The sequence below is a fragment of the Serratia sp. JKS296 genome, from assembly GCF_900215445.1.
GTDB lineage: Bacteria > Pseudomonadota > Gammaproteobacteria > Enterobacterales > Enterobacteriaceae > Serratia > Serratia marcescens.
On record NZ_OCMX01000001.1, the window covers coordinates 4,095,968 to 4,554,299 of the forward strand.

The window sequence follows — 458,332 nt, forward strand, 5'->3', positions numbered from 1 at the left end:
TCGCTTGAACGTATGGCCGATCGGCTGCCGTGTTGACGGCGTGGGTTGCTCGATCGCGCAGCGGGCAAAATGTTAATAAAACTAATTAATTACGTTAATGTATCGCAAAAAATCATATCATGATTTTATTGATAACAAGAAACGTTATTGATAAAAGAATCATTCTCAAAAATAACGCAATAACAATATCACCTGGGAAATAAATAACGATGAAACGCAAACACCTTTGGGTTTTGAACCCTTGTCTGCTGGCAATGCTTGCGCCAGCGGCCTGGGCCGAAGATCAGAAAGCCGGCGCCGAAGAGCAGATGGTGGTCTCAGCCAGCCGTTCACACCGCAGCATGGCGGAAATGGCGCAGACCACCTGGGTGATCGAAAGTCAGGAGATCGAACAGCAGGTTCAGGGCGGCAAAGAGATCAAGGACATGTTGGCGCAGCTGATCCCCGGCATGGACGTCAGCGGCCAGGGCCGCACCAACTATGGCATGAATATGCGCGGCCGCTCGATGATGGTGATGATTGACGGCGTGCGCCTGAATTCATCGCGCAGCGACAGTCGCCAGTTGGATTCGATCGATCCGTTCAATATCGATCATATCGAGGTGATTTCCGGCGCGACCTCGCTGTACGGCGGCGGCAGCACCGGCGGCCTGATCAATATCGTCACCAAAAAAGGGCAACAGGAACAGCAGGTCGAGTTGCAGGTCGGCGGTAAAACAGGCTTTGGCGGCCATAACGATCACGACGAGAACGTGGCGGCGGCGGTCAGCGGCGGCAACGACAACGCCTCGGGGCGCCTGTCCGTTTCTTACCAGCGCTATGGCGGCTGGTATGACGGCAAAGGCAATGAGGTATTGATCGACAATACCCAAACCGGCCTGCAGTATTCCAATCGCCTCGATGTGATGGGCACCGGCACCCTCAACATCGACGATCATCAACAGCTGCAGCTGACCACCCAATACTACAAAAGCCAGTCCGACGGCGATCACGGCCTGTTTCTGGGGGAAAACTTCGCGGCGGTGACCGGCAACGCCAAGGCGTACAACAGCGGTAACTTAAACTCCGATCGCATCCCCGGCACCGAGCGCCACCTGATCAACCTGCAATATTCCAACACCGATTTCCTCGGCCAGGATCTGGTGGCGCAGGTCTACTATCGCGACGAAACGTTGACCTTCTACCCATTCCCAACGCTGGCGGGCAAAGCGCCGAACTATTACGTCAGCAGCATTGGCGCTTCGCAGCAAAAAACCGATTTTTACGGCGGCAAACTGACGTTAAACAGCAAACCTGTCGACGCGCTGACGCTGACTTACGGCATCGACGCCGAGCATGAGAGCTTCAACGCCAACCAGCAGTTCTTCAACCTGGCGAAGGCCCAACAGTCCGGCGGCATGACGCTGGAGAACGCTTACGGCACCGGCCGCTACCCGAGCTATACCACCAGCAACCTGGCGTCGTTCCTGCAGGCCAGTTACGACATCAATCCCATCTTCACCCTGAGCGGCGGCGTGCGCTACCAGTACACCGAAAACAAGATTGATGACTTCGTCGGTTATAACCAGCAGCAGGCGATCGCCACCGGCGCCGCGACGTCCGCCGACGCTATACCGGGAGGGAAAACCGACTACAACAACGCGCTGTTCAATGCCGGCCTGTTGGCACATCTGACCGAGCGCCAGCAAACCTGGTTCAACTTCTCTCAGGGCTTTGAGATCCCGGATCCGGGCAAATATTACGGCAACGGCACCTACGCGTTGAACGGCAGCCATTATCAATTGCTGAAGAGCGTCAACGTCGGCGATTCCAAGCTGGAAGGCATCAAGGTCAATGCCTACGAGCTGGGCTGGCGCTATACCGGCGATAACCTGCGCACGCAAATCGCCGCCTACTACTCGCTGTCCGACAAGAGCATCGCCATCAACAAAACCGACATGACCATCAACGTCAATGCGGACAAGCGGCGCATCTATGGGCTGGAAGGCGCGGTGGACTATTTCTTTGAAGACAGCGACTGGAGCGCCGGTACCAACTTCAACCTCATCCGTTCCGAAACCAAGGTCAACGGCGAATGGAAGAAGCTGGTGGTCGATACCGCCAGCCCATCGAAAGTCACCGCTTATGTCGGCTGGGCGCCGGGCGACTGGAATCTGCGCTTACAGTCGCAGCAAACCTTCGACGTGTCGGACGACGGCGATTACACCAAAGCCAACTCCACTCAGGGCCGCAAGATCGATGGCTACAACACCGTCGACTTCCTCGGCAGCTATACCCTGCCGGTAGGAAAAATCAGCTTCAGCGTGGAAAACCTGCTGGACAAGGAGTACACCACCGTTTGGGGCCAACGCGCGCCGATCCTGTACAGCCCGACCTACGGCTCGCCTGAGCTGTACAGCTATAAAGGCCGCGGACGCACCTTCGGCTTGAACTATTCGGTGTTATTCTGAGGATAAGGGGCCGGTCCGCCGGCCCCGTTGATTGGGCCGCACCGTTTTTCAGAGAACGGAAATGACGAAGCCCTGAGTTATCGCTAACTCAGGGCTTCTGAATAGTGGCGGAACGGACGGGGCTCGAACCCGCGACCCCCTGCGTGACAGGCAGGTATTCTAACCAACTGAACTACCGCTCCGCGCCATTCCCTCTTGCGGGGGAACGAGGCGCATATTACGGGCGCCTCTCGGTTCCGTCAACGCCTTTTTCTCCGCAAATGAACCGTTTGCACAGTTTTTCAACGAAGATTCATCCGGTGAGGTTTTTTCACGCAAAAACGCCGTTATTCCGCCGGCGCCCCGCGCCACAGGCAGCTACCGCCCTTTTTTGCCACCAGATCCAGACGCGCCTCATGCGCCTTCACTTCTTCGTCGCTGGCGTAGACCACTTTCATCGCCGTAGCCGGGCGGACGATACGCTGTATTTCTTGCGCGGCGTCATTTTGCTGGGTATCCCCCTCCATCTGGAACGCTATCGAGGTCTGACCGCCGGTCATCGCCAGATAGACTTCCGCCAGGATCTCGGCATCGAGCAATGCGCCGTGCAGCGTACGCTTGCTGTTATCTATCTCATAACGGCTGCACAAGGCATCGAGGTTGTTGCGCTTGCCCGGGAACAGGCGACGCGCCATCAACAGGCTGTCGGTGATGGTGCAGAAGGTCTCGGTCTTCGGGATACCCTGCTGCAACATGCGGAATTCGTGATCCATAAAGCCGATATCGAACGCCGCGTTATGGATCACCAGCTCGCCGCCGCGGATAAAGTCGAGAAATTCCTCGGCAACCTGATCGAAGGTCGGCTTGTCGGCCAGGAAGTCGTCGCTGATGCCGTGTACGCCGTAGGCTTCCGGATCCACCAGCCTATCCGGCTTGATGTAAACGTGGAAGTTGCGCCCGGTCAGGCGGCGGTTAATCACCTCCACCGCACCGATTTCGATGATGCGGTGCCCTTCGTAGTGCACCCCAAGCTTGTTCATACCGGTGGTTTCGGTATCGAGGACAATCTGTCTGGTGGTTGTAGAGATCATATTGCAGTGCTCACAGCGCTCGTTTATGTCAGACTTGGCTTTTATAAAACTGATAGGAAGAGTCTACCAGAGATGCTCAAACAGGTAGAAATTTTCACCGACGGCTCCTGCCTTGGCAACCCCGGCCCCGGTGGCTACGGCGCGATACTACGCTATAAGCAGACGGAAAAAACCTTCAGCGAAGGATTTCGTCTGACCACCAATAACCGCATGGAAATGATGGCGGCGATCGTGGCGCTGGAAGCGCTGACCGTCCCCTGCGCCGTGACGCTCAGCACCGACAGCCAGTACGTGCGCCAGGGCATCACCAGCTGGATCCATAACTGGAAGAAACGCGGTTGGAAAACCGCCGACAAAAAACCGGTCAAAAATGTCGATCTGTGGCAGCGGCTGGATCAGGCCATTCAGCGCCACGAGGTGAAATGGGAATGGGTCAAGGGCCACGCCGGCCATCCGGAGAACGAACGTTGTGACGTGCTGGCGCGCGAGGCGGCCGGCAAACCGACGCAGGAAGACGTCGGTTACCAACCGGAAGCCTAAGGCAGCTTGCGATAGCTCTTGGTCGCGCCCACCGCGCGGCTGAGAGACGGCTTTCTCGCCCCCAGTTTCATCGGCGTAGGCGTCAGCGGCAAGGTGCGCTTACGCGCCACAATTACGCTCATGCAGCCCAGCGCCGGCAAATGGGTACATAAAAACTTGCCGCCCTTGCGGTGCCACGGCAGCACGTGAAAACGCGCCTGGTGCAACACCTCGTAATTCAGCAGGCTGAGCCAATCCAGCAGCCGCATCTGGGTAAACATGCGGCTGACATAGGGCTGGCGGCGACGCAACCCGGGCACCAGCTTGCCCAATCCCAGCAGGCTGAACGGATTGAAGCTGCTGATGACCAACCAGCCGTCGTCGATCAACACCCTGTCCACTTCACGCAGCATGCGGTGCGGATCGTCCGCATAGGACAGCGTATGCGCCAGCAGGCAGGCATCTACCGACTTGGCGGCGAACGGCAGTTGATAAGCATCGGCGACCACCTGCAGCCCTTCCCCCTCCAGCCCTACGTTAACCTGGTGGGAGATTGCGCATTTGTCCGTGGCCAGCTCGGCGCTGAGCATGCCCATCTTCAGCAGATGGAAACCGAACAGCTTGGGCCACCAGGGTTGCAACTGCCGCTCGAGCGCTTCACGATAGTACTCCCCCCACGGCAGCTCAGCCCAGGACTGCGGGCCGGTGAGCTTTTGTAGAGTATGGGCTGGTTTCATGATTTATTATCTTCTTTCAAGCCGTTGCCAACGAGAGGTACACCATGAATCTTATCAGCATTCCCGCCTTCCAGGACAATTACATTTGGTTATTGGATGACCGACAGGGGCGCTGCATTATCGTCGATCCGGGTGAAGCGCAGCCGGTACTTGAAGCGTTGCAGCGCCTGCAGCTGGCGCCGGCGGCGATCCTGCTGACCCATCATCATCACGATCACGTCGGCGGCGTGGCGCAGATCGTGGCGCAGTATCCCGGCCTGGCCGTCTATGGGCCGCAAGAAACCGCGGACAAAGGCGCCAACCACATCGTCCGCGACGGCGACACCTTTGACATCGATGGCCGCCACTACAAGACTATCGCCGTTCCCGGTCATACGTTGGGCCATGTGGCATTCTATAGTGCCCCTTATCTGTTCTGCGGCGACACCATTTTCTCCGCCGGCTGCGGCAGGCTGTTTGAAGGCACCGCCAAACAAATGTACGACTCATTTCAACAACTCGCGCAACTTCCCGATAACACCTTAATTTGCTGCGCGCATGAATATACTCTTTCAAATCTTAAGTTTGCGCGGGCTATTTTGCCGGAAGATCGAGAGATTGAAACATATCAACAACATGTTGAAGCGTTAAGGGCAAAAGGCCAAGCCAGCGTGCCGACTACATTGCAATTAGAGCGCAAAATTAACCTATTTTTACGCTGCCATGACACTGATTTACAAAAGAAATTAGGCTTTAATTCACCACCCCAAAGCCTTCATTCAGTTTTTTCCGAATTACGCCTGCGGAAAGATAACTTCTAAGCTTTTAGTTGTGTTATTTGGCGAAGCAAAGTATTATTGCTCGTCTTTTAAGCAACTACATTGACACACACATGAAGGCTAAAGCGATATTTCTCGCCTCAGTCTTGCTAGTGGGTTGCCAGTCGTCCAGGCAGGACGCACCGGCGCCAGAACAGCATGCACAGAGTTTGTCTTCGGCTGGTCAAGATGGTGAAGCAGGAGAGTACACAGCAAATGGCCGAGCGAGCTCGGCGCGGTGGTTGGATAACAACAGTCCCGCCGCGCAACAGGACCTGTGGAACTTCATTAGCGACGAGCTGAAGATGGAGGTTCCGGAAAATTCCCGGATCCGTGATCAGAAAAGAAAGTACTTAAAAAGTAAGAGCTATCTCCACGATGTAACATTACGGGCAGAGCCGTACATGTACTGGATAGTCGGGCAGATTAAGAAACGTAATATGCCGATGGAACTGGTACTGCTACCCATAGTGGAGAGCGCTTTTGACCCACACGCCACGTCAAGTGCCAACGCCGCAGGGCTATGGCAAATCGTGCCGCAAACGGGTCGTAATTATGGTTTGAAAAACAATCAGTGGTATGACGGTCGACGCGATGTCGTCGCCTCAACAACCGCTGCGCTTAACATGATGCAGCGCTTGAACCGCATGTTTAACGGCGACTGGTTACTGACCGTAGCCGCCTATAACAGTGGTGAAGGCCGCGTGATGCAAGCGGTGAAGGCAAACAAACGCCAGGGTAAGCCAACCAATTTCTGGGCATTGTCGCTTCCGCGTGAAACGTCAATCTATGTCCCGAAAATGCTGGCGCTGAGCGACATCATCAAGAACAGCAAGAAGTACGGCGTGAAACTCCCGAAAACGGATGAAACCCGTGCGCTGGCGCGTATTGATGTCGGACAGCAGATCCAGCTGACTCAGGCGGCTGAGATGGCAGGGCTTTCAGTCACCAAGATGAAAGCGTATAACCCAGGCTACAAAAAAGGCGTTACGGCACCCAACGGGCCCCATTACATCATGGTTCCCAAAGGACATGCCGAGCAACTGAAAGACTCGCTGGCCGATGGCCAGATCGCCGTGACTCAGCCAACGACGCAGTTGGCGAAGAACAGCGGTTTGACCGGTGGCAGTTCGTATAAAGTGCGCTCCGGCGACACCTTATCGGGCATTGCCAAGCGGCTGAACGTTAAGACCAGCGATTTGCAGAGTTGGAACAACTTACGCGCCAAGAGCGCCATAAAAGTTGGGCAAACCCTGCAAGTGGCCAGCAATACTGGCAGTAACAGCAGTATCACCTACCAGGTCCGTAAAGGTGATTCGCTCGCCAGTATCGCACGTCGTCACGGCGTCGATATTAACGACGTGATGCGTTGGAATTCAACGCTCGCCAAAGGCAACCTGCAGCCAGGTCTGAAGCTGACCCTGTTTGTCGGCAACAAGCTAACGCCGGATACCTAAGTTTCCGGTACAAAAAAGCACCCTGCGGGGTGCTTTTTTATTACCTGCGATTCACCAGACGGGAGAGTCTTTTTCCGGGTGGAACTCCACCAACAACGGATTGTGATCCGACGCGCTGGTCACCAATACCGACGCCTCCACGACCCCCAGATTGCGGTAAAATACGAAATCCAGCGGACGGCCGAAGGCCTTGCGGCGATGATCGTCGGCGAAGCTCACTTCGCGCAGCGCCATCTCTCCGGCGAAGTCATACAGCGCATTGATGCGCTTGCGGCTCCAGGCGTTGAAGTCCCCGGCCATGATCACCGGCCCCCGGTGGCTGGCGATCTGCTCACCGATTGGCCCCAGTTGCTTGCTGTAGACGTCGACGCCCAGGCTAAAGTTCACCGCATGGATGTTCACCACCATCAACAGCTCGCCGTTGTACAGCGGATAAACGGTGATCAGGGCCGACTTGGACAGCCGCAGCAGCGGCTCTCGCTCGCGCAGCGGGCAACAGTAAACAGGATGAGCGGCCGCCAGCGTCATCACGCCGGAAGGGTGCTGCGGTAGCACAAAGGCCGGTACCTGATCGGCCGCCAGGTAGTTGGCGGTAGCGTAGCTCACCAGCTCCGGCGTGGTTTGCGCCTCTTGCAACAGCACCAGTTGCGCGTCTTTGCCATGGTTTTTCAGCACCGAAAGCCAGTCGGCTCGCTGCTGTTTGAAAATATTCCACACCATAACGCGCAAGGCGCCGGTCGTCGGCAGCGCCGCCCCTGGCGGCAACGGCTGGTTAACGGCGCCAGGAAAGATTCGCTCAACTGGCTGACCTGCAACATACCGCATTGCATAAGTTCGTTTCGGCACGCGATTCGCCTATTACCCAGTAACATGAAAACTGGCGATGAAGACTCGCCAACGATGAATTGATTATACGCCTACCCCGCATAGAGGGCATGGCTTTTGCGGGCATCACCTTTTCAGTTATAGGGGCCACCTGCAGCGATTTCAATCTTCTGACGGTATAGCTGTGTAAAGGTGGGGGATAATAGGTGAAAAATGCGAAAAGGCCCGCAAAACGCGGGCCAGGTAGTAATAGTTGCCTATCAAGCTGTTTGCCGCTGAGACTTTTTATCCAGACGGCCACTGAGGCTAACCAGCAACAATGCAACCACCACGATCAGCGCGCCAATCCAGGGGGTCTGCGCCAGCCCCAGCGAGGCAACGGTCTGGCCGCCAATCACCGAACCAAGCGCAATGCCGATGTTGAACGCCGCGATGTTGAGACCGGACGCCACATCCACCGCATTTGGCGTGTATTGTGCGGCTTTTTGTACCACATAGACCTGCAGCCCCGGCACGTTGCCGAAAGCGAACACGCCCATCGCAATCACCGTCAGCAAAGCGGCGATACTGTGGCTGGCGGTAAACTGAAACACCAGTAACAAAACGGCCAACGCGGCAAAGATAAAGCTCAACGCACGCACCGCCCCATGGCGATCGGCCAGCTTGCCCCCCCAGATGTTACCCACCGCCACCGCGACGCCATAAGCCAACAGTATCCAGCTCACGGTCGGAGCAGAGAAGCCCGCCAGTTCCTGCATCATCGGCGCAAGGAAGGTAAAGGTCGTGAAGACCCCGCCGTATCCCAATGCGGTAATTGCGTAAATCAGCAGCAGACGAGGATGGGTCAGTACTTTCATTTGCTCCCGCACGCCGGCGCTGCCCTGGTTCTTGATATTGTTCGGCACCAGAATAATGCTGGCCACTGTAGCGACCGCGCCAATCAGAGAAACGGCCAGGAAGGTTTCACGCCAGCCAAACTGCTGGCCGATGAATGTCCCTAACGGTACGCCGGTCACCAGCGCCACCGTCAGGCCACCAAACATGATGGCAATGGCGGAAGCCGCCTTCTCTTTCGCCACCAGGCTCGTCGCGATAGTGGAGCCGATAGAGAAGAACACGCCGTGCGCCAGGCCGGTCAACAACCGGGCAATCACCAGCGATTCATAGCTGGGTGATTGCCAGGCCAGCAGGTTGCCGAGAGTGAACAGCGCCATCAGGCCAACCAGCAGCAGCTTGCGCGGTATACGGCTGGTCAGGGCCGTCAGCACCGGCGCGCCAATGGCCACGCCGAGGGCATAGATAGTCACCAGCAATCCAGCGGACGGTACGGTCACCCCAAGCTGTTCCGCGATAGTCGGGATCAACCCGACAATCACGAACTCGGTCGTGCCGATAGCAAAAGCGCTGATGGTTAAGGCAAGTAATGCGAGTGGCATTTTTTACTCCGAAATAGCATTCAAGTTGATGACGGCTATTATCGGCCTATGCTTAAATGATAAAAATGCTCAAAATTTCAAATTAACTTTGCTATCGGAGCAAAAATGAAAGCAAACTCAGACGAGCTGATCACCTTTGTCACCGTAGTGGAAAGCGGCAGCTTCAGCCGGGCGGCCGAACGCCTGGAACAAGCGAACTCCGTAGTCAGCCGAACGGTGAAAAAACTGGAAAGCAAACTGGGCGTGACGTTGCTCAACCGCACCACGCGCCAAATCAGCCTGACTCAGGAAGGAGAGAATTACTTTCGCCAGGTGCAGAAGGTACTGAACGACATGGCCGCGGCGGAAAATGCGCTGATGGAAAGCCGCCAGCGTCCGCAAGGCCTGCTGCGCGTCGATGCAGCAACGCCAGTGGTGCTGCACATGCTGACGCCTTTAGTGGCGGAGTTCCGCGAACGTTATCCTGAAATGTCGCTATCGCTGGTGTCTTCGGAAAACTTTATCAATTTGATCGAGCGAAAAGTGGATATCGCAATCCGCGTAGGCGAACTGACCGATTCCACGCTGAAAGCACGCAAACTGATGACCAGCTATCGGCATGTGCTCGCCTCTCCCGCCTATCTGGCTCAACACGGCACGCCACTAACGGTAGAAGATCTTGCACATCACTGCTGCATCGGCTTCAACGACCTGCCCAGCCTGAACCGCTGGCCACTGGCTTGTTCAGATGGCAGCCAGTTGGAAATTACCCCAGGCTTGACGACCAATAGCGGAGAAACCCAGCGCCATCTCTGTCTGCATGGCAACGGTATCGCTTGCCTGTCGGACTTTATGAGCGACGAAGATATCAAACGTGGAGATTTGGTTCCGATTCTGGTGGAAGCGACACTGCCGGTCGCCATGCCGATCAACGCGGTTTATTACAGCGACAGCGCCGTCAGCAACCGTCTGCGCAGCTTTATTGATTTTGTGAGTGAATACCTGAAACGATAAAAAAGGCGCCCCGATGGGCGCCTTACGCTGACTACTGCGAGGAATGATTAATCCCAGTTTGGCGCCAGACCTTCCGGGCTAACCAGACGGCCGTTGCACTCCAGTGCGGCAATCTGCGCCATATCTTCGTCGGTCAGCGTCAGTTGCTGCGCCAACAGGTTGCTCGCCAGGTTTTCACGCTTGGTCGAGGAAGGAATAACTGCATAGCCCAGCTTCAATGCCCAAGCCAGGACAACCTGTGCTGGAGTTGCATTGTGACGAGCGGCGATGCTTTTGATCGTTTCATCCTGCAGCGCTTTGCCGTAGGCCAACGTCATGTAAGAGGTGATGGCGATGCCGTGCTGCTGCGCGAATTCTACCACCTTGCGGTTCTGCAAGAACGGTGACAGCTCGATTTGGTTGGTGGCGATTTCATCGGCGCCAATCGCGTCAATCGCTTGCTGCATCAAATCGATGGTGAAGTTAGATACGCCAATTTGGCGAGTCAGTCCCAGCTTTTTCGCTTCCAGCAGCTCAGCCATAAATTCGGCAACCGGCACTTCGTCGTTGGGTGACGGCCAGTGGATCAGCGTCAGATCAACGTAGGACGTTTGCAGTTTTTTCAGGCTTTCTTGCAGGCTTGGGATCAGCGCGCCTTTCGCCAGGTTCGCGATCCAAATCTTGGTGGTGATGAACAGGTCTTCACGTTTCACGCCGCTGGCAGCGATAGCCTGGCCAACAGCCGCTTCGTTTTCATAGATCTGCGCAGTATCGATAGTGCGATAGCCCAGCTCGAGTGCGGTGCTGACAGAATCGATAACAACCTGATCCTGAAGGCGGAAAGTACCTAAACCAAATGCAGGGATGCTCATAATGTTTTCTCTCATTAACAGGTAGATGTGGTATGAGGAAGATTATGGCAACTTTTTTATTGATCAAAAACGCCTGGTTCGGCATAAGACTTTTGATCTAACGGCAACAATATGGGGGGTAAGGCGGTAAGGAAGGACAATTCCGGCCTGAAAAGCGCAAAATGCAGATATGAAAAAGCCCTGAGTCGAGACTCAGGGCTTATCAATTAAGTGGCGGAACGGACGGGGCTCGAACCCGCGACCCCCTGCGTGACAGGCAGGTATTCTAACCAACTGAACTACCGCTCCACCGATTCTTTTACGTTGCATCTTTCGATGCCGGCAACATCGCGTTCTACGATTTGCGCATTACCAGTCGTCACACTGATAACGTTTATTTGATACCTGGCAGTGTCCTACTCTCGCATGGGGAGACCCCACACTACCATCGGCGCTACGGCGTTTCACTTCTGAGTTCGGCATGGGGTCAGGTGGGACCACCGCGCTATTGCCGCCAGGCAAATTCGTTTTAATCAACCCGCTTCATCGCTGAAGCCAGTCAATCCAATCTGTCAACAAGCTGAATATCGTCTCGGTCTCACCAAAACACCTTCGGTGTTGTAAGGTTAAGCCTCACGGATCATTAGTACTGGTTAGCTCAATGCATCGCTGCACTTACACACCCAGCCTATCAACGTCTTAGTCTTAAACGTTCCTTCAGGGGCCTTGAAGGCCCAGGGAAGACTCATCTTGAGGCAAGTTTCGCGCTTAGATGCTTTCAGCGCTTATCTTTTCCGCACTTAGCTACCGGGCAATGCCATTGGCATGACAACCCGAACACCAGTGGTGCGTTCACTCCGGTCCTCTCGTACTAGGAGCAACCCCTCTCAATCTTCCAACGCCCACGGCAGATAGGGACCGAACTGTCTCACGACGTTCTAAACCCAGCTCGCGTACCACTTTAAATGGCGAACAGCCATACCCTTGGGACCTACTTCAGCCCCAGGATGTGATGAGCCGACATCGAGGTGCCAAACACCGCCGTCGATATGAACTCTTGGGCGGTATCAGCCTGTTATCCCCGGAGTACCTTTTATCCGTTGAGCGATGGCCCTTCCATTCAGAACCACCGGATCACTAAGACCTACTTTCGTACCTGCTCGAGCCGTCACTCTCGCAGTCAAGCTAGCTTATGCCTTTGCACTAACCTCACGATGTCCGACCGTGATTAGCTAACCTTCGTGCTCCTCCGTTACTCTTTGGGAGGAGACCGCCCCAGTCAAACTACCCACCAGACACTGTCCTCACCCCAGATTATGGGGCCGAGTTAGAACATCAAACATTAAAGGGTGGTATTTCAAGGATGGCTCCACGCAGACTGGCGTCCACGCTTCAAAGCCTCCCACCTATCCTACACATCAAGGCTCAATGTTCAGTGTCAAGCTATAGTAAAGGTTCACGGGGTCTTTCCGTCTTGCCGCGGGTACACTGCATCTTCACAGCGAGTTCAATTTCACTGAGTCTCGGGTGGAGACAGCCTGGCCATCATTACGCCATTCGTGCAGGTCGGAACTTACCCGACAAGGAATTTCGCTACCTTAGGACCGTTATAGTTACGGCCGCCGTTTACTGGGGCTTCGATCAAGAGCTTCGCCTTGCGGCTGACCCCATCAATTAACCTTCCAGCACCGGGCAGGCGTCACACCGTATACGTCCACTTTCGTGTTTGCACAGTGCTGTGTTTTTATTAAACAGTTGCAGCCAGCTGGTATCTTCGACTGGCTTCAGCTCCATCCGCGAGGGACTTCACCTACATGCCAGCGTGCCTTCTCCCGAAGTTACGGCACCATTTTGCCTAGTTCCTTCACCCGAGTTCTCTCAAGCGCCTTGGTATTCTCTACCTGACCACCTGTGTCGGTTTGGGGTACGATTTAATGTTACCTGATGCTTAGAGGATTTTCCTGGAAGCAGGGCATCAACTACTTCTGCACCGTAGTGCATCGTCATCACGCCTCAGGGTTAGTATGCAACCGGATTTACCAGGTCACACCCCCTACACGCTTAAACCGGGACAACCGTCGCCCGGCTAGCCTAGCCTTCTCCGTCCCCCCTTCGCAGTAACACCAAGTACAGGAATATTAACCTGTTTCCCATCGACTACGCTTTTCAGCCTCGCCTTAGGGGTCGACTCACCCTGCCCCGATTAACGTTGGACAGGAACCCTTGGTCTTCCGGCGAGCGGGCTTTTCACCCGCTTTATCGTTACTTATGTCAGCATTCGCACTTCTGATACCTCCAGCAACCCTCACAGGCCACCTTCAACGGCTTACAGAACGCTCCCCTACCCAACAACGCCTAAGCGTCGCTGCCGCAGCTTCGGTGCATGGTTTAGCCCCGTTACATCTTCCGCGCAGGCCGACTCGACCAGTGAGCTATTACGCTTTCTTTAAATGATGGCTGCTTCTAAGCCAACATCCTGGCTGTCTATGCCTTCCCACATCGTTTCCCACTTAACCATGACTTTGGGACCTTAGCTGGCGGTCTGGGTTGTTTCCCTCTTCACGACGGACGTTAGCACCCGCCGTGTGTCTCCCGTGATAACATTCTTCGGTATTCGGAGTTTGCATCGGTTTGGTAAGCCGGGATGGCCCCCTAGCCGAAACAGTGCTCTACCCCCGAAGATGAGTTCACGAGGCGCTACCTAAATAGCTTTCGGGGAGAACCAGCTATCTCCCGGTTTGATTGGCCTTTCACCCCCAGCCACAAGTCATCCGCTAATTTTTCAACATTAGTCGGTTCGGTCCTCCAGTTAGTGTTACCCAACCTTCAACCTGCCCATGGCTAGATCACCGGGTTTCGGGTCTATACCTTGCAACTAATCGCCCAGTTAAGACTCGGTTTCCCTACGGCTCCCCTATACGGTTAACCTTGCTACAAAATATAAGTCGCTGACCCATTATACAAAAGGTACGCAGTCACACCACGAAGGTGCTCCCACTGCTTGTACGTACACGGTTTCAGGTTCTATTTCACTCCCCTCGCCGGGGTTCTTTTCGCCTTTCCCTCACGGTACTGGTTCACTATCGGTCAGTCAGGAGTATTTAGCCTTGGAGGATGGTCCCCCCATATTCAGACAGGATGTCACGTGTCCCGCCCTACTCATCGAACTCACGACCTGTGCATTTTAGTGTACGGGGCTATCACCCTTTGCTGCGCGACTTTCCAGACGCTTCCACTAACACACAAGCCGATTCAGGTTCTGGGCTCCTCCCCGTTCGCTCGCCGCTACTGGGGGAATCTCGGTTGATTTCTTTTCCTCGGGGTACTTAGATGTTTCAGTTCCCCCGGTTCGCCTCATGCCACTATGTATTCATGACATGATAGTGTGTCGAAACACACTGGGTTTCCCCATTCGGGTATCGCCGGTTATAACGGTTCATATCACCTTACCGACGCTTTTCGCAGATTAGCACGCCCTTCATCGCCTCTGACTGCCTAGGCATCCACCGTGTACGCTTAGTCACTTAACCTCACAACCCGAAGATGTTTCCATCGTTCGTGCTGCAAACATTTGAGAGACTCTATGACAGGTTACTCTTCATCCCAGTACATCTACGGAGGGATAAATTTCAGCCGTCATGTTTCAATTTTCAGCTTGTTCCAGATTGTTAAAGAGCAATATCTTAAACATGACTCGGAAGTCATCTTTAAGATATGGTGTATCGTCAGATACTTGAGACCGCCGCTTTCACCGGGTGGGTCGGAAGCTTGGCGTCCCCTAGGGGATTCGAACCCCTGTTACCGCCGTGAAAGGGCGGTGTCCTAGGCCTCTAGACGAAGGGGACACGACACCGTACTTTTATGACGCTTTTGCTCGTTACTTTTTCATCAGACAATCTGTGTGAGCACGCCACGCGAACTAATATCTTTAGGTAAGGAGGTGATCCAACCGCAGGTTCCCCTACGGTTACCTTGTTACGACTTCACCCCAGTCATGAATCACAAAGTGGTAAGCGCCCTCCCGAAGGTTAAGCTACCTACTTCTTTTGCAACCCACTCCCATGGTGTGACGGGCGGTGTGTACAAGGCCCGGGAACGTATTCACCGTAGCATTCTGATCTACGATTACTAGCGATTCCGACTTCATGGAGTCGAGTTGCAGACTCCAATCCGGACTACGACATACTTTATGAGGTCCGCTTGCTCTCGCGAGGTCGCTTCTCTTTGTATATGCCATTGTAGCACGTGTGTAGCCCTACTCGTAAGGGCCATGATGACTTGACGTCATCCCCACCTTCCTCCAGTTTATCACTGGCAGTCTCCTTTGAGTTCCCGGCCGAACCGCTGGCAACAAAGGATAAGGGTTGCGCTCGTTGCGGGACTTAACCCAACATTTCACAACACGAGCTGACGACAGCCATGCAGCACCTGTCTCAGAGTTCCCGAAGGCACCAAAGCATCTCTGCTAAGTTCTCTGGATGTCAAGAGTAGGTAAGGTTCTTCGCGTTGCATCGAATTAAACCACATGCTCCACCGCTTGTGCGGGCCCCCGTCAATTCATTTGAGTTTTAACCTTGCGGCCGTACTCCCCAGGCGGTCGATTTAACGCGTTAGCTCCGGAAGCCACGCCTCAAGGGCACAACCTCCAAATCGACATCGTTTACAGCGTGGACTACCAGGGTATCTAATCCTGTTTGCTCCCCACGCTTTCGCACCTGAGCGTCAGTCTTCGTCCAGGGGGCCGCCTTCGCCACCGGTATTCCTCCAGATCTCTACGCATTTCACCGCTACACCTGGAATTCTACCCCCCTCTACGAGACTCTAGCTTGCCAGTTTCAAATGCAGTTCCCAGGTTGAGCCCGGGGATTTCACATCTGACTTAACAAACCGCCTGCGTGCGCTTTACGCCCAGTAATTCCGATTAACGCTTGCACCCTCCGTATTACCGCGGCTGCTGGCACGGAGTTAGCCGGTGCTTCTTCTGCGAGTAACGTCAATTGATGAACGTATTAAGTTCACCACCTTCCTCCTCGCTGAAAGTGCTTTACAACCCGAAGGCCTTCTTCACACACGCGGCATGGCTGCATCAGGCTTGCGCCCATTGTGCAATATTCCCCACTGCTGCCTCCCGTAGGAGTCTGGACCGTGTCTCAGTTCCAGTGTGGCTGGTCATCCTCTCAGACCAGCTAGGGATCGTCGCCTAGGTGAGCCATTACCCCACCTACTAGCTAATCCCATCTGGGCACATCTGATGGCAAGAGGCCCGAAGGTCCCCCTCTTTGGTCTTGCGACGTTATGCGGTATTAGCTACCGTTTCCAGTAGTTATCCCCCTCCATCAGGCAGTTTCCCAGACATTACTCACCCGTCCGCCGCTCGTCACCCAGGGAGCAAGCTCCCCTGTGCTACCGCTCGACTTGCATGTGTTAAGCCTGCCGCCAGCGTTCAATCTGAGCCATGATCAAACTCTTCAATTAAAAGCTTGATTTGCTTCCACTCGAGAAGCGATGCTCAAAGATTTACTGCATGAATTTTACTTCAGTTAGTCACTCTTCAAGACTTGATATTTTTTTGCATCCGAAGATGCTGGATATCGTCTTGTGGAGTGCCCACACAGATTGTCTGATAAATTGTTAAAGAGCAGTGCCGAGAAACTCATCGGCGCGGGCTGCGTATACTACGCTTTTCGCCCGGAGAGTCAAGCGTTTATTTCGCTTTCTTCTCGCTGACCCGGCGGCTTGTCAGTCGTTGTTCCCGGTCAGTGGAGGCGCATTATAGGGAGTTCTCGGCAGGCCGCAACCCCTAATTGCAAAAAACTTTTCAAGCGTTCAAATAATCACCAGAAATGCCTTTTTAGGATGTTTATTAGTCAAAAAACACCGGTTTTAGCGCAGTAATAGCGGCAAACCCTGCAAACAGGAGCAAACGAAGATAAAGAAAAGGGAGCGGTCACCCGCTCCCTTTCATCTTTATAGGCTTAACTGTCGTTATTGGCGTGCAACGATATGGTCGTTTTCCACATCCAGCGTTACCAGCTTGCCGGGGATCAGCTTGCCAGACAGGATTTGCTGCGCCAGCGGGTTCTCGATCTCCTGCTGAATAGCACGTTTCAACGGACGCGCACCATACACAGGGTCGTAACCGGTTTTGCTCAACAGTGCCAGAGCCGGTTCGGTCATGGTCACTTCGTAACCGCGCTCTTCCAAACGCTTGTACAGACGCGACAGCTGAATCTTGGCGATTGCAGCAATGTGTTTCTCGCCCAGCGGATGGAACACCACCACTTCGTCGATACGGTTGATGAACTCCGGACGGAAGTGGTGACTCACCATCTCCATCACCGACTCTTTCATCTGAGCGTAGTTCATCTGACCGAAATGCTCCTGGATCAGATCGGACCCCAGGTTGGACGTCATGATCACCACAGTATTGCGGAAATCGACGGTGCGGCCCTGGCCATCGGTCAGGCGGCCGTCATCCAACACCTGCAACAGAATATTGAATACGTCCGGGTGCGCTTTCTCGACTTCATCCAGCAGGATCACCGAGTAAGGCCGGCGGCGCACGGCTTCCGTCAGGTAGCCGCCCTCTTCATAGCCGACATAACCCGGAGGCGCGCCGACCAGACGCGAAACGGAGTGTTTCTCCATAAACTCGGACATGTCGATACGCACCATGGCGTCGTCGCTGTCGAACAGGAACGAAGCCAACGCCTTGCAGAGCTCGGTTTTCCCCACCCCGGTCGGGCCAAGGAACAGGAACGAACCGATCGGCCGGTTAGGATCGGACAACCCGGCGCGGCTGCGGCGGATAGCGTTAGAGACCGCGCTGACCGCTTCGTCCTGGCCAATCACTCGCGAATGCAGCTCTTGCTCCAGACGCAGCAGCTTGTCGCGCTCGCCTTCCAGCATTCTGGCCACCGGGATCCCTGTGGCGCGCGCCAGCACTTCAGCAATCTCCGCATCGGTCACCCGGTTGCGCAGCAGCTTCATGCTCTTGCCTTCGGCCTGCGTGGCGGCGGCGAGCTGTTTCTCCAGCTCAGGGATCTTGCCGTACTGCAGTTCCGACATCCGCCCCAGATCGCCGACGCGGCGCGCCTGCTCCAAGGTGATTTTGGCCTGCTCGAGTTCCGCCTTGATGTTCTGAGTACCGGAGAGCGACGCTTTTTCCGCTTTCCACTCTTCTTCCAGCTCCGAATATTCGCGTTCTTTCTGCCCCAGCTCATCGCTGAGCATGTCCAGGCGTTTCTTACTGGCGTCGTCCGACTCTTTATTCAGCGCCTGCTGTTCCAGCTTCAACTGAATGATGCGGCGCTCAAGCCGATCGAGCGACTCAGGCTTGGAGTCCATCTGCATGCGAATGCTGGACGCCGCTTCGTCGATCAGGTCGATAGCCTTGTCCGGCAATTGACGATCGGCGATATAACGGTGCGAAAGCGTTGCCGCCGCCACGATGGCCGGATCGGTGATCTGCACGTGGTGGTGCAGTTCGTAACGCTCTTTCAGGCCGCGCAGAATAGCGATAGTGTCTTCCACGCTCGGCTCCGCCACATACACTTTCTGGAAACGACGCTCGAGCGCCGCATCCTTCTCTATATATTGACGATACTCATCCAGCGTGGTGGCACCGACGCAGTGCAGCTCGCCGCGCGCCAGCGCCGGCTTGAGCATATTACCCGCATCCATCGCGCCATCCGCCTTACCGGCGCCGACCATGGTGTGCAGTTCGTCGATAAACAGGATAACGCTGCCTTCCTGCTTGGCCAGATCGTTGAGCACGCCTTTCAGACGCTCTTCAAACTCGCCGCGGTATTTGGCGCCGGCAATCAAAGCGCCCATATCGAGGGACAATACGCGCTTGTGCTTCAGCCCTTCCGGCACTTCGCCGTTGATGATGCGCTGCGCCAGGCCTTCGACGATGGCGGTTTTACCTACGCCAGGTTCGCCGATCAGCACCGGGTTGTTTTTGGTGCGGCGTTGCAGCACCTGAATGGTACGACGGATCTCTTCGTCACGGCCGATCACCGGGTCAAGCTTGCCCTGCTCGGCGCGTTCGGTCAGATCGATCGTGTATTTCTTCAATGCCTGCCGTTGGTCTTCGGCGCCTTGGTCTTCCACGCTGTCACCGCCTCTCATTTGTTCAATGGCTTTGCTGATTTTGTCGGCCGTCGCGCCGGCCGCTTTCAACAAGTCGGTCAACGAGCCGCGGTCTTCCAGCACCGCAAGCACAAACAGCTCGGAAGAAATGAATTTGTCCGCGCGCTTCTGCGCCAGCTTGTCGCACAGGTTCAGAACGCGCACCAGCTCATGGGACGGTTGAACGTCGCCACCGGTGCCTTCTACCTGCGGTAAACGGGACAGCGCCTGTTCGATCTCGGTGCGCACGCGCCCGGCATCGATACCTGCGGAAGTTAATAGTGGACGAACCGTGCCCCCTTCCTGATTGAGCAGGGCGCTCATCAGATGTAGCGGTTCAATAAACTGGTTGTCGTGCCCAAGGGCTAGTGACTGGGCATCGGCGAGGGCAAGCTGGAATTTGTTGGTAAGACGATCCAGACGCATAACACCTCCAAGATGGGTCGAAATTGCTACTGGAGATTAAATGAGGTCATCCCTCAAATTTTCAAGGTTATCTCGACGCTAAATTTTCGGTACAACGCCATGCGTCGTTGGATCGTCCTAATTCAATAGGTTATATCAGCCAGATTAAACTTGCCAGACGTCCGGTTATTCCGTCGCGCCGATAGGAGAAAAAATGGCTCATTTCGTTAACCGTACAGCGGTCGCCGCCGTAGATGGCCTGAACGCCCGCACGCAACAAGCGTTGGCGAGCCAGCAAGTAGATATTAGCCAAAAACTTATCGCCGTGCGGGGCAAATGCCGCTGCGGCCTCAGCGTCTTCCGCCATGAAAGCGGCGCGCACCTCCGGCCCGACCTCAAACTGCTGCGGGCCGATCGCCGGCCCCAGCCAGGCGCTAATTTGGCCCGGCGCGGCGCTGAACGCCGCCACGGTTTGCTCCAGCACGCCGTGGCATAGCCCACGCCAGCCGGCGTGAGCGGCGGCCACTTCGTCGCCGTGCTGCGAGCAGAACAGCACCGGCAGACAATCCGCCGTCATCACGGCACACACCTGCCCCGGCACGTTGCTGTACACCGCATCCGCCCGCAGATCGGCGGGCGCTTGTCCCGTCAACGTCACCACGCGAGTGCCGTGCACCTGCTCGAGCCACACCGGCATCTGCGGCAAGCCGGCGGCGATAACCAATCGTTCCCGATTGCGCTTCACCGCTTGCTCCTCGTCACCGACGTGAGCGCCGAGGTTCAGCGAGTCATAAGGCGGCAGGCTGACGCCGCCGCGACGCGTGGTGCTGTAGGCCTTAACGCCGGCAGGCAACGGCCAGTCAGGCAGAATGAGCGAGCTCATTACCAGTCCATCTGATCTTTGAATTCTTCGGTGTCCGCCTTCAGCGCGTTGATCAGATCGACCATGTCCTGCGGCAGCGGCGCATGCCACTCCATCTGAATACCGCTAATCGGATGATACAAACGCAGCATAGTGGCGTGCAGCGCCTGACGGTCAAAACCGCGCAGCGTATTAATGAAGGCTTCCGAAGCGCCTTTCGGCGGACGCGGACGACCGCCGTACAGCGGATCGCCCACCAGCGGATGGCTGATATAGGCCATGTGCACGCGGATCTGGTGAGTACGGCCGGTTTCCAGGCGCAGGCGCAGGCGGGTGTGTGCGCGGAAGTGTTCCATGATGCGGTAGTGCGTTACCGCCGGTTTACCCATCGGGTGCACCGCCATATGGGTACGCTTGGTGGAATGACGCGCGATAGGCTCTTCCACCGTGCCGCCGGCGGTCATGGTGCCGATCGCCACCGCTTCGTATTCACGGGTGATTTCACGCGCCTGCAGCGCTTCCACCAGCCGGGTTTGGGCCGGCACGGTTTTCGCCACCACCATCAGGCCGGTGGTGTCTTTGTCCAGACGGTGCACGATGCCGGCACGCGGCACGTCGGCGATTTCCGGGTAGTGATACAGCAGCGCATTGAGCACCGTGCCGTCCGGGTTACCGGCGCCAGGGTGCACCACCAAATCGCGCGGTTTGTTGATCACCAGGATGTCGCTGTCTTCATAGACGATATCCAGCGCGATATCCTGTGGCTCCCAACGCGCCTCTTCTTCAATCTGTGCATCGATGGCGACGGTCTCTCCGCCCAGCACCTTCTCTTTCGGTTTGTTTGACGTTTTGCCATTGACCTTCACCCGATCGCCCAGGATCCACTCTTTTATGCGAGATCGTGAATAATCAGGGAACAATTCGGCCAAAGCCTGATCTAAACGTTGTCCGAGTTGAGATTCGGCCACCGTTGCGGTGAGTTGTACTTGTTGTGCCATATGCAGCTTCTTCGTTAACGTTGGGTTTTCACGGCGATGCCGTTTAATATAATGTGCTATTGTACCTGGTCTTTGTCGGGAGCTTAACGGACAGTCTCCCGGAATAACACCCTGAGGATAATCAAAACGTCATGACGCGTATGAAATATCTGGTGGCGGCAGCCACGTTGAGCCTGGCGCTGGCAGGTTGCTCCACATCCAAGGATGCGGTTCCCGACAACCCACCTTCGGAAATCTATGCTACCGCGCAGCAAAAACTGCAGGACGGTAACTTCAAGGGCGCGATTACGCAACTCGAAGCGTTAGATAACCGCTATCCTTTCGGGCCGTATTCCCAGCAGGTCCAGCTGGATTTGATTTACGCCTACTATAAGGCCGCCGACTTGCCGATGGCTCAGGCATCCATCGATCGCTTCATGCGTCTGAACCCGACGCACCCGAACATCGATTACGTGATGTACATGCGCGGCCTGACCGACATGGCGCTCGATGACAGCGCGCTGCAGGGCTTCTTCGGGGTTGACCGTTCTGACCGCGATCCTCAGCACGCTCGCGCTGCGTTCCGCGACTTCAGCCAGTTGATTCAGCAATACCCGAACAGCCAATACGCGACCGACGCCAACAAGCGTTTGGTGTATCTGAAAGACCGCTTGGCCAAGTATGAGCTTTCGGTGGCGGAATACTACACTAAACGCGGTGCTTACGTCGCGGTCGTTAATCGCGCCGAGCAGATGTTGCGTGAATTCCCGGATACCAAAGCGACGCACGACGTGTTGCCGCTGATGGAAAATGCCTACAAGCAGCTGCAGCTGAACGGCCAGGCTGACAAAGTGGCCAAAGTGATCGCCGCCAACCCGCAATAAGCGCGCGTCGGCAACGGCAGAAAAGCAAAACGGCAGCCTCGGCTGCCGTTTTCATTGGCGTCGACCTGGTTTTCACTGGAAAAATACACAAGTAAAAACACGGTGTTAGCTAGTGCTCCTCACCGGTCAACTCATCAATAATGCGCCATCCGGCGACAACTCTCAAGCATTAGATAGCCAATTCAAATGCTGAATCACAGATTGAACTAACTTTGCAAAAAGTGACAAAAAATCGTGATTTACATCACGCATTTAAACAAAAAGCGGGGTATGCTGGATTCACCAAGACGGAAAGACAGAGAGGTAAGTTATATGACATTGAACATTACCAGCAAACAAATGGATATCACTCCCGCAATCCGCAATCACGTCGAAGACCGTCTCACCAAACTGGAAAAATGGCAGACCCAGCTGATTAACCCGCATATCGTCTTATCCAAAGAACCGCAAGGGTTTGTCGCCGATGCTACCATTACCACGCCTAACGGCCCGCTGGTCGCCAGCGCCAAACATGATGACATGTATACCGCCGTTAATGAGCTGATCGCCAAGCTGGAGCGCCAGCTGAACAAGGTGCAGCACAAAGGCGAAGCGCGCCGCTGCAATGCCAGCGTGAAAGACATCGTGCCGGAAGTCACGCAAGAGCAGGAATAACCCTCCGACTGCGGTTGCCGCATCAAACGCGCCCGAGGGCGCGTTTTTTGTCGGGTATTTTTGTTGACGGGGTAAAAACCAGCGGTTACTTTAAAACCTGTTCGCATTAACCTTAGGTAGACCATGCCACGCACACCGTTTTTCTTCGCATTCTTTTTTACCTTCCCCTGACTGGGAGGCGTTTCGTCGTGTAAGAAAGAATGCGAAGACGAACAACAAGGCCTCCTGGAAACAGGAGGCTTTTTTTATGGCTGTTTTACAACGAATAAGAATTGAAGGCGGAAGCTGATTATGACTGACAACCCGTTATTGGTGCTGCGCGAGCGCATCAGCGCACTGGACTTGAAACTGTTGGCCCTGCTGGCGGAACGCCGTGAACTGGCGATCGAAGTCGGCAAGACCAAGCTGCACTCTCACCGTCCGATCCGCGACAAAGAGCGCGAACGCGATCTGCTGGATGCGCTGATCGCCGCCGCCAAACCCTACGACCTGGACGGCTTCTACGTCACCCGCCTGTTCCAACTGATTATCGAAGATTCCGTTCTGACCCAGCAGGCGCTGCTGCAGCACCAGCTCAACCCTGTCAGCCAACACGCCGCACGCATCGCCTTCCTCGGCCCGAAAGGCTCTTATTCACATCTGGCGGCACGCCAATATGCCGCCCGCCATTTCGATCGGCTGATAGAATGCGGTTGCCAGAAGTTTCAGGATATCTTCGCCCAGGTGGAAACCGGCCAGGCGGACTACGCAATTTTGCCGATCGAGAATACCAGTTCCGGTTCGATTAACGAGGTGTACGATCTGCTGCAGCACACCAGCCTGTCGATCGTCGGCGAACTGACCAACCCGATCGACCACTGTGTTCTGGTGGCCGGCGATAGCGACCTGAGCCAGATTGAAACCGTCTACAGCCATCCGCAGCCGTTCCAACAGTGCAGCCAGTTCCTTAACCGCTTCCCGCACTGGAAAATCGAGTACACCGAAAGCACCGCCGCGGCGATGGAGAAAGTCGCCAAGCTGAATTCGCCGAAGGTGGCGGCGCTGGGCAGCGAGGCCGGCGGCGCGTTATACGGGCTGCAGGTGCTGGAACACAACCTCGCCAACCAGCAGCAGAACATCACTCGCTTCATCGTCCTGGCGCGCAAAGCGATCGACGTATCTGAACAGGTGCCGGCCAAAACCACGCTGATTATGGCGACCGGCCAGCAATCCGGCGCGTTGGTCGAAGCGCTGCTGGTTCTGCGCGACAACGGCATCATCATGACCAAACTGGAATCACGCCCGATCAACGGCAATCCGTGGGAAGAGATGTTTTATATCGATGTGCAAGCCAATCTGCGTGCCGACGCGATGCAAAAAGCGCTGCGCGATCTGGCGCCAATCACCCGCTCGCTGAAGGTACTGGGCTGTTACCCAAGCGACACCGTGGTGCCGGTCAACCCATCCTGAAACCATAAAAAAAGGTTCGGCCAAGCCGAACCCTTTACGTTTACCGCCCGCGTTTTACTGTCGGCTGTCGTTAGCCTGCCGCAACAGCGTGCGGCTCTCCACCAGGAAGCGTTGGGCGTAATCGCCGAACCAGTGCTCCACCTTGCGGAAACTGTCGATAAACGCCTGTTTGTCGCCATGCTCCAACAGCTTTATCGCCTCGCCGAAGCGCTGGTAGTAACGCTTAATCAGCGCCACGTTTTCTTCCGACGACATGATGATATCGGCGTAAAGTTGCGGATCCTGCGCAAACAGGCGGCCAACCATCGCCAGCTCCAACCGGTAGATCGGCGAGGAGAGCGCCAGCAACTGCTCCAGTTGCACGTTCTCTTCCGCCAGATGCAACCCGTAGGCGAAGGTGGCGAAGTGCCGCAGCGCCTGAATAAACGCCATGTTCTGATCGTGTTCGACCGCGCTGATGCGATGCAGCCGCGCGCCCCACACCTGCAGCTGCTCAAGCAACCATTGGTAAGCCTCCGGCTGGCGGCCGTCGCAGTAAACCACTACCTGCTTCGCCACGCTGCCCACGTCCGGGCCGAACATCGGGTGCAATCCCACCACAGGGCCGCTGTGCGCCGCCAACATCGCATGCAGCGGACGGTTCTTCACCGACGCCAAATCCACCAGAATACAGTCGGCAGGCAGCGTCGGCAGGCGGCTTATCACCTGCTCGGTCACATGGATCGGCACGCTGACGATCACCATGCCGGCGTCTGCCAGCAGCTGTTCCGCCTGCGGCCAATCTTCCTGATCCAATACCCTGACCTGATAACCCGACAGCGTCAGCAAGCGGTTGAACAGCCGGCCCATCTGGCCGTTGCCGCCGATGATGACGATCGGCCGCAGCTGCGGACACAGAGTTTTAAAGCCTTTATCATTCTCGCTGACGTACGATTCGCGCATCACGCGGCGCAAGACGTCCTCGATCAGATCCGGCGGCACGCCGAGGTTTTCCGCCTCCTGGCGACGCGAGGCCAGCATCGCGGCTTCGCGCTCCGGTACGTAAACCGGCAGGCCATGACGGCTTTTGACTTCGCCCACTTCCGCTACCAGATGCAGGCGTTTCGCCAGCAGATCCAGCAGCGCTTTATCCACCTCATCGATTTGATCGCGCAGCGCGGTCAGTTCTGCCACCATAACTTACTTTTCTCCCGTGCGAGCCGTCAGCGCAGCGCCGAGTTCCTGATGCATATGACGCAGCAGAGTTTCCGTGCTCTCCCAGTTGATGCAGGCATCGGTGACGGACACCCCGTAACGCATGTCTGCACGCGGCTGTTCGGAAGACTGGTTGCCCTCATGCAGATGGCTCTCCAGCATGATGCCGGTGATCGAACGGTTACCCGCCTTGATCTGCTCCACCACGGACTCGGCAACCGCCGGCTGACGGCGATAGTCTTTATTCGAGTTGCCATGGCTGCAATCTATCATCAAGGACGGATGGAGTCCCGCCTCAAGCATCTGTTTTTCACAGGCCACAACGTGCTCAGCGCTGTAGTTCGGGGTTTTGCCGCCGCGCAGGATCACGTGTCCGTCCGGGTTGCCCTGCGTCTGCAGCAGGCAAACCTGGCCTGCCTGGTTGATGCCGACGAAGCGGTGCGGCATAGCGGCGGCGCGCATGGCGTTGATGGCGGTACCCAAGCTGCCGTCGGTGCCGTTTTTGAAGCCGACCGGCATCGACAGGCCGGAGGCCATTTCGCGGTGGGTCTGAGATTCGGTGGTGCGCGCACCGATCGCCGACCAGCTGAACAAGTCCCCCAGGTACTGCGGGCTGTTCGGATCCAACGCTTCGGTAGCCAAAGGCAAGCCCATGCCCACTAAATCCAGCAACAGGCGACGCGCGATATGCAAGCCTGCTTCAACGTCAAACGAACCGTCCATGTACGGATCGTTGATCAAACCTTTCCAGCCGACAGTGGTTCTGGGTTTTTCAAAGTAGACGCGCATAACGATATACAGCTGATCGCTCAAGTCAGCCGCCAGGGTTTTCAAACGACGGGCGTAGTCCAGCGCCGCGTCCGGATCGTGGATCGAACAAGGCCCACACACCACCAACAGGCGATGATCGCGCCCCTGCAAAATGTTGGCGATAGTGTTGCGCGCAGTGGCGATCTCATTTTCGTCGTCGGCGCTGAGCGGGAACTGGTTCTTCAGCTCCTCCGGCGTGATGAGAACCTGTTCTGCACTGATGTGTACGTTATTGAGCGCGTCTTTTTGCATGATGCTATTCCTGTCGTTTGGCGTTATGCGTTGAAATGGAACATTGAGCGTTTCAGGGCTCTACCCTATCACGATATGTAAAGTTTTCAATCCATTTTCCGTAAATAAAAAATTACCGCAATTATCCTGATTAAATCACCTTTGAAAAAGAGTTGGAAAAACCAATTAAAATACAATAAATACATGCATTTAATAAATCAAAAAAACCTTCACCACACCTTAGCCTTCCGGTCTAAGAAAAATGAATATCTGTAAATTTATTTGTACACATGATTTTACAGCGAAGATACGCCTCCGATCTCGGCACCGGCGCCTGTGCGAAGCAGGATCAGCACGAAATGCCGCCAAAAGCGATGATTTTAAGTAGAAGAAAAGCGAATAAATGAGGGATAAAAATTAAAAACTTAAGCTAATGACGGCTATTTTTGTCGCCGAAATGAACCGATATAATGTGATCGTCATCAACAATAATTCCCCTTAACAACTGGATCCAAGATGCTCTCTTCTCGCGCTCGTCGCGCTTTTCCGCTGTATATTTGCTGCTTAACGACTTTCACCAGTGTTTCAGCCCTTGCCGACAATACGCTTTTCACCGCGATGGACGATCCGGCCACCGCCAAGAAACCGTTCGAAGGCAACGTGCAGGCGGGCTACAACGCCCAGTCAGGCAACTCGCAGAGCTCCACCCTGTTGGCCAACACCAACATGACCTGGTTCAATAGCGACGCGGCGTACAGCCTGTGGGGGGCGGCCAACAACACCACCTCCTCCAACGTGCGCTCGTCCGAAAAATACCAGGCCGGTGGCCGTACGCGCTATAACCTGACCGATCGCAACTACCTGTTCGGTCAGGCCAGCTGGCTGAGTGACCGTTTCAACGGTTACGACTCACGCTCCACGCTGACCGGCGGCTACGGCCGTCAGCTCCTTAACGGGCCGCTCAGTGACCTGCGGGTGGAATTCGGTCCCGGCGTGCGCCATGACGAGTACCATGGCGGCGGCCGTGCGACCAAGGGGCTAGCCTATGGTGCGGCCAACTATTCCTATCAGTTGACCGATAACACCAAGTTCATTCAGGGCGTTTCCGCGCTGGCAAACGAAGAAACCACGCTGAACTCGGAAAGCGCGTTGAACGTGGCGATCAACGATCGCTTCTCATTGCGCGTGGCTTACACCGTGACCTACAACAGCAAACCGCCGGCCTCGGCACCGAAGAACACCGACACGACGACCTCGGTCACGCTGGTCTACGGCCTGTAATCTCCCCCCATTATTTCTCGAAGCCCATCATCGATGGGCTTTTTTTATGCCGGCCGCCCTCTTTTGCACAATCTGCTAAAAATATTCATCCCACCCATTGACGACTTTAGCAAATAGCTTAATACTGTATGCATATACAGTAATTATCATACAGACCAGGAGCATGATGGATATCGATAGCGAGCTCTCACACATCGATGCCTCCGGCTCCCGAGATTCTGTAAACGAAGCGAGCATAAGGCTATGGAGAAAATCACCTCATTCATCACCTACGCCATGGCGCTGTTTCTCGCCTGGCTCGGCAAGCTGTCTCCGCAGGACATTGCCTTTTTAGTCGGTGCGGCGGTAGGCATCGGCACGTTTCTGGTGAACTGGTACTACCGACGTAAAAGCCTGCAGATCTTGAAGGCCATTGAGCGCAATGCGACATCTCGGAGGAACATTTACGATGAGTGCAACCGTTAAGCGCTGCAGCGTCGCCGACGTTTTGGCCATCGCCGTGCTGTTGCCGTCATTTGGCGAGCTGCAAACCTCAGAAGTCGGCCTCAGGCTGATCGCCGATCTCGAAGGTTGCCGCCTGTCGCCTTACCAGTGCAGCGCCGGGGTGTGGACGCAGGGCATTGGGCACACCGCTGGCGTCATCCCTGGTAAAGCGATCGATGAACGCAAAGCCGCGATGGATTTGGTCGACGATGTTCGCCGCACCGAGCGCGGCATGGCCGCCTGTCTGCCGCAAACGCTCTCGCAACAAACCTATGATGCGGTGATCGCCTTCGCCTTCAACGTGGGTATCAGCGCCGCCTGCCATTCCACGCTGGTCGCGCTGCTGCAGCGGGGTCAGTGGCAGCAGGCCTGCGATCAGTTGCCACGCTGGGTTTACGTAAACGGAAAGAAAAACAAGGGGCTGGAACAGCGACGCGCCATGGAACGCGCACTGTGCTTGCAAGGCATTGCCTCATCATGACGGGCTCGCTCGCCTAAGTGGTGATGCCACAACAATTTCACTTAATTTGTTCAAGGGGGTTCTTATGATGCACTGTCCATTATGCGGTCACGTGGCCCACACTCGCTCCAGCCGCTATCTGAGCGAGTCGACCAAAGAGCGTTACCATCAATGCCGCAACATCAATTGCAGCTGCACGTTCGCCACGCACGAGTCCGTTGCACGGGTGATCGTCAAACCTGGCGATGACATTATCCCGGCGCAGCCTCACCCGCCGGAGAGTCAGCAGAAACACAGCGCCGTAGCGCTGTAATGCAAAAAGCCCGCTGACGGAGGCTTTTTAATGTCACGGCCAGGCAGCTAAGCCTCTCAAATGCAACGTGATAGATTTTTCAGATAAAAAAAGGGGTTGGCACAATGCCAACCCCTGATAACTATTAACTTTTGGATGCAGCGTTAGTTAACGCGGTTCAGACGCTCTTTGATACGAGCAGCCTTACCAGTACGTTCACGCAGGTAGTACAGTTTAGCTTTACGAACGGCACCACGACGTTTAACAGTAATGCTGTCGATTACTGGGGAGTGAGTCTGGAATACGCGCTCAACACCTTCGCCGTTGGAAATCTTACGAACAGTGAATGCAGAGTGCAGACCGCGGTTACGGATAGCGATAACCACGCCCTCGAATGCCTGCAGACGTTTTTTGCTACCTTCAACGACCCATACCTTCACTTCCACGGAATCACCCGGACGGAATGCAGGTACGTCTTGTTTCATCTGCTCTTGTTCAAGTTGCTTAATAATGTTGCTCATAATATGTCTCTTACCCTAGGTAAACTGATATATCGGTCCCGTCTGATGTCAGACGCTTCCTTCATAGTCCTGTTGCCTGGTCTGATGTTCCCGTTGGAACTCAGCCAGCAACACCGCTTGCTCGTCAGTCAGAGCTAGGCTTTCTAGAAGTTCAGGTCTTCTAAGCCAGGTTCGGCCCAGCGACTGCTTTAAGCGCCAGCGACGTATCTCGGCATGGTTGCCCGACAGCAGAACCGGCGGTACTTCCATTCCTTCCAACACCTCGGGGCGGGTATAGTGCGGGCAGTCCAGCAATCCGTCGGCGAAGGAGTCTTCCTCCGCTGAGGCCTGATGGCCCAGCACACCCGGTATGAAACGGGCGACTGAATCAATCAGGGTCATCGCCGGCAGTTCCCCGCCGCTGAGAACGTAATCGCCGATTGACCATTCTTCGTCAATTTCGGTTTGGATTACGCGCTCGTCTATCCCTTCGTAACGGCCGCACACCAGAATCATCTTCTGATTGGCCGCCAGTTCGCACACGCCGGTTTGATCCAGCTTGCGCCCCTGAGGTGACAGATAAATCACCTTTGCTCCCTCGCCTGCCGCTGCTTTCGCCGCATGAATGGCTTCCCGTAAAGGTTGCACCATCATCAGCATTCCCGGGCCGCCGCCGTAAGGGCGATCGTCCACGGTACGATGCCGGTCGTAGGTGAAGTCGCGCGGACTCCAACACTGCACGCTCAGCAGGCCATTTTTTACTGCCCGGCCAGTCACCCCGTAATCGGTGATAGCGCGGAACATCTCAGGAAACAGGCTTACAATACCGATGAACACAAGCCAATCCCCTTACCGTTATTCCACTTGCTTCGACCGTTTGATCCGGGGGTCAAAAACCAGGATCCCAATCTGCCTCAATCACGCGGGCAGTGAGATCGACTTTCTTGATAACCTGCCCATGAAGAAACGGAATCAACCGCTCCTTCATGCCGAACGCATCTTTCAGGTTCGCTTTCACAACCATCACATCGTTCGAGCCGGTTTCCATCATATCGATGACTTTACCCAGCTCGTAGCCGGCGGTGGTGACTACCTGGCAGCCCATCAGGTCTTTCCAGTAGTAATCGTCACCCTCCAGCGGAGGAAGTTGCTCAGAATCCACCATAATCTCGCGATTAGTCAGCAGATTCGCCGCGTCCCGATCGTCAATGCCTTTGACCTTGATGATCAGATCCTGACTGTGGCGCTTCCAGTCTTCCAACTCGATATGCTGCCACTGACCCGCCTGCTGGATAAACCACGGCTGATAGTCAAAAATGCTTTCGGCGTTCTCGGTGGATGAAAACACTCTGAGCCAACCACGAATGCCGTAAGCGGAACCCATTTTACCGAGTACAATCGGCTGCTTAGGCGCTACCGGTTTGAGTTGCTTGCTCATTGCCACCACCGCGACAGATTAAGCTGCTTTCTTAGCGTCTTTGATCAGCGCGTGAACGCGATCAGAAACGGTTGCACCCAGACCAACCCAGTGCTCGATGCGGTCCAGGTCCAGACGCAGTGCTTCAGCCTGACCGGAAGCGATCGGGTTGAAGAAGCCTACGCGCTCGATGAAACGACCATCACGAGCGTTGCGGCTGTCGGTCACTACTACTTGATAGAACGGACGCTTTTTAGCGCCGCCACGTGCCAAACGAATTGTTACCATAACATCCTCTTTAGTTAATAAAACAGCCGGGCCCCATTGAGGGACGGGGCCCGGTTGCAATATAAAAAGCCCGAAAATTTTACTCATTTTGGCGCAAAAAGCAATCTAAAGCGTCGATCGCAGGGGACAACTTTTGCAGCCTGTCAAATTTCGGGCGGTTTTCACCGCGAACGGCGAATGCTGAAAGCGCCCGCACTCAGCGTGCGGGGGCCCGTCAGCGGCCTGGGAAGCCCGGCGGCATCATGCCTTTCATGCCGCGCATCATCTTCGCCATACCGCCTTTCTTCATCTTCTTCATCATACGCTGCATTTCGTCGAACTGCTTCAGCAAGCGGTTGACGTCCTGCACCTGCATGCCGGCCCCCATCGCGATGCGGCGCTTGCGCGAGCCCTTGATGATTTCCGGTTTGGCGCGCTCTTTCAGCGTCATCGAGTTGATGATCGCCTCCATGCGCACCAGCACTTTGTCGTCCATCTGCGACTTGACGTTATCCGGCAGCTGGCCCGCGCCCGGCAGCTTGCTCAGCATGTTGGCCATGCCGCCCATGTTGCGCATCTGCTTGAGCTGCTCCAGGAAGTCGGTCAGATCGAAACCGTCGCCCTTCTTCAGCTTGTTGGCCAGCTTCTCCGCCTGCTCGCGGTCGACCTTGCTTTCGATATCTTCGATCAGCGACAGTACGTCGCCCATGCCCAGGATGCGCGATGCCACGCGATCCGGGTAAAACGGCTCCAGCGCTTCGGTCTTCTCGCCGACGCCGAGGAACTTGATCGGCTTGCCGGTGATATGGCGGATGGACAACGCCGCACCGCCGCGCGCATCGCCGTCGACCTTGGTCAGCACCACGCCGGTCAGCGGCAGCGCTTCGTTAAACGCCTTGGCGGTATTGGCGGCGTCCTGGCCGGTCATGGCGTCGACCACGAACAGGGTTTCCACCGGCTTGATCGCCGCGTGCACCTGTTTGATCTCGTCCATCATCGCTTCGTCAACGTGCAGACGGCCGGCGGTATCGACAATAAGGACATCGTAGAACTTCAGCTTGGCCTGTTGCAGCGCGCGATTGACGATGTCGATCGGTTTTTCTTTGACGTCAGACGGGAAGAAGTCGATGCCGACGCCTTCCGCCAGCGTTTCCAGCTGTTTGATCGCCGCCGGGCGATAAACGTCCGCGGAAACCACCAACACTTTCTTCTTCTGTTTTTCTTTCAGGAACTTGCCGAGCTTACCGACGCTGGTGGTTTTACCGGCGCCCTGCAGGCCCGCCATCAGCACCACGGCCGGCGGCTGAGCCGCCAGATTCAGCTCGGTGTTGACTTCGCCCATCGCGGCGATCAGCTCGCCTTTGACGATCTTGACGAACTCCTGCCCCGGCGTCAGGCTCTTGTTGACTTCATGGCCAACCGCGCTCTCTTTGACGCGGTTGATGAAGTCGCGCACCACCGGCAGCGCGACGTCCGCTTCCAGCAATGCCATACGCACTTCACGCAGGGTTTCCTTGATATTCTCTTCGGTCAGCCGCCCGCGGCCGCTGATATTGCGCAACGTGCGCGACAATCGATCGGTTAAATTTTCAAACATCGTCTCATGCTCAACGTGTAATGACAGGCCGCTCCGGCGACACAATTGCGCCGATGATAACACGAAGCGCGCAGGATCTCTGCCTCAGCGTTGGAGATAGGTTGGAGTGAAACGCGCGCAACGCTATACTGACACTCCAATTAACCACGCCGAAGCAAAATTAAACGCTATGCCAGTTTTCTCCATTGTGGCTTTGATGGCCTACCTGCTCAGCCTTGGACTGATCATTCCCAGTTTGTTGCGGAAGAATAGCGCATACCGTCGGCTCGCCCTCGTCTCGGCGGTGGTGGCGCTGATTTGCCACGCCATCGCGCTGCAGCAGCGCATCTTTGACGTCAGCGCCGGGCAGAATCTCAGCCTGCTGAACATTGGTTCTATCGTCAGCCTGATCATCTGTTCGGTGATGACCTTCGTCGCTTCACGCGATCGCGGCTGGTTCCTGCTGCCGATCGTCTACAGCTTCGCGATGATCAATCTGGCCTTCGCCAGCTTCATGCCCGGCGAGTTCATCACTCACCTGGAAGCCAGCCCGGAATTGATGGTGCATATCGGCCTGGCGCTGTTCTCTTACGCCACCCTGATCATCGCCGCGCTCTACGCCTTACAGCTCGCCTGGCTCGACTACCTGTTGAAAAACAAGAAGCTGACCTTTAGTGCCGACATGCCGCCGCTGATGAGCATCGAGCGCAAGATGTTCCATATCACCCAGATCGGCGTGGTGCTGCTGACGCTCACCCTGTGCACCGGCCTGCTGTACATGGATAACCTGTTCAGCAAAGAGAACGTGCATAAAGCCGTGCTGTCGATCATGGCCTGGTTCGTGTATATCGTGCTGTTGTGGGGCCATTACCATGAAGGCTGGCGCGGCCGCCGCGTCGTCTGGTTCAGCTTCGCCGGCGCCTTTCTGCTGACGCTCGCCTACTTCGGCAGCCGTCTGATTCAGCAGGTGATGGTGCGCTAGGCCAGCCCGGTCCAATTCTCCCTCTCTATAAGGAATACTGCATTGGAGCATGTGTCGACGGGGACCCTCATCATTATCCTGGTGATCATGATCGTGGTCTCCGCTTACTTCTCCGCTTCCGAAACTGGCATGATGACGCTCAACCGTTATCGCCTGCGTCACCTGTCCAAACAGGGCAACCGCTCGGCGCGCCGGGTGGAGAAGCTGCTGCAAAAACCGGATCGGCTGATCGGCCTGGTGCTGATCGGCAACAACCTGGTCAACATCCTTGCCTCGGCGCTGGCGACCATCGTCGGCATGCGGCTGTATGGCGATCTGGGCGTGGCGATTGCGACTGGCATACTGACTTTCGCCGTGCTGCTGTTCGCCGAAGTGCTGCCGAAAACCTTCGCCGCGCTCTATCCGGAACGCATCGCCTTCCCCAGCAGCGTCTTACTGGCGCCGTTGCAAAAGGTGATGTTCCCGCTGGTCTGGCTGCTCAACGGCATCACCAGCCTGACCTTGCGCCTGTTCGGCATTCGCACCAACGTGCGCATCAGCGACGCCGTCAGCAAGGATGAGCTGCGCACCATCGTGCGTGAATCCCAGTCGCAGATCTCCCGCCGCAATCAGGACATGCTGATCTCGGTGCTGGACCTGGAAAAGGTGACGGTCAACGACATCATGGTGCCGCGCACCGAGATCGTCGGCATCGACGTCAACGACGACTGGAAGTCAATCATGCGCCAGCTGACCCACTCGCCACACGGCCGCATCGTGCTGTATCGCAGCTCGCTGGACGATGCGATCGGCATGCTGCGCGTGCGCGAAGCCTATCGCCTGATGACCGAGAAAAAAGAGTTCAACAAAGAGAACCTGCTGCGCGCCGCCGATGAGATCTACTTCGTACCGGAAGGCACGCCGCTCAACGTGCAGCTGGTGAAATTCCAGCGCAATAAAGAGAAGGTCGGCATCGTGGTCGACGAGTACGGCGACATTCAGGGCCTGGTCACGGTGGAAGACATTCTCGAAGAGATCGTCGGCGATTTCACCACCTCGATGTCACCGACGCTGGCGGAAGAAGTCACGCCGCAGAGCGACGGTTCGGTCTTGATCGACGGCACCGCCAACGTGCGGGAGCTGAACAAGGCCTTCAACTGGACCTTGCCGGCCAATGAAGCCCGTACCGTCAACGGTATGCTGCTGGAAGAACTGGAAGAGATCCCCGAAATCGGCACCCGGGTGCGTATCGGCCATTACGATATCGACATTCTCGACGTACAGGGCAACATGATCAAACAGGTGCGGGTCACGCCGATCACCTCGCTGCAGTCCAGCGTCGGCCATCACTGACCGCCGGCCAGAACGTAAAAAAGACGCGAAATCGCGTCTTTTTTGTTTCTGCGGGAAACATACGGTCAGATATGCAGCTCCTGCAGCTTCTCTTTCGGCAGCGCCAGTTCGTCGTTGTGGTTCACCACCACGCCGTTATCCAGAATGTGCTTGGCGATTTCCTGCGCTTCTTCCAGCGAGTGCATGTGGTAGGTACCACACTGGTACTCGTTCAGCTCAGGGATCTTGCGCTGGTCGGTCACTTTCAGAACGTCGGCCATCGCCGCTTTCCAGGCATCGGCAACGCGCTGCTCTTCCGGCACGCCGATCAGGCTCATGTAGAAACCGGTGCGGCAGCCCATTGGGGAGATGTCGATAATCTCCACGCCCTGGCCGTTCAGGTGGTCGCGCATAAAGCCGGCGAACAGGTGTTCCAGCGTGTGAATGCCGCGTTCGGGCATCACTTCCAGGTTCGGGCGGCAAAAGCGCAGATCAAATACCGTGATGGTATCGCCATGAGGCGTTTTCATGGTTTTCGCAACGCGGACAGCCGGGGCTGCCATACGGGTATGATCGACGGTAAAGCTATCCAGCAATGGCATTTCGCTACCTCCTCGTAAAAGAGCATTTATTTCGAAACTTTTTTTCCTAACCGGGAAACCTTTTCCAACCCTGCGAGTCTGAGTATGTGAAAGACGCGCATTTGTTATCATCATCCCTGTCATCAGAGATGCATATTTGGCCACATTGATGTGGCCTTTTTCTTTTTCAGCTTCCGCCGTTTTGCTTCAGGAACGCTTCAAAGCTTAGCGTATCATTGGCTTCTATGTCGCGTTGACGCTGCCAAGAGGCTTCCCGCTCTTTATCCAGCTCGTCTTCGTTCAGGATTTCCAACGGCTCTTCCAGCAATGTCTGGCGATACTGCTCCGCCAGCTGCAGACCGACGCGCCCGGTGCCTTCCGCCTTCATCGCCTTCAGAATGCGCGCGGAGAAGGTCAGCTCAGGGTCGTCAAATGCGGCGACCAGCTCATCGCACACCTGCTGGTATTGACGGTTGCCGGCTTCGCCGTCCAACACTTCCGCCACCCGACGCAGATCGGCGAACAGCGCCTTGCCCACGTTTTCCAGCGGTTCATGGCTGGCGCCACAGCCGATGCCGATGGTCTGGCCCGGCTTGCGCCCTTCCAGAATCACCCGGTTCCAGTTCTTGCGCGTGCACAGCAGTTCATCGCTGCTCATCTCCGGCGCATCGGCCAGCGCGCACCACACCAGGAACAGATCCAGGAAACGCGCCTGCACCGCATCCACGCCGATCGGCGAGAACGGGTTGATATCCAGCGAACGCACTTCGATGTATTCGATACCGCCGCGCAGCAGCGCGTCTGACGGCGTCTCGCCGCTTTTGGTCACGCGCTTCGGCCGGATCGGCGCATACAGCTCGTTTTCGATTTGCAGCACGTTACTGTTCAACTGCAGGTAGCGGTCACCCTCTTTCACGCCCAGCTTGGCGAACTCTTCGGAAGGCGTAACGATCGCCCGCTTCAAACCGGCCACATAGCTGTGCAGATCGTTGAAGGTGATGCCCAGATTACTCTGCGACTTGTTGGTGTAACCCAGATCGCTCAGACGCAGCGAGGTGGCGTACGGCAGGTAACACATCCCCTGCTCGGTGCGTTCGAACGGCAGAGTGGTCTCGCGACCTTTGAGGAACGAAGAACAAATGGCCGGCGATGCGCCGAACAAATACGGGATCACCCAACCGAAACGGTAATAGTTGCGGATCAGGCGGAAATACCCCGCCGAGATCTGCTCTTTACCGCTTTCTGCGTCCTGCACGCCAGCCCAGGCCTGCCAAAACTCCAGCGGCAGCGAGAAGTTGTAGTGCACGCCGGAAATGGTCTGCATCAACGCGCCATAGCGATTCTTCAACCCTTCGCGGTACAGCGTCTTCATGCGGCCGATGTTTGACGAACCGAACTGCGCCAGCTCAATATCCTGCTCGGCTTCGATAAAGCACGGCATGCTGAGCGGCCACATGCGCTCATCGCCAATATTGCGCGCTACGTAGCGATGAATATCGCGCAGGAACGTCAGCAGGTGATCGATATTGTCATCAACCGGCGTAATGAACTCTAACAGCGCCTCGGCGAAATCCGTGGTGATCCAGTGGTGCGTCAATGCCGCCCCCAGCTTTTCCGGATGCCCGGTAGTCGCCAAGGTGCCGTCCGGCGTGACTCGCAGCGTTTCACGCTCGATGCCGCGACGAATGCCTTTTAATGCCTGAGGATGGGCTTCCAACCAAGAAAGCGCCTGTGATACGTCCGGGATCAAATTGACCTCCCGCTTCTAAAAACAATAACTCGTAAGCATACTGAATCCGCACCCGAGAGAATATTGAGTTATATTCACTTGGTTACTGCCACCAGGCGATGCCCTGTACCGTTATCATAGTCAAAACGATGTAACGCAGCGCCTTTCCGATACACAGAAACAGCGCGACAGAGCCCCAGGGCATGCGCAGCCAACCTGCCAACACGCACAACAAATCGCCCACCACCGGCACCCAGCTGAGCAACAGCGCAGCCGGGCCGAAGCGTTGCAGCCACCCGAGCGCCGTTGCCAGCCCCCGCTGTGGTTTCAACGCCGGTAACAGGCGCCCGATAATGACATTGGTCAAGCCGCCCAGCGTGTTGCCCAGGGTCGCGGCCAGCACCAGCAATTCCGGCGAGACGCGACTCTGGGTCAGCAAAGCGACCAGAACGATTTCTGAATTTCCCGGCAGCAGCGTCGCACTGAGGAAGCTGCTGCCAAATAACGATATTACGGCTAGCGTACTACTCACAGCGTGCGAACGTCTACCACGTCCATACCGGCGCTTTTTGCCGCCTGGATGCCGAACTCGGCGTCTTCAAACACCACGCACTTTTCCGGCGGCACGCCGATAAGTTCGGCGCAGCGCAGGAAGGTGTCCGGCTCCGGTTTATGGCGCTGTACGTCGTCCGCACCGACGATCGCGTCGAAGCAGTTGAACAGGCCGAGATGACGCAGCAGCATTTCCGCCATGCGGTGCTCGCTGCCGGTACCGACCGCCATCGGACGGCGACCGTGATAGGATTTTACCACCTCGATCAGCGGCAACGGGCGCACGCTGTCCAACAGCATCGCCTCCACCGCGCGGGTTTTCTCCGCGGCCAGATGATGGGGATCGAGATCGGCCTGGTGGCTGGCGATAATCGCCTGAGCGATGCGCCAGGTCGGTGAACCGCTCAGCGCCACCATAGCCGCTTCATCAAACGTCATGCCATAACGCGACAGCACTTCACTCCACGCTTTGCGGTGCGTTGGCTCGGTGTCCAGAATCGTGCCGTCCATGTCGAAAATAAGACCCTGATAGCGGTCGTACATCGTTACTCCATGATCGTTGAGGAAAGAAAACTACTTTAGCGTAAAGCCGTTGGGTTGTCGCTGACTGCGTCATAGCGGAATGTGCTGTGATCGATCGGGTGCAAAGAAGGAAAGGGGGAAGAGAGAATGGCTAAATGCTGAAAAGCGAAAAACCCGCCAAGGCGGGTTTTTCTTAGATGGTGCATCCGGGAGGATGATTCGGCGCCAACGCCTCACCCTGCGGGCCGTTGCTAAAGCAACGTTATCCTCCCCAAGGACACTTTCCTTTCTCCCACCCGCTTGAAGATTTCTCTTCGCGATACGGGGAGTTAAACATGGTGCATCCGGGAGGATTCGAACCTCCGACCGCTCGGTTCGTAGCCGAGTACTCTATCCAGCTGAGCTACGGATGCATGACTGTTTTTGCCGCTTGCCTGTTTCACGAATAACAGAAAAGCAAAAACCCGCTAAGGCGGGCTTCTCTTAGATGGTGCATCCGGGAGGATTCGAACCTCCGACCGCTCGGTTCGTAGCCGAGTACTCTATCCAGCTGAGCTACGGATGCATTACTATTTTTACCGCGTGCCGGCTTTGCTAATAAAGCCAGACTTGAAGAATGGTGCATCCGGGAGGATGATTCGGCGCTAGCGCCTCACCCTGCGGGTCGTTGCTTAAGCAACGTTATCCTCCCTGGTAACACTTTCTTTTCTTCCACCCGCTTGAAGATTTCTCTTCGCGACGAGTGAGATTAAGAATGGTGCATCCGGGAGGATTCGAACCTCCGACCGCTCGGTTCGTAGCCGAGTACTCTATCCAGCTGAGCTACGGATGCACAGGAATTCTTTTTTGATACCGTATGGTACGTTGTTACTACCCCACCATACTGCAAAATATGGTGCATCCGGGAGGATTCGAACCTCCGACCGCTCGGTTCGTAGCCGAGTACTCTATCCAGCTGAGCTACGGATGCAAATGGCGGTGAGGCGGGGATTCGAACCCCGGATGCAGCTTTTGACCGCATACTCCCTTAGCAGGGGAGCGCCTTCAGCCTCTCGGCCACCTCACCATACGCTTCTTTCGAATTGTGCCTGACTTGCTTTGGAGAAGCTCATCGGCACTGCGTGGCGCACATATTACTTTCTCCGACTTTTAAGTCAAACAATTTTTCCCAACTCATGCGCGTTTGCACAATTCGCACCCAACATGGGCGATTTCACGGCAAAAAGGGCGTTTTATCAACAGGCAACCGCAACGTCTGCAGCAATAAAGCAGGAAACTCACCGGGAAAATAATCACGAAAAAGAAGAGGGAGAACGAAAGAAGTGGGTAAAACGATGCAGTAGCGTCTCGTCTGGCAACGAGACGCTGCTTCGGAATCAGTAAGTCGTCTGCTGAGACTTCTCTGCCTGAATGCGCTGATAGATTTCTTCACGGTGAACTGAAACCTCTTTGGGGGCGTTCACACCAATACGCACCTGGTTGCCTTTTACCCCTAGCACAGTGACCGTAACCTCATCGCCAATCATGAGGGTTTCACCAACTCGACGAGTCAGAATTAACATTCTTTGCTCCTTGAAAGATTAAAAGAGTCGGGTCTCTCAGTTTCCCCGTCATTATCCATCATATGTGGTGAAAACGTAAGCCGCGCAATCCACAATAAGTGTAAGCAGACTTGGTCCCACCTCAGATAATGGTAAGTTTAGCCGACCAGAAAAACTTTGTTCCCGCAATTGTAACTAAATTGTGTTAGCACAGTATGAAAACGCCATAATCAACAAAGTATTATGGCGTTTGTCCGTGCTATTTATTTATGTTCACAGCTTTGAGGCCACCCAGGCTTCTACGCTGTTTAACGCCGCTGGCAGGGCGTTAATATCCGTCCCCCCCGCCATCGCCATATCAGGGCGACCACCGCCCTTGCCGCCGACCTGCTGCGCCACGTTGCCGATCAACTCGCCAGCTTTCACGCGGTCAGTCAGATCCTTGGTCACGCCCGCGACCAGGCTGACTTTGTCATCAGCCGTCGTCGCCAACACGATAATGGCCGAACCCAATTGATTTTTCAGGTCATCCACCATGGTGCGCAGCATTTTGGCTTCGACATTGTCCAACTGGCTGACCAACAGCTTCACGCCGTTAACCACTTTCGCCTGGCTGGACAGCGACGCGCTTTCCTGCGCCGCCTGCTGGTCTTTCAGCTGCTGCAGTTCTTTTTCCAGCACGCGCGTGCGATCGAGCACCGAGCGCACTTTATCGGTCAGGTTGTTGCTGTCGCCCTTCACCAACTGAGCAACGTCTTGCAACAAATCGCTTTGCTGATGCAGCGTAGCGATAGCGCCAGCGCCGGTCACCGCTTCAATACGGCGGATGCCCGCCGCGGTGCCCGATTCGCTCAGAATGCGGAACAGGCCGATATCACCGGTGCGGCTGGCGTGGGTGCCGCCGCACAGCTCGGTGGAGAAGTCGCCCATGGTCAGCACGCGCACGTTGTCGTCGTACTTCTCGCCGAACAGCGCCATCGCCCCCTTCTCTTTCGCGTCTTCCAACGCCATCAGCTCGGTCTGCACCGGCAGGTTACGACGCACCTGCTGGTTAACTAGATCTTCCACCGCGCGAATTTGTTCCGGCTTCATCGCTTCAAAATGCGAGAAGTCGAAGCGCAGGTATTTGTCGTTAACCAGAGAGCCTTTCTGCGCAACGTGCTCGCCCAACGTTTGGCGCAGCGCGGCGTGCAGCAGGTGGGTCGCGGAGTGGTTCAGACGGATGCTGTTGCGGCGCTCAGTGTCGATCTGCGCGTCCACGCGATCGTTCAGCTTCAGCGAACCTTGCGCCAGCTTGCCTTGATGGCCGATAGCCTGACCGTATTTCTGGGTGTCGTTGACCACAAACTCGGCGCCGGCGGCTTTCAGCACGCCTTTATCGCCGACCTGGCCGCCGGATTCACCGTAGAACGGCGTCTCGTCCAGCACCACCACCGCCTCTTCGCCGGCGTTGATCTGATCGACAGGCTGGCCGTCGCGGAACAGCGCGATGACCGTCGCCTGCTGCTCGTCGTGATCGTAGCCGCTGAACTGGCTGCTGCCGTCCACGCGGATCAGGCTGTTGTAGTCGGCGCCGAAGCCGCTGGATTCGCGCGCGCGGCGACGCTGCGCTTCCATCGCTTCTTCAAAGCCCGCTTCGTCGACTTTCAGACCGCGTTCGCGGCAGACGTCAGCGGTCAGATCGACCGGGAAACCGTAGGTATCGTACAGACGAAAGGCGGTTTCGCCGTCCAGAGTATCACCCTGCAGCTTGGCCAGCTCTTCGTCCAACAGCGCCAGGCCACGCTCCAGCGTGCGGGCAAACTGCTCCTCTTCGGTTTTCAGCACCTGTTCCACCAGCGATTGCTGGCGTTTCAGCTCGTCGGCCGCCGGGCCCATCACTTCGATCAGCGGCGCTACCAGCTTGTAGAAGAAGGTATCTTTCGCGCCCAGCATGTTGCCATGGCGGATCGCGCGACGAATGATGCGACGCAGCACGTAGCCGCGGTTTTCGTTAGAGGGGATCACGCCGTCAGACACCAGGAAAGCGCAGGAACGGATGTGGTCGGCAATAACGCGCAGAGATTTGTTGTCCAGATCGGTCGCGCCGGTCACTTTCGCCACGGCGGCGATCAGGGTGCGGAACAGGTCGATCTCATAGTTGGAGTTCACATGCTGCAACACCGCCGCGATGCGTTCCAGACCCATGCCGGTATCCACCGAAGGTTTCGGCAGCGGCAGCATGGTGCCGTCGGACTGACGGTTGAACTGCATGAAAACGATGTTCCAGATCTCGATGTAACGGTCGCCGTCTTCTTCCGGGCTGCCTGGAGGGCCGCCCCAGATGTGATCGCCGTGATCGTAGAAAATCTCGGTGCACGGGCCGCATGGACCGGTGTCGCCCATCTGCCAGAAGTTATCGGAAGCGAAAGGCGCGCCCTTGTTGTCGCCGATGCGGATAATGCGCTCCGCCGGTACGCCGATTTGCTTCTGCCAGATGTCGAACGCTTCGTCATCGGTTTCATACACGGTGACCCACAGTCTCTCTTTCGGCAGGTTGAACCAGTTTTCACCGGTCAGCAGTTCCCACGCGTAGCTGATCGCGTCGTGCTTGAAGTAATCGCCGAAGCTGAAGTTGCCCAGCATTTCAAAGAAGGTGTGGTGACGAGCGGTATAACCGACGTTTTCCAGGTCGTTATGCTTGCCGCCTGCGCGCACGCAGCGCTGCGAGGTGGTGGCGCGGGAATAGGCGCGTTTGTCGAGCCCCAGGAAAACATCCTTAAATTGGTTCATGCCGGCATTGGTAAACAGCAATGTCGGATCATTGTTAGGCACCAGGGAGCTGCTTGCTACAACCTGATGACCCTTACTATGAAAGAAATCGAGAAACGCTTGACGGATCTCAGCGGTGCTCTTGCTCATAATTTTCCTGGAAAGGCTAGAATAACGACACGTGAGCCGGTGGCGCGTCATCCCGACGATGACAACCAGCTCACGAACAAAAAGTGGGGATAAGATAAATTTTCTTCAGAGGGAAGTAAAACCCCGTGTGCGCTCATTGCGCAAAATCACGGTAAATTGACTGAATTTCTTCCTGGAAGAAGCCGCGATAGAGCAGATAACGCTGCACTTTGGCTTTCTCTTTCCAGTCAGTTGGCAACGCATCGCCAAATTTTCGCTGCGCCACCTGTTTCGCCTGCTCGCACCAGTCGATATCGCATTCCGCCAGCGCGTCCTGCACCAGCGCTTTATCCACGCCCTTTTGCATCAGTTCGCTGCGGATGCGCTGCGCGCCATAACCTTTGCGGCTGCGGCTGCCGATGTAGCTGTGGGCGAAACGCTTATCGTCCAGCCAGTTGTGCTGGTAACAGTAGACGACAACCTGATCGATCAGCGCAGGATCCACCGGCTCTTCGGCCACCGTCGGCGATGTCGGCGCATGCGGCCCCTTGCCGCCAAACCGGGCTTTCGCCACAAACGGCTGCGCCGCAAGTTTGCGGCGCAGTTCAGCTTCACTATGATCGCGTTGCGACAGCAGGCGCATGGCGCGGCTTAGCAAGTCATTCATCATTCAAGCCTGAATTCAGAGGATATGCGCCACATAAACGGCGGCGCACATCTTCAGCGATTAGAACTGCTCGCTGGTTTCCGCTTCGTCATCTTCGAAGTCGTCACCGGAGGCAGCCACCAGCTCACCGCCGCTGTGCAGCAGCAGGTCGCGCAGCTTCTTATCCAGCTCGGCGGCGATAGCCGGGTTTTCTTTCAGGAAGTTACAGGCATTCGCCTTGCCCTGACCGATCTTCTCGCCGTTATAGCTGTACCAGGCGCCGGCTTTTTCGATCATCTTGTGCTTCACGCCCAGATCGACCAGTTCGCCACGGCTGTTGATGCCTTCGCCGTACATGATTTGGAACTCAGCCTGTTTGAACGGCGCAGCGATTTTGTTCTTCACCACTTTCACGCGGGTTTCGCTGCCCACCACTTCGTCGCCTTCTTTGATGGCGCCGATACGACGGATATCCAGACGCACCGAAGCGTAGAACTTCAGGGCGTTACCGCCGGTCGTGGTTTCCGGGTTGCCGAACATCACACCAATTTTCATACGGATCTGGTTGATGAAGATCAGCAGGGTATTGGCGTTTTTCAGGTTGCCGGCCAGCTTACGCATGGCCTGGCTCATCATGCGCGCCGCCAACCCCATGTGCGAATCGCCGATTTCACCTTCGATTTCCGCCTTCGGCGTCAGCGCCGCCACGGAGTCGACGATGATGACGTCAACCGCGCCGGAGCGGGTCAGCGCATCACAGATTTCCAGCGCCTGCTCGCCGGTGTCCGGCTGGGAGCACAGCAGGTTGTCGATATCGACGCCCAGCTTTTTCGCATAGATAGGATCCAGCGCGTGCTCGGCATCGATGAACGCACAGGTTTTGCCTTCGCGCTGCGCGGCGGCGATCACCTGCAGCGTCAGAGTGGTTTTACCGGAGGATTCCGGGCCGTAAATTTCGACGATGCGGCCCATTGGCAGGCCGCCGGCGCCCAGAGCGATATCGAGTGACAGTGAGCCGGTGGAGATCGTTTCCACGTCCATGGAGCGGTCTTCACCCAGGCGCATGATGGAGCCTTTGCCGAACTGTTTCTCAATCTGGCCCAGTGCCGCAGCTAACGCCTTTTGCTTGTTCTCATCAATAGCCATTTTTGCTCCTTCGTTTCGCAATGCCGGTGTTACCCCACACTGCCACTGAATGTATGTTGTGCAGGAAATGTCACTAATTATACTGTATGGTCATACAGTATCAAGCCTAATTTACAAAAATTCGTCGATGGCGGTTTGCAGCGCGAAAATCGTCGCCTGCAGCCGCACCGCGTCGCGGTCGCCCTCGAATTGCATCTTGCGCGACAGCCCCCGGCCATCGCTGCCGGCGAAGCCGAACCACACGGTGCCGACCGGCTTTTCCGCGCTGCCGCCGTCCGGGCCGGCGATGCCGCTCACCGACAGCGCCAGATCGGCCTGCGCCGCCCGCAGCGCCCCTATCGCCATCTCGCGCACCACCTCTTCGCTGACCGCGCCGTGCGCCATCAACGTCGCTTCGCTCACCCCCAGCAGATCATGTTTCGCCGCATTGCTGTAGGTGACGAAACCGCGATCGAAATAGGCGGAGCTGCCGGCGATATCGGTAATGGCCTTGGCGATGCCGCCGCCGGTGCAGGATTCCGCGCAGGTGATCCAGCGGCCCTGAGCCTTCAGTTTTTCCCCCGCCAGCACGCTGAGCCGGCGCAGTTGGTTTTCACTCATAACCCCTCCCTCGCGAATTCAGGTATATGCGCCCGATAGTAGCATTTATCAAGGCGACACGGCGGCCGGCGCGCAGAAATGCGCAGCGCCTCGCAGGAGGTGCGGTTTTAAGCGCCCGGCCAAGCTGCTAGTATCAAAAGAAGCGCCCCATCGAGCGGCGGCGCACCAGCACAAGGAACATCACGGAGGCGGCGCGCTGCGGCGGCGGCCTCAGGGCGCACCAGAAGAGATTAGGATGATAGCGTGAAAAAAACGTTGGGCGTATTCTTGCCGTTGTACACCACCACCCTGCTGCTGCTGTTGGGCTCGGGCCTGCTCACCACCTACGTCTCGCTGCGGCTGACCTCCATCCACGTCAGCAGCGCGCTGATCGGCGCCATCATCGCCGCCAACTACATCGGGTTGGTGATCGGCGGCAAGGTCGGCCACTTTCTCATCGCCCGCGTCGGGCATATCCGCGCCTACGTGGCCTGCGCCGGCATCATCACCGCTGCGGTGCTGGGGCACGGCCTGACGGCGTTCATTCCCGCCTGGGTTGCGCTGCGTCTGGTGATCGGGTTGTGCATGATGTGCCAGTATATGGTGCTGGAAAGCTGGCTGAACGACCAGGCGGAATCCAACCAGCGCGGCATGGTGTTCGGCTTCTATATGGCGGCGACCTATCTTGGCATGTCGCTGGGCCAGATCGTGCTGATGCTGCAGAGCAACCTGGGCATCACCACGCTGCTGGTGATCGCGCTGTGCTTCGCACTTTGTCTGGTGCCGATCGCGCTTACCACCCGCACCAATGCGCGCCACATGTCGCCGGCCCCGATGGAGCTGCGTTACTTTGTCGGCGCCATTCCCAAGGTGCTGGCCACCACGCTGGTGATCGGCATGGTGGTGGGCTCGTTTTACGGCCTGGCGCCGGTCTACGCCAGCCTGCAATCCTTAACCACTCAGCAAACCGGCCTGTTCATGGCGCTGGCCATCTTCGCCGGGCTGATCGCGCAGTTCCCGCTCAGTTGGCTGTCGGATCGCTATAATCGCCCGTTGCTGATGCGCCTCAACGCCATTTTGCTGATCGTGGCGGCGCTGCCGCTGGCGCTGCTGCCGCACATCGATTTCCCGCTGCTGCTGGCGGTCGGGTTCGTCGTCAGCATGTTGCAATTTACGCTCTACCCGCTGGCGGTGGCGCTGGCCAACGATCTGATCGAGCCGGAACGCCGCGTCTCGCTGGCCGCCTGTCTGCTGATGGCGTTCGGCGTCGGCGCCAGCATCGGGCCATTGGCGGTCGGCGCGTTGATCGAACCGCTGGGCGGCAATATCCTGTACGCCTTTTTCGCCCTGTGCGGCGTGCTGCTGGCGGCCCTCAGCCGCACGGCGAAAGCGGAAGAACCGCAGCTGGCGCAGGACGCGCCGGTGCCCCACATCCCGCTGCCAGACAGCCTCGCCAGCTCGCCGCTGTCGCCGGCGCTCAATCCGACCTTCGATGAGCAGATCATTCACGACACCATGCCGCCGCCGGAAGCGGCGCCCGAGGTCGACGAGCCACAGCCTGAAGCACAAGAGGCGGAGCCCTTGCCTCAGGGTGCCGATCCTGAAGAAGACACCGGCCTGAAAAAAGCGCACGCCATGCTGTAAACGGCGGTGTTACAGATCCTGGAAGGAGCCCAACAGAAAACCGCGTTCGGCGATCGCCGCTTTCAGCGTCGGCGCGGTCAACACATCCAGCTCGACGAGGCGCGGGTGGCAGTATTTGCTCTGCAGGATCGTCGCGTCGAGGAACGCCGGGTGGCACATCATTTCCAATGACTCGGCGCCCTGCTCGTCGGCGCGCGCCAACCGCTGCAGGAACAAGGCTTCGGAAATCATTTCACCGTAGAATCCCGCGTCAAACGCGTCGGTGCTGCAGGGAGTCTGCAACGCCAGTTCGCGCCGTTTCGCCTCTTCGCGATCGAGACGCAGCGGCAGACCCTGCGCTTGCGCGAACGCCTCCACCAGCGGATAAATTTGCGGCTGCATATGCACATGGTGATGGCTGTCGATATGCGTCGGCGGGCGGCCGAACAGCGTCACAAACCGCGCGAACTGGCGCTGCAGCTCCTCGTGAATTTCGTCCAGCGACAGCTCGCCGGCCTCGGCGCGGCGCCACAGCCATTTGCCCAGTTCGCCATGTTCGTTGACCAACGAAGGCATGGCGCCCAGCGGCTTGCCATGGGTCAAAACGAAATGCAGCCCGATCGGCAACCCTGGATATTGCCGGCTGAGCGCCGCCGCGTGCTGCGCGCCGCCGCCGTTCACCATCGCCGTGGTGGAGGAAACGACGCCATGCTGATACGCCTCGATGACGCCATAGTTCTGCCCTTTGCTCAGGCCGAAATCGTCGGCATTTACGATCAGTAGTTTTTCCATAGAGGCTCCCGCGGGATAGATTTTTGGCAAGGGAAGGCCGACCGCTCGGCGCGGCATTCCCCCTCGTTAAGGTAAAAATCAAATGATTAACCGACCGGCGCCCTGAAGCTCATCGGCATATCGGCGTTGATACTGATCGGGAGCGGCCCTAAAGAGGGCCGTAACACTTTTTTCGGTAATTGCCCGGGGTCACGTCGGTGAGCCGCTTGAAGTTTTTAATGAACAGGCTGACGTCGCCATAGCCGGAATCGAAGGCGATATCGGAAACCGAATAGTTGGTGACCTCCAGCTGCGTCTTGGCGAAGTTGATGCGGATCTCATTGATCACCTGCATCGGCGTTTTATGGTAGTAACGCCGCATCGCCCGGGTCAGGTACTCCTGGGTTTTCCCCGACAGCGCCACCATGTTCGCCAACGCCTTTTCGCCGAACATCGCCTTGTCATGCATGCCGGCCAGGGTGTTCTTCAGCCACTGCGGGATATCATCGCCGCCGTCGTTTTCTTCTTTATAATGTCGGATGCGGCTGATCACGTAGAAGGTCAATGTTTCGAGGAATTCGGCGAAGTCGTCCTCACGAAACTGCGGGGAACTCACCACCGATTCGATATAGGCCAAAAACTCGCTTCTCAGGCTGTAGGCCTGCGAGGCGACAAAACAGCGCGGCAGCTGTTGCAAGTAATGCTCTTCAAAGAACGCTTTGCTGACCGCCACGTTGAAAATTTTCGTCGCGCCGAACTCGTAAAAGCTCTGGTGGTAGGAACCGATAGGGATAAAGACGAAATCCCCGCGTTCCAGCAGCACCCGCTTGCCGTTGATCTCCTGATAGCATTTGCCGCTCAGCACGATGGTGAACTCGTAATAGTCGTGCTGATGCAGCCCGGTGGCGCTTTCCACCTTGTTGTAGATGAACAGGTGAAAGTCTTTGCAGTTAAAGAAATCTTGCTCGCGAATCAGCTTCACGTCGTTGGCACTCAGCGAAATTCGGTTATCGGACACAGCGCCGGCCTCCCGTTAGTCAAATCCGTTGCGTCTGGCCGCCTCGGCAAACCAGTAACCGCTTTTTTTAATGGTGCGCCGCTGATCCGCCCGATCCAGCCGCACCAGCCCATAACGATTCTTGTAGGCGTTCAGCCAGGACCAGCAGTCGATAAAGGTCCACAGATGATAGCCTTTGCACTGCGAGCCTTCCGCCAGCGCGCGGTGCAGCCACTTCAGGTGCTCGCGAATAAAGTCGATGCGGTAATCGTCCTCCACCCGCCCATCGGCGCCGATAAACGCCTCTTCGCCCTCGACGCCCATGCCATTTTCCGAAATATAACAGGGCAGATTGCCGTAGTTCTCTTTCAGATCCATCAGGATGTCGTACAGCCCCTTCTCGTAGATCTCCCAGCCGCGGTGCGGATTGATTTTGCGGCCCGGCATTGCATAGTAACTGAACAAATCCTCCGGCGATGCGATCGGCCCCTCGGCGCGCCGTCCCGCTTTCGCTTGCACCCTGCGCGGCTGGTAATAGTTGACGCCAAGGATATCCACCACGCCGCCTTCGATCAGCTGCGCGTCCTGCGGTTCGCAATAGGGCATCAGCCCATGTCGCTCCAACAGGTGCAGCAATGCGGCCGGGTAACGCCCTTTGGCAACCGGATCGAGGAAACTGCGGTTGAGCAGCAGATCGGCGTCGTGTGCGGCCTGCCGATCCTCCGGCGCGTCGGAGCGCGGATAGGTCGGGCTCAGATTCAGAATGATGCCGATGCTCCCCGGCAGCCTCCGCGCTCTGAAACGCTGCACCGCCATGGCGTGCGCCAGTACGCTGTGATACGCCACGGTGACCGCCCGTTTGAAGTCCACCACGCAAGGGTAGTGCAGGTCATTCAGGTAACCGGCTTCCACCGGCACGATCGGCTCGTTGAAGGTGAACCAGTGGGTGACCCGATCGCCAAACAGGCCGAAACAGGTATCGGCGTAACGCGCATAGGCTTCGACCACCGCCCGGCTTTCCCAACCGCCGCGCTGTTGCATGCACAGCGGCATATCGAAGTGATAGAGATTGATAAACGGGGTGATGCCCTGCGCCAGCAGCTCGTCGATCATCGCGTTATAGAACGCCACCGCCTGCGGGTTCACTTCACCGTCGCCGTCCGGGATCAGCCGCGACCACGAGATCGAGGTTCTGAAAGTATTATGGCCCAGCGTTTTGAGCAGCCCGATATCGGTGCGGAAATGGTCATAAAAGGTCGAGGCCTCAGTCGGCCCCACCCGTCCGTGAAAGCGCTCGGGCGCGATCTCGTACCAATAGTCGAAGATGTTGCGACTCTTGCCGTCCCGCGCGGCCGCCCCTTCAGACTGCGGCGCGGAGGTGGCGCTGCCCCACCAGAACCCGTCGGCAAATTGATATTCCATATTCGCGTCCCTCGCGGGGCGACCGCGCCGCCCCGTTCCACAGTTAGAATTTCAGCGCCTTGGCGATGTCTTCTTCGCTTTCCGTCGCCGCGTCGATCTGGCTCTGCGCCTTGTTGGAAATCGCCACGAACGGCAGATAGATCACGGTGGCGACCGCCAGGTTGAACAGGCTCAGCAACATGGCCATGATGCTGCCGTTGGTGTTGAAGAACGCCCCCAGGCCGACCGGCATGGTCCAGGGCGCAATGTTGGTGATCGGCGGGATCAGCCCGGAGTAGTAGGCCAGGGAGGTGATAATGGTCAGCACCGGCTGCACCAGGATGAACGGAATGAACATCACCGGGTTCATGATCACCGGCAGACCAAACAGTATCGGTTCGTTAATCTGGAAGATGCCGGATGGCGTCGCCAGTTTGGCGACCTGGCGGTAATCTTCGCGGCGCGAGGCGATGAAGATGGCGATGATCAAGCCCAGCGTCGAGCCGGTGCCGCCGAGGTAGATGTAGGAATCGACGAACGGTTTCGCCCACATGTGGAACTCTTTTCCGGCGGCCACCGCCGCTTCGACCGAACCGTATTTGTTGTACAGCTCCACGTTTTCCAGCGCGAACGGCGTCATGATGCCGCTGTCCAGCGCCGCCAGCGCCATGGAGCCGTGCACCCCAAAGAACCACAGCAGCGAGGAGAACAGCACGTACACCCAGCCCACCACGCTGCCCATCTTGGCCAGCGGCGCCGAAATGCCGTCCATGATGATCTGGTGAAAGTTGGTGCCCCAGTGCGCCAGCGCGAACGCCACCAGCCCCATGATGGAGAGGATGATGAAGCCGGGGATCAGCGCCGAGAAGGAGCGCGACACCGAAGCCGGCACGCTGTCCGGCAGGCTGATCACCCAGTTGCGCCGCACGATGAAGGCAAACATCTCAGCCACCGCCAGCCCGATCACCATACCGGAAATGATGTTGGCGCCGCCCAGCCAATTGGCGCCCACCGCATAGGCCTCGCCGACGTTGAACGGCGTGACGGTCATGAAGGCCGCCACCGCCAGCAGCGCCGAGGCCAGGGGATCGACCTTGCGCTCTTCGGCCAGCGCCATGCTGATAAAGAACGGCGTCATCAGGGACATGATCCCCAACGTACCGTTGTAAACGCTGCCGCCGATGCTCTTCAGACTATTCAGCGTCTCTATGGTAGAGGCATCTAACCTTACGCCCAGAGAATAGAAGAACGATCCTTCGCCGAAGCTCAGAAACACGTTGTTGATCAACACGAACATCGCCCCGGTCAAGGTCAGCGGCATCAGGCGGATAAAGCCATTCTTGATGGCGTTGACGTGGGGCTGCTTACCGATTTTTACGGCGAAAGGCAGGATAACCTTCTCGAGCGAGGCAATGAGGGTATTCACGGCGGCCTCCTGTTATTGATTGGCTTTCTTGATGGCGGCCACCGCGGCCTTCAGCACGCCCAGCCCATCGACCTTGCCGTACAGCAGCGGATCGATGACCTCAACGGGTTTATTGGGCAGCTGTTTTTGCACTTCCGGCAAGGTGTAGGCGATCTGCGGCCCCAGCAGGATCAGATCCGCCTCAACGCCCTTCTCTGCGGCCAACGCTTCCGGATAGGCGGCGATGATCACCGGCACTTCATATTTTTCGGCCTGCGCCTTCATTTTTGATACCAACAGGGAAGTGGACATACCGGCAGAACAAAACAGATAGATTTTTTTCTTTTCCATACCAAGCACCTCAGATAATCAAAAAAACCCCGTGTTATTTGTATGCCAGATGCAATCACGATTGCTTCACGCACATTCCTTATGAAAATTTCCGTCACGTTGCCCTGGTTATGGACAGTATACGGAGCATGAAAAACGGATCGGTAAGCCAGGAGGAGACATAACCGTCTCTCATTGACCTGACGGATTGACCCCCTTCACATTTCGCACAAAAAAATAGTGTGACCGGGCTCTCAAATAACCGATAAAAACTCGGAATATTCGCAATAAATATTCAAATAACAATTATAAACAGCAAGTTACAAACTCACCGAGAATTTAAGGGGTTATTTGCGCCTGAACAAACGAAAAGGGAATAAAAATAGTTCAAGCTTGATTCACCTACGGCCATCCGAACGCGATAACCGGTGAAGAGGATTAGGTGGGCAGACGCAGCAACTCGATCACCGTGCTCAGCGCCACGGAATGATTCCTGCGGTTGGGATAATAGAGGTAAAAACCGGTAAACGGCACGCACCAGTCGGTCAACACCCGCCGCAGCCGCCCGCTCGCCAGGTGTTCTTCTACTTCTTGTTCGATGGCGAAAGCGATGCCGACGTGCGCCAGCGCCGCCTGCACCATCATCCTGCCGTCATCGAGTATCAACGGGCTGTTAACCGCCACGGAAAACCGCTGCTCGCCCTGCTGAAATGCCCATTTGTAGCGCTCGCCCGAAGAGGCCTTACGCCAACCGATGCAGCGGTGCTGCAGCAAATCCTGCGGATGCATCGGTTCGCCGTGCCGTTGAAAATAATCCGGCGTGGCGACGATGGCGAAACGCAGATCCGGCGTCAGACGCACCGCGCGCATATCGTTGTGCAGATCCTCGCCGAGCCTAATGCCGGCGTCAAAGCCCTGCTCGACAATGTTGGCGAACCCCTCGTCCGCCACCACTTCCAGCGTAATGCCGGGGTACTCGCAGGCCAACCGCCCCAGATGCGGCACGATGGCGAGCTCGATGGCCGAACGCGGCGCGTTGATGCGCACCAGGCCTCGCGGCCCTGCACGAAACGCATTCAGGCTCTCCAGCGCGGCGTCGATGTCGGTAAAAGCCGGCACCAACTGCGCCAGCAGGTGCTCTCCGGCCTCCGTCGGCGAGACGTTGCGGGTGGTGCGATTCAGCAGGCGAATGCCCACCTGCGCTTCCAATTCGCGCAGGGTGTGGGTGAGCGTCGGCGGCGTCACGCCCAATCGGGCGGCGGCGCGGCGGAAGCTGCGTTCACTGGCGATAGCCACAAAGGCCGCCAGGCCGGACAGTTCAGGTTTTTTCATGCTATTGATATAAATTATCTAATAGTGAGATGAATTTTTAGCGGATAGTTATCCGTCACCTAACAACATAGCATTGCGATCGACCCCATTACCAGGTATCGATACGATGATTAATGCTACAGCTCCAACTCATGAAACGCCGCGCCGTCTGGCGGGCAAAGTCGTACTGGTGAGCGGCGGCGGCACCGGCATCGGCCGCGCCGCCGCGCTGGCCTATGCCCGCGAAGGCGCCAAAGTCGCGCTGGCCGGCCGACGCGCGGCGGAAATCGAAGCCACGGCGCGCGACATCGCGCTGGCCGGCGGCGACGCCCTGCCCATCGTGGCCGACGTCTCCCAGGAAGACGATATCCGCCAACTGATCGCCACGGTGACCGCCCATTATGGCCGGCTCGACGTCGCCTTCAACAACGCCGGCATCATCGGCAACTTCGCCCCCATCACCGAACAGAGCAGCGAGGATTTTGACCGGGTAATCGCCATTAACCTCAGAGGCGTCTGGCTGGCGATGAAATACGAGATTGAAACCTTTCTGGCTCAGCGCTCGGGCGGCGTGATCATCAACACCTCCTCCTGGCTGACCCACGGCGCGCTGGCCGGCTCATCCAGCTACTCCGCCAGCAAGGGTGCGCTCGATGCGATGATCCGCGCAGTGGCGCTCGAATACAGCGGCCAGGGCATCCGCGTCAACAACATCAACCCCGGCATCATCGACACGCCGATGGCGCGCGGCAGCGTGGCTGACAGCGCGGCCTTCGCGCCCTTTATCGCCCACACGCCCGCCGGCCGCCTGGGCGAATCGGAAGACATCGGCGATGTGGCGCTGTGGCTGGCGACGGACGAAGCCCGCTTCATCACCGGCCAAAGCCTGCTGGTGGACGGCGGTTACACCATCGCCGGCATGCGTTGAGGAGACGAGGCCATGAACTACGTTCGGCTTGGCGACAGTGGCCTGAAAGTGTCTCGCCTCTGCCTGGGTTGCATGACCTACGGCGATCCGGCCTGGCGGCCCTGGGTGCTGAAGGAAGACGAAGCGCGCCCCTTTATCCGCGAGGCGCTGGAATCGGGCATCAATTTTTTCGATACCGCCAACATTTACTCCGGCGGAGAAAGCGAGCGCATTCTCGGCCGCGCGCTGAAGGCGTTTGCCCGCCGTGAAGACGTGGTGATCGCCACCAAGGCCTATTTTCCAATCGACGCGCAGCCGAACAGCCGGGGGCTCTCGCGCAAGCACCTGCTGCACAGCGTCGACGCCTCCTTGCAGCGGCTGGGAACGGATTACCTCGATCTGTTCGTGCTGCACCGCTTCGACACCGAAACGCCGCTCGAAGAAACCGCCGACACCCTCGACGGCCTGGTGCGGGCGGGCAAGATCCGCTATCTCGGCGCCTCCTCGCTGCACGCCTGGCGCCTGATGAAAATGCTGGCCTTTCAACGTCAGCACCGCCTGGCGCCGTTTATTTCGCTGCAAAGCCAATACAACCTGGTGACGCGTGAAGATGAAGAGGAGCTGATCCCGCTGTGCCTGGAGGAGGGGCTTGGTCTGACACCCTGGTCGCCGCTGGCCCGCGGCGTGCTGGCCGGTTCCGGCAACGCCGGCACGCTGCGCGCCGCCACCGACGAACAGGCGCCCCGTTGGTACGGCGGCAGACACGAAGTGGAACGCACCGTCGCAGCGGTAGCGGAGGTGGCGGCCGCGCGCGGCGTTCCACCGGCGCAAATCGCGCTGGCCTGGCTGTTGGCCAAACCCGGCGTGGCGTCGCCGCTGGTGGGCATGTCCAAGCCGCACCATCTGCAGGATGCGCTGGCGGCGCTCGAGCTCAGGCTATCACCGGAAGACGTGGCCGCGCTGGAGGCGCCAATGGCGCACGCTGCCCGCCCTGAGCGCTGGTAGCCCCCTTTCCCCCATTCCCGGAGATAAACATGTCATACGCTGTTACCGCGCGAGCGGCGTTGCTCGCCCTCGCTGCCGCATTCACCCTTAGCGTTCCGGCGCAGGCCGCCGCCAGCGCAGACTGCACAGAAAGCAGCATGACGCTGCCGCCTGGCGCGCTTTACCCCAACGGCATCGCCCGCGCGACGGACGGTACGCTGTATGTCGGCCTGATCACCAGCGGCAACGTGCTGCGCAAGCGGCCGGGTCAAGCGTGGGAAACCTTTTTCCCCGGCGCCGACACGGTGTTCGCCTCAAACGCGCTACGGCTGGACGAACGGCGCGGGCTGCTGTGGGGCAATTCGCCGGACTTTCTCTCCGGCGGCAAAACGCGCGCCAACCGCATCTATGCGCTGAACGTCGCGGATGGCACGCTCAACCGCAGCCTGGCGCTGCCGGCGGGAGAAATGGGCAACGATATCGTGCTCGGCGCAGACGGTACGGTGTATGTGACGGAAACCCGCGGCGGCGGCATCCTGCGCCTGCGGCCAGGCGAAGCGGCATTCCGTACGCTATATCAGGATCCGCAACTAGCGGCTCCCAGCGGGCTGGGGGCCGCCGGGATCGTGCTGCTCGACGACCGGCTGATGGCAGTCGCCAATTTCGGCACCGGTAAGCTCTACACCCTCAGTTATAACGCTCCAAAGCCGCAGCTGACGGAAATGCGACTGCCGCGCCTGATTGAAAACCCGGACGGGATGGGATTGGCGCCGGACGGCGCACTGATTGTGCTGGAGAATGGGATCCAAAGCGGGCAGGGGCGGATCCTGCGGATCCCGTCTCCCAAGGCGGCAGGCACGCACCGGATTGAGGTCTTGCGCGAAGGCATGGAATCGCCGGTCAACCTCACTATCACTCCGCAAGGCTGCGCCTTCGTCAGCGAGTCGCGCATCCGCCACCGCCTGCTGCCCGGCCATGAAACCGAAGTGCCCGACAGTTTCCGCCTCTATCAACTGCCCTTGCCTCTCACCGCCGCAAAATAAACTCTACGCCGCCTCAACGGGCGGCGACACTTGCGTTGTTGCCCGCAGGCGAACGACAATCTCGCTTCGTTGCAAACCGGCCTTGCGCAGCACTTCCCATTTTTACCTGTGACAGCCGATTGCCCGCTGGGCTAGTATAAGCGTCTGTGCAAACCTCGGGTTTGAGCGCGCCGTTTGGCGTTTTGATGATTTGATTTGCGCCGCCCGCCAAGCGCTGAATGGGGCGACGCCTGCTGAAACAATGTGATAGCGAATGACGACAATGAAAATCACAGTTCCCTTTACATTCAATGGATTGGAAAAATAATCGCATGAATAGCACCGATAAACTCGATTCGCACACGCCGATGATGCAGCAGTACCTGCGCCTCAAGGCTCAGCATCCTGAAATCCTGCTGTTCTACCGCATGGGCGACTTCTACGAGCTATTTTACGACGACGCCAAGCGCGCTTCTCAACTGCTGGATATCTCGCTGACCAAACGCGGCGCCTCGGCGGGCGAGCCGATCCCGATGGCCGGCGTGCCGCACCACGCGGTGGAGAACTACCTGGCCAAGCTGGTGCAGCTCGGCGAATCCGTCGCCATCTGCGAGCAGATCGGCGATCCGGCCACCAGTAAAGGGCCGGTCGAACGCAAAGTGGTGCGCATCGTCACCCCCGGCACCATCACCGACGAAGCGCTGCTGCAAGAGCGCCAGGATAACCTGCTGGCGGCGATCTGGCAGGACGCGCGCGGCTTCGGCTACGCCACGCTGGACGTCAGCTCCGGCCGCTTCCGCGTCGCCGAGCCGCAGGATCTGGAAACCATGGCCGCCGAGCTGCAGCGCACCAATCCGGCCGAGCTGCTCTATCCGGAAACCTTTGAACACATGGCGCTGATCGAACAGCGCCACGGCCTGCGCCGCCGCCCGCTGTGGGAATTCGAGCTGGAGACAGCGCGTCAGCAGCTCAACCTGCAGTTCGGCACCCGCGACTTGACCGGCTTCGGCGTCGAACAGGCGCACCAGGCGCTGCGCGCCGCCGGCTGCCTGCTGCAGTACGTCAAAGATACCCAACGCACTTCGCTGCCGCACATTCGTGGCATCACCATGGAACGCCAGCAGGACGGCATCATCATGGATGCCGCCACCCGCCGCAACCTGGAGCTGACGCAGAGCCTGTCCGGCGGCAGCGACAACACGCTGGCGGCGATCCTCGATCGTACGGTCACGCCGATGGGCAGCCGCATGCTGAAACGCTGGCTGCACATGCCAACCCGCGACATCAAGGTCCTGACTGCCCGCCAGCAGGCGATCGGTGCATTGCAGGAGCTGTTCGCGGATCTGCAGCCTTCGCTGCGTCAGGTAGGCGATCAGGAACGTATTTTGGCGCGTCTGGCACTGCGCACCGCCCGGCCGCGAGATCTGGCGCGCATGCGCCATGCTTTCCAGCAACTGCCGGACATCCGCGCGCTGCTGCAGGATGTGAAAACGCCGCACGTGCAGCAGCTGCTGTCGCAGGTAGGCCAGTTCGACGAACTGCGCGAACTGCTGGAACGCGCGGTCATTGAATCACCGCCGGTGCTGGTGCGCGATGGCGGCGTGATCGCCCCCGGTTACAACAGCGAACTGGACGAGTGGCGGGCACTGGCCGACGGCGCCAGCGACTATCTCGATCGGCTGGAAATCCGCGAGCGTGAAAAGTTGGGGCTGGATACGCTCAAGGTCGGCTTCAACGGCGTACACGGCTATTATATTCAGGTCAGCCGCGGTCAGAGCCACCTGGTGCCGATCCACTATGTACGCCGTCAGACGCTGAAAAACGCCGAGCGCTACATCATCCCGGAACTGAAAGAGTACGAAGACAAAGTGCTCACCTCCAAGGGTAAGGCGCTGGCGATCGAGAAAAGCCTGTACGACGAGCTATTCGATCTGCTGCTGCCGCACCTGGCGGAACTGCAACAAAGCGCCGCCGCGCTGGCCGAGCTGGACGTGCTGGCCAACCTGGCCGAGCGCGCCGATACCCTGAACTACGCTTGCCCGACCATGAGCGAGCAGCCGGGGATCCGCATTACCGAAGGCCGCCATCCGGTAGTGGAGCAGGTGCTGAGCGAGCCGTTTATCTCCAACCCGCTCACCCTGTCGCCGCAGCGCCGCATGCTGATCATAACCGGTCCGAACATGGGCGGTAAAAGCACCTATATGCGGCAAACGGCGCTGATTGTGCTGATGGCGCACATCGGCAGCTACGTGCCGGCCACCAAGGCCACCATCGGCCCGGTGGATCGCATCTTCACCCGCGTCGGCGCGGCGGACGATCTGGCTTCCGGCCGCTCCACCTTCATGGTGGAGATGACCGAAACCGCCAACATTCTGCACAACGCCACCGAGCACAGCCTGGTGTTGATGGATGAAATCGGCCGCGGCACCTCCACCTACGACGGCCTGTCGCTGGCCTGGGCCTGCGCCGAGAACCTGGCCAACCGCATCAAGGCGATGACGCTGTTCGCCACCCACTACTTCGAGCTGACGACCCTGCCAGAGAAAATGGAAGGCGTGGTCAACGTGCATCTGGATGCGCTTGAACACGGCGACACCATCGCCTTCATGCACAGCGTGCAAGACGGTGCCGCCAGCAAAAGCTATGGCCTGGCGGTCGCCGCGCTGGCCGGCGTGCCGCGCGACGTCATCAAACGCGCCCGTCAGAAACTGCGCGAGCTGGAGTCTATTTCCAGCCACACCGCATCGGGCAGCGTCGACGCCACCCAGATGATGCTGCTGCAGGAAGAGACCTCGCCGGCGGTAGAAGCCCTGGAGGCGCTGGATCCGGATTCCCTGTCGCCGCGACAGGCGCTGGAATGGATCTACCGGCTGAAAAATATGGTGTAGTCTGGCGCCAAACGCGGGCATAAAAAAACGGTGAGCATCATGCTCACCGTTTTTATTTGATGCGGTTCAACAACCGGCGTTATTCGCGGAACAGCGCCTCAATGCTCAGGCCCTGCATCTGCAAAATCTCACGCAGACGGCGCAGACCTTCTACCTGAATCTGACGGACGCGCTCGCGCGTCAGGCCAATCTCCCGGCCCACGTCTTCCAGCGTCGCCGCTTCATAGCCCAACAGGCCGAAACGACGCGCCAACACTTCACGCTGTTTGGCGTTCAATTCGAACAGCCATTTGACGATGCTTTGCTTCATATCGTCATCTTGCGTGGTGTCTTCAGGCCCGTTGTCCTTCTCGTCGGCCAGAATGTCCAGCAGCGCTTTCTCCGAATCCCCGCCCAGCGGCGTATCCACCGAGGTGATGCGCTCATTCAGGCGCAGCATGCGGCTGACGTCATCAACCGGCTTGTCGAGTTGCTCGGCAATTTCTTCAGCGCTCGGTTCATGATCCAGCTTGTGAGAAAGCTCGCGCGCGGTGCGCAGATAGACATTCAGTTCTTTGACGATATGGATAGGCAAACGAATGGTACGGGTTTGGTTCATGATCGCCCGTTCAATCGTCTGACGGATCCACCAGGTTGCATAAGTGGAGAAGCGGAAACCGCGTTCCGGGTCGAATTTTTCCACTGCGCGAATCAGACCGAGGTTACCCTCTTCGATCAGATCCAGCAGCGCCAGACCGCGGTTGCTGTAGCGGCGAGCGATTTTCACCACCAGCCGCAGGTTGCTTTCAATCATGCGGCGGCGGGACGGCACGTCACCGCGCAGAGCACGCCGCGCAAAATAGACTTCTTCCTCTGCGGTCAGCAGAGGTGAATAACCGATCTCACCCAGATAGAGCTGCGTCGCATCCAATACGCGTTGCGTAACGCCTTGAGACAACAGCTCTTCTTCCGCTAAATCGTTCTCGCTGGTCTCTTCTTCTACCAGCGCTTTTTCATCAAACGACTCGGCCTCAGCTCCATTCTCGTCGAAATCCGCATCATCATGTAACTCGTTAACTTTCAGCGTATTTTGGCTCATATGCTGCTCCTACCCGTGATACCGCGAGCAGAATCTCAGCGTATTCTGCCCAATCTATCGCTGCGGAAGATAACGCAGCGGGTTTACGGATTTCCCCTTGTAACGAATTTCAAAATGCAAACGTACTGAACTGGTACCGGTGCTACCCATGGTGGCTATTTTTTGACCCGCCTTCACTTCTTGTTGTTCCCGGACCAGCATTGTGTCGTTATGAGCGTAGGCGCTCAGGTAATCATCATTATGTTTGATGATGATTAGATTACCGTAACCCCGTAAAGCGTTGCCGGCATACACTACGCGGCCATCGGCGGTAGCGAAGATAGGCTGCCCACGGGAACCGGCGATATCGACACCCTTATTCCCACCTTCTGATGAGGAAAAGTTATCAATAACCTTACCGTCAGTCGGCCATCTCCAGGTACTGACCGGAGCGCTGTTGCTGACGGTGCTGCTCACAGGTGGAGCGGCTTCCGGCGCGGTAACAGGCGCAGTCGCGGTCCCAACCGCTGCGGCACCTGCTGCAGGTAACATCTTACCTACATTCTGTTTACCCGAGTTTTCAGAATACGCGTTAGTTGATTGAGAATCAACCGTTGCCGTCTGGATCTGGGAGCTGGAAGGTGGCTTCGGAACACCGCCTTTGGTCGCGTCTGTCGTCGCCAACATGCCGCCGCCGCCGTTGGCAGAACCATTACCAAGCTGAATGGTTTGGCCAACATTCAGGCTGTATGGCTCGGGAATATTGTTGCGCTGCGCCAGGTCGCGGAAATCATTGCCGGTGATCCAGGCAATATAAAACAGCGTGTCGCCGCGCTTGACCGTATAAGTTTCGCCGCCGCTGTAGCTCCCTTTGGGGATGGCGTTATAACTGCGGTTATAGACAATGCGGCCCTCTGGGCTGGCCTGCTGCACTCCGCCATTATTATTGCCGGATGGAGCGGCACCGCCGCCCCCCACGCTGCTGATAGGAGCCGACGTCGAGGCCGTATTCGTACAACCCGCCAACCACAAACTTACCATCGTACACACCGCTACCCGGCGTAACGTAATCATTGGGCTTCCCGTGCTCATGCTTCCCCCATGACAGCAATATCAGTGATATATCCAAAATACCCTTTACATCGTAGCCGAGCTTTTGCCACTTCCCAGTTTCTGCGATGTAAAGGCGCCGCCGGCCGATCCCTGAACGCCAGGTCATCTCGCGCCGGAGCATCAAAACGCGCGCCAATGCTAACCACATTGGCGTTGCCGCACCATAAGACAACTACGTAGAAAGGCCAATTCTAGTGAAAATTAGCCTGATTGGAACGAGAAAACCTTATCCGGCCATGATGAAAGTGCAACAGATTTTGCAGACGGTCGAAAATTCAGACAATCGCTAGGCCAATTCGCCTTTCACCAACGGCACAAAGCGCACCGCCTCGACCGCATCGACAACGAAATCGTTGCCATGACGCTGAATGCGTTTGAGGGTTTGAGCCTGCTCGCCCACCGGCAACACCAAAATGCCGCCATCGTCCAGCTGCTCCACCAGCGCCTGCGGGATCTCCGGCGGCGCGGCAGTGACGATGATCGCATCGAACGGGCCGCGCGACGCCCACCCCTGCCAGCCGTCGCCGTGGCGGGTGGAAACATTGTGAAGATCGAGCTGTTTCAGGCGGCGCTTGGCCTGCCACTGCAGCCCCTTGATGCGTTCGACGGAACAAACGTGTTGCACCAGATGTGCCAGGATAGCGGTTTGATAACCGGAACCGGTGCCGATCTCCAACACCCTTGAGGTGGGCTTCAGATTCAGCAGCTCGGTCATCCGCGCCACCATATAAGGCTGGGAAATGGTCTGACCGGAACCGATCGGCAATGCGGTGTTTTCGTAGGCTTTGTGATCCAGCGCTTCATCGACAAAACGCTCGCGCGGCACCGCTTCGATCGCCCGCAGCAGCTTTTCGTCCCGGATCCCCTGCTGCCGCAGCTGCGTCAGCAATGTTTGCATGCGCTTATTCACCATTCCCCGCTAACCTCTGCCTTGGTTAACCATGTTTTCACGACTTCTTGCGCCGCGTAGGCGGTTAAATCCACCTGTAGCGGCGTTATCGCCACATAGCCTTGTTCCACCGCCGCAAAGTCGGTATCCGGCCCGGCATCAAATTTATCACCAGGCGGCCCGATCCAGTAGATATTTTGTCCGCGCGGATCCTGCTGGCAGAAGACCTTGTCGGCAGGATGGCGGCTGCCGCAGCGGGTAACGCGCAGGCCTTTGATCTCAGCCAGCGGCAGATCCGGTACGTTAATATTCAGGATTTTTCCGGTACGTAACGGTTCACGCTGCAGCGCGCGCAGGATGCGGCAGGTAATGGCCGCTGCGGTCGCGTAGTGTTGGTGACCGTTCAGAGACACCGCCAGCGCGGGCAGCCCCAGGTGCCGGCCCTCCATCGCCGCCGCGACGGTGCCGGAATAGATAACGTCGTCACCCAAATTCGGCCCGGCATTAATGCCGGAGACCACGATATCGGGCGCCGGGCGCATCAATGCGTTGACGCCAAGGTAAACGCAGTCGGTCGGCGTCCCTTGCAACACCGCAATATCCCCGTTGGCCAGCGTCTGCGTGCGCAACGGCGACTCCAGCGTTAAGGCGTTGGAAGAGCCGCTGCGGTTACGATCCGGCGCCACGACCTGCACTTCGGCGAATTCCCGCAGCGCCGCCGCCAGCACCTGAATGCCCGGGGCGCTGACGCCGTCATCGTTACTCAGCAATATCCGCATCACTGTCATCCTGCTGCATAATTTCACGCACCACGCTGGTCGCGAAGCTGCCTGCCGGCAGCCAGAAGCGCAATTCTACGGTAACGTCATCCCACCAGTTCCACTGCAAATTTTGCGGCTGCAACAGCAGGGCCCGGCGAGCGGGGTCGACACGCTCGCGCTTTAAAAGCGTAAGCAATTCCGGCTGTTCCGCCAAGCATTGTTGTTCAAAAGCCAAGGCTTGGCCGGCGGTGCCTGGCTCACCGTCGCCCGGTAAGGGAGCCGTAACCACCAGCTCACCGGCATCCAGCCGCTGCTGCAATGCCTCCAGCTCATCGGCTTTGGCGACGAACCAGCTGCCGCGGCCGCTCAGCTGCAGGGCGTCCCCCTCCAGCGCGGTGCGCTGCAGGCCGTCAGCCAGGCGTTGGCTCGCGATCAGATTGAACAGCGCGCTGCGGCTGGCGGACAGATAGAAACTGCGCTTGCTGCGCTCTTTGACACGAATTTCATCATTCGCCCAGCGGCGCGCCATCGCCAGATTGTTGCCGCCGCGGCCGAAACGCTGGCTGCCGAAGTAGTTCGGCACGCCCTGCGCAGCGATGGCCTGCAGGCGACGTTCCACGTCCTGCCGATCGGAAATCTGGCGCAGCACCAACGTAAAGTGGTTGCCCTTCAGGTTGCCGATGCGCATTTTACGCAGGTGGCGGGCAGACGAGAGCACCTCGCAGCCTTCCAGCGTAAACCGGGAGAAATCCGGCGTGTCCTTACCCGGCATATGCAGGCAGAACCACTGCTCGGTCACCGCGTGGCGATCCTTCAAACCGGCATAGCTGACAGAACGGGCGTGAATGCCGGCGAAGCGCGCCAGGTAATCGGCCACGAACTGGGTATTGCAGCCGTTTTTACGGATATTCACCAGCACGTGCTCGCCTTCGCCGTCCGGCGCAAAGCCCAGATCTTCGACCACCACGAAATCTTCCGGATTGGCTTTCAACACCCCGGTGCTCTGCGGCCGGCCATGCAGCCAGGTCAGATTCGCCATATCCATGCGGTTATTCCTTGATCAGCAAGGCGACCGCTTCGCACGCGATGCCCTCGCCGCGCCCGGTGAAACCGAGCTGCTCGGTGGTCGTGGCCTTCACGTTGACGTCATCCATATGGCACTGCAAATCTTCCGCCAGGAAGACGCGCATCTGCGGGATGTGCGGCGCCATTTTCGGCGCCTGGGCAATAATCGTGATGTCGAGGTTGCCGAGGCGGAACCCTTTGGCGCGGATGCGTTTCCAGGCTTCGCGCAGCAGCTCGCGGCTGTCCGCGCCCTTGAAAGCCGGATCGGTATCGGGGAACAGCTTGCCGATATCGCCCAGCGCCGCCGCCCCCAACAGGGCGTCGGTGGCGGCATGCAGCGCGACGTCACCATCGGAGTGGGCCAGCAAGCCTTTGTCGTAAGGGATGCGAACACCACCGATCACCAACGGGCCTTCGCCGCCGAATTTATGTACATCAAAACCGTGACCGATACGCATGATGCGCTCCTTAATTGTCTAACTGGGTCAAATAGAACGCCGCCAGCGCCAAATCCTCCGGCCGCGTTACTTTAATGTTGTCCGCCCGGCCGGCGATCAGCAGCGGATGATAGCCGCAATGTTCCAGCGCCGAGGCTTCGTCGGTGACGTTCGCGCCTTCATCCAGCGCGCGCTGCAGGCACAGCTTGAGCAGCGGCAGCGGAAACAGCTGCGGCGTCAGCGCATGCCACAGATCCTGCCGTTCGACGGTGTGGGCGATGGTTTCGCGGCCGGGTTCGGCGCGTTTCATGGTGTCGCGCACCGGCGCGGCGAGAATGCCGCCGACCTTGCTATGTGCGGTGATCGCCAGCAGACGCTCGAGATCGTCGGCGTGCAGGCAGGGGCGCGCGGCGTCATGCACCAGCACCCAGTCCGCATCACCCGCCAGTTTCAGCCCGGCCATCACCGAATCGGCGCGCTGCTTGCCGCCTTCGGTGACGATCACCCGCGGATCCTGGGCGATCGGCAACTGTTCGAACTGGCGATCTTCGGGGCCGATCGCCACGATCACCCGTTCAATGCGCGGGTGGCGCAACAGGGCGTGAATGGCGTGTTCGACGATGCTGTGCCGGCCGATGGTTAAATATTGCTTCGGGCATTCCGCCTGCATGCGGCTGCCGATACCGGCAGCGGGCAGGACGGCAATCACCGAGGGAAAGGTACCTGCGGAGTGATTCATGCGTTATTTTTGTGCGTTGTTTTGCGAAGAAGACGCCGCGTTGCGTCTGGATTGGTCAGGAACCAGACGATAGAAAGTCTCACCGGGCTTGATCATGCCCAGCTCATTACGCGCACGCTCTTCGATCGCTTCCTGTCCGCCGTTCAAATCATCGATTTCGGCAAACAGCTGATCGTTACGCGCTTTCAACTTGGCGTTGTTGCCCTGCTGGACCGCAACGTCTTCATTGACCCGCACGTAATCGTGAATACCATTTTTGCCCAGCCACAGTGAATACTGTAACCAACCGAGCAATGCCAGCAATAGCAGCGTAAGTTTTCCCATCTCCGCCCCCTGAAAAACCGACCAATCATCCCACAACTTCTCGTTGGACTCCACACTGAGAGCGGCATTTCAGCGCCAAATTCAGAATACGGATGAAGGGTTCCCGTGTTTATCGCCTAATTCCGCTGTGAAAGCGGCAAAAAACGCCCCTTTGGCTCGGCGCGCGCGCCGCGTTTTCCAATGAGACACACGCTGCCCCACCTCCATTATGCAGCAAGAATCACTGCATCACCGCTTCCTGACCCATCGCTTACGCCACAGCAAAGCAAAAAGTGAATATTTAACACCATAGAGAGAATAATCCTCATGCAGCGGTTGCACTTTCATTCATTGAAGCTTATTTTTATGCACTAATAGTGCATAAATAATTCCAATATATAACCATTCATTATCGGGGATCGCGATGTTAAAACGTTTAGTTCTGATCGGCGCCTGCCTGGCCGCCACCTTCTCCATCGCCGCGTTGGCGGCTGAACCAACCTACGTCGTCGGCTCCGGCGGCACCTATCGGCCGTTCGAATTTGAAAACAGCCAAAAGCAGCTGGAAGGTTTCGACATCGACATCATCAAGGCGGTGGCCAAGGCTGAAGGCTTCCAAATCAAACTGATCAATACGCCGTGGGAAGGGATCTTCGCCACGCTGAACTCCGGCGATCGCGACATCATCATTTCCGGCATCACCATCACCGACAAGCGCAAGCAAATGGTTGATTTCTCAGCGCCTTACTTCCCGGCTGAGCAGGCTATCGTGGTGCCGCAAGACTCGACGGTGGACTCCATCGCCGCGCTGAAAGCGCTGAAGGTCGGCGTGGTAAACTCCAGCACCGGCGACATCGTGGTGTCCGACGCGCTGGGTAAAAACAGCACCGCCATCAAGCGCTTTGACAACACCCCGCTGATGCTGCAGGAGCTGTATGAAGACGGCATCGGCGCGGCGGTCGGCGACGTCGGCGTGGCCAAGTTCTATATCAAAACCCACCCTGAGAAAGCCTTCAAGCTGGTGCCCGACGCCAAGTTCGAGCGCCAATATTTCGGCATCGCCGTCGCCAAAGGCAACGATGAACTGCGCAACAAGATCAACGCCGGCCTGAAGAAAATCGTCGCCGACGGCACCTACGCCAAGATCTACCAAACCTGGTTCGACAGTAACGTACCGACGCTGCCGGCGGAATAATCCCCAGTCGCCGGCGCCCGCAAGAGCGTCGGCGCGCCACCGTTTCAGCCTACCAAGAAGGAATACCCCTTGAACTTCCGCTGGGAGATCATCCAGGAATACGCGCCGCTGTTTATGGAAGGCGCCTGGATGACCATCAAATGCACCATTATCTGCGTGCTGCTGGGCACCACCTGGGGCTTGATCCTCGGGCTGGGCCGTTTGGCGCAGGCGCCGCACGGCATCTGGAAACCCATCCTGCATTACGGCGTTCAGTGGCCGGTGCGCATCTACATCAGCGCCTTTCGCGGCACGCCGCTGTTCGTGCAGATCATGGTGGTGCACTTCGCGCTGGTGCCGCTGTTCATCAACCCGCGTGACGGTCTGCTGGTCACCAGCGGCCTGATGAGCGTCGATTTCGCTCGCGCGCTGCGCGCCGACTACGGCGCCTTTCTCTCCTGCGTGGTGGCGATCACGCTCAACGCCGGCGCCTATGTGTCGGAAATCTTCCGCGCCGGGATCCAGTCGATCGATCGCGGCCAGATGGAGGCATCGCGCTCGCTGGGCATGAGCTATGGCAAGACCATGCGTCAGGTGATCCTGCCGCAGGCTTTCCGCCGCATGCTGCCGCCGCTGGGCAACAACGCCATCGCCATCGTCAAGGATTCGTCGCTGGCCTCCGCCATCGGCCTGGCGGATCTGGCCTATGCCGCCCGCACCGTCTCCGGCGCCTACGCCACCTACTGGGAGCCCTATCTGACCATTTCGCTGGTCTATTGGGTCATCACCTTCCTGCTCTCGCTGCTGGTGCAGCACATGGAAAAGAGGTTCGGTAAAAGTGATTCGCGTACATAACCTGCAAAAACAGTTCGGCGAAAGCCACGTGCTGCGCGGCATTTCTTGCCAGATCGCCGCCAACGAAGTCGTGTGCGTCATCGGCCCTTCCGGCTCGGGAAAAAGCACCTTCCTGCGCTGCATCAATGCGCTGGAAACGCTCTCCGGCGGCGAGATCGAGGTGAACGGCTTCGCCGTCCACGATCAGAAAACCGACCTGAACAAAATGCGTGAAAGCGTGGGCATGGTGTTCCAGCGCTTCAACCTGTTCCCACACATGACGGTGTTGGAAAATATCATCATGGCGCCGGTGAGCGTGAAGAAACAGCCGCGCGCTGAAGCCATCGCACAAGCCGAGCAGCTGCTGCTCAAGGTTGGCCTGCTCGACAAGATCGACGCCTATCCCAACAGTCTGTCCGGCGGCCAGCAGCAGCGGGTGGCCATCGCCCGCGCGCTGGCGATGGAGCCGAAGATCATGTTGTTCGACGAACCGACCTCCGCGCTCGATCCTGAGCTGGTGGGCGAAGTGTTGGCGGTGATGAAATCACTGGCCCTCGAGGGCATGACCATGGTGGTGGTGACGCATGAGATGGGCTTTGCCCGCGAGGTGGCCGACCGGGTACTGTTTATCGATCAGGGGATCATTCAGGAAGAGGGGCAGCCGCAGCAGATCTTCAGTCACCCGTCCAATCCGCGCACTCAGGCATTTTTGAGCAAAGTTTTGTAACCTTCGGCACGGCTTTGCAATCCTGCGGGCGCCGGCATCGGCGCCCACTCTCTCACCACCCGGTCAGGAAGCTGAACACCAGCCAGAACAGGCACAGCACAACGGCGCCGGTCAGCAGCAGCGTCAAGATCAGACGGCCGCGCAGCAGCATGCTGAGAGTGATGCCGATCAGCACCGACAGCGGCATCAGCGCCAGGAAAAACGGCCAGGTATAGAGCAGGAAAAACAGCGTGTTGGAACCGTAAACCAGAAACGGCAACGCGAACGCCAGCCAGTAGAAAACAAAGCCGCTGACGCCGCCCAGGAAAGAATAAGAAGGCTCCTCTCTCTCCTGTTTTGACTGCTTGGAGTCGATCAAGATAGGCGTGACATTTTGCATAGTGATCCCTGGTTATTCGGCTCGCTCTGCGGCGGCTTAGAGTAAAAAGCGCATGGCGAAAAACGCCACACGCTTTTTTTGAATTCAGGGTTTGATAATAGCCTGACCACGCAACACGTCTAACAATTGCGCAATCAAATTTGTTACCAATTGTTGGCCGTCGAGGTGGATTTCCGGCTGCTGCGGCGCCTCATAAACCGCGTCGATACCGGTGAAATTGCGCAGCTCGCCGGCGCGCGCTTTCTTATACAATCCCTTCGGATCGCGCGCCTCACAGATCGCCAACGGCGTGTCGACGAACACCTCGATAAAGCGATCGTCGCCGAGCATCTCGCGCACCAGTTGCCGCTCGGCGCGGTGCGGCGAAATGAACGCGGTCAGCACCACCAGCCCGGCATCCACCATCAGTTTGGCCACTTCCCCCACCCGGCGGATGTTCTCGCGCCGATCCTCGTCGGAAAAACCGAGATCGCGGCACAAACCGTGGCGCACGTTATCGCCGTCCAGCAGATAGGTGCTGACGCCAAGCCCATGCAGCGCTTGCTCCAGCGCGCCGGCGACGGTGGATTTGCCCGAGCCGGACAGCCCGGTAAACCACAGCACCGCGCCGCGGTGGCCGTTGCGCGCTTCGCGATCCGCGCGCGTGACCGCGTGCGGATGCCAAACCACGTTCTCATCGTCCGGCCCGGTCGCCCTCAGTTCAGCGGCCACCTTATCGGCCACCGAGCAGATCGCGGGCGCCCCAGTGCGGGAAGTGCTTGCGCACCAGCGCATTCAGCTCCAGCTCGAAGGCGCTGAATTCTCCGCGCGCCGCCGATGCGGCCTGCAGCGTTTCACGCACCAGACCGGCGCCAACCGTCACGTTGCTCATGCGATCGATGAAGATCAGCCCGCCGGTGTCGTGGTTGCTCTGGTAGCTGTCCAGCACCAGCGGTTCGTCGAAGGTCAGCTCCACCAACCCGATGCCGTTGAGCGGCAATGTGTCAGCCGGATGCTGCGCCAGCGTGTTGATCTCCACCTGATGGCGGATGCTCTCCACGCGGGCGCGGGTCTTTTTGCCGGCGATCTTGATGTCGTAGCTCTGGCCCGGCACCAGCGGCTGCTCGGCCATCCATACCACGTCCACCCGCGCGCTCTGCGCCGCCTGCAGGTTTTCGCCGGCGTCGACCAGCAAATCGCCGCGGCTGATGTCCACTTCATCTTTCAGCACCAGCGTAATCGCCTCGCCCGGCACCGCTTCTTGCAGATCGCCGTCAAAAGTCACGATGCGCGCCACGCTGGACTCCACGCCGGAAGGCAGCACTTTGATGCGTTGCCCCACCCGCACCACGCCGGCGGACAGCGTGCCGGCATAACCGCGAAAATCGAGGTTCGGGCGGTTGACGTACTGTACCGGGAAACGCAGCGGCTGGTTTTCTCGCTCGCTGATCACATCAACGCTCTCCAGCACTTCCAGCAGCGTCGGGCCGCTGTACCACGGCATATGGGCGCTTTCGCTCGCCACGTTGTCGCCGTCCAGCGCCGACAACGGCACGAACTTGATGTCCAGATCGCCAGGCAACTGCTGGGCGAAGGTCAGGTAATCCTGTTTGAACTGCTCGAACACCGCTTCCTGATAGTCCACCAGATCCATTTTGTTTACCGCGACCACCAGATGGCGAATGCCCAGCAGGGTCGCGATAAAGCTGTGGCGGCGAGTCTGATCCAGCACCCCTTTACGCGCGTCGATCAACAGGATCGCCAGATCGCAGGTCGAGGCGCCGGTGGCCATGTTGCGGGTGTACTGCTCATGCCCCGGAGTATCGGCAATGATAAATTTACGTTTTTCGGTCGAGAAATAGCGATAGGCCACGTCGATGGTGATGCCCTGCTCGCGCTCGGCCTGCAGACCGTCCACCAGCAGCGCCAGGTCGAGCTTTTCGCCCTGAGTACCGATGCGTTTGCTGTCGCTGTGCAGCGTCGACAGCTGATCCTCGTAGATCTGGCGGGTATCGTGCAGCAGGCGGCCAATCAGGGTGCTTTTGCCGTCATCGACGCTGCCGCAGGTCAGAAAGCGCAGCAGGCTCTTGTGCTGCTGCGCGTGCAGGTAGGATTCGACGCCGCCCTGGTCAGCGATTTGTTGTGCAATTGCGTTGTTCATCCGGCGGCTCCTTAGAAATACCCTTGACGCTTTTTCAGCTCCATCGAGCCGGACTGATCGCGATCGATCATCCGCCCCTGGCGTTCGCTGGTGGTGGAGACCAGCATCTCTTCGATGATCTCCGGCAGGGTTTGCGCCTGCGAATCCACCGCGCCGGTCAGCGGCCAGCACCCCAGGGTGCGGAAACGCACCATGCGCTGGCTGATCACTTCACCCGGCTGCAGATCGATGCGATCGTCGTCCACCATCATCAGCATGCCGTCGCGCTCCACCACCGGGCGAGGTTTCGCCAGGTACAGCGGCACGATGTCGATCTTTTCCAGGAAGATGTACTGCCAGATATCCAGCTCGGTCCAGTTCGACAGCGGGAACACGCGGATGCTCTCCCCTTTGTTGATCTGGCCGTTGTAGTTGTGCCACAGCTCCGGCCGCTGGTTTTTCGGATCCCAGCGGTGGAAGCGATCGCGGAACGAATAGATGCGCTCTTTGGCGCGCGATTTCTCCTCGTCGCGCCGCGCACCGCCGAAGGCAGCGTCGAAACCGTACTTGTTCAACGCCTGCTTCAGGCCCTCGGTTTTCATGATATCGGTATGCTTGGCGCTGCCGTGCACGAACGGGTTGATGCCCATCGCCACCCCTTCCGGGTTTTTATGCACCAGCAGCTCGAAGCCGTACTCCTTCGCGGTGCGATCGCGGAATTCGTACATTTCGCGGAACTTCCAGCCGGTATCGACATGCAGCAGCGGGAACGGCAGCGTGCCGGGGAAGAACGCCTTGCGCGCCAAATGCAGCATCACGGAAGAGTCTTTGCCGATGGAATACAGCATCACCGGGTTGGCGAATTCAGCGGCGACTTCACGGATGATATGGATACTCTCCGCCTCCAATTGCCGCAAATGAGTGAGTCGTTTTTCGTCCATAACAGATCCTTAAAAGCCTTGCCTATGCCAAATTCACGACGGCCGGGCGCGCGGCCCCTTCCGTCTGCGATTGATGCCCGAACCAGGCGATTTGACGGTGCAGTTCCACCACTTCGCCAATCACCAGCAGCGCCGGCAGCGGCGCCCGTTGGGCCAGGTATTCCAGGTGTTCCAGCGTGCCGATCTGCACCTGCTGATCGGCGCGCGTGCCGCGGCTGATCACCGCTACCGGCGTCGCGGCGTCGCGACCGTGGGCGATCAGACGTTGGCTGATGTCCGCCGCCTTCATGGTGCCCATGTAGATAGCCAGCGTCTGCCGCGCCCGGGCCAGATCGGCCCAGTCCAGACCATCGCCGTCCGGACGGCAGTGGCCGGTGATAAAGGTCACGCTCTGCGCGTGATCGCGATGCGTCAGCGGAATGCCGGCGTAGGCGGTCGCCCCCGCGGCGGCCGTGACGCCCGGCACCACCTGGAACGGAATGCCGGCGGCGGCGGCCACCTGCAGCTCTTCGCCGCCGCGGCCAAAGATGAACGGATCGCCGCCCTTGAGGCGCACCACGCGTTTGCCCTGCTGCGCCAGCTCCACCAGCAGCCGGTTGGTCTCTTCCTGGATCACCGAGTGCGCGCCAGCGCGCTTGCCCACGCAGATGCGTTCGGCGTCGCGGCGCACCAGATCGAGGATCTCGCCGCTGACCAGATGGTCATACAGCACCACGTCCGCCTGCTGCATCACCTGCAGCCCGCGCAGGGTCAACAGCCCCACGTCGCCCGGCCCGGCGCCCACCAGGGCGATCTCGCCCTGTGCGCCTTCATCGCCTGCGGCGAAGCGTTGTAAATCCTGCTCCAGCTGCCGTTCCGCCTGCGCCGTCTGGCCGTTGGCCACCAGCGTGGCGAAACGGCCGCCGAAGGTTTTCTCCCAGAAACGGCGACGTTCGCCGATCGAAGCCAACCGCCGTTTGACCTGGCCGCGCCAACGGCCCGCCACCTGCGCCATCTGCCCCAAACTGGCGGGCAGCAACGCCTCCAGCTTTTCGCGCAGCAGTCGCGCCAGCACCGGCGCCTGGCCGCTGGACGACACCGCCACCACCAGCGGCGAGCGATCGATGATCGACGGGAAAATGAATGAGCAGCGCGGCTGATCGTCCACCACGTTGGCCAACACCCGGCGTTTATCCGCCTCGGCGAACACCGCGGCGTTCAGCGCGTTGTCGTCCGTGGCGGCGATCGCCAGAAACACGTCGTCCAACTGCTGCGGATCAAAGCTTTTCCCCAGCCAGAGCACCTGCCCTTGCTGACGTTGTTGTTCCAGTTCCGGTGAGAGCGACTGCGCAACTATCCGTATTTCAGCCCCGGCGCGCTGAAGCAGATCGACTTTGCGCGCAGCCACGTCACCACCGCCAACGACCAGCACCGGGCGTTGTTTCAGGTCGGCGAATATTGGTAGATAGTCCACAACAGCCTTTTCATATAACAGAAAGATAGTGTGACTATACGGGCTGAGATTTAGCCTCTGAAATGACGAAAAGGAATGATTAGTTCCTTTATGGAATATAGGCCGCAACGCAGGAAGCAAACGGTAATACTCACGGCGGCGGTTTGCGCGTTCGTGCGAAATTAAGAGACAGGGAAATTGTGTAATGCCGCCCGGCGTCTCATACTGGGTGCCGAAGAAAAATGATCGGCAGCGCCGATAGCAAAGAAGGATTTTTCGGTATGTTTTCCCGTTTTTACCTGAAGACCAGCCTGCTGGCCCTCGCACTCGGCGGCGTCTTCAGCGTTTGTGCCGCACAGCCCGTAAAAGACGCGCCAATGGGCCGTTTCGCCGCCGAACAGACCCGCCACATCGCCACTTACTTCCCCGGCCGCATGGCGGGCAGCCCGGCAGAATTGCTCACCGCCGACTATCTGAAGCAGCAATTCAGCAAGATGGGTTACCAAAGCGACATTCGCAGCGTCAATACGCGCTATCTCTACACCAGCAAAGACGGCAAGAAGAACTGGAACAACGTCACCGCCAGCTCGGTGATCGCCGCCCGCAACGGCGACAGCCCAAAACAGATCGTGGTCGTCGCCCACTTCGACACCTATACGCCGCAGAGCGATGAGGATCTGGATAACAACCTCGGCGGCTTGACGCTGCAGGGCGTCGACGACAACGCCTCCGGCATCGGCGTGATGCTGGAACTGGCGGAACGCCTGAAGAACATTCCCACCGCCTACGGCCTGCGCTTCGTCGCCACCAGCGCCGAAGAGATCGGTTCACTGGGGGCGCAGAACTACCTGCAACGCATGAGTGCGGAAGAGAAAAGCAACACCGTGCTGGTGATCAACCTCGACAGCCTGATCACCGGCGATCGTCTGTATTTCAACGCCGGGCGCAACACGCCGCCGCAAATGGCGAAGCGTTCCCGCGATCGCGCGCTGGATATCGCCCACCGCTACGGCATCGCCGCCGCCACCAATCCGGGCAGCGCACAGCATCCGAAAGGCACCGGCTGCTGCTCTGATCAAGAGGTGTTCGACGCTGCTGGCATCCCGGTGCTGTCGGTGGAGGCCACCAACTGGTCGCTGGGCGACAAAGATGGCTACCAACAGCGCGCCGTCAGCCCGCACTTCCCGCAGGGCATCACCTGGCACCGTCCGCAGTATGACAATCTGCAGTATCTGGATCGCTACCTGCCGGGGCGGATCGACAAACGCAGCCGCGACAGCGTGCAGATCCTGCTGCCGCTGATCAAAGAGCTGGCGCAGGCGCACCCGCCGAAAGCGCAGAAGAAAAAGTAGCCCGCAAAAAAACAGGGCCCAGCATTGCTGAGCCCTGTCATGTTGATCGCGCCGTTTAGCCTTCGTGCAGGCCGCACTCGCGCTTCAGGCCGAAGAAACGCGTCTCTTCCTCGCTCATGCCCGGCTCCCACTTCTGGGTGGTGTGGGTATCGCCGACCGACAGGTAACCCTGCTCCCACAGCGGGTGATAACTCAGCCCGTGTTCGGTCAGATACTGGTAAATCTTGCGGTTGTCCCAGTCGATGATCGGCAGGATCTTGAACACCCCACGCTGCACCGCCAGTACCGGCAGATTGGCGCGGCTGCCTGACTGCTCGCGCCGCAGGCCGGCGAACCAGCTCTGCGCGCCCAGCGTCTCCAGCGCGCGGTTCATAGGCTCGACCTTATTGATCTGGTTGTATTTTTCAATCCCTTCCACGCCCTGCTCCCACAGTTTGCCATAGCGCGCCTCTTGCCAGGCGGGAGACTGCTCCGCGCGGAACACCTGCAGATTCAGCTTCAGTTGGTCGGTCAGTTGATCGATAAAGCGATAGGTTTCCGGGAACAGATAACCGGTGTCGGTCAGGATCACCGGGATATCCGGCCGGATACGCGTCACCAGGTGCAGGCATACCGCCGCCTGAATGCCGAAACTGGACGAGAGTACGAATTCGCCGGGCAGATGCTCCAGCGCCCATGCAACGCGCTGTTCGGCGCTGAGGGTCTCCAGTTGGCCATTGACCACCGCTAATGCCAGCGCCTGCCCGGATTTGGGCAACGCGTTCAGCGCCGCCAGATCGAATTCAGCCATGTTGTCTCTCCTGATACTTGAAATGACCTGTGCGGCCCCTCTGCCCAGGGGCCGCCGGCCTCACTCCCAAAAATCTCGCGCCGGATCCAGCACCGGTTTGACGATGCCCGCGCGAACGGTGAAGTCGCCGAAACCTTCGCCGGCGTTGCGCTCCTTCGCCCAGCGCCCCACCAGCAGATCGATCTCGCTCAGGATCTCATCTTCGTTGATGTTCTCGCGGTACATGCGCGGAATGCGCGTGCCTTCGCGGTTGCCGCCCAAATGCAGGTTATAGCGGCCGACCGCCTTGCCCACCAGCCCCAGCTCCGCCAGTAGCGCGCGGCCACAGCCGTTCGGGCAGCCGGTGATGCGCAGCACGATATGCTCGTCACCCACCCCGTGCCGATGCATGATCCCTTCCACCTTGGTGACAAACTGCGGTAGGAAACGCTCGGCCTCCGCCATCGCCAGCGGGCAGGTCGGGAACGACACGCAGGCCATCGAGTTTTTGCGTTGCTCGCTGATCTCGTCGTCGATCAGGCCATGATCGCGCGCCAAGGCTTCGATCTTCGCCTTTTCGCTTTCCGGCACGCCGGCGATGATCACGTTTTGGTTCGCCGTCAGGCGGAAGTCGCCTTTATGGATCTTGGCGATCTCCGCCATACCGGTCTTCAGCGGGCGCCCCGGATAGTCCAGCAGGCGGCCGTTCTCGATAAACAGCGTCAGGTGCCACTGATCGTCGATGCCCTTCACCCAACCGATGCGATCGCCGCGGCCGGTGAATTCATACGGCCGAATCGGCGCGAAGGTGATGCCGGCGCGCTTTTCCACTTCGGCGCGGAAAACGTCCACCCCGACGCGCTCCAGCGTGTATTTGGTTTTGGCGTTCTTGCGATCGGTACGGTTGCCCCAGTCGCGCTGTGTGGTCACCACCGCTTCAGCCACCGCCAGCGTATGCTCGAGCGGAATGTAGCCGAACTCGCTGGCCTGACGCGCGTAGGTTTTCTTGTTGCCGTGCTCAATGGACAGCCCGCCGCCCACCAGCAGGTTGAAGCCCACCAGCTTGCCGTTTTCGGCGATCGCCACGAAGTTCATGTCGTTGGCGTGCAGATCGACGTCGTTCTGCGGCGGGATCACCACCGTGGTTTTGAATTTGCGCGGCAGGTAGGTCGGCCCCAGAATCGGCTCTTCGTCGGTAGTGGCCACCTTCTCCTGATCCAGCCACACCTCTGCGTAGGCGCGGGTGCGCGGCAGCAGGTGTTCGGAGATCTTCTTCGCCCACTCGTAGGCTTCCTGATGCAGCTCGGACTCCACCGGGTTGGAGGTGCACAGCACATTGCGGTTCACGTCGTTGGCGGTCGCCAGCGCGTCCAGCCCCAAGCGGTTCAGCAGCTGGTGCACCGGTTTGACGTTGCCTTTCAGAATGCCGTGAAACTGGAACGTTTGGCGGTTGGTGATGCGAATACTGCCGTACAGCGTGCTCTCCTGCGCGAACTTGTCGATGCCCAGCCACTGCTGCGGGCTGATGATGCCGCCCGGCAGGCGACAGCGCAGCATCATGGCGTGGCGCGGCTCCAGCTTCTGCTCGGCGCGTTCGGCGCGAATGTCGCGGTCATCTTGCTGGTACATGCCGTGAAAACGGATCAGCAGGAAGTTGTCGCCGTTGAAGCCGCCGGTCAGGCCGTCGTTCAAATCTTCGGCGATAGTGCCGCGCAGGAAGTTGCTTTCCTTCTTCATGCGCTCCGCATCGGCCAGTTTGCCTTCGACTACCAAAGGCCCGGGGTGTTTATCACTCATCAGTAAACATCTCGCTGATAACGGCGCTCAAGGCGCAGCTCACTTAAAAATTCATCCGCCTGCTCGGTATCCATGCCACCGTGCTCGGCCACCAGTTCCAGTAATGTGTTTTCCACGTCTTTCGCCATGCGATTGGCATCGCCGCAGACGTAAATGTGCGCGCCTTCCTGAATCCAGCGCCACACTTCCGCGCCCTGTTCGCGCAGTTTGTCTTGTACGTATATTTTATGTTGCTGGTCGCGGGACCAGGCCAGATCGATGCGGGTCAGCAGGCCGTCTTTCACGTAGCGCTGCCATTCAACCTGGTACAGGAAATCTTCGGTAAAGTGCGGGTTGCCGAAAAACAGCCAGTTTTTGCCGCCGGCGCCGTCGGCGTCGCGCTGCTGCATAAAGGCGCGGAACGGCGCGATGCCGGTGCCCGGGCCGATCATGATCACCGGCGTTTCCGGGTTGGCCGGCAGACGGAAGTTGTCGTTGTGCTCGATAAACACCCGCACGTCGCCGTCCTCCTCCAGGCGATCCGCCAGGAAGCCGGAGGCGCCGCCGCTGCGGGCGCGCCCGTCGATGTCGTAACGCACCACGCCCACGGTGATGTGCACTTCGCTTTCGTTCTCCGCCTGCGAAGAGGCGATGGAGTACAGGCGCGGCGTCAGCGGACGCAGCAGACCGATCAGCTGTTCGGCGCTCAGATCCGCCGGCGCCTGGCGCACCATGTCGACGATCGGCGTGTTGTGCGCGTAATGCTGCAGCGCGGCTTTATCCGCCCGCAGGCCGATCAGCGTTTCGTCGCGCGACAGCGCGGCGTATTTATCGACGATCGGCGTGGTGTTCTGCGTCAGCTCGAAATGGCTGCGCAGCGCCTGCGCCAGCGGCAGGGTCTGCCCTTCCACCTCGACCGGCTCGTCGCCTTTCAGCCACAACAGCTGCACCAGTTCGTCCACCAGCGCCGGATCGTTGTCGAACCATACGCCGAGCGCATCGCCCGGCTGATAGCGCAGGCCGGAGTTGCCCAGATCGATCTCGATATGGCGCACGTCTTTATCCGACGCGCGGCCGGTAATTTTCTGCTTGACCGCCAGTTGGGCGGTGAGCGGTTGTTCCTTGCTGTACGGACTGCTGTCGATCAGGTCAACCGCGCCGCTGGCCAACACGCCCGGCGCGGCGCTTTCCGCCGGCGCGCGCGCCTTCAGCACCGACACCACCTGTTTGCGCCAGGCGGCGGCCAGCTCCTGGTACTCCACGTCGGCATCCACGCGCTCCACCAGGCGCTCGGCACCCAGCTCGGCCAGCTTGCCGTCGAAATCTTTACCTGACTGGCAGAAATTCTCATAAGAGGTGTCGCCCAGCCCGAACACTGCAAACGCGGTGTCATTGAGCTTCGGCGCCTTCTTCGAAAACAGGAATTTATGCAGCGCCACCGCTTCTTCCGCCGGCTCGCCTTCCCCTTGCGTGGAGGCGACGATCACCAGCAGGCGCTCTTGAGCTATCTGCTTGAACTTGTAGTCGCCGGCGTTGATCAGCGTGGCGCTCAGATTGGCGGCCAGCAGATCGTCGCGCAGCTGCTCCGCCAGGCGGCGCGCATTGCCGGTCTGCGAAGCGGAAATGATAGTGATGCCGGCGGCAGCCGCAGGGGCGACAGGCGCCATGGCCACGGCTCCGGGCTGTTGATTGACCATGCCCCAAAAATAACCGGACAGCCACGCCAGCTGCGTCGGCGAATAGTCGCCGATCGTCGCCTGCAGGCGTGCCAGCTGTTCGGGCGTCAGCGGGAGCAAAGATGTTGGAGGAGCCTGAGTCGTCATTGCTGTACTTATTTCCTATACTTAGCGCCTTTCCTGCCAGGCGCGCGCCAGTGCCAGTCGCTGTCTCTTCGCTGCGTCGGGTGTGCGGAAAAGATCAGGAGAGTTTGTAAGGTTACCGAGCAGAATAGCAACGATTAAATAAGGGATAGCAATAAATCATAACCAAAATGACTAAGCTGTTTTTCTGGTAAGGGATAACGCTTAAACCGTTAAACAAAGTTTTTTATCCAGATGAAATTAAAGCGCTTTTTTTCATCATTTTTTCACCGTTCAACATTTCGACTCATAACCCCAGCCGATAGGTGCCGCAAACACCAAACAAAAAAAGTGTTAACCGGGCGCGGTTACCGCGGCGGTAGACCATAACGGTATAAATGGCAAGCAGACGCGCTTTCCGGTACTATGCGGCGGTTTTTGAGTCAATGAGGCCGTAATAATGGCAACCACGCTGTTTAAAGATTTTCAGTTTGAAGCCGCACACCGCTTGCCGCACGTGCCGGAGGGCCATAAATGCGGCCGTCTGCATGGGCATTCGTTTATGGTGCGTCTGGAAGTGACCGGTGAAGTGGATCCCCACACCGGTTGGGTGATGGATTTCGCCGAGCTCAAGGCTGTGTTTTCCCCGATCTGGGAACGGCTGGATCACCATTATCTGAACGATATTCCAGGATTGGAAAATCCCACCAGCGAAGTGCTCGCCGCCTGGATTTGGCAGCAGCTCAAGCCCCAGTTACCGGAACTGACTGCGGTGATGGTGAAAGAGACCTGTACGGCGGGATGCGTATATAAAGGTTGATGCCGTGAGGGTATGTGCAGATACCCTCACACTACCTCGCCTTGCAGATCCAGACGCCGCGCCGTCCAGGGCCTTTCCGACAGGCTCAGCGCCATTCCCCCTCGATAGACAAACGTTTTGCTCTCGCCATCCTCAATGAACGCCGTCTCGTTTTCCATCGCCCGATAGCCGGCGCCGGTATAGTACTTTTCGCTTACCGCAAACAGTATGGAATACGCGATCCCTTTACTGCGCAAATAGTCATGCGCCTTCACCAGCATGTTTGCGGCCACGCCGCGGCGCCGATGCGTGTGTGCCACGGCCACCAGCCCGATGATGCCGATCACCTCGGCCTCACCGTCAATCAACACCGGCCGCTCATGCACCGCCAGTTGTCCGACGATCGCCTCGCCTTCCGTGGCGGTCACCAGGCAAGCCGGCACCTGCCGCCGATAAAATCCGTCGGTTATCTCGGGGAAAGCGTCGGACAACAGCGAGCGAATCGACCGCAATTCCGCTTCCGTCACCGCCTCGAATGCACGCGATATAATTTTCACCGTAACTCCCGTCCCGTTCGAAGGCCTGCGGCCAATAAAAAACTCAGGCGATGTTCAGATACTTGTGGGTCTGCATCGACAGCCGCCAATTGCGCGCGATACAGGTTTCAATACACAGACGGGTCGCCTCTTCTTTCTGGCTGATCGGCTGCAGCGCGATAATGCGCGCCTTGTCATCCTGCAACGTCGCCAGCAGCGCATCCAGCGCCTCGATGTCGCGCTCGCGCGCCACCGGATGCTTCACCTCGTCGGCGCGCCGCAGCGCCTGATCCAACACCTTCATGCCGCCGCGCATATTCACCTTGGGCGAAACCGTCACCCAGGTGTTGGCGGAACAGCGAATTTCGTGGGTGCCGCTGGTTTCAATCTGGCAACGGTAGCCGTGCTGTTCGAACAGCTCGGTCAGCGGCGCCAGATCGTAAATGCAGGGTTCGCCGCCGGTGATCACCACATGGCGCGCGGTGTAGCCTTGTTGGCGCATCACCGCCAACAGCTGCTCGGCGCTGGCATTGCCCCAGGCGTCGCTCTCTTCTGTTTTGACCAGGATCCGTTGCAGGTCTACTTCCCGATGGGCTTCCTTTTCCCAGGTATGTTTGGTGTCGCACCAGCTGCACCCTACCGGGCAGCCCTGCAGGCGGATGAAAATGGCCGGCACGCCGGTGAAAAAGCCTTCGCCCTGCAAGGTTTGGAACATCTCGTTGATCGGGTACTGCATCGGTTTCTCAATCTGGAAAAGTAAAAAACGATTATCGCAGATTCCGCCTCGGCGACCAAACGGCCAAAATTGTATTAAATTTTTTCCTCCGCGCCGCCGCCAGCATATCTCACCGCCAATGGCGTTCATTTAATTTGTTAACCGGTATTAGGCCTTTCATCCGCGGTGCAACCTGCTCCACAGAAAACAACACGAAGTTAACAAATAAGATAATTATATTTGACATAAAGCGCCGACGCGCAGATGTATATACAAGCAAACACAAGCCGAGCATCAGTTTCGGCCACATACTATTCATCACGACTACATCTGCGTTTAGAGGGTGCCATGACTCATTCCACCAGCGAGTTAAACATTCAACAGGCCATCGACGACAGCAAGTTTTCGCTGTTTCACTGGACACTGATCGTTCTCGGATTCCTGATCCTCGCCATCGACGGTTTCGATACCGCCGCCATGGGCTATATCGCCCCCTCGGTCGCCAAAGACTGGGGCATCGTGAAGCAGGATCTGGGGCCGGTGCTGAGCGCCGCGCTGCTGGGGCTGTCGCTCGGCGCGCTGATAGCCGGGCCAATCTCCGACCGCATCGGCCGCAAGCGCGTGCTGGTGTTTTCCTGCCTGTTCTTCGGCCTGTCGAGCCTGGCCACCGCCTACGCCGGTTCGCTCAACAGCCTGACGCTGTGGCGCTTCCTCACCGGTCTCGGGCTGGGGGCGGCGATGCCCAACGCCATTACCTTGATCTCCGAATACGCGCCGCAGCGCTGCCGTTCGCTGGCGATCAATACCATGTATTGCGGCTTTCCGCTGGGCGCGGCCGGCGGCGGCGCCATTTCATCGTGGCTGATCCCGAGCTACGGCTGGCACAGCGTGCTGTTGCTCGGCGCCATTGCGCCGCTGGCGTTGACGGTTTTGCTGATCCTGCTGCTGCCGGAATCGGTCAAATATATGGTCAACCGCGGGCAGGATGCGGCGAAGATCAAACGCATCGCGCAACGCTTCGTCAGCCAGAGCCTCGACGGCGTGACGCGTTTTTACCTGTACGAAGAGAAGCTGACGCAGGCCAAGACCAGCGTCGGCCTGCTGTTCAGCCGCCCTTACCTGCTCGGCACGCTGATGCTGTGGGTGACCTACTTCATGGGGCTGGTGATCTATTACGTGCTGCTGAGCTGGATGCCAATCCTGATGCAGGGGCTGGGCTATCAGCTGGAACAGTCGGCGATGCTCACCTCGCTGTTCACCTTCGGCGGCACGCTGGGCATCCTGGTGGCCGGCTGGCTGATGGACCGCTGGAATGCGCACAAAGTGGTCTCGAGTGGCTTTGTCGTCACCGCCCTGCTGATCGTGGCGATGGCCACCGAAGACAAGCAGATCGTGCTGCTGGGCGCCTTCATCTTCCTGATGGGCGTCACCATGAACGGCGCGCAGTCCGGGCTGCAAACGCTGGCGGCCACCTTCTACCCGACCCACAGCCGCGCCACCGGCATCGCCTGGATGCAGGGCATCGGCCGCTTCGGCGGCGTCGCCGGCACCATGATGGGCGCCCAACTGCTGGCGATGCAGTGGGAAGTGCAGAGCATCCTGATGTTCCTGTGCGTACCGGCGCTGATCGCCGCCATCGCCACGGTGTGCAAGATGAGCCGCAAGCCGATGCTGCAACCGGCCGCCTGAGCCTGGCAAGCCCGCCCACGGCGGGCTTTCTTCCCGCGGTGATAGGGCTTGTTTATCCTCCGCCGCCAACTGTAATCAGTCTGTAAAAATATTGTGACTAGCCGCCCAAAAATGAGTCAATTTTAATTCATTTTTGCCGAACAGCTCACTTTTCTCCGGCTTTTCGCACATGAAGCCGGTGATAAAAAATCGCATATCAACCTGATATAAAAAGAAAATAACTTTTTCTTATGCCACTTTTCAGCGGCAACTGGTCAGTGTTGCATATGCTTGTACATACAAGTATATGTTAATAAGCCCTACGCATTGTTATGCCGTGGTACTCATCCCCACCGCGGCATGGAATCTGCACCGATACTGTTTGAGGAAAATGCTGTGACTACAAATAACAAAGTTCGCAATGTCGATGTACGCGCGCCACGCGGCACACAATTAAACGCAAAAAGCTGGCTGACCGAAGCGCCGTTACGCATGCTGATGAACAACCTCGATCCTGAAGTTGCGGAGAACCCACATGAGCTGGTGGTGTACGGCGGCATCGGCCGCGCCGCGCGCGACTGGGATTGCTACGACAAGATCGTCGAAACCCTGAAAACGCTGGAAGAGGACGAAACCCTGCTGGTGCAGTCCGGCAAGCCGGTCGGCGTATTCAAAACCCACAGCAACGCGCCGCGCGTGCTGATCGCCAACTCCAACCTGGTGCCGCACTGGGCGACCTGGGAACACTTCAACGAACTGGACGCCAAAGGCCTGGCCATGTACGGCCAGATGACCGCCGGTAGCTGGATCTACATCGGCAGCCAGGGCATCGTTCAGGGCACCTATGAGACCTTCGTCGAAGCGGGCCGCCAGCATTACGACGGCAGCCTGCAGGGGCGCTGGGTGCTGACCGCCGGTCTGGGCGGCATGGGCGGCGCGCAGCCGCTGGCCGCCACGCTGGCGGGCGCCTGCTCGCTGAACATCGAATGTCAGCAGAGCCGCATCGATTTCCGTCTGAAAACCCGCTACGTCGATGAGCAGGCCAAAGATCTGGACGACGCGCTGGCCCGCATCAAAAAATACACCTCAGAAGGCAAAGCCATCTCCATCGCCCTGTGCGGCAACGCGGCGGAAATCCTGCCTGAGCTGGTGCGCCGCGGCGTGCGCCCGGACATGGTCACCGATCAGACCAGCGCCCACGATCCGCTGAACGGCTATCTGCCGAAAGGCTGGAGCTGGGAAGAGTATCGCCAGCGCGCCCAGACCGAGCCGGCCAAGGTGGTCGCCGCCGCCAAGCAGTCGATGGCCGATCACGTCAAAGCCATGCTGGCGTTCCAGCAGATGGGCGTGCCGACCTTCGACTACGGCAACAACATTCGCCAGATGGCGAAAGAAACCGGCGTCGACAATGCCTTCGACTTCCCGGGCTTCGTGCCGGCCTACATCCGTCCGCTGTTCTGCCGCGGCATCGGGCCGTTCCGCTGGGCGGCGCTGTCCGGCGATCCGCAGGACATCTACAAAACCGACGCCATGGTGAAAGAGCTGATCCCGGATGACGAACACCTGCACCGCTGGCTGGACATGGCGCGCGAGCGCATCAGCTTCCAGGGCCTGCCGGCGCGCATCTGCTGGGTTGGCCTCGGCCAGCGCGCCAAGCTGGGTCTGGCGTTCAACGAGATGGTTCGCCGCGGCGAACTGTCCGCCCCGATCGTCATCGGCCGCGACCACCTGGATTCCGGCTCCGTTTCCAGCCCGAACCGTGAAACCGAAGCGATGAAAGACGGTTCCGATGCGGTTTCCGACTGGCCGCTGCTGAACGCCCTGCTGAACACCGCCAGCGGCGCCACCTGGGTTTCCCTGCACCACGGCGGCGGCGTCGGCATGGGCTTCTCCCAACACTCCGGCATGGTGATCGTCTGCGACGGCACCGACGAAGCCGCCGAGCGCATCGCCCGCGTGCTGCACAATGACCCGGCTACCGGGGTCATGCGTCACGCCGACGCCGGTTACGATATCGCTATCGACTGCGCCCGCGAGCAAGGCCTGAACCTGCCGATGGTTGCCGCGACCCAAGGAGAAAAAGCATGAAAGCGCTGACTATTCGCCCGGGCAAACTGACGCTGGCCCAGCTACGCGACGTGTATCAACACCCGGTGACGCTGACGCTGGACGACAACGCCTATGCCCCAATCCAGCGAAGCGTGGCCTGCGTGGAACGCATCGTTGAAGAAAACCGCACCACATACGGCATCAACACCGGGTTTGGCCTGCTGGCTTCGACGCGCATCGCCCGCGACGATCTGGAAAATCTGCAGCGCTCGATCGTGCTGTCACACGCCGCCGGCGTGGGCGAGCCGACCGACGACAATCTGGTGCGCCTGATCATGGTGCTGAAGATCAACAGCCTGTCGCGCGGCTTCTCCGGCATTCGCCTGGAAGTTATCCAGGCGCTGATCGCGCTGGTCAACGCCGAAGTCTATCCGCATATCCCGCTGAAAGGCTCAGTCGGCGCCTCCGGCGATCTGGCGCCGCTGGCGCACATGAGCCTGGTGCTGCTGGGCGAAGGCCAAGCGCGCCATCAGGGCCAATGGCTGCCGGCAACCGAAGCGCTGGCCAAAGCCGGCCTGAAACCGCTGACGCTGGCGGCGAAAGAGGGCCTGGCATTGCTGAACGGCACCCAAGTCTCCGCCGCCTTCGCGCTGCGCGGCCTGTTCGACGCGGAAGACCTGTTCGCCGCCGCGACCGTGGCGGGCAGCCTGACGGTGGAAGCGGCGCTGGGCTCCCGCAGCCCGTTCGATGCGCGCATCCACGAGGTGCGTGGCCAGCGCGGCCAGATCGACGCCGCCCTCGCCTACCGCCACCTGCTCGGCGCGCGCAGCGAAGTCTCCGACTCGCACCGCAACTGTGAAAAAGTGCAGGATCCTTACTCCCTGCGCTGCCAGCCGCAGGTAATGGGCGCCTGCCTGACGCAGATCCGCCAAGCCGCCGAGGTGCTGGAGATCGAAGCCAACGCCGTCTCCGATAACCCGCTGGTGTTCGCCGAGCAGGGTGACGTGCTGTCAGGTGGCAACTTCCACGCCGAACCGGTGGCGATGGCCGCCGATAACCTGGCGCTGGCATTCGCCGAAATCGGTTCGCTGTCCGAGCGCCGCATCTCGCTGATGATGGACAAACACATGTCGCAGCTGCCACCGTTCCTGGTGGAGAACGGCGGCGTGAACTCCGGCTTCATGATCGCTCAGGTCACCGCCGCGGCGCTGGCCAGCGAAAACAAAGCGCTGGCGCATCCATCGAGCGTCGACAGCATTCCGACCTCCGCCAACCAGGAGGACCACGTTTCCATGGCGCCGGCCGCCGGCCGCCGTCTGTGGAGCATGGCGGACAACGTGCGCGGCATTCTGGCGGTCGAGTGGCTGGCCGCCTGCCAGGGCCTGGATTTCCGCAACGGCCTGAAGACCTCGGAAGGTCTGGAGCAGGCGCGCCGTCTGCTGCGCGAGCATGTCAGTTTCTACGACAAGGATCGTTTCTTCGCCCCCGACATTGAAGCCGCCAGCCAGCTATTGGCGGCCGGTCACCTGACATCGCTGCTGCCTGCGGCGCTGCTGCCTAGCCAGGCATAATCATCACACACTGAATCACGCAGTTTGTTCTGCCCCGCCGGGTGCGTTCCACCCGGCGCGGGCAGCGCGTGCCTGTTCGGCAAACACTTAACGGGAAGCAACATGCGTAACGAAACGACACAACTCAGACGCGGACTAAACGCGCGGCATATCCGTTTCATGGCTCTCGGCTCGGCGATCGGCACCGGCCTGTTCTACGGCTCCGCCGGCGCCATCCAGCTGGCCGGCCCGGCGGTGCTGCTGGCCTACCTGGTGGGCGGCGCGGCGGTATTCATGGTGATGCGCGCGCTGGGTGAAATGGCGGTGCATCAGCCGGTTTCCGGCTCGTTCGGCCACTACGCCAGCCACTATCTCGGCCCGCTGGCCGGGTTCCTCACCGGCTGGACCTACACCTTTGAAATGGTGATCGTCGCCCTGGCGGACGTCACCGCCTTCGGCATCTATATGGGGCTGTGGTTCCCGGACGTCGCCCAGTGGGTCTGGGTGCTCAGCATCATCCTGTTTATCGGCGCGCTCAACCTGTGCAGCGTCAAGGTTTTCGGCGAGCTGGAGTTCTGGCTGTCGCTGGTCAAGGTCGCCGCCATCGTGGCGATGATCGTCGGCGGTGCGGCGGTGATGCTGTTCGGTTTCGGGCAAGCCCAGCACGCCACCGGCATCAGCAACCTGTGGCAGCACGGCGGCTTTATGCCTAACGGCATTGGCGGCGTGGTCGCGTCATTAGCGGTAGTGATGTTCGCCTTCGGCGGCATCGAGATCATCGGCATCACCGCCAGCGAGGCGAAAGACCCCGCCAAAGTGCTGCCGAAGGCGATCAACGCCGTGCCGGTGCGCATCCTGCTGTTTTACGTGCTGACGCTGACGGTGCTGATGGCGATCTATCCGTGGAACAGCATCGGCCAGAACGGCAGCCCGTTCGTTGAGATCTTCAGCAACCTCGGCATCAGCTCCGCCGCCAACGTGCTGAACGTGGTGGTGATCACCGCGGCCATTTCGGCCATCAACAGCGACATCTTCGGCGCCGGCCGCATGATGTACGGCATGGCGCAGGACGGCCAGGCGCCGCGCAGCTTCACCAAGCTGACCGCCAGCGGCGTGCCGTGGATGACGGTGCTGGTCATGTCAATCGCCCTGCTGCTGGCGGTGGTGCTCAACTACCTGATCCCGGAGAAGGTCTTCATGATCATCGCCTCGATCGCCACCTTCGCCACCGTCTGGGTGTGGCTGATGATCCTGCTGTCGCAGATCGTCATGCGCCGCACGCTGTCGCCGGAAGAAACGCGTCAGTTGAGCTTCCCGGTGCCGTGGTGGCCGGTGGCGCCGGCATTGGCGACCGCCTTTATGGCGTTCGTCATCGGCCTGCTCGGCTACTTCGAAGAGAGCCGCATCGCGCTGTACGTCGGGCTGGTGTGGATCGCGTTCCTCACAGCGGCTTACTGGCTGTGGGTGCGCAAAAAAGGCGGCGGTTCGCCAGTGACCACCGCGACGCAACAGATGTAACGCTCGCTTCGGCCAAAACCCGCTGCGGCGGGTTTTTTTATTGCGCCTGCGCCAGCGCCTGCAGGATATCCGCCTGCAGATCGTCAAACGCCTCCAGCCCGGCGGACAGCCGCACCAGCCCCTCGCTGATGTGGTGCCGTTTCCGCTCTTCCGGCGTGTAGGCCGAGTGCGTCATGCTGGCCGGGTGTTGCGCCAGGCTTTCGCAATCGCCCAGGCTGACCGCGCGCAAGATGAGCTGCAGCGCATTGAGGAAGCGAATGCCCGCACGCATTCCGCCCCGCAGTTCAAACGCCAGCATGCCGCCGGGGCGCGCCATTTGCCGCTGCGCCAACGCATGCTGCGGGAAGTTCGCCAGGCCGGGGTAATACACCCGCTCGATCGCCGGATGCTCCGTCAGCATCTCCGCCAGGCGCTGCGCGTTATCGCAATGACGATCCATGCGCAGCGGCAAGGTTTTCATCCCGCGCAGCACCAGCGCGGCATCCTGCGCCGACAGTACCGCCCCGTTCATGTCCTTTAGCCCCTCCAGACGGATCGCCTCGGCCAACGCCTGACGCGTCACCGCTATCCCGGCCAGGAGATCGCCGTGCCCGCCGAGGTACTTGGTCGCCGAGTGCACCACGATATCGGCGCCTAACGCCAGAGGCCGCTGCAGATAGGGCGTACAGTAGGTGTTGTCCACCAGCAGCAACGCTTGATGCCGATGGGCGATCTCCGCCACGGCGGCGATATCGATCAAGCGCATGTTGGGATTGGCCGGCGTTTCGCAATACACCAGCCGGGTATGCGGCCCCATGGCCGACGCCAGCCGCTCCGGCCGGGTCAGGTCAACGTGGGTTATCTTGACGCCAAAGCGCGCCAGACCATGATGAAAATAGCTGAAGGTGCAACCATAGACGGTTTCATCGACAATCAGCTCATCACCCGGTCTGAGCAGCGTCCAACAACACGCGGTGATCGCCCCCATACCGGAAGCGAACGCCACCGCCGCCTCCCCCTCCTCCAGGTTGGCGATGCGTTGCTCGAGCAGGTTTAACGTCGGGTTGGCGATGCGCGAATAAAAGTACCCCGGCTCGGTGCCGGCAAAGCAGGCGCCGCCGTATTCCGCCGTGGGAAAAGCAAACGTAGAGCTCATAAACACCGGTGGAGACAGTGCACCCTGATACCGCTGAGGATCGTAGCCGTAATGAATAGCCCGGGTGGCAAAGTCGTGGCCAACTGCTGTAGCGGACATAACACAACTCCTTACCTGAGTGGGTGAAGCTTAATTCGACGATTCATCTGGAAGGGCTGACGGCAACGCGCTGTCTCGCGCGCGCTTGCCGATGATTTGTAAAGTACGCAGCAGCAGCGTTAACCCCAGCAGGGTATCCGGCTGCTTCAGCAAGGCGTACAGCGCGCGAAAACTGGCCGGTGGAGGATTCAACTGCAGCTCGCTGTGCGCCATCTGCAGCGCCGTTCCACCTTCCCAGCCGAGGGTCACCAAACCTTCAAAGACGCCGGCCAGTTTCTCCACCAGCGCGTTGTCGGCAATATCCACCACGTCCGACAACAGCGACAACAGATCGACCACGTTATCCAACCGGCCGCCCGACAGCAGCGGCTGCAGTTTCTCGAGCAACGCCGCCAATGATTGCAGGTCCGCCGCATGCACCGTGCTTTCCGTCATATCAGCCCCCTTACCGTGGCCCAGTAAAGGCCGCGGTTAAACCCATTGCGCAGCATGCCGCCCACCTTGGTGGCGGGCGTCGGCAGCACGTCGTGACGGTAGTCGTACACCAGCGGCATGCCGGCATTCAGCCCCATTTGCGCAACCGCCTGCACCTTGCCGTCATAATGGCTCACTGTGTGGCCCAGCCGCATTTCCGCCACGATGTTGTCGGCAATGACCGGCGCCTGATTATGGCAAGAGCCGCCGGCCTTGCTGACCGGCAAATCCACGGTATCGCCTATGACATACACGCCCTGCTGGCCGTAGACCTGCAGCGTTTGATGATCGGTCGGCAGCCAGCCTTCACCGTTTTGACTCTCGCTCAACCCGGTATTGCGCACCGCCTCGACTGCGCGAATCGGCGGCGTCGCCATCAGAATGTCGAACGGCTGCTCTTCCCCCTCAGCGGAATAGGCGACGTTACGCTGGGCGTCTACCCGGCTGAGGGTAAACCCTCGCTGGTGGCGAATGTCGCGCGCGGCAAAAATGGCGGGCAGCGCTTCACCGGTCGGGCGCTGTAAAAACAGGCAGTTACGCAAGAGTTGAGAAATGGTCGGATAGGTGTACACAATCTCCACCGCCTTGCGCACGCCGCGCCGCCGCAGGTAGTCATCCAGCATCAGGGTGGTTTCGATCGGTGCGATGCCGCACTGATGGGGCACATTGGGCGTTTCAGGGAAGGACACGGTGATGAAAATGCGGCCTTTCTCGATCGTCGCCAATTTATGCGCTAACCGCCTGGCGGCCTGATACTGGTAAAAATGATCGCCCGCCTGCGCCAATCCTTCGATGCGCTCTGGCCAAGGTACGCAGCCGGTGGCGAAAACCAGAAAATCATAGGAATAAAATTTACCGCTTTGCGTAGCTATGCTTCGCTGTTTTAAATCGAAAGATTCCGCCTTATCAATAATAAACTGTATTTCGGGCCGCAATAAACTCCGCTGTGAGCGCGTTAGCTCTTGCTTGAAAAAAGTATTGAACGCCACATACATAAACGCCGGCTTGTAATAATGCAGCGGTGAATCCGATATCATTAATAACTCGACTTTATTATTAATAATTTCCCGGTGCAATTTTGCGGCCAATAAATTGGCCAGGATGGTGCCGCCGGTTCCGCCGCCGACAATGATGACTCGCTGTCGCATCAAGCCCTCGCTCAACCGGCCAGCAAGCCGGCAGTATTAAGGTATGGTGATGATGAAGGTCTACGGCAGAACGGCGAAAAATAAACTGCCTTATTGGCAGTCTAGTAACGAATAGTTATAAAGCAAATAAAATGGGAATATAAAATAAACGCATTTACTATCTTTAATGAAATTATCGGGTTAAACAAAACCACGCATTCAATGAAAAACTTATTATTAAACTGAAAATCATCACGAATTTAAAACATAAAAAAACCCGCCGCAGCGGGTTTTTATTTAGCAACCGAATCGGTCGAACTTATTGGCCTTTAACTTCTTTCAGGCCGTTGAACGGCGCACGGTCACCCAGCGCTTCTTCGATACGGATCAGTTGGTTGTACTTGGCAACGCGGTCAGAACGGCTCATGGAACCGGTTTTGATCTGGCCAGCCGCAGTCCCTACCGCCAGGTCGGCGATGGTCGCGTCTTCGGTTTCACCGGAACGGTGAGAGATCACCGCGGTGTAGCCGGCGTCTTTCGCCATCTTGATAGCTGCCAGGGTTTCGGTCAGAGAACCGATCTGGTTGAACTTGATCAGGATGGAGTTAGCGATGCCTTTCTCGATGCCTTCTTTCAGGATCTTGGTGTTGGTTACGAACAGATCGTCGCCCACCAGCTGGATTTTGTCGCCCAGAACTTTGGTCTGGTAAGCGAAGCCTGCCCAGTCGGATTCATCCAGGCCATCTTCGATAGACACGATTGGGTACTGTTTGGTCAGCTCTTCCAGGAAGTGAGTGAACTCTTCGGAAGTGAAGGCCTTGTTGCCTTCGCCGGCCAGCACGTATTTACCGTCTTTGTAGAACTCGGAAGCCGCGCAGTCCATCGCCAGAGTGACGTCTTTGCCCAGCTCGTAGCCCGCCGCTTTTACCGCTTCAGCGATAACCGCCAGCGCTTCGGCGTTGGAACCCAGGTTTGGCGCGTAGCCGCCTTCGTCGCCCACGGCGGTGTTCATGCCTTTGGCTTTCAGAACTTTCGCCAGGTGGTGGAACACTTCGGAACCGATGCGCACCGCTTCTTTCAGGGTTTTCGCGCCAACCGGCTGAATCATGAATTCCTGAATGTCGACGTTGTTGTCAGCGTGCTCGCCGCCGTTGATGATGTTCATCATCGGCAGTGGCATGGAGAATTTGCCTGGGGTGCCGTTCAGTTCAGCGATGTGCTCGTACAGCGGCATGCCTTTAGAGGCTGCGGCTGCTTTCGCTGCTGCCAGGGAAACCGCCAGAATGGCGTTGGCGCCGAAGTTGGATTTGTTCTCGGTGCCGTCCAGCTCGATCATGATCTTGTCGATGTTCGCCTGGTCTTTGGCATCTTTACCCAGTACTGCCTGAGCAATCGGACCGTTTACTGCGGCAACGGCTTTCAGTACGCCTTTACCCAGGAAACGAGACTTGTCACCGTCACGCAGTTCCAGCGCTTCGCGGGAACCGGTAGAAGCACCTGACGGCGCAGCAGCCAGGCCTACGAAACCGCCTTCCAGATGAACTTCGGCTTCAACAGTCGGGTTACCGCGGGAGTCGATGATTTCACGACCGATGACTTTAACGATTTTGGACATTAGGTTTTCCTCAGTACAAGTTAAACTAAAACTCCAGACAAACAGCGCGCGGTTCTCACCGCGCGCCGCCTACCAAATATGTTATTTCACCTGGCGCTTCTGATGCTCGCCTGCGGCTTTCACGAAGCCGGCGAACAGCGGATGCCCATCACGCGGCGTAGACGTAAATTCCGGGTGGAACTGACAGGCCACAAACCACGGGTGATTCGGCAGTTCAATGATCTCAACCAGCTTGTTGTCGGCGGAACGACCGGCGACACGCAGCCCTGCGGCTTCGATCTGCTTCAACAGCATGTTGTTAACTTCGTAACGGTGACGGTGACGCTCGACAATGGTCGGTTCGCCGTACAGCTGACGCACCAGGCTGTTGTCGCTCAGGTTGCACTGTTGGCCACCTACGCGCATCGTGCCGCCCAAATCGCTTTCTTCGCTGCGCACTTCGACGTTGCCGTCTTCGTCGCGCCATTCGGTGATCAACGCCACCACCGGGTACTTACAGTCTGGCATAAACTCGGTGGAGTTGGCGTTTTCCATCCCCGCCACGTTGCGAGCGAACTCCATCAACGCCACCTGCATGCCCAGGCAAATGCCCAAGTAAGGAATGTTGTTCTCGCGCGCATAGCGCGCGGTCATCACTTTGCCTTCCACGCCGCGGTAGCCGAAGCCGCCCGGGATCAGGATCGCATCCAGCCCTTTCAGCACTTCCACGCCGCGCGTTTCCACGTCCTGCGAGTCGATCAGCTTGATGTTCACGGTCAAACGGTTTTTCAGCCCGCCGTGCTTCAGCGCTTCGATTACCGACTTGTAGGCGTCCGGCAGCTCAACGTATTTGCCGACCATACCGATGGTCACTTCGCCGCCCGGATTGGCTTCTTCGTAGATCACCTGTTCCCATTCGGCCAGGTTGGCTTCCGGCGCGTTCAGGCTGAATCGTTTACAAATATAATCGTCCAGCCCCTGAGATTTCAATAGGCCTGGGATTTTATAAATAGAATCAACGTCTTTCAGAGAGATAACCGCTTTTTCCGGCACGTTGCAGAAAAGCGCGATTTTAGCGCGTTCGTTAGCAGGAACCGCGCGATCGGAACGGCAAATCAGCACATCAGGCTGAATACCGATGGAAAGCAGCTCTTTTACGGAATGCTGGGTCGGCTTGGTTTTCACTTCGCCCGCCGCCGCCATGTACGGCACCAGCGTCAAGTGCATGTACAGAGTGTGCTCGCGGCCCACTTCCACCGCCATCTGACGGATGGCTTCGAGGAACGGCAGCGATTCGATATCGCCGACGGTGCCGCCGATTTCCACCAGCACCACATCGTGGCCTTCGCCGCCTTCGATGATGCGCTCTTTGATCGCGTTGGTGATGTGCGGAATGACCTGCACGGTCGCGCCCAGATAGTCGCCGCGGCGTTCTTTACGCAGCACGTCGGAGTAGATGCGGCCGGTGGTGAAGTTGTTGCGACGCGACATTTTGGTGCGGATGAAGCGCTCGTAGTGACCCAAATCCAGATCGGTTTCTGCGCCGTCTTCGGTGACGAAAACTTCCCCATGCTGAATCGGGCTCATGGTGCCCGGATCCACGTTGATGTACGGGTCCAGTTTCATGATGGTAACGTTGAGGCCACGGGCTTCAAGAATAGCCGCCAGAGAGGCTGCGGCAATGCCTTTACCCAGAGAGGATACGACCCCGCCGGTCACAAAAATATAATTAGTTGTCATGCTGAACCTGAGAGTTTAGGTTTAAAGACGATGGAAGAACCAGGACGGGAAAGTAGTATACCCGAACCTCTCCTGACCTACAAACGATCGTTTTGCTGTCCATCATCTCGGCCGCCCTCCCGTGTTCATCAGGGTTTACTCCGCCGGCGCCGCATAAACCCTCCAGGAAATACAAAGAGTTAGCGGAGAAAGTTTCTTTTTACCGCCCCTCTCGAGCGATAAAACGCCTTAGATTTCAGTTTGTTGGCCTTTTGCTGCCGACGGCAGCCATGCGCCTGTGACCTGACCGCAAGCTTAACCGTTTCAGCCCAAGTGAACCTTGTTTGCGATCAACATTGTCGTCGCAGCGATTCAACTTTCCTGGCGCTTCACCTGCTGCCAGGCGTCTTCCATCTGCTCCAGCGTGGCGTCTTCAAGCCGCAGCCCGCGTTGCTGGACGATCGCTTCCACCTGGCGGAAGCGACGTTCGAACTTGCGGTTCGCCGCCTGCAGCGCATTCTCCGCCTTGTGCCCCAAATGGCGCGACAGGTTCACCGTGGCGAACAGCAGATCGCCGATCTCCTCTTCCAGCTTGCTCTCATCGACCACCGCCTGGCGGGCTTCGTGCATCACTTCGTCGATCTCTTCATACACTTTGTCCAGCACCGGCCCCAGGGTATTCCAGTCGAAGCCGACCGAGGCGCAGCGTTTTTGGATCTTGTGCGCCTTCATCAACGCCGGCAGCGCCTGCGGAATGTCGTCCAGCACCGAGTGCAGCGCTTTTTCGGCGCGCTCGCCGGCCTTCAGCTGCTCCCAGCGCGCCGCCACGGCTTCGCTGTCTCCCGCCTCAGCGTCGCCGAAGATATGCGGGTGACGGCGCTCCAGCTTGTCGCTGATGGCGGTGCACACCTCATCGAAATCGAACAGCCCCTGCTCCTGCCCCATCTGGGCATAGAACACCACCTGGAACAGCAAATCACCCAGTTCGTCGCGCAGATCGGCGTAGTCCTGCCGCTCGATGGCGTCCAGCACTTCGTAAGTCTCTTCCAGCGTGTAGGGCGCGATGGTGGCGAAAGTTTGCTTGCGGTCCCATGAGCAACCGACCTGCGGATCGCGCAGCGTTTTCATGATGTTCAGCAGGCGCTGCAGCGGAGTGGATTGGGTCATAAAAAATCTCTGAGAAAGAATGAGGGCGCATGGGAGCGCCCACCGAATTCATGGATCTCGGGCCGTATCGATGGCGCATACGGCCCGAAAGGCGATGTGGGCTTAGTTGCCGTGCAGACGCTTGGCATCTATCACGTCCGGCAGCTGGTTCAGCTTCGCCAGCACCCGGCTCAGCACCTGCTGGTTGTAGATTTCGATATCCATGTCGATGGTGGCCAACTGTTTCTTGGTGTCGCTGCGGCTGGCGACGCCCAGCACGTTGACCTTTTCGTTGGCCAAAATGGTGGTAATGTCGCGCAGCAGCCCGCTGCGATCGTTGGCCATCACGCGCACCACCAGCGAATAACCGCTGGAGTAGCTTTCGCCCCATACCGCATCGACGATGCGCTCCGGCGCGTGCGATTGCAAATCGACCAGCTGATCGCAGTCCGCACGGTGGATCGAAATACCGCGCCCCTGGGTGATAAAACCGACGATGTCGTCGCCCGGGATCGGCTGGCAGCAGCGGGCGATGTGGTGCATCAGGTTGCCCACGCCCTCCACCACCACGCGGCCGTTGTCCTTGTTGCGGGCCGGCGGCGGCGCTTTCTGCTGCACCAGCTGGCGCAATGCCTCGCGATCCTGCTCTTCGGCGCTCGGTTTGTTGAACTTGCCCTGCAGGTAATTCACCATCTGGTTCAGGCGAATGTCCCCGCCGCCGATCGCCGCCAACACCTCGTCCAGCGAGTTCATGTTGTAGCGCGGGATCAGCAGCTTTTCGGCCTCTTTCAGACTGATGCCGAGATGTTCCAGTTCGTTGTCCAGCATCTGGCGGCCGGCGAGAATGTTCTTGTCGCGATCCTGCTTGCGGAACCAGTTGTGGATCTTCGAGCGCCCGCGGCTGGTGGTGACATACCCCAGGTTCGGGTTCAGCCAGTCGCGGCTCGGGTTCGGCTGTTTCTGGGTGATGATCTCAATCTGATCGCCCATCTTCAGCTGATAGGTAAACGGCACGATGCGGCCGCCGATCTTGGCGCCGATACAGCGGTGACCGACGTCGCTGTGAATGTGGTAGGCGAAATCGAGCGGCGTGGAACCGGCCGGCAGATCCACCACGTCGCCTTTCGGGGTAAATACATAGACCCGATCGTCGAACACCTGGCTGCGCACTTCGTCGAGCATCTCGCCGGAGTCCGCCATTTCTTCCTGCCAGGCGATCAGCTTGCGCAGCCAGGCGATGCGTTCTTCGTAGCCGGAGCGCACGGTCACGCCCGCGCCCTCTTTGTACTTCCAGTGCGCGGCCACGCCCAGTTCGGCGTCTTCGTGCATTTGCCGGGTGCGGATCTGAATCTCTACGGTTTTGCCGCGCGGCCCCAGCACCACGGTGTGGATCGACTGGTAGCCGTTCGGTTTCGGGTTAGCGACGTAGTCGTCGAACTCATCCGGCAAATGGCGGAAGTGGGTATGCACGATGCCCAACGCCGCGTAGCAATCCTGCAGGCGCTCCGCCACGATGCGCACCGCACGCACGTCGAACAGTTCGTCGAACGCCAGGTGTTTTTTCTGCATCTTGCGCCAGATGCTGTAGATGTGTTTCGGCCGGCCGTAAATCTCCACCCGAATGCCTTCGTTGGCCATTTCTGCGCGCAGCCCGGCGACGAAATCGTCAATGAACTGTTCGCGATCGATGCGGCGCTCATGCAACAGCTTGGCGATGCGCTTGTATTCTTCCGGATGCAGGTAGCGGAAGCAGAAATCCTCCAGCTCCCACTTCAGCTGGCCGATGCCGAGCCGGTTGGCCAGCGGGGCGTAGATGTTGGAACACTCTTTCGCCGCCAGCACGCGTTCGTCTTCCGGCGCGTCTTTCACCTCGCGCAGGTGGGCGATACGCTCCGCCAGCTTGATGACCACGCAGCGGAAATCCTCCACCATCGCCAACAGCATGCGGCGCACGTTGTCGACCTGTTCGGAGGCCATCGAGTCGTTTTGGGTGGCTTTCAGTTGGCGAATGGCGTCCATATCGCGCACGCCGTGCACCAGCGCGACGATCCCCTTGCCGAACGCTTCGGTCAGGGTCTCTTCCTGCACGATGCCGGCGTCCACCAGCGGGAACAGCAGCGCGGCGCGCATGCTGTCATTGTCCATGCTCAGCGTCGAGAGAATTTCCACCATCTCCAGGCCGCGCCACAGCAGCAGCGAGGCGTCGGGATGGTTTTGGGTCTGCTGCTCACAATAACGCCAGGTTGCGGCCAATCGCTCACATGACTGCGGGTTAGGTAGCCCCAAGCCGGCGATCCACTCATCGAGAGCGAACTCACCCGCCGTATTCAGATGTGCACTTCTTACCGCAACCATAACTTCTCCCTACTTTGCAGCGACCTCTGGCGCACGCTCGTTGATAAACAGCGCCATTGATTCAAGATGCCCCGTGTGCGGAAACATATCCAACATCCGCACGCGCGCAAGACGATAACCGGCATTCAACAGCACGTTGCTGTCGCGAGCCAGCGTGGTGGGGTTACAGGAAACATACACCACCCGCGCCGGCGCCAGTTTTACAATGTGTGACATCACCCCGGCCGCACCGGCGCGGGCGGGATCCAGCATCACCTTATCAAACCCTTGTGCTGCCCAAGGTTGCCGCGCAACGTTGTCCTCCAGATTCTCATGGAAGAACGACGCATTATTCAGCTTATTCTTATGTGCATTATATTGCCCATTCGCTACCAGCGTGGCAACACCTTCGATGCCCACCACCGCGGCGGCGCGGCGCGCCAGCGGCAGGGTGAAGTTGCCCATGCCGCAGAACAGGTCCAGCACCCGATCATTGGGTTGAATATCGAGCCATTCAAGGGCCTGCGCCACCATTTGTTGGTTTACGGCGTCATTGACCTGAATAAAGTCGCGCGGACTGAAGTCTAAGCGTAGCCCGTCAACCTGATAATACGGCGTTTCACCGCACAGTTTTTCCACCCGATCGCTGTCCGGCGCCAGATAAACGGCGACCTTTTCCCGCTCGCCAAACGCCAACAGCGCCTGCCGATCCGCCTCTTTCAGCGCGTCGAGATGACGCAGCACCAGCAGCGGGCCGTTATCCGCCAGCACCAGCTCCACATGCCCCAGCCGCCGCACCGCCTGCAGCCCGCTCAGGCAGGCGCGCACCGGCGCCAGCAGCTGTTCCAGCTCCGGCCGCAGCACCGGGCAGTGCTCCACCGCCACCAGCTCGCTGGAGGCCGCCTGGCGAAAGCCCATCATCAGGCGCTGCAGCTTCGGCTGCCATGCCAGGCTCAGGCGGGCGCGGCGGCGATAGCCGTATTCCGGGCCGGCGATCACCGGTTCCTGTTGCGGGGTTACGCCGGTTTCGCGGGCGATCATGCGCACCAGCGCCGCCGCCTTGCTCTGCTGTTGCAGCGCCTCATCAGCATGTTGCTGCTGGCAGCCGCCACACACGCCAAAATGCGGGCAGCGCGGTTCTACCCGCTGCGGGCTGCGGCTCAGCAGGCGTTTGAGCTTGCCTTTGGCGAACTGGCGCTTGTCTTCGGTCAACTGGATTTCCGCCTGCTCGCCCGGCAATACGCCCGGCACGAACACCGCTTTGCCGTCGTGGCGCGCCACGCCCTGGCCAAAAGGATCGAGATCGCTCACCGTCACGGTGAAGATTTGTGAGCTCTGCCGGGTCGTCACGCGGCGTTTGGGAGAGTAGAATTGCGCCATATTTGTCGATTGTGTGCTGGTTCATTAAGCTAGTGTCAGCTGTCAATTCTCCCACATTGGAATCCCATGACCAAATACAGCCTGCGTGCGCGCATGATGATCCTGATTCTGGCCCCGACCTTGCTGATTGGTTTGCTGCTCAGCACCTTCTTCGTGGTGCACCGCTATAATGAGCTGCAGGAGCAACTGGTCGACGCCGGCGCCAGCATCATCGAGCCGCTGGCGGTGGCCAGCGAGTACGGCATGACGTTCCGCAGCCGCGAATCGGTCAGGCAGTTGGTCAGCCTTTTGCACCGCCGCCATTCGGACATCGTACGTTCGATCACCGTGTTTGATGCGCAGAACAACCTGTTCGTCACCTCAAATTATCACCACAACTTCGCTCAGCTGCAGTTGCCGAAAGGCGTGCCGTTGCCCACCGAGCTGATGCTCACCCGACGCGGCGATTCGCTGATCCTGCGCACGCCGATCCTGTCGGAAAGCCAGTATCCGGATGAAACCGCCGACGGCGGCAGCCATCCCGACAACAACCTGGGCTATGTGGCGATCGAGCTGGATCTGCAGTCGGTGCGGCTGCAGCAGTATAAAGAGGTCTTCGTCTCCACCTTGCTGCTGCTGCTGTGCATGTGCATCGCCATCCTGTTCGCTTACCGGCTGATGCGCGACGTGACCGGCCCGATCCGCAATATGGTGAACACCGTCGACCGCATCCGCCGCGGCCAGCTCGACAGCCGCGTGGAAGGTTACATGCTCGGCGAGCTGCACATGCTGAAAAACGGCATCAACTCGATGGCGATGTCGCTTACCGCCTATCACGAAGAGATGCAGCAGAACATCGATCAGGCTACGTCAGACCTGCGCGAAACGCTGGAGCAGATGGAGATCCAGAACGTCGAGCTGGATCTGGCGAAAAAACGCGCGCAGGAGGCGGCGCGCATCAAGTCCGAATTCCTGGCCAACATGTCGCATGAGCTGCGTACTCCTCTCAACGGCGTGATCGGCTTCACCCGCCAGATGCTGAAAACCGATCTGAGCGCAACCCAGACCGACTATTTGCAGACCATCGAGCGCTCGGCCAACAACCTGCTGACCATCATCAACGACGTGCTGGATTTCTCCAAGCTGGAGGCCGGCAAGCTGGTGCTGGAGCATATTCCGTTCGCCCTGCGCGAAACGCTGGACGAAGTGGTGGTGCTGCTGGCGCCCAGCGCACATGACAAAGGGTTGGAGCTGACGCTGGATGTGCACAACGACGTGCCGGAGCAGGTGATCGGCGACTCGCTGCGCCTGCAGCAAATCATCACCAACCTGCTGGGCAACGCCATCAAGTTCACCGAAACCGGCAATATCGATATTCGCGTCGAGCTGCGCAAACAGCTGGAGCGCCGGGTGGAAGTGGAAGTGCAGATCCACGATACCGGCATCGGCATCTCCGAACGCCAGCAGTCGCAGCTGTTCCAGGCATTCCGCCAGGCGGACGCCAGCATCTCCCGCCGCCACGGCGGCACCGGGCTGGGGCTGGTGATCACGCAAAAGCTGGTGAAAGAGATGGGGGGCGATATCTGCTTCCACAGCCAGTTGAACCGCGGCTCGACCTTCTGGTTCCACATCACGCTGGATCTGAACGAGGGCATGCTGTCGCTGGCGCCGAGCCTGCCGGATCTGAACGGCAAAACGCTGGCCTATATCGAGTCCAACCCGACGGCAGCGCAGGCGACGCTCAACATGCTCAGCGTCACGCAACTGGTAATCACCCACTCGCCGACGCTGGGCCAGTTGCCGCCAAGCCACTATGATTTCCTGCTGGCCGGCGTGCCCATCCCGTTCCGCGACAACATGGCGCAGCACGAGGACAAATTGCTGGCCTCGCTGAAACTGGCCGATCGGGTCATTCTGGCGCTGCCGTGCCAGGCGCAAATCGATGCCGAGCTGCTTAAACAACAAGGCGCGCTCGGCTGCCTGATCAAGCCGATCACCAGCACCCGACTGTTCCCGATGCTCCGGATGGAGGCGCCGGCACGCCTCACCGCGCAGCCTGAGCGTAAACGCCTGCCGCTGACGGTGATGGCGGTTGACGACAACCCGGCTAACCTGAAGCTGATCGGTACGTTGTTGGGGGAACAGGTAGAAAAAACCCTGTTGTGCGAGAGCGGCGAGGAAGCGCTGGTGCTGGCGCGCGACAACGTGCTGGATCTGATCCTGATGGACATTCAAATGCCGAAGATGGACGGCATTCACGCCAGCGAGCTGATCCGCCAACTGCCGCATCACAACTCCACGCCGATCGTCGCCGTCACCGCCCATGCAGCCAGCGGCGAGCGCGAGCACCTGTTGCAGGCCGGGATGGACGACTACCTGGCCAAGCCGATCGACGAGAAAATGCTGACCCGCGTGCTGTCGCGCTATCACAGTGGCGAAATGGAAAACGCCGTCGCCGACGACGCGCCGCTGTCGCTCGACTGGCCGCTGGCGTTGCGTCAGGCGGCCAATAAACCGGATCTGGCGCGCGATCTGCTGCAAATGCTGCTCGATTTCTTGCCGCAGGTGCGCGAACGGGTGCAGGCGCTGCTCGATGGCCAGCATGACGACGAAATCCTCGATCTGGTCCATAAGCTGCACGGCAGCTGCAGCTACAGCGGCGTGCCACGCCTCAAGCAGCTGTGTTTCTACCTCGAGCGGCAACTGCGCCAGGGCGTCACCAACGACGAACTGGAGCCGGAATGGCTGGAGCTGCTGGATGAGATTGAACTGGTGATCCACGCGGCGCACGCGCATCTGACGCAGCCTGCCTGAATTCGCAGGCCGTTACGCAAAAAGGCACGCCGCAGCGTGCCTTTTTCTTTTAGCGCCTGACGTTTATCACTGCGCCAGCAGGTACAATTGGCTCTCGCCGCGCTGAATATTCAACGCCAGCACCGACGGCTTGCTGTCGAGAATCTTACGCAGCTCGCCCAGGTTCTGTATCGGCTGTTGGTTCACGCCCAGGATCACATCGCCTTTTTTCAAGCCGATGCGCGCCGCGGCGCTGCCGGCTTTCACGCTGTCGACCTTGACGCCTTTCTGGTTGCCGACCTGGGTGTTGCTCAGCTCGGCGCCCTCGATGCCGGTGTAAATATTGCCCGAGGCCACCTGGGTCTGCGCGCTTTGCTCCAGCGTGACATCAATGGTCACCGGTTTGCCGTCGCGGATAATGCCCAGCGACATTTTGCTGCCGACGGGCAGCGTGCCGATCTCCGCCCGGAATGAGGCGAAGCTGGAGATGGCCTTGCCGTTCATGGTGACGATCACGTCACCGGCTTTAATGCCCGCCTTCGCGGCGGAAGACTTCGGCATCACCTGGCTGACAAAGGCCCCGCGCTGCGCATCAACCTTCATCGCCTTGGCCAGCTCAGAGTTCAGCTCGGTGCCCATGATGCCGAGCTCGCCGCGTTTCACCTGGCCATACTCGACCATTTGCGCCGTCAGGTTTTTCACCATGTTGCTCGGAATGGCGAAGCCGATACCGATGTTGCCGCCGTCCGGCGCCAGGATCGCGGTGTTGATGCCGATCAGCTCGCCGTTCAGGTTAACCAGCGCGCCGCCGGAATTACCGCGGTTGATCGCCGCATCGGTCTGGATAAAGTTTTCGTAGTTTTCGATGTTTAGGCCGCTGCGCCCCAGGGCGGAAACGATGCCCGAAGTGGCGGTTTCGCCCAGCCCGTACGGGTTGCCGATCGCCACGGTGTAATCGCCGACGCGCAGCTGATCGGAATCCGCCATCTTGATCGCCGTCAGATTCTTGAAGTCTTTCAGCTGGATCAGGGCGATGTCCGAGCGCGGATCCTTGCCGATCACCTTGGCGTCGAAGCGGCGGCCGTCACTCAGCTGCACCTGGATCTTGTTGGCGTTATCCACCACGTGGTTATTGGTCACCACATAGCCCTTGGCGGCATCGATGACCACCCCGGCGCCCAGCGCCTGGAATTTCTGCTGCGTGCCCTGCGGCTGGCCATCCGGCCCAGGCTGTTCACCGCCCTGACACATCGGCGAGCCCTGGAACGGCGAACCGTCCTGGCAGAACGGCGAATCTTCACCGAAGAACTGTTGGAACTGCTGCGGCATGCGCGGCGTATTGACCGTGGTGCTGCCCTCAACGTTAATGCTCACCACGGAAGGCATCACCTTTTCCAGCATCGGCGCCAGACTCGGCAGCTGTTGGGTGGAGGAAGAGGCGGTTTCAGCGGCGCTGGCCGTCACCGGGCCCATCGCCATGCCGATGCTGAATGCCAATGCGCTCAGAACTAATGCGGTTTTTTTCATCTGTGTGTCTCTTATAAAGTCGTTCAAAAAAGAATGGCCGTCTTGCGTGCTTATTCAGAGTTAATTAATAGCCTGAAGTTCCGGCACAGATGATTGGCAATAGTAAACAAATATTGTCCGTCTTTACAAAAATCAAGACAGCCAACCGGTTGGAATTGCTGATAATTATTCCTCAGCTTAATTATTCCGCCGCCATTAATCGACGATATTCATCATAGGCATAAAGGTCGGTCATTCCGCTGATATAGTCCTGCAATAAACGCGCGCGGAAATAATATTCCCGAATGGCTTGCTGCTCCGGCGATAAATGCTGCAGCCCTTCTACCGCCTCCGCATACGCCAGCCGATGCTTGGTGGACAGCTTGTGGAACAGACGCGTTTCGATCGGGTACGCGCGGTGGCTGTCCTCACGCACCAGCAGGGTGAAGTCCGCCAGCGACATCGCCAACAGCGGGCTGTAAATGTCCAGCAGGCCGCTGATCACCCGGTAACCTTGCAGCTCGAGCTGCTCGACCTCCGGGTGGTTGAACACGTGCTTGAACGCCACATTTTTAAATATTTTCAGCAGCCGGTAGGCCGGGCTGGAATCCTCCAGCAGCGCCTGATTGAAGCTGCCCTGATAAACCGCGTCCAGATTGTCGATAAAGCGCTGCGCCGCGTGCGGCACCAGCCGCGCCACGGTAAACACCCGCAGATACATGAAGAACTGATCTTCCGCGCTGCGCCGCGCGCCGCCGCGATCGATCTTGCGAAACGCGCTGGCGACGGTCTTGTCGAACAGATCGCCCGGCGCCACCTCGCCCCATTCCTGAATCAGGTGCTGATACAGCTGCTCGACGGTGAAAATGCTCTTCTCCACCGCGTCTTCCAGATCGGCCACGCAGTACGAGATATCGTCGGCGGCCTCCATAATGTAGGTCAGCGGGAAACGATCGAACTCGCCCATATGCAGCTCACGCCGCAGCCGATCGACGAAGGCTTCTTCCGCCAGATAGTAGCCGGGCTTTTTCATCAGGTAACTGTGGCTGGCGGGGATGTCGCTCGCCCAGTAGGCCGGGCGGGTGTATTTCAAAATGCAGCCGACCTGCGCGTAGGTCAGGTTGAGCTTGAGCAGGCTGTACACCATGCGGATCGCCTGGGCGTTGCCCTCGAAGTGGCTGAGATCCTGACGGATCCGGCTGCGCAGCCGGTTCAGATCGCTCTCCCCTTCATGCAGGCGCAGCGTCGCCACCTGGCAGCGATCGTGGCTGCCCGGCTCACTGCCGCAGCTGGCGGGATCGAGCCGCTGGGCGAACCAGTCATTGATCGCCGATTCGCCGAAATGACCGAACGGCGGATTGCCGATGTCGTGCATCAGGCAGGCCATTTCCACGATGCTTTCAAACGGATCGAGCAGCCGGGTCAGGCCGAGTTCGTCGATCTTCCCCGCCTGTTTGAAGCGGTTGAGGATCTCTTTGGCGATATGGCGCCCGACCTGCTGCACCTCCATCGAGTGCGTCAGGCGGCTGCGCACAGCCGCGTTGCGCTCCAGCGGAAACACCTGGGTTTTTTGCTGCAGACGGCGAATGGCGGCCGAGTTGACGATGCGCCCGCGATCGCTCTCGAACTGCCGCACGATGTCGTACTCTTCCTCGGCCTCGATCGGTTTGCTGAAAGGCCGTTGGAAGCTGATTTTTTGCTTGAAGTCGATCCCGGACATCTGTTTCTCCGCCGTTGCGCCCTGCCCCCGTGATAACAATTCCCGGCAGCGGATGCAACGCATTATCTCTGATACACAGCCATGATAGACTATGCCGCAATTCTCACGGCCAATCAGCGAGTGTTATTTATGAAAGTAGGCATCATCGGCGCAATGGAGCAGGAAGTCACCCTGCTGCGCGATCAAATCGAAAACCGTCAAACCATCCAGCGCGCGGGCTGCGAAATCTACACCGGCCAGATCGGCGGCGTTGACGTGGCCCTGCTGAAATCCGGCATCGGCAAAGTCTCTGCGGCCATGGGCACCACCCTGTTGCTGGAGCACTGCAGCCCCGACGTGGTGATCAATACCGGCTCCGCCGGCGGCCTGGCCAGCACGCTGCGCGTGGGCGACATCGTGGTGTCGGAAGAAGTGCGCTACCACGACGCCGACGTCACCGCCTTCGGCTACGAGCCGGGCCAGATGGCCGGCTGCCCGGCGGCGTTCGTCGCCGATGATGCGCTGATCGCGCTGGCGGAAAGCTGCATCAAACAGCTGGATCTGCACGCGGTGCGCGGCCTGATCTGCAGCGGTGACGCCTTCATCAACGGCGCCGAGCCGCTGGCGCGCATCCGCGCCACCTTCCCGCGCGTCGCCGCCGTGGAAATGGAAGCCGCGGCGATCGCCCACGTCTGCCATCTGTTCGGCACGCCGTTCGTGGTGGTGCGCGCCATTTCCGACGTCGCCGACAGCGAATCGCACATGAGCTTTGACGAGTTCCTGGTGGTAGCGGCCAAGCAGTCCACGCTGATGGTCAACGCCATGCTGCAAACCCTGGCCAAGCGCGGTTGATGTGAGGCTGCGCTTCACCTCGATGCTCTGTCTGTTGGCGCTCTGGCTGGCCCTGCCGGTCGGCGCCGCCCAGCGGGTGATCAGCCTGGCGCCCAACGCCACCGAACTCGCCTATGCCGCCGGCATGGGCGATGTGCTGGTGGCGGCGAGCGCCTATTCCGATTACCCGCCGCAGGCCGCCAGGCTGGAGCAGGTAGCCTCCTGGCAGGGCATCAATCTGGAGCGGGTGCTGGCGCTCAAGCCGGATCTGATCCTCGCCTGGCGCGGCGGTAATCCACAACGCGCGTTGGATCAGCTCGCCGCGTTCGGCATCCCGATCTTCTATGCGGACGCCGACAATCTCGAAGGGATCGCCGGCTTGCTGGATAAGCTGGCGCGCTACAGCCCGCACCCGGAGCAGGCGCATCAGGCGGCGGACGGCCTTCGCCGCCAGTTCGCCGCTCTCAAGCAACAGTACGCCGCTAACTCGCCACGGCGTGTGCTGCTGCAGTTCGGCACCCAGCCGCTGTTCACCAGCTCCGGCGCCACATTGCAAAGCCAGGTGCTGGCGCTGTGCGGCGGGCAGAACGTCTTCGCCGACAGCCGCACCCCTTGGCCGCAGATCAGCCGCGAGCAGGTGCTGGCACGTCAGCCGCAGGCCATCGTCATCACCGGCGGCGAGAAAGAGGCCGCCAATGTGAAAGCCTTCTGGGCACCGCAGCTGCAGGTGCCGGTGATCGCGCTGAACGAAGACTGGTTCAATCGCGGCGGGCCGCGCATCCTGTTGGCGGCGCAGCAGTTGTGCCGCCAGCTGGCGGAGATCCGCTGATGCTGGTGTTCTGGTTGGATATTCTCGGCACGGCGGTGTTCGCCGTCTCCGGCGTGCTATTGGCCGGCAAGCTGCGCATGGATCCGTTCGGCGTTCTGGTATTGGGCGTGGTCACCGCGGTCGGCGGCGGCACCATCCGCGACATGGCGCTGGCCAACGGCCCGGTATTTTGGGTCAAGGATCCCACCGATCTGGTTGTGGCGATGATCACCTGCGTCTTGACGCTGCTGCTGGTGCGCCAGCCGCGCCGCCTGCCGAAGTGGGTGCTGCCGGTGCTGGACGCCGTCGGGCTGGCGGTGTTCGTCGGCATCGGCGTCAACAAGGCCTTCGCGGCCGGCACCGGCCCGCTGGTGGCGATCTGCATGGGGGTGATCACCGGCGTCGGCGGCGGCATTATCCGCGACGTGCTGGCGCGCGAGATCCCGATGATCCTGCGCACCGAAATTTACGCCACCGCCTGCATCATCGGCGGCATCGTGCATGCCACGGCGTTCTACACCTTCAACATGCCGCTGCAACAGGCCATGATGCTGGGCATGCTCATCACCCTGGCCATTCGGCTGGCGGCCATTCGCTGGCATCTCAAGCTGCCCGCCTTTATTCTCGAACGCTGAGCAGCCGCGCATCACTCGCGGCCGTCCGGCGCAGGAGAACGGCACGGAAGTGATCCTCGTGGAAGGGTAGGCATAAAAAAACCCGCCGGCCGTAAGGCGAGCGGGTTGATGTTCTGACAGGCAAACTCAAATGCTGAACGACGAACCGCAACCGCAGGTGGTTTTGGCATTCGGGTTGGTCACCACAAAGCGCGATCCTTCCAGCCCTTCGGTGTAGTCCACCGAACCGCCGACCAGATACTGCAGGCTCATCGGATCGACCACCAGCGCCACGCCCTGCTTCTCGATGGTCATGTCGCCATCGTTGACCTTGTCGTCAAAAGTGAAGCCGTACTGGAATCCGCTGCAGCCGCCGCCGGTAATGTAAACCCGCAACTTCAGGTTCGGGTTTTCTTCGTCAGCAATCAGGAACTTAACCTTGTTTGCTGCTGCCTCGGTAAATTGCAGGGGCAGTGCCGTTTGATCACTCATACTCTTTACTCCCAACATTGTTCAGCATCAGATCGCGACTATGGCTGCCTGATTAATATTAACGATTATCCGATACCTGAGTGTTGCGTTCAAGTATTCACCGCATTTGTTGTATTTTCCTTACTTGTTTTCTGCGCCGCCTCCCGCGCCAGCTGCGCCTCCTGCTTTTGCAGCGTGCGGGCCAGGATCGACGAATACAGCGGCTTGCCGCCGAGCAGCTGCGCCACCACCGTGGCGCCGAGGCAGGTGATGATCATCGGTAAAATAAGCTGGTAATTGTCGGTCATTTCCAGCACCAGCACGATACCGGTCAGCGGGGCGCGCACCGTGGCGGCGAACAGCGCCCCCATGCCGGCGATGGCGAAGGTGCCCGCCTCGATGCCGTACTGCGGGAACAGATGTGCCCCCGCCAGCCCGAAGGCGGTGCCGAACAGCGTGCCCAACGCCAGCATCGGCGCGAAGATGCCACCCGGCGCGCCGGAACCGAAGCACAGCAGCGTGGTGAAGATGCGGGTGATAAAGATAAACATCAACATGCCGACGCTGTAGTTGCCCGCCGCGGCGATCGGGATCAGCCCAAAGCCGCCGCCCGCCGCCTCCGGCTGGATCAGCCCCAGAATGCCGCACACGCCGCCGAGCAGCCCGCCCATCAGCAAGACATTGCGCATTCTGCCGCCGTGCAGGCGCGCGAACATGTCTTGGGTGCGGAAGATCAGCGCGTTGAACCCCACGCCCACCGCGCCGAAGATTGCCCCCAACACCAGATAGAGCCACAGGGTATTGATGGGCGCCGAAGAAAGTTTGTCGACCGCGATCACCGCCCCCTGGCCGTTAAACAGCTGGAACACCACGCTCGACATGATAACGCCGATAAACACCGCTTTAATCGAGATCAGGTTGTAGCGGAACTGCGGCCGCATCTCTTCGATGATGAACAAGATGCCGGCCAGCGGCGCGTTGAACGCGGCGGACAACCCGGCGGCGGCCCCGGTCGCCAGCAACGTATGACGCGCCTCGGCGCCGCGAATGCGCAGCACGTCCAATACCATGCGCCCGACGTTGCCGCCCATTTGCACCGTGGGCCCTTCGCGCCCCAGCACCATGCCCGCCCCCAGCGTGCCCATACCGCCGATGAATTTTACCGGGATCACGCGCCACCAGCGTACCGGCCGCAGCTCTTCCAGCGCGCCTTCGATTTCCGGAATGCCCGAGCCGCCCGCCTCAGGCGCAAAGCGCCGCACCAGGTAATATCCCAGCGCCGCCAGCGCGGCGGACAGGATAAACGCCAGGGGCCACACCAGAAGCCAGGAGTCGGCGACCTGCGCCAGCGAAGCCAACCGCTGCTGCTGCACCCACTCCACCGCTTTATCGAAGGCCACGCCGAGCAAACCGGCCAGCGCCCCCACCAGCGCGGCCATCACCAGGATCGCCACCGGGGTTTTATCGCGGCGAATAAACTGACGCACCGCATCGCTGCGGCGCAGACGCGGGCTCAATGTCCCGACTGGCTGTGATTGTGATTCTGTCATCGCGAGTGATTCGTCAGGTAATTTGTAATACAAATAGGCAGGGCGATAATTCTACCCCAACCTGGTGGCGGACGCTGCCGTTAATGGTATCTGACTGTGATCGTTTCATAACGCGGCGCTCTCCTCTAGAATAGCGCGGTCAAATCATTCAAAAGAGAATCCAGGAGCCGATTTATGAGCCTACACAGCAAGTCCGAAAGTCTGTACGCCCAGGCGCAACAGTTGATCCCCGGCGGGGTAAACTCTCCGGTGCGTGCATTCACCGGCGTGGGCGGTGTGCCGCTGTTTATCGAGCGGGCAGACGGGGCTTACCTGTTCGATGCCGACGGCAAGGCCTATATCGACTATGTCGGTTCCTGGGGGCCGATGGTGCTGGGGCATAACCATCCGGCGATCCGCGACGCGGTGATCGAAGCGGCGCAGCGCGGCCTGAGCTTCGGCGCGCCGACCGAGATGGAAGTCAAAATGGCGCAGCTGGTCACCGAGCTGGTGCCGACGATGGATATGGTGCGCATGGTGAACTCGGGCACCGAAGCCACCATGAGCGCCATCCGCCTGGCGCGCGGCTACACCAACCGCGATAAAATCATCAAGTTCGAAGGCTGCTATCACGGCCACGCCGACTGCCTGCTGGTGAAAGCCGGCTCCGGCGCGCTGACCCTCGGCCAGCCGAACTCACCGGGCGTGCCGGCCGACTTCGCCAAGCACACTCTGACCTGCACCTATAACGATCTGGATTCGGTGCGCGCCGCCTTCGAACAGTACCCGTCCGAGATCGCCTGTATTATCGTCGAGCCGGTCGCCGGCAACATGAACTGCGTGCCGCCGCTGCCGGAATTCCTGCCGGGCCTGCGCGCCCTGTGCGACAAGTACGGCGCGCTCTTGATCATCGACGAAGTGATGACCGGCTTCCGCGTCGCGCTGGCCGGCGCGCAATCCTATTACGGCGTCGAGCCGGATCTGACCTGCCTCGGCAAAATCATCGGCGGCGGCATGCCGGTGGGCGCCTTCGGCGGCCGTCGCGAGGTGATGGACGCGCTGGCGCCCACCGGCCCGGTCTACCAGGCCGGCACCCTGTCCGGCAACCCGATCGCCATGGCGGCGGGCTACGCTTGTTTGACCGAAGTCTCACAGGTAGGCGTGCACCAGACGCTGACCGAACTGACCGAGATGCTGGCCGCTGGCCTGCTGCACGCGGCGCAGGAGGAGAATATTCCGCTGGTGGTCAACAACGTTGGCGGCATGTTCGGCCTGTTCTTCACCGACGCGCCGGCGGTCACCTGCTACCAGGACGTGATGCAGTGCGACGTGGAACGCTTCAAGCGTTTCTTCCACCTGATGCTGGAAGAAGGGGTGTATCTTGCGCCGTCCGCCTTCGAAGCGGGCTTCATGTCCGTGGCGCACAGCAAGGAAGACATCCAGCGCACCATCGACGCCGCGCGTCGCTGCTTCGCCAAGCTGTAATCCCGGCCGAATGGCCAAACAAAACGGGCGCCTCGGCGCCCGTTTTGTTTTTCGCTGCGGTTTACAGCAGCGTGCCGTAAATGGTCAACAGCGCCACCACCACCACGATGATCATCGTCACCTTGCGCGCCAGCGTCACCGCCGCCCGCGGCGTTTGCACCGGATCCATATGCGGATCGCGCGCCAGCGAGAACTGGGCCAGCCGCGTCAGCACCTGATACGACGACGAATGCCGATCCCCCAGCGAGGCGAACCAGGCCGGCAACGCGCGTTCGCCGTGGCCGAACAGCGCATAGGCCACCCCGGCCAAACGCACCGGGATCCAGTCCAGCCAGTTCAACAGGTGATCGATGCCCGATTGCGAACGCTCCAGCGGCGTATTGTGGCGCGCCAGCCAGGTTTGATAGGCGCGCAGGAAGGCATACCCCGCCAGCGCGATCGGCCCGTACGGCCCAAAGACCACGAACCAGAACAGCGGCGCCAGGTAATAACGGAAGTTAATCCATAGCAGCGCGTTTTGCAGCTCGCGCAGGCGCAGCTCTTCGCTGCAGTCCACCGGCAAGCCGTGGATCAACGCCAGCTCTTCCGCCATCTGATCGCTGGCGTGGATATCACCCTGCCGCGCCGCTTTCAGGTAGGCGCGGTAGTGTTTGCGCTTGATGCCGGCGCCGACACACAGCAGATCGATGACGATCCACAGCAGCAGCGTCACCACGCCGAAGAACAGCCCGTGCGACAGCCACAGAACGCCCCAGACGATCACCATCCAGGCGGCGGTCATCGCCAGTGTCTGCGCCAGCGAAACCCGATGCAGCCGCTGAAATACCACTTCGAGGCGATGATCCAGCTGCCAGTGCTCTCCCAGCTTGAACAGGCGTTCCCAGGCCAAAACCAGCAACAGCGTAAACAGCGTCATTAGCGATTCCTCTCCCTTTTTCTTGTCTCAAGCATAGCGTCGGCGGGCGCGCCGCGTTGTTCCAGAGATGCCAGATAGCGATCCCAATCGAACGCCGGCCCGGGATCGGTCTTGCGGCCGGGGGCGATATCGCAATGCCCGGCGATATTGGCCGCCAGCGGTGGGTAATGTTCGGCCAGCAGCACGGTGACCGCCCGCAGCGTGCGATATTGCGCCTCGGTGTAGGGCAACTGGTCAGTCCCTTCCAGCTCGATGCCGATGGAGAAATCATTGCACCGATCGCGCCCCTGATACAGGGAAACGCCCGCGTGCCAGGCGCGTTGGTCGAAGGGCACATACTGCACGATCTCTCCGCCGCGGCGAATCAGGCAATGCGCCGACACCCGCAGCTGATGGATATCGGCGAAATAAGGGTGCTGCGCAGGGTCGAGCGTGCCGGTGAACAGCTGGTCGATATAGGGGCCACCGAATTCGCCGGGCGGCAAGCTGATGTTGTGGATGACCAACAGCGAGGGCGGCTCGTCATCCGGGCGCCGATCGCAGTGCGGCGAGAGCACTCGCGTCACCCCGACAATCCAGCCATTTTCCAACTGCATCAGACACCTCTCTGCGGTGGTACTTATTCCTGCAACAGAGTAGCATGTTCCCCTACGATCTAACCGTCCATTTCGGAGTTTTCCATGCCGACACGCCGCTACAGTGCCGACAGTCGCCGCACCGAGCTTCTTGAACGAATTGAAAGTGATATTCCCTATGCCGTCGCCCAGGCGCTGCGCGAAGACCTGGGGGGGGAAGTCGACGCCGGGCGCGATATTACCGCGCAATTGTTACCGGCAGACAAACAGGCCGAAGCCACCGTCATCACCCGCGAAGCCGGCGTGTTCTGTGGCCGCCGCTGGCTGAACGAAGTCTTTATTCAGTTGGGCAATCAGGTGCAGGTGGAGTGGCTGGTGGCGGACGGCGACCGTCTGACGCCGAACCAACCGCTCTGCCGGCTGCGCGGCCCGGCGCGGGTGATGCTGACCGGCGAGCGCACCGCGCTGAACTTCGTGCAGACGCTCTCCGGCGTGGCGACCGAGGTCAGCCGCTACGTGGCCCTGCTGGAAGGGACCCGGACTCGCCTGCTCGATACCCGCAAAACCTTGCCCGGCCTGCGCACCGCGCTGAAATACGCCGTGCTGTGCGGGGGCGGGAGCAACCACCGGCTGGGGCTGTCCGATGCCTTCCTGATCAAGGAAAACCACATCATCGCCTCCGGCTCGATCAAAAACGCAGTGGAAAAAGCCTTCTGGCTGCACGCCGACGTGCCGGTGGAAGTGGAAGTCGAATCGCTCGATGAACTGCAGCAGGCGCTGGATGCCGGCGCCGACATCATCATGCTGGACAACTTCAGCGTCGAGATGATGCGTCAGGCGGTCGCCCAAACCCAGGGCCGCGCCCAGCTGGAAGTGTCCGGCAACGTCACCAGTGAGACGCTGCGCACCTTCGCCGACACCGGCGTGGATTACATTTCGGTCGGCGCGCTGACCAAGCACATCACTGCACTCGATCTGTCGATGCGCTTCAAATGATCCCCTCCCCCCCGGCCGCCGCCGGGGGCGTTACCGTAAAATTGCGAACCCCCTCTCACCGTTTTTTTCACCGCTGCAAACCACATCATTACTGATGGAGGCGCGCCGAGAAACGCGTAAAAGCCTCTCGCCGTGCCCCCGAGCAAGCCGCTACCGTTGTCTTCCACACCCCTATGGAGGAAACAACGCATGGAAACGCAACGCGGCTTTACCCTGATAGAACTGATGGTGGTGATCGCCATCATCGCCATCCTCAGCGCCATCGGCATTCCCGCCTACCAGCGCTACATCCAGAAAGCGGCGATGACCGACATGCTGCAAACCATGGCGCCGTATAAAATGGCGGTCGAGCTGTGCGTGCTGGACGAAGGCACGCCCGCCGGCTGCGAGGCCGGCAGCAAAGGCATTCCCACCGGCGGCACGTCGCGCTATGTCAGCGGGGTGAAAGTCGTCAAAGGCGTGATCACGCTGACCGGCAGCCAAACGCTGCAGGGCCTGGCGGTGGCATTAACCCCCAAGTCGAACGCCGATGGACTGACCCGCTGGACCCGGCTGTGCAGCAGCGAAAACGCGACGCTGGTTGAGGTGTGCCAGGAAGTCTTCCGCTTCGACAACGCGGCGGAGTAACGGCGATGAATGCGCAAATCAGCGAAGAGGTTCACGCCCTGTGCCGGCGCTATCAGGCGCTGGCGCTGAGCGAAGACCCGACCACCCTGACGGTCGCGCTCAGCGAAGAAGCGCCGCAGGGGCTGCTGGCGGCGCTGCGTTTCGCCACCGGCAAGCGCATCCATTTGGAACAATGGCCGGCGGCCAGGCTGGAGATGGCGCTGAACCAGCACCACGAGCCGCTCCCGGCGCCATTGACGGCCGAAGAGGACACGACCGACATCGCCTACCCCGACGACGGCGATGCGCCGGTGGTACAGTTCATCAACCAGACGCTGCGCCTGGCTATTCAGCGCCGCGCCTCGGACATCCACTTCGAGCCCTTTCGGCAGCATTTTCGCATTCGTCTGCGCATCGACGGCGTGCTGCAAACCCTCGCCTCACCGCCGCCGCAGCTGGCCGCGCGCCTCATCGCCCGGCTGAAGATCCTCGGCCAGCTGGATATCGCCGAGCGCCGTCAGCCTCAGGACGGGCAGCTCAGCCTGACGCTGGACAGCGCGCGCTATGCCATGCGTATCGCCACCCTGCCGACGTTGCACGGCGAAAAAGTGGTGCTGCGCGTTCAGCAGGGTGAGCAGCAGGAGCTGCCGCTGGATCAACTGGGCATGAGCCGGGCGGATCTGGCGCGCTACGCGGCGGCGTTAACCTGCCCGCAAGGTTTGATCCTGGTGACCGGCCCGACCGGCAGCGGCAAAACGGTGACGCTGTACAGCGGTCTGCGCCAGTTGAACGATGCGCAGAGCAACCTGTGCAGCGTCGAGGATCCGGTCGAGATCCCGCTGTTCGGCATTAATCAGACCCAGATCAACGCCAAAACCGAGCTGAGCTTCGCCCGAGTGCTGCGCGCCCTGCTGCGCCAGGATCCGGACGTCATCATGATCGGCGAGATCCGCGATGCGGAAACCGCCGAGATCGCGGTCAAGGCCGCGCAAACCGGCCACCTGGTGCTGTCGACGCTGCATACCAACTCCACCGGCGAGACCCTGACGCGGCTGATGCACATGGGTATCCCCGGCTACCTGCTCGCCGGCTGCCTGAAGCTGGTCGTCGCCCAGCGGCTGGTGCGCAGGCTGTGTCGCCACTGCCGCTACCCGCACAGCCAGCCGACGCATTTTCCCACCGCGATCTGGCCGGAACCGCTGACCGCCTGGCGTGCCGACGGCTGCGAGCACTGCTTCGGCGGCTACTATGGGCGCATCGGCGTGTATGAACTGTTGGCCATTACGCCGGAAATTCAGGCAGCATTGCTGGCGAACGCCGCTCCCAGTCTGCTGGCGGATATCGCCCGCGAACAGGGGCAGCTTTCGCTACTGCAGGCGGGTCTGGCGCTGGCCGCCGAAGGCACGACCTCGCTGGAAGAACTGTACCGCGTCATCGACGTCGTCCGGATCGGCGTAACCACGCCATGAAAGCGCGCCGGTTGTTTCTGTGGCAGGCCTTCGACGCTCAGGGCGCCTTACGCCGCGGCGAACTGATGAGCGATGAAAAGCGGCAGGTGAGCAGGTTGCTGATCGAACAAGGCCTGCAACCTTGGCGGATCGGGCACGGCAAACGCGTCACGCCCGGCCAATGGCGCGGAGAACCCTTAATCCACTTCACCCGCCAACTCGCTACCTTGTTGCAGGCCGGGCTGCCGCTGGTCAATACGCTGCAGCTTCTGGCGGCAGAGCACCCTTCGGCAGCCTGGCGTTGCCTGTTGCGCCTGTTGGCAGAACAGGTGCGCGAAGGGCAGCCGCTCTCCGAAAGCCTTGCCGCGCAACCAGGCGTTTTTCCACCGATCTATCGCCAACTGATCGCCATCGGCGAACTGACCGGCAACCTCGATCGCTGCTGCCTGCAGTTGGCGCAACAGCAGGAGGCTCAGCACCGGCTGCGCCGCAAAGTGACCAAAGCGCTGCGGTATCCCCTTTTCATCTGTGCGGTGGCGCTGCTGGTCAGCGTGCTGATGCTGGTGATGGTGCTGCCGGAATTTGCCAAGGTTTATCAGTCGTTCGATGCGCCGCTGCCCTGGTTTACCCAAGGGTTATTGGGGCTGTCCGCGCTGCTGATCGCCGTTGGCCCCTATTTGGCGCTGCTGCTCGGCGCGTCGCTGTTCGGCTACTTCCGCTGGTTGCATCCGCGCCCTCCGTGGCGCCAACGCGAACAGGCCGCCTTGCTGCGCCTGCCGCTGATTGCCCGGCTGGTGAACGGCGGCGCGCTGAGCCAAACGTTTCGTATCCTGACCATGACCCAACGCGCGGGGCTGACGCTGGTGGAAGGCTTGAACGCGGCGGCGCTGGCGGCGGATCATCTGCTGTACCGGCAGGCGCTGGAGCAGGTGCAACGGCAGATCGCCGAAGGCGAAGCGTTTCATCAGGCCCTGGGTCTGCAACCGCTGTTTCCGCCACTGTGCCGGCAGCTGGTGCGGGTGGGCGAGGAGTCCGGTTCGCTGGACGCCTTGCTGGATAAGTTGGCGCAGTGGTATGAACGGCAGACGCACGAGCTGGCCGATACGCTGGCGCAAGCGCTGGAGCCGCTGCTGATGCTGGTGGTGGGCGGGATTGTCGGCGCTTTGGTGATCGCCATGTATCTGCCTATCTTTCAACTGGGCAGCGTGCTGGGATAAAGAAGAGGATAGCGGGCGCCGCGGTGCGCGGCGCCCGAATGCAAGCTGCGGCTTATTTGCTGCCGAAGACGCGGTTTTCCTGCTCCGCCACGCGGATAAAGGTGGTGCGCTTGGTCAGCTCTTTCAGACGCTCGGCGCCGACGTAGGTGCAGGCGGAACGCAGGCCGCCGAGGATATCGCGCACGGTAAACTCCACCTCGCCCCGCAGCGGCAGCTTGACGGTTTTCCCTTCGGCCGCGCGATACTCCGCTACGCCACCGACGTGGCGCTTCATCGCCGACTCGGAGCTCATGCCGTAGAACAGCATGAACTTCTCGCCGTTCTCTTCCACCACGGTGCCTTCGCACTCGTCGTGGCCGGCCAGCATGCCGCCCAGCATCACGAAGTCCGCGCCGCCACCGAAGGCTTTGGCGACATCGCCCGGCACCGAGCAGCCGCCGTCGCTGACGATTTGGCCGCCCAACCCATGGGCCGCGTCGGCGCATTCGATCACCGCCGACAGCTGCGGGTAGCCCACGCCGGTCTTCACGCGGGTGGTGCATACCGACCCCGGGCCGATGCCAACTTTAACGATGTCGGCGCCGGAGAGGATCAACTCTTCCACCATCTCGCCGGTGACCACATTACCTGCGCAGATGACGTGATCCGGGCAGGCTTCGCGCGCTTTCTGCAGGAAGGCGACAAAGTGTTCAGAGTAGCCGTTGGCCACGTCGATACAGATGAATTTCAGCGCCGGAGACAGGGCCAGGATCTGCTGCATTTTGGCGAAGTCGGCTTCGGAGGTGCCGGTGGAGACCATCACGTGGCGCAGCACCGATTCCGGCATGCGCTGCACGAAGTCAGCCCATTGCTCGACGCTGTAATGTTTGTGTACGGCGGTGAGAACGTCGAAAGAAGCCAGGGCCTCGGCCATGCGGAAGGTGCCCACCGTGTCCATGTTGGCCGCGATAATCGGCACGCCGGACCAGCTGCAACCTGAATGCTTGAAGGCAAACTGACGTTCCAGTTCAACCTCGGAGCGGCTTTTCAGCGTGGAGCGCTTAGGGCGGATCAACACGTCTTTAAAGCCCAACTTCAAATCTTCTTCAATACGCATGACTTATGATTTCCTGGTTAATGGCGACGGATCGCAAGGAGGATATTCGAACCTCTGCCCGACGGCTTTCCAGTGGCGCAAAAAGACGGCGGCGAGATTAATGCCAGTTCCAGTGACGTTATAATACGCGCTAATAATCGCCGAACAAGACTGCGAATTCGCCTTTATTTACGCTACAATCCGACAAATTTACCTGCATAATCGCAGTGTGATTGCCCGCTCATTTTTGCCGTGCCGCTGCGTTTTTTCTCGCCACCCGATCGGTGCCGATGCGCAAGCGCCGCCTGCCGACTTGCACTTCTGCGCGATCGCTTTATGATTCGACTATTATTTTTTTATGAACATCGGATGCACCTAACACCATGGCCTACATTGTTGCGTTGACCGGGGGCATAGGCAGCGGCAAGACGACCGTCGCGAACGCCTTTGCGCGCCACGGCGCAACCCTTGTCGACGCCGACGTGATCGCCCGTCAGGTCGTCGAGCCGGGCACCCCTGCCTTGGCCGCGATCGCCGAACGATTTGGTAATGAAATGTTGCTGCCGGACGGCGCGTTGAACCGCGCTGCGCTGCGTCAGCGCATCTTCAGCCATCCCGATGACAAAACCTGGCTGAACCAGCTGCTGCACCCGCTGATACACCGTGAAACCCAGCGCCAACTGGCGCAGGCCACCAGCCCGTACGCGCTGTGGGTGGTGCCGCTGCTGGTGGAAAACGGTCTGCAGGATCGCGCCGATCGGGTGCTGGTGATCGACGTCGACGCCGAAACCCAGCTGGCTCGCACCATCGCGCGCGACGGCGTCAGCCGTGAGCAAGCGCAGAGCATTCTCGCCGCCCAGGCCACGCGCCAGCAGCGCCTCGCCGTGGCGGATGACATTATTGACAACAGCGGCGCCGCTCAGGGGATAGAGCCACAGGTCGCCGCACTGCATCGTCGCTACCTTGAACTGGCGGCAACAGCGCCCCAACAGGATTAAACTGCATGAGTGATGTTTCCCCAACCGTTCTCTTTGAACACCCGCTGAACGAAAAAATGCGCACCTGGCTGCGCATCGAATTCCTGCTGCAACAGCTGCACGGCCAACGCGCCCTGAGCGAGACCGCCATCGCCCTCACCTTCTTTCGCACCGTCTCCGATTTGCTGGACGTGCTGGAGCGCGGCGAAGTACGCACCGAACTGCTCAAAGAGTTGGAACGCCAGCAGCAGAAACTGTTGGCCTGGGCCGATGTGCCGGGCGTGGATATGGCGCTGATCGACCAGCTGCGTGGCCAGCTGAAGTCGCGCTCATCGGCGCTGATGGCGGCGCCGCGCCTCGGCCAGGCGCTGCGCGAAGACCGGCTGATCGGCCTGGTGCGTCAGCGGCTGAATATTCCCGGCGGCTGCTGCAGCTTCGATCTGCCGACCCTGCACATGTGGATGCACGCGCCGCAGCAGGATCGCGATGCCGACGTCGCCGCCTGGCTGCAGTCGCTGGATCCGCTGAACCTGGCGCTGATCATGGTGTTGGATCTGATCCGCCAATCCGGGCCGTTCCGCAATCAAATCAGTCTGAACGGTTTTTTCCAGGACAACGCCGAAGGGGCGGATCTGCTGCGCTTGCGCCTCCATCTGGCACCGCAGCTTTATCCGCAGATTTCCGGCCATAAGACGCGCTATGCCATTCGTTTCCTGCCGCTGGATAGCGAAAATGGCGCGGTGCCTGAACGCCTGACGTTCGAACTGGCCTGTTGTTGAACTTGTGAAAGAAAGCCTTCTCAGCACTGACAGAAGGCGTAAGGAACCGTTATGACGACCGTAGTAAAATGCCCAACCTGTGGCACCGGCGTGGTTTGGGGTGAAGTCAGCCCATTCCGGCCGTTTTGCAGCAAACGCTGCCAGCTGATCGATCTCGGCGAGTGGGCCGATGAAGAGAAGCGCATTCCGAGCAACAGCGATCTGTCGGAAAGCGAAGACTGGAGTGAAATGGACGATCGCTGATCGCCCGCTATTGGCCTGGCGGACGCCAGGCCAACCTTGTTATTGCGCGGCGTTCGCCTGCGCCACCAGCAATTGAATAATGCCGACATTGGCTTCCGGGAACTCGTCTTCACGCAGATCCGCCTGTTTTACCCAGCGCATCGGTTGCCCCTCACGGCCGAACGGCTCACCCGCCCAGGCTTCTACCAGATAAAAATTCAGCGTCACGATACGATCGCTGAAGCGGTGCTCCACCACCTCCAGCAGTTCGGCGCGTTCGGCTTCGATACCGGTCTCTTCCCGCAGCTCGCGGCTCAACGCCTGTTCCGGCGTTTCACCCTGTTCGATCTTGCCGCCGGGAAACTCCCAGAATCCGGCCATGTGCGCGTCAGCGGCGCGGCGGGTAATAAAAATTTCCCGCTGAGCATTACGGATGATGCCCACGGCGATATTCAGATGTTTCATCTCACCCTCCTGATGGGTGTCAAAAAAACAGGGGCTCAGCAAGCTGAACCCCTGGGTGTTATCGGTCAACCGCGGCCGGCATTACTGCAGGCGACCGTGGCACTGCTTGTATTTCTTGCCGGAACCGCATGGGCAAGGATCGTTGCGGCCCACTTTACGCTCGGCGGTCGCCGGCGCATTCGGATCTTCAGTCGCCAGCGCGTTCTCGTCGTGGTGGCTCAGCTGTTGCTGCTGCGCCAGACGCTCGGCCTCTTCACGGCGCTGCTGTTCCAGCGCTTCCACCTCTTCCGGCATCCGCACCTGTACCTTGCTCAGCACGCTGATCACTTCATATTTCAGCGATTCCAGCATGGTGGCGAACATGTTGAAGGATTCACGCTTGTACTCCTGCTTCGGATCCTTCTGCGCGTAACCGCGCAGGTGGATACCCTGGCGCAGGTAGTCCATCGCCGCCAGATGCTCTTTCCACAGAGAATCCAGCGTCTGCAGCATCACGCCCTTCTCGAAGTTGCGCATCATCTCGCTGCCGACCACTTCTTCCTTACGCTGATACTGCTCTTTGGCGTTCTCCAGAATGCGTTCGCGCAGCGTCTCTTCGTGCAGCTCCGGCTCTTTGTCCAGCCACTGGGCAATCGGCATCTCCAGATCGAAGTCGTTCTTCAGGCGCTCTTCCAGCCCCTGAATGTCCCACTCTTCTTCCAGCGACTGCGGCGTGATGTAGTTGTCGATGGTGCTCTTGAACACGTCCTCGCGGATGCTGCCGATGGTTTCGCTCACGTCGGACACGTCCAGCAATTCGTTGCGTTGGCTGTAGATGGCGCGGCGCTGATCGTTGGCGACGTCGTCGTATTCCAGCAGCTGCTTACGGATGTCGAAGTTGCGGCTCTCTACCTTGCGCTGAGCATTGGCGATCGCCTTGGTCACCCACGGGTGCTCAATCGCTTCGCCTTCTTTCATACCCAGTTTACGCATCATGCCGGACACGCGATCCGAGGCGAAGATACGCATCAGGGCATCTTCCATCGACAGGTAGAAGCGGGATGAACCGGCGTCGCCCTGACGACCGGAACGGCCGCGCAGCTGGTTATCGATACGGCGCGATTCATGGCGCTCGGTGCCGATAATATGCAGGCCGCCCGCCGCCAGCACCGCGTCGTGGCGCTCTTTCCAGGCGGCTTTGATAGCTTCGATCTGCTCTTCGGTCGGTTCTTCCAGAAGCGCCACTTCGGCCTGCCAGCTGCCGCCCAGCACGATGTCGGTACCACGGCCCGCCATGTTGGTAGCGATGGTCACCGCACCGCTTTGGCCGGCCTGGGCGACGATGTCCGCTTCCATGGCGTGGAATTTGGCGTTCAGCACCTTGTGGTCGATGCCCGCTTTGGTCAGCTCACGGGACACCACTTCGGATTTCTCGATTGAGATGGTACCCACCAGCACCGGTTGGCCTTTGGCGGTACGCTCGCGGATATCTTCAATGATGGCGCCGATCTTCTCTTTCTCGGTCATGTACACCAGATCCGGCATATCCTTACGGATCATCGGACGGTTGGTTGGCACCACGATCGTGTCCAGCTTGTAGATCGAACTGAATTCGAAGGCTTCGGTATCGGCGGTACCGGTCATCCCGGCCAGCTTCTCGTACAGACGGAAGTAGTTCTGGAAGGTGATCGAAGCCAGCGTCTGGTTCTCGTTCTGGATCTCCACGCCTTCTTTGGCTTCCACCGCCTGGTGCAGACCGTCGGACCAACGGCGGCCCTGCATGGTACGGCCGGTGTGTTCATCGACGATGATCACTTCACCATCTTTCACGATGTAGTCCACGTCGCGGGTGAACAGCACGTGGGCGCGCAGCGCGGCGGTAACGTGGTGCATCAGCATGATGTTGGTCGGCGAGTACAGCGATTCGCCTTCATCCATGATGCCGGCGTCCACCAGCATCTCTTCGATCAGGATCAGACCGCGTTCGGTCAGGTGGACCTGACGCGCCTTCTCGTCCACCGAGAAGTGCCCTTCACCCTTGAAGGTGTCGGAATCTTCTTTTTCCTGGCGGATCAGTTTAGGGATCAGCCTGTTGACCTTGATGTACATCTCAGAGCTGTCTTCGGCCGGGCCGGAGATGATCAGCGGCGTACGCGCTTCATCGATCAGGATGGAGTCCACCTCATCCACCAGCGCATAGTGCAGTTTGCGCTGCACGCGCTCTTCCGGGCTGAACGCCATGTTGTCGCGCAGGTAGTCGAAGCCGTATTCGTTGTTGGTGCCGTAGGTGATGTCGGCGGCGTAAGCTTCGCGCTTGGCCGGCGCCGGCATGCCCGGCAGGTTGATGCCGATGCTCAGGCCGAGGAACTCGAACAGCGGACGGTTGTTTTCGGCGTCACGCTGCGCCAGGTAGTCGTTGACGGTCACGACGTGCACGCCGCGGCCGCTCAGGGCGTTCAGGTAGGCCGGCAGCGTCGCGGTCAGGGTTTTACCTTCACCGGTGCGCATCTCGGCGATGCAGCGGTCGTTCAGCACCATGCCGCCCAGCAGCTGCACGTCGAAGTGACGCATGCCGAACACGCGCTTGCTCGCCTCGCGCACCACGGCGAAGGCTTCAGGGATCAGGCTGTCCAGCGACTCGCCTTTCTCCAGGCGTGCGCGGAACTCGTTGGTTTTCGCTTTCAGCTCGTCATCGGACAGTTTTTCCATGTCCGGTTCCATGCGGTTGATCTGCTCAACCACTTTGCGCATGCGGCGCAGGGTACGATCGTTACGGCTGCCAAAAACTTTGGTTAATAATTTCACTAACATGATGTTTGATATCTCTGTCATGACCGCCGAACACGGCAGTCAACTTGCTATTATTTATGGTTTTTGTGCCCGAAGGGCGAGATCAGACGAGGGCGGCGGGCCCGGCGCGAATGCCCTGCACCTGCGCCACCCACAGGCCGGTCTGGTGGCGCGCCAGCGTGGGCAGCACCTCAAGGTGAGTGTGGCGAATGATGGTCGGCGGCTTCGGCTCGTGCGTCAGCAGCGCGTTGAGGGTAGACAGCAGCGCCAGTTGCGCTACCTGCAAAGGGGGTTCCGCTTCGGCTTCGCTCTCCTGCACCCGCGCATAAACCGCCTGCGGCGCCAGCGCGAAAGAGAGGTGACGAATGACGGTGCGCAGCGCATGTTGCTGCCAGTAATCTACGCTGAAGGTAGGACGGCGATGCGCGTCCTGCAGCAGGGCCAGGCTGTTGAACGTGCCATTGGCCGAATTTTGCCGGTTAAGGCTGGACGACGTATTCGGCAGTGCGGCCTGATCGGGGGCGCCGGACAAATTGGAAGACGCGCCAAGCGTGGCCGCAACCATCCCTAACAGGAGATGGGGCCAGAAATAACGTCTGCCAAATTGTCGCCAACGATTTAGAATACCGATCACGAGTTTATAATCCGCCGGAGCCCATTATGCGCGATAGCCGTCCACAATTATTAGATGTCCTGTTCGACGACGCGTCTGCCGGCAGCAAAGGGCCGCTGCATAACGTCCAGCAACGCGCGGTGGCGCTGCTCAAGCTTAACCGTGCAGTGAAGGGCCTGTTGCCCGCTCCCCTGCATCCCTGGTGCCGCGTCGCGAATTTCCGACAGGGTATTTTAGTGCTCGAAACGGCAAATGCCAGTTGGATGATGCGCTTGCGCTACGAACAACCCGCTTTGCTGTCTGCACTACGAGCGCAAATTCTACCATCATTGTCGTCGATCGACATCAGGATTAATCCGGCCTTGATGGCGAAAGGCAGCAACCAGGTGCAAAACGCAGAGAAAGCGCCGGAAAAACCCGTGCCGATGCGGCATTTGAGTCTGGAAAGTGCGGAAGAGCTGAGAGGGTTGGCGAGCCGTAGCCCGGAGAAACTGCGCAAGATATTGGAACGGCTGGCTGCATTGGCCGGAGAGGGTACCAACACAACCAGTCGTGATAAGTAATCAGCGACACAAACTGCAAAACACCCGACAGCCAACATCATGAGCCTGAATGATCAGGCTCTCAGGGGATGCGCCTGCCGTTATTCGCAGGCGAGGAATTCGGACCTTACGCCAATACGGTAGACGGCGCCTTGAATGCCAACGGCATTTCGGCTTCGTCCTGGAAGGTCACGTATTCCCACGCTTCCTGCTTGGCCAGTACGGCCTGCAGCAGTTTGTTGTTCAGCGCGTGGCCAGACTTGAACGCGGTGAACGCGCCAATGATGTTGTGGCCGCACATGAACAGGTCGCCGATGGCGTCCAGCATTTTGTGACGTACGAATTCGTCTTCGAAACGCAGACCGTCTTCGTTCAGCACGCGGTAGTCATCTACCACGATGGCGCAATCGAAGCTGCCGCCCAGGGCCAAGCCGCGGGACTGCAGGTATTCAATGTCGCGCATGAACCCGAAGGTGCGCGCACGGCTGATTTGACGCACGAACGACTCAGCCGAGAAATCAAGACGGTAGCGCTGAGAGCTGGCGTCGATAGCCGGGTGGTTGAAGTCGATGGTGAAGTCCAGGCGGAACCCGTTGTGCGGGGACAGCTCGGCCCATTTGTCGCCGTCTTCAACGCGTACGGTCTCTTTCAGACGCAGGAATTTCTTCGCCGAGTTCAGTTCTTCGATACCGGCATCCAGCAGTAAGAACACGAACGGACTGGCGCTGCCGTCCATGATTGGGATTTCAGCGGCGTCGACTTCAATGACGATGTTGTCGATGCCCAGCCCAGCCAGCGCGGCGTTGAGGTGCTCAACGGTCGAAATACGCACGTCATGCTCATTCACCAGGCAAGTACAGAGCATGGTATCACGCACGGATTTTGCATCAGCCGGAAAATCAACCGGTGGATTCAAGTCAGTGCGACGATAGATGACCCCGGTATTAGCCGGCGCTGGGCGCATTGTCAGCGTGACTTTCTTGCCGGTATGCAAACCGACGCCAGTCGCCTGAACAATACGTTTTAATGTCCTTTGTTTGATCATCGTTTTATCTCGCAATGTTATCCATCCTACCAGCCAAGCATACAGCATGGCCGGCGGGACAGTTTAGCACAAAGAGCGGAGATTCCAAATTCTCAGGATATTCTTAGTCTGCCTGTTTACGCAGGAAGGCTGGAATATCAAGATAGTCGGGCTCTTTATTCGGCTGCGCAGCTTGGTCGTTGACCACCTTGGCGGCAGGTTTCACTTCCTGCGGCAGAGGCGACATGCCGTGCTGCTGATAACGGTGATCCATCACTGGCTGGCTGGCCTGCTTATTGGTCACCAGAGTGATTTCTGGACGCTTGTCCATACCGATACCGGTTGCAACCACGGTTACGCGCAGTTCGTCGTTCATTTCCGGATCCAGCGAGGTACCGATAACCACGGTAGCGTTGTCGGAAGCGAACGCACGGATGGTGTTACCCACGGTTTCGAACTCATCCAGACGCAGATCGAAGCCAGCGGTAATGTTGACCAGCACGCCGCGCGCGCCGGACAGGTCGATGTCTTCCAGCAGCGGGCTGGAGATCGCCATTTCGGCCGCTTCTTCGGCACGGTCTTCACCGCAAGCCACGCCGGAACCCATCATCGCGTAGCCCATTTCGGACATCACGGTGCGCACGTCGGCGAAGTCGACGTTCATCAGGCCCGGACGGGTGATCAGCTCGGCGATACCCTGCACCGCGCCTTTCAGCACGTCGTTGGCCGCACCGAACGCGTCCAGCAGAGAGATCCCGCGCCCCAGCACTTTCAACAGCTTGTCGTTCGGGATGGTGATCAGCGAGTCCACGTGTTTGGACAGCTCAGCGATACCCTGCTCCGCGAATGCCATGCGCTTCTTGCCTTCGAAGTTGAAAGGCTTGGTCACCACGGCCACGGTCAGAATACCCAAATCTTTAGCCACTTCAGCCACCACTGGCGCCGCACCGGTACCGGTACCGCCGCCCATGCCGGCTGCGATGAAGACCATGTCTGCGCCGTCCAGCGCTGCGCGCAGGGCTTCGCGGTCTTCTTCCGCTGAATTGCGACCCACCTCAGGGTTCGCGCCCGCACCCAGACCTTTGGTAATACCGCTACCAATCTGGATGGTTTGGCCAACCGCCGTTTTGCGGAGCGCCTGGGCGTCCGTGTTCACAGCGAAGAATTCAACACCTTCGATGCGCTCGCGCACCATGTGTTCAACGGCGTTGCCACCGCCGCCGCCGACGCCGATGACTTTAATCACCGCGTCATTGGTTAGTTCCATTGGTTCAAACATAGTTTCTCTCCGTTTTGTGCCTGTCGCTGCGAGATCATAAAAAGATTACTCAGCATGATCTCTTTGTTGAAACATTAAAACTCTTTTCTCAGCCAGCTATTGATGCGTTTAAACCAATTGCCCACCGAGGCGCGTTTTTCTACTTCCGTCTCACCGCTCAGGTGAGACTCTTTTCCATAGTGCAGCAGACCTACCGCCGTCGAGTAGTAAGGCTCCTGCGCATAATCCGTCAGACCCGTGATGTTCAAGGGTTGGCCGATGCGTACCTGGGTGTGGAACACCCGTTGCGCACAGGCTGCCAGGCCATCAATCTGGGCGGCGCCACCGGTCAGCACGATACCTGCCGCCAGATGATGCTTCACCCCTTGCTGACGCAGTTGCTCCTGCAATTGCAAAATTTCATCGTTAACCAGATTCAACAGTTCGGTGTAGCGTGGCTCAATGACTTCAGCCAGCGTCTGTCTTTGCAGACTGCGTGGGGGACGTCCCCCAACGCTAGGCACCTCTACATTCTCATCCTTGCTAACAATCGACCCAAGCGCACAACCGTGTCGAACTTTAATCGCTTCCGCGTCGGTCGGCGGCGTGCCAAAGGCGTAAGCGATGTCGCTGGTGACCACGTTCCCGGCGTAAGGGATCACTTTGGTGTGGCGCAGCGCGCCGCCGGTGTACACCGCCATATCCATGGTGCCGCCACCGATATCCACCACGCAAACGCCGAGTTCGCGTTCATCTTCGGTCAGCACCGCGTAGCTCGCGGCCAGACCGGCGAAAATAAGTTGGTCAACTTTCAGGCCGCAACGTTCCACGGCCTTGACGATGTTCTTCGCCATATCGTTATGGCAGGTAATCAGATGCACCTTGGCCTGCATGCGCACGCCGGACAGCCCAACCGGGTTTTTGATGCCTTCCTGATAATCGATGGCGTATTCCTGAGGAATCACATGCAGGATGCGGTGTTCGTCGCGCACGCGCACCGATTTGGCGGTATGCACCACGTTTTCCACGTCGTCCTGCGTCACTTCCTCTTCCGAGATCGGCACCATGCCGATTTCGTTCTGGCAGCTGATGTGCTTGCCCGACAGCGCCAGATACACTGACGAGATCTGGCAGTCCGCCATCAGCTCGGCCTGATCGATGGCGCGCTGTACGCACTTCACCACCGACTCCAGGTCGTTTACGCCGCCCTTATCCATGCCGCGAGACGGGCAGCTGCCCACCCCGATAATGTTGACCATGCCATCGGGCAGAACTTCCCCTACCAACGCGGAGACTTTTGCAGTACCGATCTCCAGTCCAACTACCAGTTTTCTGTCCGTCGACTTGATCATTGTTGTTTTGCCTGTGCCTGATTCTGTTGCTGATTACTGTTTTGCTGACCGCCAAGCGCCTGCGGATCGACCAACACCGGAGCCCACCCTACCGAAGCGCCGGACTCGTAGCGCAGATCGACATAGCTGACACGCTTGCTCTCCGCCTGGCCCTGCTGTTGCAATACCGGGTAAAGCTCGATAAACCGCTGCAAACGCCCGTTGCGGTCATCGCGCCCCAGCTCAAGCCGAACATCGTTGTCCAGCGCCAGCTGCCAGGAATGGCGCGCGGTCATCGCCGCCATTTTCAGCGTATATTTGCTGGCCGCCAACGTGGCGCTCATCGCCCGATAGCCCTCCAGCACATCCTGCTCGCTCCCTTCCGGCCCGTAGAGCAGCGGCAACTTCTGCTTGCCCGCCCGCTCCGCCGGCACGCTGAACGCTTTGCCCTCGGCGTCCACCATGTGCAAATCGTTCCAGCGCGCCACCGGGACGTACTCCACCAGATGGATCTTCAGCTCATCCGGCCATTGTTTGCGCACGCTGGCCTGCTTGATCCACGGCAGACGTTCGATCTGCTGCTGGATGACGTCCACATCCTGCGTCATAAAGGTGCCGGGTGCGCCCAGCGCCAGGATCGCCTGACGAATATCATCGTTGGTGGTGTAGTGGCGTTCGCCGGTCACCACCAGCCTTGAGAGCGGCAGGCGACTGGCGTCTTTCATCCAGCCAAGCACCGCCCAACCGCTCCACACGACCGTTCCCAACACCATCAGCAGGAAAATCATTCCCGCCAACTGGGTTCCATTGCTGCGGCGCGGGCCGTTATCCACCTCGCGATCGCGCGCATTCAGGGCAGCTTGCGACATATCAGTCGGCCAACTCCAAAATTCTCGCCACTAGCTGCGAGAAGCTTAATCCAAACTGGCGCGCTGCCATCGGCACCAGGCTATGACTGGTCATGCCCGGAGAGGTGTTCACCTCAAGCAGATAGAAGCTGCCATCGCTGTCTTGCATTACGTCGACGCGGCCCCAGCCGCTGCAGTCCAGACCGCGGTAGGCGCGCAGCGCCAATGCCGCCATCTCGGCTTCCTGCTCGGCGCTCAAACCGCTCGGGCAGAAGTACTGCGTATCGTCCGAAATGTACTTGGCCTGGTAGTCGTAAAACACACCGGCTGGCTGGATGCGGATCGACGGCAGCACCTGGTCGCCCAGCATTGCCACGGTGTATTCCGGCCCGCTCAACCACTTCTCCACCAGCACATCGTCGTCATGGCGGAAGGCTTCTTCCAACGCCGCTTCCAACGCAGCGCTCTCGGTGACCTTGCTCATGCCGACGCTGGAGCCTTCACGGCTTGGCTTGACGATCAGCGGCAGACCGAGATCCGCCACGCGCGCCAGCAGCGCCGCTTTTTCGGCGCCGAAGTACAGTTGGCGATTCAACGCCACGTAAGGCGCCACCGGCAAGCCCATCGACTGCCACACCATCTTGGTGCGCCATTTGTCCATGGTCAGCGCCGAGGCCATCACGCCGCTGCCGGTATAAGGCAGCTCGAGGAACTCCAGTAGCCCCTGCAGGGTGCCATCCTCGCCGCCGCGGCCGTGCAGCGCGATAAACACTTTGGTGAACCCCTGCTCTTTCAGCTGGGTCACCGGGAAATCGCGGGTATCGACGCCGTGCGCATCGATACCGGCTTCGCGCAACCCGGCCAGCACCGCGGCGCCGGATTGCAGAGAAACGTCACGTTCAGCGGAGGTGCCGCCCAGCAGAACTGCAACTTTATCAGCCATGGTGCTCCTCCTCTTTCTTCGGCGGCTGCAGCTTCAGCTCGGCCAGTTTACGGGCGATTTTGCCCACGTTACCGGCGCCCTGCACCAGCACCAGGTCTTCATCCTGCAGCAGCTGCGCCAGCGTTTCCGGCACGCTATCGGCATCGGAAACCAGGATCGGATCCAGCTTGCCGCGGCTGCGGATGGTGCGGCACAGCGAGCGGCTGTCCGCGCCCGGGATCGGCGCTTCGCCGGCGGCGTACACATCGAGCATCAGCAGCACATCCACCTGCGACAGCACGTTGGCGAAATCGTCGTACAGATCGCGAGTACGCGTGTAGCGGTGCGGCTGGAAGATCATCACCAGACGCTTGTCCGGCCAACCGGCGCGCGCCGCCTTCAGCGTGGCGTCCACTTCGGTCGGATGGTGGCCGTAGTCGTCCACCAGCATCGCGCTGCCCGCTTTGCCGTTGACCGGCTCCAGCGGGAACTCGCCGAGGAAATCGAAGCGACGCCCGGTCCCCTGGAAACCCGCCAGCGCGCGCAGGATATCTTCGTCGTCGATGCCTTCTTCGGTCGCTACCGCTACCGCCGCCGCCGCGTTCAACGCATTGTGGCGGCCCGGCGCGTTCAGCGTCACCGTCAGCAACGGCTTGTCCTGACGGCTCAGGGTAAAGTGCCCCTGCGGCCCAATCTGCCGGTAGTCTTCGATGCGCACATCAGCATCTTCACTGAAGCCATAAGTGGTGATATGGCGACCCACGCGCGGCAACAGCTCGCGCACTACCGGATCGTCGATGCACATCACCGCACGGCCGTAGAACGGCAGGTTGTGCAAGAAATTGATAAACGTCTGCTTCAGGTTCTCGAAGTCGCCCTGGTAAGTGTCCATATGGTCGGCTTCGATGTTGGTGACCACGGCCACCATCGGCTGCAGGTGCAGGAACGACGCATCGCTCTCATCCGCTTCCGCGATCAGATAACGGCTGGACCCCAGTCGCGCGTGGGTGCCTGCCGCCTTCACCAGCCCGCCATTGACGAAGGTCGGGTCCAGGCGGGCTTCGGCATAAATGCTCGAGACCATCGCCGTGGTGGTGGTTTTGCCGTGCGTGCCGGCGATAGCAATGCCGTGGCGAAAACGCATCAGCTCCGCCAGCATTTCAGCGCGGCGGATCACCGGGATGCGCGCTTCACGAGCGGCGACGATCTCCGGGTTGTCGGCGGAGATGGCGGTAGACACCACCACCACGCTCGCATCCAGCACGTTTTCCGGACGGTGATTGAAGTAAATCGTCGCCCCGAGCGCGCTCAACTGTTGGGTCACCGGATTCGGCGCCAGGTCGGAGCCGCTGATCTGATACCCTTCGTTTGCCAACACTTCGGCGATACCACCCATGCCGGCACCACCGATGCCGACAAAGTGAATGTGCCGGACGCGACGCATCTCGGGCACGATAGTACGTAGTTTCGCCAGTTGTTGTGTATTCATCACTCTCTCTAATCCGGATCCGGTACCCCGGCCCTACATCACATTGCTTTTATTCAGGTTCGGCGCGCCGAACCCCTGCACTCGTTACCTGGCGAGCCGCACCAGCTCCGCCGCCACGCGCTCGGTGGCGTCCGGAATGGCGACCGCGCGCGCTTTCTCGGCCATGGCCAGCAGCGTCTTGCGATCCCAGCTCGCCAGCAGTTCGGCCACCACATCGGCGTTGAACTGCGGCTGTTCGATAATCTTCGCCGCGCCGGCTTCTTCCAGCGGACGTGCGTTCCAGTACTGTTGACGATCCTTGTGCATGAACGGCACGAAGATCGCCGGCAGCCCCGCCGCCGCGATTTCGCTGACGGTCAACGCGCCGGAGCGGCAGACCACCACGTCGGCCCAGGCATAGGCGGCTGCCATGTCGTCGATGAACTCGGTCACCTTGTGCTGCGTCTGCCCTACCCTCTCGTAGTCGCGCAGCACCGTTTCCAGCGCGCCCTTGCCAACCTGATGCCAGAGCGTAATTCTATCGCCCAAACGCGCCGCGACTTCAGGAACTGTCTGATTCAGCACGCGCGCGCCCTGACTTCCGCCAATCACCAACACACGGATCGGGCCTTCGCGCCCTTGCAACCGCTCCGCCGGCAGTGGCAGCGCCAACACGTCGGTACGCACCGGGTTGCCCACCACCTCGGCGTTCGGGAACGCGCCGGGGAAGGCCTGCATCACTTTGGCGGCGATGCGCGCCAGCCAGCGGTTGGTCAAACCGGCGATGCCGTTCTGCTCGTGCAGCACCACCGGGATGCCGCACTGCCAGGCCGCCAGGCCGCCGGGGCCGGAAACGTAACCGCCCATCCCCAGCACCACATCCGGCTGATAGCTGCGCATAATGGCTTTCGCCTGCCGCACCGCCTGCCAGATCCGCAGCGGCGCCGTCAACTGGGCCTTCAGGCCCTTGCCGCGCAGGCCGGAGATGCGGATAAAATCAATCTCGATCCCGTGCTTCGGCACCAGATCGGCTTCCATTCGGTCTGCGGTTCCGAGCCAGCGCACCTGCCAGCCCTGCGCCATCAGATGATGCGCGACCGCCAGCCCCGGGAACACGTGCCCGCCGGTACCGCCTGCCATCACCATTAAACGCTTAGGTTTCCCGCTCATCCCTTACCTCTTCACAAACGCCTGAGCCTTGGTCAGGCGCGTTTCATAATCAATTCGCAGCAACAGCACGATCGCCGTCGACATAATCAGCAAGCTCGAGCCGCCGTAACTGATCAGCGGCAGCGTCAGACCTTTGGTCGGCAGCATGCCCGCGGCGGCGCCGACGTTAACCAGCGCCTGGAAGCTGAACCACACGCCGATCGCGCAGGCCAGGAAGCCGGAGAAGCGTTGGTCGATCTCCAGCGCGCGGCGCCCGATGGACATCGCGCGAAAAGCGACGAAGAATACCATTAACAGGGCTAAAACCACACCGATATAGCCCAGTTCTTCACCCAAAATGGAGAAGATGAAGTCGGTATGCGCTTCCGGCAAATACTCCAGTTTCTGCACCGAGTTGCCGAGCCCCTGCCCCCAGAACTCACCGCGGCCGAATGCCATCAGCGACTGGGTCAACTGGTAGCCGCTGCCGAACGGGTCGGCCCACGGGTTCCAGAACGAGGTCACGCGGCGCATACGGTACGGTTCCGCGATAATCAGCAGCACCACGGCGAACACGCCGGAGCCGATGATCGCCAGGAACTGCCACATTTTCGCGCCGGCCAGGAACAGCATCGCCAGCGTGGTGATGAACAGCACCACCACGGTACCGAGGTCCGGCTGCGCCAGCAGCAGCACCGCCAGCACCACCATCACGCCCATCGGCTTACAGAAGCCCCAGAAGTTGCTGCGCACCTCTTCCACCTTGCGCACCAGATAGCTCGCCAGGTAGCAGAACAGCGACAGCTTGGACAGCTCTGCGGGCTGAATACGCAGCGGGCCGAGCGCGATCCAACGCGAGGCCCCGTTTACCGAGCTCCCCACCACCAGGACGATCAGCAGCATCACGATCGACATCAGCAGCATTACGTTGCTGTAGCGCTGCCAAACTTCCATCGGGATGCGCAGCGTCACCAGCGACAGACCGAACGCCAGACCGAGGTACAACGCATCACGTTTGGCGAACAGGAACGGATCGTCCGCCAGGCGTTGGCCGATCGGCATCGACGCCGAAGTCACCATCACGAAGCCGATGATCGCCAACCCGAAGGTCAGCCACAGCAGGGTGCGATCGTACAGCACCATGTTGACCGCGTCGTTGTCGCGCGCGCCGGTCACCCAGTCTTTCAGCCGTTCTGTCAGCCCGAAGTTCGGCAAGCGTAGTTTCATCCGCCAAGCTCCTGCGCCAGGCGGGCGAACTCATCGCCGCGCACTTCAAAATTACGGAACTGATCGAGACTGGCGCAGGCCGGCGACAACAACACCATATCGCCGGGCTGTACGCGGCCGGCGATGGTGCGCATCGCCTGCTCCATGGTCTCGGTCAGCGTCGCCACTTCCGGCCGCAGCTGCGCCAGCTGGGCGCCGTCGCGGCCAAAGCAATACAGACGCACGTTGTCGCCCTGCAGATAGCGCGCCAGCGGCGAGAAATCGGCGGACTTGCCGTCGCCGCCCAGCAGCAGATGCAGCGTGCCGTCCACCTGCAGGCCGTTCAGCGCCGCTTCGGTGCTGCCGACGTTGGTGGCTTTGGAATCGTTGATCCAACGCACGCCGTTGTTCTCCCAGGCCAGCTGGAAGCGGTGCGCCAGGCCGGTGAAGGTGGTCAGCGCCTTCAGGCTGGACGCGCGCGGGATATTGACCGCATCCGCCAACGCCAGCGCCGCCAGGGCGTTGGTGTAGTTGTGGCGGCCGGTCAGTTTCATCTCGCGCGTATTCAGCACCTTGTCACCGCGCACCCGCAGCCAGGTTTCCCCCTGCTGACGGTTCAGGTGATAGTCGCCCACGTCCGCACCGAAGCTGACGCAGCGCTCGTCGGCGCCGCGCACCGGCATGGTCAGCGCATCGTCCGCGTTCACCACGCACACGGCGGCGTTTTCATACACGCGCAGCTTGGCGCCGCGATACTGCTGCAGGCCGAACGGATAGCGATCCATATGGTCTTCGGTCACGTTCAGGATGGTCGCCGCCGCCGCCCGCAGGCTATGCGTCGTTTCCAGCTGGAAGCTGGACAGCTCCAGCACGTACAGCCGGCATTCCTGGCGCAGCAGGCTCAGCGCCGGCAGGCCGATATTGCCGCCCACGCCCACCGCCCAACCGGCGGCTTTCGCCATCTCGCCCACCAGGGTGGTGACGGTGCTTTTGCCGTTGGAGCCGGTGATCGCCACGATCGGCGCCTGCGCCTCGCGGCAGAACAGCTCGACATCGCCGACGATTTCCACGCCGGCGTCAGCCGCGGCGCTCAATGCCGGGGTCGCCAGCGCGACGCCCGGGCTGGCGACGATCAGATCCGCCGCCAGCAGCCAGTCCTGATTCAAATCACCCAGATGGCGCTCCACGCTTTCAGGCAGTTTGTCCAACCCTGGCGGCGCGATACGGGTATCCATCACGCGCGGCGTTACGCCGCGCGCCATGAAGAAATCGACACAGGACAGGCCGGTGAGGCCCAACCCGATGATGACGACTTTTCTACCCTGATAGTCTGCCATGATTAACGCACCTTCAGCGTTGCCAGGCCAATCAGCACCAGCATCAGCGAAATGATCCAGAAGCGCACGATCACGCGCGGTTCCGGCCAGCCTTTCAATTCATAGTGGTGGTGAATCGGCGCCATGCGGAAAATGCGTTGTCCGCGCAGCTTGAACGACCCCACCTGCAGGATCACCGACAGCGTCTCTACCACGAATACGCCGCCCATGATCACCAACAAGAACTCTTGGCGCAGCAGCACCGCGATGGTGCCCAGCGCGCCGCCCAGCGCCAGCGAACCGACGTCGCCCATAAACACCTGAGCCGGGTAGGTATTGAACCACAGGAACCCGAGGCCGGCGCCGACGATGGCGGTGCAGACGATCACCAACTCACCGGCATGACGCAGATACGGAATATGCAGGTAGTTGGCGAAGTTCATGTTACCGGTCGCCCAGGCCACCAGCGCGAAACCGGCCGCCACGAATACCGTCGGCATAATCGCCAGGCCGTCCAGACCGTCGGTCAGGTTGACCGCGTTGCTGGTGCCGACGATGACGAAATAGGCCAGCAGGATGTACAGCAAGCCCAGCTGCGGCATCACGTCCTTAAAGAACGGCACAACCAGCTCGGTGGCTGGCGTGTCTTTTCCTACGGCGTACATGGCGAATGCGACAATCAGCGCAATCACCGACTGCCAGAAATACTTCCAGCGGGCGATCAGCCCTTTGGTGTCCTTACGCACCACCTTGCGGTAGTCGTCGACGAAACCGACGATGCCGTAACCCACCAGCACAAACAGCACGCACCAGACATACGGGTTGGACGGGTAGGCCCACATCAGCACCGAAATGGTGATGGAGGTCAGGATCATGATACCGCCCATGGTCGGCGTGCCGCGCTTGCTGAAGTGCGACTCGGGGCCGTCGTTACGCACTACCTGCCCGAAGGACATTTCTTGCAGACGCTTGATCACCCGCGGGCCCATCCACAGCGACAGGAACAGCGCGGTCAGCAGGCTGACAATGGCTCGGAACGTCAGATAAGAAAAGACGTTGAAGCCTGAGTAATACTTGACCAAATGCTCGGCCAGCCAAACTAACATGGTGCTTTCTCCTGTAACGCGCGTACTACCTGCTCCATTGCGGCACTACGTGAACCTTTGATTAACACGGTGATGACCGCATGTTCCGACAGTAATTCCGCCACGCGCGCGATCACTGCTGTCTTGTCCTGATAATGTTCGCCATTGCCGGAGGCTTCGCTCAGCACGCGGCTCAACCCGCCGACGCTGATCACTTTGTCGACCCCGGCCAGACGGGCGGCTTCACCCACCTGACGGTGGCACTCTTCCGCTTCTGCGCCCAGCTCGGCCATATCGCCGACCACCATCACGCGATAGCCCGGCATTTCCGCCAGCACCTGCGCCGCCGCGGTCATCGACCCGACGTTGGCGTTATAGCTGTCATCCAGCAGCAGCTTGTCTTCGGCCAGCGCCACCGGGAACAAACGCCCCGGCACCGCCTGCAATTGCTTCAACCCCTGACGCACCGCTTCAAGGGTGGCGCCCACCGACATCGCCAGCGCCGTGGCCGCCAGCGCGTTGGCCACGTTGTGGCGCCCCGGCAGCGGCAGCGCGATCTCGGCGGTGCCGAACGGGCTGTGTAACGTAAACTGCGTGCCTGCGCCGTTCACCCGCACGTCGTCCGCGAAGAAGTCCACGCCTTCGGCGGCCTGCGGCGAGAAGCGCCAGACGGTTTTGCCGCCCAGCATGCTCTGCCAGTGCGGCCAGTCGTTGTTATCGGCGTTGATGATCGCCACGCCGTCGGCCGGCAGGCCGGTAAAGATTTCACCTTTCGCCTGGGCGACGCCGGCCAGCGAGCCGAAGCCTTCCAGGTGCGCTGCCGCCAGGTTGTTCACCAAAGCGGTCTGCGGACGCGTCAATGCGGTGGTGTAAGCAATTTCGCCAATGTGATTAGCGCCCAGCTCTATCACGGCAAAGTCATGCTGCGGCTCCAGACGCAACAGCGTCAGCGGCACGCCGATGTCGTTATTGAAGTTGCCGGCGGTATACAGCACTTCGCCGCATTCACGCAGAATGGCGGCGGTCATTTCTTTCACCGATGTCTTGCCCGAGGAGCCGGTCAGCGCCACCACGCGCGCAGGCACCTGTTGACGCACCCAGGCGCCAAGCTGCCCCAGCGCCAGACGGGTGTCTTTCACCACCAGCTGCGGCGCGTCCACCAATAAGCGCTTACTGACCAGCAACGCCCCGGCGCCTGCGGCTACGGCATCCGCCGCGAAGTCGTGAGCGTCGAAACGCTCGCCTTTCAGCGCTACAAACAGGCAACCGGCGGTCACCTTGCGGGTGTCTGTCGTCACCTCGACAATTTGGCAATCGGCGCCGATCAGTTCAGCGCTCAATACCTCAGCCAGTGTCTGAAGAGAGACAGGGATCATGCCAGCACCCCCAGCAGCCGTGCGACCGTCGTGCGGTCGGAATAATCCAGACGGCGGTTGCCCACCAGCTGATAATCTTCGTGGCCTTTGCCCGCCACCAACACCACATCCTGCTCCTGCGCCTGCATGATGGCGCTGGTCACCGCTTCGGCGCGGCCGTGGATCACCAGCGCCTGCCCGGCGTCCAGCAATCCGGTCAGGATGTCGTTGATAATCGCGCGCGGCTCTTCGGTCCGCGGGTTGTCATCGGTGATCACCACGCGATCGGCGAACTGCTCGGCGATGCCGCCCATCAGCGGACGTTTGCCCTTGTCGCGATCGCCGCCGCAGCCGAACACGCACCACAGCTGCCCCTGGCAGTGCAGGCGCGCAGCTTCCAGCGCTTTCTCCAGCGCATCCGGCGTGTGGGCGTAATCCACCACCACCGTCGGTTTGCCCGGCGCGTTAAACACTTCCATGCGGCCGCAGACCGGCTGCAGACGGCTGCCGGTTTCCACCAGCGCCTCCAGCGGGTAGCCCAACGACAGCAGCGTCGCCAAGGCCAACAGCAGGTTGCTGACGTTGAAAGCGCCCATCAGGCGGCTTTCGATCTCGCCGTCGCCCCAGCTGGAGCTGAAACGAACCGTGGCACCGTTGTCGTGATAGTCGACCGCCGTGGTTTTCAGCCAGCGGCCGTGGCAGCCCGGCTGCAGGTTGCCCTGCATCGTCACCGCTACCGCATCCGGCAGCTTGCTCAGCCAGCGCTGGCCGACTTCATCGTCGGCATTGATGATCGCCTGCCCCACGTTGTGGGCGGCGAACAGCGACCATTTGGCCGCTTCGTAATTGGCCATGTCACCGTGATAATCCAGGTGATCGCGGCTCAGGTTGGTGAAAACCGCCGCAGCGAACGGCAGCGCCGCCACCCGGTGTTGCACCAGACCGTGGGATGAGACTTCCATCGCGGCGAAGGTCGCGCCCTGTTCCGCCAACTCGTTTAATACGTGTTGAACATCCACCGCAGAACCGGTGGTATTCTCCGTCGGACACACCTGGCCCAGCAGGCCGTTGCCGACGGTGCCCATTACCGCACTGGTTTCGCCCAGCAGTTGGCTCCACTGCGCCAGCAGTTGCGTGGTGGTGGTTTTGCCGTTGGTGCCGGTCACCCCGACCAGGCGCAGACGCTCGCCCGGCTGATGGTAAAAACGCCCGGCCAGCGCGGAAAGGCGCTGGTTCAGTTGGCTCAGGTAGATCACCGGCACGCCGTGCATCTCAACGATGGCGCCGTCTTCGGCCTGACCGTCAGCCTCGGCGATCACAGCGGCGACGCCCTGCGCGATGGCCTGCGGAATATAGCGGCGTCCATCCGTTTGATGGCCGACCACGGCGACAAACAGATCCCCGGCAGCCGCCACGCGGCTGTCTAATGTCATTTCCCGCAGCGCGCGCCCGGGTGCCGTCGGCACCCACGGGGCGAGTAAGTCGCGCAAATTACGATCTGCCACCTGAACCCTCTTTCTTGTTAATCACTAATTCGCTTTTGTCACCGGTGGGCAACGCGTCAGGCTCGACGTTCATGGTGCGCAATACGCCGCCCATGATGGCGCCGAACACCGGCGCGGAGATTGCGCCACCATAGTATTTCCCACCCTGCGGGTCGTTGATGACGACCACCAGGGCAAAACGGGGGTTACTTGCCGGCGCGACGCCGGCGGTATAAGCGATGTATCGGTTGACGTATTTGCCGTCCGGGCCCACTTTTTTCGCGGTACCGGTTTTGATGGCGATACGGTATCCCTTGATGGCGGCTTTCACGCCGCCGCCGCCCGGCAAGGCCACGCTTTCCATCATGTGCACCACGGTGCGCACCAGAGGTTCAGGGAAAACGCGTTCGCCGGCGACCGGAGGGTCAACCTTGGTGATCGACAATGGGCGATACACGCCCAGGCTGCCGATCGTTGCATAGACTCGCGCCAACTGTAACGGAGTTACCATCAGCCCGTAGCCGAAAGAGAAGGTGGCCCTCTCTATGTCAGACCACCGTTGTTTTTTTGGGTATATGCCACTGCTTTCTCCGACCAGCCCCAAATTGGTCGCTTTTCCCAGCCCAAAACGAGAGTAAGTATCTACTAACGCTGAGGACGGCATCGCTAACGCCAGCTTTGAAACACCGACGTTACTCGACTTCTGCAAGATCCCGGTCAATGACAGCTCCGAGTACCGCGCCACGTCTTTGATCTCGTGGCCCTGAATGCGGTACGGGATGGTGTTCAGCACGCTGTTTTCTCTCACCACGCCGTTTTGCAGCGCGGTCATCACCACCATCGGCTTCACGGTTGAACCGGGTTCAAAAATATCGGTGATGGCGCGGTTACGCATGGTTTCTTTCGGCGTACCGGCCATGTTGTTCGGGTTGTAAGACGGGCTGTTGGCCATCGCCAGCACTTCGCCGGTGTTCACGTCGATCAGCACCGCAGTGCCCGATTCGGCCTTGTTGAACGCCACCGCGTTGTTCAGCTCGCGATACACCAGCGCCTGCAGGCGCTCATCGACGCTCAGTACCAGGTTGTGCGCCGCCTGACTGTCGACGGAGGAAATATCTTCGATCACCCGGCCGAAGCGGTCCTTACGCACCGTTCTCTCGCCCGGTTGCCCGGTCAGCCAGCGGTCGAAGCTCTTCTCGACGCCTTCGATACCTTGCCCGTCGATGTTGGTCACGCCGATGATGTGCGACGTCACCTGCCCCGCCGGGTAGTAACGGCGCGACTCCTGCCGCAGGTAGATCCCCGGCAGCTTGAGTTTGTGAATGTAATCGCCGATCGCCGGGTTAACCTGGCGCGCCAGATAAACGAAACGCCCTTTCGGGTTGGCGTTGATGCGGTTGGAAAGCTGGTCCAGCGGGATGTTCAGCGCATCGGAAAGCGCTTTCCAGCGGCTGTCCAGCGTGATGCCGCCGCGCTCGTTCAGCTCTTTCGGATCGGCCCACACCGCATTCACCGGCACACTGACCGCCAATGGACGGCCGGCGCGATCGCTGATCATGCCGCGCGCGGTCGGCACTTCCTGCACGCGCAGCGAACGCATGTCGCCTTCTTTCACCAGACGATCGGGGTTGATGACCTGCAGGTACGCGACGCGCAACATCAGGCCAACCATCGCCAGCAAAATGCAGCCGCACAGCAACGCAAAACGCCAGCTGACAAAGCTGGCCTGATCTTCCTGGCGTCTCAACTTACCGGGGCGCGCTGCTTTCATGCGTTTCCTTTCTACTCCGTGTCATTATTCCGGTTAAACCATTCATTGTTTAACGATGATATTTTCCTGCGATGGATCAACGTGTTGCATCTGCAGTTTTTCTGTCGCGATACGTTCAACCCGGCTGTGATCGCCGAGGGCGTTCTCTTCTAAAATCAGGTTGCGCCACTCGATATCCAGCGCATCGCGCTCCAGAACCAGCTGTTCGCGCTCAGCGGTCAGCAGGCGGGTGCGGTGCGCGGTAGTCACCACGAAAATCGCGGAAACCAGTGACGCAATCAGTAAAATCAGGGGGATCTTGGCATTGCGCAGCAGATCGCCGCCAATCACCCCGACCAAACCGTGACGTTCGTTGCCGATCACGCGGGCATCCTCTCAGCAATACGCAGCACCGAGCTGCGCGCACGCGGGTTGTCCGCCACTTCCGCTTCCGACGGCATCATTTTGCCCAGCGCTTTCAGCGTCCGGCCGCCCATGCCGCGCAGCTGCTCTTCGGTCAACGGAATGCCCGCCGGCACCTGAGCGCCGCGGCTGTGGTGACGCATAAAGCGTTTGACGATGCGGTCTTCCAGCGAGTGGAAGCTGATGATCGACAAACGGCCCTGCGGGGCCAGCACTTCCAGCGCGCCGTCGAGCGCACGCTCGATCTCTTCCAGCTCGCTGTTGATATAGATGCGGATCGCCTGGAAGCTGCGCGTCGCCGGATGCTTGTGCTTTTCACGGAACGGGCTGGCATCGGCGATCAGATCCGCCAGCTCTTTGGTGCGCGTCATCGGCTCCACGCGGTTTCTTTCCACGATGGCGCGCGCGATGCGCTTGGCGAAACGCTCTTCGCCAAAGGTTTTCAGCACCCAGGCGATATCGTCCGCTTCGGCCTTCATCAGCCATTCGGCGGCGGACAGGCCGGTGGACGGATCCATGCGCATGTCCAGCGGACCGTCACGCATAAAGGAGAATCCGCGCTCCGCGTCGTCAAGCTGCGGCGAGGAAACGCCCAGATCGAGCAGAACGCCGTCGATCTTGCCCACCAGGTCGCGCTCCCGCACATAGTGCGACAACTCGGAAAATGGGCCGTGTACGATGGTAAAACGAGGATCTTCAATAGATTTGGCGGCTGCAATCGCCTGAGGGTCACGGTCAATCGCCAGCAAGCGCCCTTCCGGCCCCAGTTGGGACAGAATCAGACGAGAATGGCCACCGCGACCAAAAGTACCGTCGATATATATGCCGTTGCTGCGGATGTTGAGGCCGTTGACGGCTTCGTCCAGCAGGACGGTGGTGTGTTTATAGTTTTCCAACATGCTTATAGCGACAAGTCCTGTAGCCGCTCAGACAACGGTTCCTGAGTCGACTGTTCAGCGTCAATATCATCCTTGACTTGTTGATACCAGGTCTGTTCATCCCACAGTTCAAACTTGTTGAACTGACCGACCAGCATCACTTCTTTCGTGAGCCCGGCGTGTTGCCGCAGCGTACTGGCTAACAGCAAACGACCGGCACTATCCATCTGACACTCACTGGCATGCCCCAGCAGCAGGCGCTGAACGCGGCGCTCGGCGGGATTCATGCTCGACAGACGTGATAATTTTTGTTCAATAATTTCCCATTCGGGCAAAGGATAAAGCAGCAGGCAGGGCTGATGGAGGTCAATGGTACAGACCATTTGGCCTTGCGATTCCTCGTTGAGCAATTCCCGATATCGGGTAGGTACGGCGAGCCGCCCTTTGCTGTCGAGGTTGACCATCGTCGCTCCACGGAACATTCCTGAGCTACCCCTTAGTGACCGTTTTCACCACTTTACCCCACAAATTCCCACACAATGGAGTTTACGGAGGGTATGAAAACCTTGTCAAGCCAGAGCGCCAGCGCTTTGGCAATATTTCTCTGGTCATTTTGGGAGCTGACTCGCGAAAGAAACTCTGATTATTCGACGATTAAAAATTAACACCATGATAAACGGAGAGAATTTTCTAAGCGGAAAGAATCTGATTAAAAACCTGACGAACTGGCGATTAATTAACTCATTACTTCCTTCTGCAAGCCATGTCTCATTTTTCAGCTCGGCAATCTCAGGGCTGTAACCGCTGGCGAGCCGCGCCCGCCAAGGCTCGGCGCCAGGCGAACCGATCGCGGAATAAGGCCATAACCCCTTGAGTTAATAACGCTCAATCGTTATTCACCGTAAAGCCGGGCGCTATTTTACTTCAATTTGCACCGCCGTGATGAGGGCGCGATAAAAATAAATGGCTCGGATATTACGAGCAGAAGTAATTTCGATTCAAATCAATTTGGTAAGATTATTCCCAAAATACCTGTTTACAATTATGGTTTCATTTTCTTACACCTTTATTTCCACAATTTTTGCCGGAAAAATCCCCTTCAAAAACGAAAAATCGCAACCTTATGTTTTTAATCGATTTATTTAAAAACGCCGATTTTAATCTCTCCGCCCCATCCTATGCCCCAGCTCTGCGGGACAAAAAGCGAACAAATGTTAAAAATAAAAATATAAACCTAGTTAAAAAAGACAATTCAGATTAGTACACTATAAAAAAGGCAAAAAACCAGCCTTAACATCCAACAATTAATAACTTAACAGAATTTTAACCAAAGAGGATGACGCATGCTTTCGCCCGCGACTCACTGGCGTAGCGCCGCTGCCGATACGTTCGCACTGGTGGTGTACTGCTTTATCGCCGGCATGGCGATAGAAGTGTTGATCTCAGGCATGAGCTTCCAGCAATCCCTCTCTTCGCGCCTGCTGTCGATCCCGGTCAACATCCTGATCGCCTGGCCTTACGGCCGCTATCGCGATCTGTTTATCCGCACGGCGCGCCGCTGCCCGCGCGGCCAGTTCCTGCTGCGCAACCTCGCCGATCTGCTGGCCTACGTCAGCTTCCAGTCGCCGGTTTATGCCGCCATTCTATGGAGCGTAGGCGCCGACGGCCAACAAATGCTGGCGGCGGTAACCAGCAATGCGCTGGTCTCCATGGCGATGGGCGTGGTGTATGGCTATTTCCTGGAATACTGCCGGCGGCTGTTCCGGGTGGCGGACTACGTCTAAACCAGGAGCCCGCCAACGCGGGGGCTCCTGCCAGGCAAACTACTTGCGGCTCAGGCTGCCGCGGCGGAACAGATTGCGGCGAATACGCGTCAATCCAGGCTTGGGTTTACGCGGTTCGTCCAGGCTGGCCAACACCAGCTCCAGCACGCGTTCGGCCACGTCACGATGGCGCTGCGCCACCGCGAGCACCGGGCACTCCAGGAAATCCAACAGTTCATGGTCGCCGAAGGTGGCAATCGCCAGATCGGTCGGCAAACGGCCGCGTTGCTTCAGCGTCACGTCCATCACTCCCTGCAACAGCGAGAACGAGGTGGTGAACAGCGCCTGCGGCATCGGGTGCGTCTTCAGCCATTCGGCAAACAGCGCGCCGGCGGCTTCACGCTCATAGCTGTTGGCATACAGGTAATCGACGTGGCGGGGATCCTCTTGCCAGGCCCGGCGGAAGCCCTGCTCACGCAGGAAGCTGACCGAAAGCTCCGGCAAGGCGCCCAGATACAGCACCGATTCAGCCGGGAAGGTGCGCAGCTCCTGCGCCAGCGCAAAGGCATCTTCCTCGTCGGCCCCGACGACGCTGATGAAATGTTCGCGATCCAACGCGCGGTCCAGCGCGATGATCGGCAGCGGATCGTTGGCCCAGCGTTGATAGAAGGGGTGCTCCGGCGGCAAGGCGGTGGAAACGATGATGGCGTCCACCTGACGCTGCAGCAAATGCTCGATACAGCGCATTTCGTTGTCCGGCTGATCTTCGGAACAGGCGATCAGCAATTGATAACCACGCTGGCGCGCCTGACGCTCCAGGTAGTTGGCGATACGGGTATAGCTGGTATTTTCCAGATCCGGGATCACCAGACCGATAGAACGGGTGCGCCCGGCGCGCAGCCCTGCCGCGACGGCATTCGGGTGATAGTTGTGCTCCCTAACCACGGCCATCACTTTCTCGACGGTTTTATCGCTGACACGATACTGCTTCGCCTTGCCGTTGATGACATAACTGGCCGTCGTGCGCGAAACGCCCGCGAGACGCGCGATTTCATCCAGTTTCACATTAACCCCTTAATGACGCTGAAAATAGAAGTGAAGGCTGTGCTCGGATTAACCATGGCATCCCGTACGGTTATTCAATCCAGCCTCTGCGATCTAACAGCAGAAAACACTACCTAGCAACCGCTTTTGCCGAAAGGTGCCAGCAATCGGGCAAAAAATACCGAAAAACAAAGGGCGCAGCCACGCCGCGCCCCGAATTATTCGCCGCCAGACCACGCTCAGCGCATAATTTTGTCGCCGCGCGACACGCCGACCACGCCGGAACGCGCCACTTCCACGATCTCCGCCACTTCACGCACCGCGCTCAGGAAGGCGTCCAGTTTATCGCTGGTGCCGGCCAGCTGCACCGTATACAGCGTCGCCGTCACATCTACGATCTGGCCGCGGAAAATGTCGGCGCAGCGCTTCACCTCTTCACGGCCGTAGCCGCTGGCCTGCAGCTTCACCAGCATGATCTCGCGCTCGACGTGGGCGCCCTGCACCAGCTCGCTAACGCGCAGCACGTCCACCAGCTTGTGCAACTGCTTCTCAATCTGCTCCAGCACTTTCTCGTCGCCGACGGTCTGGATAGTCATGCGCGACAGCGTCGGATCGTCGGTCGGCGCCACCGTCAGGCTCTCGATGTTGTAACCGCGCTGGGAGAACAACCCCACCACGCGCGAGAGGGCGCCGGATTCGTTTTCCAGCAAGACAGATAAAATACGGCGCATGATCAGGTCCTCTCCGTTTTGCTAAGCCACATTTCGTCCATGCTTCCGCCGCGGATCTGCATCGGGTAAACATGTTCGGTTTCATCGACGGTCACGTCGACGAACACCAGCCTCTCTTTTTCCGCCAGCGCCTGCGCCAGCTTGCTTTCCAGCTCATCCGGCGTGCGGATGGCGATGCCGACATGGCCGTAAGCCTCAGCCAGCTTGACAAAGTCCGGCAGCGAATCCATGTAAGACTGCGAGTGGCGGCCGGAATAAATCATGTCCTGCCACTGCTTGACCATGCCCAGATAACGGTTGTTGAGGTTCACCACCACCACCGGCAGGTTATATTGCAGCGCGGTGGACAGCTCCTGAATGTTCATCTGGATGCTGCCGTCGCCGGTGACGCACACCACGGTTTCCTCCGGCAGCGCCAGCTTGACGCCCAATGCCGCCGGCAGGCCGAAGCCCATGGTGCCGAGGCCGCCGGAGTTGATCCAACGGCGCGGTTTGTCGAACGGGTAATAGAGCGCGGCGAACATCTGGTGCTGCCCCACGTCGGAGGTCACATAGGCGTCGCCTTTGGTCAGGCGATGCAGGGTTTCGATCACCGCCTGCGGCTTGATGGTGCCGCTGTTTTTGTCGTACCCCAAACAGTCGCGGGCGCGCCACTGTTCAATAGACTGCCACCAATCGCGCAACGCATCGTGATCCTGCGCCTTGTCATCCTGCGCCAACAGCTCCAGCATCTGCACCAACACCTGTTTGGCATCGCCGACGATCGGAATATCGGCATCCACCGTTTTGGAGATCGAGGTCGGATCGATATCGATATGCAGCACGGTAGCATCCGGGCAGTATTTGGCCAGATTGTTGGTCGTGCGATCGTCGAAACGCACGCCGACGGCGAAGATCACGTCGGCATGGTGCATGGTTTTGTTGGCTTCATAAGTGCCGTGCATGCCGAGCATGCCGACACTCTGGCGATGGGTGCCGGGGAAAGCGCCCAGTCCCATCAGGCTGCTGGTCACCGGCAGGTTCAGCTGCTCCGCCAACGCCAGCAGTTCGGCTTCGCAACCGGCGTTGATCGCGCCGCCGCCGACATACATCACCGGCTTCTTGGCCGCCAGGATGGTTTGCAACGCGCGTTTGATTTGCCCGCGATGGCCCTGCACCGTCGGGTTATAAGAACGCATGCTCACGTCCTGCGGGTAGGCATAAGGCATCCGCACCGCCGGGCCGACGATGTCTTTCGGCAGATCGATCACCACCGGGCCGGGGCGGCCGCTGGAAGCCAGGTAAAAGGCCTTCTTCAACACCGCCGGGATGTCTTCGGTACGTTTCACCAGGAAGCTGTGCTTCACCACCGGCCGAGAAATCCCCACCATATCGCACTCCTGGAAGGCGTCGTAGCCGATCAGCGAGCTGGGCACCTGCCCCGACAGCACCACCATCGGTATCGAGTCCATATAGGCGGTGGCGATGCCGGTAATGGCGTTGGTGGCGCCGGGGCCGGAGGTCACCAGCACCACGCCCACTTCGCCGGTGGCGCGCGCGTAACCGTCGGCCATGTGCACTGCCCCTTGCTCGTGGCGCACCAGAATATGATCGATCCCTCCGACCGTATGCAGGGCGTCGTAGATATCGAGCACCGCCCCGCCGGGGTAGCCGAATACATGTTTAACGCCCTGATCGATCAACGATCGGACGACCATCTCGGCTCCTGACAACATCTCCATGGGTTTGCCTCCAGGCTTGCTTATTCTTCTCTGGCGCCGGAACGTAGCGCCTGCTGCGGGGCAATGCCCCTAAATTTTTATGGGTTGTCGCTATCGAATTAACATAACGTCAGAATATGGGGCAGGCAAACGGCAAAATGGCTTAACGGCGGCGGGGTTATTGCCAAGCGGCTGGAGATCGCAGCTTTATAAAAACAATGCGCTAGCCTCAGGGTTGTTGGGCTAGGCATTGTTTCGAACAGGAGGAAAATTACAGAACTAAATCAGGTGAAGGATATGCCGCTTTTTTCGCCGGGCACGTGGCCCGGCGGCGGCGTCAGGCCTGTTCCCGGTACATCGAGTCGATTTCGCGCTGATAGCGCTGCAGGATCACTTTGCGGCGCAGCTTCAGGGTTGGCGTCAGCTCCCCCAACTCCATGGAAAAAGCCGCCGGCAGCAGAGTGAACTTCTTCACCTGTTCGAAGCGCGCCAGCTCCTTTTGCATCTCGCGCAGGCGCTTTTCGAACATCGCGAGGATCTCGCCGTTGCGCAGCAGCTCCAGGCGATCCTGATACTTCAGGTTGACTGACTTCGCGTACTCTTCCAGCGACTCAAAGCACGGCACGATCAGCGCGGAAACGAACTTGCGCGCATCGGCGATGATCGCCACCTGCTCGATAAAGCGGTCCTGCGCCAACGTGCCTTCCAGCATCTGCGGCGCGATGTATTTGCCGCCAGAGGTTTTCATCAAATCCTTAAGGCGCTCGGTGATGAACAGATTGCCCTCTTCATCGATCGCCCCGGCGTCGCCGGTTTTCAGCCAGCCGTCTGCGGTAAAGGTCGCGGCGGTTTCCAACGGTTTGTTGAAATAGCCGCGCATCACGATAGGCCCGCGCACCTGGATTTCATTTTCTTCACCGATGCGCACCTCGACCTGCGGCAGCGGTTTGCCGATAGAGCCGAAGCGGAAATGCCCTTCTTCCCAGCAGGACACGGTCGCACAGGTTTCGGTCATGCCGTAACCGTACTTGATGTTGACGCCCATCGCCTGGAAAAACAGGATCACATTGTCATCCAACTTGGCGCCCGCCGCCGGCAGGAAGCGCACCCGGCCGCCGAGGATACCGCGCAGCTTGCTCAATACCAGCTTGTCGGCCCAGCGGTGAGAGAATTCGAACAGTTTGCCCAACGGTTTGCCGGCCCGCTCTTGCAGGAACTTGCGCTCCCCGCAGACGATCGCCCAGTGGAACAGCGCGCGGCGCAGCCAAGGGGCACGCGCCACTTTTTCATGCACCGCGCTGAAAATCTTCTCGTAGAAACGCGGCACCGCGCACATTAACGTCGGCCGCACCTGCCCCATCGCTTCCCGAACCCAGTCGGTGTTCGGCAGGAAAACGTTCTGCGCGCCGGAATGCATGACAAAGAAGCTCCAGGCACGCTCAAACACGTGCGACAGCGGCAGGAAACTGAGCGACACATCCTCTTCGCCGACCGTCAGTCTCTCATCATGCAGGTAGAGCTGTGCCGCCAGGTTGCGATAATCCAGCATCACCCCTTTCGGCTCGCCGGTGGTGCCCGAGGTATAGATCAGGGTGAAGAGATCCTGCAGGTCGCACTCTTCAATGCGCTGCCGACGTTGAGCGATAAAAGCCGCCGGATCGACGGCATGCTCGAAGGCGCTCAGGTGTTGGGCTATCTCGCAATCGCGCAGATCGGCATCCTCGTCGAACACGATAATATGACGCAGTTGCGGACAGACGCCGCGCAGCGCGATGGCGGCGTCCAACTGCGCCTGTTCGCCGACGAACAGGATGCGAATGTCAGCGTCATTGATGACGAAGGCCGCCTGCGCCGGCGTATTGGTGGAATAGAGCGGTACGCTGACGCCACGCAGGTGCAGGATCGCGAGATCGGTCAACGACCAGGCCATCGTGTTATTGGCGAAGATACCGATACGTTCTTGCACTTCGGCGCCCAGCGCCAGCAGCCCGGCGGCAATGCGATCAATGCGGGCAGCCGCCGCTCCCCAGGTCAGTTGAAACTCGCCGTTGGGCGACCATTGGCGAAATGCTGTGCGATCGGCTCGGTGGGTGATTTGATGCTGTATACGATGGATCAAATGGTATTGCAGCAGATTAGTGATCATAGTGCTCTAAGCCTGAAATGAATCATACCGTTAAGCCTGAACGACGCCTTGCGGCCCTCATCTCAGCTTACACGTGTTTACTTTTTTCCGCGCAGTCTACCTACTCTCAGGCAGGGGGAAAAGCGATTTCAGCGTAGAAGTGTGAGCCAAAACTCAAGCCGGCTTTCGCGCTTTCATGGGTTGGACAGAATGGGAAGGAAAAGGTTTGATGGCGGCCATAAAACGCGGCCCGTTCGGGCCGCCACATCGAGTTAGTTTAAAATCCCAACTGGAAAGTAAAAATCAGAATATTAATTTATATTAATTGTTTTCGCTAAATGAACAAATTTACCCTAATAATAAGTTATTCTATCGCCGCAAAACCAAGAAATATCTTAATAAAAACACAGATAGTTCTTAGTTTTTATCATGAGAAAAAAACGCTCAGTTGAATATTATCTTTATATGGCTCCCATCTTTATCGCTTTACTTTGGGTTACCCGCCTCAATCAGGACAGATTTCATCCACTGGTGGCCTTTATCCCGCTCTGAAGATTCATGCCAGGATAGGTAGCAGGTGGCTTTATTATCGTTGCCACATAAAGGAACCGCCTTTATTTTCAACGCCTCCGTCAGCTGTCGCACCAACCAGGCGGGCGCAATCGCCACCATTTCCGTTTGCGACACCATATTCAACACGCTGTAAAGATCCGTGCACTGCTGCGTCACGGCACGCAGCATCGGCTCGTCTGAATAAAAAGGTTTACTGAACGATCCAAAACTTTCCAGGGAAACCGCAGCATGCTGCTCGGCCAGCATGTGCTCCGGCGTCACCTCCTCGCCTATTCTCGGGTGCGCCTGCGCAACCGCCAGCACTAATTCGTCGTCGAACATCGCCAGGCTGCGAAACTCCGCCGACTCGAAACGGCTGTAGCCGATGACAAACTCGACGTCCTGATAACGCAATTGATGTTCAATATTATTGTTAATGTATGACTTTATTTGCAGGTTAAGCTGCGGCGCTATCTGTTTGACGTGATTAATTATCCCGGCGCCCAGACGCAAATCGAGCGGGCTGCACAGCGACAGGGAGAACGCTCGCGTGCTGGTCAGCGGCTCAAACTCAGATCCCGGCAACTCATTCTGCACCAGCTGCAGCGCTTGCCGCACCGGCCCGAACAGCTGCCTGGCCCGCATGGTGGGCTGGATCCCGCGGCCGCAGCGCACGAACAGTTCGTCGTTGAACATCACCTTCAGGCGCGCTACCGCATTGCTCACCGCCGGCTGCGACATCCCTAACGAATTAGCGGCTCGCGTAATATTTTGCATTTGCATCACGGCGTCAAACACCGTCAGTAAATTAAGATCGACGCTGCGCAAATGAATGTCCGCCGGCTCTTTGACCATGGCGATTTCTGAATCATATTCAGCCATATTTCACTCCACTAAATCCTGTGTAGATAATCTAATCCTTATGCTCGACAAACAATGAAACGCCGCATTGTCTTATCTTTGCACGACAAATTCTGCCATTACCGTCATCAACCGATAAAAAACCTCGTGTTATCGACACGATATAAGTCGTATATGGAATACATGTCAGCAGCATCCCCCGTCAGCGAGAAGAATGCCACCTGGGTAGTACTAATAATTAGGTATCAACAATGATTAATACAATTGAACAACGTCGCCGCACTGTATGAGACAAACTATAAAAACACATCATAAGCAATCAAACCATCTAAAAACACCGCTCACTTTGTGTAAAAACGCATTATTTTGTTATATTATGACTAAAACAATCAATTATTCATATGAGTTCAATTTAAACCATTTGAATTGAAAATGTTATTTCATTGCTCCCCGTGATTAATCCCTCTTGTTTTTTTCATCACAAATCTTAACGCAACGAAATCCAGAAGCAATTAGCGCAGTATATATTCGATTCGTTTATGCTAAGCAGCACGCAAACTGGTCCCATTTTTTTCTCTAAGGCGTCGTTTTTTTGCCGAATGATCCTCTGTTTAGCTAATGGGCTGATGCATTGTCCCCGCATTCAATCAGGTGTTGACATCGCCAGGCCAATCACGTATCAAATTAGGCAGACACCCAATTTAAGAGAAGCTGAACCCTTATGATCCGTACTCACCGTCTACTAGGCCTACTACTTAACGCATCTTGTTTGCGCGGTATGCCTATGGACGAAGTTCGGAGCTGACTCAGCCGATCACCCATAAGAAACCCGCGCTACTGCGCGGGTTTTTTTTTGCCCGCTTAGCGTGAAATCAACACGATAAGGAATGCACCGATGAGCCAACAAGTCATTATTTTCGATACCACGCTGCGTGATGGCGAGCAGGCGCTGCAGGCCAGCCTGAGCGTAAAAGAGAAGATTCAGATTGCGCTGGCGCTGGAAAGAATGGGCGTTGACGTGATGGAAGTCGGCTTCCCGGTCTCTTCGCCGGGCGACTTCGAGTCGGTGCAAACCATCGCGCGCCAGATCAAGAATAGCCGCGTCTGCGGCCTGGCCCGCTGCGTGGACAAAGACATTGACGTGGCCGCCGAAGCGCTGCGCGTCGCCGAAGCGTTCCGCATCCACGTATTCCTGGCCACCTCGACCCTGCACATCGAATCGAAGCTGAAGCGCTCGTTCGACGAAGTGCTGGAGATGGCGGTGCGCTCGGTAAAACGCGCCCGCAACTACACCGACGACGTGGAGTTCTCCTGTGAAGACGCCGGCCGCACGCCGATCGACAATCTGTGTCGCGTGGTTGAAGCCGCCATCAACGCCGGCGCCACCACCATCAATATCCCGGACACCGTCGGCTACACCACGCCAAACCAGTTCGGCGGCATCATCACGACCCTGTATGACCGCGTGCCGAACATCGACAAAGCCATCATCTCCGTGCACTGCCACGACGATTTGGGCATGGCGGTCGGCAACTCCATCGCCGCGGTGCAGGCCGGCGCCCGCCAGGTGGAAGGCACCCTGAACGGCATTGGTGAACGCGCAGGCAACTGTTCGCTGGAAGAAGTAATCATGGCGATTAAAGTGCGCCAGGACATCATGAACGTGCACACCAACATCAATCACCAGGAAATCTTCCGCACCAGCCAGATCGTCAGCCAGCTGTGCAACATGCCGATCCCGGCCAACAAGGCGATCGTCGGCTCCAATGCCTTCGCCCACTCCTCCGGCATTCACCAGGACGGCGTGCTGAAGAACCGCGAAAACTACGAAATCATGACCCCGCAGTCGATCGGCCTGAAAGACGTGCAGTTGAACCTGACCTCCCGCTCCGGCCGCGCGGCGGTGAAACACCGCATGGAAGAGATGGGCTACCAGGAACAGGATTACAACCTGGATAGCCTGTACGCCGCCTTCCTGAAGCTGGCCGACAAAAAGGGCCAGGTATTCGACTACGATCTGGAGGCGCTGGCCTTCATCAACAAACAGCAGGAAGAGCCGGAGCACTTCAGCCTGGGTTACTTCAGCGTGCAGTCCGGCAGCAGCATCATGGCCACCGCCTCGGTGAAACTGATCTGCGGCGGCGAAGAGAAAGCCGAAGCCGCCACCGGCAACGGCCCGGTCGATGCGGTCTATCAGGCGATAAATCGCATCACCGACTACCCGATCGAGCTGGTGAAGTACCAGTTGACCGCCAAGGGCCATGGCCGCGACGCGTTGGGCCAGGTGGATATCGTGGTCTCTTACAACGGCCGCCGCTTCCACGGCGTGGGTCTGGCGACCGACATCGTCGAATCCTCCGCCAAGGCGATGGTGCACGTGTTGAACAATATTTGGCGCTCACAGCAGGTAGAAAAAGAAAAGCAGCGCCTGCAGCAAAACAAACATCAAAATAATCAGGAAACGGTGTGAACATGACGAAGACTTATCACATTGCCGTCTTGCCCGGAGACGGCATCGGCCCGGAAGTAATGGCTCAGGCGCGCAAAGTGTTGGACGCGGTGCGTCAACGCTTTGACATTCGCATCACCACCGCCGAGTACGACGTCGGCGGCATCGCCATCGATCGCCACGGCAGTCCGTTGCCGGCGGCGACCGTCGCCGGCTGCGAGCAGGCCGACGCCATCTTGTTCGGCTCGGTGGGCGGCCCGAAATGGGAACACCTGCCGCCGGCCGAGCAGCCGGAACGCGGCGCGCTGTTGCCGCTGCGCAAGCACTTCAAACTGTTCAGCAACCTGCGCCCGGCGCGCTTGTATCCAGGGTTGGAGGCATTCTGCCCGCTGCGCGCCGACATCGCCGCCCGCGGCTTCGACATTCTGTGCGTGCGCGAATTGACCGGCGGCATCTATTTCGGCCAGCCGAAGGGCCGCGAAGGCCAGGGCATGCAGGAACGCGCCTTCGATACCGAGGTGTATCACCGTTTCGAGATTGAACGCATCGCGCGCATCGCCTTCGAATCCGCCCGCAAGCGCCGCCACAAAGTGACGTCGATCGACAAGGCCAACGTGCTGCAAAGCTCCATTCTGTGGCGTGAAGTGGTCAATCAGGTCGCCAAGGATTACCCGGACGTATCGCTGTCGCACATGTATATCGACAACGCCACCATGCAGTTGATCAAGGATCCGTCCCAGTTCGACGTGCTGCTGTGCTCCAATCTGTTCGGCGACATTCTGTCCGACGAGTGCGCGATGATCACCGGCTCAATGGGCATGCTGCCGTCCGCCAGCCTGAATGAGCAAGGCTTCGGTCTGTACGAACCGGCGGGCGGTTCCGCGCCGGATATTGCAGGCAAAGGCATCGCCAACCCGATTGCGCAGATCCTGTCCGCCACCCTGCTGCTGCGTTACAGCCTGGGCGCCGATGAAGCGGCCGACGCCGTGGAGCGCGCCATCAACCAGGCGCTGGAACAGGGCTACCGCACAGCCGATCTGGCCGGTGACGGCAAAGCCGTCAGCACCGATGAAATGGGCGACATCATCGCCCGCTTTGTAGCTCAGGGGGCATAACATGGCCAAGACCTTATACCAGAAGCTGTACGACGCCCACGTGGTGCACGAAGCGCCGAACGAAACGCCGTTGCTGTATATCGACCGTCACCTGGTGCACGAAGTCACCTCGCCGCAGGCGTTCGACGGCCTGCGCGCCATGGGCCGCAAGGTGCGCCAGCCCGGCAAAACCTTCGCCACCATGGATCACAACGTGTCGACCCAAACCAAAGACATCAACGCCAGCGGCGAAATGGCGCGCATCCAGATGCAGGAGTTGATCAAGAACTGCGCGGAATTCGGCGTTTCGCTGTATGACCTGAATCACCCGTTCCAGGGCATCGTGCACGTGATCGGGCCTGAGCAAGGCATGACGCTGCCGGGCATGACCATCGTCTGCGGCGACTCGCACACCGCCACCCACGGCGCTTTCGGCTCGCTGGCGTTCGGCATCGGCACTTCCGAAGTGGAACACGTGCTGGCGACCCAGACCCTGAAACAGGGCCGCGCCAAGACCATGAAGATTGAAGTCACCGGCGACGCCGCCGAGGGCATCACCGCCAAAGACATCGTGCTGGCGGTGATCGGCAAAACCGGCAGCGCCGGCGGCACCGGCCACGTGGTGGAGTTCTGCGGCAAGGCGATCGAAGCGTTGAGCATGGAAGGCCGCATGACCCTGTGCAACATGGCGATCGAAATGGGCGCCAAGGCCGGGCTGGTCGCACCGGATGACACCACCTTCGCCTATCTGAAGGGGCGTCAGTTTGCGCCAACCGGCGAAAACTGGGAGCAGGCGGTCGCCTATTGGCGCACGCTGAAGTCCGACGTCGACGCCCAGTTCGATACCGTGGTGACGCTGCGCGCCGAAGAGATCGCGCCGCAGGTCACCTGGGGCACCAATCCCGGCCAAGTGATCGCCGTCAATCAGGCGATCCCGGCGCCGGAATCGTTCAGCGATCCGGTCGAGCGCGCCTCCGCCGAGAAAGCGCTGGCCTACATGGATTTGAAGCCGGGCATCAAATTGACCGACGTGCCGATCGACAAAGTGTTCATCGGCTCCTGCACCAACTCACGCATCGAAGATCTGCGCGCGGCGGCGGCTATCGCCAAAGGGCGCAAGGTCGCCAGCGGCGTGCAGGCCATCGTGGTGCCGGGATCCGGCCCGGTGAAGGCCCAGGCGGAAGCCGAAGGGTTGGACAAAATCTTTATCGAAGCCGGTTTCGAATGGCGTTTGCCGGGTTGCTCAATGTGTCTGGCGATGAACAACGACCGTCTGAATCCGGGCGAGCGCTGCGCGTCCACCAGCAACCGTAACTTCGAAGGGCGTCAGGGCCGCGGCGGGCGCACCCACCTGGTCAGCCCGGCGATGGCCGCCGCGGCCGCCGTCGCCGGTCACTTCGCCGACATCCGTGATATTCACTAAGGGGCTAACGTGGCTAAATTTACTCAACATACCGGCTTAGTGGTGCCTTTGGATGCGGCCAACGTCGACACCGACGCCATTATTCCCAAGCAGTTTTTACAGAAGGTCACCCGCACCGGTTTCGGCCAGCACCTGTTCAACGACTGGCGCTTCCTCGACGACGCCGGCCAGCAACCGAACCCGGCGTTCGTGCTGAACAAACCGCGCTATAAAGGCGCCAGCATCCTGTTGGCGCGCGAAAACTTCGGCTGCGGCTCTTCGCGCGAACACGCCCCCTGGGCGCTGACCGACTACGGGTTCAAAGTGGTGATCGCGCCGAGCTTCGCCGACATCTTCTACGGCAACTCGTTCAACAATCAGCTGTTGCCGGTGACGCTGAGCGAGCAGCAGGTGGACGAGCTGTTCAAACTGGTGGACGCCAACGAGGGGACGGAGTTCGTGGTGGATCTGGAGAACCAGACGGTCAACGCCGGCGGCAAAAGCTATCCGTTCGAAATCGACAGCTTCCGCCGCCACTGCATGATCAACGGGTTGGACAGCATCGGCCTGACGCTGCAGCACGAAGCGGACATCTCCCGCTACGAAGCGCAGCAACCGGCGTTTCTGAATTAATCCCCTTCACTTCACCCGCCGCCCGGCGGGTGAATTCTTTCCTCACCAGTAGCCCAGCAGCTTCCACCATGCCCCGCCGATCAGCATCCAGATCAGCAGGTTAACCACGCTCATCACCCATCCCGCTTTCCACCACTCCCCCAGCGTCACATAGCCGGAGCCAAAGACGATCGGCGCGGTGCCGGTGCCGTAATGGGTCAGCGACATCATCAGCGAAGAAGAGAACGCCAGGATCAGGCCCAGCAACGCCGGCGGGGCCCCGAGCGCGATGCCGGCGGCGAAGAAGGCGGCGAACATCGCCGTCACGTGCGCGGTGGTGCTGGCGAAGAAATAATGTGAATACAAATAGATGAGGGTCAGCAAGATCGTACCGCCCACCCAGCTCATGCCCATACGGTCGATGCCGTTGCCGACGGTTTGCGACAGCCAGCCGATCAGCCCCAGCTTGCCGAGGAAGCTGGCCATCATCACCAGCGCCGAGAACCACACCACGGTGTCCCAGGCCCCTTTATGCTTCAGCACATCCTCCCAGCTCAGCACCCCGGTAGCCAGCAGCACCGCCAGGCCGATCAGCGCCGCGGTGGTGGGATTGACCGCCAGCGCCGGGCCGAAAATCATCGCCGGAATGCCGGCCCACAGCACCAACAGCAGCGCGAACACCCCGAGAGTAATTTTCTCCGGCAGCGTCACCGGCCCCAGCGTCTGCAGTTTTTCGCGCGCAAAGCGCGGCGCGTCCGGCGTGCTTTTCACCTCCGGCGGATACAGCAGGTAGATGACCAGCGGCATCACGAGCAGCGAACACAGCCCCGGCACCAGGGCGGCAATCGCCCACATCGACCAGGACAGTTCGAAGCTGCCGTGGGTGCCTTTGGCGATCAGGCTGACGATCAACGGGTTAGGCGCGGTGGCGGTGATAAACATCGCCGAGGTGATCGGGTTGATATTGTAGTTTACCAACGACAGGTAGCGGCCTATTTTGCCGGAGGTATTGAGCTCGGGTTTGGAGCCGAAGCTGTCGGCGATCGACTTCATGATCGGGTGAATGATGCCGCCGCCGCGCGCGGTGTTGCTCGGCGTCACCGGCGCCAGCGTGGTTTCCGCCAGCGTCAGCGCGTAAGCGATGCCCAGCGTCTTCTTGCCGAACAGCGAAATAAAGTAATAGCCAATGCGCGCGCCCAGCCCGGTTTTGTTCAGGCTGAGGGAAATCATGATCGAAAAGCCGATCAGCCAGATCAGCTGGTTGGAGAAACCGCTGAGCGCATCGTCCAGCGCGGCGCCCGGCTTGCCCGGATTGGTGACGCCGGTCACCGCCACCAGAGCGATGGCGATCACCGAAACCGCGCCGATCGGCATCGCCTTGCCGATGATGGCGATGATGGTGCCGATAAACAGCGCCAGCAGTTGCCAGGCGTTGGGCGCAACGCCCTCCGGCACGGGAATGAGGAACCAGATAATCAGCGTGGCGCCAAGGGCGCACAGGGAAGGAAGCGGTTTGAGCGGTGTGAGTTTATCCATAACGTTCCCACTGTTCTAAACGACAGGGCGGCATCTCAATAGCGAGATGGGCGTGGGCGCAGCGATCGCGCGCCATATGCCTTCAGCTTGAGCGTCCGGCTTAGCCTTCTCAATGACTTGCATCAAGAATGCCGTCGTTTAACCTCACACTTCACGCACTTTGGCGCTCATCCCGAGCGCCGCCAGCGCCAGCAGCGCCGCCATCCAATACACCGAACCATGACCGAAATTCTCCACCAGCGCGCCCTGCAGCACCCCGGCCAGGATCACCCCGGTAGAGATGCTGTTGGTGAACAGCGTGGTGGCGGCGCCCGGCCGGCCCGGCATCAAATCCTGAAAATAGAGCATGCCGATACCGGCGACGATGCCGATAAACACCGCGTTAAGCAGTTGCAGCGCGATCAGGGCCGGCTTGGTCGCCAACACCGTCAGCCCGAGATAAAACAGCACGCCCGCCGCCACCGCCAGCAGCATCATGTTGCGCTTGCCGAAGCGTTTGACGTAATAACCGGCCAGCAGCATTGCCGGGATTTCCAACCCGGCGGCAGTGCCCATCAGCACCCCGGCCAGCCCTTCCGGCAACCCGAGTTCGGCGGTGATATACAGCGGCATATCGATGATATACAAGGTATTGCAGGTCCACATCAGCATCGAAGCGATGAACAGCAGCCGCACATCGCGATTGCGCCAGGCGCTGGCGGGCGCGATCGGCGCAGACATCCCGCCCTGCAGCCCCCCATTCTCCGCCGCACGCGGCACCGAAGGCAGCATAAATCCCACCAGCAGCACGCAAACCGCGAAGGTGGCGGCGGCGATCAGGAACATCACGGTGAACCCGTAGTTCAGCGCCAGCGCAAACGACAGCGGCGGGCCGATCACCCACGCCAGCGAAAGCTGGGCGCGCATCACCGAGCTGAACATCACCACTTCACGCGCCTCGCTGTCGGCGTATTCCCGCGCCAACGCGAAAATCTGCGGCATGGCGGTGTTGGCAACGGCGGACATCAGCACCCCGGCGGTGATCAGCGTCAGGTAGTCGCGGTTAAAGGCGAACAGCAGGCAGTTGCCGACCGCCATCAGGCAGCACAGCAGGATCAACCTGCGCCGATCGCCGCGGGTGTCGGAACGTTTGGCCAGCAGGAAGCTGACCACGATGCCGGCCACCGCGTTGGCGGTGTAAAACAGCCCGACCCACAGCGGCCGCACTTTGACTTCGGTGGTCAGAAACAGACTGAGCGTCGGCGTCAGCAACGCGCCGGCGATGCCGGAGAGAAAAGCGATCAGCAGGAAGGCGGCGAAGATGGGGTTAATGCGCAGTGACAAGCGGCTCAGGCGTTGCATATCGTCTTCCCTGACCTCAAAGCAGAAGAAAGAACCTTAGGCCACGGCGAGGAAAAAGCAAGCGCATCGCCATGACCGCGCATAAAAAAACCAGTGGGTCGCCCCACTGGCTGGTGAAACAGCACCATTACTCAGAAACTTGTTGCCGCAGCCCCTACAGGTGCTCGCGATACTGCTTATCGGTCATCTCTTTAATGTCCCATTGCGTCAGGTGCGCCAGCATCGCCAGCCGTGCCTGTTCGGGCACCAGGCTCAGCCAGTCGGCGCGCTGGCGGCGCACCGCGCGGAAATAGCGCTGATAGAACGGTTTGGATAAGAAAGCTTTCATGATTACGTCCTCCCCTTTCATTGATGAAAATTATCGGCGTAATATAGGGAAAGAAAAATTGACGAGTTGAAGCGGGAGTGTTCCTCTTTTATGTCCACGTCCAGATTGCAGCAGCAGTTCATCCGCCTGTGGCAGCGCTGCCACGGTGAAACCACCGACACCACGCTGCAGGATCTGGCGGAGGTGCTCAGCTGCTCGCGGCGCCACGTGCGTTCCCTGCTGAGCGCCATGCAGCGGGAAGGCTGGCTCACCTGGCAGGCGGAGTCGGGGCGCGGCAAGCGTTCGCGGCTAACCTTCCACTACACCGGCCTGGCGCTGCAGCAACAGCGGGCCGAGGAGTTGCTGGAACAGGATCGCATCGATCAGCTGGTGCAACTGGTGGGCGACAAAAACGTGGTGCGCCAGATGCTGCTGTCGCAGCTGGGGCGCAGCTTCCGCCAGGGGAAGCACATCCTACGGGTGCTCTACTATCGGCAGTTGTACAATCTGCTGCCCGGCTCGGCGCTGCGGCGTTCCGAGACCCATTTGGCGCGTCAGATCTTCAACGGCCTGACGCGCATAAATGAGGAAAACGGGGAACTGGAGTCCGATCTGTCCCACCATTGGCAGGCGCTGACGCCCTTGCACTGGCGGTTTTACCTGCGCCCGGCGATCCATTTTCATCACGGCCGCGAGCTGGAGATGGCGGACGTCATCACTTCCCTCTCGCGTCTGACCTCGCAACCGCTGTTCTCGCATATCGAAAGCGTCACCTCGCCGACGCCGTTCATTATCGACGTGCATCTGCACAGCCCCGACCACTGGCTGCCCTGGCTGCTGGGCAGCGTGCAGGCCATGATCCTGCCGCGCGAATGGCGCGAACTGCCGGATTTCGCCCGCCATCCGGTTGGCACCGGCCCCTACCGCGTGGTGCGCAATCTTCCCAGCCAGATGAAGATCCACGCCTTCGACGACTATTTCGGCTACCGAGCGCTGATTGACGAGGTGAACATCTGGGTGCTGCCGGAGTTCTCCGAAGAGCTGGTGCACTCCGGCGTGCAGCTGCAGGGCGATGAAACCGGTAAAAACGAACTGGAAAGCCGACTGGAAGAGGGCTGTTATTTCTTGCTATTCGATCAGCGCTCCCCGCTGGCCGCCGACCCCGCCATGCGCAGCTGGCTGTGCGAATTGATCAACCCCATTTCGCTGCTGAGCCGCGCCGGGCCGCTCTACCAGCGCTACTGGTCGCCGGCGTACGGCCTGCTGCCCCGCTGGCACCACAACCGCGCTCTGGCGCAGCAGCCCAAACCGGCGGGGTTGACCGAACTGACGATGACCCACTTCAATGAGCATTCGGAGTTTCACGCCATTCGCCAGGCGATTGAACCGCTGCTGGCGCAGCACGGCATCCGCCTGATCGTGCAAAGCGTGGATTACGCCACCTGGCACCAGGGCGACGCGCGCAGCGATCTGTGGCTCGGCAGCGCCAACTTCTATCTGCCGCTGGAGTTTTCGCTGTTCGCCACGCTGTACGAACTGCCGCTGATGCAGCACTGCATGAACGAAGATCTGGCGCAGGACGCGGCGCTGTGGCGCGCCAACCGCTTGCCGCTGGCGGAGTTCTGCCAGCGTCTGGTCAGCAACCACCAGCTGCATCCGCTGTTCCACCACTGGCTGCAGCTGCACGGCCAGCGCAGCATGCGCGGCGTGCGGATGAACACCCTCGGCTGGTTCGACTTCAAGTCCGCCTGGTTTGCCCCGCCGGAGACATAAGCGCCTTTCGCCCAAGTCGGTTAATCTTTACAATAGCGCCGTCTCAACGGGGTGCGGAGAGCCGGGCCGCCTAATAAGCCCGATTTTCCGCTGAGAGCACACCCGTCGAACCTGATCCGGTCAATACCGGCGGAGGGATTTGAGCCCAGCGAACCGGCGACGCCGCCTCGCCCCCTCAGATGCCCTTGCCCCCTTATTTTTCAGGAGTGCAACGTGGTCAAAAAATATCTGCCCTGCTTATTGCTGCTGTGCGCCGCGCCGGCGTTCGCCAAGCCGACGCTGACGGTTTACACCTACGATTCCTTCGCCGCCGACTGGGGCCCTGGCCCGGCGGTGAAAAAAGCCTTCGAAGCCGAATGCGGCTGTGAACTGAAGTTCGTCGCGCTGGAAGACGGCGTCTCGCTGCTGAACCGCCTGCGCATGGAAGGCAAAAACAGCGCCGCCGACGTGGTGCTGGGGCTGGACAACAACCTGCTGCAGGCGGCGCAGCAAACCGGCCTGTTCGCGCCGAGCGGCGTCGACACCGCCAAGCTGACGGTGCCGGGCGGCTGGCAGGACGCGACCTTCGTGCCTTACGACTACGGGTACTTCGCCTTCGTCTACAACAAAGAAAAACTGAAGAACCCGCCGAAAAGCCTGCAGGAGCTGGTCAGCGGCGACCGCAACTGGAAAGTGATCTACGAAGATCCGCGCACCAGCACGCCGGGGCTCGGCCTGCTGCTGTGGATGCAAAAAGTGTATGGCGACAAGGCGCCGGCCGCCTGGCAGCAGCTGGCGAAGAAGACCGTCACCGTCACCAAAGGCTGGAGCGAGGCCTACGGCCTGTTCCTGAAAGGCGAAGGCGACCTGGTGCTCAGCTACACCACGTCTCCGGCCTATCACCTGATCGAAGAGAAAAAAGACCTTTACGCCGCCGCCACGTTCAGCGAAGGCCACTACCTGCAGGTGGAAGTGGCGGGCAAGCTGAAAGCCGCCAAACAGCCTGAGCTGGCCGAGCGCTTCATGCAGTTCATGGTGACGCCGGCATTCCAGAACACCATCCCGACCGGCAACTGGATGTACCCGGTGATCAACACCCCGCTGCCCGTCGGTTTTGAGCAGATGAACGTGCCGCAGACCGCGCTGCAATACAGCGCCGAAGAGGTGGCCAAACAACGCGGCGGTTGGATCCGGGCATGGCAAACCGCCGTCAGCCGCTGATCCCCCGCTGGCTCTGGCCGGGGCTGCTGGCCGCCGGCGTGATCCTGCTGGTCGCCGCACTGGCGATGGGCTCACTGTGGCGTCACGCGCCGGACAGCGACTGGCGCGGCCTGTGGCAGGACAGTTACCTGTGGCACGTGGTGCGCTTCACCTTCTGGCAGGCGCTGTTGTCGGCGCTGATTTCGGTGCTGCCCGCCGTTCTGCTGGCGCGTGCGCTCTATCGCCGCCGTTTCCCCGGCCGGCAGCTGCTGCTGCGGCTGTGCGCCATGACGCTGGTGCTGCCGGTGCTGGTGGCGGTGTTCGGCCTGCTCAGCGTCTATGGGCGCCAGGGCTGGCTGGCGACGCTGTGCGGCTGGCTGGGCGTCGAGTATGGCTTCTCGCCCTACGGGCTGCAGGGCATTCTACTGGCGCACCTGTTCTTTAACCTGCCGCTGGCCACCCGCCTGTTGCTGCAGGCGCTGGAGAACATTCCGGTGGAGCAGCGCCAGCTGGCCGCCCAACTGGGTATGAACGGCTGGCAGCAGTTCCGTTTCGTCGAATGGCCGGCGCTGCGTCGCCAGATCCTGCCGAGCGGCGCGCTGATCTTCATGCTGTGCTTCGCCAGCTTCGCCACCGTGCTGTCGCTGGGCGGCGGGCCGCAGGCCACCACCATCGAACTGGCGATCTACCAGGCGCTGAGTTACGACTACGATCTGGGGCGTGCCGCCATGCTGGCGCTGATCCAGCTGGGCTGTTGTCTCGGGCTGGTGTTGATCAGTCAGCGCCTGAGCCAGGCATTGCCGGTGGGGCATACCCACGCCCAGCGCTGGCGCAATCCGGAAGACAGCCTGTGGCGGCGCATCAGCGATTTTCTGCTGATCGCCGCCGCCCTGCTGCTGCTGCTGCCGCCTCTGCTGGCGGTGATCGCCGACGGCGCCAATCAGGCCATTGTCAGCGTGCTGCGCCAGCCGGTGCTGTGGCAGGCGCTGTTCACGTCGCTGCGCATCGCCCTCGGCGCCGGGCTGCTGTGCGTGGCGCTCACGATGATGCTGCTGTGGAGCAGCCGCGAGCTGAAACTGCGGCAGCAGCTGCACGGCGGCCAGGCGCTGGAGCTGAGCGGCATGGTGATCCTGGCGATGCCGGGCATCGTGCTGGCCACCGGCTTCTTCCTGCTGCTGAGCGATACAATTGGGTTACCGCAGTCGCCCTATGCGCTGGTGATCCTCACCAATGCGCTGATGGCGGTGCCCTACGCGCTAAAGGTGTTGGAGAACCCGATGCGCGACCTCGCCGAACGTTACAATCCGCTGTGCCTGTCGCTGGATATCCGCGGCTGGCAACGGCTGCGGCTGATTGAGCTGCGCGCCCTGCGCAGCCCGCTGGCGCAGGCGCTGGCCTTCGCCTGCGTGCTGTCGATCGGCGACTTCGGCGTGGTCGCCTTGTTTGGCAACGAGCATTTCCGTACCCTGCCTTTTTACCTGTATCAGCAGATTGGCGCCTACCGCAGCAACGACGGGGCGGTGACCGCGCTGCTGTTGCTGCTGCTGTGCTTCCTGTTGTTTACCCTGATTGAACGCTTACCGGGCCGCCATGCTGACGCTTGAAAAACTGACCTACCTGTATGAACACCTGCCGATGCGCTTTGATCTGCGCATCCAGCCGGGCGAGCGCGTCGCGGTGCTCGGCCCCAGCGGCGCCGGTAAAAGCACCTTGCTGAGCCTGATCGCCGGTTTTCTGCCGGCGGCCAGCGGCCGGCTGCTGCTGAACGGCGAAGACCACACCGCCACCCCGCCGGCCAAGCGGCCGGTGTCGATGCTGTTTCAGGAGAACAACCTGTTCGCGCACCTGACGGTGGCGCAGAACATCGGGCTGGGGTTGGATCCCGGTCTGCGCTTGACTGAACAACAGCGCCAACAGCGGGAGCACATCGCCCGTCAGGTCGGTCTGGAAGAGCACCTGGAGCGCCTGCCGTCGCAACTTTCCGGCGGCCAGCGTCAGCGCGCCGCGCTGGCGCGCTGTTTGATTCGCCAACGGCCGATCCTGTTGCTCGACGAACCCTTCTCGGCGCTCGATCCGGCGCTGCGCAACGAGATGCTGCAGCTGCTGCAAACGGTATGCGAACAGCGCAACCTGACGCTGCTGATGGTGTCGCACAACCTCGACGACGCCGCACGCATCGCGCCGCGCACGCTGCTGGTGGTCGACGGCCGCATCTATTACGACGGCACGACGCAGGCCCTGATGGACGGCAGCGCGCCCGAAGCGCGCGTGCTGGGCATTTCGGGCAAAGCGTGATCTGACGCGCGTTTTTTATGCTGCGCCAATAAACCTGTTGTGCGAATTTTGCGCCTGTGTTTTTATAAAAACCTGACTTTTTTTACTGATGATAAGGTTCCCTGTGATCGCATCCTCGCTGACTTCGACCCTACTAGTTACCGCGCTACCAGCCGCGGTGGTCGTCGTGCGTGTGGTGGTGGTCGTCGGCAATGCGCCGTAGGGTCCGAATCAACGCATCGATTCCCAAACCCCGCCGGCGCAAACCGGGCGGGGTTTCTTGTTTTAGCACCCTGCCCAGCAAAGCTCACCGGCCTTGAGAAAGGACAGGAACATGGCAACTTCGGGCACGCCTCAACCGAGTACCCGCTTCACCGGCGCACAATTGATCGTTCATCTGCTGGAGCGTCAGGGCATCACCACCGTCGCCGGCATTCCCGGCGGCGCCGCGCTGCCGCTGTATGACGCGCTGAGCCAAAGCACCCGCATTCACCACGTGCTGGCGCGCCACGAACAGGGCGCGGGCTTTATGGCGCAAGGCATGGCGCGCGCCAACGGCAAGGCGGCGGTGTGCATCGCCTCCAGCGGGCCGGGCGCCACCAACCTGGTCACCGCCATCGCCGACGCCAAGCTCGACTCCATTCCGCTGGTGTGCATCACCGGTCAGGTGCCCTCCTCGATGATCGGCACCGACGCCTTCCAGGAAGTGGATACCTACGGCATTTCCATCCCGATCACCAAGCACAACCATCTGGTGCGCGATATCCGTGAACTGCCGCAGGTGATTGGCGACGCCTTCCGTATCGCCGAGTCCGGCCGCCCCGGACCGGTCTGGATCGATGTGCCGAAAGACGTGCAAACCGCCACCATCACGCTGGAAGAGCTGCCGCCGATCGCCGTGCCGGACGCCGCTCCAAGCTTCGATCCGGCGCTGATTTCGCAAGCGGCCGCGATGATCAATCAGGCGAAACGCCCGATCCTTTACCTGGGCGGCGGCATCATCTGCGCCGACGCCCACCGGCAAGCGCTGGAACTGGCCGAACGCGCCGGTCTGCCCACCACCATGACGCTGATGGCGCTGGGCGCGATGCCGGTGGAACACCCGCTGTCGCTGGGCATGCTGGGCATGCACGCGGCGCGCAGCACCAACTTCATTCTGCAGGAAGCCGATCTGCTGATCGTGCTGGGCGCGCGCTTCGACGATCGGGCGATCGGCAAAACCGAGCAGTTCTGCCCTAACGCCGCCATCATTCATGTGGATATCGACCGCGCCGAGCTGGGCAAGGTCAAACAGGCCAACGTGGCGATCCATGCCGACGTCGGCCAGGTGCTGCACCAGCTGCTGCCGCAGATCGACACGCAGCCGCGCAGCGCATGGCTGAACACCGTCAATGACCTGAAACGCGAATTCCCGTTCAACATGCCGAACGCCGACGATCCGCTGAGCCATTACGGCCTGGTGCTGGCCGCCGCGCGCTGTGTGGACGACAGCGCCATCATCACCACCGACGTAGGCCAGCATCAGATGTGGGTGGCGCAAGCCTATCCGCTGAGCCGGCCGCGCCAGTGGCTGACGTCGGGCGGTCTGGGCACCATGGGCTTCGGTCTGCCGGCGGCTATCGGCGCAGCGCTGGCGGAGCCCGAGCGCAAAGTGCTGTGCTTCTCCGGCGACGGCAGCCTGATGATGAACATTCAGGAAATGGCCACCGCGGTCGAGCACAATCTGGACGTGAAAATCATTTTGATGAACAACCAGGCGCTGGGGCTGGTGCACCAGCAGCAAACCCTGTTCTACCAGCAGCGCATCTTCGCCGCCGCCTACCCGAAGCGCACCGACTTCCTGAAGATCGCCGCCGGATTCGGGCTGGATACCTGCGATCTGAACGCCGCGGAAGATCCGCAGGCGGCGCTGGCCGAGGCGATCCAACGCCCGGGCCCCTGCCTGATCCACGCGCTGATCGATATCAACGAAAAAGTATTCCCGATGGTGCCGCCGGGCGCCGCCAACATCGACATGATTGGAGAATAAGCCATGCTGCAACCACAAGATAAACCCCAAGTGATCCTGGAGCTGGCAGTGCGTAACCATCCCGGCGTGATGTCGCACGTTTGCGGGTTGTTCGCCCGCCGCGCGTTCAACGTCGAAGGCATTCTGTGTCTGCCGCTAAAAGACGGCCAGCAGAGCCGCATTTGGCTATTGGTCGCCGACGATCAGCGGCTGGAGCAAATGATCAGCCAGGTGGAAAAGCTGGAAGACGTGCTGCAGGTGAAGCGCCACAGCGAAGACGTGCGGGTATTTGAACAGCTGGAAGCGTTCTTCCAATAAGGCGAACGGGGGCTTTCGCCCCCTTTGGTCATTGACCCGACAACACCTGCCACAGCAGGTGGCGATACACCGGCATCAGCGGCTGCTGACTCAGCGCATAACCGACCGCCAGCACCGCCAGCCAACTCAATCCGCAAACCACGCGCAGCCGCAGCGGCGTCAGCCAACGGCTCAGTCGATCGGCGTTGCGCTTACCCTCACGCCACCAACGCCAGCTCAACCATACCGCCAGCCAGACCAGCAGCGCCGCCGCGAGCAGCAGCCACTTGAACATCGCGCTATCGGCGCCGGCGGGAATATCGATCGCCACGCCCGCCAGAATGCCGGGGAAGAAATAAACCGGCGGCCAGGTCAGGCAACCGATGATGTTCGGCAGCGCGAACTTGTACGGCGGCAAATCGAGCATGCCGGCCACCATTGGCACCAGCGGGCGCGTCGGGCCGACGAAGCGGCCGATCAGAATGGTCGCCATGCTGTGCTGGTGCAAGGCATGCTCGGTTTTGTCGAGCAGCGCCTTGTTCTTCTTCAGGAATGACCAACGGTGTAAAGGCCCCTTGAACGCGCGGCCGACGAAATAAGAGATCCAGTCGCCGAGCAGACAGCCGACGATGCCCGCCGCCCAGGCGTAGTAAAAGTCCACCTTGCCGCTGCCGATCAGCGCGCCGATGCTGGCCATCATCACCGTGCCGGGCAGCAACAGCCCCACCAGCGCCAGCGACTCCAGAAAAGCGACCAGCAGGACGACCATCAGGGTGAAAGCCAGTGACTGGGTGATCAAATCTTGTAAATAGGCTTCCATTACACCTCTGCGGATTATTCGGGCCAAACGGGGCGGAGGATTTTCCAGCGCCGCCGCTGACGAGTCAATCGATGAATTGTATGCGTATTTGGCAACGCCGCGCGGCGATGGACAATTACTGTATAAAAACCCATACTATAATTTATCTATATTAGCGCCAAAACCGACATCACGCTGAACGTCGCGCACGCCGCCCGGTGGAAAACGAAGGGGTTATGACTGCACTGCAACAGGGTTTCCTGCTCACTCGCCACTGGCGCGACACGCCAGCCGGCACCGAGGTCGAATTTTGGCTGGCGACCGACGCAGGCCCGCGTCAGCTGCGTCTGCCGCCGCAGACCTCGGTGGCGTTTATCCCCGCCGAACAAAGGCAGCGCGCGGAACTGCTGCTGCGGGAAGAGCGGCAAGTCGAACTAAAACCGCTGGCGCTGACGGATTTTCATCACCGCCCGATGCTGGGGCTATACTGCCGCCAGCACCGTCAGCTCATCAAGCTGGAAAAACTGCTGCGGGAAGGCGGCGTTACGGTCTACGAGGCCGACATTCGCCCGCCGGAGCGCTACCTGATGGAACGCTTCATCACCGCGCCGGTATGGTTCAACGGCAGCCCCGACGGCGGCGGCCCGTTGCTCAACGGCCAGATGAAGCCGGCGCCGGAGTACCGTCCAACGCTAAAACTGGTGTCGCTGGATATCGAAACCACCGCCCACGGCGAACTTTACTCTATCGCGCTGGAGGGCTGCGGCCAGCGTCAGGTCTATATGCTGGGGCCGGCCAACGGCGGCGATGCGCCGCTGGATTTCGATCTGGAGTACTGCGCCAGCCGCCCTCAGCTGCTGGAGCGGTTGAACGCCTGGCTGGAGCGGCACGATCCCGACGCCATCATCGGCTGGAACCTGGTGCAGTTCGATCTGCGAGTGCTGCAGAAGCACGCCGAGCGCTACCAAATCCCGCTGCGGCTGGGACGTGGCGGCAACCTGCTGGAGTGGCGCGAGCATGGCTTCAAGCAGAATCACTTTTTCGCCGCCGCCGCCGGCCGCCTGATCATCGACGGCATCGAGGCGCTGAAATCCGCCACCTGGAATTTTCCCTCCTTCAGCCTGGAGTACGTTTCGCAGGAACTGCTGGGCGAAGGCAAGGCGATCGACAATCCTTATCAACGCATGGCGGAGATCGACCGGCGCTTCGCCGAAGACAAGCCGGCGCTGGCACGCTACAACCTGAAGGACTGTGAACTGGTGACGCGCATCTTCGCCAAGGCCGATCTGCTCAACTTCCTGCTGGAGCGCGCCACCGTCACCGGGCTGGCGGCCGATCGCAGCGGCGGATCGGTGGCGGCCTTCAGCCACCTCTATATGCCGCGCATGCATCGCCTTGGCTTTGTCGCCCCCAACCTCGGCGAACAGCCGGAAGAGCACAGCCCCGGCGGCTTCGTGATGGATTCCCGGCCCGGCCTGTACGACTCGGTGCTGGTGCTGGACTATAAAAGCCTGTACCCGTCGATCATCCGCACCTTCCTGATCGATCCGGTCGGGTTGGTGGAAGGCATGCGCCACCCAAACGACGCCGACTCGGTGCCCGGCTTTCGCAACGCCCGCTTCTCGCGCAGCAAACACTGCCTGCCGGCGATCGTCGAGCAGATCTGGCAAGGGCGCGAGGCCGCCAAACGCCAGCACAACAAGCCGCTGTCGCAGGCGCTGAAGATCATCATGAACGCGCTGTACGGCGTGCTGGGATCGAGCGGCTGCCGCTTCTTCGATCCGCGGCTGGCGTCGTCGATCACCCTGCGCGGCCACGAGATCATGCGCCAAACCCGCGAGCTGATCGAAGCCGAAGGCTATCAGGTGATTTACGGCGACACCGACTCCACCTTCGTCTGGCTGAAACAGCCGCATGACGAGCAACAGGCGGCGCAGATCGGCCGGGCGCTGGTGCAACGGGTCAACGCCTGGTGGCAGCAGCATCTGCAACAGCAGTTCGGGCTGGAGAACGCGCTGGAGCTGGAGTTCGAAACCCACTATTCCCGCTTCCTGATGCCGACCATTCGCGGCGCCGAACAGGGCAGCAAAAAACGCTACGCCGGCCTGGTCGCGCGCGCCGACGGCGAGGAAGAGATGGTGTATAAAGGCCTGGAAACGGTGCGCACCGACTGGACGCCGCTGGCGCAGCAGTTCCAGCAGCAGCTCTATCAGCGCATCTTCAAACGGCAACCTTATCAGGACTATGTGCGCGACTACGTCGGCAAAACCCTGAACGGCGACTTCGACGATCAACTGGTGTACCGCAAACGGCTGCGCAGAAAGCTCGATGACTATCAGCGCAACGTGCCGCCGCACGCCCGCGCCGCGCGCATCGCCGACGACTACAACCGCAGTCAGGGGCGGCCGCTGCAGTATCAGAACGGCGGCTGGATCAGCTACGTGATGACCGTGGCCGGGCCGGAACCGCTGGAAACCCGCCATTCGCCCATCGATTATCAGCACTACCTTGAACGCCAGCTGCAACCGGTGGCAGACGCTATACTCCCTTTCTTGCACGACGACTTCACCACGCTGGTCACCGGGCAGATGGGGCTGTTTTGAGATTGCGCCAGGTTAAGAAAAATCATCCGGTTTTGCAGGTGACGAACGCGCCGCCTTCCATTACCATAGCGCCCTTCCCAAAACTGAACCACGCTTAGCCCTGCCGTCTCGCGACGTCTGCATGGCGTGAACGGCTATTGCCCGCCAAATTTAAAACAAACCGGGATTAGCAGACGTTCAGTACAGGTGCCGCGGCCCTTCCCGCCCGGTAACAAGACTTACTTACAAAGAATCGAGCCGACAATATATGCCTTTTACTCTTGGTCAACGCTGGATCAGCGACACGGAAAGCGAATTAGGACTGGGCACCGTCGTGGCGCTGGACGCGCGCATGATTACCCTGCTTTTCCCCGCCACCGGTGAAAACCGCCTCTATGCCAGAAACGATTCGCCGATCACCCGCGTGATGTTCAACCCGGGCGATACCGTCAGCAGCCACGAGGGGTGGCAGCTGCAGGTGGAAGAGGTGAAAGAGGAAAACGGTCTGTTGACCTATATCGGCACCCGCCTGGATACCCAGGAAAGCGGCGTGGCGATGCGCGAAGTGCTGCTGGACAGCAAACTGACCTTCAGCAAGCCGCAGGATCGCCTGTTCGCCGGCCAAATCGACCGCATGGATCGTTTCGCGCTGCGTTTTCGCGCCCGCAAATACCAGAGCGAGCAGTATCGCCTGCCGTTCGCCGGCCTGCGCGGCATGCGCGCCAGCCTGATCCCGCACCAGCTGCACATCGCTCATGAAGTCGGCCAGCGCCATGCGCCGCGCGTTCTGCTGGCGGACGAAGTCGGCCTCGGCAAAACCATCGAAGCCGGCATGATCATCCACCAGCAACTGCTGGCGGGCCGCGCCGAGCGCGTGCTGATCGTGGTGCCGGAAACGCTGCAGCACCAGTGGCTGGTAGAGATGATGCGCCGCTTCAACCTCTATTTCTCGCTGTTCGACGACAGCCGCTACGCCGAAGCCAAGCTCGACAGCAGCAACCCGTTCGAGACCGAACAGCTGGTGATCTGCTCGCTGGACTTCGTGCGCCGCAACAAGCAGCGCCTGGAAGAGCTGGCGGACGCCCAGTGGGATCTGCTGGTGGTCGATGAAGCGCACCACCTGGCCTGGAGCGAAGAAGCGCCGAGCCGCGAATATCAGGTGATCGAACAGTTGGCCGAGCATATCCCCGGCGTACTGCTGCTGACCGCCACCCCGGAACAGCTGGGTCAACAGAGCCACTTTGCGCGCCTGCGCCTGCTCGATCCGAACCGTTTCCACGACTACGGCGAGTTCGTCGCCGAACAGCAGAAATACCGTCCGGTGGCCGACGCCGTCACCCTGCTGCTGAGCGGTGAACGCCTGGCCGACGACAAGCTTAACCTGCTGGGCGAGCTGATCGACGAGCAGGACATCGAACCGCTGCTCAAAGCGGCCAACAGCGAAGGCGACAACGCCGAGCAGGCGCGCCAGGAGCTGGTGGCCATGCTGATGGATCGCCACGGCACCAGCCGCGTGCTGTTCCGCAACACCCGTAACGGCGTGAAGGGCTTCCCGCACCGCAACCTGCACCAGATCAAGCTGCCGTTGCCAACCCAATATCAGACCGCGATCAAAGTGTCCGGCATCATGGGCGCCAAGAAATCCGTCGAAGCGCGCGCGCGCGACATGCTGTACCCGGAGCAGATCTATCAGGAATTCGAAGGCGAAAACGCCACCTGGTGGAACTTCGACCCGCGCGTCGAATGGTTGCTGGATTACCTGCTGGCCAACCGCAACGAAAAGGTGCTGGTGATCTGCGCCAAGGCCGATACTGCGCTGCAGTTGGAGCAGGTGCTGCGCGAGCGTGAAGCGATCCGCGCCGCGGTGTTCCACGAAGGGCTGTCGATCATCGAGCGCGACCGCGCCGCCGCCTACTTCGCCTCCGAAGAGGAAGGCGCGCAGGTGCTGCTGTGTTCCGAGATCGGTTCCGAAGGCCGCAACTTCCAGTTCGCCAGCCAACTGGTGATGTTCGATCTGCCGTTCAACCCGGATCTGCTGGAACAGCGCATCGGCCGTCTGGACCGTATCGGCCAGATGCACGATATCCAAATCATGGTGCCTTACCTGGAGCACACCGCACAGGCGGTGCTGGGCCGCTGGTTCCACGAAGGGCTCGACGCCTTCGAACACACCTGCCCGACCGGCCGCACCATCTACGACAGCTGCTACGAGCAGTTGATCGGCTATCTGGCCGCGCCGACCGAGCAGGAAGGCCTGGACGAATTCATCCACGCCTGCCGCCAGCAGCATGACCAGTTGAAAGCGCAGCTGGAACAGGGCCGCGACCGTCTGCTGGAGATGCACTCCAACGGCGGCGACAAGGCCCAGGCGCTGGCCGCCGCCATCGCCGAGCAAGATAACGATGTCAACCTGGTGGGCTTCGCGCTCAACCTGTTCGACATCGTCGGCATCAATCAGGAAGACCGCAGCGACAACCTGATCGTGCTGACGCCGTCCGACCATATGTTGGTGCCGGACTTCCCGGGCCTGCCGCAGGACGGCTGCACCGTCACCTTCGATCGCGATCGGGCGCTGTCACGTGAAGACGCGCAGTTCGTCAGCTGGGAACACCCGATCATCCGCAACGGCCTGGATCTGATCCTGTCCGGCGATACCGGCAGCTGCGCGGTGTCCCTGTTGAAAAACAAAGCGTTGCCGGTCGGCACCCTGCTGGTTGAGCTGGTGTACGTGGTGGAAGCCCAGGCGCCGAAACACCTGCAGCTGACCCGCTTCCTGCCGCCGACGCCGATCCGCATGCTGATGGATCGCAAGGGCACCAACCTGGCGGCGCAGGTCGAGTTCGAAAGCTTCAACCGTCAGTTGAACGCGGTCAACCGCCACACCTCCAGCAAGCTGGTCAACGCCGTGCAGCAAGACGTGCACGCCATGCTGCAGCAGGCGGAAAGCCTGGTGGAAGCGCAGGCGCGCACGCTGATCGAACAGGCGAAGCAAGAAGCGGACGACAAGCTGAGCGCCGAGCTGGCGCGTCTGGAAGCGCTGAAGGCGGTCAACCCGAACATCCGCGACGACGAAGTCGAAGCGCTGGAGTTCAACCGCCGTCAGGTGCTGGCCAACCTCAATGAAGCCGGCTGGCGCCTGGACGCCATTCGTCTGGTGGTGGTCACCCACCAGTAACCGGCGCGACATGGGGAGGCAACCGTCTCCCCGTTCGGCCCTTTTCGCGGAGCCAAGATGGAACCCTACAATCCCCCGCAGGACCCGCTGCACATCCTGTATCAGGATGAACACATCATGGTGGTCAACAAGCCCAGCGGCTTGCTGTCGGTGCCCGGCCGCGCGCCGGAGAACAAAGACAGCCTGATGACCCGCATTCAGGCCGATCATCCGGCCGCCGAATCGGTGCACCGGCTGGACATGGCCACCAGCGGGGTGATCGTGGTGGCGCTCAACAAGGCCGCCGAACGTGAGCTGAAGCGTCAATTCCGCGAACGCGAGCCGAAGAAATCCTATATCGCCCGCGTTTGGGGGCATATGGAACATGACGAAGGACTGGTGGATTTGCCGCTGATCTGCGATTGGCCGAACCGGCCGCTGCAAAAGGTGTGTTTTGACACCGGCAAAGCGGCGCAAACGGAATATCAGGTGCTGTCGCGCGACGCCGACGGCAGCACGCGCGTGAAGCTGACGCCGATCACCGGCCGCTCGCATCAGCTGCGGGTGCACATGCTGGCGCTGGGGCATCCGATCCTCGGCGACGGTTTCTACGCCCCGCCGGAGGCTAAGGCGATGGCGCCACGGCTACAGCTGCATGCGCAAGAGCTGCGCATCACCCACCCCGCCTTCCAGACGCCGATGCACTTTCGCGCCGAGCCGGATTTCTGAGCCCACCGCTCAGGGATACCCTAAATAATTCGAGTTGCAGGAAGGCGGCAAGCAAGCGCAGCCCCGGGAGCGTACAAAAAGTACGTGACCGGGGTAAGCGCGGGCAGCCAATACACCTGCGGCTCGAAGTATGACGGGTATCGTTATTTGAAGCCTTTCTCGCGTTTGATCAGGTCGTACGCCGCCTGGATCTCCTGCGCTTTCTGCTTGGCCATTTCCATCATCTGCGGCGGCAAGCCCTTCGCCACCAGCTTATCCGGATGGTGTTCGCTCATCAGCTTGCGGTAGGCGCGTTTGATGGTGGCGGCATCGTCGCTGCTGCGCACGCCGAGCACCTTGCAGGCATCGTCGAGCGTCGGGCCGCGCTGAGCCTGCTGATAGCCGCCCTGCGAATACCCGCCCTGCTGACCGCCGCCGAACTGACGCCCGCCCTCCATCATGCTGAGGAACTGATCGAACTGCGCGCGCGAAATGCCGAGTTCTTCGGCGATGACGTACAGCACCTGACGTTCGTTCGGGTGCAGCGAGCCGTCGGCGAACGCCGCCTGGATCTGAATTTCCAGAAACATCCGAATCAGATCGAAGCGGCCGAAACAGATGCTGCGGAACTGCTGCAGCGTCTCACGCAGCGGGAACTGGCTCTGTTTGCCCTCGCGGAACGCCTGCTGCGCCGCGGTGCGCGCTTCGCCGTGTAGCTGCAGGCGATCCATGAACAGGCTGGCGATCTGGATATCCGCCTCGGTAACGCGTCCCTTGGATTTGGTCAGGTGGCCCATCACCTGAAAAGTGGTGCGGAAAAACAGCGTTTGCCGCGTTTGCTGGTCGGTGAAAAACCCCCGGCTGCGCTTGTTGCTGCGCGCCGTATCGATCATATGACCGATAATCAGCCCCAGAACTACACCCCAGAATCCCGCGCCAGACCAGATGGCGACGATGACGCCGAGCAGTTTTCCCCAATACTGCATATACTCCTCAATTATCATGCCGAAAGCCGCCCGCTCTCCTTCGCTTCAGGAAAGGGCGCAGGCGATTTTTCCTAGAATTTGGATTATCATACCTGTCATTTATCTTTGCGCCTAACGACGACGCAAGTAAACGGCTGGATTTAGCACTAGCGCAACGCAGATGAGTAATATAGTCTCTGACCGTTTGCCGGACACGACGCCTCTGATGACGGAACACCAAAACCGCGTATGAAAAAAAGTTTCCCAACACTGCTGGCCACGATGATTTGGACGGCACTCTACAGTCAGCATGCGCTGGCTGATCTGGCCGAGCAATGCATGCTTGGCGTTCCCGTTTACGACAAGCCTTTGGTCAGCGGCGATCCGAACAGCCAGCCGGTGACCATCAATGCCGATGACTCGCGCGCTGACTACCCCAAAAGCGCCCTGTTCAGCGGCAACGTGCATATCGAGCAGGGCAACAGCACCCTGACCGCCAAAGAAGTCGAGCTGAACCAGACGGAAAACCCTGGCCAGACGGAACCGGTGCGCACCGTCACCGCCACCGGCGACGTGCACTACAGCGACAATCAGATCAAACTGAAAGGCCCGAAGGCCTGGTCGAACCTGAATACCAAAGATACCGACGTCTATGAAGGCGACTACCAGATGGTCGGCCGTCAGGGGCGCGGCGACGCCGACAAGATGAAAATGCGCGGCGCCAACCGTTACACCATCCTGGAAAACGGCACCTTTACCTCCTGTCTGCCGGGCGACGACAGCTGGAGCGTGGTCGGTTCCGAAGTGATCCACGATCGCGAAGAGCAGGTGGCGGAAATATGGAACGCCCGCTTCCGCATCGGCGGCGTGCCGGTGTTCTACAGCCCGTACCTGCAGCTGCCGGTCGGCGACAAGCGCCGTTCCGGTTTCCTGATCCCCAACGCCAAGTACGGCAGCAACAACGGCTTCGAGTTCATGTTGCCGTACTACTGGAACATCGCACCGAACTACGATGCCACCATCACGCCACACTATATGTCCAAGCGCGGCCTGCAGTGGCAGACCGAGTTCCGCTATCTGGTGCAGCCGGGCCTCGGCCTGATGGAGTTCGACTGGCTGCCGGACGACAAGGAATACGGCAAAGATCATGAGGACAGCAAACGCTGGCTGTTCTACTGGAACCACAACGGCGTCATGGATCAGGTGTGGCGCTTCAACGTCGACTACACCAAGGTCAGCGATTCCAAATACTTCACCGATCTGGACTCCAAGTACGGTTCCACTACCGACGGCTACGCCACGCAGAAATTCAGCCTCGGCTACGCCAACGAAAACTGGAACGCCACGCTGAGCTCCAAGCAGTTCCAGATTTACGACGATACCGATCGTTCACAGTCGGAGTCGTATAAAGTCCAGCCGCAGCTGGATCTGAACTATTACAAGAACGACCTCGGTCCGTTCGACTTCCATATTTACGGCCAGGCGGCCAAGTTCACCAGCGTCAACCCGTACAGCCCGGACGCCACCCGTCTGCATATGGAGCCGACGCTGAGTCTGCCGCTCACCAACGGCTGGGCCAGCCTGAACACCGAAGCCAAAGTGATGGCGACCCACTACCAGCAGGATATTCCTGACGGTTTCGCCGCCAACTACCAGAGCCGCAAAGGCGTCGCTGCGCCGGATCTTGATGACTCGGTCAACCGCGTACTGCCTCAATTCAAGGTCGACGGCAAGCTGGTGTTCGAGCGGCCGATGATCTGGGCCGAAGGCGCCACCCAGACGCTGGAGCCGCGCGTGCAGTACCTGTACGTGCCGTACCGCGACCAGAGCAACATCTACACCTACGACACCACGCTGCTGCAGACCGACTACTCCGGCCTGTTCCGCGACCGCACCTACAGCGGCCTGGATCGCATCGCTTCGCAGAACCGCGTATCCACCGGTTTGACCACGCGCATTTATGATGACGCGCTGGTGGAACGTTTTAACGCTTCCGTGGGTCAAATCTACTACTTCAGCCGTTCGCGCACCGGCGATCAGGTGACGGGATACGACAACAACGACGATACCGGCAGCGTGGCCTGGGCCGGCGATACCTATTGGAAAATCGACGATCGTTGGGGCCTGCGCGGCGGCCTGCAGTACGACACCCGCCTGAACAGCGTCTCGCTGGGCAACGGCGTGGTGGAATACCGCCAGGACGCCGAGCGCGTGGTGCAGCTGAACTACCGTTACGCCACGCCGGAATACATCCAGACAGCGTTGAACACCAAAACGATTCCGGCCTTCCAGGACGGCATCTCGCAGGTGGGCATCACCGGCAGCTGGCCGATCGCCGATCGTTGGGCGGTCGTCGGGGCGTACTACTACGACACCCGCGCCAAACAATCCGCCGATCAGCTGGTGGGGCTGAAGTATAACACCTGCTGCTGGGCGGTGACCCTGGGCTATGAGCGCAAGATCACCGACTGGAACAACAGCAACAATACCAGCGTTTACGACAACAGAGTTTCGTTCAACGTCGAACTGCGCGGCCTGAGCAGCGATCATAGTCTCGGCTCCGCGGAAATGATGCGCTCCGGCATTCTGCCGTATCAGCGCGCATTCTGACGCTTTGCAACACTTTGAAAACGAGAACTTTCACCCGCATTTGCGGATTACATAATGGGAAATGTATGAAGAACTGGAGAACGCTTATTCTCGGATTGGTGGTTTGCGCCAATGCCGCGTTCGCAGCACCCCAAGAAGTGGATAAAGTCGCCGCCGTCGTGGATAACGGCGTGGTACTCGAAAGCGACGTCAACGGTCTGTTGCAGTCAGTCAAGCTCAACGCCCAGCAGGCCGGCCAACAGTTGCCGGACGACAAGACGCTGCGCCATCAGATCATCGAACGGCTGATCATGGATAATATCCAGCTGCAGATGGCCAAGAAAATGGGCATCACCGTGTCCGACGCTGAGCTGGACAAAGCGATCGCCAACATCGCCGCGCAGAACCGCATGAACGTCGATCAGCTGCGCAGCCGCCTGTCTTACGAAGGGTTGAACTACAACACCTACCGTTCGCAGATCCGCAAAGAGATGCTGATTTCCGAAGTGCGTAATAACGAAGTGCGCCGCCGCGTCACCATCCTGCCGCAGGAAGTGGACGCGCTGGCCAAACAGGTGGGCGCGCAGAACGGCAGCGACACCGAAATGAACATCAGCCACATCCTGATCCCGCTGCCGGAAAACCCGTCGCAGCAGCAGGTCGATAAAGCCGAAGAGCTGGCCAAACGCCTGGTGGGTGAGATCAACAGCGGCGCCGACTTCGGCAAGCTGGCGATCACCTACTCCGCCGATTCTCAGGCGCTGAAAGGCGGCAACATGGGCTGGGGCAAGCTGCAAGAGATCCCGACCCTGTTCGCTGAACGTCTGGTGAGCGCCAAGAAAGGCGACGTCGTCGGCCCAATCCGTTCCGGCGTCGGCTTCCACATCCTGAAAGTGAACGACATCCGCGGCGCGAGCCAGTCGGTGTCGGTCACCGAAGTGCACGCCCGTCACATCCTGCTGAAGCCTTCGGTGGTGCTGACTGACGATCAGGCGCGCGCCAAGCTGCAATCCGTTGCGGAAGCGATCAAGAGCGGCCGCGCCAAATTCGCCGACGAAGCCAAACAGCTGTCGCAGGATCCGGGTTCCGCCATGCAGGGCGGCGATCTGGGCTGGGCCTCCCCGGACATCTACGATCCGGCCTTCCGCGATGCGTTGCTGAAGCTGAGCAAAGGTGAAATCAGCGCGCCGGTGCACTCTTCCTTCGGTTGGCACCTGATTCAGCTGCTGGATACCCGTCAGGTGGATAAAACCGACGCCGCGCAGAAAGATCGCGCTTACCGCATGCTGTTCAACCGTAAGTTCGCCGAAGAGGCGCAGACCTGGATGCAGGAACAGCGCGCCCAGGCTTACGTGAAGATCCTCGATGGCAGCGATGCACAGCAATAAACGCGTTGTCATTACCCCCGGCGAACCCGCCGGGGTGGGGCCGGATTTGGTAGCCGCCCTGGCGCAACAGGATTGGCCTGTTGAGCTGGTGGTGTGCGCCGATCCGGCCCTGCTGCTTGAACGCGCCAAGCGTTTGGGCCTGCCGCTGACGCTGCGCGACTACCAACCGCAGCAACCGGCCGAGGCGCAACGCGCCGGCACGCTGACCGTGCTGCCGGTGTCGCTCGCTCAGCCGGTCACCGCCGGTGAACTGAACGTAGGCAACAGCGCCTACGTGGTGGAAACCCTGGCGCGCGCCTGCGACGGTTGCCTGAACGGCGAGTTTTCCGCCCTGATCACCGGCCCGGTGAACAAAGGCGTGATCAACGACGCCGGCGTGCCGTTTATCGGCCATACCGAATTCTTTGCCGATCGCAGCCGCTGCGATCGCGTGGTGATGATGCTCGCGACCGAAGAGCTGCGCGTGGCGCTGGCGACCACCCACCTGCCGCTGCTGGCGGTGCCGGGCGCCATCACGCAGCAGAGCCTGTTCGAAGTCATTCGCATTCTCGACCACGATCTGAAAACCAAATTTGGCATCGCCCAGCCGCACATTTACGTCTGCGGTCTGAATCCCCACGCCGGGGAAGGCGGCCATATGGGGCGCGAAGAGATAGACACCATCATCCCGGCGCTCGACGCGCTGCGCGCTGACGGTATCCATCTGATCGGCCCGCTGCCGGCGGACACCCTGTTCCAGCCCAAATATCTGCAAGATGCCGATGCGGTGCTGGCGATGTATCACGATCAGGGGCTGCCGGTGCTAAAATACCAAGGGTTCGGCCGCGCGGTGAATATCACCCTCGGTTTGCCTTTCATACGCACCTCGGTCGACCACGGTACCGCTCTGGAACTGGCCGGCACCGGCACCGCCGATGTCGGCAGTTTCCAAACGGCCCTGAATCTCGCCATTAAAATGATAATTAATTGTAATGAATAACAGAGTCCACCAAGGGCACTTTGCCCGCAAACGCTTTGGACAAAACTTTTTAACCGATCAGTTTGTCATCGATAGCATTGTCTCCGCCATTCACCCGCAACCGGGCGAAGCGGTGGTCGAGATCGGCCCCGGCCTCGGCGCCTTGACCGAGCCGGTCGGCGCACGCATGGACCGCATGACGGTGATCGAACTGGACCGCGATCTGGCCACCCGGTTGGAGAACCACCCGCGGTTGAAAGACAAGCTGACCATCCACCAGCAGGACGCCATGACGGTGAATTTCGCCGAACTGGCCGAGGAAGCTGGCCAACCGCTGCGCGTATTTGGTAACCTGCCGTACAATATTTCGACGCCGCTGATGTTCCACCTTTTCAGCTATACTCAGGCAATCCGCGACATGCACTTTATGTTGCAAAAAGAGGTGGTCAACCGTCTGGTGGCCGGCCCAAACAGCAAGGCCTACGGGCGTTTGACCGTGATGGCGCAGTACTACTGCAACGTCATTCCGGTGCTGGAAGTGCCGCCGACCGCGTTCGCGCCGCCGCCGAAGGTCGATTCCGCCGTGGTGCGTCTGGTGCCGCACAGCGTGCTGCCGAACCCGGTGGGCGACGTGCGCATGTTGAGCCGCATCACCACGCAGGCGTTCAACCAACGGCGGAAAACCATCCGCAACAGCCTGGGCGACCTGTTCACGCCGGAACAGCTGATGGAACTGGGCGTCGATCCTTCGCTCAGAGCAGAGAATATTTCTGTGGCGCAGTACTGCAAGCTGGCCAACTGGCTGTCAGCCAATCCGGCGCCGCAGCAATAAGGAGTTGTTGTCATGATTGATTCGCCCCGCGTGTGTATTCAGGTTCAGAGCATCTATGTGGAATCACAGTCGATCCCTGAAGAAGAGCGTTACGTCTTCGCCTATACCATCACCATCCGCAATCTGGGGCGGACCGACGTGCAACTGCTGGGCCGTTACTGGCTGATCACCAACAGCAACGGCCGCCAAACCGAAGTCCAGGGCGAAGGCGTGATCGGCGAACAGCCCGTCATTCCGCCCGGCGGAGAGTTTCAGTACACCAGCGGCGCCATTCTGGAAACGCCGCTGGGCACCATGGAAGGCCATTACGAAATGGTTGACCATCAGGGTCAGCCGTTCCGCACCGCTATTCCCGTGTTTCGCTTAGCCATTCCAACGCTGATCCATTAATTATGTCGACATACCTTATCGGCGACGTTCACGGCTGTTTCGATGAACTGAAGTCGCTGCTGGCTCAGGCTGCGTTCGATCCCGAGCGCGATCAACTGTGGCTGACCGGCGATCTGGTGGCGCGCGGCCCCGCCTCGCTGGACGTGCTGCGCTACGTGCGCTCGCTCGGTCCGGCGGTGCGCATGGTGCTGGGCAACCACGATCTGCACCTGCTGGCGGTTTACGCCGGCATCAGCCGCAACAAACCCAAAGATCGCATCACCCCGCTGCTGGAGGCGCCTGACGCCGACGAGCTGATCAACTGGCTGCGCCGCCAACCGGTGCTGCAGGTGGACGATGAGCAAAAGCTGGTGATGGCGCACGCCGGCATCACTCCGCAGTGGGATATCGACACCGCGAAAATGTGCGCGCGCGAAGTGGAAGCGGTATTGAGCAGCGACAGCTACCCGCTGTTCCTCGACGCCATGTACGGCGACATGCCGAACAACTGGGCGCCGGAGCTGAGCGGCCTGGCGCGCCTGCGTTTCAGCACCAATGCGCTGACGCGCATGCGCTACTGCTTCCCCAACGGCCAACTCGACATGATCTGCAAAGATGCGCCGGGCAGCGCGCCGGCGCCGCTGAAGCCGTGGTTCGAATTGCCGCGCCTGGTCGACCCCGAATACACCATCATCTTCGGCCACTGGGCCTCGCTCGAAGGCAAGGGCACGCCGGAAGGCGTGATCGGGCTGGATACCGGCTGTTGCTGGGGCGGCGACTTGACGATGCTGCGCTGGGAAGACCGCCGTTACTTCACGCAGCCCGCCAATCGGGGCGAGGCGTCTGACCACGCCGGCAGATTAGCCGCATCCTGAAAATACACAGGCGGCCCGGTGGCCGCCTTTGTTTTCTATATTGTCGCCTTACGCCCCAATCACCCCGCCATCTTCACGCGTGATCATCAATACCGATGAACGCGGGCGCGGGCTGTTGTTCGGGAAGTGCGAATCGCCCTCTTCTCCCGGATGTTGTACGTTGACGAACATCGTCTTGTAGTCCGGAGTGAAAGTGATGCCGGTCAATTCGCAGGACTTCGGTCCCACCATGAAACGGCGGATCTCGCCGCTGATCGGATCGCCCACCAACATCTGGTTGTTGCCCTGCCCGACATAATCGCCCTTGTTGCTGTACTTGCCGTCGGTGAGGATCCACAGGCGGCCGGCGCGATCAAAGCCCAGCCCGTCCGGGCTGTTGAAGGTATTTTCCGCCGTGATATTCGGCGTGCCGCGGTTGACGCCCTCGGGGTGGGCGATCGGGTTGCCGCACAGCGCATAGATATCCCAGGCGAAGACGTCGGCGGTGGCGTCGCCGCCTTCGTCCCAGCGAATGATCTGGCCATAGATATTGTTCGGTCGCGGGTTGGCGGCGTTCAGCGGCATCCCTTCCTCACCGCGCTTGCTGTTGTTGGTCAGCGTACAGTATGCGCGGCCGTCATGCGGGTTCACCGCGATCCACTCCGGGCGATCCATTTTGGTGGCGCCGACCTGCTGCGCCGCCTTGCGGGCGAAGATCAGCACTTCGGCCTCGTCGCGGAAACCGTTCTCCGGCGTCAGGCCATTCTTGCCAAACTCAAGCGCAATCCAGCGCCCTTTGCCCTTCAGCGGCGTGCCGGCCTCATCGCCGTCGAACTGCGCCACGTACAGCGTTCCCTCGTCCAGCAGCGTGCGATTGTTGGCCGGATTGGCGGCGTCGACCACGCCTTTGGAAACGTACTTATAGATATGTTCGCCGCGCTCGTCGTCGCCCATGTACACCACCAGACGGCCGTCTTTGGCCACGGTCACCGCCGCGTTTTCATGCTTGAAGCGGCCGAGCGCGGTGTGCTTGATGGGCGTCGAGCTCGGATTCAGCGGATCGATCTCGACGATCCAGCCGTGACGGTTGAATTCGTTGGGATTCTTCGCCACATCGAAGCGCTCGTCATAGTCCGGCCAGTTGCGCTCCGGTTCGCTGACCTTCAGCGTGTAGCGCTTTTGTTCCGGCGTGGTTCGATAATCGGCCTGACGGGTGCCGAAATAGGTGTCGAAATTTTCCTCGCAGGTCAGATAGGTCCCCCACGGCGTCTTGCCGTTGGCGCAGTTGCCGAAGGTGCCCAGCACCTTGCGGCCGCTCGGATCGGCGGCGGTCTGCAGCAGCGGGTGCCCGGCGGCCGGGCCGCTGAACTGCATTTCGCTGTTGGCGGTGATGCGGCGGTTATAGCGCGATGGACGTTCCACCTCCCAGCGCTGGCCGTCGCCGACCCGCTTGACCGCGACAATGGAGACGCCGTGCGCCGCCTGCGACTTGCGCACCTCTTCCAGGCTGGTGGCTTTGGCGCCGCCGTGGGCGAACAGATACTGTTCGTTGACGTATTCGTTATTGATGGCCATCACGCCGTGATTGTCATCGATAGGGAAGAAGCTCATACCGTCATTGTTATCGCCAAACTGTTTTTCCTGATCGGCGGCGCTGTTGTTGCCCTGCGGATCGAAGGCCGGCGCGCCGTCCACCAGCGGCTCACCCCAGGAGATCAGCACCTCCGCGCGGTAGCCCGGCGCGATGGTCACCTCGTCGGCGGTAGATGCGGCGATGCCCTGAAAGCCCAGCAGCGTGTTCGGCGGCAGATCCTCGGCCAACGCCTCGGCGGAAACCGACCAGATGCCGCCGCCGAGAAAGCCGGCCAGGCCGACGGCGCCGGCGCTGCCAAGCAGCAGCTTGCGGCGAGTGGGATCGATCAGGCGGTCGGCGTCTAATTGCTCAATTTGCTTGGTCATAACGTGGTTACCTTTTTAGTTATGGCGCCGCGGTCAAGATTCACCAGAGTTGCCGTGGCGCTCGGAGTTGGGCTTCATACTAATCAGGTAATGTGACGGAAAGGTTACAAATGACCGGCGCAAAAAGGCCGGGGGCGCAATTGCTTGCGCCCCCGGGAGAGTTGGCTAACGGGCTGAAATCAGCGGCGCTGCAGGATTTCGAAGCAGTAGCTGTGCGAGTTCAGATTGTCGGCGTCGTGGAATTCGCTGAACGTGGTTTCCCACTCGTCCGGCTCGTAATCCGGGAAGTGGGTATCGCCGCCGACTTCGGCGTCGATGTGCGTCAGGTACAGACGGTCGGCGCGCGGCAGCAGCTGGGTATAGATGCGCCCACCGCCGATCACCATCACTTCCTCCACGTCGCCCGCGGCGGCCAGCGCCTCATCCAGCGAGGTTACCCAGGTCACCCCGGCTTCGCTGCCCGGGCGGCTGCTCAAAACGATATTGTGGCGGCCCGGCAGCGGGCGGCCGATGGACTCGAAGGTCTTGCGGCCCATAATAACCGGCTTATTCAACGTGTTGCGTTTAAACCACGCAAGGTCCGCCGGCAGGTGCCACGGCATGGCGTTTTCCATGCCAATAACGCGATCCGCCGCCAAGGCAGCGATCAGGCTGATAATCATTGTTTAACCCTGTGTAGGCAGCAAAATTGGTGACACTATACGTAAAGGCCTGAGTGCCGTCGATAGGCTAATCAAGCAAGATGAATATATAAGATAGCTCTTATCAGTATATCTAATAACCAACGATCGCCCGCCGGGCGATTTCACACGCCGGGGCGTTTGCGGTACAGCCACAGGCCCGGTAACGACAGGCCGATCGACAACGCGCCGACGATGAAACTGGCCTTGAGGAAGTTGGTGATCATGGTCTCCATCAGGGCTTCGCTGTAGCCCAGATGCGAGATCTCCACCACCGTGATCATCGCGGTATAGGCGGAAATGCCGGGGAACATCGGGATCACCGCCGCCACGGTGAACACCTTCGGATGCGCCAACAGCCAGCGCGACCAGTAGATGCCGATGATGCCAATCAGGATCGCCGCCAACAGCGAGGCCCACTCAATGTTCATGCCGGCATGCATCATCAGCATGCGCGAACCGCGCCCGATAGCCCCGAGCAATGCGCAATAGCGCAGCGCGCGCAACGGCACGTTAAACACCATGGCGAAGCCCAGCGCCGGCACCGCCGCCAACAGCATCTCCTGCAACAATGCCCACAGCAGATTCATGACCACCCCCGCAGATCCCACAGCGACATCGCCATCACCACGCCGATACAGGTCGCCAGCGTCAGCAGGCTGGCCATCGCCCAGCGCGCCAGTCCGGTATTGACGTGCCCCTTGAACATGTCGGCCACCGCGTTGATCAGCGGGAAGCCCGGCACCAGCAGCAACACGCTGGCGGCCATCGCCACGCTCGAGGTGTCTTTAAACGCCGGCAGGCGCAGCAGCAGCCCGGAGATCGACGTCGCGACAAATGCCGTCAGGCAAAAATTGATCAGCGGATTCATCTGGCGGGCGGTGAGGATCTGGCGCACCAGCATCGCCGCGCCGCTGGCGATAAAGGTCACCAGGAAGGCGTCGCCGCCGCCGCCGTTGAGCATGCTGAAGCACCCGCAGGACAGCCCCACCATCAATACCACCAGCCAGCGCGGGTAGCGCAGCGGCCGAATCCTTTCAAAGCGGCGCGCCACGTCGTGCGCATCCGCCAGGCGATGCTCGGCGAGGATCACGATATGCTGCACTTCGGTCACCACCTGCATATTGATGCCGCGATCGACGTTCTTGCGGGTGGTGGTCAGGCAGGCGCCATGGCTAAGAGTGGTCAACACCACCGCATTGGCGGAGATCGAGCTTTCCACGCTGTCCATCCCCAGCGCCAGCCCCAGGCGGGTCGACAGCTGTTCCACCACCGTGCTCTCGGCGCCGTGCTGCAACAGCAGCAGCGCGCATTGAATGCACAGTCGGGTGATTTCGCGTTGTTGCCGGTGCGGTTCCGGCCTGTCTGTGGCGGTAGTGGTCGTCTGCTGCATGGTGCTCCGTCGCTGGCGGGAGATGAATTATTATCATAGAGCCTAACAATACCTCATTGGGTTGATGCGCATCAGAGGAAGCGGCGTTATTATCGCCAGATTGCTGCCTTTTGCGCGAGACGTCTCCCATGCTTGAAACTTCGTTGTTCGTCGCCGGCATTGCCGCCCTCGGCATGCTCTCCCCCGGCCCGGATTTTTTCCTGGTGATCAAAAACGCCGCCCGCTACCCGCGGCTGGCCGCCATGATGACCGCCTTCGGCGTGATCTGCGGCGTCGCCACCCACATGTCCTACTGCGTCGCCGGGCTGGCGGTGGTGATCACCACCACGCCGTGGCTGTTCAACCTGCTGAAATACGCCGGGGCGGTCTATCTGGTGTGGATCGGCATCCAGGCGCTGCTGTCGCGCGGCGGCGGAAAAATGAACGTCAACAATCTGCCGCAACAGCGGGTCAGCCTGAAGAGCGCCTTTGCGCAAGGCTACCTGTGCAACCTGCTGAACCCGAAAGCCACCCTGTTCTTCCTGGCGGTCTTCACCCAAGTGCTGCAGATCGATTCCGGTCTGGGGGACAAGCTATGGTACGCGGGGATTATTCTCGGCCTGTCGGTCATCTGGTGGCCGCTGCTGGTGTTCCTGATCCAGAGCGGGCCGGTGCGCCGCGGGCTGGAAAAGACGCAGAAGATCGTCGACAAATTGCTGGGCGGCATGTTGATCGCCTTAGGCATCAAGGTCGCGCTGAGCTAAGCAAAAGGGGCGCCATCACGGCGCCCCTGCGGTTATCCTTTGGCTTCCACCACTTCATCCTCCGGCGCCTTGCCGTCGATGCTGCCGCGCCAGCCGGTCTGCTGCACCCGCGCCAACCGATTCTGATCCTGCTCGATGGCCGCGCTGAGCATCTCCTTGGCCCGCTGCAGGCTGGCGATGCGGAACTCGGTATCCTGATAATTATCCAGCGTGTCTTCCAGCATCTTCAGGTTGTAGCGACGGAACGTGTCCGCTTTCTCGCGCGCCTCATAGGCGTCCAGCCCCAGCAACTCCAGCGTCTCGCGGCCGATGCGCAGCGAGCTTTCAAAGGTTTCGCGCTCCGGTTTTTCCACCCCCAGTTGCCGCAGCTGATACCAGTGATCGACGTCGCGCGCCCGCGCCACCACCTTAAGATGCGGGAAGTGCTGTCTGGCCAGCTCGGTTAACGCCAGGCTGTCTTCCACGTCGTCGATGGCGTTGATCAGCACCTTGGCGTGAGCGGCGCCGGCGGCCTCCAGCAGATCGGCGCGCGTGGCGTCGCCGTAGAACACCTTGGTGTCGAATTTACGCAGCGTTTCGATATGGTCCGGATCGTGATCCAGTACCACGGTGTGCACGCCGTTGGCCAACAGTAAACGACCGGCGATCTGGCCGAAACGGCCGAAGCCGGCGATGATCACGCTGGCGTTCTCGTCATCAATGACGTCAGCCGGGCGATCCTCTTTCGGCGCATTTTTTTCCAGCTGCGCGGCGATCACCAACAGCAGCGGCGTGGCCGCCATCGACAGCGCCACCGCCAGCGTCAGCGACTTGGCCCATTCAACCGGCAAGACGCCGGCCAGCTGCGCGGCGCTGAAGATCACGAAGGCGAACTCACTGCCCTGCCCCAGCAGAATGGCGAACAGGCCGCGCTGGCGCTTCGGCACGCCGAGCAGCGGCCCAATCAGCCACAGCAACGCCGCCTTGATCAGCATAAAGCCCAGCAGCAGCGAGGCGATCAGCAACGGATGATGGAACAGCGTGCCGAAGTCGATCGACATGCCGACGCCGATGAAGAACAGCCCCAGCAGCAGTCCCTTGAACGGCTGAATATCGCTCTCCAGCGCGTGGCGGTATTCAGAGCTCGCCAACAGCACCCCGGCGAGGAACGCCCCCATCGCCATCGACAGCCCGGCCATCTCCAGCAGGATGCCGAAGCCGAACACCAGGAACAACGCCACGGCGCTGAACACTTCGCGCATGCCCGAACGGGCGACGAAGTGCAGCAGCGGACGGGTGACGTAGCGGCCGAGCAACACCACCATCGTCAACGCGCCCACCACCTTGGCCGCCGACAACATGAAAGCGCCCAGCGTGGTGGTGGCGCCACTGCTGGCCAACAGCGGGATCATCGCCACCAGCGGGATCGCCGCGATATCCTGGAACAGCAGCACCGCAAACGCGCTGCGGCCGATCGGCGACGGCGTCAGATTGCGTTCGCTCATCGCCTGCATGGCGATGGCGGTGGATGAGAGCGCCAGCGTCAGGCCAATCAGCAACGCCACCTTCCAGTTAAGGCCGAGGAAGTAACAGAAGGCGCTCAGCGCCAGGCCGCAGCCCACCATCTGAATGCTGCCGCCGCCGAACACCGAGGCGCGCAGCGTCCACAGCCGTTTGGGATCCAGCTCCAGGCCGATGATAAACAACATCAGCACCACGCCGATCTCGGCGAAGGTCAGGATCGACTCGGCGTCGGACACCAGCTTCAGCCCCCAGGGGCCAATGATGCAGCCGGCGATCAGGTAACCGAGCACCGAGCCCAGTCCCAGGCGCACCGCGATCGGCACAAACAGCGCCGCGGAGCCGAGATAGATCAGCCCCTCGATCATCATGTGGTGATTATCCATGGCTGGCCTCCCGGGTTTCCGCTTCGGCATGTTCCATCAGATAGTCGACCAGCCGCTGGCGGTAGGCTTCGCCGGCGGCGAGCAGCGCCGGCTCGTTGCAGGTAAAGGTATTGTGCACGGCGAAATAAGGCAGCCAGGTCATGCCGCAATAGATCGCCGTGGCCTGCAGCGGCTGCGCCAGCGCGGCGAAGTTGGGGAAATCGCCCAGCTCGAAGTGGTGCTCGTCGCCGCCGCTGGTCACCGCCCACAGGCAGTCTTTACCCACCAGCGCATTGCCGTCGTGGCCGTAGGCCCAGCCGTGCTCCAGCACTTTGTCGATCCACAGTTTCAACAACGGCGGGAAGCTGTACCACTGCATCGGATGTTGCAGCACCACCAGGTCGGCGCGTTCCACCGCCCGCTGCTCGGCGTTGATGTCGATATTGAAATCGGGGTACAGCTCATACAGCGAGCGCACCTCCACCTCGGGGAGATCCCTCACCGCCTGCAGCAGGCGGTGATTGGCATGCGAATGCCGGGGATACGGGTGAGCATAAATTATCAGAATCATTGTTATCGTCGTTCCTTCGTTCCTTGCCAATACACCAAGCATATACCAATCACACAGAGTGACAGTTTGCCCACTGATTGATAGCGGAAATTTTTAACGCCAGCCGACAAATTCGCTGAATAAAAAAGGGCGCTGCATCTGCAGCGCCCCTTACGTTGCGTTATCGCGCGGTTACTTACCGATACGCGCGTGCATTTCCTGCACCGATGTAACCTGCTCGGTCGGATCCGCTTTCAGCGCCATCGCGGTGGCGAAGCCGCCGTTCAGCGTGGTGTCGTAGTGCACCTTGTACTGCAGGGCGCTGCGGCGAATCAGCTTGGAGTCCTCAATCGCCTGACGGCCTGCCGTGGTGTTGACGATGTAAGTGTACTCGCCGTTCTTGATACGGTCCTGAATGTGCGGACGCCCTTCGTGCACCTTGTTGACCAGGCGCGGGTTGATGCCCGCTTCGCCCAGCACCACCGCGGTGCCGTGGGTGGCGTCCAGCTCGAAGCCCTGCTTCAGCAGGCTGGCGGCCAAATCGACCACGCGAGCCTTGTCGCCTTCGCGCACCGACAGCAGCGCGCGGCCCTGTTTCTTCATGCCCGAGTTGCTGCCCAACATCGCTTTGGAGAAGGCTTCCGCGAAGGTGCGGCCCACGCCCATCACTTCCCCGGTAGAGCGCATTTCCGGCCCCAAAATCGGGTCGACGCCCGGGAATTTGTTGAACGGCAGCACCACTTCTTTCACCGAATAGTACGGCGGGATGATCTCTTCGGTCACGCCCTGCTCGACCAGCGTTTTGCCCGCCATCACGCGCGCGGCCACTTTGGCCAGCGGCACGCCGGTCGCTTTGGACACGAACGGCACGGTGCGCGCGGCGCGCGGGTTGACTTCAATCAGGTAGACTTCGTTGTCTTTCACCGCGAACTGCACGTTCATCAGGCCGCGCACCTGCAGCTCGAACGCCAGTTTTTCCACCTGGCGACGCATCACGTCCTGAATTTCCTGGCTCAGGGTGTACGCCGGCAGCGAACACGCGGAGTCGCCGGAGTGCACGCCCGCCTGCTCGATGTGCTCCATGATGCCGCCAATCAGCACGCGTTCGCCGTCGCAGATGGCATCAACGTCCACTTCCACCGCGTCGTCCAGGAAGCGATCGAGCAGCACCGGCGCATCGTTGGATACGCTGACCGCAGTCTGGAAGTAGCGGCGCAGGTCGGTTTCGTCGTAGACGATTTCCATCGCCCGGCCGCCCAACACGTAGGAAGGACGCACCACCAGCGGATAACCGATGCCCGCCGCCTTCTCGACCGCCTGCTCGATGGCGGTGACGGTGGCGTTGGCCGGCTGCTTCAGGCCCAGACGGTTGACCGCCTGCTGGAAGCGTTCGCGGTCTTCGGCGCGGTCGATGGCGTCCGGGCTGGTGCCAATGATCGGCACGCCTGCGGCTTCCAGCTCGCGCGCCAGCTTCAGCGGGGTCTGGCCGCCATACTGCACGATCACGCCTTTCGGTTTCTCGATGCGCACGATTTCCAGCACGTCTTCCAGCGTTACCGGCTCAAAGTACAGGCGGTCCGAGGTGTCGTAGTCGGTGGAGACGGTTTCCGGGTTACAGTTGACCATGATGGTCTCGTAGCCGTCTTCACGCAGCGCCAGCGAAGCGTGCACGCAGCAGTAGTCAAACTCAATGCCCTGGCCGATACGGTTCGGCCCGCCGCCCAGCACCATCACTTTCGGCCGGTCGTTGGTCGGGTTGGACTCACACTCTTCTTCATAGGTGGAGTACATGTAGGCGGTGTCGGTGGCGAATTCCGCCGCGCAGGTATCCACGCGCTTGTATACCGGATGCAGGCCGTAGCTGTGGCGCAGCTTGCGAATTTCGCTCTCGGCGACGCCGGCCAGCTTGGCCAGACGCGCATCGGCGAAGCCTTTGCGCTTCAGAGTGCGCAGGAAGTCTTTGTTCAGGCCGTTGATGCCCGCCTCGGCCACCTGCTCTTCCAGGCGCACCAGCTCTTCAATCTGCACCAGGAACCAACGGTCGACGTTGGTCAGGTTGAAAACGCCGTCAACCGACAAACCGGCGCGGAAGGCGTCGGCGATGTACCAAATGCGGTCGGAACCGGCGTCTTTCAGCTCGCGGCGGATTTTGGTCAGCGCTTCCGGATCGTCCAGGCTCACTTTCGGATCGAAGCCGGTGGCGCCCACTTCCAGACCACGCAGCGCTTTCTGCAGCGACTCCTGCTGGGTGCGGCCGATGGCCATCACTTCGCCGACCGACTTCATCTGGGTGGTCAGGCGATCGTTGGCGCCGGAGAACTTCTCGAAGTTGAAGCGCGGGATCTTGGTTACGACATAGTCGATGGACGGTTCGAACGACGCCGGGGTGCGGCCGCCGGTGATGTCGTTCATCAACTCATCGAGGGTATAGCCCACCGCCAGCTTGGCGGCGATCTTGGCAATTGGGAAGCCGGTGGCTTTCGACGCCAGCGCCGAAGAGCGCGACACGCGCGGGTTCATTTCGATAACGATCAGGCGGCCGGTTTTCGGGTTAACCGAGAACTGCACGTTGGAGCCGCCGGTTTCGACGCCGATCTCACGCAGCACCGCCATCGAGGCGTTGCGCATGATTTGGTATTCCTTGTCGGTCAGGGTCTGGGCCGGCGCGACGGTGATCGAGTCGCCGGTGTGGATGCCCATAGCGTCGAAGTTTTCGATGGAGCAGACGATGATGCAGTTGTCGTTCTTATCACGCACCACTTCCATCTCGTATTCTTTCCAACCGATCAGCGATTCATCGATCAGCAGCTCGTTGGTCGGCGACAGGTCCAGGCCGCGTTCGCAGATCTCTTCGAACTCTTCGCGGTTGTAGGCAATGCCGCCGCCGGTGCCGCCCATGGTAAAGGAAGGGCGGATGATGCACGGGAAGCCGACGTCAGCGGCTACCGCCAGCGCTTCTTCCATGGTGTGCGCGATGCCGGAACGCGCGGTATCCAGACCGATTTTCTTCATCGCCACATCGAAACGGCGACGGTCTTCGGCCTTGTCAATCGCATCGGCGGTGGCGCCGATCATGGTAACGCCGAACTCGGCCAGCACGCCCTGGCGCTCCAGCTCCAGCGCGCAGTTCAGCGCCGTCTGGCCGCCCATGGTCGGCAGCACCGCATCCGGGCGCTCTTTTTCGATGATCTTGCGCACCACTTCCCAGTGGATCGGCTCAATGTAGGTCGCGTCGGCCATCTCCGGGTCGGTCATGATGGTCGCCGGGTTGGAGTTGACCAGAATGACGCGGTAACCCTCTTCGCGCAGCGCTTTACACGCCTGGGCGCCCGAGTAGTCGAACTCACACGCCTGGCCGATAACGATCGGACCCGCGCCGAGGATCAGGATGCTTTTTATGTCTGTACGTTTTGGCATTTTTTACTGCTCCTGATTATTTGGCGTTAGAACGGTAAGTCTCAATCAGTTCGATAAAGTGATCGAACAGCGGCGCAGCGTCGTGCGGGCCTGGGCTGGCTTCCGGGTGGCCCTGGAAGCTGAACGCCGCCTTGTCGGTGCGGTGAATGCCCTGCACCGTATGGTCGAACAGCGATTTGTGCGTCACGCGCAGGTTCGCCGGCAGGTTGTTTTCATCTACCGCAAAGCCGTGGTTCTGCGCGGTGATCATCACGGTGTTGTTGTCCAGATCCTTCACCGGGTGGTTGCCGCCGTGGTGGCCGAGCTTCATCTTCATGGTTTTCGCCCCGCTGGCCAGCGCCAGCAGCTGATGGCCCAGGCAGATGCCGAACACCGGAATGTCGGTTTCCAGGAACTGTTTGATGGCGGTGATGGCGTAGTCGCACGGCTCCGGGTCGCCCGGGCCGTTGGACAGGAAGATGCCGTCCGGATTCATTTTCAGCACGTCGTCGGCCGGGGTCTGCGCCGGCACCACGGTCAGGCGACAGCCGCGATCCACCAGCATGCGCAGGATGTTGCGCTTGGCGCCGTAGTCGTAAGCCACCACGTGGAATGGCAGTTCCGCGGCGGTTTTGGCTTCGGGCAGGTCGCCTTCAAGCGTCCAGCTGCCTTGCTGCCAGCTGTAGGCCTCTTGGGTGGTGACCTCTTTCGCCAGATCCATCCCCTTCAACCCCGGGAAACCTTGCGCCTTGGCCAGGGCCAGCGCGGCGTCCGGCGAATCGGCGGCGATGATGCAGCCGTTCTGGGCACCCTTCTCGCGCAGCAGGCGGGTCAATTTGCGGGTATCGATATCGGCGATCGCCACGATGTTGTGACGCTTGAGGTAGTCGGACAGGCTTTCTTCGTTGCGGTAGTTGCTGGCGATCAGCGGGAGGTCGCGAATGACGAGGCCTTGGGCGTGTACTGCGGAGGATTCTTCGTCGGAAGCATTGGTGCCGACATTGCCGATATGAGGATAAGTAAGAGTAACGATCTGGCGGGAATAGGAAGGATCAGTGAGGATTTCTTGATAACCGGTCATCGACGTATTGAAGACCACTTCCCCCACTGCCGTTCCCTCTGCCCCGATGGCCCGACCGTGGAATTGGGTTCCGTCTTCCAGAACCAATAGCGCTGACTTTATCAAAACACCCTCCAAGGAATAATCAATCACAATATTTGCATATTAATTCAGATATCGCGATCTAAATCAATGCAAAAACCGTCCGCGAGGCCAATTTTTGGCAAATTGGGCGCATTTTAATGATGAGTGCCTGGCTTGTCTACCCAAACTGCCGTTTTTTGTTTTATTTTTGCAGTTCTCGGCGCGCATGCGGCTTGAGCGCCGATAAAAACACAGAAAACCGGGGCTGGAAAACGGTTGCGGGGAAGAATGACGGAAAACGGCGCCGGAATGGAACAAAAAAGACGCTAAAAAAACCGAGAGTGGAAAAAAAGGAGATGATTAGCAAAGTAAATATAGATAAATAACATCTTTGACAATAAAACAAAGCCAACATGATATTTATCATGTTAAAAAAAAGGACAATAAAATTATTGCCCGATTATCATAGCATTATGACCAATACAACCACATCACGATGGTATGCAAATCAATTATAACTGGTCCAAATTCAATACGTCTCGCATATCAAACAAACCTTTATTCCGGTTATGCAGCCAGGCCGCCGCGCGCACCGCGCCGCTGGCGAAAGTCATGCGGCTGGAGGCCTTATGGGTGATTTCCACCCGTTCACCGATGTCGGCGAACATCGCGGTGTGCTCGCCGACGATGTCGCCGGCACGAATGGTGGCAAAGCCGATGCTTTTCGGATCGCGTTCGCCGGTATGGCCTTCGCGCGCATAGACCGCACAGTTTTTCAGATCGCGCCCCAGCGCGCCGGCGATCGCTTCGCCCATGGCCAACGCCGTGCCCGACGGCGCATCCACTTTGTGGCGGTGGTGCGCCTCAACGATTTCGATGTCGGTGTAGTCGCCCATCACCTGCGCGGCCTTCTCCAGCAGTTTCAGCACCAGGTTGACGCCGACGCTGAAGTTGGCGGCGAACACGATGCCGATGTGCTGCGCCGCAGCGCGGATCGCCTGCTTGCCGGCGTCATCGAAGCCGGTGGTGCCAATCACCATCGCCTTGTGGTGCGCCACGCAAAAATCCAGGTAGCTCCGGGTGCTTTCCGGGCGGGTGAAGTCGATCAAAATGTCGAACTCGCTCGCCACTTTCTCCAGGCTGTCGCTTACCTTAACGCCCAGCGCGCCAATGCCCGCCAGCTCGCCGGCGTCGACGCCGATCAGGCTTGAACCCGGGCGCGACAGCGCCGCGCCCAACACCACGCCTTCCGCCTGCTGCACCGCCTGGATCAACTGACGGCCCATCCGGCCGCCGGCGCCCGCAATCGCAATGCGGATTTGTGAATCACTCATGCTTGCTCTCTTCTTGATTTGACGCCTATCCCATTAGGCTATCGATTCAGGGTAACTGCCCCGCTTCAGCGTCGCCAGAGGATTCATTTCATAATTAGAAAATTATGATATTCCCCCGCTTTTATCAGCGGCGCTGTCGTGAGATTAACATTCAACCGATTTGGCGGCCTGCGACGATTGTACATAATCATGCAGTTTCCATGACAAAAAAATGCAGAAAAAAGGCGCCGAAAACGGCGCCTGGGGAAAGGATCACAGCGTGGTCAGGCGGTAATGGCGGCCACTTCGTTGGCGATCGCCGTCAGCGCATCGTGGCGGGCATAGTCCTCACGCACCAGCGCTGCGCGTTGTCGATAGATCGGCTGCTGCAGAATGCGCGTCGCCGCCGCCAGGATCTGTTCAGGGCTCGGCGTGCTGGTGTGCAGGCTGATGCCGCAGCCGGCGGCGACCACGCGCGCGGCCGCCTCCAGTTTGTCTTCGCCCGTGCCAGCGACGATCAGCGGCACGCCGCTGTTCAGCGCATAGTTGATCGAACCGTAACCGCCATTGGTGATCAGCAGCGCCGTCTCCGGCAGCCAGCGTTCGAAGGAGATGAACTCGCGCACTCTGGCATTGCCCGGCAGCGCGTCCATCAGGCCTTCCGTCGCCCGCCCGCCGGTGGTGGCCAACACCCGCACCGGCAGATGCGCCAGCGCTTGCAGCGTCGGCACGATTAGCTGATGCAGATCGACATTGGCCAGCGTGCCCTGAGACACGATCACCAGCGGCCGATCATCGTCTGCCTCCCACAGCGTTTCTTCCGCCGCCGGCTGGCCGCCGCTACGCAGCGGGCCGACGAAGCGCACGCCGCTCGGCAGATCGTCACGCTCATATTCCAGCGCCGTGGTGGCCAACTGCAGGAAACGCTCGCAGCCGCCGATCAGCGCGTCGGTGAACGGGCGATTCAGCGGCCGCCCGCCCGCCTGCACCAGTGCGGCATCAAAGCTTTGCTGCACCTCATCAAGCAACACCCGCGTTTCTTCATCCACCAACTGCTCACGGGTCAGCGTCCGCGGCAGCAGCGCCGGCGGGATGCGCGGGCCATAGAAAATGGCGTCGCGCGAAGAATACGACAGCGGCGTGACGCCGATCCCGAAGACCGGCGGCCGTTCGGCGGACTGCAACAGCGGCAGCACGCCGTAGAAGCAGTTCTCCACCATCAGCAGATCGGTCTTTTCGGCGGCGATAGCCGCACGCAGCTGACGATCCAACAGTGGGATCGGCGCGGCGAAGAAATCTTTCAGCGCCAGCGCCATCTGCGCGTTGCCCGGCGGCAGCGCGGCGCGCTCGGGGAAATGCGCCTCCAGGTGGCGATAGTCGAAGTCCACCTGCGCGTCGAACGGCACGAAGCTCGCCCCAGCCGCTTCGGCGCGTTCGCGGAACAGCGCGCCGGTCATCACCCGCACCTGATGCCCTTGGGCGATCAGGTGGCGAGCAATGGCTAACATCGGGTAGACGTGCCCCGGAGTGGCGACCGCCGCCATCAGTATCCTTGCCATAATGCTCCTTTTAAGCTTCTGCGTTGGCCGGCTTCAGCGCCAGATTGGCGCACACCGGATTGCTTTGAATATGCACGCGCTGCAAATGACGCGCGGAACGGGCGGTAAAGCCCTCGCGGCCGTGCAGCAGCGAGAAGTTGTCCGCCACCACCACGTCGCCCTGTTGCCACTGATGAGCATAATAGTGACGCGGATCGTACAGATGCTGCTGCAGAGTGTGGTGGAACTGTTCCTGCTGTTGTTCCGGCACACCGTGATATTCCAGCGCATGTTGATTGAGGAATTTTTTCCCTTCCGTCGGCGGTTCATTGTAGCGCATGATCAATCCTCTGCCGTTCGGGTGCTGCACCACCAGCGGCGAACAGACTTCACCGCCGTAATGCACCACCTGCTTGATGCGGTAGGTGATCGAGACCGACAGCCACTGATCCAGCAACGCTTCGTCCGCATTGGCCAGCAGCCGCGTGGTATCGACGAAGGTAGTGCACCCGCCTTCGTCCGGCGACGGCGCCGCCACGCAGTGGAACAGCTGGAATTCGGGAATAGTCGGCTTATACATGCCATCCCAATGCAGCGGGACGTAGCTGCTGTCGAAAATATGATCCTTGGCGTCCGGATGTTCCTTCACGTCCAGCACCGCGCCGAACGGCCACATCATGATCTCGCCCCACTGCTCGGCGTAGCGCGTCAGAACCTCTCCATCGCTGAAACCGGAGTCGAATCCGCGCAGCACCAGCAAGTGATGTTCCTGCGCCAGCGCCCGCAGCGCTGCCACCGGCAGTTCGCCGATCTTTTGCCCCGGATGCTGCGGCGTCAGGATCGCGCCAAACGGGGTATTCGGTTGAATATGGCAATTAAGCGGTTGGTTATTCATCGGTGATTCTCCTTGCATCGAATGTGCTGCTCACACGGCAACGTGCCGTCAAAAACGCGTCCGCCAGGATTTCGGGCGCAAAAGCCTGCAGCGGCCTCAGGCCATCTGCGGTTGTTCGATCAGGTAATGGCTCGGCGTGCCGCGGATCGCCACCAATTCGCCGTCCAGGCTCTGCGCGTCTTTACGCTTCATCAGCACGAACTGGCCGTTCACGTTGGCTGCCACGCCATGCCACGGCGTCAGCCAATCGTCTTTGGTCGGCATCATGTGGATGCCCATTTTCAGGCTGTCGACCGGCTGCGGGTGAATCGACAGGCGGATCGCCGCCGGGAAATGCTGCGCCAGCAGATTGCCCCAGGCCCAGCTGCGCTGGATCACTCCGCAGGCGCGCTGTTTGGCGTCTTTCTGCAGCGCGGCGTTGGAACCGCTGTAGCCCGGCAGTTGGCTGTCTTCATACAGGAAGCGCGTGATGGCGCGGTACAGCAAGAGGCCCTGTTCGTCCTGCATCAACTGCTGTTTGATCGCCTCTTCCGATTCGGCATAGCCCTCCACCAACAGTTGGCGCAGCAGATCGTAATCATCGGTATGTTCGGCCAGGCCTTTGACGTCGCCGAGGTTGAATACGCTGAGATGCGTCGCGCCCACTTCATGCAGCAGGTTTTCAATTTCGCGCTGATAGCGGTTGATCGCTTCGTCACTGACGCGGATCAGATCGCCGAACACGTGGCCATCGGAGCAGATAACGATATGCGCACCCGGCGGGTAGTAGAGTTGAATGCGCTGGCATAGCGAGTTGAGGAAGATCAGCGACAGCCGCTCCGCCATGTCCGGCACCGCGCCGATCACCTTGTTGGTGTTGGGCGACTTGGTCGGGAAGGCCGGCAGCACGAATTCGATACGTTGCTCGTTTTCGATGAATGCCCGAATGCGCGGCAATTGCACCTGAGTGACCCGCCGTTCTTCTTCAGCGATCGAGGTGTCGTCGCCGGGGAAACGGCGGCGGTATTGCAATAATTCACGTAGGATCTTTAACGATATTTCTTCTTTCTGAGCGCTGTCCACAATGAGCTCCTGTTACGATGTGGTGCGGGAGTATTATTGATAAGCGCAATAAGATTTATCAAAAAGAGAAAAAATCTCTGCAAAATAATAATCAGCCCGTCGTTTATATGCTTCAGGCAATATAGAAGAGATGATGCTATATTATTAGCCCGTATAATTCACAATCTTGGTTAAGTTGTGCTTAACAAACTATGAGCAATATTTTAAAACGCATGGCCATTTTCTCAAAAGTGGTCGATTGCGGCGCATTCAGCATGGCGGCAAAAGAATTGGGCATGACGACCTCCGCCGTCAGCCAACATATTCGCCAGCTGGAGGAGCATCTGGGCATTCAATTACTGTTGCGATCGACGCGTTCATTGAGTCTGACCGAAGCAGGATTGTGTTTTTATGAAGATTGCCTGCTGATGATCCACGCTGCCGAACGTGGCCAACAACGGATCGCCGCGCTGCGCGGAGAGCTGGTCGGCGAACTGCGTGTCGCCACCTCCACTGAATTCGCCACTCACTATCTGGTGCCGGCGCTGCAAAGCTTTCTCGACGAGCATCCTCGGCTCACGCTGCGACTGGAGATCCACGATGAGAAGATAGACCTGATCGCGCAACGCATCGATCTGGCGATACGCGGCGGCGTGCTGGCCGATTCCAGCTACGTTTCCACGCGGTTGGCCCGCTGCCGCGAAGTGTTGTGCGCCTCACCGGCCTACCTGGCACACCACGGCGTGCCGGATTCGCCGCAGGCGCTGACCCATCACCATTGGGTCACCTTTACGCCGCTCGGCAACCCACAGTTTGTCCGTCTTATCCATCGCAACGGCGATGAACACCGCATGCGCATGACCGGGCGTTTGTTCACCAACAGCGGTATGGCGATGAAGGAGTTGGCGTTGACCGGCAAGGGCATCATTCGCAATTTCTTCGCCAATGTTGAACGTGAATTGCGCAGCGGTGAGCTGATTGAAATATTGCCCGATTGGCGCTTACCGGAAATTAATTGCTACGCCATTATGCCACGTAGGGAGATCCAGCCATTAAAAGTCAGACGGTTGCTGGAACATATGAAACTCTATTTGCAGGAGAAGGGATTAACCGCCGTAGAACATATTCGGCAGGAATAAAATAAGAAACATCTGCAACATCCATTATTGTAATTATTGTAATCACTTTGCCAACACCGGGCCTATTTAGATTGCAGCCTAATGATATTCTTATTAATGACTTTTCGCCAGCCTATATAATTAACCACACCGACGTTATTTCAAATACTCAGAATAAATTTGACTTTAGTTAGCAGAAAATTTGAATATGCATGGAGTGTTATTTTTTACGCGGCTCGCTTTCCAAAAAAAAACGGGAAGCCTAAGCCCCCCGTTGTCATTCACTCACGCACATCAGTCAATCTGACGGACGTCCACGCGCAATTCTTTCGGCACTTCGAACACGATGTTCTCTTCGCGCCCGCTGATTTCATGCACGTCCAGGCCGCCCAGCGCTTTCAGGCGGGAGATCACCTCCTGCACCAGCACGTCCGGTGCCGAGGCGCCGGCGGTAACGCCGATATTGCGCGCTTCGCTCAGCCAGCTTTCCTGAATATCCGCCGCCGAATCGATCAGATAAGCCGGTTTGCCGACGCGCTGCGCCAGTTCCGCCAGACGGTTGGAATTGGAGGAGTTCTTCGACCCCACCACCAGCACCACGTCCGCATCGCCGGCCAGATTGCGCACCGCTTCCTGACGGTTGGTGGTGGCGTAGCAGATATCATCCTTACGTGGCCCGATAATATTCGGGAAACGCTGACGCAACGCGTCGATCACGTCCGAGGTATCATCCACCGACAGCGTAGTCTGCGTCATGAAGCACAGGTTGTCTTCGTCTTTCACCCGCAGCTTCCACACGTCTTCCGGCGACTCGACCAGGTACATGCCGCCCTGTGGGTTGCTGTACTGGCCCATGGTGCCTTCCACCTCCGGGTGCCCGGCATGGCCGATCAGGATCGCTTCGGTGCCGCGGCGGCTAGCGCGCGCCACTTCCATATGCACCTTGGTCACCAGCGGACAGGTGGCGTCGAACAGCATGGTCAGATCGCGCGCCTTGGCTTCGGCGCGCACCGCCTGAGAAACGCCGTGCGCCGAGAAGATCAGGATAGAGCCGTCCGGCACTTCGGCGATCTCTTCGATAAACACCGCGCCGCGCTCACGCAGGCTGTCGACCACGTAGCGGTTGTGCACCACTTCATGTCGCACGTAGATCGGCGCGCCATATAGCTCCAGCGCGCGTTCCACGATGCTGATCGCACGATCAACCCCGGCGCAGAAGCCGCGCGGGTTAGCCAGCAATATTTGCATGCGTCTCCTCCTGCTGCGGATCGATCTCCAGCACTTCGATGTCGAAGGTCACCGGATGGCCCGCCAGCGGATGGTTGAAATCGACGGTGATTGAATCCTCCGCCACCGCGCGCACCACGCCCGGCATTTCGCTGCCGTCGATGGCGGTAAACAGCATGATGGTGCCCACGTCCGGCACGCCGGTTTCCGCGAAGTCGCGGCGCGAGAAGAACTGGACCAGATCCGGGTTCTCCGCGCCGAACGCCGCTTCCGGCTGCAGGGTAAAGGCGCGCTTGTCGCCCGCGCGCAGGCCGAGCAGTTGCTCTTCCAGCGGCGCCGACAGGCTGCCGTCACCCAGGCGGAACAGCGCCGGTTTGCCGCTGCTGCGGGTGGATTCGGCGGTCGAACCGTCTTCCAGTTTCAGCGTGAAGTGAACCAGCACCGCGCTGTCACTGATAACCTGAGCCGTCATATTACTCACCTTTACTCTTTGCGTCTTTGTTCGCCGGCGACAAGAAACCTTCCAGCACGATCATCGCCGCGCCCACGCAGATAAAGCTGTCCGCCAGATTGAAGGTCGGGTAGTGCCAATCACCGACGTAGAAGTCGATGAAATCGACCACAAAACCGTGCCACAGGCGATCGAACAGGTTGCCCAGCGCCCCGCCGATAATAAAGGCGTAGGCGATGTTGTTCAGCTTCTGCTGTGCCGCGCTGCGGTACATCATCACCAGCAGCACCGCGACGATGGCGATGGCGATGCCGGCGAAGAACCAGCGCTGCCAACCGCCGTGATCGGCCAGGAAGCTGAACGCGGCGCCGTAGTTGCGCGCGTAAAACAGGTTGAACGACGGGATCAACGGCTGGGACTGGCCCAGCGTAAAGTTAGCGAGGATCCACTGCTTGCTGCCGAAATCCAGCGCCAGCACCGCCACTACAACCCACAGCCAACGCAGGCCGGTCGAACAAATTGGTTTACTCATCAGGCGCGAGTTCTCAGGCAAAGTTACGCTTCTCGCCGTCACCGGCGACGTTGCTCACACAGCGGCCGCAGATGTCTGCGTGCTCCGCCACCAGACCGATATCGGTGGTGTAATGCCAGCAGCGCGGGCACTTCTCACCTGGCGCCGTGCTGAAGGCGATCTTCAGCCCTTTCAGCAGCTCGGAAGCCTGCGCGTCGGCCGGCGCATCCGCCAAAGGCGCAACGCTTGCCGCAGAGGTCAGCAGCACAAAGCGCAGCTCATCCTGCAGGCTGTTCAGACGCGCCGCCAACTCGCTGTCGGCATACAGCGTCACCGCCGCTTCCAGCGAACCGCCGAGGCGTTTGTCGGCACGCGCCTGCTCCAGCACCTTGTTCACTTCGCCGCGCACTTTCAGCAGCTCAGCCCAGAAAGCGTCGTTCATCGACTCGCCTTCCGCCAGCCCGAACAGGCCGTCGTACCACTCTTCAGTGAACACGTACTGCGCGCGTTTGCCCGGCATGAAGCCCCAGATCTCGTCTGCGGTGAACGACATGATCGGCGCCATCCAGCGCACCAGCGCTTCGACGATGTGATACAGCGCGGTCTGGCAGCTGCGGCGGGCGACGCTGTCGCTCTTCGCGGTGTACTGACGATCCTTGATGATATCCAGGTAGAAGGAGCCCATCTCGACCGAACAGAACTGCATCAGGCGCTGCACCACTTCGTGGAAATCGTAGTTGGCGTAAGCCTGCTCGATATCCCGCTGCGCCGCCAGCGCGCGGCCGACCGCCCAGCGATCCAGCACCACCATGTCTTCCGGCGCCACGCAATCGGTGCTCGGCTCGAACCCGTTCAGGTTGGCCAGCAGGAAGCGCGCGGTGTTGCGGATGCGGCGATAAGAGTCGGCGGAGCGCTTGAGGATCTCATCGGACACCGCGATCTCGCCGGTGTAATCGGTCGACGCCACCCACAGACGCAGAATGTCGCCGCCCAGCTTGTTCATCACGTCCTGCGGGCTGACGGTGTTGCCGATCGATTTGGACATCTTGCGGCCCTGACCGTCGACGGTGAAGCCGTGGGTCAGCACTTCCTTGTACGGCGCCTTGCCCTTCATCGCGGTGGAAATCATCAGTGATGACATGAACCAGCCGCGGTGTTGGTCGGAGCCTTCCAGATACATGTCGGCGCCGTGGCCGTTGAATTCAGGACGCACGTCGACAACCGAGGCGTGGGTGGAACCGGAATCGAACCACACGTCCAGCGTATCCGGCACTTTCACGTAGTCGGCGGCTTCCGCGCCGAGGATGTCGGCCGCGTCCAGATCCCACCAGGCCTGAATGCCGTCTTGCTCGACGCGTTTGGCCACTTCTTCCATCAGCTCAACGCTGCGCGGGTGCAGCTGCTCGGTCTCTTTATGCACGAACAGCGACATCGGCACGCCCCAGGTGCGCTGACGCGAGATGCACCAGTCCGGGCGGTTAGCGACCATCATTTCGATGCGCGCCTGGCCCCAATCCGGGATCCACTGCACGCCCTTGATCTCTTCCAGCGACTGCTGACGCAGGCCTTTCTGATCCATGCTGATGAACCATTGCGGCGTAGCGCGGAAGATGATCGGCGTCTTGTGGCGCCAGCAGCACGGATAGCTGTGCAGGAACTTCTCGACGTGCAGCAGCGCGCCTTTGTCACGCAGCAGATCGACGATCAGATCGTTGGCCTTGAAGACGAACTTGCCGTCCAGCAGCGGGTAGGTGCCGGTCAGGTAGCAGCCGTTCGGCCCTACCGGGTTGGCCACTTCCAGGCCGTATTTCTGGCCGATCACGAAGTCGTCCGGGCCGTGGCCAGGCGCGGTGTGCACCGCACCGGTACCGGCGTCCAGCGTCACGTGCTCGCCGAGGATCGCCGGCACGTCGAAGTCCATGAACGGGTGTTTGAAGCGCAGCAGCTCCAGATCGGCGCCTTTGCAGCTGCCCAGCACGGTCCACTCGGTGATGCCGGCGCGCTTCATCACGCTTTCCACCAGTTCAGCCGCCAGGATCAGGCACTGGCCGTCAACCTGCACCAACTGATAGGTGAAGTCCGGGTGCAGCGAGATCGCGCGGTTGGCCGGCAGGGTCCACGGGGTGGTGGTCCAGATAACCAGGGAGATGGCGCCGCTGAAGTGGCTCACGCCGAACTTGGCCGCCACGGCAGCCGCGTCGGCCGCATGGAAGCTCACGTCGATCGACGGCGAAGTTTTGTCGTAGTACTCCACTTCCGCTTCCGCCAGCGACGAACCGCAGTCGGTGCACCAGTGAACCGGCTTGGCGCCTTTCAGCAGGTGGCCGTTGCTGATGATCTTGCCCAGCGCGCGGATGATGTTGGCTTCGGTTTTGAAATCCATCGTCAGGTACGGACGATCCCAGTCGCCCAACACGCCCAGGCGAATGAAGTCCTTCTTCTGGCCTTCAACCTGCTCGGCCGCGTACTCGCGGCACTTCTGGCGGAACTCGGCCGCCGTCAGCTTCTCGCCCGGCTTGCCGTACAGTTGCTCAACCTTCAGTTCGATCGGCAGGCCGTGGCAATCCCAACCCGGCACATAAGGCGAGTCGAAGCCGGCCATCCCTTTCGACTTGATGATAATGTCTTTGAGAATCTTGTTAACCGAGTGACCAATGTGAATGCTGCCGTTCGCATACGGAGGGCCGTCATGCAAAATGAAGGTTTTTTTGCCCTTTTTGGCAGTACGAATAATCCCGTACAGATCCTGTTCATACCAACGTTGCAGCATGCCAGGTTCGCGCTTGGCGAGATCGCCGCGCATCGGGAACCCTGTTTCCGGCAAGTTCAGGGTATTCTTGTAGTCACTCATGAGATTCTCGTTTCCGTTTTCGGCTATTTACCCGTCACACTTCATGCTGCATCTTTGTCGGCCGCCCTTTCTCACCCGAATCACTCGCCTGTGCAAGGTCATCGGGGTTCGCGCGGTTGCCGCCGCGATGTAACTCGAATTGTTTAGGGTAAACGATTAAACCAGTGTTTTTAACCCGAAGAACTTCCGGGCCGTCACCACATCATTGGCGATTTGCTGCTTCAGGGCATCCAGCGAAGCAAACCGCTGTTCATTGCGCAATTTTGCGCGGAGCACCACCTCAATATGGCGCCCGTAAAGATCCATTGTGACATCCAGCAGATGCACTTCCAGCTGCTGGCGCACGCCGGCGACGGTCGGGCGCGTGCCGATATTGGCCACGCCCGGCAGCGGCTTCGGCCCCAGGCCATACACTTCCACCGCATACACTCCTTTCACCGGCGCCACCAGACGCTTGAGCGGCAGATTGGCGGTCGGGAAGCCGATGGTGCGCCCCAGCTCGTCGCCGTGCACCACGCGCCCGGAAATGCTGTACGGGTGGCCCAGCAGGGTCTCCGCCAACGGCAGATCGTCCTCGCTCAGCGCGGTGCGGATCGCGGTGCTGCTGATGCGCCGCTCGCCTTCGCGGAAGGTCGGGGTGCTGACCACGTCGAAGCCGTACTCTTTTCCGGCCTGCTGCAATAGCGGAAAATCACCCTGACGCCCGGCGCCAAAGCGAAAATCATCCCCCACCATCAGGAATTTGACGCCCAGTTTTTCCACCAGCAGCTCGGCGACGAACGCCTGCGCGGTGTTGGCGGCGAAACGCGGATCGAACTTGACGCACAGCAGGTAATCGACGCCCGCCTGCGCCAGATAGTTGGCCTTGTCGCGCAGGCGCGTCAAGCGGGCCGGCGCCTTGTCTGCGGCGAACATCTCCAGCGGCTGCGGCTCAAAGATCATGACCATCACCGGCAGCCCGAGGCGTTGCCCTTGTTGCTTCAACTGCTCCAGCAGCGCCTGATGACCGCGGTGTACGCCGTCAAAGTTGCCGATGGTGAGCACGCAACCATGGTGGCGCGCCCGGATATTGTGAATGCCGCGAATTAGCTCCATAGCTGGCTCAAAACAGTGGAAATCGGCGGATTATACCTTGTACAGCCGGTAAGGTTAACCCGCGATTGGTGCCTTTATGTAATAGACATACCATACCGGAGATAATCTGCGCGTGAAACGGCTTCGCCGCAGTTTATCCGGCGCTGCCGGGGCGATTCTCGACCGCGGCCAACGGCTTGCGCCCGCCGCGGCAAAACATTGGCGAATTTTCTCGCGAAACACTGTATTCCCAAGAGCGAAGCTGGTAAAATCCTGCGCCATCACAACGTAGCGAGTGCCGCCTGTACAAACGGCGCTTATTTGCACAAATCCATTGACAAACGAAGGCTAAAAGGGCATATTCCTCGGCCTTTGAATTGTCCTCAATAGAATATATTTGGGAGTTGGACCTTGGCTAATATCAAATCAGCTAAGAAACGCGCCGTACAGTCTGAGAAACGCCGCAAGCATAACGCAAGCCGTCGCTCAATGGTGCGTACCTTCATCAAGAAGGTAGACGCAGCTATCGCAGCTGGCGACAAAGAAGCAGCACAAAATGCATTCCTGGTAATGCAACCACTGGTGGACCGTCAGGCAGCTAAAGGCCTGATCCACAAAAACAAAGCAGCGCGTCATAAGTCAAACCTGACTGCACGCATCAACGCAATGCAATAAGCATTTCGTTATCTGCTTGATAAAAAAACCGGCTCAGGCCGGTTTTTTTACGTCCTGCGTTCAGTGAACCGCTAGCAGGAAAACAGCGCCGAGAAGTCTTTGTTGCAGACGCGCTGCACCGCCGGATGCTGGATCATGCGCTCGGCGAAGATGATGTAATACTCCTCCTGCACGCTGTCGATACGCCCAATCTCCACCACGTTGTCATCGTTGTAGGTATCCTGCGCATACAGCGTCGGCGCCACGAAGATCGCATTGTGGTACATGCCGAAGGCCTTCATCAGCGCCGCATCGTCGAACTCGCCCAGAATTTCCACCTGAATGCCCTGCGTATTGAACCAGTTGAGCAGCTTGCGCCCCAGCATCGAACGGCGGCCGGGGATCAGCAGCTTGCGCTGCTCCAGACAAGCCGGGAACGGCAGGTCCGGCGCCGGTTGGCGACAGAAAAAGCTGATGCCGCACTCGCCCAGCTTCAGCGAGAACAGCCCTTCCTGCTGGCTGGAGTCCACCGGGCAATCCGAGAGGATCATATCCAGCTTGTGCTGGCTAAGCTGCTCCAGCAGCATCTCGTGCGTCGATTCAAAGCAACGCAGGTGGATCTGCTCGTTGTCCACCACCACCGCCGTTTCCAATACCTGGCTGACCAGCCGCTTCGACAGCGCATCCGCTACGCCGACGTCGAACAGCAGGTTGGACTCTTTGCGGTAGTTGACGATATCCAGCATTTCCTGGCTGAGCATAAACATCTTGTCGGCATAGCGGAACACCAACTGCCCCAGCTCCGAAGGCACCAACCCGCGCCCCTGGCGTTTGAACAGCTTGCCGTCCAACCGCTCTTCCAGCGCTTTGATCTGGCCGGTGATGGTCTGCGGCGTCAGAAACAACGCTTCGGCGGCACCGACCACGGAACCGGCCTTGCAGACCTGCCAGAAATAGTAAAGGTGATTAAAGTTGATATGCGACATCCTCACGAGCGGCTCTCCTTAACAACGTTTCGCAGCGGCAAACGGTGTGCCGTGACGAGCGACAAACTTCCTTTCCCTGCTTCAGACAACGTATAACCCCATTAGTCCCAACGAAGAACGGCCGAAGCTGCACATATTTTATACCGTACAGCTCCGACCAGCCATTTTATTATGTGCCCTTACCGGGCACATTCAGGATTAACGCACGCGCGGCAACGCCAGACGCAGCAATCCATACCCTACCACCGCCGCAGTGGTGGAGCCCAACAGGATCCCCAGGCGGGAATAGGTGCTGAGCGCCGCATCTGCATCGCCAAACGCCAGCGAGGCGATAAAAATCGACATGGTGAAACCAATGCCGCAGAGCACCGAAACGGCAAACACCTGTTTGAAGCCGATGCCTTCAGGCAAACGGGCGATGCCCATTTTCACCGCCAGCAGGCTGAAGAGGAAAATCCCCAGCGGCTTGCCGATAAACAACCCAGCCGCAATCCCGACCGGCAGCAGCGACGTTAACCCTTCCAGCGATACGCCCTGCAAAGAGACCCCGGCGTTGGCGAAAGCGAACAGCGGCAGGATCATAAACGCGACCCAAGGGTGCAACTCATGCTCCAGCGTTTCCGACGGCGATGGCCCCTTTTTGACGTTCAACGGGATCATAAAGCCGACGATCACCCCGGCCAGCGTCGCATGCACCCCAGACTTGAGGATCGCCACCCACAACACCAGGCCAACCATCATGTATAACGAGGTCTTGCCCACGCCGCGCCAGTTCATCACCGCCAGCAGCACCGCCGCCACCGCCGCCACGCCCAGCGCCACCATCGACACTTCGTGGGTGTAGAACAGTGCGATGATGATAATCACGCCCAGGTCGTCGATGATCGCCAACGCCAGCAGGAACACTTTCAGGCTGGTCGGCACGCGGTTGCCCAGCAGCGCCATTACGCCAAGCGCGAAGGCGATATCGGTCGCGGCCGGGATCGCCCAACCCTGGCGGGTGACGTCATCCGCGCCGTTGAACAGCAGGTAAATCAGCGCCGGCGCCAGCATGCCGCCCAGCGCGGCGATCGCCGGAAACACCGCCTTGTCGCGCCCGGACAGCGAGCCTTGCATCAGCTCGCGCTTGACCTCCAGCCCCACCACCAGGAAGAAGATGGCCATCAGGCCGTCGTTGATCCACAGCAGCAGCGGCTTGGCGATCTCCAGCGAAGCAATCTTCACCATCACCGGCAGGTTAAGGAATGCCTGATAGATCCCCTGCGCCGGAGTGTTGGCCATGATCAGGGCGACGATCGCCGCCGCGATCAGAATGATACCGCCCGCGGCTTCCTGACGTAAAAATTGACGAATGATGTTGGTCACAGTACGTCTCTCCAAATCTGTGCAGGACGTAGCGCCCTGCGAACCACAGTCATGAAGTGAGTATAGAGGGCGTTTTAGTTCGAAAAAATAAGTTTATAAATGCTAAATAGCTCGTAAAAACCGATAAAAAGCACGAATAAGTCACACTTATATTATGGAATTTGCGGTTTGGCGCGCAAATAAAAACCCCGGAACAGAAGCCCGGGGTTCGTACATAAACCAAAAGAAACAGTAGGTTAGCGAGTCAGATCGTCAAAGAACTTTTTCACCCCGTCGAAGAAGCTCTTCGAACGCGGGCTGTTCTTGTCGCCGGACGGGCCACCCAGGCTCTCTTCCAGCTCACGCAGCAGCTGCTTCTGCTTGTCGTTCAGATTGACCGGGGTTTCCACCACCACGCGGCACAGCAGGTCGCCCTGGCTGCCGCCGCGCACCGATTTCACGCCCTTGCCGCGCATGCGGAACAGCTTGCCGGTTTGGGTCTCCGAAGGCACCTTCAGTTTCACCCGGCCGTCCAGCGTCGGCACTTCAATCTCGCCGCCCAGCGCCGCCATGGCGAAGTTGATCGGCACTTCACAGTACAGGTTGTTGCCTTCACGCTCGAAGATCGGGTGCGCCTTCACCTGCACCTGAACGTACAGATCGCCCGCCGGTGCGCCGTGTTCGCCGGCTTCACCTTCACCCGCCAGGCGGATGCGGTCGCCGGTATCGACGCCGGCCGGAATTTTCACCGACAGCGTCTTGGATTTTTCTACCCGGCCGTGGCCGTGGCACTTGTTGCACGGATCTTTGATAATCTGACCGCGGCCATGGCAGTGCGGACACGCCTGTTGCACGGTGAAGAAGCCCTGACGCATCTGCACCTGGCCCTGACCGTGACAGGTTGGACAGGTCACCGGCGAGCTGCCCGGTTTGGCGCCGCTGCCGTGGCAGACGTCGCACTCTTCCAGCGTCGGGATGCGGATCTCTTTGGTGACGCCACGTACCGCTTCCTCGAGGGTCAGCTCCATGTTATAGCGCAGATCGGAACCGCGGCTGGCGCGCTGACGGCGGCCTCCGCCGAAGATGTCGCCAAACACGTCGCCAAAGATATCGCTGAAGTCGGCGCCGCCGCCAAAGCCGCCGCCGCCCATGCCGCCCTGTTCAAAGGCCGCGTGCCCATACTGGTCGTAGGCCGCGCGTTTCTGGTCGTCGGTCAGAACTTCGTAAGCTTCTTTAACTTCTTTAAACTTGGTTTCGGCGTCTTGTTCCTGGTTGCGGTCAGGATGGTATTTCATCGCCAGGCGTTTATACGCCTTTTTGATCTCACGTTCATCCGCCGTCTTGCTGACGCCGAGAATCTCGTAATAGTCTTTCTTCGCCATTCTTTCGCTTACCCTTAACATGCGTGCACGGGCGCAGAGTTGCCTCGACGCCCGTGCTGGTTTCCGGGAACGACACCTCGGCCGCCCCGTGCCCGCTTAAGGGCGATTATTTTTTGTCTTTAACTTCTTCGAACTCGGCGTCAACCACGTCGTCGTCTTTCTGCGCCGCGTTGTCCGCGCCGGCGTCAGCACCCTGCTGAGCCTGCTGCGCCTGAGCCATTTCCAGCAGTTTGCCGGAAACCTGCACCAGCGCCTGAGTCTTCGCTTCGATCTCGGCTTTATCTTCGCCTTTCACCGCCGCTTCCAGATCCTTCAGCGCCGCTTCGATCGCCGTTTTGTCTTCCGCCGGCAGTTTGTCGCCCGCTTCTTCCAGCTGCTTGCGAGTGCCGTGGATCAGGTGATCCGCCTGGTTACGCGTCTGTACCAGCTCTTCGAACTTGCGGTCAGCTTCAGCGTTCAGCTCGGCGTCGCGCACCATTTTCTGGATTTCGTCTTCGTTCAGGCCAGAAGATGCCTTGATGGTGATCTTCTGCTCACGACCGGTGTTCTTGTCTTTGGCAGACACGTGCAGGATGCCGTCGGCATCGATATCGAAGGTCACTTCGATCTGCGCCATGCCGCGCGGCGCCGCCTGGATGCCGTCCAGGTTGAACTGGCCCAGAGATTTGTTATCGCTGGCGCGCTTACGCTCACCCTGCAGCACGTGGATGGTTACCGCAGACTGGTTGTCTTCAGCGGTAGAGAACACCTGGCTGTGCTTGGTTGGGATCGTGGTGTTTTTGGTGATCAGCGGCGTCATCACGCTGCCCATGGTTTCGATACCCAGCGACAGCGGGGTCACGTCCAGCAGCAGAACGTCCTTCACATCACCGGCCAACACGCCGCCCTGTACCGCAGCGCCCACGGCAACCGCTTCGTCCGGGTTCACGTCTTTACGCGGTTCTTTGCCGAAGAAGTCTGCGACTTTCTTCTGCACCATTGGCATACGGGTCTGGCCGCCCACCAGGATCACGTCCTGAATGTCGGAAACCGACAGGCCTGCGTCTTTCAGCGCCACTTTCAGCGGTTCGATAGAGCGCGCAACCAGATCTTCAACCAGCGACTCGAGTTTGGCGCGAGTCACTTTGATGTTCATGTGTTTTGGACCGGTCGCGTCTGCGGTGATGTACGGCAGGTTAACGTCGGTCTGCTGAGCGGAAGACAGTTCAATCTTCGCTTTCTCAGCGGCTTCTTTCAGACGCTGCATCGCCAGCGGATCGTTGCGCAGATCGATACCCTGATCTTTCTTGAATTCTTCCACCAGGTAGTTGATCAGACGGCTGTCGAAGTCTTCGCCACCCAGGTGGGTGTCACCGTTGGTGGCCAGCACTTCAAAGGTTTTTTCGCCGTCAACGTCGTCGATTTCGATGATGGAGATATCGAAAGTACCGCCGCCCAGGTCATAAACCGCGATGGTGCGGTTGCCGACTTCTTTGTCCAGGCCGTAGGCCAGAGCCGCCGCAGTCGGTTCGTTGATGATGCGTTTGACTTCCAGACCCGCGATGCGGCCGGCGTCTTTGGTCGCCTGACGCTGGGCATCGTTGAAGTAAGCCGGTACGGTGATAACCGCTTCAGTTACCGGTTCGCCCAGGTAATCTTCCGCCGTTTTCTTCATTTTTTTCAGCACTTCCGCAGAGATCTGCGGCGGAGCCATTTTCTGGCCTTTCACTTCCAGCCAGGCGTCGCCGTTGTCGGCTTCGACGATTTTGTACGGCATGATCGCTTTGTCGCGCTGCGCTTCTTCATCCTGGAAGCGGCGACCGATCAGGCGCTTGATGGCGAACAGGGTGTTTTCAGGGTTGGTCACTGCCTGACGCTTAGCCGGCTGGCCAACCAGAGTTTCACCGTCCTGGGTATATGCGATAATAGAAGGAGTGGTGCGGTCGCCCTCGGCGTTTTCCAGCACGCGTGCCTTGGCACCATCCATAATTGCTACGCAAGAGTTGGTAGTACCCAGGTCGATACCAATAATTTTGCCCATCTAAACGTCTCCACTAAAAAATTCATAATCAGTCAGGTTGCTAACCTATATGCGGGCGATTTTTTGCTTTTCAACTGCCCGATATCTCAGTGCGACCCGCGGTTAGCAGCTGCGGTTGCAAATAAGATGGGGCCATCCAGTCCGGCATCAAGGGGCAAGGCGAAAAAAATTTCTTTTTTTATCGTCATTCAGATCATTGTTTCCGGCTGCGGGGATCATTATGATGCGCGCGCTCTGGTGGAAAACTTCGACTTTTTGGCCATTCAGACCATTTATGATTTTACTTCGCTGTTTCCGTTAATTTTCTGTTATCGCAGAGGACTTATGCACACCAACAAGTTGGCGAATCCCGGCCCTCTCGGCCTGATGGGCTTCGGGATGACCACCGTCTTGCTGAACCTGCACAACGCGGGCTTTTTCCCACTGAACTCCGCCATCATCAGCATGGGGATTTTCTTCGGTGGCCTGGCCCAGATCCTGGCCGGTCTGCTGGAGTACAAGAAGGGCAACACCTTCGGCATGACCGCCTTCACCGCCTACGGCAGCTTCTGGCTGAGCCTGGTCGGCCTGCTGCTGCTGCCGCGTCTGGGTCTGGCTGAAGCCACCGAGGCGCACGTGCTGGGCATCTACCTGGCGCTGTGGGGCGTCTTCACCCTGTTCATGTTCTTCGGCACCCTGGGCGCCAACCGCGTGCTGCAGTTCGTGTTCGCCAGCCTGACGCTGCTGTTCGCCCTGCTGGCCGTCAGCAACATCACCGGCAACCACGCGCTGCTGACCTTTGCTGGTTATGAGGGCATCATCTGCGGCGCCAGCGCCATCTACCTGGCGATGGCCGAAGTGCTCAACGAGCAATACGGCCGCACCGTGCTGCCGATTGGCGAACCGGCCCCGGCCCGCGTCGCGGCCTCACCGGTCGCGGCGTAATCGCCCTCCCCTGACGAAAAAGCCCTGCACTGCAGGGCTTTTTTTTAGCTGTAGGAACCGGCTCGCCGCTCGCCGGCTTCGCTGTTCAGGTCGCGATGCAAGTAGACGCCGAGCAGCAGCCCGAGGAGCGACAGCGCCAACACATAGTAAGCGGGCGCTAACGGGGTTAATTTCATGATCAGCGTCACAAAAACAGGGGTTAAACCGCCAAAAATAGCGTACGAGACGTTATATGAGAACGAGATGCCGGTAAACCGCACTTCCGCCGGGAAGGCCCGCACCATCACATACGGCACGGCCCCCACCACGCCTACGCTGAAGCCCACCAGTGCATAGCAGGCGAACAACATTTCCGGGCGCACGCCCACCGTTTGATAGAACAGCCAGCTGCAGCCGGCCAGCAGCACACTGCCGACCACCAGCGTTTTGCTGGCGCCGAAGCGATCGGCCGACAAACCGGCGACGATGCAGCCGGCGATCAACATGATGGTGGCGATGCTGTTGGCCTGCAGCGTCAAGGCCGGTGCGATGGCGAACTGCTTTTGCAGATAGGTCGGGGTCATCAGGATCACCACCACGATGCCGGCGGAGAGCAGCCAGGTCAGCAGCATCGACACCGCCACTTCCCGTTTGTGGTTGATCACCACCGATTTCAGCGGCAGCTCCTCGGCCAGCGCTTTACGCGCCTGCATCTCGATAAAGATCGGCGTCTCCTGCAGCCAACGGCGCAAGTACATCGCCACCAGGCCGAACATGCCGCCCAACAGGAAAGGAATGCGCCAGCCGCCGCCGGCGATGCTCTGCGGGCTGAGCGTGGTGTTGATCACCGTCGCCACCACCGAGCCCAACAAGATGCCCACCGTCAGCCCGGCGGTCAGCGTGCCGCAGGCGAAGCCGATGCGCCGGCGCGGCACGTGTTCGGCGACGAAGACCCAGGCGCCCGGCACCTCACCGCCGATCGCCGCGCCCTGCAGCACGCGCATCAGCAGCAGCAGCAGCGGCGCGGCGATGCCGATGCTGGCGTAGGTCGGCAGCAGACCCATCGCCAGCGTCGGCAACGCCATCAGCAGAATGCTCAGGGTAAACATCTTTTTGCGGCCGACCAGATCGCCGAAGTGCGCCATCACGATGCCGCCCAGCGGGCGGGCAAGATAGCCGGCGGCGAAGATGCCGAAGGTTTGCACCAGCCGCAGCCACTCCGGCATGTCCGCCGGGAAGAACAGATCGCCGACCACGGCGGCGAAGAACACGAAGATGATGAAGTCGTAAAACTCCAGCGCGCCGCCCAACGCGGCCAACGTCAGCGTTTTGTAGTCTTGCCGGTTCAGCCGGCGATTATTGTCGTGAGGCATAGGGCACCGTCGGTAAAGGCTGTAAAAATAAAAGCCGCAGGCTTTCTGTAAAAGAATCCTTACTATAACGGCAAATTATTTTCACACCAGACGGGCTGAAGCCGATCTCGCAGAACGCTGAAATTTAGAGGTTTATCTCGCGACGCGCGCTCTTTGGCCGAAATGCTGCTACCACCGCGGCGTGCGTTTCGACGTAAGGCCCGTCGAGCAGTTGAATGCAATAAGGCACGCTGGCGAAGATGCCATGCACCACCGCATTGCCCTGCTCATCCTTTACCCCTTCCAGCGTTTCCTTGATCGACTTCGGTTGGCCGGGCAAGTTGATGATCAGCGCCTGTTTGCGGATCGCCCCCACCTGGCGAGAAAGAATTGCCGTTGGCACATAGTGTAGGCTGATCTGACGCATTTGCTCGCCGAAGCCGGGCATCACGCGATCGGCGATCGCCAGCGTGGCGTCGGGGGTGACGTCGCGACGCGCCGGCCCGGTGCCGCCGGTGGTCAGCACCAGATGGCAGCCCATTTCGTCCACCAGCTCGCACAGCGTCTGTTCAATTTGCGTCTGCTCATCGGGGATCAGCCGGGTTTCCAGCTTGAAGGGCGTCGCCAGCGCGCCGGCCAGCCACTCCTCCAGCGCCGGAATGCCTTTATCCTGATAAACGCCACCGGACGCGCGGTCGGAAACGGAAACCAAACCAATACGTAAAATATCCATGCGTAACCTCTACAGCCTGATGGGGTCCAAACGGGTTCGTCTCCCGTTCTGTTGTCATTGCCGAGAGTATAAGGGCTTCCCCCGCCGACGGGAGCGTCGGGCATAAAAAAAGGTGGCCTGAGCCACCTTTTTACTGCGCGATCTGCCGGAATTACAGCAGATCGGCGATCATTTTTTCCAGTTTACCCTGGTCTACGGCGAATTTGCGGATGCCGTCGGTCAGTTTCTCAACCGCCATCGGATCCTGGTTGTGCTGCCAGTAGAACTCAGGTTCGGTCAGTGCGGCAGGACGCGCCTTCACTTCACCGGTATAAGACAGTTTGCGCTCCAGCGCGCCTTCGCTCTCCGCCAGCTCTTTCAGCAGCGCAGGCGCGATGGTCAGGCGGTCGCAGCCGGCCAGTTCGATGATTTCGCCGACGTTGCGGAAGCTGGCGCCCATCACCACGGTGTTGTAGCCGTGCTGTTTGTAATACTGGTAAATTTCGGTCACGGAGATCACGCCCGGATCTTCGTGCGGAGCGAACTCTTTCTTGTCGCCGTTGGCTTTGTACCAGTCGAGGATACGGCCGACGAACGGCGAGATCAGGTAAACGCCGGCTTCGGCACAGGCGCGAGCCTGAGCGAAGGAGAACAGCAGCGTCAGGTTACAGTTGATGCCTTCTTTCTCCAGCTGCTCCGCCGCGCGGATGCCCTGCCAGGTCGAGGCCAGTTTAATCAGAATGCGATCGTTGCTGATGCCGGCTTCGTTGTACAGCTTGATCAGGCGCTTGGCCTTGGCCACGCTGGCAACGGTGTCGTAAGACAGACGCGCGTCAACCTCGGTGGAGATGCGGCCCGGAACCAGTTTGAGGATCTCCAGACCGATGTTGACTGCCAGCTTGTCGGCGGCGTCGGCGATCTGCTGCTCGCGATCGCTGCTCTGGCCGCGCGCCCAGGCAATGGCTTCGTCAATCAGTTTGCGGTATTCAGGAATTTGGGCTGCATTGAGGATCAGCGAAGGGTTGGTTGTGGCGTCCTGCGGTTGATACAGCTTCATTGCCGCGATATCACCCGTATCTGCAACCACTGTAGTCAGCTGGCGCAGGGAAGTTAATTTGTCGGTCATGTTGGCATTATCTCATCGTTTGTGCATGAACTTTTGGCATTGTTCAACCATGCCCTGCCCTGATAATAACATGCGCCAAGCCCGGCGCAAGGCTGGAAAACCGCGGCGCGCAAGCATCTGTTTTATCCTTGGGCGAGCAACCGTTTACGCCGATATCTTTCGCCATTACCGAGCGGATGGAAAGGCAATAACGTGCTATCGCCCGAATAAATTATGTTAAATTCGAAAAAATTGATGCAATTCGTCCGCTAATCTGCGAAAAATCTTAATCGACTGACGCCGGACAGATTCCAGCTAAGCTCTTGTAAAAAATAGGCCAATGTTTTTCACCTGCGGTGGATGCTGCAAGGTGCGCATGACATTTCGATAAGAGGAGGGATCCCTTGACGGACCTGATGAATTTTATAAACAACATTTTGTGGGGGTCAGTGCTGATTTATCTGCTGCTCGGCACCGGCATCTACTTCACGTTGCGTACCCGCTTTATCCAGCTTCGCCACTTCAGCCACATGTTCTCGGTGTTGAAAAACAGCAATAAAAGCGACAGCGCTGGCATTTCCTCTTTCCAGGCGCTGTGCACCACGCTGGCGGCGCGCGTCGGCACCGGCAACCTGACCGGCGTCGCCATCGCCCTGACCGCCGGCGGCCCCGGTGCCATCTTCTGGATGTGGGTGGTGGCGTTTATCGGCATGGCCACCTCATTTGTGGAAAGCTCGCTGGCTCAGCTCTATAAAACCAAAGACGACAACGGCAACTACCGCGGTGGCCCGGCCTATTACATGGAAAAAGGCCTCGGCATGCGCTGGATGGGCGTGCTGTTCTCGATCTTCCTGATCATCGCGTTCGGTCTGGTATTCAACGCCGTGCAGGCCAACTCCATCGCGCAAGCCTCCGCCGTCGCCTTCCATTTGCAACCGCTGCACGTCGGCATCGGTCTGGTGCTGCTGAGCGGCGTGGTGATCTTCGGCGGCATCCGTTCCATCGCCAAAGTGGCCGAGCTGGTGGTGCCGCTGATGGCCGGCGCCTACCTGTTGCTGGCCCTCTGGGTGATTGGCCATAACATCGAACACATGCCGGCGATCCTGGCGCTGATCTTCAAAAGCGCCTTCGGCCTGCAGGAAGCCGCGGCCGGCGCCGTCGGTTACGGCATCTCCCAGGCGATGACCCAGGGCGTGCAGCGCGGCCTGTTCTCCAACGAAGCCGGCATGGGATCGGCGCCCAACGCGGCGGCGTCCGCCTCGCCTTATCCGCCGCATCCCGCTTCGCAGGGCTACGTGCAAATGCTCGGGGTATTTATCGACACCATCGTCATCTGCAGCGCCACCGCGGCGATCATCCTCTCCTCCGGCATTCTCGATCAGCCGACCGACAGCATCAGCGGCATCGATCTGACCCAGCGCGCGCTGTCGACCGCCGTCGGCAGTTGGGGAACGCCGTTCGTCGCCATCGCCATCTTCTTCTTCGCCTTTACCTCGATCATCGCCAACTACGCCTATGCCGAAAGCAACCTGGTGTTCCTCGAACACAATCATCCGGGCGGCCTGCTGATTTTCCGCTGTGTGGCGCTGGGCATGGTGATGTTCGGCGCGCTGGCGGAGCTGCCACTGGTGTGGAAAATGGCGGATACCTCCATGGCGCTAATGGCGATCACCAACCTGACGGCGATCCTGCTGCTGTCGCGGGTGGCGCTGAAACTGGCCGACGACTACCATCGCCAGCGCCGCCTGGGCAAGCTACCAACCTTCGACGCCACCCGATTCCCGGAGCTGAAATCGCAGCTGGAGCCGGGCGTGTGGGACGATCAAAAGCCGCCGCGCTGAGTTTTCCGGGGCGCGGGCGATGCGCGCCCCGCCTATTGGACCGATTGCCGCTTTTTCCTGCGCTTTTTGCTACAGTACCCGCACTTGGATAAACAGGATCTGGCCATGCTCGTTATTATTTCCCCTGCAAAAACGCTCGATTACGACAGCCCGCTGGCGACAAAACGCTTCACGCAACCCGAACTGCTGGACAAGTCTCAGCGGCTTATCAACATTTGCCGCAAGCTGACGCCGGCGCAAATCGCCAGCCTGATGAGCATCAGCGACAAGCTGGCCGGCCTGAACGCCGCGCGCTTTAGCGAGTGGCAGCCGGCATTTACCCCGGACAACGCCCGTCAGGCGTTGCTGGCGTTCAAGGGCGACGTTTACACCGGCCTGCAGGCGCAGGATTTCAGCGAAGCCGATTTCGACTTCGCCCAGCAGCATCTGCGCATGCTGTCCGGCCTGTATGGGGTGCTGCGCCCGCTCGATCTGATGATGCCGTATCGGCTGGAGATGGGCATCAAGCTGGAAAACCCGAAGGGCAAAGATCTGTACAGCTTCTGGGGCGATCAGATCACCAAAAAGCTCAACGAAGCGCTGGAGCAACAGGGCGACGACGTGGTGGTCAACCTGGCGTCCGACGAGTATTTCAAAGCAGTGAAGCCGGCCAAGCTGCACGGCTCGCTGATCAAACCGGTGTTCCTCGACGAGAAGAACGGCAAGTTCAAGGTCATCAGCTTCTACGCCAAGAAAGCGCGCGGGTTGATGAGCCGCTTTATCATCAAGAACCGCCTGACGCGCAGCGAACAGTTGGTGGACTTCAACCTGGAAGGCTACGCCTTCGATGAAGCCGCCTCGCAGGGCAATGAACTGGTGTTCAAGCGCCCGGAGCAGGCATAAAAAAAGCCGTCGCAAGACGGCTTTTCGCATTCTAACCTGCCGAATTTCAGGCCGGAAGTGCCATCAGGAACGTGCGCAGCTCGCCGAAACTGGCCGGCAGCGTGTGCGACAACAGCGGCAGTTCGGCCCGCAACGCCAGCGCTTTCGGCAACGGCAGTTCCTGGCCGAGGATCGCTTCCACGCTCTCTTTAAACTTGGCCGGATGCGCGGTGCCAAGGAACAGACCAAACTCCCCTTCCTGCAGCTGATCGCGCAGCGCGCGGTAGGCGATGGCCGCGTGCGGTTCGGAGACATAGCCCAGTTCGGCCAGCTCACGCATCGTTTCCCTGGTGGTCTCATCGCTGACCGCCGCGTGGCCCAGCTCTTTCAGCTGCCAGACCTTACGACGGAACAGCTCTTCCACACGCGGCCAGTTGTTTGGCTGGCTGACGTCCATGGCGTTGGACAGCGTCGCGACCGTGGCGTGCGGCTGCCACTGGCCGCTGGTCAGGAAGCGCGGCACGGTATCGTTGGCGTTGGTGGCGGCGATGAAGCGCTTCACCGGCAGACCCAGCGACTTGGCCAGCAGCCCGGCGGTCAGATCGCCGAAGTTGCCGCTCGGCACCGAAATCACCAGCTGATTGCGCGCTTCCTGCGGCAGCTGCGCCACCGCTTCGAAGTAGTAACAGATCTGCGCCAGCAAACGGCTGATGTTGATCGAGTTGGCCGAGTTCAGGTGCAGCGCATCTTTCAATTCCTGATCGTCAAACGCCTGCTTCACCAGCGCCTGACAGGCGTCGAAGTCGCCGTCGATCGCCACGGTGTGAATGTTGCCGCCCAGGGTGCAGAACAGTTTCTCCTGCAACGGGCTGATTTTGCCCTGCGGGTAGAGGATCACCACCCGGACGTTTTTCAGGCCGTAGAAGGCGTGCGCCACGGCGGCGCCGGTGTCGCCGGAGGTGGCGGTCAAAATGGTCACCGGCTGATCGCCGGCCACTTCCGCCAGCATCTGCGCCATAAAGCGGCCGCCAAAGTCTTTGAACGCCAGCGTCGGGCCGTGGAACAGCTCCAGGCAGGAGACGTCTTCCGTCACTTTCGCCACCGGCGCCGGGAACTCAAAGGCGGCCTGCACGCGTTTCTTCAGCGCCGCCTCCGGCACCTCTTCGCCGATAAAGGCCGACAGAATACGGCTGCTGCGGGTGACAAAGTCCTGCTCCAGCAGGTGGTCGATCTCGGTCAGTTCGAACGCCGGCAGCTCCAGCGGGAAGAACAGCCCCTGCTGCTTGCCCAGGCCTTGTTTGATCGCCTGCGCGAAGCTGACCTGCTCGTTGTGATCCTTAAGGTTGTACAGTTTCATGCGTTATCCCAGTAGTCGAGCGCCTGCGGTATCCAGACGGCAAATATGAACAAAACCTTCGTCGTTTTGCAGATAGTGTTGTTGCAGCCAGGCGGCCATGCGCTGCGCGGTGGCGCCGTCATTGCAGACGGCGAACAGCGTCGGGCCGGAGCCGGAGATCCCGCAGGCCAACGCGCCGATGTCCTGCGCCGCCTTGCGCGCTTCGGCGAAGCCCGGCAGCAGACGAGTGCGGTACGGTTCGGCGATCACGTCCTGCATCAATTTGGCGGCTAACTGCGGCTGCCGGGTATGGCAGGCATGAATAAAGCCGGCCAGATAGCGGCCATGGCTGATGCAATCCTGACGACGGTATTGCGCGGGTAAAATGGCGCGCGCTTCGGCGGTGGAGACCTTGATGCCCGGATAGGCCATGACCCACAGCCAATCGTCGAAGCACGGCACCTCCTGGCTGATAATGCCTTCCTCTTCCAGCATCAGCTGCAGGCCGCCCAGATAGCAGGGCGCCACGTTGTCGTAATGCACGCTGCCGGAAATGCGCCCTTCCAGCTCGCCCATCAGGCCGAGCAGCGTCGTCTTATCCAGCGGGCGATCGCAAAATTCGTTCATCGCCATCAGCCCGGCCACCACCGAACAAGCGCTGGAGCCCAGCCCCGATCCGATCGGCATGTTCTTTTCCAGCCGCATCGCTACCGGCACTTCGCGGCCGATCTCCTGGCAGAAACGCTCCCAGCATTGATAAACGATGTTCTCTTTCGGCTCGGCCGGCAGCTTGCTGACAAAGCGCCCGGCATTCTGCAAACTGAACGTCTCGGCGGCTTCCACGCTGACGCAGTCGCCCAGCAGCGTGCCGTCGATCGGCGAAACCGCCGCGCCCAGCACATCGAAACCGACGCTAACGTTACCGATCGAGGCCGGTGCATACACCTTAACCATATTAAACTCCCAACTTCCATGACAGTGTGCGCAGCAGATCGGCGAACACGCCCGCTGCGGTCACATCGTTACCGGCGCCGTAGCCGCGCAGCACCAGAGGCAGCGGCTGATAATAACGGCTGTAGAAGGCCAGCGCGTTCTCGCCGTTCTTCACTTTATACAACGGATCGTTGCCGTCCACCGCCTCGATGCGCACCTTACAGCGCCCTTCGTCGATCAGACCGACATAGCGCAGCACCTTGCCTTGCTCGGCGGCATTGGCCACGTTGCGCGCGAACTCTTTATCCAGTTCCGGCAGCCGCGCCAGGAAATGGTCCACGTCGCCCGACGCGTCGAAGGACGGCGGCAGCACCGGCTCGACCTCGATATCGCTCAGCTCCAGCTTGTAACCGGCCTCGCGCGCCAGGATCAGCAGCTTGCGCGCCACGTCCATACCGGACAGATCGTCGCGCGGATCCGGCTCGGTGTAGCCATTGGCTCTGGCCTGCAGGGTCGCCGCCGACAGCGACAGCCCTTCGTCCAGCTTGCCGAAGATAAAGGACAGCGAGCCGGACAGGATGCCGGAGAAGCGCACCAGCTCATCGCCGGCGTTCAGCAGGTTTTGCAGGTTCTCAATCACCGGCAAACCGGCGCCGACGTTGGTGTCGTACAGGAACTTGCGGTGCGAACCGGCCGCGGCCGCGCGCAGTTGCTGATAATAGTTCATCGACGAGGTGTTGGCCTTTTTGTTCGGCGTTACCACATGGAAGCCGTCCGCCAGGAAGTCCACATATTGATCGGCCACCGCCTGGCTGGAGGTACAGTCGACGATTACCGGGTTCAGCAGGTGATACTCCTTCACCAGCCGGATCAGGCGGCCGAGATTGAACGGCTCCTGCGCGCCGGCCAGCTCGTCGCGCCAGCTGTCCAACGCGATGCCATGCACGTTGGTCAGCATCACGCGCGAGTTGGCGATGCCGCACACCCGCAGATCGATATGTTTTTGTTTCAGCCACGGCTGCTGGCGGTAGATCTGCTCGATCAGCGCCCCGCCGACGCCGCCGACGCCGATGACGAACACTTCGATCACCTGATCGGTGTTGAACAACATCTGGTGGCTGACGCGCACGCCGGTGGTAGCGGAGTCATTGCTGACCACCACCGAGATTGAACGTTCGGAAGAGCCCTGGGCGATGGCGACGATATTGATGTTGGCGCGCGCCAGCGCGGAGAAGAAGCGCGCGGAAATGCCACGCAGGGTGCGCATGCCGTCGCCGACCACCGAGATGATCGCCAGGCGCTCCATGACGTCCAGCGGATCCAGAACGCCGTCTTTCAATTCCAGATAGAACTCCTCCTCCAGCGCGCGGCGGGCGCGCTGCAGTTCGCCCTGCGGCACGCAGAAGCTGATGCTGTATTCGGAAGAGGATTGGGTGATCAGCACCACCGAAATGCCGGCGCGCGACATCACGGCGAACACCCGCGCGGCCATGCCGACCATGCCTTTCATGCCCGGGCCAGAGACGTTGATCATCGCCATATTGTTCAGGTTGGTGATGCCTTTCACCGGCATTGCGTCATCGGTGCTGTCTTTGCCGATCAGCGTGCCGGGGGCTTGCGGGTTAGAGGTGTTTTTAATCAGGCAAGGGATTTGGAACTGGGCAATCGGCGTGATGGTGCGAGGGTGCAGCACTTTGGCGCCGAAATAGGAAAGCTCCATCGCCTCCTGGTACGACATCGATTTCAGCAGCCTGGCGTCCGGCACGGTGCGCGGATCGCAGGTATACACGCCGTCGACGTCGGTCCAGATTTCGCAACAGTCGGCGCGCAGGCAGGCGGCCAGCACCGCGGCGGAATAGTCGGAGCCGTTGCGGCCCAGCACCACCAGTTCCCCCTTGTCATTCCCGGCGGTGAAACCGGCCATCAGCACGATGTGGTCGGCCGGGATCGCCGCTGCGGCGATGCGCAGCGTGGACTCGGCGATATCCACGGTAGACTCCAGGTAGTGGCCCTGCGCCAGCAGTTTCTCCACCGGGTTGATCACCGTGACCGGGTAGCCCTTGGCGCGGAACACCCCTTCCATGATGGCGATGGAGAGTTTTTCGCCGCGGCAGATGATCGCCGCGTTCACGCTGTCCGGGCACTGCCCCAGCAGCGAGACGCCGTGCAGCACCTGTTTGAGCTGCGCGAATTCCTGATCGACCACGCCTTTCAGGCGATCGTATTCAAAGCCCGGCAGCGCCTGCGCCAGCCCGCTCAGCAGGTCGGCAAAGATCCGCTCGGCGTCGCTGATATTCGGCAGAATGTCCTGGCCCGCCACCGTTTTGTCGATCATCGCCACCAGATGGTTGGTGATCTTTGCGGGGGCGGACAAGACCGTGGCTACCTGCCCTTGACGCGCATTACTCTCCATGATGTCGGCGACGCGCAGAAAACGTTCTGCATTCGCCACCGAGGTTCCGCCAAATTTCAGCACTCGCATGTGTGATCTCTCCGAATTTAAGCCGAAAAAAAAGCCCGCACTGATTAGGTGCGGGCTTTTTTCTGTGTTTCCTGTGCGCGTCAGCCCGCCCCGTTACCTGTGGTATCGGTGGTGGTAATAATTGTGGTTTTCAGGCTGATGTTGCGCATGTTGTCTGTCTGTCTCATGAAATACTCTGTCCCCTCTATTGGTTAAAGCAATCGCTATCCCAAGTCAAACTATTTCTTTTTTTTGCTTATTTTCCGTTCAGCGGCGGTAATGCGCGATGCAACAGGTGAAAAGCAAAATGACAGAACAAAAAAACAACTTAAAGCCGATTTACTAGTGGATCACGCTGGGTAACCGTCTGATGGAGCCGCTATCACTTGGCGAGTTTTTTTTCGATGTCGTGCAGCAGCGTATGCAGCATCGCCGTATCTCGCTGTTGCAGCGCGCCGAGGCGCTGGTGCAGCCAGTCGCGCAATTTTTGGTCATCGCCGACATCCAATGCGCTCAACAAGGCATCGGCGCGGCGGCGCAGCGCCTTAAGCTGCCCTTCCGACGCCGCCGTTTCCTGTGGCGTATTGACACCCATCAGGCTAGCCAGCTGGTAGCAGTACACCATCACCGCCTGGCCCAGGTTAAGCGACGGATAGTCCGCCTGCATCGGCACGCCGGTCAGCAAGTCCGCCAACGCCAGCTCTTCGTTGGTCAAGCCGGAATCTTCGCGGCCGAACACCAGCGCGGCCTGGCCGACCCACTGCTTACGCTCGCTCAGCTGTTCCAGCAGTTCGGGCGGCGTACAGTAGTAGTGAAAGCGCGCGCGGCTGCGGGCGGTAGTGGCGACGGTAAAATCCACGCCCGCCAGCGCCTGCTCTAGCGTGGCGAACGTTTGCACGCCGTCGAGGATCTCGCCGGCACCGTGCGCTACCCAGCGCGCCGCCGGCTGCAGGTGCGCCTCGCTATCGACGATGCGCAACGACGTGAAGCCCATGGTTTTCATCGCGCGCGCCGCCGCGCCAACATTTTCCGGCCGCGCCGGAGCCACTAAAACAATATGAAGCTGCATCACTCTTCCACCGAAGGCGGGCCTGCGTTTTTGACGATGGCGCAGCGCCCGCTTATATTTACAATTACGTAACAATAAACGCGTTAATAGCAACAAACAAGATTAAACGGCTCGTTGAGCTAATAAACCCATCGTAATAGTCATTATTCGTGCTTATGTTTTACTGCGTTTATTTATCAATAAGTTAAAACAACGCGATGATCAATAAGCGAATAATTGTATCCTATCGGGCCGGATAATGCTGAATCGTTCACAGAATTTGAGGTTCTGTGACTTAAACTGGCATTTCTGTAAGTGTTTTTCACAAATCTGTTAACGTGCTACAATTGAATTTGATATATGTCAACAAAGCGTAGTTTTGTTGGGTGATGAATTCGGCACGCGCTGTTATATTGCTGTTAATGGGGTTAGGATATGCGCCGTTTCGGCACCCCAGGGGTTGTAGGGAACAGCATCCCCACCAGGCTAGCGATCTTGTTGACATGAGATGGAAAGTGCATCAAGAACGAGTTTACGTACTTTAGTCATTTGCTGAGAGGGAACGTGGCGCTATCTCTGCCCTCCTCTAAGAAAACAAAGACTTCTGTACTTCCGATTTTCTATTTTGTTGGCAATTTTAGGTAGCAAATATGCAGACCCCGCACATTCTGATTGTCGAAGACGAGTTAGTCACTCGTAACACCCTGAAGAGCATTTTCGAGGCGGAAGGCTACATTGTTCATGAAGCCAATGATGGTGCAGAGATGCACAATATCCTGTCTGAAAATGATATCAATCTGGTCATCATGGACATCAACCTGCCAGGCAAAAACGGCCTGCTGTTGGCGCGCGAACTGCGTGAACAGGCCAGCGTCGCCTTGATGTTCCTGACCGGTCGCGATAACGAAGTGGACAAAATCCTCGGCCTGGAAATCGGCGCCGACGATTACATCACCAAGCCGTTCAACCCGCGAGAGCTGACCATCCGCGCGCGCAACCTGCTGTCGCGCACCATGAACCTGGGCAGCCTGGGCGAAGAGCGCCGCCTGGTCGAGAGCTACAAGTTCAATGGGTGGGAGCTGGACATCAACAGCCGTTCTTTGATCAGCCCGGCCGGCGAACAATACAAGCTGCCGCGCAGCGAATTCCGCGCCATGCTGCACTTCTGCGAAAACCCGGGCAAGATCCAGTCGCGCGGCGAACTGCTGAAGAAAATGACCGGCCGCGAGCTGAAGCCGCATGACCGCACCGTGGACGTCACCATCCGTCGCATTCGCAAACACTTCGAATCGACGCCGGACACGCCGGAAATCATCGCCACCATTCACGGCGAAGGCTACCGCTTCTGCGGCGATCTGGAAGAGTAATTCCGGCCTGCCGTCATGAAAACGGGGTTCAGCATGCTGAACCCCGTTTTTTTATTTCGTCTCAGCCCACGGCATGATCGGCACCGCGCTCAACGCGTTCTTCGGCGAACCGTCGATCACCTTGTCGGAGTAGCTCAGGTAAATCAACGAATTGCGCTTGGCGTCATAGAAGCGCACCACCTGCAACTTCTTGAACACCAGCGAGGTGCGTTTCTGGAACACCACATCGCCTTCCGCCTTGCCGTTTTTGATCTTGTCGCTCAGCTCGATAGGCCCCACCTGTTGGCAGGAAATGGCCGCGTCGGCGGTGTCCTCCGCCAGCCCCAGGCCGCCTTTGATGCCGCCGGTTTTGGCGCGGCTGATATAACAAGTTACATTTTTAACGTCCGGATCGTCGAACGCTTCCACCACGATTTTGTGGTCCGGCCCCAACAATTTAAACACCGTATCAACGGAGCCCACCTGCTCCGCCTGCGCGCTGCCAACGGTTGCGCAAACCAAACCGAATAAAAATATCCAGCTTTTTTTCATTTACTTAACTCCGGTATAACCTTGCTGCAAAAATAGGTTCGGCGGTCGCCATTATTTATGTCTAAGCTCACGGAATCGGTTTTTTACGGGTCCGCACCGTCCGTTTTAGCACAGAGCGTGACAAAAATCTTTGAGAGTCGCGGAGTAAAAAAATTGCTATGATGCGGCGTCGTTATTTCTTTGCGCCCACTACGGTGTACCCCAATCCAACTCTGGCGCGGCATGCGCAGCAGAGGCAAAGAGTGCAACGCATAATGGCTCATGGATCGGTCTGATAGCGCAGCACCAGCGTGACGAATCAACAGTTCGGGTTCCTACCCCCAAGCTTTACGAGGAAGATCTATGGATCAAGCCGGTATCATTCGTGATCTGCTTAGCTGGCTGGAAAGCCATTTGGACCAACCCTTGTCGCTGGATAACGTGGCGGCCAAGGCAGGCTACTCCAAATGGCATCTGCAACGGATGTTCAAAGATATTACCGGTAACGCCATCGGTGCTTACATCCGGGCAAGGAGGCTGTCCAAAGCCGCCGTCGCGCTGCGTTTGACCAGCCGGCCGATTTTGGATATCGCCCTGCAATATCGCTTCGACTCGCAGCAGACCTTCACCCGCGCCTTCAAAAAACAGTTTGCGCAGACGCCGGCGCTGTACCGCCGCGCCGAAGACTGGAACGCATTCGGCATCTGTCCGCCGATCCGTCTGGGAGCCTTCACCCTGCCGCAGCCGGAATTCGTCTCGCTGCCGGACAAGCACCTGGTCGGCCTGACCCAAAGCTACTCCTGTACGCTGGAACAGATCACCACCGTGCGCACCGAACTGCGCTCACAGTTCTGGCGTCAGTTCCTCGGTGACGTCGAAACCCTGCCGCCGGTGCTGTACGGGCTGCACCACTCGCGACCGAGCCAAGAGAAGGACGACGAACAGGAAGTGCTGTACACCACGGCGCTGGAGCCGGATCAGGTGCCTGACAAGGTACAGGAAGGCCAGCCGCTGGTGTTGCCGGGCGGTGAGTTTGCGATGTTCAGCTACGAAGGGCCCACCGAGGGACTGCAAGACTTTATTCTGACGGTCTACGGCACCTGCCTGCCGGCGCTCCAGCTGACGCGCCGCAAAGGGCACGACATCGAGCGCTTCTATCCGAAAGGCGAGCGCCGTCCGCATCAGGCGCCTATCGAGATCAAGTGCGATTACCTGATCCCGATTCGGCGTTAACGCTGCAGTTCGTCCAACGCGGGCATGTCCAAATGCGTGACATCGCCCGCCGTTTCCACGATCCAGCCGGAAGCCAGCCAAGGGCTCTGCTGGTGATCGACGCGCGACAGTGAGCAGTTGCGCAAGCGCAGGCGGCGTTCCGCATAGGCCGGCAGCCCCAGCACCGTACTGATCAAACACCCCAACGCGATGCCATGACTGACGAGCAGCGGCTTGCTGCCTTCAGGCAGCATCAGGCAACTCTCCAGCGCGGCGCGCATGCGCTCGCCCAGCTCCTCCATGGATTCGCCTTGAGGGATACGGCCGTCAGGAGTACCATCGACCATCTGTTTGCGCCACTGCTCTTCCTGCGGCGTCAAACTGTCGATCAGGCGTTCTTCCAGAACCCCCATGTGCAGCTCACGCAAACGCGGATCGCTAATCACTTCGCAGCCACAGGCGTCGGCGATGATCTGCGCGGTGCGCCGCGTGCGCCCCAGATCGCTGGTAATGATGTGCGTAATGCCTTCTTTGCTGACGCGCCTGGCGACCAGATGGGCCTGGTGTTCCCCCATGGCGGTTAACGGGCTGTCGGACTGACCCTGGATACGGCGAGCCGCGTTCCATTCCGTTTCGCCATGGCGAACGAGGTATACCTGTAACATTTTTGTTTTCCGTTATACTGCGTGAAATTTGCATTTATCCCCGGCCCGGTGGCGCTTTTGCCGCTGCCCGGCGTATCGGCCAGAAGGATATCAAACCCGTTATGTACCATGTTGTCGCTGCAACTACCAACCCGGCAAAGATCAAGGCTATTCAACTCGCCTTCGATGACGTCTTTGGCGCGGGCCAATACCGCATTGAATCCGTTGACGTCGCCAGCGGCGTCTCGCTGCAGCCGATAGGCAACCACGAAACCCGCACCGGTTCGCGTCAACGCGTCATGGAAGCGCGCCAGGTCAGGCCCGAGGCCGATTTTTGGGTCGGCGTGGAAGCCGGGATTGAAGAGAATATGACCTTCGCCTGGATGACCATCGAGAACCCGCACATCCGTGGCGAATCCCGCTCGGCGAGCCTGATGCTGCCGGAGGTCATCTTACAAGGTATTCGCGCCGGTCGCGAATTGGGCAGCGAAATGGCGGCGATCACCGGCAACGCCGAGGTGAAACGTCAGGGCGGCGCCATCGGCGTCTTCACCGACGGCCGGCTGAGCCGCACCAGCGTTTACCACCAGGCGCTCCTGCTGGCGCTGGTGCCGTTCCACAACGCCATCTATCAGCAATAACGCTGAGTCTGCTAGGGCGCGTCGTGCAACAGCTGCTGCTCAAGCCACTGTTTCAGCGCGGGTGAAGCCGCTTTCAGGCTGTTCGATCCGCGGGTGATGGTGGCGATCCCCGCGCCCAGTTCATTTTTTAACTCGCGCTGGCTCATCTCGCCGCGCATCAGTTCCTGAATGATCCGCACCCGGGTGCCCAGCGCGGTGCGCTCGTCCGGCGTCAACATCAGCTGCAGCAGCGGTTGATGCAGTTCTTGCGCAAAGGAATTCTGCAGCAGCGCGACGAAGCGCAGCCAATCCTCATTGCCTTGTTCTGAAAGAGCGGGGTCGTTTAACGATAATTGCGTCATGGCAGCCACCATACTATTTAACTAGTACAGCAGCATACCATAGGGCCGTCAAAATCAATAACGTCTCTGCCACTCGGCGTCGGTCAGCACCTTGGCCGGCCGGTGCGTCAGATAACGGTAAAATGCATCATAAGCCAGCACGTTCTTGACGTAGCCGCGGGTTTCAGAGAACGGAATGCTTTCGATGAATGCCACCGGATCGATCCGCCCCGCGCTGTTGCCCAGCCAGGTATTCACCCGCGACGGGCCGGCATTATAGGCGGCGCTCGACAGAATGCGGTTGCGGCCAAACTGCTGATAGACCGACTCCAGATAGCTGGTGCCGATGGTGATATTGGTCTGCGGATCGAACAGTTGGCTCGGGCCGACATAGCCGGGAATATTGTACATCTGCACCGTATGCTGCGCGGTGCGCGGCATCACCTGCATCAGGCCGGTAGCGCCAACCGGCGACTGCGCTTTCGGATTCCAGGCGCTCTCCTGACGCGCGATCGCCATCGCGTAGCTGGTGGTGATCCCCTTGTCATCGGTCGCGCGGCGGAACTCCTGCGGCCAGGCGACCGGGAAACGCTCCTCCAGATGATCCCACAGCTTGCCGACGATGGTCGCCTGCACGCTCAGATCGGCCCATTTTTGCTCAAAGGCGTAGCGCGCCAGCGCTTCTTGTTCCGGCCGGCTGCGGCTGGCGACATACGAGCCCCACTCGCTGCGGGCCAGGTTGTCCATATTCCAGTACATCAGCTCACGCACCCGGGCGACCTCCGGCCCGTCGACCAGCGACGTGCGCGGCTTGGCCGCCACCGCCACCATCACCGGATAAGTGGCGTTCAGCTTCTGCGCCGCGACCATCGGATAGAAGCCGCGTTCGGTCATCAGGTTACGCAACATCTCCTCGCCTTCGGCGCGTTTGCCTTCGTCCATCAGTTGACTGGCGCGCCAGTAGCGCCACTCATCCTTGTTGCGCGACTCTTCCGGCAGGCGGGCCAGCCAGGTCGCGACGCCCTGCCGATCGCCGTTGCCCAACGCCATGCGTACTCGGCGCTCCAACAGCGAAGGCGAACGGCTGCGCAGAATCACCTGATCGCGCCACTGCGCCTGCTCGTAGGTAGCGTCGCTGCCCATCAGGCGCCAGGCCACCGCCTCTTCCAACCCCAGCCGTTCGTCGTCGCTCATTTTCTGCAACCGCGCGAGCGTCGGGATCATCGCCCGCGCGTTTTCCACATCCTGCCGCGCCAGGCGTTCAAAGGCGATGCCGGTGGCGGCACGGGTAAAGTCAGTCGGCCCCACGCTGCGGGCGAAGGCTTCCACGGTGGTCGGATCGTTTTGCAAGCGCACCAGGGCGTTGCCCATGGTTTGATAGTCGGCCGGCAACTGGCCGTAAAGGTTGCTGACCAGCGAACTGTTACCCTCTTTCAACGCCAGCTTCATGCGCGCCAGAATATCCAGCGGCGTTTGCTTGCCTGCGCCGCGCCAGACGCTGAACAGACGATCGCAGGCGCTCGGCAACGTTTTGCCGTTCAGCCACAGTTCATCGGCGCCGCTCCAGGCCGCCTGCTGGTCACCGGTAGCCCATTTGGCGTAGTAATAGTTGCAGCGCGCAGCCACCGGTTTGGGCGGCTGCGCGCTGAAGGCCAACAGGGTGCGCCAGTCTTCGCGCCGCGCCAGTTCATTGACGAAGCGCGGCACCAGTGATTTCGCCGGCGGCAGCGTCGGGTGGCGTTTGATAAAGTCGTTCACCTCGGAGAACCCCGCCTGGCTCAGATCCTGTGTCAGCTCGCGGTATTCCAGGTAAGGATAAAGCGGGTAATCGCGCAGCGTCGGCATCAGCTGCGCCACCACGTCCATTTGATTGCCGTCCCATGCCTGTTTGATCTGCTGGTAACGCTGACGTTGCGCATCCAGAGAATCCGCCAGCGCCGCGCCTGAAAACGCCGTCAGACACAGGCCCATTGCCAACAGCCGTCGCTTGTCCACCTTGACCATCCTCGCTCTTTCCTCACTGGTTGTACCGCAGGAGCCGCCCAGCTCCCCGGTGACCGCCGCACCACGGCGCCGCGGGACAAAATAAAGCCGGGCGCACGGCCCGGACGCGGATATCTACCATAGACAGCGCAATCGCTTATCCATTCAATACTGTAGAAGAAGAAGTGTATCGCCATGACGAGGGCCAGGTAAAAAACGTTTACTTTGGCTGACAAATCAGGCCGGCGGGATATTTCCAGCCACCGGATTTTTATTAGCTGCCCCGGCACTTATTGGAGAAGTAAAATACTTTTTAATTATTAGCCATCACATTATTGCATTTTCGACATGACGCCGCCGTTGCGCAAATCGCCTGACAGCAGGCTAAACGCGCCAACTTTGCAGAAAAGCGGTGGCAAACCCGGGTGGGCATTTTTATACTATCAAAAATAAGTAAGATAATTCCGAGAAAACAGCACATAAAGCGCCCAACGAAGACATCTTATAATACAATCCGCGCCAATTATGGGTTAGATAGTGTTCATTAGGCAGTGCGACTGACAGCTTTCAGCAAAACGATTGTCCCTTCAAGCGGGCCGGATTTTTCCTTGTCAGGCCACGGCCTGCGGGCGGTGGATCAGGCCGGAATGGCGGGTGAAGATGGTGAATAAGACCGCGATAGCGATGCGTTGCGCAAAAAGCCCCGAACCGGGCTTCCTTGACGCACGCCTGAATATCGGCCGCCTGCTGCTGATCGTTTTGTTGGTGCTGCTGACGTTGTCCGAGCCTGCGCACGCCGCCGCTGATCCCTATCAAAAGCGCACGCACGCCGTGACGACCGTGGTGGTAGGCATCATCAGCTACGCACGCTGGTCGCGTGAACCCAATCCGATCCGCTTGTGCGTGACCGCACCCACCCAGTATGCCGAAGGGCTGTTCGATCCGATCCTGCTGAGCGCGCCGCGTCCGATTAAAGCCGAGCGCGTGCCGTTCGACAGCCCAACGCTGAGTACCGGCTGTGATGTCATCTACTTAGGGAACATCACCGCCGCGCAGAGACAAAATTTCATGCAGCGCATTTCCGGCAACTCCATTCTCAGCATCAGCGAGAACGATAGCGAATGCTCCGCCGGCAGCGCATTTTGCCTGCAGATTGATGGGGACCAGGCCAGCTTCAAGGTCAACCTGGATGCTCTGGCGCGCAGCGGCGTGCGCGTTCACCCCAACGTGCTGCAGCTGGCACGCAAACAGGCGCCGCCGCTATGAGGCTGTTGCGTAGAAACCGCTCCGGCAATGCGCGCCCGACGCTGGGCCGAGTACTGCAGCGTGTGCATCTTGGGCTGGCGCTGATCGCCGTCGGCACCGCCGGCATCTTTTTGACGCTGGTGGCGCTGTTTGCGCTGCGCGCCTATGCCAATCACAACCTGCACCTGATCGCGCGCTCCATCAGCTATACCGTCGAGGCCGCCGTGGTGTTTGAAGACCGCACCGCCGCGCGCGAAGCGCTGATGCTGATATCCTCCAATGAAGAGGTGTCGGACGCGCGGATCCTCGACAACAACGGCAAGATGCTGGCCAACTGGCGCCATCCTACCGATGGGCCGCTGCACGGCCTAGAGCAGATCGTCGCGCACTGGGCGCTGCCCGAACCGGTCATTCTGCCTATCACCCACGAGGGCAAACAGGTCGGCCAGGTCTGGCTGAGCGGCAACGGCGGCAGCCTGCTGCGTTTCCTGTTGCGCGGCATGGTCGGCATGATCGCCTGCCTGGTGCTCAGCACCCTGTGCGCCCTGGTGTTGTCGCGCCGCATGCTGGTCGGCATCGTCAGTTCGCTTGACGACATCGCCAACGTGGCACATGCAGTGCGCCGCGATCGCACTTTCGGCCTGCGGGTGCCGTCGGCGCCTATCGCCGAGCTGCATGAGCTCAGCAACGATTTCAACGGCTTGCTCGACGAGCTGGAGGCCTGGCAGGCCCATCTGAAGCAGGAAAACGACTCGCTGGCTCACCGGGCGACGCACGACAGCCTGACCGGCTTGCCGAACCGCGCCTTCTTCGAAGGGCGGCTGAGCCGGGCGCTGGGCGATATCGAACCGCCGGCGAAATTGGCGGTGCTGTTTATCGACGGCGATCGCTTCAAGGAGGTGAACGACAGTTACGGCCACGCCGCAGGCGATGCGGTGCTGACCACCATTGCCGGGCGCATTCGCGCGCAGTTGCGCGAGACCGATCTGGTCGCCCGCCTGGGAGGGGATGAATTCGCCGTGCTGTTGGCGCCGGTACACGGCACGGAAGATGTCTTGCAGATCGCTGACAACATCATCGACTGCATGACGCAACCGGTCATTTTGCCGAACGACGAGGCGGTCATCACCTCTCTGAGTATCGGTATTGCGCTGTACCCTGATCACGCGTCGACGCCTCAGGGTCTTTTGCACGAAGCTGACGATGCGATGTATCAGGCAAAGCATCGTTATAACGGAGGCTGGCGGCTGGCTATACATAAATAAGAGCCCCGGCTATAACACTTGAACTAGGGATTTTGACTATGATACAGCAACTGTTTAAAGGTCGTTTTTCACTGCTGGCGATGGCGTTCGTCGCCCTGCTGGCGCTCGCCGGCTGCCAGAGCAAACCGCAGGGCCTGACGCCCGAGCAGGTTGCGCTGCTGCAATCGCAGGGCTTCAAACTGACCGATAACGGCTGGGAGTTCGGCCTGTCGGATAAGGTGCTGTTCGGCAACAACATCGGCAAGCTGAACCCGGAAAGCACCGAGACGGTGCAGAAGATGGGCCGTGCGCTGCTGAGCGTCGGCATCACCAAGTTCCGCCTGGACGGCCATACCGACAACTACGGTGAAGACAGCTATAACGATCAGCTTTCCCTGCGCCGCGCCGATGCGGTGGCCGATCTGCTGGCCAGCGTCGGCATTCCGCGCGCCAATATCGAAACCCGCGGCATGGGCAAGCGCGATCCCGTTGCCGATAACCGCACCTCCAGCGGCCGCGCGGAAAACCGCCGCGTCGCGATCGTCGTCACGCCATAAGCCACCAATATGCGCCTTTATCGGCGCATAAACGGTTATACTTGGCGATCGCTGAGCGATGTCTGGGATCCGAGATCGAAACGGGCTACACTCATGCCGCCAGACATCCTATAAATACTGATATAGAGAGGCTTAGAGCAACGTGGCTCAATACGTCTATACCATGCACCGCGTCGGCAAGGTGGTACCGCCGAAGCGTCATATTTTGAAAAACATCTCCCTGAGCTTCTTCCCTGGGGCAAAAATCGGCGTGCTGGGCCTGAACGGCGCCGGTAAGTCCACCCTGCTGCGCATCATGGCCGGCATCGATACCGATATCGAAGGGGAAGCGCGCCCGCAGCCGGGCATCAAGATCGGTTACCTGCCGCAGGAGCCGCAGCTTAACCTCGAACACACCGTGCGTGAATCGGTGGAAGAAGCGCTGGCGGAAGTGGTCGGCGCGCTGAAGCGCCTGGACGAAGTGTACGCGCTGTACGCGGAAGAAGGCGCAGACTTCGACAAGCTGGCCGCCGAACAGGGCCGCCTGGAAGAGATCATTCAGGCGCACGACGGTCACAACCTCAACGCCCAGTTGGAACGCGCCGCCGATGCGCTGCGCCTGCCGGACTGGGACGCCAAAATCGCCCACCTGTCCGGGGGTGAACGCCGCCGCGTCGCGCTGTGCCGCCTGCTGCTGGAAAAGCCGGACATGCTGCTGCTGGACGAACCGACCAACCACCTGGACGCCGAGTCCGTGGCCTGGCTGGAACGCTTCCTGCACGACTTTGAAGGCACCGTGGTGGCGATCACCCACGACCGTTACTTCCTGGATAACGTGGCCGGCTGGATCCTCGAACTCGACCGCGGCGAAGGCATTCCGTGGGAAGGCAACTACTCGTCCTGGCTGGAGCAGAAAGACGCGCGTCTGGCGCAGGAAGCGTCCGCCGAAGCCGCTCGTCGCAAGTCGATCGAGAAAGAGCTGGAGTGGGTGCGTCAGGGCGCCAAAGGCCGTCAGTCCAAAGGCAAGGCCCGCCTGGCCCGCTTTGAAGAGCTGAACAACACCGAATACCAGAAACGTAACGAAACCAACGAACTGTTCATTCCACCTGGCGCGCGCCTGGGCGATAAAGTGGTCGAAGTCAGCAACCTGCGCAAGTCTTATGGCGACCGCCTGCTGATCGACGACCTGTCGTTCTCGGTGCCGAAAGGCGCGATTGTCGGCATCATCGGCCCGAACGGCGCGGGTAAATCCACGCTGTTCCGCATGATGTCCGGTCAGGAGCAGCCTGATTCCGGCAGCATCGTGCTGGGCGACACCGTCAAACTCGCTTCCGTCGATCAGTTCCGCGACAGCATGGACGGTTCGAAAACCGTGTGGGAAGAAGTCTCCGGCGGGCAGGACATCATGCGCATCGGCAACACCGAGATGCCGAGCCGCGCCTATGTCGGGCGCTTCAACTTCAAGGGCGTCGATCAGGGCAAACGCGTGGGCGAGCTGTCCGGCGGTGAGCGTGGCCGTCTGCACCTGGCCAAGCTGCTGCAGGTTGGCGGCAACGTGCTGCTGCTCGATGAACCGACCAACGACCTGGATATCGAAACCCTGCGCGCGCTGGAAAACGCCCTGCTGGAATTCCCTGGCTGCGCCATGGTGATCTCGCACGACCGTTGGTTCCTCGACCGTATCGCCACCCACATCCTGGACTACCAGGACGAGGGCAAGGTGGAATTCTTCGAAGGCAACTTCACCGAGTACGAAGAGTACAAGAAGCGCACGCTGGGCGCCGATGCGCTCGAGCCGCACCGCATCAAGTACAAAAAGATCGCCAAGTAATGCCCAAGGCGCCGCATGCGGCGCCTTTTTTTACCCCCGCGCCAACTCGCGCGCGTAATCGTCGAACGCCGGGTGCTGCAGCACCACATCGATGAAACAAGCCAGCGCCGGGGAGTTCAGCTTGCGGCTCGGGTAGACCAGATACAGCTCGTTCCCTTCCGCACGCCACGCCGGCAACACCTCCACCAACAGCTTCTGCGCCACCACCTCGCGGCTGAGAAACGCCGGCAGCAACGTGATGCCGGCACCGGCAATGGCGCATTCGCGCGCATACAGCAGGTTGTCGGTGGTGTGCGCCAGCGGCAGCTGCCAACGGTAGTAGTCATCGCCGCAGCGCAGGTTCCAGGCCGTCCAGGCGCGGTGGGCGATGCAACGATGCTGCTGCAGTTGCTGCGGATGTTCGATCGGCGGGTGCTGCGCCAGGTAGGACGGCGCCGCCAGCAGATAGCGCGGCGCGTACCCGAGGCGTCGGCCGATCAGCGAAGAATCCTGTGGCTTGCCGGTGCGCAGCGCGGCGTCGTAACCTTCCTGCACCAGATCCACCATGGCGTCGGACACCGACACCTCCAGCGAAACGTCCGGGTACTGGCGCTGAAAATCCGCCGCCAGCCGCGCCACCAGGGTCGCCCCCAGCCCGGCCGGCGTCGAGATGCGCAGGCGCCCGCTCGGGTTATCGCGCAGCCGCTGCAACGCCAGATCGGCGCGTTCGGCAGCGGACATCATCGCCTGACAATGCTCCAGATAACGCTCGCCTGCGAAGGTCAGGTTCAGCTGGCGCGTGGTGCGATTGAGCAAGCGCAGCCCCAGCGTCTGCTCAAGCTGGCTGATGCGCTGGCTGACGCTGGATTTCGGCAACCCCACGCGCTGCGCGGCGGCGGTAAAGCTGCCGCACTCCGCCACCAGCGCGAACAGCGCCATATCCTGCAGCTGTTTGAATTCCATTGTTCACCTTAAACGAACACTCAGTTAGATATTGTCCATCTTATCACCCCACTGCCGCGGGTCTACACTGGGGGCATCATTTGAAAGGAGTACAATCATGTCGATAAAAGCCATTGCCGTAGACCCGCAGAACCCCGCCAGTTTCATCGAAATCTCACCGGAGATGCCGGTTCCCGGCCAGTACGATCTGCTGGTGGAAGTGAAAGCGGCGTCGGTCAACCCGGTGGACACCAAAGTGCACGCCGGCCTGCAGAAAAGCGGCCTGCAGCAGCCGCGCGTCCTCGGCTGGGACGCCAGCGGCATCGTGGTGGGCGTGGGCAACAGCGTCAGCGGCTTCAAGCCCGGCGATGAAGTGTGGTACGCCGGCGACATCACCCGCCCCGGCAGCAACAGCAGTCACCAACTGATCGACTCACGCATCGCCGCGCACAAACCGCGCAGCCTGAACTGGGCCGAGTCCGCCGCCATGCCGCTCACCGCCCTCACCGCCTGGGAGGCGCTGTTCGAACACCTGAACATTCAGGACGCGCCGGAGCACAAGACGCTGCTGATCATCGGCGGCGCCGGCGGGGTCGGCTCGCTGGCCATTCCGCTGGCCGCATTGCGCAGCAAGGTGAAAGTGATCGCCACCGCATCAAGACCTGAATCCGCCGCCTGGTGCCGTGAGCGCGGCGCCGATCTGGTGGTGGACTACCGCGATCTGAAGGGCAACCTGGCGCAGCACGGCATCGAGCAGGTGGATTACATCCTGTGTCTGAACGATACCGACGGCCACTGGCCGGCGATGGCCGAACTGATCGCGCCGCTCGGCCATATCTGCACCATCGTCGAGAACGCGCAGCCGTTGGATCAAAACGCGCTGAAGCTGAAAAGCGCCGCGCTGCACTGGGAGTTCATGTTCACCCGCAGCATGTTCACCACCCCGGATATCGCGCAGCAGGGCAAGATCCTGCAGCAGGTGGCGCAGCTGCTGGACGAGGGCAAGCTGAGCACCACGCTGAGCGAAACCCTGCACGGGCTGTCGGTAGACACGCTGACCGCCGCGCATCAACAGCTGCTCGGCGGCCATATGCAAGGCAAGCTGGTCATCGCTTACTGAGCCTGAATCGCGGCGGCGCAGCGCGCCGCCGTTACTGTGGACGAACGAAGCCGACGCACAGCATCTGCTCGTCACTATGCGGATCGGCGCGGAAGGTCAGCGTCTGCTGCCAATCGAGGCGCATCTTCGGCCAGTGGGCCAACTCACCGCCAAAGTCGCTGTGCGCGCAGTCTTCACCCAACCGCCCGAACAGGGCGACGCCGTGCTGCGCAATCTGCGGATAGCTGATGTTGACGTTGTAGATATTCGGCCGCGCATGATTGGACCAACGCGTAATGGTCCGCGGCCGGGAACCGGCGTACACCGTCATCCACTGCGACAGGTATTCGCCGCCGACGTAGCGCAGTTCAACGCCATACCGCTCTTGCCACTGCCGCTCCACCCCGGCGCTGAACGCCTTGATACCCACCATTTTCTGACCGGCGTTGCGCACGTTGCCCAGCATCACCGCGGCATACCCCAGATAGACCGCCAGCGCCGCACACATCAGCCCAATGGTTGCCGCGCGCAGCGAACGCACCGGCGGCTGGCGCACGCAACCGACCAGCAGCGCGGGCGCCAGCATGAAGAAAGGCTGCAGCCATTCGGTCAGCCGGCCGCCGACGTTGAAAGAGAACCAGAAGGTAATGATGCCGAGCGGCAACAGATAGACCCACAGCAACACCCGCATCGGCAACGCCGGTGGCCAGGCCAGCACCGCCCCGCTACGCCGCAGGATCCCCCACAGCACCAGCGACGGATAGAACACCAGCAGCAGCGACTGCAGCATATCGAGGTTGAGCTGCATCTTGATCTGCGAATCCACCCACTTGAAGGCGGCAAAGTCGTGGTTCCACAACCAGAACACGTTCGGCAGCACCAGCGCCAACCAGATCGCCACCGCCAGATAGAACTGCGGCTGGCGATAGCAGCGGCGGATCTGCGGCACGAACAGCGTCGACAGCGCAGCGAAATAGACAAAGGCGAAGGTCGAGTACTTCGCCATCATCGCCAGCCCGGCGGCCAACGCGAAGGCCGGCCACCAGTTGGTCGAACGCGAAATAGCCAGGTGGAAAAACAGCGCCATCCACGGCCACAGCATCACCAACAGGTAATTGTCGTTGTAGGGAATGATGTCGAAATTGATGATGCCGGACAGGTTGAGCGTCAACAGCGCCATCCAGGCCAGCGAGGTGCTGCCGCTCAGCCGGCGCGCCAACAGCCAGACACCCAGCATACCGATGGCGATGGCGATGAAGTGCCCGCCATACCAGTACAAGTTCAGCGGCAGCCACGAGAACCCGATCGCCGGCTGCATCGCCGCCCCGACCAGCCACGGGTTTTTCGGTGAGCCCCACTCGCCGTTGAGGCCCCAGTTGAGCGCCTCGACGGCGTCGTAAGGCAGGGTAGGATCGAGATGAACAGTCAGCAGCGTCCAGGCTGCGGCATAGCAGACCAACCAAAGAGCGAGCAAGCGATAAGACATGTCTTCTTCTGAGCGTTATTGTAAAGAAAATCTTACCGTAGTCGCTGTCGAATGAACCATGTTTAAACAAGCCGTTAAATGTGCGCCCGGGCGGCCGTTTCTGCCGCCGCGACCGCACATTCCGCTAATTTTCTCAGCCTGCGGCGTGATGCTGGGCGGGTGCGTTCGCCAACCGGCCGGCGTCCGCCGCCAGCAACTGTTGCACCAGCTCGACGCAGCGCAGAAAACGCTCTTCGTAATCGCTGGACTCAACATGCACATACTCGATGTCGTTAGCGCGCAGCATTTCCTCCAGCAGGCGCTGGAACGCCAGACGATCGGCGGTGCTGCCGAGGCTGCGCAGGCCATCCGCCACCCACGGCGTGTTGTTTTCCAGCAGAATCACCAGATCGAAACGGTATTCGTCGATCAGCGCCTGCACGAAGGGGTGTTCACGCCCCTCGTACTTTTTGCAAAACGCCTGGGTGGTGACGAAATCGGTATCGATAAACGCCACCTTGTTGGCGTACTTGACCGCGAAATCCACGTATTGCGCCTGCCCGAGGGCAATTTTGTCGTAGTCGGAGTATTGCAGCGCCATCTCGTCGCCGCCCAGGTGCGAGAACACGTAATCGCGGCCATATTCCCAGGCGCTGGTGGTGTTGAAGATGTTGGCCAGCTTGTTGACCAGCGTCGATTTGCCGCTCGACTCGCCGCCGAGGATCGCCACGGTGCGCACGAAGAACGGCTTCACCTCGGTCGGGATGTAGTCCCAATAGCGGAATGGATCCTGGCGGATCTGATTGCCGCTGATGTTCATGAACGAACGCTCGGGGTCGACCAAAATGGTTTCGATGCCCAGATGCTCGCGGTAGCGCGGCGCATCCTGCGCTTCGCTGGAATAAATGAAGCTCGGTACGATGCCCTTCTGTTCCATAAAGGCCTTCATGCCGTCGCTCCACACGTTCCAGCCGTGCGGATAGGGTTCGATGCCCTGCTCGTCGAACGAGTGGATATGGATGTTTTTCTGGTACTTGAAGGTCTGCAGCAGCCAGCGCAGGCGATCGCTGACCGTCGGCTGTTGCGACATTGAACTGTTCTCGAACAGCTCGCGGTCGCGAGGTTCGTCGTGGCACAAAATAACGTGCAACTCGTCCACCTGGCTGCAGGCGCGCTGGATCAGATAGATGTGGCCGGTATGCAGCGGGTAAAATTTACCAAACACCACGCCGACTTTAACCTCTTTACGCGGGAACTCCAGCCCGAGAAAACGGTGCAGCGCCTCAAGTTTTTGCGCGCTCGGGCTTTTGATTTTGTCGTTCAAAAGCTGGCTCAGATAGCCCTTGGTCATGCCGCTGGCATCCGCCACCTGCTGCAGCGTGCAGCCCTTTTGCTTGATGGACGTCTTCAGGTAATCAAATTGCGGCATGGCCACCTCCGTTTAATATGCTAAACAAAATAGCATATCTTGCTCGCCGTCGGCGACATTAATAAAACCCTTCCAGCACGTCCAGCGCGTCCGCCAGCTTCTTGACCCCGAACACCTGCATGTTGGCCGGCGGCTTTTTCGGCATATTGCCGTGCGGCACGATGGCGCGCTTGAAGCCGTGCTTGGCCGCTTCGGAGATGCGCTCCTGGCCGCTCGGCACCGGGCGGATCTCCCCCGCCAGCCCCACTTCGCCGAACACCACCAGATCGTTCGGCAACGGCCGATCGCGCAGGCTTGAGACCAGCGACATCAGCAGCGCCAGGTCGGCGCTGGTCTCGCTGACCTTCACCCCGCCGACCACGTTGACGAACACGTCCTGATCCGACATCTGCAGCCCGCCGTGCCGGTGCAGCACCGCCAGCAGGATCGCCAACCGGTTCTGCTCCAGGCCCACCGCCACGCGGCGCGGGTTGGACATCATCGAGTGATCCACCAGCGCCTGGATCTCCACCAGCAGCGGCCGGGTGCCTTCCCACACCACCATCACCGAGCTGCCGGAAGTGACTTCATCGCCGCGGCTAAGGAAGATCGCCGACGGGTTGCTGACTTCGCGCAGCCCCTGTTCGGTCATGGCGAACACCCCCAGCTCGTTGACCGCGCCGAAGCGGTTCTTGTGGCTGCGCAGGGTGCGGAAGCGGGAATCGGCGTCACCGTCCAGCAGCACCGAACAGTCGATGCAGTGTTCCAGCACTTTCGGCCCGGCCAGCGAGCCGTCTTTGGTGACGTGGCCGACCATCACGATCGCCACGCCGCGCGTCTTGGCGAAGCGCGTCAGGTAGGCGGCGGTTTCCCGCACCTGCGCCACGCTGCCCGGCGAAGACTGAATGTCCGCCATGTGCATCACCTGAATCGAGTCGATCACCATCAGCTTCGGCTGTTCCTGCTCAGCGATCAGGCAGATCTGCTCGATGCTGGTTTCCGACAGCATGTTCAGGCCGCCGGTCGGCAGCCCCAGACGGTGGGCGCGCATCGCCACCTGCTGCAGCGATTCCTCGCCGGTGACGTACAGGGTTTTCATCTGTTCGGACAGTTTGCACAGCACCTGCAGCAACAGGGTGCTCTTGCCGGCGCCGGGGTTGCCGCCGATCAGAATCGCGCTGCCGGGCACCACGCCGCCGCCCAGCACGCGATCGAACTCGAGAAAGCCGGTGGTGAAGCGCGGCAGCGCCTCAAGGCTGATTTCCGACAGCTTCTGCACCTTGCTGACGCCGGCGTCGCCGGCATAGCCGCTGAGGCGATCGTTGCGCGCCGCTGCGGGCGACGCGGCCAAACGCACTTCCGTGATGGTGTTCCAGGCCTGACAGGCGCTGCACTGCCCCTGCCAACGCGGATAGTCCGCCCCGCACTCATTGCACACAAATGCCCGTTTTGCCGCTTTTGCCACGTCTTACCTCAATCTTTCGTTATCGCACTTCGTGTTTCAGGCTGCCGGTGAGAATACACAGTACGCCCATCAGATCCGCATGCCGGATCGCCACCTGCGCTTTTTCATACACTTTCGGCTTGGCGTGGTAGGCGATGCCCAACCCCGCCGCCTGCATCATTTTCAAATCGTTGGCGCCGTCGCCGATGGCCACGGTCTGCGCCAGCGGGATCTCCAGCTTCTCCGCCAGCCGCAGCAGCGTATCGGCTTTGAACTGCGCGTCCACCACCGGCCCCAGCACTTCGCCGGTCAGCTTGCCGTCGCGGATCTCCAGCTCGTTGGCCGCCGCCGCCACCAGCCGCAGCCGGTTGCGCAAGTATTCGGCGTAGTAGGTGAAACCGCCGGAGGCGATCGCCACATGCCACCCCATCGCCTGCAGCTTGCCCACCAGGCTGGTCAGCCCCGGCATCAGCGGCAGCTCGTCGCGCACCTGCTTGAGGATGTTGGCGTCGGCCCCTTTCAGCGTGCCGACGCGCTGGCGCAGGCTGGCGGTAAAGTCCAGCTCGCCGCGCATCGCGCGTTCGGTGACTTCCGCCACCTGTTCGCCGACGCCCGCCAGCTTGGCGATCTCATCAATGCATTCGATCTCGATCGCCGTCGAATCCATATCCATCACCAGCAGCCCCGGCGTGCGCAAGTGCGGGATCTTGCCGAGCGGCGCCACGTCCAGCCCGCTCTCCGCCGCCAGCAGCTTGGCGCGCGGCGTCAAGGTGCCCGCCAGGCGCACGACCTGATAGTCGTCCACGCCCCAGGCGGTGACGATCACCATCGCCGCGCCCAGCTTGCGTTGGAATTGCGTAATGCGCGCCTTGTCCAGCTTTCTGCCGTATAACAGCCACCCGGTATTGCCCGCCCGGTAGTCCAGCGGCATCACTTCGTCGCCGCTGAGCGAAAGGGGAAGACCCGGCCATTGAGAGATCTCCGCCGGAAGATCGCAATAGGTCAGACTGTTTGACATCATTGACTCCTGAATGGACAAAAACGCTGCATGATAAAACGACGCATCAAGCTATCCTATCGCCAGCGGTTCTGGCAACATAAAGTGTCCCCGATGCCCAAGGAACCTGCATGGCTCGCGCTAAACTGAAATTTCGCCTGCACCGCACCGCTATTATCCTGATTTGCCTGGCTTTGCTGGTGCTGCTGATGCAGGGCGCCTCTTATTTTAGCCTGAGTCACCAAATGGCGCGATCCGAGCAGGTGGAAGAGTTGGCGCAGACGCTGACCAAACAGGTCGCCTACAGCCTGGCGCCGCTGCTGGACGACGACGGCAACAACCCGCGCATCGACGCCATCCTCAAGCAGCTCACCGATCACAGCCGCATTCTCGACGTCAGCGTGTATCAGCTTGACGGCACGCTGGTCTCCCACGCCGGGGAACAGATAAGTATACGCGATCGCCTGTCGCTCGACGGCAAACGCGCCGGCAGCTACTTCAACCACCAGTTGGTCGAATCCATTCAGGGCAAAGACGGCCCGATCGGCTTTATCCGCATCACCCTCGACACCCACGTGCTGGCGACCGAATCCAAGCAGGTGGACAATACCACCAACCTGCTGCGCCTGATGATCCTGCTGGCGCTGGCGATCGGCATCATTCTGGCGCGTACCCTGCTGCAACACCGCCGCAGCCGCTGGCAGCAGTCGCCGTACCTGTTGACCGCCAACACGCCACTGGAAGAAGGCAATACGGTGGAAGACGACGAAGAGGATGCGCCGGAAACAAAGCAGGAAGCGCCGAAGAAGGAATAACTCAGGCCAGGCGTTGAATGCGTTCTCGCCGTTTTATTGTCCTTTCAGTGAATAGATTGCCCGTAACGGCTGCACCCATAATCAATTGAAAGGTAAAGCGTTAGCAAAAAATCGGCCGTGCGGAATGAATAGATTGACGGGCGGGCGCCATGACGACGCCCGCCGCGGTATTACGCTTTGTCGCCCAGCAGCACGGATTCCAGCGCGATAACGATCATTTCGTTAAAGGTGGTCTGGCGTTCCGCCGCCGTGGTCGCTTCGTGACGCAGGATGTGGTCGGACACGGTGCAGATGGTCAGCGCCTTACAGCCGAACTCTTCGTACAGCTCCGCCGCCACGCCGTAGATGCCGGCCGCTTCCATTTCCACGCCCAGGATGCCGTACTTCTTCATCACCTGGAACATGTCCGGATCCGGGGTGTAGAACAGATCGGCGGAGAAGATGTTGCCCACGCGCGCCGGGATGCCCTGCGCCGCCGCCGCGTCGACCGCGTTGCGCACCATGTCGAAGTCGGCGATCGCCGCGTAGTCGTTATCCTTGAAGCGCAGACGGTTCACCTTGGAGTCGGTGCAGGCGCCCATGCCGATCACCACGTCACGCAGTTTGATATCGTCACGCACCGCGCCGCAGGAACCCACGCGAATGATCTTCTTCACGCCGAATTCGGCAATCAGCTCGCGCGCATAGATGGAGCAGGACGGGATGCCCATGCCGTGGCCCATTACGGAGATGCGGCGGCCTTTGTAGGTGCCGGTGAAGCCCAACATGCCGCGCACGTTGTTCACTTCCACCGCGCCTTCCAGGAAGGTTTCGGCGATGTATTTTGCGCGCAGCGGGTCGCCCGGCATCAGTACTACGTCAGCGAAATCACCCATCTCAGCATTAATGTGCGGCGTAGCCATAATTTTCTTCCTTTAGAAATCTTATTTAATAAAAACGTCAAACATCCAAGCCTTGAATTTCGAGTCGCAGCCAGGCAGCTAGCGGGTGAATCCCCAGGAACTTACTTGAGTAAGCGACTGAGGTTCACGCGTGAAGCTAACAACGCTGCGGCTTGAAAGACAGGGCTTAGAACATGGTCTTACCGTAATCCATCGGCGACAGGCCAAAATAATTGGCGACGGTCTGGCCGATGTCGGCGAAGGTCTCGCGGTGGCCCAGCGAACCCGGTTTCACTTTCGGACCGTAAACCAGCACCGGGATGTGCTCGCGGGTGTGGTCGGTGCCCGGCCAGGTCGGGTCGCAGCCGTGGTCGGCGGTGAAGATGATGATATCTTCGTCTTTCACCAGCTTCAGCAGCTCCGGCAGGCGGCGGTCGAACAGCTCCAGCGCGGCGGCGTAGCCCGCCACGTCGCGGCGGTGGCCGTAAGAGGAGTCGAAGTCCACGAAGTTGGTGAACACGATGGTGTTATCGCCGGCCTTTTCCATTTCAATCAGGGTCGCGTCAAACAGAGCATCGATGCCGGTCGCCTTCACCTTCTTGGTGATGCCGACGTTGGCGTAGATGTCGGCGATTTTACCGATCGACACCACTTCGCCGCCCTTCTCGTCCACCAGCTTTTTCAGCACGGTCGGCGCCGGCGGCTCTACCGCCAGATCGTGGCGGTTGCCGGTGCGCTGGAAGTGGCCCGGCTTATCGCCGACGAACGGACGCGCGATCACGCGACCGATGTTGTAACCGCCTTCGGTCAGCTCTTCACGCGCGATTTCGCACAGCTCATACAGACGATCCAGGCCGAAGGTTTCTTCATGGCAGGCGATCTGGAACACCGAGTCGGCGGAGGTGTAGAAAATCGGCTTACCGGTTTTCATGTGCTCTTCGCCCAGCTGATCGAGGATCACGGTGCCGGATGAGTGGCAGTTGCCCAGGTAGCCCGGCAGATTGGCGCGTTCGACCAGTTTGTCCAGCAGCGCCTGCGGGAAGCTGTTGTGCTCGTCCTTGAAGTAGCCCCAGTCGAACAGCACCGGCACGCCGGCGATTTCCCAGTGGCCCGACGGCGTGTCTTTACCGGAAGAGAGCTCGCTGGCGTAAGCGTAAGCACCGATGATGTCGGCGTTGCGATCCAGCCCCTGCGGGAAGTTGCCGGTGGACTCCTCCGCCGCTTTACCGAGGCCCAGACGGCTCAGGTTAGGCAGCGTCAGCGGGCCCTGGCGGCCCACGTTGGCTTCACCGCGCGCGCAAACCTCGGCGATGTGGCCCAGGGTGTCGGACCCCTGGTCGCCAAAACGTTCGGCGTCTTCGCTGGCGCCGATGCCGAAGGAGTCCAATACCATAATAAATGTGCGTTTCATCTGTGCTCTCCTGCGTGTTCTCACGCTATTGCGACCGCAAAACTGCAATCGCCCTTATTCTCTAAATTTATACCCAATGGATTTCAAGTTGTAGCTAGGCGGCTAGCGCGTGTATCCCCAGGAGCTTACTCAAGTAAGTGACTGGGGTGCACGCGTGCAGCCAACAACGCTACGCTTGAAAGACGAGGGTCATCACGCTTGAGTGATGCGCTTATACACCACCGGCGTCGCCTCCGGCGCCTTGTCGCTCAGCGTCATTGCGCTGCGCACCGCATCGGCCGCCAGCTGCCAGCTCTCTTCATCGTTGGCGTGGATCATCGCCAGCGGTTGCTGGGTATCCACCTTATCGCCCAGACGCGCTACCTCGGTCAGGCCAACGCTGTAATCGATGGCGTCGCTCGCCCGGCGGCGGCCGCCGCCCAGCGACACCACCGCCATACCCAGCGCGCGGGTATCCATGGCGCTGATGATGCCCGGCTTTTCAGCATACACCGGCTTGCTCAGCGTTGCCGCCGGCAGATAGCTATCATAACGTTCGACGAAGTCTATCGGCCCTTGCTGCGCCGCCACCATGCGGCCAAACACCTCAGCCGCTTTGCCGTTGTCCAGCACCGCCTGCAGCTTGGCGCGCGCATCGGCCTCGTCTTGCGCCAGGCCGCCGGACAGCAGCATCTCCACGCACAGCGCCAGCGTCACTTCCAGCAGGCGCGGGTTGCGGTATTCGCCGGTCAGGAAGCGCACCGCTTCGCGCACTTCCACCGCGTTGCCGGCGCTGGAAGCCAGCACCTGGTTCATGTCGGTCAGCAGCGCGGTGGTCTTGCAGCCCGCGCCGTTGGCCACGCCGACGATCGCCTGCGCCAAATCTTGCGACAGGGCATAGGTCGGCATAAAGGCGCCCGAGCCAACCTTCACGTCCATCACCAGCGCATCCAGCCCTTCCGCCAGTTTCTTGGCCAGAATAGAGGCGGTGATCAGCGGGATCGAATCCACGGTGGCGGTGATGTCGCGGGTGGCGTAAAAACGCTTGTCCGCCGGCGCCAGCGAACTGGTCTGGCCGATGATCGCCACGCCGACGTCCTGAATGATTTTGCGGAAGGCGTTATCGTCCGGGAAAATATTGAAGCCCGGAATGGCTTCCAGTTTGTCCAGCGTGCCGCCGGTATGCCCCAGGCCGCGGCCGGAGATCATCGGCACATAGCCGCCGCAGGCCGCCACCATCGGGCCGAGCATCAGCGAGGTCACGTCACCCACGCCGCCGGTCGAATGCTTGTCGACGATCGGGCCATTCAGCGCCAAACTCTTCCAGTCCAGCACAGTGCCGGAATCGCGCATCGCCATGGTGAGCGCCACGCGCTCCGGCATGCTCATGTCATGGAAATAAATGGTCATCGCCAGCGCGGCGATCTGCCCTTCCGACACCACGTTGTCGCGAATGCCGTTGATGAAAAAGCGGATTTCCGCTTCGCTTAACGGCTGGCCGTCGCGTTTCTTACGAATAATTTCTTGAGCCAGGAACAAGGCATCCCCCTGTGTCGCCGAGAGTCGGTGCAGACGGGCGCGCCTGGCGCCCGCCAACGAAATCGATCAGTAGCCGCCGCCGGCGGTCTGGGTCTGGTGGCCCAACGCGGTCAGCAAGCTGGCCAGCAGGCTGGAAGCGCCAAAGCGGAAATGCCGCGCATCGGCCCACCCTTCGCCCAGAATACGATCGGCAAGTTGCAGATAATGCAGCGCGTCTTCCGCGGTGCGCACGCCGCCGGCCGGCTTGAAGCCCACCGTCTTCGCCACGCCCATATCGCGGATCACCGACATCATCAGCTCGGCGCTCTCCAGGGTGGCGTTGACCGGCACCTTGCCGGTGGAGGTCTTGATAAAGTCCGCCCCGGCCTTGATGGCGATCTCGGACGCCTTGCGGATCAAATCGGCCTGTTTCAGCTCACCGGTTTCGATGATCACTTTCAGCAACACGTTGGCCGCCTGGCAAGCCTGCTTGCACTGTTTCACCAGCTCGAAGCCGACCTGTTCGTTGCCGGCGATCAGCGCGCGGTATGGGAACACCACGTCCACTTCATCCGCGCCATAGGCGATCGCCGCGCGGGTTTCCGCCAGCGCGATGTCGATATCGTCATTGCCATGCGGGAAGTTGGTCACGGTGGCGATGCGGATGTCCGGCGTGCCTTGCTCGCGCAGCGCCTTACGCGCCACCGGGATAAAACGCGGGTAGATGCAGATGGCCGCCGTGTGGCCGGCCGGGCTGTTGGCCTGACGACAGAGCGCGATCACTTTCTCGTCGGTGTCATCATCATTCAGCGTGGTTAAATCCATCAAGTTCAGCGCACGTTGCGCTGCTGCGGTTAATTCGGTCATAAAACTCTCCAACTGAGTACCTGGGTGTTGGCGAGCGGACTTGGTTCCATGAAGATAGCGCTGGGGAACGACGTTCCCGCGGCGGCAACTGAGATCCTTCTCACCGCACATGGCCACCCGCCTTGCGGCCGGCCAGTAATAGCTATTTGAACACGAATGCCGAAGGCGATTCGCGTTCATCGTCACACTATATGAAATAGCACTGTAACAGACCGGAATTATATGTGAAGAACATCACAAAATAACGCGATATCGTTCACAAATTCGCTAAAGAAGCGGCTGAAGATCGCGGATGCGGCAAGCACCCGCGTTGCTTAGAGTATAGGCGGAGTCCCGCGATCGGTCGCGCCGTCGCGGGCTCCGTGATGGCTTACAGCGCCAGGAAGAAGCCGGCGATGGTGGCACTCATCAAGTTGGACAGCGTGCCCGCCGCCACGGCCTTCAGACCGAAGCGCGCGATGTCGTGGCGACGGTTGGGCGCCATGCTGCCCAGACCGCCCAGCAGGATCGCCACCGAGGAGAGGTTGGCGAAGCCGCACAACGCGAAGGAGATGATCGCCTTGGTGTGCGTCGACAGCACCTGCAGGCCTTCCGCCGCCACCACGTCATCCGGGCGCAGATAGGCGCCGAAGTTCATGTAGGCGACGAACTCGTTGACGATGATCTTCTGTCCGATGAACGAACCGGCGGTCATCGCTTCGCTCCACGGCACGCCGATCAGGAAGGCGATCGGTGAGAACACCCAGCCGAGGATCAGCTCAAGCGACAGCTGCGGATAATCGAACCAGCCGCCGATACCGCCGAGAATGCCGTTAAGCAAGGCGATCAGCGCGATAAACGCCAGCAGCATCGCACCGACGTTCAGCGCCAGCTGCATGCCGGAAGCCGCGCCGGAAGCCGCCGCATCGATCACGTTGGCCGGACGATCCTCTTCGGCGATCAGCTTCATCGCATCGTCTTTATCGTGGGTCTGCTCGGTTTCCGGCACCATCAGCTTGGCGAACAGCAGCCCGCCCGGCGCGGCCATGAAGGATGCGGCGATCAGGTATTCCAGCGGCACGCCCATCTGCGCGTACCCCGCCAACACCGAACCGGCTACCGAAGCCAGGCCGCCGCACATCACGGCGAACAGTTCTGACTGGCTCATGGTGGCGATATAGGGGCGCACCACCAGCGGCGCTTCGGTCTGGCCGACGAAAATGTTGGCGGTCGCCGACAGCGATTCGGTGCGCGAGGTGCCCAGCAGCTTGTGCAGGCCGCCGCCCAGCACGCGGATCACCAACTGCATGATGCCGAGGTAGTACAGCACCGCAATCAGCGAGGAGAAGAACACGATCACCGGCAGGACGCGCAGCGCGAACACGAAGCCGCCGCCGCCGAACACCTCGAACATCTTGTCGGACACCAGCCCGCCGAAAATGAACGAAATGCCCTGATTGCCGTAGGCGATAACGTTTGCCACGCCGTTAGACATACTGCCGAGGATGCTGCGGCCCAGCGGCACGTACAGCACCAGCGCGCCGATGCCGACCTGAATGATGAACGCCCACACGACGGTACGCAATTTGATGGCCCGACGGTTGCTGGAGAGCAGCACCGCAATGGCGATCAGCACCGCCATACCGACCAGACTCATGATGAGTTGCATGCAAAGTTTCCCTGTTGCAAAAAATAAAATACATCCCTGCTCATGAAGAGAGGTCTGCTATTGGAGAGTTTCGGGGGGATTATACTGAGCGAGGTCACCCTCGCACCGATTTATGTCACAAATGTATACAACGAGACGCAAATGAAAATCTTATAACGTGACACAGGTCACGTTATAAACCCATCAATCCGGCATGGCAAACAGTGACTGGGTATTGCGTTGCAGGTGAGCGGCGATCTCGTCGGCCGGTTCCGGCCGCAGCGCGCACAGCGTGTGAAACACCTCGGCGGCGCGCTCGGGGCGATTCTGCTGCCCCTGATAGCCGGCCAGCGGCATGTCCGGCGCATCCGTCTCCAGCAGCAGCGCCTCAAGCGGCAGTTGCGCCATCACGCCGCGCGTTTTCTGCGCCCGCTCATAGGTGATGGTGCCGCCCACGCCGATGTAATAGCCGAGGCGGATAAACGCCTGCGCCTGCGACAGGCTGCCGGCGAAGCCGTGCACCACGCCGCGGCGCGGCAGTTGCATGCGCCGCAGCGCCGCGGCCAGCTGATCGTGGGTGCGGCGCGAGTGCAGGATCACCGGCAGGTCATGCTGTTTCGCCAGCCTCAGCTGGGCCAACAGCACGCTTTGCTGGCGCTCGAACTGCGGGTTGTCCATATACAGATCGAGCCCAATCTCCCCCACCGCCACCAGCTTGCGCGGCCGTTCGGCCAACAGCGCCGCCAACTGTTCCAGCTGCGGCTCATGATGCTGCGCGATATACAGCGGGTGCAGCCCCAGCGCGGCGAACAGCGGCGCGTGATCCTGCGCCAGCCGCAGCACCCGCGCAAAGCGATCGGCAGTGACCGTCGGGACGATGATGCGCTGCACGCCGGCGCTTGCCGCCCGCGTCAGGCTTTCGGCCTCGTGTCCGGTAAAGGGTGGGAAATCGAAATGGCAGTGGGTGTCGGTAAAGGCGTAGCTCACAGCGCGCCCCCTTCACCCGGCGGCAGATCGCCCGGCAGAATGAGTTTCGGCGCCGCCACCGCAGCCTCCGGCTGCGCCGTGAGATCGGGCGACATGGCGATGTCGGTCACGATCGGCGAAGGCATTCTGACATTCTCGGGCTGGATCAGGCGGCGCGACAGCGATTTTCGCACCTTGATGCCGTCCGGTTCCTGCTGCGCCATCCACTGGCCGACGGTGGCCAGGAAGTAGCGGCCGCAGCGGCGCCCCAGGTGATAATCCTGATTGAGCGCCCCCAGTCGGCTGCCCAGCGCATTGCTGGCCAGCGGCTTAGGCGGGAAGATCTCGAAGATACGCAGCTTGCCCGGCGGCTTCTCGATAAAGCGCTGGATGCGGTGATAGCTTTGCTCATGATGCTGCAGGATGCGCACCATCTGCTGCAGGCTGCTGTCGCTCAGCCAATGCTCCATACGCTTCATCCACTGCGGGGTGTAGTACATTTGCGAAGGCACGGTGCGGATCACCACGATGGTGTCGGCGCCGCGGCGATAGGCCTCTTCCACCGGAATCGCATCGCTGATGCCGCCGTCCTGATAGCTGACGCCGTCCAACTCCACGCCCTGACGGTAGAAGCCGGGAATGGCGCTGGACGCCTTGATGGCCGGCAGCCAGCGTTCGCGCTGCGCCGGCAGATAGGCCGGTTCGAAATCGTCGCTGCGGCAGGCGCACAGCAGGAATTCGCGCCCGTCGATAAAGTGCTGTTCCGCCACGTCCATCGCCAGCGGCATCTGCGCCGCCGCCGTATCAACCAGCCAATCGAGATCGATCAGATGCCCGCCGCGCACGAAGCGCAGCGGATTGAAGAACTGTGCCGAAGTGGTGTAACGGGTGATCACCCGGCGCGCGTAGCCCATCTGCCCACAGATATAGGCAGACAGATTCTGAGCGCCGGCCGATGTGCCGATCAGCAGATCGAAAGGGTTAAAGCCCGCGCGCTGAAACTCGTCCAGCACGCCGGCGGTGAAAATGCCGCGCTGGCCGCCGCCTTCGCAGACCAGCGCCATCTTGCCTGGCCGAAAGGGTTTAGACGCCAGCGGTTCTATATTGCCGAGCGTGATGGGTATTCTGTATCCCAACTTGGCATCCTCAGTGAGACGTTTTCTCCGAGGATACCGCGTCTCGCTCTCTTCCGTAATCCTCTTGCAGTACACCGGCGAGGAAATCGTTGCTGCCGGCCAGCCAGGCGCAATCGCTGCCGGACCATTCGGCCCACGCCTGCCATACCTGGCCTTTCAGCTGTTTCCAGCGCCCGACGATGATGTCGCTGTTCATGGCCGGCCCTCCCCGAGGTGAGAAAAGGAATTAAGCTTTGTTACAGTTTACGGGAAAATGCCGGCCGGCTAAGGGCGCCGACGGCCGGTGAACAGGCTGACCAGGAACAGGATGATGCCGACCACGAACACCACCTTGGCGGCCCAGGCGGCGGTGCCCGCCAGCGAACCGAATCCCAGTGCCGCAGCGATAAGCGCGATGACTAAAAAGATAATGCCCCAACGAAACATAAGCTTCTCCTTACCATTGTGAAAAAATTCTCTGCTGTCTGCCGCCCCGACAACGGGACGTCGACGGCAAATCAGTTTCTTTTTTTGGTGGTACACGTCGGGCCGCCTTCACGGCCCGACAGATGCGGCTTGTTGTTACTTGTTACGGGCGCCTGGCGGGATTACGGCTTGACCACCAGGTCGTTTTTCACGCTTTTCACGCCGTCGATGGCCTTGGCGATGCTTTCGGCACGCTCAGACTGCGCCTGCGTTTTCACCTCACCGGAAAGCTGCACCACGCCATCGGTGGTTTCCACTTTCACATTGCGCGACGGCACGATGTCATCGGCCAGCAGCTTGGCTTTCAGCTCGCTGGTGGTGGCAGTGTCGCCGGCATACGATTTGATCGACTGGTTGGCTTCGTCCTTCACGTGCAGCTTGTCGCTGACGGTCTTGACGCCTTCCACCTTACCGGCAACCGCGACCGCATGTTCCGCCTGCGCCTGGCTGCCGACAAAGCCGCTCAGGATCACGGCGCCTTTTTCGGTTTTCACCGAAATGTCAGCGCTTTTGATGGTCTTATCTTCCACCAACGCACTTTTAACTTTAGCCGTTATCGCGCTGTCATCCATGTAACCGTCAACTTTTTTCATGGAGCTATCGATTTTGGCACCGGCACTGTCCGCGGCGTTAGACGCCTTGTTTAACAGGCTGTCTTCGGCCAGTGCAGTGCCGCTCACCAAAGCAGAACCCAAAACAACAGCCATCAGCGAGTGTGCAAATTTGGTCTTTTTCATCGATCTCTTCCTTTTGTTGGGGGCTCGCAGCGCCAGAGCGCCGGAACCCTTCAGCCGCCTTCACGCGGCCTCTCGGTAAATACTTCATCATCGCTATACGATTAAGCGTTCACGACAGGAGTATTGCAACGGCCGTGCCAATCCAAAAAACACCTTATTTATCAAAGATAAAAAATTTTCAGTTGGATTTTTAATCAACAAACTGTCGTCTATTGACGACAGACTAAGCCACACAAAACTGAAATATACCTATCTCATTGATATTTAAAGACACTGACTGTCTCCTATCGGCAACACATCAGAATAACTCACCAAGCAAGCAACGTATTTCAGTGATTTACTCTCAAGCAATGTGCGAACATCCTGTTAAAGATAGACCATCAGACGGAAAATGCAGACCGAACGAACGCCGCCTGGCGACATCGGTTCGCAGGGTAAAATATGAGTAAGGTTTATTAATTAGCGCGGTTAGGGTGGGAGGAGCGTGCAGGGCGCACCGGGCGCCCTGCCGATTGATCAGTGTTCGCGGGTTTTGCGGAAGGTCACGTCAGGATAACGTTCCTGCGTCAGGTTGAGGTTCACCATGGTCGGCGCGATGTAGGACAGGTTGTCTCCACCGTCCAGCGCCAGGTTGATCTCGTTCTTGCGCTTGAACTCTTCGAACTTCTTCACGTCGTCGCACTCGACCCAGCGAGCGGTCGACACGTTAACCGACTCGTACAACGCTTCCACGTTGTACTCGCTCTTCAAGCGCGCCACCACCACGTCGAACTGCAACACGCCGACCGCGCCGACGATCAGATCGTTGTTGGCGATCGGGCGGAATACCTGCACCGCGCCTTCTTCGGACAGCTGCACCAGCCCCTTCAGCAACTGTTTCTGCTTCAGCGGATCGCGCAGGCGAATGCGGCGGAACAGTTCCGGCGCGAAGTTCGGGATGCCGGTGAACTTCATGTCTTCACCCTGGGTGAAGGTATCGCCGATCTGAATGGTGCCATGGTTGTGCAGACCGATGATGTCGCCCGGGTAGGCTTCTTCCACGTGCGAACGGTCGCCGGCCATAAAGGTCAGCGCGTCGGAGATCACCACGTCTTTGCCGGTGCGCACCTGGCGCAGCTTCATGCCCTTCTCATAACGGCCGGAAACCACGCGCATAAAGGCCACGCGGTCGCGGTGCTTCGGATCCATGTTAGCCTGGATCTTGAACACAAAGCCGGTGAATTTCTCTTCCGCCGCCGTCACTTCGCGGGTGTCGGTTTTGCGCGGCATCGGCGCCGGCGCCCAGGCCACCAGGCCGTCCAGCATATGATCCACGCCGAAGTTGCCGAGTGCGGTACCGAAGAACACCGGCGTCAGCTCGCCGCTCAGGAAAGCCTCCTGATCGAACTCGTGAGAAGCGCCCTGCACCAATTCCAGCTCATCGCGCAGCTGCGCCGCCAGATCTTCGCCCACCGCCGCATCCAGCTCTGGGTTGTTCAGGCCCTTGACGATGCGCACTTCCTGAATGGTATGGCCTTTACCGGTCTGGTACAGGTAGGTTTCATCCTTGTACAGGTGGTAAACGCCCTTGAACAGCTTGCCGCAGCCGATCGGCCAGGTGATGGGCGAACAGGCGATCTTCAGTTCGCGTTCGACTTCATCCATCACCTCCATCGGATCGCGGATGTCGCGGTCCAGCTTGTTCATGAAGGTCAGGATCGGCGTGTCGCGCAGGCGGGTGACTTCCATCAGCTTGCGGGTGCGATCCTCAACGCCCTTGGCGGCGTCGATCACCATCAGACAGCAGTCGACCGCGGTCAGGGTGCGATACGTATCTTCGGAGAAGTCTTCGTGCCCCGGGGTGTCCAGCAGGTTGACCAGGCTGTCGCGATACGGGAACTGCATCACCGAGGTGGTGATCGAGATCCCACGCTGCTTTTCCATTTCCATCCAGTCGGATTTGGCGTGCTGGCTGGAGCCGCGGCCTTTTACCGTACCGGCGGTCTGGATCGCCTGTCCGAACAGCAGCACTTTTTCGGTAATGGTGGTTTTACCGGCATCGGGGTGCGAGATGATGGCGAAAGTTCTTCTTTTGGAGACTTCGCGGGCAAATTCACTAGGAGACATGGTTTTCAGGTTCTACGGTTAGTCCGCCCTGCGACATCATCAGAACGCGCCGATCGCGGCGCCGGGCAAAGCGGTGAATAAAAGATAACAGCCGGGCATTTTCGCCGATTTGCCAACCGGTGACAATCAATGCTTTTTCCGACCGGGCTGATTACCCCAGCGGCAGCGCCATCACGATCGCGTCTTCGCGGCCGTGGGCGCTCGGGTAATAATTGCGGCGCACGGTGACTTCGTTGAAACCGAGATCTTCATACAGCGCGATCGCCGCCTGGTTGGAGGCGCGGACTTCCAGCCACAGCGTGACCACGCCGCGGCTCTCCAGCTGTTCGATCAACGCGTTGAGCAGCAGGCGGCCAAAGCCCCGGCGCTGGTGCTGCGGATGAATGGCGATGTTGAACAGCGTGGCTTCGTCCAGCACGATCTGCGTGATGGCGAACCCCGCCATCTCCCCATCGGCGCTCAGCTTCAGGTTAAGGTAGCGATCGCCCTGATTGCTGGCAAAGGTGGTTTCCGTCCAGGGGAAAGCGTGGCTGGCTTGCTCAATGGTGAAGGCCGTGGCCAGGTCGGCCGCCGTCAGGGTAGAAATCGTGTTCATGATGACAAATCTGCTGCCAGAGGGCGCGTTTGGCCCCCGCGTCTTGAGAAAGCTCGGCCAGCGCCGGGCTGTGTAGCTGCGCGCCGGCGACCGCGAGCGGCTCCGCCACGCCCAGCCGCCAACTGTTACATGCGGTCTCTGCAGGCAGCATCGCCACCTGTTCCGGCGTCAGGCTGTAAGTTTGCGCCGGCGTCAGCCCCAGGCTGCGCAGCACGTCGCAAAACAGCGGATCGTCGGGCGCCGGCAGCGTCTGCGCCACCACCAGCAGGCGCGTCTCGGGCGGCAGACTGACCGCCACTTCGCCCTGCAACACGCCCGGGCGGCGCAATGTCCACTGCGTAATACCCAGTTGTTGTAACAGCCAGTCGCGTTTTGATGCCATGCCGATTCCTACCCGTTGTGGTGCGCCATGCCTGCCATGCGCCGCGCTATGCTAACAAACCCGCGCAGCCCGCGCCAACAAACCCGTCGAACATATCGCCACAAAGCTCTATAATCCCCGGTCTTATTTCCAGGAGCCAATATCTGATGTCTGCATTAACCCCCGCCAGTGAAGTCATGCTGCGCCACAGTGATGAATTTATCGAACGCCGCGTGCTGTTTGCCGGCGACCTGCAGGACAGCCTGCCGGCCCAATTCGAGGCCGCGGACGTGCGCGTCCACACTCAGCAATACCATCACTGGCAGTTACTGAACCGGACGATGGGCGATAACGTGCAGTTCGGTTTGACCGTCGATCCCGCTTTCGTCGCCGACTGCGACACGCTGGTGTACTACTGGCCGAAGAGCAAACAGGAAGCGCAATTCCAGCTGTGCAACCTCCTGGCGCTGCTGCCGGTGGGCGCGGACGTGTTCGTGGTCGGTGAAAACCGCAGCGGCGTGCGCAGCGCCGAGCCGACGCTGGAAGGCCACGTCACGCTGGTGAAAATCGACAGCGCGCGCCGCTGTGGCCTGTATCACGGCCGCCTGGACGCGCAGACCGAATTCGACCTGAACGACTGGTGGGACAGCTATCAGCTGCACGATCTGGAAGTGAAAACGCTGCCGGGCGTGTTCAGCCGCGACGGCCTGGACGTCGGCAGCTCACTGCTGCTGTCGACGCTGGAAAAACACATGAAAGGCAAGGTGCTGGACATCGGCTGCGGCGCCGGCGTCATGGCCTCGGTAATGTCCAAGCTGTCGCCGAAAGTCAAATTGACCCTCAGCGACGTCAACGCCGCCGCGGTGGAATCCAGCCGCGCGACGCTGGCCGCCAACGGCATCGAAGGCGAAGTGATCGTCAGCAACGTTTACTCCGACATCACCGGCCGTTTCGACATGATCATCTCCAACCCGCCGTTCCACGACGGGCTGCAGACCAGCCTGACCGCCGCCGAAACCCTGATCCGCGGCGCGGTGAAGCACCTGCCGATCGGCGGTCAGCTGCGCATCGTCGCCAACGCCTTCCTGCCATACCCGGACATTCTGGACGCCACCTTCGGCAGCCACGAAGTGCTGGCGCAAAACGGCCGCTTCAAGGTGTACCAGGCCACCGTCGGCCGCCCGCCGCGCGCGCCGAAGAAGAAATAATTCGCCGTTGGCGGAAAACGACAGAGCGCGGCCCGAGGCCGCGCTTTTTTTTAGCCGTTGATGTAGGTCATCGACTCCGCGCCGTAGCGATCGCCGGCCGCCGCGCTCAGCGGAAACACCGCTTCTATCGCCGCCAGTTCAGCCGCGCTCAGCGCGATCTCCGCCGCAGAGACGTTCTCTTCCAGATAGCGACGGCGTTTGGTGCCGGGGATCGGCACGATGTGCTCACCCTGCGCCAATACCCAGGCCAGCGCCAGCTGTGAAGGCTTGACGCCCTTCTGCGCCGCCAGCTCGCCCACCTTCTCCACCAGCGCCAGGTTGCGGGCGAAGTTTTCCCCCTGGAAACGCGGGTTGCCGCGGCGGAAATCGTCCTCGGCCAGATCCTCCGGCCGCCGGATAGCGCCGGTGAGGAAACCGCGCCCTAACGGGCTGTAAGGCACAAAGCCGATGCCCAGGCGCTCGCAGGCCGCCAGTACGCCCTGCTCGGCGTCGCGCGTCCACAGCGAATACTCGGTCTGCAGCGCGGTGATCGGATGCACCTTGTGCGCCCGCTCCAGCGTGGCGACCGACGCCTCGCTCAGGCCGATGTGGCGGATCTTGCCTTCGCGGATCAGATCCGCCATCGTGCCCACGACGTCTTCGATCGGCACTTGCGGATCGACCCGGTGCTGATAATAGAGATCGATCTCCTCCACGCCCAAGCGCCGCAGGCTGCCTTCCACCGAGCGCCGGATATACTCGGGCCGGCTGCTGACGCCGCGCGCCGACGGATCCGCCGGATCGCGCAGAATGCCGAACTTGGTGGCCAGGAACACCTGTTGCCGCTTGCCCTTGATCGCCTCCCCCACCAGCTCTTCGTTGGTGTGCGGCCCGTACATGTCGGCGGTGTCGAGCAGCGTGACGCCCAACTCCAGCGCCCGGTGCAGCGTGGCGATGGCTTCCTGCCGATCGGCGCCGGTGGAGTAGAAGTCGCTCATGCCCATGCACCCCAGCCCCAGGGCGGAGACGACGGGACCGTTGGAACCGAGTTTACGTTGTTGCATTGTGCTGCCCTCATGCGGTGAATGGATAACGCAGCAAAGTCTGGTTGTTTACGCGACAAAGATAAATAATGCAGATTGCACATCACTGTTCAAAAATCACCAACAATCCGGAGTGGATATGGATCAGGTTCAAGCCATGCGCATTTTTACCCGCATCGTCGAACTGGGCAGCTTCAGTCGGGCGGCCGAACGCCTGCAGCTGCCGCGCGCCACGGTCAGCAACGCGTTGAAACGGCTGGAACAACGGCTGGGCGTGCGCCTGCTGATCCGCACCACCCGCCAGGTGCAGGTGACCAGTGAAGGCAGCCTCTACTATCAACGCTGCGTGCAGTTGCTGGGGGCGCTGGAGGAGGCGGACACGCTGTTCAGTCACCATAAGCTGCAGCCGTCCGGCAAGGTGCGCATCGATATGCCCCATTCGCTGGCGCGCCAGATCGTCATTCCGGCGTTGGACGACTTTTACCGGCGTTATCCCGACATCACCCTGGCACTGGGCGCCAACGACACCCACGTCGATCTGTTGCGCGAAGGCGTGGACTGCGTGCTGCGCGCCTGGGAAACCGAAGACGACAGTCTGGTAGCGCGGCACATCGCCCAGCTGCCGCAGGTCACCTGCGCTTCCCCCGCTTATCTGCAGGCCCACGGCACGCCGCTCGACATCGATCGCCTGGAGCCGCATCGCGCGGTGGGGTATTTTTCCCTGGCCAACAACCGCGATTACCCGCTGGAATTCTGCCGCGGCGGCAAGCTGGAACTGCGCGAGCTGCCCGCGCGGCTCAGCGTCAGCGGCGCCGACGCCTACATCGCCGGCGCGCGGGCCGGCATGGGATTGATTCAGGCGGCGCGCTATTCGCTTGCCCCCTGGCTGGAACAGGGCGAACTGGTGGAAGTGTTGGCGGACACGCCGCCCCCGCCGATGCCGATTTACATCATGTATCCACCCGGCCGTTTCCTGGCGCCACGGGTCAGGGTGTTGATTGATTGGCTGATTTGGCTGTTTGACCAGCAGAAAAGCGGCGATATGGCTGTTTTTCCAGCAAACGCCCGCAAAGCGGGGAAATAACTGTTGACGTGCCCGCCAAAATCTCTAGAATTCGCCTCCGTGGTAACGTTACTCCGGTAATGTTTCTGGTACGCGAAGGTGGCGGAATTGGTAGACGCGCTAGCTTCAGGTGTTAGTGTCCTTACGGACGTGAGGGTTCAAGTCCCTCTCTTCGCACCAAATAACCACATGATTTATATTGCACTCAGCATCGATGCGAAGGTGGCGGAATTGGTAGACGCGCTAGCTTCAGGTGTTAGTGTTCTTACGGACGTGAGGGTTCAAGTCCCTCTCTTCGCACCAAGCTGGCGACGTAATATAAATCAAAGCAACAACATCGACTGTGCGAAGGTGGCGGAATTGGTAGACGCGCTAGCTTCAGGTGTTAGTGTCCTTACGGACGTGAGGGTTCAAGTCCCTCTCTTCGCACCAATTGATGATCTCTTCGGCGGTTCCTTCGAAAAAATCCCAACGCATTGATGATAAACACGCTTAAGCGTGGTTTTGCCGTTTCTGGCGTTTCACCCAAAGCTGAAGTTGAGGCTGACTGCCGCCAGGCCGCCCGCCAGCGCCATGCAGGAAGGCAACAGCAGATAGTGGCGCAGCCGGCTGTTGAACAGCATCACCAGCGTGGCCAACATCGCTATCACGATCAGGGTGCGCAACTGCAGCATATCCAGGTTGATCAGGGCCAGCAGCGGCATCAAAGCACAAGGCAGCAAAACGCCCCAGGCGCTGGCCAGGCGATCCCCGAGGCACCAACTGACGCCCCACAGCCCGCACGCGGCAATCATGGCAGTGAGCATGACAACCCCCTTAAGTGATAATGATAACCAATATCATATAACACTTTTTTGGCCGCCGCATCATTTTCACTGCGCTGACCAAACTCAGATGACACCAGCAGGAAAAAATGATAATTTGACATAAGAAAATTCCTAGTCCTGTTTGCATGATAATAATCACAACCCTCAACCATGCAATTCAAGTGGATATTCGCGCCAAGGGAATGCTTCTCAACCTTAATTATTCGACAGAACGACTTTGCAAAGAGTGACCTCCGTATGAACGCCCGTTCTTATCAGGAATTACTGAACAGCAAGCAGCGCCTGGCATTATTTCTTTTTCTGATAATGAATGCCGCCTCTTCCGTATTTACATTATTGTTCCCTTTTAGGGATACGCCCGCATTTACCCTACCTTTATTATGTATACCGCTATTTTGTCTGGTAGCAGCGCTATTTTCTCTGCAAACGCCACGTAAATATTTGTGCAAACTCAACCTGTTCGCCAGCGTGCTCGGCCTGCTCTGGGCCGCACATATTTACGTTAAAAGTCAATATTGCCTACCGAATAACCAAGATTTTTTATTAATTAGTTTGTTTAGCATCTTTTTTATCAGCGCTATTTCTCTGACGGATAACTTTACCGCCTTTTGTTTACACGCCGTACCTTCCGCAATGATGATCCTGGCTTTAGACGGTATGCATAATACCCTGCGGATATTATTCACCACGCTATTACCTATTATCGCTTTCTCCATTCATCACCTGATGTTGAAACGCAGTGAAATCTTTACCCACGCGCTGGTGGCCAACCTGTATAACGAGCGGGACAAATTCAATAATTTGAGCATGCTCGATCCCCTGACCGGCCTTTATAACCGTCGAGGGCTGGAGAATAAGATCACTATGCTGCTGGAACCGCAAACCGGCCGCCACTACGTGCTGCTGCTGGATATCGACCACTTCAAGGTCTACAACGACAGCTACGGCCACGCCATGGGCGACCGGGCGCTGGTGCAGGTGGCGATCGCCATCCGCGATGCGGTGCGTTCGCGCGACATCGTGGTGCGCTACGGCGGGGAAGAGTTTTTGGTGCTGTTGACCAACGTGCACGAAGGCTATGCGGCGCAGCTGGCCGAACGGGTGCGTCAACGCGTGGCGGAACTGAATATCCCGCACGGCGCCAGCCCGCAGCACAGCGGCACGCTGACGCTCAGCGCGGGCATCTCGGCATTGGAAAAGCTGGACGTCGAATCAGCGATCGGCGCGGCCGACGCCGCGCTCTATCTGGCGAAGCACAGCGGCCGCAACAATATTCAGCTGGCGCAAAACGTCGAGCCCGCCGCCGTTCACCCTTAAGCCGCCGCCGTAACGGCGCGGCGGCTGACATCAACACTTATACGGCTATACGGCGGTGGAACGCAGCCCGTTCAGCAACAGGTTCAAACTGACCAAGGCTTGTTCCAGCCCCACATCTTTTTCCGGATGATGGGCGACCCACAGCGCGGCATCCATCAGGCCGCCGTTGATTAAATGCGCCAGCGATTCCGGCTCGGCGACGGCGATGCGCCGCTGCGCCATCAAGGCCTGCAATGCGCCCGTCATCCAGCTGATGCACGCCAGCTTGCTGGCCCGCAGATATTCAGCTCCCAGCACCGAAGGTGAATCACGCAACAGAATGCGTTGCGCTTGCGGCTCCGTCATCATGATCAGATAACCGCGGCAACGCGCCGCAAAAGCCTCCCAGTCATCCGCAGTACTCGCGGTTATGTCAGCCAGATGCGTATCCATCTCCGCGTCTATCGCCTGCACCACCGCCAGGAACAGCCCCTTTTTATCGCCAAAATGGTGATAGAGCGCGCCGCGCGTCAGGCCGGCCTGGGCGGTGAGATCATCCATCACCGTCTCGGCATACCCCACGCTGCCAAACTGCCGGCGGGCCGCTGCCACCAGCTTTTGTCGGGTTTCTTCAATCATTTCGGTGCGCGCTTTACGTGCCATGGGTCCACTCCGCCTCATTATTGATGACGTTATAATTGACATACGCCATGTATGTCAATTAACGTAACATACGTGGCGTATGTCAATGATGGACATTGAGCGAATACCGAGCCGCCAACATTCCGGAGCCCTTTCCATGGCAAATCCTTATTTCAAACTGTTCAACGCCCCGGGCAGCAAGGCGTTTTCCTCTGCCGGGCTAATCGCGCGCCTGCCGGTCTCGATGACCGGCATCGGCATCATTACCATGCTCTCGCAGGTACGCGGCTCTTATTGGCTGGCGGGCGCGGTGGCAGCGACGTTCGCCTTTTCCATGGCGCTGCTTGCGCCGCAAATCGCGCGCGCGGCGGATCGTCACGGCCAAAGCCGCGTGTTGCCGTATGCCACCGGGATCAGCGCGATCGCCCTGCTGCTGCTGTTGCTCTGCACCCACTATCGGGCACCGGACTGGACTCTGTTTGTCTTCGCCGCGCTCGCGGGCGGCATGCCCAGCATCTCCGCGATGGTCAGGGCCCGCTGGAGCGAAATTTATCGCGGCACGCCACAGCTGCACACGGCATTTTCATTCGAGTCCGTATTGGACGAGGTGGCCTTTATCGTCGGCCCACCGATCGCCGTGGGGCTTAGCGTTTCACTCTTCCCAGAGGCCGGCCCTCTGGTAGCCGCCATACTTCTGGTGGCGGGCGTTGCGGCATTCGCCGCGCAAAAAAGCACCCAGCCCCCGGTTTACGCCCACAATAACCAGCGGCAGCGCGCCATCCTGACCATGCCGTCGATGCAGATCCTGGTGCTGGCGCTGATCGCCCTCGGCACCATCGTCGGCACCGTGGACGTCATCAGCGTGGCCTTCGCCGAGCAGCAAGGGCAGCCGGCCGCCGCCAGCATCGTACTGTCGGTTTACGCGTTCGGCTCCTGCCTGGCCGGGCTGATTTTCGGCGCAATGAAAATCCCCGTCCCCTTGCCTCGTCTGTTCTTATACGCGGCGTTCGCCACCGCTTTCACCACCTTGTCGCTGCTGTGGGTGCACAATGTCTTAACGCTGGCGGCGGCGATGTTTGTCGCCGGATTGTTTTTTGCGCCGACCATGATCGTTGCCATGGGGCTGGTTGAAAACATCGTGCCGCCCTCCCGGCTGACGGAAGGATTGACCTGGATGGTCACCGGCCTGGGGATAGGCGTAGCGTTCGGCGCAGCCCTGGCGGGCCTGGCGATCGACGCTGCGGGGATAACGGCCGGCTTTGGCGTTACACTCACGGCCGGCCTGGTCGTACTGCTGGTGGCGGCCGGCGGCTATCGCCTAATGCGGCGAACGCTGGCCTTGAAAGCGGCGTGAATCGCCCGCGCTAGGCGCTTTCCCAAATCGCCTTGCCCTGCCAGCGCCGTTCGATCGCCGCCAGGAACAGTTTCACCTTGGGGGAGAGATGGCGCCGGCTGGGATAGACGGCGCAGATCGGCGGCCCAGGGCGACAATAGCGTTCCAGCACCGGCACCAGCGTGCCGGCCGCAATCTGCTCGCCGACCAGAAATGCCCCCACCTGACACAGACCGGCCCCGGCGACGGCGGCATCCCGCAAGGCCTCGACGTTGTTGAAACGCATCCGGCCGCGCACCGGCTGTTCGTGCAGTTGGCCGTTGACCAAATAGCGCCAGGGCGCCGACAGCCCCTGATGACTGAAGACCAGCGTCTCGTGATCGCCCAACGCCTCCGGTTTCGCAGGCGCGCCGTGCCGCGCCAGATAATCCGGCGCCGCGCAGGTGATCAGGCGATGCGGCGCGAGCACCCGCCGCACCAGTCGGCTGTCGTCGCTGCCGCCGACGCGGATCGCCACGTCGATGCCGTCGCGCACCAAATCGCTGTAATCGTCGGAAAAGCTGACGTCGGCGTCCACCTCCGGCCACTGTGCCAAAAACTCCCGCAAAATCGGCAAAATGTGCAACCGCCCCAGCGAGACCGGCAGATCCAGCCGCAGCCGCCCGCGCGGGGTTTGCCGCCGCGTATTGAGCGCCGTTTCCGCCTCTTCGGCCTGTGACAGGATGCGCTGCGCATACTCGTAAAACACCGCGCCGTCTTCGGTCAGGCTGACGCTGCGCGTGGTGCGCTGCAGCAGCCGGGTCGCCAATTGCGCCTCCAATCGGTTCACGCATTTTCCCGCCGCCGATCGGGAGATGCCCAGCCTCTCGGCCGCCAGCGTGAAGCTGCAAGCGTCGGCGACGCGAATGAATACCAGCAGGTCGGTCAGGTTATCCAACGGCATAGACGGTAAATTAGCCACGATTTGTCCCCAATGTTGCGCAATCAGGCCAGTTTATCAGCCATTTTGGCGCGGATACACTGAGGTTATTCATCTGTTGGGAGGATCCTTATGAGTGCCTTACACGCCGGCGGCGGCGCAAAGTCTTGGCTGGCGACCTTCGCCATCGGCCTGTCCACCTTTACCGTCGTCACCGCAGAAATGCTGCCCGTCGGGCTGCTGACTCCGATCGTCAGCACCTTGAACGCATCGATAGGCCGTGCCGGGCTGCTGATTTCCCTGCCGGCCCTGTTCGCCGCGCTGTTCGCCCCGCTGGTGGTGCTGGGCGCCCGGCGCACGGATCGCCGCAGCCTGTTGGTGGGCTTTCTGCTGCTGCTGATCGCCGCCAACCTGCTGGCCGCCGCCGCCACCTCCCTGGCGCTGCTGTTCGCCGCGCGCATCCTGCTGGGCTTTTGCATCGGCGGTATCTGGGCCATCGCCGGCGGGCTGGCGGAACGCCTGGTGCCGCCGGCCTCCGTCGGATTGGCGCTGTCCATCATCTTCGGCGGCGTAGCGGCGGCCTCGGTGTTCGGCGTGCCGCTCGGGGTATTCCTCGGCGAAGCGCTGGGCTGGCGCATGGCGTTTCTGGCGGTCGCCGTTCTGGCGGCGCTGACCCTGCTCCTGCTGGTGTGCGTGCTGCCGCCGCTGCCGGTCACGCAGGCGATCGGCTGGCGGTCGTTCACCGCGCAACGCGCGAATCGCCGGCTGCTGACCGGGCTGCTGCTGACGTTTCTGCTGGTCGCCGGCCACTTTATGGCTTACACCTTTGTCCGCCCGCTGCTGCAGACGGTCTCCGGCATCGAGAGCCGCTGGGTGGGGCCGCTGCTGTTCGCCTACGGCATCGCCGGCCTCGTCGGGAATTTTATCGCCGGCCAGGCCGCCGCCAAACGACTGCGCCGCACCCTGGCGCTGATCGCCCTCGGGCTGGCGCTCGCCGTCCTGCTGCTGCCGCTGCTGGGCCACGCGCCGCTGAGCGGCGGCGCCTTCCTCCTGCTGTGGGGCATCGCCTACGGCGGCGTTTCCGTTGCGTTGATGGCGTGGATGCTCAAGGCGGCGCCCGATGCGGTCGAGGTCGCCTCTTCACTGTATATCGCGCTGTTTAACCTGGCGATTTCCTGCGGTTCGCTGGTGGGTGGGCTGGTGGTGGATGCCGGCGGCCTGACGATAAACGGCGCGCTGTCCGGCCTGGTGCTGCTGCTGGCGTTGGCCATCCTGATGGGGACCCGGCGGCAGATGCCGAAAACGGCGGCGAAAGCCGATTCGCCGCCGGGGTGAATCAGGCGCGGCGCTGCCGCAGGCCGTAAACCAGCACCACCGCGAAGCACAGCAGCGGCAGCAGATAAGAGAGCGCGGTGCTGTAACGGTCGGCCAGCGCCCCCATAAAGTACGGCATGATGGCGCCGCCGACGATCGCCATGATCATGAACGAGCTGGCACGCTTGGTGTGCTTGCCCAGATTTTTCACCCCCAGGGCAAAAATGGTCGGGAACATGATCGACATAAAGAAGAACACCGCGATCAGCGCCACCACCGATACGCCGTCGACGCTCAGCATCACCACGCCGCACAGCGCGATGTTGATCAGCGCATAGACCGCCAGCAGCGTCGCCGGTTTGACTCGCCCCATCAGCCAGGTGCTGAAGAAGCGCCCGACCATAAAGCAGATCATGGCGATCGACAGCAGGTAAGAGGCGCTCTGGTTAGACACCTCGCGCCAGTGCTCGGTGGCGTAGTTGATGAAGAACGCCCCGACGCCCACCTGCGCCGCCACGTAGAAGAACTGTGTGATAACCCCGCCGACGAAATGCGGATGCTGCCACAATCCCTGCGCTATCACGCCGTGCACCGGCTTTTCCTCTTCGCGGATCGCCGGCAGCCGGGTGCGGCTGAACAACAGCGCGATCAGCAGCACCAGCGCGGCGATCGCCACATAGGTCATCTTCACAGCGCTCTGATCGCCATCGCCGGCGGACTGACTGGCGGAGAAGAACAGCGTGCCGCCGATCAGCGGGCCGATAAACTGCCCGAGGCCGTTGAACGACTGCGCCAGGTTGAGCCGCCGTTCGGCGCCCTGCGCGTCGCCCAGCACCGTGGCGTACGGGTTGGCCGCCGTTTCCAGGCACCCCAGGCCGCTGGCGATGACGAACAGCGCGAACAGGAATACGCCGAAGCTGTTGGCCGACGCCGCCGGCACGAACAGCAACGCCCCCAGCGCGTACAGGCACAGCCCGACCAGAATGCCCGCCTTATAGCCCTTGCGATCCATAAAGTACCCGGCGGGCAGCGCCACCAGGAAGTAGGCGCCGAAGTAGGCCGCCTGCAGCAGCCCCGACTGCGCCTTGGTGACGTGCAACGTCTCCTGAAAATGTTTGTTCAATACGTCCAGCAGGCCATAGGACAGCCCCCACATGAAGAACAGGCTGGTGACCAGGATAAAGGCCCAGCGCAGATTGGCGGTCACGGGGACGCCCGGCTGCGCGGAGGCCGCACTTTTTTCAGCAAGCATGGTGATACCCTCGTATCGTCTGGCGATGATGATGTTGGCGTTATTGCTGTTGCAGAGAGAAAATCCGCGCCATTTCCACCCATTTTTCGCCCTGCGGCGTCCAGGGGGTGGCGGCCTGGTAGTGCCACATCAGCGCTTCCCATCGCTGTACTTCGGGGTTGTTCAGGCTGGCGGCGTCAAAGCGCGCGGCGTCGAAATCGGCGCTGACCTCCACGATCATGAACAGCCGGGTGCCCAACCGGTAAATTTCCATGTCCAGAATGCCGTGCTCGCGCAAATGCGCGGCGATGCCCGGCCAAATGCGCTGATGATGCTGCTGGTACTCCGCAATCAGCGCCGGTGAGTCAATCAGATCGAGCGCCTGGCAGAAACGGCGCCGCCCTGCCGCCGCGCCGCTCACGTCAGCGCCCGATCGAGATGCAGGTAGCCGCCGTCCACCGACAGCCACTGCCCGGTGGTATGCGATGACCGCGACGACAGCAGAAACGCCACGGTATCGGCGATCTCCTGCGGCGTAGTCATGCGCTGCCCGAGCGGAATGCGCGCGGTAATTTTCTCCATCTGCCGCTGCGGCTCGGCGAAGGTGTTGAGCCAGCGCTGGTACTGCGGGGTGATCACCTCCGCCGGCACCACCGCGTTCACCCGTACCCCGTCATGGCGCAGCGATACCGCCCATTCGCGCGTCAGCGCCAGCACCGCGCCCTTGGCGGCGGTGTAGCCGCTGGTGCCGCCCTGGCCGCTGAGCGCGGTCTTGGAGGCGATGTTGACGATAGCGCCCCGGCTCTCCCGCAGCGCCGCCTGGCACAGGTGCGCCATCAGGTAGTAGTGCACCAGGTTCTTTTCCAGCGAACCGACGAACGCTTCACGCCCCGCCTCCAGCCCGACGCCGTCATTGACCCCGGCGTTATTCACCAGCCCGTCGACGCGGCCGAAGGTCGCCAGCGTCTGGCTGACCGCGCGGCGGCAGGCCGCCTCATCGCACAATTCGGTGAGGATCACCTCGGTGTGCGGCTGCAGCCGCTGCAAATCGGCCAGCAGCGCCGCCTCCGGCGCGGCGTTGGTGACCAGCACCGGGATCGCCCCCTCTTCAGCCAGCACATGAGAAATCGCCGCGCCGATGCCGGCACCGCCGCCGGTGACCAGCACCACCTTATCTTGCAGATACAGATCCATAACCAGACTCCGTTAAACCGTAAATTCGCCAGGCGGTGTCGCCCCAAATCGCCGCCTGCTCGGCAGCCCCCAGCGTCGACAGCGCCCGTTCGCACAGTTGCACCACCTGGCGGTAGTCGCCGGCCAGCAGGCACACCGGCCAGTCGGAGCCGAACATCAGCCGCTGCGGGCCGAACGCCTCCAGCGCGGCGTCGAAGAACGGCAGCAGTTCCTCCGCCCGCCACCGGCCGCCCGGCGCCTCGGTGATCAGGCCCGAAAGCTTGCAGGCCACGTGCGGCAGCGCCGCCAGCGGCCGGATTTGCTGCGCCCAGTGCCGCGCGCCGCGCGCGATGTCCGGCTTGCCGAGGTGATCCAGCACCAGCCAGTGCTCGTCATGGCGGGCGGCGAACGACGCCACGGCCGCCAGATGCCGATGCGTCACCAGGATCTCGTACACATACCCGGCGCGCTGCAGCGTTTGCATGCCACGTTCCACCTCCGGCCGCGCCAACCAGGCCGCCGGATCCGCTTCGTCCTGCACCTGATGACGCACCCCGCGCAGCGCAGCGCGCGGCCTCAGGGCCTCCAGACGCTGCGCCAGCTGCGGCGCGGCGATATCCAACCAGCCCACCACGCCGCATACGCCTTCGCTCCGTTCAGCCAGCGCCAGCAAGGCCAGCGTCTCTTCCTCGCTGGGGCGCGCCTGCACCGCCAGCGCGCCGTCGAAACCGTGTTCCTGCAACAGCGGCCGCAGCCGGGGCGGATCGAAATCCTGCCGCAGCACGCGCATCCGCTCGTCGATCCACGGGTAATGCTGCGGGTGGTAGCGCCAGTAGTGCTGGTGAGCGTCGATGCGCGGCATGCGAACCTCCCGCTTCACCCGCGGAACCGGTATTGCTCGATCGACGACGGATGCATCTCGATCGAGTAACCGGGCCGGCTCGGCGGCATGTAGGCCGCGCCGTTGATCACGCAGGGATCGACAAAGTGTTCATGCAAATGATCGACGTACTCGATCACCCGGCCTTCGTGGGTGCCGGCGATGCACAGGTAGTCGATCATCGACAGGTGCTGCACGTATTCGCACAGCCCGACGCCGCCGGCGTGCGGGCAGACCGGCAGCTGGTATTTGGCCGCCATCAGCATCACCGCCAGCACTTCGTTGACGCCGCCGAGACGGCAGGCGTCGATCTGCACCACGTCCACCGCACCGCGCATGATGAACTGTTTGAACATGATGCGGTTCTGGCACATCTCGCCGGTAGCCACCTTGACCGGCGCCACCCCTTCGCGGATGCGGCGATGCCCTTCGACGTCGTCCGGGCTGGTCGGCTCTTCGATAAACCAGGGTTTGGCGAACGCCAGATGTTTCACCCACGGAATGGCTTCGTCCACCTCCCACACCTGGTTGGCGTCGATCATCAGCCGGCGATCCGGGCCGATCACCTCACGGGCGATGCGCACCCGGCGAATGTCGTCTTCCAGATCGCGCCCGACCTTCAGTTTCAGGTAGGAGAAACCGGCGTCGACCGCTTCCTGGCACAGGCGGCGCAGCTTGTCGTCCGGATACCCCAGCCAACCTGCCGAAGTGGTGTAGCAGGGGTAACCTTCCTGCAGCAGCCGCTCCAGGCGCCGTTCTTTGCCCTCGGCCCGCTGTTTCAGTAGCGCCAGCGCTTCCTGCGGCGTGATGCAGTCGGTGATGTAACGGAAGTCGATGCAGCGCACCAGCTCCTCCGGCGTCATCTCTGCCACCAGCCGCCACACCGGTTTGCCGACCGATTTGGCCCACAGATCCCACACCGCGTTGACCACCGCGCCGGTCGCCAGGTGAATGGCGCCTTTGTCCGGCCCGATCCAGCGCAGCTGGCTGTCGCTGGTGAAGCGCCGCCAGAAGGCGCCCATGTCGGCGGCGATCGTCTCCAGCCGCTCACCGACGATCTGATGCTCCAGCGCGCGGATCGCCGCGCAGCAGATCTCGTTGCCGCGGCCGATGGTGAACGTCAGTCCGTGGCCACTGAGATCCGCGCGATCGGTCTCCAGGATCACGTAGGCGGCGGAATAGTCGGGATCCGGATTCATGGCGTCGGATCCGTCCAGCCCCAGCGAGGTGGGGAAACGAATGTCTTCAACCCGCAGTGCGGTAATGATGGTCATGGCGGCGCTCCCGGTTAAGCCTGTACGGTTTGCTGGCGCTGTTCGCCCAGCCCTTCAATGCCCAGACGCATCGTCTGGCCCGCCCGCAGGTAGATGGGCTGCGGTTTCTGCCCCATGCCGACGCCCGGCGGCGTGCCGGTGGAGATCACGTCGCCCGGCTGCAGGCTCATAAAGCGGCTGAGGTAGCTGACGATCTGCGGAATGCGGAAGATCATGGTGCTGGTGTTGCCGTCCTGATAGCGCTTGCCGTCCACCTCCAGCCACAAATTCAGGCTGTGCGGATCGGCGATCTCGTCGGCGGTCACCAGCCAGGGCCCGATCGGCCCGAAGGTGTCGCAGCCTTTGCCCTTGTCCCAGGTGCCGCCGCGCTCAATTTGATATTCGCGTTCTGAGACGTCGTTGATCACGCAATAACCGGCGACGTGGCGCATCGCATCCGCTTCGCTGATGTAGCGCCCGCCCAGGCCGATCACCACGCCCAGCTCCACTTCCCAGTCGGTTTTCTGCGAGCCGCGCGGGATCTCCACCCGGTCGTAGGGGCCGACCACCGCGCTGGTCCATTTGTTGAACACCACCGGTTCTTCAGGAATGGCCGCGCCGGTTTCCGCCGCGTGATCGGCGTAGTTCAGGCCGATGCAGATGAACTTGCCGATGCCGCCGACGCAGGCGCCGAGGCGCGGCTGCCCCTCGACCAGCGGCAATGCGGCGCTGTCCAGCGCACGCAGTTTGGCGAGCGACGCCGGCGATAACGCGGCGCCGCCCACGTCGGCGATATGCTGCGACAGATCGCGCAGGCGGCCCTGTGCATCCAACATGCCGGGGCGCTCTTGCCCAGGTTGCCCATAACGTAAAAGTTTCATGCGTTCCTCTCTCAAAAATGGCGGATCAGTTGCTCCAGCCGCCGTCGATGATCTGCACCGTGCCGGTGGTGTACGAACTGGCGTCGGAGGCCAGATACAGCGCCAATTGGGCGATTTCCTCGGTGGTGCCGATGCGCCCGATCGGCTGGCGGGCGACGAACGCCTGATACACCTCTTGCTCGCTGCGCCCCTGTTCGCGCGCCTGCTCGGCGATGCGCTGGCGCAGTGACGGCGATTCCACCGTGCCAGGGCAAATGGCGTTGCAACGGATGCCCTGGGTGACGTAATCCGCCGCCACCGAGCGCGTCAGGCCGATCACCGCCGCCTTGCTGGCGCTGTAGGCGAAGCGGTTCGGCACCCCTTTCACGCTCGAGGCCACCGAAGACATGTTGATGATCGAGCCTTTGCCGCGCGCCAACATGCCCGGCAGGAAGGCGCGGATCATGCGGAACATCGCGGTCACGTTGAGATCGAGCGCGAACGCCCACTGATCTTCGCTGCAATCGAGGATCGATCCGCTGTGCACTACGCCGGCGCAGTTGAACAACACGTCGATCGGGCCGATCGCTTCCGCCGCCGCCGCGATGGCGGCCGGATCGGTGACGTTCAGCGTCAGCGCGCGGATCCCGGCGCAGCCCTGCAGGCGCTCAAGGTTGATGTCGCTGGCGATCACGTCGGCGCCGGCGGCGGCGAACAGCCTGGCGGTAGTGAATCCGATCCCTTGCCCGGCGGCGGTGATCAGTACGCGTTTCCCGGTTAAATCCATCTTGACTCCTCGGCCTAAAGGTCTAATGGTCAGGCCACTAAGGGCGATTAAAGGTCAGGCCTCTAACATGACAAAAGACGCTTTACGCGTTATCGTTGGGGGAAGAAGTTAATAAAACAGCCTTGAAACCACATTTCAATTAACCATTTTTTTACACTTGAATAACGATTACTCAAGCGCCTTGTCGCATAATTGTGCGCCAAATCACTGAACGCCGAATCGTCAAAGGTCAAAAATGCCGATTACCCGACTGGAAAACCCAAGGATTTACAGACAGATAGCCGACCAGCTCAAACGTCTTATCGAGAATAACGAATTTCCGCCTGGCAGCCGCCTGCCTTCGGAGCGCGATCTCGCCCAGCAGTTGCAGGTCAGCCGCGCGTCGGTGCGCGAGGCGCTGATCGCGTTGGAAGTGATCGGCCTGGTGGACGTCAAGGTGGGCAACGGGGTGATCGTGCGTTCGCAAACGCCGCCGGCGGCGTCGCAGGAGTCGGTGATGGCCCAGGCCGGCCGCAACCAGTGGGCGGAGATCGACGACGAACTGAATATCGAGCTGGATTTCAACGCCGAGCTGCCGCCGTTTTCACTGCTGCAAACCCGCCTGCTGATTGAACCGGAGACCGCTGCGCTGGCCGCGCGCCACGCCACCGACGAGGAGCTGGCGGGCATCCGCGCCGCCTATGAGCAGAACTGCCGCGATAACCGCGCCGGCTCCGCCACCCACCCCGGCGATCGACTGTTCCACATCCGCATCGCCCAGGCCAGCGGCAATCCGGCTTACGCGTTCATCATCGGCCATCTGCTCGGCCACCGCTACGGCAGCATGTTCCGCGTGCTGCAGCGCCACTATACGCCGGACGACATGCCGCACCGTTCCGAGCTGGAACACCGGGCGATCCTGGCGGCGATCGAAGCGCGCGATGTGCGCGGCGCCCGCAAAGCGATGAAGGCGCACCTGGATGAAGTGATCGCCATTTTCGCCCGCGCGCAGTAAGCCGCCGGCGGTGAAAAAATTTTATCGCCACCGCTCTTTTTTCTACATGCAGCGGGGGGGTGGGCACATTACACTGGGCGATGGATTACGCCCTTTCCCGCTGCATTGTTAAATGGATAACGACCGTTGAAGAACTCTGTCTCCGCTTTATTGCTGGCGCTGGGCCTGTGCGCCGCGCCGCTGGCCGTGCAGGCCGCGCCCCCGCAGCTGGCTTCGCAAATCGTCGACCAGTATGCCGAACATATTTTCTACAACAGCGGCGCCACCGGCATGGCGCTGGTGGTGATCGACGGCAATCAGGTGGTTAACCGCAGCTTCGGCGACACCAAGCCCGGCAATAACCTGCGCCCGCGCCCGGATTCGCTGATCCGCATCGCCTCGATCACCAAGCTGATGACCAGCGAAGTGATGGTGAAAATGGCGGCGGCAGGTCAGGTCAAGCTGACCGATCCGCTGCGCAAGTACGCCCCCAAGGGCGCCTATGTGCCGTCTTACAACGCCGGCCAGCCGATCACGTTATTGAACCTGGCGACCCACACCAGCGCGCTGCCGCGCGAGCAGCCGGGCAAGAAGCCGCCGAAAACGCCGGTGTTCACCTGGCCGACCAAGGCCCAGCGCTGGCAGTGGCTGGCGCATGCCAACGTCACGGTGCCGCCGGGCGTGCGCGCCGCTTATTCCAACCTGGCGTACGATCTGCTGGCCGACGCGCTGTCGCGCGCCGCGGGCAAGCCTTACAGCGCGCTGCTGAAAGAGAAAATCACCGCGCCGCTCGGCATGGTCGACACCACGCTGACGCCGAGCCCTGAACAATGTTCGCGCCTGATGGTGGCGGCGGCCGGCCCAAGCGCCTGCCGCGACACCACCGCCGCGGCCGGCAGCGGCGGCGTCTACTCCACCCCGCGCGACATGCAGCGCTGGATGCAGCAATTCCTCTCTTCCAGCGCCAGCGGCCCGCGCAAAGCCACCGCCGCCAGCGAGCAAACCATGTACTTCCAGCGCCACGATCTGGTGTCGCTGAAGGGCATGGACGTGCCGGGGCAAGCGGATGCATTGGGATTGGGCTGGGTGTATATGGCGCCGAAGGACGGGCTGCCGGGCATCATTCAGAAGACCGGCGGCGGCGGCGGATTCATTACCTACATGGCGATGATCCCGGCAAAAAACGTCGGGGTGTTCGTGGTGGTGACCCGCTCGGAGCTGAGCAAGTTCACCAACATGAGCGATCCGGTCAACCGCCTGGTGAGCGATCTGGCAGCCAACAAGAGCTGATATGCGGGGCGCAGCCTGCTGCGCCCCAACGCCTCAGGCCGGCACCGCCATCTGATGGATCACCGGATGGAAGTTGCGCTTGAAGTAGATCAGGCCGTTGCCGGCTTCGCTCAGCGCGATCTGCTTGATCTGCACCAGATACATCTGGTGGGTGCCGATGCTCTGGATCTGCTCGATCTCCCCTTCCAGGCTGGCCAGGGTATTGCGCAGCACCGGCTGCCCCAGCGCGCCGAGCTGCCACTCTTCCAGCCGGAAACGATCTTCCATGCTGACGCCGGTCATGCCGGCGAAGTGGCGCGCCATCAGCTCCTGCTCATGGTTGAGCACGTTGACGCACAGCCTGCGGTTTTCCTGAAACACCGGGTTCATCGCGCTGTTGCGGTTGATGCACACCAGCAGCGTCGGCGGCGTATCGGTCACCGAACATACCGCCGTGGCGGTGATGCCGCAGCGCCCCGCCGGGCCGTCGGTGGTGACGATATTCACCGCCGCCGACAGGCTGGCCATCGCGTCGCGAAAGCGCAGCCGCTGTTCATTTTCCTGAGACATACAACCTCCTCCTGAATTACTTCAGCAGATTATCCAACTGATTAATATCGTCATTGTTCCGCAGGTGCGGCACCTTCCAGCCGTGCTGATCGTAATCGGCCAGGCACTTGTCGACCATCTGCATCATGCGATCCATGTTGCCGGATCCCTGCGCGTGGCGCAGGCACTGCAGGCGGATCTCATCCTGGCTGCCGGCGTAGTTGATCTCATACAGCTCGTGGCGACCACCGAATTCGCTGCCGATCGCATCCCACATCAGCTTGAGGATCTTGATGCGCTCGACGTGATCCATGCCGTCCGATCCGCGCACGTAGCGCGCCAGGTACTTGTCAATCTCCGGGTTGTTCATGTCGCGCACGCTGGACGGCAGGTAGATCAAGCCGCTGGTGACGTTCTTCTCGATGATGTGTTTCACCTTGGTGTAGGCCATCGGCGCCATCACGCGGTAGGTTTGCAGCGCGGCGGAATCCGGCAGGTAAGCGCCGTTTTCCCATTGCGTGGCTTCGGCGCACATTGCGTCGCTCAGCGACCAGAACAGGTTGCGCCAGGCCACCACTTCACCCAGATCGGCCTGCACGCCGCGGAACTCCAGCACGCCGGTGCACGAGAGGCTCTTTTGCAGCAGCGCGGTGATGAAATCCATCTTCACCGCCAGGCGCACGCAGGCCTGCAGCGGGAACAGCCGGGCGAAACCGCCCTGGGTGCTCCAGCGGCGACAGCGGTCGAAATCGCGGTAGATCAGCACGTTTTCCCACGGGATCAGTACATGATCCATGATCAGGATCGCGTCGTTCTCGTCGAAGCGGCTGGTCAGCGGGTAGTCGAACGGCGAACCGGTCGCGCCGGCCACCAGCTCGTAGGAGGCGCGTGAAATCAGCTTCACCCCTTCGGCGTCCATCGGCGCCACGAACATCAGCGCAAAGTCCGGGTTATCGCCCATCACCTGCGCTGAACCGAAGCCGATGAAGTTGTAGTGGGTCAACGCCGAGTTGGTGGCCACCACTTTGGCGCCGCTGACGATGATGCCGGCGTCGGTCTCTTTCTCCACCTGAATGTAGACGTCCTTCACCTCGTTGACCGGCTTATGGCGATCGATCGGCGGGTTGACGATGGCGTGGTTGAAATAGAGCCCGGTTTCCTGAATGCGTTTGTACCAGTGGCGCGCGTTATCGGCGAATTGACCGTAGAACTCCGGATAAGCGCCCAGCGCGCAGCCGAAGGCCGCTTTATAATCCGGCGTGCGCCCCATCCAGCCGTAGCTTTGACGCGACCAGTCGGCGATGGCGTCACGCTGCTGACGCATCTCTTCCGGGCTGCGGGCGTAGCGGAAGAATTTGTGGGTATAGCCGCCGTTGCCGGTGTCGGTATTCCAGCACAGGCGATCCTGGCTGGCCGGATCGTGCAGCGCGTCGTACAGCTGGCCGACAGACGCCGCCGCGTTGCGGAACGCCGGGTGGGTGGTGACGTCTTTCACGCGCTCGCCGTAAATGTAGATTTCGCGGCTGTCCTGCAAACTTTTCAGGTATTCGGCGCCGGTGAATGGGCGTTTGCTGTCGGCACGAAAGTCTTCTGGTTTCATCGGGTCTTCCTCGTCATCGGCATTTTTCAGGCCGTGGAGTCGGCCATTTGTTAAAATAATGTTTTCTTTTGGTTGCTTAATTGAAGCTGCCAAAGCCGGTTTCGAGAAGAGACTTTTGCGGCAATCGCCGGTACTTTTCAGGTCAGTTTGCCGCTTTCGCGGCAAACTGTGATCGCGGTTACGAAAGGGCGTGTTGCGCCGCGCGGTAGGTCGAGGGGGAACAGCCTTCCAGCCGATTGAAAAAACGGGCGAAATAGGCCGGATCCTTGAAGCCGAGGCTGTAGGCGGTTTCATGCACCGTGCAGGCGCTGAACAGCAGCATGCGCTTGGCCTCGCGCAGCAGCCGATCGAAGATCAGCCGTTTGGGCGGCCGGTTGGCGAAGCGCCGACACAGATCGTTGAGCCGCGATTCAGTCACCCCCAACGCCTGCGCATACTCCGGCACCGGCAGGTGCTCGCGAAAACGCTCGTCCACCATCTTGTTGAAGCGCTGGAACAGCTGCAGTTCGCCGCGCACGCCGCTGTTGGCGCTGTCTTCCAGCGCGGTGTTGCGCAGCAGCAGCGTGAACACCGCCTGCGCCAACAGCGCCAACGTCTGTTCTCGCCCGGCCAGGTTCTGCGCGAACTCGCGGCGGATCAGCGCCCAGTAGTGGCTGAGCGCCGTCAGTTCCTGCGGCGCATCGGCCAGCGACAGGCAGATGCCCGGCATGTCCAGCGCCAGGTTGCTGCCGGGGTACAGGCGCTCCAGCAGCGGCCAAATCAGCTCCTGGCGCACCGTCAGCACGTGGCCGTCGCTGTCCGGTTCGGTGAAGAACGCATGCGGCACCGACGGCGGCGTGAGGATGAACAGCGGCGCTTGCACCGAATAGTGCTGATCGTCGAGCTGCAGCTCTATCTTGCCGGTCTCCAGGAAATGCACCTGGAAGAAGCAGTCGTGCCAGTGCACCTGCATGTCGCGGCCGAAGAATGCCGCCAGCCCGGCGAAGGTTTCGTAGTGCACCTCGTCGGCGGCGTAGCGCGCGTCATACTCTTTGCAAATATCGATGTTGGCGATAAAGCCGGTACTTTTCCGCACCTCATGACCTCCTGCAATCCTGCCTATCTGCGTATCAAGGCGTCGCTCTCGGGCGCGAATCCTTCATCGGGATGCGCCACACCAGCACGGCGCCAACGATCAACAGCGCCGAGACGAAATACAGCCCGGAGTTGAAGCTGCCGGTCAGATCCTTGAACCAGCCGATCAGCAGCGGGCTGAGCGCCGATCCGATGTTGCCGGTGGCGTTGATCACGGCGATCCCCACCGCTCGCGCTTCCAGGCTGATCGACTGATCCGGCGTGGTCCAGAAGATCGCCATGGCGGTAAAGGAACCGACCGACGCCATCACGATCCCCAGCAGCTGGATCAGGCTGTGATCGGTGGCGGACGCCAATAGCCAGCCGGCGGCGGCGAACAGGTACGGCAACGCGGTGTGATGCTTGCGCTCCTGCAGCCTGTCGGATCGTTTGCTCCACCACACCATGCCGGCGATGGTGCAGATCTGCGGGATCGCTGCCAGGATGCCGATCGTCACGTTGCTGCTGCCCTGGTTAAAGCTCTGCAGGATCTGCGGCGTCCAGATGTTGATCGCGCTCAGGGTGTTGGTCAGGCAGAAATAGGCCAGCGTGTACATCAGCACAATCGGCGTGCAGATCTCGCGCCACAGGCTGCGCTGCTGCAGCGCGCGGTGGCTGCTCGGCCCGTTGGGCTGCACCAGCTGCAGCTTGTCGGCCTCCATCATCGCCTTCAGGCTGGTTTTTTCCTCGTCGGTCAGCCACTTGGCTTTGGCCGGCGTGTCATCGAGATAGAACCACACCACCACGCCCAGCAGCACAGACGGAATGCCTTCCAGCAGGAACAGCCACTGCCAGCCCTTCAGGTTCATCACCCCATCCAGCGCCAGAATATAGCCGGAGACCAGCGAACCGATCGCCATGGTCACCGGCATGGCGATCATGAACAAGGCGTTGGCGCGGGCGCGGTAGAACGCCGGGAACCAGTAGGTGAGGTACACCAGAATGCCCGGCAGGAAGCCGGCCTCGGTGATGCCGACGATCATGCGCAGCACGTACAGGCTGGTCGGCCCGGTGGCGAACATGGTGCAGGTGGAAGCGATGCCCCACAGCACCATGATGGTGGCGATCCAGCGCCGCGCGCCGACCCGGCTCAGCATCATGTTGCTCGGAATGCCAAAGATCACGTAGGTGACATAGAACAACGTCGCCGCCAGCCCGAACATGGTCGAGCTGAGGCCGAGATCTTTGCCCATCGTCAGCCCGGCGAAGCCGATGTTGATACGATCGAGGAAAGAGAAAACAAACAACACGAACAGGAAAATGATCAGGCGCCGAAACAACTTTTTAATCACCGATTGCTCGGCGGCGGTTAACGCTTTATGTTGCTGCGCCGGGTTGGCCGGCGGCAGCGAATCGACGTGGTTCATGGTTCAGTAGACTCCCGATGAAGGCGCTTGCGCCCCGCCCTGTTTGAACTCGTTCGCCAGGGCTTCCGCAGCCCGCGCCAGCAGAGTGGTGTCCACCCCTACCGCAACGAACAGCGCACCGGCTTCCAGATAGCGCTGCGCCAGCGCCTTGTTGGCCATCAAAATGCCCGGAGCCTTGCCGGCGGCGCGGATGCGGGCAATCGCGTCGTCGATGGTGCGCTGCACCTCCGGGTGCTGCGGATTGCCGGCAAAGCCCATGTCGGCGCTGAGATCCGCCGGGCCGATAAACACGCCGTCCACCCCTTCCACCTGCAAAATGGCATCGAGGTTTTTCACCGCTTCGCGGGTTTCAATCTGCACCAGCACGCACATCTGCTCATCGGCCTGCTGCAGGTAATCGGGCACCCGGTTCCAGCGCGAGGCGCGCGCCAGAGCGCTGCCGACGCCGCGCACGCCGTGCGGCGGATAGCGCGTGGCGCGCACCGCGTCGCGCGCCTGTTCGGCGTTTTGAATCATCGGGATCAATAAGGTTTGCGCGCCGACGTCCAGCAGCTGCTTGATGATCACCGCGTCGTTCCACGGCGGCCGCACCACCGGCTGGCTCGGGTAAGGCGCGACCGCCTGCAGCTGCCCCAGCACCGTTTGCACGTTGTTGGGCGCATGTTCGCCGTCGATCAGCAGCCAGTCGAAACCGGCGCCGGCCAGCAGCTCGGCGCTGTAGCTGCTGCACAGGCCGAGCCACAGCCCGATCTGCGGGCGTTTTTCCTGCAGCGCTCGCTTGAAGTGGTTGGTTAACATCGCATTCTCCCTGACAAGCGGGTGCGCCGCGTGGCCCCCGCCCGGTTATTGCGGCCCGGTTCGCCGAGCCGGCTTATTAGACGAAGCGGCAGCTGATGCAGCCCATCGGGCCGTAGTCGACGTGGAAAGTATCGCCGCGCCGCGCCGGCACCGGCCGGGTGAAGGAACCGCCGAGGATCACCTGCCCCGCTTCCAGCTCAACCTCATACGGCGCCAGCTTGTTGGCCAGCCAGGCCACGCCGTTGGCCGGGTGGTTGAGCACCGCGGCCGCCACGCCGGACTCTTCAATCACGCCGTTGCGGTACAGCAGCGCGGAGATCCAGCGCAGATCCAGCGCATCCGGCTTGATCGGCCGCCCCCCCATCACCACCCCGGCGTTGGCGGCGTTGTCGGAGATGGTGTCGAACACCTTGCGCGGCCGCTGCGTCTCGGGATCGACGTTGTGGCTGCGCGCATCGATGATCTCCAGCGCCGGAATGACGTAGTCGGTGGCGTTGTAGACGTCGAACAGCGTGCAGTTCGGCCCGCGCAGCGGCTTGGCCAGCACGAACGCCAGTTCCACCTCCACCCGCGGCACGATAAAGCGATCGATCGGAATGTCGCTGCCGTCGTTGAAGAACATGTCGTCCAGCAACGCGCCGTAATCCGGCTCGGTGATCTGCGAGCTCACCTGCATGGCCCGTGAGGTCAGGCCGATCTTGTGGCCTTTGAGCGTGCGCCCCTCGGCGATCTTCAGTTCTACCCACTGCCGCTGAATGGCATAGGCGTCTTCAATGGTGATCTCGGGATGATCGAGCGACAGGGCGCGGATCTGTTCACGACTCTTTTCCGCCTGATGCAGGCGCTGCACGGCGCGGTTAACCTGCTCTTTATCCAGCATTTACGACCCCTTATTCACGCCTTGTTGAACAGCGCGTGGACATTGTTCTGTTTGTAATTCAGCACCGGATCCAGCTCTTCCATGGTGAAAGAGAGCGCCAGGTAACGCTGCGCCATCAGCGCGGCGAAGTGTTCCTTGATCAGCGCAAACAGCATCTCGCCCACCTGCTGCCGGCTTTCCAGACTGCGGCCGTGGCCGATCTTCAGCGTCATGTGCACGAAGGCGTAATCCTGTTTGCCGTCGGCCATCTGCCAGGTGTCGAGCCAGATGGCGCGGCTGCGCACGCCGGCCAGCGGGAAGATGCCGGTCGCCGCCAGCGCCTCGTTGACCTTGGCGAACAGGGTGGGCAAATCCGCCTCGCGGCGGATGTTGTCGGTGCATTCAGCGTAAAAATGGGGCATAGCGTTCTCCAGACGGCGCATAGGCGCGGGCACGGCCCGCGCAGCGGCATTTACAGCGTATTGCCAAGTTTGAAACCTTTTTCCGTATCGCCCTCGCGGGTATAGGAAAAACCGTCTGCGCCGATGGTGACGGCCATTTCGCTGGGCGCACTGCGCTCGATGACCGGCTGCGGCTGCCCATCGAGATCCAGCACCAACGAGCCTTCGGTGTACCAGCTCGGCACCACCGGATTGCCCCACCAGTCGCGGCGCTGGTTGTCATGCACGTCCCAGGTCACGGTCGGGTTGTCCGGATCGCCGGTATAGTAATCCTGCGTGTAGATTTCCACGCGGTGGCCATCGGGATCGCGCAGGTAGAGATAAAACGCGTTGGAGACGCCGTGACGGCCGGGGCCGCGTTCGATCACATCGGATTTTCGCAGCGCGCCGAGCTTGTCGCAGATGGCCAAAATGTTGTGCTTTTCATGGGTGGCGAAGGCGATGTGGTGCATGCGCGGCCCGGCGCCGCCGGTCATCGCGGTATCGTGCACCGTCGCCTTGCGGCGCATCCAGGCGGCGTAAACCACGCCGTCTTCATCGCGGATGTCTTCCGTCACGCGGAAGCCCAGCCCCTGGATGTATTCCACGGCGCGCGGCACGTCAGGGGTGATTTGGTTAAAGTGGTCGAGGCGCACCAGCGCGCCCGGCGTATACAGATCGTAGCGCCAGGCCAGACGCTCGACGTGCTGCACGTCGTAGAAAAACTCATACGGGAAACCGAGCGGATCTTCTACCCGCACCGCATCGCCGATGCCTTTGGCGAACCCGTTCACCCGCCGCTCGGTGCGGCAACCAAGCGCCTTGAAATACGCTTCGGCGCGATCGACGTCTTCCGGCGTGCGCACGCGGAAAGCAAACGCCGCCACGGCGGCGACCGGGCCTTCGCGCAGCACCAGGTTATGGTGAATGAACTCCTCCATCGAACGCAGGTAGAGGGTTTTATCCTCTTCGGCGGTCACGACCAGGCCGAGGATATCGACGTAAAATTCGCGTGCGGCTTGAAGGTTCGTGACCTGAATTTCCATGTAGGCACAGCGCACGACGTCGGGAGCAGGGACAGCATCAGTGGTCAGTTTTGTCGTCATTGTTCTCATCTCTTTCGTTATTATTGTGGCCTGAGGCTCAAACGCCCCATTTCGGGATCGGGTGGTCGCCCATGGAAATGCACACGTTCTTCATTTCGGCGAACACTTCGAAGCTGTATTCGCCGCCTTCGCGGCCGGTGCCAGAGGCTTTCACGCCGCCGAACGGCTGGCGCAGATCGCGCACGTTTTGGGTGTTGACGAAAACCATGCCGGCTTCGATGCCGCGGGCCAGGCGCAGAACCTTGCTCACATCCTGCGTCCAGATGTACGACGCCAGGCCGTACTCCACGTCGTTGGCCATGCGCAGGCCGTCTTCTTCCGACTTGAACGGCAACAGGCAGGCCACCGGCCCGAAGATCTCCTCCTGCGCCACGCGCATCCGGTTGTCGACATCCGCCAGCACCGTCGGGCGCAGGAAGTTGCCGTGGCTCAAACCGGCCGGTTTATCCGGGCCGCCGGCCAGCAGGGTCGCCCCTTCCTCCACCCCGAGGCGGATATAGCCGGAGACTTTTTCCCAGTGCTGCGGGCTGATCAGCGCCCCCACCTGGGTGTTGGGATCTTGCGGATCGCCCACGCGCAGACGGTTGGCGCGCTCGGCGAAGCGTTTGACGAATTCCGGGTAGATGCTCTCCTGAATGAAGATGCGCGAGCCGGCGGTGCAGCGTTCGCCGTTGATCGAGAAGATGGTGAACAGCGCGGCGTCGAGCGCCCGCTCGATGTCGGCGTCTTCAAAGATCAGCACCGGCGACTTGCCGCCGAGCTCCATGGAGAATTTCTTCAGCCCGGCGCTTTCGATGATGCGCCGGCCGGTGGCGGTGCCGCCGGTGAAGGAGACCGCGCGCACATCTTTATGGCGCACCAATGCGTCGCCGGCGGTGGCGCCGTAGCCCTGCACCACGTTCAGCACCCCGGCCGGAATGCCGGCTTCCAGCGCCAGCTCGCCCAGGCGATCGGCGGTCAGCGGCGACAGTTCGGACATTTTCAGCACCGCCGTGTTGCCCAGCGCCAGGCAAGGCGCGGTTTTCCAGGTGGCGGTCATGAACGGCACGTTCCACGGCGACACCAGCGCACACACCCCCACCGGCTGCACCAGCGTGTAGTTGAGCATCTTGTCGTCCACCGGGTAGGTCTTGCCGTTCATCTGCTGACACACCTCGGCGAAGAACTCGAAGTTGTGCGAAGCGCGCGGGATCAGCACGTTTTTGGTCTGATGGATCGGCAGGCCGGTGTCGGCGGTTTCCATTTCGGCGATCTGCGGCACGTTCTGGTCGATCAGTTCACCCAGACGGCGCATCAGGCGCGCGCGCTCTTTCATCGGCGTGTTGGCCCATTTGGGGAAAGCCTCTTTCGCGGCCGCCACCGCCTGGTCGATCTCCAACTGACCGCCGGAGGCCACTTCTGCCAGCACCTCGCCGTTCGCCGGGTTGGTGGTGGTGAAATACTCTTTGCTGGCGACGTTCTTGCCGTTGATCCAGTGGTTGATGGTTTTCATCGCAGGCTCTCCTCGTAATCTTTTTCACTGATAATGTGGTTAACCAGACGGCCGATGCCCTCGATCTCCACCACCACTTCATCGCCCGGCTGCACGTCGGCCAGCCCTTTCGGCGTGCCGGTGGCGATCATGTCGCCCGGCTGCAGCGTCATGAATTCGCTCAGGTAGGCGATCAGGAACGGAATGTCGAAAATCATGTCGGCGGTGCTGCCGCGCTGGCGCAGCTCGCCGTTGACGTAGGTGCTGAGCGCCAGCCGGTGCGGATCGGCGACGTCGTCGCGATCGACAATGTACGGCCCGATCGGCGTCAGGGTATCGCGGCTCTTCACCCGCAGATTCGGCCGGTAGTAGTTCTCCAGGTAGTCGCGGATGGCGTAGTCGTTGCACAGGGTGTAACCCGCCACATACTCCATGGCGCGCTCGCGGCTGACGTTGCGCGCGGTCTTGCCGATCACCGCCACCAGCTCGGCTTCGTAATGCATGTACTCCACGCCGGCCGGGCGTACCGACACCTGACGGTGGCCGGTCAGGGTGTTCGGCGCCTTGAGGAACACCAGCGGCTCTTCCGGCGCCTTGAATTCCAGCTCGCTGGCGTGGTCGGCATAGTTCAGCCCCAGGGCGAACACCGTGCCCTGCGCCGGCGGCAGCCATTCCACTTCGCGCTCCTGCAGCACCTCGCCGTTCGGCAGCGTGACGCGCAGCTGGTCGTCCACCTGAACGTTGACGATCTGGCCATGATGGCGAATACGGGCATGTTTCATGATGCAGCTCCTGCCTGGGTGACGCGGTTGGTGAGAGTGGGCAGGCCGGCGGCGCGCACCGTCACCTCATCCCCCGGTTTGATCTCCACCCGCTGGTGCGGGGTGCCGATCAGCACCGCATCGCCCGGCTGCAGGGTGATGAAATCGCTGATGGCGGCGATCAGTTCCGGCACCGAGCGCACCAGATCGGCGGTGGACCAGCGATCCTGCTCCACGCCGTTGATCTCGGTGACGATCTCCAGCCGATCGGCATTCTCCAGCTGGCCGATCTCTCCCAGCGGGCAGAACCCGTCGCGGCATTTGGCCTTGATCGCCGGGCGGTAGAAGCTGCTTTCCGGCAGGCTGACGTCGTTGGCCAACGCATACCCGGCCAGATAACGACCCACCTGCGCCGCCGGCACCTTGCGCGCGGTATCGCCGATGATCACCGCCAGCGTGCCGCCGCTCTGCACGGTTTCACCGGCCGGAAACGGGATCGCCCCGCCGTTGGCGAGGTGGGTGTTGCGCGGTTTGATAAACCACACCGGGGTTTTGGGCGGGGTTTGATACGGCGGCTGGTGAAACGCCTGATCCCAGGCGTCCAGTTGGCTGCGGTGGTTCAGCGCAACGGAAAATACGGTGCCTTTCATGCGAACTCCTCCAATGGCAAAACATGACAACCGGCATTCATTAACATATTAATGATTACTTTTATACGCTGTGCAGCTTTTACGCAACGCGCTTGGAATGATTTGTGATCGTGATAACAAAATATTCACAAACAACGAACATTGGCGTGATTATTCAACGCATTAATCATTTTTCTCGCCATTTTTCGCTGCGCCGCGCATTTTTGCTTTATCCCTACGGGTAACTTTGGCTACTATTAAGTTATTAACAAAATCGGGCTTTGCGGGGCAGGCGCCCCCATGACGAGCGCCGTAACAGCGAACACCTTGATAGCTAAGGCCAAACTTATGCATGAATCGTTAACCATCGCCCTGCTGCAGGCGCGTGAAACCGCCATGGGGTTCTTCCGCCCGATCCTGAAAAGCCACAACCTGACCGAACAGCAGTGGCGCATCATCCGCGTGCTGGCCAACAGCCGTTCAATCGAATTCCACGAACTGGCGGCGGAAACCTGCATCCTGCGTCCCAGCCTGACCGGCATTCTGTCGCGCATGGAGCGTGATAAGCTGATCTTCCGCCTCAAGCCGGTTAACGATCAGCGCAAGCTGTACGTGTCGTTGACCCAACAGGGCCAGGATCTGTATGAAGTGGCGCGCCACCAGGTGGAACAGGGCTACGCCGAGATTGAAGCCGCTTTCTCGCGGCAGAAAATGGACCAACTGATGACGTTGCTGGACGAGCTGATCACCCTGGGCGACAGCCTGCCCGCCAACGTCACCGCGCATCCCGCCAAGCAGTGATTTAACCAACCGGAATTCTCAAGTTAATTGGCGTTGCAGCCAACAACGCTGTAGCGTCAAGTAAGCAGAGAATTCGTTTCCGGCAACAGCGCACCGCCGTCCACCACCAGCGTCTGGCCGGTGATGTAGGCCGCCGCCGGCGAGGCGAGAAACACCATCGCCGCGGCGATGTCTTCCGGTTCCCCCAGCCGCCCGAGCGGCACCGCAGCGGCGATCGCCTGATTCACCTGCGCATCGCCCAGGTTGGCCATCGCCGGCGTGCGGATCATCCCCGGCTCCACGCCGTTGACGCGAATATTCTCCGCCGCCAGCTCCAGCGCCGCCGCGCGAATAAACCCGTTCACCCCGGCCTTGGAGGCGGCGTAGTGCGCCAGCCCCGGATACGCCACCCGCGGGCCGGTCACCGACGAGGTCACCAGCAGGCTGCCGCCGCCGGCGCGGCGCATCCACGGCAGCGCCGCCTGCGCCAGAAAGAACGGCGCCATCAGATTGACGCTCAGCGTGCGTTGCAACAGGGCCGCGTCGATGGCAGCGAACGGCGTCAGCGGAAAATAGGCAGCGTTGTGGATCACCACATCCAGCCGTTGATGCCGCTCGCCCACCGCCGCCACCAACTCGGCTATCTGCCCCGGCTCGGCCAGATCGCAGGCCAGCGCCTGCACGCTCACCCCTTCGTCCCGCAGCGTTTGCGCCGCCGCCTGCGCCTGCGGCAACTGCACGTCCGCGATCGTCACCTCGGCGCCCAGCCGGGCAAAGGCGCTGACGATCGCCAGCCCAATGCCCTGCGCGCCGCCGGTCACCAGCACCACCTGCCCCGCAAAGGCATCGGCCGCATAGGTTGCGCTCATCGCCCTATCCTCGCGGGTGGCGCGTGGTGTTCAGCACCTGCGCATGGGCGCCCACCGCAAAGTTGCTCAGCGCGCTGAAATCGCTGCCCTGATAACCGAGGATCTTGCCGTCGGTGCGCATGCCCTGCAGATCGATCATCACCACCCCCAGCGTCGGAATGATCTTCTCGCGCCAGACGAACAGATAAAGCTGCTCCGCCACCTTCACATAGTGGCAGCGATCGACATCCGCCAGTCCTTTCTCCACCCCGTCCAGACACTGCCAGGCGTAGAAGTTGTCGTTCAGGTAGATGTGCTCGTACCGTTCGGTCGGGCTGTAGGTGTACATATTGCGCATGCCGATCAGCTCATCGGTAAAGCCCGGCGGCGCCACGTCGGCGTCATCCAGCGTGCCGAAGCGGAATTCGGCCTCGACCGCGGTCAGCGGCAGTCCCTGTTCCACCCGGCTGAAGGCGTCAAGCCGCGTCTGCGCTTCGTCCGGCAGTTGGCCGTACACCGCGCTGAAGTTGCCCTGATTGCGGTCGCACACCAGCGTAATGCTGGCGTTGGCGCGGGCGGGATCGAGAAAATCGATGAACAACACGCCAGGGCGAATGCTGGTGGCGCGATAGGCGATACCGCGCCGTTCCCCCCACTCCAGCGTCTGCTCATCGGTAAACCGACAGCGCTGCGTCGCGCCGTCGCTAAAGCGCAGCGTCAACGTGGCGCCCGCCAGGCCGTGCTGCCGTTCCAGCGTGTTGCTGTGCGGCGCAAAACCTTCCGCCAGCGCGCCAACCTGAATGAATACCGCTTCTGAACTCATGGAAATGCTCCTTACAGGGAAGTGAAAGCCAGGGTCGGCACATCGACAATGGTGGAGCCGCCGTCGGCCACCAGCGCCGCGCCGGTAATGATGGAAGCTTCGCTGGAACAGAGGAAACGGCAGACGCGGGCGATCTCCTCGGCGCTGGCCGGCCGGCGCAGCGGTACATCGCGACAGACCATTTGGTAGGCCTGCTCCAGCGAAATCTGATGGGCGTCCATCAGCAGTTGCATCTCTTCGTCCGCCATCGGCGTGGTCACCCAGCCCGGGCACACCGCGTTGGCGCGCACGCCCAGCGGGCCATAGTCGCGGGCGATGGAACGCATCAGCCCGATCAGCGCGTGCTTGGCGGTAACGTAGCCGCAAACCTCCGGCCCGGCGGCCAGCGAGGCGATCGAGGCCACGAACAACAGGTTGCCGCCGCTCTTGATCAGCTCCGGCAGGCAGGCGCGCGCACTGGCGAAAGCGCTGTTGAGGTTGCTGTCCATCGCCCCTTGCCACTGCGCGTCGGTCATCTCGGTAATGCGCTTGAAGCCCATGCCGCCGGCGCTGCCGATCAGGCAGTCGATGCGTCCGGCGTCGCGCAGAATGGCCGGCAGCAGCGTGTGGGCCCAGCTCTCGCCGCTGGCGGCGTCGCCCACCAGCGCCTGCGCGCCGATCTCTTGCGCCAGCGCCGTCAGCGGTTCCGGACGGCGGCCGATGATGAACACCCGATCGCCCTGCGCCGCCAGCAGACGGGCGCAGGCGGCGCCGACGCCGGTGCCGCCGCCGGTAATCACAACCACTCTATTCATGATTCAGCTTCTCCATCAGTTGGCCGATCATCAGCAGACTGCTCAACAGCAGCCGCCGCTGTTCGGCATCCAGCCGCAGATAGCGGCGGCCGGCCGGCACGCGGCTGACCACCTCCGAGGCGGCGAAATGCTCGATATCCACCTGCCAGCGCCCGTCGTTCACCGTCAGCCGCACGCGGCGAAAATCCAGCTGCGCCAGCGTCTCGCCGATCTGCGGGTAGCGCTGCAGGCCGGCCAGCAACCGCTGCGCGGCCGTATGGCGCTGACGCAGCAGATAGCGCACCCCGCGCCGCCGCAGCCAACCGCCGGCCACCACGTCCAGCGTCAGCGGAGGCTGCGCTGCGCATGCGCCCTGCAGCCGAAAACGGTGGCTGACGATATGCGCCATAAACAGCCCCTGCACCTGTTCGCTGACCTCGATCTGCGTCCCCTGCGGCAGCGTCAGCCGCAGCAGGCCCGGCGCCAGGCGTTCGCACGCGTAGGGTTCCAGGTTGCGCGCCAGACGATCCAGCGCGGCGCCCGGCCGATAGCCCGACGGCGCTCGCCGCCAGGCGCGATTAAGTGAGGGAAGTAAGCCGATCAAACTGCGCCTCCTCGTTTTCACCCTTGGCGAACGCGTTCTCCAGCACCTGTTCGACCGGCACCGGCTTGAACGGATTCACTTTCTGCACGCACAGCGTCCAGAACAGCGCATAGGCGGCGGTCAGGCCGATCATCCAGCCGAAGGGAATGTAGACGTCGCGCGGATTCATCCCCGGCGGCGTGATGTAAACGATGGCCAGCACGATGCCGACGCTGGAGACGATCTGCGGCAGCGGGAACCACGGCGATTTATAGGCGCGCGGCAGATCGGGGCGGCGCAGGCGCAGCAGCACCACCGAGCAGGTCACCAGCAGGTAGGCCACGCCCCAGGCGCACACCGCCGCCAGCACCAGCGGAATGATCTTGTCGAGGTTGCCCTGAATGGCGAAGGCGTGTACGCAGGGGATCAGGACCGCCACCAGAATGCCGACCACCGGCGTCTTAAAGCGCGGGTGCAGATAGGCGAACATGCGCGGCAACGCGCCGTCCAGCGCCATGCCGTACAGAATGCGCGGCACCGCCGCCATCAGCGTGTTGATGGTCGCCGCGCCCGCCAGCAGCAGGCCGACGCCCAGCCAGTACTTGCCGAACTGGCCCATCACCTGGCCGGCAAACGCCGGGATGGCCATCGGCGTTTCCAGCAGGCGCGTGCCGCTGGCGGCGTCGATCACCACGTTTTCCACCTGGTGGCTGAGCGCCGCGCCGTATAGCGCCATGCACACCGCCACGCCGCACAGCCCGAGCGCCATCGCGCGCGGGATCACCCGATCGCAGCGTTTGATCTCCGGCGCCATCGGCGTCACCAGCTCACAGCCGACGAACATGAACATCGCCATGCCGATCAGGCTGAACACCGCGAAGGGATCGTTCAGGCTCAGCGTGCTGCCGAACCAGCCCTCGAGCGGCACCGCATGCGGCGACAGCAGCCCGACGATGCCGAAAATCACCAGCGTGCTCCACATGGCGAAGGTCAGCACGATCTCCGCCTTGCCGAAGGCCTCGATGCCGAACGCGTTGAGCATGCCGAACACGACAACCAGCCCGACGCCGACCATCCAGGAGGCGTTGTGACTTTCCATCAGGGTGTTGAGGTGTTCGAAGTTCACCAGCGCCATGATGCCGGAGAGAATGGTCTCGGCGGTGCCGGCGAAGATGTGCACGATCAGGTAGGCCGACAGCGCGCCGGTGATGGCAAAAAAGCGCCCCATGCCGCAGGAAATGTAGTCGTAAACCGAACCGGAGGTCGGCAGCAGCGCCGCCGCTTCGGAGAAAGTGGTGAGCTGCGCCTGCATCATGATGAAGGCGATCAGCATCGCCAGCGCGAAGGTGTCGCCGCCGATGCCGAAGCCGCTGGTGACCGTCAGGATCACCGGGCTGGCCATGATCACCCCGACCGAACTGGCCAAGGTGGTGGGAAAGCCGACCTTGCCTCGAGCCAGGTGGGCGTGCAACCGCGACGACAGGTTCATGGTTATTTCCTCTTATAGTTTTGGCCTGATGCATGCAGGTGCTTGCAGGTTTTTCACCGCCAGCGGCGGTCATCTCACTATAGAGAGGAAAGGAAAATGCTGACTATCGTCCTTAAGGACGAGACGCTTTCAACCTGCGGCCGCGCTCACGGCGGCGCGCCACTGCATCGCCCCCTGCGGGCTGCGCGGGTAGGCGCGCAGCGGCGCCAGCAGCGCGGAAAAGAAGGCGTAATAGCCGGCGCACAGCCGGTTGTAGCGATCTTCGCCCACATGCGCCGGGCAACCGCCCTGGCAGACGCTTTTCACGCTGCAGCGTTGGCACTCGCGGCGCAGGCTTTTGTTTTTACCGAACGGCATCTCCGCCGCCCTTGCCGCCAGGGTGGCGAGGGGCGTGTGGTGATCGGCATGGCCGAGCAGATGCTGCGCATTGATCAGATGATCGCAGGCGTAAAGCCGCCCGTCCGGCTCCATCACCAGATTGCCGCCGCAGCGTTCGGCGTGCACGCAGCTGGGGCTGACATGGGTGAAATACTGCGCGTAGACCTGTTCGATGTTCATTACAAAGACTTGGCCAACGTGCCCGCGGCTGCGCCAGCGGCGGTATATCGCCAGCATGAAGCGCCCCCAGTTGGCGGCGCTCAGTCCGTAACCGGCGGTGGGTGCATCCCCTTCCAGCATCAGCGGCTGGAACTGCAAATAACGCGCCCCGATCGCCACCGCATGATCGTAGATCGCCTCGGCGCGATCCGCGACGCCGTCGTGCACCACCATCAGCAGGTTGAAGTCGATCTGATGACGCTGCAACAACGCAATGCCGCGCAGCGCGGCGTCATAGCTGGCGCCGCCGCGCTTGTCCGGCCGGTGGGCGTCCTGCACCTCGCGATCGCCGTCCAGGCTGACGCCGAGGATAAAGTGATGCTGCCGGAACAGCCGGCACCAGGCGTCGTTCAGCAGTGTGCCATTGGTCTGCAGGCTGTTGCTGATCCGCACGCCCGGTGGCGCATAGCGGCGCTGCAACGCCAGCGCCCGCTTGTAAAAACCGATCCCCGCCAGCAGCGGCTCACCGCCCTGCCAGACGAAGTTGATCTCGCGGCTGTAACGCGGTTGGGCGGCGATGTAGCCGCGGATAAACTCCGCCAGCAGGTCGTCGTCCATCTTGCGCGTCCGCTCTTGCTGGCGCTGCGGGTAGTAACAGTAGCGGCAACCCAGGTTGCAGCCGGCGCCGATCGGCTTCACCAGCAAATGAAAAGGCGCCGCCGCGCGCGGTTCGCTCTCCACCGGGATCTGCTGCGCGCGCAGCTGGGCCAGATTCATGGCGCCGCCTGCGGCAACGGTTTGTGGGTCTGCGGATCCAGGCCGATGTAGTCACCGGTGCTGGCGTCAACGCCGAGATAGTCGATCGCTGCGCCTTTGGCTTCAATGACCATGCTCTGCTGCGCAAAGCGGCGATACGCTTCGCTCAGCCGTTTGACCCGTTCCGGGTTAGCGGCGGCCAGATCGCGCGTTTCCAGCGGATCGTCATGCAGGTTGAACAGCCCCCACGGCGCCAGCTGCGCCGTCGGCCCGGCCTTCACCAACCGCCGCAGCTTCCAGATGCCGTCTACATAGGCGGCCTGGTTATGCAGCTCCACGCCGTAGGTCGCGCGCGGCACGCCGTTGGCCTCGCCGCTGAAATAGCGCTTGAAGCTGACGCCGACCATCGGCAGCGTCGGTTTCGCCTTCAGCGGTTTGTTGGCGTCGATGCCGGCATAGTCGTACAGCGTCGGGGCGATGTCATACACCGCCATCGGCGTGCGGTCGATGCCGCCGCGCCCTTTCAGCTGTGGCGCGGAGATGATGAAATCGGTATTGATGCCACCCTGTGCGCTGGTGGTTTTGTGGTAGTTGGCATACGGCGCATTGCTGACGTTGGCCCAGTGCGGCCCGTAGGAGATGAACGATCCCTTGCGGCCGAGGTTGGCGTAGCTGTTGTCGAACTGCCGCCAATACTCCGGCTTCGAGCCGTAGTAGAAGCCGCTGGCGGGGTTGGCGCCGTTGTCGGTGGCGAACACGATCACCGTATTTTTATCGCGACCGGTCTGCTTCAGGGTGTTCAGCACCGCGCCGACCTGATCGTCCATATAGGCAATCATCGCCGCGTACACCTGCATGGTCTTGGCTTCATATTTTTGCTGCTCGGGCGTCAGCGCGTTCAAGGCCTTATCCAGCGCCAGCGTCGGCATCGGCGTGCGATCGGAAATCAACCCCAGCGCTTTCAGGCGTTGAATGCGCTGCTGATAGGCCTGCTGGTAGCCGGCGTCGTATTTGCCGTCGAATTTGGCGATCCAGTCATCCGGCGCCTGCAGCGGATCGTGCGGCGCGGTGAACGCCAGATAAGCGAAGACGGGCTTATTCTGCGGCGTCTCGCGGATCCACTGTTCCAGCTGATCGGCATAGGCCTTGCTGGAGTAGAAATCTTTGGGCAACGACACGCGTTTGCCGTTCAGGGTGTAGAAGGTGTGGAACGCCTCCACGGTGCCCAGCGGTTTCGCATCGTCGAAATGGCTGGTGCCGCCGCCCATGAAAGCGAAGGCGCGCTCGAAGCCGCGATCGGTCGGTTTGGCGCCGTCGACATAGCCCAGGTGCCATTTGCCCGCCATCATGGTGGCGTAACCCGCGTCGCGAAAGCGCTCCGGCAATGTGGTCACGCGGTCGGTCAGCCGCATTTCATAGCCCGGCTGCGCGGCGGTGCTCTCATACCACCACATGCCGCCCATGCCGGCCTGCTGGTTGGTGTTGCCGGTCATCAACATCGACCGCGCCGGCGCCGACATCGGCGAGGTGTAGTACTGGCTCATGCGCACGCCCCGCTCGGCCAGCGCCTGCAGGTTGGGGGTCGGTATCTCGCCGCCGAACGGGCTGATGTCGGAGTAGCCCATATCGTCCACCAGAATGATCAGCACATTGGGGCGATCGGCGTCCGCCCCCTGAGCCAGGCCCGATAAGGCGCCGCTCAACGCCACCGCCAGCGTTTTTTTCTGCATCGTTCGTTCCCCGTATGGTCATGTGGACTGAACAACCCGACGCCTCAGCCCGAGAAAGGTCATCATTTTTTCGTCTTATACGTTTGGCGCCGCCTGGCGCTATCTTCAATTCGCAGTGTAGGAAGCGGTGGAAAAGCCTGGCTATCGTTCTTAAGAACGAGGGACGGCGACGGTCGCGCCGGTTGTAGCACGCGCAGAGCGGCGAGGGCCTCGCCCAGGCAAGCATTGAAAAGCGCTGTAAATTCAGCGGGAAAAGCGGTGAATTATTTCATTAACCTATTAATGAAAATCGCGATGAATACAGCCTGAAAAGCCCTGACTAACGCAGTGTCATCTTGTTATTTATGTGTTTTATTGCAATCGGCCTCACGTTGTTAATATGTTTTTATTGTGTTGCCAAATTGCTACAACTATGCTTGTATCGTTCATATATTGACCGCCAACATTCTCCAGTTGAACGATAAAGGGAGGAACACGAATCATGCACAGCACCGCATCCGATGCCTTTATCAACAGTTGTTTGGCGACCATTACGCACCTGATCCCGGTGTCCGCCGGGGTGTTTTATCTGGTCGATCGCGACCTGCGGCCGGATCACTACATCCTGCACGGCATGCCCGATAAAACGCATCAGCAGTACCTGAACCACTTCCAGCAGATAGACCCGCTGCAGCCGGCCAATTTCCATCGCCAGGACATCACCATGGTCGGCATGAGCCCGGCGGCGATCGCCGGCAACCGCCGCTATTACCACGACTTTATGCTGCCGAACGACATGCGCGACATGACGGAGATCTTCATCCGCCAGCGCAAGCGCATCGTCGCCGGGGTATCGCTGATCCGCGATACGCCGTTTACCGAAGCGGAGCGCGGCCGACTGCGCGCGGTGCTGCCGCTGATCGAGCTGGCGACGCGCGATCTGCTGCCCGACGGCGAGGCGCAGCTGCTGACCGCCAAAGAGCAAGAGATCGTCAACCTGGTGCGCGAAGGCGCCAGCAATAAGCGCATCGCCCTGAAGCTGGGCATTTCGCTGTCCACGGTGAAAACCCATATGCGCAATATTTTCGCCAAAACCGACGTGGTGAACCGCACCGAACTGGTCGCCGGCGGTTTTCTCGCCCACGGTTAACGCCCGATAGCGGCCGCCGCTGCCGACGGCCGAAAAATAACGCCAGAACGTATTCGCCATTTATGGCGCGGCTTCCCCCTGCCCGCAATCGGGCCGAGCGGGATATTTCATCGTCACTTAACGCTTGGGGAATAAGGTTTATGTCCAGTGATTCGGTTTCCGCGCCCGCCGTCGGCGCGGCGCTCCCCTGCCCGCCGCGGTTGCTGACCGCCATTATCGTCTTCGCCGCCATCGCGCCGGGCATTCTGATGACCGCCCCCGCCGTGGCCGCCCAGCTCGCCGCGCAGTGGCAGCTCGGTCCGGCGCAGATTGGCCACCTGTTCTCCACCGAACTCGGTGCCATGAGCCTGGCCACGCTGCCGGCGTGGTGGTGGATCGGGCGCATCAACTGGCGGCGGGTCGCTACGCTGTCGGCGCTGGTGTTTATCGCCGGCAACCTGGCTTCGGCGCTGGTGCAGGATTTCACCCTGCTGCTGCCGCTGCGCTTTATCGCCTCGCTGGCGGGCGGCACCCTGATGATCCTGTGCATCACCTGCGCCGCCGGCACCGCCAATCCCAGCCGCGTCTATGCCTTCTGGGTGCTCGGCCAGCTGGTGCTGGGCGCGGTCGGGCTGCTGGTGCTGCCGCCGCTATTCGCGCACTTCGGCCTGATGGCGGTCTACCTGATTTTGGCGGCCATCATGCTGTGCTGCCTGCCGCTCATCCCGGCGTTCCCCAACGGTTTCACCGCCGCCCGCGCCGCCCGCAGCGGCTCCGCCGCCTCGCTGGCGCGCAAGCTGTGCGCCGTGCTGGCGGTGCTGACCTTTTACATCAGCCTGAGCGCGGTCTGGACCTTTATCGGCGGCATCGCCGCCGGCGCCGGGCTGTCGCCGGCTCACAGCGGCCAGGTGCTGGCCGTCGCCACCTTGCTCGGCATCGTCGGCGCCGGCGCCGCGGCGCTGATCGGCGCGCGCTTCGGCGGCGGGCGCCTGATCGTGCTGGGGTACGCCCTGCTGCTGGCCAGCGTGGCGCTGCTGACGGGCCAACCCTTGCTGCTGCGCTTCGCCCTGGCCGCTCTGCTGTTCAAATTCACCTGGACCTTCGTGCTGCCGTTCATTCTGGCGCGGGTCGCCGGGCTGGATAACGACGGCAAGCTGATGAACGGCATCAACCTGGTGATCGGCGGCGGCATGGCCATCGGCCCGACGCTGGCCGGCTCTCTGATCGAATCTTTCGGCGGTTTCAACGCCTTGCTGCTCGGCGCGCTGGGCTGCGCGCTGCTGTCGCTGCTGTTGATTTCGCTGGCTTCACCGCGCGCACCGCGCCGTATAACAGGAGGAGAAAGGTGAAAAGAACAACCGGTTTCTTGTTTGATGAACGCTGTTTCTGGCACAGCACCGGCCTGCACGCCACCACACTGCCGGTCGGCGGCTGGGTGCAACCGCCCTCGGGCGCCGGCCATGCCGAGTCGCCGGAAACCAAACGGCGCATGAAGAACCTGATGGACGTATCCGGCCTGTCGCGCCGGCTCACCCTGCTGAGCGCTGAACCGGCGACGGAAGAAGATCTGCTGCGCATCCACCCCGCCCACTACCTGCAGCGCTTCAAACAGGTGAGCGACAGCGGCGGCGGCCTGCTGGGGGAGGAAGCGCCGCTGGGGCCGGGCAGCTATGAAATCGCCAAACTCTCCGCCGGCCTGGCCTGTGCGGCGGTGGAGGCGGTGCTGCAGGGCGAACTGGATAATGCCTATGCGCTGTCGCGCCCGCCAGGCCACCACTGCCTGCCGGATCAATCGATGGGCTTCTGCTTCCTGGCCAATATTCCCATCGCCATCGAGCGCGCCAAGGCCCGTTACGGCCTCGGAAAAGTGGCGGTGCTCGACTGGGACGTGCACCACGGCAACGGCACCCAGCACATCTATTGGCAGCGCGGCGACGTGCTGACGCTGTCGCTGCATCAGGACGGCTGCTTCCCGGCGGGCTATTCCGGCGAGCAGGATCGCGGTGAAGGCGACGGGGCGGGCTGCAACGTTAACGTGCCGATGCTGGCCGGCGCCGGCGACGACGGCTACCTGCACGCCATGCGGCGCATCATCATCCCGGCGCTGGAAAAATTCGAGCCGGAGCTGATCATCGTCGCCTGCGGCTACGACGCCAACGCCCTCGATCCGCTGGCGCGCATGCAGCTGCACAGCGACAGCTTCCGCGCCATGACCGCGCTGGTGCAGGACGCCGCCGACCGGCTGTGCGGCGGCAAGCTGGTGATGGTGCACGAAGGCGGCTACGCCGAATCCTACGTGCCGTTCTGCGGGCTGGCGGTAATGGAACAGCTGAGCGGCGTGCGCACTGAAGTGCAGGATCCGCTGCTGGCGTTCATCCAGCAGCAGCAGCCGCGCGACGCCTTCAACCGCTTCCAGAGCGAAGCGCTCGATGCGCTGGCGCGCCAGTTCGGCCTGTAATCCCCCCTTTGCGGGCGCCGCACCCGGCGCCCCTGACAACGTCGCCGCCAGCCGCTACGCTGAAGGGCAACCCTACCACCATGAGAACAATAACATGTCCGAACAAACCGTCAGCTTTATCAAAGGCCGTCACGGCGACATCGCCGTGCACGACTGGGGAAACGACAAGCCGCGCTATCTGGCGCTGCTGGTGCACGGCTACGGCGAGCATCTCGGCCGCTATCAATACGTGGCGCGCACGCTGCAGGCGCAGGGCGCGCGGGTGTTCGGCCCCGACCACCTCGGCCACGGCCTGTCGCAGGGCGAGCGCGTGCTGATCGAAGATTATGACGCCGTGGTCGACGACGTGCAGCGCGTGGTCGGCCATTTCCGGCAGCAATACCCCACCTTGCCGCTGGTGGCGATCGGCCACTCGATGGGCGGCATGATCGCCACCCGCTACGTGCAGCGCCATGGCGAGGAAGTGCGCGCGCTGGTGCTGTCCGGCCCGCTGCTCGGCGACAGAACGGCGATCTCCGATCTGGCCGAACTGCCGACGATCCCCGACGCGCCGCTGGATACCGCCACCCTAGCGCGCGATCCGGCGGTCGGCGCAGCGTATCAGGAAGATCCGCTGGTGTGGCACGGGCCGTTCAAGCGCCCCACCCTGCGCGCCATGCAGCGGATCCTCGCCGCCATCAACGCCGGGCCGGGCTTCGGCGCGCTGCCCACGTTATGGATCCACGGCGACGACGATCGGCTGGTGCTGATGAGCGAAACGCAAACCGCGCTCGATCGTCTGCAGGGCGACGATTTCGAACGGATGATCAATGCGGGCGGGCGGCACGAGAGCTTTAACGAAACCAATAAGGATCAGATCCTCAAGCGGGTGACCGATTTTATTGCGCGGGCGTTAGGCTAAGGCGTTCCCCCTCAGCAGGCTGAGGGGGCATGACGGCGTCAGCCTTCGACGATGGCGAGGTAGTGTTTGACGAAGCGATCCGAGGTGATGTCCCAACGCACCGGGGTGCCCTTCTCGACGAACCAGGAGTCGCCGGCCTGATATTGCACCGATTCGCCGGTGCGTTCGTTGGTCAGGGTCGCGCTACCTTCCCACACCGTGGCGTGCTCGGCGAACGGGTACTCCATCACGAAGCTGCCGCGGGTGCAGCTGAATACGCCGCAGTTCAGGTTGTCGGTCGGTTCGCCGAAAATGCTGGCCACGCCGACGTTTGGCGTGCCGGCGATCACCGTGGCGCCCAGGTTGCTGACGCTGCCGATCTCCAGCAGTTCCGGCAACGGTTGTTTAAGCAGTAACGGTTTCATGTCATTCTCCTCTGAGGGTTAACGGCGGCCTTTCCAGTAGCCGGATGTCTGGTGCCAAACCTTACCGGCGGTGGTCATCACCCGCCGCAGCTTGTCCTTGCCGAAGATGTTGACGTGCGGGATCGAGCTCATCAGATCGTACCGATCGGATCCTTCGCTCATGCCCTCCGCCAGCACCTTGCACACGATGTGGCTCGGCGTCACGCCGAAGCCGGAGTAGCCCTGCACGTAAAACACGTTGTCGCGATCCGGCAGCGTGCCGATCTGCGGGAACAGGTTCGCGCTGCAGCACAGCGGGCCGCCCCAGGCCAGATCGATCTTCACGTCTTTCAGGTACGGGAACACCTTCAGCATCAGGTTGCGGTTCCAGGCCTTGAGATCCGACGGGAAATATTCGATCAGGCGGGTGGCGCTGCCGAACAGCAGCCGGTTTTCGTTGGTCACCCGGTAATAGTCGATCACCGGGCGGATGTCGCTGTAAGCGCCGCGGATCGGACTGATCTGGCGGATCAGTTCGTCAGACAGCGGCTCGGTGGCCAGCTGGAAGGCGTAGGTATTGATGGTCTTGCGGTAGATCTGCGGCTCCATGCCGTTGAGGAAGCCGTTGCAGGCCCACAGCATCTTGTTGGCGCGCACCGAGCCCATGGCGGTGCGCACCGTGATGCGCGGGCCATACTCGACGTCGAGCACGCTGCTGTTCTCGAAGATTTTCACTCCGTAGCCGCTCAGCGCCTTGGCCTCGCCCAGCAGCAGGTTGAGCGAATGCACGTGGCCGCCACCCATGTGTTTCAGCGCGCAGGTGTAGGCGTCGGAACCCACCACCTGCTTGACCTCCGCCCCGGTGTAGAGCTCAATTTCCTCCTCCGGCGCCACCGCCCTGAACTCCTTCAGCCAGCCGCGCAGGGTCTTCTCCTGGCGCGCGTTGCTGCCGAGATAGCCGTAGCCGAAGCAGAAGTCGGCGTCGATGTCATATTTCTTGATGCGTTCGCGGATGATGCCGGCGCCGAGGTTGCTGATCTTGAAGATGGTTTCCAGCCCGGCCGGGCCGACGTGGCGTTTGATCTTCTCCAGATCGTGGCCGATGCCAGCCATCACCTGGCCGCCGTTGCGCCCGGTGCCGCCGTAGCCCAGATAGCGGCCTTCGAGAATGGCGATGTTGGTGATGCCCTTCTCCGCCAGCTCCAGCGCGGTGTTGATGCCGGAGAAGCCGCCGCCGATGATCACCACGTCGACGTCCAGATCCTCTTCCAGCGTCGGGAAGCGCAGATCGTATTTTTTGGTCGCCGCGTAGTAGGTTAAGGACTCGATTTCGTTGTTCACTGCCGCACTCCCGATTGCCTATGCCATGACATCGGATTATCAGGAGCAGTGGGATCGTTCGCTATGTCCCCTTAGGGACATTCGTCCCCTTCATCTTTCAAACTACAGCGTTGTTGGCTGCTGACGTTCACCCCAGTCACTTACCTAAGTAAGCTCCTGGGGACTATCGTCCTGGCCGCCTAGCTGTAGCTTGAAAGCTATAGGGGATACATCGATACATTCACGCGCTGCGCCGCTGCGGGGCGGTCAGCAGCAGGCTGAACAGTTCGGCCTGCGAACCGATGTTCAGCTTGCCGTAGATGTTCTTGCGGTGGTTTTTTACCGTGCCGAGGCTGATGAACAGCCGGTCGGCAATCTGCGGCGAACCGCAGCCGGCGAGGATCAGATCGACGATCTCGCGCTCGCGCGGCGTCAGCAGATAGCGCGCCTGGGCGCCGTCGCTGTTCACCGTCGCGTCCTCGGCCGGCGCCGCCACCACCTCACCGTGCAACCGAGCCACGCTTTTCACCAGCGTCAACGCGCTGCGCAGATCCGCCCGTTGCGGGTAGCGCACCGCCACCGTGCGGCGCGCCGAGCCGAAGAACACCCCCAGCCCGCGCTCCGGCGTCAGCTGCAGCAGCACGCCGGCCTCGTCGTGCCAGCCGGTCTTGCGATAAAAATTGCGATAATAGTCGCTGTGATAAAACCCGCAGGGCGCCAGCTGGCGCAGCGTGAGCACCTCACCTTCGCCGCCGTCGCTCAGCGCGCGGTAAAACGGATCCTGCAGGTAGGCGCCCTGTTGGTAGAGCTGGTTGACCGCATCGCTGTTTTCCCGCTCGGTTTTGATCAGGCAATGCGGCGGCCGACCGCGTTCGAAGGCATAGACGATGGCGTTGTCGAAGGCGAAGAACCCTTCCAGCCAATTCAACAGGCTGGGATAAAAGCGCGGGCTGGCCACCGCATCGATCACCGCAGACAAGCGTTCAACCTGAATTTCCATACCCGCCTCGCCATTATTAATACATTAACAACCTACCGATTCCGGATGGGGTCGGCCGCATGGCGGCCGGTACTGTTAAAAAAAGCATCCGCAGCGCCGAAATGCAAGAACGCGATCGTTTACATGTTAAACAACTCACAGGTTGCCGCGGCGGGGAAAGCGGTGGCCGCTCCGCGCCCGCTGGCTTATGCTGTGGCATCGCGACCTGCAACGCCGTCAAGGAGACCTCATGTCCGTCAGCCACATCATCGCCAACCGCCAGACCTGGTTCGGCCACGGCAGCATCCAACAGCTGTCGCCGCTGCTGCTTGCCGATCCGCAGCCGACGCTGCTGTTCAGCTGCCGATCTTTTCTCAACGGCCCGGTGTACGCCGGCCTGCGCGAATCGCTGGCACCGCTGTTCATCGGCACCGAGATCGTCAGCCACGAGGCGTCGCCGCAGGAAATCGACGCCTGGGTGGCGCGCTGGCGCGGACAGGCGCGGCGCGTGGTGGCCATCGGCGGCGGCAGCGTGCTGGACGCCGCCAAAGCGTTCTCCGCGCTGGTTGAGCACCCGCTGCCAACGCTGCGCTATATGGAAAAGGTGGGCGACAGCAAAATCAGCGGCGCCACCCTGCCGCTGATCGCCATTCCCACCACCGCCGGCACCGGTAGCGAGGTGACGCAGAACGCGGTGATCACCGATACCCAGATCAGCAAGGTGAAAGCCTCGCTGCGCCATAACAACTTCGTGCCGCACACCGCCATTCTCGATCCGCAGCTGCTGGCGGGCGCCCCGGACAAGGTGCTGGCCTACTGCGCCATCGACGCCTTCACCCACCTGTTCGAGGCCTATCTGTCGAAAACCGCCGGCGCCATGACGCGCGACATGTCGCTGAGCGGCATCCGCCACTTCCTCGCCGCCTGGCCGGCGCTCAACCGCAGCGACGCGGCGCGCGAAGCCATTATGCAGGCTTCCTACCTCGGCGGGCTGACGCTGAGCGCCGCCGGGCTGGGGGTCATTCACGGCATCGCCGGCGAGATCGGCGCGCTGCGCGACTACCACCACGGGCAGGTCTGCGGTCGCCTGCTGCTGCCGTTCCTCGCCCTGTTGGAAAACAGCGAACAGCCGCAGCAGCGCGCGCTGATGGCCGAGCTGGCCGCCAGACTGTACCCGCACTGGCAGGGCAGCCCGGAGAGCTACCTGACCGATTTCATCACCCGCCACGCCATCGCGCCGTTCTGGCAGGACGATTTGCCGATTTCCGGCCAGGAATTGGCGGTGGCGCTGGAGAAATCCAACAGCAAGAATTCCTGGATCGACTATGCGCCGGCGCAGCGGCAACGGATGATCGAAGAGGCGTTTCGCGTCGAATGATGATATCTACCCTAAATAGTTGGAGCTGCATCCCGGCGGCAAGAGGCGGCTCGCCAGGAGCTTACTCAAGTAAGTGACTGGCGTACGCACTCGCAGCCAACACAGATGCAGTTTCAAGTATGACGGGTATAATCAGATCAACGCACTAGCAGGAGTAAGGAAATGGGCATCATCGGCTGGATCTTCGCCGGCATCGCGGTCGGCATCCTGGTCGGCGCGCTGATCAGAATCTTCGGCAAGAAGAAAGAACAGTAAGCGTCACGCTGTTCCGTGGGCCGCCAGCAGGCACTCATGGAACAGCTTCACCACCCGCTGCGGCACCGGCGAGCGGCGCAGCACGCTGGAGTATTCGCAGTGATAGCGGAACAGCGCCGGTTTGATCGCCCGCATCATATTCTGCGCCACGAAAAACGCCGCGTAGTGATCCGGCAAAAAGCCGACGTATTTGCCGGACAGGATCAGCGTGGCGATCGACTCCTGCGCAAACCCCGTCGCCTTGCGATGCAAATGTTGCTGCAGGCTCAGTTCCATATTCGGCGAATGATAGCCTAATCCGGCGAAGGCATAATTGTGCAGCAGATCCCAATTTAATGTTTCATGGGGGCCGGAAAATAATTCATGCTGCGCGCCGCAATATAAGAACATCCTCTCACTGAATAACGAATGATAAGATAAACTTTCCGCGCTGCGGTGCATGGGAATAACGCCAACCTGAAATTGCCCGTCAATGACGCCGCGTTCAATGGTATTAATCGGCTCCACGTACATTTGCAAAGAAACCTCCGGCGCGCGCTCGCTGAATAATGCGATGGCCCGGCCGATCTGCGCCTGCGGATTGCTGACCGTATGGTCGAATATCGCCACGTGCAGCTGCCCGCCCATGCGCTGGTGCACCTCGTCCACCCCGCGCCGGAATGCCTCGGTGGCCGCCAGCAGGTTGACGGTTTCCTGGTAGATAATCAGCCCCTCGTCGGTGACCGCAAAGCCCTCACGCCCGCGCTGGCACAGCGTCAGGCCCAGCCGCTGTTCCAGATCCTTGATGTGCTTGCTGATGGTCGACAGGCTGATATTCAGCTCCAGTTCGGCGGCGCTCATGCCGCCGCAGTCGACCACGGCCTTGAATACCCGCAGCAAACGCAGATCCATATCCGACAATTGTCCTAACAGCGCGCGCTTTTTTACTTGCATAAAACCTTAAGTAAGTTTCGACATATGATTATTCACAGTAGAGAACAAGCGGTACATAGTCAATTTCGCACAACAATTCGTTAACAACTCAGTTTATTTCATTAATCGCTCTTATTTTCCTGTTCGGAGGAAAACATGGCCGCTGAAAATCACCCGCTAAATAACCTCGATGCCGCAGGATTAGAGGCCCATTGGATGCCTTTCACCGGCAACCGCAATTTTAAAGCGCAGCCGCGCATCATTACTCAAGCCGCGGGGGCGTATTACACCAGCCACGACGGCAGAAAGATTTTCGACGGCCTGTCCGGATTGTGGTGCTGCGGATTGGGGCACGGCCGGCAGGAAATCACCGACGCCGCCCAGCGCCAGCTGACGACGCTGGATTACTCGCCGGCGTTTCAGTTCGGCCACCCGCTGTCGTTCGAGCTAGCCAACAAAATCAAAGCGCTGACGCCGGCGGGGCTGGATTACGTGTTCTTCACCGGCTCCGGCTCGGAAGCGGCGGACACCTCGCTGAAAATGGCGCGCGCTTACTGGCGCGCCAAAGGCCAGGCGGGCAAAACCTGCTTTATCGGCCGGGAAAAGGGCTACCACGGCGTTAACTTCGGCGGTATCTCGGTCGGCGGCATCGCCGGCAACCGCAAGGCGTTCGGCGCCGGCGCCGAGGCGGACCACCTGCCGCACACCCTGCTGGCCGGCAACGCCTTTTCGCGCGGCATGCCGCAACAGGGGGCGGAGCTGGCGGAAGAGCTCAACCGCATCATCGCGCTGCGCGACGCCTCGACGATCGCCGCGGTGATCGTCGAACCGTTCTCCGGCTCCGCCGGCGTGATCGTGCCGCCGGTCGGCTATCTGCAGCGCCTGCGCGAGATCTGCACCCAGCATGACATTCTGCTGATCTTCGACGAAGTGATCACCGCCTTCGGCCGCTGCGGCGCGATGACCGGCGCCGAGGCGTTCGGCGTCACGCCGGACATCATGAACATCGCCAAACAGGTGACCAACGGCGCGCAGCCGATGGGCGCGGTGGTGGTGCGGCCGGAGATCTACCAAACCTTCATGAACGGCGGCGAGCCGGACTACCAGCTCGAATTCCCGCACGGCTACACCTACTCCGCCCATCCGGTCAGCTGCGCGGTCGCGCTGGCGACGCTGGACATCCTGCAGCGCGAACAGATGGTGGAGCGCGTACAGGCGCTGGCGCCCTATTTCGAACGCGCGGTGCACAGCCTGCAAGGAGCCAAACACGTCGCCGACATTCGCAATATCGGCCTGGCGGCCGGCATCACGCTGGCGGCGCGGCCCGGCGAACCGGCGCGGCGCCCCTTCGAGGCGGCGATGCGCTGCTGGGAAAGCGGATTTTACGTGCGCTACGGCGGCGACACCCTGCAGCTGGCGCCGCCGTTCATCAGCAGCGAAGCGCAGATCGACGCGCTGATCAACGCCGTCGGCGACGCCCTCAACGCCACCGAATAAGGAGAGAATCATGACCATCACCCATTGGATCAACGGCGAGCCCGCCGCCGGCGGCGAACGCAGCCAGCCGGTTTACGACCCGGCCACCGGCCAATCGGCGCAGGAGGTGCAGCTGGCCGACCGCGCCACGGTGGAGCGCGCCATCGCCGCCGCCGAACAGGCCTATCCCGCCTGGCGCGATACCCCGCCGCTGAAACGCGCGCGCATCATGATGAAGCTCAAGGATCTGCTGGAGCAACATGCCGACGCCGTCTGCCAATTGATCACCGCCGAGCACGGCAAAGTGCTCAGCGACGCCCTGGGCGAACTGCAGCGCGGCATCGAGAATATCGAATACGCCGGCTATGTGCCGGAACTGCTGAAAGGCGAACACAGCAAAGAGGCCGGCCCAGGCATCGACAGCTGGAGCGAGTTTCAGCCGCTGGGGGTGGTGGCGGGCATCACGCCGTTCAACTTCCCGGCGATGGTGCCGCTGTGGATGTGGCCGATGGCGGTCGCCTGCGGCAACACCTTCGTGCTGAAGCCTTCCGAGCGCGTCCCTTCCGCCGCGCTGTATATCGCGCGGCTGGCGGCGGAAGCCGGGCTGCCGCCGGGGGTGCTCAACGTGGTCAACGGCGATCGCGAAGCGGTGGAGACGCTGCTGCATGACGGGCGCGTCAAAGCAATCAGCTTCGTCGGCTCAACGCCGGTGGCGGAGCACATCTATCACACCGGCTGCGGTCAGAACAAACGGGTGCAGGCGCTGGGCGGCGCCAAGAACCACGCGGTGGTGCTGCCGGACGCCGATATCCCCGGCGCGGTCGGCGCGCTGATGGGCGCGGCGTTCGGCTCCTGCGGCCAGCGCTGCATGGCCATCCCGCTGGTGGTCGCGGTGGGTGAAGGCACCGCCGATGCGCTGATCGCCGGGCTGCGGCAACAGATGGCCGCCATGCGCGTCGGCCCCGGCAGCGACAATCGCAACGACATGGGGCCGCTGGTGACCCAACAGCATTATCAGAAGGTGAAAGGCTATATCGAGCAGGGCGTGGCCGAAGGCGCCGAGCTGCTGGTGGACGGCCGCGAGCTGAGCGTGACCGGCGACGACGGCCGCCCCAGCCAGGGGTATTTCCTCGGCCCGACGCTGTTCGATCGCGTGACGCCGGGCATGCGCATCTATCAGGAAGAGATCTTCGGCCCGGTGCTCGGCGTGGTGCGCGCGGCGTCGCTGCAGGAGGCGATGACCTTGATCGACGCCCACGAATACGGCAACGGCACCTGCCTGTTCACCCGCGACGGCGAAGCGGCGCGTTACTTCTCCAGCCGCATTCAGGTCGGCATGGTGGGGATCAACGTGGCGCTGCCGGTGCCAGTGGCCTACCACTCGTTCGGCGGCTGGAAGCGCTCGCTGTTTGGCGATCTGCACGCCTACGGCCCGGACGCGGTCAGGTTCTACACCAAACGCAAGACCGTGACCCAGCGCTGGCCGGCCTCCGGCGACGCCCGGCTCGCCAGCTTCAGCTTCCCGTCGGGGCAGGGGTAATCCCAGAATAACGAAAAGTCCTTTCCGGGGAAGTTCGCTTCCCCGGTATTTCCACGCGCTCCATTTCATCTTTACGCAGGACAACAGAGCCGCCCTTCTGGCGGCAACAACAATTCACCCAAGCGTTAATGGAGTAGTTCCCAATGAAAGAGTCCGCCCCTGAACACACCTTCAAAGGCAATCTCAGCGTCCTCGACGTGGTAATGATCACCGCGTCCGGCGTGACGCCGGCCAGTTCGATCTTCGTTATCGCGCCGCTGGCGATCGCCAACGCCGGCAGCGGCGCCTTTCTGTCGTTTCTGATCGCCGCCTGCGTCGCCGCCGCCATCGCGCTGTGCTATGCCGAGCTCGGCGCCGCACACCCCAGCGCCGGCGGCGAATACAGCATCATCAAGCGCCTGTTCGGCACCCTGTGCGGGTTGCAGACCTACCTGTTTATCCTCAGCGCCTCGCTGTTCGTGCCAGCGGTGCTGGCCACCGGCGCAGTGCCCTACCTGAATACCGCGCTGGGCACCCAATTCGACGCCTCCACCGCCGGCATGCTCACCGTGCTGGTCGGCGGTATCTGCGCCATTTTCAACATCAAGGCCAACGCCCTGCTGACCGGCGCCTTTCTGGTGGTGGAAGTGGCGGTGCTGGCGCTGATCGCCTGGCTCGGCTTCAGCCACCCGCATCAGAGTACGGAGATCCTCACCGCGCCGGTGATGCTGGACGCGCAGGGCAGCCTGGCGCCGGTATCGCTGCCGCTGATCGTCGCCATGGTCGGGGTCGCGCTGTTCTCCTACAACGGCTACGGCGCGGCGGTGTACATGGCGGAAGACATGCGCGAACAGGGCAGGCCGATGGCGATCGCGATCATGCTGACGCTGGCCATCGTGGTGCTGGTGGAACTGGTGCCGTTCACCGCCCTGCTGATCGGCTCGCCGTCGCTGACGGAGATGGCCAAACAGGCCGATCCGGTCGGCTACGTGGTCACCCAGCTCGGCGGCCCGACGCTGGCGCGGGTGGTGAGCGGCGCGATTTATCTGTCGGTGTTCAACGCCATTATCGCCATCGTGGCGCAGTTCAGCCGCATGATGTTCGCCAGCGGACGTGACGGCTTCTGGCTGCCGGCGTTCAACCGGGCGCTGAAAATCATCCACCCGCGTTTCGGCACCCCCTGGATCGCCACCCTGCTGTTCGGCGTGCCCTCGGCGCTGCTGGCGTTTTGCTCCGATCTCGAATCGCTGACCTCATTCACCGTGATCCTGCTGCTGCTGGTGTACATCATCATGGCGGTGGCGGCGCTGATCAGTCGCCGTCGCCGCCACTTCCACCACCCGTACCTGATGCCACTGTGGCCGCTGCCGGTGGTGGTGGCGCTGCTGTGCTGCCTGTACGTGCTGTGGACGATTTTGATCGCCAGCAGCCTGAAAGACTTTATTATCATTGCCGGCATCATCGGCTTCGGGTTGGCGCTGAACCATCTGCGCGGCCGCCAGACGGCGCCCCTCGCCGCCCCCTCTATAGAAGGAGAATAACCATGACGCAGCGCGCTCAGGATCTGGGCATCATCATCGGCCAGGGCACGCCCGGCCCGCTGAACGCCATCACCGACGTGCCCGGCGTGCGCGTCGGCCATGCCAGCATTCATGCCGACTTGGCGGACGGGCGCAGCGTGCGCACCGGCGTGACGGTGATCGAACCGCGCCCCGGCTCCGCCCGCCACGCGCCCTGCTTCGCCGGCGTGCACGTGCTGAACGGCAACGGCGACGCCACCGGCCTGGAATGGGTGCGCGAAGCGGGCCTGCTGACCAGCCCAATCGCCTTCACCAATACCCACAGCGTGGGCGTGGTGCGCGATGCGCTGATCGCGCTGGAGCGTGAAGCGCTGCCCGCGAGCGACAACGCGGTGTACTGGAATATGCCGGTGGTGATGGAAACCTTCGATGGCCTGCTCAACGACATCAACGGCTTTCACGTCAAGGCTAAACACGTGCGCGAAGCGCAGCAAGCGGCCCGGAGCGGCTTGCCGCAGGAAGGCGCGGTCGGCGGCGGCAGCGGCATGATCTGCCATGAATTCAAAGGCGGCAGCGGCACCGCATCGCGCCGCTTGCCCGCCGATCAAGGCGGCTGGACGGTGGGCGCCATCGTGCAGGCCAACCACGGCAAGCGCGAGTCGCTGTTGGTGGGCGGCTACCCGGTGGGCCGCCACCTGGGGCATCTCCCCTCGCCGTTCACGCCGCAGTTGCCGCATCCCGGCATGGGCTCCATCGTGGTGGCGCTGGCGACCGACGCGCCGCTGCTGCCGCACCAGTGCGCGCGGCTGGCGCAGCGCGCCAGCATCGGCATCGCCCGCACCGGCGGCGGCACCGAGGATTCGAGCGGCGACATTTTCATCGCCTTCGCCACCGGCAACGACGGCCTGCCGCCCGCCGACTACGCCAATAAAGGCGATTTCACCACGCCGCTGCGCATGGTGAACAACGACTACATTTCGGCGCTGTTCGCCGCGGCGGCGGAAGCGGTGGAAGAAGCGATCGTCAATGCGTTGCTGGCGGCCAATACTGTCAGCGGCAACGGCCATCGGGCGGAAGGGTTGAGCGCCGAACAGCTGGTGACGGCGCTGGAGAAAGCCGGCTGGCGGCGGTAAAAAACACAGGGCGCGGGGGTTAACCGCGCCCTGATTATCAGGATTCGCCGCCCGGTTTGGGCGTCGGGTAATCGTAATCCAGCTTCAACGGCTCGGCGTAGACGCTGTCCCACAGCTGTTGGTACAGCTGGTCCAACCGCCCGCTCATCGCCGTGCTGTGCAGCACCAACTCCAGATTGCGCGAGTTGTCCAGATAGCCGCCGGTCCAGTTGCTGGTGCCCACCCAGGCGATCTCATCATCAATGGTCATCAGCTTGCTGTGGATCACCCGGGCAAACGGGATGAAGCCGCTGCTGGCCGGCGGAATGGTCACCACCTTGATCTGCACGTTCGGCACCAGCGCCAGGCTCTTCAGCCAGGCGATATCCGGCTTTTTGGTGTTCCAGTTTGCCACCATCAGCTCGATCTGCACGCCGCGCGCCGCCGCGCTGCGCAGCGCGTTGTCGATCACCGCATAGAAGGGACGGCTGCGTTCCGGGCCGAACGACAGCGGCGCGTAGTCCATCACCTGCACCCGCACCCGCCGTTTGGCGTCGGCCAGCAGGCGCGGCAGCTCGGCCTGCGAGTCGATCACCCCTGCCGGATTGTAGGCGCGCGGGCTGGCCACCAGATAGTTGCCCTGCGGGGGCGCGGTCGGCGGCGAGTCGGGCAGCGCCGGCACCGGCTTATCCTGCGCCAGCAGCGCCTGCGCCCGCCAGTCCTGTTCGAAGATCGCCTGGATCTGCCCCACCACCCTGGCGTCGCTGATGCGCAGCCCGGTTTCGTGAATGTGTTCCAGCGCGCGCCAGTCGAAGTTCTGGCTGCCGACGAACGCCTGCTCGCCGTCCACCAGCAGATACTTGGCGTGCAGGATGCCGCCGCTCAGCTTCTGGTAAGGAATGATGCGCAGCTCCAGATTGGGGATCGCCTTCAGCTGTTCCAGCGTTTCGGCGGTAGAAATGCGAAGGCCCTTCTCTTCGACCAAAAAGCGGATTTTCACCCCGCGCTCGCCGGCCGCCTTCAGGTGCTGCAGCACGCCGTCCAGCAGCGAACCGTCCTGATTCGCCACGTAGAACTGCCCCAGGTCGATGCGGGTTTTCGCCGCGTCGAACATCTCGCGCCACACCTCGGCGGTGTTGCGCAGGTCGTCGGCCTGCAGCGCGGTTTCCACCGGCGCGGTGTACACCAGCTCGTAACCGGGAATAGCAAAACGCGCCGCAGCGCTCTGGCTCAACATCAACAAACAACCGCTCCACAATGCCGTATAAAGGCGGCCTCTCGGCCGCCGTGCTGGATGGCCATTAGGCATAGCGCGGCGCTCCGCTGTCAACCCATTGTTCGCCGCTGCCGCTCTCCGGACGGCTGGCCGGTTGACCGGCGCGGATCAGCAGCACCTTCAGCAGTTCGTTGATGCGCTCCATGCGGCTCTGCAGAAAATTGTTGGCCACCAGGCACAGCAGCGCGATGGCGATGCCCAGCCCGGTGGCGTACAGCGCGGTGCCCATGCCGGCCGACACCAGACTCGGCTCGGACACCCCCGAGGCGGCCAGCGCCTTGAAGGTTTCGATGATCCCCATCACCGTGCCGAGCAGCCCCAGCAACGGCGCGGCGGTGACCACGGTTTCCAGCAGCCACAGGCCGCGCGCCATCGGCGGCTTGCTCAGCAGGTACTGGGCGTCGATCAGATCGCCGATCGCCTCGCGGTCGCCGGCGCGGTGTTTCTGCGCCAGCACCGGCGCGATCACCGCCATCGGCAGGCTGTTGCGCTGGGTCAGCGCGTCGGGCAAATCGGCGGCGCGGCGCACCTCCGGCGTCAGCGCCTGCTCCAGCCGGCGTGCCTGGCGCTGGGTATAGGCGAAGTACAGCGTGCGTTCGATGATGATCACCAGCGCAATCGCCAGCGCGGCGTACATCACGTAGAAAATAATGTCGTGCAACAGATTGGCGTCCATACAGGTTTCCTCTTCCCCGCCGCACGGCAGGCAGCGGGGTATTCAGTTAAAAGGTGGCTTCCAGCGAGACGCTGAAGGTGCGTTCTTCGCCGACGTTGTAATACGGCGTGCTGGCCTTCACACCGCCGTAGGGCGCCGCGTTGAAGGTGGTGGTGCGCACCGAGGTCAGGTATTCCTTGTCAAACAGGTTGCTGATGCCAAAGCGCAGCGCGGCGCTTTTGACGATTTTCTTGTCCACCGGCAGATGCACCCCCGCCGCCAGATCGAACACCGTGCGGCCGCCGATCTTCTCGTCGTTGGTCAGATCGCCGTAGAACGCGCTGACGTACTTGCCGCTGACGCTGCCGTAATACAGCCCGTCGTCATAACCCAACGTCATGTTCAGCAGGTTTTTCGGCACGTTCGGCACCTCTTTGCCGGAGGTCGGCAGCGGCTGCCCGCCATTGCTGACGATGTCGCTCTTCTGCTTCGATTGGGTATAGGTATAAGAGGTGTAGTAGTTGAAGTTATGCGGCAGTTGGCCGCTCCACTCCAGCTCCAGCCCTTTGTTCTCCACGTTGCCGATGTTCATCATCTCGTAGTCGCCGGCCGCGTTGGTGGTGGAGATTTGGCGATCGCTGTAGCGCATGTAGAACAGCGTGGCGCTCAGCAGCATGTCCTCTTGCTGGAAACGCCAGCCCAGCTCGTGGTTCCAGCTCAGTTCCGGCTTGGTGCTGAGCGAGTCGCCGACGTTGTACAGCACGTAGTTTGGCGGCGTGCGCATGTTGCGCGTCAGGTTGTAGAACACCTGGTTTTCCTGGTTCACCTTATAGCTGGCGCTGAAGTTCGGCAGGAATTCGTGATAGGTGGCTTTGCGCTTCTCCGGCACGTTGTACAGGCTGCCGCGGTTGTCCCCTTTGCGCTCCACATACTGATAGGCCAGGCCGCCGACGAAGGTCCAGTCCGGCGTGGCGAACCAGGTGTCCTGCAGCCACACTTTCTGCGCCGGGGTGATGGTGTACTGGTTGCGTCCCTGCACGGTGTTGCCGTTGGCGTCCTTCACCTGATCGGAACCGCCAGGTTTCCCCCAAATCTGTGACGGGTTGCCGTCGCCCTTGATGCTGATGAACGGCTGAGTCTGCAACTGGCGCGCGCGCTCGTACCAATAACCGACGTCCAGGCTGTGCTGCTCGTTGATGTCCCATTTCAGCTTGGTGGTGATGCCCGGCCGCCAGGTTTGGGTCCACGACGGGCGGTAATAGGTGTTGGACTGCAGGTTGCTGAGGTCATACTGCCCGGCTCTGTCCGACGTGCTGGACAATACCGACGCCGTCTGGCCGTTGAAACTGCCGCCGTTGCCCCAGTAGTAATAGGGCTGCAGAGTCAGCGACAGGTTGTCGCGCAGCTGCAGTTTCTGGGTGAACGACAGCGTAAAGTTCTCGAACGGGTTGCGTTCAATCTTGTAATACTTGTTCAACTGCCCTTTGCTGTTGTACTCCGGCGAGGTGACATAATCGGTGTCACGACCGTCGTTTTGGAACTGCGCCTTGCTCAGGGTGTTGTAGTTGGTGTTGTTCTGGCGGTTGTACTTCATCACCAGATTGCTGCTGTTGCCGTTGCCGTCTTCATACAGCGAGTTCATCTCGAACTTGTCGGAGTACAGCCGCCCCTCGCCGCGCCATTTCTTCGCCTCGGTGTGCGAATAGGAGAGCCAGTTGCTGAAGCCGTTATACTCGCCGGTTTCCAGGCGGGCGAAGGTTTTGCTCAGGCTGTTGCTGCCCAGCGTCTGCTTGACGAAACCGCCGAAGTCTTTCGCCGGGCGGCGCGTCACCAGGCCGATGTTGCCGCCGCTGGAGCCGATGTGCGGGCCGTCCGCTTCGGAAGACCCCTGGGTGACGAACACCTCTTCCAGGTTCTCCGCATCGCCGAGCAGGTTCGGGTAGACCGCGTAGTTGCCGGAGTCATTGATCGGGATGCCGTCCATCGACAGGCCGATCTGATCCGAGTTCATGCCGCGCATGGTGTAGTCCACGCCGCTCAGGCCGCTGGCGTCGTTGCTGTTGACGTTCAAGCCCGGCGTGTATTTCAGTTTATCGATGGCGTTGGCCGCCGACGGCATTTTGTCCATCGCTTCTTTGGTGACGGTGGAGCGCGCCTTGGCGCTGTCATCCTGCACCATCATGCCGCCGCCGAGCGACTGCCCCTTGACGCTGATGGTGCCGACATCGGTGGCGTCGGCCGCCAGCGCGGCGCCCGGCAGCATCACCGCCAGATAGATCCCAGAACGATTAAACGATTTCATTGTGTGCATCCCATAAAAATCAAACGATTAACCCTTGCGCTAAGGCGCCTGATAATTGAACGTCGCGGTAAATCTTTTGGTTGTTTGCCCGGCGAACGCCTCGCTCGGGAACGGCTTCACTGAACTGATGCTTTGCAGGCTGCTCATCGCCGCGCGATTCAGCAGCATGCTGGCGGCTTTGTTGGCGATGCCGGAAGAGAGCACCCGCCCGCTGCGATCGACCTCCAACCACACCTCGACGTTGCCCTGCGGACGCTCGAGCGAGGCCTGCCGCCCGCTCGGGTAGCGCTTGCGCTGTTCCAGCTCACGGCGCAAGGCCAGCAGGTAGCCGTTTTCTATCGCCTGCGCGTTCACCTTCGGCGCCGCGGGGGCGGCCGGTGCGGGCTGCGCCGCCGGTTTGCTGGCCAGCGCGCGCGGTACGGCAGGCGCCGGCGTCGGTTTGGGTTTCTCTACCGGTTTGGCTTTCTCTTTCACCGGTTTGGGTTTGGGTTTGGGCTTCGGCTGTGGCTTCGGCACCGGCTTGGCTTCCACGATCGGTTCCGGCGCCGGCACCACCGGTTCGGGGATCGGCTCCGGCTCGGGCTCGGGCGGCGGCGGTTCGGGCTGAGGTTCCGGCGGCGTTTCCGGTTGGGGTTCCGGCGCCGGTTCAGGTTCCACCAGCGCCAGTTCAATGGCGGTTTCGTCATAGCGCGGCTGGATCTTCAGCGCCGCCTGTTGGCTGGCGAACAGCAGGCAACCGGCGACAATCAGCGCCGGCAACCAGCTGAAAAGATGACGTGAGCGATAGAGCAGATACATGTCACAGCTTCCGTGTCGCGATGGAGACGGAGAAGAAGCCGCCCTGGCGCAGGTTGTCCATGACCGCCACCAGCCGCTCGACCGCCACGCCTTTATCGCTGTTGACGATGATGGTGGTGGTCTGGTTGGCCTGCTGCTGTTGTTTCAGCGTGTTGACCAACGCGTCGAGCGCGATCGGCTGGCCATCCAGCTGCAGCTGTTCGTCGGCCCCCAGCGTGATGATCGCTTTCTTCTGCGGTTTCAGCTGTTGCGCGCTGCCGGCGGACGGCAACTGCGTTTTCAGCCCGAGCGCCGGGATGACGTTCAGGCTGATCAAGACGAAAAACACCAATAAAAACATCATCACGTCGATCATCGGGATCAGTTCGATGTGCGCTTTGTTCTTTTTCGGTTCGTTCCAGTTACGCATGACACTCCCTCCAAAAGCGAAGCAGCCAATATAGGAGGGGTTTGTTTACCTTTTGTTACGCTTGTGTGATCTTATTTTCACAGTACGGATTTTTTGCGAGAATTTTTTCAATGGCAGGCGATAAGGGAGTAGATATAACTTATTAATTAGCGATAGTTTTTATTGGAATAATTGCAGAGTGACGTATAGACAAGGCTACCGGCATGCCGAAAATGTGAGAATAGTGACAATCAGGCCGACACAGCAGAATGCCACCACTTCAGGCGAAGGAGCCGTTACCCAAATATCCCATCAGCTTATCCTGCCAGCATCGCCACATCTGGAATAAAATATCGACAATAAAGATACCAGGACGATGAATGACACAATTTATTAGAACGCGCACAAGTCAGACATAAATCAACTGGAATAATGCAAGATAAGCAGTAGATTTAATAATAACACCATGAAAGCTTATCTTATCACGATAATGATTTGCAGACTATGAAGAAATAAAAATCACAATAGCAACCTTGGAATACATCATTCTTATTAGCATTCCTTTGATGCGCCTTCCGTCTTTGAAGGTCAAAATTCCATTGCTATAACACTCGTCCTAAATGCCTTGAAAAATTGTTACTGTTAATAATTTAACGACCACAGCGAGAAAGGCCATGAAAACAAAAAAATCCATTTCCATGCTAGCCATCACATTATTGCTGGTTAGCTGCAGTTCCGGAAAACTCACTATCAACCATACTAAAGAAACAGTCACTGCCGGGCATGAAGCTATAGGCGAATCAAAAAAATATTTTGACGTATTGTTGGCGCTTCAACAAAAACGGGCCGTTGTTGTCTACGCGACTCAACCTAATTGCAAATTTAATACAGACGGAAAGATAACAGTAAGAATTAACGAGTCATCTGTACCTAATCCAAACTCACCTCTTTGCGCCACGCCTCAGGACTTCAAAAATAATAATGTTATGCTACTTAACCTTATGCCATTGGATCTACAGATGTTCCAGCCGGACCTGGACATTCTCTCTGCTTTCTCCAGCTATCTCTCCGCCCTGACGGTGTACACAGCGGATCCGACATACCCGGTGGGCGATCTTGTGGACAAGGCATTGACCAAAGCCGAATCGGTAAAATCGCTGGCTAACCTCACCGATAACCAAAAAAAGTCCGTCAGTAACCTGGCGGGGTTCTTGCAAAGGCTCGCTGAAGAGGAAAAAAACGGACGCGACATTGCCAAATTGATTAAACAAGAAGGAAAAAACCAGAATGATAATATGGAGTTGGTTAAGCAAGATATCCATCAGCTAAAGACGCAATATGATGACGTAATGAAACAGGACATTTTCAACTTCACCGTCGACAATTTTAACAAAAGAACGCCCAAATCCCCTCAACCCTCTGACATGGAAAAGTCCGCTGTCTATATCGATAACATTATCACGCTCAATAACCTGACGCAAAAAAGTATCAAAAACCCCACCGCGGCCGAACAGGCGATTGAGGCCTTCCAGCGGTACCATGAAGGGTTAATCTCGATTATCGATGACAACATTATCGATAAAAAAATAAAAGAAGAAAAACTAAAAATCCAACAGGAAAATTTAAAGGAGGCCTTAGGATATATAAAAGACTTTGTCAAAGACTTCACACCGCTTCTGGTAGCGGCTCTTTAAGAGGACAATATCATGGCGACTAAAGAACAAAAAGATGAGCTTGTTAATGCTCTGCATATTCTTAAAAAAGAATGCGACAACATGATCACCACGCCCAATGGGAACGTATTTGTCTATATCAGTTTGAAACTGTCTGCTTTCATCGGAAAAGTATACAGTATCGATCCTTCAATATTGAGCCCCCTTGTTATCAGCGATTTACTGTACTGGACAGAAGGTGCAATAGAAGCCCTTCAAAGCAGCAACACCTCTGATGATATTCCCGCATTGAATATTGTCGTTGGAAAGTTGTACTACCAATTTCCCTGACATTAACGAAGCCGCTTGCCAAGCAAGCGGCGAACCAGGGCTGGGGGACAGGCGGCATACACTATACAGCGTGTCGTTGTTGACAGTCCTCCAGCCTGGTTTACCTAAAACGCCTCATGCGCACTAGCACTGGATATCCTGCCCCGCTGCGCGTCTGCATAAGCCCATGCAACGTTCGCAGGCCAAACACCACAAAAAAAGACGCCCGCAGGCGTCTTCTTGGCATTGTCACTGAGCCCGAGGCGATCAGTTCACTTTCACCGGCATACCGGAACGGGCCTTGATCGCCGCGTCCACTTCGCTCTGGTTGACGCCGGCGTCCATCAGCACTTTGCCGACCGGCGCAGAGATGGTCAACGGCACCGGATCCTTGGATTGCAGCTGCTCTTCGTTGGCCGACAGCGGGTTGTGCACTTCCACGTAGCGCGAGCCGTCCGGTTCGACGGTGGCCTTCATCGGTTCGTTGATGAACTGCACGCGGGTGCCGACCGGCACGTTCTGGAACAGGTACTTGATGTCGTCGGCGCGCAGACGCACGCAGCCGTGGCTCACGCGCAGGCCGATGCCGAAGTTGGCGTTGGTGCCGTGGATGGCGTACAGACGGCCGACATACAGCGCATACAGCCCCATCGGGTTATCCGGGCCGGCCGGGAACACCGCAGGCAGGATCTCGCCGTCAGCCGCGTATTCGGCGCGCATCTTGGCGGTCGGCGTCCAGGTCGGGCCGTCTTTCTTGCGCTGCACGGTGGTGGTCCAGTTCAGCGGGGTGTCTTTACCCAGCTGGCCGATGCCGATCGGCAGCACCACCACGGTGTTGGAGCCTTTCGGGTAATAGTACAGACGCATTTCGGCGCTGTTGATGATGATGCCTTCACGCGGCGCGTCCGGCAGGATCAGCTGCTGCGGGATAGTCAGGGTGCTGCCGGCCTTCGGCAGGAACGGATCCACGCCCGGGTTGGCCTCCAGCATGTTGCTCAGCCCCATCTGATACTGGGCGGCGAAGCTCTCCAGCGGCAGTTTGCTGTCTTCCGGTACGGTGATTTGGATATTCTCGCCCACCAAACGGCTGTCTTTTGGCGGCAGCGGGTAAACGACGGCGAAGGCAGCCTGGCTGAATGCAACCAGTGCCGTAAACAGGGTTAATAACGCGCGAATGCTCATTTTCATCTTCGTGTTGGTCAAGGCCACTGGCGATTAGGGATATCGGTTTCTACGGCCACTTCGCCCCGATGAGTTTCAGCCGGCAGCCACTCGCTGCGGCCTGAAAAACAGGGGGATTGGACCGGATGCGCATTATATGTGCACATCAATCAAAGTGTGAACCATTACCGATGTAATATCGCAATTTTTTGTAACCTCACGCGCCACGAAGGCGATTTTTTGCGAGAACCGCCGCCTAGCTGGCGGCGGCCAACGCTTCCTCTCGCCGTATCGGGATCAGGTATTCACAGCGGATCGCCGCGCCACCGAGCGGGCAACTGCCCTCCTGCGCCGGGTAGAAACGCTCGATATCCTGCCCCGGCCGGCGGATGGCGTTCATCTGCGGCATGGCGGTGTCATACAGCCGGACAATAAAGTTTTGTAACCCTTCCGCCTGTCCCTGGTAGGTGAAACGGGCATACTCGCCCTGCTCGATAGTCACCCGCTCTCCCGGCGCCCCTTCGTCCGGCAGAGCGGCGGTGTAGGCCATGCGCGGGCTGCCCCGGCGGCGCCGGTCAACTTCCAGACTGGTAAGGCCGTATACTACCTCCGGCAGCACCTGCGGCTGCAGCAACTGCCGCCAGGCGTGGCGGCGCAGCTCACACTTGGAGGCCGCCAGTTGCCCCAGGGTAAAACTGCGGCGCTGGGTATGGCCCACCAACTGCATGGCGGGCAGCGTCACGATATCGGCCTGCGGCAATGGCGCTTCGGTCAGGCGCAGCGGCGGCTGCAGGCCATAGCTCGACCAATCCTGGCTGCGACGATAGCTGGCCGGCGGCAGACCGAACTGCTTGCGGAAGCAACGGGTGAAGGTCTGCTGCGAATCGAACTGGTAAGTATCGGCGATGCAGGCCACGCTGGTGCCGGTCAGGCGCAGTTCACGCGCGGCGGCGGTCAGCCTTCTGCGGCGCGCGTAGGTGCCGAGAATATGGCCAGTATGCTGCTTGAACATCCGCTGCAAATGCCATTTGGAGTAGCCGGACTTGGCGGCGATATCGTCCAGCGTCAGCGGCTGATCCAGGCTCTGTTCGATCCAGGCCAGCAGCTGTTCAATCACCTGTTGCTGGTGCATGGTGTTCTCCCCCTTATTTGATCAATAACGTCTGCGCCAATACCCGGCCTGCGGCTTCATTGGCGGCCACCAGCACCGGATAGCCCCAGAATTTGGCGCCGTATTCGGCGAATTCTTCCGCCGCCGCGCGTTTGGCGTCGTCCGGCTCCAGCATGATCATGCCTTTCACCCACCGCTTCAGCGCCTCGCGGTTATCGCGTTTCCACAGCGCCACCTGGGTGCGAGCATCGCGGTCATGTTCTTCTTCTTCATCGCCGACGCTGCGGTCGGTGATCAGAACAAAAGGTTCGGCGCGCGCCAGCAGCGCGCTGAATTCGGCCAGCTCGGCCTGGGTATCGCGCCCGTTTCGGCGCATCCACACCAGCGGAAAATCGGCGGTATCCAATGACATAATCAGTTTCCTCGCGAAAGGGTTTAGGACTGGCGCTTACTTTATCGGCACCGGCGCTAGACCGCATTGCGCAATCAGGACATAATACTTTCCAATTCCGCCAAATTGAGAACTATTCTCATGAAAGTACAGATCCCCCGCCACTGTCTGGATATCGATCAAGTGCCGCGCCCGCTGTTTGCCCTGCAGGGGTCGACCCTCGAACAGGATTGGGAAGTCGAGCCGCACCGCCACCGGAAGGCGCAACTGATCTACACCGTGCGCGGCATGATCCGCTGCGAAGTGGAAAACGGGCTGTGGCTGGTGCCGCCGCAGTGCGCGCTGTGGATGCCGGGCAACGTGTTGCACAACGCCCAGGGCGCCGGCTCCACCGAGGCCTACTGCCTGTTCGTCGATCAACATGCCGCCGCCGGCCTGCCGCAAAGCTGCTGCACGCTGTCGGTCTCGCCGCTGCTGCGCGAGCTGCTGCTGCAGGCCAGCACCTTCGAGCCGCTTTACGACGAACAGGGCGCCGAGGGGCGTCTGACGGCGGTATTGCTGGATCAGTTGGCGGCCGCGCCGATCGAGAATCTGCATCTGCCGGTGTCCGACGACGCGCGCATCCGGCAGTTGACCGAAGGCATGCTGAGCAGCCCGGCGGACAAATCCACCCTCGGGCAGTGGGCGCAGCGCATCGGCATGAGCGAACGCTCCCTCAGCCGCACGCTGCAACAGCAGATGGGCATGAGCTTCGGCCACTGGCGGCGCCAGTTGCACGTGATGCTGGCGCTGCAGCGCTTGACGCAGGGCGAGAGCGTACAGACGGTGGCGCTGGATCTGGGCTACGAGAGCGCCAGCGGCTTCGTCACCATGTTCAGAAAGGCGGTGGGCAAACCGCCGGCGCGCTACCTGGCGGAGCGCAACGCCTCTGGAGAAACCCTGGGCGGCGCAATTACCATGTGAAAAAGCCGGCGCAGGCGCCGGCTTGGAGCAGGTGAAAATCAGAAATCGTAGAACACCGTTATCCAGGTGGAATCCGGCTCGTTGTCGCTGCTGTTGGCCAGCGTGCGCTCCACATACACCGAAAGACCGTAACCGATGGTGGTGCCCGCGCCAAGATAGACGTGGTTGGCGTGATACGCCTCGTCTCCCTTCAGCCGCAGCGAGTCCGCCGCCACATAAGGCTGGACGGATTTGAGGAACGGCTTGTCGATATTGAAGGTATAACCGACGAAGCCTTCCAGCCCGTAGCCGTCACCGGCGAAGAAGTGCGACAGCGTGCGCTGGCGGGTGCTCGGCACATAATCTTTGTAGTAGCTGGCGGTGCCGACGATGTACCAGTTGTTCGGCTGCCAGGTCAACGCGGTGCCGGACAGCTGCTGGTGATAATCCTGTTCGTGGTACAGATTGTCTTTGATCTTCGCGTCGGTATAACTGTAGGCGGCGCTGAAGGTGAAATCCTTCGTCACCTTATAATCGAAGCCCAGCCCGCCACCGCCCTTGCGGCGGTAAATCAGGTTATCCGCGGTGTGCAGATCGTCTTCCGGCAATAAATAGTTGGCGTACAGCGTGACCGGCCCGAAATCATTGGTGTATTTGATGCTGTTTTTCGGTTTATTGCCGCCGTCATAGTCGCCGGAAATGCCGATGCCGGTGCCGCCCGCATGGCCATCGTTATCCCAGACGTCGCTTTTAATGCCGACCACCGAATAATAGATGCCGTATTGATGGCCATAGGTCAGGGTGCCGTAACGATCGTCCTTGAAACCGGCGTACAGTTGGCGCTGATAGTCGCGCTTGCCGTCTTCGTTATAATGCCCGTCCCAGCTGAGCGCGTGCGCCAGATCGACGCCCCACTCGTAATAGCCGATGATCGAAGTGTCCTGCGTCAGCGCATAATCGCCGCTGAAGCGAAAACGCGTGCCGCCGTCGTGGCCGTTTTTGTCATAGCCCGGCTCCGGGCCGTTATTGAAGATCCACTCGGGGCGAATGCTGCCGCCCACCTTTAAACTGAGCGGCGCCAGCAACACATTGCTCTGCGGGTTTTTATCCAGAATGGTGATCTCGGCCTGTGCGCCGGCGGATAACGCCGACAGCAAGACGCCGCCAATGAATATTGGCGTTGTATTTTTTCTCATTATTACCCCTGCCCGAAAAAATTATTGTTATAAACGCGGTGGTCTTAAGCCACGTAGAAATAATTAACCGATGTGAACATCGCACGCAAGATATAAAAATTCACGCCATAACCTGCCATTATTTCAGGTTGGATTTAATTTCAGCAAACACGTGTTCACCTGTAACACGGAGAAAAACAATGTAATAATCGCAGCACGAAATAAACCAATCCGCACGCTTCACCCAAAATAACCCTTCGTGATTATCTGGAAATAAAGATAGCAAATAACAAATAAATATTATTGCCGCAGGTAAACCGTCACGCGAGGGAATTAATTAAAGGCGGGAAATAACGACGGAGCGCGTTGCGCGCTCCGGGGAAAATCTCACTACTGCGCCAGCCAGCCACCGTCCATGTTCCAGGCCGCGCCGCGCACCTGCGCCGCCGCATCGCTGCACAGGAACAGCGCCAGCTCGCCGAGTTGCTCTGGCGTGACGAACTCTTGCGAAGGCTGCTTCTCCGCCAACAGCTCATCGCGCGCCCGCTGCGGATCGGCACCGGCGGCGATGCGCTTGTCGATCTGCTGCTGCACCAGCGGCGTCAGCACCCAGCCGGGGCAGATGGCGTTGCAGGTGACGAGCGTGCGGGCGGTCTCCAGCGCCAGCGTCTTGGTCAGCCCCACCACGCCGTGCTTGGCCGCCACATAGGCCGACTTGTCTTTCGACGCCACCAGCCCGTGCACCGACGCTACGTTGATGATGCGCCCCCAGTGGCGCTCGCGCATCCCCGGCAGCGCCAATCGGCAAGTGTGGAACACCGCCGACAGGTTGATGGCGAGGATGGCGTTCCATTTCTCCACCGGGAACTGATCCAGCGGCGCCACGTGCTGAATGCCGGCGTTGTTCACCAGAATGTCCACGCCGCCGAACTCACGTTCGGCATACTGCATCATGTCCGCTATCTGGGCCGCATCGCCGAGATCGGCGCCGTGATACCCCGGCGCGGCGCCCAGCCGGGCAACCTGCGTCTTCGCCGCTTCCACATCGCCGAAGCCGTTGAGGATCACGCGCGCGCCGGCGGCGGCCAGCACGGACGCGATCCCGAGACCGATGCCGCTGGTCGAGCCGGTCACCAGCGCGGTTTTGCCTTGTACACTCATGGTATCGCTCCTTTAAACAATGCCGGTCAGGTAGAACACGCCGATCACGAACAGCACCGCGGCGCTCTTGATCAGGGTGATGGCGAAGATGCCGCCATAGGCCTGCCGGTGGCTGAGGCCGGTGATCGCCAACAGGGTGATCACCGCGCCGTTGTGCGGCAAGGTGTCCATGCCGCCGCTGGCCATCGAGGCCACCCGGTGCAGCACCTCCAGCGGAATGTGTGCCGCATGGGCGGCGGCGATAAAGCTGTCGGACATCGCCGCCAGCGCGATGCTCATGCCGCCGGAGGCCGATCCGGTGATGCCGGCCAGCAGGGTGACGCTGATCGCTTCGTTCAGCAGCGGGTTGGGGATCGCCGACAGCGCCTGCGACAGCACCAAAAAGCCCGGCAGCGCGGCGATCACCGCGCCGAAGCCGTATTCGGAGGCGGTGTTCATCGCCGCCAGGATCGCGCCGCCGACCGCCGTCTTGCTGCCTTCCGCCAGCCGGCCGCGAATATTGCGAAAGCCGAACACCACCACCAGCAGAATACCCGACACCAGCGCCGCTTCCACCGCCCAAATGGCGGTGATCTTCGCCACATCGGTGGTAATGGGCTTGGCCAGCCCCGGCAGCGTCAGATCGTGGCTGGCGCCGTACCACTGCGGGATCCAATGGGTGAAGCCAAGGTTGAATACCCCGACCAAAATCAACGGCAAGATGGCGATCAGCGGGTTCGGCAGGTTGATGTCGTCCGGGGTTTCCGGTTCGTTCAGCAGCTCGGTGCCGTAACCCTCCCCCTTCAACTGCGCGTTGCGCCGCTGGCGTTCAAGATACAGCAAACCGACCGCGATGATGAACAGCGAGCCGATCAGCCCCAGCCAGGGCGCGGCCCAGGCGTTGGTGCCGAAGAAGCTGGTCGGGATGATGTTTTGGATCTGCGGCGTGCCGGGCAAGGCGTCCATGGTGAAGGAGAAGGCGCCTAGCGCAACGGTGGCCGGGATCAGCCGCTTGGGGATGCCGCTCTGGCGGAACAACTCGGCGGCGAACGGATAGACCGCGAACGCCACCACAAACAGCGACACCCCGCCGTAGGTCAGCAGCGCGCATACCAGCACAATCACCGGAATGGCGTGGCGTCGGCCGAGAATGCGGATCGCCGCCGCGACGATCGATCGGGAAAAGCCGGACAGCTCGATCAGTTTGCCGAATACCGCCCCCAGCAGGAACACCGGGAAGTAGAGCTTCACGAAGCCGACCATCTTCTCCATAAACAGCCCGGTGAAGGTCGGCGCCACCGCGCCGGGGTCGGTCAACAGCACCGCGCCCAGCGCGGCGATCGGAGCGAACAAAATCACGCTGTAGCCGCGGTAGGCGGCCAGCATCAGTAATCCCAGTGCTGCCAGGGCAATTAAAACGCTCATCGGGCACCTCGCTATCGTTGTTATTGTCAGGTACGGCGTGCGAAATTACGGTTTCAGCGCAAAGCGCAGCTGATGCGCCCGTCGCCGTTGAATGCGTTCCCTGCGGGCTTCATCCCAAAGATAAAATCCCCGGCCGCTGCGCTGGCCGCTATCGCCGCGCTGCAGCCGCTGTTCTACCAGCGCCATCATCTCGTCGCCGGTCGCCAGTTCCGGGAACAGGTGGCGGGCGATGTCCGCCACCGTCGCTAGCCCGGTCATGTCGGCGGCCTCCAGCGGGCCGACCATGGCGTAGCGCCGCCCCAGCGAGGCGCGCATCACCTGATCCACCACCTCGGCGCTGGCGATGCCGCTGTGGACGATGTGCAGCGCCTCGCGCAGCACCGCAAACTGCAGCCGGTTGCCGACAAACCCCGGCGCGGCGCGCTCCAGCAGCACCGCATCCAGCGCCATCCCGCCGAGCAGCGCCTGCACCGCCGCCAGATGACGCGGCTCGGTGGCGCGGCCAGGCACGATCTCCACCAGCGGGATCAGGTGCGGCGGGTGCCAGAAATGGGCGATCAGCAGGCGCTGCGGATGGGTCATGCGCGCCGCCAGCTCGTCCGGCGGCAGGCCGCTGGTGTTGCTGGCGATCACCGCGTCGTCGGCGATCAGCCCTTCCAACTGCTCATACAGCGCATGCTTCAGCTCGAGCCGTTCCGGGATCGCCTCGATAAGCAGCCGGGCGCGCGCCACCGCGTTCAGATCGCCAGTCACGCGCAGGCGCGCCAGCGCCGCGCCGCGCTCAGTATGCGCAAACTGCCCGACGTCGCTCAGCTCGGCCAGAATGCCGCTCGCCACCGCCGGCGCTTCCGCCAGGCGCTGCGGATCCGGGTCATACAGCAGCACCTCATGGCCGTGGCGAATAAAGTGGGTGGCGATGCCCACCCCCATCAGCCCGGCGCCCAGTACCGCATAGTCAGATGACTGCATGGTGCCCTCCTCGGTTGTTTACGGGCGCTCTACCGCCAGCGCCACCCCCTGCCCGCCGCCGATGCACAGCATCGCCAGCCCCTTGTTCACCTCGCGGCGCTGCATTTCGTACAGCAGCGACACCAAAATGCGACAGCCGGAGGCGCCGATCGGATGCCCCAGCGCGATCGCTCCGCCGTTGACGTTGACCCGCTCCGCCTCCCAGCCCAGTTCTTTACCCATCGCCAGCGCCTGCGCGGCGAAGGCTTCGTTGGCTTCGATCAGATCGACTTCCTCCAGCCGCCAACCGGCTTTTTCCAGGCAGCGGCGCGCGGCCGGCGCCGGGCCGATGCCCATGATCGCCGGATCGACGCCCGACGAGGCGTAACCGGCGATGCGCGCCAGCACCGGCAAGTGCAGCTCAGCGGCTTTTTCCGCGCTCATCAGCAGCACCACGGCGGCGCCGTCGTTGAGCGACGAGGCGTTGCCGGCGGTCACCGAACCCTCCTTGCGAAACGCCGGACGCAGCCGCGCCAGCGCCTCTAGGCTGGTGTCGCGCGGCTGTTGGTCGCGCTCAACTCTCAGCGCCTCCCCCTTCGGCTGCGGCACCGTCACCGGCGTGATCTCCTGCGCGAAACGCCCGGCCTGCTGCGCCGCCTGCGCCTTCTGCTGCGAACGCAGCGCAAAGCTGTCCTGCTCGGCGCGGCTGATGGCGTATTTCTCCGCCAGGTTCTCGGCGGTGATGCCCATGTGGTAGTCGTTGAACGCGTCCCACAGGCCATCGTGGATCACGCTGTCCACCATCTGCGCGTGACCGAGGCGCAGACCGGCGCGCGCGCCGGCCATCAGGTAAGGCGACTGGCTCATGCTCTCCTGGCCGCCGGCGATCACCGCCTCGGCATCACCGCTGCGGATCGCCTGCACCGCCAGATGCACCGCCTTCAAACCGGAGCCGCACACCTTGTTGATGGTCAGCGCCGGCGTCGTAACGGGCAGCCCGGCGTTGAGCGCGGTCTGGCGCGCCGGATTCTGCCCGCAGCCGGCGGTCAGCACCTGGCCGAGGATCACTTCATCGATCTGCTGCGGCGGCACGCCGCTTTGCGCCAGCAGCCCCTGCACCGCCGCCGCGCCCAGTTCCACCGCCGTCAGCGGCGCCAGCGCGCCGTGAAAACTGCCGACCGGCGTGCGCGTCGCCGCCACGATCACCACTTCACGTTGTTGCACATTCACCTCCCGTTTCAGAAACGCATTTCCGGCACTTGCTCCGGCACGATCAGCCGGCCGGCGGTTTTGGCGACAATCTCCGCCACGCTGACGCCCGGCGCGCGTTCGCGCAGCACGAAGGCGCCGTCTTCAATTTCCAGGTAGGCCAGATCGGTCAATACCTTGCGAATGCAGCGGGCGCCGGTCAGCGGCAGCGTGCAGCGCGGCAGCAGCTTGGACTCGCCGCCCTTCGCGGCGTGGGTCATCACCACGATGATGTTCTCCGCCCCCGCCACCAGATCCATCGCGCCGCCCATGCCCTTGACCATCTTGCCGGGGATCATCCACGAGGCGATGTTGCCCTCGACGTCCACTTCAAACGCCCCCAGCACGGTCAGATCGACATGGCCGCCGCGGATCATGGCGAACGACTGCGCCGAATCGAAGATCGACGCGCCGAGGCGCGCGGTGACCGTCTGCTTGCCGGCGTTGATCATGTCGGCGTCCAGCTGCTGCTCAGTCGGGAACTCGCCCATCCCCAGCAGGCCGTTTTCCGACTGCAGCATCACGTCCATGCCCGCCGGCACATAGTTGGCCACCAGCGTCGGGATGCCGATGCCCAGGTTGACGTAGTAACCGTCCCTCAACTCTTGCGCCACGCGCTGCGCCATTTGTTCACGGGTAAGCATGAGAATCTCCTTAAGCCCGCAGGGTGCGTTGTTCGATACGCTTCTCGAAGGTGCCCTGGATCAGCCGATCGACGTAAATGCCGGGGGTGTGGATCGCCGCCGGATCCAGCTCGCCCGGCGCCACGATCTCTTCCACTTCCACCACCGTGATGCGCCCGGCGGTCGCCATCAGCGGATTGAAGTTCTGCGCGGTGTGGCGGTAGATGACGTTGCCGAAGTGATCGGCCTTCCAGCCTTTCACGATGGCGAAATCGCCGGTGATGGCGGTTTCCATGATGTAGGGGCGGCCGTTGAACTCGCGCACCTCTTTGCCTTCGGCGATCGGCGTGCCGTAACCGGTGGCGGTGAAGAACGCCGGGATGCCGGCGCCGCCGGCGCGGATCTTCTCCGCCAGCGTGCCCTGCGGCGTGAGATCCACCTCCAGCTCGCCGCTGAGCGCCTGCTGTTCGAACAGCGCGTTTTCACCGACGTAAGATCCCACCACCTTGCGGATCTGATGGGTTTCCAGCAGCCGCCCGAGGCCGAACCCGTCGACGCCGCAGTTGTTGGAAACCACCGTCAACCCGCGCACGCCGCGCCGGCGGATCTCTTCGATCAGATTCTCCGGGATGCCGCACAGGCCGAAGCCGCCCGCCAGCACCGTCATGTTGTCCGTCAGGCCTGCCAGCGCTTCCTGGTAGCTGCCGACGCGTTTGTCGAGCCCTGCCATATCGTTGCCCCTGCATGTTGCGGCGCAGGGCGAAATGCCCTGGCTTGCGTGAGGGCATCTTCAGGTCACAAAAATGATTTGTTAATTTTGTTTTTATGCCGCATTCATTTAGAATTTTTATTAATCAGTCGTTAACCGACAATTAACAAAGAGTTAACGCCAGCCAAAATGAAAATGAGCATCAAACAGTTACGCGCGTTTTTAGCGGTAGCTCACACTCTGAATTTCGCCCAGGCCAGCGAGCGGCTGAATATTTCTCAGCCGGCGCTCAGCCTGGCGATCCGTGGGCTGGAAGACGCGCTGGGCGGGCCGCTGCTGCTACGCACCACCCGTCGGGTGACGCTGACGCCGGAGGGGGAAACCTTCTTTCCGATGGCGCGCCAGCTGCTGGCGGATTGGGACAACGCGGAAGAGGCGATGCGCCAGCGCTTCACCCTGCAGATGGGCAAGGTGGCGATCGCCGCCATGCCGTCGTTCGCCGGCAACCCGCTGCCGCCGATCCTCAAGGCGTTTCGCGATCGTTACGCCGGCATCAACGTAGCGGTGCACGACGTCATCAACGAGCAGGTATTTGAAATGATCCGTGAAGGCCGGGTGGAGATGGGCATCGCCTTCGAGCCGGAGCCGAGCGACACCCTGCACTTTACCCCGCTGTGCCGCGATCGCTTTATGGCGGTGGTGCCGAAGGATTCGGCGCTAGCGCGCAAGGCGCAGGTCAGCTGGAAGGAGCTGCTGACGCTGGATTTCATCACCCTGCAGCGGCCATCGGCGGTGCGGCTGCTGCTGGAGCAGGAGCTGGCCCGCAGCGGGCGAACGCTGGAGGTGGCGTTTGAGAGCCACCAGCTGGTGACAGTCGGGCGCATGGTGGCCAACGGCCTCGGCGCCAGCGCGGTGCCGGCGCTGTGCGAGCGACAGATGGATGAGCTGGGGGCGGTCTGCGTGCCGCTGATCGGCCCGATCATCGAGCGGCGCGTGGGCCTGATCCGCCTGGCGCAACACCAACTCTCTTCCGCCGCGCAGGCGCTGGCGACGGTAATTGAACGGGAGATGGCGGGGAGTGGCGGGTAAGGCGGCACCAACATTTTCAGATGATTCTCCGATCGAGAGCGTGAGCCAGAACCTGTTACCACCCTGTAGAAAATGTTAAGTTTCCTAAAATAAGGAGGCTTTTCGACATGGAACAGAAGTCCAACAGCATCGCACCGGGCTATTGCATCGCCCAACAAACCGGCCCGCTCGCCTTCCACGCCAACTACCTGTTCGGTGGCAAGCCATCGGAAGCGGCACGCTTTTTTATGCAGCTCAATGCCGATACGCCGCTGGTTCAACCGGGGCAAATGCTGATCGTCGCCGATCCGCGCAATCATAATCAATCTACGCAGATCGCCGCCCTGATGCAGGCCAAGAGCCGCACCAGCAAAGCGGTGAAAGCCGGTGACAGCGATTTCTCCACCTTCTTGCACCGCAATTACGCCGCTATCGCCGCCTTCACCAGCTATGGGGAAACGGTCGTCGGGCTGGCTTCGGATGCCGGAGAACGCTACTTCAGCCAGATCAAAAATATCCTGGTCGAGATTGAAAAAATCTACCAAAATCAGTTCCGCACGAGTGGCGCGTTGATTGGCACCCAGTTTCAGGTGGAACGAGCGCGGCTGTTCGGTACATTAAAACCGTTACTGAATCGCCTTACTCGTGCTCAACTCAATATGAAAGAGTATGCGCAAATCAAACACGCGCTGGGGCTCTCCAGTAAACCGCTGGTGCATGAATGGAGCACCGCCGGCGTCGGCGCCATCAAGGGTTATTCGAACTACGTCGACAGCGCCAGCCGGGCGGCCAAGTTTATGAAAGCCGGCGGCTGGATCGGCATCGGATTGAGTGGGCTGAATACCACCAACGACGTCTACAACGCCTGCACCACCGGCCGCGAACAGGAGTGCGCCAAGATCGCGGTGAAGGGATACAGTCATTTTGCGGCAAGTACTGCGGCGGGGATTTTGGGGGGTGAAGGCGGTGCAATGTTAGCAATGACGGCTTGTAGTATCGTCTTAGGCGCCTCCACATTTGGTACCGGTATTTTAGCTTGTGGTATAGCAGGCGCTGCTCTGGGTGGCGCAGCTGGCAGTTGGGGTGGCGGTGTAGCCGCCGACAGCATTACTGGCTTCATTTTTGGTGAATAATGAAAATCGCTATCGTCCTGTTCTTCACTCTGACATTGATTAGCGCCCTGGTGCAGTACCTTTACTATCGGCGCTATAAAGACGAATTTTCTGAATTCTATCAACGTTATGTGCAAAGCGCCCATCCCTTGCCTCCATTCGTCATCTTCGCGGATAACCTTGGTTTGCTCGGTGTGTCTATCAAAGCACAATGGTTCCGTTGGGTATTGAATGGCAGAAAAATAAAGATAGGGAAAAACGCTTTTCTGAGCCCAAAAACCTACGAATTCGTGAATGAAAACACATCTCAACATCTGAAGAGCTGGATTCGAAAAGACTTCATATTAAGCGTGTTGAAAATGGGGTGTTTGGCGTTGATGTGTATCTTTGCTTTTTTGAGTAAGACATAACGCCCCTTGAACCTTAGCCGGTGGCTTATGAAAATAGCATCACTTATTGCAGCCGTGCTGCTCTTAGTTTGTTGGCTTGCTCAATATATTTACTCTCGTCGCTATAAACGCGAGTTTGATGTTTTTTATCAACGCTATACCCAACAGGGCCACTTTGTCCCTGCACACGTCGCAATTGCCGATGGCCTTGGCTCTTTAGGTACTTCCATCAAAGCCCAATGGTTCAGATGGATCCTTTGCGGCAAGAAAATCATGGTGAAGAAAAACCAATATCTTCCCGCCAAGACCTATGAATTTGTTCGTCTTTCATCATCTGAACGCTTGCAGACCTGGATGAAAAACAACGGCACGCTTTTGGCGCTGGAAGGCGTGCTCTTCATCATGGCATTGATCTTTATGATGATAGCGAGAATGTCGTGATTCAGGCTACTCAATGAAAACCCTTGTCATATTATGCCTAACGCTGCTGGTTTTAAGCGCCTTCATTCAGTTCATTGGCTACCGGCGCCATAAAAAAGAGTTTGACGCGTTCTATCAGCGTTACGCCGGCAGAGGACATTTTATTCCGCCCTACGTCGCCTTTGCCGACGGCCTTGGCATGCTAGGTACCTCATTGAAGGCACAGTGGTTTCTTTGGATCCTGAAGAGGAAAAAAATAAAAATAAGGGATCAAGTTTGGCTCGATGCGAAAACCTACGATTTCGTGCAAAAAACCGCCACTCCTGAACTACAGAAGTGGCTGGCGATGGACTTTATACTTTTGCTCGTAGAGGCAATTATTACCACCGTGGGCTGTATTTTTATTTATCTCATCAAACATCAAGGTTGAGCAGACCCGTTGCTCCCCTCCACCGCCTGCACCGCCGCCTTCTGCGTGGCGCGCTGATATAAGCACAGCTCCCTGCCCGGCTGGTTTTTCATAAACGGCTGCGGGTAGCGCCCGCCGATAAACAGCGCCGAATAGCCGACGTCGTCACCGTAGTGAATAATCTCCCCTTCCACCCTGGCGTTTTTTAGCCCGCTGGCTTTCAGGCAGGCGGCGCGCATCGCCCGTTCGCTCTCGGCCCACGCCTGTGGGGAAGACGCAGTGGCGTTGAACGCGGCCAGCGCGGCGATAAGCAGCCCTATTCTCTTCATCGTTATCTCTCCTTCTACGGCCCGTCTCGCCAGTATAGACCGTGCCGACCCGGCCAACCCGCCGCGCTCTTTACGGCATTTTTATTCCGCGCCCCGTTAACGTTACGGCGTTTTTACAGACAGTTTTTGCCGCCGCAGATACCCTTTTCACATCGCCGCTATGGCCTCACAAGAGAGTTGTCTCATGCGTTTATCCCTGCCTCTGGCCGTGACCGGTCTTCGTTCTGGAGCGCGCCATGCATTCTAATATCATCGGGTTCAATCCTCTGCTGGCGGAGCTGCCCGCATCGCCGACGCGCACCTTCCGCAAAGAGCTGGAACACTACCTGCAGCGCTATCCGGATACCGAACAGTTGGATATTTATCTGCACGATCTGAACGGCCAGTTGCGCGGCAAGCGGTTGCCGATCGCCGAAGCCTTTGGGCTGGAAAAAGGCTGCTACTTCCCGCTGTCGATTTACGCCCTGGATCTCCACGGCCGGGTGACTGAAGAGAGCGGGCTGGGGCAGCGGGCGGGCGAGCCGGACCGCTTGTGCCTGCCGGTGCCCGGCACGCTGCGCCCCTGCGCGCGCGATCCCGAACGCCACGCCCAGCTGCTGCTGACGATGCAAAACGCCGACGGCGGCGCCTGCGAGCTGGAGCCGCGCGTGGTGCTGCAACGGGTGCTGAAGCGCCTGCACGAGCGCAACTGCTTCCCGGTGGTGGCGGCCGAGCTGGAGTTCTACCTGCAGGATCCGCTGCGCCCCGCCGAGGCGGAAGCCTGCCCGACGCAGAGCTTCGCGGTGGATGCGCCCGAGCGCCACCATGCGCTGCTGAGCGACATCGAACGGCACGCGCGGCTGCAAAACCTGCCGCTGACCGGCGTGGTGGCCGAAGCCGCCTCCGGCCAGTACGAGCTGAACCTGCATCACAGCCGGCGCGTGCTGGAAGCCTGCGACCAGATCATGGCGCTGAAACGCCTGACGCGGCAGATTGCCGAACAGCATCACCAGCACGCCTGCTTTATGGCCAAACCCTGCGCCCATGCCGCCGGCAGCGGGTTGCATTTTCACATCAGCCTGCAGAACGAGCACGGCGAGAACCTGCTGACCGGCGCGCCGGGCGAACTGAGCGACAACATGCAGCAGGCGATGGCGGGCATGCTGGCGCTGATGCCGGCGTCGATGGCGATCCTGGCGCCCAACATCAACGCGTTTCGCCGCTTCCGCCCCGGCATGCACGTGCCGCTGCGCGCCTCCTGGGGCCACAACAATCGCACGGTGGCGCTGCGCCTGCCCTGCGCCGACAGCGCCAATCAGCGTATCGAATACCGCCTGGCCGGCGCCGACGCCAACCCCTATCTGGCGCTGGCGGTGATGCTCGGCGGCCTGCTACACGGGCTGGAACACCCGCTGCCGCTGCCGCCCGCCGCCAACGGCTGCGAAAGCGACAACGCCGCCCCCTTGCCGCTCGGCCAGCAGGAGGCGCTGGCGCTGTTCCGCCACAGCGATCCGCTGCGCGAGCTGCTCGGCCCGGCGTTCTGCACCCTGTGGCACACCTGCAAAAGCGCCGAACTGCGCCGCTTCGAGGAACAGGTCACCGCCGCCGAACTCGGCTGGATGCTGTAACCGTCCACTGATTCGTTAACCTAAGGATAATCATGAACATGCAACCGCAATTGGCCCCCGTACAGCCGCTGCTCTGCTGGCGCAAAGGCGTTTTTCATATCAGCACCGATCGGCAGTTATTGGATATCGAGGCGATCCAGCGTTTCCTCAGCCTGCCGGATCGGGCGGCGGCGGAACGCCTGGCGCGCCACGGCCTGTGCTTTGGCCTGTACCGCAAACGCCACCAGCTCGGCTTCGCCCGTATGGTGACCGATTACGCCACCTTCGCCTCGGTGAGCGAGCTGTTCGTCAGCGCCGAATACCGCGGCGTCGGGCTGGGAAGCTGGCTGACGCGCTGCTGCCTGGCGCACCCGGCTTTGCGCGGCCTGCGCGTCACGCTGCCCGTGCTGCAAGCGCCCTGGCGCGCCGACTGCGCGGCGCACGCCCCGCGCGCCCTGCACTGATAAGGAGAACCCGATGTCTCGTTTGGTGCTGATTTCCAACAAACAGTGCGACGGCAAGGATCTGGCCTGCGCCGGCCGGACGCTGGCGGCCGACGCCGAACCGGGGCTGTGGCTCGGCTGGAACGGCGACGTGCAGAATTTCGCGCAGCGCCCGATCAGTTGCCGCCAACGCGCCGGTTACGATCAGGTGACCTTCCCGCTGTCGATCGAGGAGTTTCGCCGCCACTATCAGGGCTACTACCACGACGGCCTGTGGCCGGTGTTCCACAACCAGCCGGAGAAGGCGCACTTCACGCCGGAAAACTACCGCGCTTACCGGCAGCTGAACTGCCGTTTCGCCGATATCGCCTGCGAGCACCTGTGCCCGGGCGACATCGTCTGTATCGACGACTACCAGTTGCTGCCCTGCGCCCAGGCGTTGAAGGAGCAGGGGCTGCTGAATGCCTGCGCGTTCTTCTTCCACCTGCCGTTCCCGTCGGCGGCGCTGCTGCGGCGCATCCCGGAACATCGCCAGCTGATCGCTTCGCTGCTGTTCTACGATCTGATCGGCTTTACCACCACGGACGATCGCAACGCCTTTCTCAGCTGCCTGTCAAGCGAGTTCCCGCTGGAGATGCTGCCCGACGACCAGATCCAGGCCAACGGGCATATTTTCGCCACCGGCATTTTCCCCGCCGGCATCAACGCCAGGCAGGTTTACTGAACTCAGGCCGCCGCCCGCTGGCGCTCCAGTTCGCGCACCAGCGGGATCACCTCGCGGCCGAAGAACGCCACCTCTTCCTGGAAGTGCAGGAACGCCAACAGCATCAGATCCACCCCGGCGTCTTTCAGCGCGATGATGCGCTCGGCGATCTGCTGCGGCGTGCCGATCAGGTTGGTTTTAAAGCCATCGTTGTACTGCACCAGATCCTCAAACGAGGATTTGGCCCAGTTGCCCTCGCCCTCCGGCGAAGCCGCCCCGGCGTTCTTCACCTCGTGGCCGAATCCTTGCACCGCCTCCGGGTTGGCGTGATCGATAATCTCCTGCAGCACCGCCTGCGCTTCCTGCTCGGTATCGCGGGCAATGACGAAGCCGTTCACCCCCACCTTGACCCGGTGCTGGTTGGCCCTGGCCTTGGTCTGCAGATCGTCCACCTGCTGGCGAATGCCCTCCACGCTGTTGCCGTTGGTGAAATACCAGTCCGAAACCCGCGCCGCCATGTCGCGCGCCGCCCGCGAGCTGCCGCCCTGGAAGATCTCCGGCAGCGGATCCAGCGGCTTGGGCTTCAGCGAGTAGTCGCGATAGCGATAAAAATCGCCGGCGAAGCTGAAGCTGGGCTCGGCCCAGATGCCGCGCAGGCAACGGATAAACTCTTCCGAACGCAGGTAGCGCTCTTCGTGGTCCAGCCACGGCTCGCCGATGGCCTTGAACTCGCCGCGGAACCAGCCGCTGACGATATTGACCGCGATGCGCGCCTCCGAAAGGTGGCTGATGGTGGCGATCTGCTTGGCCGCCAGCGTGGGGTTCCACGGCCCCGGCAGCAGCGCGGCGATCACCTTCAGCTTCTCGGTAGAATCCAGCAGCGCCTGCGAAAACGACACCGACTCGTGCTGGTTGTCGGCGCCGTAACCGGCGGTGAAACGGATCTGGGTGAGCGCGTAGTCGAAACCGGCGCGCTCGGCGATCTGCGCCAGCTTGCGGTTGTAGCCGATGTCCCAACCGGTGCGCTGCGGGATGTTGCTGATCACCAGACCGCCGGAGACGTTCGGCACCCAGTAGGCGAACTGAATAGGCTGCTGCGAGTGGTTTGCTGCTGACATGCTTCTCTCCCTCTGCTCGTTGGCGCCGCGATGCGGCACGCATATAACCATTATTGATTTACAAATATTGAAAATATTTTTTTGGTTATAAATCCGATAGCAGGATGCGTGCCAACCGCCGCGTTAAGGCATCCGGCTGATAAACCGAGGGTTTAAAGTCGGCGGGTTAAAGCGGGTGCTGCATTGGCAACAGCGGCTGGCGGGCGACTGTTGGTTATGCAGCAAACCGCTCACCCCGCCAATCCAACCGTTCACCCGGCGGATCTGACCGCTGAGCGAAATACGCCTGTCTTCCCCCCTTACCCCCGGCGATGATGAGCTGTTCCTAAACCCGCCTTACCTCGGGAAAGACGCTACGGCTCGCCGCGCCACTCTGACATCTCTTACAAGCGGATGAGTTCATTCATATTTTGCAGACTGGAATTAAGGATACCTCATGAAACGAGAGGGGATTTTAAAGCACATTCCGTGGATGCTGCTGGGGATACTCGGCGCAGCCTGCCTCGGCGTGGTGGCGCTGCGCCGCGGCGAACACATCAGCGCGCTGTGGATCGTCGTCGCTTCGGTGGCGGTGTATCTGGTGGCCTACCGCTACTACAGCCTGTACATCGCCACCAGGGTGATGAAGCTGGACGCCGGCCGCGCCACCCCGGCGGTGGTCAACAACGATGGCCTCAACTACGTGCCGACCAACAAGAACGTGCTGTTCGGCCACCACTTCGCCGCCATCGCCGGCGCCGGGCCGCTGGTGGGGCCGGTGCTGGCCGCACAGGTCGGCTACCTGCCCGGCACGCTGTGGCTGCTGGGCGGCGTGGTGCTGGCGGGGGCGGTGCAGGACTTTATGGTGCTGTTCATCTCCTCGCGTCGCAACGGCGCCTCGCTCGGTGAAATCATCAAAAAAGAGATGGGGCCGATACCGGGCACCATCGCGCTGTTCGGCTGCTTCCTGATCATGATCATCATCCTGGCGGTGCTGGCGCTGATCGTGGTGAAAGCGCTGGCGGAAAGCCCGTGGGGGGTGTTCACCGTCTGCTCCACCGTGCCGATCGCGCTGTTTATGGGCATCTACATGCGCTACCTGCGCCCTGGCCGCGTGGGTGAAGTGTCGATCATCGGCATCGTGCTGCTGGTGGCCGCCATCTGGTTCGGCGGCGTAGTGGCGCACGACCCGTACTGGGGCCCGGCGCTGACCTTTAAAGACACCACCATCACCTTCACGCTGATCGGCTACGCCTTTGTCTCCGCCCTGCTGCCGGTGTGGCTGATCCTGGCGCCGCGCGACTACCTGGCCACCTTCCTGAAAATCGGCGTGATCGTCGGGCTGGCGATCGGCATCGTGATCCTCAACCCTGAGCTGAAAATGCCGGCGGTAACCCAGTTCGTCGACGGCACCGGCCCGGTGTGGAAAGGCACCCTGTTCCCGTTCCTGTTCATCACCATCGCCTGCGGCGCGGTCTCCGGCTTCCACGCGCTGATCGCCTCCGGCACCACGCCGAAGCTGCTGGCCAATGAGACCGACGCGCGCTTTATCGGTTACGGCGCGATGCTGATGGAGTCCTTCGTCGCCATCATGGCGTTGGTGGCGGCGTCCATCATCGAGCCGGGCCTGTACTTCGCCATGAACACCCCGCCGGCGGCGCTGGGCATCACCATGCCGGATCTGCACCGCCTGGGCACCGAAGACGCGCCGATGATCATGGCTTCGCTGAAGGACGTGACCGTGCACGCGGCGGCGGCGGTCAGCTCCTGGGGCTTCGTCATCAGCCCGGAACAGATCCTGCAGACCGCCACCGACATCGGCGAACCTTCGGTGCTGAACCGCGCCGGCGGCGCGCCAACCCTGGCGGTGGGCATCGCCCACGTGTTCCACCAGATCATTCCGGGCGCCAACATGGGCTTCTGGTACCACTTCGGCATTCTGTTCGAGGCGCTGTTCATCCTGACCGCGCTGGACGCCGGCACCCGTTCCGGCCGCTTTATGCTGCAGGATCTGCTGGGCAACTTCGTGCCGTTCCTGAAGAAAACCGACTCGCTGGTGGCCGGCATCGTCGGCACCGCCGGCTGCGTCGGGCTGTGGGGTTACCTGCTGTATCAGGGCGTGGTGGATCCGCTCGGCGGCGTGAAGAGCCTGTGGCCGCTGTTCGGCATCTCCAACCAGATGCTGGCCGCCGTGGCGCTGGTGCTGGGCACCGTGGTGCTGATTAAGATGAAGCGCGCGCAATACATCTGGGTGACCGTGCTGCCGGCGGTATGGCTGCTGATCTGCACTACCTACGCGCTGGGCCTGAAGCTGTTCAGCGACAACCCGCAGCTGGAAGGCTTCTTCTTCCTGGCCGGCGAGTACAAGCGCAAGATCGCCGAAGGCGGCGCCGAGCTGAGCGCCCAGCAGATCGCCAACATGAACCACATCGTGGTGAACAACTACACCAACGCCGGGTTGAGCATTCTGTTCCTGCTGGTGGTGTACAGCATCATCTTCTACGGGGTGAAAACCGCGCTGGCGGCGCACAAAAACCCGAAACGCACCGACCAGGAAACGCCTTACGTGCCGGTGCCGCAGGCCGCGCCTACCGACAGCGTAACTGAGGGGGAGGTCAAAGTTTCGACCCAGCATTGATGTGATTTAACGGATACCCTGCATAATAAACGTTAAGCAGTACCCAAAGCCGCACGGCCTGCGCATCGCAAGACGCCAGGCGTGCGGCGCGATGCAATCGAGATACCCGGGGCGACCCGGAGGTGGGGCATCCCTGCGGGAACCCCATCCCCCGGCTTCCCCTAATATCAGGCTTAAGCAAGCGCTGTAGTGATGCAGGGTAAAGTTGGAGAAGGCTTATGTTCGGAAATCTTGGCCAGGCGGGAAAGTACCTCGGGCAGGCGGCGCGCATGTTGGTGGGCGTGCCTGACTACGATACCTACGTCCAGCACATGAAAGACAACCACCCGGACAAGCCGGTGATGACCTATAAAGAATTTTTCCGCGAGCGCCAGCAAGCGCGCTACGGCGGCGACGGCAAAGGCGGCATGCGCTGCTGTTAACCCGCAGTCACAAGGACCCGTATGAAACCCATTGCAGTCACCATCCTGACCGGCTTTTTGGGCGCCGGCAAAACCACCCTGCTGCGCCACATCCTGAACGCCGAACACGGCTATAAAATCGCGGTCATCGAGAATGAGTTCGGCGAAGTGCCGATCGACGATGCGCTGATCGGCGATCGCGCCAGCCGCATCACCACGTTGAGCAACGGCTGCATCTGCTGCAGCAAGTCCAACGAACTGGCGGACGCGCTGCTGGATCTGCTGGACGGCGTCGACAGCGGCCAGCTGGCGTTCGACCGGCTGATCATCGAATGCACCGGCATGGCCGATCCCGGCCCGATTACCCAGACCTTCTTCTCGCACGAGATCCTGTGCGAGCGTTTCCTGCTGGACGGCATCATCACCCTGGTGGACGCGGCGCACGCCGAGCAGCAGCTGAGCCAGTTCAGCATCGCCCAGGCGCAGGTGGGCTACGCCGACCGCCTCCTGCTGACCAAAACCGACGTGGCGCCGGACTGCGAAGCGCTGATCCAGCGGCTGCAGCGGATGAACGCCCGCGCGCCGGTCTACCAGGTGACGCACGGCGACATCGATCTGAGCGTGCTGTTCGACATCGAAGGCTTTACGCTGAACGACAAACTCAACCTGACGCCGCCCGCCCCGCTGTTCCGCCTAATCCCGCAGCCGCAGAGCGACATCCGCTCGATCGTGGTGACGCTGGAGCGCCCGCTGCCGCTGATGCAAATCTCCGAGGTGATGGAAGGCCTGCTGCTGGAATACGCCGACAACCTGCTGCGCTACAAAGGCATTCTGTCCATCGAAGACGAACCGCGCCGCCTGCTGTTCCAGGGCGTGCAACGGCTGTATAACGCCGACTGGGATCGGGAGTGGCAGCCGGAGGAAGAGCGCAAGAGCACCTTGGTATTTATTGGCGTGGATCTGCCGGAGGAGGAGATTCGGGGAAGGATTGGGGGGGTTGGGGTAAGATAAACCATTCCCCAGGCCAACACGGCCCATATCCAGCAAACTCAAGGATGAACGATGGCAAACAACGTGATGATAATAGGATTAAAGGCGCTTAACCTGTGCGCGAGCGCCTATATCGTCATCAAACTGAGCACGGTGTTAGCCATCGGCATCATGTTTCTTATTGTCTCTTACGCCGGCGTGGAGGACGTTGGGCTGTCCAATCTCCTCGCCGGGGCGCTCATCATCCTGCCGCTGTTGGTCGTCGTCGGTGGCACGCTTATCGTCTGCGCCGTCGCCGCCTATCTCAACCTAAAGGCGCCCTATCGTAAAAAAGCGCTGTTCTTTAGCCTGCTGTTGGGCAGCATCTCTGCGGTTGGCCTGCTGCTGCCCTACACACGCGAGTTCGCGCTATCCACGGCACTTGCCAGCGCCCTGGCATTGGGCAGCGCGCTGGGGATTTTTGCTTTGTCGAAGAGGCGGATTCAAGCGTTGTAGCGCCTGAAAAAGGCGGGTACGCGCTTATGCCTTTCCCCAATACGGTCCCGCCGCCACCGATTCGCGCTCGATCAGGCTGGCCGGGAAGCTGGGGCGCTTGCTCAGCTCGCCGCCGTCCAGCATCGACAGCAGGCGGTTGATGGTCTCCTGGATCATCTCGGTGACCGGCATCTTCATGCTCGACAGCGACGGCACGGTATAGGGCGCCAGCGGGATGTCGTCGAAGCCGATGACCGATACCGCCTCCGGCACCGCCACGCCGCGCTCCATCAGCCGCTTCATCGCGCCGATGGCCATTTCGTCGTTGCCCGCGACGATGGCGCTGAACGGTTGCCCGCCGGCCAGCAGCGCATCGACCGCCGCCACGCCGCTTTGCGCGTGCCATTTCCCCTCGACGATCAACGCCTCGTTAACCGCGATGCCCTGCTGCGCCAGCGCGGATTTGTAGCCGGAAAGCCGCTCCAGCCCGGTGGGGGAATCGAGCGAGCCAGTGATAAAGGCGATGTCGCGATGGCCGCGCGCGATCAGGTGCGCCACCGCCGCCGCGCCGGCGGCGTGCTGATCGCTGAAGATGCAGTAGCTGTCGTTCAGCCGCAGCCGCCGGTTGATCACCAGAATCGGCTGGCGGTGTTGGGAGACGATCTCGTCCATTTCCGCGATCGACAGAAAACGCGGATAGATGATCACCCCGTCGCAGCGCAGATCCAGCAAAAACTGAATGGCGGCCCGCTCCTCTTCGGCGGTGTGCTTGCCGTCCGCCAGGATCAGTTGGCGGCCGTTCGCCTCCATGATACGCGCCGACTGCGCCATCAGTTCGCTGAAATAGTTGCCGCTGTAGAGGGTATTGGTGACCACCAGGCCGAGGGTTTGGGTGGTGTTGGTCGCCAGGCTGCGCGCCAGCAGGTTGGGCCGATAGCCGGTTTCCGCGATGGCTTTATCCACCAACGCGCGTTTCTCCTCGCTGACATAGCCGCTGCCGGACAAAACGCGCGACACCGTCGCCTTTGAAACGCCGGCCTTTTTCGCCACCTCGAGTATCGTTGCCATCTGTGCGCCGCCAAAATCCATGGGTTCAGCGCAGTCTACCCAAGACGCCCGGCGTTTGGAACGTTTTCACGCCCCTGCACATCGGTATGCGCTTACCCCTAACGATCCAGATCACGAAAACGCAACGCTAAAAACCATAGTTCTTGCCAACAGCAAAACACCAATACATGATTTTGTGAAACCGGTTTCTTATGGGCGTTTCATACGGATGGAACGACGGATCGCCCAGGCAGTAAATATTCGCCTTTGGGCTATCCGAATTGCTATCTGAGAGACGACACGCCATGCCGAAGAACTACGCAGAGATCTCGCACGCTATCGTGGCCGCCCTGGGCGGCGCGGGCAATATCGAGGCCGTGACCCACTGCATGACCCGCCTGAGATTCGTGGTGAAAGACAAAACGCGGATCGACACGCCGGCGCTGAAGGCCATCGACAGCGTGCTGGGCGTGGTGCACAGCGGCGAGCAGTGCCAGGTGATCATCGGCAACGAGGTGGCCAAGGCCTATCAGGCGGTGCTGGCGCTCGGCATGCCGGGCGCGGCGGCCCCCGCCGCCCCGGTAAAACGCCAGCTCACCCTTAAGGGCATTGGCACCGGCATTCTCGACGCACTGGTGGGCACCATGTCGCCCCTGATCCCCGCTATCATCGGCGGCTCGATGGTGAAGCTGCTGGCGATGATCCTGGACATGGCCGGCGTATTCGAGAAAGGCTCCTCGACCCTCGTCATCCTCAACGTGATCGGCGACGGCGCGTTCTTCTTCCTGCCGGTGATGGTCGCCGCCTCGGCGGCGCTGAAGTTCAAAACCAACATGTCATTGGCGATCGCTATCGCCGGGGTGCTGGTGCATCCCAACTTTATCGATCTGATGGCCAAGGCGGCGCAGGGCCAGGCGGTGGAATTCGCCTTCATCCCGGTGACGGCGGTGAAATACACCTACACGGTGATCCCGGCGCTGGTGATGACCTGGATCCTGTCGCACATCGAACGCGGGGTGGATCGCATCACCCCGGCGGTGACCAAGAACTTCCTCAAGCCGATGCTGATCGTGTTGATCGCCGCGCCGGTCGCCATTCTGCTTATCGGGCCGCTCGGCATCTGGATCGGCAGCGGCATCTCTGCGCTGGTCTACACCGTGCACGGCTACCTGGGCTGGCTTTCCGTGGCCATTATGGGGGCTATTTGGCCGCTGCTGGTGATCACCGGCATGCACCGGGTGTTCACCCCGACCATCATCCAGACCATCGCCGAGACCGGCAAAGAGGGTATGGTGATGCCTTCGGAGATCGGCGCCAACCTGTCGCTGGGCGGCGCTTCGCTGGCGGTGGCGCTGAAAACCAAGAACCGCGAGCTGCGCCAGACCGCGCTGGCCGCCGCCGCTTCCGCCATCGTGGCGGGGATTTCCGAACCGGCGCTGTACGGCGTGGCGGTACGCCTGAAGCGGCCGCTGATCGCCAGCCTGATCAGCGGCTTCGTCTGTGGCGCGGTCGCCGGCATCGGCGGGTTGGCCAGCCATTCGATGGCCTCGCCCGGGCTGTTCACCAGCGTGCAGTTCTTCGATCCGGCCAACCCGATGAGCATCGTGTGGGTGGTAGCGGTGATGGCGCTCTCGGTGGTGCTGTCGTTCGCGCTCACGCTGATGCTGGGCTTCGAGGATCTGCCGGAAAACGGCGCCGCGCCCGGCCAAACCGCACCGGCGGCGAACGCCGCCGGCGCAACGCATTGAGACACCAGAGGATTGCATGTCCGATTCAACATTCCCGACAGGATTTTTATGGGGCGGCGCTTTAGCCGCCAACCAGGCGGAAGGCGGCTATCGCGAGGGCGGCAAAGGGCTGACCACCGTCGATATGATCCCGCACGGCGCCAACCGCATGGCGGTCAAACTCGGGCTGGAGAAGCGCTTTAGCCTGCGCGACGACGAGTTTTACCCCAGCCATGACGCCATCGATTTCTACCACCGCTACCGCGACGACATCGCGCTGATGGCGGAGATGGGCTTTACCGTGTTCCGCACCTCCATCGCCTGGAGCCGCATCTACCCCAACGGCGACGAGCTGACGCCCAACGCCGAGGGCATCGCCTTCTACCGCAGCCTGTTCGAAGAGTGCCGCCAATACGGCATCGAGCCGCTGGTCACCCTGTGCCATTTCGACGTGCCGATGCACCTGGTGACCGAATACGGCTCCTGGCGCAGCCGCAAGATGGTGGAGTTCTTCACCCGCTACGCCCGCACCTGCTTCGAAGCCTTCGACGGGCTGGTGAAATACTGGCTGACTTTCAACGAGATCAACATCCTGCTGCACAGCCCGTTCTCCGGCGCCGGGCTGGTGTTTGAAGCGGACGAAAACCCCGAACAGGTTAAATACCAGGCCGCGCACCACGAACTGGTGGCCAGCGCGCTGGCGACGCGCATCGCCCATGAAGTGAACCCCGCCAACCAGGTGGGCTGCATGCTGGCCGGCGGCAACTTCTACCCGTGGTCCAGCAAGCCGGAAGACGTGTGGGCCGCGCTGGAGAAAGACCGCGAGAACCTGTTCTTTATCGACGTGCAGGCGCGCGGCGCTTACCCCTCCTACGCCGCCCGCGTATTCCGTGAGAAAGACGTCAGCATCGTCATGGAACCGGAAGACGCCGACATCCTGAAGCACACCGTCGACTTCGTCTCCTTTAGCTACTACGCCTCGCGCTGCGCCTCCGCCGACATGAACGACAACAACAGCAGCGCCGCCAACGTGGTGAAATCACTGGCGAACCCGCACCTGCCGCGCAGCGACTGGGGCTGGGGCATCGATCCGCTGGGGCTGCGCATCACCATGAACATGATGTACGACCGCTACCAAAAACCGCTGTTCCTGGTGGAAAACGGCCTGGGCGCACACGACGAGTTCAATGCAGCAAGCGAGATTGAGGACGACTACCGCATCAGCTACCTGCGCGAACACATCCGCGCCATGGCCGACGCCATTGCCGACGGCGTGCCGGTGTTGGGTTACACCACCTGGGGCTGCATCGACCTGGTGGCCGCCTCAACCGGCGAAATGAGCAAGCGCTACGGCTTTGTCTACGTCGACCGCGACGACCAGGGCAACGGCACCCTCACCCGCACCCGCAAGAAATCGTTCTGGTGGTATAAAAAGGTGATCGCCAGCAATGGGGGGGATTTGGGGTAGGTTTGGGCGGTGGGGTTGGGGGGCTTAAATTCGCTTAAGCTGCCCCAGCTTGTGTTCCGTTTTTCGTTGCAATATGGCAAAGAACGCTACCGCTGTCGTGCCCCAGCTCTCCGGCACAAACTCATCTGAAAAATGATCCGCTATGCCTTCGTTGATACGTCCTGCATAAGTAGCCTGAAATTCTTTAGTCTCCTCGAGGATATCGCGGATGACTTGAGTGCCGTTTTGCTCCAAGAAGCCGTCAATCACCCTCTCGGCCGTTTCGGCATCAGTAAACAGATCATAATCCTGACCGAAGTAAATACTGAATAGGCTACTGAGCTCGCTAAAGTGATTGCGAATCACGGTGGTGTTCAAAGCACTTTCACTGCAGCGCTTCTGGCCTGTTGTAGGAATGCGGGAACCGTGGTTCCCCATAGCTCCGGGCTGAAGGTAAAACCGAAACGTTGGTTGAATAATGACTCCACATTATCCTGCGCAAGTAGCTCATCTATCTCATTGACCAAATCCTCGCGCTGCTGATGAGTCGCCAGACGAATGTACTCTGCGATCAGCGCAGTAATATCGCCCTCTGCATTTATCAGGTCATAATCTTGACCAAAATAAACAACGATCAGGTTATCAAGTTCGCTGGTTTTCATCGGCTTATCTCGCAGGGAAGGCGCTAAGGATAAAGTAAGGTTTGCCATTATAGCGGGTAAATTCAATCACAACGCCAACCCGATGGCATTGATAGACGTCAGTGCTGCCGCGTAACACGCCGTAACCCACTGACTCTGAAAAATTATGATACACGCTCAAACGGCTGCCGGGAGATGCGTACTTTACCCAATTCATAATATCTGCACGGTTCGCCTTTACCGTGACAGATACATACTTTTCGGCCTCCTTTACCGATCTGAAGGTACTCACCGCGATCAGTTTCGGGCGCCTGGTTAGCCTGGCAATAAGCGCTTCCGGAGCTATGTTTATATGCCGAGCCAATGTGTGCCCGCCCGGATATTGACCGCTAACGGACTCATGCTCAACCAGCTTAACCCGCCCCATACGCACGGATGCGACTCTGACAGCGCCAACCGCTCCGGCAAAGACAAAAGGCACGGCAATATCGACCGTTAAACCGACGTTATAGGCGGTTTCCCGATCGGCACCCAATGCTTGCGCCAACACAACGGCAGACTGATAAGTATCAGTCGTCGTTGGCTGCCCGGTAATCATCTGATTGGAAGCGGCTTTGATGCTGTCCAGGCTATGCGTTCCCACCACCACACACCCGACCTTGGTGATAAACGTCGGATCCGGCGCATAGCACAACACCCCCGCCCCCATCAGCTCAACGACACCACCGGCAAGCCCCAAACCGCCAAGCAGACGGTTACTGAGCGTTTCACCTTCAGTGACGCTTTCATCAGACAGCACCGCCGCAAGCTGCACCGGCGACAGGGCAATACGCAACTCATCTTCATTCGCCATGTTCGTTCATCCGTGAATTAGCAAAGCCGTATGATTAACATAAGCTCTAGAAAGGATAAATACTGGAACGGTTAACGCCGAATTAACCGGCACCTTATCTGCAAGGCTTGGACAATGCTGAAGCACTGTTATTTCAATATAGCGCCTCGTTATTGGATGTTTTCGATAGCAAAGTGATTATTGAATCTTTTCACTTTGAAGTGAGCAGTAAATGCCCTGCCAGAAACATCCTGCAGATTTCTGCGCTTATCAATCGGCACAAAATTTAACCTCATGCTGTAGATATTATTTTCCTGAAACGGGTAATCGTTCTGCGTAACACAAATACCCTTTTTAAGATCCCGATTCCCCACCTCAATCAATTTCTCATCCGTATCACCACTGAGATAGAGCGTATCTGGCCTTTCATTTTCCTTTGGTAACGGATAGATGCAGATGTCGCCATTCGCTTTAGTATGGGCGGTGATAGGGATGTCCGGCGCATAGCGCTGATCGAGACGATCGCCGGTGCAGGCGCTTAACAATATCGATCCTGCAATGACCAGTACGCAATTAGCTTTCATCATATTCCATTATTTATAAACCTTAATGAAGAAATATTATCCATGAATGGATGACTGATAGTTCGACGCAAAGATGACATGCCGAATTGCGAGGTACATTCCAACCCTAAAAGTAAATAAACTGTAATTCCATACAGGTTATTTTTTCATTTTACTGATAACGCTATAGTTTTTTCGCTACGGCAAGATCCGTAGCCGGAGTTAGCGTTCCGAATCTGACATACTACCGCTGTATTATGTAATAATGCAGCAGCTTTAGTTCACTCCAAATAATGGTGGCTCAGGCGGGGGCTTCGCAAGAAGCGCCGGTTCGTATGTCCCGGTGACGCTAACCCCGTCTGGGCTACCACCCGAGTTTAGCGTCTCTGGTGATAGTCATTAACTAATGACATACGGAGATGCACCCATGATAAAGGTTCCCACTACAGAATCCGCTGCAAGCACCCTTACCCTCTATCGCCAACTGTTTAACCACCTCGATCTCAGCGCTTTCAATCCCTCAGAGCTCTTAGACCTCGCCGCACTCTCTGCCGAGCAAGCGGAAGGTCTGTGCCACGGCCTGATGCTATTCGGCCATTTACTGCAAAAGCACCCACAGCTGGATACCGAAGGCTGGGAACAGCTGAATCGCTATCTCAATGCTACGGCCCATCTGGTTCCTGCGCTTTGTAACCTTTATGGGCGAGCGTTGCAGGAGATGGAAACCTGCGGCTAACGTAAATGACAATCAGGGCGATGCCTGCACTCGTCGCCCTTCCCACCCACGATTTCCAATAGATCTGACTGACATATCACAACAAAAACATTCATCAGGGTGGGCATTTCCTCCCCTACCTGGCATAGTTAACGCATTCGGTAAATCGATGAGTTAACTGCTGGGTATTGATGCATACTGCTCTCGTCAGCAAGCACATTGCTCAGAGCCAACTCGGCAATGTGAGGAAGTGGTTTTGGCAACTGCAATAGAGGCGTTATCTTCAAAAGAATCCGTTTTAAAAGCCATCGAAGAATATAAAAAAATTGGCCGAGATGAATTCTTAAAACAACATAAAATAAAACGATTTAAAAAATGCACCCTTCTTTATAATGGCGAGAAGTATGACATCCGAGGCATTGCCGCTAGAGCATACAATGAGCAGCATGGTTATCCGTTTAAGGGAATCAACACCGATAGCGGAACGGAAAAAGCCATTAAGTTTCTCAAAGACCTCGGTTTTGAGATCGTCGAAACGCCGCATCCTTTTGAGATACTGGAAGAAGACGAAGTTTATAAACGTAAATACCTCCACGACCTCTATGGAGGGCAAGAACAGGGCGGAATATCGACACCTAAAGAATTCCCCGTGATCTTCATTTTCACCGGCGAGACTGGCGAAACTCATGGGTACAAAGATGGATGGTCTAACAACGACCACTTCTCCTACACGGGAGAAGGCCAGAAAGGTAACATGCAGTTTACCAAAGGCAATAAAGATATCCGCGACCATAAAGAGAATGGTAAGGATATACTTTTATTTGAATATAACAAAAAAAGTACGGGCGTGAAATTTGCTGGGCTATTTGAGTGTGATTCATGGAACTACGCTGAATGTAAAGATACCCAAGAAAACATGAGGCAAGGGATAATTTTCAATCTATTCCGTGTATCTTCTGCTCAAGATTCTGCTCATGAGATTATCTCATCAGAAGTAGGCCAGAAGGAGGAGAGTTTAGAACAGTTGCGCGCAAAGGCTATAAAGTCTTCAGAGATATCAGGCCAGCGCCAACAGAGCGACAGCAAAAAATCCTGGTTCAAACGCAGCGAAGACGTAAAAAAATACGTGCTCAAGCGCGCCAATGGCATCTGCGAAGCCTGCGACCAGCCGGCACCGTTCAAGAAAAAGAACGGCGAGCCCTACCTCGAACCCCACCACACCAAACGTTTAGCCGACGAAGGCCCCGATCACCCGCAGTGGGTGGGCGCCATCTGCCCAACTTGCCATCGGCGGATTCATAGTGGCGTGGATGGGAAAGAGGTGAATAAGCAACTGATGGTGAAGTTGGAGTTGAAAGAGGCCACTATCGGTTAAAAGTTGCCTGCAACTGCGTGCTACCTGTCAACTTCAAAACCGGGTTTGTGCAGTATCATAGGAATAATAAATAATAACAGGGAACCTCAGCATGTCAGTACCTACCTACGACCAATTCATCGAGCCAGTGCTTCGCTTTTTGGCAACCAAGCCCGAAGGCGCACTTGCTCGAGATGTGCAAGATGCAGCAGCAGACATACTCAACCTAAACGAAGAACAAAGAGCAGAAACCATTGCCAGCGGCCAATTGGTTTATAAGAACCGTACCGGCTGGGCTCACGATCGTTTGAAACGTGCTGGGCTCTCGCACAGCTTATCCAGAGGCAAATGGTGCTTAACCGCCAAAGGCATCGACTGGTTAAAGCAGCATCCAAACCCGCTCACTACAGCAGAAGTCGAACATCTCGCTTTGGCTTATACCAACGTCAAACTTCAACAAAATAGTGATGCGGTGGATTTAGACCCAGTTACAGAACCCCTTCTCACCGAAGCGATGTTAACGAATAGCCCAGACGACCGCCTGGAACAATCAATCAAAGAGATCCGCGATGCGGTTGCGACAGAACTGCTAGAGAACCTGAGCCAAGTATCCCCAGGCCGCTTCGAGGTCATCGTGCTGGATGTGCTGCACCGTTTGGGCTACGGCGGCCACCGCGATGATTTAAAGCGTGTCGGAGGCAGCGGTGATGCGGGGATTGATGGCGTAATTTCTTTAGACAAGCTCGGCTTAGAAAAAGTGTATGTGCAAGCCAAACGCTGGCAAAACACCGTAGGCCGCCCTGAGTTGCATGCCTTCTACGGTGCACTTGTGGGACAAAAGGCTAAACGAGGGGTATTCATCACGACATCTGGCTTTACTAAGCATGCCGTTGCCTATGCGCAATCGGTGGAAGGCATGGTACTTATCGACGGTAACCGGTTGGTACATCTGATGATGGACAACGAGGTGGGTGTCAGTTCGACGTTGGTCAAAGTACCAAAGTTGGATAGTGATTATTTTGATCAGTAAATTCTTCTACACTAATCTCGTCGTTACGCCCTCTTAATCGGCGTCGGTCAAGAAGCCTTTGAACAGGTCTCCTCTTGAGGACAGGATATATCTACGGTTGTGGGGAGCAACCCACATTTAACAAAGAACGTGTAACATAGATATAAATTGAACAGACATTGCTGCCAGCCGTTCTGGGATTATGGGGCGCTGCATGGTCTGAGACGTGATAAAAATCAAAACAGGGAATACGATGAAATTCACCGAAGACACCCGGGTAAAAATCCCCGTCATCCTCCACCTGATACGGCTGGGCTACCGCTACCTGTCCCTGAAAGAACAACGCTGGGACAAAGAAACCAACATCTTCCCTGACCTCTTCACCGCTGCGATTGGCAAAATAAACCCTGGACTTGCGCCCGACGACATCGTACGCCTGTTAAAAGACCTCACGCTGCTTCTCGACAACGACGACCTGGGCCGCGCCTTCTTCGAAAAACTCAGCGATCGTTCTGGCATCAAACTGATAGACTTCGACAACTTCAACAACAACAGCTTCCATGTCGTCACCGAACTGACCTGCGAAAACGGCGATGAAGAGTTCCGCCCGGACATCACGCTACTAATCAATGGCATGCCACTGATCTTTATCGAAGTGAAAAAGCCCAACAACCGCGAAGGTATCGTCGCAGAACGCAACCGCATCAACGAACGCTTTAAGAACCCCAAATTCAAACGCTTCGCCAATATCACCCAGTTCATGATCTTCTCCAACAACATGGAGTATGACGACAGTGACCCGGAGCCGATTCAGGGGGCATTCTACGCCAGCAGCTCATACAGCAACCCGGTATTCAACTACTTCCGAGAAGAAGAACTCTTCAACCTGACCAACTTACTGAAACCGCTGTCAGAAGAAACCGAAATCGCTGTTCTGAAAGACAACAACCTGGAAGTAATCCGCACCAACCCAGAATTTCAGACCAATAAAGATCACAACCGCCCGACCAACCGCCTCTGCACCGCGCTGTTAAGCCGCGATCGGCTGGCATTTATCCTGCGCTATGCACTGGTATACGTCGCCGAGTCGGGGGGCATCCAGAAACACATCATGCGCTACCCGCAGCTCTTCGCTACCAAAGCGATCGAACGTAAACTCAAAGCTGGCGTAAAAAAAGGCATTATCTGGCACACTCAGGGCAGCGGAAAAACCGCGCTGGCTTATTACAATGTGCGCTTCCTGACCGATTACTTCCAAAATCAGCAGGTGATCCCAAAGTTCTACTTTATTGTTGATCGTCTGGATCTGCTCCAGCAGGCGCAGCGCGAGTTCACCGCCCGTGGCTTAATTGTTCACCTTATTGACTCACGCGAAGCCTTCACCCGCGATATCAAAGCGACGCAGGCGCTGCACAACCACCACGGCAAAGCGGAAATCACCGTCGTCAATATCCAGAAATTCCGCGATGACCCGGACGTCGTCACCACCAAAGACTACGACATCAGCATCCAGCGCGTGTACTTCCTCGATGAAGTCCACCGCAGCTACAACCCTAAAGGAAGCTTCCTGGCGAACTTAAGCCAGTCGGATACCAACGCCATCAAAATTGGCCTGACCGGCACGCCGCTGCTGGGAACGGACTACAACTCCCGTGATATCTTCGGCGACTACATACACAAATACTACTACAACGCCTCCATTGCCGATGGCTACACGCTGCGCCTGATCCGCGAAGAGATCGCCACCAACTACCGGATGATCCTGCAACAGGCGCTAAAAGAGGTGGAAGTCAGAATGGGCGATGTGGATCGCAAATTCATCTATGCCCATCCCAGCTTCGTCAAACCGATGCTGAACTACATCGTCACCGACTTTGCCAAAAGCCGGGGCGCGCTGAATGATGACACCATCGGCGGCATGGTGATTTGCGACAGCTCTGAACAGGCCAAACAGATGTTTGAGTTATTCAACACTGACTACGCCGAATCACCCACCGTCGCCGATGACGTCACCGACGAAATGCCGGTATTACAGGCCGCAGAACCCGCCGCCGTTTACCAGATCCACGCCAAAGAAACGCGGAAAATAAAACGCGCCGCCCTGATCCTGCACGACATCGGCAGCAAGCAGGAACGCAAAGAGTGGGTGGAGCAATTCAAGGCGGGCGAGATTGACCTGCTGTTCGTCTACAACATGCTGCTCACCGGCTTTGATGCCAAACGGCTGAAAAAACTTTACCTCGGACGAGTGATCAGAAAACACAACCTGCTCCAGGCGCTGACCCGCGTCAACCGTACGTACAACCACTTCCGCTACGGCTACGTGGTGGACTTCGCCGACATCCGCCAGGAATTTGACGCCACCAACAAAGCCTACTTTGAAGAGTTACAGGCTGAACTGGGCGACGAAATGGAGCACTACTCCCGCCTGTTCAAATCGGCGGAAGAAATCCGCGAAGAAATCGAACACATCAAAGACGTTCTGTTTACCTTCGACACGGAAAACGCGGAAATCTTCACTGACCAGATAAACCAGATCCAGGACCGGGAAACCGCGCTGGCGCTGAAAAACGCGCTCGCCGACGCCCGCAGCCTGTACAACCTCATCCGCCTCCAGGGCAACACTGAATTTCTTCAGGCGCTGGACTTCAACAAACTCAACATCCTTTACCGCGAAGCCAGCCGCCGCCTCGACTTACTCAACCTGAAAGCGGATCTGGAACAGGGCGTTGACCTCTCCGGCCTGCTGAACCGGGCGCTGGAAGAGGTGATCTTTGAATTCCATAAAGTGGGTGAAGAAGAGCTGGTACTGGCCGACGAACTGAAAGAAACACTGCGCCGTACCCGCGAGGCGCTGGCCGCAAATTTCGATCAACAGGATCCGCAGTTTGTCAGCCTGAAAGACGAACTGGAGCGCCTGTTCAAGAAAAAGAAGCTCAGCGAAGTCACGCAGGAAGAAATGGTTGCGAATATCGGCACACTCAATAAAATTCATGACCGCATCAAAGAGCTGAACCGCCAGAACAACCTGCTGCGCCAGAAATACCGGGGCGACGTGAAATACGCGCGTACCCACAAACGCCTGCGCGAGCGCGGCGGCCTGAGCGAACCAGAGCGTAAAATCTTCGAAGCACTGCTTGGCGTTAAGCTGGATGCGGATGAAAAAGTGCTGAACAACAGCCAGATACTGAACAATGAAAGCTATTTTGAGCGCCAGATTGTGTCATGTGTACTTGATCACTTTGAACAACAGCAGCACATCACCCTCAGTGCGAAAGCGGCTGGCGACATTAACCGCCTGATTGTGGCGGAATACCTGAACGAATTTAATACCGGAGCACGTACGTGGTAGAACTGGAATTTAGAGACAAAACCAAAACACTGATCGACAGTCTGAAAAGCATCTGTGCGAACTACGGTCTGGGCAACGACGGTAACGAATTCAAAATCATCACGCAGGCATTCCTGTACAAATTCCTGAACGACAAATTCGCCTTTGAAGCCAAAAAGGTGGATAAAAGCATCGCCAGCGCCGAAAAATGGGAAGTCGCGCTTAATCAGATGAGTGAGGAACAGCGTGACAAGCTGCAACTGAAGATGAGCGCCGACACCGCCCGTCTGAAACCGCATCACTTCATTCAGTATTTATACAACCGTCAAAATGAGGCGAATTTCGCCACCACTTTTGACGACACCCTGATGGACATCGCCGCCACCAACAATGACGTCTTCGCGGTCAAAACCGACGGCGGCGCGAAAGTGGTGCTGTTTGAGCGCCTCAGCCAGTACATCGCCGACGAATCAAAGCGCGATGACTTCTGCCGCGCCATCATCAACAAACTGGCCGATTTCAGCTTCGAACGTATCTTCACGCAGAAATTCGACTTCTACGCCACTATCTTTGAATACCTGATTAAAGACTACAACAGCAACTCCGGCGGCAAATACGCCGAATACTACACACCCCACGCCGTTGCGCGCATCATGGCGGAAATCCTGGTGCCAAAAGCGCAGCAGGGTGTGGTGCGCGACGTAAGCTGTTACGACCCGTCCGCCGGTTCCGGCACCTTGCTGATGAACGTGGCGCACGCCATCGGCGAAGATCGTTGCAGCATCTTTGCGCAGGATATCTCGCAGAAATCCTCCAGCCTGCTGCGCCTGAACCTGATCCTCAACAATCTGGTGCATTCGATCCCCAACGTTATCCAGGGCAACACCATTCTGCATCCGTTCCACAAGGACGGCAGCGCGCTGAAACGCTTTGACTACATCGTCTCCAACCCGCCGTTCAAAATGGATTTCAGCGATTTCCGCGACGATCTCGACAGCAAAGAAAACCAGCAACGTTTCTTTGCCGGGATACCGAAAATCAAAGCCAAAGCCAGGGACAAAATGGAAATTTACCAGTTGTTCCTGCAACACATCATTTTCTCGCTGAAACCGGGTGGTAAGGCGGCGGTGGTGGTGCCGACCGGGTTTATCACCGCGCAGTCGGGCATTGATAAAGGGATTCGCGAACATCTGGTGAAAAACAGGATGCTGGCGGGCGTGGTTTCCATGCCGTCGAATATCTTCGCCACCACCGGCACCAACGTGTCGATCCTGTTTATTGACGCCAGCAACAAAGAGAAAGTGGTGCTGATCGACGCCTCGAATTTAGGTGAAAAGGTCAAAGACGGTAAAAACCAGAAAACGGTACTGACCGAAGAAGAAGAGCAGCGCATCTGCGAAGTGTTCAACAACAAGTGGAGCGAAGAGGATTTCTCGGTGGTGGTAAGCTATGACGACATCGCCGGGAAAAATTACTCGTTCAGCGCCGGACAGTATTTTGATGTGAAAATTGAATACACCGATATGACTCCGGAACAGTTTACCGCGAAGATGAAAGGGTTTACGGAGAATCTGGAGAGTTTGTTTAGTCAGTCTCGCGAGCTGGAAGCGGAGATAAAGACGCAGATAGCGGGGCTGAAGTATGAGTAATTGGAAGAAAACTACCTTAGGACAAGTCGCTCAGGTATTTACAGGATTTCCATTTAAAAGTAGTGGCTACTCTGATGATCCTAAGGATATTAAATTATTGAGAGGCGATAATATCGCTCAAGGAACTCTTCGATGGGATGATGCTAAGAGATGGCCAAAGAATGAGTACGAAAAATACAATCAGTACCAGCTTAAAGAAAATGATGTCGTGCTTGCAATGGATCGTCCATGGATTGGTGCGGGATTAAAATACAGTTCTATACGCAAAGAGGATCTGCCATCCCTATTAGTTCAGCGTACTGCAAGGCTACGTGGTAGCACCGAACTGGATATTATTTATTTAAAGTATATTATTGCCAGCCCTTGGTTCTCTAAGTACATTCAATCAATAAATACAGGATCATTAGTTCCGCATATTAGCTCTAAACAAATTAAGGATTTCCCCATTAATTTGCCCCCCCTTCCACAACAAAAGAAACTATCTTCTGTTCTGGCTGCGCTTGATAAAAAAATCGATGTTAACAATTTCATTAATGCCGAACTAGAAGCGATGGCGAAAACGCTGTATGACTACTGGTTTGTACAGTTTGATTTCCCTGATGCCAACGGAAAACCGTATAAAACTTCCGGCGGGAAGATGGTATATAACGCCACGCTGAAACGGGAAGTTCCGGTTGGGTGGGCGGTTAACACGCTGTCTCAAATAGCGAATATCACAATGGGGCAGTCTCCAGCCGGTGAGTCTTATAACGAAGATGGAATCGGAACGCTATTTTTCCAGGGTTCAACGGACTTTGGTTGGCTTTTCCCAACTCCTCGTCAGTACACAACATCACCCGCAAGAATGGCGAAAAAAGGTGATATTTTACTCAGCGTTCGTGCGCCAGTTGGTGATATGAATATAGCCAATGCCGATTGTTGTATTGGGCGAGGGCTTGCGGCATTAAACAGCAAAAGCCACTCAGATGGCTTTTTATTCTACGTGATGAAGTATTTCAAACAGATATTTGATCGTCGAAATGCGGAAGGGACAACATTTGGTTCCATGACAAAAGATGATTTGCATTCACTGCAAGTCGTTTGCCCAGAACCCGGATTACTGAAACGATATGATGATATTGTTTCAGAATACAATAAAATGATTTTTTCGCGTAGCCTTGAAAACCAGAATCTAATTAAACTCCGCGACTGGCTCCTCCCCTTGCTTATGAACGGGCAGGTCACGGTCAAATAATCCCAACGGGTTTTGCGAGGCGCAGCCCAGATCCATACTGCGCCTCACTCACCACAACCAAAATCTTGCCATCCATTTCTGATCGGATATCACCCGCATTTACCGGTATTTATTATTACAACACCCAACGACCTATAACCATCATCAAATATCTTACTTTTCACTATGATTAGACAGTCACCCCGGTTAAGTAAATCGCCGGGATATACATCATTATGATTATCCCGGCGATTTAAGGTATATTGGTTTCCCTTGGTGGAAGTGTCTTATTTAAAATATTGATGAAGTGGTTCGTTCCAACTTATCTCAATGGGTTGTTAGTTTTGGCATAGTCAAAGGGTGAGATAACTTCTTGCATATTCGCATCCAGATAATCCGCCCACCACTGCAGCATCAACCTGCGCTCCCCCAGATGTTCCGCTTTATGGATGTAGGCAGCCCTAACAGAGCTACGCTCTTGATGGCTCATCTGCCGCTCTACTGCATCCCTCGACCACAATCCTGATTCAATAAGTGAACTACACGCCATCGTCCTGAAACCATGCCCACAGACTTCCGTTTTGGTGTCATAGCCCATAACTCGCAAAGCCTTGTTCACCGTGTTCTCACTCATGGGTTTACGGGGATCGTGATCGCCTACGAAAATCAGCTCTCGATTCCCATTCATGCTTTTAATCTTTTCCAGAATAGTTAAGGCTTGCCGCGACAAAGGAACAAGATGAGGAGTTCGCATCTTTGAACCACGCTGAGAATGTTTAACTCCTTCCAGCAGTTCGCGCTCACCTGGAATCGTCCACATAGCTGTTTCAAAATCTACTTCTGACCAGCGGGCAAAACGCAGCTCGCTTGAACGGATAAAAACCAACAAAGTGAGTTCAACCGCCAGTCGGGTTAACGGTCTGCCAGAATAGTGATCTATGCGATGAAGTAATTCAGGTATACGGTTAAGCTCCAGAGCCGCACGATGCTGTCTTTTCGCCGTAGCAACCGCTCCGGCAATCTCTTGCGCGGGGTTATAGTCGATTAAGCCGCTCTGCACAGCAAAGCGCATAATCGCGGTAGTTCGCTGTTGTAAACGGGCGGCGACTTCGAGTCGCCCGGATGACTCAACGGCTTTGATGGGTACAAGCAGATCCCGAGTCTTCAATTCAGCAATGTTCCGCTTACCGATGGCAGTAAAGAGATTATCTTCGAGGCTTTTCAGTACACGAGCGCTATGCGATGCAGACCACTTCTGATTGCTGGCGTGCCAGTCTCTGGCAACCACTTCAAACGTTATCGCCTCTTGTTCCTGCTCTACTTTAACGGCTTTCTTGTTCTCACTTGGATCGACACCATTAGCTAACAGCTTACGGGCTTCATCCCGGCGTGCCCGGGCATCCGCCAGCGAAACTTCAGGGTATTTCCCCAACGCCAGCATCTTCTCCTTACCACCAAAACGATAACGCAGCCGCCAGTATTTAGAACCGTTAGGGTGAACCAGCAACACCATGCCTTCACCGTCAGTAAGTTTATAGGCTTTAGCTTCAGGCTTAGCCGAACGAACTTTCACATCACTCAGAGCCATGATGAGTATCCTTTCAAGGGTCCTGTGTGGGTACAAACATAATCGAACCGGGATATACCCGCAGTTGTACCCGCATCAGTAAGTTGATGTAGATTGAATCAGGTTGACTTAGGTTGAGTGAAAAAGCGAGGAAAGCCTTGCGGATACTGGATTTCAGGCACAAAAAAAGACGTCCGTTGACGTCTATTGATGTTCCGATGGTGCCGAAGGCCGGACTCGAACCGGCACGTATCTCTACGGTTGATTTTGAATCAACTGCGTCTACCGATTTCGCCACTTCGGCACTGAAGTAGTATGCGGAAAACGGGTGAATTATACCTTCCCGCGACCAGCACGCAACACTTATCCGTTGTTCAATGAGTTAAGTGTCGAAAAAACCGCCGCAATGCGCGTTTGCCCGCCCCCTCTTCCCGCTTTGCGCCCTTCCCAATCACGTTGATGATGAACATACTGCATTGCAATGAGCATCCTGGCTCAGGCGCCACGCTCACGCAATACCATCCGCTTCCATATTCCAGCCTCGTCGCACAGAGCAATGATGAATCATGTGCCGTACGTCACTCTCTCCCGCTAGCCAGAGCCGCTCGCCCAGCTAGCGAAACAAGTTCAGGAGCCCGGCACGCCGCAACCCGCCTCCCCCATCGCCACTGTCTCACCCTGCGCATGGCAAAAACAAAATAATCCCCAGCCGCAATGACAACGCTGCAAATAATTGCAGAACAATGTGTCAGCCAATAAAGAATGAGGTTGCGTAACATTCCGAGAACACTATTTTTTCATTGGTAAATATCAGACGGGAAATATAAAGAGAGGAATAACGCCATCAAGAAAGAGACGGTATTTTCGGTTGGATAGGCTTCGAACTAAAATCACCAGAAAATAGCGCACATACCTAACAAAATGGCTGGTTAATGCCTAAAAACCAGCTGAGATCGCTTGCCTCTGCGGAGTTAATAGCTTTAAGATGGTGAAAGAAAATTTTCCCTGGTGTTGGCCAATATTGGCAACCTGGCCCTACGCGGTCAGGTTTTTTTTTGTATTTTTTATCAAAACATTACCGGGAAAGTGTATCGCCTCAAGGGATGAGAAACTAGTTAGACTAAAGTACAGTCCCTTACTAGACCTTTATAAGTTCCGGGTGGTGATTATTTCATATCGCAGAGATCAGGGCCGATACGCTATTCCGGCCTTCACGTTAATCACCACAGCGCCAAATCAATGCCAGTTAACGTTCGCCATTTCCCGAATCGAAAGATGCTGTTCGCTAGCCGATATTTTCTACCTTTAGGCTTCTCTCGGCTGATATGGCTCTGCCTGGTCGCCGGCGCAGCATTCCTACCGAAACGCCAGCCGCAGGCCGGCTTGCGCATCACTCCACCGGTTTAATCAGCCGCAGCTCCATCCCCAGACGCACGGCATGTCGGGCATTCGTGACCCCCAACTTTTTGACGACGTTGGACATATGAAACTTGATGGTGCCGGTCTTTATGCCCAGAATTATCGCCGTTTCCTGGTAGGTTTTACCCACGCTGGCCCAATAGAGGATCTCGTTTTCCCTGTCGGTAAAGCGGGCGTTTCTCTCCAGGGCTGCGGCGTTTTTTGCTGTCAGTGGGGACAACGCCAGATAGGACTCATGGATTGAGGCCAGCAATACCGAAATGTCGCCTTTACGTTCGGTGAGCGCCTGGATGGCTTCCGCTCTTTGCTCAAGGTTGAAGGCAAAGGAAAGCGTGACGAGGTTATCGTTGTAATCGTGCAGCACGAAAGTATAGCCGTGCGTTACGCCAAACTCGCGGGCCTGTTCGAACAGTTCGGGAAAATGCAGCCCTCCGTCCGCCATGATTTGCTCGTCCCAGGCGAAGGGGGTCAGGCGGTTGCGGGCGGTAAGCACCACCGGATCAATGTACTGCAACCCCTGCTCTTGATACTTTTTTACCCATTCACTCGGGTAGTTGGTGACGCCAAAGATGCAGGCAATGTCTTTTTTGGATAACACCACATACGCCCACAGGAGATCGCCCAACTCCCCTAGTGCCGCTTCCAGGCGCTTGCCGATAATGTTGCTGAGATTATATTCATCTTCCATTGGCTGTCTGCCCCCTCTCCCTGCATTGCCGCTGAGGTGACTATAGCACGACAAAAACCGCAGGCGGGGGGCATGCCGCACCCACAAAAAAGGCGCGGCCCCGCGGCCACGCCTTTCTTCACTACCGCTTGCTCCGCTACTTGCGTTTGAGCAGCATATACACGCTGATCAGCAGGAACAGCATGCTCGGCAACAACGCGCCCAGCACCGGCGGCATGCTGTAAACCAGGCTCAGCGGGCCGAAGATCTGATCCAGCACGTAGAACAGGAAGCCGAAGCTGATGCCGGTCACCACGCGGATGCCCATCGGCACGCTGCGCAGTGGGCCGAAGATGAACGACAGCGCCATCAGCATCATCACCGCCACCGACAGCGGCGAGAAGATTTTGCTCCACATGTTGAGCTGATAACGGCTGGCTTCCTGGCCGCTCTGCTTCAGGTACTTCACGTAGTTGTGCAGCCCGCTGATGGAGAGCGAATCCGGATCCAGCGCCACCACGCCCAGCTTGTCCGGGGTCAGGTTGGTTTTCCATTCGCCGGTCAGCGTCTGGGTGCCGGTCACCTGTTTCGGGTTGGTCAGATCCGAGGTGTCCACCTGCGAAAGCTGCCACAGGCCGTTCTCGAAGCTGGCGGTAGCCGCATAGCGCACCGTTTCCAGGCGACGCTGATCGTTGAAGTGGTAGATGTTCACGCCGGAGAGTTCTTTGTCGCCGGAGACGCGCTCGATGTAGATGAAGTCGTTGCCGTCCTTCGCCCACAGCCCGCTCTTGGTGGAGAGCAGCGAGCCGCCGTACATCTGCTGGGCGCGGTAGTTGCGGGCCATCTGCTCGCCCTGCGGCGCCACCCACTCGCCGATCGCCATGGTCAGCAGCACCAGCGGAATGGCGGTTTTCATCACCGAGCCGGCGATCTGCAGGCGGGTGAAGCCGGAAGCCTGCATCACCACCAGTTCGCTGCGCGTCGCCAGCTGGCCCAGGCCGAGCAGCGCGCCGAGCAGCGCCGCCATCGGGAAGAAGATCTCGATGTCTTTCGGCACGCTCAGCAGGGTGTACATGCCGGCGCTCAGCGCGGTGTATTCGCCCTGGCCGACCTTGCGCAGCTGATCGACGAACTTGATGATGCCGGACAGCGACACCAGCATGAACAGCGTCATGATGATGGTGTTGAAAATCGTTTTACCGATATACCGGTCTAATACGCCAAACATCAGGCCGCTCCTCTCAGGCGTGCGCGCAGCTTGCGCATCGGCACGGTATCCCACAGGTTCAGCGCCAGCGCGATCGCGAAGTAAACGCCGTTAACCAGCCACAGCCACAGCATCGGATCCAGCTTGCCCTTGCCGGCGTTGGAGCGCAGCGAGGTCTGCAGCAGGAAGAAGATCAGATACAGCAGGATGGCCGGCAGCATGCTCAGCACGCGGCCCTGGCGCGGGTTCACCACGCTGAGCGGCACCACCAGCAGCGCCATCAGCGCCACCGACACCACCAGCGTCAGGCGCCAGTGCAGCTCGGCGCGCGCGTCCGGATCGTCGGATTCCCACAGCGTCTGCATCGACATCTGTTCGGATTCGGTGTTGTCCGCCGCCACGGTGCGGTGGCCAATCACCGCCTTGTAGTCGGTGAAGTCGGTAATGCGGAAATCGCGCAGCAGCGCGGTGCCTTCAAAACGGGTGCCCTTGTCGAGCGTCACCACCTGCGAGCCGTCTTTCTGCTGCACGATGTTGCCGTGCTCGGCCACCACCACCGACGGGCGTTGGTTGCCGTTCGGCCGCAGCTGCGCCAGGAACACGTCGTTGAAGGTGCTGCCCTTCACGTTGCCGATAAACAGCACCGCGTTGCCGTCTTGCGAGGGTTTGAACTGCCCTTCCGCCAGCCCGGCGATGCTCGGGTTGGCCTTGGCTTCGTTCACCACCACGTCCTGATAGCGCGAGGCCCAGGGGCCGGCCCAGAACACGTTCACCGCCGCGACCGCAGAGGTGAACAGCGCCAGGATCATGGCGGCGATAATCAGGGTGCGTTTGCCCAGCCCGCAGGCGTGCATGACGGTGATTTCGCTCTCGGTATACAACCGCCCAAGCGTCATCAGCAAGCCGAGAAACAGGCTCAAAGGCAGGATGAGCTGCGCCATCTTCGGCACGCCCAGAGCGAGCAGAGAGAGTACTAAGTTTGTCGGGATATTGCCGTCCACCGCGTCGCCCAACACCCTGACCAGGTTCTGACAAAAGAAGATCAGAAGCAGGATGAACAGGATGGCGATTTGGCTCTTGAGCGTTTCCCGTACCAGATATCTTATGATGATCACGCTTATTACGCCTGTGAAAACTTGTCTTTTTGCAGGAAAATCGATAATTTCATCGCTAATCCGCCATTTATTCTCATCATATGGCAACCTTCACAGCTAAAATAGTATTACAACATCAAGCCGTTTGGGTGTCCTATAGGAACTTGCTTATAGTCGCCAAAACAGAGCAATTTACGCCGTTCAGGTTAACATAATCCGTTAACTCAAATGGCGGGAGATCGTTACGGAGTCGGTTATTCTAGCCGTAGCGTCCGCCTTTGTCTTTAAGATTCAGGAGAGTGCATGGAGTTCAGTGTAAAAAGCGGTAGCCCGGAAAAACAGCGCAGTGCCTGTATTGTAGTCGGCGTTTTCGAACCGCGCCGCCTGTCCCCTATCGCAGAACAACTCGACAAAATCAGTGATGGTTATATCAGCGCATTGCTGCGCCGCGGCGAACTGGAAGGCAAGGTCGGGCAGACGCTGCTACTGCACCATGTGCCCAACATTCTCTCCGAGCGCATCCTGCTGATCGGCTGCGGCAAAGAGCGCGAGCTCGATGAGCGCCAATACAAGCAGGTGATCCAGAAAACCATCAATACCCTCAACGACACCGGCTCGATGGAAGCGGTCTGTTTCCTGACCGAGCTGCACGTGAAAGGCCGCAACACCTATTGGAAAGTGCGTCAGGCGGTGGAAACCGCCAAAGAGACGCTCTACACCTTCGATCAGCTGAAAAGCAACAAGGTGGAGCCGCGTCGTCCGCTGCGCAAAATGGTGTTCAACGTGCCGACCCGCCGTGAGCTCACCAGCGGCGAGCGCGCCATCCAGCACGGCCTGGCGGTGGCTTCCGGCATCAAGGCGGCCAAAGATCTCGGCAACATGCCGCCGAACATCTGTAACGCCGGCTACCTGGCCTCGCAGGCCCGTCAGCTGGCGGACGCCTTCAGCACCAACATCACCACCCGCGTCATCGGCGAACAGCAGATGAAAGAGCTGGGCATGAACGCCTATCTGGCGGTCGGCGCCGGTTCGCAGAACGAATCATTGATGTCGGTGATGGAATATAAGGGCAACCCAAATCCGGACGCTAAGCCGATCGTGCTGGTAGGCAAAGGGCTGACCTTCGACTCCGGCGGCATCTCGATCAAACCGGCCGACGGCATGGACGAGATGAAATACGACATGTGCGGCGCGGCGACCGTGTACGGCGTGATGCGCGTGGTGGCGGAGCTGAACCTGCCGCTGAACGTGATCGGCGTGCTGGCCGGCTGTGAAAACATGCCGGGCGGCCGGGCGTATCGTCCGGGCGACGTGCTGACCACCATGTCCGGCCAGACCGTCGAGGTGCTCAACACCGACGCCGAAGGCCGCCTGGTGCTGTGCGATACCCTGACCTACGTCGAGCGCTTCGAGCCGGAGCTGGTGATCGATATCGCCACCCTGACCGGCGCCTGCGTGATCGCCTTGGGCCACCACATCACCGGCCTGATGTCGAACCACAATCCGCTGGCGCACGAGCTGCTGGGCGCTTCCGAGCAGGCCGGCGACCGCGCCTGGCGCCTGCCGATGGCCGACGAGTACTACGAGCAGCTGGACTCCAACTTCGCCGACATGGCGAACATCGGTGGCCGCCCTGGTGGCGCCATCACCGCCGCCTGCTTCCTGTCGCGCTTCACCCGCAAGTACACCTGGGCGCACCTGGACATCGCCGGCACCGCCTGGCGCTCCGGTAAAGCCAAGGGCGCGACCGGCCGCCCGGTGGCGCTGCTGTCGCAGTTCCTGCTCAACCGTGCAGGTCTGAACGGCGACGATTAAATACCCTTCATCTTTCAAGCCGCAGCGTTGTTGGCCGCATTCGTTCACCCCAGTCACTGACTTGATGTCAGCTCCTGGGGATGAACGAACTTGCCGCCTAGCTGCAACTTGAAATCTATTGGGTATATAATCCTCTCAGCAGCGAAGGGGTAGAGTTATCTGCTCCGTTCCCAAAAAGGGCGCAACCTACATGTTGTGCCCTGTTTTTTTATCGGCAGCGGTGGATCCTTAATGAAACAGGCGACGTTTTATTTGCTCGACAACGCGGAACCGTCAGGCGCGCTCAGCGCCCATGAGGCCGTGGCCTGCGCTGTTGCCGCCAGCGGCTTCCGTTCCGGCAAGCGGGTGCTGATCGCCTGCGAGAGCCAGGAGCAGGCCCAGCGGCTGGACGAAGCGCTGTGGCAGCGCGAGCCGCATGAATTCGTGCCGCACAACTTGGCCGGCGAAGGGCCGCACTACGGCGCGCCGGTGGAACTATGCTGGCCCGGCAAGCGCGGCAACGCCCCGCGCGATCTGCTGATCGCCCTTCTGCCGCAGTTTGCCGATTTTGCTACCGCTTTCCATGAAGTGGTAGACTTCGTTCCTTACGAAGACACTCTGAAACAGTTGGCGCGCGACCGTTACAAGGCCTATCGCAGCGTCGGCTTCCATTTGACCACGGCTACGCCGCCAACTCACTGAATACGATAAAGAATGGAAAAGACAAACAGTCAGCTCGATACCGCATACGACCCAAAACAGATCGAACAGAAGCTGTACGATCACTGGGAGAATCAGGGTTACTTCAAGCCGAACGGCGATACCAGCCAGGAAAGCTTCTGCATCATGATCCCGCCGCCGAACGTCACCGGCAGCCTGCACATGGGCCACGCGTTCCAGCAGACCATCATGGACACCATGATTCGCTATCAGCGCATGCAGGGTAAAAACACCCTGTGGCAGGCGGGCACCGACCACGCCGGCATCGCCACCCAGATGGTGGTGGAGCGCAAGATCGCCGCAGAAGAAGGCAAAACCCGCCACGACTACGGCCGTGACGCGTTCATCGACAAGATCTGGCAGTGGAAAGCGGAATCCGGCGGCACCATCACCCGCCAGATGCGCCGTCTGGGCAACTCCGTGGACTGGGAGCGCGAGCGCTTCACCATGGACGAAGGCCTGTCGAACGCGGTGCGCGAAGTGTTTGTCCGTCTGCACAAAGAAGATCTGATCTACCGCGGCAAGCGCCTGGTGAACTGGGATCCGAAGCTGCGCACCGCCATCTCCGATCTGGAAGTGGAAAACCGCGAATCCAAAGGTTCCATGTGGCACCTGCGCTACCCGCTGGCCGACGGCGCGAAAACCGCCGAGGGCAAAGACTACCTGGTGGTCGCCACCACCCGTCCGGAAACCGTGCTGGGCGATACCGGCGTGGCGGTCAACCCGGAAGATCCGCGTTATAAAGACCTGATCGGCAAAGAGATCATTCTGCCGCTGGTCGGCCGCCGCATCCGCATCGTCGGCGACGAACACGCCGATATGGAAAAAGGCACCGGCTGCGTGAAGATCACCCCGGCGCACGATTTCAACGACTACGAAGTCGGCAAACGCCACGGCCTGCCGATGATCAACATTCTGACCTTCGACGGCGACATCCGTCAGGAAGCGGAAGTGTTCAACACCCTGGGCGAAGTCTGCTCCGACTACTGCAACGAGATCCCGGCCGAGTTCCGCGGCCTGGAGCGCTTCGCGGCGCGTAAAGCGGTGGTTGCCGCCTTCGAAAATCTGGGCCTGCTGGACGAGATCAAACCGCACGACCTGACGGTGCCTTACGGCGACCGCGGCGGCGTGGTGATCGAGCCGATGCTGACCGACCAATGGTACGTGCGCACCGCGCCGCTGGCCAAAGTGGCGGTGGAAGCGGTCGAACAGGGCCAAATCGAGTTCGTGCCGAAGCAGTACGAAAACATGTACTTCAGTTGGATGCGCGACATTCAGGACTGGTGCATCTCGCGTCAGCTGTGGTGGGGCCACCGCATCCCGGCCTGGTACGACGTGAACGGCAAAGTCTATGTGGGCCGCAGCGAAGAAGAAGTGCGCAGCGAGAACAACCTGGGCGCCGACGTGGTGCTGACCCAGGACGAAGACGTGCTGGACACCTGGTTCTCGTCCGGCCTGTGGACCTTCTCCACCCTGGGCTGGCCGGAGCAGACCGACGCGCTGAAAACCTTCCACCCGACCAGCGTGATGGTCAGCGGCTTCGACATCATCTTCTTCTGGATCGCGCGCATGATCATGCTGGCCATGCACTTCATCAAGGATGAAAACGGCAAGCCGCAGGTGCCGTTCAAGACCGTCTACATGACCGGTCTTATCCGCGACGACGAAGGCCAGAAAATGTCCAAGTCGAAAGGCAACGTGATCGACCCGCTGGACATGGTCGACGGCATCTCGCTGGAAGACCTGCTGGAAAAACGCACCGGCAATATGATGCAGCCGCAGCTGGCGGAGAAAATCCGCAAGCGCACCGAGAAGCAGTTCCCGAACGGCATCGAGCCGCACGGCACCGACGCCCTGCGCTTCACCCTGGCGGCGCTGGCCTCGACCGGCCGCGACATCAACTGGGACATGAAGCGCCTGGAAGGCTACCGCAACTTCTGTAACAAGCTGTGGAACGCCAGCCGCTTCGTGCTGATGAACACCGAAGCGCACGACTGCGGCTTCAACGGCGGCGAGAAAGTGCTGTCGCTGGCGGATCGCTGGATCCTGGCCGAATTCAACCGCACGGTGAAAGCCTACCGTGAAGCGCTGGATACCTACCGCTTCGATCTGGCGGCCAACATCCTGTACGAATTCACCTGGAACCAGTTCTGCGACTGGTATCTGGAGCTGACCAAGCCTGTGGTGAGCAACGGCAGCGAAGCGGAACAGCGCGGCACCCGTCACACGCTGATTACCGTGCTGGAAGCGCTGCTGCGCCTGGCGCACCCGATCATTCCGTTCATCACCGAAACCATCTGGCAGCGCGTGAAGCCGCTGACCGGCACGGCCGCAGACACCATCATGCTGCAGCCGTTCCCGGCCTACGACGCCGCGCTGGAAGACGAGCAGGCGCTGAACGATCTGGAGTGGATCAAGCAAACCATCATCGCCGTGCGCAACATCCGCGCCGAGATGAACATCGCGCCAAGCAAAGCGCTCGACGTGCTGCTGCGCAACTGCAGCGCCGACGCCCAGCGCCGCGTGCAGGAGAACCAAAGCTTTATCGCCCGCCTGGCGCGCCTGGGATCCATCGCGCTGCTGCCGGCCGGTGAGAAAGGCCCGGTCTCCGTCACCAAGCTGGTGGACGGCGCCGAGTTGCTGATCCCGATGGCCGGTTTCATCGACAAGGACGCCGAGATCGCGCGTCTGGCCAAAGAGATGGGCAAACTGGATGCGGAAATCGCTTCGATCGAAGGCAAGCTGGCGAACGAAGGCTTCGTGGCGCGCGCGCCGGAAGCGGTGGTCGCCAAAGAACGCGATCGTCTGGCGGCCTGCAAAGAAGGTAAAGTGAAGCTGCAGGAACAGCAGGCGACCATCGCCGCGCTGTAATCCACCGGCTCACGCCAACGCCTGAAAACAGCGGGGTCTTCCCCGCTGTTTTTTTATCGCCGTTGCATCCGGGCCGGGTTAGATGTTATTACAAGATATTACTGCTGCAGGGACGCCGCCGGGAAATAACCCCCGGCGCGTTTCGTGCTGCGATAAAAACGAAAAACGAACGTGGTCTCTTTCAATGGCGAGTGTAAACATGACAACAGCAACTCCGGCGCGCCTGCTGGTGCGCCCCATCACGGCGGAAGACAATGCCGCCATTGCTCACGTCATTCGCGAAGTCTCCGCCGAGCACGGCCTGACGGCGGATAAAGGCTATACCGTCTCCGATCCCAACCTGGATGCCCTGTATCAGCTCTATAGCCTGCCGCGCAGCGCTTACTGGGTGATCGAGGTGGACGGCCAGGTCGCCGGCGGCGGCGGCATCGCGCCGCTGCAGGGCGGCGCAGACGATATTTGCGAATTGCAGAAGATGTATTTCCTGCCGGTGTTGCGCGGCAAGGGATTGGCGAAACGCCTGGCGCTGCAGGCGCTGGATTTCGCCCGCCAGCACGGCTTCCGCTGTTGTTATCTCGAAACCACCGCCAGCCTGACGCAGGCCGTCGCGCTGTACGAACACCTGGGCTTTGAACACATCGACCACGCGATGGGCGCCACCGGCCATGTCGATTGCGAAGTCACCATGCTGAAAACGCTGTAATCCTCCCCTGCCTCTTCATCAGGGCGCAGCTTGCTGCGCCTTTTTTATTAATATCGCAATCAATCAGTAAAACTCGCTATAACGCCGTTTTTCAAGCAGATAAACTGACGTTTAAAACCACGATGTAAATTTAATGTGAAGTTCGTTAATAAATTAACGATCGCAAATTGACCGCTTTTTCCCCCGCGTTACTCTGCCAGTATCCCAATCGCGCACGGAGAGCTGTCATGTCGGAAAATACCTTTGATTACATTATCGTCGGCGCCGGTTCCGCCGGCTGCGTGCTGGCGGCGCAGCTGATCCGCCGCACCCAGGCGCGGGTGCTGCTGCTGGAAGCCGGCGGCGACGACAATAACCTGTTTATCAAGATGCCGGCCGGGGTGGCCAAAATCATCGCCAAAAAGAGCTGGCCTTATGAGACGGAACCGGAACCGCACGCCAATAACCGCCGCATGCAGATCGCGCAGGGCAAGGTGCTGGGCGGCAGCAGTTCGGTCAACGGCATGATCTACCTGCGCGGCCAGCCGCAGGACTACGACGACTGGGCCGAACGCTACGGCTGCGCCGGCTGGAGCTACCGCGAGGTGCTGCCCTACTTCAAACGCGCCGAGGCCAACGAAAGCCTGTCCGACGACTACCACGGCGCCGACGGGCTGCTGCCGGTCAGCGAAAACCGCTATCGCCACCCGCTCAGCATGGCGTTTATCCGCGCCGGCCAGGAGCTGAACCTGCCCTATCGCAACGACTTCAACGGCGACAGCCAGCACGGCGTCGGTTTCTACCAAACCACCACCCACAACGGCGAACGCGCCAGCACCGCCCGCACCTACCTGAAGGCGGTGCGCGACGAACGGCGGCTGGTGGTGAAACTGAACGCCCTGGCGCATCGGCTGACCTTCGAGGGCAACGTCGCCACCGGCGTGGTCTACAGCCAGAACGGCGGCGCCGAAGTGACCGCTCGCGCCACCAAAGAGGTGATCGTCAGCGCCGGCGCGGTCGGTTCGCCGAAGCTGCTGATGCTGTCCGGCATCGGCCCGCGCGACCACCTGCAGCAGCTGGGCATCGAGGTGCGGGCGGATCTGCCGGTGGGCAAAAACTTCCACGACCATCTGCACATGTCGATCAACGTCAGCACCCGCGAGCCGATCAGCCTGTTCGGCGCCGATCGCGGCCTGCAGGCGCTGAGCCACGGCGCGCAGTGGCTGGCGTTTCGCAGCGGGGTGCTCTCATCCAACGTGCTGGAAGGCGCCGCCTTCACCGACAGCCAGGGCGACGGCCGGCCGGACGTGCAGATCCACTTCCTGCCGCTGCTGGACAGCTGGGACGACGTGCCCGGCGAGCCGCTGCCGAACATTCACGGCTTCACGCTCAAGGTCGGCTACCTGCAGCCGAAGGCGCGCGGCGAAGTGCAGCTGCGCAGCAGCAACCCGCGCGATCCGGTCAAGCTGCACGCCAACTACCTCGGCCACCCGGACGATCTGGCCGGCAGCGTGCGCGCGGTGAAGTTCGGCCTGGATTTCCTGCAAACCGCGGCGCTGAAGCCGCTGATCAAAGATCTGCTGATGCCGCAGCCGGAGTGGACGCGCGATGAAGCGCAGCTGGAAGAATTCGTGCGCAACTTCTGCAAGACGGTGTATCACCCGGTGGGCAGTTGCCGCATGGGGCCGTCGCCACAGGACGCGGTGACCGATCCGCAGCTGCGGGTGCACGGTTTTGAACGGTTGCGGGTGATCGACTGCTCGGTGATGCCGCAGCTCACCAGCGGCAACACCAATGCGCCGACCATCATGCTGGCGGAAAAGGCGGTAGATTTGTTGCTGGGCGCGCCGCAGTAAGGGCGCGCCTCAACGTCAGGCGGCGGCGGGCACGCCGCTGTGGAAACGCAGCTCGCTGTCCGGCGACAGGATCAGCTCAGCTTCGAGGCGGCCGAAATGCGCCACCCGTTCGCTGATGTCGCCGCCGGCGATCTGCTCGGCCAATGTCAGGTAGTCCTGGTAATGCCGCGCTTCGGATCGCAGCAGCGAAACGTAAAAGCGGTTCAACTCGTCGTCCAGGTGCGGCGCCAGCTTGGCGAAGCGTTCGCAGGATCGCGCTTCGATGTAGGCGCCGCAGATCAGTTTATCGATCAGCGTCGCCGGATCGTGGGTGCGGATCTCGCGGATCATGCCCTTGGCGTAGCGGCTGGCGGTGATCTTGCGATACGGGATCCCGCGTGCCTGCATGATCTCCAGCACCTGCGAGAAGTGATGCAGCTCTTCCTTGATCAACAGCACCATGCGATCCGCCAGATCCTGGCCGTAGGCCGAGCCGTTTTTCGGCAGGATCTTGCGGGTGAACTGGCCCTGGCGGAACAGCGTGTCCGGCGCGCCCTGCGCTTCGTGCAGAAACGCCTCGTAGGGCCGCAGCAGCGCCAACAGCGCGTCGCCGCTCTCTTTGTCCGCCACATAGCGGCGGATCAGCCACATGCCGGTCTGCGCGGCCTTCAGCTCGCACACCAGGTGGTCGGTCAGCAACAGCTGCAGGTTTTCCGGACGGCGCGCGGCGTCGATCCAGGCGTCGGGAGTTTCACAGTGCAGGAAGCTTAAAATCGGGGCTAACAGGGATTGGTATGTCATCGGCTTCATTGCCCTATGTATTTCAAGTTGCAGCTAGGCGGCCAGCTCACTCATCCCCAGGAGCTTACTCAGGTAAGTGACTGGGGTGAGAGAGTGCAGCCAACAACGCTGCAGCTTGAAAGACGACGGGGATATCAGGGGCCGACGAGAGCCGGCCCATGTGAATAAGCGGGGTTAATTAGTGGCGTTTGCCGTCGTCGTCTTCGTCGATGTAGTCGCCGTCTTCGTCATCCTCACCGTCTTCACCGTTCGGATCTTCGAAGTAGGTGCCCCAGCCGTCGTAGTTGACGCCGCAGCGTTCCGCCAGCGCCACCAGCTGCTCGACCTGGGCGTCGATCAGTTCGGCGTTCAGGCCGACTTCGCTGATCACGTCGCAGCACATCACCAGCGAACCGTCTTCCACTTCCAGCTCTTCGGCGTCGGTCACTTCGTAGCCCAACTTGAAGGCTTCAACGGCGGCCTGCTCCAGAACCTCAAATTTCTCGGCGGACAGATGGTGCTCGATGGTGTAGAGCGCGTCCGGATCGCTGCCGTCTTCCAGCAGTTCTTCGATGATCAGGCGGGTCTCTTCACGTTGTTCTTCCAGCAATTCGCGGTTTGCCATGCCTATATCCTCAAGTCAAATGGCCTTCATTCCTTCTATTTTCACACACCGCCGACATTGCTTCCACGATAAACGTGAAAGATTTCCTCGCCGGGGTTGAAATTGAATATTCATACATATAAAGTGAATTTTAATTCAATTAAACAATCAGGGAATCGGACTATGAGCACCGGCAATGCGTTCTACCAACGTCACTTTCTGAGGTTAATGGATTTCACCCCCGCCGAACTGCAGGCGCTGCTGAAGCTGGCGGCCGATCTGAAACAGGCCAAAAAGCAGGGGCGGGAACCGCGCCGGCTGCTGGGCAAAAACATTGCGCTCATCTTCGAAAAAGACTCGACCCGCACGCGATGCTCTTTCGAAGTTGCCGCATTCGATCAGGGCGCGCAGGTGACCTATCTCGGCCCAAGCGGCAGCCAGATCGGCCATAAAGAGTCGATGAAAGACACCGCCCGGGTGCTGGGCCGCCTGTACGACGGCATTCAGTATCGCGGCTACGGCCAGGCGCTGGTGGAAACCCTGGCGGAACATGCCGGCGTGCCGGTGTGGAACGGCCTGACCGACGAGTTCCACCCTACCCAATTGCTGGCGGATCTGCTCACCGTGCAGGAACACCTGCCGGGCAAGGCGCTGAGTGAAGTGAAGCTGGCGTACGTCGGCGACGCGCGCAACAACATGGGCAACACGCTGCTGGAAGCCGCCGCGCTGGCGGGCATGGATCTGCGGCTGGTGGCGCCGAAGGCCTGCTGGCCGCAGCCGGAGCTGGTGGCCGAATGCCAGGCGCTGGCGCAGCAAACCGGCGCGAAACTCACCCTGACCGAAGACATCGCCGAAGGGGTGCAAGACGCCGACTTCCTCTACACCGACGTGTGGGTGTCGATGGGCGAACCGAAAGAAACCTGGCAAGAGCGTATCGCGCTGCTGCGGCCGTATCAGGTCAACATGGCGATGCTGAAACTGACCGGCAACCCGAACGTGAAGTTCCTGCACTGCCTGCCGGCGTTCCACGACGACCAAACCACGCTCGGCAAGCAGATGGCGCAACAGTACGATCTGCACGGCGGCATGGAAGTGACCGACGAGGTGTTCGAGTCAGCGCACAGCGTGGTGTTCGATCAGGCGGAAAACCGGCTGCATACCATCAAGGCGGTGCTGGTCGCCACGCTGAGCGAAACCCTCTGACAATCCTCCTCCGCCCTGGCGCCCCCGGCCAGGGCGGCTAATATATTCCAGGAATATCAAATAGCGCATTGACCTTTGCCCGCCGCCGGCAAAGGTTCTACCGTGACAGGCCGACGGCGCCCGCGCCGTAAAAACCAACGATAACAAACCGTTCGCAGCGCCGCCCAGCGGCGCCTTCAGGGGATACACACCGATGAAAACCAAACTCTTGCCGCTGTTCCTGCTCGCCGCCCTGCCCGCCGCCGCGTTGGCCGCCACGCCGCCGAATACGCTGGTGGTGGTGCAATCGCTGGATGACATCGTCAGCCTCGATCCGGCGGAAGCCAACGAACTCTCCAGCATCCAGACGGTGCCCAGCCTGTATCAGCGGCTGGTGCAGGCGGATCGCGACGATCCGGCCAAGGTGGCGCCGGTGCTGGCGGAAAGCTGGCGGGGCGATGCGGCGGCCAAAACGCTGACGGTGAAACTGCGGCCGCAGGCGGCGTTCGCCTCCGGCAACCCGCTGACCGCCGACGACGTGATCTTCTCTTACAGCCGCGCGGTGAAAATGAATAAGTCGCCGGCGTTCATCCTCAACGTGCTCGGCTGGCAGCCGGACAACATCGACGCGCAGCTCAAGAAGATCGACGAACATACCGTGCAGCTGCGCTGGACGGCGGACGTCAGCCCGGCGGTGGCGCTGAATATCCTCTCGACGCCGATCGCCTCGATCGTCGACAGCAAAGCGGCGCTGGCCAACGTCAAAGACGGCGACTTCGGCAACGCCTGGCTGAAGATGCACTCCGCCGGCAGCGGTCCGTTCAAGATGCGTGTCTATCAGCCGCACCAGGCGATCGTGCTGGACGCCAATCCCACCACGCCGGGCGACAAGCCGCAGCTGAAAAACATCATCATTAAAAACGTGCCGGATCCGGCCACCCGCCGCCTGCTGCTCCAGCAGGGCGACGCCGATATCGCCCGCGAACTGGGCGCCGACCAGACCGACACGCTGAAGAACCAGCCGGGCGTCAAGGTGCTGGAGATCCCGTCCGCCGAGCAAAACTATCTGGTGTTCAACACCGGCAACGGCGCCAATCCGCTGCTGAACAACCCGGCCTTCTGGGAAGCGGCGCGCTACCTGGTGGATTATCAGGGCATCACGAAGGATCTGCTGAAGGGCCAATACTTCGTGCACCAGAGCTTCCTGCCGGTCGGGCTGCCGGGCGCGCTGGAGACCAACCCGTTCAGCTACGATCCGGCCAAGGCGAAAGCCATTCTGGCCAAGGCGGGCATCACCCACGCCGCCTTTACGCTGGACGTGGAGAACAAACCGCCGTTCATCACCATCGCGCAGGCGCTGCAGGGCAGCTTCGCCGCCGCCGGCGTGAAGATCGAGCTGCTGCCGGCCGCGGGCAGCCAGGTTTACTCGCGCGTGCGCGCCAGGCAGCATCAGGCGGCGATCCGGCTGTGGATCCCGGATTACTTCGACGCCCACTCCAACGCCAGCGCCTTCGCTTACAACGACGGCAAGAGCAGCACGGTGGCCGGGCTGAACGGCTGGCAGATCCCGCAGTTGAATAAGCAGACGCTGGCGGCGCTGGCCGAAGCCGATCCGGCCAAGCGCCGCGCGCTGTACACCGCCATGCAGCAGGAGCTGCAGCGCAGTTCGCCGTACGTGTTTATCGATCAGGCTAAAACCGAAGTGGTGCTGCGCGACAACGTCAAAGGCTATCAACAAGGGTTGAACGCCGACATGGTCTACTACGATCGCGTCAGCAAATAGCCGGCGATCGGTCATCGCTGGCCAATCGATTGCGGGGCGGCAAAAAACGGCGTTTTAACGCTTGCAGTGGCGAAAAGCGCGAGTATAATGCGCCACAATTTGCCAGGAGAAAGCATGAAAAACGACGTTTGTTTTGTTAGCCGCAATCGACAAAACCGACTGCCTATCGGCGGCCAGCTGCCGTTGTTTCTCCTGTTGCTAAACCGATCTTTTCAAGCCCCTCATTGAGGGGCTTTTTTTTGCCTTAAAAAGTCCCGCGCCACGGGCACGCGTCGAGGAGGAGTGAAAAATGGCCAACCCGCTGTATCACAAACACATCATCTCTATTAACGATCTCAGCCGCGAGGATCTGGAGCTGGTGCTGCGCACCGCCGCCGGTCTGAAAGCCAACCCGCAGCCGGAGCTGTTGAAACACAAGGTGATCGCCAGCTGCTTCTTCGAAGCCTCGACCCGTACCCGCCTGTCGTTCGAAACCTCGATGCACCGCCTCGGCGCCTCGGTGGTCGGTTTCGCCGACGGCAGCAACACCTCGCTCGGCAAGAAAGGCGAAACCCTGGCCGACACCATCTCGGTGATCAGCACCTACGTGGACGCCATCGTGATGCGCCATCCGCAGGAAGGCGCGGCGCGCATGGCCTCGGAGTTCTCCGGCAACGTGCCGGTGCTTAACGCCGGCGACGGCGCCAACCAGCACCCGACCCAGACCCTGCTGGATCTGTTCACCATCCAGGAAACCCAGGGCCGCCTGAGCAACCTCAGCATCGCCATGGTCGGCGACCTGAAGTACGGCCGCACCGTGCACTCGCTCACCCAGGCGCTGGCCAAGTTCGAAGGCAACCGCTTCTACTTCATCGCCCCGGACGCGCTGGCGATGCCGGCCTACATCCTGAAAATGCTGGAAGAGAAAGGTATCGAGTACAGCCTGCACGGCAGCATTGAAGAAGTGGTGCCGGAGCTGGATATTCTCTACATGACCCGGGTGCAGAAAGAGCGCCTCGATCCGTCCGAGTACGCCAACGTGAAGGCGCAGTTCGTGCTGCGCGCCGCGGATCTGGCCGGCGCGCGCGCCAACCTCAAGGTGCTGCACCCGCTGCCGCGCATCGACGAGATCGCCACCGACGTGGATAAAACGCCGCACGCTTACTACTTCCAGCAGGCGGGCAACGGCATCTTCGCCCGCCAGGCGCTGCTGGCGCTGGTGCTCAACGCAGATTTGGCTCTTTAAGGGGGAACCGCCATGACTCATGACAACAAACTGCAGGTGGAAGCGATCAAATGCGGCACGGTAATCGACCACATTCCGGCACAGATCGGTTTCAAACTGCTGACGCTGTTCAAACTGACCGCCACCGACCAGCGCATCACCATCGGCCTGAACCTGCCCTCCAACGAGCTGGGCCGCAAGGATCTGATCAAGATCGAGAACACCTTCCTGACCGAGCAGCAGGCCAACCAACTGGCGATGTACGCGCCGAAGGCCACGGTAAACCGCATCGACAACTATGAAGTGGTGCGCAAGCTGACCCTCAGCCTGCCGGACCACATCGACGGCGTGCTGACCTGCCCGAACGGCAACTGCATCAGCCGCAGCGAGCCGGTGGCGTCGAGCTTCAGCGTCAAATCGCGCGGCGGCGAAGTGCACCTGAAATGCCGCTACTGCGAAAAAGAGTTCGAGCATCAGGTGGTGTTGCAGGCGGATTGAATCTGCTCATTTACCGGGTCGGCGCTGTTAATCCGCTCGCCACTCCCTATAATGAGTCCCTGAAGATAATCTACCCACGTTGCTACCCAATGGATTTCGAGCCGCAGCTAGGCGGCAAGTTCGAGAGTCCCCAGGAGCTGACTCAAGTCAGTGACTGGGGCGAGCGTACGCAGCCAACAACGCTGCGGTTTGAAAGACGAAGGGTATATTAGGAGAAAAAATGTCACGTAATATCAGCACTGAACTCGCCCCGGCAGCCATTGGTCCTTACGTGCAGGGCGTTGATCTGGGCAGCATGATCATCACTTCCGGCCAGATCCCGGTCGATCCGAAAACCGGCGCCGTCGCCGACGACGTCGCCGCACAGGCGCGCCAGTCGCTGGAAAACGTCAAGGCGATCGTCGAAGCCGCCGGCCTGCTCGTTGCCGACATCGTGAAAACCACCGTGTTCGTGAAAGACCTGAACGACTTCGCCACCGTCAACGCCGCGTACGAAGCCTTCTTCACCGAGCACAGCGCGCCGTTCCCGGCCCGCTCCTGCGTAGAAGTGGCGCGTCTGCCGAAAGACGTGAAGATCGAAATCGAAGCCATCGCCGTGCGTCGTTAATCGACGCGCACGCGAATCACGGTCAGCTTCGGCTGGCCGTTTTTATTGATAATAATTTTTTAACCCAATTAATTTATAGCGATAGCGTAATATCGTTCACATTTACAATTCCCTAATAAAAATACGCCTATAATTGTTTTTCACCCGGCCGGGTCATTGCTGTTTCATTTCGTTCACTTCGTGAATAATGACAGGAGATAACCATGGCACCTAGCGTATTGGATTATTTTATCCAACAAGCTTCCCGTTATCCGGAAAAACTTGCCGTCGTCGGCGATAATAAGCGCCTGACCTACCGTCAATTGGATGAAGCCAGCAGCGCACTGTGCGCGCTGTTGCTACGGCGGGGCGTGGCGCCCGGCAGCTATGTGCCGCTCGTCACGCTGCGCACGCCGGAAATGCTGATCGGTATGTTGGCGATCGTCAAAGCCGGCGCAGGCTATATTCCCATCGACGCCCGTTACCCGGAAAAAAGAATACAGGATATCGTTACGCAAAGCGGTTCCCCTTTAATACTCGCCAGCAACGCGACGATAGCGCTTTCGGAAAATAACTTCAGCGAGGATATTATTTATATTGATAATATATCAATTTCTCCGCAGGAGAATATAACGTTAATTTCTCCGTCTCCCGATGCCATCGTTTATCTCATTTTCACTTCAGGTACCACCGGCAAACCGAAAGGTGTGCTGATAGAACATCAGTCGCTGCTGAATTTAATTCTCTGGCATAACAAGCAATTCGCTATGGATGCCGAAAGTCGTTCTACGCTGATCGTCGGCTTGAGTTTCGACGTCGCGCAATGGGAGATCTGGTCGCCTCTGACCAGCGGCGGCACATTGTATCTGCCCCCGGAAGACGCTCGCCTGCAGCCGGAAGTCCTGCTGGCCTACTTTGCCGAACAGGGCATTACCCACGCCAGCCTGCCCGCCGTACTGGTCGCCGAAGTGGTCGGCGCGCCGCAACCGGCCAATCTGGCGCTACGGTATCTGTTCAGCTCAGGGGAGAAACTTCATCCGGTCGATCTGCGCGGCATCGATTATTCATTGATCGATTACTACGGCCCGACGGAAGCCACCATCTTCGCCACCTGCAACCGGGTGGCTTGCGCCACGCAAAACCCGCCCGCCAGCATTGGGCGGCCCATCGGCGATACCGAAATCTTCATCCTCGATGACCGACTGCAGCCCGTGATCGGCGATCGCCCCGGCGAGCTGTATATCAGCGGCCGCTGTCTGGCCCGCGGCTACCTGAACAATCCGGCGTTGACCGCCGAGCGCTTCATCACCCCGCCTCACTTCGCCGGATTGCGCCTGTACCGCAGCGGCGATCGGGCTCGTTGGCTGGCGGATGGCCGCATTCAATATCTGGGCCGTATCGACGATCAGGTCAAAATCCGCGGCAATCGCATTGAACTGGGCGAAATCGAAAACGCCATGCTGCAGGTTGCGGGCATCCGTAAAGCGGTGGCCGCCGTGGCGACGGCAGATGATCCGCTGGGCAAGAAAATCGTGGCGTTTCTGGTCGCGGAGTGTGACGGCGAAAACGTGATCGCACGCGTCCGACAGAAACTGAAAGAAACGCTGCCCACCGCATTTCTGCCCGCCGATTATCGTTTACTGCAACACATGCCGCTGAACAACAACGGCAAAATCGACAAAGCGGCTCTGTTGGCGCATTACCAACCGGTCAGCGCCGGCGTTGCGCAGCCGCTGACCGCCGATCAGCGCATCGTCGCCGATCTCTGGCGTTCGTTGCTGAAAGTGGAACAGCCCGCAACCAACGATGATTTTTTCTCGCTGGGCGGCCATTCGCTGTTGGCGGCCAAGCTGATGACGGCGCTGGCCGAGGCATTTGCCGTCGAGACTTCGGTGCACGACATCTATGAATATCCCACTCTGGGCGCCCTGGCGCAGGCACTGGCACAACGCAGAGACCGGCAACCGACACAGCGGCAAGGCGAAGCGCGTGCCTTACAGGATGATGTGTATTTGCCGTCGGATCTCGTCATCGATCCGACGTTCGATCCGCGGCAAATCAGCGCGCCGCGCGCCATTTTGCTGACCGGCGCCACCGGCTTCGTCGGCGCGCATCTGTTGGCCGATCTGCTGCGCACCACCGACGCCGAGCTGTACTGTCTGGTGCGCGACGGCGCCAAACTGCCGCCGAGACAGCGGCTGGAGGCGGTGCTGCAGCGCTACCGGATCGCGCTGAACGCCAGCCAGCACGCGCGCATTCATATCGTGCCTGGCAACGTAGCGGAACACGACTTTTCGCTGACGCCGGCGGCCTACAGGGCGTTAAGCCGAGATATCGATCTGATTTACCATTCGGCCAGCGCGGTGAATTTTATCCAGCCTTACGCCTACATGAAGCGCGACAACGTGCAGGGCCTGCGGGAAATCATTCGCTTCGCGGCGCATAGCCGCACCAAGCCGCTGATGCTGCTGTCGACCATCTCCGTATACAGCTGGGGGCATCTGCACACCGGCAAGCGGGTGATGCGGGAAAGCGACGATATCGACCAAAACCTGCCGGCGGTCAGCCGCGATATCGGCTACGTGCGCAGCAAATGGGTGATGGAGAAAATCGCCGATTTGGCGGCGGCGCAAGGCCTGCCGCTGATGACCTTCCGCCTGGGCTACGCCACCTGCCACAGCCGTACCGGCGTCAACGCCGATTATCAATGGTGGGGACGGCTGGTGAAAACCTGCATCAGCAGCGGCACGGTGCCGGATTTACGGGATATGCGCGAAGGGTTGACCACGGTGGATTACATGACCCGGGCCATCGCCCACGTCTCTCGCAATCCGCAGGCGCTGGGGCAGAAATTCAATCTGATCCATCAAGGTGACAATAATCTGACGCTTCGTGAGTTTTTCAGCCTGCTGGAGCGCGAGTTCGGTTATCGTTTTCGTCCCTTGCCCTTCGCACAGTGGCGAGCACAATGGGAAAACGACAGCGACGCGCCGCTGTACCCGCTGCTCAGCCTGTTCAAGGATCCTATGGTGGACGAGCTATCGACGGTGGAGCTCTATCAAGACACCTATCGGTGGGACTGCAGCAACCTGCAACGCTTCCTGCAGGGCAGCGGTATCGATGAGCCGCGCTTCACCCGCCAGCTGCTGCTGAATTACCTGCAGCACGCCATCGGGTATGCGCCGCTGTCGCTACAGGCGTAACAAAACCGGGGCTCAACTGGCCGAGCCCCGTCACCCTCACTCCGTTTTAAGCCCCCGCAGCAGCGCCTCCAACGGGTACACCGCGGCAATCACCACTTCGTCGCGCGTCTGCGCCGCCGCATCCAGCCGGCGCTGCGCTCGTTCGGCCTCGGCCCGGCTCAGCGGTTTGTCCTGCTGATGGCGATCCAGCAGCGTTAACCCCAATGCGGCCAGGGCATCCACGTCCTGCGCCACCGGCGCCAGATCTTGCAGCGTGCGGTTGCCCACGATCGCCGTCTGCAGCGCCGCGCCGTTCGCCTGCCAGCGCTGCAGCCGTTCGCGCAGCGCCTGCGCCGCCGCCTTATCGCGCTTATCCTTCAGCAGAGCCGCGACCTGCGCATGCATGGCGCGCACCGCCTCGCTCTCCGGCGGCAGCGCATCGGCAAAGCGGTTCAGCGGTTCGAACTGGTGATAGTTGCCGGCCTGGAACTTCAGGTGCTGGCGGGTGTAATACTGCGCCGGTTCCACCGCCTCGGCCAGGATCTGCAGCGGCATGATCTGCACGCTGTTGCTCAGCCGGGTGAATTCGCGCGCTGTTTCCGCGTGCTGCTGCAGGCCGACCGACACCACCGACCAGGCGTCGATCGCCGCCAGCCGCCGGTACATGTTGCTTTCGTCGGTGACGTCCTGCGCCGACCACAGCCGCTCCGCCACCGCAAAGGCGCGCGGCCACAGCTTGAGATCGATCAGCGGCGCACGCACGTTTTCCGCCCACAGCGCCGCTTCCCCGCCGAGGATCTTGGCCTGCCCCTTCTCATCCGGCACCACCGGCATCTTGCCCGCCGGCGCCGCCGCCAGTTTCTCGCCCTGGGTGGGGTAACGCACGTTGCCGACCAGCGTATAGCCGCTGAGCTTGTCCTGTTGCAGCGTAAACACCGGCCGCGTGTCGCCCATCCAGGTATCGACGCGGAACGTCACCTGCTGCGGCGTGCGCCAGACGATATCGTGCACCGCGCGGCGCGATTTGCCGTTGAAATCGATAAAGCCGCGCCAGCCCTGCTTGCCCTCGATCAACGTGAAGCTGCCCTCCACCGCGCTGCCCTTCAGGCGCGGCATGCTGAAACGCCAGCTTTGCACCTGCTCGCCGGGCTGCACCGCCGTCTCAACCCCCAGCGGCTGCGGCAGAATTTCATTGCGGTAGTGATAGGCGGTGCTTTGCGGCTGATCGAGGTAGAAACCGGTGGAGAGGATGCCCTGATAGCCGTCCTGCGCGCTGGCGCCCAGCGAGTCTTGCCCTTGCCAGGACTGAATGACGATCGAACGCGGCAGCGACGGATGGTAGATCTCGTCCCAGCCGACCATCTGCCGCTGGTGCTTCTCGAGGATCTTTTCCAGCTTCTGGTTGAAGTAGGCCTGCAGCGCATGGGTATCCGCCAGCCCGTTCTGCTGCATAAACGCCTGAATCGACGGCGACGCCCGCCACTGGCTGGCGTCCACTTCGTCGCCGCCGATGTGCAGATAAGGATCGGGGAAGATCGCCGCCAGCTCGCCGACGATCGTATCGACAAACCGATACACCTCGTCGCGGGTCGGATCGAGCGTCGGCTTATGCACGCCCCACTCGCGCTCCATGCGATACGGCCCCGGCGCGCTCATCAGGTCGGGATAGGCCACCGCGATGCTGGAGGCGTGCCCCGGCATGTCGATCTCCGGCACCACGCGAATGCCGCGCGCCGTGGCGTAAGCCACCACCTGCCGCATCTGCTCGCGGGTGTAGAACTGGCCGTCGCTGGCCTGCTGTTGCAACTTGGGATAATGCTCGGAGGCGAAGCGCCAGCCCTGATCGTCGGTCAGGTGCCAGTGGAACACGTTGAGCTTGGCCGCCGCCATGCCGTCGAGCTGGCGCAGAATGTCCGGCAGCGGCAGGAAATGGCGCGCCGAGTCCAGCAGCACGCCGCGCCACGGGAAGCGCGGCACGTCGCGGATATCCACCAGCGGCAGGAAGGTGTTTTGCCCGTCGGTCTGCAGCAGCTGCAGCAGGGTCTCCATGCCGCGCAGCGCGCCGAAGCGAGTGTTGGCGGTCAGCGTGGCGCCCTGCGGCGTAACCGCCAGCCGGTAGCTCTCGTCGCTGCCCGGCAGCGGCTGCGCCGCCACCCGATCCTTGATCACCACCCTGATCGCCGCGCCGTTCGCTTCTTCCCTCGGCGCCAGCGTCCAGCCGGTCTGCAGTTCGATGCGTTGCCGCCAGCGCGGCAGCGCGTCGCCCAAGTCGTCACCCTGCAGCGTCAGGGACAAACGGTGATCCAAAACCAGCTTGCCCGCCGGTTGCGTCACTTCCACCTGCTGCGGCCAGGGCATCAGCGGCAGATCGCCCGCCGGCTGCGCCAGCGCGCCACAAGAAAACCATAACGATGAAGCCAGTAGCGTATAACGGAAAGGTCTGTGCATCGGAAATTCCTCAGAGGAAAAAAACAAAATATCCCCAATGAATTTCAAACCACCGCTAGGCGGCAAGCGCCCGCATCCCCAGGCGCTTAGGTCTGCTAAGTAACTGGAGGGCGGGCGTACAGCCAACAACGCGGTGGCTTGAAAGGCGCAGGGGAAAACAGCCAACGCTGTAGATAAAGACTCAGCACAGAACAGATGTCCAACCGTTGCGGTGAAAAAGCGGACGGGATCACAGTTGCCCCCTCCCGGCCGGAGGGGGCGAACGGGTTATTGCCAGCCGTAGTGGCGCACGAACCAACCTTTCACGCACTGGGTCAGCACCATGTAACCGGCGAGGATCAGCACCAGCCACGGGAAGTAACCGAGCGGCAGCGCCTGCAGCTGCAGGAAGCCGGCCAGCGGCGAGAACACCAGGCCGATGCCGGTGGCGATCACCGCCAGCGTCATGATGCACAGCGGCCAGGACGGGCGGCTCTGGATAAACGGAATTTTGCGCGTGCGGATCATGTGCACGATCAGCGTCTGTGACAGCAGCCCTTCCACGAACCAGCCGGACTGGAACAGCGTTTGCATTTCCGGCGTGTTGGCCTTGAATACCCACCACATCAGGCTGAAGGTCAGCACGTCGAAAATTGAACTGATCGGCCCAAAGAACACCATAAACCGCCCCAGATCGGCGGAGTTCCAGCGCTGCGGCTGGGTGATCTGATCGTCGTCGACGTTATCGAACGGGATGGCGATCTGCGAGATGTCGTACATCAGGTTCTGAATCAGCAGGTGCAGCGGCAGCATCGGCAGAAACGGCAGGAAGGCGCTGGCGATCAGCACGCTGAACACGTTGCCGAAGTTGGAGCTGGCGGTCATCTTGATGTATTTCAGCATGTTGGCGAAGGTGCGGCGCCCTTCGATCACCCCCTGCTCCAGCACCATCAGGCTTTTTTCCAGCAGGATGATGTCCGCCGCTTCCTTGGCGATGTCCACCGCTGAATCAACGGAGATGCCGATATCGGCCGCGCGCAGCGCCGGCGCGTCATTGATGCCGTCGCCCATAAAGCCCACCACGTGCCCCTGGCGGCGCAGCAGTTTGACGATGCGCTCCTTGTGCAGCGGCGTCAGCTTGGCGAACACCGTGGTGCGCGCCGCCGCCTGCGCCAGCTGCTCGTCGTCCATCTGCTCGATCTCGCTGCCGCGCAGCAGATGATCGGCCTCGAGCCCGACGTCACGGCACACTTTGGCGGCTACCAGCTCGTTGTCGCCGGTGAGGATCTTCACCGTGACGCCGTTCTGTTTCAGCGCCGCCAGCGCCGGTGCGGTGCTTTCCTTCGGCGGATCGAGGAAGGCGACGTAGCCTTCGAGGATCAGATCCGACTCGTCCGCCACGCCGTATTCATGGGTTTGCGCCGGCAGGATCTTGTTGGCCACTGCCACCACCCGCAGCCCCTGCTGGTTGAGATCGTCGGTGATGCGGCGGATCCTCGCCAGCAGCGCCTCGCTCAGCGGGATCACCTCGTCTTCGTGGCGCACGTGGCTGCAAATCGCCAGCATCTCTTCCAGCGCGCCCTTGCACACCAGCTCGTGATACTCGTTGTCTTTGGCCACCACCACCGACATGCGGCGGCGCACGAAGTCGAACGGGATCTCATCCACCTTGCGGTAGTTTTGCAGCGCCTCCGGCTGCCGGTTCTGCTCCGCGCAGCTCAGCACCGCCACGTCGAGCAGGTTTTTCAGCCCGGTCTGGTAGAAGCTGTTCAGCCAGGCGTAGCGCAGCACCCGCTCGCTGCCGGCGCCGAACGCATCGGTATGGCGCTCCAGCACGATCTTGTCCTGGGTCAGGGTGCCGGTCTTGTCGGTGCACAGAATATCCATGGCGCCGAAGTTCTGGATGGCGTCCAGCCGTTTGACGATCACCTTCTGGCGCGACAGCTTCACCGCCCCTTTGGCCAGCGTCGAGGTGACGATCATCGGCAGCATCTCCGGCGTCAGCCCGACCGCCACCGACAGCGCGAACAGCGCCGCCTCCCACCAGTCGCCCTTGGTGTAGCCGTTGATCAGCAGCACGATCGGCGTCATCACCAGCATAAAGCGGATCAGCAGCCAACTGACCTTGCTGATGCCGCTCTGGAAGGCGTTCGGCTGCTCATCCTGGCTGGTGACGCGCTGCGCCAGCTGGCCGAAATAGGTGCCGCCGCCGGTACCGATCACCATCGCCAGCGCGGTGCCGCTGACCACGTTGGTGCCCATGAAGCACAGGTTCTGGCAGTCGAGCGGATCGGCCGCCAACAATTGCGGCGCGGCGGATTTCTCCACCGGCAGCGATTCGCCGGTCAGCGCCGCCTGGCTGATGAACAGATCCTTGGCCGACAGCACGCGCAGATCCGCCGGGATCATGTCGCCGGCCGCCAGCTTGATGATGTCGCCCGGCACCAGCTGCGCGATCGGCAGCTCCACGTGTTCGCTCTTGCCGGTGTGCGCGTCGCTGCGGATCACCGTGGCGGTGTTGCTCACCATCGCCTTCAGCGCGTCGGCCGCCCGGTTGGAGCGCGCCTCCTGGATGAAGTTCAGCAACGTGGAGATCAGCACCATCAGCGCGATCACCAAGGCGCCGGTGAGATCCTCGGTGGCGTAAGAGATCATGCCGAGCGCGGTCAGCAGCAGGTTGAACGGGTTGCGGTAGCAGTGCCACAGGTGCTGCCACCAGGCCTCTTTCTGCTGATCGTCGATGACGTTCTCGCCGCAGCGCCGGCGAACCTGTTCCGCCTCATGGGCGGTGATGCCTTCCGGGTGGCTGTGAAAACGCTCAAACAGCTGCATCGTCTCTGCGGCGGCGCATGCCAGCCGCTGCTGCGCCAGGCCGGCAGGCATATCGCGCGCAGCGCCGCCGACGCCGTCCAGCAAGCTGTCGCGGCGTACCAAACGGCGCGGGAGGCCGCGGGCGAACAGGCCCAGCAGCTGACGGGGGAGTTTTTTCAGTTTCATGGTTCGCACCTCGTCGCCCGGTGCCTCACGGCAGCGGGTAAACGGGGATCGTCATCGGCCGGGCGGATGGCGGGTGCGCCAAAAAGCCTCTGCCAACGCAGATCCTTATTCTTTTTTTCAGCAGCAGGAGCGAACGACGAAGCGCGCGCTACCGGTTACCGTGATGTACTTCACCGGTAAACAGCAGCGCCAGGCGGAGAGGTTTTACCGGAGAACCGAGTGAGTGTCTAAAGCAGTCGGGTCGGGGTCCATATGGGGTATAACCTCCGGTAAAGGGAAAAACAGAGCGGCAGGAGCGGCCGTTCAGCGCAGTGCAACAATCCCGTTTTGCATCAAGATCCCCGTAGGAAAATGAGCTATGCTGACGGGCATTGTTTTACAGGCCGTTATGTTACGCCTGTCCACTTCAACGAAAAGTAAACCATGCAAAACCGGCTGACCATCAAGGACATCGCACGCCTGAGCGGCGTAGGCAAATCCACCGTCTCACGCGTGTTGAACAATGAAGGCAGCGTGAGCCCGCAAACCCGTGAACGGGTGGAAGCGGTGATCCGTCAGCAAGGGTTTACCCCCTCCAAGTCGGCACGCGCCATGCGCGGCCAGAGCGACAAAGTGGTGGGCATCATCGTTTCCCGTCTCGATTCGCCGTCGGAGAACCAGGCGGTGCGCACCATGCTGCCGTTGCTGTACCAGCAGGGCTTCGATCCGATCGTGATGGAGAGCCAGTTCGAAACTCGTCTGGTGCAGGAGCATCTGCACGTACTGCATCAGCGCAACGTCGACGGCGTGATCCTGTTCGGCTTCACCGGCCTGACCGCGGCGATGCTCAAGCCGTGGCAGGAAAAAATGGTGGTGATGGTGCGCGAATACGACGGCTTCTCGTCCGTCTGCTACGACGACGCCGGCGCGGTGAACCTGTTGATGGATCGCTTGTATCAACAAGGGCATCGGCATATTGGCTATCTGGGGGTGCAGCTCAGCGACGCCACCACCGGCCAGCGCCGCTATCAGGCCTATCTCGACGCCTGTGAACGCCTCACGCTCACGCCACGTGCCACGCTGGGCGAGCTGAGCTACCAGAGCGGTTTCCAGCACGCCGCCGAAGTGATCGATGCGCACACCAGCGCGCTGATTTGCGCCTCCGACAGCATCGCCCTGGGGGCGATCAAATACCTGCAACAGCAGCCGGCGCGCGCCATCCAGGTATGCGCCATCGGCAACACCCCGCTGCTCAGCTTCCTGTTCCCCGACACCCTGTCGGTCGAGTTCGGCTACGGCAGCGCCGGCCTGCTGGCGGCGCAGCAGCTGTTGGCACAGCTCAGCGGCGAACAGGGGATCCGCCGCCTGGTGGTGCCCAGCAAACTTTCCTGACTCCCTGATTAGAAGTTGACCATTTTTTGTCATTTTGTGATCCTCGCCCCAAACCGGGAACGTTCCCATTTCATTCAAAAAGCCGAGTGGCTAAGCTTTGATCATTACTCAGTCAACACCTCTGCAGGTATCCCATAATGAGCAAAGTAAAACAGCAGGATATTGATCGCCTGATTGTTTTGGTCGGCGGCCGCGAGAACATCGCCACCGTCAGCCATTGCATTACCCGGCTGCGTTTCGTCCTCAACGATCCCAACAAGGCGAAACCGAAAGAGATCGAAGCGCTGCCGATGGTCAAAGGGTGCTTCACCAACGCCGGGCAGTTCCAGGTGGTGATCGGCACCGACGTCGGCGACTACTATCAGGCCCTGATCGCCAGCACCGGCGTCAACGAGGCCGACAAGGAACAGGCCAAGGTGGCCGCGCGCCAGAACATGACCTGGACCGAGCGCACCATCTCCCACTTCGCCGAAATCTTCTTCCCGCTGCTGCCGGCGCTGATCAGCGGCGGTCTGATCCTCGGCTTCCGCAACGTGATCGGCGACATCCCGATGTCCGGCGGCCAAACGCTGGCGCAGATGCACCCGGCGTGGAAAACCGTTTACGACTTCCTGTGGCTGCTCGGTGAAGCGATCTTCATGTTCCTGCCGGTGGCCATCTGCTGGTCGACGGTGAAAAAGATGGGCGGCACCCCGGTGCTCGGCATCGTGCTGGGTGTCACCCTGGTGTCGCCGCAGCTGATGAACTCCTACCTGCTCGGCCAGCAAACGCCGGAAGTGTGGAACTTCGGCTGGTTCGTGATCCAGAAAGTGGGTTATCAGGCGCAGGTGATCCCGTCGATCCTGGCGGGCATGGCGCTGGGCTGGATCGAAACCCGGCTGAAAAAGATCGTCCCCGACTATCTCTATCTGGTGGTGGTGCCGGTGGTTTCGCTGCTGCTGGCGGTGTTCCTGGCGCACGCGCTGATCGGGCCGTTCGGCCGCATGATCGGCGACGGCGTCGCCTGGGCGGTGAAAGCGGTGATGACCGGCAGCTTCGCCCCGGTGGGCGCCGCGCTGTTCGGCTTCCTGTATGCGCCGCTGGTGATCACCGGCGTGCACCAGACCACGCTGGCTATCGACATGCAGATGATCCAGAGCATGGGCGGCACCCCGGTGTGGCCGCTGATTGCGCTGTCCAACATCGCGCAGGCCTCGGCAGTGCTCGGCATCATCATCATCAGCCGCAAGGCCAACGAGCGTGAAATTTCGGTGCCGGCGGCGATCTCCGCCTACCTCGGCGTGACCGAACCGGCGATGTACGGCATCAACCTCAAATACCGCTTCCCGATGCTGTGCGCGATGATCGGCTCCGCGATCGCGGGCCTGATCTGCGGCCTGGACGGCGTAATGGCCAACGGCATCGGCGTCGGTGGCCTGCCGGGCATCCTGTCTATCAAGCCGCAGTTCTGGCTGATTTACTCGCTGGCGATTCTGGTGGCGATCGTCATCCCGCTGGTGCTGACCATCATGGTCTACAAACGCAAGGCCGCCCGCGGCGAGCTGCCGGTTTAATTGACGCAAAATACGCAACATGAATGTAGAGGCTGGAAATACCCTATAGCTTTCGAGCTGCAGCTAGGCGGCAAGGGTGCAAGTCCCCAGGAGCTTACTCAAGTAAGTGACTGGGGTGCAGCGCCAGCAGCCAACAACGCTGCAGTTTGAAAGATGAAGGGTACGGGCCCGTTGTCACGATTCAAAGGTATACAGCTATGAGCAACCCAACCCCCTGGTGGCAGAACGGCGTCATCTACCAAATTTATCCGAAGAGTTTTCAGGACAGCACCGGCAACGGCTACGGCGATTTGGCCGGCGTGACCCGGCGGCTGGACTATCTGCAGGAGCTGGGCGTCGACGCCATCTGGCTGACGCCGGTCTACGTATCGCCGCAGGTGGACAACGGCTATGACGTGGCGGACTACTGCGCCATCGATCCGGCTTACGGCACGATGGCGGACTTCGAGCAGTTGGTCGCCGCCGCCCACCAGCGCGGCATCCGCATCGTGATGGACATGGTATTCAACCACACCTCGACCGAGCACCCGTGGTTCAAGGCCGCGCAGGATCGCCACAGCCCGTATCGTCAGTTCTACGTCTGGCGCGACGGCGAAGGCGATACGCCGCCGAACAACTGGCGCTCCAAGTTCGGCGGCAACGCCTGGCAATGGCACGCCGACAGCGGCCAGTACTACCTGCACCTGTTCGCCACCGAGCAGGCGGATCTCAACTGGGAACACCCGCCGGTGCGCGAAGAGCTGAAGAAAGTGTGTCAGTTCTGGGCGGACAAAGGCGTCGACGGTCTGCGCCTCGACGTGATCAACCTGGTGTCCAAACAGCAGGACTTCCCGTCCGACAGCCAGGGCGACGGCCGCCGCTTCTATACCGACGGCCCGCGCATCCACGAGTTCCTGCAGGAGATGAGCCGCGAGGTGTTTCAGCCGCGCGGCCTGATGACGGTGGGCGAGATGTCTTCCACCACGCTTGAGCATTGCCAGCAGTACGCGGCGCAGAGCGGCGAAGAGCTGTCGATGACCTTCAACTTCCACCACCTGAAGGTAGACTACGCCGGCGGTGAAAAATGGACGCGGGCGGCGCCGGATTACGTGGAGCTGAAGCAGATCTTCCGCCACTGGCAGCAAGGAATGCATAACCGCGCCTGGAACGCGCTGTTCTGGTGTAACCACGATCAGCCGCGCATCGTGTCGCGCTTCGGCGATGAAGGCGCACTGCGGGCGCCGGCCGCCAAAATGCTGGCGATGGTGCTGCACGGCATGCAGGGCACGCCTTATATCTACCAGGGTGAAGAGATCGGCATGACCAACCCCGGCTTCCGCGCCATCGAGCAGTATCGCGACGTGGAAAGCCTGAACATGTACGCCGAACTGCGCGCCCAGGGCCGCGGCGACGCGGAGCTGCTGGCGATCCTGGCCGACAAATCGCGCGACAACGGCCGCACGCCGATGCAGTGGAGCGCCGCGCCGCACGCCGGTTTCACCACCGGCACGCCGTGGATCGGCTGCGCCGAGAACTACCCGCAGATCAACGCCGAAGCGGCGCTGGCCGACCTCGACTCGGTGTTTTACGCCTACCGCCAGCTGATCACCCTGCGCAAGCAGTACCCGCTGCTGACCCACGGCGACTATCAGGATCTGGCGCCGGAACACCCGGCGCTGTGGTGCTATCAGCGCAGCTGGAACGGCCAGCGCCTGCTGGTGGCGGCCAACCTGAGCCGCGAACCGCTGGCCTGGGCGGCGGAAGGCGTGGAAGCCTCCGCGCAATGGCGCCCGCTGATGAGCAACTACGCCGATTCGGCGGACCAGCCGCAGGCGCTGACGCTGCGGCCGTTCGAAGCGGTGTGGTGGCTGCTCGAAGACTGATCCCGCAGGGCGCGGCGAACGCTGCGCCCTACCATTTCCCCAGCAGCGCCGCCACGCCGGCGGCCTCTTGCGCCAACTGCTCATCGCTCATGTCGCTCACGCCCTGCACCAGATGCGGCGGCAGATAATCCATGCCGGTCAGGTTGGCCATGGCGTGGAACGGCAGCAGCAGATCCTGCACCGGATAACGGTTATACCCTTGCGCTGTATAAGCCTGCGCGTCGCCGCCGGTGCTCACCACCAGCTGCAGCGGCTTGCCGTGCAGCTGGGTGCCTTCGCTGCCGTAGGCGAAACCGTAGGTTAATACCGCATCCTGCCATTCGCTGAGGATCGCCGGTGAGCTGTACCAGTAAAACGGGAACAGCATCACTACTGCATCATGGCTCTGCAGCAGCGCCTGTTCGCGCGCCACGTCGATGCGGTAATCCGGGTAAGCGCGGATCAGTTCGTGAACGGTCACGTTGGGCAACGGACGCAGCGCCGCGATCAGCGCTTTGTTGATGCGTGACTCGTCGGGGGTTCGGTGGGCGGTTAACACTAAAATGCGTGACATAACGATTCCTCGGTCATAAGAAGATGAGGCATTTTTCCATTTCCGCCGCTTCGGGTGTAGGCTGTTAAAGGTCACTTCAATTTCAACCGAAAGTATCAACCACTATGTCGCTGCCCTTTGACGTGCACCGCCTGCTGCCGGCCTTCCTCGCCGCCGCACAGGCGCAAAATTTCTCCGCTGCCGCTCGCCAGCTGGGCGTGACGCCGGCGGCGGTCAGCAAAAACATCCGCGCGCTGGAAGAGAAGCTGGCGCTGCGGCTGTTTCAGCGCAACACCCACAACGTGCTGCTGACCGACGAGGGCAAAGCGCTGCTGGCGCAGGTGGCGCCGCTGTGGCAGGCATTGGCGGCGACGCTGGAAAGCGCCGGCGGCGAACGGCAGGCGCCTGCCGGGGTGGTGCGCGTCACGATGATCCCCGGCTTCGGCCGCCAGATGCTGATGCCGTTGATCCCGCAATTTCTGGCGCGCTACCCGCAGATCGATCTCGATCTGTCGCTGGATGCGCGGGTGGTGAATCTGGTGGGCGAAGGTTTTGACGTCGGCATCGGCAGCCGGGTCGATCCCGACAGCCGGCTGGTGGCCCGCCCGCTCTACCCGATGCATATGGTGCTGGCGGCGTCACCCGACTATCTGGCGCGGCGCGGTGAACCGCAAACGCCGCACGATCTGCTGCGGCACGACTGCCTGCTGCACCGTAACCCGGCCAACGGCCGCCACGTCAAATGGCAGCTGCGCCATCAGGGCGAAACGCTGGCGCTGGATCTGAACGGCCGCCTGGTGGTCAGCCGCCCGGAGATGTTGCTGGATGCAGCGCTGGCCGGGCTGGGCATCGTCAACCTGGCGCACTGGTACGTCGAGAAACACTTCGAGCAGGGCACGCTGCGGCCGGTGCTGGCGGAATGCTGGCCGCGCCCGGTGCAGCTGTGGCTCTATTACGCTTCGGCGGATCTGCCGCCGCGGGTGCGCGTTTGGGTCGATTTTCTGCTGGAACATTTTCGCGATCGGCCGGCGGGCGATTGACGTCTGTTCAGCTTGCGCACGCTCTTCCGTTTTCCTTGTTCTACATCAAAAGAATCGCGTCAATATCTATATATAGTGCATTAAGAATTACGAACACCTATATATAGTAGTTATCCACAAAATCATCCACACGCCGCCACAGCCCTTGCGCGCTGCGGCTTTGCCCTGTGGATAAGCGAAATTTGACGGTTGCTCGCCGCGTCAGGCGGGTATGAACGCTCCCTCGGGGAACAAGGAGTACAACGTGAAACCAGTAGTGATTAAGCGGGACGGTTGCCAGGTACCTTTTGACGAAGCGCGCATTGCGCAGGCCATCGAGCGCGCCGCGCTGGCGGTGGGCGTGGTCGATGCCGACTACTGCGCCACCGTCGCCCGCGTGGTCGCTCAGCGCATGGAGCAGCAGCCGCGCGTCGATATCCACGAGATCCAGCAGGCGGTGGAAAACCAGCTGATGGCCGGCGAGTACAAACAGCTGGCGCGCGCCTATATCGAATACCGCCACGATCGCGACGTGGCGCGCGAACTGCGCGGCCGCCTGAATCAGGAAATTCGCGGCCTGGTCGAGCAGAGCAACCGCGCGCTGCTGAACGAAAACGCCAACAAGGACAGCAAGGTGATCCCCACCCAGCGCGACCTGCTGGCGGGCATCGTCGCCAAACACTACGCCAAGCAGCACATCCTGCCGCGCGACGTGGTGCTGGCCCATGAACGCGGCGAAATTCACTACCACGATCTCGACTACTCGCCGTTCTTCCCGATGTTCAACTGCATGCTGATCGATCTGAAAGGCATGCTGACCAACGGTTTCAAGATGGGCAACGCCGAAATCGAGCCGCCGAAGTCGATCTCCACCGCCACCGCCGTGACCGCACAGATCATCGCCCAGGTCGCCAGCCATATTTATGGCGGCACCACCATCAACCGCATCGATGAAATTCTGGCGCCGTTCGTCGACGAGAGCTTCCGCAAACACCTGCAGGTGGCGGAAGAGTGGCAGATCCCGGACGCCAAAGGCTATGCCATGGCGCGCACCGAGAAAGAGTGTTACGACGCCTTCCAGTCGCTGGAGTACGAGGTCAACACCCTGCACACCGCCAACGGCCAGACGCCGTTCGTCACCTTCGGCTTCGGCCTCGGCACCAGCTGGGAAGCGCGCCTGATCCAGCGCTCAATCCTGAAAAACCGCATCGCCGGGCTGGGCAAAAACCGCAAGACCGCCGTGTTCCCCAAACTGGTGTTCGCCATCCGCGACGGCCTCAACCACCAGTACGGCGATCCGAACTACGACATCAAGCAGCTGGCGCTGGAGTGCGCCAGCAAGCGCATGTACCCGGACATCCTCAACTACGATCAGGTGGTGAAGGTCACCGGCTCGTTCAAAACGCCGATGGGCTGCCGCAGCTTCCTCGGCACCTACGAGCAGGACGGCGAGCTGGTGCACGACGGCCGCAACAACATCGGCGTCATCAGCCTCAACCTGCCGCGCATCGCGCTGGAGGCGATGGGCGACGAGTCGCGCTTCTGGGCGCTGCTGGATCAGCGCCTGCAACTGGCGAAAAAGGCCCTGATGACGCGCATCGCCCGGCTGGAAGGCATCAAGGCGCGGGTGGCGCCAATCCTTTACATGGAAGGCGCCTGCGGCGTGCGGCTCAAGGCGGACGACAACATCGCCGATATCTTCAAGAACGGCCGCGCCTCGATTTCGCTGGGCTACATCGGCCTGCACGAGACCATCAACGCGCTGTTCGGCGGCAAAAACCACGTGTATGACGACGAAGCGCTGCGCGCCAAAGCGGTGGCGATCGTCGCGCGGCTGCGCGCCGCCGTCGATGCCTGGAAAGACGAGACCGGCTACGGCTTCAGCCTCTACAGTACGCCGAGCGAGAACCTGTGCGATCGCTTCTGCCGGCTGGACACCGCCGATTTCGGCGTGGTGCCGGGCGTCACCGACAAGGGCTATTACACCAACAGCTTCCACCTCGACGTGGAGAAGAAGGTCAATCCGTACGACAAGCTGGACTTCGAAGCGCCCTACCCGCCGTTGGCCAGCGGCGGCTTCATCTGCTACGGCGAATACCCGAACCTGCAGCACAACCTGAAGGCGCTGGAAGACGTGTGGGACTACAGCTACACCCGGGTGCCTTACTACGGCACCAACACGCCGATCGACGAGTGCTACGAATGCGGCTTCACCGGTGAATTCTCCTGCACCAGCAAAGGCTTCACCTGCCCGAAATGCGGCAATCACGACTCGGCCAAGGTCTCGGTCACCCGCCGGGTGTGCGGCTATCTCGGCAGCCCCGATGCCCGGCCGTTCAACGCCGGCAAGCAGGAAGAGGTGAAACGCCGGGTGAAACACCTCGGTAATGGGCAGCTCGGCTGAGAAACGTCGCGCAACCTAGGCAGAAGCCTGTTCATCAGGCGTGATTGTCGCAGCCGGTTTGCCTTCGGCCAGCGCGCACCAACCGCAGCGTACACGCAGTACGTGAGGATTGGGAGCACTGCCCGGAGGCAAAATGGCCAGTAAAATAGCCTGATGGGCAGGCCTCACATGAATTATCACCAGTATTACCCGATCGACGTCGTCAACGGCCCCGGCACCCGCTGCACGCTGTTTGTCGCCGGCTGCGTGCACCAGTGCCCCGGTTGCTACAACAAAAGCACCTGGCGGCTCAACTCCGGCCAGCCGTTTACCCCGGCGTTGGAAGACCGCATCATCACCGATCTGAACGATACGCGCGTACCGCGCCAGGGGCTGTCGCTCTCCGGCGGCGATCCGCTGCACCCGGCCAACGTGCCGAGCATCTTAACGCTGGTGAAACGGGTGCGCGCCGAATGCCCCGGCAAGGATATCTGGCTGTGGACCGGCTACCGGCTGGCGGAGCTGGACGCACAGCAAATGCAGGTGGTGGACAGGATCAACGTGCTGATCGACGGCAAGTTCGTGCAGGATTTGAAAGACCCGGCGCTGATCTGGCGCGGCAGCAGCAACCAGGTGGTGCATAGGTTGCGATGAGTTGATAGCTCGTGTCTCGACGTGTGTTAATACAAAGTCGGCATGATACGGCTACGGCACAGAGCTAAACCTGATAGGCGGCTTTGTGCCAATAGCTGACGTTGCTAACAGCGTAGTGTGTTTATCTATAGGGCGCAGGTCAAACCATCTCGTCAAAAGGATTACTAACTCAAGTTTCATGAGCAATATTACTTTGCAACATTTATCTTAATTAGCTATAAAGAGGGAAAAATACTATTAATTAGGATAAGGGCATGCAAAGCACAGCCTTAGATAAAAGTCAAGATTTTCAACTTGTTGGGAATGATGATGTTGCCGAGCAGCCAACAATTAATGCAACTCAAGAAATAAAAGACAGTGTTACTCCAGAGATTATAATCGCACTTTGTGGGCCAATTGGTTCACCGCTACATGAGACTGCTGAGCAGATATCATTCTCGCTGAAAAAATATGGCTATAAAACATATGACATACGTTTGAGTGATCTAATCCGGATTAATTCAAAAGATACAAAAATTAATATTGATGAAAGCACTGAGCTAAAGAAATTCAAGTCACTGATAACTGTGGGTGATAAACTTCGTGAAATTTACGGTAGTGATATTCTTGCAAAATTAGCTATTGCTAAAATTAGCGCCGAGCGTAAAAAAAACTTTGGTGAGTTTGATGATATTGTCAACGAATCCAGCAAAGGGGAAGCGAGTAAGATTAAAAATCAAAAAATTTGTCATATTATTGACTCAGTTAAAAACTCCTCTGAGCTTGAGTTGTTGAAATCAATCTATGGAAAAATGATTTTCTCTATAGGTGTGTTCTCCCCTTTAGAGGCAAGGCGTGAAAATCTTTCAAAAATTAATAGCCTAAGCGTTGAAGATATTGCTGAACTAATCAATACCGATTCTGGTGAAGAGTTCGACCATGGGCAATCAGTTAGAGACACTTTCCCGAAATGTGATTACTTTTTGCGGGTTGATAGTGGGTTGGCAGAGCCAGGAAATGCCGAGGCTAAAGGCCAAATTCTATCTAAACTGGAACGTTTCTTTAAGCTAATTTTTAGGAGTTCAGTTATATCACCGACTGAAGAGGAAAATGCAATGTATGCAGCCACCTCAGCGGCTCGTAATTCTGCATGTCTATCAAGACAAGTTGGTGCTGCAGTAACATCTTCATCTGGAGAACTTCTTTCTACCGGTTGGAATGATGTGCCTCGTAATGGTGGTGGCCTCTATGGTAAACAATCTATCCGCTTAAAAGTTATTGATCCTGATCATCGTTGTTATGCTTTACAAAATAGAAATTGCTCGAATGATGCAGAAAAGAGAATATTGGCTGAAGTTGTCATTGATAGCCTTTTACAGAAAAAAATAATCCCTGTAAAAAAAAGAGAAGCTGCAATTCAAACCATTATAAAAAACTCACGATTAAAAGATTTAATAGAATTTTCAAGAGCGGTTCATGCAGAAATGCACGCGATTCTTGGCGCATCTCGTGTGGCAGGAGAAAGAATTTTAGGCGGGAAAATATTTGTAACAACCTATCCATGCCATTCCTGCGCAAGGCATATTATCGCTTCTGGTATCTCTGAAGTATATTTCATTGAACCGTATAGAAAAAGCTTAGCTCTTAAGCTTCATTCGGATGCGATGACCGAATCAGTAATCGAGACGGATGAAAAAGTGAAGTTGATACAATTTGATGGAGTAGCTCCAACTAGGTTTCTTGAGCTTTTTGAATCTGGATCTCGAAAATCTAAAGCTGGGGTGCTAGAGTTAGCGACAGAGGGTGCGGCTATGCCTGTGGATAGCGTTAGTCTCAAGGCGATTCCTAAATTAGAACAGGTAGTTATTGCTGAAGTTGATAGTAATAAACTTAACTTGTTGAGGCTTGAGTGATTTATATGAAAAAAAACGACAGAAACCAGTTGGAACTACCTATATTAACAGAAGTTATTATAGGAACAATCCACTCGAACACGAGAAGTGTCCAACACACTGCTCAACCGTCTACATGTGAGAGTGAGTATGTCGAACTTGCAGGTTCTGAAGATATTGAGATTTATCAATCGATTAGCAACGCTTACTTCAGGGCCTTATCTACTCAGAAACGTTAGTCAATTGCCATGATTTAGGCTCCGTTTTGGATAAGGATTGGTTTGGGATACGCATGTCCTTTTTGCTACATGCGTATCTATAAGCAGAAATTAGATTAATTATTTTACAACATTTATTTTAATGGCTGATGTGGACTGCCCCCACACCCGTAGACAAATTCTGTCCTCACTACGATGCCTGTTCAAAGGCTTCCGGACTGATGCCGCCGGGATGGCTGCCCTGGTCTGAGTGTGCGATGACCTCGCCGTCAGGTTTACGAGCGCCAGCTCCCGTAACAACGTAGGTTTCATCGACCAGCCGACCACGTTACGGGCGAAGAGATCGATAACCGCCGCCAGATACAGCCAGCCCTACCAGGTGCGGACATAAGTAATATCGGTAACCCAGACCTGATTGGCCCGAACAACAGTAAACTGGCGCTGCACGCGATTAGGGGCAACCACTGAGGGGCGGCCAGCGATACGACGCGGAACTTTATAGCCACGTAAGGCTTTAATCCGGTTCAGTTGCATAATAAGACCCATCCGGTTTTTGCCGCAGGTTTCACCGATTTCATTCAGATCGCCATGAACCGGACGATAGCCATATACGCCACCGCTCAGTGAAAAGGCATCGCGGATGAGCGTCAGCAGACGCTGGTTATCTTTATTCCGCCAGAGACCGGATTATGAACCCACGCATAAAACCCGGCCCGAGAACATTAATTAAGAATCAACTCTGACCTGAAAATACTTCCGAATTGCAACGTCGCGGTTTGCTCGTCATCCTGAATAGTGTTAGCCCCCATCATATCGATCCAATGGTTACGAGATGGGTCGATTAGCGTCTCAATGGTTGGCTGCTCTCTGAGCAAATCGATGGCATCCACATTCATTCCTTGCCTTACGGTAACTTTTGAAATCATATCGTCATAAATATAGATCGGTCTCGGCAACTGGAAAGTAACCTCTCGACCTCGATAGCGACCGCCGAAAAGATGAGCTCTTGAGGTGCTTTCCAGCAATTCTTCGCGTGCGCGTCGGTCGCGATCTGCAAGAAACTCTATACGCTTTTTATCTGTTTTTTTTGTCGATGGGGGCATGGCTTGCGGTTTCCCGAAAGGCGCGGCTACCGCCTCTGCCGCTGTTTCAAAGCCTGTCGACCGAAGCAGTTTGGCCATTACGCCACGGGTTGCGGCGTCCTTTACAAACTCCATTTCACTTTCGGTAATAATTACAGGATCTTCAGGTTCTGGATCAATGATCTTCAGGTGACTTGGATTACCGTCCTCAATGCCGATACTAAGACCTGATACCAACCTCTGCCCTGTATGCCCTGGTGGGAACTTTATTGAAAGTTTCTGGGATATGCCCGAATCGATTTGGCGATCCCTGAAAGCCTCGCCAGATTGAGTTCCCTTACATTCTATAACGTGCCATTTTCCATCGTACCCATGTACCACGAAGTCAGGCGTCTTATTTGGCCCTCGCTTTGCGGTGCGATGCTGGTATGCGCCATGGCTTGCGCCGTAGCGCTGCAAAAAATAGCGGCCATCGACAATATCAACCAATGGTAAATTTTTCATGAGCCAGACCATTGGCACTCCCATTCCGAAGTCATCACTTAGAATAGTTTTCTGATGCGCATCAAGATCTGCATAGCTTCTTGTCAAGCGGAGATCCTGGTCTCGGGGCGTGATCGCTGCCAAATATCTCACCCACGCCCAGAATTCTGCAAGCGAAACACCTGTGACAGAAGTCGGCGTTGTCAGGTAACCGATGATTAATAACATCGAGTTGATGTTCAAATTGAAGGAGCTGCTGCCTGCGGTGAAAGCAGCCGGAAAACTGGGAATCTTGCCGATCCCTGGCCAACTGGATTTATCAACATGAACATCGATCGTACGGTACATTGCGAGTGATCCTCTCTAAAAAGCTGGGTGCCAATATTAGTGACCTGCTTCCCGTTCAATAAAATACATCAATACCAGTCATGCCCACCTTGACGGTGGTTGGCATTACCAACTTCCGCTTTTCGCTCAAAGCTGCCCACCGGTTCTACCCCTAGAACCTGCCAGCCCACCCCTGAACCAATCCCCCCCTCGCCAATCACGCCCCCGAATTTTCGCTTTAAATATAGCCATTCGTTTATCTACCTCCGAATGGCTGAGATAAACCGCGGTGCCGTTTTTTAAGCGTGCAAAGGCGGCATCCACCCTTTCACGCAACGCTTGCTCCAGCAACATCGCCTCTACGTCCAGTTCAGGTTTATTCCGCTGTTCCACTTCCATCTCCTCCCTTGAGATAGCGTCAAGTCACGAATCCGTTACACCAACCCCATCCCCACCACGCCGGTCAGTGCGCCGCACAGCGCCACCAGCGCCGCCGTCAGGCATAGCGCCCGGGCGGAGAAGGCTTTGTTGAGCATCAGCAGCGAAGGCAGGCTGACCGCCGGCAGGGTCATCAGCAGCGCCAGCGCCGGGCCGGCGCCCATGCCCGCCAGCATCATGGTCTGCACGATCGGGATCTCCGCCGCGGTGGGGATAACGAACAGGCAGCCGACGATCGCCAGGCCGATGATCCACAGCAGGCTATTGTCGACGGCGCCGTCGGCGTGCGGGAACAGCCAGACCCGCGCCGCGCCTAGCGCCAGCACCGCCAGCACGTAGATCGGGATGGTCGACCAAAACAGCGCCCACAGCGCTTTGCCCCAGCGGGCGAGGAACGGCTGCTCGTCGCTCTGCGCCATCATCACCGGCGGCTGCGGCGCGGCGGGCTGCGGATCGTTGGCGGTCACGCGCTGCACCAGCCAGGCGATGCCCAGCACCATCACCACGCCCGCCACCAGACGGATGGCGGCGAACGGCCAACCGAGCACAAATCCCATAAACACCAGCGTCGCCGGGTTCAATACCGGGTTGGCGAGCCAAAAGGCCAGCGCGGCGCCGCTGGATACCGACTGGCGGCGCATGCCGGCGGCAACCGGTGCGGCGCAGCAGGTGCACATCATGCCCGGCAGTGCGATCAGCGCCCCCAGCACGGTGCCGGAAAAACGCCGGTGGCCGAGCGTGCGCGCCAGCCAGTCGCGCGGGATCAGCACCTGCACCAGCGAACCTAACAGCACCCCGAGCAGCGCCGCCTTCCATACCGCGGTGAAGTAGACCAGCGCGTACTGCCAGGCCGCCAGCCAGGGGCTCGCGGCGCCGTCGGCCAGGATAGATTTGCCGATCGAGTGGCTGTCCGCCGCCACGAAGGCCTTGCCGTAGTAAGGCTGCCATTTGACGTAGTAGAGGCCAACGGCCACCACCAGCAGAAACAGGATCGGTTTCCACAGCGGCCAGGCGCGTGGGGCGTGTTCAGGGGCGTTCAGAGGTTGCGGCATGGTAGCGGCCAGAGTCAGTCAACAGTGGCGCCAGCATAGCGCGCCGCCGCCGCCCGTGCACGCCCGGGCTGTCCTAAATAGTTCATCTGTTCGCCACCGACGCGTAACGCGATTGTCATCTGCGCCCGGCACCATGATGCCGACGTGAAGACCACAGGGTAGACGCCCGATGAAACGCACCGCTTCCGCCTTCATCGCACCGCCATCGGCATGACGAGGTTTTTATTATGATGGAGTTATCTAGACATCCGACCACTTACCCCACCCGCTATCAGCAGATCGCCGCACAGCTGGAACAGGAGCTGCGCACGCAGTACCGCTGCGGCGACTACCTGCCTTCGGAACAGCAGCTGGCCGAACGTTACCAGGTCAATCGCCACACCCTGCGCCGCGCGGTGGATCAGCTGGTGGAGCGCGGCTGGCTGCAGCGCCGCCACGGCGTCGGCATTCTGGTGCTGATGCGGCCTTACGACTACCCGCTGCACGCCAACACCCGCTTCAGCCAGAACCTGTTCGAGCAGGGCAGCCACCCCACCAGTGAGCGCTTACTCGCTGTCTTGCGCCCGTGCAATGGGCATGTCGCCAGCGCACTCTCGCGTGAAGAAGGCGAAATGGTGATCCACCTGCGCACCCTGCGCCGGGTCAACGGCGTGCCGATGAGCGTGATCGACCACTATCTGCCCGATCTGGAGTGGTGGCCGGCGCTGCAGCAGTTCCACAGCGGTTCGCTGCACCAGTTTATCGAACAGCACCTCCGGCAGCCGCTGGCCCGCCGCCAGACGCGCATCAGCGCGCGCCGCGCGCAGGCCAAAGAGAGCCGGCTGCTGGAGATCGCCACCCACGCGCCGCTGCTGTGCGTGCGCACCCTTAACGTCCGCAGCGGCGGTGAAGAGGTGGCGGAATACTCCGTCAGCCTGGCCCGCGCCGACATGATTGAACTGACGATGGAGCACTGAATGCACGCCTTAGAGTCGAGACAACGCTGGATGTCGGTGCTGGCGCACAGCCGGCCCGAGCAGCTGCGCAGCCACTGGCAGGCGCTGAACCTCAGCCCGGGTTACCGCAGCATCCGCGCGCCGGAGATCGGCTTGGCCCAGCTGCAGGGGCGCATGGGCGCCACCGGCCGCCGCTTCGTGCTGGGGGACATGACGGTCACCCGCGCGGTGGTGCAGCTGGACAACGGCGGCTACGGCTACAGCTACATCGCCGGGCGCGACAAGGCGCACGCCGAGCTGTGCGCGCTGGCCGATGCGCTGCTGCAACAGCCGGAGCACGGCGAACGCCTGCAACAACAGCTGATCGCGCCGCTGGCCGCGCTGCAGCACGAACAGCGCCAGCTGCGCGCCCGGGCGATCGCCGCCAGCCGGGTGGACTTCTTTACGCTGGTGCGAGGGGATTAAGCCATGAGTTTATTGACCGGTTTTGAACAACCGATAGACCAATCGCAGCACGCTTTCCGTTTGATTCTTAAAGCCTTAAGCGAACCGGGCCACCGGGTGACGCTGCCGAACGGCCCAGCCTGGGCGCCGCTGAACGCCGCCAGCACCGCCGCGCTGCTGACGCTGGCCGATCAGGAAACGCCGCTGCAGCTGTGCGCTGCGCTTAAAAGTGAGCAAGTGCTAACAAACATTCGTTTTCACAGCGGCGCGCCGCTGGCCGCCACGGCGCAGGAGGTCTGTTTTGCCCTGTTCGATGAACAGCTGCAGGCCGCCGATCTGCAGGCGTTGCCGCACGGCACTGAAATTTCGCCGGAGTTCAGCGCCACGGTCATCGTGCAGCTCGCCGAGCTGGAGAACGGCGCCGCGCTGCGCCTGACCGGCCCCGGCATCGAGAAGCAACGCCTGATAGCGCCGCGCCTGCCGCCGGCGCTGCTGGATTATCTCGTCAACCGCCCGCAGCGCTTCCCGCTGGGGCTGGATATCTTGCTGACCTGCGGCGATCGCCTGCTGGCGATCCCGCGGACCACCCGCGTGGAGGTGTGCTGATGTACGTAGCGGTAAAAGGGGGCGAAAAAGCCATTGAGGCCGCCCATCAGCTGCAGGAACAGCTGCGGCGCGGCGACGAGGCGCTGCCGGCGATCGGCGCGGAACAAATCGAACAGCAGCTGGGGCTGGCGGTGGATCGGGTGATGACCGAAGGCGGCATCTACGATCGCGAACTGGCGGCGCTGGCCATCAAACAGGCCAGCGGCGATCTGGTGGAGGCGATCTTCCTGCTGCGCGCCTATCGCACCACCCTGCCGCGCCTGGCGGTCAGCGAGCCGCTGGCCAGCGAAAACATGCGGCTGGAGCGGCGCATCTCGGCGGTTTACAAGGACTTGCCCGGCGGGCAGGTGCTGGGGCCGACCTATGACTACACCCACCGGCTGCTGGATTTCGCGCTGCTGGCGGAAGGCGAGGCGCCGCGCGCGCCGCAGGCCGACGAACCGCTGCCGGACAACTGCAGCCACGTGTTCGATCTGTTGTGTCGACAGCAACTGGCGCGGGAGGAACAGGACGACGGCAGCGCGCCGGACGACATCACCCGCAACCCACCGGTCTACCCCTGCTCGCGCTCGGCGCGCCTGCAGCAGCTGGTGCGCGGCGACGAAGGCTTCCTGCTGGCGCTCGGCTACGCCACCCAGCGCGGCTACGGCCGCAACCACCCGTTCGCCGGCGAGATCCGCACCGGCCACGTTTCGGTGGAGATCGTGCCTGAAGAGCTCGGCTTCGCCATCGATATCGGCGAAATCCTGCTGACCGAGTGCGAAATGGTCAACGGCTTCGTCGATCCCAAGGACCATCCGCCGCACTTCACCCGCGGTTACGGGCTGGTGTTCGGCCGCGCCGAACGCAAGGCGATGGCGATGGCGTTGGTGGATCGCGCATTGCAGAGCCCCGACTACGGCGAAGGCGTCGCCGGCCCCGCGCAGGACGAAGAGTTCGTGCTGGCCCACGCCGACAACGTCGAGGCCGCCGGCTTCGTCTCCCATCTCAAGCTGCCGCACTACGTCGACTTCCAGGCCGAACTGGAACTGCTCAAGCGGCTGCGGCAGGAATACAGCGAGCATCAGGAGGCCCGCGATGAGTGAAGTATTGACCGGCTATAACCTCGGTTATCTGGACGAGCAGACCAAGCGCATGATCCGCCGCGCTATCCTCAAGGCGGTGGCGATCCCCGGCTATCAGGTGCCGTTCGGCGGCCGCGAGATGCCGATGCCCTACGGCTGGGGCACCGGCGGCATTCAGCTCACCGCCAGCGTCATCGGCCGCGCCGACGTGCTGAAGGTGATCGACCAGGGCGCCGACGACACCACCAACGCGGTGTCGATCCGCCGCTTCTTCCAGCGCGTCGCCGGGGTGGAAACCACCGAACGCACGCCGGAGGCCACCCTAATCCAGACCCGTCACCGCATTCCGGAAACCGCGCTGCGCGAAGACCAGATCCTGATCTATCAGGTGCCGATCCCGGAGCCGCTGCGCTTTATCGAACCGCGCGAAACCGAGACCCGCAAGATGCACGCGCTGGAGGAGTATGGCGTGATGCAGGTGAAGCTGTATGAAGACATCGCGCGCTACGGCCATATCGCCACCACCTACGCCTACCCGGTGAAGGTCAACGATCGCTACGTGATGGATCCGTCGCCGATCCCGAAATTCGACAACCCGAAAATGCACATGATGCCGGCGCTGCAGCTGTTCGGCGCCGGGCGCGAGAAACGCATCTACGCCCTGCCGCCGTTCACCAAGGTGGAGAGCCTGGACTTCGACGACCATCCGTTCAGCGTGCAGCAGTGGGACGAACCCTGCGCGCTGTGCGGCTCGCGCCACAGCTATCTGGACGAGGTGGTGCTCGACGATCGGGGCAACCGCATGTTCGTCTGTTCGGACACCGACTACTGCCGGCAGCAGCTGGCGCAATCTTCGCAAGAGGCGCAGCACTGATGACTTCCACCCCATTGAGCACCACCCCGCTGCTGTCGGTGAAGCGGCTCACCCACCTGTACGCCCCCAGCAAGGGCTTCAGCGACGTGTCGTTCGACATCTACCCCGGTGAAGTGCTGGGCATCGTCGGCGAATCCGGCTCCGGCAAAACCACGCTGCTGAAGTCGATCTCGGCGCGGCTGGCGCCGCAGCGCGGGCAGATCCTTTACCGCCCGCAGGCGGACCAGGAACACGATCTGTACGCCATGGCGGAGAGCGATCGCCGCCGCCTGCTGCGCACCGACTGGGGCGTGGTGCACCAGCACCCGCTCGACGGGCTGCGGCCGCAGGTCTCCGCCGGCGGCAACATCGGCGAGCGGCTGATGGCCATCGGCCAGCGCCACTATGGCGACATTCGCCGCCAGGCCGGCCAGTGGCTGGAAGACGTCGAAATCCCGCTGTCGCGCCTCGACGATCTGCCGACCACCTTCTCCGGCGGCATGCAGCAGCGGCTGCAGATCGCCCGCAACCTGGTCACCCACCCCAAGCTGGTGTTTATGGATGAGCCGACCGGCGGGCTGGACGTGTCGGTGCAGGCGCGCCTGCTCGATCTGCTGCGCAACCTGGTGGTGGAGATGCAGCTGGCGGCGGTGATCGTCACCCACGATCTCGGCGTGGCGCGGCTGCTGGCCCACCGCCTGCTGGTGATGAAACAGGGCGAAGTGGTGGAGAGCGGCCTGACCGATCGGGTGCTCGACGATCCGCACCATCCTTACACCCAGCTGCTGGTTTCTTCGGTGCTGTCGTAACCCAAGGCGATAACAGATGACTATGCAAATCCGAGTTGAACATCTCAGTAAAACCTTTGTGCTGCATCAGCAGTACGGCACCCGCCTGCCGGTGCTGCACGACGCCAACCTGACGGTCCACGGCGGCGAATGCGTGGTGCTGCACGGCCACTCCGGCAGCGGCAAATCCACCCTGCTGCGCTCGCTGTACGCCAACTACCTGCCGGACAGCGGCCATATCTGGATCAACCACCAGGGCGACTGGCTGGACATGGTCAGCGCCGACGCGCGCCAAATTCTGGCGGTGCGCCGCCATACGCTGGGCTGGGTCAGCCAGTTCCTGCGGGTGATCCCGCGCATTAGCGCGCTGGAGGTGGTGATGCAGCCGCTGCTGGAACAGGGCGTCGAGCGCGCCGAGTGCCGCGAACGCGCCGAAGCGCTGCTCGCCGCGCTCAACGTGCCGCAGCGCCTGTGGCCGCTGGCGCCGTCCACCTTCTCCGGCGGCGAGCAGCAGCGGGTGAACATCGCGCGCGGCTTTATCGTCGATTACCCGATCCTGTTGCTGGACGAACCGACCGCTTCGCTCGACAGCCGCAACAGCGCGGCGGTGGTGCAGCTTATCGAACGCGCCAAGGCGCGCGGCGCGGCGATCGTCGGCATTTTCCATGATGAAGGCGTCCGCCGACAGGTCGCCGACCGGCTTTATGACATGCAGGCGCTGGAGGCCCTCTGATGATCGTCAATAACGTTAAGCTGGTGCTGGATGACCAGGTGGTGCAAGGCTCGCTGGAGATGCAGGACGGCGTGATCCGCAGCTTCGCCGACGGCCCGAGCCGGCTGCCGCAGGCGCTGGACGGCGACGGCGGCTGGCTGCTGCCGGGGCTGATCGAGCTGCATACCGACAACCTGGACAAGTTCTTTACCCCGCGCCCGAACGTCGACTGGCCGGCCCATTCGGCGATGAGCAGCCACGACGCGCTGATGGTGGCCAACGGCATCACCACGGTGCTGGACGCGGTGGCGATCGGCGACGTGCGCGACGGCGGCCACCGGCTGGAAAACCTGCAGAAGATGATCGACGCGGTGATCCACAGCCAGCGCGCCGGGGTGAACCGCGCCGAGCACCGGCTGCACCTGCGCTGCGAGCTGCCGCACGAGAGCACGCTGCCGCTGTTCGAACAGCTGATGGACAAGCCGGGCGTGTCGCTAGTGTCGCTGATGGACCACTCGCCGGGCCAGCGCCAGTTCGCCTCGCGCGAAAAGTACCGCGAATATTATCAGGGCAAATACCACCTCAACGATCAGCAGATGAGCGAGTACGAGGCGCAGCAGGTCGCCCTGTCCGCCCGCTGGGCCGCGCCGAACCGCGAGGCGATCGCCGCCCACTGCCGCGCGCGCCGCATCTCGCTGGCCAGCCATGACGACGCCACCGCCGCGCACGTGGCCGAATCCTGCGCGCTGGGCAGCGCCATCGCCGAGTTCCCCACCACCGAGGCGGCCGCCCGCGCTTCGCACCAGCAGGGCCTGCAGGTGCTGATGGGCGCGCCGAACATCGTGCGCGGCGGCTCCCATTCCGGCAACGTGGCGGCGCACCACCTGGCGGCGCTGGGGGTGCTGGATATTCTCTCTTCCGATTATTACCCGGCCAGCCTGCTGGACGCGGCGTTTCGCCTCGCGGTGGACGAGCGCAACGCCTACGATCTGCCCCAGGCGGTGCGCATGATCACCCGCAACCCGGCGCGGGCGCTGGATCTGCAGGATCGCGGCGCCATCGCCGAAGGATTGCGGGCGGATCTGGTGCTGGCGCGGCCGCACGGCGAGCACGTTTACGTGCAGAACGTGTGGCGTCAGGGCAGGCAGGTGTTCTGATGGCGCGGCTCATCTATCTGATGGGGCCTTCCGGCGCAGGCAAGGACAGCCTGCTGGCCGCGCTGCGGGCCGACGCCGACCGCGCGCCGCTGGTGGCGCACCGTTACATCACCCGGCCGGCGGACGCCGGCTGCGAGAATCACATCGCGCTGAGCGAACCCGAATTTCTGCGCCGCCGCGCCAAGGGGCTGTTCGCGCTCGACTGGCAGGCCCACCAGCAGCGCTACGCGTTCGGGATCGAAGTGGATCTTTGGCTGCTGCAGGGGATCGACGTAGCGGTCAACGGTTCACGCGCCCACCTGCCGCAGGCGCAGCAGCGCTACGGTGCACAGCTGCTGCCGGTATGCCTGCAGGTCAACGCCGCGATCCTGCGCCGGCGCCTGCAGGATCGGGGGCGGGAAAGCGCTGAACAGATCGAGCAGCGGCTGGCGCGGGCGGCGGAATATCAGCAGAGTCTGCCCGCCGGCTGCCGGGTGCTGCACAACGACGGCCCACTCGACGATACCCTGGCGGCGCTGCTGGCGCTGCTGCCTACCGCCACCCGACAAGCTCAGGATGCGACGCCATGAACGACTTTGCCCAGCCGAAAATCGGCGACAACGTGACCCTTAACCGCACCCGGCTTGGCCAATATGTGCACCTGGCCGACGATGCGATCCTGGAAGAGGTGGAGATGGGGGACTACTCCTACACCGCCGGGCACAACCAGATCTTTTACGCCACTATCGGCAAGTTCGTCTCCATCGCCTCCTATGCGCGCATCAATCCCGGCAACCACCCGACCTACCAGCGCATCGCGCAGCATCACTTCACCTACCGCGCTTCCGAATACGGGCTGGGGGAAGACGACGCGGCGTTCTTCGACTGGCGGCGCGAGCACCATGTCACCGTCGGCCACGACGTGTGGATCGGCCATAACGCCATCCTGATGCCGGGCGTCAGCGTCGGCAACGGCGCGGTGATCGGCAGCGCGGCAGTGGTTACCAAGGACGTGGAGCCTTACAGCATCGTCGCCGGCGTGGCGGCCAAAAAGATCGGCATGCGCTTTGACGACGCGCTGATCGAGCGTATCGAACGCAGCCAGTGGTGGCACTGGGATCACGCCACGCTGCAGGCGCGGCTGGCGGATTTTCGCGACATCAACCGCTTTGCGCAGAAGTACCTTTAACGGAGGGGGAACGATGCAACTGACCTTTCTCGGCACCGGCGGCGCGCAGCAAGTGCCGGTGTTCGGCTGCGACTGCCCGATCTGCCAACGGGCGCGGCGCGAGCCGGCATTTCGGCGGCGAGCGTGCAGCGCCATGCTCAACTATCAGGGGGAAACGACCTTATTGGATGCGGGATTGCCGGCTTTGGAGCGGCGATTTTCGGCGGGGCAAATTCAACGTTTTTTACTGACACATTACCACATGGATCACGTTCAGGGGTTATTTCCTTTGCGTTGGGGGTGCGGAAATTCCATTCCGGTGTATGGTCCGCCGGATGAACAGGGCTGCGACGACCTGTTCAAACACCCTGGCATTCTGGCGTTTCAGCCGCCGCTGGCGCCCTTCGCCACCGTCGAGCTGGGCGGCATGCACATCACCCCGCTGCCGCTGCAACACTCCAAGCTAACCCACGGCTACCTGATCCAGGCGGCGGGCGCTTCACTGGCCTACCTGACCGACACCGTCGGCCTGCCGCCGGCCACCGCCGACTATCTGCAGAATGTGGCGCTGGATCTGCTGGTGCTCGACTGCAGCCTGCCGCCTCAGCCGCAGGCGCCGCGCAACCACAACGACCTGACCCGCGCGCAGGAGACGCAGCGGTTGCTGCAGCCCAAGCGCACGCTGCTGACGCACATCAGCCATCATCTCGATCGGTGGCTGCTGGACAACGAGCTGCCCGCCGGGCTGGAGCTGGCGTTCGACCACCTCAGCGTCAGTCTCGGTAGCAGTGCAGCCGATCCGACTCCAGCACCCTGACCCCTTCGCCCGGCGTGAACGCCTGCTGCAGCAGCGTTTGCGCCACGTCTTTGGCGGAGACGGCGCGCCATTTGCCGGGCAGCAGCCTGAACAGCGGCAGCGTGAGGCGCTCCATCAGGCGCGGCGCAGGGCGATCCCCCACCAGCATGGAAGGCCGCACCAGCGTCAGGCGCGGCCAGCGCTGTTCGCGCAGCGCCTGCTCCATCTCGCCTTTGGTGCGGTTATACAGGAAGGTGGAATCCGCGTTGGCACCCAACGCGCTCACCACCAGACAGTGCTGTGCCCCCAACCGGCGGCCAGTCAGCGCGCTCTCCACCACCAGTTGGTAATCGACGTAGCGGAAGGCATCAGCGCTGCCCGCCGCCTGGCGGGTGGTGCCCAGGCAGCAGAACACCAGATCGACCGGCTGCTGCAGGCCGCTCAGCAGTTCGAACAGCGCATCACCGACCGGATTGCTCAGCTTGCCGTGCGGCGGCAGCGGCGTGCGCGTCGGCGCCACAATGGCCGTTATCTGCGGATCGCTTTGCAACAGCTGCAACAATTCGCGCCCCACCAGCCCGGTTGCGCCGACTAACAGTGCTCGCGCCATGCGATCTCCCGTTGTAATCAATACGTCGATTTAAAGTATAGACCGCGCCCAATGCAGCTTCTTGCCGAAACCAAGGGTGTTGTCGGTCATCTTCACCTCGTGCAGATCCAACCGCCATACCGAGGCCTTCATCGCCCTGGCGATCGGGAAGCGCTTGCAGTAACGCGCGCGCGCCGCCTCGGCCTCTTCGCCGCTCAGCAGCACCGCCTCGGCGCGGTATTGCACGCCGCGGATCAGCGCGATGCTTTTCGGTTTCGGCGCGATGGTGCCGACCACCCGGCCGTTGTTCAGCATCAGCCCGCCGTGGCGGGTGTGCGGTTCGGTCATCAGCCACAGCGCCATCGTCGCGGCGTCGAACACGTAAAAACAGTTGGCGCACCACATGTCGAGACCGTCGCCGGCGCACAGCGTCAAGACGTGTTGCTTGCCGATGAAATCCGCAATCTGCTGCCGTTGTTCTGGGGTATTCAAGGTTACTCGCCTCCCTGTTCACTCACTTCATCTTACCCTGCGTTGTTGAAGCGAGTCACAAATAACGATAATCACCAAAAATCCCATGCGAATATAAAATCACAATATCTGTATTTTTACTCATTTCAGCATCAGGCGGGTTTATAACATAAAAAAAACAAACCGGATTTATTTGATCGTTAGGCAACCGATTAATTGCGCCATTCTTTTATTCCCATCCTGACAGCACGCAAATTTAGCGCGTCTGCCCGGCGCCGATTAGCAATTTATTTACATGCTCATTTGTCTGCCTGGCCGCAGTTTATGCAACTCACTGCATAATCAATGAATAGTTATTTATAAACACCGGCATTTATGTGATGAGAATCACGATTTTCTGCCCGTCTTGCGTTAAAATAGCGCCATCTTTTCACTCAGCAAGGTGGATTAGAAAATGGAAAACAATAACCGAAAAATGGCGCACATCAGGCGCACAACCCATATTATGATGATGGCTCATCGCAGCTGCTTTAGTTTCGCATTCTTCAACTACAGATAACTCTCCCCCCCTCGCTCTTACGCCGTTGTTAAGAGTGTCTTTGCGTTTCACTTTATTCTCCGCACTCCGGTGATAATGTCTTTTCCCCGCAAACCGGGAATGGCGCGCAATACATTTTTAATACCGTCAAAGAGCCTCCAAGAAAAATAAAACAAAGAACACAGTTAATGCATTTTGGCATCACTGGGTTCTCGTACACCTTTATTTTCGTGAAGGCGTTAGCGGCAAATGAAATTATTTGCCGGCGGAATGCCTTTGCCTGAAGAATGAGAAAAATGAAAAAATTAAAAATTGCCGCCAACACCCAAACCCTCGGCTGCTTTGAAACTGAACGCGACATCGTCGATGTGCATCACAGCGATTTCAATGACGTCGCCGCCATCGTGCTGTCGGTGGAGGACGTCGCGCAAGGCATGGTGGCGCGCATCGAAGAACACGGCCTGAACATTCCGCTGTTCGTCGCCGTCTGCTGCGAAGAAGAGCTGGATAACGCCGTCTTGCCGGCGCTGCACGGTGTGTTTGAACTGTGCGGCAAGAATACCCAGTTCTACGGCAAACAGCTGGAGGCCGCCGCCGCCAAATATGAGAGCGAACTGCTGCCGCCGTTCTTCAACACGCTGACGCAATACGTAGAAATGGGCAACGCCACTTTCGCCTGCCCCGGCCACCAGGGCGGCGAGTTCTTCCGCAAACACCCGGCGGGCCGCCAGTTCTTCGACTTCTACGGCGAAACGCTTTTCCGCTCCGACATGTGCAACGCCGACGTCAAACTGGGCGATCTGTTGATCCACGAAGGCGCGCCTTGCGCTGCACAGCAGCACGCCGCCAAGGTGTTCAACGCCGACAAGACCTACTTCGTGCTCAACGGCACCTCGGCCTCGAACAAGGTGGCGACCAATGCCCTGCTGACGCGCGGCGATCTGGTGCTGTTCGACCGCAACAACCATAAATCCAACCACCACGGCGCGTTGATCCAGGCCGGCGCCACGCCGGTTTATCTGGAAACCGCGCGCAACCCGTTCGGCTTTATCGGCGGCATCGACGCGCACTGCTTCGACGAACGCTACCTGCGCCAACAGATCCGCGAAGTGGCGCCGGAACGCGCCAACGAAGCCCGCCCGTTCCGCCTGGCGATCATCCAGCTCGGCACCTACGACGGCACCATCTACAACGCCCGCCAGGTGGTCGACAAAATTGGCCACCTGTGCGACTACATCCTGTTCGACTCCGCCTGGGTGGGCTATGAGCAGTTCATTCCGATGATGAAAGACTGCTCGCCGCTGCTGCTGGAGCTGAACGAAAACGATCCCGGCATCATCGTCACCCAGTCGGTGCACAAACAGCAGGCCGGCTTCTCGCAAACCTCGCAGATCCACAAAAAAGACAAGCATATCAAGGGGCAGAGCCGCTACTGCAACCACAAGCGCTTCAACAACGCCTTTATGCTGCACGCCTCCACCAGCCCGTTCTATCCACTGTTCGCCGCGCTGGACGTCAACGCCAAGATGCACGAGGGCAAGAGCGGCCAGCGCCTGTGGCAAGAGTGCGTGCGCGTGGGCATCGAAGCGCGCAAAATGCTGCTGGATACCTGCACGATGATCAAACCGTTCGTGCCGGATCAGATCGACGGCAAGCCGTGGCAGGCCTATGACACCGCGGCGATGGCCAACGATCTGCGCTTCTTCAACTTCGTGCCCGGCGAAAAGTGGCACGCCTTTGAGGGCTATGCCGAGTCGCAGTACTTCGTCGATCCATGCAAGCTGCTGCTCACCACGCCGGGCATCGATACCGCCACCGGCAGCTACAGCGAGTTCGGCATCCCGGCGACCATTCTGGCCAACTACCTGCGCGAAAACGGCATCGTGCCGGAAAAATGCGATCTCAACTCGATCCTGTTCCTGCTGACGCCGGCGGAAGACATCGCCAAGATGCAGCACCTGGTGGCCCTGATCGCCCGCTTCGAGAAGCACATCGAGCAAAACTCCCTGCTCAGCGAGGTGCTGCCTGCGGTCTATAAAAACCACCAGCAGCGCTACAAAAACTACACCATCCGCCAGTTGTGCCAGGAAATGCACGATCTTTACGTCAGCTATGACGTTAAAGAACTGCAAAAAGAGATGTTCCGCAAAAGTTATTTCCCGCGCGTGGTGATGAATCCGCAGGACGCCAATACCGAGTTCGTGCGCGGCAATGTGGAATTGGTGTCGCTGGCCAAGGCCGAGGGCCGCATCGCCGCCGAAGGCGCCCTGCCTTACCCGCCTGGCGTGCTGTGCGTGGTTCCCGGTGAAATTTGGGGCGGCGCCGCGCAGCGTTATTTCCTGGCACTGGAAGAAGGCATCAATTTATTGCCGGGGTTCGCGCCGGAATTGCAGGGCGTTTATATCCAACAGGATGAGGACGGCTGGAACCGCGCTTACGGCTACGTCATGAAAAATTAATCACCTTACGGGGCGGCGATTATTCTCGCCGCCCGGTTCGCATCCTAAAAGAGAAAATGATCATGAGTAAGTCCAATAATAAAATGGGGGTCGTGCAATTAACGATCCTGACCGCCGTGAATATGATGGGTTCCGGCATAATTATGCTGCCGACCAAGCTGGCCGAAGTAGGCACGATTTCGATCGTTTCCTGGCTGGTGACCGCCGTCGGCTCGATGGCGCTGGCCTACGCCTTCGCCAAATGCGGCATGTTCAGCCGTAAATCCGGCGGCATGGGCGGCTACGCCGAATACGCCTTCGGTAAATCAGGCAACTTCATGGCGAACTACACCTACGGCGTTTCGCTGCTGATCGCCAATATCGCCATCGCCATTTCCGCCGTCGGCTACGGCACCGAGCTGTTCGACACCACGCTCAGCCCGCTCGGTATCTGTATCGCCACCATCGGCGTGCTGTGGCTGGCGACCGTCGCTAACTTCGGCGGCGCGCGCATCACCGGCAAAATCAGCGGCATCACCGTCTGGGGCGTGATCATTCCGGTGGTGGGCATCTCGGTCATCGGCTGGTACTGGTTCAGCGGCAGCGCCTACGTCGCCGCCTGGAACCCGCATCAGGTGCCGACCTTCGAAGCCATCGGCGCCTCCATCTCAATGACCCTGTGGGCGTTCCTGGGGCTGGAATCCGCCTGCGCCAACACCGACGTGGTGGAAAACCCGGAGCGCAACGTGCCGATCGCCGTACTGGGCGGCACCCTCAGCGCGGCGGTGATCTATATCATTTCGACCAACGTGATCGCCGGCATCGTGCCGAACATGGATCTGGCCAACTCCACCGCCCCGTTCGGGCTGGCGTTCTCCCACATGTTCAACCCGACGGTCGGCAAGATCATCATGGCGTTGATGGTCATGTCCTGCGTCGGCTCGCTGCTCGGCTGGCAGTTCACCATCGCTCAGGTGTTCAAATCCTCCGCCGACAGCGGCTTCTTCCCGAAAATCTTCTCCAAGCTGAGCAAGGCCGACGCGCCGGTTAAAGGCATGCTGACCATCGTCGTCATCCAGAGCGGTTTGTCGCTGATGACCATCAGCCCGTCGCTGAACAAGCAGTTCAACGTGCTGGTGAACCTGGCGGTGGTGACCAACATCATCCCTTACATCCTGTCGATGGCGGCGCTGGTCATTATTCAGAAAGTGGCGAAGGTGCCGGACAACAAGGCGCGCATCGCCAATATCATCGCCGGCATCGGCGCGCTGTACAGCTTCTATGCGCTCTACAGCTCCGGTGAAGAAGCGATGATGTGGGGCGCCATCGCCACCTTCCTCGGCTGGACGCTGTACGGCATCGTTTCGCCGCGCTTCGAGCTGGCGGGAAAAAAGGGGTAAAGCGGTAAGGCTCCGGCGGCCGGGGATGGGATTGTGATGGGGTGCAATATCACCTCATCGCAACCCTGGCCAGCCGATGCTCTCTGTCGCCCACGCCGCTCTAGTGACTGGAATGACTCACTCTCTTTTTACTCTCGGGCTTTATTATCAGTAAATCCAAGCCACCAAGCATAATCCCTGTTCACTACCGCCATTCATAAATAAAAAGCATCAAAACATCATTGATACCGCTTATATAAATCCATTTAAAACAGCGTTCTCGCTTCGTCACCCCATGTGCGCCAATGCCTTCACCATGAATAAAAACCTTATTTAATATGGCGTTAGGATGATTAATGCCGTTTTACAGGGACTTTATTTCCCGAACGCCTAAGCACTTTCTATCATCTGCTCTGCTTTCCGGCGGTGCTATGATCATCGTTGATTTACAACCAATCACCGGCTCATCATCGGAATAAACGGCCAATTATTCACCCCGGAAGTCACGTGACGAGGTTTATATGAAAAACAATGAAAAACTCATTGTGAAAGCAGAAGAGACTCAACTGCCAAAAGATGTGGTTTATGCATTCTTGATGAACACGGCAAAGGAAGACGTCACCAATGCCGCCATGCGTCTTATCGATGAAAACGCGGTTTATACTTCCCTGAACTTTGAAAACAAAGAGCTCAAACAGATCGAGCCCTGGGCGGGCACTTCTCAAGGGCGACAGGTTTACATCGATACCTTTTCAAATGTCGGCACTTACTGGGAGATAAACGACTTCACGATCGGTGACATTCTTGCCGACGGAGGCACCGTGGCCGTATTTGGTCAATTCACCTATACCTCAGTAGCGCTAGGCCATCAGTTCACCTCTCCTTTCGCAATAAAAGCGCAGGTCAAAGACGGAAAAATCGTTTATTTCCAGTTTATGGAAGACACCTATGCTTCCGCGGCTTCATTCCGCGTCAGTGGCGAGTGGACAATTCAGCATCATAAAGGGGAAGAAAACAAATTTACCGTGGGTGTAAAATAATCCCTTATCGTCAAGACGGAATAAACAAACCGTTCAGCCAGTGGTGAAATCCATCGTTAAATCGTGACAAAATAGAGATGCCGCGCTTAGCTATGGCGGCCTGATGTCATCTCTACCCTTGCACAGGACCCCAATGATGGACTTGCCCCACTGGTATCTCTATATGCTGCGTTTACCGAGCGGCATGCTGTATACCGGCATCACCACCGACGTGGCGCGCCGCCTGGCGCAGCATCAGGCCGGCAAAGGCGCCAAGGCGCTGCGCGGCAAAGGGGAATTGACGCTGGCGTTTCACTGCCCGGTGGGGGATCGCTCAACGGCGCTGAAGCTGGAATACCGCGTCAAACAGCTGAGCAAAATACAAAAAGAGCGGCTGGTGAATCACCCGCCGCTGTCGTTGGAGTATTTGTTGCCGGGCGCTAGAAGCGATTAAACGGCGCCGAAAAAGCCACTTCGCCACTGACGCCATTCAGGGCGTCTTCCGCCAGCGGATACACCTGGAATGCGCTTTCCGTCTCCGGCCAGCGGCAGTGCAGGCCATAGGCGGCGGCCGGTTTAAAGCCGAAGCGGCCGTAGTAGGCCGGATCGCCCAGCACCACCACCGCGGCGTAGCTGAATTCGTTCAGCGAATCCAAGCCTTCGTACACCAGCTTTTCAGCCAGCCCCTGGCGGCGCAGGCTTTCATCAACCGCCAGCGGCGCCAGCGCCACCCATTGGCGGTCTTCGCCGGCCACGTCTACCGGGCTGAACGCGGCGTAACCCACTACCCCGCCTTCGTCGTCAGTGGCGACCACGCCCAGCGTCAGCAGGCCGTCTTCACGCAGCTGCTGCACCAGATCGGCTTCGTCGTCGCGGCCAAAGGCGCGGCGCAGCAAGGCATCAATGCCCGCCGCGTCTACCGGGATCTCTACGCGGATCAGCATGATACCGCCACACGGGAAACCGACGCCGTGCCCTCCTGCAGCCCTACTTCGACAAAATCAGCCAACTGCAGCAGCCCCATGCGCAGCGGCGCAGGCATGCTTTCCAGCTCGATGGCGTCCATCAAATTTTTCACATACAGGCCCAATTCGGTATCCCCTTCAATCTGCAGCCGACGCTGAAAGAACAGCGTATCCGGATCTTGCTTGCGCGCCGCGATCAGGATCAGATCGTTGGCGTCGCCGCTGAAGCTGACGTCCGCTTCGGCGTGCTGGCTGACCACCAGTTTGTCGTTTTCTACCGTCATAAACCAGTGTAGCGCCAGATCGCGAACTTCGATCTTCAACCAGCGCGATTCGAGAAATTCCAGCTCGCCATCCGCCAACGCCTGGCGGAACTGCCAGCTCAGCACCTGTTGCAGCAACTGGCGCTGCAGGGCGAACGGCGTGAATTTCAGCGGGATGCGCAGCAGCGACGGCCCCTGGCGCACAAGGCGTGCTCGTAGTTGTTCCAACACGGTCATCCACTCCTTTCAATACGGACTACCGCTATTTTGCCACACTGGCGCGCGGCTTCAGCGGTCTATATCAACAAATAGTGCATTTCACCGCCATGTTTATCAATACGCCATAAGCTGCCCCAAATCAAAACCTGTGTGCGCCCCTTTGCCTAAAATGGCCTCCCCGATTCGCGTTTGCCGGCGGAACACCGCCGCCGGCAACCTTTAAAGACAGCGTGCGCCCGGCCGGGCGTACGGCTAAGCCAGGATAAATCTATGGAGCTGCTTTGTCCCGCCGGCAACCTGCCGGCCCTGAAGGCCGCGGTGGATAACGGCGCCGATGCCGTTTACATCGGGCTGAAAGACGATACCAACGCGCGCCACTTCGCCGGCCTCAACTTCACCGAGAAAAAGCTGCAGGAAGCGGTCGATTACGTGCATCGCCACGGCCGCAAACTGCATATCGCCATCAACACCTTCGCCCATCCCGACGGCTACGCCCGCTGGCAGCGCGCGGTGGATATGGCGGCTCAATTGGGCGCCGACGCTCTGATTCTGGCGGATCTGGCGATGCTGGAATATGCCGCCCAACGCTACCCGCAGTTGGAACGCCACGTTTCGGTGCAAGCTTCCGCCACCAACGAGGAAGCGATCCGTTTCTACCAGCGCAACTTCGAGGTCGGCCGGGTGGTGCTGCCGCGGGTGCTGTCGATGCACCAGGTGAAACAGCTGGCGCGCACCAGCCCGGTGCCGCTGGAAGTGTTCGCCTTCGGCAGCCTGTGCATCATGGCCGAGGGGCGCTGCTACCTTTCCTCCTACCTGACCGGCGAGTCGCCGAACACCGTCGGCGCCTGTTCGCCGGCGCGCTTCGTGCGCTGGCAGCACACCCCGCAGGGCATGGAGTCGCGCCTGAACGACGTGCTGATCGACCGCTACCAGGACCATGAAAACGCCGGTTACCCGACGCTGTGCAAGGGCCGCTATCTGGTGGACGACGTTCGCTACCACGCGCTGGAAGAGCCCACCAGCCTCAATACGCTGGAGCTGCTGCCGGCGCTGCTGGCCGCCAACATCGCCTCGGTGAAGATCGAAGGCCGCCAGCGCAGCCCGGCTTACGTCAGCCAGGTGGCGCGCGTCTGGCGCCAGGCGATCGACCGTTGCCAGGCCGATCCGGCCGCCTATCGCGCCGACGCCGCCTGGATGGAGACGCTGGGCGCGATGTCCGAGGGCACCCAAACCACGCTGGGCGCCTATCACCGCAAATGGCAGTAGCCGGAGGAAACATGAAATACGCACTGGGGCCGGTACTCTACTACTGGCCGAAAAACGACATCGCGGCGTTCTATCAACAGGCGGCGGAGAGCAGCGCCGACATCATTTATCTCGGCGAGAGCGTCTGCACCAAGCGGCGCGAGATGAAGGTCGGCGATTGGCTGGCGCTGGCGCGTGAAATCGCCCGCAGCGGCAAGCAGGTGGTGATCTCCACGCTGGCGCTGCTGCAGGCGCCGTCCGAACTGAATGAGCTGAAACGCTATGTGGAGAACGGCGAGTTCCTGTTTGAAGCCAACGATCTGGGCGCGGTCAACATGGCGGCGGAGCGAGGTCTGCCGTTCGTCGCCGGCCATGCGCTGAACTGCTACAACGCCTATACCCTACGCCTGCTGCGCCGCCAGGGCATGATGCGCTGGTGCATGCCGGTCGAGCTGTCGCGCGACTGGCTGGCCAACCTGCTGACGCAGTGCGACGAACTGGGCTTCCGCCACGACTTCGAAGTGGAGGTGCTGAGCTACGGCCACCTGCCGCTGGCCTACTCGGCGCGCTGCTTCACCGCCCGCTCGGAAAACCGCGGCAAGGACGAGTGCGAAACCTGCTGCATCAAATATCCGCAGGGCCGCATAATGCGTTCGCAGGAGCAGCAGCAGGTGTTCGTGCTCAACGGCATCCAGACCATGAGCGGCTACTGCTATAACCTCGGCAACGAGCTGCCGAGCATGCAAGGGCTGGTGGACATCGTGCGGCTATCGCCGCAGGGGGCCGAGACGCTGGCGCAAATCGACGCCTTCCGCGCCAACGAGCGCGGCGAGCAGCCGCTGACTTTAACCGACCACGCCGACTGCAACGGCTACTGGCGCCGCGTGGCGGGGTTGGAGTTGGTGTCTTAGCGAGGACAGTGCCGGCGGCGGACGCTGCCGGCACTGTTTATTTATCAAGATTAATGCGGTCATTTCCACCGTGGAACCAATGGAATAAACTTACACACATCAGGCAGCAGCTTCTGATACCAAAATACGTGAAAACCGCGATGGCCGCATCTACCAAATGTTCTCCGTATGAAATAATACTCAATGAGGAGAACGAGATAAGTAACATACTCAACGTTAGCGCCATCATATTACAAAGCGGGTTTAAAAGACGCCTGTTAACCATAACCCACCCTCTATTTTTGACACTCTAAAAACGATTGACTCATCACCAGCGACATTGCCCATTAACGCTATTGGCGTTTTTATTCCTGCCCAAGGCACCACCGTTATTCTTATTATTCCCGGCTGGGCTGTTATCTGCGCAAGAGACCGCCCCCATTAAGCCACCGGCTTGGCACAAGAGTTTGGCGCACCTCTGCTTGGCCTATCACGATCGCCGCCGTTATTTCCATCGCCACAACCGCCAATCAGTTTCATCTCATCAAATGTAAGCATTCTTATTGTTGACATATTATTCCATCCTTTAAATAACACGTTATAGATAAAATTAACGTCAACCATTAACTCCCTAAGCAGGTCGACAATTACAATTACCAAAGTCAAAATAAGAAATCAAATTAAAATAAGAGTGAACATCCCACTAAATAAATCACCTTAACCATATCAATAATACGAAATAATAAAGGCACCGAAAATGGCGCCTTTATTTATCCCCTTACACCCGCCGCTTCCTGAACATCCCGCGCAGCGCCACGCTGTTGCGCAAGAAGGCCACGCCGAAGCCCAGCAGGGTGTAGACCACGCCGAGTATCAGCATCATCACCACGTCGCCCCACACTTCATTCAGCGACAGCCCCATCTGGTTGACGCCGGCGATCGCCTTGGTGCCCCAGGTGGAGGGAATGCTGTACGAGATGGCGCGCACCCAGGCCGGCATCGACTGCAGCGGCCAGATGGTGCCGGACAGGTAGAAGACCGGCGTCGTGATGAACGCCAGCGTGAGGTAGATCATCTCGACGCTGCGCAGGCACTCGGTCACCAGCTTGCCCAGCCCCAATACCGCCAGCAGGAACGGGAAGGTCAGCAGCAGCAGTTCGGCGATGTTCGCCGTCTGCCTATAGCCCAATACCCACGGCCACAGCACGAACAACACGATCGACAGGAACAGCCAGATCGGCAGCAGCGCCGTCAGCCCGCCGAGGTGCGCCGCCAGCGGCGCTTTGCCGCCGGGCATGCTCTTCATGGCAATATTGACGCGGATACAGGCGATCAGCAGCGAGTGCTGCAACAGCATCACCAACAGGCCGGGGAAGATGATCGCCGCGAAGCTGATGCCGGGGTTGAACACGTCCAGCGTTTGCCCCAGTATCGGCGTCAGCAGTATCTGCGCCTGCCGTTCGCTGAAGCCGCTGCGCAGCAGCAGCCCGTTGTTGTACTCCGTCAGCAGCTGCTGATAGGCCGCCACCACGTCTTGTTGGATCTGGCCGTTAGCCAGGCGGTTGGTGGCGTCGCCGTAGACCGGCACCACGATGTTCTGCCCGCTGAGAATTTTCTTCTCCAGATCCACCGGCATGATGATCACTGCAAACAGCTTGCGCCAGCTGAGATCGCGCTGCGCCTGTTCCAGGCTGTCGTAGGTTTCAATCGCGATCTTGGAGGTGGCGTCCAGTTGGCGGATCAGCTGCCGGCTGGCGGTGCTGTGATCCTGATCGACCACCCCCACCGGCAGATCCCAGACCGTGCGGTTGGCGTACACCAGGCTCATGATGCACAGCGACAGGATCAGCATCAGCCACACCGGCCGCTCCAGCATGCCGAGCAGCACTTTAACGAAGGTTTGCCAATAGAGCTTCATCCGGCGTTCCCCTCTTTTGCCAGCCGCGCCGGCAGGCGATTGCGCACCAGCAGCGCGGCCACCAGCGGATAGACCGCCAGCAGCGCGCACACGCTGAAGATGGCGCTGGCGTGCACCTGCCGCAGGAAGACGTCGAACATCGCGTACAGCGCGTGGGTCAGCGGTTCGATGTTGGAAATGATGCGCGCCGGCAGCGGCATCGACAGCTCAGGCACCGCCATGCCGGAGAAGGTCATCGCGATACTGACCAAAATACCGATCAGGCTGTAGGCGGTGATGGTGCTGCCGGTAAAGGTGTACAGCAGCAGGCCGATGCTCTGCGCCGCCATCACATAGAACAGGCCAATCATCAGCATAAACAGCGGGTTGCCGCTGACGCGGGCGTCAAAGATGCCCACCAGCGCCGCGATCTCGACCATCAGCAGGGTGGTGAAACACAGCGTGTACGGCGCCAGCTTGCCGAGCAGCGCCAGGCTGAACGGCTTGGCCTGCAGCAGCGACTTGCTGCGCGCCAGCACATAGATCATGCAGGTCACCGCGAACAGCTGCAGCAGGTGGATGGTGGCGGCGAACTGCTGGTAATAGATATAGCTGCCGCTGGCGTTGAACAGGCTGCCGTAGGAGAGCGTCACGTCCGCCAACGGCGGCAGCGTTTTGCCCATCTCGGTGGCGATGATGCTGCGGGTGCTGGCGTTGATTTCGTTCATCAGGCCGCCGAAGTCCTGAGTGGAGTACAGCCCGGCGCCGTAGAACAACGCATTGTAGTACATCACCACGCTCGGCTGTTTGCCCGACAGCGCGTTGGCCTCAAGATCCGGCGGGATATACAGCAACGCGTAATCCTGCGCGCTGCGCAGGCGGCTCAGTGACTCCGGCAGCCCGCCGCCGTAAGCCTCGACGTGGGCGTGCGAACCGGCGTCCAGCCGGCGCGTCAGCGATTTGGACAGCGGGCTGTGATCGCTGTCCACCACCGAGACCGGCAGATCGAGCAGCGTGCCTTCGGAGAAGTTGCTGCTGATCAGCGCAAACAAGATCAGCGGAAAGATCCAGCTCAGCCAGTGCACCACCGGGCTGCGAAAGGCGACGCGACACTCTTTGTCGAACGCGTGACTGAAGCAGCGCCAGCCGGCCCTTACTCTTTCCATTGCCATAAGGTGCTCATCCCCGGACGCAGGCCGTCCACCGGCTGTGACGGATACAGGCGCACTTCGAAGGTTTTCAGGTCGAAGTCGCCGGTGGCGCGGGTGGCGCGTTTGGTGGCGTAATCCCCCAGCGGCGCGATGTAGCGCACCTCGGTGTCGATCATTTTGTCCTTCAGCGCCGGCACCCGCAGCTTGACCTTGTCGCCTTTGCGCACGTGGGCCAGGATGTCTTCACGCAGGTTAAACACGAAGTAGGCGTCCGGCACCCGGATCAACGTCACCAGCGGGCTGCCGGCGTTCAGCAATTCGCCCACTTCGGCCGGGATCGGCCCCACTTCGCCGTCCACCGGCGCTTTCACCTGCAGATCGTCGCTCTGCGCCTGGACCTGCAACAGGTTCTCTTCCGCCGCCCGCAGCGCCGCCGCATATTGCTGCCGCTGCTCGACGCGGTCGCCGTTGATGCCTTCATCCAGGTTGGCCTTGGCGGCCTGCACCTGCTGGAAGGCGGTGTCGCGCGACCGGCGCGAAGCGTCCAGCTCGGACTTCGAGATATAGCCCTTGCCGGCCACGCTCAGGTTACGGTTGTAGTCGTTTTGCGCATTGCGATACTGCGCCTCGGCCTGCGCCAGGTTGGCGCGCAGGTTGCGGATGCTCTCTTCACGGGTGCCGTGCAGCGACAGCTCGAGCTGCGCTTTGGCCTCGTCGCGCGTCGCCTGCGCGGAACGCAGCTGCGCCATCAGTTCGGGGCTGTCGAGTTGGATGATCAGTTGGCCGCTTTTCACGTCGTCGCCGCGTTCGATCAGGCGTTCAACGACTCGGCCTTTCGCCTTGGATGCGACGATCACTTCGGGGGCATCCACTTCACCCTGCAGTAACAGATCCTGATTGTGCGCGCGGAACAGGATCGCCAATGCGATCGCCGCCAACATCAGCAACAGGGTAAACAGCGTCTTTTTTTTCATTATGTCAGCTCCCGGAACGGTAAGCGGCGGGCGGGGATCATCATTTCCATGTCTCAAATTGCTCCAAAAAACACCATTGCACTCATGAGGATATCACAAGCACATATCTCCTCTTTTATAACTATAAATTGGATTATGCTTTTAACACTAAAAAGCATCTTTTTTTCGGCCTTTTAGTATGCAGACTCCTGCAATCGCCCTTTAAGCGATCCACTCTCTGATGGACGATGTCATGACTGAACACACTGCCGTACCGCTTTCGGTACTGGATTTATCGCCAATCCCGCAAGGGGCCAAGGCGCGCGACGCTTTCCACTGTTCACTGGATCTGGCGCAGCACGCCGAACGCTGGGGCTACCAGCGTTACTGGCTGGCCGAGCACCACAATATGACCGGCATCGGCAGCGCCGCCACCTCGGTGCTGCTGGGCTATCTGGCCGCCGGCACCCAGAGCATTCGCCTCGGCTCCGGCGGCGTGATGCTGCCGAACCATGCGCCGCTGGTGATCGCCGAGCAGTTCGGCACGCTGGAGTCGCTCTACCCCGGCCGCATCGATCTGGGGCTGGGCCGCGCGCCCGGCACGGATCAACGCACCATGATGGCGCTGCGTCGCCACCTGTCCGGCGACGTGGATACCTTCCCGCGCGACGTGCAGGAACTGCAAAACTACTTCTGCGATGCGCAGCCCGGCCAGCCGGTGCAGGCGGTGCCGGGCCAGGGGCTACATGTGCCGCTCTGGCTGCTCGGCTCCAGCCTCTATAGCGCGCAGCTGGCGGCGCAGCTCGGCCTGCCGTTCGCCTTCGCTTCGCACTTCGCTCCGGATATGCTGTTCCAGGCGCTGCAGCTGTACCGCGAGAACTTCAAACCCTCCAAACAGCTGGCGCAGCCGCACGCTATGGTGTGCGTCAACGTGATCGCCGCCGACAGCGACCGCGACGCGCGCTTCCTGTTCAGCTCGATGCAGCAGCAATTCATCAATCTGCGCCGCGGTTCGCCCGGCCCGCTGCCGCCGCCGGTGGATAACATCCACGCGCTGTGGACCGCCGGCGAGCAGTATGGCGTCGAACAGGCGCTGCGGATGTCGATCGTCGGCGATGAAAAAACGGTGCGTCACGGGCTGCAAACGCTGCTGCGTGAAACCGATGCCGACGAGATCATGGTCAACGGCCAGATCTTCGATCATCAGGCGCGGCTGCGTTCGTTCGAGATCGTCGCCGGGATGAAGGGCGACATCGTGAAGGGCTAAAAAGCGAAAAGGCGGTGGGAACCCCGCCGCCTTAGCATTAACGCTGGATCAGATAGCGGATGGTCGGCCCGTCCTGCTGGATATCCAGCACCTTGTAGCCGTGGTTGCGCGCATCAAGCGGGATGTTGTTGATCGACTGCGGGCAATCGCTGATCACCTCCAGGATCTCTCCCGGCTTCAGCTGCGGCATCGCCTCCAGCGTCGCCACCGCCGGGTACGGGCAAGGCTCGCCCAGCATGTCCAGCCGGTAGTCCGGCACTATCGTCGTCTCTTTCATGGCATGCTCCTCAAATTCACCACCTGCGCCTCAGGCCGGGCGCGGAAAAAGCGTTTCTCCCACCACAGCATGGCGGCGAAGGCCAGCGCCAGCAGCAGGTAAGTCACCAGCAGGCCGCCGATCGGGCCGAAGGTATCGAGCAGGTTGATCTTGTCGTAATCGGTCGCCAGCGCCGGCGCCAGGTCGTCCCAGTAATAGGCCAGCAGCGTAGCGCCGATGATGTTGCCCAGCCCCACCCACCAGTAGTGCACCTGCCCTTCCACCGCACGGTACATCCAACCGGTCTCGCAGCCGCCGGCCAGCACGATGCCGAAGCCGAACAGCAAACCGCCCAGCACCGCATTCGGGCCGGCCCACATGATCTTCGGCGCCACGCCGAGCTGCACATAGCTGAAGATGCCGATGGCGCTCACCGCCATGCCGATGATGATGGCTTTCGCCATGTGGGTGCGGCCGGTGATCCACAGATCGCGGAACGCCGAGGTGAAGCAGATCTGCGCGCGTTCGATCAGCAGGCCAAAACCGATGCCGAACAGCATGGCGATGCCAAGCTTCGGTGCATCGAACAGCGTCCACAGCGACCAGGCCACCGCCAGGCCGAAGACGGCCATGCCCAGCTGGAAGCGGCGGCGCGCCTGCTCAGGCTTCTGTGTCAGCGGCGCGGCGGCCTTCACCTTTTGCAATTTGACCGGGATGCGGAACATCGGCAGCAGCGTGAATTTGGCGCCGAAGTAAGAACCGGCGGCGGTCGCCAGCGCGAAGAACCAGGCGTGCAACGAGAACTGAGGAATGCCGGTGAAGAACGCCGCCAGGTTGCAGCCCATCGCCAGGCGTGCGCCGAAGCCGGCGATGATGCCGCCCAGCAGCGCCTGCACGATGCGAATGCGGTGCTGCGGCTGACGCAGTTTGATGTTGTTGGCCCACAGCGCGGCGGCGATGCAGCCGGCGAACATGCCGATGATCATGCGCCCGTCGATGCGCTCCAGCGGCGTGCCCTGCAGGCCGATGACCTTGAAATAGCCCCATTGCTCGGGGTGCAGGCCGAACCACTGCAGCACATGGCCGCCCCAGCGGGTGAATTCGCCGGTCACCGCCCAGAAGGTGCCGGTCATGCCGAAGTAGTAGGTAGAAAGGATCCCGGCGGCGATCACCGCCGGCAGCGGCGCCCAAAAGCGCACCAGGTATTGAGATTTAAACTGCTGCCAACTCATGGCATCTCCCGTGCATATCATCCGTAAGAAAAAACCTTATGAATGATACGCCATTCAGGGGCGTTTGACGGCAACTTTCAGGCATAAAAAAACCAGCCCGCAGGCTGGTTTTTCAGAGCGCTTCACCGCGAACGGCGAATCAGCGATTACGCGTCGCCGAAACGACGACGTGGTGCCGCCGGTGCGCCGTCATCACGGCGTGGCGCCGGCTTGCCGTCACGGTTGTAGTTACCGCCACGACGCTCGCCGCCGTTACCGCCTTCACGACGTTCGCCGAAGGAGCGACGTGGGCCGCCTTCGCGACGTTCGCCGTTGAACGGACGACCGTTGCCGCGACGCTCGCCGCCGTTGCCACCGTCACGACGCTCGCGACGTTCGAACGGCTGTGCATCGCCCAGCAGCTGCATGTTCATCGGCTTGTTCAGGATGCGAGTGCGAGTGAAGTGATTCAGGATCTCGCCCGGCATGCCTTTTGGCAGTTCGATGGTGGAGTGGGAAGCGAACAGCTTGATGTTACCGATGTAACGGCTGCTGATGTCGCCTTCGTTAGCGATAGCGCCAACGATGTGACGCACTTCTACGCCATCGTCACGACCCACTTCGATGCGGTACAGCTGCATTTCGCCAACGTCACGACGTTCGCGACGCGGACGATCGCCGTCACGGCTGTCGCGGCGATCGCCACGGTCACCGCGACGATCGTCACGGTCGTTGAACTCGCGGCGCTGACGCGGTTTGAAGACCGGATCCGGCGGCAGGATCAGCGGACGTTCGCCCTGAGCCATTTTCAGCAGCGCTGCGGCCAGGGTTTCCATATCCAGCTCTTCTTCCGGCTGCAGTTTGGTCAGCAGTGCGCGGTACAGGTCCAGATCGCTGCTTTCCAGCTGCTGTTGAACTTTCGCGGCGAACTTGGCCAGACGACGCTCGCCCAGCAGTTCTGCGTTCGGCAGTTCCACTTCAGGGATGGTCAGCTTCATGGTGCGTTCGATATTGCGCAGCAGGCGGCGTTCGCGGTTTTCCACGAACAGCAGCGCGCGGCCGGCGCGGCCCGCACGACCGGTACGGCCGATACGGTGAACGTAAGACTCGGAGTCCATCGGGATGTCGTAGTTGACAACCAGGCTGATGCGCTCAACGTCCAGGCCACGGGCCGCAACGTCGGTCGCGATCAGGATATCCAGACGACCGTCTTTCAGACGCTCCAGAGTCTGCTCACGCAGCGCCTGGTTCATGTCGCCGTTCAGCGCGGCGCTGCTGTAACCGCTGCGCTCCAGCGCTTCGGCCACTTCCAGGGTCGCGTTCTTGGTACGGACGAAGATGATCGCCGCGTCAAAGTCTTCGGCTTCCAGGAAACGCACCAGCGCTTCGTTTTTACGCATGCCGTAGACCGACCAGTAGCTCTGGCTAATGTCCGGACGGGTGGTCACGCTGGATTGGATGCGCACTTCCTGCGGCTCTTTCATGAAGCGGCGGGTAATGCGACGGATCGCTTCCGGCATGGTGGCGGAGAACAGCGCGGTCTGATGTTCAGCCGGGATCTCAGCCATGATGGTTTCTACGTCTTCGATAAAGCCCATGCGCAGCATTTCGTCGGCTTCATCCAGCACCAGACCGCTCAGGTTGGAGAGGTTCAGGGTGCCGCGCTTCAGGTGGTCCAGCAGGCGGCCTGGGGTACCCACAACGATTTGCGGGCCCTGGCGCAGAGCGCGCAGCTGCACGTCGTAACGCTGGCCGCCGTACAGGGCTACCACGTTGACGCCGTTCATGTGTTTGGAGAAATCGGTCATCGCTTCGGCAACCTGAACCGCCAGTTCACGGGTCGGCGCCAGCACCAGGATCTGAGGTGCTTTCAGGTCTGCCTGCAGGTTGTGCAGCAGCGGCAGCGAGAACGCTGCAGTTTTACCACTACCGGTCTGCGCCATGCCCAGCACGTCGCGGCCGTTCAACAGGTGAGGAATACACTCAGCCTGGATCGGAGATGGTTTTTCATAGCCCAGATCGTTCAGGGCGGAAATGATTGGAGCAGACAGCCCCAGATCAGCAAAAGAGGTTTCAAACTCAGTCGTCATGTACACGTGCCTCATTAATAATGGCAGCCAGTCTACATAACTCGTCGAGAAAATTTTCAGTCATTTTCATTGAAAAGTGTGAACCGGCTCAAATTAGATTATAAAACGAACAAAAAAGCCCTCGCCCGTGAAGGCGATAACTTTGGTTAAAAACCAATGTCCATCAGGCTGATAGGTGTTCGTCAGCTATTGCTGGTCCGATTCCGATAGGTCGTCTTGCTCTTGGCCCAAAAGCGCCAATTCCAACAATGCATAGCGGTGCTCAACGAAGTTGTGAACGTTGTTAGACACCGTCAGTTTGAACAGCGCCGAAGCGGTGTCCTTGTCCCCCAGACTCAGGTAGTGTTTACCCAAATAGAAGTCAGTTTCACTGAGATGCTCAGCGAGCGAAGTGTTATCCGTTGCATCTGCCTTGAGGCGTTCCATCAGCGTTTTTTCGCTGATCTTGCCCAGGTAGAATTCGACAATATTCCATCCCCATTGCCCTCTGTCCGCTTTGTCATAGCGCTGCTGAAGCGCTACCTCGGCCTTCTTGGGATCGATTTCTCTCTCCACCAGATACAGCCATAACGAACGGAAGGGATCGTTTGGGTCGTCTTGATAAAACGCCTGCAGATCATCCTGCGCCAACGGGAAGCGGCCGCCATAATACAGTGCGATGCCCCGGTTTAAACGCGCGTAATTGTAAGTTGGATCAAGCTCTAGTACAGAATCAAACGCTTCATAGGCAGCATCAAAATTGCCTGCCTGCGTTAAGTAAATGCCCAGGTAGTTGAAAACTTCCGGCATGTCGGGACGTATCGCCAGCGCCTGCGAGAAATCATTGCGCGCTAATGCACGTAACCCGAGGCTATCATACAGCACACCGCGCTCATATAAAAGCTGTGCGCGTTCGTCATCCGTCAGTGCCCGGCTGGCAAGAATTTGTTCCATGCGCGCCAGGATCACTTCCTGCTGCAACGTTGGCTGCAACGGGATTGCCAAAACTTCGTCTTTACGCCAATCATGGTTGCTGCATCCTGCCAGCATGAGTGCTGTCGCAACGTAACACCAGCGCAAGAAAGGCTTCATTTCCCACTCCCGAAGACAAACATTGGATGAACGTCCTGTCCTCCGTTTGCTAAAACGCGGGCATCCTACCCGCGCGATACGAACAGCTCCCAACCCCGTGGCGGGGAGCTGTAAAACTATCTATACAGTTATTCTGCTTCAGGCGCAGGTGAACCCGCTTCCGGCGCCATCGCTTCTTTGATGCTCAGACGCACGCGGCCCTGACGGTCAACTTCCAGTACCTTAACCGGCACTTCCTGACCCATCTGCAGATAGTCGGTCACTTTCTCAACGCGCTTGTCGGCGATCTGAGAAATGTGCACCAGGCCTTCTTTACCACCGCCGATAGCGACGAATGCGCCGAAATCAACGATACGGGTCACTTTACCCTGATAGATACGGCCCACTTCGATCTCTGCCGTGATCTCTTCGATGCGACGGATAGCGAATTTCGCTTTCTCACCGTCGGTCGCAGCGATTTTAACTGTACCATCATCTTCGATTTCGATGGTAGTGCCAGTCTCTTCGGTCAGCGCGCGGATAACGGAACCGCCCTTACCGATCACGTCTTTGATTTTATCCGGGTTGATGCGGATAGTATGAATGCGCGGTGCGAATTCGGAGATATCGCCGCGCGGAGTGCTGATAGCCTGTTCCATCACGCCCAGGATGTGCAGACGCGCGCCCTTGGCCTGGTTCAGAGCCACCTGCATGATTTCGCGGGTGATGCCTTCGATTTTGATGTCCATCTGCAGCGCGGTGATACCGTCGCGGCTACCGGCCACTTTGAAGTCCATGTCGCCCAGGTGATCTTCGTCACCCAGAATGTCGGACAGAACCACATAGTTGTCGGCTTCTTTCACCAGGCCCATCGCGATGCCCGCAACGGCAGCCTTGATTGGCACACCGGCGTCCATCAGCGCCAGAGACGCGCCGCACACGGAAGCCATGGAAGAAGAACCGTTGGATTCGGTGATTTCAGACACCACGCGAACCGTGTACGGGAAATCTTCCGGTTTAGGCATCATAGCCAATACGCCGCGTTTCGCCAGGCGACCGTGACCGATTTCACGACGCTTAGGAGAACCGACCATGCCGGTTTCGCCTACGGAGTACGGAGGGAAGTTGTAGTGGAACAGGAAGCTGTCGGTCTTCTCGCCCATCAGCTCGTCCAGGTTCTGTGCGTCGCGCGCGGTGCCCAGGGTCGCGGTAACCAGCGCCTGAGTTTCGCCACGGGTGAACAGCGCGGAACCGTGGGTGCGCGGCAGTACACCGGTGCGCACGTCCAGGCCACGGATCATGTCTTTTTCACGGCCGTCGATACGCGGCTCGCCACGCAGTACGCGGCTGCGCACCACGTTTTTCTCGACGGTGCCCAGGATGTCCTGGATTTCGCCGGCGTCCAGCGTCTCGTCCTGCGCCAGCAGGGTTTCAACAACGCTGTCTTTGATCGCGTCAACCTGAGCGTAACGCTCTTGTTTTTCGGTGATGTGGTAAGCGTCGCCCAGGCGAGCTTCGGCCAGTTCAGCCACGCGCGCGTGCAGCGCTTCGTTGACCGCAGGCGCCTGCCAATCCCACTTCGGTTTGCCCGCTTCGGCAACCAGCGCGTTGATGTTTTCGATAACCACTTGCTGCTGGTCATGGCCGAACACCACGGCGCCCAGCATCTGGTCTTCGCTCAGCACGTCCGCTTCGGATTCAACCATCAGCACCGCGCCTGCAGTACCGGCAACCACCAGATCCAGACGGCTTTCTTTCAGTTCGTCAGTCGTTGGGTTCAGTACGTACTGGTCGTTGATGTAACCTACGCGCGCGGCACCGATTGGGCCGTTGAACGGAATACCGGACAGGCTCAGGGCCGCGGAAGCACCGATCATCGCAACGATGTCCGGGTTCACCTGTGGGTTAACGGAAACCACGGTCGCAATCACCTGAACTTCGTTCAGGAAGCTGTCCGGGAACAGTGGACGGATCGGACGGTCGATCAGACGGGAAGTCAGCGTCTCACCTTCGCTCGGACGGCCTTCGCGACGGAAGAAGCTGCCCGGGATGCGGCCGGCGGCGTAGGTACGCTCTTGGTAGTTAACGGTCAGCGGGAAGAAGCTCTGACCCGGCTTGGCTTTTTTCTGGCCAACGACGGTAACGAATACGGCGGTGTCATCCATGCTCACCATAACGGCGGCGGTGGCCTGACGCGCCATCATACCGGTTTCGATGGTGACGGTATGCTGGCCATACTGGAATTTGCGAATGATCGGTGTCAGCAAAATTATATCCTTGATTAACGGCGCGCAATCGCATTGGCGACTCGACACGCCTGTGACTCGATTTGCCTTCTCACTACATCCTCGCGACTAATGACAATCCTTATCTCAGGCGGGAGATAAAGCCTCTCATTAGCCGCGCGAACCTCTGTAACGGAAGAACCTGTTTGGAAACATCAGTAATACATTAACCTGATTTGCTTATGCTTCCTAGAAGAAAGGGGCCAAAATAGGCCCCTTTCCACTGAAACTTGCTAGATTAGCGACGCAGACCCAGACGCTCGATCAGGCTGGTGTAACGTGCTACATCTTTACGCTTCAGGTAGTCCAGCAGCTTACGACGCTGAGAAACCATACGCAGCAGACCACGACGGCTGTGGTGATCTTTTTTGTGCTCGGAGAAGTGGCCTTGCAGATGGTTGATCTGCGCAGTCAGCAGGGCAACCTGAACTTCGGTAGAACCGCTGTCGTTAGTACCACGACCGAAATCAGCTACGATTTGAGCTTTAGCTTCAACACTTAGAGACATTGTAATACTCCAGATTATAGATAATAAAAACAGGCGCCGATCTCTAATTCAGCAACCCAATGCATAAGCTGCGCCATTCTACTCTTAGCGCAGTGCGATCGCAAGGCGACGCAGTGCCCCGCCGTCAGTCGAAATGCTCGACCACCAGGCGGCGCGGCGCCACGCGACCATCCTCGGCGATGTCGCCAACGCCGATGAATTTTCGCTCTTCACCCTCGGTGATGCGCACCAGACCGGAAGCCGGCGCGCCGGCCACTTGCACCGGTTGCCCCTGCTTGACGTAACCCGCCACCACCGGCAGCAAATTCACTTCCGGATAGTTCTCAACCGGGCTGTCCATCGGCATCAGCAGCGGATCGAGCAGCTCGCCGGGCGCGATCGCTTGTTCCTGCGCCTGCGCCAGCAAAGCATTCAGCTGTTCCAGCGTCACCATGCGCGCGATCGGATAAGTCGCCACCTGCAGGCGGCGCAGATAGATCACGTGCGCGCCGCAGCCCAGCAACTCGCCGAGATCGTCGGTGATGGTGCGGATGTAGGTGCCTTTCGAGCAGTGGATCTCCAGCTCCAGCTCATCCCCTTCCCAGCGGATAAACTGCAGCTCGTACACCGTGATGCTGCGCGCTTCTCGCGGCACTTCAATCCCCTGGCGCGCATACTCGTAGAGTTTCTTGCCCTGGTATTTCAGCGCCGAATACATCGACGGCACCTGCTGGATGTCGCCACGGAAGGTGTCCAGCGCCGCGTCGAGCTGCGCCTGGGTGAAGCTCACCGGGCGTTCCTGCACGATCTGACCGTCGGCGTCGGAAGTATCGGTACGCTGCCCCAGCTTGGCGATCACCCGATAGCGCTTGTCGGAATCGAGCAGGTATTGCGAAAACTTGGTCGCTTCGCCCAGGCAGATAGGCAGCATGCCGGTCGCCAACGGATCGAGCGCGCCGGTATGGCCCGCTCGGTTGGCGTTGTACAGGCGTTTTACTTTTTGCAGCGCATCGTTGGACGACAACCCTTGCGGCTTGTCCAGCAACAGCACGCCGTGGATATCACGGCCGCGGCGACGAGGGCGACTCATTAATCCTCCTTGTCATCGCCTGAGGCGGAACGGCGCTCGGCGTCGTTCTTCACCACGTTGGTCACCAGGTTGGACATGCGCATGCCTTCCACCAGGGAGTTGTCGTAGGCGAAGGTCAGCTCCGGCACCACGCGCAGGCGCATCGCTTTGCCCAGCAGGGTGCGGATATAGCCGGAAGCGTCCTGCAACGCTTTGATGCCGTTGGTGACCAGATCCGGATCGTGGTTCTCGGTCAGCACGTTCAGGAAGGTGACGTAAACCTTGGCATACGCCAGGTCACGGGAGACTTCCACGCCGGAAACGGTCGCCATGCCGACGCGCGGATCTTTCACTTCACGCTGCAGAATGATCGCAATCTCTTTCTGCATCTCTTGCGCCACGCGTTGACCGCGGCTGAATTCTTTTGCCATTTTGGATTCTCCAGACAAATCGGGGGGCACAAAGGCCCCCCGTAAACAGATATAAGCAGATGTGCAATCGTTAAGCGATGGTGCGTTGGATCTCAATGATTTCGAACACTTCGATCATGTCGCCGACGCGCACGTCGTTATAGTTCTTAACGCCGATACCACATTCCATGCCGTTACGGACTTCGTTAACGTCATCTTTGAAGCGGCGCAGGGATTCCAGCTCGCCTTCATAGATAACCACGTTGTCGCGCAGTACGCGGATTGGGTTGTGACGCTTGATGGTCCCTTCGGTAACCATACAGCCGGCGATAGCGCCGAACTTAGGCGATTTGAACACGTCGCGCACTTCGGCCAGGCCGATGATCTGCTGCTTGTATTCCGGCGCCAGCATGCCGCTCATCGCCTGCTTCACTTCGTCGATCAGGTTATAGATCACGGAGTAGTAACGCAGATCCAGGCTTTCCGCTTCGATTACGCGGCGCGCAGAAGCGTCGGCACGCACGTTGAAGCCCAGGATGATGGCGTTGGAAGCCGCAGCCAGCGTCGCGTCGGTTTCGGTGATCCCACCTACGCCGGAGCCGACAATCTTCACCTTCACTTCGTCGGTGGAGAGTTTCAGCAGCGAGTCGCTGATCGCTTCGCAAGAACCCTGTACATCGGATTTCAGTACGATGTTCAGCTCGGACACTTCGCCGTCGGTCATGTTGGCGAACATGTTTTCCAGCTTGGACTTCTGCTGACGCGCCAGTTTGACTTCGCGGAACTTGCCCTGACGGTACAGCGCCACTTCACGCGCTTTCTTCTCGTCGCGCACCACGGTCGCTTCGTCACCCGCTGCAGGCACGCTGGACAGACCCAGGATTTCCACAGGGATAGACGGACCGGCGGAGGTCACTTCACGGCCCAGCTCGTCGCGCATCGCACGCACACGGCCGTATTCGAAGCCACACAGGACGATGTCGCCCTTGTTCAGCGTACCTTCCTGAACCAGCACGGTGGCAACCGGGCCACGGCCTTTATCCAGGAAGGACTCGATCACCACGCCGCTCGCCATGCCGCTGCGTACCGCTTTCAGTTCCAGAACTTCGGCCTGCAGCAGGATAGCCTGCAGCAGCTCGTCGATACCGGTACCGGCTTTCGCGGACACGTGGACGAACTGCGCTTCGCCGCCCCACTCTTCCGGCATCACGCCGTACTGAGACAGTTCTTGCTTAACGCGGTCCGGATCGGCTTCCGGCTTGTCGATTTTGTTCACCGCAACCACCAACGGCACCTGCGCCGCTTTCGCGTGCTGGATAGCTTCGATAGTCTGTGGCATCACGCCGTCATCAGCCGCCACCACCAGAACCACGATGTCAGTCGCCTGAGCACCGCGAGCACGCATCGAGGTAAACGCGGCGTGGCCCGGGGTATCCAGGAAGGTGATCATGCCGTTCTCGGTTTCTACGTGGTAGGCGCCGATGTGCTGGGTAATGCCGCCGGCTTCGCCCGCCGCCACTTTGGTGGAGCGAATGTAGTCCAGCAGAGAGGTTTTACCGTGGTCAACGTGGCCCATGATGGTCACGACCGGCGCGCGCGGCTCGGCCGCAGCGCCCGTATCACGGTCGCTCATCAGCGCTTCTTCCAGCTCGTTTTCACGACGCAGGATAACTTTGTGGCCCATCTCTTCGGCAACCAGCTGCGCGGTTTCCTGGTCGATAACCTGGTTGATGGTGGCCATGGCGCCCAGCTTCATCATCACTTTGATGACCTGGGAACCTTTTACCGCCATCTTGTTGGCCAACTCGGCCACGGTGATGGTTTCGCCGATCACCACGTCGCGGTTAACCACCTGCGCCGGCTTGTTGAAGCCCTGCTGCAGAGCGCTAGGCTTGCGTTTGCCTTTACCGCCACGGGTAACGGCGCGCGCTTCTTCGCGATCCGCTTTGGATTCGGACAGCTTGTTGCCTTTCTTCTGCTTGGTCGCTTTGCCGCCGCGGGTGCGGCTGCGACGATCGCCTTCAACTTTGGCGTCGTTTTCATCTTCTGCGGCACGGGCGTGCTGAGAGGTGGTCACGTGATAGTCGGCGCTTTCAACCGCGGCGCTTGCCGCGTCTGCCTGGGCCCACTTCTCGCCGTTCTCTTCGGCCATGCGACGGGCTTCTTCCGCCACGCGCTTGGCTTCCTCTTCAACCTTGCGGCGCACTTCCTCTTCCGCTTTGCGTTTCAGTTCAGCGGCTTCGGCTTCACGGCGTGCTTTTTCCGCCTGAGCTGGCTTGGTCATTTCGTCGGTATGTTGATTGGTCACTTTTTCTTTTTCCGCTGAATTACGCTTAGCAATCTCCGCGGCCTCACGTTTGGCTTGCTCTTCGGCTGCGCGCTTCGCTTCCGCTTCGCGTTTTGCGAGCTCTTCCGCTTCGCGCCGTGCCTGCTCTTCCGCTTCACGCTGTGCCTGCTCTGCCGCTTCAGCCAACTGGGCTTCCTGCGTATCGCGATTTACATAAGTGCGTTTCTTGCGGACCTCAATTTGCACCGATTTACTTTTACCGCCGGTGCTCGGGATATTCAAGGTGCTGCGCGTTTTGCGCTGCAAAGTGAGTTTACCCGGCGCGCTGCCGTGTTCACGGTTCAGGTGCGCCAGCAATGTTTCTTTTTCTTGCTGGGTAACAGAGTCCGACTCGGACTTGTTGATCCCTGCATCAGCAAACTGCTGTACCAGGCGATCAACCGGAGTCTGAATCTCTGCTGCCAGCGATTTTACGGTTACATCTGTCGTCATGCTGTTCCTTCCTGCTACAGTTATTACGCGTTGTCGCCAAACCAACAGATATTGCGCGCAGCCATGATCAGCTCGCCGGCTTGCTCGTCGCTAAGCCCTTCAATATCAGCCAGATCGTCAACACCCTGCTCGGCAAGATCTTCCAGCGTACAAACCCCACGCGCGGCCAGTTTAAAGGCCATGCTGCGCTCAAGACCCGGCAGGTTGAGCAAATCGTCGGCCGGTTTGTTGTCGCCCAGGCTTTCTTCTTGTGCCAGGGCCAGCGTGGTCAATGCAGCTTTGGCGCGTTCGCGCAATGCTTCAACCGTATCTTCATCCAGACCGTCGATTTCCAACAGCTCTTTGATCGGCACGTAGGCCAGCTCTTCCAGCGTGGAGAAGCCTTCTTCAACCAGTACGGTGGCGAAATCTTCGTCGATATCAAGATACTTGGTGAAGGTATCAATAGCGGCATGAGCCTCGGCCTGGTGCTTGGCCTGCAGGTCGTCCGCCGTCATCACGTTCAGTTCCCAACGATCGTCGCCGCGGTGTTGTTTCAGCAACTGGGAAGCCAAACGCACGTTTTGGCCGTTACGGCCGATCGCCTGTGCCAGGTTGCTGGCTTCAACGGCGATATCCATGGTGCAGTTATCTTCATCTACCACGATCGACGCGACGTCGGCCGGCGCCATGGCGTTGATGACGAATTGCGCTGGGTTATCATCCCACAGAATGATGTCGATGCGTTCGCCGCCGAGCTCGCTCGACACGGCCTGAACGCGCGCACCGCGCATACCTACGCAGGCGCCGACCGGGTCGATGCGCTTGTCGTTGGTTTTCACTGCAATTTTCGCACGGGAGCCAGGATCGCGGGCTGCCGCTTTAATTTCAATCACTTCTTCGCCGATTTCCGGCACTTCGATGCGGAACAGTTCTTTCAGCATTTCCGGGCTGGAACGGCTGACGAACAGCTGCGCGCCGCGGGCTTCAGGACGCACGGCGTACAGTACGCCACGAATGCGGTCGCCCGGACGGAAGTTTTCGCGCGGCAGCATGTCTTCACGGCCAATCACCGCTTCGGCGTTGTTGCCCAGATCCAGCGCGATGCTGTCACGGTTCACTTTCTTCACCACGCCGGTGACGATCTCACCTTCGTGTTCACGGAAAGCGTCGACCACCATCGCGCGCTCGGCCTCGCGCACTTTCTGCACGATAACCTGCTTGGCGGTTTGGGTGGTGATGCGGTCGAAGGTCACGGATTCGATCTGATCTTCGACGTAGCCGCCGAGCTCGATGCTCGGATCTTCAAACTGAGCGGCTTCCAGCGTGATTTCACGCGTTGGCTGCGTCACTTCGTCTACGGCGACCCAACGGCGGAAGGTATCGAAATCGCCGGTTCTGCGGTCAATGCTGACGCGCACGTCGATTTCCTGCTCGTATTTTTTCTTGGTTGCGGTGGCTAATGCAGTTTCCAGCGCTTCGAAAATCTTCTCGCGCGGAAGGGATTTTTCATTGGAAACTGCTTCAACAACAGCCAGAATCTCTTTGTTCATCCTAGTTGCCTCTTCCAAACTTTAAAAGTGGGGTACCAGGTTCGCTTTCTGGATATTGCTCAGCGCGAACACTTCATCTTTCCCTTCCACAGTAACCGTGATCATCTCGCCTTCGACAGACTTGATAATACCCTGCCACTTGCGACGGTTCTGTACCGCCATGCGCAGGACCAGGCTGACTTCTTCACCGAGGAAACGCGTATAATGCTCTGCGGTGAACATCGGGCGATCAAGGCCAGGAGAGGAGACTTCCAAGTTGTAAGCGACCGTGATTGGATCTTCGACGTCCAATACAGCGCTGACCTGGTGGCTGACATCAGCGCAATCATCAACATTGATGCCGTTATCACTATCAATATAGATGCGGAGCGTCGATTGGCGCGCACGAATGAATTCGATGCCTACAAGCTCAAAGCCCAACGCTTCTACCGGTGCCGAAAGCATCTCTGTTAACTGTTGCTCTAATGTGGACAAGCCCACCCCCAAGACATAAAAAAAGGGCTAAATAGCCCAGTGATTCTGTTGCCAAATAACAAAAAACCCCGAAAAATCGGGGCTTTATGCAACTGGACCCTGTTTGCCGCTAGGCGGCCTCGGTACAACTTTCGAGCAAGTGTCATTTTCAAATGATGATCGAGAAAAGCGGATTTCAATCGAAAAGTGTATTTGAAAATAAACACTTAAAGGAAAGTGGTTGCGGGGGCCGGATTTGAACCGACGACCTTCGGGTTATGAGCCCGACGAGCTACCAGGCTGCTCCACCCCGCGTCCGAAAACGTGGCAAATACTACGCCGATAATCGCAAAATTGCAAGTTATCTCTGGGATTTGGTACCGAGGATGGGACTCGAACCCACAAGCCCGTTAGGGCACTACCACCTCAAGGTAGCGTGTCTACCAATTCCACCACCTCGGTACTGATTCTTACTGCTAACGGCCGTTGTTCTTTCGAGTTCACAACCACCGTTTACAAACTTTTACGGCTTACTGCGGGATATCGCTGCTCGGCTTGGCAGGTGCTGCCGGCGCGGTTGTCTGCTCAGTTTTCACCGGCTGACCCAGATTTTCCCACTCGCTGCCTTTCTTGCTTTGGTTGCTGCTGAGGTTGCCCAAAATCAGGCTGATGACGAAGAACAGCGTCGCCAATACAGCAGTCATGCGGGTCATAAAGTTACCGGAACCACTCGAACCGAACAACGTGCCTGATGCACCTGCTCCGAAAGAGGCTCCCATATCAGCGCCTTTACCTTGCTGCAACATAATCAGAGCAACCAGCCCGATTGAAATCAGCAGGAAAATTACCAGAAGAGCTTCGTACATAGTAGTACCCGTATCCTTGCGGCCTCACCGCATGCCAAATGCTTCACACTCATCAAGCAGGCATGTTTATAAACTGCCTACTGAAGCGGGTGTGAATACTAACCAAAGCCGCCAACCCGCGCAAGGGCAATTTGCAGCCGCCGGCGCGTTTGCGGAAAAAAACGCCAACAATCGTCTATTCGGGCTCAGCGATGCCAAGCCCGGTGGCTAACTGTCTGTTTTAACCTGCGGATTTCACCGCGTCGGCGATGCGATGTGCCAGCGCGGTCACCTGCTGCTCGTCCTCGCCCTCCACCATCACGCGGATCAGCGGCTCGGTGCCCGATTTACGCAGCAGCACCCGGCCGCGGCCGGCCAGCTCGGCTTCCACCTGTTCGGTGACCTTGCACACCGCTTCAGATTCCAGCGGATTGTGATCGCCGGCGAAACGCACGTTGACCAGGATCTGCGGCAACAGCTTCATGCCGCTGCACAGGTCATGCAGGCTCATGTGGTTGCGCACCATGGCGGTCAGCACCTGCAACCCGGCCACGATGCCATCGCCGGTGGTGGTTTTGTCCAGCAGGATCACATGGCCGGAGTTTTCCGCACCGATGCGCCAGCCCAACTCCTGCAACTTCTCCAGCACGTAACGGTCGCCCACTTTGGCGCGAGCGAACGGAATGCCCAGCTGTTTCAGCGCCAGTTCCAGCCCCATATTGCTCATCAGGGTGCCGACCGCGCCACCGCGCAGCTGCCCCTGACGCAGGCCTTCGCGGGCGATGATGTACAGGATCTGATCGCCGTCCACCTTGTTGCCCAGGTGATCCACCATCATCACGCGGTCGCCGTCGCCGTCGAACGCCAGGCCAACGTGCGCTTTTTCCTGCAGCACGCGCTCCTGCAGCTGACGCACATCGGTAGCGCCGCATTTCTCGTTGATGTTCATGCCGTCCGGCTCAACGCCGATGGCGATCACCGTGGCGCCCAGCTCGCGCAGCACGCTCGGCGCGATGTGGTAAGTCGCGCCGTTGGCGCAGTCGACCACGATTTTCAGCCCTTTCAGACTCAGCTCGCTCGGGAAGGTGCCTTTGCAGAATTCGATATAGCGACCGGCGGCGTCGATGATGCGGCTGGCTTTACCCAACTCCGCGGACTCCACGCAGGTCAGCGGTTTTTCCATTTCGGCCTCGATCGCTTCTTCGACATTGTCCGGCAGCTTGGCGCCGTCGATCGAGAAAAACTTGATGCCGTTGTCATAGAACGGGTTATGCGAAGCGGAAATGACAATGCCCGCTTCAGCCCGGAAGGTACGCGTCAAATAAGCCACCGCCGGCGTGGGCATCGGCCCGGTGAAGGACGCGGACAATCCGGCGGCCGCCAGGCCGGCTTCCAGCGCGGACTCCAGCATATAGCCGGAGATGCGCGTATCCTTTCCGATGATGATCTTGCGGGAACCGTGACGCGCCAGCACCTTGCCGGCCGCCCAGCCCAGCTTCAGCACGAAGTCCGGCGTGATGGGGCTGTCCCCGACCTTGCCACGGATGCCGTCGGTGCCAAAATATTTGCGCTCGCTCATGTTTCTACTGTCCCTTAGCTGAAAGTGTTGCCTCGACGACACGCATCGCCTCGACGGTTTCTTTAACGTCATGCACTCTGACAATCTGCGCACCCTGCATCGCCGCGATCACCGCGCAGGCCACGCTGCCGATAACCCGTTGATCCGGCGGTACGTTCAACAGTTGTCCAATCATCGATTTGCGCGACATGCCGACCAACAGCGGCAAACCAAAACGATGAAACTCCGACAACCGGGCCAGAAGCTGATAGTTGTGCGCCAAATTTTTACCGAAACCGAAGCCTGGGTCGAGCAGCAATTTCTGATTTGTTATCCCTGCCTCGTTACAGCGCTGGATATGGTGTTCGAAAAACGCCTGAACGTCGGCGATCAGATCGTCGTAGTGCGGTGCCTGTTGCATGGTACGCGGCTGCCCCTGCATGTGCATCAGGCAGACCGGCAGGCCGCTTTCCGCCGCCGCCGCCAGGGCACCCGGCTCCTGCAGCGAACGAATGTCGTTGATCAGATGCGCGCCGGCGTGCGCCGATTCGCGGATCACGCCCGCTTTCGAGGTATCGACCGAGATGAAGACTTCGAAACGCCGCGCCAGCGCTTCCACCACCGGCACGACCCGTTCCAATTCTTCCTCTTCACTCACCTCCGCCGCCCCCGGCCTTGTCGACTCGCCGCCGATATCAATCATCGTAGCGCCGGCCGAAATCAGCGCATGCGCGTGCAGCAACGCCTGATTCAGCGTGTTGTGGCGACCGCCGTCGGAAAACGAATCCGGCGTCACGTTGAGGATGCCCATCACCTGTGGATGAGAGAGGTTGAGCGTCATGTCGCGCACGGTTAACTGCATGTTGTTTCACCTTACTGTTGCCTGGTTCACTGCCCGCCGGGCAAAAAAAACCCCGGCGTACCGGGGTTTGATGTTATTACACAGCCGTTCTTACTTGTCGAGCTGTTCGGACATGGTGTTGCCCGGCGTTGGGGTGCGCGGCTCATCTACCGGCGTCGGGGCTTTCGGGGTGCCACCGTTGTCGGAGCTGTTGCCTTTGTTCGCATCGTCCCAGCCCGCCGGCGGACGCACGTCTTTGCGGTTCATCAGATCGTCGATCTGCGGCGCATCGATGGTTTCATACTTCATCAGCGCATCCTTCATCGAGTGCAGGATGTCCATGTTTTCCATCAGCAGCGAGCGAGCACGCGTGTAGTTACGTTCGATCAGCGACTTCACTTCCTGGTCGATGATACGCGCGGTTTCATCCGACATGTGCTTCGCCTTGGCCACGGAGCGGCCCAGGAACACTTCACCCTCTTCTTCCGCATACAGCAGCGGCCCCAGCTTCTCGGAGAAGCCCCATTGGGTCACCATGTTGCGGGCGATGGAGGTCGCCACTTTGATGTCGTTCGACGCACCGGTAGAGACTTTTTCCGGCCCGTAGATGATCTCTTCCGCCAGACGGCCGCCGTACAGGGTGGAGATTTGGCTCTCCAGCTTCTGACGGCTGGCGCTGATCGCATCCCCTTCCGGCAGGAAGAAGGTCACGCCAAGCGCACGGCCACGAGGAATGATGGTCACTTTGTGTACCGGATCGTGTTCAGGAACCAGGCGGCCGATGATGGCGTGGCCCGCTTCGTGATACGCGGTCGACTCTTTCTGCGCTTCGGTCATCACCATGGAGCGACGTTCCGCACCCATCATGATCTTGTCTTTGGCTTTCTCGAACTCCACCATCGACACCACGCGCTTGTTGCCGCGGGCGGCGAACAGCGCCGCTTCGTTGACCAAGTTGGCCAGGTCGGCACCGGAGAAGCCCGGCGTACCGCGCGCAATGACGGAGGCGTCGATGTCGGCAGCCAACGGCACGCGGCGCATGTGCACCTTCAGGATCTGCTCACGGCCACGCACATCCGGCAGCCCGACCACGACCTGACGGTCGAAACGGCCCGGGCGCAGCAGCGCGGGGTCAAGCACGTCCGGACGGTTGGTGGCCGCGATGACGATGATGCCCTCGTTGCCTTCGAAACCGTCCATCTCAACCAGCATCTGGTTCAGGGTCTGCTCGCGCTCATCGTGACCGCCACCCAGGCCGGCGCCACGCTGGCGGCCGACGGCGTCGATTTCATCGATGAAGATGATGCACGGCGCGGCTTTCTTCGCTTGTTCAAACATGTCACGCACGCGGGATGCCCCCACGCCGACGAACATTTCAACGAAGTCGGAACCGGAAATGGTGAAGAACGGCACCTTCGCTTCGCCGGCGATCGCTTTCGCCAACAGCGTTTTACCGGTCCCCGGCGGGCCGACCATCAGCACGCCTTTCGGGATCTTGCCGCCCAATTTCTGGAAACGGCTCGGCTCGCGCAGGTATTCCACCAGTTCGCTCACCTCTTCTTTCGCTTCGTCACAACCGGCGACATCGGCGAAAGTGGTCTTGATCTGGTCTTCCGTCAGCATGCGGGCCTTGCTCTTGCCGAAGGACATCGCGCCCTTGCCGCCGCCGCCCTGCATTTGCCGCATAAAGAAGATCCAGACCCCGATCAGCAACAGCATCGGGAACCAGGAGATAAAGATAGAAGCCAGCAGGCTCGGCTCTTCAGGCGGCTCGCCGACAACTTTCACATTCTTCGTTAACAACGTATCCAGCAACTTGGGATCGTTGACAGGGATGTAGGTCGTGTATTTGTTACTGTCTTTCTTGGTAACGTTAATTTCACGTCCGTTGATTCGCGCTTCGCGAACCTGGTCCTGGGTCAGTTCGGACATGAAGGTAGAGTAATCCACCCTACGGCCATTCGACTCGCTGGGCCCAAAGCTCTGGAATACAGACATCAACACTACCGCGATGACTAACCAGAGAATTAGGTTTTTCGCCATGTCACTCAAGGGATTAACCTCATCTTACAACTGTGTTAACAAACAGCGTTAGGGTACTACAGTTTGCGCCCTGTCGCTACAATGTACACTTCGCGCGAACGGGCGCGGGAAGCGTCTGGCTTACGAATCTTAACCTTCGTAAACAGGGAGCGAATTTCCCGTAGGTACTCGTCAAAGCCATCTCCCTGGAACACCTTCACCAGGAAACTTCCGCCTGGTGCGAGGACATCACGACACATATCCAGCGCCAACTCCACCAGATACATCGACCTTGGAATGTCGACCGCCGGGGTGCCACTCATATTCGGGGCCATATCGGACATGACCACCTGAACCTTACTCTCGCCTACTCGTTCCAACAGCGCCTTCAGCACCAGTTCATCACGAAAATCGCCCTGAAGGAAATCGACGCCAACGATAGGATCCATTGGCAAAATATCACAGGCGATGATGCGCCCGGTACCGCCGATTTGGGTGACCACATACTGCGACCAGCCGCCCGGTGCGGCGCCCAGGTCAACCACGGTCATGCCCGGTTTGAACAGTTTGTCGCTCTGCTGTATTTCATCAAGTTTAAACCAGGCACGGGAACGCAGTCCCTTTTTCTGCGCCTGCTGTACATATTTATCGCTAAAGTGTTCTTGTAACCAGCGACTGGAGCTAGCCGAACGCTTTTTATTAGCCATCTCGTTTTCCAACTATCATAAAAAGAGTCTTATGTCAGGGTCGCTGCTCACGTAGACTCACACCGGTGAAGACCGATTTGGTGATATACATGAGATGGCGGTAGAATGTACCGTTTTCAATCCCAACTTAAGCAAAAAAGACAATGAATCTGAATAATAAACAAAAACAGCACCTGAAAGGCCTGGCGCATCCGTTAAAACCGGTGGTGATGCTGGGCAATAACGGTCTTACCGAAGGGGTGCTGGCTGAAATTGAACAGGCTCTGGAGCATCATGAGCTGATCAAGGTAAAAATCGCCGCTGAAGATCGCGAAACCAAGACCCTGATCGCCGACGCTATCGTGCGTGAAACGGGCGCCTGCAATGTGCAAGTTATCGGCAGTACACTTATTCTTTACCGCCCGTCGAAAGAGCGCAAGATCAGTCTACCGCGTTAATAACCATCAGGTTAACGAAAAGGTGCCATGCGCCTGACCAAGATAAAAGGCCGCTTGCGGCCTTTTTCCTATCTTTACAAAACGTTGGCGCATTAATGACCAACGGTCCCGATCAGAGATACTCGACCTTCAGGATCTCGTATTCCACGTCGCCGCCAGGGGTTTTGATCACCACCACATCGTCTTGCTCTTTGCCGATCAGGCCGCGCGCCATCGGCGAGTTTACCGAAATCAGATTTTTCTTGAAATCGGCCTCATCGTCGCCAACGATGCGGTAAGTCACTTCTTCTTCGCTGTCCAGATTCATCACCGATACGGTGGCGCCGAAGATCACCCGACCGGTGTTCGGCATCTTGGTGATATCGATCACCTGCGCATTGGACAGCTTGGCTTCGATCTCCTGAATGCGGCCTTCGCAGAAACCCTGCTGTTCGCGGGCGGCATGGTACTCGGCATTTTCTTTCAAGTCGCCGTGTTCACGCGCTTCAGCGATATCCGCAATGATTTTCGGGCGGCGCACGCTTTTCAGATATTCGAGCTCTTCGCGCAGTTTTTCAGCGCCAAACAAGGTCATCGGAATTTGGTTCATCGTATAAATACCTCTAAATCTTTCCTGTTCAAATAACCGTCATCCTGACGTATTCGTATGAAAACACGGTTGGCATTCCGCCCCCCGCCTCCAGGCGACAAACAAAAGAAACCTGACTCGGAACGGGGCCCAAGCCAAGATCGGTTTTGCATTTTGATACGCATTTTAGCCTAGAGTTCCTTGAGGGTCATCGTTTACTTTTTCCCTGATTGCACCGTAGTATGACGGCACGTTATCCAGCTGTTATCCCGAGATTATGCGTTTTTCACGAATTGTCAGTGCATTGGCTTGCGCATTTGTTCTGAATGCGAATGCGGCCCCGGTTGAAGAGTACACACAATATCTGCCTGATGGGGCCAACCTTGCCCTGGTCGTTCAGAAGATCGGTGCCGGTGCGCCGACGATCGATTATCACTCTCAGCAGATGGCGCTGCCGGCCAGCACCCAAAAAGTGCTGACGGCGCTGGCGGCATTGCTGCAACTCGGGCCCGATTACCGTTTCACCACCACGCTGGAGAGCCAGGGCGATATCCGCGACGGCGTGCTGCGCGGCAACCTGATCGCCCGCTTCAGCGGCGATCCGACCTTCAAACGTCAGAGCCTGCGCAATATGGTGGCCGTCCTGAAGAAGCAGGGCGTGCGCCAAATCAGCGGCGACGTGCTGGTCGATACCTCGGTCTTCGCCAGCCATGACAAGGCGCCTGGTTGGCCGTGGAACGATCTGACGCAGTGCTTCAGCGCGCCGCCGGCCGCCGCCATCGTCGATCGCAACTGTTTCTCGGTCTCGCTGTACAGCGCGCCGAACCCGGGCGACATGGCGTTTATCCGCGTCGCCTCCTATTATCCGGTCAATATGTTTAGCCAGGTGCGCACCCTGGCGCGCGGATCCGCAGACGCGCAATACTGCGAACTGGACGTGGTGCCGGGCGAGCTAAACCGCTTTACCCTGACCGGCTGCCTGACGCAGCGCAGCGAACCGCTGCCGTTGGCCTTCGCCATCCAGGACGGTGCCAGCTATGCGGGCGCCATACTGAAAGACGAGCTGACGCAGGCCGATATCCAGATCGACGGGCATTTGAAACGCCAAACGCGCCCCGGCATCACCGGCACGGTGATCGCGCAAACCCAGTCGGCGCCGCTGCACGATCTGTTGAAAATCATGCTGAAGAAATCGGACAACATGATTGCCGATACCGTCTTCCGCACGATCGGCCACGAGCGCTTCGGCGTGCCGGGCACCTGGCGAGCAGGTTCCGATGCGGTACGCCAGGTGCTGCGCCAGAAGGCAGGCATCGATCTGGGCAACACCATCATCGCCGACGGTTCCGGCCTGTCGCGCCACAACCTGCTGGCCCCGGCGACCATGATGCAGGCGCTGCAGTACATCGCGCAGCACGACAACGAGCTGAACTTTATCTCGATGCTGCCGCTGTCCGGCTATGACGGCACCCTGCGCTACCGCGGCGGCCTGCATGAGGCCGGCGTAGACGGCAAGGTGTCGGCCAAGACCGGCGCGCTGCAGGGCGTCTACAACCTGGCGGGCTTCATCACTACCGCCAGCGGCCAGCGCATGGCCTTCGTGCAGTATCTCTCCGGCTACGCCGTGCCGCCGGAAGATCAGAAACAGCGCCGCGCGCCGCTGGTGCGTTTCGAAAGTCGCCTGTATCGGGATATTTACCAAAACAACTGAGGATCGCCATGAAGCTGCTGGTCGTTGAAGATGATGAACTGCTGCAACAAGGGTTGGCGCTGGCGCTGACCGGCGAAGGCTACGTGTGCGACTGCGCCGCCACAGCGGCGGAAGCCAGCAGCCTGCTCATCACCAGCCAATACAGCATGGTGATCCTGGATCTCGGTCTGCCGGACATGGACGGCGCCGCGCTGCTGCGGCAGTGGCGCCGCCAACAGATCGATCTGCCGGTGCTGATCCTGACCGCCCGCGACGCCCTGGAAGACCGCGTCGATGGGCTGGACGCCGGCGCCGACGACTACCTGGTCAAACCCTTCGCGCTGGTTGAGCTGCAGGCGCGCGTGCGCGCCCTCCTGCGGCGCTACCAGGGTCACAGCGACAATCTGATGCAGGTGGATGACCTGCAGTTGAATCTCTCCAGCCAGCAGGTCTATCTGCAACAGCAGCCGGTGGAGGTCACGCCGAAAGAGTTCGCCATTCTGGCGCGCCTGATCATGCGTGCCGGGCAGACGGTCAACCGCGAACTCCTGCAGCAGGATCTCTACACCTGGCAAGACGATTTAGGGTCCAACACCCTGGAAGTGCATATCCACAACCTGCGCCGCAAACTGGGCAAGGATCGCATCCGCACCGTGCGCGGCATCGGCTACCGCCTGGAACCCTCGTCATGATCAGCATGCGCCGCCGCCTGCTGCTGATGCTGGCGCTGATCCTGCTGGTCACGCAACTCATCAGCGCCTTCTGGCTGTGGCACGAAAGCCAGGAACAGATCAGCTTCCTGGTGGACGAAACCCTGTCCGCCAAAGTGCGTACCGAACGCGTCGATACCGAGATCGCCGAGGCCATCGCGTCGCTGTTGGCGCCTTCGCTGATCATGATGATCGTCACGCTGTTGGCGTCGTTTTGGGCCATCAGTTGGATCATCCGCCCACTCAACCAATTGCAGCAACGGCTGGAAAAACGCTCTGCCGATAACCTGACGCCGCTGCCAATCACCAGCGACAGTCAGGAAATGGTGGCGGTCACCAATGCACTCAATCAGCTGTTTTCACGGCTGGATAACACCATTCAACAGGAACGCCTGTTCACTGCCGACGCCGCCCACGAGCTGCGCACGCCGCTGGCCGGCATCCGCCTGCACCTGGAACTGATGGAAAAGCAGGGCGTCAAGGGCAGCCAGGCGCTGATCGCCCGCATCGATCAGCTGATGCACACCGTCGAGCAGTTGCTGATGCTGTCGCGCGCCGGGCAAGACTTCGCCAGCGGCCATTATCAGCATTTCGATTGGGTGGCCGATGTGATCCAGCCGCTGCGTGAAGAGCTCGACGAAATGAGCGCCCAACGCGGGCAGACGCTGGGCTGGCAATTGCCGGCTGCTGCCACCGTGAACGGCGATCCGGTGCTGCTGCGGCTGCTGCTGCGCAACCTGGTCGAAAACGCCCACCGTTACGGCCCGGAAGGCGGCGCGATACAGGTGCGGTTAACGCCGCAAGACAACGGCTATCTGCTGCAGGTCATCGACGATGGCCCGGGAATCAAGGAAGAGATGGTCGGGGAACTGACGCAGGCGTTTCGCCGCATGGATCAACGCTACGGCGGCAGCGGACTGGGCCTGAATATCGTGATCCGCATCGCGCAACTGCACCAGGGGCGTTTGACGCTGGAAAACCGCCGCGATGCGCGCGGCCTGAATGCCCAGTGCTGGCTGCCGGAAAAGGCGCTCAAATAACAAGGGCCCAGCGTTGCTGAGCCCTTTATCACCGAATTACTTCTGGTAAATGATTTCGACGCCTTCGTCGTCGTCTTCGTCCCAGTCGTCATCCCAGTCATCTTCCGCTTCGGCTTCCACTTCCGCGATTTGCTCGCGGTGGTAGTCATCCCACATGAATTCGACTTTTTCCGGTGCGCTTTCTTCGATCGCCATCGCTTTCGGCTGGGTGTTGATGAAGTTCATCACGTCCCAGCACAGCGCATTGACGCCTTCGCGGTTGGCGGCGGAGATCATGTAGTACTTCCCTTCCCAGCCCATGCCTTCCACAATCGCCTTGGCGCGTTCGGCGGCTTCTTCCTCACCAATCACATCAATTTTGTTGAACACCAGCCAGCGCGGCTTCTGCGCCAGATTTTCGCTGTATTGGTTCAACTCGTTGATAATGACTTTGGCGTTTTCCACCGGATCGGATTCGTCGATCGGCGCGATGTCCACCAGGTGCAGCAGCACGCGGCAACGCTCCAGGTGTTTCAGGAAACGAATACCCAGGCCGGCGCCTTCCGAGGCGCCCTCGATCAGCCCCGGAATGTCGGCGACCACAAAGCTCTGCTCGTGGTCCATGCGCACCACGCCCAGGCTCGGCACCAGCGTGGTGAACGGATAATCGGCCACCTTCGGCTTGGCGGCGGACACCGCGCGGATGAAGGTCGATTTGCCGGCGTTCGGCAGCCCCAGCATGCCCACATCGGCCAGCAGCAACAGCTCCAGCAACAGGTCACGCGCTTCGCCGGCGGTACCCAGCGTCTTCTGACGCGGCGCGCGGTTGACCGAAGATTTGAAACGGGTGTTGCCCAGACCGTGCCAGCCGCCTTTGGCGACCATCAGCTTCTGCTCGTGGCGGGTCATGTCGCCGAGGATCTCGCCGGTGCCCTGATCCTTCACGCGCGTGCCGACCGGCACCTTAATGATGACGTCTTTACCGCGTTTGCCGGTACAATCGCGGCTCTGGCCATTCTGGCCGCGCTCAGCGCGGAAAGACTTCTCAAAGCGGTAGTCGATCAGGGTGTTAAGGTTCTCGTCCGCCAGCAGGTAGACGTCGCCGCCGTCGCCGCCGTCACCGCCGTCAGGCCCACCATTCGGGATATATTTTTCGCGGCGGAAGCTGACGCACCCGTTGCCGCCGTCGCCTGCAACGACCAGAATCGCTGCTTCATCTACAAACTTCATTTACCGTCTCCGTAAATCATTCACCGGGCTGCTTCAAAGGAGCAACCAGGGGGGGGTCTGCCCGTCGCGGCCACCACCGGTGACCAATTGCGGAAAACATGGCGCCCGCCACAACCACAAACGCACCGACATAGCCGACGATATTCAGCGTCGGCATGGCGAATGCCTGGGGCCAAGCCAGCGCCAATAAATCTGAAAACAGCAGGGTAAACAGCGGGGTCAGCGTAACCAACGCGCTCACCTGCGCCGCCTGCCAGCGCGCCATCGCTTCTGCCAGCGCGCCATAGCCGATCAGCGTGTTGGCACCGCAAAACAGCAGGCACGCTAATTGCCAGCCGCTAAGCTGGAAAATCACCTCGGGTTTGGCCAGAGGGAACAACGCAATCGCACATAAAGTGTACAACATAACCAGGATCTGCGGCGAAGCCAGCCGGCGCAGCAACACCTTCTGCGCCACGCCATAGCTCACCCAGACCATCGCCGCGCACACGCCCAGCATGACGCCCAGCGTGTAGTCCGTCAGCCGGGTGAAGATCTCTATCAGACTGACGTTGAAAAACAGCATCAGCCCGCAAATCAGCATCAGGGCGCCAATGACCTGGGTGATGCGCATGCGTTCTTTTAAAATCAGCACGCTGGCGAACATCATACCGACTGGCGACAGCTGGCCAATCACCTGCGACGCCGTCGGGCTCAGGTATTGCAGCGAGGAGCTGAAGAACACAAAGTTGCCAAGCAGCCCCGCCGTCGCGATCGCCAACAGCAGCAGCCAACGCGGCTGGCGGAACATCGTCAGCGGCGGCAGCTTGCCGCGCACCGCAAGGATCAGGCCCAAACCGATGGCGGCCATGGTAAAGCGATACCAGACAACGGTAAACGGCTCCATCACCACCAACACTTCTTTCATCGCGATCGGCAACGCGCCCCAGCAAACCGCCGTGGTTAACGCCAAAGAAATACCAACGCCGACCTGCTGCTTCGTATCCATATCACCTTCGCCAACGCTGACGGGCCTGCCCTCAGGCAACCCATAAATGTAAAAAGCCCCGCAACGAATTGCGGGGCTTACATCTATTTCGTAAGGCTCGAAAAATTATTCAGCTTCGATGCTGATGAATTTACGATTGCTCGGGCCTTTAACTTCGAATTTGACTTTACCGTCTTTCAAAGCAAACAGAGTGTGGTCTTTGCCGCAACCCACGTTGGTACCAGCGTGGAATTTGGTGCCGCGCTGACGAACGATGATGCTGCCTGCCAGTACTGCTTCGCCGCCAAAGCGTTTTACGCCCAGACGTTTAGCTTCTGAATCGCGACCGTTACGAGTCGAGCCGCCAGCCTTTTTGTGTGCCATTAATCCGCTCTCCTAACTTAAGCGCTGATGCCGGTGATTTTAACGTCAGTGAACCACTGACGGTGGCCCTGCTGCTTACGGTGGTGTTTACGACGACGAAACTTAACGATTTTAATTTTCTCGCCACGACCGTGAGCAACGACTTCAGCTTTGATCTTGCCGCCATCGACGAAAGGAACGCCGATTTTGATATCTTCGCCATTAGCGATCATCAGAATCTGGTCAAACTCAACCGCTTCACCAGTTGCGATGTCCAGCTTTTCCAAGCGAACGGTCTGACCTTCGCTTACTCGGTGTTGTTTACCACCACTTTGGAAAACCGCGTACATATAAAACTCCGCTTTCCGCGTGCCCGACTGTGTTAGTTCAGAGCGCGCTATAAATATTCACAATAGGGCGCGAATTCTACGCAAAAAAGCAGCGCATGACAAGAGCAGAATAAGACCAGAACAAGAAAAAAGAAGAAAAAAAGCGCAGTTTCTTTCGTGGCGTTTATCTGAACCGTTTTTCAAGTACAATCATAGGGACAGTTACCGCCATGTACCGATGTGAGCAGCGATCTCAACGCGGTGAAGAGAAACACAGCTGAAAAAAACACAATGAACCTAGAGCAAATTACCGAGTTAACCGCGCAAGATATGGCGGCCGTGAACGCAACAATTCTCGAACAGCTGAATTCCGATGTCACGCTCATCAATCAGCTTGGCTATTACATTATCAGTGGTGGCGGTAAGCGCATCCGGCCGATGATCGCCGTCCTGGCGGCGCGGGCGTTGGGCTACGAAGGCAACAAGCACGTCACCGTCGCCGCCCTGATCGAATTCATTCATACCGCCACGCTGCTGCATGACGACGTCGTCGACGAATCGGACATGCGCCGCGGCAAAGCCACCGCCAACGCGGCGTTCGGCAACGCCGCCAGCGTGCTGGTCGGCGACTTTATCTATACCCGCGCCTTCCAGATGATGACCAGCCTGGAATCCCTGCGCGTGCTGGCGCTGATGTCGGAGGCGGTCAACGTCATCGCCGAAGGTGAAGTGCTGCAGTTGATGAACGTGCACGATCCCGACATCAGCGAAGAAAGTTATATGCGGGTGATCTACAGCAAAACCGCCCGTCTGTTTGAAGCGGCGGCGCAATCGTCGGCGATCCTGTCCGGCGCCAGCGCTGAGCAAGAACAGGCGCTGCAAGATTATGGCCGCTACCTCGGCACCGCTTTCCAGCTGATCGACGATCTGCTCGACTACAGCGCCGACGGCAGCACCCTGGGCAAAAACACCGGCGACGATCTGAACGAAGGGAAACCGACCCTGCCGCTGCTGCACGCGATGCACAACGGCGACGACGCCCAGCGTGACATGATCCGCGGCGCGATTGAGCAAGGCAACGGCCGTCACCTGTTGGAGCCGGTGCTGCAGGCGATGCAGCAATGCGGTTCGCTGGAATACACCCGCAAACGCGCCGAGGAAGAAGCCGACAAGGCGATCGCCGCGCTGCAGGTATTGCCGGCATCAGAGCACCGAACAGCGCTGGAAGGCCTGGCCCATTTGGCGGTACAACGCGACTTTTAAGAAATCGTGATTTCCAAATGTATTCATCAGGCCCGCCCAGGCGGGCCTGCCTAGGTATTGCTCTCTTCGTCGATACGCGCCAGCAGGCCGCCAATCCCTTCCCGCATCAGGAAAGCCACCATTCTCTCGCGCTCGCTCTCCGTCAAATGGTAGTAATACTCGATCCAGACCGCCAACGGATCCTGGCGTTCTACGTCATATGCCGCCCCGTCTTCCTTCAGCGCCAGCAGGTTACGCACGCCTGGAGGCAGGCTGTCGATATGGTACTCCAACGCTTTTCCCTGCACGCCTTTACGCCTGCGGCTGATCCAGCCTTCGCGTCGGGCCATCAGATTGATTCCCTGTGGTGAGGAGGGTAATCCTGCGATGCCTGTCAGTTCCTTGGCGGCAAACCACTCGTTTTTCATAGCCATCATCTCTGGGCAATAGTGGGCAATGTCGTTTTTTGGAAATTACCTGGGTATTTTTTAGGAAATTTAATGGTATTCTTATTTCCGAATAAGCGTTTCACGTTGTTCAAACGCTTAACCATGACCCGTTAGTTATACCACTAACGCAACTTTGGCTAATCAGAAAAGGAATGTAAACATGAATTCAAGGAACCCAGATTGGCATCCGGCAGATATCATCGCGGCGCTACGCAAGCAGGGCACCACGCTGGCGGCAGTGTCGCGCAAGGCCGGATTAAGCTCATCGACGCTGGCCAATGCGCTGTCGCGCCCGTGGCCGAAGGGGGAATGGCTGATCGCCGAAGCGATAGGCATCCACCCTTCGGAGATCTGGCCAAGCCGCTATTACGATCCGCACAACGATTGCCTGCTGGATCGCAAAGCACGTATCAAATCGTGAACGCGGAGCAAAAAAAAACCGCCGGAACAGCGTCCGGCGGCGTTTATCGGCTGACTATCGGTGTCGATCAGTTATTGATGAACTTCTCGCCCAGTTCGATATCTTTATGCAGCACGTCCAGCATCTCGTTCAGCGCTTTCTGCTCGAAGGCGCTCAGGGTGCCGATATCTTTGCGTTCTTCAACGCCGTTTTTGCCCAGCACCAGCGGCTGCGCGAAAAAGCGAGCGTATTTGCCGTCGCCTTCAACGTAAGCGCATTCCACAACGCCTTTCTCGCCCTGCAGCGCACGCACCAGAGACAGACCGAAACGGGCGGCCGCCTGACCCATGGACAGCGTTGCAGATCCGCCGCCGGCTTTGGCTTCCACCACTTCGGTACCGGCATTCTGAATGCGTTTGGTCAGATCCGCCACTTCCTGCTCGGTGAAGCTCACGCCAGGGATCTGCGACAGCAGAGGCAGGATGGTCACGCCAGAGTGGCCGCCGATCACCGGTACGTTCAACTCTTCCGGCTGCTTGCCTTTCAGCTCGGCCACGAAGGTGTTGGAACGGATGATATCCAGCGAAGTCACGCCGAACAGTTTGTTCTTGTCGTAAACGCCGGCTTTTTTCAGCACTTCCGCCGCGATGGCAACCGTGGTGTTAACCGGGTTGGTGATGATGCCGATGCAGGCTTTCGGGCAAGTTTTCGCCACTTGCTCAATCAGATTACGCACGATGCCGGCGTTAACGTTGAACAGGTCAGAGCGATCCATGCCAGGCTTACGGGCCACGCCGGCGGAAATCAGCACCACGTCCGCGCCGTGCAGAGCCGGAGTCGCGTCTTCGCCGCTGAAGCCTTTGATTTTAACTGCGGTTGGGATGTGGCTTAAGTCGACGGCAACGCCTGGGGTAACGGGGGCAATGTCGTAGAGAGAGAGTTCAGAACCTGAAGGAAGCTGGGTTTTGAGTAGAAGGGCGAGGGCCTGGCCGATACCGCCAGCAGCACCGAGAACTGCAACTTTCATCCTATACTCCTTTATTATCTTAAATATATAAAGCGCCGTGAATGTGTTGGTTACGGACCTTAAGTTATTACACCTTTCAAAACAATAAATTAGCCAATTCTTGCCTGCAGGTGTAATAAAACGGCCGCTGTCGCGCCCATTTTAGATTAAATCGCTTACGCATTAAGGGCATAGCGCACACTAATCAAAAATAGTGCGAGGTTATTCACGAGCAAGTTAACCGGCCGTTACATTACACCCTTACGCAACATCAGAACAACATCATTTTAATAACATTTTATTTACCACCGCAGGCCGATTTTCCGTCGTCAAAAGGGCATATTCATCGCGGCCGGATTTTGTTAAAATGCCGCCCTTTCCTCGCCGTCCGGTCATTTTTATTTTCTTTGGGGCGGCCTTTGTTGCATAAAAATTCATCTATATGCATAATCATGACTTCCACTATCAACATTCCACGGTGCAAAATGCGTAATCCCGCAAAACAGGAAGATCTGATCAAGACGTTCAAAGCGTTATTGAAAGAAGAAAAATTCAGTTCTCAAGGCGAGATCGTTTTGGCGCTGCAAGAAGAAGGCTTCGAAAACATTAACCAATCCAAAGTATCGCGCATGCTGACCAAGTTCGGCGCGGTACGTACGCGCAATGCCAAAATGGAAATGGTGTATTGCCTTCCTGCCGAACTCGGCGTGCCGACCACCACCAGCCCATTGAAGAATCTGGTGCTCGACGTCGACCATAACGATGCCGTCGTGGTGATCCACACCAGCCCGGGCGCCGCGCAGCTGATCGCCCGCCTGCTCGACTCACTGGGTAAATCCCAGGGTATCCTCGGCACAATTGCCGGCGACGACACGATTTTCGTCACCCCGTCCAGCGGCTTTACCGCTCAGAAGCTGCATGAAGCGATCCTGGGCGTGTTCGAGCAAGAGCTGTGAAACCTGGCGCTAACAAAGTGCGGCTGTAAACCGCATTTTGTTAGCGCTTCTTTAACCCTCGCGTTACCTTCCCAGCCTTCAACCGCGTTTAACACTGCTTTTTTATCCCGCAACAACACATTTCCATGACATATCCATGTAACCAGCAGTACCCACTGTGATCTTCCGCACTTTTGGTCAAAATCACTTACCTTATTGAAATTACATAAATTTAACATCAAAAGATCGTTTTATGAGCGTTTTTTATTCCTTACGGTTATAAAAAATAAGGATCATGAGGTTAAAGTTTCACTAGCAACTGTTAGCGAACTATTAATTTTTCGCGTTACTAGCTGTATACTCATTTTCGTGAACTGAATCACAGTTCGTTGGAACTGATAAAAGAATACGATGAGGTGAGATGATGAAAATTAAAGCTACCGTTGCAACCCTGAGCGTTCTGTCCATGCTTTCCTTTGGTGCATTCGCAGCACAATCTGTTGATGCTACCCAGGCTGCAAAACTGCAGCCCGCCGGTGTGATCACCGTGAGCGGCGTCGCCGCGGCGCCTTCCGACATTCGCCAAGCGCTGTCCGACAAAGCTGACGCCAAAGGGGCGACCGCTTACCGCGTAATCGAAGCGCGCAACGACGGCAACTTCCACGCGACCGCTGAAATCTACAAATAAGTAACGGCATTACCCGGCAACGGGCAATACCTCTCTGGAATCAAACGCTGTCATAACGGCCTTCAAGAATAAAAATCGCTGCCAAGCCCTTCCAGGCTGTTATGAACAAGGATCGCTATCATGAACATGAAAACTACTCTTGCTGCACTCGGTTTGCTGTCCGTCATCTCCTTCGGCGCATCTGCCGCCCAGTTGGTGACTAACGATCAGACCGCCAATCTGCAATCTATCGGCACCATTACCGTCAGCGGTATCGACGGCGCGCCGACCGATATTCGCCAGGCGTTGTCGGAGAAAGCCGACGCGAAAGGCGCGACCGCCTACCGCGTGATCGAAGCCCGTAACGAAGGCAACTACCACGCCACCGCCGAGATTTACAAATAACAACTCTGGGAACGGCTTTGCAGAGCTGATTACCCTCGTCACTGCCACTGCCGAGTTCTGACGCAAACGCCGATTTCCCAGAGACCCTCTCGTCGTCCTATCCGACGAACCCCGTTGCCCTCGCTCGCGAGGGCTTTTTTACGCCCATAAAAAAGGCCGCGAATGCGGCCCTTAGATTGGCTTATGCGGCTGAACGATCAGTAGGTCACCTTCGGTTCCTGCTTTTTCGCCAACGCGTCCAGCAAGCGATCGTGAATGCCGCCGAAACCGCCGTTGCTCATCACCAGAATGTGGTCGCCCGGCTGCGCGGTTTTCACCACCATCTCCACCAGCGTATCGAGATCCGCGCTCCAATGCGCCGGCTGCACGCAGGCATCCGCCACTTCCGCGACCTGCCACGGAATGTGGTGCGGCTGGAACAGGAACACTTCGTCGGCGCGGCCGAGCGAAGGCGCCAGATCGTTTTTGCTGATGCCCATTTTCATGGTGTTGGATCGCGGCTCCAGCACCGCCAGAATGCGCGCCGTGCCGCCGACCTTGCCGCGCAGCGCGGCCAGAGTGGCCAGGATCGCCGTCGGGTGGTGCGCGAAATCGTCGTAAACCGTGACGCCGTTGGCTTCGCCACGCAGCTCCAGGCGGCGGCGGGCGTTGATGAAATCGCCCAACGCGCGGCAAGCGTCCGCCGGCTGCACGCCGACGTGACGGGTCGCGGCGATGGCCATCAGGCCGTTATGCATGTTGTGCTCGCCCACCAGCGCCCAGTTCACTTCGCCGACCTGCTCGCCGTCGAGGAACACCGCGTAATGGCTGGCGTCCGGCGTCAGCTTCTGCGCGCGCCAGGCGCCCTCTTCGCCCACCAGCTCCTGTTCGCTCCAGCAGCCCATCGCCATCACCTGCTTCAGGTGGCTGTCGTTGTCCGGCAGGATGATCTTGCCTTTGCCCGGCACCAGGCGCACCAGGTGGTGGAACTGTTTCTGGATGGCTTTCAGATCGTCGAAGATATCGGCGTGGTCGAACTCCAGGTTGTTCATGATCAGCGTGCGCGGGCTGTAGTGCACGAACTTGGAGCGTTTGTCGAAGAACGCGCAGTCATACTCGTCGGCCTCGATCACGAAGAACGGGCTGCCGCCGAGGCGGGCCGAAACGTCGAAGTTGCCCGGCACGCCGCCGATGACGAAGCCGGGCTGGTAGCCGCAGGCTTCGAGGATCCAGGTCGCCATGCCGGCGGTGGTGGTTTTGCCGTGGGTGCCGGCGACCGCCAGTACCCAGCGATCGCGCAACACGGCATCGTGCAGCCACTGCGGGCCGGAAACGTAAGGGATACCGCGCTCCAGCACCGCCTCCACGCACGGGTTGCCGCGCGTCATGGCGTTGCCGATGATCACCAGATCCGGCGCCGGATCCAGCTGGGCGGGATCATAACCCTGAATCAGATCGATCCCCTGGTTCTCCAGCAGCGTGCTCATCGGCGGATAGACGTTGGCGTCCGAACCGGTGACGTCATGCCCCAGTGAGCGCGCCAGCATCGCCAGCCCGCCCATAAAGGTGCCACAGATCCCAAGAATGTGAATGCGCATAGGTTTCTCATGTGAGTGCATCGAATGTCGGCATATTCTAACGCTCAGAATCGTCCAGAAGAAATGGATTTGCCTATGAATGGCGCGCATCTTTGGGCTACACTGCTCGCGAAAACGTTGGCGGTTTGTTAACAGGCCGCTATCCATCCGTAGATTCAGGGATTGTGTCATGAAAACGTTAGGCGAATTTATCGTCGAGAAACAGCACGACTTCTCGCACGCCACCGGCGAGCTGACCGCGTTACTTTCTGCCATTAAACTGGGCGCCAAAATCATCCACCGCGACATCAACAAGGCCGGCCTGGTTGATATTCTGGGGACCAGCGGGGTGTCCAACGTACAGGGCGAAGTTCAGATGAAACTGGACCTGTACGCGAACGAAAAACTGAAAGCGGCGTTGAAAGCGCGTGGTGAAGTTGCGGGTATCGCTTCCGAAGAAGAAGATGAAATCGTGATATTCGACGGCGAGCGAGCTGAAAATGCCAAGTATGTCGTATTGATGGATCCGTTGGACGGTTCGTCCAACATCGATGTCAACGTCTCGGTCGGTACGATTTTCTCTATCTATCGTCGCATCACGCCGGTCGGCACGCCGGTGACCGAAGAAGACTTCCTGCAGCCGGGCAGCGCCCAGGTCGCAGCGGGTTACGTGGTTTACGGCTCGTCCACCATGCTGGTGTACACCACCGGTTACGGCGTCCACGCCTTCACGTACGATCCGTCTCTGGGCGTGTTCTGTCTCTCTCACGAGAAAGTACGTTTCCCGGCGAGCGGCAACATGTATTCCATCAACGAAGGCAACTACATCAAGTTCCCTCTCGGCGTGAAGAAATACATCAAGTACTGCCAGGAGCAGGATGAAGCGACGCAGCGCCCTTACACCTCGCGCTACATCGGTTCTCTGGTGGCGGACTTCCACCGCAACCTGCTGAAAGGCGGCATCTACATCTACCCAAGCACCGCCAGCCACCCGCAAGGCAAGCTGCGCCTGCTGTACGAATGCAACCCGATGGCGTTCCTGGCCGAACAGGCCGGCGGCAAGGCCAGCGACGGCAAAAACCGCATTCTGGACATCACGCCGGTGAAACTGCACCAGCGCGCGCCATTCTTCGTCGGCACCAAGTCGATGGTGGAAGACGCAGAACGCTTCATCGCCGAAAACCCGGACGAGTAACGCGTTCTTTGCCAGGGTTCGGCGCCTTGCCGAACCCTTATTACCTTACAGCTTGAACGCCGCCATGCTCTGCGCCAGCAGCTGAGCCTGATCTTCCAGCGAGCGCGTCGCCGCCGCAGACTCCTCCACCAGCGCCGCATTCTGTTGCGCCACCTGATCCATCTGCGCCACCGCCAGGTTCACCTGTTCGATACCGCTGCTTTGTTCGCGCGTCGCCGCCGAGATCTCACGCATCAACGCCGTCACCCGGCCCACTTCACCGGTGATGCCGCTCATGGTCTGCGCCGCCGACTCCACCATCTGCTCGCCTTCCTGCACCCGGTTCTGCGACGCTTCGATCAACCCTTTGATCTCTTTCGCCGACTGGGCGCTGCGCTGCGCCAGATTGCGCACTTCGCCGGCCACCACCGCGAAACCGCGGCCCTGTTCGCCGGCGCGCGCCGCTTCCACCGCTGCGTTCAACGCCAGGATATTGGTCTGGAAGGCGATGCCGTCCATCACGCTGATGATGTCGGCGATGCGGCGCGAGCTGTCGGTGATCGCCTGCATCTTGCTCATGACCTGACTGACCACGTCGCTGCCCTGGTTGGCGATATCGGACACGCTCAGCGCCAGCTGATTGGCCTGCTCGCAGTTCTCGGCGTTCATTTTCACCGTCGAAGTCAGCTGTTCCATGCTGGCGGCGGTCTCTTCCAGCGACGCGGCCGACTCTTCGGTACGCTGCGCCAGATGCAGGTTGCCGGCCGCCAGTTCACGCGAACCGGTGTCGATCTGGCTGCTGGCGTCACGCACTTTACTGACCGAACTGGCCAACGCCTGCTGCATGCGCTGCATCGCCCGCACCAGGCGGCCCATCTCGGTATCGCCCTCACCACGGATCTCATGGGTCAGATCGCCGCCGGCGATGTGTTCCAACTGCGCGATGGACTCGTCCAACGGGCGCAAAATGATCACGCGCAGCGCGAACCAGGCCAGCACCGCCAGCAGCACGCTGAGCAGGCCCGCCACCACGATCAGCGAGATCTTGGTGCTGGCGTTGTTTTCCGCGTCATACACCTGCTTTTCGCCGAGCTTCATGGCGAAGCTGCGGAAATCGCTGAGATCCTTTTCAAACGCGATGCTCAACGCAGAGATGCGGGTCTCCTGAATATGGTAATACTCATCGATTTTACCGGCCTTGATGGCGGCGGCCATCGGCTTCACGCCTTGCTCGAGGTAGGCGCGATAGCTGTTTTGCAGACGATTGGAGAGTTCGCGGCCGCGCTCGGTCACGGTGCCGACGCCGACAAAGCGCGCCATTTCCTTGTTCGACT

At 59.9% G+C, this 458,332-nt stretch carries 409 protein-coding genes, 14 tRNA genes, 3 rRNA genes, 2 pseudogenes, 1 riboswitch and 2 other annotated features (1 of these 431 only partly in view); of the genes and pseudogenes, 169 read left to right on the plus strand and 259 right to left on the minus strand.

What is annotated here, in order from left to right:
- The first annotated feature begins 209 nt into the window (after window positions 1-209).
- Window positions 210-2,450 carry a TonB-dependent siderophore receptor gene (locus tag CRO23_RS19700; RefSeq protein ID WP_079450821.1) on the plus strand — a complete coding sequence of 747 codons (2,241 nt, stop codon included), beginning with the start codon at window positions 210-212 and terminating at the stop codon, window positions 2,448-2,450.
- Between the two features lie 105 nt (window positions 2,451-2,555).
- On the opposite strand, the gene CRO23_RS19705 is transcribed toward CRO23_RS19700, so the two are convergent.
- Together CRO23_RS19705 and dnaQ are read right to left on the minus strand one after the other, a co-directional pair.
- Window positions 2,556-2,632 (minus strand) — tRNA-Asp (locus tag CRO23_RS19705).
- A 144-nt stretch (window positions 2,633-2,776) separates the two neighbouring features.
- Complete coding sequence (gene dnaQ / locus CRO23_RS19710) at window positions 2,777-3,520, minus strand: DNA polymerase III subunit epsilon (protein WP_004930195.1); 744 nt, start codon at window positions 3,518-3,520, stop codon at window positions 2,777-2,779.
- 72 nt (window positions 3,521-3,592) lie between these two features.
- On the opposite strand from dnaQ, the gene rnhA reads away from it, so the two are divergent.
- The gene (gene rnhA / locus CRO23_RS19715; protein WP_004930193.1) at window positions 3,593-4,060 is read left to right on the plus strand and encodes a ribonuclease HI; all 468 of its coding nucleotides are present in this window, start codon (window positions 3,593-3,595) and stop codon (window positions 4,058-4,060) included.
- Here rnhA and CRO23_RS19720 read toward each other — a convergent pair.
- The gene (locus tag CRO23_RS19720; protein WP_016929004.1) at window positions 4,057-4,776 is read right to left on the minus strand and encodes a class I SAM-dependent methyltransferase; all 720 of its coding nucleotides are present in this window, start codon (window positions 4,774-4,776) and stop codon (window positions 4,057-4,059) included. The two genes, rnhA and CRO23_RS19720, sit on opposite strands and share 4 nt — an antisense overlap.
- A 44-nt stretch (window positions 4,777-4,820) precedes the next feature.
- Between CRO23_RS19720 and gloB the strand changes: the two genes are divergently transcribed.
- The gene (gloB, locus tag CRO23_RS19725; RefSeq protein WP_016929005.1) at window positions 4,821-5,576 is read left to right on the plus strand and encodes a hydroxyacylglutathione hydrolase; all 756 of its coding nucleotides are present in this window, start codon (window positions 4,821-4,823) and stop codon (window positions 5,574-5,576) included.
- A 71-nt stretch (window positions 5,577-5,647) separates the two neighbouring features.
- Complete coding sequence (gene mltD, locus CRO23_RS19730) at window positions 5,648-7,030, plus strand: murein transglycosylase D (protein ID WP_004930188.1); 1,383 nt, start codon at window positions 5,648-5,650, stop codon at window positions 7,028-7,030.
- 51 nt (window positions 7,031-7,081) lie between these two features.
- On the opposite strand, the gene CRO23_RS19735 is transcribed toward mltD, so the two are convergent.
- Both CRO23_RS19735 and CRO23_RS19740 read right to left on the minus strand, forming a co-directional pair.
- On the minus strand, window positions 7,082-7,876 hold the full coding sequence (locus CRO23_RS19735; RefSeq protein ID WP_028127832.1) for an endonuclease/exonuclease/phosphatase family protein: 795 nt from the start codon (window positions 7,874-7,876) through the stop codon (window positions 7,082-7,084).
- A gap of 239 nt (window positions 7,877-8,115) precedes the next feature.
- Window positions 8,116-9,291, minus strand: a complete 1,176-nt coding sequence (locus CRO23_RS19740) for an MFS transporter (protein ID WP_016929008.1) — start codon at window positions 9,289-9,291, stop codon at window positions 8,116-8,118.
- A gap of 105 nt (window positions 9,292-9,396) precedes the next feature.
- Here CRO23_RS19740 and yafC point away from each other — a divergent pair, with 105 nt between their 5' ends.
- Window positions 9,397-10,284: a DNA-binding transcriptional regulator YafC gene (yafC, locus tag CRO23_RS19745; protein ID WP_004930183.1), complete on the plus strand. Its 888-nt coding sequence runs from the start codon at window positions 9,397-9,399 to the stop codon at window positions 10,282-10,284.
- Between the two features lie 47 nt (window positions 10,285-10,331).
- On the opposite strand, the gene dkgB is transcribed toward yafC, so the two are convergent.
- The 9 genes from dkgB to rluD all read right to left on the minus strand — a co-directional run bounded on the left by dkgB (window position 10,332) and on the right by rluD (window position 21,512).
- Complete coding sequence (dkgB, locus tag CRO23_RS19750) at window positions 10,332-11,135, minus strand: 2,5-didehydrogluconate reductase DkgB (protein WP_016929009.1); 804 nt, start codon at window positions 11,133-11,135, stop codon at window positions 10,332-10,334.
- A gap of 211 nt (window positions 11,136-11,346) precedes the next feature.
- A tRNA-Asp gene (locus tag CRO23_RS19755) sits at window positions 11,347-11,423 on the minus strand.
- Window positions 11,424-11,517: 94 nt separating this feature from the next.
- Window positions 11,518-11,633: ribosomal RNA gene (gene rrf / locus CRO23_RS19760) — 5S ribosomal RNA — on the minus strand.
- A 103-nt stretch (window positions 11,634-11,736) separates the two neighbouring features.
- Window positions 11,737-14,644: ribosomal RNA gene (locus tag CRO23_RS19765) — 23S ribosomal RNA — on the minus strand.
- Between the two features lie 239 nt (window positions 14,645-14,883).
- A tRNA-Glu gene (locus CRO23_RS19770) sits at window positions 14,884-14,959 on the minus strand.
- Window positions 14,960-15,047: 88 nt separating this feature from the next.
- Window positions 15,048-16,589 (minus strand): 16S ribosomal RNA (locus CRO23_RS19775).
- Together the 16S, 23S and 5S rRNA genes with 2 tRNA genes alongside form the textbook arrangement of a ribosomal RNA operon.
- 510 nt (window positions 16,590-17,099) lie before the next feature.
- Window positions 17,100-19,673, minus strand: a complete 2,574-nt coding sequence (gene clpB / locus CRO23_RS19780) for an ATP-dependent chaperone ClpB (RefSeq protein ID WP_025301647.1) — start codon at window positions 19,671-19,673, stop codon at window positions 17,100-17,102.
- Window positions 19,674-19,803: 130 nt separating this feature from the next.
- Complete coding sequence (gene yfiH / locus CRO23_RS19785) at window positions 19,804-20,535, minus strand: purine nucleoside phosphorylase YfiH (protein WP_097102725.1); 732 nt, start codon at window positions 20,533-20,535, stop codon at window positions 19,804-19,806.
- A complete protein-coding gene (gene rluD, locus CRO23_RS19790; protein ID WP_028127833.1) occupies window positions 20,535-21,512 on the minus strand; it encodes a 23S rRNA pseudouridine(1911/1915/1917) synthase RluD in 978 nt (325 codons plus the stop codon). The genes yfiH and rluD overlap by 1 nt, the downstream gene beginning before the upstream one ends.
- A gap of 131 nt (window positions 21,513-21,643) precedes the next feature.
- On the opposite strand from rluD, the gene bamD reads away from it, so the two are divergent.
- The 4 genes from bamD (at window position 21,644) to pheA (ending at window position 24,478) form a co-directional block, all read left to right on the plus strand.
- Window positions 21,644-22,375 (plus strand): outer membrane protein assembly factor BamD, encoded by a 732-nt coding sequence (bamD, locus tag CRO23_RS19800; protein ID WP_004932456.1) that lies wholly within the window; start codon window positions 21,644-21,646, stop codon window positions 22,373-22,375.
- Window positions 22,376-22,687: 312 nt separating this feature from the next.
- Window positions 22,688-23,029, plus strand: a complete 342-nt coding sequence (gene raiA / locus CRO23_RS19805) for a ribosome-associated translation inhibitor RaiA (RefSeq protein WP_004932457.1) — start codon at window positions 22,688-22,690, stop codon at window positions 23,027-23,029.
- A 122-nt stretch (window positions 23,030-23,151) separates the two neighbouring features.
- Window positions 23,152-23,278 (plus strand) — a sequence feature (Phe leader region).
- The gene (locus CRO23_RS24805) at window positions 23,153-23,200 is read left to right on the plus strand and encodes a hypothetical protein (protein WP_101428074.1); all 48 of its coding nucleotides are present in this window, start codon (window positions 23,153-23,155) and stop codon (window positions 23,198-23,200) included. (Overlaps the previous feature by 48 nt.)
- A gap of 42 nt (window positions 23,279-23,320) precedes the next feature.
- A complete protein-coding gene (gene pheA / locus CRO23_RS19810; RefSeq protein WP_033641293.1) occupies window positions 23,321-24,478 on the plus strand; it encodes a bifunctional chorismate mutase/prephenate dehydratase in 1,158 nt (385 codons plus the stop codon).
- A 54-nt stretch (window positions 24,479-24,532) separates the two neighbouring features.
- On the opposite strand, the gene tyrA is transcribed toward pheA, so the two are convergent.
- Both tyrA and CRO23_RS19820 read right to left on the minus strand, forming a co-directional pair.
- Complete coding sequence (gene tyrA / locus CRO23_RS19815; RefSeq protein ID WP_033641292.1) at window positions 24,533-25,654, minus strand: bifunctional chorismate mutase/prephenate dehydrogenase; 1,122 nt, start codon at window positions 25,652-25,654, stop codon at window positions 24,533-24,535.
- 3 nt (window positions 25,655-25,657) lie between these two features.
- Window positions 25,658-26,734, minus strand: a complete 1,077-nt coding sequence (locus tag CRO23_RS19820; RefSeq protein WP_097102726.1) for a 3-deoxy-7-phosphoheptulonate synthase — start codon at window positions 26,732-26,734, stop codon at window positions 25,658-25,660.
- Between the two features lie 495 nt (window positions 26,735-27,229).
- Here CRO23_RS19820 and CRO23_RS19825 point away from each other — a divergent pair, with 495 nt between their 5' ends.
- The 4 genes from CRO23_RS19825 (at window position 27,230) to CRO23_RS19840 (ending at window position 29,250) form a co-directional block, all read left to right on the plus strand.
- Entirely contained in the window at window positions 27,230-27,994 is a 765-nt protein-coding gene (locus CRO23_RS19825; RefSeq protein WP_028127834.1) for a DUF481 domain-containing protein, read from the plus strand.
- A 243-nt stretch (window positions 27,995-28,237) separates the two neighbouring features.
- Window positions 28,238-28,459 carry an HP1 family phage holin gene (locus CRO23_RS19830; RefSeq protein WP_016929019.1) on the plus strand — a complete coding sequence of 74 codons (222 nt, stop codon included), beginning with the start codon at window positions 28,238-28,240 and terminating at the stop codon, window positions 28,457-28,459.
- Window positions 28,443-28,958 (plus strand): lysozyme, encoded by a 516-nt coding sequence (locus CRO23_RS19835; RefSeq protein ID WP_097102728.1) that lies wholly within the window; start codon window positions 28,443-28,445, stop codon window positions 28,956-28,958. Before CRO23_RS19830 ends, CRO23_RS19835 begins: the two co-directional genes overlap by 17 nt.
- 64 nt (window positions 28,959-29,022) lie before the next feature.
- Window positions 29,023-29,250, plus strand: a complete 228-nt coding sequence (locus CRO23_RS19840) for an ogr/Delta-like zinc finger family protein (protein WP_048795269.1) — start codon at window positions 29,023-29,025, stop codon at window positions 29,248-29,250.
- A gap of 143 nt (window positions 29,251-29,393) precedes the next feature.
- Here the strand turns inward: CRO23_RS19840 and rplS are convergent, their stop codons facing one another.
- The 5 genes from rplS to ffh all read right to left on the minus strand — a co-directional run bounded on the left by rplS (window position 29,394) and on the right by ffh (window position 33,010).
- A complete protein-coding gene (gene rplS / locus CRO23_RS19845) occupies window positions 29,394-29,750 on the minus strand; it encodes a 50S ribosomal protein L19 (RefSeq protein WP_015376707.1) in 357 nt (118 codons plus the stop codon).
- A 48-nt stretch (window positions 29,751-29,798) separates the two neighbouring features.
- The gene (gene trmD / locus CRO23_RS19850) at window positions 29,799-30,566 is read right to left on the minus strand and encodes a tRNA (guanosine(37)-N1)-methyltransferase TrmD (protein ID WP_016929022.1); all 768 of its coding nucleotides are present in this window, start codon (window positions 30,564-30,566) and stop codon (window positions 29,799-29,801) included.
- 52 nt (window positions 30,567-30,618) lie between these two features.
- Window positions 30,619-31,167, minus strand: coding sequence for a ribosome maturation factor RimM (gene rimM / locus CRO23_RS19855; RefSeq protein WP_019455135.1), 549 nt, complete (start codon window positions 31,165-31,167; stop codon window positions 30,619-30,621).
- A gap of 18 nt (window positions 31,168-31,185) precedes the next feature.
- The gene (gene rpsP, locus CRO23_RS19860; RefSeq protein ID WP_004932501.1) at window positions 31,186-31,434 is read right to left on the minus strand and encodes a 30S ribosomal protein S16; all 249 of its coding nucleotides are present in this window, start codon (window positions 31,432-31,434) and stop codon (window positions 31,186-31,188) included.
- A 214-nt stretch (window positions 31,435-31,648) separates the two neighbouring features.
- Window positions 31,649-33,010, minus strand: coding sequence for a signal recognition particle protein (gene ffh / locus CRO23_RS19865; RefSeq protein WP_004932504.1), 1,362 nt, complete (start codon window positions 33,008-33,010; stop codon window positions 31,649-31,651).
- A 169-nt stretch (window positions 33,011-33,179) separates the two neighbouring features.
- On the opposite strand from ffh, the gene CRO23_RS19870 reads away from it, so the two are divergent.
- Both CRO23_RS19870 and CRO23_RS19875 read left to right on the plus strand, forming a co-directional pair.
- Window positions 33,180-33,971: a cytochrome C assembly family protein gene (locus tag CRO23_RS19870; RefSeq protein ID WP_004932506.1), complete on the plus strand. Its 792-nt coding sequence runs from the start codon at window positions 33,180-33,182 to the stop codon at window positions 33,969-33,971.
- A 42-nt stretch (window positions 33,972-34,013) separates the two neighbouring features.
- Window positions 34,014-35,303 carry an HlyC/CorC family transporter gene (locus tag CRO23_RS19875; RefSeq protein ID WP_016929024.1) on the plus strand — a complete coding sequence of 430 codons (1,290 nt, stop codon included), beginning with the start codon at window positions 34,014-34,016 and terminating at the stop codon, window positions 35,301-35,303.
- Window positions 35,304-35,368: 65 nt separating this feature from the next.
- On the opposite strand, the gene luxS is transcribed toward CRO23_RS19875, so the two are convergent.
- From luxS to alaS, 11 genes are all read right to left on the minus strand, one after another.
- A complete protein-coding gene (gene luxS, locus CRO23_RS19880) occupies window positions 35,369-35,884 on the minus strand; it encodes an S-ribosylhomocysteine lyase (RefSeq protein ID WP_004932513.1) in 516 nt (171 codons plus the stop codon).
- A 166-nt stretch (window positions 35,885-36,050) separates the two neighbouring features.
- The gene (gene gshA / locus CRO23_RS19885; protein WP_097102730.1) at window positions 36,051-37,613 is read right to left on the minus strand and encodes a glutamate--cysteine ligase; all 1,563 of its coding nucleotides are present in this window, start codon (window positions 37,611-37,613) and stop codon (window positions 36,051-36,053) included.
- A gap of 82 nt (window positions 37,614-37,695) precedes the next feature.
- The gene (locus tag CRO23_RS19890) at window positions 37,696-38,124 is read right to left on the minus strand and encodes a YqaA family protein (RefSeq protein WP_025159656.1); all 429 of its coding nucleotides are present in this window, start codon (window positions 38,122-38,124) and stop codon (window positions 37,696-37,698) included.
- Entirely contained in the window at window positions 38,121-38,687 is a 567-nt protein-coding gene (gene yqaB / locus CRO23_RS19895; RefSeq protein ID WP_004932523.1) for a fructose-1-phosphate/6-phosphogluconate phosphatase, read from the minus strand. Before yqaB ends, CRO23_RS19890 begins: the two co-directional genes overlap by 4 nt.
- A 315-nt stretch (window positions 38,688-39,002) precedes the next feature.
- Window positions 39,003-39,079, minus strand: a tRNA-Arg gene (locus CRO23_RS19900).
- 75 nt (window positions 39,080-39,154) lie between these two features.
- A tRNA-Arg gene (locus CRO23_RS19905) sits at window positions 39,155-39,231 on the minus strand.
- 190 nt (window positions 39,232-39,421) lie between these two features.
- Window positions 39,422-39,498: transfer RNA gene (locus tag CRO23_RS19910), tRNA-Arg, on the minus strand.
- A 61-nt stretch (window positions 39,499-39,559) separates the two neighbouring features.
- Window positions 39,560-39,636, minus strand: a tRNA-Arg gene (locus tag CRO23_RS19915).
- A 3-nt stretch (window positions 39,637-39,639) separates the two neighbouring features.
- Window positions 39,640-39,732: transfer RNA gene (locus tag CRO23_RS19920), tRNA-Ser, on the minus strand.
- Between the two features lie 310 nt (window positions 39,733-40,042).
- Window positions 40,043-40,228: a carbon storage regulator CsrA gene (gene csrA, locus CRO23_RS19930; protein ID WP_004091602.1), complete on the minus strand. Its 186-nt coding sequence runs from the start codon at window positions 40,226-40,228 to the stop codon at window positions 40,043-40,045.
- Window positions 40,229-40,480: 252 nt separating this feature from the next.
- Entirely contained in the window at window positions 40,481-43,108 is a 2,628-nt protein-coding gene (alaS, locus tag CRO23_RS19935) for an alanine--tRNA ligase (RefSeq protein ID WP_028127835.1), read from the minus strand.
- Between alaS and CRO23_RS25125 the strand changes: the two genes are divergently transcribed.
- Window positions 43,058-43,201 (plus strand): hypothetical protein, encoded by a 144-nt coding sequence (locus tag CRO23_RS25125; RefSeq protein ID WP_162180460.1) that lies wholly within the window; start codon window positions 43,058-43,060, stop codon window positions 43,199-43,201. The genes alaS and CRO23_RS25125 overlap by 51 nt on opposite strands.
- Window positions 43,202-43,241: 40 nt before the next feature.
- Here the strand turns inward: CRO23_RS25125 and recX are convergent, their stop codons facing one another.
- The 3 genes from recX to pncC all read right to left on the minus strand — a co-directional run bounded on the left by recX (window position 43,242) and on the right by pncC (window position 45,479).
- Entirely contained in the window at window positions 43,242-43,754 is a 513-nt protein-coding gene (gene recX / locus CRO23_RS19940) for a recombination regulator RecX (RefSeq protein WP_079451053.1), read from the minus strand.
- A 60-nt stretch (window positions 43,755-43,814) separates the two neighbouring features.
- A complete protein-coding gene (gene recA / locus CRO23_RS19945; RefSeq protein ID WP_004932541.1) occupies window positions 43,815-44,879 on the minus strand; it encodes a recombinase RecA in 1,065 nt (354 codons plus the stop codon).
- A 111-nt stretch (window positions 44,880-44,990) separates the two neighbouring features.
- On the minus strand, window positions 44,991-45,479 hold the full coding sequence (gene pncC / locus CRO23_RS19950) for a nicotinamide-nucleotide amidase (protein WP_079451054.1): 489 nt from the start codon (window positions 45,477-45,479) through the stop codon (window positions 44,991-44,993).
- 243 nt (window positions 45,480-45,722) lie between these two features.
- On the opposite strand from pncC, the gene CRO23_RS19955 reads away from it, so the two are divergent.
- Window positions 45,723-47,102 carry an MFS transporter gene (locus CRO23_RS19955; RefSeq protein ID WP_033641286.1) on the plus strand — a complete coding sequence of 460 codons (1,380 nt, stop codon included), beginning with the start codon at window positions 45,723-45,725 and terminating at the stop codon, window positions 47,100-47,102.
- A gap of 9 nt (window positions 47,103-47,111) precedes the next feature.
- Here the strand turns inward: CRO23_RS19955 and chbG are convergent, their stop codons facing one another.
- From chbG to CRO23_RS19985, 6 genes are all read right to left on the minus strand, one after another.
- Entirely contained in the window at window positions 47,112-47,873 is a 762-nt protein-coding gene (gene chbG, locus CRO23_RS19960; protein WP_079451055.1) for a chitin disaccharide deacetylase, read from the minus strand.
- Window positions 47,874-48,021: 148 nt separating this feature from the next.
- The gene (gene chbR / locus CRO23_RS19965) at window positions 48,022-48,870 is read right to left on the minus strand and encodes a transcriptional regulator ChbR (RefSeq protein WP_016929032.1); all 849 of its coding nucleotides are present in this window, start codon (window positions 48,868-48,870) and stop codon (window positions 48,022-48,024) included.
- Between the two features lie 15 nt (window positions 48,871-48,885).
- A complete protein-coding gene (locus CRO23_RS19970; RefSeq protein WP_079450103.1) occupies window positions 48,886-50,271 on the minus strand; it encodes a glycoside hydrolase family 1 protein in 1,386 nt (461 codons plus the stop codon).
- Window positions 50,272-50,314: 43 nt separating this feature from the next.
- A complete protein-coding gene (gene chbC / locus CRO23_RS19975; protein WP_016929034.1) occupies window positions 50,315-51,676 on the minus strand; it encodes a PTS N,N'-diacetylchitobiose transporter subunit IIC in 1,362 nt (453 codons plus the stop codon).
- Between the two features lie 12 nt (window positions 51,677-51,688).
- On the minus strand, window positions 51,689-52,006 hold the full coding sequence (locus tag CRO23_RS19980; RefSeq protein ID WP_004932561.1) for a PTS sugar transporter subunit IIB: 318 nt from the start codon (window positions 52,004-52,006) through the stop codon (window positions 51,689-51,691).
- A gap of 417 nt (window positions 52,007-52,423) precedes the next feature.
- On the minus strand, window positions 52,424-53,317 hold the full coding sequence (locus CRO23_RS19985) for a LysR family transcriptional regulator (protein ID WP_079450102.1): 894 nt from the start codon (window positions 53,315-53,317) through the stop codon (window positions 52,424-52,426).
- A 106-nt stretch (window positions 53,318-53,423) separates the two neighbouring features.
- Here CRO23_RS19985 and CRO23_RS19990 point away from each other — a divergent pair, with 106 nt between their 5' ends.
- From CRO23_RS19990 to mutS, 4 genes are all read left to right on the plus strand, one after another.
- Complete coding sequence (locus CRO23_RS19990) at window positions 53,424-54,224, plus strand: SDR family NAD(P)-dependent oxidoreductase (protein WP_049300195.1); 801 nt, start codon at window positions 53,424-53,426, stop codon at window positions 54,222-54,224.
- 12 nt (window positions 54,225-54,236) lie between these two features.
- Window positions 54,237-55,208 carry an aldo/keto reductase gene (locus tag CRO23_RS19995; RefSeq protein ID WP_097102732.1) on the plus strand — a complete coding sequence of 324 codons (972 nt, stop codon included), beginning with the start codon at window positions 54,237-54,239 and terminating at the stop codon, window positions 55,206-55,208.
- Window positions 55,209-55,237: 29 nt separating this feature from the next.
- Window positions 55,238-56,230, plus strand: coding sequence for a hypothetical protein (locus CRO23_RS20000; protein WP_170913140.1), 993 nt, complete (start codon window positions 55,238-55,240; stop codon window positions 56,228-56,230).
- 311 nt (window positions 56,231-56,541) lie between these two features.
- On the plus strand, window positions 56,542-59,097 hold the full coding sequence (mutS, locus tag CRO23_RS20005) for a DNA mismatch repair protein MutS (RefSeq protein ID WP_097103135.1): 2,556 nt from the start codon (window positions 56,542-56,544) through the stop codon (window positions 59,095-59,097).
- A gap of 79 nt (window positions 59,098-59,176) precedes the next feature.
- Here the strand turns inward: mutS and rpoS are convergent, their stop codons facing one another.
- The 8 genes from rpoS to ftsB all read right to left on the minus strand — a co-directional run bounded on the left by rpoS (window position 59,177) and on the right by ftsB (window position 65,482).
- Entirely contained in the window at window positions 59,177-60,175 is a 999-nt protein-coding gene (gene rpoS, locus CRO23_RS20010; RefSeq protein ID WP_004932578.1) for an RNA polymerase sigma factor RpoS, read from the minus strand.
- Between the two features lie 54 nt (window positions 60,176-60,229).
- Window positions 60,230-61,228 carry a murein hydrolase activator NlpD gene (nlpD, locus tag CRO23_RS20015; RefSeq protein ID WP_015376692.1) on the minus strand — a complete coding sequence of 333 codons (999 nt, stop codon included), beginning with the start codon at window positions 61,226-61,228 and terminating at the stop codon, window positions 60,230-60,232.
- A 325-nt stretch (window positions 61,229-61,553) separates the two neighbouring features.
- Entirely contained in the window at window positions 61,554-62,180 is a 627-nt protein-coding gene (locus CRO23_RS20020) for a protein-L-isoaspartate(D-aspartate) O-methyltransferase (protein WP_004932585.1), read from the minus strand.
- Entirely contained in the window at window positions 62,174-62,935 is a 762-nt protein-coding gene (gene surE / locus CRO23_RS20025; RefSeq protein WP_015376691.1) for a 5'/3'-nucleotidase SurE, read from the minus strand. The genes CRO23_RS20020 and surE overlap by 7 nt, the downstream gene beginning before the upstream one ends.
- Entirely contained in the window at window positions 62,916-63,962 is a 1,047-nt protein-coding gene (gene truD / locus CRO23_RS20030; protein WP_097102735.1) for a tRNA pseudouridine(13) synthase TruD, read from the minus strand. The genes surE and truD overlap by 20 nt, the downstream gene beginning before the upstream one ends.
- 4 nt (window positions 63,963-63,966) lie before the next feature.
- Window positions 63,967-64,440, minus strand: a complete 474-nt coding sequence (ispF, locus tag CRO23_RS20035) for a 2-C-methyl-D-erythritol 2,4-cyclodiphosphate synthase (RefSeq protein ID WP_097102737.1) — start codon at window positions 64,438-64,440, stop codon at window positions 63,967-63,969.
- A 10-nt stretch (window positions 64,441-64,450) separates the two neighbouring features.
- Window positions 64,451-65,158, minus strand: coding sequence for a 2-C-methyl-D-erythritol 4-phosphate cytidylyltransferase (gene ispD / locus CRO23_RS20040; RefSeq protein WP_097102739.1), 708 nt, complete (start codon window positions 65,156-65,158; stop codon window positions 64,451-64,453).
- A gap of 3 nt (window positions 65,159-65,161) precedes the next feature.
- On the minus strand, window positions 65,162-65,482 hold the full coding sequence (gene ftsB / locus CRO23_RS20045; RefSeq protein WP_016929043.1) for a cell division protein FtsB: 321 nt from the start codon (window positions 65,480-65,482) through the stop codon (window positions 65,162-65,164).
- A gap of 403 nt (window positions 65,483-65,885) precedes the next feature.
- On the opposite strand from ftsB, the gene CRO23_RS20050 reads away from it, so the two are divergent.
- The 3 genes from CRO23_RS20050 to CRO23_RS20060 all read left to right on the plus strand — a co-directional run bounded on the left by CRO23_RS20050 (window position 65,886) and on the right by CRO23_RS20060 (window position 68,196).
- Window positions 65,886-66,656, plus strand: a complete 771-nt coding sequence (locus tag CRO23_RS20050; RefSeq protein WP_015376687.1) for a basic amino acid ABC transporter substrate-binding protein — start codon at window positions 65,886-65,888, stop codon at window positions 66,654-66,656.
- Window positions 66,657-66,770: 114 nt separating this feature from the next.
- The gene (locus CRO23_RS20055) at window positions 66,771-67,490 is read left to right on the plus strand and encodes an amino acid ABC transporter permease (protein ID WP_042706788.1); all 720 of its coding nucleotides are present in this window, start codon (window positions 66,771-66,773) and stop codon (window positions 67,488-67,490) included.
- Complete coding sequence (locus CRO23_RS20060; RefSeq protein WP_016929046.1) at window positions 67,474-68,196, plus strand: amino acid ABC transporter ATP-binding protein; 723 nt, start codon at window positions 67,474-67,476, stop codon at window positions 68,194-68,196. Before CRO23_RS20055 ends, CRO23_RS20060 begins: the two co-directional genes overlap by 17 nt.
- Window positions 68,197-68,248: 52 nt before the next feature.
- Here the strand turns inward: CRO23_RS20060 and CRO23_RS20065 are convergent, their stop codons facing one another.
- From CRO23_RS20065 to cysG, 5 genes are all read right to left on the minus strand, one after another.
- The gene (locus tag CRO23_RS20065; RefSeq protein WP_016929047.1) at window positions 68,249-68,575 is read right to left on the minus strand and encodes a DUF3561 family protein; all 327 of its coding nucleotides are present in this window, start codon (window positions 68,573-68,575) and stop codon (window positions 68,249-68,251) included.
- A gap of 84 nt (window positions 68,576-68,659) precedes the next feature.
- Window positions 68,660-69,349 carry an adenylyl-sulfate kinase gene (gene cysC, locus CRO23_RS20070; protein WP_079450100.1) on the minus strand — a complete coding sequence of 230 codons (690 nt, stop codon included), beginning with the start codon at window positions 69,347-69,349 and terminating at the stop codon, window positions 68,660-68,662.
- Window positions 69,288-70,715 carry a sulfate adenylyltransferase subunit CysN gene (gene cysN / locus CRO23_RS20075; protein ID WP_016929049.1) on the minus strand — a complete coding sequence of 476 codons (1,428 nt, stop codon included), beginning with the start codon at window positions 70,713-70,715 and terminating at the stop codon, window positions 69,288-69,290. Before cysN ends, cysC begins: the two co-directional genes overlap by 62 nt.
- An 11-nt stretch (window positions 70,716-70,726) precedes the next feature.
- A complete protein-coding gene (cysD, locus tag CRO23_RS20080) occupies window positions 70,727-71,635 on the minus strand; it encodes a sulfate adenylyltransferase subunit CysD (RefSeq protein ID WP_004932620.1) in 909 nt (302 codons plus the stop codon).
- A 22-nt stretch (window positions 71,636-71,657) separates the two neighbouring features.
- Entirely contained in the window at window positions 71,658-73,088 is a 1,431-nt protein-coding gene (cysG, locus tag CRO23_RS20085) for a siroheme synthase CysG (protein ID WP_097102741.1), read from the minus strand.
- Window positions 73,089-73,348: 260 nt separating this feature from the next.
- On the opposite strand from cysG, the gene CRO23_RS20090 reads away from it, so the two are divergent.
- Window positions 73,349-74,419: an aminopeptidase gene (locus CRO23_RS20090; protein WP_028127845.1), complete on the plus strand. Its 1,071-nt coding sequence runs from the start codon at window positions 73,349-73,351 to the stop codon at window positions 74,417-74,419.
- A gap of 55 nt (window positions 74,420-74,474) precedes the next feature.
- Here the strand turns inward: CRO23_RS20090 and CRO23_RS20095 are convergent, their stop codons facing one another.
- Genes CRO23_RS20095 through cysJ form a run of 3 tightly spaced genes read right to left on the minus strand, consistent with a single transcriptional unit; the run spans window position 74,475 to window position 78,787 of the window.
- Entirely contained in the window at window positions 74,475-75,209 is a 735-nt protein-coding gene (locus tag CRO23_RS20095) for a phosphoadenylyl-sulfate reductase (RefSeq protein WP_016929052.1), read from the minus strand.
- A 60-nt stretch (window positions 75,210-75,269) separates the two neighbouring features.
- Complete coding sequence (cysI, locus tag CRO23_RS20100; protein WP_016929053.1) at window positions 75,270-76,985, minus strand: assimilatory sulfite reductase (NADPH) hemoprotein subunit; 1,716 nt, start codon at window positions 76,983-76,985, stop codon at window positions 75,270-75,272.
- Window positions 76,985-78,787, minus strand: coding sequence for an NADPH-dependent assimilatory sulfite reductase flavoprotein subunit (gene cysJ / locus CRO23_RS20105; RefSeq protein ID WP_097102742.1), 1,803 nt, complete (start codon window positions 78,785-78,787; stop codon window positions 76,985-76,987). The genes cysI and cysJ overlap by 1 nt, the downstream gene beginning before the upstream one ends.
- A 436-nt stretch (window positions 78,788-79,223) precedes the next feature.
- Between cysJ and queD the strand changes: the two genes are divergently transcribed.
- Window positions 79,224-79,583, plus strand: a complete 360-nt coding sequence (gene queD, locus CRO23_RS20110; RefSeq protein WP_004932638.1) for a 6-carboxytetrahydropterin synthase QueD — start codon at window positions 79,224-79,226, stop codon at window positions 79,581-79,583.
- A 26-nt stretch (window positions 79,584-79,609) separates the two neighbouring features.
- Here the strand turns inward: queD and CRO23_RS20115 are convergent, their stop codons facing one another.
- Together CRO23_RS20115 and queE are read right to left on the minus strand one after the other, a co-directional pair.
- Entirely contained in the window at window positions 79,610-80,119 is a 510-nt protein-coding gene (locus CRO23_RS20115) for a GNAT family N-acetyltransferase (RefSeq protein ID WP_167796723.1), read from the minus strand.
- A 43-nt stretch (window positions 80,120-80,162) separates the two neighbouring features.
- Window positions 80,163-80,834, minus strand: a complete 672-nt coding sequence (queE, locus tag CRO23_RS20120; protein ID WP_004932641.1) for a 7-carboxy-7-deazaguanine synthase QueE — start codon at window positions 80,832-80,834, stop codon at window positions 80,163-80,165.
- Between the two features lie 327 nt (window positions 80,835-81,161).
- Between queE and CRO23_RS20125 the strand changes: the two genes are divergently transcribed.
- The 4 genes from CRO23_RS20125 to CRO23_RS20140 all read left to right on the plus strand — a co-directional run bounded on the left by CRO23_RS20125 (window position 81,162) and on the right by CRO23_RS20140 (window position 87,598).
- Complete coding sequence (locus CRO23_RS20125; RefSeq protein WP_016929055.1) at window positions 81,162-82,502, plus strand: MFS transporter; 1,341 nt, start codon at window positions 81,162-81,164, stop codon at window positions 82,500-82,502.
- Between the two features lie 375 nt (window positions 82,503-82,877).
- Complete coding sequence (gene hutU / locus CRO23_RS20130) at window positions 82,878-84,569, plus strand: urocanate hydratase (RefSeq protein ID WP_025159649.1); 1,692 nt, start codon at window positions 82,878-82,880, stop codon at window positions 84,567-84,569.
- Entirely contained in the window at window positions 84,566-86,101 is a 1,536-nt protein-coding gene (gene hutH / locus CRO23_RS20135; protein ID WP_016929057.1) for a histidine ammonia-lyase, read from the plus strand. The genes hutU and hutH overlap by 4 nt, the downstream gene beginning before the upstream one ends.
- A 102-nt stretch (window positions 86,102-86,203) precedes the next feature.
- Window positions 86,204-87,598 carry an amino acid permease gene (locus CRO23_RS20140; protein WP_028127847.1) on the plus strand — a complete coding sequence of 465 codons (1,395 nt, stop codon included), beginning with the start codon at window positions 86,204-86,206 and terminating at the stop codon, window positions 87,596-87,598.
- A 37-nt stretch (window positions 87,599-87,635) separates the two neighbouring features.
- On the opposite strand, the gene CRO23_RS20145 is transcribed toward CRO23_RS20140, so the two are convergent.
- The 8 genes from CRO23_RS20145 to rlmD form a co-directional block, all read right to left on the minus strand.
- Window positions 87,636-88,832 (minus strand): methionine gamma-lyase, encoded by a 1,197-nt coding sequence (locus tag CRO23_RS20145; RefSeq protein WP_028127848.1) that lies wholly within the window; start codon window positions 88,830-88,832, stop codon window positions 87,636-87,638.
- 30 nt (window positions 88,833-88,862) lie between these two features.
- Window positions 88,863-89,267, minus strand: a complete 405-nt coding sequence (locus tag CRO23_RS20150; RefSeq protein WP_016929060.1) for a hypothetical protein — start codon at window positions 89,265-89,267, stop codon at window positions 88,863-88,865.
- Window positions 89,264-90,454, minus strand: a complete 1,191-nt coding sequence (locus CRO23_RS20155) for an NAD(P)/FAD-dependent oxidoreductase (RefSeq protein WP_097102746.1) — start codon at window positions 90,452-90,454, stop codon at window positions 89,264-89,266. The genes CRO23_RS20150 and CRO23_RS20155 overlap by 4 nt, the downstream gene beginning before the upstream one ends.
- 298 nt (window positions 90,455-90,752) lie before the next feature.
- The gene (gene eno / locus CRO23_RS20160) at window positions 90,753-92,048 is read right to left on the minus strand and encodes a phosphopyruvate hydratase (RefSeq protein ID WP_004932670.1); all 1,296 of its coding nucleotides are present in this window, start codon (window positions 92,046-92,048) and stop codon (window positions 90,753-90,755) included.
- Between the two features lie 81 nt (window positions 92,049-92,129).
- Window positions 92,130-93,767: a glutamine hydrolyzing CTP synthase gene (gene pyrG / locus CRO23_RS20165; RefSeq protein ID WP_004932674.1), complete on the minus strand. Its 1,638-nt coding sequence runs from the start codon at window positions 93,765-93,767 to the stop codon at window positions 92,130-92,132.
- A gap of 351 nt (window positions 93,768-94,118) precedes the next feature.
- On the minus strand, window positions 94,119-94,913 hold the full coding sequence (gene mazG / locus CRO23_RS20170; protein ID WP_033641273.1) for a nucleoside triphosphate pyrophosphohydrolase: 795 nt from the start codon (window positions 94,911-94,913) through the stop codon (window positions 94,119-94,121).
- 102 nt (window positions 94,914-95,015) lie between these two features.
- Window positions 95,016-97,247: a GTP diphosphokinase gene (gene relA, locus CRO23_RS20175; protein WP_004932686.1), complete on the minus strand. Its 2,232-nt coding sequence runs from the start codon at window positions 97,245-97,247 to the stop codon at window positions 95,016-95,018.
- A 9-nt stretch (window positions 97,248-97,256) separates the two neighbouring features.
- Window positions 97,257-98,606: a 23S rRNA (uracil(1939)-C(5))-methyltransferase RlmD gene (gene rlmD / locus CRO23_RS20180; protein ID WP_016929065.1), complete on the minus strand. Its 1,350-nt coding sequence runs from the start codon at window positions 98,604-98,606 to the stop codon at window positions 97,257-97,259.
- A 66-nt stretch (window positions 98,607-98,672) separates the two neighbouring features.
- On the opposite strand from rlmD, the gene barA reads away from it, so the two are divergent.
- A complete protein-coding gene (barA, locus tag CRO23_RS20185; RefSeq protein WP_097102748.1) occupies window positions 98,673-101,399 on the plus strand; it encodes a two-component sensor histidine kinase BarA in 2,727 nt (908 codons plus the stop codon).
- Between the two features lie 66 nt (window positions 101,400-101,465).
- On the opposite strand, the gene degP is transcribed toward barA, so the two are convergent.
- Together degP and dgt are read right to left on the minus strand one after the other, a co-directional pair.
- Window positions 101,466-102,905, minus strand: a complete 1,440-nt coding sequence (gene degP, locus CRO23_RS20190; protein WP_033641270.1) for a serine endoprotease DegP — start codon at window positions 102,903-102,905, stop codon at window positions 101,466-101,468.
- A gap of 181 nt (window positions 102,906-103,086) precedes the next feature.
- Window positions 103,087-104,604: a dGTPase gene (gene dgt / locus CRO23_RS20195; protein WP_016929068.1), complete on the minus strand. Its 1,518-nt coding sequence runs from the start codon at window positions 104,602-104,604 to the stop codon at window positions 103,087-103,089.
- 129 nt (window positions 104,605-104,733) lie between these two features.
- On the opposite strand from dgt, the gene mtnN reads away from it, so the two are divergent.
- The 3 genes from mtnN to CRO23_RS20210 are packed head-to-tail and all read left to right on the plus strand — an operon-like array spanning window position 104,734 to window position 106,857.
- A complete protein-coding gene (gene mtnN, locus CRO23_RS20200; protein WP_004932702.1) occupies window positions 104,734-105,435 on the plus strand; it encodes a 5'-methylthioadenosine/S-adenosylhomocysteine nucleosidase in 702 nt (233 codons plus the stop codon).
- Between the two features lie 22 nt (window positions 105,436-105,457).
- Window positions 105,458-106,243, plus strand: a complete 786-nt coding sequence (gene btuF / locus CRO23_RS20205) for a vitamin B12 ABC transporter substrate-binding protein BtuF (protein ID WP_033641486.1) — start codon at window positions 105,458-105,460, stop codon at window positions 106,241-106,243.
- Entirely contained in the window at window positions 106,243-106,857 is a 615-nt protein-coding gene (locus CRO23_RS20210) for a TRIC cation channel family protein (RefSeq protein WP_015376663.1), read from the plus strand. The genes btuF and CRO23_RS20210 overlap by 1 nt, the downstream gene beginning before the upstream one ends.
- A gap of 126 nt (window positions 106,858-106,983) precedes the next feature.
- On the opposite strand, the gene erpA is transcribed toward CRO23_RS20210, so the two are convergent.
- Window positions 106,984-107,328 (minus strand): iron-sulfur cluster insertion protein ErpA, encoded by a 345-nt coding sequence (gene erpA / locus CRO23_RS20215; RefSeq protein WP_004932708.1) that lies wholly within the window; start codon window positions 107,326-107,328, stop codon window positions 106,984-106,986.
- 89 nt (window positions 107,329-107,417) lie between these two features.
- Window positions 107,418-108,857 (minus strand): H(+)/Cl(-) exchange transporter ClcA, encoded by a 1,440-nt coding sequence (gene clcA / locus CRO23_RS20220; RefSeq protein WP_033634217.1) that lies wholly within the window; start codon window positions 108,855-108,857, stop codon window positions 107,418-107,420.
- 174 nt (window positions 108,858-109,031) lie between these two features.
- On the opposite strand from clcA, the gene hemL reads away from it, so the two are divergent.
- The gene (gene hemL / locus CRO23_RS20225) at window positions 109,032-110,321 is read left to right on the plus strand and encodes a glutamate-1-semialdehyde 2,1-aminomutase (RefSeq protein ID WP_015376661.1); all 1,290 of its coding nucleotides are present in this window, start codon (window positions 109,032-109,034) and stop codon (window positions 110,319-110,321) included.
- 61 nt (window positions 110,322-110,382) lie between these two features.
- Here hemL and ampE read toward each other — a convergent pair whose 3' ends face one another.
- Together ampE and ampD are read right to left on the minus strand one after the other, a co-directional pair.
- Window positions 110,383-111,237, minus strand: a complete 855-nt coding sequence (gene ampE, locus CRO23_RS20230; protein ID WP_004932714.1) for a beta-lactamase regulator AmpE — start codon at window positions 111,235-111,237, stop codon at window positions 110,383-110,385.
- On the minus strand, window positions 111,237-111,833 hold the full coding sequence (gene ampD, locus CRO23_RS20235; RefSeq protein ID WP_079451063.1) for a 1,6-anhydro-N-acetylmuramyl-L-alanine amidase AmpD: 597 nt from the start codon (window positions 111,831-111,833) through the stop codon (window positions 111,237-111,239). The genes ampE and ampD overlap by 1 nt, the downstream gene beginning before the upstream one ends.
- A gap of 84 nt (window positions 111,834-111,917) precedes the next feature.
- On the opposite strand from ampD, the gene nadC reads away from it, so the two are divergent.
- The 4 genes from nadC to hofC all read left to right on the plus strand — a co-directional run bounded on the left by nadC (window position 111,918) and on the right by hofC (window position 116,079).
- The gene (gene nadC / locus CRO23_RS20240) at window positions 111,918-112,808 is read left to right on the plus strand and encodes a carboxylating nicotinate-nucleotide diphosphorylase (protein ID WP_016929074.1); all 891 of its coding nucleotides are present in this window, start codon (window positions 111,918-111,920) and stop codon (window positions 112,806-112,808) included.
- Window positions 112,809-112,997: 189 nt separating this feature from the next.
- Window positions 112,998-113,435, plus strand: a complete 438-nt coding sequence (gene ppdD / locus CRO23_RS20245) for a prepilin peptidase-dependent pilin (protein ID WP_016929075.1) — start codon at window positions 112,998-113,000, stop codon at window positions 113,433-113,435.
- A 5-nt stretch (window positions 113,436-113,440) separates the two neighbouring features.
- The gene (gene gspE / locus CRO23_RS20250; protein ID WP_097102750.1) at window positions 113,441-114,883 is read left to right on the plus strand and encodes a type II secretion system protein GspE; all 1,443 of its coding nucleotides are present in this window, start codon (window positions 113,441-113,443) and stop codon (window positions 114,881-114,883) included.
- On the plus strand, window positions 114,880-116,079 hold the full coding sequence (hofC, locus tag CRO23_RS20255; RefSeq protein WP_097102752.1) for a protein transport protein HofC: 1,200 nt from the start codon (window positions 114,880-114,882) through the stop codon (window positions 116,077-116,079). Before gspE ends, hofC begins: the two co-directional genes overlap by 4 nt.
- A gap of 52 nt (window positions 116,080-116,131) precedes the next feature.
- On the opposite strand, the gene CRO23_RS20260 is transcribed toward hofC, so the two are convergent.
- Window positions 116,132-117,175 (minus strand): GMP reductase, encoded by a 1,044-nt coding sequence (locus tag CRO23_RS20260; RefSeq protein ID WP_033641262.1) that lies wholly within the window; start codon window positions 117,173-117,175, stop codon window positions 116,132-116,134.
- Window positions 117,176-117,537: 362 nt separating this feature from the next.
- Here CRO23_RS20260 and coaE point away from each other — a divergent pair, with 362 nt between their 5' ends.
- The 3 genes from coaE to yacG are packed head-to-tail and all read left to right on the plus strand — an operon-like array spanning window position 117,538 to window position 119,153.
- Window positions 117,538-118,152: a dephospho-CoA kinase gene (gene coaE / locus CRO23_RS20265; protein ID WP_079451066.1), complete on the plus strand. Its 615-nt coding sequence runs from the start codon at window positions 117,538-117,540 to the stop codon at window positions 118,150-118,152.
- Window positions 118,153-118,157: 5 nt separating this feature from the next.
- Complete coding sequence (gene zapD / locus CRO23_RS20270) at window positions 118,158-118,910, plus strand: cell division protein ZapD (RefSeq protein ID WP_097102754.1); 753 nt, start codon at window positions 118,158-118,160, stop codon at window positions 118,908-118,910.
- A gap of 51 nt (window positions 118,911-118,961) precedes the next feature.
- Window positions 118,962-119,153, plus strand: a complete 192-nt coding sequence (gene yacG / locus CRO23_RS20275; protein WP_004932737.1) for a DNA gyrase inhibitor YacG — start codon at window positions 118,962-118,964, stop codon at window positions 119,151-119,153.
- A gap of 39 nt (window positions 119,154-119,192) precedes the next feature.
- Here yacG and mutT read toward each other — a convergent pair whose 3' ends face one another.
- From mutT to secM, 3 genes are all read right to left on the minus strand, one after another.
- On the minus strand, window positions 119,193-119,597 hold the full coding sequence (gene mutT / locus CRO23_RS20280) for an 8-oxo-dGTP diphosphatase MutT (protein ID WP_028127851.1): 405 nt from the start codon (window positions 119,595-119,597) through the stop codon (window positions 119,193-119,195).
- Between the two features lie 81 nt (window positions 119,598-119,678).
- The gene (gene secA, locus CRO23_RS20285; protein ID WP_097102755.1) at window positions 119,679-122,387 is read right to left on the minus strand and encodes a preprotein translocase subunit SecA; all 2,709 of its coding nucleotides are present in this window, start codon (window positions 122,385-122,387) and stop codon (window positions 119,679-119,681) included.
- Between the two features lie 82 nt (window positions 122,388-122,469).
- Window positions 122,470-123,000 carry a secA translation cis-regulator SecM gene (gene secM, locus CRO23_RS20290; RefSeq protein ID WP_033641259.1) on the minus strand — a complete coding sequence of 177 codons (531 nt, stop codon included), beginning with the start codon at window positions 122,998-123,000 and terminating at the stop codon, window positions 122,470-122,472.
- Between the two features lie 26 nt (window positions 123,001-123,026).
- On the opposite strand from secM, the gene CRO23_RS20295 reads away from it, so the two are divergent.
- Window positions 123,027-123,542, plus strand: a complete 516-nt coding sequence (locus CRO23_RS20295; protein ID WP_004932751.1) for a DUF721 domain-containing protein — start codon at window positions 123,027-123,029, stop codon at window positions 123,540-123,542.
- 106 nt (window positions 123,543-123,648) lie between these two features.
- Here CRO23_RS20295 and lpxC read toward each other — a convergent pair whose 3' ends face one another.
- From lpxC to mraZ, 16 genes are all read right to left on the minus strand, one after another.
- The gene (lpxC, locus tag CRO23_RS20300; RefSeq protein WP_004932754.1) at window positions 123,649-124,566 is read right to left on the minus strand and encodes a UDP-3-O-acyl-N-acetylglucosamine deacetylase; all 918 of its coding nucleotides are present in this window, start codon (window positions 124,564-124,566) and stop codon (window positions 123,649-123,651) included.
- Window positions 124,567-124,669: 103 nt separating this feature from the next.
- The gene (gene ftsZ / locus CRO23_RS20305) at window positions 124,670-125,824 is read right to left on the minus strand and encodes a cell division protein FtsZ (protein WP_004932757.1); all 1,155 of its coding nucleotides are present in this window, start codon (window positions 125,822-125,824) and stop codon (window positions 124,670-124,672) included.
- A 74-nt stretch (window positions 125,825-125,898) separates the two neighbouring features.
- Complete coding sequence (gene ftsA / locus CRO23_RS20310) at window positions 125,899-127,155, minus strand: cell division protein FtsA (RefSeq protein WP_004932758.1); 1,257 nt, start codon at window positions 127,153-127,155, stop codon at window positions 125,899-125,901.
- The gene (gene ftsQ, locus CRO23_RS20315; protein WP_004932761.1) at window positions 127,152-128,003 is read right to left on the minus strand and encodes a cell division protein FtsQ; all 852 of its coding nucleotides are present in this window, start codon (window positions 128,001-128,003) and stop codon (window positions 127,152-127,154) included. The genes ftsA and ftsQ overlap by 4 nt, the downstream gene beginning before the upstream one ends.
- A 1-nt stretch (window position 128,004) precedes the next feature.
- Window positions 128,005-128,925, minus strand: coding sequence for a D-alanine--D-alanine ligase (locus CRO23_RS20320; RefSeq protein ID WP_048794657.1), 921 nt, complete (start codon window positions 128,923-128,925; stop codon window positions 128,005-128,007).
- On the minus strand, window positions 128,918-130,393 hold the full coding sequence (gene murC, locus CRO23_RS20325; protein WP_028127852.1) for a UDP-N-acetylmuramate--L-alanine ligase: 1,476 nt from the start codon (window positions 130,391-130,393) through the stop codon (window positions 128,918-128,920). Before murC ends, CRO23_RS20320 begins: the two co-directional genes overlap by 8 nt.
- 84 nt (window positions 130,394-130,477) lie before the next feature.
- Window positions 130,478-131,542, minus strand: a complete 1,065-nt coding sequence (murG, locus tag CRO23_RS20330) for an undecaprenyldiphospho-muramoylpentapeptide beta-N-acetylglucosaminyltransferase (RefSeq protein WP_028127853.1) — start codon at window positions 131,540-131,542, stop codon at window positions 130,478-130,480.
- A gap of 3 nt (window positions 131,543-131,545) precedes the next feature.
- Window positions 131,546-132,748, minus strand: coding sequence for a cell division protein FtsW (gene ftsW, locus CRO23_RS20335; protein ID WP_015376649.1), 1,203 nt, complete (start codon window positions 132,746-132,748; stop codon window positions 131,546-131,548).
- Window positions 132,745-134,064 carry a UDP-N-acetylmuramoyl-L-alanine--D-glutamate ligase gene (murD, locus tag CRO23_RS20340; RefSeq protein ID WP_049300163.1) on the minus strand — a complete coding sequence of 440 codons (1,320 nt, stop codon included), beginning with the start codon at window positions 134,062-134,064 and terminating at the stop codon, window positions 132,745-132,747. The genes ftsW and murD overlap by 4 nt, the downstream gene beginning before the upstream one ends.
- 2 nt (window positions 134,065-134,066) lie before the next feature.
- Window positions 134,067-135,149, minus strand: coding sequence for a phospho-N-acetylmuramoyl-pentapeptide-transferase (gene mraY / locus CRO23_RS20345; protein ID WP_004932782.1), 1,083 nt, complete (start codon window positions 135,147-135,149; stop codon window positions 134,067-134,069).
- On the minus strand, window positions 135,143-136,504 hold the full coding sequence (gene murF, locus CRO23_RS20350; RefSeq protein WP_028127855.1) for a UDP-N-acetylmuramoyl-tripeptide--D-alanyl-D-alanine ligase: 1,362 nt from the start codon (window positions 136,502-136,504) through the stop codon (window positions 135,143-135,145). The genes mraY and murF overlap by 7 nt, the downstream gene beginning before the upstream one ends.
- Entirely contained in the window at window positions 136,501-137,988 is a 1,488-nt protein-coding gene (gene murE / locus CRO23_RS20355) for a UDP-N-acetylmuramoyl-L-alanyl-D-glutamate--2,6-diaminopimelate ligase (protein ID WP_097102757.1), read from the minus strand. Before murE ends, murF begins: the two co-directional genes overlap by 4 nt.
- Complete coding sequence (locus tag CRO23_RS20360) at window positions 137,975-139,738, minus strand: peptidoglycan glycosyltransferase FtsI (protein WP_004932790.1); 1,764 nt, start codon at window positions 139,736-139,738, stop codon at window positions 137,975-137,977. Before CRO23_RS20360 ends, murE begins: the two co-directional genes overlap by 14 nt.
- Before the next feature lie 42 nt (window positions 139,739-139,780).
- A complete protein-coding gene (gene ftsL, locus CRO23_RS20365) occupies window positions 139,781-140,101 on the minus strand; it encodes a cell division protein FtsL (RefSeq protein WP_015376645.1) in 321 nt (106 codons plus the stop codon).
- Window positions 140,098-141,039, minus strand: a complete 942-nt coding sequence (rsmH, locus tag CRO23_RS20370) for a 16S rRNA (cytosine(1402)-N(4))-methyltransferase RsmH (protein WP_016929092.1) — start codon at window positions 141,037-141,039, stop codon at window positions 140,098-140,100. The genes ftsL and rsmH overlap by 4 nt, the downstream gene beginning before the upstream one ends.
- A 2-nt stretch (window positions 141,040-141,041) precedes the next feature.
- A complete protein-coding gene (gene mraZ / locus CRO23_RS20375; protein ID WP_004932796.1) occupies window positions 141,042-141,500 on the minus strand; it encodes a division/cell wall cluster transcriptional repressor MraZ in 459 nt (152 codons plus the stop codon).
- 861 nt (window positions 141,501-142,361) lie between these two features.
- On the opposite strand from mraZ, the gene CRO23_RS20380 reads away from it, so the two are divergent.
- Entirely contained in the window at window positions 142,362-142,802 is a 441-nt protein-coding gene (locus tag CRO23_RS20380) for an L-alanine exporter AlaE (RefSeq protein WP_004932798.1), read from the plus strand.
- A gap of 39 nt (window positions 142,803-142,841) precedes the next feature.
- Here CRO23_RS20380 and cra read toward each other — a convergent pair whose 3' ends face one another.
- The 5 genes from cra to leuO form a co-directional block, all read right to left on the minus strand.
- Window positions 142,842-143,846, minus strand: a complete 1,005-nt coding sequence (gene cra / locus CRO23_RS20385; RefSeq protein ID WP_016929094.1) for a catabolite repressor/activator — start codon at window positions 143,844-143,846, stop codon at window positions 142,842-142,844.
- 218 nt (window positions 143,847-144,064) lie between these two features.
- Window positions 144,065-144,556, minus strand: a complete 492-nt coding sequence (gene ilvN / locus CRO23_RS20390) for an acetolactate synthase small subunit (RefSeq protein ID WP_004932806.1) — start codon at window positions 144,554-144,556, stop codon at window positions 144,065-144,067.
- Window positions 144,557-144,558: 2 nt separating this feature from the next.
- Window positions 144,559-146,277, minus strand: coding sequence for an acetolactate synthase 3 large subunit (ilvI, locus tag CRO23_RS20395; protein WP_033641254.1), 1,719 nt, complete (start codon window positions 146,275-146,277; stop codon window positions 144,559-144,561).
- A gap of 316 nt (window positions 146,278-146,593) precedes the next feature.
- The gene (locus tag CRO23_RS20400) at window positions 146,594-148,402 is read right to left on the minus strand and encodes an AMP-dependent synthetase/ligase (protein ID WP_097102759.1); all 1,809 of its coding nucleotides are present in this window, start codon (window positions 148,400-148,402) and stop codon (window positions 146,594-146,596) included.
- Between the two features lie 465 nt (window positions 148,403-148,867).
- Window positions 148,868-149,815, minus strand: a complete 948-nt coding sequence (gene leuO, locus CRO23_RS20405) for a transcriptional regulator LeuO (protein WP_016929097.1) — start codon at window positions 149,813-149,815, stop codon at window positions 148,868-148,870.
- Between the two features lie 874 nt (window positions 149,816-150,689).
- Here leuO and leuA point away from each other — a divergent pair.
- The 4 genes from leuA to leuD are packed head-to-tail and all read left to right on the plus strand — an operon-like array spanning window position 150,690 to window position 155,372.
- Window positions 150,690-152,264, plus strand: a complete 1,575-nt coding sequence (gene leuA / locus CRO23_RS20410) for a 2-isopropylmalate synthase (RefSeq protein WP_016929098.1) — start codon at window positions 150,690-150,692, stop codon at window positions 152,262-152,264.
- Between the two features lie 2 nt (window positions 152,265-152,266).
- Entirely contained in the window at window positions 152,267-153,358 is a 1,092-nt protein-coding gene (gene leuB / locus CRO23_RS20415) for a 3-isopropylmalate dehydrogenase (RefSeq protein ID WP_097102761.1), read from the plus strand.
- A gap of 1 nt (window position 153,359) precedes the next feature.
- On the plus strand, window positions 153,360-154,760 hold the full coding sequence (gene leuC / locus CRO23_RS20420; RefSeq protein ID WP_097102763.1) for a 3-isopropylmalate dehydratase large subunit: 1,401 nt from the start codon (window positions 153,360-153,362) through the stop codon (window positions 154,758-154,760).
- Window positions 154,761-154,769: 9 nt separating this feature from the next.
- The gene (gene leuD / locus CRO23_RS20425) at window positions 154,770-155,372 is read left to right on the plus strand and encodes a 3-isopropylmalate dehydratase small subunit (protein WP_004932829.1); all 603 of its coding nucleotides are present in this window, start codon (window positions 154,770-154,772) and stop codon (window positions 155,370-155,372) included.
- Between the two features lie 42 nt (window positions 155,373-155,414).
- On the opposite strand, the gene CRO23_RS20430 is transcribed toward leuD, so the two are convergent.
- The 3 genes from CRO23_RS20430 to sgrT form a co-directional block, all read right to left on the minus strand.
- Window positions 155,415-156,887 carry a DASS family sodium-coupled anion symporter gene (locus CRO23_RS20430; RefSeq protein ID WP_016929102.1) on the minus strand — a complete coding sequence of 491 codons (1,473 nt, stop codon included), beginning with the start codon at window positions 156,885-156,887 and terminating at the stop codon, window positions 155,415-155,417.
- 144 nt (window positions 156,888-157,031) lie between these two features.
- Window positions 157,032-158,228: a sugar efflux transporter gene (locus CRO23_RS20435; RefSeq protein WP_016929103.1), complete on the minus strand. Its 1,197-nt coding sequence runs from the start codon at window positions 158,226-158,228 to the stop codon at window positions 157,032-157,034.
- 154 nt (window positions 158,229-158,382) lie between these two features.
- On the minus strand, window positions 158,383-158,556 hold the full coding sequence (sgrT, locus tag CRO23_RS20440; RefSeq protein ID WP_016929104.1) for a glucose uptake inhibitor SgrT: 174 nt from the start codon (window positions 158,554-158,556) through the stop codon (window positions 158,383-158,385).
- A gap of 90 nt (window positions 158,557-158,646) precedes the next feature.
- Here sgrT and sgrR point away from each other — a divergent pair, with 90 nt between their 5' ends.
- The 7 genes from sgrR (at window position 158,647) to ilvN (CRO23_RS20470) (ending at window position 166,087) form a co-directional block, all read left to right on the plus strand.
- Window positions 158,647-160,308, plus strand: a complete 1,662-nt coding sequence (gene sgrR, locus CRO23_RS20445; RefSeq protein WP_028127859.1) for an HTH-type transcriptional regulator SgrR — start codon at window positions 158,647-158,649, stop codon at window positions 160,306-160,308.
- A 37-nt stretch (window positions 160,309-160,345) separates the two neighbouring features.
- Window positions 160,346-160,464: riboswitch (TPP riboswitch) on the plus strand.
- Window positions 160,465-160,521: 57 nt separating this feature from the next.
- Window positions 160,522-161,508, plus strand: coding sequence for a thiamine ABC transporter substrate binding subunit (thiB, locus tag CRO23_RS20450; protein ID WP_049300146.1), 987 nt, complete (start codon window positions 160,522-160,524; stop codon window positions 161,506-161,508).
- On the plus strand, window positions 161,484-163,091 hold the full coding sequence (thiP, locus tag CRO23_RS20455; RefSeq protein ID WP_097102765.1) for a thiamine/thiamine pyrophosphate ABC transporter permease ThiP: 1,608 nt from the start codon (window positions 161,484-161,486) through the stop codon (window positions 163,089-163,091). Before thiB ends, thiP begins: the two co-directional genes overlap by 25 nt.
- The gene (gene thiQ / locus CRO23_RS20460; RefSeq protein WP_079450076.1) at window positions 163,078-163,782 is read left to right on the plus strand and encodes a thiamine ABC transporter ATP-binding protein ThiQ; all 705 of its coding nucleotides are present in this window, start codon (window positions 163,078-163,080) and stop codon (window positions 163,780-163,782) included. Before thiP ends, thiQ begins: the two co-directional genes overlap by 14 nt.
- A gap of 88 nt (window positions 163,783-163,870) precedes the next feature.
- A complete protein-coding gene (gene ivbL, locus CRO23_RS24810) occupies window positions 163,871-163,984 on the plus strand; it encodes an ilvB operon leader peptide IvbL (protein WP_154747116.1) in 114 nt (37 codons plus the stop codon).
- A 111-nt stretch (window positions 163,985-164,095) separates the two neighbouring features.
- Window positions 164,096-165,790, plus strand: coding sequence for an acetolactate synthase large subunit (ilvB, locus tag CRO23_RS20465; protein ID WP_097102767.1), 1,695 nt, complete (start codon window positions 164,096-164,098; stop codon window positions 165,788-165,790).
- A 3-nt stretch (window positions 165,791-165,793) separates the two neighbouring features.
- Window positions 165,794-166,087, plus strand: a complete 294-nt coding sequence (gene ilvN / locus CRO23_RS20470) for an acetolactate synthase small subunit (protein WP_016929110.1) — start codon at window positions 165,794-165,796, stop codon at window positions 166,085-166,087.
- A 28-nt stretch (window positions 166,088-166,115) separates the two neighbouring features.
- Here the strand turns inward: ilvN (CRO23_RS20470) and CRO23_RS20475 are convergent, their stop codons facing one another.
- The gene (locus CRO23_RS20475; protein WP_097102769.1) at window positions 166,116-166,886 is read right to left on the minus strand and encodes a DedA family protein; all 771 of its coding nucleotides are present in this window, start codon (window positions 166,884-166,886) and stop codon (window positions 166,116-166,118) included.
- A 215-nt stretch (window positions 166,887-167,101) separates the two neighbouring features.
- Here CRO23_RS20475 and CRO23_RS20480 point away from each other — a divergent pair, with 215 nt between their 5' ends.
- The 3 genes from CRO23_RS20480 to rluA all read left to right on the plus strand — a co-directional run bounded on the left by CRO23_RS20480 (window position 167,102) and on the right by rluA (window position 173,330).
- On the plus strand, window positions 167,102-169,468 hold the full coding sequence (locus CRO23_RS20480; protein WP_097102772.1) for a DNA polymerase II: 2,367 nt from the start codon (window positions 167,102-167,104) through the stop codon (window positions 169,466-169,468).
- Between the two features lie 247 nt (window positions 169,469-169,715).
- On the plus strand, window positions 169,716-172,622 hold the full coding sequence (rapA, locus tag CRO23_RS20485) for an RNA polymerase-associated protein RapA (protein WP_028127862.1): 2,907 nt from the start codon (window positions 169,716-169,718) through the stop codon (window positions 172,620-172,622).
- Window positions 172,623-172,679: 57 nt separating this feature from the next.
- On the plus strand, window positions 172,680-173,330 hold the full coding sequence (gene rluA, locus CRO23_RS20490; RefSeq protein WP_016929114.1) for a bifunctional tRNA pseudouridine(32) synthase/23S rRNA pseudouridine(746) synthase RluA: 651 nt from the start codon (window positions 172,680-172,682) through the stop codon (window positions 173,328-173,330).
- A 143-nt stretch (window positions 173,331-173,473) separates the two neighbouring features.
- Here rluA and djlA read toward each other — a convergent pair whose 3' ends face one another.
- Window positions 173,474-174,295: a co-chaperone DjlA gene (djlA, locus tag CRO23_RS20495; RefSeq protein ID WP_015376627.1), complete on the minus strand. Its 822-nt coding sequence runs from the start codon at window positions 174,293-174,295 to the stop codon at window positions 173,474-173,476.
- A gap of 228 nt (window positions 174,296-174,523) precedes the next feature.
- Between djlA and lptD the strand changes: the two genes are divergently transcribed.
- The 6 genes from lptD (at window position 174,524) to apaH (ending at window position 181,285) form a co-directional block, all read left to right on the plus strand.
- Complete coding sequence (lptD, locus tag CRO23_RS20500; protein WP_016929115.1) at window positions 174,524-176,884, plus strand: LPS assembly protein LptD; 2,361 nt, start codon at window positions 174,524-174,526, stop codon at window positions 176,882-176,884.
- A gap of 65 nt (window positions 176,885-176,949) precedes the next feature.
- Window positions 176,950-178,251 (plus strand): peptidylprolyl isomerase SurA, encoded by a 1,302-nt coding sequence (gene surA, locus CRO23_RS20505; RefSeq protein WP_004932876.1) that lies wholly within the window; start codon window positions 176,950-176,952, stop codon window positions 178,249-178,251.
- Window positions 178,238-179,230 carry a 4-hydroxythreonine-4-phosphate dehydrogenase PdxA gene (pdxA, locus tag CRO23_RS20510; RefSeq protein WP_028127863.1) on the plus strand — a complete coding sequence of 331 codons (993 nt, stop codon included), beginning with the start codon at window positions 178,238-178,240 and terminating at the stop codon, window positions 179,228-179,230. The genes surA and pdxA overlap by 14 nt, the downstream gene beginning before the upstream one ends.
- On the plus strand, window positions 179,223-180,041 hold the full coding sequence (rsmA, locus tag CRO23_RS20515) for a 16S rRNA (adenine(1518)-N(6)/adenine(1519)-N(6))-dimethyltransferase RsmA (protein WP_016929118.1): 819 nt from the start codon (window positions 179,223-179,225) through the stop codon (window positions 180,039-180,041). The genes pdxA and rsmA overlap by 8 nt, the downstream gene beginning before the upstream one ends.
- Before the next feature lie 12 nt (window positions 180,042-180,053).
- Window positions 180,054-180,431 carry a Co2+/Mg2+ efflux protein ApaG gene (gene apaG / locus CRO23_RS20520; protein WP_016929119.1) on the plus strand — a complete coding sequence of 126 codons (378 nt, stop codon included), beginning with the start codon at window positions 180,054-180,056 and terminating at the stop codon, window positions 180,429-180,431.
- 2 nt (window positions 180,432-180,433) lie between these two features.
- Complete coding sequence (apaH, locus tag CRO23_RS20525; RefSeq protein WP_016929120.1) at window positions 180,434-181,285, plus strand: bis(5'-nucleosyl)-tetraphosphatase (symmetrical) ApaH; 852 nt, start codon at window positions 180,434-180,436, stop codon at window positions 181,283-181,285.
- 48 nt (window positions 181,286-181,333) lie between these two features.
- Here apaH and CRO23_RS20530 read toward each other — a convergent pair whose 3' ends face one another.
- The 4 genes from CRO23_RS20530 to CRO23_RS20545 all read right to left on the minus strand — a co-directional run bounded on the left by CRO23_RS20530 (window position 181,334) and on the right by CRO23_RS20545 (window position 185,296).
- A complete protein-coding gene (locus CRO23_RS20530) occupies window positions 181,334-183,223 on the minus strand; it encodes a PhoX family protein (protein WP_016929121.1) in 1,890 nt (629 codons plus the stop codon).
- A 179-nt stretch (window positions 183,224-183,402) separates the two neighbouring features.
- Entirely contained in the window at window positions 183,403-183,885 is a 483-nt protein-coding gene (gene folA / locus CRO23_RS20535) for a type 3 dihydrofolate reductase (protein ID WP_016929122.1), read from the minus strand.
- Window positions 183,886-184,028: 143 nt separating this feature from the next.
- Window positions 184,029-184,493: a threonine/serine exporter gene (locus CRO23_RS20540; RefSeq protein WP_015376621.1), complete on the minus strand. Its 465-nt coding sequence runs from the start codon at window positions 184,491-184,493 to the stop codon at window positions 184,029-184,031.
- Window positions 184,490-185,296: a threonine/serine ThrE exporter family protein gene (locus CRO23_RS20545; RefSeq protein ID WP_016929123.1), complete on the minus strand. Its 807-nt coding sequence runs from the start codon at window positions 185,294-185,296 to the stop codon at window positions 184,490-184,492. The genes CRO23_RS20540 and CRO23_RS20545 overlap by 4 nt, the downstream gene beginning before the upstream one ends.
- Window positions 185,297-185,424: 128 nt before the next feature.
- Between CRO23_RS20545 and CRO23_RS20550 the strand changes: the two genes are divergently transcribed.
- Window positions 185,425-186,039, plus strand: coding sequence for a LysE family translocator (locus tag CRO23_RS20550; protein WP_097102774.1), 615 nt, complete (start codon window positions 185,425-185,427; stop codon window positions 186,037-186,039).
- A gap of 32 nt (window positions 186,040-186,071) precedes the next feature.
- Here CRO23_RS20550 and kefC read toward each other — a convergent pair whose 3' ends face one another.
- From kefC to pvcA, 8 genes are all read right to left on the minus strand, one after another.
- The gene (gene kefC, locus CRO23_RS20555) at window positions 186,072-187,925 is read right to left on the minus strand and encodes a glutathione-regulated potassium-efflux system protein KefC (RefSeq protein WP_016929125.1); all 1,854 of its coding nucleotides are present in this window, start codon (window positions 187,923-187,925) and stop codon (window positions 186,072-186,074) included.
- Window positions 187,918-188,475: a glutathione-regulated potassium-efflux system oxidoreductase KefF gene (gene kefF / locus CRO23_RS20560; RefSeq protein WP_016929126.1), complete on the minus strand. Its 558-nt coding sequence runs from the start codon at window positions 188,473-188,475 to the stop codon at window positions 187,918-187,920. Before kefF ends, kefC begins: the two co-directional genes overlap by 8 nt.
- A 171-nt stretch (window positions 188,476-188,646) precedes the next feature.
- On the minus strand, window positions 188,647-191,871 hold the full coding sequence (carB, locus tag CRO23_RS20565; RefSeq protein ID WP_016929127.1) for a carbamoyl-phosphate synthase large subunit: 3,225 nt from the start codon (window positions 191,869-191,871) through the stop codon (window positions 188,647-188,649).
- 16 nt (window positions 191,872-191,887) lie between these two features.
- Window positions 191,888-193,036 (minus strand): glutamine-hydrolyzing carbamoyl-phosphate synthase small subunit, encoded by a 1,149-nt coding sequence (gene carA / locus CRO23_RS20570; RefSeq protein WP_071525950.1) that lies wholly within the window; start codon window positions 193,034-193,036, stop codon window positions 191,888-191,890.
- Window positions 193,037-193,506: 470 nt separating this feature from the next.
- Window positions 193,507-194,328 carry a 4-hydroxy-tetrahydrodipicolinate reductase gene (dapB, locus tag CRO23_RS20575; RefSeq protein ID WP_097102776.1) on the minus strand — a complete coding sequence of 274 codons (822 nt, stop codon included), beginning with the start codon at window positions 194,326-194,328 and terminating at the stop codon, window positions 193,507-193,509.
- 263 nt (window positions 194,329-194,591) lie between these two features.
- Window positions 194,592-195,851 carry a glycosyltransferase gene (locus CRO23_RS20580; protein ID WP_097102777.1) on the minus strand — a complete coding sequence of 420 codons (1,260 nt, stop codon included), beginning with the start codon at window positions 195,849-195,851 and terminating at the stop codon, window positions 194,592-194,594.
- Between the two features lie 25 nt (window positions 195,852-195,876).
- The gene (locus tag CRO23_RS20585) at window positions 195,877-196,740 is read right to left on the minus strand and encodes a TauD/TfdA dioxygenase family protein (protein WP_016929131.1); all 864 of its coding nucleotides are present in this window, start codon (window positions 196,738-196,740) and stop codon (window positions 195,877-195,879) included.
- Window positions 196,741-196,836: 96 nt separating this feature from the next.
- Window positions 196,837-197,802 (minus strand): L-tyrosine isonitrile synthase, encoded by a 966-nt coding sequence (pvcA, locus tag CRO23_RS20590; RefSeq protein ID WP_079450074.1) that lies wholly within the window; start codon window positions 197,800-197,802, stop codon window positions 196,837-196,839.
- A gap of 212 nt (window positions 197,803-198,014) precedes the next feature.
- On the opposite strand from pvcA, the gene CRO23_RS20595 reads away from it, so the two are divergent.
- Entirely contained in the window at window positions 198,015-198,920 is a 906-nt protein-coding gene (locus CRO23_RS20595; RefSeq protein WP_016929133.1) for a LysR family transcriptional regulator, read from the plus strand.
- A 273-nt stretch (window positions 198,921-199,193) separates the two neighbouring features.
- On the opposite strand, the gene ispH is transcribed toward CRO23_RS20595, so the two are convergent.
- The 5 genes from ispH to ribF all read right to left on the minus strand — a co-directional run bounded on the left by ispH (window position 199,194) and on the right by ribF (window position 205,034).
- Window positions 199,194-200,147 carry a 4-hydroxy-3-methylbut-2-enyl diphosphate reductase gene (gene ispH / locus CRO23_RS20600; RefSeq protein WP_049300133.1) on the minus strand — a complete coding sequence of 318 codons (954 nt, stop codon included), beginning with the start codon at window positions 200,145-200,147 and terminating at the stop codon, window positions 199,194-199,196.
- Entirely contained in the window at window positions 200,128-200,598 is a 471-nt protein-coding gene (gene fkpB, locus CRO23_RS20605) for an FKBP-type peptidyl-prolyl cis-trans isomerase (RefSeq protein ID WP_016929135.1), read from the minus strand. The genes ispH and fkpB overlap by 20 nt, the downstream gene beginning before the upstream one ends.
- 1 nt (window position 200,599) lies before the next feature.
- A complete protein-coding gene (lspA, locus tag CRO23_RS20610) occupies window positions 200,600-201,109 on the minus strand; it encodes a signal peptidase II (RefSeq protein ID WP_016929136.1) in 510 nt (169 codons plus the stop codon).
- A gap of 13 nt (window positions 201,110-201,122) precedes the next feature.
- The gene (gene ileS, locus CRO23_RS20615) at window positions 201,123-203,939 is read right to left on the minus strand and encodes an isoleucine--tRNA ligase (RefSeq protein ID WP_016929137.1); all 2,817 of its coding nucleotides are present in this window, start codon (window positions 203,937-203,939) and stop codon (window positions 201,123-201,125) included.
- Window positions 203,940-204,095: 156 nt separating this feature from the next.
- Complete coding sequence (gene ribF / locus CRO23_RS20620; RefSeq protein WP_016929138.1) at window positions 204,096-205,034, minus strand: bifunctional riboflavin kinase/FAD synthetase; 939 nt, start codon at window positions 205,032-205,034, stop codon at window positions 204,096-204,098.
- A 390-nt stretch (window positions 205,035-205,424) separates the two neighbouring features.
- On the opposite strand from ribF, the gene rpsT reads away from it, so the two are divergent.
- Entirely contained in the window at window positions 205,425-205,688 is a 264-nt protein-coding gene (gene rpsT / locus CRO23_RS20630) for a 30S ribosomal protein S20 (RefSeq protein ID WP_004932960.1), read from the plus strand.
- A 71-nt stretch (window positions 205,689-205,759) separates the two neighbouring features.
- Here rpsT and nhaR read toward each other — a convergent pair whose 3' ends face one another.
- The 4 genes from nhaR to dnaK form a co-directional block, all read right to left on the minus strand.
- On the minus strand, window positions 205,760-206,659 hold the full coding sequence (nhaR, locus tag CRO23_RS20635; protein ID WP_028127865.1) for a transcriptional activator NhaR: 900 nt from the start codon (window positions 206,657-206,659) through the stop codon (window positions 205,760-205,762).
- Between the two features lie 192 nt (window positions 206,660-206,851).
- Window positions 206,852-208,018: a Na+/H+ antiporter NhaA gene (gene nhaA / locus CRO23_RS20640; RefSeq protein ID WP_097102779.1), complete on the minus strand. Its 1,167-nt coding sequence runs from the start codon at window positions 208,016-208,018 to the stop codon at window positions 206,852-206,854.
- 236 nt (window positions 208,019-208,254) lie between these two features.
- Window positions 208,255-209,379, minus strand: a complete 1,125-nt coding sequence (gene dnaJ, locus CRO23_RS20645; protein WP_004932969.1) for a molecular chaperone DnaJ — start codon at window positions 209,377-209,379, stop codon at window positions 208,255-208,257.
- Window positions 209,380-209,485: 106 nt separating this feature from the next.
- Window positions 209,486-211,399 (minus strand): molecular chaperone DnaK, encoded by a 1,914-nt coding sequence (gene dnaK / locus CRO23_RS20650; RefSeq protein ID WP_004932972.1) that lies wholly within the window; start codon window positions 211,397-211,399, stop codon window positions 209,486-209,488.
- Window positions 211,400-211,723: 324 nt separating this feature from the next.
- Here dnaK and satP point away from each other — a divergent pair, with 324 nt between their 5' ends.
- Entirely contained in the window at window positions 211,724-212,323 is a 600-nt protein-coding gene (gene satP, locus CRO23_RS20655; RefSeq protein WP_028127866.1) for an acetate uptake transporter, read from the plus strand.
- A gap of 44 nt (window positions 212,324-212,367) precedes the next feature.
- Here satP and CRO23_RS20660 read toward each other — a convergent pair whose 3' ends face one another.
- From CRO23_RS20660 to tal, 3 genes are all read right to left on the minus strand, one after another.
- Window positions 212,368-213,675 carry an MFS transporter gene (locus CRO23_RS20660; protein ID WP_097102781.1) on the minus strand — a complete coding sequence of 436 codons (1,308 nt, stop codon included), beginning with the start codon at window positions 213,673-213,675 and terminating at the stop codon, window positions 212,368-212,370.
- Between the two features lie 124 nt (window positions 213,676-213,799).
- The gene (mog, locus tag CRO23_RS20665) at window positions 213,800-214,387 is read right to left on the minus strand and encodes a molybdopterin adenylyltransferase (RefSeq protein WP_015376607.1); all 588 of its coding nucleotides are present in this window, start codon (window positions 214,385-214,387) and stop codon (window positions 213,800-213,802) included.
- A 151-nt stretch (window positions 214,388-214,538) separates the two neighbouring features.
- Entirely contained in the window at window positions 214,539-215,492 is a 954-nt protein-coding gene (tal, locus tag CRO23_RS20670) for a transaldolase (protein ID WP_004932982.1), read from the minus strand.
- A 383-nt stretch (window positions 215,493-215,875) separates the two neighbouring features.
- Between tal and CRO23_RS20675 the strand changes: the two genes are divergently transcribed.
- Together CRO23_RS20675 and yaaA are read left to right on the plus strand one after the other, a co-directional pair.
- Complete coding sequence (locus CRO23_RS20675; RefSeq protein ID WP_016929145.1) at window positions 215,876-217,312, plus strand: alanine/glycine:cation symporter family protein; 1,437 nt, start codon at window positions 215,876-215,878, stop codon at window positions 217,310-217,312.
- Between the two features lie 105 nt (window positions 217,313-217,417).
- A complete protein-coding gene (gene yaaA / locus CRO23_RS20680) occupies window positions 217,418-218,194 on the plus strand; it encodes a peroxide stress protein YaaA (protein ID WP_049300199.1) in 777 nt (258 codons plus the stop codon).
- A 46-nt stretch (window positions 218,195-218,240) separates the two neighbouring features.
- Here the strand turns inward: yaaA and thrC are convergent, their stop codons facing one another.
- From thrC to CRO23_RS20705, 5 genes are all read right to left on the minus strand, one after another.
- Window positions 218,241-219,530 (minus strand): threonine synthase, encoded by a 1,290-nt coding sequence (gene thrC, locus CRO23_RS20685; protein ID WP_097102783.1) that lies wholly within the window; start codon window positions 219,528-219,530, stop codon window positions 218,241-218,243.
- A 3-nt stretch (window positions 219,531-219,533) separates the two neighbouring features.
- A complete protein-coding gene (gene thrB, locus CRO23_RS20690) occupies window positions 219,534-220,463 on the minus strand; it encodes a homoserine kinase (protein WP_016929148.1) in 930 nt (309 codons plus the stop codon).
- Window position 220,464: 1 nt separating this feature from the next.
- Window positions 220,465-222,924 (minus strand): bifunctional aspartate kinase/homoserine dehydrogenase I, encoded by a 2,460-nt coding sequence (gene thrA / locus CRO23_RS20695; protein ID WP_016929149.1) that lies wholly within the window; start codon window positions 222,922-222,924, stop codon window positions 220,465-220,467.
- Between the two features lie 24 nt (window positions 222,925-222,948).
- Window positions 222,949-223,066, minus strand: a sequence feature (Thr leader region).
- Window positions 223,005-223,091, minus strand: a complete 87-nt coding sequence (gene thrL, locus CRO23_RS20700; protein ID WP_071525951.1) for a thr operon leader peptide — start codon at window positions 223,089-223,091, stop codon at window positions 223,005-223,007. Its footprint overlaps the feature before it by 62 nt.
- A gap of 194 nt (window positions 223,092-223,285) precedes the next feature.
- Window positions 223,286-223,972, minus strand: a complete 687-nt coding sequence (locus CRO23_RS20705; RefSeq protein WP_016929150.1) for a tRNA/rRNA methyltransferase — start codon at window positions 223,970-223,972, stop codon at window positions 223,286-223,288.
- 629 nt (window positions 223,973-224,601) lie between these two features.
- On the opposite strand from CRO23_RS20705, the gene arcA reads away from it, so the two are divergent.
- Window positions 224,602-225,318, plus strand: coding sequence for a two-component system response regulator ArcA (arcA, locus tag CRO23_RS20710; protein WP_004933003.1), 717 nt, complete (start codon window positions 224,602-224,604; stop codon window positions 225,316-225,318).
- A 51-nt stretch (window positions 225,319-225,369) separates the two neighbouring features.
- Here arcA and creA read toward each other — a convergent pair whose 3' ends face one another.
- Window positions 225,370-225,849 carry a protein CreA gene (gene creA / locus CRO23_RS20715; protein ID WP_004933005.1) on the minus strand — a complete coding sequence of 160 codons (480 nt, stop codon included), beginning with the start codon at window positions 225,847-225,849 and terminating at the stop codon, window positions 225,370-225,372.
- A gap of 342 nt (window positions 225,850-226,191) precedes the next feature.
- On the opposite strand from creA, the gene robA reads away from it, so the two are divergent.
- Window positions 226,192-227,061: an MDR efflux pump AcrAB transcriptional activator RobA gene (robA, locus tag CRO23_RS20720; RefSeq protein ID WP_033641224.1), complete on the plus strand. Its 870-nt coding sequence runs from the start codon at window positions 226,192-226,194 to the stop codon at window positions 227,059-227,061.
- On the opposite strand, the gene gpmB is transcribed toward robA, so the two are convergent.
- A complete protein-coding gene (gpmB, locus tag CRO23_RS20725) occupies window positions 227,058-227,705 on the minus strand; it encodes a 2,3-diphosphoglycerate-dependent phosphoglycerate mutase GpmB (RefSeq protein WP_079451082.1) in 648 nt (215 codons plus the stop codon). The genes robA and gpmB overlap by 4 nt on opposite strands.
- 101 nt (window positions 227,706-227,806) lie before the next feature.
- On the opposite strand from gpmB, the gene yjjX reads away from it, so the two are divergent.
- Window positions 227,807-228,325: an inosine/xanthosine triphosphatase gene (gene yjjX, locus CRO23_RS20730; protein WP_004933015.1), complete on the plus strand. Its 519-nt coding sequence runs from the start codon at window positions 227,807-227,809 to the stop codon at window positions 228,323-228,325.
- 11 nt (window positions 228,326-228,336) lie between these two features.
- Here the strand turns inward: yjjX and trpR are convergent, their stop codons facing one another.
- Both trpR and sltY read right to left on the minus strand, forming a co-directional pair.
- A complete protein-coding gene (gene trpR / locus CRO23_RS20735) occupies window positions 228,337-228,666 on the minus strand; it encodes a trp operon repressor (RefSeq protein WP_016929152.1) in 330 nt (109 codons plus the stop codon).
- Between the two features lie 54 nt (window positions 228,667-228,720).
- Entirely contained in the window at window positions 228,721-230,649 is a 1,929-nt protein-coding gene (gene sltY / locus CRO23_RS20740) for a murein transglycosylase (RefSeq protein WP_016929153.1), read from the minus strand.
- A 639-nt stretch (window positions 230,650-231,288) separates the two neighbouring features.
- On the opposite strand from sltY, the gene CRO23_RS20745 reads away from it, so the two are divergent.
- The 4 genes from CRO23_RS20745 to ettA all read left to right on the plus strand — a co-directional run bounded on the left by CRO23_RS20745 (window position 231,289) and on the right by ettA (window position 235,484).
- A complete protein-coding gene (locus tag CRO23_RS20745; protein ID WP_015376603.1) occupies window positions 231,289-231,894 on the plus strand; it encodes a YfiR family protein in 606 nt (201 codons plus the stop codon).
- The gene (locus CRO23_RS20750) at window positions 231,891-233,138 is read left to right on the plus strand and encodes a diguanylate cyclase domain-containing protein (RefSeq protein ID WP_016929154.1); all 1,248 of its coding nucleotides are present in this window, start codon (window positions 231,891-231,893) and stop codon (window positions 233,136-233,138) included. Before CRO23_RS20745 ends, CRO23_RS20750 begins: the two co-directional genes overlap by 4 nt.
- A gap of 38 nt (window positions 233,139-233,176) precedes the next feature.
- Window positions 233,177-233,674, plus strand: coding sequence for an OmpA family protein (locus tag CRO23_RS20755; RefSeq protein WP_016929155.1), 498 nt, complete (start codon window positions 233,177-233,179; stop codon window positions 233,672-233,674).
- Between the two features lie 142 nt (window positions 233,675-233,816).
- Window positions 233,817-235,484, plus strand: a complete 1,668-nt coding sequence (gene ettA / locus CRO23_RS20760) for an energy-dependent translational throttle protein EttA (RefSeq protein WP_025159620.1) — start codon at window positions 233,817-233,819, stop codon at window positions 235,482-235,484.
- Window positions 235,485-235,514: 30 nt separating this feature from the next.
- Here the strand turns inward: ettA and CRO23_RS20765 are convergent, their stop codons facing one another.
- Entirely contained in the window at window positions 235,515-236,426 is a 912-nt protein-coding gene (locus CRO23_RS20765) for a LysR family transcriptional regulator (RefSeq protein ID WP_016929157.1), read from the minus strand.
- A 97-nt stretch (window positions 236,427-236,523) separates the two neighbouring features.
- Here CRO23_RS20765 and CRO23_RS20770 point away from each other — a divergent pair, with 97 nt between their 5' ends.
- The gene (locus tag CRO23_RS20770; RefSeq protein ID WP_097102785.1) at window positions 236,524-237,525 is read left to right on the plus strand and encodes a zinc-binding alcohol dehydrogenase family protein; all 1,002 of its coding nucleotides are present in this window, start codon (window positions 236,524-236,526) and stop codon (window positions 237,523-237,525) included.
- Window positions 237,526-237,556: 31 nt separating this feature from the next.
- Here the strand turns inward: CRO23_RS20770 and CRO23_RS20775 are convergent, their stop codons facing one another.
- From CRO23_RS20775 to serB, 4 genes are all read right to left on the minus strand, one after another.
- Window positions 237,557-238,990, minus strand: a complete 1,434-nt coding sequence (locus CRO23_RS20775) for a glycosyltransferase family 39 protein (protein ID WP_097102787.1) — start codon at window positions 238,988-238,990, stop codon at window positions 237,557-237,559.
- Window positions 238,991-239,123: 133 nt separating this feature from the next.
- Window positions 239,124-240,398, minus strand: a complete 1,275-nt coding sequence (gene nadR / locus CRO23_RS20780) for a multifunctional transcriptional regulator/nicotinamide-nucleotide adenylyltransferase/ribosylnicotinamide kinase NadR (RefSeq protein ID WP_016929160.1) — start codon at window positions 240,396-240,398, stop codon at window positions 239,124-239,126.
- A gap of 58 nt (window positions 240,399-240,456) precedes the next feature.
- On the minus strand, window positions 240,457-241,842 hold the full coding sequence (radA, locus tag CRO23_RS20785) for a DNA repair protein RadA (RefSeq protein ID WP_028127870.1): 1,386 nt from the start codon (window positions 241,840-241,842) through the stop codon (window positions 240,457-240,459).
- Window positions 241,843-241,861: 19 nt separating this feature from the next.
- Window positions 241,862-242,839, minus strand: coding sequence for a phosphoserine phosphatase (serB, locus tag CRO23_RS20790; protein WP_016929162.1), 978 nt, complete (start codon window positions 242,837-242,839; stop codon window positions 241,862-241,864).
- Between the two features lie 110 nt (window positions 242,840-242,949).
- Between serB and CRO23_RS20795 the strand changes: the two genes are divergently transcribed.
- Window positions 242,950-243,633 (plus strand): YtjB family periplasmic protein, encoded by a 684-nt coding sequence (locus CRO23_RS20795; protein WP_004933054.1) that lies wholly within the window; start codon window positions 242,950-242,952, stop codon window positions 243,631-243,633.
- 170 nt (window positions 243,634-243,803) lie between these two features.
- Here the strand turns inward: CRO23_RS20795 and deoD are convergent, their stop codons facing one another.
- The 13 genes from deoD to CRO23_RS20860 form a co-directional block, all read right to left on the minus strand.
- The gene (gene deoD / locus CRO23_RS20800; protein ID WP_004933059.1) at window positions 243,804-244,535 is read right to left on the minus strand and encodes a purine-nucleoside phosphorylase; all 732 of its coding nucleotides are present in this window, start codon (window positions 244,533-244,535) and stop codon (window positions 243,804-243,806) included.
- 166 nt (window positions 244,536-244,701) lie between these two features.
- Window positions 244,702-245,925 (minus strand): phosphopentomutase, encoded by a 1,224-nt coding sequence (gene deoB / locus CRO23_RS20805; RefSeq protein WP_016929163.1) that lies wholly within the window; start codon window positions 245,923-245,925, stop codon window positions 244,702-244,704.
- Window positions 245,926-246,117: 192 nt separating this feature from the next.
- Window positions 246,118-247,443, minus strand: a complete 1,326-nt coding sequence (gene deoA, locus CRO23_RS20810) for a thymidine phosphorylase (RefSeq protein ID WP_048796556.1) — start codon at window positions 247,441-247,443, stop codon at window positions 246,118-246,120.
- 66 nt (window positions 247,444-247,509) lie between these two features.
- A complete protein-coding gene (deoC, locus tag CRO23_RS20815; protein ID WP_016929165.1) occupies window positions 247,510-248,289 on the minus strand; it encodes a deoxyribose-phosphate aldolase in 780 nt (259 codons plus the stop codon).
- Between the two features lie 370 nt (window positions 248,290-248,659).
- The gene (locus tag CRO23_RS20820) at window positions 248,660-249,937 is read right to left on the minus strand and encodes a NupC/NupG family nucleoside CNT transporter (RefSeq protein ID WP_004933076.1); all 1,278 of its coding nucleotides are present in this window, start codon (window positions 249,935-249,937) and stop codon (window positions 248,660-248,662) included.
- 183 nt (window positions 249,938-250,120) lie between these two features.
- Window positions 250,121-250,903, minus strand: coding sequence for a TatD family hydrolase (locus CRO23_RS20825; protein ID WP_097102789.1), 783 nt, complete (start codon window positions 250,901-250,903; stop codon window positions 250,121-250,123).
- The gene (locus CRO23_RS20830; RefSeq protein WP_028127872.1) at window positions 250,900-252,018 is read right to left on the minus strand and encodes a patatin-like phospholipase family protein; all 1,119 of its coding nucleotides are present in this window, start codon (window positions 252,016-252,018) and stop codon (window positions 250,900-250,902) included. The genes CRO23_RS20825 and CRO23_RS20830 overlap by 4 nt, the downstream gene beginning before the upstream one ends.
- Before the next feature lie 10 nt (window positions 252,019-252,028).
- Window positions 252,029-252,214, minus strand: coding sequence for a CsbD family protein (locus CRO23_RS20835; RefSeq protein ID WP_025305210.1), 186 nt, complete (start codon window positions 252,212-252,214; stop codon window positions 252,029-252,031).
- Window positions 252,215-252,282: 68 nt separating this feature from the next.
- Entirely contained in the window at window positions 252,283-252,444 is a 162-nt protein-coding gene (locus CRO23_RS20840) for a DUF1328 domain-containing protein (RefSeq protein ID WP_004933089.1), read from the minus strand.
- A 161-nt stretch (window positions 252,445-252,605) separates the two neighbouring features.
- Window positions 252,606-253,220, minus strand: coding sequence for a molecular chaperone OsmY (gene osmY, locus CRO23_RS20845; RefSeq protein ID WP_016929169.1), 615 nt, complete (start codon window positions 253,218-253,220; stop codon window positions 252,606-252,608).
- A gap of 516 nt (window positions 253,221-253,736) precedes the next feature.
- Entirely contained in the window at window positions 253,737-255,326 is a 1,590-nt protein-coding gene (gene prfC, locus CRO23_RS20850) for a peptide chain release factor 3 (protein ID WP_004933094.1), read from the minus strand.
- A gap of 151 nt (window positions 255,327-255,477) precedes the next feature.
- A complete protein-coding gene (gene rimI, locus CRO23_RS20855) occupies window positions 255,478-255,921 on the minus strand; it encodes a ribosomal protein S18-alanine N-acetyltransferase (protein WP_044029730.1) in 444 nt (147 codons plus the stop codon).
- Entirely contained in the window at window positions 255,866-256,303 is a 438-nt protein-coding gene (locus tag CRO23_RS20860; protein ID WP_016929171.1) for a DNA polymerase III subunit psi, read from the minus strand. The genes rimI and CRO23_RS20860 overlap by 56 nt, the downstream gene beginning before the upstream one ends.
- A gap of 146 nt (window positions 256,304-256,449) precedes the next feature.
- Between CRO23_RS20860 and rsmC the strand changes: the two genes are divergently transcribed.
- The gene (gene rsmC, locus CRO23_RS20865; protein ID WP_060434174.1) at window positions 256,450-257,490 is read left to right on the plus strand and encodes a 16S rRNA (guanine(1207)-N(2))-methyltransferase RsmC; all 1,041 of its coding nucleotides are present in this window, start codon (window positions 256,450-256,452) and stop codon (window positions 257,488-257,490) included.
- 50 nt (window positions 257,491-257,540) lie between these two features.
- Here the strand turns inward: rsmC and CRO23_RS20870 are convergent, their stop codons facing one another.
- Window positions 257,541-258,533 (minus strand): aldo/keto reductase, encoded by a 993-nt coding sequence (locus CRO23_RS20870; RefSeq protein ID WP_097102791.1) that lies wholly within the window; start codon window positions 258,531-258,533, stop codon window positions 257,541-257,543.
- A 118-nt stretch (window positions 258,534-258,651) separates the two neighbouring features.
- On the opposite strand from CRO23_RS20870, the gene CRO23_RS20875 reads away from it, so the two are divergent.
- From CRO23_RS20875 to CRO23_RS20890, 4 genes are all read left to right on the plus strand, one after another.
- Window positions 258,652-259,596 carry a LysR family transcriptional regulator gene (locus CRO23_RS20875; RefSeq protein ID WP_097102793.1) on the plus strand — a complete coding sequence of 315 codons (945 nt, stop codon included), beginning with the start codon at window positions 258,652-258,654 and terminating at the stop codon, window positions 259,594-259,596.
- Window positions 259,597-259,668: 72 nt separating this feature from the next.
- Window positions 259,669-259,755 (plus strand) — tRNA-Leu (locus CRO23_RS20880).
- A 36-nt stretch (window positions 259,756-259,791) separates the two neighbouring features.
- Window positions 259,792-259,878, plus strand: a tRNA-Leu gene (locus CRO23_RS20885).
- Between the two features lie 42 nt (window positions 259,879-259,920).
- Window positions 259,921-260,007, plus strand: a tRNA-Leu gene (locus CRO23_RS20890).
- A gap of 89 nt (window positions 260,008-260,096) precedes the next feature.
- On the opposite strand, the gene CRO23_RS20895 is transcribed toward CRO23_RS20890, so the two are convergent.
- Window positions 260,097-260,381 carry a DUF1435 domain-containing protein gene (locus tag CRO23_RS20895; RefSeq protein WP_004933115.1) on the minus strand — a complete coding sequence of 95 codons (285 nt, stop codon included), beginning with the start codon at window positions 260,379-260,381 and terminating at the stop codon, window positions 260,097-260,099.
- 258 nt (window positions 260,382-260,639) lie between these two features.
- Between CRO23_RS20895 and CRO23_RS20900 the strand changes: the two genes are divergently transcribed.
- Window positions 260,640-261,719 carry a diguanylate cyclase gene (locus tag CRO23_RS20900; RefSeq protein ID WP_028127874.1) on the plus strand — a complete coding sequence of 360 codons (1,080 nt, stop codon included), beginning with the start codon at window positions 260,640-260,642 and terminating at the stop codon, window positions 261,717-261,719.
- Window positions 261,720-261,764: 45 nt separating this feature from the next.
- Here the strand turns inward: CRO23_RS20900 and CRO23_RS20905 are convergent, their stop codons facing one another.
- Window positions 261,765-262,361: a TetR/AcrR family transcriptional regulator gene (locus CRO23_RS20905; RefSeq protein WP_097102795.1), complete on the minus strand. Its 597-nt coding sequence runs from the start codon at window positions 262,359-262,361 to the stop codon at window positions 261,765-261,767.
- Window positions 262,362-262,497: 136 nt separating this feature from the next.
- Between CRO23_RS20905 and CRO23_RS20910 the strand changes: the two genes are divergently transcribed.
- Entirely contained in the window at window positions 262,498-263,694 is a 1,197-nt protein-coding gene (locus tag CRO23_RS20910; protein WP_097102797.1) for an MFS transporter, read from the plus strand.
- Between the two features lie 10 nt (window positions 263,695-263,704).
- Here CRO23_RS20910 and CRO23_RS20915 read toward each other — a convergent pair whose 3' ends face one another.
- Window positions 263,705-264,616: a LysR family transcriptional regulator gene (locus CRO23_RS20915; RefSeq protein ID WP_097102799.1), complete on the minus strand. Its 912-nt coding sequence runs from the start codon at window positions 264,614-264,616 to the stop codon at window positions 263,705-263,707.
- A gap of 108 nt (window positions 264,617-264,724) precedes the next feature.
- On the opposite strand from CRO23_RS20915, the gene CRO23_RS20920 reads away from it, so the two are divergent.
- Complete coding sequence (locus tag CRO23_RS20920; RefSeq protein WP_097102801.1) at window positions 264,725-265,927, plus strand: MFS transporter; 1,203 nt, start codon at window positions 264,725-264,727, stop codon at window positions 265,925-265,927.
- Between the two features lies 1 nt (window position 265,928).
- Here CRO23_RS20920 and fucP read toward each other — a convergent pair whose 3' ends face one another.
- The 7 genes from fucP to CRO23_RS20955 are packed head-to-tail and all read right to left on the minus strand — an operon-like array spanning window position 265,929 to window position 272,090.
- Entirely contained in the window at window positions 265,929-267,158 is a 1,230-nt protein-coding gene (fucP, locus tag CRO23_RS20925; RefSeq protein WP_097102803.1) for an L-fucose:H+ symporter permease, read from the minus strand.
- A gap of 40 nt (window positions 267,159-267,198) precedes the next feature.
- A complete protein-coding gene (locus CRO23_RS20930; protein WP_015376547.1) occupies window positions 267,199-267,558 on the minus strand; it encodes an L-rhamnose mutarotase in 360 nt (119 codons plus the stop codon).
- Window positions 267,555-268,331, minus strand: coding sequence for an SDR family oxidoreductase (locus tag CRO23_RS20935; protein ID WP_097102805.1), 777 nt, complete (start codon window positions 268,329-268,331; stop codon window positions 267,555-267,557). Before CRO23_RS20935 ends, CRO23_RS20930 begins: the two co-directional genes overlap by 4 nt.
- Window positions 268,309-269,172 carry an amidohydrolase family protein gene (locus CRO23_RS20940; protein WP_097102807.1) on the minus strand — a complete coding sequence of 288 codons (864 nt, stop codon included), beginning with the start codon at window positions 269,170-269,172 and terminating at the stop codon, window positions 268,309-268,311. Before CRO23_RS20940 ends, CRO23_RS20935 begins: the two co-directional genes overlap by 23 nt.
- A gap of 14 nt (window positions 269,173-269,186) precedes the next feature.
- Entirely contained in the window at window positions 269,187-270,464 is a 1,278-nt protein-coding gene (locus CRO23_RS20945; RefSeq protein WP_079451097.1) for an L-fuconate dehydratase, read from the minus strand.
- A 14-nt stretch (window positions 270,465-270,478) separates the two neighbouring features.
- Window positions 270,479-271,324 (minus strand): fumarylacetoacetate hydrolase family protein, encoded by an 846-nt coding sequence (locus CRO23_RS20950; RefSeq protein ID WP_028127877.1) that lies wholly within the window; start codon window positions 271,322-271,324, stop codon window positions 270,479-270,481.
- Between the two features lie 25 nt (window positions 271,325-271,349).
- Entirely contained in the window at window positions 271,350-272,090 is a 741-nt protein-coding gene (locus CRO23_RS20955) for an SDR family oxidoreductase (RefSeq protein ID WP_097102809.1), read from the minus strand.
- A gap of 235 nt (window positions 272,091-272,325) precedes the next feature.
- Between CRO23_RS20955 and CRO23_RS20960 the strand changes: the two genes are divergently transcribed.
- On the plus strand, window positions 272,326-273,084 hold the full coding sequence (locus CRO23_RS20960) for a FadR/GntR family transcriptional regulator (RefSeq protein WP_004933150.1): 759 nt from the start codon (window positions 272,326-272,328) through the stop codon (window positions 273,082-273,084).
- Window positions 273,085-273,210: 126 nt separating this feature from the next.
- Window positions 273,211-274,353, plus strand: coding sequence for a D-alanyl-D-alanine-carboxypeptidase/endopeptidase AmpH (gene ampH / locus CRO23_RS20965; RefSeq protein ID WP_015376541.1), 1,143 nt, complete (start codon window positions 273,211-273,213; stop codon window positions 274,351-274,353).
- Between the two features lie 33 nt (window positions 274,354-274,386).
- Here the strand turns inward: ampH and hpaC are convergent, their stop codons facing one another.
- The 11 genes from hpaC to CRO23_RS21020 form a co-directional block, all read right to left on the minus strand.
- On the minus strand, window positions 274,387-274,902 hold the full coding sequence (gene hpaC / locus CRO23_RS20970; RefSeq protein WP_016929186.1) for a 4-hydroxyphenylacetate 3-monooxygenase, reductase component: 516 nt from the start codon (window positions 274,900-274,902) through the stop codon (window positions 274,387-274,389).
- Between the two features lie 16 nt (window positions 274,903-274,918).
- A complete protein-coding gene (gene hpaB, locus CRO23_RS20975) occupies window positions 274,919-276,481 on the minus strand; it encodes a 4-hydroxyphenylacetate 3-monooxygenase, oxygenase component (protein ID WP_004933158.1) in 1,563 nt (520 codons plus the stop codon).
- Window positions 276,482-276,659: 178 nt separating this feature from the next.
- Window positions 276,660-277,556 (minus strand): 4-hydroxyphenylacetate catabolism regulatory protein HpaA, encoded by an 897-nt coding sequence (hpaA, locus tag CRO23_RS20980; RefSeq protein ID WP_004933161.1) that lies wholly within the window; start codon window positions 277,554-277,556, stop codon window positions 276,660-276,662.
- Between the two features lie 34 nt (window positions 277,557-277,590).
- The gene (gene hpaX / locus CRO23_RS20985) at window positions 277,591-278,961 is read right to left on the minus strand and encodes a 4-hydroxyphenylacetate permease (protein WP_016929187.1); all 1,371 of its coding nucleotides are present in this window, start codon (window positions 278,959-278,961) and stop codon (window positions 277,591-277,593) included.
- A gap of 3 nt (window positions 278,962-278,964) precedes the next feature.
- A complete protein-coding gene (gene hpaI / locus CRO23_RS20990; RefSeq protein ID WP_074055321.1) occupies window positions 278,965-279,759 on the minus strand; it encodes a 4-hydroxy-2-oxoheptanedioate aldolase in 795 nt (264 codons plus the stop codon).
- A gap of 76 nt (window positions 279,760-279,835) precedes the next feature.
- Complete coding sequence (gene hpaH, locus CRO23_RS20995; protein ID WP_004933170.1) at window positions 279,836-280,639, minus strand: 2-oxo-hept-4-ene-1,7-dioate hydratase; 804 nt, start codon at window positions 280,637-280,639, stop codon at window positions 279,836-279,838.
- Window positions 280,640-280,653: 14 nt separating this feature from the next.
- The gene (locus CRO23_RS21000; RefSeq protein WP_004933172.1) at window positions 280,654-281,040 is read right to left on the minus strand and encodes a 5-carboxymethyl-2-hydroxymuconate Delta-isomerase; all 387 of its coding nucleotides are present in this window, start codon (window positions 281,038-281,040) and stop codon (window positions 280,654-280,656) included.
- A gap of 50 nt (window positions 281,041-281,090) precedes the next feature.
- Window positions 281,091-282,164, minus strand: coding sequence for a 3,4-dihydroxyphenylacetate 2,3-dioxygenase (gene hpaD, locus CRO23_RS21005; RefSeq protein ID WP_025305186.1), 1,074 nt, complete (start codon window positions 282,162-282,164; stop codon window positions 281,091-281,093).
- Between the two features lie 37 nt (window positions 282,165-282,201).
- The gene (gene hpaE / locus CRO23_RS21010) at window positions 282,202-283,656 is read right to left on the minus strand and encodes a 5-carboxymethyl-2-hydroxymuconate semialdehyde dehydrogenase (RefSeq protein WP_025305185.1); all 1,455 of its coding nucleotides are present in this window, start codon (window positions 283,654-283,656) and stop codon (window positions 282,202-282,204) included.
- A complete protein-coding gene (locus CRO23_RS21015) occupies window positions 283,653-284,417 on the minus strand; it encodes a fumarylacetoacetate hydrolase family protein (RefSeq protein ID WP_016929192.1) in 765 nt (254 codons plus the stop codon). Before CRO23_RS21015 ends, hpaE begins: the two co-directional genes overlap by 4 nt.
- Window positions 284,414-285,046, minus strand: coding sequence for a fumarylacetoacetate hydrolase family protein (locus CRO23_RS21020; RefSeq protein ID WP_025305184.1), 633 nt, complete (start codon window positions 285,044-285,046; stop codon window positions 284,414-284,416). The genes CRO23_RS21015 and CRO23_RS21020 overlap by 4 nt, the downstream gene beginning before the upstream one ends.
- 327 nt (window positions 285,047-285,373) lie before the next feature.
- Here CRO23_RS21020 and hpaR point away from each other — a divergent pair, with 327 nt between their 5' ends.
- Window positions 285,374-285,826, plus strand: a complete 453-nt coding sequence (gene hpaR / locus CRO23_RS21025; protein ID WP_004933183.1) for a homoprotocatechuate degradation operon regulator HpaR — start codon at window positions 285,374-285,376, stop codon at window positions 285,824-285,826.
- A gap of 56 nt (window positions 285,827-285,882) precedes the next feature.
- Here the strand turns inward: hpaR and CRO23_RS21030 are convergent, their stop codons facing one another.
- The 7 genes from CRO23_RS21030 to CRO23_RS21060 all read right to left on the minus strand — a co-directional run bounded on the left by CRO23_RS21030 (window position 285,883) and on the right by CRO23_RS21060 (window position 293,344).
- Window positions 285,883-286,674, minus strand: coding sequence for an SDR family oxidoreductase (locus tag CRO23_RS21030; RefSeq protein WP_016929194.1), 792 nt, complete (start codon window positions 286,672-286,674; stop codon window positions 285,883-285,885).
- Window positions 286,675-286,678: 4 nt separating this feature from the next.
- Window positions 286,679-287,476, minus strand: a complete 798-nt coding sequence (locus CRO23_RS21035; RefSeq protein WP_016929195.1) for a MoaF C-terminal domain-containing protein — start codon at window positions 287,474-287,476, stop codon at window positions 286,679-286,681.
- An 11-nt stretch (window positions 287,477-287,487) separates the two neighbouring features.
- Window positions 287,488-288,270: an SDR family NAD(P)-dependent oxidoreductase gene (locus CRO23_RS21040; protein WP_025305180.1), complete on the minus strand. Its 783-nt coding sequence runs from the start codon at window positions 288,268-288,270 to the stop codon at window positions 287,488-287,490.
- Window positions 288,263-288,853, minus strand: a complete 591-nt coding sequence (locus CRO23_RS21045) for a DUF3156 family protein (protein WP_079450058.1) — start codon at window positions 288,851-288,853, stop codon at window positions 288,263-288,265. Before CRO23_RS21045 ends, CRO23_RS21040 begins: the two co-directional genes overlap by 8 nt.
- Window positions 288,828-290,321: an APC family permease gene (locus tag CRO23_RS21050; protein WP_016929198.1), complete on the minus strand. Its 1,494-nt coding sequence runs from the start codon at window positions 290,319-290,321 to the stop codon at window positions 288,828-288,830. The genes CRO23_RS21045 and CRO23_RS21050 overlap by 26 nt, the downstream gene beginning before the upstream one ends.
- Window positions 290,322-290,450: 129 nt before the next feature.
- Window positions 290,451-291,635: an anaerobic sulfatase maturase gene (locus CRO23_RS21055; RefSeq protein WP_097102811.1), complete on the minus strand. Its 1,185-nt coding sequence runs from the start codon at window positions 291,633-291,635 to the stop codon at window positions 290,451-290,453.
- On the minus strand, window positions 291,632-293,344 hold the full coding sequence (locus CRO23_RS21060) for an arylsulfatase (RefSeq protein WP_097102813.1): 1,713 nt from the start codon (window positions 293,342-293,344) through the stop codon (window positions 291,632-291,634). The genes CRO23_RS21055 and CRO23_RS21060 overlap by 4 nt, the downstream gene beginning before the upstream one ends.
- A 481-nt stretch (window positions 293,345-293,825) precedes the next feature.
- On the opposite strand from CRO23_RS21060, the gene CRO23_RS21065 reads away from it, so the two are divergent.
- The 4 genes from CRO23_RS21065 (at window position 293,826) to CRO23_RS21080 (ending at window position 297,811) form a co-directional block, all read left to right on the plus strand.
- A complete protein-coding gene (locus CRO23_RS21065; protein WP_016929201.1) occupies window positions 293,826-294,473 on the plus strand; it encodes a helix-turn-helix transcriptional regulator in 648 nt (215 codons plus the stop codon).
- 140 nt (window positions 294,474-294,613) lie between these two features.
- A complete protein-coding gene (locus tag CRO23_RS21070) occupies window positions 294,614-295,801 on the plus strand; it encodes an MFS transporter (RefSeq protein ID WP_097102815.1) in 1,188 nt (395 codons plus the stop codon).
- Complete coding sequence (locus CRO23_RS21075; protein WP_097102817.1) at window positions 295,798-296,910, plus strand: class II histone deacetylase; 1,113 nt, start codon at window positions 295,798-295,800, stop codon at window positions 296,908-296,910. Before CRO23_RS21070 ends, CRO23_RS21075 begins: the two co-directional genes overlap by 4 nt.
- Before the next feature lie 94 nt (window positions 296,911-297,004).
- Entirely contained in the window at window positions 297,005-297,811 is an 807-nt protein-coding gene (locus tag CRO23_RS21080) for an alpha/beta hydrolase (protein ID WP_097102819.1), read from the plus strand.
- Between the two features lie 38 nt (window positions 297,812-297,849).
- Here the strand turns inward: CRO23_RS21080 and CRO23_RS21085 are convergent, their stop codons facing one another.
- The 3 genes from CRO23_RS21085 to CRO23_RS21095 form a co-directional block, all read right to left on the minus strand.
- Entirely contained in the window at window positions 297,850-298,215 is a 366-nt protein-coding gene (locus CRO23_RS21085) for a cupin domain-containing protein (protein ID WP_015376517.1), read from the minus strand.
- 18 nt (window positions 298,216-298,233) lie between these two features.
- Window positions 298,234-299,535, minus strand: a complete 1,302-nt coding sequence (locus CRO23_RS21090) for an NAD(P)/FAD-dependent oxidoreductase (RefSeq protein WP_016929206.1) — start codon at window positions 299,533-299,535, stop codon at window positions 298,234-298,236.
- Between the two features lie 220 nt (window positions 299,536-299,755).
- Window positions 299,756-300,514, minus strand: a complete 759-nt coding sequence (locus CRO23_RS21095; protein WP_097102821.1) for a helix-turn-helix transcriptional regulator — start codon at window positions 300,512-300,514, stop codon at window positions 299,756-299,758.
- Window positions 300,515-300,743: 229 nt separating this feature from the next.
- Here CRO23_RS21095 and CRO23_RS21100 point away from each other — a divergent pair, with 229 nt between their 5' ends.
- Window positions 300,744-301,871: an iron-containing alcohol dehydrogenase gene (locus tag CRO23_RS21100; RefSeq protein ID WP_097102823.1), complete on the plus strand. Its 1,128-nt coding sequence runs from the start codon at window positions 300,744-300,746 to the stop codon at window positions 301,869-301,871.
- Between the two features lie 258 nt (window positions 301,872-302,129).
- Here CRO23_RS21100 and CRO23_RS21105 read toward each other — a convergent pair whose 3' ends face one another.
- On the minus strand, window positions 302,130-303,059 hold the full coding sequence (locus CRO23_RS21105) for a LysR family transcriptional regulator (protein WP_016929209.1): 930 nt from the start codon (window positions 303,057-303,059) through the stop codon (window positions 302,130-302,132).
- A 135-nt stretch (window positions 303,060-303,194) separates the two neighbouring features.
- Here CRO23_RS21105 and CRO23_RS21110 point away from each other — a divergent pair, with 135 nt between their 5' ends.
- The 4 genes from CRO23_RS21110 (at window position 303,195) to CRO23_RS21125 (ending at window position 308,686) form a co-directional block, all read left to right on the plus strand.
- The gene (locus tag CRO23_RS21110; RefSeq protein WP_097102825.1) at window positions 303,195-304,535 is read left to right on the plus strand and encodes an aspartate aminotransferase family protein; all 1,341 of its coding nucleotides are present in this window, start codon (window positions 303,195-303,197) and stop codon (window positions 304,533-304,535) included.
- A 10-nt stretch (window positions 304,536-304,545) separates the two neighbouring features.
- Window positions 304,546-306,054 carry a CoA-acylating methylmalonate-semialdehyde dehydrogenase gene (locus tag CRO23_RS21115; protein WP_016929211.1) on the plus strand — a complete coding sequence of 503 codons (1,509 nt, stop codon included), beginning with the start codon at window positions 304,546-304,548 and terminating at the stop codon, window positions 306,052-306,054.
- A 143-nt stretch (window positions 306,055-306,197) separates the two neighbouring features.
- Window positions 306,198-307,574 carry an APC family permease gene (locus CRO23_RS21120; RefSeq protein ID WP_016929212.1) on the plus strand — a complete coding sequence of 459 codons (1,377 nt, stop codon included), beginning with the start codon at window positions 306,198-306,200 and terminating at the stop codon, window positions 307,572-307,574.
- 2 nt (window positions 307,575-307,576) lie between these two features.
- Complete coding sequence (locus tag CRO23_RS21125) at window positions 307,577-308,686, plus strand: DmpA family aminopeptidase (RefSeq protein ID WP_097102827.1); 1,110 nt, start codon at window positions 307,577-307,579, stop codon at window positions 308,684-308,686.
- 37 nt (window positions 308,687-308,723) lie between these two features.
- Here CRO23_RS21125 and CRO23_RS21130 read toward each other — a convergent pair whose 3' ends face one another.
- Genes CRO23_RS21130 through CRO23_RS21150 form a run of 5 tightly spaced genes read right to left on the minus strand, consistent with a single transcriptional unit; the run spans window position 308,724 to window position 314,105 of the window.
- Entirely contained in the window at window positions 308,724-309,974 is a 1,251-nt protein-coding gene (locus CRO23_RS21130) for a phospholipase D-like domain-containing protein (protein WP_097102828.1), read from the minus strand.
- Entirely contained in the window at window positions 309,967-310,617 is a 651-nt protein-coding gene (locus CRO23_RS21135; RefSeq protein ID WP_016929215.1) for a MotA/TolQ/ExbB proton channel family protein, read from the minus strand. Before CRO23_RS21135 ends, CRO23_RS21130 begins: the two co-directional genes overlap by 8 nt.
- Window positions 310,618-310,663: 46 nt before the next feature.
- The gene (locus CRO23_RS21140) at window positions 310,664-312,898 is read right to left on the minus strand and encodes a TonB-dependent receptor family protein (protein ID WP_016929216.1); all 2,235 of its coding nucleotides are present in this window, start codon (window positions 312,896-312,898) and stop codon (window positions 310,664-310,666) included.
- 39 nt (window positions 312,899-312,937) lie between these two features.
- Window positions 312,938-313,696, minus strand: coding sequence for an energy transducer TonB family protein (locus CRO23_RS21145; protein ID WP_079451108.1), 759 nt, complete (start codon window positions 313,694-313,696; stop codon window positions 312,938-312,940).
- 1 nt (window position 313,697) lies between these two features.
- Window positions 313,698-314,105 carry an ExbD/TolR family protein gene (locus CRO23_RS21150; RefSeq protein WP_004933244.1) on the minus strand — a complete coding sequence of 136 codons (408 nt, stop codon included), beginning with the start codon at window positions 314,103-314,105 and terminating at the stop codon, window positions 313,698-313,700.
- 653 nt (window positions 314,106-314,758) lie between these two features.
- Here CRO23_RS21150 and CRO23_RS21155 point away from each other — a divergent pair.
- Window positions 314,759-315,778 carry a hypothetical protein gene (locus CRO23_RS21155; protein ID WP_028127883.1) on the plus strand — a complete coding sequence of 340 codons (1,020 nt, stop codon included), beginning with the start codon at window positions 314,759-314,761 and terminating at the stop codon, window positions 315,776-315,778.
- Window positions 315,779-315,790: 12 nt separating this feature from the next.
- Complete coding sequence (locus tag CRO23_RS21160) at window positions 315,791-316,087, plus strand: hypothetical protein (RefSeq protein WP_016929218.1); 297 nt, start codon at window positions 315,791-315,793, stop codon at window positions 316,085-316,087.
- A gap of 249 nt (window positions 316,088-316,336) precedes the next feature.
- On the opposite strand, the pseudogene CRO23_RS21165 reads toward CRO23_RS21160, so the two are convergent.
- The 3 genes and pseudogenes from CRO23_RS21165 to CRO23_RS21175 all read right to left on the minus strand — a co-directional run.
- A pseudogene (locus CRO23_RS21165) lies at window positions 316,337-317,254 on the minus strand (L,D-transpeptidase family protein); the annotation flags it as partial.
- 229 nt (window positions 317,255-317,483) lie between these two features.
- Window positions 317,484-318,359 carry a helix-turn-helix domain-containing protein gene (locus CRO23_RS21170; protein WP_079451109.1) on the minus strand — a complete coding sequence of 292 codons (876 nt, stop codon included), beginning with the start codon at window positions 318,357-318,359 and terminating at the stop codon, window positions 317,484-317,486.
- A 13-nt stretch (window positions 318,360-318,372) separates the two neighbouring features.
- Window positions 318,373-318,750, minus strand: coding sequence for a hypothetical protein (locus CRO23_RS21175; RefSeq protein ID WP_016929221.1), 378 nt, complete (start codon window positions 318,748-318,750; stop codon window positions 318,373-318,375).
- 120 nt (window positions 318,751-318,870) lie between these two features.
- Between CRO23_RS21175 and CRO23_RS21180 the strand changes: the two genes are divergently transcribed.
- On the plus strand, window positions 318,871-319,692 hold the full coding sequence (locus CRO23_RS21180; protein ID WP_004933266.1) for an AraC family transcriptional regulator: 822 nt from the start codon (window positions 318,871-318,873) through the stop codon (window positions 319,690-319,692).
- 38 nt (window positions 319,693-319,730) lie between these two features.
- Here CRO23_RS21180 and CRO23_RS21185 read toward each other — a convergent pair whose 3' ends face one another.
- The 7 genes from CRO23_RS21185 to CRO23_RS21215 all read right to left on the minus strand — a co-directional run bounded on the left by CRO23_RS21185 (window position 319,731) and on the right by CRO23_RS21215 (window position 326,960).
- Window positions 319,731-320,867, minus strand: coding sequence for a porin (locus CRO23_RS21185; RefSeq protein ID WP_033638822.1), 1,137 nt, complete (start codon window positions 320,865-320,867; stop codon window positions 319,731-319,733).
- Between the two features lie 369 nt (window positions 320,868-321,236).
- Complete coding sequence (locus CRO23_RS21190; RefSeq protein WP_097102830.1) at window positions 321,237-322,007, minus strand: 3-hydroxybutyrate dehydrogenase; 771 nt, start codon at window positions 322,005-322,007, stop codon at window positions 321,237-321,239.
- Between the two features lie 12 nt (window positions 322,008-322,019).
- Window positions 322,020-323,411, minus strand: a complete 1,392-nt coding sequence (locus CRO23_RS21195) for a GntP family permease (protein ID WP_049300764.1) — start codon at window positions 323,409-323,411, stop codon at window positions 322,020-322,022.
- A 45-nt stretch (window positions 323,412-323,456) separates the two neighbouring features.
- On the minus strand, window positions 323,457-324,380 hold the full coding sequence (locus CRO23_RS21200) for a 3-hydroxyacyl-CoA dehydrogenase family protein (RefSeq protein ID WP_097102832.1): 924 nt from the start codon (window positions 324,378-324,380) through the stop codon (window positions 323,457-323,459).
- A gap of 18 nt (window positions 324,381-324,398) precedes the next feature.
- Entirely contained in the window at window positions 324,399-325,583 is a 1,185-nt protein-coding gene (locus CRO23_RS21205) for an acetyl-CoA C-acetyltransferase (RefSeq protein WP_097102834.1), read from the minus strand.
- A 14-nt stretch (window positions 325,584-325,597) separates the two neighbouring features.
- On the minus strand, window positions 325,598-326,251 hold the full coding sequence (locus CRO23_RS21210) for a CoA transferase subunit B (RefSeq protein ID WP_015376496.1): 654 nt from the start codon (window positions 326,249-326,251) through the stop codon (window positions 325,598-325,600).
- 10 nt (window positions 326,252-326,261) lie between these two features.
- A complete protein-coding gene (locus tag CRO23_RS21215) occupies window positions 326,262-326,960 on the minus strand; it encodes a CoA transferase subunit A (protein ID WP_004933280.1) in 699 nt (232 codons plus the stop codon).
- A 168-nt stretch (window positions 326,961-327,128) separates the two neighbouring features.
- Between CRO23_RS21215 and CRO23_RS21220 the strand changes: the two genes are divergently transcribed.
- The 5 genes from CRO23_RS21220 to CRO23_RS21240 all read left to right on the plus strand — a co-directional run bounded on the left by CRO23_RS21220 (window position 327,129) and on the right by CRO23_RS21240 (window position 330,358).
- Complete coding sequence (locus tag CRO23_RS21220; protein WP_060444820.1) at window positions 327,129-328,028, plus strand: LysR family transcriptional regulator; 900 nt, start codon at window positions 327,129-327,131, stop codon at window positions 328,026-328,028.
- Between the two features lie 107 nt (window positions 328,029-328,135).
- Window positions 328,136-329,140, plus strand: coding sequence for a hypothetical protein (locus CRO23_RS21225; RefSeq protein ID WP_097102836.1), 1,005 nt, complete (start codon window positions 328,136-328,138; stop codon window positions 329,138-329,140).
- Entirely contained in the window at window positions 329,140-329,529 is a 390-nt protein-coding gene (locus tag CRO23_RS21230; RefSeq protein WP_048795360.1) for a hypothetical protein, read from the plus strand. Before CRO23_RS21225 ends, CRO23_RS21230 begins: the two co-directional genes overlap by 1 nt.
- A 27-nt stretch (window positions 329,530-329,556) precedes the next feature.
- Window positions 329,557-329,949, plus strand: coding sequence for a hypothetical protein (locus CRO23_RS21235; protein ID WP_079451112.1), 393 nt, complete (start codon window positions 329,557-329,559; stop codon window positions 329,947-329,949).
- A 13-nt stretch (window positions 329,950-329,962) separates the two neighbouring features.
- The gene (locus CRO23_RS21240) at window positions 329,963-330,358 is read left to right on the plus strand and encodes a hypothetical protein (RefSeq protein ID WP_079450040.1); all 396 of its coding nucleotides are present in this window, start codon (window positions 329,963-329,965) and stop codon (window positions 330,356-330,358) included.
- On the opposite strand, the gene CRO23_RS21245 is transcribed toward CRO23_RS21240, so the two are convergent.
- Window positions 330,349-330,666, minus strand: a complete 318-nt coding sequence (locus CRO23_RS21245) for a hypothetical protein (RefSeq protein WP_097102838.1) — start codon at window positions 330,664-330,666, stop codon at window positions 330,349-330,351. The two genes, CRO23_RS21240 and CRO23_RS21245, sit on opposite strands and share 10 nt — an antisense overlap.
- 236 nt (window positions 330,667-330,902) lie before the next feature.
- Here CRO23_RS21245 and CRO23_RS21250 point away from each other — a divergent pair, with 236 nt between their 5' ends.
- From CRO23_RS21250 to CRO23_RS21260, 3 genes are read left to right on the plus strand one after another with little or no spacing between them, the layout of a single operon-like run.
- A complete protein-coding gene (locus CRO23_RS21250) occupies window positions 330,903-332,273 on the plus strand; it encodes a glutamine synthetase family protein (RefSeq protein ID WP_097102840.1) in 1,371 nt (456 codons plus the stop codon).
- A gap of 38 nt (window positions 332,274-332,311) precedes the next feature.
- Window positions 332,312-332,716 (plus strand): GNAT family N-acetyltransferase, encoded by a 405-nt coding sequence (locus CRO23_RS21255; RefSeq protein WP_240652908.1) that lies wholly within the window; start codon window positions 332,312-332,314, stop codon window positions 332,714-332,716.
- Between the two features lie 13 nt (window positions 332,717-332,729).
- Window positions 332,730-333,419 carry a trehalose-6-phosphate synthase gene (locus tag CRO23_RS21260; protein WP_097102842.1) on the plus strand — a complete coding sequence of 230 codons (690 nt, stop codon included), beginning with the start codon at window positions 332,730-332,732 and terminating at the stop codon, window positions 333,417-333,419.
- 2 nt (window positions 333,420-333,421) lie between these two features.
- Here CRO23_RS21260 and sfnG read toward each other — a convergent pair whose 3' ends face one another.
- Window positions 333,422-334,516: a dimethylsulfone monooxygenase SfnG gene (sfnG, locus tag CRO23_RS21265; protein ID WP_049239726.1), complete on the minus strand. Its 1,095-nt coding sequence runs from the start codon at window positions 334,514-334,516 to the stop codon at window positions 333,422-333,424.
- 436 nt (window positions 334,517-334,952) lie between these two features.
- Between sfnG and CRO23_RS21270 the strand changes: the two genes are divergently transcribed.
- The 4 genes from CRO23_RS21270 to CRO23_RS21285 all read left to right on the plus strand — a co-directional run bounded on the left by CRO23_RS21270 (window position 334,953) and on the right by CRO23_RS21285 (window position 339,019).
- A complete protein-coding gene (locus tag CRO23_RS21270; protein ID WP_097102844.1) occupies window positions 334,953-337,133 on the plus strand; it encodes a carbon starvation CstA family protein in 2,181 nt (726 codons plus the stop codon).
- 218 nt (window positions 337,134-337,351) lie between these two features.
- Window positions 337,352-337,555, plus strand: a complete 204-nt coding sequence (locus CRO23_RS21275) for a YbdD/YjiX family protein (RefSeq protein ID WP_004953088.1) — start codon at window positions 337,352-337,354, stop codon at window positions 337,553-337,555.
- A 21-nt stretch (window positions 337,556-337,576) separates the two neighbouring features.
- Window positions 337,577-338,545, plus strand: a complete 969-nt coding sequence (yjiA, locus tag CRO23_RS21280) for a GTPase (RefSeq protein ID WP_097102846.1) — start codon at window positions 337,577-337,579, stop codon at window positions 338,543-338,545.
- A 51-nt stretch (window positions 338,546-338,596) separates the two neighbouring features.
- A complete protein-coding gene (locus CRO23_RS21285; protein WP_097102848.1) occupies window positions 338,597-339,019 on the plus strand; it encodes a hypothetical protein in 423 nt (140 codons plus the stop codon).
- A 24-nt stretch (window positions 339,020-339,043) separates the two neighbouring features.
- Here CRO23_RS21285 and CRO23_RS21290 read toward each other — a convergent pair whose 3' ends face one another.
- Window positions 339,044-340,066 (minus strand): LacI family DNA-binding transcriptional regulator, encoded by a 1,023-nt coding sequence (locus CRO23_RS21290; protein ID WP_139375480.1) that lies wholly within the window; start codon window positions 340,064-340,066, stop codon window positions 339,044-339,046.
- Between the two features lie 284 nt (window positions 340,067-340,350).
- Here CRO23_RS21290 and ascF point away from each other — a divergent pair, with 284 nt between their 5' ends.
- Entirely contained in the window at window positions 340,351-341,793 is a 1,443-nt protein-coding gene (gene ascF / locus CRO23_RS21295) for a PTS cellobiose/arbutin/salicin transporter subunit IIBC (RefSeq protein ID WP_097102850.1), read from the plus strand.
- 16 nt (window positions 341,794-341,809) lie between these two features.
- Window positions 341,810-343,240, plus strand: coding sequence for a 6-phospho-beta-glucosidase (locus tag CRO23_RS21300; protein WP_097102852.1), 1,431 nt, complete (start codon window positions 341,810-341,812; stop codon window positions 343,238-343,240).
- A gap of 24 nt (window positions 343,241-343,264) precedes the next feature.
- Here the strand turns inward: CRO23_RS21300 and CRO23_RS21305 are convergent, their stop codons facing one another.
- The 4 genes from CRO23_RS21305 to CRO23_RS21320 form a co-directional block, all read right to left on the minus strand.
- A complete protein-coding gene (locus CRO23_RS21305; protein ID WP_097102855.1) occupies window positions 343,265-343,597 on the minus strand; it encodes a contact-dependent growth inhibition system immunity protein in 333 nt (110 codons plus the stop codon).
- Window positions 343,594-343,881: a contact-dependent growth inhibition system immunity protein gene (locus CRO23_RS21310; protein WP_016929245.1), complete on the minus strand. Its 288-nt coding sequence runs from the start codon at window positions 343,879-343,881 to the stop codon at window positions 343,594-343,596. The genes CRO23_RS21305 and CRO23_RS21310 overlap by 4 nt, the downstream gene beginning before the upstream one ends.
- 4 nt (window positions 343,882-343,885) lie before the next feature.
- Window positions 343,886-344,713, minus strand: coding sequence for an RNase A-like domain-containing protein (locus tag CRO23_RS21315; RefSeq protein ID WP_097102857.1), 828 nt, complete (start codon window positions 344,711-344,713; stop codon window positions 343,886-343,888).
- Window positions 344,714-344,862: 149 nt separating this feature from the next.
- Complete coding sequence (locus tag CRO23_RS21320; RefSeq protein ID WP_042785635.1) at window positions 344,863-345,276, minus strand: putative T6SS immunity periplasmic lipoprotein; 414 nt, start codon at window positions 345,274-345,276, stop codon at window positions 344,863-344,865.
- 406 nt (window positions 345,277-345,682) lie between these two features.
- On the opposite strand from CRO23_RS21320, the gene CRO23_RS21325 reads away from it, so the two are divergent.
- The 6 genes from CRO23_RS21325 to CRO23_RS21350 all read left to right on the plus strand — a co-directional run bounded on the left by CRO23_RS21325 (window position 345,683) and on the right by CRO23_RS21350 (window position 354,547).
- Window positions 345,683-345,991, plus strand: a complete 309-nt coding sequence (locus tag CRO23_RS21325; protein ID WP_097102859.1) for a hypothetical protein — start codon at window positions 345,683-345,685, stop codon at window positions 345,989-345,991.
- Between the two features lie 229 nt (window positions 345,992-346,220).
- Window positions 346,221-347,345, plus strand: a complete 1,125-nt coding sequence (locus CRO23_RS21330) for an HNH endonuclease (protein WP_255253516.1) — start codon at window positions 346,221-346,223, stop codon at window positions 347,343-347,345.
- Window positions 347,346-347,436: 91 nt separating this feature from the next.
- A complete protein-coding gene (locus CRO23_RS21335) occupies window positions 347,437-348,354 on the plus strand; it encodes a restriction endonuclease (RefSeq protein ID WP_097102863.1) in 918 nt (305 codons plus the stop codon).
- Between the two features lie 232 nt (window positions 348,355-348,586).
- Complete coding sequence (locus CRO23_RS21340; RefSeq protein ID WP_097102865.1) at window positions 348,587-351,685, plus strand: type I restriction endonuclease subunit R; 3,099 nt, start codon at window positions 348,587-348,589, stop codon at window positions 351,683-351,685.
- Window positions 351,679-353,313, plus strand: coding sequence for an HsdM family class I SAM-dependent methyltransferase (locus CRO23_RS21345; RefSeq protein ID WP_097102867.1), 1,635 nt, complete (start codon window positions 351,679-351,681; stop codon window positions 353,311-353,313). Before CRO23_RS21340 ends, CRO23_RS21345 begins: the two co-directional genes overlap by 7 nt.
- A complete protein-coding gene (locus CRO23_RS21350; RefSeq protein WP_097102869.1) occupies window positions 353,306-354,547 on the plus strand; it encodes a restriction endonuclease subunit S in 1,242 nt (413 codons plus the stop codon). The genes CRO23_RS21345 and CRO23_RS21350 overlap by 8 nt, the downstream gene beginning before the upstream one ends.
- A 301-nt stretch (window positions 354,548-354,848) precedes the next feature.
- On the opposite strand, the gene CRO23_RS21355 is transcribed toward CRO23_RS21350, so the two are convergent.
- The 5 genes from CRO23_RS21355 to lptF form a co-directional block, all read right to left on the minus strand.
- A complete protein-coding gene (locus CRO23_RS21355) occupies window positions 354,849-356,114 on the minus strand; it encodes a tyrosine-type recombinase/integrase (RefSeq protein WP_097102871.1) in 1,266 nt (421 codons plus the stop codon).
- Window positions 356,115-356,312: 198 nt separating this feature from the next.
- Window positions 356,313-356,397, minus strand: a tRNA-Leu gene (locus tag CRO23_RS21360).
- Window positions 356,398-357,483: 1,086 nt separating this feature from the next.
- A complete protein-coding gene (locus tag CRO23_RS21365; protein ID WP_097102873.1) occupies window positions 357,484-358,200 on the minus strand; it encodes a LuxR family transcriptional regulator in 717 nt (238 codons plus the stop codon).
- Window positions 358,201-358,336: 136 nt separating this feature from the next.
- The gene (gene lptG / locus CRO23_RS21370) at window positions 358,337-359,407 is read right to left on the minus strand and encodes an LPS export ABC transporter permease LptG (RefSeq protein ID WP_004933350.1); all 1,071 of its coding nucleotides are present in this window, start codon (window positions 359,405-359,407) and stop codon (window positions 358,337-358,339) included.
- Window positions 359,407-360,501: an LPS export ABC transporter permease LptF gene (gene lptF, locus CRO23_RS21375; protein ID WP_016929274.1), complete on the minus strand. Its 1,095-nt coding sequence runs from the start codon at window positions 360,499-360,501 to the stop codon at window positions 359,407-359,409. The genes lptG and lptF overlap by 1 nt, the downstream gene beginning before the upstream one ends.
- A gap of 282 nt (window positions 360,502-360,783) precedes the next feature.
- Here lptF and pepA point away from each other — a divergent pair, with 282 nt between their 5' ends.
- The 5 genes from pepA to CRO23_RS21400 all read left to right on the plus strand — a co-directional run bounded on the left by pepA (window position 360,784) and on the right by CRO23_RS21400 (window position 368,403).
- Window positions 360,784-362,295 (plus strand): leucyl aminopeptidase, encoded by a 1,512-nt coding sequence (pepA, locus tag CRO23_RS21380; RefSeq protein WP_004933352.1) that lies wholly within the window; start codon window positions 360,784-360,786, stop codon window positions 362,293-362,295.
- Window positions 362,296-362,526: 231 nt separating this feature from the next.
- On the plus strand, window positions 362,527-362,976 hold the full coding sequence (locus tag CRO23_RS21385) for a DNA polymerase III subunit chi (RefSeq protein ID WP_025305119.1): 450 nt from the start codon (window positions 362,527-362,529) through the stop codon (window positions 362,974-362,976).
- Window positions 362,977-362,988: 12 nt separating this feature from the next.
- Window positions 362,989-365,865, plus strand: coding sequence for a valine--tRNA ligase (locus CRO23_RS21390; protein ID WP_097102875.1), 2,877 nt, complete (start codon window positions 362,989-362,991; stop codon window positions 365,863-365,865).
- A 199-nt stretch (window positions 365,866-366,064) separates the two neighbouring features.
- The gene (locus CRO23_RS21395) at window positions 366,065-366,568 is read left to right on the plus strand and encodes a GNAT family N-acetyltransferase (protein ID WP_016929277.1); all 504 of its coding nucleotides are present in this window, start codon (window positions 366,065-366,067) and stop codon (window positions 366,566-366,568) included.
- Window positions 366,569-366,795: 227 nt separating this feature from the next.
- Entirely contained in the window at window positions 366,796-368,403 is a 1,608-nt protein-coding gene (locus CRO23_RS21400) for a GMC family oxidoreductase (protein ID WP_016929278.1), read from the plus strand.
- A 15-nt stretch (window positions 368,404-368,418) separates the two neighbouring features.
- On the opposite strand, the gene miaE is transcribed toward CRO23_RS21400, so the two are convergent.
- Window positions 368,419-369,183, minus strand: a complete 765-nt coding sequence (gene miaE / locus CRO23_RS21405) for a tRNA isopentenyl-2-thiomethyl-A-37 hydroxylase MiaE (RefSeq protein ID WP_015376459.1) — start codon at window positions 369,181-369,183, stop codon at window positions 368,419-368,421.
- A gap of 178 nt (window positions 369,184-369,361) precedes the next feature.
- Window positions 369,362-369,787, minus strand: coding sequence for a ribonuclease E inhibitor RraB (gene rraB, locus CRO23_RS21415; protein WP_004933365.1), 426 nt, complete (start codon window positions 369,785-369,787; stop codon window positions 369,362-369,364).
- A gap of 162 nt (window positions 369,788-369,949) precedes the next feature.
- On the opposite strand from rraB, the gene argF reads away from it, so the two are divergent.
- The 6 genes from argF (at window position 369,950) to CRO23_RS21450 (ending at window position 378,222) form a co-directional block, all read left to right on the plus strand.
- Entirely contained in the window at window positions 369,950-370,969 is a 1,020-nt protein-coding gene (gene argF / locus CRO23_RS21420) for an ornithine carbamoyltransferase (protein ID WP_016929280.1), read from the plus strand.
- Window positions 370,970-371,162: 193 nt separating this feature from the next.
- Window positions 371,163-372,731, plus strand: coding sequence for an ABC transporter substrate-binding protein (locus CRO23_RS21425; protein WP_097102877.1), 1,569 nt, complete (start codon window positions 371,163-371,165; stop codon window positions 372,729-372,731).
- Between the two features lie 289 nt (window positions 372,732-373,020).
- Window positions 373,021-373,956, plus strand: a complete 936-nt coding sequence (gene pyrB / locus CRO23_RS21430) for an aspartate carbamoyltransferase (protein ID WP_004933375.1) — start codon at window positions 373,021-373,023, stop codon at window positions 373,954-373,956.
- A gap of 12 nt (window positions 373,957-373,968) precedes the next feature.
- Window positions 373,969-374,433, plus strand: coding sequence for an aspartate carbamoyltransferase regulatory subunit (gene pyrI / locus CRO23_RS21435; protein ID WP_004933377.1), 465 nt, complete (start codon window positions 373,969-373,971; stop codon window positions 374,431-374,433).
- A 220-nt stretch (window positions 374,434-374,653) separates the two neighbouring features.
- Entirely contained in the window at window positions 374,654-375,040 is a 387-nt protein-coding gene (gene ridA, locus CRO23_RS21445; protein ID WP_049300809.1) for a 2-iminobutanoate/2-iminopropanoate deaminase, read from the plus strand.
- 203 nt (window positions 375,041-375,243) lie between these two features.
- Window positions 375,244-378,222 carry a non-ribosomal peptide synthetase gene (locus CRO23_RS21450; RefSeq protein WP_097102879.1) on the plus strand — a complete coding sequence of 993 codons (2,979 nt, stop codon included), beginning with the start codon at window positions 375,244-375,246 and terminating at the stop codon, window positions 378,220-378,222.
- Between the two features lie 36 nt (window positions 378,223-378,258).
- On the opposite strand, the gene CRO23_RS21455 is transcribed toward CRO23_RS21450, so the two are convergent.
- Complete coding sequence (locus CRO23_RS21455) at window positions 378,259-380,649, minus strand: beta-N-acetylhexosaminidase (RefSeq protein WP_097102881.1); 2,391 nt, start codon at window positions 380,647-380,649, stop codon at window positions 378,259-378,261.
- Between the two features lie 267 nt (window positions 380,650-380,916).
- On the minus strand, window positions 380,917-383,625 hold the full coding sequence (gene mgtA / locus CRO23_RS21460; RefSeq protein WP_097102883.1) for a magnesium-translocating P-type ATPase: 2,709 nt from the start codon (window positions 383,623-383,625) through the stop codon (window positions 380,917-380,919).
- Between the two features lie 423 nt (window positions 383,626-384,048).
- Here mgtA and treR point away from each other — a divergent pair, with 423 nt between their 5' ends.
- From treR to treC, 3 genes are all read left to right on the plus strand, one after another.
- Window positions 384,049-384,996: a trehalose operon repressor TreR gene (treR, locus tag CRO23_RS21465; RefSeq protein ID WP_016929286.1), complete on the plus strand. Its 948-nt coding sequence runs from the start codon at window positions 384,049-384,051 to the stop codon at window positions 384,994-384,996.
- A 137-nt stretch (window positions 384,997-385,133) separates the two neighbouring features.
- A complete protein-coding gene (gene treB, locus CRO23_RS21470; protein ID WP_097102885.1) occupies window positions 385,134-386,549 on the plus strand; it encodes a PTS trehalose transporter subunit IIBC in 1,416 nt (471 codons plus the stop codon).
- Window positions 386,550-386,746: 197 nt separating this feature from the next.
- Window positions 386,747-388,411 (plus strand): alpha,alpha-phosphotrehalase, encoded by a 1,665-nt coding sequence (gene treC, locus CRO23_RS21475; RefSeq protein ID WP_097102886.1) that lies wholly within the window; start codon window positions 386,747-386,749, stop codon window positions 388,409-388,411.
- A 28-nt stretch (window positions 388,412-388,439) separates the two neighbouring features.
- On the opposite strand, the gene CRO23_RS21480 is transcribed toward treC, so the two are convergent.
- Complete coding sequence (locus tag CRO23_RS21480) at window positions 388,440-388,964, minus strand: NAD(P)H-dependent oxidoreductase (RefSeq protein ID WP_097102888.1); 525 nt, start codon at window positions 388,962-388,964, stop codon at window positions 388,440-388,442.
- A gap of 104 nt (window positions 388,965-389,068) precedes the next feature.
- Between CRO23_RS21480 and CRO23_RS21485 the strand changes: the two genes are divergently transcribed.
- The 4 genes from CRO23_RS21485 to CRO23_RS21505 all read left to right on the plus strand — a co-directional run bounded on the left by CRO23_RS21485 (window position 389,069) and on the right by CRO23_RS21505 (window position 394,891).
- Entirely contained in the window at window positions 389,069-389,983 is a 915-nt protein-coding gene (locus CRO23_RS21485; RefSeq protein ID WP_097102890.1) for a LysR family transcriptional regulator, read from the plus strand.
- 244 nt (window positions 389,984-390,227) lie between these two features.
- A complete protein-coding gene (gene nrdD, locus CRO23_RS21490) occupies window positions 390,228-392,366 on the plus strand; it encodes an anaerobic ribonucleoside-triphosphate reductase (RefSeq protein ID WP_097102892.1) in 2,139 nt (712 codons plus the stop codon).
- Between the two features lie 168 nt (window positions 392,367-392,534).
- On the plus strand, window positions 392,535-392,999 hold the full coding sequence (gene nrdG / locus CRO23_RS21500) for an anaerobic ribonucleoside-triphosphate reductase-activating protein (RefSeq protein ID WP_089195401.1): 465 nt from the start codon (window positions 392,535-392,537) through the stop codon (window positions 392,997-392,999).
- Between the two features lie 254 nt (window positions 393,000-393,253).
- Window positions 393,254-394,891, plus strand: a complete 1,638-nt coding sequence (locus CRO23_RS21505) for an anti-phage dCTP deaminase (RefSeq protein ID WP_097102894.1) — start codon at window positions 393,254-393,256, stop codon at window positions 394,889-394,891.
- 390 nt (window positions 394,892-395,281) lie between these two features.
- Here the strand turns inward: CRO23_RS21505 and CRO23_RS21510 are convergent.
- The 4 genes and pseudogenes from CRO23_RS21510 to CRO23_RS21525 all read right to left on the minus strand — a co-directional run.
- Window positions 395,282-395,807: pseudogene (locus CRO23_RS21510) on the minus strand (DDE-type integrase/transposase/recombinase); the annotation flags it as partial.
- Between the two features lie 3 nt (window positions 395,808-395,810).
- Window positions 395,811-397,001, minus strand: a complete 1,191-nt coding sequence (locus tag CRO23_RS21515; protein ID WP_197775203.1) for a hypothetical protein — start codon at window positions 396,999-397,001, stop codon at window positions 395,811-395,813.
- Between the two features lie 126 nt (window positions 397,002-397,127).
- Window positions 397,128-397,379, minus strand: a complete 252-nt coding sequence (locus CRO23_RS21520; protein WP_255253517.1) for a hypothetical protein — start codon at window positions 397,377-397,379, stop codon at window positions 397,128-397,130.
- 35 nt (window positions 397,380-397,414) lie between these two features.
- A complete protein-coding gene (locus CRO23_RS21525) occupies window positions 397,415-398,470 on the minus strand; it encodes a permease (RefSeq protein ID WP_097102896.1) in 1,056 nt (351 codons plus the stop codon).
- A gap of 227 nt (window positions 398,471-398,697) precedes the next feature.
- Here CRO23_RS21525 and phnF point away from each other — a divergent pair, with 227 nt between their 5' ends.
- Genes phnF through phnP form a run of 11 tightly spaced genes read left to right on the plus strand, consistent with a single transcriptional unit; the run spans window position 398,698 to window position 406,993 of the window.
- Window positions 398,698-399,426: a phosphonate metabolism transcriptional regulator PhnF gene (gene phnF, locus CRO23_RS21530; protein ID WP_176519330.1), complete on the plus strand. Its 729-nt coding sequence runs from the start codon at window positions 398,698-398,700 to the stop codon at window positions 399,424-399,426.
- On the plus strand, window positions 399,427-399,870 hold the full coding sequence (gene phnG, locus CRO23_RS21535; protein WP_016929298.1) for a phosphonate C-P lyase system protein PhnG: 444 nt from the start codon (window positions 399,427-399,429) through the stop codon (window positions 399,868-399,870).
- A gap of 3 nt (window positions 399,871-399,873) precedes the next feature.
- Window positions 399,874-400,455, plus strand: a complete 582-nt coding sequence (phnH, locus tag CRO23_RS21540; protein WP_079450007.1) for a phosphonate C-P lyase system protein PhnH — start codon at window positions 399,874-399,876, stop codon at window positions 400,453-400,455.
- Window positions 400,455-401,540 carry a carbon-phosphorus lyase complex subunit PhnI gene (locus CRO23_RS21545; protein ID WP_079450006.1) on the plus strand — a complete coding sequence of 362 codons (1,086 nt, stop codon included), beginning with the start codon at window positions 400,455-400,457 and terminating at the stop codon, window positions 401,538-401,540. The genes phnH and CRO23_RS21545 overlap by 1 nt, the downstream gene beginning before the upstream one ends.
- Window positions 401,533-402,393 carry an alpha-D-ribose 1-methylphosphonate 5-phosphate C-P-lyase PhnJ gene (locus CRO23_RS21550; RefSeq protein ID WP_004933420.1) on the plus strand — a complete coding sequence of 287 codons (861 nt, stop codon included), beginning with the start codon at window positions 401,533-401,535 and terminating at the stop codon, window positions 402,391-402,393. The genes CRO23_RS21545 and CRO23_RS21550 overlap by 8 nt, the downstream gene beginning before the upstream one ends.
- A complete protein-coding gene (gene phnK, locus CRO23_RS21555) occupies window positions 402,393-403,181 on the plus strand; it encodes a phosphonate C-P lyase system protein PhnK (RefSeq protein ID WP_079451151.1) in 789 nt (262 codons plus the stop codon). Before CRO23_RS21550 ends, phnK begins: the two co-directional genes overlap by 1 nt.
- A 16-nt stretch (window positions 403,182-403,197) precedes the next feature.
- Window positions 403,198-403,893: a phosphonate C-P lyase system protein PhnL gene (phnL, locus tag CRO23_RS21560; protein ID WP_097102898.1), complete on the plus strand. Its 696-nt coding sequence runs from the start codon at window positions 403,198-403,200 to the stop codon at window positions 403,891-403,893.
- Window positions 403,893-405,029 (plus strand): alpha-D-ribose 1-methylphosphonate 5-triphosphate diphosphatase, encoded by a 1,137-nt coding sequence (phnM, locus tag CRO23_RS21565; RefSeq protein WP_016929304.1) that lies wholly within the window; start codon window positions 403,893-403,895, stop codon window positions 405,027-405,029. Before phnL ends, phnM begins: the two co-directional genes overlap by 1 nt.
- Window positions 405,029-405,598, plus strand: coding sequence for a ribose 1,5-bisphosphokinase (phnN, locus tag CRO23_RS21570; RefSeq protein ID WP_016929305.1), 570 nt, complete (start codon window positions 405,029-405,031; stop codon window positions 405,596-405,598). Before phnM ends, phnN begins: the two co-directional genes overlap by 1 nt.
- A complete protein-coding gene (locus tag CRO23_RS21575) occupies window positions 405,595-406,197 on the plus strand; it encodes a DapH/DapD/GlmU-related protein (RefSeq protein WP_015376431.1) in 603 nt (200 codons plus the stop codon). The genes phnN and CRO23_RS21575 overlap by 4 nt, the downstream gene beginning before the upstream one ends.
- Window positions 406,198-406,210: 13 nt before the next feature.
- A complete protein-coding gene (gene phnP / locus CRO23_RS21580; protein WP_097102900.1) occupies window positions 406,211-406,993 on the plus strand; it encodes a phosphonate metabolism protein PhnP in 783 nt (260 codons plus the stop codon).
- On the opposite strand, the gene CRO23_RS21585 is transcribed toward phnP, so the two are convergent.
- Window positions 406,950-407,582 carry an NAD(P)H-binding protein gene (locus CRO23_RS21585; RefSeq protein ID WP_097102902.1) on the minus strand — a complete coding sequence of 211 codons (633 nt, stop codon included), beginning with the start codon at window positions 407,580-407,582 and terminating at the stop codon, window positions 406,950-406,952. The two genes, phnP and CRO23_RS21585, sit on opposite strands and share 44 nt — an antisense overlap.
- 30 nt (window positions 407,583-407,612) lie before the next feature.
- Entirely contained in the window at window positions 407,613-408,053 is a 441-nt protein-coding gene (locus CRO23_RS21590) for a YhbP family protein (RefSeq protein ID WP_015376428.1), read from the minus strand.
- 433 nt (window positions 408,054-408,486) lie between these two features.
- Between CRO23_RS21590 and speFL the strand changes: the two genes are divergently transcribed.
- From speFL to CRO23_RS21615, 5 genes are all read left to right on the plus strand, one after another.
- Window positions 408,487-408,591, plus strand: coding sequence for a leader peptide SpeFL (gene speFL, locus CRO23_RS21595; RefSeq protein ID WP_004933443.1), 105 nt, complete (start codon window positions 408,487-408,489; stop codon window positions 408,589-408,591).
- A 275-nt stretch (window positions 408,592-408,866) separates the two neighbouring features.
- Window positions 408,867-411,029, plus strand: a complete 2,163-nt coding sequence (gene speF, locus CRO23_RS21600; RefSeq protein ID WP_016929309.1) for an ornithine decarboxylase SpeF — start codon at window positions 408,867-408,869, stop codon at window positions 411,027-411,029.
- A 62-nt stretch (window positions 411,030-411,091) separates the two neighbouring features.
- Window positions 411,092-412,408, plus strand: a complete 1,317-nt coding sequence (gene potE, locus CRO23_RS21605) for a putrescine-ornithine antiporter (RefSeq protein ID WP_025305085.1) — start codon at window positions 411,092-411,094, stop codon at window positions 412,406-412,408.
- Between the two features lie 500 nt (window positions 412,409-412,908).
- Window positions 412,909-413,427 carry a nuclear transport factor 2 family protein gene (locus tag CRO23_RS21610; protein ID WP_004933453.1) on the plus strand — a complete coding sequence of 173 codons (519 nt, stop codon included), beginning with the start codon at window positions 412,909-412,911 and terminating at the stop codon, window positions 413,425-413,427.
- Window positions 413,428-413,563: 136 nt separating this feature from the next.
- Window positions 413,564-413,860 (plus strand): GIY-YIG nuclease family protein, encoded by a 297-nt coding sequence (locus tag CRO23_RS21615; RefSeq protein ID WP_033634297.1) that lies wholly within the window; start codon window positions 413,564-413,566, stop codon window positions 413,858-413,860.
- Here the strand turns inward: CRO23_RS21615 and CRO23_RS21620 are convergent.
- Together CRO23_RS21620 and ubiT are read right to left on the minus strand one after the other, a co-directional pair.
- Window positions 413,847-414,350 (minus strand): GNAT family N-acetyltransferase, encoded by a 504-nt coding sequence (locus CRO23_RS21620; protein WP_016929312.1) that lies wholly within the window; start codon window positions 414,348-414,350, stop codon window positions 413,847-413,849. The genes CRO23_RS21615 and CRO23_RS21620 overlap by 14 nt on opposite strands.
- Complete coding sequence (gene ubiT, locus CRO23_RS21625; protein ID WP_097103142.1) at window positions 414,344-414,865, minus strand: ubiquinone anaerobic biosynthesis accessory factor UbiT; 522 nt, start codon at window positions 414,863-414,865, stop codon at window positions 414,344-414,346. The genes CRO23_RS21620 and ubiT overlap by 7 nt, the downstream gene beginning before the upstream one ends.
- A gap of 258 nt (window positions 414,866-415,123) precedes the next feature.
- Between ubiT and ubiU the strand changes: the two genes are divergently transcribed.
- Together ubiU and CRO23_RS21635 are read left to right on the plus strand one after the other, a co-directional pair.
- Complete coding sequence (gene ubiU, locus CRO23_RS21630) at window positions 415,124-416,119, plus strand: ubiquinone anaerobic biosynthesis protein UbiU (protein WP_072626613.1); 996 nt, start codon at window positions 415,124-415,126, stop codon at window positions 416,117-416,119.
- Between the two features lie 11 nt (window positions 416,120-416,130).
- A complete protein-coding gene (locus tag CRO23_RS21635; protein ID WP_097102904.1) occupies window positions 416,131-417,009 on the plus strand; it encodes a U32 family peptidase in 879 nt (292 codons plus the stop codon).
- 420 nt (window positions 417,010-417,429) lie between these two features.
- Here the strand turns inward: CRO23_RS21635 and CRO23_RS24965 are convergent, their stop codons facing one another.
- The 4 genes from CRO23_RS24965 to CRO23_RS21650 all read right to left on the minus strand — a co-directional run bounded on the left by CRO23_RS24965 (window position 417,430) and on the right by CRO23_RS21650 (window position 421,010).
- Window positions 417,430-417,612 (minus strand): hypothetical protein, encoded by a 183-nt coding sequence (locus CRO23_RS24965; RefSeq protein WP_141398627.1) that lies wholly within the window; start codon window positions 417,610-417,612, stop codon window positions 417,430-417,432.
- Between the two features lie 154 nt (window positions 417,613-417,766).
- Window positions 417,767-418,906, minus strand: coding sequence for an ABC transporter permease (locus tag CRO23_RS21640; protein ID WP_097102906.1), 1,140 nt, complete (start codon window positions 418,904-418,906; stop codon window positions 417,767-417,769).
- Window positions 418,903-420,057: an ABC transporter permease gene (locus CRO23_RS21645; RefSeq protein WP_028127576.1), complete on the minus strand. Its 1,155-nt coding sequence runs from the start codon at window positions 420,055-420,057 to the stop codon at window positions 418,903-418,905. The genes CRO23_RS21640 and CRO23_RS21645 overlap by 4 nt, the downstream gene beginning before the upstream one ends.
- A complete protein-coding gene (locus CRO23_RS21650; protein WP_016929318.1) occupies window positions 420,039-421,010 on the minus strand; it encodes an HlyD family secretion protein in 972 nt (323 codons plus the stop codon). Before CRO23_RS21650 ends, CRO23_RS21645 begins: the two co-directional genes overlap by 19 nt.
- 232 nt (window positions 421,011-421,242) lie before the next feature.
- Between CRO23_RS21650 and CRO23_RS21655 the strand changes: the two genes are divergently transcribed.
- Window positions 421,243-422,256: a luciferase-like monooxygenase gene (locus CRO23_RS21655; RefSeq protein ID WP_028127575.1), complete on the plus strand. Its 1,014-nt coding sequence runs from the start codon at window positions 421,243-421,245 to the stop codon at window positions 422,254-422,256.
- Window positions 422,257-422,293: 37 nt separating this feature from the next.
- On the opposite strand, the gene yedF is transcribed toward CRO23_RS21655, so the two are convergent.
- The 19 genes from yedF to rlmE form a co-directional block, all read right to left on the minus strand.
- Window positions 422,294-422,533 (minus strand): sulfurtransferase-like selenium metabolism protein YedF, encoded by a 240-nt coding sequence (gene yedF, locus CRO23_RS21660; protein ID WP_004933486.1) that lies wholly within the window; start codon window positions 422,531-422,533, stop codon window positions 422,294-422,296.
- On the minus strand, window positions 422,530-423,744 hold the full coding sequence (yedE, locus tag CRO23_RS21665; RefSeq protein WP_097102908.1) for a selenium metabolism membrane protein YedE/FdhT: 1,215 nt from the start codon (window positions 423,742-423,744) through the stop codon (window positions 422,530-422,532). The genes yedF and yedE overlap by 4 nt, the downstream gene beginning before the upstream one ends.
- 146 nt (window positions 423,745-423,890) lie before the next feature.
- Complete coding sequence (locus CRO23_RS21670; RefSeq protein WP_004933492.1) at window positions 423,891-425,813, minus strand: DEAD/DEAH family ATP-dependent RNA helicase; 1,923 nt, start codon at window positions 425,811-425,813, stop codon at window positions 423,891-423,893.
- Window positions 425,803-425,883 (minus strand): protein YrbN, encoded by an 81-nt coding sequence (gene yrbN, locus CRO23_RS25380; RefSeq protein ID WP_099032700.1) that lies wholly within the window; start codon window positions 425,881-425,883, stop codon window positions 425,803-425,805. The genes CRO23_RS21670 and yrbN overlap by 11 nt, the downstream gene beginning before the upstream one ends.
- 116 nt (window positions 425,884-425,999) lie before the next feature.
- Window positions 426,000-426,884, minus strand: a complete 885-nt coding sequence (gene nlpI / locus CRO23_RS21675) for a lipoprotein NlpI (RefSeq protein ID WP_004933495.1) — start codon at window positions 426,882-426,884, stop codon at window positions 426,000-426,002.
- 128 nt (window positions 426,885-427,012) lie between these two features.
- Window positions 427,013-429,130: a polyribonucleotide nucleotidyltransferase gene (gene pnp, locus CRO23_RS21680; RefSeq protein ID WP_016929321.1), complete on the minus strand. Its 2,118-nt coding sequence runs from the start codon at window positions 429,128-429,130 to the stop codon at window positions 427,013-427,015.
- 256 nt (window positions 429,131-429,386) lie between these two features.
- Window positions 429,387-429,656: a 30S ribosomal protein S15 gene (rpsO, locus tag CRO23_RS21685; protein ID WP_004933502.1), complete on the minus strand. Its 270-nt coding sequence runs from the start codon at window positions 429,654-429,656 to the stop codon at window positions 429,387-429,389.
- Between the two features lie 124 nt (window positions 429,657-429,780).
- On the minus strand, window positions 429,781-430,725 hold the full coding sequence (truB, locus tag CRO23_RS21690) for a tRNA pseudouridine(55) synthase TruB (protein WP_097102910.1): 945 nt from the start codon (window positions 430,723-430,725) through the stop codon (window positions 429,781-429,783).
- Window positions 430,725-431,135 (minus strand): 30S ribosome-binding factor RbfA, encoded by a 411-nt coding sequence (gene rbfA / locus CRO23_RS21695; protein WP_004933508.1) that lies wholly within the window; start codon window positions 431,133-431,135, stop codon window positions 430,725-430,727. Before rbfA ends, truB begins: the two co-directional genes overlap by 1 nt.
- Before the next feature lie 70 nt (window positions 431,136-431,205).
- On the minus strand, window positions 431,206-433,893 hold the full coding sequence (gene infB / locus CRO23_RS21700; RefSeq protein ID WP_004933511.1) for a translation initiation factor IF-2: 2,688 nt from the start codon (window positions 433,891-433,893) through the stop codon (window positions 431,206-431,208).
- Window positions 433,894-433,916: 23 nt separating this feature from the next.
- Window positions 433,917-435,425 (minus strand): transcription termination factor NusA, encoded by a 1,509-nt coding sequence (gene nusA, locus CRO23_RS21705; protein WP_004933514.1) that lies wholly within the window; start codon window positions 435,423-435,425, stop codon window positions 433,917-433,919.
- A 21-nt stretch (window positions 435,426-435,446) separates the two neighbouring features.
- Window positions 435,447-435,899 carry a ribosome maturation factor RimP gene (gene rimP, locus CRO23_RS21710; protein WP_028127574.1) on the minus strand — a complete coding sequence of 151 codons (453 nt, stop codon included), beginning with the start codon at window positions 435,897-435,899 and terminating at the stop codon, window positions 435,447-435,449.
- A gap of 217 nt (window positions 435,900-436,116) precedes the next feature.
- Window positions 436,117-436,193: transfer RNA gene (locus CRO23_RS21715), tRNA-Met, on the minus strand.
- Between the two features lie 60 nt (window positions 436,194-436,253).
- Window positions 436,254-436,340 (minus strand) — tRNA-Leu (locus CRO23_RS21720).
- Between the two features lie 68 nt (window positions 436,341-436,408).
- Window positions 436,409-436,744, minus strand: a complete 336-nt coding sequence (gene secG / locus CRO23_RS21725; RefSeq protein ID WP_004933519.1) for a preprotein translocase subunit SecG — start codon at window positions 436,742-436,744, stop codon at window positions 436,409-436,411.
- A 220-nt stretch (window positions 436,745-436,964) separates the two neighbouring features.
- Window positions 436,965-438,302, minus strand: coding sequence for a phosphoglucosamine mutase (gene glmM, locus CRO23_RS21730; RefSeq protein WP_097102912.1), 1,338 nt, complete (start codon window positions 438,300-438,302; stop codon window positions 436,965-436,967).
- Between the two features lie 4 nt (window positions 438,303-438,306).
- The gene (gene folP, locus CRO23_RS21735; RefSeq protein WP_079449998.1) at window positions 438,307-439,143 is read right to left on the minus strand and encodes a dihydropteroate synthase; all 837 of its coding nucleotides are present in this window, start codon (window positions 439,141-439,143) and stop codon (window positions 438,307-438,309) included.
- Between the two features lie 90 nt (window positions 439,144-439,233).
- Window positions 439,234-441,165 carry an ATP-dependent zinc metalloprotease FtsH gene (gene ftsH, locus CRO23_RS21740; RefSeq protein WP_004933529.1) on the minus strand — a complete coding sequence of 644 codons (1,932 nt, stop codon included), beginning with the start codon at window positions 441,163-441,165 and terminating at the stop codon, window positions 439,234-439,236.
- 56 nt (window positions 441,166-441,221) lie between these two features.
- The gene (rlmE, locus tag CRO23_RS21745; RefSeq protein ID WP_004933533.1) at window positions 441,222-441,851 is read right to left on the minus strand and encodes a 23S rRNA (uridine(2552)-2'-O)-methyltransferase RlmE; all 630 of its coding nucleotides are present in this window, start codon (window positions 441,849-441,851) and stop codon (window positions 441,222-441,224) included.
- A gap of 143 nt (window positions 441,852-441,994) precedes the next feature.
- Here rlmE and yhbY point away from each other — a divergent pair, with 143 nt between their 5' ends.
- The gene (gene yhbY / locus CRO23_RS21750) at window positions 441,995-442,288 is read left to right on the plus strand and encodes a ribosome assembly RNA-binding protein YhbY (protein ID WP_004933536.1); all 294 of its coding nucleotides are present in this window, start codon (window positions 441,995-441,997) and stop codon (window positions 442,286-442,288) included.
- A 112-nt stretch (window positions 442,289-442,400) separates the two neighbouring features.
- On the opposite strand, the gene greA is transcribed toward yhbY, so the two are convergent.
- Complete coding sequence (greA, locus tag CRO23_RS21755; RefSeq protein WP_004933539.1) at window positions 442,401-442,877, minus strand: transcription elongation factor GreA; 477 nt, start codon at window positions 442,875-442,877, stop codon at window positions 442,401-442,403.
- Window positions 442,878-443,133: 256 nt separating this feature from the next.
- Between greA and dacB the strand changes: the two genes are divergently transcribed.
- From dacB to pmrB, 3 genes are read left to right on the plus strand one after another with little or no spacing between them, the layout of a single operon-like run.
- On the plus strand, window positions 443,134-444,567 hold the full coding sequence (gene dacB / locus CRO23_RS21760) for a serine-type D-Ala-D-Ala carboxypeptidase (protein ID WP_028127573.1): 1,434 nt from the start codon (window positions 443,134-443,136) through the stop codon (window positions 444,565-444,567).
- 8 nt (window positions 444,568-444,575) lie between these two features.
- A complete protein-coding gene (pmrA, locus tag CRO23_RS21765) occupies window positions 444,576-445,238 on the plus strand; it encodes a two-component system response regulator PmrA (RefSeq protein WP_004933545.1) in 663 nt (220 codons plus the stop codon).
- The gene (pmrB, locus tag CRO23_RS21770) at window positions 445,235-446,296 is read left to right on the plus strand and encodes a two-component system sensor histidine kinase PmrB (protein ID WP_097102914.1); all 1,062 of its coding nucleotides are present in this window, start codon (window positions 445,235-445,237) and stop codon (window positions 446,294-446,296) included. The genes pmrA and pmrB overlap by 4 nt, the downstream gene beginning before the upstream one ends.
- A gap of 36 nt (window positions 446,297-446,332) precedes the next feature.
- Here pmrB and cgtA read toward each other — a convergent pair whose 3' ends face one another.
- The 4 genes from cgtA to rplU form a co-directional block, all read right to left on the minus strand.
- Window positions 446,333-447,505 (minus strand): Obg family GTPase CgtA, encoded by a 1,173-nt coding sequence (gene cgtA, locus CRO23_RS21775; protein WP_004933553.1) that lies wholly within the window; start codon window positions 447,503-447,505, stop codon window positions 446,333-446,335.
- 16 nt (window positions 447,506-447,521) lie between these two features.
- The gene (locus CRO23_RS21780) at window positions 447,522-448,493 is read right to left on the minus strand and encodes a DMT family transporter (protein ID WP_016929330.1); all 972 of its coding nucleotides are present in this window, start codon (window positions 448,491-448,493) and stop codon (window positions 447,522-447,524) included.
- Between the two features lie 105 nt (window positions 448,494-448,598).
- A complete protein-coding gene (gene rpmA / locus CRO23_RS21785; protein ID WP_004933559.1) occupies window positions 448,599-448,856 on the minus strand; it encodes a 50S ribosomal protein L27 in 258 nt (85 codons plus the stop codon).
- Between the two features lie 17 nt (window positions 448,857-448,873).
- Window positions 448,874-449,185 (minus strand): 50S ribosomal protein L21, encoded by a 312-nt coding sequence (gene rplU / locus CRO23_RS21790; protein ID WP_004933561.1) that lies wholly within the window; start codon window positions 449,183-449,185, stop codon window positions 448,874-448,876.
- Between the two features lie 270 nt (window positions 449,186-449,455).
- On the opposite strand from rplU, the gene ispB reads away from it, so the two are divergent.
- A complete protein-coding gene (ispB, locus tag CRO23_RS21795; protein WP_016929331.1) occupies window positions 449,456-450,427 on the plus strand; it encodes an octaprenyl diphosphate synthase in 972 nt (323 codons plus the stop codon).
- A 50-nt stretch (window positions 450,428-450,477) separates the two neighbouring features.
- Here the strand turns inward: ispB and CRO23_RS21800 are convergent, their stop codons facing one another.
- Window positions 450,478-450,834: a DNA-binding protein gene (locus CRO23_RS21800; RefSeq protein ID WP_028127572.1), complete on the minus strand. Its 357-nt coding sequence runs from the start codon at window positions 450,832-450,834 to the stop codon at window positions 450,478-450,480.
- Window positions 450,835-451,015: 181 nt separating this feature from the next.
- Between CRO23_RS21800 and CRO23_RS21805 the strand changes: the two genes are divergently transcribed.
- Window positions 451,016-451,276, plus strand: coding sequence for a helix-turn-helix domain-containing protein (locus CRO23_RS21805; RefSeq protein WP_016929333.1), 261 nt, complete (start codon window positions 451,016-451,018; stop codon window positions 451,274-451,276).
- A gap of 67 nt (window positions 451,277-451,343) precedes the next feature.
- Here the strand turns inward: CRO23_RS21805 and mdh are convergent, their stop codons facing one another.
- A complete protein-coding gene (mdh, locus tag CRO23_RS21810; protein WP_028127571.1) occupies window positions 451,344-452,282 on the minus strand; it encodes a malate dehydrogenase in 939 nt (312 codons plus the stop codon).
- 464 nt (window positions 452,283-452,746) lie between these two features.
- Between mdh and argR the strand changes: the two genes are divergently transcribed.
- The 3 genes from argR (at window position 452,747) to yhcN (CRO23_RS21825) (ending at window position 454,268) form a co-directional block, all read left to right on the plus strand.
- Complete coding sequence (gene argR, locus CRO23_RS21815) at window positions 452,747-453,217, plus strand: transcriptional regulator ArgR (RefSeq protein WP_016929335.1); 471 nt, start codon at window positions 452,747-452,749, stop codon at window positions 453,215-453,217.
- 403 nt (window positions 453,218-453,620) lie between these two features.
- Window positions 453,621-453,884: a peroxide/acid stress response protein YhcN gene (yhcN, locus tag CRO23_RS21820; protein ID WP_004933574.1), complete on the plus strand. Its 264-nt coding sequence runs from the start codon at window positions 453,621-453,623 to the stop codon at window positions 453,882-453,884.
- 120 nt (window positions 453,885-454,004) lie between these two features.
- Window positions 454,005-454,268: a peroxide/acid stress response protein YhcN gene (gene yhcN, locus CRO23_RS21825; RefSeq protein ID WP_025305042.1), complete on the plus strand. Its 264-nt coding sequence runs from the start codon at window positions 454,005-454,007 to the stop codon at window positions 454,266-454,268.
- Between the two features lie 197 nt (window positions 454,269-454,465).
- Here the strand turns inward: yhcN (CRO23_RS21825) and mpl are convergent, their stop codons facing one another.
- Complete coding sequence (mpl, locus tag CRO23_RS21830; RefSeq protein ID WP_016929338.1) at window positions 454,466-455,845, minus strand: UDP-N-acetylmuramate:L-alanyl-gamma-D-glutamyl-meso-diaminopimelate ligase; 1,380 nt, start codon at window positions 455,843-455,845, stop codon at window positions 454,466-454,468.
- 169 nt (window positions 455,846-456,014) lie between these two features.
- Here mpl and fbp point away from each other — a divergent pair, with 169 nt between their 5' ends.
- Complete coding sequence (gene fbp, locus CRO23_RS21835; RefSeq protein ID WP_004933587.1) at window positions 456,015-457,019, plus strand: class 1 fructose-bisphosphatase; 1,005 nt, start codon at window positions 456,015-456,017, stop codon at window positions 457,017-457,019.
- Window positions 457,020-457,064: 45 nt separating this feature from the next.
- Here fbp and CRO23_RS21840 read toward each other — a convergent pair whose 3' ends face one another.
- Window positions 457,065-458,332 carry the 3' portion of a methyl-accepting chemotaxis protein gene (locus CRO23_RS21840; protein WP_016929339.1) on the minus strand. It continues 286 nt past the right edge of the window, so the window shows 1,268 of its 1,554 coding nt (coding positions 287-1,554); the start codon falls outside the window, past its right edge; its stop codon occupies window positions 457,065-457,067.

What these genes read in the sequence shown, in the direction of transcription:
- ampD (WP_079451063.1), bottom strand. Translation starts at nt 111,833, where the DNA reads ATGCAGTTGGAAAATGGCTGGATTGTCGGGGTGACGCGAGTGCTCTCG.
- yqaB (WP_004932523.1), bottom strand. Translation starts at nt 38,687, where the DNA reads ATGTACGACCGCTATCAGGGTCTTATTTTCGACATGGACGGCACGATT.
- rlmD (WP_016929065.1), bottom strand. Translation starts at nt 98,606, where the DNA reads ATGGCGCAATTCTACTCTCCCAAACGCCGCGTGACGACCCGGCAGAGC.
- potE (WP_025305085.1), top strand. Translation starts at nt 411,092, where the DNA reads ATGAGTAAGTCCAATAATAAAATGGGGGTCGTGCAATTAACGATCCTG.
- CRO23_RS21170 (WP_079451109.1), bottom strand. Translation starts at nt 318,359, where the DNA reads ATGCACCAGCAACAGGTGATTGAACAGCTGCTGGCCTGGATCGAACAG.
- CRO23_RS20945 (WP_079451097.1), bottom strand. Translation starts at nt 270,464, where the DNA reads ATGACCATCATTACCGCACTGCGGGTTGAAGACATTCGTTTCCCCACC.
- prfC (WP_004933094.1), bottom strand. Translation starts at nt 255,326, where the DNA reads ATGTCTCCTAGTGAATTTGCCCGCGAAGTCTCCAAAAGAAGAACTTTC.
- hutH (WP_016929057.1), top strand. Translation starts at nt 84,566, where the DNA reads ATGAAAGCGCTGACTATTCGCCCGGGCAAACTGACGCTGGCCCAGCTA.
- sgrT (WP_016929104.1), bottom strand. Translation starts at nt 158,556, where the DNA reads ATGAAAGCTTTCTTATCCAAACCGTTCTATCAGCGCTATTTCCGCGCG.
- treC (WP_097102886.1), top strand. Translation starts at nt 386,747, where the DNA reads ATGAGCAACCCAACCCCCTGGTGGCAGAACGGCGTCATCTACCAAATT.
- hpaE (WP_025305185.1), bottom strand. Translation starts at nt 283,656, where the DNA reads ATGAAAACCATCAACCACTGGATCAACGGCAAGAACGTCGCCAGCAAA.
- dnaJ (WP_004932969.1), bottom strand. Translation starts at nt 209,379, where the DNA reads ATGGCGAAGAAAGACTATTACGAGATTCTCGGCGTCAGCAAGACGGCG.
- CRO23_RS21455 (WP_097102881.1), bottom strand. Translation starts at nt 380,649, where the DNA reads ATGCACAGACCTTTCCGTTATACGCTACTGGCTTCATCGTTATGGTTT.
- barA (WP_097102748.1), top strand. Translation starts at nt 98,673, where the DNA reads ATGACCAAATACAGCCTGCGTGCGCGCATGATGATCCTGATTCTGGCC.
- CRO23_RS21520 (WP_255253517.1), bottom strand. Translation starts at nt 397,379, where the DNA reads ATGGAAGTGGAACAGCGGAATAAACCTGAACTGGACGTAGAGGCGATG.
- CRO23_RS21805 (WP_016929333.1), top strand. Translation starts at nt 451,016, where the DNA reads ATGAATTCAAGGAACCCAGATTGGCATCCGGCAGATATCATCGCGGCG.
- mltD (WP_004930188.1), top strand. Translation starts at nt 5,648, where the DNA reads ATGAAGGCTAAAGCGATATTTCTCGCCTCAGTCTTGCTAGTGGGTTGC.
- CRO23_RS20860 (WP_016929171.1), bottom strand. Translation starts at nt 256,303, where the DNA reads ATGGCATCAAAACGCGACTGGCTGTTACAACAACTGGGTATTACGCAG.
- fbp (WP_004933587.1), top strand. Translation starts at nt 456,015, where the DNA reads ATGAAAACGTTAGGCGAATTTATCGTCGAGAAACAGCACGACTTCTCG.
- CRO23_RS21105 (WP_016929209.1), bottom strand. Translation starts at nt 303,059, where the DNA reads ATGCAAGTAAAAAAGCGCGCGCTGTTAGGACAATTGTCGGATATGGAT.
- CRO23_RS21275 (WP_004953088.1), top strand. Translation starts at nt 337,352, where the DNA reads ATGTTCGGAAATCTTGGCCAGGCGGGAAAGTACCTCGGGCAGGCGGCG.
- bamD (WP_004932456.1), top strand. Translation starts at nt 21,644, where the DNA reads ATGACGCGTATGAAATATCTGGTGGCGGCAGCCACGTTGAGCCTGGCG.
- CRO23_RS21550 (WP_004933420.1), top strand. Translation starts at nt 401,533, where the DNA reads ATGAGTGAAGTATTGACCGGCTATAACCTCGGTTATCTGGACGAGCAG.
- ilvI (WP_033641254.1), bottom strand. Translation starts at nt 146,277, where the DNA reads ATGGAGATGTTGTCAGGAGCCGAGATGGTCGTCCGATCGTTGATCGAT.
- yfiH (WP_097102725.1), bottom strand. Translation starts at nt 20,535, where the DNA reads ATGAGCTCGCTCATTCTGCCTGACTGGCCGTTGCCTGCCGGCGTTAAG.
- rpsP (WP_004932501.1), bottom strand. Translation starts at nt 31,434, where the DNA reads ATGGTAACAATTCGTTTGGCACGTGGCGGCGCTAAAAAGCGTCCGTTC.
- CRO23_RS20755 (WP_016929155.1), top strand. Translation starts at nt 233,177, where the DNA reads ATGATACAGCAACTGTTTAAAGGTCGTTTTTCACTGCTGGCGATGGCG.
- greA (WP_004933539.1), bottom strand. Translation starts at nt 442,877, where the DNA reads ATGAACCAAATTCCGATGACCTTGTTTGGCGCTGAAAAACTGCGCGAA.
- ffh (WP_004932504.1), bottom strand. Translation starts at nt 33,010, where the DNA reads ATGTTTGAAAATTTAACCGATCGATTGTCGCGCACGTTGCGCAATATC.
- CRO23_RS21260 (WP_097102842.1), top strand. Translation starts at nt 332,730, where the DNA reads ATGTCTCGTTTGGTGCTGATTTCCAACAAACAGTGCGACGGCAAGGAT.
- ilvB (WP_097102767.1), top strand. Translation starts at nt 164,096, where the DNA reads ATGGCAACTTCGGGCACGCCTCAACCGAGTACCCGCTTCACCGGCGCA.
- cgtA (WP_004933553.1), bottom strand. Translation starts at nt 447,505, where the DNA reads ATGAAGTTTGTAGATGAAGCAGCGATTCTGGTCGTTGCAGGCGACGGC.
- CRO23_RS21115 (WP_016929211.1), top strand. Translation starts at nt 304,546, where the DNA reads ATGACCATCACCCATTGGATCAACGGCGAGCCCGCCGCCGGCGGCGAA.
- hpaC (WP_016929186.1), bottom strand. Translation starts at nt 274,902, where the DNA reads ATGTCTCAGGAAAATGAACAGCGGCTGCGCTTTCGCGACGCGATGGCC.
- satP (WP_028127866.1), top strand. Translation starts at nt 211,724, where the DNA reads ATGCACACCAACAAGTTGGCGAATCCCGGCCCTCTCGGCCTGATGGGC.
- phnN (WP_016929305.1), top strand. Translation starts at nt 405,029, where the DNA reads ATGGCGCGGCTCATCTATCTGATGGGGCCTTCCGGCGCAGGCAAGGAC.
- erpA (WP_004932708.1), bottom strand. Translation starts at nt 107,328, where the DNA reads ATGAGTGATCAAACGGCACTGCCCCTGCAATTTACCGAGGCAGCAGCA.
- alaS (WP_028127835.1), bottom strand. Translation starts at nt 43,108, where the DNA reads ATGAGCAAGAGCACCGCTGAGATCCGTCAAGCGTTTCTCGATTTCTTT.
- ppdD (WP_016929075.1), top strand. Translation starts at nt 112,998, where the DNA reads ATGGAAACGCAACGCGGCTTTACCCTGATAGAACTGATGGTGGTGATC.
- ftsW (WP_015376649.1), bottom strand. Translation starts at nt 132,748, where the DNA reads ATGAAACTACGCTTGCCGAACTTCGGGCTGACAGAACGGCTGAAAGAC.
- CRO23_RS20210 (WP_015376663.1), top strand. Translation starts at nt 106,243, where the DNA reads ATGCTGGTGTTCTGGTTGGATATTCTCGGCACGGCGGTGTTCGCCGTC.
- mpl (WP_016929338.1), bottom strand. Translation starts at nt 455,845, where the DNA reads ATGCGCATTCACATTCTTGGGATCTGTGGCACCTTTATGGGCGGGCTG.
- infB (WP_004933511.1), bottom strand. Translation starts at nt 433,893, where the DNA reads ATGACGACAGATGTAACCGTAAAATCGCTGGCAGCAGAGATTCAGACT.
- recA (WP_004932541.1), bottom strand. Translation starts at nt 44,879, where the DNA reads ATGGCTATTGATGAGAACAAGCAAAAGGCGTTAGCTGCGGCACTGGGC.
- CRO23_RS21615 (WP_033634297.1), top strand. Translation starts at nt 413,564, where the DNA reads ATGGACTTGCCCCACTGGTATCTCTATATGCTGCGTTTACCGAGCGGC.
- queE (WP_004932641.1), bottom strand. Translation starts at nt 80,834, where the DNA reads ATGCAGTACCCGATCAACGAGATGTTCCAAACCTTGCAGGGCGAAGGC.
- queD (WP_004932638.1), top strand. Translation starts at nt 79,224, where the DNA reads ATGGCAACCACGCTGTTTAAAGATTTTCAGTTTGAAGCCGCACACCGC.
- miaE (WP_015376459.1), bottom strand. Translation starts at nt 369,183, where the DNA reads ATGACATACCAATCCCTGTTAGCCCCGATTTTAAGCTTCCTGCACTGT.
- CRO23_RS21060 (WP_097102813.1), bottom strand. Translation starts at nt 293,344, where the DNA reads ATGCAGAAAAAAACGCTGGCGGTGGCGTTGAGCGGCGCCTTATCGGGC.
- CRO23_RS20050 (WP_015376687.1), top strand. Translation starts at nt 65,886, where the DNA reads ATGTTAAAACGTTTAGTTCTGATCGGCGCCTGCCTGGCCGCCACCTTC.
- nlpI (WP_004933495.1), bottom strand. Translation starts at nt 426,884, where the DNA reads ATGAAGCCTTTCTTGCGCTGGTGTTACGTTGCGACAGCACTCATGCTG.
- CRO23_RS21365 (WP_097102873.1), bottom strand. Translation starts at nt 358,200, where the DNA reads ATGGAAGATGAATATAATCTCAGCAACATTATCGGCAAGCGCCTGGAA.
- rimI (WP_044029730.1), bottom strand. Translation starts at nt 255,921, where the DNA reads ATGAACACGATTTCTACCCTGACGGCGGCCGACCTGGCCACGGCCTTC.
- ivbL (WP_154747116.1), top strand. Translation starts at nt 163,871, where the DNA reads ATGATAAGGTTCCCTGTGATCGCATCCTCGCTGACTTCGACCCTACTA.
- mazG (WP_033641273.1), bottom strand. Translation starts at nt 94,913, where the DNA reads ATGACCCAATCCACTCCGCTGCAGCGCCTGCTGAACATCATGAAAACG.
- mtnN (WP_004932702.1), top strand. Translation starts at nt 104,734, where the DNA reads ATGAAAGTAGGCATCATCGGCGCAATGGAGCAGGAAGTCACCCTGCTG.
- CRO23_RS20770 (WP_097102785.1), top strand. Translation starts at nt 236,524, where the DNA reads ATGTCGATAAAAGCCATTGCCGTAGACCCGCAGAACCCCGCCAGTTTC.
- CRO23_RS20380 (WP_004932798.1), top strand. Translation starts at nt 142,362, where the DNA reads ATGCTTTCGCCCGCGACTCACTGGCGTAGCGCCGCTGCCGATACGTTC.
- ribF (WP_016929138.1), bottom strand. Translation starts at nt 205,034, where the DNA reads ATGGAGCTAATTCGCGGCATTCACAATATCCGGGCGCGCCACCATGGT.
- CRO23_RS20055 (WP_042706788.1), top strand. Translation starts at nt 66,771, where the DNA reads ATGGAAGGCGCCTGGATGACCATCAAATGCACCATTATCTGCGTGCTG.
- CRO23_RS20765 (WP_016929157.1), bottom strand. Translation starts at nt 236,426, where the DNA reads ATGGAATTCAAACAGCTGCAGGATATGGCGCTGTTCGCGCTGGTGGCG.
- CRO23_RS21185 (WP_033638822.1), bottom strand. Translation starts at nt 320,867, where the DNA reads ATGAGAAAAAATACAACGCCAATATTCATTGGCGGCGTCTTGCTGTCG.
- secG (WP_004933519.1), bottom strand. Translation starts at nt 436,744, where the DNA reads ATGTACGAAGCTCTTCTGGTAATTTTCCTGCTGATTTCAATCGGGCTG.
- CRO23_RS19995 (WP_097102732.1), top strand. Translation starts at nt 54,237, where the DNA reads ATGAACTACGTTCGGCTTGGCGACAGTGGCCTGAAAGTGTCTCGCCTC.
- ilvN (WP_004932806.1), bottom strand. Translation starts at nt 144,556, where the DNA reads ATGCGCCGTATTTTATCTGTCTTGCTGGAAAACGAATCCGGCGCCCTC.
- thrA (WP_016929149.1), bottom strand. Translation starts at nt 222,924, where the DNA reads ATGCGAGTGCTGAAATTTGGCGGAACCTCGGTGGCGAATGCAGAACGT.
- CRO23_RS20585 (WP_016929131.1), bottom strand. Translation starts at nt 196,740, where the DNA reads ATGAATAACCAACCGCTTAATTGCCATATTCAACCGAATACCCCGTTT.
- CRO23_RS21110 (WP_097102825.1), top strand. Translation starts at nt 303,195, where the DNA reads ATGGCCGCTGAAAATCACCCGCTAAATAACCTCGATGCCGCAGGATTA.
- rpmA (WP_004933559.1), bottom strand. Translation starts at nt 448,856, where the DNA reads ATGGCACACAAAAAGGCTGGCGGCTCGACTCGTAACGGTCGCGATTCA.
- recX (WP_079451053.1), bottom strand. Translation starts at nt 43,754, where the DNA reads ATGAATGACTTGCTAAGCCGCGCCATGCGCCTGCTGTCGCAACGCGAT.
- hpaI (WP_074055321.1), bottom strand. Translation starts at nt 279,759, where the DNA reads ATGTTAACCAACCACTTCAAGCGAGCGCTGCAGGAAAAACGCCCGCAG.
- CRO23_RS20900 (WP_028127874.1), top strand. Translation starts at nt 260,640, where the DNA reads ATGAACGCCCGTTCTTATCAGGAATTACTGAACAGCAAGCAGCGCCTG.
- CRO23_RS20795 (WP_004933054.1), top strand. Translation starts at nt 242,950, where the DNA reads ATGGCTCGCGCTAAACTGAAATTTCGCCTGCACCGCACCGCTATTATC.
- rplU (WP_004933561.1), bottom strand. Translation starts at nt 449,185, where the DNA reads ATGTACGCGGTTTTCCAAAGTGGTGGTAAACAACACCGAGTAAGCGAA.
- clcA (WP_033634217.1), bottom strand. Translation starts at nt 108,857, where the DNA reads ATGACAGAATCACAATCACAGCCAGTCGGGACATTGAGCCCGCGTCTG.
- yjjX (WP_004933015.1), top strand. Translation starts at nt 227,807, where the DNA reads ATGTACCATGTTGTCGCTGCAACTACCAACCCGGCAAAGATCAAGGCT.
- hpaH (WP_004933170.1), bottom strand. Translation starts at nt 280,639, where the DNA reads ATGCTGGATAAAGAGCAGGTTAACCGCGCCGTGCAGCGCCTGCATCAG.
- hofC (WP_097102752.1), top strand. Translation starts at nt 114,880, where the DNA reads ATGAAAGCGCGCCGGTTGTTTCTGTGGCAGGCCTTCGACGCTCAGGGC.
- degP (WP_033641270.1), bottom strand. Translation starts at nt 102,905, where the DNA reads ATGAAAAAAACCGCATTAGTTCTGAGCGCATTGGCATTCAGCATCGGC.
- csrA (WP_004091602.1), bottom strand. Translation starts at nt 40,228, where the DNA reads ATGTTAATTCTGACTCGTCGAGTTGGTGAAACCCTCATGATTGGCGAT.
- sltY (WP_016929153.1), bottom strand. Translation starts at nt 230,649, where the DNA reads ATGGTCAAGGTGGACAAGCGACGGCTGTTGGCAATGGGCCTGTGTCTG.
- pheA (WP_033641293.1), top strand. Translation starts at nt 23,321, where the DNA reads ATGACTGACAACCCGTTATTGGTGCTGCGCGAGCGCATCAGCGCACTG.
- CRO23_RS21140 (WP_016929216.1), bottom strand. Translation starts at nt 312,898, where the DNA reads ATGAAATCGTTTAATCGTTCTGGGATCTATCTGGCGGTGATGCTGCCG.
- CRO23_RS21210 (WP_015376496.1), bottom strand. Translation starts at nt 326,251, where the DNA reads ATGCTTACCCGTGAACAAATGGCGCAGCGCGTGGCGCAAGAGTTGAGG.
- CRO23_RS21120 (WP_016929212.1), top strand. Translation starts at nt 306,198, where the DNA reads ATGAAAGAGTCCGCCCCTGAACACACCTTCAAAGGCAATCTCAGCGTC.
- CRO23_RS20540 (WP_015376621.1), bottom strand. Translation starts at nt 184,493, where the DNA reads ATGAATCTGCTGTGGGCATTGTTGCAGGAGATGCTGTTGGCGGCGGTG.
- argR (WP_016929335.1), top strand. Translation starts at nt 452,747, where the DNA reads ATGCGTAATCCCGCAAAACAGGAAGATCTGATCAAGACGTTCAAAGCG.
- ftsB (WP_016929043.1), bottom strand. Translation starts at nt 65,482, where the DNA reads ATGGGAAAACTTACGCTGCTATTGCTGGCATTGCTCGGTTGGTTACAG.
- CRO23_RS21240 (WP_079450040.1), top strand. Translation starts at nt 329,963, where the DNA reads ATGAAAACCCTTGTCATATTATGCCTAACGCTGCTGGTTTTAAGCGCC.
- CRO23_RS21670 (WP_004933492.1), bottom strand. Translation starts at nt 425,813, where the DNA reads ATGACGACTGAGTTTGAAACCTCTTTTGCTGATCTGGGGCTGTCTGCT.
- mgtA (WP_097102883.1), bottom strand. Translation starts at nt 383,625, where the DNA reads ATGAAACTGAAAAAACTCCCCCGTCAGCTGCTGGGCCTGTTCGCCCGC.
- CRO23_RS21070 (WP_097102815.1), top strand. Translation starts at nt 294,614, where the DNA reads ATGTCCAGTGATTCGGTTTCCGCGCCCGCCGTCGGCGCGGCGCTCCCC.
- rimM (WP_019455135.1), bottom strand. Translation starts at nt 31,167, where the DNA reads ATGAGCAAGCAACTCAAACCGGTAGCGCCTAAGCAGCCGATTGTACTC.
- CRO23_RS21290 (WP_139375480.1), bottom strand. Translation starts at nt 340,066, where the DNA reads ATGGCAACGATACTCGAGGTGGCGAAAAAGGCCGGCGTTTCAAAGGCG.
- CRO23_RS19830 (WP_016929019.1), top strand. Translation starts at nt 28,238, where the DNA reads ATGGAGAAAATCACCTCATTCATCACCTACGCCATGGCGCTGTTTCTC.
- djlA (WP_015376627.1), bottom strand. Translation starts at nt 174,295, where the DNA reads ATGCAGTATTGGGGAAAACTGCTCGGCGTCATCGTCGCCATCTGGTCT.
- CRO23_RS21545 (WP_079450006.1), top strand. Translation starts at nt 400,455, where the DNA reads ATGTACGTAGCGGTAAAAGGGGGCGAAAAAGCCATTGAGGCCGCCCAT.
- arcA (WP_004933003.1), top strand. Translation starts at nt 224,602, where the DNA reads ATGCAGACCCCGCACATTCTGATTGTCGAAGACGAGTTAGTCACTCGT.
- phnH (WP_079450007.1), top strand. Translation starts at nt 399,874, where the DNA reads ATGAGTTTATTGACCGGTTTTGAACAACCGATAGACCAATCGCAGCAC.
- cysI (WP_016929053.1), bottom strand. Translation starts at nt 76,985, where the DNA reads ATGAGTGATAAACACCCCGGGCCTTTGGTAGTCGAAGGCAAACTGGCC.
- murD (WP_049300163.1), bottom strand. Translation starts at nt 134,064, where the DNA reads ATGGCAGACTATCAGGGTAGAAAAGTCGTCATCATCGGGTTGGGCCTC.
- CRO23_RS21215 (WP_004933280.1), bottom strand. Translation starts at nt 326,960, where the DNA reads ATGGCAGGGCTCGACAAACGCGTCGGCAGCTACCAGGAAGCGCTGGCA.
- CRO23_RS19990 (WP_049300195.1), top strand. Translation starts at nt 53,424, where the DNA reads ATGATTAATGCTACAGCTCCAACTCATGAAACGCCGCGCCGTCTGGCG.
- CRO23_RS21160 (WP_016929218.1), top strand. Translation starts at nt 315,791, where the DNA reads ATGGCGACTAAAGAACAAAAAGATGAGCTTGTTAATGCTCTGCATATT.
- ispD (WP_097102739.1), bottom strand. Translation starts at nt 65,158, where the DNA reads ATGAATCACTCCGCAGGTACCTTTCCCTCGGTGATTGCCGTCCTGCCC.
- CRO23_RS21230 (WP_048795360.1), top strand. Translation starts at nt 329,140, where the DNA reads ATGAAAATCGCTATCGTCCTGTTCTTCACTCTGACATTGATTAGCGCC.
- tal (WP_004932982.1), bottom strand. Translation starts at nt 215,492, where the DNA reads ATGACCGACAAATTAACTTCCCTGCGCCAGCTGACTACAGTGGTTGCA.
- CRO23_RS21080 (WP_097102819.1), top strand. Translation starts at nt 297,005, where the DNA reads ATGTCCGAACAAACCGTCAGCTTTATCAAAGGCCGTCACGGCGACATC.
- CRO23_RS21575 (WP_015376431.1), top strand. Translation starts at nt 405,595, where the DNA reads ATGAACGACTTTGCCCAGCCGAAAATCGGCGACAACGTGACCCTTAAC.
- rluD (WP_028127833.1), bottom strand. Translation starts at nt 21,512, where the DNA reads ATGGCACAACAAGTACAACTCACCGCAACGGTGGCCGAATCTCAACTC.
- CRO23_RS20360 (WP_004932790.1), bottom strand. Translation starts at nt 139,738, where the DNA reads ATGAAAGCAGCGCGCCCCGGTAAGTTGAGACGCCAGGAAGATCAGGCC.
- CRO23_RS20940 (WP_097102807.1), bottom strand. Translation starts at nt 269,172, where the DNA reads ATGCCGCGCATCGACGCTCACCAGCACTACTGGCGCTACCACCCGCAG.
- dnaK (WP_004932972.1), bottom strand. Translation starts at nt 211,399, where the DNA reads ATGGGCAAAATTATTGGTATCGACCTGGGTACTACCAACTCTTGCGTA.
- hpaB (WP_004933158.1), bottom strand. Translation starts at nt 276,481, where the DNA reads ATGAAACCAGAAGACTTTCGTGCCGACAGCAAACGCCCATTCACCGGC.
- yafC (WP_004930183.1), top strand. Translation starts at nt 9,397, where the DNA reads ATGAAAGCAAACTCAGACGAGCTGATCACCTTTGTCACCGTAGTGGAA.
- rluA (WP_016929114.1), top strand. Translation starts at nt 172,680, where the DNA reads ATGGAACCCTACAATCCCCCGCAGGACCCGCTGCACATCCTGTATCAG.
- leuB (WP_097102761.1), top strand. Translation starts at nt 152,267, where the DNA reads ATGACGAAGACTTATCACATTGCCGTCTTGCCCGGAGACGGCATCGGC.
- folP (WP_079449998.1), bottom strand. Translation starts at nt 439,143, where the DNA reads ATGCAGTTAACCGTGCGCGACATGACGCTCAACCTCTCTCATCCACAG.
- kefC (WP_016929125.1), bottom strand. Translation starts at nt 187,925, where the DNA reads ATGGATAATCACCACATGATGATCGAGGGGCTGATCTATCTCGGCTCC.
- hemL (WP_015376661.1), top strand. Translation starts at nt 109,032, where the DNA reads ATGAGCCTACACAGCAAGTCCGAAAGTCTGTACGCCCAGGCGCAACAG.
- lspA (WP_016929136.1), bottom strand. Translation starts at nt 201,109, where the DNA reads ATGAGTAAACCAATTTGTTCGACCGGCCTGCGTTGGCTGTGGGTTGTA.
- glmM (WP_097102912.1), bottom strand. Translation starts at nt 438,302, where the DNA reads ATGAGCGAGCGCAAATATTTTGGCACCGACGGCATCCGTGGCAAGGTC.
- CRO23_RS20775 (WP_097102787.1), bottom strand. Translation starts at nt 238,990, where the DNA reads ATGTCTTATCGCTTGCTCGCTCTTTGGTTGGTCTGCTATGCCGCAGCC.
- cysN (WP_016929049.1), bottom strand. Translation starts at nt 70,715, where the DNA reads ATGAACAACGCAATTGCACAACAAATCGCTGACCAGGGCGGCGTCGAA.
- CRO23_RS20150 (WP_016929060.1), bottom strand. Translation starts at nt 89,267, where the DNA reads ATGACGGAAAGCACGGTGCATGCGGCGGACCTGCAATCATTGGCGGCG.
- thiQ (WP_079450076.1), top strand. Translation starts at nt 163,078, where the DNA reads ATGCTGACGCTTGAAAAACTGACCTACCTGTATGAACACCTGCCGATG.
- CRO23_RS20475 (WP_097102769.1), bottom strand. Translation starts at nt 166,886, where the DNA reads ATGGAAGCCTATTTACAAGATTTGATCACCCAGTCACTGGCTTTCACC.
- CRO23_RS20000 (WP_170913140.1), top strand. Translation starts at nt 55,238, where the DNA reads ATGTCATACGCTGTTACCGCGCGAGCGGCGTTGCTCGCCCTCGCTGCC.
- CRO23_RS19870 (WP_004932506.1), top strand. Translation starts at nt 33,180, where the DNA reads ATGCCAGTTTTCTCCATTGTGGCTTTGATGGCCTACCTGCTCAGCCTT.
- CRO23_RS20020 (WP_004932585.1), bottom strand. Translation starts at nt 62,180, where the DNA reads ATGGTGAATAAGCGCATGCAAACATTGCTGACGCAGCTGCGGCAGCAG.
- CRO23_RS21450 (WP_097102879.1), top strand. Translation starts at nt 375,244, where the DNA reads ATGGCACCTAGCGTATTGGATTATTTTATCCAACAAGCTTCCCGTTAT.
- apaH (WP_016929120.1), top strand. Translation starts at nt 180,434, where the DNA reads ATGTCGACATACCTTATCGGCGACGTTCACGGCTGTTTCGATGAACTG.
- yhbY (WP_004933536.1), top strand. Translation starts at nt 441,995, where the DNA reads ATGAATCTGAATAATAAACAAAAACAGCACCTGAAAGGCCTGGCGCAT.
- rsmC (WP_060434174.1), top strand. Translation starts at nt 256,450, where the DNA reads ATGTCTGCATTAACCCCCGCCAGTGAAGTCATGCTGCGCCACAGTGAT.
- CRO23_RS21325 (WP_097102859.1), top strand. Translation starts at nt 345,683, where the DNA reads ATGATAAAGGTTCCCACTACAGAATCCGCTGCAAGCACCCTTACCCTC.
- pmrB (WP_097102914.1), top strand. Translation starts at nt 445,235, where the DNA reads ATGATCAGCATGCGCCGCCGCCTGCTGCTGATGCTGGCGCTGATCCTG.
- mutS (WP_097103135.1), top strand. Translation starts at nt 56,542, where the DNA reads ATGAATAGCACCGATAAACTCGATTCGCACACGCCGATGATGCAGCAG.
- CRO23_RS21515 (WP_197775203.1), bottom strand. Translation starts at nt 397,001, where the DNA reads ATGTACCGTACGATCGATGTTCATGTTGATAAATCCAGTTGGCCAGGG.
- ftsZ (WP_004932757.1), bottom strand. Translation starts at nt 125,824, where the DNA reads ATGTTTGAACCAATGGAACTAACCAATGACGCGGTGATTAAAGTCATC.
- CRO23_RS21640 (WP_097102906.1), bottom strand. Translation starts at nt 418,906, where the DNA reads ATGAAGCTCTATTGGCAAACCTTCGTTAAAGTGCTGCTCGGCATGCTG.
- phnK (WP_079451151.1), top strand. Translation starts at nt 402,393, where the DNA reads ATGACTTCCACCCCATTGAGCACCACCCCGCTGCTGTCGGTGAAGCGG.
- CRO23_RS21395 (WP_016929277.1), top strand. Translation starts at nt 366,065, where the DNA reads ATGACAACAGCAACTCCGGCGCGCCTGCTGGTGCGCCCCATCACGGCG.
- CRO23_RS20545 (WP_016929123.1), bottom strand. Translation starts at nt 185,296, where the DNA reads ATGCAGCAGACGACCACTACCGCCACAGACAGGCCGGAACCGCACCGG.
- CRO23_RS19835 (WP_097102728.1), top strand. Translation starts at nt 28,443, where the DNA reads ATGAGTGCAACCGTTAAGCGCTGCAGCGTCGCCGACGTTTTGGCCATC.
- CRO23_RS21655 (WP_028127575.1), top strand. Translation starts at nt 421,243, where the DNA reads ATGACTGAACACACTGCCGTACCGCTTTCGGTACTGGATTTATCGCCA.
- thiP (WP_097102765.1), top strand. Translation starts at nt 161,484, where the DNA reads ATGGCAAACCGCCGTCAGCCGCTGATCCCCCGCTGGCTCTGGCCGGGG.
- CRO23_RS20875 (WP_097102793.1), top strand. Translation starts at nt 258,652, where the DNA reads ATGGATCAGGTTCAAGCCATGCGCATTTTTACCCGCATCGTCGAACTG.
- ascF (WP_097102850.1), top strand. Translation starts at nt 340,351, where the DNA reads ATGCCGAAGAACTACGCAGAGATCTCGCACGCTATCGTGGCCGCCCTG.
- lptD (WP_016929115.1), top strand. Translation starts at nt 174,524, where the DNA reads ATGAAAAAAAGTTTCCCAACACTGCTGGCCACGATGATTTGGACGGCA.
- dkgB (WP_016929009.1), bottom strand. Translation starts at nt 11,135, where the DNA reads ATGAGCATCCCTGCATTTGGTTTAGGTACTTTCCGCCTTCAGGATCAG.
- CRO23_RS21620 (WP_016929312.1), bottom strand. Translation starts at nt 414,350, where the DNA reads ATGCTGATCCGCGTAGAGATCCCGGTAGACGCGGCGGGCATTGATGCC.
- pyrG (WP_004932674.1), bottom strand. Translation starts at nt 93,767, where the DNA reads ATGACAACTAATTATATTTTTGTGACCGGCGGGGTCGTATCCTCTCTG.
- CRO23_RS20835 (WP_025305210.1), bottom strand. Translation starts at nt 252,214, where the DNA reads ATGAACAGCGACATCATCGTCGGGCGCTGGAAACAGCTGAAAGGCCAG.
- CRO23_RS20435 (WP_016929103.1), bottom strand. Translation starts at nt 158,228, where the DNA reads ATGCAACGCCTGAGCCGCTTGTCACTGCGCATTAACCCCATCTTCGCC.
- CRO23_RS20295 (WP_004932751.1), top strand. Translation starts at nt 123,027, where the DNA reads ATGCGCGATAGCCGTCCACAATTATTAGATGTCCTGTTCGACGACGCG.
- CRO23_RS20155 (WP_097102746.1), bottom strand. Translation starts at nt 90,454, where the DNA reads ATGCGACAGCGAGTCATCATTGTCGGCGGCGGAACCGGCGGCACCATC.
- CRO23_RS21505 (WP_097102894.1), top strand. Translation starts at nt 393,254, where the DNA reads ATGCAAAGCACAGCCTTAGATAAAAGTCAAGATTTTCAACTTGTTGGG.
- CRO23_RS21055 (WP_097102811.1), bottom strand. Translation starts at nt 291,635, where the DNA reads ATGAATCTGGCCCAGCTGCGCGCGCAGCAGATCCCGGTGGAGAGCGAA.
- CRO23_RS20400 (WP_097102759.1), bottom strand. Translation starts at nt 148,402, where the DNA reads ATGATCACTAATCTGCTGCAATACCATTTGATCCATCGTATACAGCAT.
- mutT (WP_028127851.1), bottom strand. Translation starts at nt 119,597, where the DNA reads ATGAAACATCTGAATATCGCCGTGGGCATCATCCGTAATGCTCAGCGG.
- dgt (WP_016929068.1), bottom strand. Translation starts at nt 104,604, where the DNA reads ATGTCCGGGATCGACTTCAAGCAAAAAATCAGCTTCCAACGGCCTTTC.
- CRO23_RS21320 (WP_042785635.1), bottom strand. Translation starts at nt 345,276, where the DNA reads ATGAAAGCTAATTGCGTACTGGTCATTGCAGGATCGATATTGTTAAGC.
- CRO23_RS21130 (WP_097102828.1), bottom strand. Translation starts at nt 309,974, where the DNA reads ATGCCTAATGGCCATCCAGCACGGCGGCCGAGAGGCCGCCTTTATACG.
- robA (WP_033641224.1), top strand. Translation starts at nt 226,192, where the DNA reads ATGGATCAAGCCGGTATCATTCGTGATCTGCTTAGCTGGCTGGAAAGC.
- mog (WP_015376607.1), bottom strand. Translation starts at nt 214,387, where the DNA reads ATGGATATTTTACGTATTGGTTTGGTTTCCGTTTCCGACCGCGCGTCC.
- CRO23_RS20140 (WP_028127847.1), top strand. Translation starts at nt 86,204, where the DNA reads ATGCGTAACGAAACGACACAACTCAGACGCGGACTAAACGCGCGGCAT.
- ridA (WP_049300809.1), top strand. Translation starts at nt 374,654, where the DNA reads ATGTCACGTAATATCAGCACTGAACTCGCCCCGGCAGCCATTGGTCCT.
- CRO23_RS20935 (WP_097102805.1), bottom strand. Translation starts at nt 268,331, where the DNA reads ATGGATCTGTATCTGCAAGATAAGGTGGTGCTGGTCACCGGCGGCGGT.
- ispF (WP_097102737.1), bottom strand. Translation starts at nt 64,440, where the DNA reads ATGCGTATCGGTCACGGTTTTGATGTACATAAATTCGGCGGCGAAGGC.
- lptG (WP_004933350.1), bottom strand. Translation starts at nt 359,407, where the DNA reads ATGTTTGGCGTATTAGACCGGTATATCGGTAAAACGATTTTCAACACC.
- CRO23_RS20595 (WP_016929133.1), top strand. Translation starts at nt 198,015, where the DNA reads ATGGCCATTTTCTCAAAAGTGGTCGATTGCGGCGCATTCAGCATGGCG.
- zapD (WP_097102754.1), top strand. Translation starts at nt 118,158, where the DNA reads ATGAGTGATGTTTCCCCAACCGTTCTCTTTGAACACCCGCTGAACGAA.
- phnM (WP_016929304.1), top strand. Translation starts at nt 403,893, where the DNA reads ATGATCGTCAATAACGTTAAGCTGGTGCTGGATGACCAGGTGGTGCAA.
- dacB (WP_028127573.1), top strand. Translation starts at nt 443,134, where the DNA reads ATGCGTTTTTCACGAATTGTCAGTGCATTGGCTTGCGCATTTGTTCTG.
- CRO23_RS21310 (WP_016929245.1), bottom strand. Translation starts at nt 343,881, where the DNA reads ATGAAAACCAGCGAACTTGATAACCTGATCGTTGTTTATTTTGGTCAA.
- murC (WP_028127852.1), bottom strand. Translation starts at nt 130,393, where the DNA reads ATGAATACACAACAACTGGCGAAACTACGTACTATCGTGCCCGAGATG.
- CRO23_RS20820 (WP_004933076.1), bottom strand. Translation starts at nt 249,937, where the DNA reads ATGCAACTCATCATGAGTCTGGTCGGTATGGCGGTGCTGATCGCCATT.
- CRO23_RS20660 (WP_097102781.1), bottom strand. Translation starts at nt 213,675, where the DNA reads ATGCCTCACGACAATAATCGCCGGCTGAACCGGCAAGACTACAAAACG.
- CRO23_RS21635 (WP_097102904.1), top strand. Translation starts at nt 416,131, where the DNA reads ATGAAATACGCACTGGGGCCGGTACTCTACTACTGGCCGAAAAACGAC.
- hpaR (WP_004933183.1), top strand. Translation starts at nt 285,374, where the DNA reads ATGCATGAATCGTTAACCATCGCCCTGCTGCAGGCGCGTGAAACCGCC.
- CRO23_RS21220 (WP_060444820.1), top strand. Translation starts at nt 327,129, where the DNA reads ATGAAAATGAGCATCAAACAGTTACGCGCGTTTTTAGCGGTAGCTCAC.
- rapA (WP_028127862.1), top strand. Translation starts at nt 169,716, where the DNA reads ATGCCTTTTACTCTTGGTCAACGCTGGATCAGCGACACGGAAAGCGAA.
- CRO23_RS20920 (WP_097102801.1), top strand. Translation starts at nt 264,725, where the DNA reads ATGAGTGCCTTACACGCCGGCGGCGGCGCAAAGTCTTGGCTGGCGACC.
- kefF (WP_016929126.1), bottom strand. Translation starts at nt 188,475, where the DNA reads ATGATTCTGATAATTTATGCTCACCCGTATCCCCGGCATTCGCATGCC.
- truB (WP_097102910.1), bottom strand. Translation starts at nt 430,725, where the DNA reads ATGAGTCGCCCTCGTCGCCGCGGCCGTGATATCCACGGCGTGCTGTTG.
- CRO23_RS20430 (WP_016929102.1), bottom strand. Translation starts at nt 156,887, where the DNA reads ATGGATAAACTCACACCGCTCAAACCGCTTCCTTCCCTGTGCGCCCTT.
- CRO23_RS21085 (WP_015376517.1), bottom strand. Translation starts at nt 298,215, where the DNA reads ATGAAACCGTTACTGCTTAAACAACCGTTGCCGGAACTGCTGGAGATC.
- lpxC (WP_004932754.1), bottom strand. Translation starts at nt 124,566, where the DNA reads ATGATCAAACAAAGGACATTAAAACGTATTGTTCAGGCGACTGGCGTC.
- CRO23_RS21225 (WP_097102836.1), top strand. Translation starts at nt 328,136, where the DNA reads ATGGAACAGAAGTCCAACAGCATCGCACCGGGCTATTGCATCGCCCAA.
- gloB (WP_016929005.1), top strand. Translation starts at nt 4,821, where the DNA reads ATGAATCTTATCAGCATTCCCGCCTTCCAGGACAATTACATTTGGTTA.
- ileS (WP_016929137.1), bottom strand. Translation starts at nt 203,939, where the DNA reads ATGAGTGACTACAAGAATACCCTGAACTTGCCGGAAACAGGGTTCCCG.
- hpaD (WP_025305186.1), bottom strand. Translation starts at nt 282,164, where the DNA reads ATGACGACAAAACTGACCACTGATGCTGTCCCTGCTCCCGACGTCGTG.
- CRO23_RS21335 (WP_097102863.1), top strand. Translation starts at nt 347,437, where the DNA reads ATGTCAGTACCTACCTACGACCAATTCATCGAGCCAGTGCTTCGCTTT.
- CRO23_RS21480 (WP_097102888.1), bottom strand. Translation starts at nt 388,964, where the DNA reads ATGTCACGCATTTTAGTGTTAACCGCCCACCGAACCCCCGACGAGTCA.
- rraB (WP_004933365.1), bottom strand. Translation starts at nt 369,787, where the DNA reads ATGGCAAACCGCGAATTGCTGGAAGAACAACGTGAAGAGACCCGCCTG.
- CRO23_RS21650 (WP_016929318.1), bottom strand. Translation starts at nt 421,010, where the DNA reads ATGAAAAAAAAGACGCTGTTTACCCTGTTGCTGATGTTGGCGGCGATC.
- deoD (WP_004933059.1), bottom strand. Translation starts at nt 244,535, where the DNA reads ATGGCTACGCCGCACATTAATGCTGAGATGGGTGATTTCGCTGACGTA.
- gpmB (WP_079451082.1), bottom strand. Translation starts at nt 227,705, where the DNA reads ATGTTACAGGTATACCTCGTTCGCCATGGCGAAACGGAATGGAACGCG.
- CRO23_RS20950 (WP_028127877.1), bottom strand. Translation starts at nt 271,324, where the DNA reads ATGAAACTTTTACGTTATGGGCAACCTGGGCAAGAGCGCCCCGGCATG.
- creA (WP_004933005.1), bottom strand. Translation starts at nt 225,849, where the DNA reads ATGAAAAAAAGCTGGATATTTTTATTCGGTTTGGTTTGCGCAACCGTT.
- deoB (WP_016929163.1), bottom strand. Translation starts at nt 245,925, where the DNA reads ATGAAACGCACATTTATTATGGTATTGGACTCCTTCGGCATCGGCGCC.
- CRO23_RS19720 (WP_016929004.1), bottom strand. Translation starts at nt 4,776, where the DNA reads ATGAAACCAGCCCATACTCTACAAAAGCTCACCGGCCCGCAGTCCTGG.
- CRO23_RS20145 (WP_028127848.1), bottom strand. Translation starts at nt 88,832, where the DNA reads ATGTCCGCTACAGCAGTTGGCCACGACTTTGCCACCCGGGCTATTCAT.
- pncC (WP_079451054.1), bottom strand. Translation starts at nt 45,479, where the DNA reads ATGAGTGAAAACCAACTGCGCCGGCTCAGCGTGCTGGCGGGGGAAAAA.
- hpaX (WP_016929187.1), bottom strand. Translation starts at nt 278,961, where the DNA reads ATGAACCACGTCGATTCGCTGCCGCCGGCCAACCCGGCGCAGCAACAT.
- surE (WP_015376691.1), bottom strand. Translation starts at nt 62,935, where the DNA reads ATGCGGATATTGCTGAGTAACGATGACGGCGTCAGCGCCCCGGGCATT.
- CRO23_RS20125 (WP_016929055.1), top strand. Translation starts at nt 81,162, where the DNA reads ATGACTCATTCCACCAGCGAGTTAAACATTCAACAGGCCATCGACGAC.
- pepA (WP_004933352.1), top strand. Translation starts at nt 360,784, where the DNA reads ATGGAGTTCAGTGTAAAAAGCGGTAGCCCGGAAAAACAGCGCAGTGCC.
- CRO23_RS21030 (WP_016929194.1), bottom strand. Translation starts at nt 286,674, where the DNA reads ATGAGCGCAACCTATGCGGCCGATGCCTTTGCGGGGCAGGTGGTGCTG.
- cysC (WP_079450100.1), bottom strand. Translation starts at nt 69,349, where the DNA reads ATGCGCTGGTGCGCAAGCACTTCCCGCACTGGGGCGCCCGCGATCTGC.
- clpB (WP_025301647.1), bottom strand. Translation starts at nt 19,673, where the DNA reads ATGCGTCTGGATCGTCTTACCAACAAATTCCAGCTTGCCCTCGCCGAT.
- cysD (WP_004932620.1), bottom strand. Translation starts at nt 71,635, where the DNA reads ATGGACGAAAAACGACTCACTCATTTGCGGCAATTGGAGGCGGAGAGT.
- CRO23_RS19840 (WP_048795269.1), top strand. Translation starts at nt 29,023, where the DNA reads ATGATGCACTGTCCATTATGCGGTCACGTGGCCCACACTCGCTCCAGC.
- CRO23_RS21000 (WP_004933172.1), bottom strand. Translation starts at nt 281,040, where the DNA reads ATGCCCCATTTTTACGCTGAATGCACCGACAACATCCGCCGCGAGGCG.
- phnL (WP_097102898.1), top strand. Translation starts at nt 403,198, where the DNA reads ATGACTATGCAAATCCGAGTTGAACATCTCAGTAAAACCTTTGTGCTG.
- nadC (WP_016929074.1), top strand. Translation starts at nt 111,918, where the DNA reads ATGCCGACACGCCGCTACAGTGCCGACAGTCGCCGCACCGAGCTTCTT.
- rsmA (WP_016929118.1), top strand. Translation starts at nt 179,223, where the DNA reads ATGAATAACAGAGTCCACCAAGGGCACTTTGCCCGCAAACGCTTTGGA.
- CRO23_RS20840 (WP_004933089.1), bottom strand. Translation starts at nt 252,444, where the DNA reads ATGTTTCGTTGGGGCATTATCTTTTTAGTCATCGCGCTTATCGCTGCG.
- yhcN (WP_025305042.1), top strand. Translation starts at nt 454,005, where the DNA reads ATGAACATGAAAACTACTCTTGCTGCACTCGGTTTGCTGTCCGTCATC.
- CRO23_RS19825 (WP_028127834.1), top strand. Translation starts at nt 27,230, where the DNA reads ATGCTCTCTTCTCGCGCTCGTCGCGCTTTTCCGCTGTATATTTGCTGC.
- CRO23_RS21610 (WP_004933453.1), top strand. Translation starts at nt 412,909, where the DNA reads ATGAAAAACAATGAAAAACTCATTGTGAAAGCAGAAGAGACTCAACTG.
- apaG (WP_016929119.1), top strand. Translation starts at nt 180,054, where the DNA reads ATGATTGATTCGCCCCGCGTGTGTATTCAGGTTCAGAGCATCTATGTG.
- CRO23_RS21645 (WP_028127576.1), bottom strand. Translation starts at nt 420,057, where the DNA reads ATGGCAATGGAAAGAGTAAGGGCCGGCTGGCGCTGCTTCAGTCACGCG.
- CRO23_RS20910 (WP_097102797.1), top strand. Translation starts at nt 262,498, where the DNA reads ATGGCAAATCCTTATTTCAAACTGTTCAACGCCCCGGGCAGCAAGGCG.
- coaE (WP_079451066.1), top strand. Translation starts at nt 117,538, where the DNA reads ATGGCCTACATTGTTGCGTTGACCGGGGGCATAGGCAGCGGCAAGACG.
- osmY (WP_016929169.1), bottom strand. Translation starts at nt 253,220, where the DNA reads ATGAAAAAGACCAAATTTGCACACTCGCTGATGGCTGTTGTTTTGGGT.
- CRO23_RS20870 (WP_097102791.1), bottom strand. Translation starts at nt 258,533, where the DNA reads ATGCAACAACGTAAACTCGGTTCCAACGGTCCCGTCGTCTCCGCCCTG.
- CRO23_RS20480 (WP_097102772.1), top strand. Translation starts at nt 167,102, where the DNA reads ATGACTGCACTGCAACAGGGTTTCCTGCTCACTCGCCACTGGCGCGAC.
- yedF (WP_004933486.1), bottom strand. Translation starts at nt 422,533, where the DNA reads ATGAAAGAGACGACGATAGTGCCGGACTACCGGCTGGACATGCTGGGC.
- deoC (WP_016929165.1), bottom strand. Translation starts at nt 248,289, where the DNA reads ATGACCGAATTAACCGCAGCAGCGCAACGTGCGCTGAACTTGATGGAT.
- CRO23_RS21015 (WP_016929192.1), bottom strand. Translation starts at nt 284,417, where the DNA reads ATGAAACATGCCCGTATTCGCCATCATGGCCAGATCGTCAACGTTCAG.
- CRO23_RS21270 (WP_097102844.1), top strand. Translation starts at nt 334,953, where the DNA reads ATGAAACGAGAGGGGATTTTAAAGCACATTCCGTGGATGCTGCTGGGG.
- CRO23_RS20745 (WP_015376603.1), top strand. Translation starts at nt 231,289, where the DNA reads ATGGTGAATAAGACCGCGATAGCGATGCGTTGCGCAAAAAGCCCCGAA.
- eno (WP_004932670.1), bottom strand. Translation starts at nt 92,048, where the DNA reads ATGTCCAAAATCGTTAAAGTCATCGGTCGTGAAATCATCGACTCCCGC.
- CRO23_RS20580 (WP_097102777.1), bottom strand. Translation starts at nt 195,851, where the DNA reads ATGGCGGCGGTCGCCACTCCGGGGCACGTCTACCCGATGTTAGCCATT.
- CRO23_RS20750 (WP_016929154.1), top strand. Translation starts at nt 231,891, where the DNA reads ATGAGGCTGTTGCGTAGAAACCGCTCCGGCAATGCGCGCCCGACGCTG.
- CRO23_RS21255 (WP_240652908.1), top strand. Translation starts at nt 332,312, where the DNA reads ATGCAACCGCAATTGGCCCCCGTACAGCCGCTGCTCTGCTGGCGCAAA.
- pyrB (WP_004933375.1), top strand. Translation starts at nt 373,021, where the DNA reads ATGGCCAACCCGCTGTATCACAAACACATCATCTCTATTAACGATCTC.
- CRO23_RS20530 (WP_016929121.1), bottom strand. Translation starts at nt 183,223, where the DNA reads ATGACCAAGCAAATTGAGCAATTAGACGCCGACCGCCTGATCGATCCC.
- phnG (WP_016929298.1), top strand. Translation starts at nt 399,427, where the DNA reads ATGCACGCCTTAGAGTCGAGACAACGCTGGATGTCGGTGCTGGCGCAC.
- CRO23_RS21195 (WP_049300764.1), bottom strand. Translation starts at nt 323,411, where the DNA reads ATGAGCGTTTTAATTGCCCTGGCAGCACTGGGATTACTGATGCTGGCC.
- CRO23_RS21285 (WP_097102848.1), top strand. Translation starts at nt 338,597, where the DNA reads ATGGCAAACAACGTGATGATAATAGGATTAAAGGCGCTTAACCTGTGC.
- yedE (WP_097102908.1), bottom strand. Translation starts at nt 423,744, where the DNA reads ATGAGTTGGCAGCAGTTTAAATCTCAATACCTGGTGCGCTTTTGGGCG.
- speF (WP_016929309.1), top strand. Translation starts at nt 408,867, where the DNA reads ATGAAAAAATTAAAAATTGCCGCCAACACCCAAACCCTCGGCTGCTTT.
- secA (WP_097102755.1), bottom strand. Translation starts at nt 122,387, where the DNA reads ATGTTAGTGAAATTATTAACCAAAGTTTTTGGCAGCCGTAACGATCGT.
- CRO23_RS21175 (WP_016929221.1), bottom strand. Translation starts at nt 318,750, where the DNA reads ATGTCATTGGATACCGCCGATTTTCCGCTGGTGTGGATGCGCCGAAAC.
- CRO23_RS20095 (WP_016929052.1), bottom strand. Translation starts at nt 75,209, where the DNA reads ATGGCTGAATTCGATCTGGCGGCGCTGAACGCGTTGCCCAAATCCGGG.
- CRO23_RS24965 (WP_141398627.1), bottom strand. Translation starts at nt 417,612, where the DNA reads ATGGTTGACGTTAATTTTATCTATAACGTGTTATTTAAAGGATGGAAT.
- ispB (WP_016929331.1), top strand. Translation starts at nt 449,456, where the DNA reads ATGAACCTAGAGCAAATTACCGAGTTAACCGCGCAAGATATGGCGGCC.
- thrL (WP_071525951.1), bottom strand. Translation starts at nt 223,091, where the DNA reads ATGAGACAGACAGACAACATGCGCAACATCAGCCTGAAAACCACAATT.
- CRO23_RS21150 (WP_004933244.1), bottom strand. Translation starts at nt 314,105, where the DNA reads ATGCGTAACTGGAACGAACCGAAAAAGAACAAAGCGCACATCGAACTG.
- murG (WP_028127853.1), bottom strand. Translation starts at nt 131,542, where the DNA reads ATGAGCGGGAAACCTAAGCGTTTAATGGTGATGGCAGGCGGTACCGGC.
- fkpB (WP_016929135.1), bottom strand. Translation starts at nt 200,598, where the DNA reads ATGACGGCTCAGGTTATCAGTGACAGCGCGGTGCTGGTTCACTTCACG.
- CRO23_RS25125 (WP_162180460.1), top strand. Translation starts at nt 43,058, where the DNA reads ATGAAAGAAATCGAGAAACGCTTGACGGATCTCAGCGGTGCTCTTGCT.
- CRO23_RS19980 (WP_004932561.1), bottom strand. Translation starts at nt 52,006, where the DNA reads ATGGAAAAGAAAAAAATCTATCTGTTTTGTTCTGCCGGTATGTCCACT.
- dnaQ (WP_004930195.1), bottom strand. Translation starts at nt 3,520, where the DNA reads ATGATCTCTACAACCACCAGACAGATTGTCCTCGATACCGAAACCACC.
- CRO23_RS21200 (WP_097102832.1), bottom strand. Translation starts at nt 324,380, where the DNA reads ATGCAGTCATCTGACTATGCGGTACTGGGCGCCGGGCTGATGGGGGTG.
- ftsH (WP_004933529.1), bottom strand. Translation starts at nt 441,165, where the DNA reads ATGGCGAAAAACCTAATTCTCTGGTTAGTCATCGCGGTAGTGTTGATG.
- CRO23_RS20905 (WP_097102795.1), bottom strand. Translation starts at nt 262,361, where the DNA reads ATGGCACGTAAAGCGCGCACCGAAATGATTGAAGAAACCCGACAAAAG.
- rlmE (WP_004933533.1), bottom strand. Translation starts at nt 441,851, where the DNA reads ATGGCTAATAAAAAGCGTTCGGCTAGCTCCAGTCGCTGGTTACAAGAA.
- sfnG (WP_049239726.1), bottom strand. Translation starts at nt 334,516, where the DNA reads ATGTCAGCAGCAAACCACTCGCAGCAGCCTATTCAGTTCGCCTACTGG.
- surA (WP_004932876.1), top strand. Translation starts at nt 176,950, where the DNA reads ATGAAGAACTGGAGAACGCTTATTCTCGGATTGGTGGTTTGCGCCAAT.
- raiA (WP_004932457.1), top strand. Translation starts at nt 22,688, where the DNA reads ATGACATTGAACATTACCAGCAAACAAATGGATATCACTCCCGCAATC.
- murF (WP_028127855.1), bottom strand. Translation starts at nt 136,504, where the DNA reads ATGATCCCTGTCTCTCTTCAGACACTGGCTGAGGTATTGAGCGCTGAA.
- pmrA (WP_004933545.1), top strand. Translation starts at nt 444,576, where the DNA reads ATGAAGCTGCTGGTCGTTGAAGATGATGAACTGCTGCAACAAGGGTTG.
- CRO23_RS21100 (WP_097102823.1), top strand. Translation starts at nt 300,744, where the DNA reads ATGTCCGTCAGCCACATCATCGCCAACCGCCAGACCTGGTTCGGCCAC.
- dapB (WP_097102776.1), bottom strand. Translation starts at nt 194,328, where the DNA reads ATGAGTGATTCACAAATCCGCATTGCGATTGCGGGCGCCGGCGGCCGG.
- CRO23_RS21020 (WP_025305184.1), bottom strand. Translation starts at nt 285,046, where the DNA reads ATGAAAGGCACCGTATTTTCCGTTGCGCTGAACCACCGCAGCCAACTG.
- ampE (WP_004932714.1), bottom strand. Translation starts at nt 111,237, where the DNA reads ATGACGCTGTTTACGCTGTTGCTGGTTTTGGCCTGGGAACGCCTGTTC.
- trpR (WP_016929152.1), bottom strand. Translation starts at nt 228,666, where the DNA reads ATGACGCAATTATCGTTAAACGACCCCGCTCTTTCAGAACAAGGCAAT.
- carB (WP_016929127.1), bottom strand. Translation starts at nt 191,871, where the DNA reads ATGCCAAAACGTACAGACATAAAAAGCATCCTGATCCTCGGCGCGGGT.
- mraY (WP_004932782.1), bottom strand. Translation starts at nt 135,149, where the DNA reads ATGTTAGTTTGGCTGGCCGAGCATTTGGTCAAGTATTACTCAGGCTTC.
- CRO23_RS19985 (WP_079450102.1), bottom strand. Translation starts at nt 53,317, where the DNA reads ATGAAAAAACCTGAACTGTCCGGCCTGGCGGCCTTTGTGGCTATCGCC.
- leuC (WP_097102763.1), top strand. Translation starts at nt 153,360, where the DNA reads ATGGCCAAGACCTTATACCAGAAGCTGTACGACGCCCACGTGGTGCAC.
- rpsO (WP_004933502.1), bottom strand. Translation starts at nt 429,656, where the DNA reads ATGTCTCTAAGTGTTGAAGCTAAAGCTCAAATCGTAGCTGATTTCGGT.
- CRO23_RS21780 (WP_016929330.1), bottom strand. Translation starts at nt 448,493, where the DNA reads ATGGATACGAAGCAGCAGGTCGGCGTTGGTATTTCTTTGGCGTTAACC.
- nusA (WP_004933514.1), bottom strand. Translation starts at nt 435,425, where the DNA reads ATGAACAAAGAGATTCTGGCTGTTGTTGAAGCAGTTTCCAATGAAAAA.
- CRO23_RS21035 (WP_016929195.1), bottom strand. Translation starts at nt 287,476, where the DNA reads ATGAGTTCAGAAGCGGTATTCATTCAGGTTGGCGCGCTGGCGGAAGGT.
- yrbN (WP_099032700.1), bottom strand. Translation starts at nt 425,883, where the DNA reads ATGAAAATGACTGAAAATTTTCTCGACGAGTTATGTAGACTGGCTGCC.
- CRO23_RS20960 (WP_004933150.1), top strand. Translation starts at nt 272,326, where the DNA reads ATGCCGATTACCCGACTGGAAAACCCAAGGATTTACAGACAGATAGCC.
- rbfA (WP_004933508.1), bottom strand. Translation starts at nt 431,135, where the DNA reads ATGGCAAAAGAATTCAGCCGCGGTCAACGCGTGGCGCAAGAGATGCAG.
- CRO23_RS20090 (WP_028127845.1), top strand. Translation starts at nt 73,349, where the DNA reads ATGTTTTCCCGTTTTTACCTGAAGACCAGCCTGCTGGCCCTCGCACTC.
- phnF (WP_176519330.1), top strand. Translation starts at nt 398,698, where the DNA reads ATGATGGAGTTATCTAGACATCCGACCACTTACCCCACCCGCTATCAG.
- CRO23_RS21155 (WP_028127883.1), top strand. Translation starts at nt 314,759, where the DNA reads ATGAAAACAAAAAAATCCATTTCCATGCTAGCCATCACATTATTGCTG.
- fucP (WP_097102803.1), bottom strand. Translation starts at nt 267,158, where the DNA reads ATGCTTGCTGAAAAAAGTGCGGCCTCCGCGCAGCCGGGCGTCCCCGTG.
- rpoS (WP_004932578.1), bottom strand. Translation starts at nt 60,175, where the DNA reads ATGAGCCAAAATACGCTGAAAGTTAACGAGTTACATGATGATGCGGAT.
- CRO23_RS20895 (WP_004933115.1), bottom strand. Translation starts at nt 260,381, where the DNA reads ATGCTCACTGCCATGATTGCCGCGTGCGGGCTGTGGGGCGTCAGTTGG.
- cysJ (WP_097102742.1), bottom strand. Translation starts at nt 78,787, where the DNA reads ATGACGACTCAGGCTCCTCCAACATCTTTGCTCCCGCTGACGCCCGAA.
- nrdG (WP_089195401.1), top strand. Translation starts at nt 392,535, where the DNA reads ATGAATTATCACCAGTATTACCCGATCGACGTCGTCAACGGCCCCGGC.
- CRO23_RS21385 (WP_025305119.1), top strand. Translation starts at nt 362,527, where the DNA reads ATGAAACAGGCGACGTTTTATTTGCTCGACAACGCGGAACCGTCAGGC.
- mraZ (WP_004932796.1), bottom strand. Translation starts at nt 141,500, where the DNA reads ATGTTCCGTGGAGCGACGATGGTCAACCTCGACAGCAAAGGGCGGCTC.
- sgrR (WP_028127859.1), top strand. Translation starts at nt 158,647, where the DNA reads ATGTCCACGTCCAGATTGCAGCAGCAGTTCATCCGCCTGTGGCAGCGC.
- folA (WP_016929122.1), bottom strand. Translation starts at nt 183,885, where the DNA reads ATGATTATCAGCCTGATCGCTGCCTTGGCGGCGGATCGCGTTATTGGC.
- speFL (WP_004933443.1), top strand. Translation starts at nt 408,487, where the DNA reads ATGGAAAACAATAACCGAAAAATGGCGCACATCAGGCGCACAACCCAT.
- ilvN (WP_016929110.1), top strand. Translation starts at nt 165,794, where the DNA reads ATGCTGCAACCACAAGATAAACCCCAAGTGATCCTGGAGCTGGCAGTG.
- yjiA (WP_097102846.1), top strand. Translation starts at nt 337,577, where the DNA reads ATGAAACCCATTGCAGTCACCATCCTGACCGGCTTTTTGGGCGCCGGC.
- CRO23_RS21145 (WP_079451108.1), bottom strand. Translation starts at nt 313,696, where the DNA reads ATGTATCTGCTCTATCGCTCACGTCATCTTTTCAGCTGGTTGCCGGCG.
- CRO23_RS21245 (WP_097102838.1), bottom strand. Translation starts at nt 330,666, where the DNA reads ATGAAGAGAATAGGGCTGCTTATCGCCGCGCTGGCCGCGTTCAACGCC.
- rsmH (WP_016929092.1), bottom strand. Translation starts at nt 141,039, where the DNA reads ATGTTGGAAAACTATAAACACACCACCGTCCTGCTGGACGAAGCCGTC.
- CRO23_RS21250 (WP_097102840.1), top strand. Translation starts at nt 330,903, where the DNA reads ATGCATTCTAATATCATCGGGTTCAATCCTCTGCTGGCGGAGCTGCCC.
- nlpD (WP_015376692.1), bottom strand. Translation starts at nt 61,228, where the DNA reads ATGATTACGTTACGCCGGGTAGCGGTGTGTACGATGGTAAGTTTGTGG.
- CRO23_RS21180 (WP_004933266.1), top strand. Translation starts at nt 318,871, where the DNA reads ATGAAAGTACAGATCCCCCGCCACTGTCTGGATATCGATCAAGTGCCG.
- treB (WP_097102885.1), top strand. Translation starts at nt 385,134, where the DNA reads ATGAGCAAAGTAAAACAGCAGGATATTGATCGCCTGATTGTTTTGGTC.
- CRO23_RS19700 (WP_079450821.1), top strand. Translation starts at nt 210, where the DNA reads ATGAAACGCAAACACCTTTGGGTTTTGAACCCTTGTCTGCTGGCAATG.
- CRO23_RS21095 (WP_097102821.1), bottom strand. Translation starts at nt 300,514, where the DNA reads ATGGAAATTCAGGTTGAACGCTTGTCTGCGGTGATCGATGCGGTGGCC.
- chbG (WP_079451055.1), bottom strand. Translation starts at nt 47,873, where the DNA reads ATGGAAAAACTACTGATCGTAAATGCCGACGATTTCGGCCTGAGCAAA.
- rnhA (WP_004930193.1), top strand. Translation starts at nt 3,593, where the DNA reads ATGCTCAAACAGGTAGAAATTTTCACCGACGGCTCCTGCCTTGGCAAC.
- CRO23_RS21425 (WP_097102877.1), top strand. Translation starts at nt 371,163, where the DNA reads ATGAAAACCAAACTCTTGCCGCTGTTCCTGCTCGCCGCCCTGCCCGCC.
- thrC (WP_097102783.1), bottom strand. Translation starts at nt 219,530, where the DNA reads ATGAAACTGTACAACCTTAAGGATCACAACGAGCAGGTCAGCTTCGCG.
- CRO23_RS21190 (WP_097102830.1), bottom strand. Translation starts at nt 322,007, where the DNA reads ATGAGTGTACAAGGCAAAACCGCGCTGGTGACCGGCTCGACCAGCGGC.
- leuO (WP_016929097.1), bottom strand. Translation starts at nt 149,815, where the DNA reads ATGGCTGAATATGATTCAGAAATCGCCATGGTCAAAGAGCCGGCGGAC.
- relA (WP_004932686.1), bottom strand. Translation starts at nt 97,247, where the DNA reads ATGGTTGCGGTAAGAAGTGCACATCTGAATACGGCGGGTGAGTTCGCT.
- CRO23_RS21350 (WP_097102869.1), top strand. Translation starts at nt 353,306, where the DNA reads ATGAGTAATTGGAAGAAAACTACCTTAGGACAAGTCGCTCAGGTATTT.
- CRO23_RS21485 (WP_097102890.1), top strand. Translation starts at nt 389,069, where the DNA reads ATGTCGCTGCCCTTTGACGTGCACCGCCTGCTGCCGGCCTTCCTCGCC.
- treR (WP_016929286.1), top strand. Translation starts at nt 384,049, where the DNA reads ATGCAAAACCGGCTGACCATCAAGGACATCGCACGCCTGAGCGGCGTA.
- thrB (WP_016929148.1), bottom strand. Translation starts at nt 220,463, where the DNA reads ATGGTTAAGGTGTATGCACCGGCCTCGATCGGTAACGTTAGCGTCGGT.
- CRO23_RS20260 (WP_033641262.1), bottom strand. Translation starts at nt 117,175, where the DNA reads ATGCGTATTGAAGAAGATTTGAAGTTGGGCTTTAAAGACGTGTTGATC.
- CRO23_RS21065 (WP_016929201.1), top strand. Translation starts at nt 293,826, where the DNA reads ATGCACAGCACCGCATCCGATGCCTTTATCAACAGTTGTTTGGCGACC.
- CRO23_RS21040 (WP_025305180.1), bottom strand. Translation starts at nt 288,270, where the DNA reads ATGAATAGAGTGGTTGTGATTACCGGCGGCGGCACCGGCGTCGGCGCC.
- CRO23_RS21800 (WP_028127572.1), bottom strand. Translation starts at nt 450,834, where the DNA reads ATGAAAAACGAGTGGTTTGCCGCCAAGGAACTGACAGGCATCGCAGGA.
- CRO23_RS21135 (WP_016929215.1), bottom strand. Translation starts at nt 310,617, where the DNA reads ATGGACGCCAATCTGTTGCACGACATTATTTTCTACGTGATGTACGCC.
- leuA (WP_016929098.1), top strand. Translation starts at nt 150,690, where the DNA reads ATGAGCCAACAAGTCATTATTTTCGATACCACGCTGCGTGATGGCGAG.
- rplS (WP_015376707.1), bottom strand. Translation starts at nt 29,750, where the DNA reads ATGAGCAACATTATTAAGCAACTTGAACAAGAGCAGATGAAACAAGAC.
- CRO23_RS20705 (WP_016929150.1), bottom strand. Translation starts at nt 223,972, where the DNA reads ATGCAGCTTCATATTGTTTTAGTGGCTCCGGCGCGGCCGGAAAATGTT.
- CRO23_RS20955 (WP_097102809.1), bottom strand. Translation starts at nt 272,090, where the DNA reads ATGGATTTAACCGGGAAACGCGTACTGATCACCGCCGCCGGGCAAGGG.
- CRO23_RS21355 (WP_097102871.1), bottom strand. Translation starts at nt 356,114, where the DNA reads ATGGCTCTGAGTGATGTGAAAGTTCGTTCGGCTAAGCCTGAAGCTAAA.
- CRO23_RS21235 (WP_079451112.1), top strand. Translation starts at nt 329,557, where the DNA reads ATGAAAATAGCATCACTTATTGCAGCCGTGCTGCTCTTAGTTTGTTGG.
- CRO23_RS20320 (WP_048794657.1), bottom strand. Translation starts at nt 128,925, where the DNA reads ATGGCTGATAAAGTTGCAGTTCTGCTGGGCGGCACCTCCGCTGAACGT.
- CRO23_RS21315 (WP_097102857.1), bottom strand. Translation starts at nt 344,713, where the DNA reads ATGGCGAATGAAGATGAGTTGCGTATTGCCCTGTCGCCGGTGCAGCTT.
- ftsQ (WP_004932761.1), bottom strand. Translation starts at nt 128,003, where the DNA reads ATGTCGCAAGCTGCCCTGAATGCGCGCGATCGCGAGGTGGATAACGGC.
- mdh (WP_028127571.1), bottom strand. Translation starts at nt 452,282, where the DNA reads ATGAAAGTTGCAGTTCTCGGTGCTGCTGGCGGTATCGGCCAGGCCCTC.
- truD (WP_097102735.1), bottom strand. Translation starts at nt 63,962, where the DNA reads ATGGATATGGCGAATCTGACCTGGCTGCATGGCCGGCCGCAGAGCACC.
- luxS (WP_004932513.1), bottom strand. Translation starts at nt 35,884, where the DNA reads ATGCCATTGCTGGATAGCTTTACCGTCGATCATACCCGTATGGCAGCC.
- CRO23_RS21585 (WP_097102902.1), bottom strand. Translation starts at nt 407,582, where the DNA reads ATGGCGCGAGCACTGTTAGTCGGCGCAACCGGGCTGGTGGGGCGCGAA.
- gspE (WP_097102750.1), top strand. Translation starts at nt 113,441, where the DNA reads ATGAATGCGCAAATCAGCGAAGAGGTTCACGCCCTGTGCCGGCGCTAT.
- CRO23_RS21125 (WP_097102827.1), top strand. Translation starts at nt 307,577, where the DNA reads ATGACGCAGCGCGCTCAGGATCTGGGCATCATCATCGGCCAGGGCACG.
- yaaA (WP_049300199.1), top strand. Translation starts at nt 217,418, where the DNA reads ATGCTCGTTATTATTTCCCCTGCAAAAACGCTCGATTACGACAGCCCG.
- CRO23_RS19740 (WP_016929008.1), bottom strand. Translation starts at nt 9,291, where the DNA reads ATGCCACTCGCATTACTTGCCTTAACCATCAGCGCTTTTGCTATCGGC.
- CRO23_RS21340 (WP_097102865.1), top strand. Translation starts at nt 348,587, where the DNA reads ATGAAATTCACCGAAGACACCCGGGTAAAAATCCCCGTCATCCTCCAC.
- CRO23_RS20915 (WP_097102799.1), bottom strand. Translation starts at nt 264,616, where the DNA reads ATGCCGTTGGATAACCTGACCGACCTGCTGGTATTCATTCGCGTCGCC.
- CRO23_RS21400 (WP_016929278.1), top strand. Translation starts at nt 366,796, where the DNA reads ATGTCGGAAAATACCTTTGATTACATTATCGTCGGCGCCGGTTCCGCC.
- CRO23_RS20550 (WP_097102774.1), top strand. Translation starts at nt 185,425, where the DNA reads ATGCTTGAAACTTCGTTGTTCGTCGCCGGCATTGCCGCCCTCGGCATG.
- tyrA (WP_033641292.1), bottom strand. Translation starts at nt 25,654, where the DNA reads ATGGTGGCAGAACTGACCGCGCTGCGCGATCAAATCGATGAGGTGGAT.
- btuF (WP_033641486.1), top strand. Translation starts at nt 105,458, where the DNA reads ATGCTCTGTCTGTTGGCGCTCTGGCTGGCCCTGCCGGTCGGCGCCGCC.
- ispH (WP_049300133.1), bottom strand. Translation starts at nt 200,147, where the DNA reads ATGCAAATATTGCTGGCTAACCCGCGCGGCTTCTGCGCCGGGGTTGAT.
- pyrI (WP_004933377.1), top strand. Translation starts at nt 373,969, where the DNA reads ATGACTCATGACAACAAACTGCAGGTGGAAGCGATCAAATGCGGCACG.
- nadR (WP_016929160.1), bottom strand. Translation starts at nt 240,398, where the DNA reads ATGCCGCAATTTGATTACCTGAAGACGTCCATCAAGCAAAAGGGCTGC.
- ftsA (WP_004932758.1), bottom strand. Translation starts at nt 127,155, where the DNA reads ATGATCAAGTCGACGGACAGAAAACTGGTAGTTGGACTGGAGATCGGT.
- yhcN (WP_004933574.1), top strand. Translation starts at nt 453,621, where the DNA reads ATGAAAATTAAAGCTACCGTTGCAACCCTGAGCGTTCTGTCCATGCTT.
- serB (WP_016929162.1), bottom strand. Translation starts at nt 242,839, where the DNA reads ATGTCAAACAGTCTGACCTATTGCGATCTTCCGGCGGAGATCTCTCAA.
- phnP (WP_097102900.1), top strand. Translation starts at nt 406,211, where the DNA reads ATGCAACTGACCTTTCTCGGCACCGGCGGCGCGCAGCAAGTGCCGGTG.
- CRO23_RS20065 (WP_016929047.1), bottom strand. Translation starts at nt 68,575, where the DNA reads ATGCAAAATGTCACGCCTATCTTGATCGACTCCAAGCAGTCAAAACAG.
- CRO23_RS19820 (WP_097102726.1), bottom strand. Translation starts at nt 26,734, where the DNA reads ATGCAAAAAGACGCGCTCAATAACGTACACATCAGTGCAGAACAGGTT.
- CRO23_RS21300 (WP_097102852.1), top strand. Translation starts at nt 341,810, where the DNA reads ATGTCCGATTCAACATTCCCGACAGGATTTTTATGGGGCGGCGCTTTA.
- CRO23_RS21390 (WP_097102875.1), top strand. Translation starts at nt 362,989, where the DNA reads ATGGAAAAGACAAACAGTCAGCTCGATACCGCATACGACCCAAAACAG.
- argF (WP_016929280.1), top strand. Translation starts at nt 369,950, where the DNA reads ATGAGCACCGGCAATGCGTTCTACCAACGTCACTTTCTGAGGTTAATG.
- pdxA (WP_028127863.1), top strand. Translation starts at nt 178,238, where the DNA reads ATGCACAGCAATAAACGCGTTGTCATTACCCCCGGCGAACCCGCCGGG.
- CRO23_RS21525 (WP_097102896.1), bottom strand. Translation starts at nt 398,470, where the DNA reads ATGCCGCAACCTCTGAACGCCCCTGAACACGCCCCACGCGCCTGGCCG.
- CRO23_RS19970 (WP_079450103.1), bottom strand. Translation starts at nt 50,271, where the DNA reads ATGGAATATCAATTTGCCGACGGGTTCTGGTGGGGCAGCGCCACCTCC.
- ubiU (WP_072626613.1), top strand. Translation starts at nt 415,124, where the DNA reads ATGGAGCTGCTTTGTCCCGCCGGCAACCTGCCGGCCCTGAAGGCCGCG.
- CRO23_RS21050 (WP_016929198.1), bottom strand. Translation starts at nt 290,321, where the DNA reads ATGAACCTGTCGTCGCGGTTGCACGCCCACCTGGCTCGAGGCAAGGTC.
- yacG (WP_004932737.1), top strand. Translation starts at nt 118,962, where the DNA reads ATGACGACCGTAGTAAAATGCCCAACCTGTGGCACCGGCGTGGTTTGG.